Source organism: Pseudomonas sp. MWU318, from assembly GCF_016756945.1.
Taxonomy (GTDB): Bacteria; Pseudomonadota; Gammaproteobacteria; order Pseudomonadales; family Pseudomonadaceae; genus Aquipseudomonas; species Aquipseudomonas putida_A.
Genome location: NZ_JAESJL010000006.1, coordinates 1 through 418,299, shown reverse-complemented (window position 1 = coordinate 418,299; position 418,299 = coordinate 1). Strand labels below are relative to the sequence as shown.

Below are 418,299 nucleotides of genomic sequence, written 5' to 3'. Positions count from 1 at the left end.
CCTATTGAATCTGCCGTCAACCCCTATTTTCATAAATCTGTCATATCGGTCAAAAAAGCCCTGAAACGCGAAGGCCGACCTTATAAAGTCGGCCTTCTTTGCACTGCCCTTCTACTTACAAGCTAGGGAAAGCGAATTGCGAAGCTTCATGACTCGCACGCTGCGGCCAGCGCTGGGTAATGGCTTTGCGACGGGTATAGAAGCGCACACCATCCGGGCCATAGGCATGCAGGTCGCCAAACAGCGAGCGCTTCCAGCCGCCGAAGCTGTGGTAAGCCACCGGAACCGGCAGCGGTACGTTGACGCCGACCATGCCGACTTCAATTTCGTCGCAGAACAGGCGCGCCGCCTCACCGTCACGGGTAAAGATGCAGGTGCCGTTACCGTATTCGTGATCGTTGATCAGCTTCATCGCCTCTTCCAAGCTGTTGACCCGAACCACGCACAACACCGGCCCGAAGATCTCTTCCTTATAGATGCGCATTTCAGGGGTGACGTTGTCGAACAGGCAGCCGCCGAGGAAGAAGCCCTCTTCGTTACCTGGAATGCTCAAGCCGCGACCATCGACCACCAGGGTCGCGCCCGCTGCCACGCCGTCATCGACATAACCACTGACCTTGTCCCGCGCCTGACCAGTCACCAGTGGCCCCATGTCCAGACCACACGAAGTGCCGGCACCGATTTTCAGCGCCTTGATCTGCGGTACCAGTTTCGCCACCAGCGCATCCGCTACCTGATCGCCGACACACACCGCGACCGAAATCGCCATGCAGCGCTCACCGCAAGAACCGTAGGCCGCGCCCATCAGTGCGCTGACCGCGTTGTCCAGATCCGCATCCGGCATCAGTACCGCATGGTTCTTCGCCCCGCCCAGTGCCTGAACGCGTTTGCCGCGCTTGGTGCCTTCGGCGTAGATGTATTCGGCAATTGGCGTCGAGCCAACGAAGCTCAGTGCTTTGACTTCCGGCGCTTCGATCAGCGCGTCCACTGCAGTCTTGTCGCCATGCACCACGCTCAACACGCCTTTCGGCAGACCGGCTTCGATCAGCAGTTGAGCGATCAGCAGCGTCGAGCTTGGGTCACGTTCGGACGGTTTGAGGATGAAGCAGTTGCCGCAGACGATCGCCAGCGGGTACATCCACAGTGGCACCATCGCCGGGAAGTTAAATGGCGTGATACCTGCAACCACACCCAGTGGCTGGAAGTCCGACCAGGCGTCGATGTTCGGGCCGACGTTGCGGCTGTACTCGCCCTTGAGGATTTCCGGGGCGGCGCAGGCAAACTCGACGTTCTCGATACCGCGCTTCAGTTCACCGGCGGCGTCTTCGAGGGTCTTGCCGTGTTCTTCGCTGATCAATTGCGAGATGCGTGCTTCGTTCTGCTCCAGCAGTTGCTTGAAGCGGAACATCACCTGGGCACGTTTCGCCGGTGGGGTGTTGCGCCATGCCGGGAATGCAGCCTTGGCGGCGTCGATCGCGTGTTGAATGGTTTCGCGGGTGGCCAGCGGCAGCTTGTGGATCGCCTGACCGGTGGATGGGTTGAACACATCAACCGCGCGACCGTTCTCGGTCACCAGTTCGCCATTGATCAAATGCGGGATAACGCTCATCGAAAACTCCTGAATTCTTGTGTACAGACGCCCGCACGGGGCGCCTGTTATTCGCAGGTATATATAGAGGGAAAAATCAGTCGAGCTTGTTCAGCACTTCGCCAACCGCATCGAACAGACGATCGAGGTCTTGCGGCTTGCTGTTGAAGGTTGGGCCGAACTGCAGGGTGTCGCCGCCGAAGCGTACGTAGAACCCGGCTTTCCACAGGGCCATACCGGCTTCGAACGGACGCACGATGGCGTCGCCGTCACGGGCCGCGATCTGGATCGCACCGGCCAGGCCGTAGTTACGGATATCGATGACGTTCTTCGAACCTTTCAGGCCATGCAGGGCATTTTCGAAATGCGGCGCGACTTCGGCCACGCTCTGCACGAGGTTTTCCTTTTGCAGCAGATCGAGTGCCGCCAGGCCTGCAGCGCACGCCACCGGGTGGGCCGAGTAGGTGTAGCCGTGAGGGAATTCCACCGCGTATTCCGGAGTCGGCTGATTCATGAAGGTCTGGTAGATCTCGGAGCTGGCAATCACTGCGCCCATCGGAATCGCGCCGTTGGTGACTTGCTTGGCGATGCACATCAGGTCCGGGGTCACGCCAAAGCTCTCGGCACCGAACATCGAACCGGTACGGCCGAAACCCGTGATCACTTCGTCGAACACCAGCAGGATGTTGTGCTGATCGCAGATCTCGCGCAGACGCTTCAGGTAACCCTGAGGCGGCACCAGTACGCCAGCGGAACCGGCCATCGGTTCAACGAAGACTGCCGCGATGTTCGAAGCGTCGTGCAGTTCGATCAACTTCAGCAGTTCATCGGCGAGGGCGATACCGCCCTGCTCCGGCATGCCACGGGAGAATGCGTTGCTAGCAAGCAGAGTGTGCGGCAGGTGATCGACATCCATCATCGCCTGACCGAACAGCTTACGGTTGCCGTTGACGCCGCCAAGGCTGGTGCCGGCGATGTTCACACCGTGGTAGCCACGGGCACGGCCGATCATTTTGGTCTTGGTTGACTGACCTTTCAGACGCCAGTAGGCACGAACCATCTTCACCGCGGTGTCGGCGCATTCGGAGCCGGAGTCGGTGAAGAACACGTGGTTCAGGTTGCCCGGAGTCAGGTCAGTGATCTTTTCCGCCAACTGGAACGACAACGGATGGCCGTACTGGAAGCCTGGCGAGTAATCGAGGGTGCCCAGTTGTTTGGATACCGCTTCCTGGATTTCCTTGCGGGTGTGCCCGGCGCCGCAGGTCCACAGACCGGACAGCGAATCGTAGATCTTGCGGCCCTTGTCATCGAACAGCCAGCTACCTTCGGCACCCACGATCAGACGCGGGTCGCGCTGGAAGTTGCGGTTGGCGGTGTACGGCATCCAATGCGCGTCCAGCTTCAGTTGGCTGGCCAGTGGCGACGGCGCGTTTTCAGGCATGTTCATCGGGCAAAACCTCGCAGGGCATAAGCATCAGGGAGATAAAAAGCGTTGTTGCAGCTAAATTGCCACGCGGATAAAGTCGGTGAAATCCAACTTTTCTAACCTTCAGTTAGAACACTGCTAAACAATGAGAACAACAGCATGAGCAGTCGTCGCCCCGATCCGCTGGCCCAGGTCAGTGATTTTGATATTCGCCTGCTGCGGATTTTCCGCAGCGTGGTGGAGTGCGGCGGCTTCTCGGCGGCGGAAACCGTGCTCGGCATCGGGCGCTCGGCGATCAGCCAGCAGATGAGCGATCTCGAACAGCGCCTCGGCCTGCGTTTGTGCCAGCGTGGCCGCGCCGGGTTCTCGCTGACCGAAGAGGGACGCGAGGTTTATCAGTCAGCGCTGCAACTGTTAAGTGCGCTGGAAAGTTTCCGCACCGAGGTCAATGGCCTGCACCAACACCTGCGTGGCGAGTTGATCATCGGCCTGACCGACAACCTCGTCACCCTGCCCCACATGCGCATCACCCATGCTCTTGCCCAGTTGAAGGAACGCGGGCCGGACGTGCAGATCCAGATCCGCATGATCGCGCCCAATGAAGTCGAACAAGGCGTACTCGATGGCCGCCTGCATGTCGGTGTGGTGCCACAGGCCAGCGCACTGTCGGGGCTGGAATATCAGCCGTTGTACAGCGAACGCTCACTGCTTTATTGCGCGGTGGGTCATCCGCTGTTTTATGTCGATGACAAGCAACTGGATGACGAGCGCCTGAACAGCCAGGACGCGATTGCCCCGACCTTTCGTTTGCCGGCGGAGATTCAGGCGCATTACCAGGCGCTCAATTGCACCGCCAGTGCGTCCGATCGTGAGGGCATGGCGTTTCTGATTCTGACCGGGCGTTATATCGGTTATCTGCCGGATCATTACGCCAGCCTGTGGGTGCAGCAAGGTCGCTTGCGTGCGCTGAAATCGACGACACGTTTTTATGATTTGAGTCTGGCATCGGTCACGCGCAAGGGGCGGCGCCCTCATTTGGTGCTGGAAAGTTTTCTCGAAAGCCTCGCTGCGACGCGTTGAAAGCAAGATCAAAAGATCGCAGCCTGCGGCAGCTCCTACATTTGGCGATCGCAATACCTGAAAGCTGAGCAAGTGGACAGGTTTTTGCAGTGAAGGGTGAACTCGATTCCTGAACAAGAAGCCAAACCCATGCAGCCAGAATCTGAACTCTCCAGCGAACTGATCTACGGCCTCGACGACCGCCCAAAACTACCCGCCGCAATCCTCGCCGCCCTGCAACACGTGCTCGCCAGTTTCGTCGGCATCATCACCCCGCCGCTGGTAATCGGCTCGGCCCTCGGCCTGACCGCGCATCTGCCGTACCTGATCAGCATGGCGCTGATGGTGTCCGGGGTCGGTACCTTTATTCAGGCGCGGAGGCCGTTCGGCATCGGCGCCGGGATGATCTGTTTGCAGGGCACCAGTTTCGCCTTTCTCGGCGCGGTGCTGTCGGCCGGGTTTCTGGTCAAGCAGCGTGGCGGCAGCCCGGAAGACATTCTGGCGATGATCTTCGGCGTATGCTTTTTCGGCGCCGTGGTGCAGATTGTCCTCAGCCGTTTCATCGGTCAATTACGCCGGGTTGTTACGCCGCTAGTGACCGGGATCGTCATTACTCTGATCGGCGTCAGTCTGATCAAGGTCGGCATCACCGACCTGGGCGGTGGATTCAATGCGCCGGACTTCGGCGCGCCGGGCAATCTGGCGCTGGGGGTGTTCGTGTTGCTGACGATCATCCTGCTCAATCGCTCGAACACGCCGTGGGTGCGGCTGTCGGCCATCATTATCGGACTGCTGCTCGGCAGTCTGGCCGCGTGGTTCAGCGGGAAACTGGTTCCGCAAGCATTGCCTGACTTGCCGCTGGTCAGTCTTCCTGCACCCTTCAAGTTCGGATTCAGCTTTGACTGGACAGCTTTCCTGCCGGTCGCGCTGATTTATCTGATCAGCACCATCGAAACCGTCGGCGACCTCACCGCCAACTGCATGCTTGCCCGCCAGCCGATCAGCGGCCCCTCTTATATAAGTCGTTTGCGTGGCGGTGTGCTCGGTGACGGCGTCAGCTGCATGATCGCCGCCACCTTCAGCGCCTTCCCCAACACCACGTTTGCGCAGAACAACGGCGTGATCCAGTTGACCGGCGTGGCCAGCCGCTACGTCGGGCTGTACATCGGTGCGATCCTGTTTTGTCTCGGCCTGTTCCCCATGATCGGCGCGTTGCTGCAGCAAATCCCGAAACCGGTGCTCGGCGGCGCCACGCTGGTGATGTTCGGCAGCGTGGCGGCAGCCGGGGTGCGGATCCTTGCGCAGTCGCCGCTGGACCGACGCAGCATGCTGATCATCGCCACCTCGCTCGGCGTCGGCCTGGGCATTGCCGCGCAACCGAACCTGCTGCATCTGCTGCCGAAACTGGTGCAAAACCTGTTCGATTCGGCGATCACCAGCGGTGGCCTGACCGCGATCATCTTGTGCCTGTTGCTGCCGGAGGCGAAAACCACCAGCCTCGAATCCGCCACAGCGCTGAACAAGATCGAACAGGCGTAACGGTTTTATTGCATCAGGACTTGTCGGATGCCTGTGGGTGCGTTATCAACGCAGCTGGTTGCACCCACAGACAAACCGGAAGTGCCTATGACCTTTGAAGTCCCCGCTCACGGCGGCAAACCCGCCAGCCGCATTCGTCAGAAGAACGAAGAGACCATCCTCAAAGCCGCCGAAGACGAGTTCGCCCGTCACGGTTACAAAGGCACCAGCATGAACACCATTGCGCAGAATGCCGGGTTGCCCAAGGCGAACCTGCATTACTACTTCACCAACAAGCTTGGGTTGTACGTGGCGGTGCTGAGCAACATCATCGAGCTGTGGGACAGCACCTTCAACACGCTGACCGCCGAGGATGATCCGGCCGAAGCGCTGACCCGCTACATTCGCGCCAAGATGGAATTCTCCCGCCGCCAACCGCAGGCTTCGCGGATCTTTGCGATGGAAGTGATCAGCGGCGGCGAATGCCTGACCGAGTATTTCAACCAGGATTACCGCGCCTGGTTCCAGGGCCGCGCGGCAGTGTTCCAGGCCTGGATCGATGCCGGCAAGATGGATCCGGTGGATCCGGTGCACCTGATTTTCCTGCTGTGGGGCAGCACCCAGCATTACGCCGACTTCGCCACGCAAATCTGTCGCGTCAGCGGTCGCAGCAAGTTGACCAAGCAGGACATGGAAGACGCCGGCAACAACCTGATCCGCATCATTCTCAAAGGCTGCGGCCTCACCCCGACTATTTAAGACGTTTATGCCTTTCACCCTCAGCGGTTTTTGCGAGTACCGCGAAGAGATTCGCAAAAGCCGCTTCATCACCTTCGCCGCGCCGATCGCCAGCCCCGCCGACGCGCAGGCATTCTTCGAACAACACAGCGACTTGAATGCCTCGCACAACTGCTGGGCATGGAAACTCGGTGCGCAATACCGCAGCAACGACGACGGCGAACCCGGCGGCACCGCCGGACGGCCGATTCTGGCGGCCATCGAAGCGCAGGATTGCGATCAGGTCGCGGTGTTGGTGATCCGCTGGTATGGCGGTATTCAATTGGGTACCGGCGGTTTGGCCCGAGCCTATGGCGGCGGCGCGAACAAGTGCCTGCAAGCGGCGGCAAAAGTCGAGTTGATCAGCCGTGTGCCGCTCAGTTGTGCCTGCGGCTTTGCCGAGTTGGCGTTGGTGAAGCTGCGGGTGGCGGACCTGAATGGGTTAGTCGTCGAAGAAAACTTCACCGCCAATGGTGTTGAATTGCAGTTGGCGCTGGGTGAGGCGCAGATCGAGTTGCTGCAAACCCAGTTGGCGGATTTGAGTCGGGGGCGGATTGTGCTGCAGCGTTAGAAGATCAAAAGATCGCAGCCTTCGGCAGCTCCTGCACAGGACTTTGCGTTTCCCTGTAGGAGCTGCCGAAGGCTGCGATCTTTTAGGGCATCGACGAATTCCGTTATTCCAACAACTTGCCCACATCTGCTGTGCACCCGACTGTGGATAACCTGAGTACATTCCGCTGTAACCCTTCTGTCACGTGGCTTTGCGCGATTTGTTCACTTTTCGTCCACTCCACCTGAAAAAAGATTAATCCCACGTAAAAACAAATAGTTAGCGCTGTTTATCACCATTGGGAGATAGCACTGCAGCGCTTATGCCAAGGATTTCCAATTGCACACAAATACTGTGGAGCAACCTGTGGATAACCCGTTCATGGCTGGCGCAGCCGCAGGTTCTGTATAGCTTCGACCCGGTTGCTCGTTTTTTAACCAGTTCGTCACGGTGCAAAAGTGGAGCCGGATCAACAGCTTTGCGCTGAATTGGTGCCCGCTCCCCCTGCGATTTTCATCGCGAAGCTCTGCCGCCGGCGCGCGGCGACAGTTGCCGCGGGCGTTCCTGACTCAATGGCCAGGAAATTGCTTTATCCACAGGCACAACTCCAAGCCAGTCGAGCCTGTCATGCCTAGCCCAGATTCAACGCCGCGCCTGCAACTGCGCCAGATCAGCAAACGCTACCCAGGCTGTCTGGCCAATGCCGCCATCGACCTGAGCATCGCGCCGGGAGAAATCCACGCACTGCTCGGTGAGAACGGCGCGGGTAAAAGCACGCTGATGAAGATCATCTATGGCGTCACCCAGGCCGATATCGGCGAAATGCTCTGGCAGGGCCAGCGGGTGAATATCCGCAACCCGGCGCAGGCCCGGCAGTTGGGGATCGGCATGGTGTTTCAGCATTTCTCGCTGTTCGAAACCCTCAGCGTCGCACAGAACATCGCTCTGGCCATGGGCGCCAAAGCCGGCACGCCGAAACAACTGGAGCCAAAGATTCGCCAAGTGTCGCGCCGCTACGGCATGGCGCTGGAGCCGGAGCGACTTGTCCACAGCCTGTCGATGGGCGAGCGGCAACGAGTGGAGATCATTCGCTGCCTGATGCAGGACATTCGCCTGCTGATCCTCGACGAGCCGACGTCGGTGCTGACGCCACAAGAGGCCGACGAACTGTTCATCACCCTGCGCCGCCTCGCCGCCGAGGGTTGCAGCATTCTGTTTATCAGCCACAAGCTCGCGGAAGTGCGCGCCCTGTGCCATAGCGCCACGGTTTTGCGCGGCGGGCGGGTCGCCGGGCATTGCCGGCCGGCCGAATGCTCGGATCAGCAATTGGCGCAGATGATGGTCGGCGAAGCGGCGGCGTTGATCGGCGAATATCCGAAGGTCAGTGGCGGCGCGGACTTTCTACAGGTCAACGGCTTGAGCTGGCACAACCCGGATCCCTTCGGCTGCTCGTTGAGCGACATTAACCTGCAAGTGCGCAGCGGTGAAATCGTCGGTATCGCCGGGGTCGCGGGCAATGGACAGGATGAGTTGCTCGCCCTGCTCAGCGGTGAACACCCCCTGCCCCGCGACGGCGCGACAACAATTTGTTTCGCCGGGCAAGCGGTCGCCGATTTGCGTCCGGATGCGCGGCGCCAACTCGGTCTGGCGTTCGTCCCGGCAGAACGCCTGGGCCACGGCTCAGTGCCGGAACTGAGCCTTGCCGACAACGCCTTGCTCACGGCCTTTCAACAGGGGCTGGTGAGCAACGGTTTGATCAAGCGCAGCAAAGTCGAAGCCCTCGCCCAACAGATCATTCAGCGCTTCGGGGTGAAAACCCCGGGCACTCACGCGGCCGCGCGCAGCCTGTCCGGCGGCAATCTGCAGAAATTCATTCTCGGCCGGGAAATCCTCCAGCAACCGAAACTGCTCGTCGCGGCGCACCCGACCTGGGGCGTGGACGTGGGCGCGGCGGCGACCATTCACCGTGCGCTGATTGCCCTGCGCGATGCCGGTGCGGCGATCCTGGTGATCTCCGAAGACCTCGACGAACTGTTCCAGATCAGCGACCGCCTCGGCGCCCTGTGCGCCGGGCGTCTGTCGCCGCTGCAGAACACCACCGACACCCTGCTGAGCGATGTCGGCAGCTGGATGGCCGGGCACATCAACCCCACGCATTCATCGGCCACGGCCTGACGGAGTTTTCCCAACATGCTGCTTTCCCTCGAACCCCGTGGCCAACAATCGCGCCTGATGTTGTGGTGCTCGCCGTTGCTGGCAGCACTGCTGACCCTCGGTTGCGGCTCGCTGTTGTTCATCGCTCTGGGACATGACCCGCTGCAAACTTTGCACACGTTGTTGATCGCACCGGTCAGCGATCTGTATGGCGTCTCCGAACTGCTGGTCAAGGCGCTGCCGATTCTGCTCTGCGCATTAGGCTTGGCGGTGGCGTATCAGGCGCGGATCTGGAACATCGGCGCCGAAGGTCAGTTACTGCTCGGTGCACTTGCCGGCAGTGCCTTGGCGGTGAACATCATCGACCTGCAAAGCCGTTGGGCGCTGGTGCTGATTCTGCTCACCGGGACCTTCGCCGGGGCCGCTTGGGCCGGGCTGACGGCATGGCTGCGCACGCGCTTCAACGCCAACGAAATCCTCACCAGCATCATGCTCAATTACATCGCGCTGAACCTGTTGCTGTTCTGCGTGCACGGGCCGCTGAAGGATCCGGCCGGCTACAACTTTCCCGAGTCGGCGATGTTCGGCGACGCCAGCCGCCTGCCGCTGCTGATGGAGGATGGCCGGGTGCATGCCGGGGTGTATTTCGCCCTGCTCGCGCTGGTTGCGGTGTGGGTGTTGTTGCAGAAAAGCTTCGTCGGTTTCCAGATCAAGGTGCTCGGTCTGGATAAACGTGCGGCGGGGTTTGTCGGCTTTCGCGAAAAACGTCTGATCTGGCTCGCGCTGTTGATCAGCGGGGGCTTGGCCGGGCTGGCCGGGGTTTGCGAAGTCACCGGGCCGATCGGGCAATTGGTGCCGCAAGTCTCGCCGGGCTATGGCTATGCAGCAATCACCGTGGCGTTTCTCGGCCGGCTGAATCCGATCGGGATTCTGTTCTCAAGCCTGCTGATGGCGCTGCTGTACATCGGCGGTGAAAGCGCGCAAATGACCCTGAATCTGCCGCAAGCGATCACCCAACTGTTTCAGGGAATGATGCTGTTTTTCCTGCTGGCCTGCGACGTGCTGATTCTTTATCGGCCACGCCTGAAACTGCGCTGGGCACGGCGCACCTCGACCACCGCCGTAACCGCCGGAGCGCTGTGATGGATATCGATCTGCTGAGCAATATTTTCTACGCCATGGTGCGTTGCGGCACGCCGCTGTTGTTGGTGGCGCTGGGTGAGTTGATCTGCGAGAAGAGCGGCGTGCTCAACCTGGGCCAGGAAGGAATGATGCTGTTTGGCGCGGTGATCGGTTTTATCGTCGCCCTCAACAGCGGCAACCTGTGGCTCGGCGTGTTGCTGGCGATGCTCGCGGGGATGCTCTTGTCTTCGCTGTTTGCCTTGGTTGCGCTGGTGTTCAATGCCAATCAGGTAGCGACCGGGCTGGCGCTGACGATCTTCGGTGTGGGCCTGTCGACCTTTGTCGGCGCGGTGTGGGTCGGCAAGCCGTTGGCCGGATTCGAGCCGTTGGCGATTCCGTACTTGAGTGAGATTCCGCTGATCGGGCGCATGCTGTTTGCTCAGGACTTACTGGTGTACCTGTCGTTCGCCCTGTTTGCACTGGTGGCGTGGGTGATCATCAAGAGTCGTGTCGGGTTGATCATTCAGGCCGTTGGCGAGAACCCGGACGCGGCCAGTGCGATGGGCCTGCCGGTGCTGACCGTGCGCACGCTGGCGGTGCTGTTTGGCGGGGCGATGGCCGGTTTGGCCGGGGCGTATCTGTCGCTGGCGTACACGCCGATGTGGGCGGAAAACATGACCGCCGGACGCGGCTGGATCGCGCTGGCGCTGGTGGTGTTTGCCAGTTGGCGGGTATGGCGTTTGTTGCTCGGGGCGTATCTGTTTGGCCTCGCCAGCATCCTGCACCTGGTGGCGCAAGGCTTGGGACTGGCGATTCCGTCGAGTCTGCTGGCGATGCTGCCATACGTGGCGACGATTGTGGTGTTGGTGCTGTTGTCGCGCGATGCCGTTCGGACTCGGTTGTATGCGCCGGTGTCGTTGGGGCAGCCGTGGCAGGCCGGGCATTAGGGTGGTGATGCCAATGGCCTCATCGCTGGCAAGCCAGCTCCCACAGTGTCCGTGTTGTGTACCTGATTTGCGAACACCGCTGAGCGGCCTGCGAACTCGAGCAGCAACCACGCTAAAGTCTGGAGTATGCTTCGGGATCAACAGCTCTTTTGAGACCCGGCTCGATGTGTTGCGACGAGTGTTGCAACTACGGCTCGGTCAGGCGTGTCCATTGAATCCGTGAACCGTAATCTTCAAGGAACCGAGTCATGTCCCAGGCAAAAAACGCACTGATCATCGGCGCCTCCCGTGGCTTGGGCCTCGGGTTGGTGAAAACCCTGTTGGCCGATGGCTGGCAAGTGACCGCCACCGTGCGCAATCCGCAAAAGGCCGAGGCGCTGCAAGCGCTGGGCAAGGTGCGGATCGAGAAACTCGACATGGACGACCAGCAAGCGGTGATCGCCCTGAGCCAGCAGCTCAAGGGCGAGACCTTCGACCTGTTGTTCGTCAACGCCGGGGTCAAAGGCCCTGAAGTGCAAACCCCGGGCGGCGCGACACTGGCCGAAGTCGGGCAACTGTTTTTCACCAACGCCGTGGCGCCGATCAACCTGGCGCAGCGCTTCGTCGGGCAGATCCGTGACGGCAGCGGCGTGCTGGCGTTCATGAGTTCCGGCCTGGGCAGCGTCACCGTACCCGACGCCCCGGAGCTGGCGCTGTACAAGGCGAGCAAGGCCGCGCTGAACTCGATGACCAACAGTTTCGTCACGCAACTGGGCGAGCAGAAACTCACCGTACTGTCGCTGCACCCGGGCTGGGTGAAGACGGATATGGGCGGTGAAGGCGCCGACCTGGATGTAGAGACCAGCACCCGTGGGCTGATTGATCAGGTGAATGCGTACACCGGCAAGGGCGGGCATCACTTCATCAACTACAAGGGTGAAACGATCCCCTGGTAAGCCAACAAGACCTTTGAATTCGCACATACCTGTAGGAGCTGCCGAAGGCTGCGATCTTTTGATCTTAAAAACAAGATCAAAAGATCGCAGCCTTCGGCAGCTCCTACAGGGCTGATGTGTTGGCTTGTCGGGTCGGGCTTGCCCGATCCGGCGATTTGTTTGAAACTGCTCGCCTCGTCCCTCGCGGCGACCCTGGATCAGCAGACAGGGCAACACTGAGCTGGCAACCCTGAACCCCACTTTCAGAGGAGCCGGCCACAATGCCTGCGACCCGTACCTGGTTAAAAAATCCCCTCGCCATTTTCACGGCCAACGCGCTCGATGCCCGTGGTGGTCTGGTGCTGCAAGACGGCGTGATCGTCGAAGTGCTGGCGGCCGGTCAGCAACCGTCCGCGCCGTGCAACGAAGTGTTCGATGCCCGCGAGCATGTGATTCTGCCGGGCCTGATCAACACCCATCACCACTTCTATCAAACACTGACTCGCGCCTGGGCGCCGGTGGTCAATCAGCCGCTGTTCCCGTGGCTGAAAACCCTGTACCCGGTATGGGCACGGCTGACCCCGGAAAAACTCGCCCTTGCGACAAAAGTGGCCTTGGCTGAATTGCTGCTGTCGGGTTGCACTACCGCTGCCGACCACCATTACCTGTTCCCCGATGGCTTGGAAAACGCCATCGATGTGCAAGTCGACACCGTGCGTGAACTGGGCATGCGCGCCATGCTCACTCGCGGTTCGATGAGCCTCGGCGAGAAGGACGGCGGCCTGCCGCCGCAGCAGACCGTGCAGGAAGGTCAGGTGATTCTCGACGACAGCCAGCGCCTGATTCACGAGTACCACGAGCGCGGCGATGGTGCGCAGATCCAGATCGCTCTGGCACCGTGCTCGCCGTTTTCGGTGACCCCGGAAATCATGTCGGCCAGCGCCGAACTGGCGAACAAACTCGATGTGCGCTTGCACACGCACTTGGCGGAAACCCTCGAAGAAGAGGATTTCTGCCTGCAGCGTTTCGGCCTGCGCACCGTGGATTATCTGGACAGCGTCGGCTGGCTCGGCCCGCGCACCTGGCTGGCCCACGGCATCCACTTCAACCCGGACGAAATCGCCCGCCTCGGCCAGGCCGGTACCGGTATCTGCCATTGCCCGAGTTCGAACATGCGTCTGGCCTCCGGCATCTGCCCGAGCATCGACTTGACCGATGCTGGCGCGCTGTTCGGTCTGGGCGTGGACGGCTCGGCCTCCAACGACGCGTCGAACATGATTCTCGAAGCGCGGCAGGCGTTGTACATCCAGCGTCTGCGTTACGGCGCGGAGAAGATCACCCCGGAACGCGTGCTCGGCTGGGCAACCAAAGGCTCGGCGAGCCTGTTGGGGCGTACCGACATCGGTGAGCTGGCGGTGGGCAAGCAGGCGGATCTGGCGTTGTTCAAGCTTGATGAGCTGCGTTTCTCCGGTAGCCATGATCCGATCTCGGCGCTGCTGTTGTGCGGTGCCGATCGTGCGGATCGGGTGATGATTGGCGGCAAGTGGCGGGTGATTGATGGCCAGGTTGAGGGGCTTGATCTGAAAGGCCTGATCGCTGATCACAGCCAGGCGGCTCGCCAGTTGATCGCCGGCACCTGATCCAATAAAGAACCCTGTAGGAGCTGCCGAAGGCTGCGATCTTTTGATCTTGTTTTTTAAAATCAAGATCAAAAGATCGCAGCCTTCGGCAGCTCCTACAGGGGAATTTGTGGTGTTCTTAGAGGCCGAGCAGCGACAGCATGATAAACGTCGCAAACAGCACAAAGTGAGTCATGCCTTCGATGGCATTGGTCTCGCCGTCATTCAGGTTGATCGCACTGACAATCAGCGTGATGAAGATCATCACCGTCTGCACCGGGGTCATCGCCATCTGAAACGGCTGACCAGTGTACAGCGCCATCGCTTCCATCACCGGCACCGTGAGGATCACCGTCGACAGTGACGCGCCCATCGCAATGTTCACCACCGATTGCATGCGGTTGGCCAACGCGGCACGCAACGCCGTCAGAATCTCCGGCGCTGCGGAAATCGCCGCCACCAGAATCGCCGTGATCACCGGCGGCGCGCCCGTACCTTCCAGGCCCAGATCGAGGGTCTTGGACATCACTTCGGCCAGTGCGCCGATCACCACCACGCCGAACACCAGAATGCCGATCGACCACGCCAGGCTCAGCGGTTTCGGTTCATCCTCCACCGGCTCTTTCTTGCGGCGTTTATCCGGGTAGCTGTAGCTGAAAAAGTAACTGTGCGGCCCGACCTGCATACGCAGGAACAACGCATAAAGCACCACCATCGCACCGATGGTGAACGCTGAATAAATCTTCCAGTTGGCCGCCGGAATAAACTCCGGCACCACCATCGATACACCCATGGCGGTGAGGATCATCACGCTGTAGCTGCGTGCCGAATCATCGTTGTACGACTGCTCGCCATGCTTGAGCCCGCCCATCAACGCCGCGAGACCGAGGATACCGTTGATGTCGAGCATCACCGCCGAATAGATCGTGTCCCGCACCAGCGTGGCGGACGCCTCGTTGCTCATCATGATCGCCAGGATCACCACTTCCACCAGCACCGCAGCGAGGGTCAGAATCATCGTGCCGTAGGGGTCGCCGACTTTTTCTGCGAGCAGTTCGGCATGATGGGCGACGCGCATCGAGGCGGCGACGATGAAGGCGATCAGCGCCAGACCGCAGATCAGCGCGACGATCTGGCCGCTGTGGAGCATCCAGTGTTCCAGCGGATAGGCGATGCACGCGGCAATCACCGCCAGCAGCAGAAAGCTTTCTTGCTTGAGGATCGTGAGCATGGCGGGCCTTTTTGCCGAGAGGTTCGAATGAGCTACTGACTGCGGCGCGGCGCTAACGTTTCGTTACACCTTAGCGCACCAGCCGATAGCGTGAATCCGCTGGCTTGCACTGCGTTGGTTCCGACGCTGAAAAGATCGCAGCCTGCGGCAGCTCCTACAGGTTGCGCATTCCCCTGTAGAAACTGCCGAAGGCTGCGATCTTTTTGTTTGTTGTCCTGTTGGTCAGCAATTTGCATTGCCCCTGACCACACACAACAAAATGGAGCTCCAATTCATGCAAATACGTCCGCTGCATAAACTGCTGTGCGCCGCCATCGGTCTGGGGATCAGCCTGAGCGCCAGCGCTGCCGATCCGCTGAAGGTCGGTTTCGTCTACATCGGCCCGATCGGCGACCACGGCTGGACGTATCAGCATGAACAGGGGCGCAAGGCGCTGGCAGAGAAATTCGGCGCGCAGATCACCACCAATTACGTCGAGAACGTGGCCGAGGGCGCCGACGCCGAGCGGGTGATCCGCAACATGGCCAAGGACAACTACGACCTGATTTTCACCACCTCCTTCGGCTACATGAACCCGACGCTGAAAGTCGCCAAACAGTTTCCCAAGGTCACCTTCGAACACGCCACCGGCTACAAGCAGGACAAGAACCTCGGCACCTATCTCGCGCGCACCTACGAGGGTCGTTATGTCGGCGGTTTCCTTGCAGCGAAGATGACCAAGACCAAGAAGGTCGGTTACGTCGCCTCGTTCCCGATTCCGGAAGTGATCCGCGACATCAACGCCATCCAGCTGGCGCTGAACAAGTACAACCCTGGCACCGAGATCAAGGTGGTGTGGGTCAACTCGTGGTTCGACCCGGGCAAGGAAGCCGACGCCGCCAACGCGCTGATCGATCAGGGCGTGGACGTGGTGTTCCAGCACACCGACAGCCCGGCGCCGATTCAGGCCGCCGAACGGCGTGGCGTATACGCCGTGGGTTATGCCTCGGACATGGCGCATTTCGGCCCGAAAGCGGTGCTGACTTCGATCGTCAACGACTGGGCACCACACTACATTCAGGCGACCCAGAGCGTGATCGACCACAACTGGAAATCCCAGGACTACTGGGGCGGGCTGAAGGAAGGCACGGTTGAACTGCCGATCAGTGATCTGGTTCCGGCACCAGTGAAAGCCGAAGCCGAGCAGATCATTGCCGACATAAAGAGCGGTGCGCTGCAACCGTTCACCGGGCCGATCAAGGATCAGGCCGGCCTGGAGAAAATCCCGGCCGGGGTGAGCGCAACCAATGCGGAACTGGCGTCGATGAACTATTACGTGGAAGGGATGAAGGCCGAGATGCCGAAGTAATCCTCCGATTCACCACACAAAACCCTGTGGGAGCGAGCCTGCTCGCGAAAGCGGTGTGTCATTAAACAAAAATGTTGTCTGACACTCCCTCTTCGCGAGCAGGCTCGCTCCCACATTGGAACCCAGCGTATTCAAGGATTGTGTATGAACAGTCTTCCGATCATCGACATCTCACCGCTCTACACCAACGACCAAAACGCCTGGCCCGCCGTCGCCGCACAGATCGACAAAGCCTGCCGCGAATGGGGCTTTTTCTACATCAAGGGCCACCCGATTTCCGCGCAGCGCATCGATTCGCTGCTCGACCACGCTCAGCGCTTTTTTGCGCAACCGACAGAAGAAAAACTCAGGATCGACATCACCCAGACCCGCCACCACCGCGGCTACGGCGCCATCGCCACCGAACAGCTCGACCCGGACAAACCCAGCGACCTCAAAGAAACCTTCGACATGGGCCTGCACCTGCCGGCGAACCATCCTGAAGTGCTAGCGGAAAAACCCTTGCGCGGGCCCAATCGTCATCCGCCAATAGCCGGTTGGGAAACGCTGCTGGAGCAGCACTACCTCGACATGCAGGCACTCGCGCAAACTCTGCTGCGGGCGATGACCATCGCGTTGGACATCGAGCACGACTTCTTCGACACCCGCTTCAATCAGCCGGTCAGTGTGCTGCGGCTGATCCACTACCCGCCGCGCCACACCGCCAGCAGCGCTGAGCAGCAAGGCGCCGGAGCGCACACCGATTACGGCTGCATCACCCTGCTCTACCAGGACAGCGCCGGCGGCCTGCAAGTGAAGAACGTCAAAGGTGAATGGATCGATGCGCCGCCGATTGATGGCACCTTCGTGGTCAACCTCGGCGACATGATGGCGCGCTGGAGCAATGACCGTTATCGCTCGACCCCGCATCGGGTGATCAGCCCGCTGGGGGTGGATCGCTATTCGATGCCGTTCTTCGCCGAGCCGCACCCGGACACCCGCATCGAATGCCTGCCCGGTTGCCAGGACGCACAGCATCCAGCGAAATATCCGACCACCACTTGCGCCGAATTCCTGCTGTCGCGCTTCGCCGATACCTACGCCTATCGTCGCGAGCCGCAAGCGGTGTGATGGATCGCTTGGTCAGGTTTTGCCAATTGTTTCGGCGCGCATCTGTAGAATGGCCGCCATCTGCACCTGATGAGAAAAGAATATGTACGATTGGCTCAACGCCCTGCCCAAGGCCGAACTGCACCTGCATCTGGAAGGCTCGCTGGAGCCTGAGTTGCTGTTCGCCCTGGCCGAACGCAACAAGATCGCCCTGCCGTGGAGCGATGTCGAAACCCTGCGCAAGGCCTACGCCTTCAACAACCTGCAGGAATTCCTCGACCTGTATTACCAGGGCGCCGACGTGCTGCGCACCTCGCAGGACTTCTACGACCTGACCTGGGCCTACCTGCTGCGCTGCAAAGCGCAGAACGTGATTCACACCGAACCGTTCTTCGACCCGCAGACCCACACCGACCGGGGCATCCCGTTCGAAGTGGTGCTCAACGGCATCGCCGCGGCACTCAAGGATGGCGAGCAGCAACTGGGCATCACCAGCGGTTTGATCCTGAGCTTCCTGCGCCACCTGAGCGAAGACGAAGCACAGAAAACCCTCGATCAGGCGCTGCCATTCCGTGATGCGTTTGTCGCCGTCGGCCTCGACAGCTCGGAGATGGGTCACCCGCCAAGCAAGTTCCAGCGTGTGTTCGACCGTGCCCGCCACGAAGGCTTCCTGACTGTTGCCCACGCCGGTGAAGAAGGCCCGCCGGAGTACATCTGGGAAGCCATCGACCTGCTGAAAATCCAGCGCATCGACCATGGCGTACGCGCGATCGAAGACGAGCGCCTGATGCAGCGGATCATCGACGAGCAGATTCCGTTGACCGTGTGCCCGCTGTCGAACACCAAGCTCTGCGTGTTCGATCACATGTCGCAGCACAATATTCTCGACATGCTCGAGCGTGGGGTGAAGGTCACCGTCAACTCGGATGACCCGGCGTACTTCGGCGGCTACGTCACCGAGAACTTCCATGCGCTGCACGAACACCTGGGCATGACCCAGGATCAGGCCAAGCGCCTGGCGCAGAACAGCCTGGATGCGCGTCTGGTAAAACCGTAAGCAACACCGCATAACCTCTGTAGGAGTGAGCCTGCTCGCGATAGCGGAGTGTCAGATACACATCTTTTAACTGACACACCGCTATCGCGAGCAGGCTCACTCCTACAATTGGATCTATGTTCAGCCAGCGATCTCTGCTTCAGTCAGCTCCTCCAGGGTTTTACCGCGCGTCTCCATCCCGAACAACCACACCACCCCCGCCGCAATCGCAAAGCACAGCGCGCCCAGCGCAAATACCCCGCCCTGCCCGGTAATCGGGAACACCAGCCCGGTCACCAATGGTCCGAGCAACGAACCGACACGGCCAATCGCCGAGGCAAAGCCCGAGCCGGTGGCGCGCGCCGAAGTCGGGTACAACTCCGGCGTATAGGTGTAGAGCACCGCCCACATGCCGAACAGGAAAAACTGCATCAGCAATCCGGAGCTGATCAGCAACGCAACGTTGCCACCGAACACCGCGCTCTGCCCGTAGAGAAACGCCATCACCCCGCCGCCGAGCAACGTCACGATGCACACCGGTTTGCGCCCCCAGCGTTCCACCAGCCACGCCGCCATCAGGAACCCGGGAATCCCGCCCAGGGAAATCAGCACGGTGTAATACACCGACTGGGTCACGGCAAAACCCGACTGTTGCAACAACGCACTGAGCCACGACGTCAGCCCGTAGAAACCGAGCAAGGCGAAAAACCACAGACTCCAGATCATCGTCGTGCGCTGGCGATATTGCGGCGACCAGATCTGCTTGAGCGCCGAGAAGAAGTTGCCCGGTGCCGTTTCTGTCCTTGGCAGGCGCGCCGGCTCAGGCAACGTTTCGACACCGAGCGAGGTGCGCACGCGCGCCTCGATGGCGCCCAGGACCTTGTCCGCGGCTTCGTGGCGTCCGGCCTGCTCCAGCCAGCGCGGTGATTCGGGAATGAAGAAACGGATCGCCAGCACAAACACCGCCGGCACCGCCAACACCAGGAAGATATCGCGCCAGCCAATCAACGGCAGCAGGAAGTACGACAGCACCCCGGCGGCGACAAAACCCAGTGGCCAGAAACCGTCCATCAGTGCAATGTAGCGACCGCGCCGCTGCGCCGGGATCAACTCCGAAAGCATCGACTGTGCAATCGGAAACTCCATGCCCATGCCGATCCCCAGCAGGATGCGGAACAGTGTCAGGCTTTCGACCGTTTGCGCGGTCGAACACAGGTAACTGGCCACGCCCCACAGCACGATGCTCCACTGGAACACCGGTTTGCGCCCGAAGCGGTCGGCGAGCATGCCCGACAGCGACGCCCCCAGCACCATGCCGAAGAAACTCGAACTGGCGAGCAGGCCTGCTTGTGCACTGCTCAAGCCAAACTCGGTTTTGATCGAGCCGAGCAGGAACGTCATCATGGCCAGGTCCATGGAATCGAAAAAGAACGCCAGGGCGATGATGATGAAAATGACCCGGTGATAACCGCTGAGTGGCAGCCGTTCCAGGCGTTCTGCCGCGCTGAAGTTTCGCGTTTCCATGTCCCATCCCCCCATCCACAATGTGTGCGGATCGAGTGTGCGCGATTACGCCTCAGCGCTTTTTCTGGATACGACCTGTTCGCAGTCACAGGCGACGCCAGCGTCGAGGTGCCGGCCGGTGAACGCTCTACTACGCCAACTCCAGCTCGGTTTCCTTGGCGAAACGCTGGATTTCCCGTTGCCCGGCGGGGGTCACCTGCAAGGCGCGTGAATCCTTGGGCAGCGCCAGCCAGCCGGACTGCATGAACAGTTGCAGCACCGCCGCGCCGAGCGAGCCACCCAGATGCGGGCGCCGTTCGCTCCAGTCCGGACAGGCGCACGCCACCTGAGCCTTGCGATGAGCGAGGGCCTGGATAAACACACCGCGGTTGGCCAGTTGTGTCGAGCCTTTGAGCGTCACCACGACCCGCTGTTCAATCTGTTCGAGCCAGCCGGCATCGAGCAGACGCTGATACAGATCGGCGGCCAGCGTGCCCCCCAAGTGGTCATCGCAAAAGCGCGCACGCAGCAATGAAGATGGCGCAGTCTGGGGATTGGCGCTCGGCGTCGAGCGTTTGAATACGTGAGGAATTTCTCGCGGTGCGCTGGCAATCGTGGCGCTGGCCAGGGCTTCGATGGCCGCCGCGATCTCCGGGGCTGCCAGGCGGAAAAAGCGCTTGCGCCCGCGAACCTCGACTTTCAACAGGCCCCCGGCGGACAAACGTCCCAGATGCGCACTGGCCGAGGATGGCGACAACCCTGCCAGCAGCGCCAGCTCTTCGGTCTGGCGAGCCGAGCCATCCATCAACGCCCACATCATCGCACTGCGCTTGGGGTCGGCCAGCAGCGTGGCGATCTGGCTGATGCAAGGTGCATGTTCCATGTATTCACTCCCTGTTGAATCGTATCGTCTACTGCTCGAAGACATCTTGACCAGTAATGTGTCGTCGGCCAAGACGGGTAAAACGCCATGATCCGGAGCACGCCAGGCTGGTGCTGCTGCACCCGTCAATGGTGTGTCCGCGGCGTTTGTGCAGCGCTCGCCAGGCCCTGTAAAAACCGCGCGGATTCTGTCCTGGCCGGTTATCGGTGCAGGTTTGAGGCGCTCGCTAGTATAAGCGGGATGCACGCCGCTTCCTGCGCCGTGGCTGACTCGAATGGTGATAGTTCCTGAGAGAAATTTCGCTAATTGCCTGCGACTAATGATCAACTTTCGGGAAATGCGGAAATTGACTACTCAATTCGGCGCATCGGCTGGCGAGCATTTCCCTCAAAAGGTTCACCGGCTTACTCAATTGAGCGCGATGGGCGCACAAAAGATTCAGTGGAGCGCGCTCGCAGAGCAATTCCGGCAGCAACACTTCAAGGCGTCCGGCGAGGACATCAGCGCCGACATCCAGCCACGACTTGTAGGCGATTCCCGCCCCCGCCACCGCCCACAAGCGCACGACGTCGGCGTCATCGCTGAAGCGATCGCCACTGACCGTCAGGCCGACTTCACGTTTGCCGTCATGAAAACTCCAATGGTCATGTACGCGGCTGCCGAGCATGTACAGCAGGCAATTGTGCTGTGCCAATTGCTCGAGCTGGCGCGGTTCGCCGTGGCGCGCCAGGTACGCCGGCGAGGCGCAGAGCACGCGGCGATTGTCCGGGGCGATGGGCAGGGCCACCAGACTCGAATCCTCCGGCTCGCCATAGCGCAGGGCGATGTCCACCGGCTGACGGAACAGGTCGGCGATGCGATCACCGAGCAAAAGGCGCACGGTCAGCTTCGGATGCTCGCGCTGAAACTCGTCAAGCCATGGCAACAACAGATTGCGCCCGAAATCCGAAGGCGCCGACAACTGCAGGATGCCGCTGACCTGATCTTGCGCACTGGAAAGAAAACGCCGGCCTTCGTCCAGCGAACTCAACGCGGCCCGCGCATATTCGAGAAAGCCCTCGCCCTCGGCGGTCAGGCGCAGGCTGCGGGTCGAACGCGCCAGCAAACGCACGCCCAGTTGCTGTTCGATGCGTTTGAGCGCGGCGCTGGCCACAGCGGCAGACATGTCCATCACCCGCGCCGCTGCGGACAGGCTGCCCAGATCCGCCGCGCGAACGAACAACTGCAAATCGTCGAAACGCAGCATTCTCAGCCTCGATTATCAAAAAAATATTGAAAGAGACTGCTGTTTTAGCCGGTTTTATCGCGCCGAGAAATAGCCAATGATGGGTTCAAGCGAATTTATCCCGCGACTGGAGCCAAACATGTCCCAAGCATTCACCGCCATCGCCACCCTGATCGCCAAGCCCGGCCAGCAGGACACCCTCGAAAACGCCCTGCGCGCACTGGTTGAACCAAGCCGCGCCGAAGAGGGTTGCAGCCAGTATGACCTGCACCGCGACCTGGCCGATCCGCTGACCTTTTATGTGATCGAACACTGGGCCAGCGAGGAAATCCTTTCGGCGCACAACGCCAGCGCGCATTTTCAGAACTTCCAGGCCGCAGCCGGACACTGCATCGAACACTTCCAATTGAAACGCCTGGGCGCCATCGCCTGAGCCATTCTTCTATTACCGTTATGGAGCAAGTCATGAAAGCCATCGCCTATTACGCCTCCCTGCCGATCAGCGACGAACAATCGCTGCAAGACATCGAACTGCCAGAGCCGGTCGCCGGCCCGCGCGACCTGCTGGTGGAAGTCAAAGCCATCTCGGTCAACCCGGTCGACACCAAGGTGCGGCAGAACGTGGCGCCGGAAAACGGCGCGGCAAAAGTGCTGGGCTGGGACGTCGCCGGTGTGGTCAAGGCGGTCGGCAGTGAAGTGACGCTGTTCAAGGCCGGCGACAAAGTGTTTTACGCCGGCTCCATCGCCCGTGCCGGTGGCAACAGCGAGCTGCACGTGGTCGATGAGCGCATTGTTGGCCACATGCCGAAATCCCTCGGCTTCGCCGAAGCTGCTGCACTGCCGCTGACCGCGATCACCGCGTGGGAGCTGCTGTTCGAACGCCTGCAGATTCGTGAGGACAAAGCGGATGAAGGGCAGAGTCTGCTGATTGTCGGTGCCGCTGGCGGTGTCGGTTCGATCCTCACCCAACTGGCCCGCCAGTTGACCGGTCTCAAGGTCATCGGCACCGCGTCCCGTGCACAGACTCGCGACTGGGTGACCGAGCTGGGTGCCGACCTGGTGATCGACCACAGCCAGCCATTGAGCGAAGAACTGAAACGCGCCGGCATCGATCACGTGACCCACGTCGCCAGCCTGACCCAGACCGATCTGCACCTGGAACAACTGGTCGAGGCCCTGGCGCCGCAAGGCAAACTCGCGCTGATTGACGATCCGAAGTCGCTGGACGTGAGCCAGCTCAAGCGCAAGAGCCTGTCGCTGCACTGGGAGTTCATGTACACCCGCTCTCTGTTCGAAACCCCGGACATGATCGAGCAGCACAAACTGCTCAACCGCGTGGCCGAGCTGATTGATGCGGGGACTTTGAAAACTACGGTGGGCGAACATTTCGGCACGATCAATGCGGCGAACCTACGGCGCGCGCACGAGTTGCTGGAAAGCGGCAAAGCCAAGGGGAAAATTGTTTTAGAAAGTTTCTGAGAATCCGAAGGCCGCAATCAGCGCCAGACCATTTAAGGGCTGGCGCTGTTTTTTGCCGTCAGTCAGATGCTTCTCCGTTGTCACAAATGCGATCGTATTCAGGTCTACAATCGAAACCTCTGCGATGCATCTTTTACACAAGGGAGGTCAGCAATGAAGATCCTGATAAAAGAAGTGGCAAAGTCTCAATGGCAGGTTCGTCTGGACCAGCACGCCGTGACATTTCGCAGTGAAGCCGAGGCCCTCGCCTTCACCCGCACCCTTGAAGCGCGCCTGCACGCGCCCCATCAGTTTCCCGACCCCGGACAGCAACGCGCCGCCGGCTGAGGCAATCAGGCTTCGGCCTGTGCTTGCGCCAGTGCCCGGGCATTCTGCAAATGCCGGGTGTACATCGCAACGCTCACCACCAGCAACCCGCACAGGCTGATGACCATCGCCATCGGCATGGCGCTGCCGTCGTGCAGAATGCCCACCAGCGAAGCCGCGCCGGAAGCCACGCTGAACTGCAGACAACCCATCAGTGCCGAGGCGCTGCCGGCGCGTGCGCCCTGACCGTTCATCGCGCAAGCCGAGGCATTGGGCAGAATGCAGCCGAGGCTGGCGATACACACGAACAATGGAATCAACAGCGGCCACAAGGCTTCGGTGTGCATGGCGCTGACCGCAAGCAAAGTCACTCCGGCCAGCAGATAAACCCACACCGCCCGCGCCAGCAGGAACGCCGGACCGCGCTTGGCCAACAGCCGCGCGTTGACCTGGGCGACCAGAATGAAGCCCGCCGCATTGGTGCCGAACAGCCAGCCGAAATGCTCGGCCGGTACGCCATAGAGTTTGATGAAGACGAACGGCGAACCGGCGATGTAGGAAAACATCCCGGCAACTGCGATGCCGCCGGTCAGGGCGTGGCCGAGAAACACCCGGTCGCCGAACAACCGGCCGTATTGGCGCAACGCACCGGACAACGGCTGGCGCGGCACGTAGTCCGGCAGACTTTCCGGCAGACCCAGCGCCACAGCGAGGGCGGCCAGTGCGCTGAAGCCGGTCAGTGCGAGGAAGATCGACTGCCAACCCGTGGTGTTGACCAACAGACCGCCGAGCAGCGGCGCGAGGATCGGCGCCAACCCCATCACCAGCATCAGTTGCGAAAAGACTTTCGCCGAACCGACCGCATCGCACTTGTCGCTGACCACCGCCCGGGAAATCACCATCCCCGCACAGCCGCCCAGTGCCTGAACGAAACGCGCGCCGATCAGCCATTCCAGATTCGGTGCATAGGCACAGGCCAGCGAGGCCAGGGTGAACAGGCCGACACCGACCAACAGCGGCAGGCGCCGCCCAAACCGGTCGGCTACCGGACCGTACAGCAACTGCCCGATCGACAGGCCGGCGAAATAGGCCGCCAGGGTCAGTTGCACATGCTTTTCATCAGTGCCAAAGGCCAGTGCCATCGACGGGAACGCCGGCAAATAAAAGTCGATCGCCAGCGGACCGAAGGCGCTCAGGGCACCGAGAATCAGAATGGTACGGAAGTTCATCAGGCATCCAGGTGGGATAGAAGTCGGCAGCCCGACAGTCTAGCCGCGCAGGGCCGCCTTGAACATTCCGATAGCTCGCTAACTATTAGAAAGTCAGACGAACTGCACAGCAAAGATCAAAAGATCGCAGCCTGCGGCAGCTCCTACAGGAGCCGCACCAATACCCTGTAGGAGCTGCCGCAGGCTGCGATCTTTTGGCTTTTGATCACCCGGCGAGTTTTACCGGGTAACCTTCATCGCTGATGACCTCGATCACCTGCTCGGGGCTGAGCGAACTTTCGACGCCGACTTCCTTGGTCCCCAGATCGACCCGCACGCTGGCCGCCGGATCTTTCGCCTGCACGGCGTTGGTGATGGCTTTGACGCAGTGACCGCAAGACATGCCTTGAACGCTGAACACTTGCATGGATGGACTCCTTTGAGTGAGGTTGCCGGCAGTGTCGAGCTTGCCACCATGGCAAGGTCAAGTTCTGCAGAAACCTGCCGGGCTGGCAATCGGCGTCGCGCTCAGCCAAGCTGCGTGCATCAATGACTCAAATTCAGGAGATTCAGCCATGCGCTGGTCAGCTTTCAGCCTGTTTGGCTTGCTCAGCCTCTTTGCCGCCCTGCCCCAGGCCAATGCGACCGGCGAGGACTACGCCGTACTGATCATTTCGCGCGAGCGTCTGGAAGTGCCGACTTCCTGCGAGATTGGCGTGTACGTCAATGATCAACTCGCTGGGCGCCTGCTGCAGGAACAGACTACTTCCTTCAACCTGCCCCACGGCACGCTTTCCATTCGTCTGAAACAGCTGCCTGGCCAAGTGCCGGGTTGCCAGGCAGGCATGCTGGCACCGCCCGCGCAGGAGATATCGCTCAAGGCCGGCGATGTGGTGAAGTACCGGATCGCGGCAAATGCCAAAGGCTTGTACCTGCGACCTGCCGCCCTCGAATACTGAGTCAAGCGCAAAAGATCGCAGCCTTCGGCAGCTTCTACATTGGAATGCAATCCAACTGTAGGAGCTGCCGAAGGCTGCGATCTTTTGCGCTTGACCTTGCCCGCGTGGCAGGGTTGATCCTTGTAGGCATCTTCTACAGGGAGTAAGACCGATGTCCGATTCCATCACTTTCGATCTGCCGATTGCCGGCATGACCTGCGCCAGTTGCGCCGGGCGTGTCGAGCGGGCGTTGCGCAAAGTCAGCGGCGCCAGTGCCGTCAGCGTCAATCTCGCCACCGAACAGGCCCGCGTCCAGGCGCCTGGTGACAGCTTGCCGGCGTTGATGGAGGCGGTTGAACGCGCCGGTTACAGCGTGCCACAGCAGACGGTGGAGTTGAGCATCGACGGCATGACCTGCGCTTCGTGCGTCGGTCGCGTCGAGCGCGCCCTGGACAAAGTCCCCGGGGTGAAGAGCGTCAGCGTCAACCTCGCCAATGAACGTGCGCACCTCGAATTGCTCGGTCAGGTCGATCCGCAATTGCTGCTCGACGCCGTGAGCAAGGCTGGTTACTCGGCCAGCGTCTGGCAAGCCGAATATCCCGCCACCGATAACCAGCAACAGCGCCTGCAACATGAACGCTGGGCGCTGATCTGCGCCATCGCCCTGGCCTTGCCGCTGGTGCTGCCGATGCTGCTGCAACCGTTCGGCATTCACTGGATGCTTCCGGCCTGGGCGCAATTCGCCCTCGCCACCCCGGTGCAATTCATTTTCGGTGCACGGTTTTACGTGGCCGCGTGGAAAGCCGTGCGCGCCGGCGCCGGTAACATGGACTTGCTGGTCGCCCTCGGCACCAGCGCCGGTTATGGCCTGAGCCTGTACGAATGGGCGACCGCCGCCGGGCGTATGCCACATCTGTATTTCGAAGCCTCAGCCGTCGTGATCGCCCTGGTGCTGCTCGGCAAATATCTGGAAAGCCGCGCCAAGCGTCAGACTGCGAGCGCCATCCGCGCGCTCGAAGCCTTGCGCCCGGAACGGGCGATTCAAGTCATCGACGGTCGCGAACAGGACGTGGCAATCAGCGCCCTGCGTCTGAACGATCAGGTCTTGGTCAAACCCGGTGAACGTTTCCCGGTAGACGGCGAAGTACTTGAAGGTCAGAGCCACGCGGACGAAGCGCTGATCAGCGGCGAAAGCCTGCCAGTGCCAAAACAGCCGGGCGACAAAGTCACCGGCGGCGCGATCAACGGTGAAGGTCGGCTGCTGGTGCGCACTACCGCCCTAGGCGCAGAAAGCGTGTTGGCGCGAATCATCCGTCTGGTCGAGGACGCTCAGGCGGCAAAAGCACCGATCCAGAAACTGGTGGATAAAGTCAGCCAGGTATTCGTGCCCAGCGTGTTGCTGATTGCCCTCGCCACCCTGATCGGTTGGTGGCTGTACGGCGCGTCCATGGAAACCGCGTTGATCAATGCCGTCGCTGTGCTGGTGATTGCCTGTCCGTGTGCCCTCGGCCTCGCCACGCCGACGGCAATCATGGCCGGCACCGGCGTGGCTGCGCGTCACGGGATTCTGATCAAGGATGCCGAAGCGCTGGAACGTGCCCATGCAGTCGATAATGTGGTCTTCGACAAGACCGGCACGCTGACTTCCGGCACCCCGCGTATCGCCCATTTCAGTGCGTTGGATGGCGATGAAAATATCCTGCTGAGACTGGCCGGTGCCCTGCAACGCGGCAGTGAGCACCCGCTGGCCAAAACCGTGCTGGACGCTGCTGCCGAGCGCGGTCTGCCGGTGCCGGATGTCAGCGACAGTCAGTCCCTGACCGGGCGCGGTATCGCTGGCACGCTTGATGGTCGGCGCCTGGCGCTGGGCAATCGGCGCTTGCTGGAAGAAAGTGGCCTGAGCGCGGGCAATCTCGCCGAGTCCGCCAAGGCTTGGGAAAGCCAAGGCCGAACCCTGTCGTGGCTGATCGAGCAAAGCCCGGAACCGCGTGTACTCGGCTTGTTCGCCTTCGGCGACACGCTCAAGCCCGGCGCACTGCAAGCGGTGCAACAACTGGCTGCCCGAGGTATCCACAGCCATCTGCTGACCGGCGACAACCGTGGCAGCGCAAAAGTGGTCGCCGAGGCCCTGGGTATCAGCAATGTCCACGCCGAAGTGCTCCCCGCCGACAAAGCCGCGACCGTCGCCGAACTGAAGAAAACCGGCGTGGTGGCGATGGTTGGCGACGGCATCAACGACGCCCCCGCACTGGCCGCTGCCGACATCGGTATCGCCATGGGCGGCGGCACCGACGTGGCCATGCACGCCGCCGGCATTACCCTGATGCGCGGCGACCCACGGCTGGTGCCGGCGGCGCTGGAGATCAGCCGCAAGACCTACGCGAAGATCCGCCAGAACCTGTTCTGGGCCTTCGTCTACAACCTGATCGGCATTCCACTGGCGGCGTTCGGCTTCCTGAACCCAGTGCTGGCCGGTGCAGCGATGGCACTGTCGAGCGTCAGCGTGGTGAGCAATGCGCTACTGTTGAAAACCTGGAAACCGAAGGATCTGGAGGAGTATCGATGAACATCGGCCAAGCGGCCCGGCACAGCGGCCTGAGCGCGAAGATGATCCGCTATTACGAGTCGATCGGCCTGCTCAAGGCTGCCCATCGCACCGACAGCGGCTACCGGGTCTACAGCGATGATGACCTGCACACCCTGGCGTTCATCAAGCGTTCGCGGGATCTGGGTTTTTCCCTGGAAGAAGTCGGCAAGCTGCTGACCCTGTGGCAGGATCGCCAACGTGCCAGCGCCGATGTGAAGGCCCTGGCGCGTCAGCACATCGACGAGCTGAATCAGAAGATCCGCGAACTCGGCGAGTTGCGCGACACCCTGCAGGATCTGGTCGAGCACTGTAATGGCGACCATCGCCCCGACTGTCCGATCCTCAAGGAGCTGGCGTCGGGCTGCTGCGCGCAACCCGCCCGCGCCTGAGCGCCAGCAACTTCACGGTCAACAAGGTGCCGAGCGGGATGCCGTGGAACAGCAGCACCACGGCACCCGGCGTCCACCATCCATAGAACGGTGCGGCGATCAGCATGCCAACACCGAACCCGGTCATTTGCAGCAAGGTCAGGAAACTGAAAATCGGCAGGCGCAAATGCTCCGGTTCACGTTGCAGGCGCGACATCAGGCCGACTTCAGAAATACCGTCACCCAACCCCGCCGGCAGGGAAAACAGCAGCAGGCCGAGCAGGCTGTGTTGCTGGAACATCAGGATAAAACCGCAGGACATCAACGCCACGCCGAAGAAATACCGTCGTTCCAAATCACGGTTATCCGTGCCTTTGAGGCGACTGGCAATCCGCGCTCCGAGCAGTTTGCCGCTGGCCCACACCGCCAGCATCAGGCCCAGCGTGGTGCTGGCCGAATCGGGTGTCAGCAGTCTGGAGATGATCGGGAATCCGACGTTATGCGCGGCGCTGCCCAAGGTGTCGGCCATGGTCACGGCGAGCATCGCCGCAATCACCGGAGCGCTGCGCAGGCCTTGTTTCAGGGCTGACCATTCGCCGCGCTCGCTGGTTGATTGTTCGCAGACTTGTGCAGCGGCGAAGCGCAACGGCGCAATCAGCAGCGCCGCCAGCACATAGGTCAGCGCATTGAGCGCAAACACCGTTTCAAAACCGAATGCCGCCACCAACAAACCGGAGACCAGGCTGCCGCCAACCATCGCCGCCGACGACGCCGAGGTGATCCAGGCATTGGTTTTCAGTAGCTGCACCGGTTCGATCAACCTCGGCAGCTGGCTATTGAGACCGATGGCGAACATCGAGTTGCCAAAGCCCAGGCCGAAAGCAATCACCGGCAACAGCAACGCCTGCTGGCTCACCGGCAGGATCAACAGCAGACCGAGCAGCGCCGCGCGCAGCAGATCGAAGGCGATCAGCGGCACCCGGCCATTCCAGCGCCGGTAGAAGCGTGTACCCATCAGGCTGGCAAAAATCCCCCCGCCGACCCGACTGGCGAGGAACACCCCGACGCTCATCGCGCTGTTGCTCAGCAGGTAAACGTAAGTCGCCAGCGCGACCATGTTGAGGAAGGCGCCGAAGTCGGAAATCAGCCGGGCGGTGATGATGAGGCGGGCGTTGTGCGAGGCGTTCACATACATTCCTTGTAGGAGCTGCCGAAGGCTGCGATCTGCTGATCTGGCCTTTTAAAATCCAGGGCAAAAGATCGCAGCCTTCGGCAGCTCCTACAAGGTGTCCATGCGTACCGGGTACAAAAAACCCGGCCGAAGCCGGGTTTCTGTTCATGCGTTTACTGCATCCACGGTGGCGGAGGCGGTTCGTCGGACTTGCCTTTGGGCTCGTCATCCGCCGCACGGATCGCCTGCTTGCGCTCTTCGTCGAGCCGCGCCGCTTCGATCTCGCGCAACACACCGCCAACGTCAGCCAGATCTTCCGGATCATCGAACTCACCGGTCAGCACGCTGTTGGGGTGCAAGGTGCCGGCTTCGTACAACGCCCACATTTCCTTCGCGTAGCGGGTCTGCTTCAGCTCCGGGGCAAAGCGCCCGAAGTACGAAGCCATGTTGCCCACATCGCGCTCGAGCATGCTGAACGCGTGGTTGTTGCCGGCGGCATCCACCGCCTGCGGCAGGTCGATGATCACCGGGCCGGTCGGGGTCAGGAGCACGTTGAACTCCGAGAGGTCACCGTGCACCAGACCAGTACACAACATCAGCACGATCTGCGAAATCAGGAACGCGTGATATTCGCGGGCCTGATCCGGCTCCAGCGCCACGTCGTTCAGACGCGGCGCGGCATCGCCATATTCGTCGGCCACAAGCTCCATCAGCAGCACGCCATCGAGAAAATCATACGGCTTGGGCACTCGCACGCCGGCACCGGCCAAACGGAACAGCGCCGCGACTTCGGCGTTCTGCCAGGCGTCTTCGGTCTCCTTGCGACCGAATTTCGAACCCTTGGCCATCGCTCGGGCCTGCCGGCTGTTACGCACCTTGCGGCCTTCCTGATACTCGGCTGCCTGGCGGAAACTGCGTTTGTTCGCCTCCTTGTAAACCTTCGCGCAACGTAACTGGTTACCGCAGCGCACCACATAAACAGCTGCTTCTTTACCACTCATGAGTGGGCGCAGCACTTCGTCGACCAGACCGTCTTCGATCAGGGGTTCAATGCGTTTTGGAGTCTTCATCAGCTTTTATTGTGGGTCCTTTATTACCAAACACGCGAATGTCACTCGTTATACGGCAATCCTCGCGCTACGGGGAGGGGTTGCCGACCTGTGAACCCTGTGGATGCACACACTGTGCCGAAATAATCGAGCTTTGCCGATCATAGCCGAGCCCACCTTACTTGTAGCTATCGGCCGTCGAGGGCATTTGCGACAGAATCTGACACGCTACGGTGATGAAAAGATTCAGGGTCAAAAGATCGCAGCCTGCGGCAGCGCCTACAAGAGACTGGCGCCGACGGCTGCGATCTTTTAGCGCTCGATGATTGCGGTGACACCCTGCCCCCCGGCCGCGCAGATCGAAATCAGCCCCCTGCCCTTGCCGGCCGCATCCAGCAGTTTCGCCAGGTTGGCGACAATCCGCCCGCCGGTCGCGGCAAACGGATGCCCCGCCGCCAACGAGCTGCCTTTCACATTCAGCCGGCTGCGGTCGATCGAACCCAGCGGTGCCTCCAGCCCCAAACGCGTCTTGCAGTATTCGGGGTCTTCCCAGGCCTTGAGCGTGCACAGCACCTGCGCGGCGAACGCTTCGTGAATTTCGTAGTAATCGAAGTCTTGCAGGGTCAACCCATTACGCGCCAGCAAGCGCGGCACGGCATACACCGGCGCCATCAACAGCCCTTCGGCGCCGTTGACGAAATCCACCGCCGCCGCTTCACCATCGCGCAGGTAGGCGAGGATCGGCAGACCACGCTCCTTCGCCCATTCCTCGCTACCCAGCAGCACCACCGAAGCGCCGTCGGTGAGCGGCGTGGAGTTGCCTGCCGTCAGCGTGCCCTTCGCGCTTTTTTCGAAAGCGGGTTTGAGCGTGGCGAGTTTTTCCAGGGTCAGGTCCGGGCGCAGGTTGTTGTCGCGGGTCAGGCCGAGGAACGGTGTCATCAGGTCGTTGTGCCAGCCTTCACTGTAGGACGCAGCGAGTTTGTGATGGCTTTCGAGGGCCAGTTGATCCTGCTCTTCACGCGGAATATTCCAGGTCTGCGCCATCAGTTCGCAGTGCTGGCCCATCGACAGGCCGGTGCGCGGTTCGCCGTTACGCGGAAACTCCGGGATCAGGTGCCGCGGACGCAGTTGCAGAAAGGTCTTCAGCTTGTCGCCGGTGGTCTTGGCGCGGTTGGCCTGCAGAAGGATTTTGCGCAAGCCTTCGCTGACGCTGATCGGCGCGTCCGAGGTGGTGTCGACGCCACCGGCAATGCCGCAGTCGATCTGGCCAAGGGCGATTTTGTTGGCCACCAGCAGCGCTGCCTCCAGCCCGGTGCCGCAGGCTTGCTGGATGTCATAGGCCGGGGTGGCCGGCGACAGCCGCGAGCCGAGCACGCACTCGCGGGTCAGGTTCATATCCCGTGACAATTTAAGCACCGCCCCCGCCACCACTTCGCCGATGCGCAGGCCGTGCAGGTTGTAGCGTTCGATCAGGCCTTCCAGCGCGGCGGTGAGCATCACCTGATTGCTGGCAGTGGCGTACGGCCCATTGGCGCGGGCGAAAGGAATACGGTTACCACCGATGATGGCGACGCGGCGCAGCTGACTCATGAAAAGCTCCTTTTCCAAATGGTCGAATTCACCTGAATCCTTTGTAGGAGTGAGCCTGTGGTGAGGGGATTCATCCCCGATGGGTCGCGCAGCGGCCCCCTCATTGCAATCGCTATACATTGCGACTGCTTCGCAGCCGATCGGGGATGAATCCCCTCGCCACAGGTCACTCCTACAGGGTTCAACGTTGTTTCTGAATTTGTGTTTGGCCACACAACCATCGGCGGCCAACTACTCTGCTGTTCTAGCGTAGGCCTTATTGCGTGGATCGAACGATTGATTGCCGTTGGTAGTCCACACTTTGAACCCCAACTTTTGGAGAGCGTTCCATGTCTGACCGCTATATCGACTTCGCCAACTCATCCATCGGCCACCGTCTGGTCGGGGCTTTGGGCCTGCCGTCGCCGGTGCGGCTGGAACGCTGGCAGGCCGGACGCCTGCGGCCGGTGGACGGTGCGCTGCTGATCGGCGGTGGGCCGCTGGCCGAGCGGGTCAATGCGTTCGCCAACCGCCTGACCGACTCGATCTACAGCTACGGCACCGAACCTTCTCTGGCCACCGCGTGGATTCCCGGGCACGGGCCGAAACTCAAGGCCGTGGTGTTCGACGCCAGTGATCTGCAGCACACCGACCAGCTCAAACAGCTGCGCGAATTCTTCCAGCCGTTGATGAAAAACCTCGACAGCAGCGCGCACCTGGTGATTCTCGGCCGCGCCCCGGAAACCCTGCGCGAGCCCTTTGCATCCAGTGCGCAACGGGCGCTCGAAGGCTTTTCACGTTCGCTGGCCAAGGAGCTGCGCAGCGGCGGCACGCTGCAACTGATCTATGTCGGTGAGGGTGCCGAAGATCAACTGGAAGGCCCGCTGCGATTTTTCCTGTCGCCGAAAAGTGCCTTTGTCTCCGGGCAAGTGATTCGCCTGAACGCATGCGCCACGCCAGTCACAGACTGGACGCGGCCATTGGCCGGACGCAAGGCGCTGGTCACCGGTGCGGCACGCGGGATCGGCGCATCCATCGCCGAGACACTGGCCCGCGATGGCGCCGAGGTGATTCTGCTCGACGTACCACCGGCCAAGACCGAACTGGAAGCCCTCGCCGCGCGCCTCGGCGGCCGGGCGATCACCCTCGACATCTGCGCCGAAGATGCCGCCGCGCAACTGGTCGAACAGCTGCCGGAGGGCCTCGACATTCTGGTGCACAACGCCGGGATCACCCGCGACAAGACCCTGGCCAACATGACCCCGGAGTTCTGGGACGCGGTGCTGGCGGTCAACCTCAATGCCCCGCAAGTGCTGACCAAGGCCCTGCTCGACAGCGGCACCCTGCACGACAATGCGCGGGTGATTCTGCTGGCTTCGATCAGCGGCATCGCCGGCAATCGCGGACAAACCAACTACGCCGCGAGCAAGGCCGGGCTGATCGGCCTGGCCCAGGCCTGGGCGCCAACGCTGCACGAACGCGGCATCAGCATCAACGCCGTGGCCCCGGGCTTCATCGAAACCCAGATGACCGCGCATATCCCGTTCGGCCTGCGTGAGGCCGGGCGGCGCATGAGTTCGCTGGGCCAGGGCGGTTTGCCGCAAGACGTCGCCGAAGCCGTCGCGTGGCTGGCGCAACCGGGCACCGGAGCCTTCACCGGCCAGGCGCTGCGGGTCTGTGGACAAAGTGTTCTGGGGGCATAGGCATGAGCATTGAATGGCACACCCTCGACCGCGAACCGAGCCTGCCCAGCCTTTATGCCCGGGCCGCGACACGGCGCAAGATCACCGGCACCCGACTGCCAGAAAGCGGCTTGCGCTGCTGGGTCGAGGTCGACATTCAGAAACTGGCGGCCTATCGCAAAGTCTGCGGCTTTGCCGATGACGGCCTGCTGCCGCCGACTTATCCACATATCCTCGCGTTCGCCCTGCAGATGCAATTGCTCACGGCCAGGGAATTTCCGTTCCCGCTGCTGGGGCTGATTCATCTGAGCAACCGCATACGCGTGTTGCGGCCAATGGGCGGGATCAGTCGCGCGCAAGTCAGTGTTCGCGTGCACAACCTGCAGCCGCATCCAAAAGGTGCGACCTTCGACGTACTGACCACTCTGGACGATCAACTCGGACCACTGTGGGAAGCCGAAAGCCAGATGCTCTGTCGTGGGGTGAAACTCGAGGGCGAACCCGTAGAGCAACACTGGGAACCGTCCCAGGTGTTGACGCAAGTGGCGCAATGGAAAGCGCCGGCCGATATCGGTCGGCAATACGCCAAAGTCTCGGGCGACTACAACCCGATTCACCTGAGCGCCGCCAGTGCCAAGCTGTTCGGTTTTCCCACGGCGATTGCTCACGGCTTGTGGAACAAGGCACGTACCCTCGCCGCACTGGCGGATCACCTACCCAAGGCCAACCTTGAAATCGCCGTGCACTTTCGCAAACCGGTGCGCTTGCCCAGTGAGGTTTCATTGCTGGCAAGTGCGGCGGGGTCGAGCGGCGAATTGCGCCTGATCGGCGCCGGTGATCTGGAGCACATGGTCGGGCTGTGGCAACCGGTTGCCTGACCGCTCCCCCCGGGCAAGCCTGTAAATTGTGTATATATCACTTAAGTTTTTCCACGCTTGACACCGCACTCTGAAAAACTCCAGGCCTTGATTTTCAAGGCCTTTTTTTATGCGTCTATATCCTGGGTATTAGTCCTTAGGCACTGCGCGGCGCCTTATATATAAAGGCGTTAATACCAACTTGAGAATGGTGGGAAAGCACTGCGCGATCGAGATTGTCACCACGGACGAGGCATCGCCGGCAACAGATCGGTGAGCCATCGAAAACGACGAATGTTGTTACAGGTGCAAGGAATCTCAATCATGAAAACTCAAGTGTGGTGCAAATCGGCAACAGCTCTGGCATTGATCCTCTCCCTTGGACTCGCTGGCTGCAGCAGCGGCGGTGGCGGCCATCACAGCAGCTCCGGCAGCTCTTCGCCAGACAGCGCGACGTCGGGCACTGGCGGCACGGGTGGTACTGGCGGCACAGGCAATACCGCAGGCACAGGCGGTACTGGTGGAACCGGCGGAACAGGTACCACGGGCGGTACCGATCCAAGCAACCCGACCAATCCAACAAATCCGACCAATCCGACGGATCCAACCAATCCGACCAACCCGACCACCACCCCGCTGGTGACTACCACCCTGGTGCAGGACGTCGGCAAAACCGTCGCGGGCGTCGGCGACGGCGTCGGCCAGGTCGGTGATTCGCTGAGCACCGTTCCGGTGGTCGGTGGCGTCGTGCAAAGTGCGGCCAACACCGCTGGCAACGTGGTCAGCACCTTGGGCAATGGCGTGGCCAACGGCATTGGCAAACTGGGCACCGTCGACAACGGTCTGGGCGTCACCGCATCCTCGGTGGGCGGCGTGGTCAGCGATGTCGGCAACGGTGTATCGGACCTGAGCGGCAAACTGGCGACCGCCACCGGCAGCGTTCCGGTCGTCGGCGGCGTGGTCACCAAAGTGGCACCGGTGCTCGATGGCGTCGGCGAGAAAGTCACCATGCTCGGCGACACCCTGAGCCTGGCCACCACCACCGGCCCACTCGGTTCAGTGACCAAGAGTGTCGGCAACGGTCTGGTGCCCGTGATTGCGATGGTGGAAAGCACCACCGACAAAGTAGGCGATGCGACCGGCCTCGGCGCTCCGCTCAATGGCGTGATCGGTCAGGTCGGTGGCGCAGTCAAAGGTCTGGGCGGCCAAGTCACAGGTGCCGGCAGCGGCAATGCTGTGACCAACACGCTTGGCGGCGCCTTGACCAATGTCGGCACCGCCGTCGGCAAAGCCGGCGGGCTGGTGGATAACGGCACCAGCAGCGGTGGCGGATTGGGCGGGGGTCTCGGTGGCGGCCTGGGCGGTACCGGCTTGCTGCAAACTGTCGGCGGCGCCGTGGTCAACGTCGGCTCCGGTCTGAACGCCGGCAGCACCAACGGCGTGGTCAGCGCCGGCGGCGTCACGGCTGGCGGACTGGGCAATACCATCGCCTCGCTCAACACCGTACTCGGTGGCTCGGGCACACCAATTACGGCCACCACCTCGCCGCTGGCAACCGTCGGCGCCACCGTCGGTGCCGGGCTTAATCCGGTGACCAGTGCAGTCACCAGCGTGACCCAACAAGTTGGCGCAGCGACAGGCCTGGGTGCTCCGGTCGCCGGCCTCACCGGTCAGGTCGGCGGCGCAGTCAGCACCGTTGGCGCCACCATCGCCTCCACCAACAACCCGGTCACTACCGCCGTCGGTGGTGTGGTCAGCAACGTCGGCGCTACCGTTGGTGCGGTCGGCGGCCTGCTCAACGGCGGCACCAGTACCGGCGGTACTGCAACCGGTGGCCTGGGTGGTGTACTCGGTGGCCTGACCGGCGGTCTGGGAGGAAACAAACGCTAAATTGCACCTGGCCGATTCGACGGCCTCACCTACAGCGCCTACGCTTGGTTGAGGGCGGAAGATTCCCACGAGTCTTCCGCTTTTTTCTTAGGAAAAATTCAACCCAGCGCTGTGATCTGACCATGGAGTGTCCTATGCGCGTAATGGCATCCCTGCTGTTCCTCAGTATCAGTTCCGCCGCCCTCGCCGACACCCTGCCCAGCTTTCTCAACAGCAACGAAACCACGCGTAACTTGCCCGTGCCGAACCTTCCGGCAGATGCCTATCGCCCCGCCGCGACGCCCCTGCAAGTACCCGACCCGGGCGCCGCGACTGCACAACCGTTGCTGATGGAGACCAAAGTCAACCTGAAAACCGTGCAGATCGAAGGCGGCACGATCTACCCGCTCAACGAACTGGCCGAAGTCTACAAACCGCTGATCGGTCATCAGACCAGCCTGGCCGATCTGATCGAAGCCACGCGCGACATCACCCGACGCTACCAGAAGGACGGCTATCTGCTGTCCTATGCGTTCCTGCCACAACAGCGCTTCGACGATGGCGTGGCGCGGGTGGTGCTGGTGGAAGGTTATGTGCGCGATGTGCAGGTGCAGGGCGATGTCGGCCGGGTCAAAGGCCTGCTCGACGAACTGGCAGCCAAAATCCAGGCCGAACGCCCGCTGACCCGCAAGACCTTCGAACGCTACACCACCCTGATGACCCGCATCCCCGGCGTGACCATCCAGGCGCAAGTACCGCCGCCCGGCACCACCGACGGCGCAACAACACTGGTGGCCCAGGCCAGCCGCAAACCGTTCACCAGCACCATGAGCACCACCGAAGACAACCGCAATGGCACCCAGGCGTTGCTGGGGGTCAGCAGCAACTCGCAGACCGCCATGGGCGAGCAATTGACCCTCAGCGGTCTGTTTCCGCCGGGCGACGATCACGAGCGCTACTACCGTGTGGACTACAACCAGTTTCTCAACAGTGAAGGCACGCAACTGAGCCTGTTTGCCTCACGCTACCGGGCCGATCCGGGCACCAATGTGCTCACCAGCGACGGCTTCGAACTCAAGCCGCACAAGGAGGACGATCGTTACTCTATAGGCGTCAGCCACCCGTTCATTGCCGCCTCCAACGAGCTGCTTAACGCGGGAGCGCGGCTCTATGCAGTGGATGATAAAAACCGCTACAACGTGGTCGGCTATCCGATCAGCATCGAAGAGCGCACCAACGTGCGCGCCCTCGCATTCGAAGGTGACTGGCGCAAGAGCGATGCCCGGCAATTGCGGATTCTCAGCGGCGGTGTGTATCAAGGTCTGGACAGCATGGGCGCGCACTCCAACAACCCTGCGCTGGACCTGAACTTCCTGCGCCTGCGCCTCTCCGGGGTGCAAAGCGACAAGTTCTTCGACAACTGGCAAGGCGTGCTGTCAGCCGCACTGTACTGGAGCGACGACACCCTGCCTGACAGCGAGCGCGCGGTGTTCGGCGGGCAGAATTTCGGCCGTGGCTACCCGGACGATCAGGCGTCGGGCGACAAGGGCTGGGGCGCGGCTTACGAGGTCAACTACAGCTTCAATCGCGACGGCAACTGGGTGCGCATCCTGCAGCCGTACGTGGTGCTGGACCGTTCGAAAACCTGGTTCAACAAGCTGGCGGTGCAGAGCAATGACCTGTCATCGGCAGCAGTAGGCCTGCGTTTCGGCGATGCCAAGTACTACAACATTGCGTTGGAGGCCGCCAAGCCGATGTCAGATGAAGCGCTGGATACATTCAATCGTCGGGCGCGATACAGCATCAGTTTCAGCTATCAGTTGTAGGCCTTCAGCCAGTCTGTCATCGCCGGCTTGTCGGCGATAGCGGACTGGCTTGAGCCACGCCATCGGCCTAGTTCTTGGTCTCGATCTTGCCGCCCGCATCCGGGTCGTAGAAATCCGGAATCTCGTATTTGTACTTTTTCAACCAGCGTTGCAGCGCCAGCTCCCGCTCCGCCGCCGTGGCGGTTTGCCGTTTGGGCGAGGCGGCCTGGTTGCGACTTTGCAGCACCAGCCAGCCTTCGGTTTCCTGTTGCTGCGCCGAGGCCGGGCCGGCGTCGATCGCCTGGGCGGCGAACGGCACGCTGAGCAGGGCCAGGCAGCAAACACGGTGCAAGGTGTTCATGGTCATCTCCCGAAGTGTCACTTGAGCGCCGACGGTTGTGGGTCAGCCACCACCGCTACTTGATTACCGGCCGCGGTCGGAGCCTTGGCCGGCACCTTGAGTTTTTCCGCGCGGGCCTGGGCGTCGGCGAACTGCTCCGGCGTCAGGTGCGCGCGGCTGACGACTTCGGCGGCTTGCTGCCAGTTGTTCTGATACAGCAGCAAGCTCACCAGATTCAGCGTGGCCAGTTGATCGTTCTGCTTGAGTTCAATAGCGGTCAGAAACTCGAAGCGCGCGTCTTCAAGACGCAACTGGTTGAGATAGACCACGCCGAGGTCGTTGCGGATTTTTTCATTGGTCGGCGCCAGACGTACCGCGCGCTGCAAGTGCGCCTGGGCCTGGCCGTTGTCGCCACGGGCGGCATAGATCTGTCCCAGGCCATGTTCGGCGTCCGCCGTCAGACAGGTGCCGAGCAAACCGCGATACAGCGGCTCGGCTTCACTGCGCCCGAGCAAGCGGTAGACCCTGGCCTTGCGCAGGCGTACCTCGACCAGTTTGTCGGGCAGACTTTGCAGGTTGGCGAGGCTGGCGTGCAGCTTGCCGTCGTTGGCCAGATCGTCCGCCAGGTTCAACGCCAGTTCCTGTTCGGAATCGAGCTTGCTGCAACTGGTCGGTGCGAGCATCGCCGACCACGGCGCCTGGCCGTCGGTGGCGCAACCACCGAGCAACAACAGACTTGCCACGACAATCAGTGCTTTCATCAAACGCTCTCCATGAGCCAACGTCAGTTTGCAAATGCCCGGGTAATCGCAGTGAACCCCGGGCCGGCCAGTACGATCAGCAAGGCAGGAAACAGAAACAGCATCATCACCACCGACATCTTCGCCGACATCTTCGAAATGTATTCCTGCAGTCGGGTCAGGCGGCGGTCGTCGAGCAATTGCTTGAGCGCCAGCAGCGATTTCATCGCCCCGCCGCCCTGCTGAATCAATTGCTGCAGGATCACGCAGGTGTCGGTGAACTCATCGACCGCGAGCATCACCGAGGCCTTGTTCAGTTCCTGCCCCAACTCCAGGCCCGAGTCGACCCGGGCCAGAATCAGGCGCAGTTCGCGGGTCAGTTCCGGCAGCAGTTTTTGCCCTTCGGTGCTGAGCACGCGCAAGGCTTGTTCAACCGCCATGCCCGACTCGAAGAGGATGCGCAGCAGCGGGATGAACGTGGAGATTTCCACGGCGATGGTTTTCTGCCGACGCCCGGCGGCGTAAGCCAGCAAGCGCTTGGGCAACAGATAACCGGCACCGGTGGCGAGCATTGGCACGATCCAGCGGTTGGCGGCGTGGGGGAAAAACACTTCCTGCAGAAATATCGCCAGCCCCAAAACCAGCAGCGGCGTGCCGATCTGGCAGGCGGCGAACAGCGAGCGCTCACTGGCGCGGCGCCAGCCCAGGCGACTGAGCAGCGTCTGGGTTTCGCTGTCGATGCTCACCGAGCGCTGGCCGAACCTGCTGTTGCCCAAGGCACGCAGCCAGCTACCGAAACGGTTCTCGCGCACCAGATGACCCTGCAACCGCTGGTTGACCTGGCGTACCCGGCGGCGCTCGGTCAGCAGGTGATTGACCACCAGCAACAGCGCGCCGAGCAGCAGCATCAGAGCGGCGAGATAGACCATTTCAAATACTCCGCAACATGCGCCACAGCGCCAGGCAACCGGTCACTTGCAACACCACAGCGATGATCAACATGGTCCGACCACCGGAGTCGTGCCACATGCCGAGCATGTAGCCGGGGTTGGTCAGCATGAAGTAGCTCACCAGAATCACCGGCAGCGAACCCAGCACCCAGGCCGTCATGCGTGTTTCGCCAGTGAGCGCGCGCAGTTGCCGGGCGCCCTGGTCACGTTCGCGGATCAGCTTGATAAGGTTCTCCAGCAGCTCGCTGGCATTGCCGCCGTAGCGATGATTGACCTTGAGGCCGAGGGCAAACATGCGCAGTTCGTCCTGTTCGTAGAGTTCAGCGAAATCACTGACCGCATCCGGCAGATTGACCCCCAGTTGCACGTTACGCTGCACCCGGCCCATGGCTTTTTTCAGCGGATCGTCGCTCGATTCGATGCCGCCCATGACGGCGTCGCTCAAGGTGCGGCCGGACTTGAGACTGCGCACGGTGTAGTCGAGCAGCTGCGGCAACTGCTCGATCATGCGTTTGATCCGCCGGTGGTACAGCCAGGAAATGTACAGGCGCAAGATCAGCGGCGGTGCCAGCAGCATCGCCAGCAAACCGATCCAGTCCGCCAATAGATAACCCATGACAATCGCCACGCCCCACAGGGTCATCCACAGCCCGAAACGCTCGCTGGGACGGCCAAGCCCGGCGCGCAAAAACATCCGTTCAAGCCCGACCCAGGTCGGCTTCTGCGCGGCCAGTTGCGGCTGCCCCACCGCGAGACGATTGAGCACCCGTTCGTTGCTGGTCTTGTGGATACCGTGCACGAACAGCCAGATCGACAGCCCGAGCAGGATCAGACACAGGAGGATAAGAATGGCCGGTCCGATCATGATGCAAGTCCCATGCGGTCAGCCCAGGTGGGTCTCGTGGCGCAACTTGTCCCCCGCCGGATTGACCGCTTCGCGCAGGAAGCCGAAACCGGTACGCCGATCAAGGCGAAACAAGGTGTTGGTGACGTAGACGTCTTCGCGGATGCCGACCACTTCCACCACCTCGCTGACACAGCGGCGGCCGTCGGGCATGCGGGTCAGCTGGATGATCACATCGAGGGCGGCGCAGATCATCTGGCGCAAGGTACGCTCGGCTATCGAGCGACCGGTCAGCCCCACCAGCGTCTCCAGGCGCAGTAAGGCATCCTGCGCATTGTTGGCGTGTACGGTGCTCATCGAGCCGTCGTGACCGGTGTTCATCGCGGTCAGCACATCGACCACCTCCACCCCACGAATCTCGCCAAGGATGATCCGGTCCGGGCGCATGCGCAGGGCGTTGCGGATCAGGTCGCTGGCTTTCACTTCACCGTGACCCTCGGCATTCGGCGGGCGGGTTTCCAGGCGCACGACGTGCGGGTGGCCAAGCTGCAATTCGGCGACGTCTTCGATGGTCACCAGACGTTCGTGGGGGTTGATCAATTGGCTGAGGATGTTCAGCAGCGTGGTCTTGCCGGTACCGGTACCGCCGCTGATCAGCACGTTGCAGCGCTTGCCCACCGCCTCCTGGAGGAACTCGAAAATCGCCAGATCGATGGTCTGCATCGCCATCAGGTCGCTGCTCTTGAGCATGTCCTTGCGAAACTTTCGAATCGACAGGCAGGGGCCGTCGAGAGCGATCGGCGGGATGATCGCGTTGACCCGGCTGCCGTCCGGCAAACGCGCATCGACCATCGGCGAGGACTCGTCGAGGCGTCGCCCGAGTGGCGCGAGAATCCGTTGCATGACCCGTTCAACGTGGTGTGCGTCGATAAAACGCAAGTCACTCTGATGCAGCACGCCATCGCGTTCGATGAACACCCGGTGCGGGCCGTTGACCAGTATCTCGGTCACCGACGGATCGCGCAGCAGCACTTCCAGCGGGCCGAAACCGGTGAGTTCGTCGACGATTTCTTCGGCCAGCCGCTCCATCTCGTAACGGGAAATCGCCAGGTGCAGGCGGGCGATGTATTCGGCGACCTTATCGGTGACAAACTGCGCCAGCAATTGGCGCGAGCCCTCCAGCAGGTTTTTCCCCGACTCTTCGATGGCGTCGATGATGTAGCGGTGCAGGACCAGTTTCAGGCCTTCGTGATCGGTATTGCCGGTCGCGCCGCGCTGCACCGCGCCGAACAGTTTTTCCGCGCTCATGAGGTGCCTCGCAAGCGATCGAACCAGGTGACTTTGGGTTTGGCCAGGCCTTCGGAGCGCTTGGCCAGACGCTCACCGAGAGCACACAGGCTTTGCGTGAGTTTTTCCCGCGGGGCCAGTTCGAACAGGCTGACGCCCTGGTTCTTGGCGTTCAGGCGCACTTCGGCATTGGCCGCCAATACCGCGATCACTTCGAGGTTGAAGGTTTTGCCCAGGGTTTCAGCATCCGGGGCCACGCTGCCCAGATAGCCGTCCACCAGTAAACGCGCGTGGTCGAGCTTCATGCCCTTCTCGCGCCACAAGTTGAGTACAGCGAGGTTGCGCCGGCAATTGAGCACGTTCTGATCGGTGTACCAGATCAGCTTGTCGCAGTGGCTGACAAAGGTGCGCAAGGCTTCACTGTCGGATTGCCCGGTAAGGTTCACGACGATGTGCTGGAAGTGTTGGCGCAAGGCGCTGAGCAACATGTACAGCTCGGCGGCACTGGTGTTTTCCAGCGGCTCGTCGCTGCTGGCATACGCCAGAATCCGCAGCCCCGCTTCAGCGCTGGTGAAGGCACTGTCGATCAGGGTCGCGTCGAGCCTGCGCAAGTGTCGCAAGGCATCGCCGAAGTGGAACGAACTCTCAAGCCCGAGCAACGCCAGGCTGTCGCCGCGCGGCAGCCCCAGATCCAGCAGCAGGGTCTGTTGTCCGCTCTTTTGCACCACCTGCGCCATATGGTTGGCCAGCAGCGCGCCATCGCAATAGCTCTGCGTACCGTACAACACCGTGAGGCCGCCAAGATGCGTGTTGGCCGCCACCGGTGGCAGGCGCTTGTTCAAGCGCCGTACCAGCCCGGCGACTTCACTGGCGCGCGAACCGTAGGCGACGAAATCCCGGGCGCCGGCACGCATGGCGTTGAGCACCAGTTGGTTGTCCATGCCATCACCCAGCGCGACGATGGCGAGCATCGGCTTGGCTTCCAGCGCACCTTCGATCAACGCACTCTGCGCGACCACATGGTCGCGATCGAGGCCGACGAACACCAGGCTGGCGAAGGTGACATCGACCAGCGCCAGCAACTCGTCCAGGCTCCCGGCCCCGGCGCTCACCACCTGGCCCAGCGGCGCGAGTGCGCCTTGCAGCCACTCCAGATCGGTGCTGTTACGGGTGATCGCCAGAAAGGTCTGGCTCAGGTTCTGGTTCATTGGGACAGCCCACTGCGTTTGTCGAAGTTGCCGTTTTCGAGGAAGAACATGCGGTAGAAATTCGGGTCGTAGTTACGCAGTTTTTCCCCCGGTAGCGACGGCAGTTGCGCGTCCGCCGCCAGTGGCTGCACCAGATGCGGGGTGACGATCATCAGCAGTTCGCGCTCTTCGCGTCTGATCTGCGAGCCTTTGAAAAAGGCGCCGAGCACCGGGATATCGCCCAGCCCCGGAAACTTGTTCACCTGCGAACTGTTGGTGGTGCTGATCAGGCCGCTGATCACGAAGCTTTCGCCATCGGCCAGCGAGACGCTGGTGTCGGTACGGCGAATGGTCAGGGCCGGCACGGTGGTGCCGGCGATCTGCACGGCGTTGCTCAAATCCAGTTCGCTGACTTCCGGTGCGACTTTCAGCGCGATGCGGTCGTGGCTGATCACGGTCGGGGTCAGGGTCAGGCGGATACCGAACTCCTTGTACTCGATCGACACGTTGTCGCTGCCGGCGCTGGGCACCGGAATCGGGATTTCACCACCGGCCAGAAAGCTTGCGCTCTGCCCGCTCAACGCCACCAGGCTGGGGCGTGCGAGGGTGTAGGCGAAACCGCTGGTTTCCAGCGCGTTGATGATCGCCATGGTCTTGCCGCCGATCCACGAGAAATTGAACAGGCCGTTATCCACCGGTAGCCTCGGCGTCGGCACGCCGTCGATCGGTGGCAACGTACCGGGCGAACCAAAGAGGAAATTGCCCCGGGTGCCGATCAGCGAAGCGGTGGCTTCCTTGAGTTTGGTGCGGCTGACTTCGACGAAACGAATGTCGGTCTGCACTTGCGAGGGCAGCGTCGGATCATCGGAAGGCATTCTGCTGGCGCTGGTCAGTGCGGCGGTGGCGCTGCCCTTGACGAACACCATGCTCTGGCGGGGTTCACTGGAGCACGACGTCCAGACCATCAGGCTGGTGGCGCCGGGGGCCACCCCGGTGAGTAAAAACGAGGCGCTGCCGGTGTCATGCACGTCGGCGATCTTCGGGTCGCCGATGGCCACGCGGGTGATCGCCACCGGCGACTGGATGTCCTGCTGGAAGCCCTCGCCGATCTCGATCACCGGCGGCATACGGCCGAGTGCCGAGCAATTGCCGGTGGCCGCGACGGCGGCGTTGATCGACAGTCCCATCAGTATCAAGGCCCGGACGACAGGTGTTAATAGCGGCCTGAATCGACTCTGCATGCACGTGGATCCTTGCTCAGTCATGGGGCTTGTTGGGAAAGCTGATTGCCGCGGATCACTTCCATCGGCCGCGCACCGCCATGGCCGCCAGCGGCCGGCGCTTTCGGCGCGGCACCGAGGGCCAGTTGCGTGAACTGGAAGAGTTGGCTGTTGGCGTTGTCCACGTGCGCCGGTGACCGGGTTTCACCGGCCCAGTACCTGGCCAGACGCTGTTCTTCGCTGCTGCGCACGGCCAGGCGCAACGTGCCGACCTGAGTGGCGAGCATCATCCGGCTGAGCAATTGTTCGGGCACCGCCAGCACCACGGTGCGTGCAGCGATCCGGCGTTGATCCTGTTTGAGTTTTTCGTCGGCGCTCAGGGCCGGGTTGGCGGGTTGGCCGTCATTGGTCAGGCCGTATTGCTCACCGACACCGAGCACGCGCATGGCTGGAACCACGATCTGCGCCGACTGCTGCAGATTGCTTGCGTCCTGACGCAGGTAGAGCAGCACATCAACGTAGTCGCCGGGAATCAGTTGCCCGGCGGCGCCGATCACTTCATCCACGGCCACGGTCAGCGCACGCTCATCACTGTGAATCATCCGCGCCAGTGAGCCACCGGCCTGAAAGCTTTCGTCGTTGAGCCAGGTGCCGGCACTCAGGTGCCGCCAAGGTGTGCGGCCCACCGCTTGCTCGACACTGGAAAGGCTGCCGGCTGGCGCACTGCGCAGCTTCTCCACGGCCACATCGGCAGCTGTGAGAGGCGTGAACGGCGGCACATCATGCAACAGCACGACCACGGGCTGACGGGTCTGATCCTCGGCGACGGCGACGGTTTTTTCCACCACGACGGCTGAAGCGGCAGGCGCCTGGGCAACGGGAGCCGGTTGCCGACTGAGCATCAGGCCCCAGTAACCGACGACGATTGCCCCCAGCAGCAGAACGGCTGCAAGACCCATGGTGACGCGACTGTTCATGACGGCTCTCCCTTTCCTGCTGCACCGACAGCCTGTACTTCCTGCCGAGAGAATTTTTCGCGATCAGGCAGCTATGAACATGCAACGATTTCGCTATTTCCAAGCTAGCTGATCCGAGACAAAACGCCATTACTGACAGCAAAATAACTCACTAAAGTATGAGTCCTGGCCAATTAACTGCAGGGTTTGGCTCGACTAACGTTCTGGTTAATCCTTTGTGATTAATCCGTTCTTACAGTTGTTGACCGGGGGTTTGTTGACAATGCTCTGATAGCACGGTGAAAGCATGCCGCTGTAGCGTTGGATCGGCGCCAGAGGCGCGAAGGAGTGGACGTATGTTTCGGATGATCATCGACTATCTACTGGCCAGGGCCAGGCTGCTGTACAGAAGTGAAGAAGGCGCATCTGCCATCGAATACGCGATTGTGGTGGCAATGGTGGCGGTCGTGGTCGTGGTGTTTGTGACGCCCATCGGCGACAAGGTGCTGGCCATCTTCAACCTGGTACTGACCAAACTCGGTGGCGCTACGCAGGTCAGACCGACACCTTGATCAAAAACCTTGCCCCTCTTCCAGTGCCCGGTCCCATGCTCACCCATAGCAGCGCTCAGGCACTGGCAAGTCATCGGATTTCACAGATCCGATCTCCGTTGTAACTAAGGAGAATGTCAATGATCCTTGAATACCTGATCATGCGCCTGAGGTCATTTCTGGCCAGCACGGAAGCCGCGTCAGCCATCGAATACGCCATTGTCGTGGCGATGGTCGCGGTCGTCGTGGTGGTATTCATCACCCCATTGGGCGCGAAGATATTTGCGATTTTCAACAATGTTCTGGTGGCGCTCGGTGGAGCCTCGCAAACCGCTCCGGTGCAAACCCCCTGATGTGAGTCGCGTCCGGCGAATGTCGCGCTACACTCGATCTCACTTCCAGCTTTTCAGGGACTGCCCATGACTGCTTCCTCACTCCCCCGCCAACAGTTGCTTCTGGTTGACGACGAAGAGGACGCGTTGCTTGAGCTGGCCGAGTTACTGGAGGGCGAGGGCTTTGTCTGCCACACCGCCACCTCGGTGAAACTCGCCCTGCATCACCTCACCCGCCATCCGGATATCGCGCTGGTGATCACCGATCTGCGCATGCCGGAGGAGTCCGGCATGTCGCTGATCAAACGCCTGCGCGAGCACACTTCACGCCAGCATCTTCCAGTGATCGTGACCTCCGGACATGCCGACATGGAGGACGTCAGCGACATGCTGCGTCTGCAGGTGCTGGATCTGTTTCGCAAGCCGATCTACCACGTGCGCCTGTTGGAAACCCTGGACAATCTGTTCCCCAAACCCAAGACGCAGGCCGGATAATCGCTCAAGGTATTTTTGGCAGAATTGACTGCCTGCCCGCGAAGGGCAGGCAAGCGGGATCAGTGTGCGGTTACACGCTGACGGGCGGCCGAGGCACTGGGCGATAGCGCCAATGCCAACTGGGTGCGGTTGTGCATGTGGGTCAGGCGCAAGACCTGCGAGACATACAATTTCACGGTGTTTTCGGTGATGCCCAACTCGCAGGCGATCTGATAGTTGGTCTGCCCTTTGCCCACCAGCCGCGCCACATCCAGTTGCCGTGGTGACAGCTGATTGAAGATCGCCGGAATCTCCTGCTCGGCTTCGGTGCTGTCGCCGCCGAGCATGTCTTTGACCACAGCCGCCGGGTTGCGCCGGACCTTGTCCAGGTCCTGGTAGAGATCGTCGATGGATTCCGAGAGAAATTGCAGTTTCTGGTTCAAATGCCCCAACTGCACATTCTTGTGCCGCTCTTGCAGGGCCGCTTCCTGACGCTTCACGCCTTCTAGCAGTTCATCGAGCTGGATCGGCTTCTGATAATAGTCGGCAATCCCGGCGCGCAACGCCTTGATCACGTCCTGTTTGTCAGCGCGGCCGGTGAGCATGATCGCTTCGAACACTCGGTGTTTGCCGCTGATGCGTTGCAGCTCCTGCACCAGCTGAATGCCATCCATGTCCGGCATGTGCAGGTCGCTCAGCACCAGGCCGATTTCCGCGTCTTCGCTGAACCGTTCGATCGCCTGCGTGCTGGATTCACACGGCACACAGCGGTAACCGCTGCTTTCGAGAAACTCGCACAACTCTTCGACAATCAACGGTTGATCATCGACCACGAGCACTTTTACCGCCGACGTAAGCTTGTTCACGAACCACTCCATTGCTCGGGCCAAAGCTGACTTTTTCTGCACTTTGGCGATGTAACGACTTCATTTGAAAGTAGACGCACTTTCCGACTATGTACATAGAACTAGTGGCACCTGGCGACTAATGGATCCAATGAATCGAAGCCAGTACACCCAGCAGCACGAACGGTGCAAATGGCAGCTTCTTTGACGCTCCCGGCTCCATATATCGAAGATGTTCTCTAAGTTGTTGACTCATATGAAGCCAGACTCTTGGCGCGATCAGCAGCCAGAGCAGACTGGCGACGCCGGCGCCGACAAACGCGCAAAGAATGAATAAACCGTTCGTCGCAAGGCCCATGGCTGTCATTAATTTCACATCGCCTGCGCCCATCCGCCCCATGAAATACCCCGGAACGGTCAACACCAGGGCGATCGCGGCGGCCCACCATCCCTGCTGCGCATCGGCTCCGAACCAGGTCGTGCCAGTCGCCCAAAGATGGATCAGCGCCAACGCCCCCGCACCGAACGTCAGCACATTGGCGATACGCCGTTGCCGGGCATCCTGGGCGGCGCACAGGGCCAGCCAGATCAGGAGAACTAAACTCTGCATCCGGTTAAATCCGTCCGATTTTGCTGATTGATTCTATGCTGATACTACGCAGTGAACGTCAGGGTAGACGCAGTCATGAAAACCGGCTTCGCAAAATCACAGGCAGGCGCAGTGGCGATTGAATTCGCCTTGGTATTCGTGATTTTTTTTGCCGTGTTCTACGCATTGGTCAGCTACAGCCTGCCGTTTGTATTGATGCAGACTTTCAACGAGGCAACGTCCGAAGCGGTGCGCCGCAGCGTCGCAGTCGACCCCAATACCCCCGGTTACGCCTCCGTGGTGGTGAGCACTGCCAACACCGCGTTGACCCAGCAGTTGCAGTGGGTGCCATCCGCGCTGAACCTGGTGGTCGGCGTCGACACCTCGGCGGTATATGACGCCACTCAAGGTACGCTGACGGTCAGAGTCGATTACCCCACCAGCAAGCTCAATCAGGTCATTCCGTTTCTGGTGCTGCCGGGCGTGGGGGCAGTGCCGAGCCTGCCCGCCACCCTCTCCGCCGCGTCGAGCCTGAAATTTTGACCGCCGGCGACAATCTGTTCGGGCGCCTGCTCAAGCGCGCGCCACCGCCGGCCAACGAATTGCCCGATCATCTCGGTGCTCCGCCGCTGGGCTTGCACCTGCAACTGGACCACGACGGCTGTGTGTTGCAAATCGCCGGGCCGTTGCGTCATCTGTTGGCGCAACAGCCGCCCCACGACTCACCGTCGCCGTTGTCGGCTTATTTACTCGCACACAGTACGCTGGCGATCGAAGGCCGCCCGCAGGACTGGCAGGGGCAAATGCTCGATCTGGATTTTTCCGGCCTGAGCGATCAGACCCTGCACCTGCGCGGCTGGGCGCAGCCTTCGGCGGCGGGCTGGGTACTGCAACTGATGGACATCGGCGACCTGCTGCTGGAGCGCCAGCAGTCGCGCAATCGTGAAGCCTGTCAGGCCCTCGCCGGGCAGATCAGCGAACACCTGCGCGTCTGCAGCCTGACGCGTCTGCCGATGGTGCTCAGCGAGCAATTACAGGCCATCGCCCAGCGCTGGCATATCCCGTGTCTGGCCATCGCGCTGCTCGATGAACAGGCACAGGGCTGGCAAATCTACGAGCAATATCGCGCCCACGACGCGCCGCTGCTGTGGCAGGACGGCCAGCGTCTGGGCACACCGCTCGACAGCCTCAACGGCAGCGCGCCGCAACGCCTTGGCGCCCATCATGGTTTGTACGAACACGCGCGGGTGGAGGCGACGTTCGGCAACGCCGATGGTTTCGCCGTGCCCTACAGCGATGATCGTGGGGTGGTCGCGTGGCTGCTCTGTGGCTTCTACACCGTGGACGTTGCCGCCCCGCACCTCAACGACCGCGACTGGATGGCCCTGACCAGCGCACTGGCCGGCCCGTTGCTCAGCCGCCTGCGAGAACAGCAACATCATCACTACACCGAACGCCTCGAATCGCTGCAGACCCTGCTTGGCACCGGTTGGTGGGAAATGCTCGGTGACGAGGTGCTGCTGGCCCCGTCGCTGCTCAACGTATTGTCGGCGGACAGTGCGCGCATGCCAGTGCAAGACTGGCTGGCACTGATTCATCCGGCCGATCGCGAAGAACTGCGCAGCCGCCTGCACGCCCTGCAATTGCATGGCGAAGCGCTGACCCTGTGCGTGCGCCTGCACCGCAGCGGCCCCGGACAAACGCCTCTGTGGTATCGCGTTCAGGGCCAGGTCGCCGGTACTGGTGAACAGCGGCGGCTGGTGGGGTTCATGCTCGACATCAGCGACACGCGCAACCAGCAGCAACGCGCCGAAGCCGCCCATGCCCGGCTGGATAACCTGATCGCCAGTTCGCCGGCAGTGATTTATGTGCAGCGCTACGTCGAGGGTGCGCTGCTTGCGGACTTTTTCAGCGCCAGCCTGCAGCCGCTGCTGGGCTGGACGCCGGCCGAGGGCTGCGCCGCCGACTGGGTGCAACTGATTCATCCTGAAGACCGCGAACTGTATTTCGCCCGCACCCGCCAGCTATTGCGCGAAGGCTCGGTGCGCGCGCGTTATCGCCTGCGCGACGCGCGCGGCGAATACCACTGGCTGCTCGACGAAGCCAAGCTGCTGCGCAACGACCTTGGCCTGCCGGTCGAAGCCGTCGGCCTGTGGCTGGACGTCACTGAAGCGACCCTCGCCGCCGAACAGGTCAGGCTCAGCGAGGAACGCTATCGGATTCTGGTGGAAGACTCACCGGCGATGATCTGCCGTTATCGCCCCGACCTGACCCTGACCTTCGGCAACCGGCCGCTGGCGACTTATCTGGAATGCACCCCGGAGCAATTGCCGGGGGTCGATCTGGGCAGCTGGATGTCCGACGAACAACGCGCCGCCTTCGTCCAGCGTCTGGCGCTGCTGACCCCGGCGTTGCCGGTGAGCACCGCCGAAATCAGCCTCCAATTACCCGGTCGCGAACATGCGTGGTGGGTATGGTCCGATCGCGGGGTGTTCGATGAACACGGGCGCTTGCTTGAAGTGCAGGCCGTGGGCCGTGACAACACCGAGGTGCGGCGCTCACAGCAGCAACTTACACAAAGCGCAAAAATGGCCACCCTCGGCGAAATGGCTACCGGTCTGGCCCATGAAATCAATCAGCCGCTGAACGTGATGCGCATGGCCATCGTCAACGTACTCAAGCGCCTGGGTAACGGTGATGTGCAGATCGACTATTTGACCGACAAGCTCAATCGCATCGACGCCCAGGTGCAGCGTGCGGCGAAAGTGGTCGATCACATGCGCGTGTTCGGCCGCCGCTCGGAGATCGAGCAGCAACTGTTCAACCCGGCCTCGGCCATCGAAGGCACCTTGTCGTTGCTGGCCGAAGGCATGCGCGGCAAAGGCGTCGACCTGCGGATCAGCGAAACCGCTTTCAGCGTGCAGGTGCGCGGTTATGTCGATCAGCTGGAACAGGTGCTGATCAACCTGATGGTCAACGCCCGCGATGCGCTGCTCGGCAAACGCGAGAAAGACTCATCGTTCAAGCCATGGATCTCGATTTATGCCGAGCGCGACGAGCACAAGGTGCGGCTGTGGGTCGAGGACAACGGCGGCGGCATCGACCCGCGCTTGCTGGAACGGATTTTCGAACCGTTCTTCACCACCAAACCGGTGGGCGTCGGCACCGGGCTGGGGCTGTCGGTGAGCTACGGCATCATCGAAAACATGGGTGGTCATTTGAGCGTGCGCAACTCGCTGGAGGGCGCACGTTTCTGCATCGAGTTACCGATTGCCCCGGACGCCTAGATCACCAGATAGGCCTTGCCGGTCTGGCCGCAGGTCATGTTGGCACCGACGTCGACGTCCATCAGGTTGATGCCCAGGCTTTTCAGCAGATTGTTGAGCAATGGGTCGAGCAATGGGCTTACCAGGTTGGTCACAACAGGCAGCAGATGATTGGTGACATCACTGATCAATGAGGCGACGCCAGTCACAATTGCGCCTAGCGGATTACTACCTTGTGGCCTGTATACGATCAAATTGATCCCCGCCAACGTATTGCTCAGGCTGCCGACGATATTGGAGGTCGGCGCAGCTGATTGCACGCTCGGCGGTAGTTTCAGGTTGGCGGGCGTTGCGAATGGCGTACCGCTGGAAAACAACAAGTCCTGCGAGTTTTGCGCAACGCTGGTATCCAGCATGATCGCGATACCGCCGGCACCGTATTGAATATGCGAATTGGGGTCACAACTGCCGAGCCCAACGACCCGGTAGCACGTCGCGATGCCAAGATCGATCAGCGGCAAGGGCGTGACCGTCGGCTCGGCTGAAGATGAGAAGGCATTGGTCGGGTCGATCTTGCCGAGCTTGAGGTCGGCAATCGAGGTAATGGTATGCGCCGTCAGGCTCTTGGTACCGGTGGATCCGTTCGGGCAACTGTAATCAGTGACATAACTTTTGGCACCACCGGCATCCAGGCTGATATCGATTCTCGGCGATGGCAAAAGCAGTGGGTCCAGTTGCTGACAGCCAAGGCAGACCACCGAGTTCAGCACTGCCACCAGATTCAGGCCGAGCACAGCATTGAGCGTCGAGGTCAGCCCACCCACCAGGCCCAGCACCGCGTTGGTCAGCCCGGCCACCCCGCTCAATACCGGCAGATCCACCGAGAGCATCGTGCGGATCTGCGCCGTGCGCACATAAATCCGGTCCGCCCCCAACGGATTGGCTTTGGCCCGCGCCGGATCACCAATCGCCGAGAACTGCGGCGGCTCGATCACCTTGACCCGCACCGTGACATTCGCCAGCCCCAGCACGCTGATCGGCAAGGTCGCGGCCACCGCGCTTTTGCTGTTGGCCAGTTGCACCACACCCTGAATCAGTTGCAGCAGTTGCAGGTTGGCATCCAGCCCGGCTGCCGTGGTACCGGTCTGCAACTGCAGGATGTCGCCGAGTTTGACCGGCGCAGCATTGATCGCCGCAACCTGCAGCTGACCCAACGCAGTAATCACCGTGGCGGTCGCACCATTGAGCTGCACCACCGTCGCGGCCGCCTGAATCAGTTGGGTGACCGTGGCCTGGGTGTTGAGCAGTTGCGTGTAGTTGCCGGCGGCGACGTTGAGGTTGATCGCCAGTTGATTGAGGTAGCTGAGCAGGTTGATGTCGGTGTTGAGCAGACCGTCCCAACCCAGAGCCGTGAGGTTGACGTTGCCGCCGAGCAGCCCGGAGAACAGCGGATTGAGAATGTTCGACTGCGCTGTGTTGATGCTCGCCAGCGTACTGCGGATGTTCAGTTGCGCAACCGTCGGGGTCGGTTGCGCGGCGACGGCTGAGGCGTTGAGTGTGGTGTTCAGACTGACCGTCGAGCCGCTGAACAAGGCCTGCACACCGCCGGCAAAACTGGTGGTCACCGTGCGGCTGGCGTCCACTTTGATTGCGCTCGACCGGGTGGCATCGACGGTGAACGCACGCAGGCCGCTGGCCGCGGTCTGCACACTGCCGCAGGTCGTCGCGAGGGTGTTGTTGCTATCGACGATGTAGCCATTGCGCACCGCGCTTTGCCCGGCATAAGTGGCGGCGCTCAGACCGGACTGACAATTGCCGCCGCGACTGACCGCTTCCAGCGCCGCGCTGTCGACCACCCGCTGCAACTTGCGCTGTTCCATGTACAGCCGACCGGTATCGACCACCAACAGCATCAACACCAGCGCCAGACTGAGGGTGGCAGCCGCCATCAAGCCGATCGCCCCGTGTTGCCGGACCGGGCCGTTGAATTGCGTACGAGGCGACATGGCGCACTCCTTTGCCGGCGCGTTGCCGAGCGCTACCTCCGATGGTGGATTTGAGTGTAGACGGCGCTAGTGGCAACGCGCCATTTGGTGCCGCACAAAACCCTGCAGACCTCGTCTGCTCGCGAATGCGCTGTGTCATTCAACATGGATGTGGCTGACACGCCGTCTTCGCGAGCAAGCTCGCTCCCACAAGGGGGGTTTGTGGTGGGGCAAAAAAATGGGAGCCTCTTGGGCTCCCGTTTTTTTTACAGCGGACTAGCGCGGTGGATAGTTGGCCAATATCCGGCCCACCGTTTCGCGCACCGCGTTGCTGCGATCCTGTGGATTGGGCGTGCTGCTGAGCATCTGCTCATCGCTGCCACGCCACACCAGTTTGCCGTCCTTGCCGTCGAGCAGATCGATCTGGATCGTTGCCACCTTGTAGGTGATGTTGCGCGTTTCGTTGTACATCGGCGCGCCCCAGTAACCGTTCCACGGGCCACCCCAACCGCCGCCGTAGTTGGTGGTCACTTGCTGCTGGCGATCCTCGACAATCAGGTAGGTCTGCACGCTCAGGTCGCCCTTGGCTCCCGCAGCGGCAGGACGCAAACCGCGTTGATCAAGTTGATCGCTGACGGCCTGGCGAATGCGCTGCTCGGTCAGATCGCTCTTGATCCGTGGATCATCCGGGCGGTATTGCAGCGCCGGTTCTTTCCAGCTCCAACTGCGATAGGCGGCGAAGTCGCGGCTGGCGTCGAAGTCATGGTTGACCTGGTTGGCAGCGCAAGCACTGAGCAGCGCGGCCATGGCCAGTAAAGCGAGACGACGGAACATGGTTGTTCTCCGGTTGAAGGCCTGAACCTGCGAAGCGTTCTCACATGAAGTCTAGCTCGGCGGATACGCCGACAGGGCTTTTTCCAGAGCCTCGCGAATGGCGTCGGTGCGCACCAGTTGGCTGCCCTGGTTGGCGGTTTCGGCGCTGGCGCTCCATACCGGTTGACCGGTGACGGCATCGAACAGATTGACCTGTACCACCACGACCTGCTCCTGATAAGTACGAACAATCGGCACAGTGTTGTACATGCCGTAACCGCGCCCGTAGCGATCATAGCCACTGTATCCGCCGTAGTAGCCGTAGTCGTCCTGCACCTGACGCAAACGGGTTTCCAGACGCAGGTTGGCGCTGACCAGCAAATCGGCGGGACGGTTATCGTGCAACGGACGCAACCCGCGCTGATCCAGCGCATTGCTCACCGCTTCGGCCACTTGCGCCGAATCGGCCCAGGCCGTGCCCGGCGGCAATTGCCCGTTGAGCCAGGCCCAACTGCGATAGCGCCCGTAATCACGCGGTGGCGCCGGATAGGCGCTGCGATCAAAGGTGTTGGCCGCTTGCGGCGGCGCTGGCGGCAACGGCCGCGACTGCGCGACGTACGGGTTGCTGCCCTGGCAGGCGGCCAGCCCCAGACAGATCAGCAATAACCCGAGTTGAGCTTTCATGTGGTGCTCCGATCAGATCGGCCGGCAGATCCAGTGCAAGTAACGCCCAAGCCCGGCGAAGCTTGGGTGACGACGGTGTGCGAGTTCCATCTCCAGCAAGTCCGCCAGTTCGGCGCGGGCCTGAAATTCCACCGGCATGTAGTCGTGGAAAACCCGGATCCCGCTCTGGGTTTCGACCTGCCACAAGTCTTCGAGTTGCGTTGCCAGTTCCCGCGGATCGAGCGGTTGCTGCGGGGTCAGGCTCTGCTTTTCACCGGCCATGGTGTTCTTGCGCATCTTCTTGAAATGGCCTTTGAGCAGGTTGCGATAAATCAGCGCATCACGGTTGTAGAACGCCAGCGACAGCCAGCCACCGGGTTGGGTCAGTTGATGCAGCACCGGCAGGATCGCATGGGGTTCGGCCAGCCATTCGAGCACCGCGTGGCAGATCACCAGATCGTAGGGCTCGGTGAGCTGACCGAGCAGTTCCTGCCACGGTGCCTGAATGAACGTTGCACTCTGCCCGGCTTCGGCGAAGCGCTGGCGAGCACCTTCGAGCATCGGTTCGGCCGGCTCGGTGAAGGTCACCTGATGGCCGCGCTCGGCCAGCCACAGCGACATGTGGCCCAGACCGCCGCCGATGTCCAGCACGCGCAACGGTCGATCCGGCAACGCTTCGGCAAGGTCGGCCTGCAACACCGCGAGGCGAATCGCGCCTTTGGCGCCGCCGTAGATTTTTTCGGCGAAACGGGTCGCCAACTGATCGAAATGTCGGTCGCTCATCAGCTGAACCGCCGTTCGCTGTCGGCGAGCTTGCTGCGCACCACTTCATTCATGTCCAGCCCCAACTCGCTGCACAGCAGCAACAGATACAGGACGATATCGCCGACTTCCTGCCCGGCATGCGCCAGTTTGTCTGCCGGCAACTGGCGCGACTGGTCTTCCGTCAGCCACTGGAAGATCTCCACCAGCTCGGACATTTCCACGCTGGCAGCCATGGCGAGGTTTTTCGGGCTGTGAAATTGCCGCCAGTTATTGCGGTCACGAATGGCGTGCAGGCGTTCGGTCAGTTCAACAAGGTTCATCGGGCTCTCCTGAAGGCGTATAGCTTCGGGGGGTTACGCGTTGAAGGCAAGGCCCATGTTGGAGCTGCCGCAGGCTGCGATCTTTTGATCTTGCCCTTGAAAATCAACAGCAAAAGATCGCAGCCTGCGGCAGCTCCTACAGATTTTCCGTTCGGCGCAGCATTGGGCCATACTCCTGGCAGGGAACTCGGCCACCCGCGTTGTGGCCCAAGGCTCAGCTCTTTCATCAGGATGCACACATGCAGGTAGAAAGCTTTTTCGAATGGCTCGGCCAGGCACTCGGTTCGATCATCCGTTTCATCGTCGATGGGCTCAGCGGCCTGTTCAACATTCTGAGCAATGCCGGCGGCAACTTTGTCGATGGCCTGGCGAAGACGCTGGGCATGGACACCTCGATCATCAGCATCCTCGCGCTGATCGTCGGCCTGATGCTGCTGTGGTCGGCAATTCGCGCGTTCATGAATGCGTCGATCATTGCCGGGATCATCTGGCTGCTGTTGGGGTTGTGGTTGTTGAGCTGGATTATTCATTAGCCCTTGTGGGAGTGAGCCTGCTCGCGAAGCCGCCAGATCAGTCAAAACAGCTCTGAATGACACACCGCTTTCACGAGCAGGCTCGCTCCCACATTGGTTGCATCGCAGGCCGTACGAATCGCTACAATCCCCGCTCCCCCAAGGAGCCCGCATGTCCAACCTGATTGCCGACTGGCGCGACCGTCCGACTCACCGCAAGGTCTGGGCGCTCGCCGCACCGATGATTCTTTCGAATATTTCCGTGCCGCTGGTGGCGCTGGTCGACAGCACCGTCATCGGCCACCTGCCCCATGCCCATCAATTGGGCGCGGTGGCGGTCGGGGCCAGCCTCTATACCTTTCTCGCCTGGGCCATGGGTTTTCTGCGCATGGGCACCACCGGGTTTGCCGCGCAGGCCGCTGGGCGCAGCGATGGCGCGGCGTTGCGGCAGATTCTGTTGCAGGGTTTGCTGCTGGCGCTGGGACTGGCAATCGTGCTCGGCACTCTCGGCGTGCCATTGAGCGGCGTGGCCCTGCACTTCATGCAGCCGTCAGCCGAACTCGATCAACTGACCCGCGAGTTCTTCCACACCCGGTTATTCGGGCTGCCGGCAGCGCTGGCCAGTTACGCCCTGGTCGGCTGGTTTCTCGGCACCCAGAACGCCCGGGCGCCGCTGGCGATTCTGCTGAGCACCAACCTGATCAACATCGCTCTGAACATGTGGTTTGTGATTGGCCTGGAATGGGGGGTGGTCGGCTCGGCCCGGGCCTCGGTGATTGCCGAGTGGAGTGGCGCCCTGCTCGGCCTGTGGCTGACCCGTGGCGCCTTGCGCGCCTATCCCGGGCACATCGTCTGGGCAGCGTTGAAAGTGTGGCGGAGCTGGCGCCCGTTGCTGGCGGTCAACCGCGACATTTTCATCCGCAGCCTGGCGCTGCAATCGGTGTTTTTCCTGATCACCGTGCAAGGCGCGCGCTTGGGCGATGCCACGGTGGCAGCCAACGCCCTGCTGCTCAACGGCTTGCTGTTGACCGCGCATGCACTGGACGGTCTGGCGCATGCGGTCGAAGCGTTGTGCGGACACGCTATCGGTGCCCGTGATCGCCTCGCCCTGCGCCGTTCATTGGTCGTTGCCGGCGGCTGGTCGCTGCTGGCCAGCGTCGGTTTTGCCGCGCTGTTTCTGTTGGGCGGACACTTGTTCATCGAAATGCAGACCGACATCCAGAGCGTGCGCGACACCGCATTCATCTATCTGCCGTATCTGGCGGTACTGCCGCTGATTGCAGTCTGGAGCTACTTGCTCGACGGCCTGTTCATCGGCGCTACTCGCGCCCGGGAAATGCGCAACGGCATGCTGCTGACCGTCGCCCTGCTGCTGCCGTTCGCCTGGGCATTACAGGGACTGGGCAATCATGGGCTGTGGCTAACATTCCTGCTGTTCATGGTCTTGCGCAGCCTGACCCTCGGCGCACTGGCCCTGTGGCTGCGGCGAAACGACGGCTGGTTCAGCGGTGCTGCTCACTGAGCCGGTGTGTGTTTGACGAACGCGACGACCTGATCGAGCACCGGCGCCAGCCGTCGAAGTGGCCGCGACAGGGTCGCCACCAGCGTTACATGATTGGGGCGCGAGTAGTACAGATCCTGCACCGGGACGCCTGCCTCGCGCAGTTTGCGCGCCAGACCTGCGGTGTTGCGCGTCGGGTTGACCAGATTGTCCCTGGTCGCGGCGATCAGCAGCGCCGGGGGTTCACCGCTACGGACATGGTTGATCGGCTGCGATTGCGGCGGTGAGTCGGGCCAGAAGAACACCGGACGCACCTGCGGATTCTTGATTGGCAGGAAATCATACGGCCCGGCCAGGCCGATCCAGCCGCTGAGGTCTTCTGGCGACATGCCCACCGCACCGAGCAGACCAGGATCCAGCGCCAGCATCGCCGCGTTGTAAGCGCCGGAACTGTGGCCCATCAGGTACAGGCGTTGCGGGTTGCCGGAGAACTCGCGGATATGCGCCCGGGTCCAGGCCACCGCCCGCGCCGAGTCCTCAAGAAACAGCGGATAGCGCACTTGCGGGTACAGCCGATAATCTGCCAGCACCGCAACAATCCCCCGTGACGCCAGCGCCTCGCCGACAAACGCGTAATCGCCGCGATCACCGCTGTTCCAGCTGCCGCCGTAGAAGAACACCACGACAGGCGCGCCCTCCAGTGGCTGGCGTGGCACGTAGACGTCGAGTTTCTGTCGCGGATCATCGCCATAGGCAATCCCGGTGGTGCTGTGGAACGTGTCGTCGGGGGTCAGCGCATTGAGCACCTTGACCGGGGAACATCCGGTCAGCACCAGCAGCAGGAACCCGCCAAGCATTGCGCCGAACCTTTGCCACAGAGGGTTTGCCATGGATGCCGCACCTCAGGGTTGATCTGTCTGCCAGAGTTGTCGCACATGATCGAGGCGTTCCTGCTGGCTCAGCCCGTCCGGCACGCCAGGCAGTTGCGCCCGGGGATGCTGCAAGCGTAGCCACAACCAGCCATCCAGCAGCGTGCGGTCGCTGAAACCCAGGCTCAGCCCCTCCTGCACATGGGAGGCCATGCGCGCGTAGTCGGTTCCCATTGATTGGCACCAGCGCCAGATGTGTTGTTCCAGCAGGCAACTTTGCAAACGTTCGCGCTGACGATGGGTGAGGCTTTCGTCGATCCCCAGCGGCTCGACCGCCCACTGCGGATTGCGTAGTTGCTGCCAGCCTTGACTGCCCATGGCGAGATCGGCCCAGGTGCCACCGAACCAGCGCACCAGGCGGATCGGCCCGAGCCAGCGGCTCAAGTCGGCGGCATCGCAGGCATCGAAGAAATAACTCGCTGTCTGCCGGTTGTAGTAACCGAGCAAGGCGCGGTGATTGAGTCCGAACGAAACCGTTAGCATCCGCCGCAGGTGACGCAGCAGTATCGGTGGCGAGGCATCGCTGGCAAGCAGCAGACCGCGCCAGGTCTGCGGATCGCGATGACACAGCGCAGCCAGTGCCGGGCTCTCGTGCATTTCGACCAACAGGGGCCCGTGCTCGCTCACCGCCTGAAACTCGGTGCCCTCGAACAGCCGCGTGCAACGCACACCGGCGAAGCCCTGACGCAGTGTCGCCAGCGCCTGCTGTGCATCGGCGCCATCGAGCAACAGCCACTGTGCCTGCTGGGCAAACCCGACGCCGCTCAAGTGGCGGCGCCCTGATCCAGCGACGCGACCAGCCGGCAACTGCAGATCGACGCCGTGCAGTGGTTGTAACTGCCGCCGCCGGGCATCAGGCACAACAGCAACAGCGGTTCGGCGGACTTGAGCCATTGCGCCAGACCTGCGCTCGGCAGCACCTCCGGCAGCGCCGCTACTTCCTCGCAGTCCTCGATCAGCACCGGCTCCTGCAGCACGCCACTGATCACTGGCTGATCCGGGTCGCCCTCATGAAAACTCACCACCACTTCGACACCTTCTCGCAAGGATGCCAGCGACGCGTCGCTCAACGCCGCCGCGAGCGGCAGCCAACAGTGGCTGGCGGCAGCGCCTTCGCCTTGATAGACCCAGTCGAATTGCACGGCCACCGGCCGCTGATCGTCGGGCTGCGGTTCATCGACCGTCACCACCCAGGCACGTTGCAGGCTGTGCATGCGCGGCCTGGCACAAGTGCTGGCCGGCGTGGGCAGTGGCGCCTGGGCGCTGGCAACGATGCGGTTGCTGTAAGACGGCTCGCTGGCGGGGTCGGCACGATGCTCGATCCGGCTCAGCAACCAGCGGCGGTTGCACTCGGCAAGGGGATGCGCGGCGAGCGTCAGCCACTGCGCGCTGCGCAAGCTCGGCAGATCGCTGTGGCCATAAGCTTTGCGGGTACCGACTGTTTGCGCTTGCGGATCCGCGGCCTGCACCTCTATCTGCCAGCGTCTTACCGAAGGTGCGCTCGCGCCAGTGTCCACAGAGGCCACACCAGAAACCGGCAACAGCGCCGGATCATCGGTGAAGACCAGACAGTGTCCGTCGGGCCGATGTTCGAAGTAGTAATGAATCCGTGCCTGCGCGCAGAGCCGCTGCACGAATTGCAGGTCCGATTCACGGTATTGCGTGCAAAAGGTGCGCACCGGGTAGTCGCCGTGCAAATCAAAGCGGCGCTGCATGCCAGTGATTCCGTGCTCCTTGAGCACCTGCGCGAGGATCTGCGGCACACACTGACTGCTGAAAATCCGCTGACTGAAACGCAGTGCCAGACAACTCAGCTTCGGCTCCAGGGTCACCTGACACAATCGGCAACCCTCACCGTGTTCATGCTGGACCACACTCTGCAACTGTCCGCTCAAGCCATTTTGCAAGGGACCGAACTGCAGGAACGCCGAGCGATACAGCAGACCGGCCAGATTCAATTGCGGATCATCGATCAACAGATCGATGGTAAAGACAAAGGGTTCGCTGATGCCCTCGCTTCCGGTAAAGGCCAGCACCTCGAAGGGGTCGGGCAGCCCCGCTACATCGAGACGAAACGACGGCTCGTTGACTGATTCGAACATGGGCGGATCTCTACAGGAGGGGCGGCCGGGGATTCTCGCCGAGAGCCATGGCCGAGTAGAGAGCTGAAGTACAACTTAGGAAATGACCTACGCGAAAAGCAGACCGGATGACTCTACGGACTGTGATAGGCAGTCATTTCGCGGGGAATTTGGGAGATATCCCACCGGGTCATCCGAATTTTCCACAGCATGAGGGAAAATTTCAGACAACCCGGTGCAACAGGCCTGACTCAGGAAGACAGGTAGGAGGAGCGGGTCAGACCCAGACGCAAGGCATCGAGGAACTGCGTGCGCTCGCTGGCACTGATGCGGGCACTGGCGCACTTGTCGCGGTAGTGGGTCATCAGTTCTTCCGGCGACAAGTGCACGTAGCGCAGCATGTCTTCGATGGTGTCGTGGGTCTCGATACCGGCGTGGTACACGCTGCCATCGGCGTTCTGGTAGATGTTCACCGAGTCGGTGTCACCGAACAGGTTGTGCATGTCGCCGAGGATTTCCTGATAGGCGCCGACCAGGAACACGCCCAGCAGATAGTCCTCACCTTCGTTCAGACCGTGTACCGGCAGGCTGGTCTCGATGCTCTGCTCGTCGACGTACTGGTTGATCTTGCCGTCGGAGTCGCAGGTCAGGTCTTGCAGCACCGCGCGACGCAGCGGCTCTTCATCCAGACGATGCAGCGGGATGATCGGCAGTACCTGATCGATCGCCCAGGTGTCCGGCAGGCTCTGGAACACCGAGAAGTTGCAGATGTACTTGTCGGCCAGCTTGTCGTTGAGTTCGTCGAGCACCTGACGGTGCGAACGCTGACGCGCCTTCAACGAGTTGTGCAGGCGACGGCATACAGCGAAGTAGCACTGCTCGGCCAGGGCTTTTTCCGCCAGGGTCAGTTTGCCGTCGGCGTACTGCGAAGCCACGTCGCTCATGTAGTGGGTGGCGCGCCAGTAAGTCTCGGTGACCATTTCGATATCGGTCGGGCCGAGCAGGTCCACCAGCCACTGTACGGTTTCCGGCAGGTTTTCCTTGTTTTCGATCAGCGGGATTTCGTCGTTGTGTTTCTCGACGTCGGTCACCTGCACCACCAGCATCGCGTGGTGCGCGGTCAGCGAGCGGCCGCTTTCGGAGAAGATGTGCGGATGCGGCAGACTCTGCGCGTCGCAGAACTCCTTGAGCATGCCGACCACGACACCGGCGTAGTCGTCCATGTCGTAGTTGATCGAACTGGCATTGCGCGAGTGGGTACCGTCGTAGTCGACACCCAGACCGCCGCCGACGTCGATGTGATCGACCGGCAGGCCCAGGTTGCGCAACTCGCCGTAGTAACGGATGGCTTCCTTGAAACCGTGCTGATAGTCAGCCAGGTTGGCAATCTGCGACCCCATGTGGAAGTGCAGCAGACGAATACCCTGATCGAGGCCGGCCGCGCGGAAGCGCTCGACCACCGACAGCAGTTGCGCCGCCGACAGACCGAACTTGGATTTCTCGCCACCGGTGTCCGCCCACTTCGAGGACGCCAACGACGACAGGCGCACGCGCAGACCGACCTGTGGCTTGACCTTCAGCGAAGCAGCTTCTTCGATCACCAGGCCGACTTCGGATTCTTTCTCGATGACGATGAACACATTGTGGCCGAGCTTCTGGCCCATCAGCGCCAGACGGATGAACTCGCGGTCCTTGTAACCGTTGCAGACGATGGTGCCGCCCTTCGGCGCCAGCGCCAGCACCGCCAGCAGCTCAGGCTTGGAGCCGGCTTCCAGACCGATGGAAACGTTCTGGGTGGCGATGATGTTCTCGATCACCGCCTCTTGCTGGTTGACCTTGATCGGGTACAGCGCGGTGTACTTGCTCTGGTATTCCAGGCGCTCGATGTTTGAGTCGAAAGCACCGGTCAGCTGACGGACACGGTCTTGCAGAATGTCGGGGAAACGTACCAGCAACGGCAGGGACAAGCCGCTCTTGCGCAGTTGGTCGACTTGTTCGAACAGGTCGATGGGCGAGCTGCTCGGGCCGTTCGGACGAACTTCGACGCGACCGGCGTCATTGATCGCGAAATACCCGGCCCCCCAATGGCGAATCCCGTAAACACTGCGGCTGTCCGCAACTGTCCATTGGCTGCCATCGTCTTTACGTGTGCGTCGTACGGACATCGAAGTCCCCTATAAAGAAGTCATAGTGCGTCGCCTGATATCAGGCCGGCGCAGTCTAAAGAATGAAAATGACGGTTCGTCAGCGCGGCGGTAGACCGCGCTGACCGCGTGTAGTTTAGAAACCGGTCATGAACAGGCTCTGTGAAAACCATGGAGACGACGCCGGATCTGAACTGCTTCAGTGCCGGATCAAGCCGCAGATGGATTTCACAGAGGCTGCTAGCCGCCGGACTTCTTCGCTTTGAAACCGTGTTTGATCAGCTCAGCCAAGAGTAGCTCGACATGATCGCCCTGGATTTCGATGATCCCGTCCTTCAACGCCCCACCGGTGCCGCAACGTTTCTTCAACGTTGTCGCCAGCTCCTTGAGGGCGTCTTCGGCCAGAGGCACGCCGGTGATGGTGGTCACCGTCTTGCCGCCACGGCCCTTGCTCTCGCGACGCACGCGGGCAATGCCGTCCCCGGCCGGGATCACGGTTTGTTTGCAGATACAGACGTCCACCGGTTTACTGCATTCCGGGCAATGACGACCTGCGTCGGTGGAAAATACCAGGCCACCAAGGGCGGCGAAGGATGCGGCTTTTTTGGCCACCGGCAATCCTCTTGGGAGGACAAAGACTGATCGCGACCTTGGGCAAGGTCATCGACCGCGAAGCCCCACTCAGGCAGGGGCAGCGCTACTGCACCGAAATCGTTGAACCGCTCGACTTCGACCTGTAGGAGCTGTCGAGTGCAACGAGGCTGCGATCTTTTGATCCTGATCTTCAAGGATCAAAAGATCGCAGCCTTCGGCAGCTCCTACATGCCTGTAGTCGTTCAGGCCCACGTCAAACCATTCGATGCAGCTTGAAAAGGTCGCGCAGTGTAACGGCAAAAAGCGCAATTGCTAAGAGCCAATCGGCGCCAATTTATGTGTTCTTTGCGACGCCACTCTGCTGAGCCTTCAGATAGCGCTTCAAGGCTGCCAAGGAGTCCGGGCAGTAAGGCTTTTCCTGGATTTCCAGCAGTACCTGTTCGACCGGAACAAAGCGTGCTTCCAGCACTTCTTCCGGCTGCAGTTTCAGCGGGCCGTCCCACACCGCGGAAAATGCCGAGCACCACAGGCGATTGCCGGTGTCCTCGAAGAAAAAATGATCGTGGGCGGTCAATTCCACCCCGCTCACACCCAACTCCTCTTCCAGCTCGCGGGCCGCCGATTCGGCGTAGGTCTCATCGGCCTGTACCATGCCGCCGGCTGCCACATCCCAGTAACCGGGATAGATCGCCTTGCTCAGGGTGCGTCGATGCACGCAGAGCTCACCAGCGGAATTGAACAACATGATGTAGGTGCCGCGACCGATCAGCCCGCGCTCACGCAGATCGGCCCGCACCAGGGCGCCGAGCAGGTTGTCCTGCTCGTCGACCCAGGCGATCTGTTCAGCATCGGAGGCGGCGCGGTGCGCCGCCTCTTTGGCGCTATCGACCATGACTCAGCCCTGATTGAGCAGTTGACGCAGATCGATCACTGCGGCGTTGGCCCGGGAAATGTAGTTGGCCATGACCAGCGAGTGGTTGGCCAGCACGCCGAAGCCGCTGCCGTTGAGAATCATCGGGCTCCAGACCGGCTCCTGCGATGCTTCCAGTTCACGGATGATCTGACGCACGCTGACCGTAGCGTTCTTCTTCGCCAGCACATCGGCGAAGTCCACTTCGATGGCGCGCAACAGGTGCGACAGCGCCCAGGCCTGGCCGCGCGCTTCGTAGAACACGTTGTCGATCTGCATCCACGGAGTCTCGACAACTTCCTCGTCAACCTGCGGCACTTCGCCTACCGCCGGCACTTCGGTTTTCAGCGCGGTGTTGAGCTTGACCCGGCCGACACTGGCCGAAAGGCGTTGCGACAGCGAACCCAGACGGGTGCCGACATCGCCCAGCCAGTTGTTGAGGTTGTCGGCGCGGGCGTAGAACAAGGCGTTTTTCTGCGTTGGATCAGATAGACGCGCCTGGTAACGGCTCAGGGAGTTGATGCCTTCCTGATATTCCGATTCGCTCGACGGCAGGATCCAGCTCTTGTTGTCAAAGTTGAAACGCGGTTCGGCCTTGGCCAGGTCGGCATCTTCGGCCGACTGCGACTGCGAACGGGCAAAGTCCTTACGCAGGGCACGGGTCAGGTCACGCACCTGCACCAGCACGCCGTATTCCCAGCTCGGTGTGTTGTCCATCCACAGGCCAGGCGGGAAACGGTCGTTGGAAATGTAGCCGCCCGGTTTGTTCAGCAACGTACCGGCAACGGTCTTGAGGGTTTCGACCGTGGTGTAGCCGACGACCATTTGCTTGCCTTCTTTCTCGGCAGCCGCCTGAGCATTTTGCGCCACCGGGAACAGTGCGGGCTCCTGGCTCCAGTACCAGCCCAGGCCGATGGTCACCAGCAGATAAATGCCGATCAGCGTGGCCAGCGCGCGGCTGAACAACAGCCCGCCCACATAGCTGCGGGTGGCCGACTTCGGCTCGGCGGCACGTTCAGGCGCGCTGCCCGCGCGGTTCTTCCAGTCCAGCATGGCGATATCCTTTCAATCACTTGGGTTCAACGGTTCGACCACAACCATACAACAACGTGCCAAGGCCGGCACCCGCCATTGAAGAGAAGCAGAAAATCCACGGAAGGCCCGACATCGAACTGCGAACTCTCTAGGGGTTTCCCTGATACACCGTCACCAACTTGACCCCGAATCAGACGTTTGCAGATCAGCGCCTGTGCGCAGCACAGCGTTGTGCACAAAGGCTTTTTCACCTATTGAGCAGCACGACACGCCCGGTTTTCGGGAGGCTAAGCGACGAACAGGTCCATTCTGATACCGCCCGGTCAGAAACTGAATTGTGCAGCACCGCAGATTATTGACGCACGACACTCATATAAGGGAAAAGAGGTGCTAGCATAGAGCCACCAGTCGATCTCAGCATGCGCCCTAACTAGTAGTCAGGATATGACCGAGCCAGAAGACCCCAGCCGTGAGCGCCTCAAGCACCACTTTGCCCAGCGGGTAATTCATCAGGCACGTCAGATTCTTGAGATATGGCAGCGCCTGCAACGCAGTGAGTGGTCCACCGCCGACCTCGCCGAACTGAGCGAGGCCAATCTGCGCCTGCTGCGTTTTGCCGAGCGCTTCGAGCAGCCCGAGCACACGCAACTCGCGCGTCATATCGGTCAGTCGCTGGAAGCGGTGGACGCCAATCGCGGACGCCTGAGCAGCGGCTTGATCACTGACCTCAATCGTTTGATGCAGCGCCTGTCGCGCACCGGTCTGCGGCATGGCGATCAACTCGACCAGACCTTCCTGCCGCCGTTGCGCAAACCGATCTACGTCATGTTGCAGGATCACGACCGCGCCGAGCGGCTGGCCAAGCAGCTGGAATTTTTCGGCCTGACCGCGCAGGCGCTGGACAGTGTCGCGGCATTTCGCTCCTCGATGGTCGAGCGCTTGCCCGCCGCGATCGTCATGGACGTGGACTTCAGCGGCGCAGGCGTCGGCTTGCAGCTGGCTGCCGAAGCCCAGGTCGGCCTGGAAGAACCGCTGCCGCTGCTGTTTTTCAGCCTGCACGAAACCGACACCCCGACCCGCCTCGCCGCCGTGCGCGCCGGCGGCCAGGAATTTCTCACCGGCACCCTCGAAGCGTCGAGCCTGCTGGAGAAGATCGAAGTCCTGACCTGCGTCGCCCAGTACGAACCTTATAAAGTGCTGATCATCGACGACTCCCGCGCCCAGGCCTTGCACACCGAACGCCTGCTCAACAGCGCCGGAATCGTCACTCGCACCCTGATCGAACCGATCCAGGCGATGGCCGAACTGGCGGACTTCCAGCCGGATCTGATCATCCTCGACATGTACATGCCGGCCTGCACCGGCACCGAATTGGCCAAGGTCATTCGCCACAACGACCGCTACGTCAGCGTGCCGATCATCTACTTGTCGGCCGAGGACGATCTGGATAAACAGCTCGACGCCATGAGCGAGGGCGGCGACGATTTCCTGACCAAACCGATCAAGCCACGACACCTGATTACGACTGTGCGCAACCGCGCCGCCCGCGCGCGCAATCTCAAGGCACGCATGGTCCGCGACAGCCTCACCGGCCTGTACAACCACACGCACATCCTGCAATTGCTCGAAGACTGCTCGTTCCGCGCCCGTCGCGAGAACAAGCCGCTGAGCTTCGCCATGCTCGACATCGACCACTTCAAACGGGTCAACGACAGCCACGGCCACCCGATGGGCGACAGAGTGATCAAGAGCCTGGCGCTGTTCCTCAAGCAACGCCTGCGCAAGACCGATTTCATCGGCCGTTACGGCGGCGAAGAATTCGCCATTGTCATGCCCGACACCGATATAGAAGCGGCGCACAAAGTGCTCGACGAGATCCGCCAGCGCTTCGCCGAAATCCACTACCCGGCGCAACCGCACGATTTGTGGTGCACCTTCAGCGCAGGCGTGGTGGAAATGCACGAGGAGTCCGACAGCCTGATGATGGCCAGCCAGGCCGACGAAGCGCTGTACCGCGCCAAGGGTGCCGGACGCAATCGAGTACAAACCGCGCGCGACCCAAAGCAAAGTGCCACCTTTTCATCGGAATCCACCGATTCGGTCATAACCCTGTAACAGAACCGCAATAAATTCAGGCGCTTACCATTTCTGCCGTTGGTAGCCGTCATGCGCCTGAAGTTGCTCACCAATCTCAACACTTTGTTGCTGGTCGCCGTTTGCGTGGCGCTCGGCGCGACGCTGTGGTGGTCGCAAAAAGCCCTGGAGCGTCCGTATCTGTTGATGGAGCGCTACCTGGGCCTGTCGCAGCAATTTCAGAATGACGTGGCACGCAATGTCGAGGACTACCTCGCCAGCGGCGACGCCCTGCGCCTGAGCAGCGCCAGCCAAGCCATTGAGAGCTTGCAGAAGGAGCTCGGCGAACTGCCGCCGACACTGGCCGAGACCCTGCGACCAAGCCTGTCTAGCCTGGAAGAATTCAGCAAAACCGACCTGCTCGCGGCCGGCAAACTGGCCGGTGATCCGCAGGCGTTGCTGTTGCAGGCCGAGCGCGAACTGAGCGCCAGCCTCGATCAACTCAGCACTTATGCCAATGGCAACGCGACGTACCTGACACCGCTGCTCATCGCCTCGCAGCACCTGGGCAAGCTGTCGCTGGCCCGCGACAAACTGGTCAGCAGCGGCCGCAGTGAACTCGCGGCCGACGTCGAGCGCGAAGTCGACAACATCCGCACCCAGGCTCAGGCCATCGACGCCCTGCCCCTGCTCGGCGTGGTCGCCAAGCATGAATCCGGCAGTGATGATTTCGCCGCGATGATGGGCATCGAAAGCACAGAAAAAGCCGCAGCCGAAGACGCCGGGGTCGGCCTCAAGCGTGAACTTAACAGCCTGCTCGGTCGCTACCCGGCGGAGCTGGCACGCACCCGCGAGCAGATCCAGAAACGCACTGACCTGAGCACCGCGACCCATTTGAAGATCGCCGCCGTGCAGCAAGCCATCGCCGGACTCGAACCGGTGGTACGCGCCCAGCACGGGCAGATTCAGGGCGAAGTGCGCCTGATGCAGGGCGTGATGATCGGCCTGATTCTGCTGATCGCGCTGCTGATCGACACCTTGCAGCGGCGCCTGTCGCGCACTCTGACCAACCTCGCTCCGGCGCTGTCGACCTGGGCCGAAGGCGATTTCAGTCTCGACATTCAACTGGGCAAGACCAACCGCGAACTGCATGACATCGAAGCGTCGCTGAACCGCCTGCGCGCGTATTTGGTGGATCTGGTCGGGACGATTCGCGGTAATGCCGAACAGGTGGCCGGCAGCAGCCGTACGCTGGCCGAACTGAGCAACGACCTGCACAGCGGCGCCGAGCATCAGGCCGGCGACACCGCGCTGATCCGCGATTCACTGGGCGAACTGGAAGCGACCATTCAGCAGGTCGCTGGCGATGCACGGCAGGCAGCCGATGCCAGCCGCCATGCCGGGCTGGCCGTCGAACACGGACAAACCGTGATCGGCCAAAGCCTCACCGGCCTGCACGCGCTGGTCGGCGAAGTCCAGGGTAATGCGCAGATGATCGAGCACCTGGCCGAAGAGTCAGCGACCATTGGCGGCGTGCTGACGGTGATCCGTTCGATTGCCGACCAGACCAACCTGCTGGCCCTGAATGCGGCGATCGAAGCGGCGCGGGCCGGGGAAATGGGCCGTGGTTTTGCAGTGGTGGCCGAAGAAGTGCGCTCACTGGCGCAACGCACGGCGGGCGCCACGGCGGAAATCCAGACGCTGATCGCCGGCCTGCAAAGTGCTGCCCGACAATCGGTCGAAGGCATGCGCGCGCAGGTCGAACACGCCGAAGCCACGGCCAGTCAGGCACAAGCGGCGGACGGTGCGCTGGATAAAATCGTCGGCGCGATCCAGACCATTTCCGACACGGCGATCCGCATCGCCGATATCACCGCGCAGCAGAGCGGCGCGGTCAGCGAAATCCGTGATCACAGCGAGCGGATTCATCAATTAGGCGGGGATAACCTGTTGCGCATCGGCGAGGGCCGCGAACAGGGCGAGAACCTGCTGGTATTGGGCGGGCAACTGCATACGGCCGTACAAGCCTTCCGCGTCTGATCACGCTCCCTGCAGGTGCTGTCGAGTGAAACGAGGCTGCGATCTTTTGATCTTGCTTTTAAAAACCAGGATCAAAAGATCGCAGCCTGCGGCAGCTCCTACATAGTTTGCCTTCAGTGACCGGATCAAACCACTCAGTCACAAATTTCGCGCAAACATCGGTCATCGTGCTGGCTATTGCAGAGAACTGGACAGTCATAAAGTCTTTGCGGCATAGTCGCCGGGTTCTGACGACTGCTCATTCATAACAAGGAACATGCAGATGGCAACGCTACTGGTGCTGCACGGCCCCAACCTGAACCTGCTCGGCACCCGCGAACCCGGCACTTACGGTTCAACGACCCTGGCGCAGATCAATCAGGATCTGGAGCGCCGCGCCCGTGAAGCCGGCCATCATCTGCTGCATCTGCAAAGCAACGCCGAGTACGAATTGATCGACCGCATCCACGCTGCTCGCGGTGAAGGTGTGGATTTCATTCTGATCAATCCAGCAGCTTTTACGCACACAAGTGTCGCATTACGTGACGCGCTGCTGGGAGTGAGCATCCCATTCATCGAAGTGCATTTGTCCAACGTGCACAAGCGCGAACCTTTCCGCCATCACTCTTACTTCTCCGATGTAGCGGTGGGAGTGATCTGCGGCCTTGGCGCCAGCGGTTACCGACTGGCCCTGGAGGCCGCACTAGAGCAGCTTGAAACACAGGCAACGACTTGAACCACAAGCGTTAAACGCCCCTGACCGACCCTTGGGAGTTGATGATTCATGGATATCCGTAAAGTTAAGAAACTGATCGAATTGCTGGAAGAGTCCGGCATCGACGAGCTCGAGATCAAGGAAGGCGAAGAGTCCGTACGCATCAGCCGTCACAGCAAGACCCCGGCTCAGCAGTACTACGCTCCGGCGCCGATGCAGGCTCCGGCCGCTGCACCTGCCGCCGCTGCCGCTCCAGTGGCTGCTGCCGCTCCGGCTGCCGCTGCTGCTCCTGCTCCTGCACTGAACGGCACCGTGGCCCGCTCGCCAATGGTAGGCACCTTCTACCGTAAATCTTCGCCAACCTCGCCAGCCTTCGTTGAAGTCGGCCAGACCGTGAAGAAAGGCGACACCCTGTGCATCGTCGAAGCCATGAAGATGATGAACCACATCGAAGCTGAAACCAGCGGTGTGATCGAATCCATCCTCGTCGAAGACGGCCAGCCGGTTGAGTACGACCAACCGCTGTTCACCATCGTTTGAACTGCGGAGAGCCTTTGATGACTGCGAAGTTGGAAAAAGTTCTGATCGCTAACCGCGGTGAGATCGCCCTGCGGATTCTGCGTGCCTGCAAAGAGATGGGCATCAAGACCGTCGCCGTTTACTCCAAGGCCGACAAAGAGCTGATGCACCTGGGTCTGGCAGACGAATCCGTCTGCATCGGCCCGGCTTCTGCCGCTCAGTCCTACCTGCACATCCCGGCCATCATCGCTGCCGCTGAAGTGACCGGTGCTACCGCCATTCACCCAGGCTACGGTTTCCTCGCGGAAAACGCCGATTTTGCCGAGCAGGTCGAGAACTCCGGCTTCGCCTTCATCGGACCGAAAGCCGAGACCATTCGCCTGATGGGCGACAAGGTATCGGCCAAGCACGCGATGATCGAAGCAGGCGTGCCTACCGTTCCAGGTTCCGACGGCCCGCTGCCGGAAGACGAAGAAACGGCGCTGCGCATCGGTCGTGAAGTCGGCTACCCGGTGATCATCAAGGCCGCCGGCGGCGGTGGTGGTCGCGGCATGCGCGTGGTGCACAAGGAAGAAGACCTGATCGCCTCGGCGAAACTGACCCGCTCCGAAGCTGGCGCGGCGTTCGGCAACCCGATGGTCTATCTGGAAAAATTCCTGACCAACCCGCGTCACGTCGAAGTTCAGGTACTGTCCGACGGCCAGGGTCACGCCATCCATCTGGGCGACCGCGATTGCTCGCTGCAACGCCGTCACCAGAAGGTTCTCGAAGAAGCGCCGGCACCGGGCATCGACGAGCAGGCGCGCCAGGAAGTTCTGGCTCGCTGCGTCAAGGCGTGCATCGACATCGGCTACCGTGGCGCTGGTACCTTCGAGTTCCTGTACGAGAACGGTCGTTTCTACTTCATCGAAATGAACACCCGTGTTCAGGTGGAGCACCCGGTTTCGGAAATGGTCACCGGTATCGACATCGTCAAGGAGATGCTCAGCATCGCCGCTGGCAACAAGCTGTCGTTCACGCAGGATGACGTGGTGATCCGCGGTCACTCGCTGGAGTGCCGGATCAACGCCGAAGACCCGAAAACCTTCATGCCGAGCCCGGGCACGGTCAAGCATTTCCACGCCCCGGGCGGCAACGGCGTTCGCGTCGATTCGCACCTGTACAGCGGTTATGCGGTTCCGCCGAACTACGACTCGCTGATCGGCAAGCTGATCACTTACGGCGCCACCCGCGACGAAGCCATGGCGCGCATGCGCAATGCCCTGGACGAGATCGTGGTTGACGGGATCAAGACCAACATCCCGCTGCACCGTGAACTGACCCGCGACGAAGGCTTCTGCAAAGGGGGCGTGAACATTCACTACCTCGAGCACAAGCTGGCCGGCGAGAAGCACTAAGCTTCAAGTCCGCACCAGACAAGGCCGCCTTCGGGCGGCCTTGTTGTTTCTGCAGCAAAGTCAAAAGATCGCAGCCTGCGGCAGCTCCTACATTGGAATGCAAACTCCTGTAGGAGCTGCCGAAGGCTGCGATCTTTTGATCTTCAAGCATGTTCGTGTTCTGCCGCGCGCTCGCGTAAACTTGCGCGCTTCTCGCTGGCCGCTAGGCTGCAATCATATTTTTTTCAAAGGTGCCCGCCATGCCTTGGCTGCAAGTACGTCTCGCCATCAGCCCGGAACAAGCCGAAACCTACGAAGACGCTTTCCTTGAAGTCGGCGCCGTTTCGGTGACCTTCATGGACGCCGAAGATCAGCCGATCTTCGAGCCGGAACTCAACACCACCCCACTGTGGGCACACACGCACCTGCTGGCCCTGTTCGAGGGCGGCACCGAGCCTGCGCCGGTGTTCGCGCATCTGGAACTGCTGACCGGCAGTCCGCTGCCCGAGCATCACAGCGAAGTCATCGAAGACCAGGACTGGGAACGCAGCTGGATGGACGGTTTCCAACCGATGCGTTTCGGTCAGCGCCTGTGGATCGTGCCGAGCTGGCACGCCGCCCCCGAGCCTGACGCGGTCAATCTGTTGCTGGATCCGGGCCTGGCGTTCGGCACCGGCACCCATCCGACGACCGCCCTGTGCCTGGAATGGCTCGACGGTCAGGACCTGAAAGACTGCAACGTGCTGGACTTCGGCTGCGGCTCGGGGATTCTGGCGATCGCCGCCCTGCTGCTCGGCGCGAAAGAAGCCGTCGGCACCGACATCGACGTGCAGGCGCTGGAAGCCTCGCGCGACAACGCCGGGCGCAACAATATTGCCGACGAGCTGTTCCCGCTGTACCTGCCGGAAGATTTGCCGCAGGTCAAAGCCGACGTGCTGGTGGCCAACATTCTGGCCGGCCCGCTGGTTTCCCTGGCGCCGCAGCTGTCCGGTCTGGTGAAAACCGGCGGTCGTCTGGCACTGTCAGGCATCCTCGCCGAACAAGGTGAAGAAGTCGCCGCCGCCTATGCGCAGGACTTCGATCTGGACCCGATCGCCAATCGCGATGGCTGGGTGCGTATCACCGGCCGTCGGCGCTAGAATGGCCGCCTGCATAAACCGGATCGCCGCATGACCGACAGCTTCGTCACCCAGTGCCCGCATTGCCAAACCAGCTTCCGCGTCAGCCATGCTCAATTGAGCGTGGCCCGCGGGGTGGTTCGCTGTGGCTCCTGCCTGCAAGTGTTCAACGCCGCCAAACAGCTGCTGGAACAACACGCCGGCAAGGAAGCGGTCACTCCGGTGGCGCCGTCCATTGTCCAGCCAGCACCGACTCAGCCGGTGGTCAGCGAGCCGCCGCCGGTGGTCGAAGCGCCCGTCAACGACGAACCGCCCGCGCCGCGCGCCATCAGCCAAAAGCAATGGAGCGCCAGCGAGCTGGACCTGGACAGCCTCGACCTGGACGAAGAACTCGCGCGCCTCGAACAACGGGAAATCCAGCCAACTACCGAATTCGGTCGTCAGCGCGAAGAGTCCCTGAGCGCCCGCCGCGACAGCCCTGAAGCCGATGAAACGGAGTGGCGCGACAGCCTGTTCAGCGCACGCGACGATGAACGTCTGTCCGAGCCCGAAGATGAAATCGAATCCGAGATCGTCGAAGCCGAACCGGTAAAGACCGAGCGCACCGAGCCTTCGTTGTCACTGGAGCCGGTGGATCTGGACGATGAACCGCCGATCCCGCAACTGCGCCTGCACGACCCGATCGATCCGAATGCCCGTCGCGAACGCCTGTCGGCCAACGTCGAGCCGGACGATGACGAGTTGCCATCGGTCGAACCGCTGCGCAAAAAACGTCAACGTCCCGAACCCGGCGTGCGCGCCGAAGTGCTGCAGGATCTGACTGACGATCCGCTGCAACTGGACTGGCAGAAGCGCCGCTCGCCCTGGGGCCGACGCCTGCTCTGGGGCCTGCTGGTACTGTTGGCCGCCGCCGGTCTGGCAGGTCAGTACATTGCCTATCATTTCGACGAACTGGCGCGCCAGGATCAATACCGCCCATGGTTTCAGCAGTTCTGCCCGCAGATCGGCTGCACGGTGCCGTCCAAGGTCGACATCGGCAAAATCAAAAGCAGCAATCTGGTGGTGCGCAGCCATCCGGAATTCAGCGGGGCGCTGGTGGTGGATGCGATCATCTACAACCGCGCGACGTTCTCCCAGCCATTTCCGTTGCTGGAGCTACGCTTCGCTGACCTCAACGGTCATCTGATCGCCAGTCGTCGCTTCAAACCCGGCGAATACCTCAACGGCGACCTTGAGGGCATGGCGGAAATGCCGCCGCAGACGCCGATCCACATCGCGCTGGATATCCTCGATCCAGGCCCCAAAGCGGTGAATTACAGCCTGAGTTTCCACTCGCCTGAGTGAATCGCTTCATCGCTTCAGGTTTGACGGCAGTTTTCTGACTTCGCCCGCGCCCACCAAACCGCTGGTAATAACAGAATAACTGTTCAGATTTTGTTCAATTCAGCCTTTATCCAGTCATCGAGAGCGGGTATCATGCCAACCCTTTTTCGAACTCTCATGATCCGGCCCCACTTCAGGGAAGTCCTATGTCGGCGGTACGCATCGGCCCATATACATTGCAGAACGGTTTGATTCTCGCCCCGATGGCGGGCGTCACCGACCAGCCCTTTCGTCAGCTGTCCAAGCGTTTGGGCGCAGGGCTTGTAGTCTCGGAAATGGTCACCAGTGACATGAGCCTGTGGAATACCCGCAAGTCGCGCATGCGCATGATCCACGAAGGCGATCCCGAGCCACGCTCGGTGCAGATTGCCGGTGGCGATGCGCAGATGCTGGCGGACGCGGCACGGGCCAACGTCGAACTGGGCGCACAGATTATTGATATCAACATGGGTTGCCCGGCAAAGAAGGTCTGCAACAAGGCCGCCGGCTCCGCGTTATTGAAAGACGAAGCACTGGTGACCGAGATCCTGCAGGCCGTCGTCGCTGCAGTGGATGTGCCGGTGACCCTGAAGATCCGCACCGGATGGGATCGCGACAACAAGAACGGCCTGACTGTGGCGAAGATCGCCGAGCAGGCCGGGATCACCGCGCTGGCAGTGCATGGCCGCACTCGCGCCGATCTGTACACCGGTGAAGCCGAGTACGACACGATTGCCGCGATCAAGCAGGCGGTGTCGATTCCGGTGTTTGCCAATGGCGATATCGATTCGCCGGAAAAGGCCCGTTACGTGCTTGACGCGACCGGTGCCGATGGCCTGCTGATAGGCCGGGCTGCCCAAGGGCGGCCATGGATTTTTCGCGAGATCGAACACTTCCTGCGTACCGGCGAGAAATTGCCGGCGCCGGAGCTGAGCGAAGTGGAACGCATCCTGCTGGAGCATCTGGCCGCACTTCACGCCTTCTATGGGGATGTGATGGGCGTGCGCATTGCCCGCAAGCATGTGGGCTGGTATCTCGCAACCTTGCCGGGCGCCAGGGAGTTTCGCGCCCACTTCAATCGTTTGGATGGTACGGAAACACAATGCGCCAACGTTCGGGAGTTCTTCGCCGAGCGTTACAAGAGCCTGACAGGGGACGAAGAAGGGGTGGCCGCATGACGATGATGACCGAGACTTTAGTGAGTGGAACAGCACCCGTGAGCGACAACGTGAATTTGAAACAGCACCTCAATACCCCGAGCGAAGAAGGTCAGACCCTTCGCGGGAGTGTCGAGAAGGCGCTGCACAATTATTTCGCCCACCTTGAGGGCGCGTCCGTCACGGATGTGTACAACCTGGTGCTCTCCGAAGTCGAGGCTCCCCTGCTCGAAAGCGTGATGAACTACGTCAAGGGCAACCAGACCAAGGCCAGCGAGCTGCTCGGACTCAACCGCGGCACGCTGCGCAAGAAACTCAAGCAGTACGATCTGCTGTAAGCATTCAATCAAACCAGAAAGGCGCCCGCGTAAAACCGGTCGCCTTTTTTGCTGACTTCCTTTGCTTTTGATGGAAATTGAGATGACCGACCAGACTACCCGCCTGCCGATCCGCCGCGCCTTGATCAGCGTTTCCGACAAGACCGGGATCCTCGAATTCGCCAAGGAGCTTGAAGCCCTCGGCGTCGAGATCCTCTCCACCGGCGGAACGTTCAAGCTGCTGCGCGACAACGGTGTTGCCGCAGTGGAAGTCGCGGATTACACCGGTTTCGCGGAAATGATGGACGGTCGGGTGAAAACCCTGCACCCGAAAATCCACGGCGGGATTCTCGGTCGTCGCGGTATCGACGACGCGATCATGAACGAGCACGGCATCAAGCCGATCGACCTGGTCGCGGTCAACCTGTACCCGTTCGAAGCCACCATCAACAAGCCAGGTTGCGACCTGCCGACTGCGATCGAGAACATCGACATCGGCGGCCCCACCATGGTTCGTTCGGCAGCGAAAAACCATAAAGACGTGGCGATCGTGGTGAATGCCAGCGATTACGCCAACGTTCTGCAAAACCTCAAGGCCGGCGGCCTGACCTACGCTCAGCGTTTCGACCTGATGCTCAAGGCGTTCGAACACACCGCCGCCTACGACGGCATGATCGCCAACTACATGGGCACCGTGAATCAGGCTGCCGACGTACTGAGCACCGAAGGTCGCAGCGAATTCCCGCGCACCTTCAACAGCCAGTTCATCAAGGCCCAGGAAATGCGCTACGGCGAGAACCCGCACCAGAGCGCGGCGTTCTACGTGGAAGCCAAGCCTGCCGAAGTCGGTATCGCCACCGCGACCCAACTGCAAGGCAAAGAGCTGTCGTACAACAACGTGGCCGACACCGACGCCGCGCTGGAATGTGTGAAGAGCTTCGTCAAGCCGGCCTGCGTGATCGTCAAGCACGCCAACCCGTGCGGCGTGGCGGTGAGCCCGGATGCCGAAGGCGGTATCCGTCAGGCCTACGAACTGGCCTACGCCACCGACACCGAGTCGGCCTTCGGCGGCATCATCGCGTTCAACCGTGAACTGGATGCCGAGACTGCCAAGGCGATCGTCGAGCGTCAGTTCGTGGAAGTGATCATCGCGCCAAGCGTCAGCGCAGAAGCTCGCGCCATCGTCGCCGCCAAAGCCAACGTGCGCCTGCTGGCCTGTGGCGAGTGGTCGGCGGATCGCGCTCCGGCCTGGGACTACAAGCGCGTCAACGGTGGCCTGCTGGTGCAGAGCCGCGACATCGGCATGATCGGCGCCGACGACCTGAAAGTGGTGACCCAGCGTGCACCGACCGAACAGGAAATCCACGACCTGATCTTCGCCTGGAAAGTCGCCAAGTACGTCAAGTCCAACGCCATCGTCTACGCCAAGAACCGTCAGACCATCGGTGTCGGCGCCGGCCAGATGAGCCGCGTAAACTCCGCGCGTATCGCCGCGATCAAGGCTGAGCACGCCGGTCTGCAAGTGGCCGGTTCGGTGATGGCCTCGGATGCGTTCTTCCCGTTCCGCGACGGTCTGGACAACGCGGCCAAGGTCGGTATCACTGCCGTGATCCAGCCAGGCGGCTCGATGCGTGACGCTGAAGTGATTGCTGCCGCTGACGAGGCTGGCATCGCGATGGTGTTCACCGGCATGCGCCACTTCCGTCACTGATACACCGCTCCCTCTGTGTAGGAGCTGCCGCAGGCTGCGATCTTTTGATCTTGCTTTAAAGGATCAAGAGCAAAGATCGCAGCCTTCGGCAGCTCCTACAGGTTTCACAGCGGTTGGTAGCGCCCCACAGAATTTGAGGTTTTTGAAATGAATGTTTTGATCATTGGCAGCGGTGGCCGTGAACACGCCCTGGCCTGGAAAGTGGCTCAGGATCCGCGCGTGCAGAAGGTTTTCGTCGCGCCGGGCAACGCCGGAACCGCGATTGAAGCCAAGTGCGAAAACGTCGCCATCGACGTGCTGGCCCTTGAGCAACTGGCCGATTTTGCCGAGAAAAACGTTTCCCTGACCATCGTCGGCCCGGAAGTGCCGCTGGTGGCTGGCGTGGTCGATCTGTTCCGCTCCCGTGGCCTGGACTGCTTCGGCCCGACCGCCGGCGCTGCACAGCTGGAAGGCTCGAAAGCCTTCACCAAGGACTTCCTCGCGCGTCACAAGATCCCGACCGCCGACTACCAGAACTTCACTGAAATCGAGCCGGCCCTGGCTTACCTGCGTGAAAAAGGCGCACCGATCGTGATCAAGGCCGACGGCCTGGCCGCCGGTAAAGGCGTGATCGTTGCCATGACCCTGGCCGAAGCTGAAGACGCCGTGCGCGACATGCTCGCCGGCAATGCGTTCGGCGATGCCGGTTCGCGCGTGGTAATCGAAGAATTCCTCGACGGCGAAGAAGCCTCGTTCATCGTCATGGTCGACGGCAAGAACGTCCTGCCGATGGCCACCAGCCAGGACCACAAACGTGTTGGCGACGGCGACAGCGGCCCGAACACCGGCGGCATGGGTGCCTACTCCCCTGCCCCGGTGGTCACAGCCGATGTGCACCAGCGCGTGATGGACCAGGTGATCTGGCCGACCGTGCGCGGCATGGCCGAAGAAGGCAACGTCTACACCGGCTTCCTGTACGCCGGTCTGATGATCGACAAGGCCGGCAACCCGAAAGTCATTGAATTCAACTGCCGCTTCGGTGACCCGGAGACCCAACCGGTGATGCTGCGTCTGCAGTCGAGCCTGGTGCTGCTGGTCGAAGCCGCTCTGGCGCAAGCGCTGGACAAGGTTGAAGCGCAGTGGGATCCACGTCCGAGCGTCGGCATCGTGCTGGCCGCCGGCGGCTACCCGGGCGACTACGCCAAGGGCGCGGTGATCAACGGTCTGGACGCAGCCGCAGGCCTGGAAGGCAAAGTCTTCCACGCCGGTACTGCGCTGAAGGATGGCAAGGTGGTGACGGCCGGTGGTCGCGTGCTCTGCGCCACCGCCATGGGCGCCAGCGTCAGCGAAGCGCAGCAGCAAGCTTACAAGCTGGCCGCCGCCATCGACTGGGAAGGCTGCTTCTACCGCAAGGACATTGGCTACCGCGCCATTGCCCGTGAACGTGGCGAAACCCAGGAATAAGCTGTCCTTCACGTCCGGCGCGGGATGCAGTCCCTCGCCGGGCTGTTCCGCCGCCGCGCATCGTTATATTCTGGCATCAACCTACGAAGGGATTTCGCCGTGCGCTGGCTCAGGATTGCCATAAGCTTCACCGTCACGTTGCTGACCTTGCTCTGCATGCTTCCGGCTCTGGCCGCGCAAGGCAGTGGCTGGTCGGTATTGCTTGACGATCAGGGTAATCTGCAACTGAGCGACATCCGCTCGGCTCGCTACACCAATCAATTCAGCCCTATCGAACTTGATCGCCTCACGGCGGCCGAGCCCGATGGCGCACTCTGGCTGCGTTTCAAACTGGCACCGGGCAAGCACGAGCAAGTGCTGCGAATCTTCGCCCCGGACCTGTCCAACCTCAGCCTCTACGTGCTGGACGGCGACAAGCTGATCGAGCAACGCACTTCCGGCACCCAGCAGCCACAGGTCGAGCGGCCACTGCCGAGCAGCGACTTCCTGTTGCCGCTGCCGCAAAGCGACAAGTCCCTCGACGTTTATCTGCGGATGGTTTCCGACCATCAACTGCGCCCGCACATCACCCTGCAATCGGCGGTGATGAGTGCCGCCAACCAGAACCAGACGCTGATCTTCGGTCTGCTGTTCGGCTGTCTCGGCATGTTGCTGCTGCACAACATCGTGCGTTACGCCTACTCCCGCTCGCGCAGCAGCCTGTGGCTGGCGGTCTGCGAAGGTCTGCTGGGCCTGAGCCTGTTGCTGTTGCTCAACCTCGCCGGCCCGTGGTTGCCGAACTGGCACGCGATCCAGACCCCGGGCGCCTATCTGGCGTTGCTGCTGACCGCCCCGGCCGGGCTGATGTTCGCCCTGCGCTTCTTCGCCCCGCTCGGCCCGCACCCGCTGAACAAACTGTTGCTGGGCGACATTCTGTTCATCGTCATCTGCAGCCTGCTGCTGTTGTTCGTCAACACACTGCCGCTGAACATCATCACCTACGCGCTGGTGGCGCTGGCCGGTCTGAGCATGCTGTTGGTCGGCTTCTATCACTGGCAGAAGGGCTACCGTCCGGCGCGACTGTTCGTTGCCGGGATGGTGGTGTTCAACATCGGCACGCTGATTATTTTGCCGGCCCTGCTGGGGCTGACCCTGGTGGCGCCGCAAGGCCTGATCATGACCTTGATGGGTTTCATCTGCATCAGTGGCTTGCTGATGAGCATCGCCCTGGGTGAACGCCAGCGCAGCATCACCGAAAGCCGGTTCAGCATCAGCCGCGACCTTGCCGCGAGCAATGCCGAGATCAACGCCAAAGCCGAATTCCTCGCCAAGATCAGCCACGAAATCCGCACCCCGATGAACGGCGTGCTGGGCATGACCGAGCTGCTGCTGGGCACGCCACTGTCGGTCAAGCAACGCGATTACGTGCAAACCATCCACAGCGCCGGCAACGAACTGCTGACGTTGATCAACGAGATTCTCGACATCTCCAAGCTCGAATCCGGGCAGATCGAACTGGACGATGTGCAGTTCGACCTCAACGCGCTGATCGACGACTGCCTGAGCATCTACCGGGCCAAGGCCGAACAGCAGAACGTCGAGCTGATCAGCTTCATCCAGCCGCAAGTGCCGCGCGTCATCAGCGGCGACCCGACCCGCTTGCGCCAGACCCTGCTGAGCCTGCTGGAAAATGCTCTGAAGAAAACCGACGAAGGCGAAGTGCTGATCGTCGTCGCCCTCGACGAGCGCAGCGTCAAACCGCGCCTGCGCATCGCCGTGCAGGACAGTGGTCAGCCGATGGAACCGGAGGAGCGCGATGCGCTGATGCACGCCGAACTGCACAGCAAACACTTCCTCTCGGCCAATCGTCTGGGTGGCAACCTCGGGCTGGTGATTGCGCGGCAACTGATCCGCCTGATGCACGGCGAGTTCGGGATCAAGAGCGGCACCAGTCAGGGCAGCACCTTGTGGCTGACCCTGCCGCTGGACCCGGATCGCCTCGAACACCCGACCTCCGACCTCGACGGCCCGTTGCAAGGCGCACGCGTGCTGGTGGTGGACGACAACGACACCTGCCGCAAGGTCCTGGTGCAGCAATGCAGCGCCTGGGGCCTGAACGTCAGCGCCGTGCCATCGGGCAAGGAAGCGCTGGCGCTGCTGCGCACCAAGGCGCACCTGCGCGACTACTTCGATGTGGTGCTGCTGGACCAGAACATGCCTGGCATGACCGGCATGCAACTGGCGGCCAAGATCAAGGAAGACCCGAGCCTCAATCACGACATCCTTTTAATCATGCTCACCGGCATCAGCAACGCGCCGAGCAAGATCATCGCGCGCAACTCCGGGATCAAACGCATCCTCGCCAAACCGGTGGCCGGCTACACGCTCAAAACTACGCTGGCCGACGAGTTGAATCAGCGCAATAAAGGTCAGGTGGTGTTCCAGCCGCAAGTGGTCACCCCCGCGACGGCGGCCAAGGTGCCGAGCGATTTCCGCATTCTCGTTGCCGAAGACAACACGATTTCGACCAAAGTGATTCGCGGCATGCTCGGTAAACTCAATCTGCAACCGGACACCGCCAGCAACGGCGAAGAAGCCCTGCAGGCGATGAAGGCCCAGCGTTACGATCTGGTGCTTATGGACTGCGAAATGCCGATCCTCGATGGCTTCTCCGCGACCCAGCAGCTACGGGCGTGGGAGGTCAGTAATCAGCGCATACGCACGCCAATTGTCGCGCTGACCGCACACATCCTCGCCGAACACAAGGAACGCGCGCGTCAGGCCGGGATGGACGGGCACATGGCCAAACCGGTGGAACTGTCGCAACTGCGCGAGCTGATCGAACACTGGGTGGCCCAGCGCGATCAGCAGAATCGAAGTACTGCGCAAACATCCTGATCAGTCAGTCCGCGTTGGCCATAAACGTGTCATCCACCTGACCGTCAGTCACCATTTCGATCAAGTCCATGTATGGCTGCACGTGGCCCGCGAGGATTTCGCGGATCGGATCGAAGAGTGGTGGAGCAAGATCCAGTTGCAGGAATTCCTGCTCTACCAGCCCCGACACATTGGCGGCCGTAAATACCTGGGCGTACGGATTGATTGCGCCGACCGCCGAAGACTTCAACGTCATGTAGGCCGCGTTGATCCGTGGGCCGGGTTGCGCGACGATGAGCAGGAAACGAAATCGACCGAAGTCCGGTTCGTCCTCTGGACCCTGTTCGATCGACTGCTGAACCCGCTCACGCAGCGACTCGATGAGCGGGTCTGCGGCCGACCGCCCGACAATGTCTTTCAACACTGGCGCCAGCGTGCCCTTGTCGGCACTTTCAAGTCCACCCTCCATATAGTCCACCAGCCACGTCATGGCTGTGTCACTGGATTTGCGTGGAGGACTGAGCTCGAACGATTTCCAGTCTTTGCGCAGCCAGTTGTCCTTCAGAACCTGCTGCCAGGTCGCGTACCAGTCATCCTGCTCACTGGTTAGCGGGAACATATTGGTGGCAACCAGTTGAGCAAACAGGAGGGAATGTTGTACATCCTGTTTTTCCTGCTCGGTCATTCTTGACGACAGCAGAACCAATGCGCCAGCATTGCGATAACTTGCATACTTTTCCTGCACTGGACATCTCCTCGATTTGATCACGCGGCGACTGCAAACAGCCACCACGCGAGTTGATTAAACTTCAGATATTCACTGACTTACTTTAGCTTCAGAGCCCACTTACTTACATTAGTCACTGCACGCTCACCCAACTTTCCGGCAATGATATCGCGAGTCTTGGCGATGATAAATGGAACCATCGTCATATGAGATTCACCTTTATACAGATCTACCGAACTGCTATCCCAGTTAACGAACAGAACTTTGGTTTGATTAATCCGATTAATAAAGCGCACAGCACCCATTGTCAGGATAACTTCCTTACCCGGTGTTTCAAGGCACGAACCAACAGCGAAACCACCGTTAGCCTTGTTTTTGACATTCCTGTCGAAAACCTGAAGTGGTTGCTCGGAGCTTTGCAGAGAAGATATCGCATCGGTTGCCACTTTCAGCATCAGCGCCGAAGTCGGACCCGGCAGGGCAGCTGCAGCTGCGGCGGAGCCGAGAATGGTCAGTGCAAGCTGGTCCATCGTGAAGCTTTTACCGGACGCTTTGGTAGAGTCGTAATATCCCCTGAGAATGGTCCAACCACAGTCTTGCATGACTTCCAGAAAGGTTTTGTACCACTTCTCGCCATCGCGTTCCAAAGGGTGTTCCTGGTTTGCCACCAAGGTCGCAAAAAGATAGGTATTACGAACGTCTGCCTGATTTTGTTCAGACATGCCCGACACGAAAGCAATAATAGCTTCACCTACGATCGCGGCCTGATCTGGCTGCTCGACATCAAAAGCAGTTACACCGGCAAAGCTGCGAGGGGCCAATACAACCTGATCGGAATTTACATCATAATTGTTCAAGCGCTCCAGTCGATCGGCAACACTGAGTACGGTATTAGTTTGCATTATTCACTTCCATTAGTTTGTTTTTAATTGAGCTCTTCCCGAGCCCGCAGTGCAAACTTACGCAGAAAACCTTCACCCAACAAGCTGATGAGTGTTACTAATAAACAACAACAGCAACTTACAACCGGGAAATCAAAAACCCTTTAAAGCAAACACCTGTAAAAAGCGAACAATTGAACTAAGCCGTACGGCAAGCAATCGAGTCCGACAGACCGCCCGTTGCCTGATAGACTTCGCTCAACTTTCACCGGCACGGACTTCTCCCCCATGCTCCACGTGTTATTCAGCGTTTACCTGAAGATGCTGGTGCTCTACAGCCCGTTCTTCGTGTTGTCCTGCTTCATCAGCCTGACCCGTGGCTACTCGCGCAAGGAACAGCGGCGCCTGGCCTGGAAAGTAGCGATTGCCACCCTGGTCTCCAGCGTCTTGCTGTACCTGTTCGGAAGGGTGATTTTCGATGTATTCGGGATCACTGCGGACGCATTTCGCATCGGTGCCGGCAGCGTGCTGTTCATTTCGGCGTTGGGCATGGCCCAAGGCAAGCCTGTGGTGCAGAGTGACAACGTGCAACAGGACGTGACGATCGTCCCGCTGACCATCCCGCTGACCGTCGGCCCGGGCACCATTGGCGCCCTGCTGGTGATGGGCGTCAGCCAGCCGCACTGGGACGACAAACTGACCGCGATCATGAGCATCACTCTGGCCAGTTTCACCGTAGGGGTGGTGCTGTATCTGTCCAATCACATCGAACGGGTGCTCGGCGATCAGGGCCTGCAGATCGTCAGCCGGCTGATGGGCCTTTTCGTCTGCGCACTGGCGGCGCAGATCATCTTTACCGGGATCAAGGGCTATCTGGGGTCCTGAACGAAAAAGGGCTGCGGAGGAAAATCTCCGCAGCCCGGTCTGATCTGCCAGCTCGCAATGGCTTACTGGTCGATGGACAGCCCGATCAGCGCGCCGAGTTCCAGCAGGGTTTCCGTGGCCATCGCACTCATCAGCTCCTCCAGGCTAACGGTCACCGAGATTTCGTCAGGTAACGCAATCCCGAATGTCACCTGCTGTTGCCGTGCCGCATCAAGGCTCGTGGCATTGCGCAAGATGATACTGCTTCCCGAATCAGGATCCGTCAGCAGCAAATGGCCGTCGGACATCGAGACCAGCCATCGCTGCATCGGCTCCAGTGCCAACGCCAGATGAATGCCTGCTTCCTCGGCGTCGACAATCAGGCAATCAAGCCGATCCCAAGTCTGTCGGGCCAGTGAAAGGTAATCTGCAGATTTCGCAAACTTGAGTACCAGTGTATCGACGCCATCCGGAATCGCTACAATCCTGCCCGATGAGCCAATACCGTCGATAACCAGCGTATCTGCAATCCGGCTGACCGCTTCCACAGTCATCCATGTATCGATGGGTTCAATGTCTTCACTGGCATTGCTGAACAGTCGGCCCGTTACAGGGTCATGCAGCACCAGGGTCTGATCGTTCGCCACGCCCAGATATTGTGGCCATTCACGTCCTGACACCGAGACACTGAGCAGACGGCCGGCTGCGACGTCATACCAGCTGCAAAGATTATCGCTCCTGCCCGTAAAGAGGTAAGGACCGCTACGCTGACCGGCAAGCAGTCGCGCCAGTTTTTGCTCCCGCGCCTGACGAGACGCCAGGCCATTGAAGAATTCGACTTCCACACCGACGATACGCGGTGGCTCGCCATCGGCCAGGTCGAACAGCACGTGGTCATGCCGGCGGACGTGCAGGCCGGCTCCATTGGGCACGGCCCAGGCAAAAGTGTCCCGCGGCATGACTCGCTGCATCGGGGCCAGCAAGTGCGCCTGCAGCAGACGTGTCCCCGAACCGAATGCCGCCACCAGGCTTTCAGGCGCCATGAAGGGCTGACGATAGATTCGTCCGGTTGCCCAGTCCATCATCCACGCCGCTTTTTTATCTGGCGTCAGCCTCAACACGCGCATGGCTTTGCCCGCCGTGTCGGCAATCAGAAATTGCTGATCCAGATAGATGACATACAGCGATGTCTTGCCCGTTGCATCGCTGATACCTCCGACTTCCACGCCATCGGCGGACTCGTTCTGAATGTCGGTCCCGACCGTTTCCCACCACTTGAACCCTTGCCCAGTGCGCTGCTGGCGGGCCGACAGCCATGCGTGATTGAGTCCCACCAGCCGAGTCTGGCCGTCGTCATTCATCTGGAACAGCATGCCTTCATCAGTGAGGATGACGTATTGTCCGCCCTGGCGGTGCACATGCTGCACCTCAAGGTGCAAGACACTTTGTGCAAACATCTCGGGCATCTGATCCGCTGCGCCGATATGCTGTCGATAAACAAGGCGATGGCCAAGATGATGAAACAACACCGTATCGCCGTTTGATTGAAGCGGATCAAGCAGCACCCAATCGAGAAAGTCAGGTGTACCTTCCGTATTGCGCAGCACAGGCCGAATGACGCGCTCATCTTCACTGCGCACCCAGGCTCGGGTGGCTTTGCGCAAATTCTCGTCGAAGGTGTCGATCGTAATCATTGCGCCCAGTGTGAATTCCACTCTCTGGTCATCAAGTACCTCATGGTATGGGTAGTCGTGCCGTCGGAGGAAATCCGAAACATTGTCGCGTCCTTCACGAATGATCCACGGATGGTCTGAATTCATATCGGAGATCGCAGTAAGGGCGAGGTAGTCTTCACCGAGCAGGTAAGTCAGCTTGTAGAAGCTTTTCCACATGTCTTCAAAGCGCTGGACCACTTGCAGCAAACCCTCTGGCGTCGCCTGAATCGAAACAATGCACGGGTTTTTTGATGAATGTATTTTCATCACCCGGTAAGTGCGCTTGATCTGCCCTGTGACCAGATCCGTACGCCAGATGATTCCCTGCGCCGGGCAGTAATAAAACATCTCCTCGCCGATCTTCGGGCCGATGCAGATCTGCGCCGCATACTGTGGGTCCAGTCCGCGCACCAGATGCATGGCGTCTTCGGTGTGGTCGTACCAGGCCGTGGTACGAACACCAGTCAGGGCATCGTGATAGTTGCGGATGACCGTCGGGCCATCGGCCAGACGATGAGCGCGGGCGAGTTCGCGCAAATGCTTGCGTGTGGCCGGGCCGTCGGCATCGTTGAGCGCGTCGAGTTCAGCAAAGAGCAGCGCTCCCGTTGCCCAGCCAACCTGATAGAAGCCCTCCGCAAGTTGCAGGTACACGACACTCCTGGCGGGCACCTGCACCCGCATCGAGCCCAACTGAAAAGTATCCTGTTCCAGCTTCACCGCCGCCGCACTCACCCATGGGGCACGCAATGACCACGTCATTGGATCATCGGAGGAAACCTGCAGCCGCAACGACTTGACGCCCTCGGCCAGGGTGATCGAGCAGTGCCCGCCAGTGGCATCGATGTCATAGCAAAGGTAACCGTGCACCTCCTGCGGCAATGGGGGGACGTGCAGAAAACGCTGATCAGGGCCAATCGCAACACTGACCCGGGTTTCCGCGTAGTTGGGCACCATTTTTTCGATGATGTATTCGGTCGGCAACCGGTAAAAAGTGAACCAGAATTGCCGCTTGCCTTCCCTGTCGTGCTCCAGCGCCAGAGCCGTTTCCAGGTTTTCCCTGAGTGTTGTCGAAAAGGGTAGACCACCGTATTCGTAGCCCAGGAAGCACTCTGGCAAACTCGGCAGCACGACGCTTTCAATACCGGGAGTCATATCGAGGGAAATCGTACCGCGAAGGTCGAGAGTCTCTCGAAGGCTGAAAGCCTTGCTGCGATCCCCAACGATCTTCGGCGGATGCAGATCGGAGTAATCGTCCGCTGCGAAAATTTTGTGGTGGCCGAAGGTAATGAGCCCTTTGCGCAAATCAAGCCCGGTATAGACCGCACAAGGATTGGCAATGTAGGTATCGCCTTGCACCGAATGGCTTTGCGGTCGATAGGCCGAATGCACATCATTCAGATACCGGCCGATCCGTCTTCCACGTTCTGCCCTGGCGCTGAACCCCTCGACCAGGGCGCCGATGCCCACCGCCAGCCCGCCCAGAATCACCCCGGCGCCGCCGAGGAAGGCCGCCGCCGTGCCCGCACCGGCAACACCGGCGCCCAAAGCGCCAACACCCAGCGCCAGCCCAGCTGAATCGAAGGCCAGCTGCGTGGCATAGACCGCACGCTGGATATCGTTTTGTGCATTGACCAACAGATAAATGTCGAAGCCGATGCTGGCCAGCTGCAAAACGGTTCCGACACCTTCGTTCAAGACGTTGCCCAGTGCATTACTGACAATCGACGAGGTGGTTTTGGCCACCCGCAGTCCGTCGGTAAAGGCATGACGCACCAGATTCAGCAGCTGTACTGCGTCGACCACCAGCCCGTGAGCCATCTGCGCGTAGGCCAGGTAACCGTGGATGCGCACTGCCGACGTCAACGCGGTCGACCCCATCCCGGACTCCGCGCTCTGCAACCCGAGCAGCAGGGCTTGAATGGCAAATCCGGCATTGAGCGTGTGCACCGCACCGACATCCGTCGGATCGATCACTGGCGCCCCCGCGCGTCTGCCGGACAACGCTTCAAACGTATCGCTCAGGTAAGACTTGATCCCTTGCAGGCGCGTGTCATCGGTCTGCACTGTGCGTGTGCGCTGCGGATCACTGGCACTGACCATGGTGATTTCGCTGCGCCCTTGCGCAGTGCTCTTCAGGGAGTCGAACACCGGAACGAAGTCACGAGACAGTTGATGCTGGTCCTGTAACCGCAGGGTCGCGCTTTCGATCGTCCGCGCCCACTTGTGGCTGTCCACACTGCTCAGCGCCTGTCCCAGACGCGCGTTCTCTGACAGGGAACGCGCGCGCAAGGCGGCATGCTGACTCCAGGGTTCGACGGCACGCCCGCCACCCAGCGGATCACTGCTGAGCAAATGCTCAACGCTAATTTCCGAAGGCAACGATTTACCGGCAATGCTTGCGCCGTCGAGTTCGATGACCTCGAAAACGCTGGCAGCCCCCTGTTCCAGACCATAAAGCCGGGCAATCACTTCCTCCTGCATGAAGCGCTGGACGCCTTGTTGCAGATCCTCGATCCGGGCGAACGCGTACAGCCCGAAGTTGGGATCGTAGAAGCGATAGGATGTCTCGCCTTGCGCTACAACCTTGCTCACCAGCATCGAATGATTGTCTGTGTTGAGCAACAGGCTGCCGGCAGCGGTTTTTGCTTCCAGCGTCTGCATCACAGTGGCCAGGTTCGCCGCCGGTCTCTTCTCGCCAAATCGCGCCATGGGTACGCCACGCAACTCGTCCAGCACCTTGAGCAGGGCATGGGCTTGCGGTGCGTCGGGAGTGAGATTGGCAATCGCCAGTTTGCCGATCAGCGCGCGCTCGGCCGAAGCGCCTTTCTCCAGCGCGGCGGCCATCACCAGCGCCAGTGGATAGCAGCGTCGACCCGGATCCCCCGCACCGCGCAGCAGCAAATCCTGTGGCAATTGCCTGCCCGCGTAGGCGCCTGCCTGGACGAAGGTCTCACGTACCGCCTTGCCCCGAGAGAGGATCGACGCCCGGCGCTCATTCATGGCGGCGACTTCGACCCGACTCACGTACTCGCGCCATTGCCGTACGCTGATCGGTTCGGCAAATGCCTGCGCCTTCAACACCCTGGAGTTCTGCCCGAGCGATTCACGCTCCGATGCATTGACTCGTGCCTCGACCGGTGCAGGATCGCGATTGAGCAGTGTCTGTTCGATCACCTCGTAGCGCGCGACCAGGCCACGGTCTCGCGTATCTTCGGCAAAGGCGACGGTGGTTGCCCAGGCGTCTGCGAACCCGACCTGATCCAGTGTTGCGGCACTGAACAGGCCGCCGAACATCACCCGATGCAGTGGACTCAACTGCTCCAGCGGCAACTTGCCCGCCGCGATGCGCGCCAAGGCCTCGTTGAGATTACCCAGTGACTCGGCCCCCATGGACGTTGGAGCTTTGTCGACTGTCTGGTTCAGCACCTGCTGTCGAGCATCAAAATCGAGGCGGATGGGGACGTTGAACGTCACATCACCGGTCAAGCGGTCATTCATGGCCCGTACAAACGGCTCACCCAGGTCATCCAGCAGTTGCTGCAGAACCGAAGTCAGCAACACTGATTTTCCTTCTATGACCGGCCAGCCAAGTTTGAACGTGAGGGTCCGCTCTTTCAGCAAGTCGGCCAGATTACCGGCGTAGCGCGACTTGACCTTGCCCGAATTCCACTTCTCATGTTCTTTTGCCAGCCAGTCTTCGGGGGTATCCTTGACTGCCCAACCGGAGATCATTTCCTCTTCGGTAAAGACGTTGAAGCCCTCGACCTGCTTCAGATATTTGCGAAGCGTGGGCAGTTGCTCATACTGCAGACCTCTTTCGGCATAGTCGATTACACCGCTTTCAAGTGCGCCGGGACCGGTCATGTAGATGGTGCCCAAGGCGTCGGGACGAATCCCGTCCTGATAATAATCGGTGATGGCGCCTACGAGTTTTTCTGCTGAATAGGCCGCGGATTTTGGCAGCCGCCCATTTGCTCGAGCTTCAAGTACGACCTCAATAGCGATGCCCCGGACTGCCGCCACATCTGATGGTGTCACGCCCGCGATGCTCATGCGGCGCTCAACCTCATACAGGCAGTCATAGTTCGTCCGGATCAAGTGCATGCTCGCATTGACCATGCCGCTGCCAGGGTGAGCCACAACATAGGCATTCATTTCACTCGCCGACGGATTGCCCCAGGCCGCGCCGCGCCCGATGGCATCCTGGGGTAAAGACGTCGGCTGCGGCGAAGCGAAAATCTGCTCCACACCCGGCCTGCTCCGGGCAAATGCGCTCAGTGCCTCGAGATGCTCGGCGGGAATATGCCCGGTTCTGTCGACATAACGTTGCCGATCCCGCCCCGGCATCAAGGCATCGTCATGGTTGAGCATTAACTGCAGGACACCGATCTTCGCGTCTGTGCTGAAACCACTGATGTCCACGCCGCCCGGTCTCTCGATCAGCGGCGGCAAATAATCCATGTCGCTGTAACGTCCGCCCTCGAGAAATTCGGCCTGCAACCGCACCACATCACTGGCTGCGGCAAAGTTGCCGCGCATGGCAACTTCGCGCTGGTAGACGTCCGCCAGAAAGTGACTGGCAAACTCCTGGCGAACATCGCGCAGGCGCAAGTCCTCACCCACCATGGCCTGATGTGAATCCAGACATTTCTGGCGGAAGGCTTCGAGCGTCGCACGGTCCTTGCCATAACCGCGCACCATCAGGTCGATCCGCGCCTCGTCTGCGCGTCCGGCCCAGCGTGGCTGATTCAGGTAGTCGAACATCTGCTGTTTGAGTACCCGTGCGCGGTCTTCGATCATTCTCGACAGTCCCGTCGGGGTTACCTTTTCGTCCTTTAATACCTTCATTGTGTCCGCACGGGCACTGTCGAGAATCACCCGGTTCATTTCAAAGGCCAGCAGCGCGTCACTGTCATACCAGAGATTGAATGCATATCCCTGCGACGCCAGCACTTTGCGCCAGATGTTCATGTAATCGCGCTGATTCGGCCCGACCTCACTGCCACCGACCCAGACAAAATGCATGATGCGCGGTATCGGTTTGCCAGCGGAGAGCATCTTCACAGTCGCACTCAGGCGGCGGTCGTAGTCGCCCAGTTTCAGGCGCAGTTTATTGACCTGAGCATCCGCGGCGTCCAGCTGTGGTGATTCAATCGCGTCCTTGAGCAACCTGATCGCTATCAGTTGCTCCGGAAGACTGGTGGCCGCAGCGGCCCCGTCGTAGTAGCGCAAAGGAGCCTCCCCCAGACTACCGCTGACGGACTCAAGTTCTGTGCGCGCAATAAGATCGGCGAACACTCTGCCCATCGTGACTTCATCCATAGTGCTCAATGCAATTTCCTTTTTTTTGGCCAAACGAACCCATCGCGACGACATGAACCGTCGCGACACAGAGAGAAAACAAACTTCAAAAAACCCAACGAAGACTTTCGTCAGGCCGGCACCGCTCCCAGCAACTGCGCCAGTGTTGCACTGCCGTCGGCATCATCGACTTCGACGATTTCCCGCAGCCTCTGCACCAGGCTCGATACCGGATAGGAACGCCCGCCCTCGAACCCGAGGAAGACGTCGCCGCGCATCGCCGGATCCGCCGAGCACACATCCCGCAGGATCAGGCTGTGCTGGCGATCCGGGTCGACAATCAGCAAGTGCTCGTCGACAAACGACAGTTGCAGTGTTTGCGGTGCGTCCAGCGCCCAGACCAGCTTGCCGGGAATCGCCGGGACCTCGCCCAGCGGGTGACGGCAATCGACAATCACCGAGTCCAGCCGCAACCAGCAGGCCCTCGACAGGTGATACGTGACACCGCCCTGCCCCAGGCGCAACACCAGACAGCTCACGTCATCAGCGATCAGTGGCAACAGGTCTTCGACCTTGTTCTGGCCCTCGACCACCAACACCTCGGCGTCACGCCGCATGTATTCGAACGGGCCGATGCTCTGCTGACCGGGGTAGACGTGTACGCGGTGTGCCTGAAGTTCGTGCAACAGCACATGCCGATGGCGGGTACCGAGCAACTCGCAATCGTGCGGCAGGTCCTGGCCCGCTACCCGGATCAGTTGTGCATTCGCCACGTCGTACCATTGCAGGGTGCCCGCGCTGGATTCCACAATGATGTAAGGCTCATGCTCGGCGGTCTCCAGCAATGCCTGCAGAGACTCCAGCAAATGTTCCGCGTGCGTGCTGGCCCAGTGATGATCGACGCCAATGATCCTTTCAGCTTCCTGATATCGCAGCTTGAGTGACACACCGTTGACCGATGTCCCGCACAGACCGGAGCCGTCATTGCGCACGGCGCTGAACCGCCAGTCGTCCCACTCGGCCTGCGGTGCCGGCAGCAAGTCGCTCGCCAGTAACTGGGCGCCGCTGCCAAACGCTGGTTCGAGCTGCCGACTGTCGAAGAGCAGCTGAGTGCAGATCTCACCGCTGGCGACATCGAACAGCCAGACCGCCTGGTTGTCCGGTGTGACCCCGAGCAGGCGTATTTCCCGTTCGTGCCCCGGATCGCACAGCAGCAAGCGGTTATCCACATACCAGGCACACAGGCTGCGATCACCGGCGGCGTTGCGCAGACCCAGAATGGCGAAACTGTTGACCGGATACTTCGCCGCCAGCGTTTCGAGTGCCTGCCACCACTGTGCGCGCCCCCTGAGCCAGCGCTCACTCAAGCCACCCAGATGCACTTCACCCTCTGCGGTCAGGTTGAAGAACAGACCGTCGTCGGTCAGGGCCAGATACCCGTCCTGTACCGGCACCACGTCATTCAACCCGTCGGGCTGCAGCCATTGATGCGTCCACTGCGCCGGCCAGCGCTCGCTGCCAGCGGACGCGCTGCGTTGCACCTTGCACAGTTTTTGCGCCAGCCGGTCGTAGATGAAAAACAGCTCGTGCTCATCGTTGACCGGCAGAAGCAGCAGATCACCAAGCTGTTTGATCGAATCGACCCAGCCGCGGTCATGCCCGAAGGCAAACGGATGAATGCACAACAGGTCACGGCTGCGAATCCAGACCAGGTCACGTTTGCCCGGATCGAACGCCCAGCAGACCGACACGTAGGCGGCCGGTTGCCAGTCGACGGTACTGACGCCTGCGCGTTCGGGTACCGGCGATAACCTGAAATAGTGACCAAGCGCCACCGACCAATCCGTCAAGGTCGGGTTGGCGAACACTCGCTGGCCCAGCTCACGGTCAATCTCCCGGGTAACTGCCACCAGTTGCAGTTGGCCCTCATGGATCAGATAGTTGAATTGCGTGACTTGCCGATCGGTACCCAGCCATTGCTGTTCGATATGAATCACGCCCTGCGCATCGACTTCAATACGCCGAATGCTGCACTGCCCCTCCATGACAAGCAGACGATAGCGGCACTTGAGCAAACCGCTGACGGCATCAACCTGCCAGATGTCGTAGTTGCGCACCTCATAGAAAAACGCAGAATCGTCGACCACCGCCGCCAGCAGCATTTCATCGGCCGCCAGTACCTCTTCACTGCGGATGTACAGAAAACGATCCTCGGCAGCGTCGTACCAGGCCGTGGTGTGACGCGGCAGGCTCTCGGGCTCGAAAGGAATCGGAAAGTGATGAACTGGCGTGTAAGGCAGCACCAGCCGATGCTCCCGGGCCAGTGTCTGGTAATGCGTGAGCAGCGACTGCTCATTCTCCCCGGCTGGCGCGCTCTGCTCGAGAATGTCCAGTTGTCCGGCACTGCGGTTGACCTTGAACGATTGCCGTCCGGTCAGCTGGAGCATGACCTCATGCCGACCTCTGCCGCTGAACGTCACCTTCACGCCACCCACCGAAAGAACCCCGCCGACGTCGATCCGCACATCCTTCTCGGTAGCCCAGGTGGCTACCAGATTCCAGCGGCACAGCTGCAGGCTGGGAGACTGCAACTGGAGATTGACCCCGCGATTGAGGATCAGTGAACAGGCGCCGCCCGCACCCTCGATGCGGTACGACACCTTGTCGTGCCAGACCTGCGGCATCATTGGCACCGCCAGCGCACGTTCGTGGGCATCCAGCCGCACCTCGATCACGGTTGGTCGATACGATGGGGCGAGACGGTTGATGATGTAATGCACGGGAAAGGAATAGAACGAAAACAGAAATCGCCACTGGCCAGCCGCATCTTTCTTCTCCAGCTTGCGGGCGGTATCGAAGCCGGTGTCGTGACGCAGCGTCGAGAAAGGGAGCGCCTTGTATTCGTAACCGTAGAACGTGGTCGGCGTGCACGGCAGGACGACCAGTTGCGTGCTCGGCGGATCGAAGTGGATGTAGCCGGGAAGACCCAGTTCACGCCGCAGATCGAGCGCTTGTTGATCATCCGGATTGAAGTCCGGCACCCCGAAATGGTCGCGCAGCCGATACACCTTCGGACTGTCGAGCACCAGCATCGTGCGATTGAAGTCCAGGCTCTGGACGACTAGCGAGGGGTGAGCGACCCAAGCCTCCAGCCCGTCGTCATAGCGATAACCGACACCCCGACAGGCCCACTCCAGCTCATCGAAAAACAGCCCAACCTCCTGCGCCTGCTCAGCGATCCTGGCGAAGCCCTGGGCCAGGGCCGCCACACCCACGGCCAGTCCGCCCAGGATCACCCCGGCTCCACCGAGCACGGCGGCCGCTGTTGCCGCGCCCGCCGTGACGGCCCCCAGACCACCGGCGGTCAACGCCAGACTGGCGGAGTCGAAGGCCAGTTGGGTGCCGAATTGCGCGCGCTCGATCTCGTTGTCTGCCGTCGCCAATTGATAGATGTCGAAACCGACATTGGCCAGCCCCAGCACCGCGCCCACGCCTTCGTTGGCGACATGTCCCAGCGCCTCGCCAACCACCGGCGCACAGGTGCGGGCGATGATCTTCTCTTCATTGAGCGCGGTTTTTACCAGACTGATCAGGCCAGCGACATCCGTGACATTGCCATGCACCAGCTGCGCGTAATTGACGTAAGCGTGCAAGCGCACGGCGGTGGTCAAGGTACGGTCATCCCCCTCTCGACCACGCAGGACGTTCATCAGTGCCTGGATGGTGAAGCCGGTATTGAGCGTGTGTACGGCACCCGCCTCTGCCATCTGTGGCGAGGCTCGGGTGCCCAGTGCCGAAAACTGCTCCGACAGATAATTTCTGATGCGCAGCAGACGGTGATCGGTGCTCACCACCTGCACCACATGCTCGGCCTGCGTGGGATCGACCAGGTTGATCCGGTACTCGCCGGCGGGCGTCATCTCCAGGGTTTCGAACAACGGCACCAGCGGTTTTGCCGCAGCATGCAAGTGCTGTAGAGCGTCAGTCGCCTGGGCAATCTGCTGTCCCCACCAATGACTGTCCAGATCGCGCAGGCTGCGCCCCAGGTGCGGATTACTGACCAGCGAATGGCCGCGAGCACTGTTCAGGCGCCGACGGATCGGTCGCTGTGTATGCTCCGGCAGCACATTGTCGGATTCCAGCAATTGCCCGACGCGCAAACCGCCGGACAGATCCAGCGCCGCTATCTTTTGCCCCTGCAGTTCGATCAGATCAAAGGTCGGGCGCGCGTCGTCGCCATAGGCCGCATAGTATTTCGCCATGCCCTGTTTCTGAAAAAGATCGGTCAGTGCCAGCTGAAACTGGTCAGGCTGGCTGAACTCGAACACGCCGAAATTGGGATCATAGAAGTGATAGGTGGCGTGCCCACCATTGAAGATTTTCGCCACCAGCATGGCGTGGTTATCCGAGTTGAGCATCAGCGTGCGCGAGCTGGCGAACGCCTCCAGCGTGGTGCCGAGCTGCTGCAGATCGACCCGCCCCAGCGGCTTGCCGATATCGTGCAACTGCACGCCGCGCAACTCCTCGAGCGCCTCCAGAAACACCATTGAATCGCGCTGCTGCGGCTCGGCTGTGGCCAGGAAGAAACGCTCGCGCAAGCGTCGCGACGCCGCCACGCCGTGCTCCAGAGCAGCGCTCATGATCAGCGCCAGCGGGTAACAACGGCCACCGGGATCCCCTGGCCCCTGGAGCAACAGATCCTGCGGCACCAGTTTGACGTCACTGGCCTCGATTTGCCCCAGTACCTGACCCAGCCGCAGGATCACTTGCTCACGATGCTCGCGGGTGGCGATGGTCTGGATATGGGCAACTTGACGCCCCCATTGAAATAGCGTGTGCGCCTGCGACAGCGCGGCTCGCTTCAACGTCAACGCACTGTCCGACGAGACCATCGGCTGGTCGACATGGCTGGCGAGACCGGCCATGAATTGCGGCGCCCGATGCTGATACAGATGGCGTTCAATGGCCGCATAACGCACCGATGCTCCTACCTCGGCAACGCTGTTGGCGAGGTTGTCGAGCTCGGCAGCCACCTGTTTGAAGCTTTGGTTATCCAGTGAGCGTACGCCCAGTAGCTGGCCCAGCAATACCCTTTGCAAGGCGCTGGCCTGGAACAGGCGCAGCGGCTCTTGCGCAATACCACTGAGCAGCTCATCCAGCGCCAGCCCGTGAACGCTGGCATCGTTGAGCGACGCCGGAGCCTTGAGGCTGGCAGGCTGAGCCTTGATGGCCTGGCGATCATCGAAGCCGAGCCCCGGCCCGTCGGGGAACCGCAGCGGGCCGTTATGTCCTTCGCGCATCGCGGCCACGAACGGTTCACCGAGTCTGTCGATCATCCGTTGCAGGACATCCGTCAACAGCACCGGCCGGCCCTCGATGATCGGCCAGCCCTCCTCGAACATCACGCTCTGCTGAGTCAGCAATGCCGTTATATCGCCGCCGTAGCGCGCGCTGTATTGGCCTTCGCGCCAGCGTTGCTGCTCGTCGAGCACCCACTGCTCAGCATCACTGGCGTTGTCTTTCCAGGAGTGATCCAGCTCTTCCTCGGTCTTGTCGTTGACCATCCACAGCGGCTCGATAGCCGCCTCCACCCGCAACGTTTCCTCCTCGCGCGGGACGAAGTTGTGCCGTTCGTAATCGGCCATGCCATCGCGCATCGCGGCCGGGCCGGTCAGATAAATCGTCCCTTCGCTCTGCGGACGAATGCCGTCACTGAAGTAGCCCGCGATGGCCAGCATCAGAAAGTTCGCCGCCACGTCCTCGGTCATCGACAGTTCGGCCAGAGGGCCAAATGTCTGCTCGAGCACTTCGCGCGCCAGCCCTGTCATGCCGTCAAAATCGCTCAGTGCGACGCCACGCTCAGCGGCGAGACGGCTCGTCTGTTCAATGGCCTCATAGTTGAACCGAAACCGCTCGATCACGCTTTTGAGCATCGGCGATTGCGCGTGAGCCATCAGGAACGAGTTGCTCAACGTGTTCTGCACGGCAACGGCACGCAGGTCCTGCGGCCGCACAAGCAGCTCTGCCGGCGCCTGGAACACCTCGTTCAGCGCCGGCTGCTGCCGGGCAAAAGCCTCCAGCGCGGCCCGGTGTTCCTCGGGAATTCGGCCCACATAATCGGTGTACCGGTCACGCAATGCCTGGCGTCCCGGCATCCATTGCGGGTTGTGATCGAGCAGCAATTGCAGAACACCAAGGCGCGCATCGCCACCGAACGTACTGATATCAATCCCGCCCATGGTTTGGACCAGTGGCGGCAGATTATCGACATCGACGTAGCGACCACCCTCGTCGTACACGGCCTCGACCCGCACCACATCCGAGGCGGCGGCCAGATTGCCGCGCAACCGGGTCTCGCGATCATAGATGTCCTGCAACCGCAGCGGCGTGTCGAGATCACGCAGATCGCGCAACTGCAAATCACCACCTGCCAGAGCCAGCAGACTGCGCCGGTTCTGCTCGATCAGAGTTTCCAGTTGTGCCGCGTCCTGGCCATAGGCACGCGACAACAGGTCGACCCGCGCTTCATCCGCCGATAACCCGCGCTCCAGCGCCGCATTGATGTGCAGGAACATTTGCTGCTTGAGGACGATGACCCGCTCTTCGTACAACGTACCCAGCCTGGCCTCGGTAATATTTTCGCTGCCGCCGTGCTGCATGGCGTCAGCCTTGGCGGCCTCGACGATCAACTTGTTGGTTTGACAGGCCAGTAACGCGTCACTGTCATACCAGAGATGGAGGCTATAACCCTGCCCGCTCAATACTTGCTTCCACAGATTGAGGTAATCATGCTGGATCGCACCCAGACCACCGCCCAGCCAGACAAAGTGCAGGTTCTTTACAACCGGTGTTGCGGCGGTCTTCGCGTAAGTCTCGCTATTTCGCAGACGGATCTCGAATGCCTGAACACTGCTGTAGATTCGCGATAAAGCGTCCTTTGGCGGTTCAGGCTGGCTATGGGTGTCACGACGCACACGGGGTACGCCAATCAGCTGTTCCAGCGAATACCTGAGCAATGTCAGGGGCTCAATCAATCGCGGGGAATCGAGCAAACCGATACATGCAAAGTAGTAACGCCAGACTGACTGATAAACATCACTGTCACGGTATACCAACAGAGCCTGCTCAAGATCAGCCTGTTTGAACAGGCTGATAAAGCCGACATAACCACTGACGTCTTGAAGTCTTTGATCGTGCATGAAAGCTCCTTCGTTACTTGACCAACATCATGTGTGCAGATGACGAACAAGCTAACGGCTGGCGAATCAGCGCTCAAACTTCAGAACTTTCAATACATGTCAAAACAGGCTTCTGGAAAACAACTGATAAAGCATGTAACAGCAACAAAGCATTGCTGCCAGCCTGATATATAAATCAACACAACTGAAGAATACACGGTGCGATTGCGCCTGAACTTTTATTACTGCCTGCCAAGATTCAGGATAAATCCGACAAAATATAAGTAACAAGAAAGATCCCACTCGGAGCTAGAGCAGATCCCACACGTCCCGCTGAAAAATATGACACCGGCAAATCCGGAAACACTCTACCTGCAATGTCCGGCATGGCGAGGGGGCAAGCCCCCTCGCCTGCGGTCATGATTGCGGCTTTTCGCCGTACCAGCGAGGTGTGTAGACCCACTCGCCACCTTCAGCCTTCGGGAAGGTGCAAGTCGTTGAAGAGCCAACCAGCACCATGGTGCGCATGTCCACCTGATCCGGGGTCAGTTGCCCCAGTGTCGTCACGCGCAGGGTTTGCCCCGGGCGACCAATGTCGCGCCCCAGCACCACTGGCGTTGCCGCGCTGCGATGTTGCGCGACGATCTCCAGCGCACGCCCCAATTGCCACGGGCGCGCCCGGGAGATCGGATTGTAGAAGGCCAGGGCCAGATCGGCCGCGGCCGCCAGATCCAGACGTTTCTCGATGATCGACCACGGTTTGAGGTTGTCCGACAGCGACATCACGCAGAAGTCATGCCCCAGCGGCGCGCCCGCTTGCGCAGCCGTGGCAAGCGAGGCGGACACCCCGGGGAGGATTTCCAGCTCGACGCTGTGCCAGGCCGGATCTGTCGACTCGTGCAACGCTTCGAGCACCGCCGCGGCCATGGCGAACACGCCGGGGTCGCCGGATGAGACCACGATGACCGAACGCCCCTCGGCCGCCAGCCGGAAGGCGTGGCGGGCGCGCTGCATTTCTTCGCGATTGTCGGTGCAATGCTGCACCTGATCTTCGCGAAACGGGCCGGCCATGCGCACATAGGTTTCGTAGCCGAGCACATCGGTGGCCCGCGCCAGTTCCGCCTTGACCGCAGGCACCATCAATTCGGCAGCGCCGGGGCCAAGGCCGATCACTGCCAGGCGCCCACGTTGACGACCGATCTGCGCGACGTCCAGCGGCTGATCGGCGAGGGCAATCGCCAAGCCGTTGGCACTGCTGATCGAGGCCTGTGGCAGTGCCTGACGAGCCAACTCATTGAGGTCTTTTTGCGCCGCGACAAAGCGCAGTGGCACACCCAGTTCGAGGGCGGCTTCACGCAGTTCGGCCGAGGCCATTTCAGTATCAGCCGCCAGCAGACAGGCCAGCGACTGCTGCGCAACCCCGGCCTGCTGCAATGCGGCGCGCACGGCATGCGGCAAATCGTCCACCTGCGCGCCCACCGCCACCGCTGCGCTGCGCGGATAGATCAGCAGCTCATTGGCGCTTGCGACACGTTCGGCACTGCCAACATGAATCGAGCGCTGCGCCTGCGGGTCTTGCGGCAACTGCGCCTGATCCAGCCACGGTGCGGCGCCTTCGATGCGCACGCTGTGTCCGGCCAGCAGATCGGAAACGAAACGCTTGCCCAGCTCCAGATCAGCCAGCGCATAACCGCTGGGTGGGTTGAGCAGGCAAGTGCCAAAGCGCAGTTCCCCACTGGTGGTGATCGCTGCGGCGACCTGCAATGCGGCGGCAATTTCCCGGGCCATGACATTCACCCCGCCGAGGCCGCCGAGCAGCGGCACCACGGCGCTGCCGTCTTCAGCAACGGCGAGTACCGCCGGTTCAGCGCCCTTCTCCAGCAGCAAAGGCGCCAGGGTGCGAATGACAATGCCGGCCGCGCACAGTGCGATGATCGGCGTGTCTCGCTGGTACAGCTCACGCAGGGTCGCGCCGAATTCCTGATAACTGCAGTCGGCGCCTTCGACGCGCCCGGCGAGGCCATGGATCAGCGCCGTCGGATACAACTGCTGGATCCGCCGTGCGGTGGCGAGCGCGCCCTGTCCGAGGATGACAATGGCCGGTGTGGATTGCGTCATCAACCTTGCCACCGTTCGCCCGGGACGATGATCAGCGAGAAGTACGGCGAGGACATCGGCTCGACCTGATCCAGCGGCACGATCTTCTGATTGGCCATGGTCGCGCGTTCGACGTACAGCGCCCGCTCGGCCAGACCGAGTTCTTCGAGTACCGCACGGACCTTGGGAAAGTTGCGCCCCAGTTTCATGATCACCGCCGCATCGGCGTCGGCCAGACGGCGCTTCAGATCCTCATGCGGCAGCACGCCGGAGAGCACCGACAGGCTCTGGTTGCGATACACCAGCGGCGCGCCGAGTACCGACGCGCCGCCGAGCATCGAGCACACGCCCGGCACCACTTCGGCTTCGTAGCGTGTGGACAACCGGTCATGCAGATACATGTAGGAGCCGTAGAAGAACGGATCGCCTTCACAGATCACCGCCACATCGCGGCCGGCGTCCAGATGTGCGGCCACAGTCTCGGCGGCTTCATCGTAGAAATCGCTGATCACTTGCTCGTAGGACAGCGGCGCCGGCAGCACTTCGGTGGTCACCGGGTACACCAGCGGCAGCAGATTCTGCGCGTCCTGCAGGTGCGCTTCGATAATGCCGAACGCATTGCCCTTCTTGCCCTTGGCGACAAAGTACGCCACCACTGGCGACTCGCGCAGCAGACGCAGGGCTTTGACGGTGATCAGTTCCGGATCACCGGGGCCCACGCCGAGGCCGATCAGACGTCCCTTGGCCTGCATCATTCGATCTCCGTGGCGAGAGCGTTGACTGCGGCGGCGGCCATCGCGCTGCCGCCGAGCCGGCCTTGCATGATCACGAACGGTACGCCGCGACTGTCAGCCGCCAGCGCCGCTTTCGATTCGGCGGCGCCGACGAAACCCACCGGGAAGCCGAGGATCAGCGCCGGTTTCGGTGCCCCGGCGTCGAGCATTTCCAGCAGATAGAACAGCGCGGTCGGCGCGTTGCCGATCACCACTACGCTGCCTTCCAGATGCGGACGCCACAGTTCCAGCGCGGCCGCCGAGCGGGTGTTGCCCAGCTCACGGGCCAGCTGCGGCACGCTGTCGTCACGCAAAGTGCAGATCACCTCGTTGTTGGCTGGCAGACGGGCGCGGGTCACGCCTTCGGAGACCATCCGCGCGTCGCACAGGATCGGCGCACCGGCCGCCAGCGCATCGCGCCCGGCCTTGCCGGCACCTTCGGAAAATTGCAGACCATCGACCGCCTCGACCATGCCGCAGGCGTGGATCACCCGCACCGCGAGTTTTTCCAGATCGGCCGGGATGCGCGCCAGATTGGCCTCGCTGCGAATGATCGCGAAGGAGTTGCGATAGATCTCCTGACCGTCGCGGATGTAATCAAGCATCAAGGGGGCTCCGTGAGCGGGCGTCGAGCAGGATCGCGGCCGCTTCAATAGTAAGGTTGCGTGCGTGCAGCGTGCCGAAACCCGGCAGCGCTGCGTCGCGAAAATAGAGGTCGTAATGACCGGGACTGGTCGCCAGCAATGTCGCCGGTGTGCGATGCGCCGCCGCGCAAGCGCGCGGGCAACCGGACAGGTGCACCTGCTGCGCCTGTGGCAGCAGCGTCGCCAGCAACCGGGCGTCGTGTTTGGTATCGGCCAGGCCTTTGCCGCAGCCGCTGGAGCCGGTGCAGGCAATCAGCCGGGACAGCGGCTCGCTGATGTCGGTCAGCCAGTGCAATTGCGCCAGTTTTTGCAAGACCTGCACCGCGTCAGCGGGCTTTACGTTCGGCAGCAACAGACTTTGCCAAGGGGTAAAACGCAGGCTGCCATCACCGAACTCACGGGCCAGCCGGGCCACGCCACGAAGCATCGCCGGGTCGAGACGGCCGAGCGTCGGCACCGCACCGACATACACCAGGTCTTCAGTATTTTGCCGGTGAACACCGATGTGCAGCGCATCCGCCAGCGGCGTGCGCTGTCGGGCAATGGCGGCTTTGATCGCCACGCGTTGGCGCAATTGTTCGAGAAACGCCGGCGGCGGCAGTTCATCGAGCAAATGGCGCATGCGTGTCTGCTCCGGGCGAGCCAGCTCAAGGAACAACTCCAGCACCGCGATCACCAGCGCATGGCCGTTTTCCACGGTCACGGCACCGGCCGCATGATCAGTCGGGCAGCCCGCCAGGCCGAACGCCAACAATATTTCACCGTCATGCTCGAACGCCGACAGCCACAGATCATGCGGATGCTCGAGCATCGCCAACGCCTCACCGCCATCCAGCTGCACAGCGAACTTGGCACTCAACGCGTGAAAGCGCGGATGCGTTTGCAGGGTTGCCAGAATCTGTTCGGCCAGGGGCCGGGTATCGAATAGCAACTGCCGATCGATCCCGGCACTCGGGCTGAGCATCAGGTTGCGCACATCGTCGCCCGCAACGGTCTGCGGCCCCAGGCCGGCGGCCAGCAAGCTGTCGATCAACGCTGCGGACTGCTCGCCAATACCGCGAATCTGCAGGTTGGCGCGGTTGGTCGCCTCGATCGTCCCACTGGCGAAACGCTCGGTGGCATCGGCCACCGCGTCGGCCTGATCGGCAGTGATCGAGCCGCCATTGAGTTTGATCCGGCAAATGCCGCCGTCCAGCGCCTGGACAATACGCAGCAACCCCGGACAAGCCGAGGGGCGTATAGCGGTGGACAAAGGACGTTCGTTCAAGGGATGACCGGCTGGCAGCAGCACTGTGGTGGGCGAAAGGTCGCCATTATGCCTGCTTTGCCCGAGCGCATGAAAATGCCTGCCGGTCGGAAACTGCTCCTGACCTTGAAAAGCGCTTTATCCCATACAGTTCAAAGTTCGATATCGGCGAAATCGAACTTGACTCCCGCCAGGGCCTTTTGCACTTCGAGCCGGCGTGCATCCATGACCTTTCGGCTGATCACCGCCTTTCTCGCCAGTACAAATAATTGAGTCATGTCTTGCGATATGTCCCAGAAAATATACCTGGTTTTCGTATTCGACTTGATGAACTGTATATTGGTAATCAACAACTCCATATCACCATTGGCGTTACAGCTGATCGGCATGATGTTGAAATCGAATAGCCGGCTATTGACTCCCTTGACTTTACTCAACAGTTCCGCGTCCCTTTCCAGCGCTTCCAGTCCGTGGTAAACCCCGTCCACTTGATCACGACTGAGCAGCGGCGATGCAAGTTGCGTCCATACTTGCCGAACGCTGCCACTGAATTTCTTGCGAACATGTTCGATCGGCGGGTGATCGCGGTTCCACCCATACTTCCACAGGATGTCGGTAAAGTAATCGATCCACCGACCAGGCTCGCTCTCACTGTTGTACTGGATATCCGCACAATGCCGTGCCAGGCCAATACAGTTCAAGACAAACTGGTAATCCTCATGGGACTGCCCTTGACTCTCGGTCAGGAATATATCGCCGACCAGAGTCGCTTTATGTTTTATGTCATTCATATTCATTACATCCTTGTAAGCAGGCACCATTCAAGGTGCCCTTCCATTAAATCAATAAGTACTTATTCACAAGACGATCAAGCTATTTCTTAGTGCAACGCACGCAAGAGCTGACCCACAGCCAAGTTAACAAAGTTGCTCAATTCGCCAATCGATTTTCGAACACATAACATGTCAGCCGTAGTCGGCGTTTGCGACAGGACAGCAACGCCAGACAACACAAGCCGCGCTATCATGCGCCGCTTGAACGGCACACGAGATCTGAGGAACGGCATGACACCCTGGCTGACGGTTGTGGGAATCGGTGACGACGGCTTCAAGGGCCTGGGCAAAAACGCCCGGCGCGCCCTGTTGGCCGCCTCGCGGATCATCGGCGGCCAGCGACAACTGGACTTGCTGCCGGTGTGTATTCGCGGCGAACGCGAATTGTGGCCGAGCCCGTTTTCCCTCGCGCCCGTATTGGAACGGAGTGGCCAAGCCGTATGCGTGCTGGCCAGCGGCGATCCGATGTTCTATGGCGTCGGCGCCAGCCTTGCGCGGCACGTGCCAAGTGCCGAGATGCTGACCCTGCCGGCGCCATCCTCCTGTTCGCTGGCCGCTGCCCGCCTCGGCTGGCCGTTGCAAGAGGTGGCCACACTGTCGCTGGTCGCGCGACCTCTGGCAGCACTCAATGCGCATCTGTTCAGCGGGGTGCGCCTGTTGCTGCTGAGCAATGACCGGCAAAGTCCGGCGGCGGTCGCGGCGCTGCTGCGTGAACGCGGTTTTGGCGGCAGCCGCATGAGTGTTCTGGAGCACCTGGGCGGCGACGCCGAGCGGCGTATCGACGGCACTGCGCGTGACTGGAATGACCCAACGATTGCCGATCTGAATGTAATCGCCATCGAATGCCTGGCCGATGCGCAGGCGCCGCGCCTGTCGCGTCTTGCCGGACTGCCCGACTCGGCATTCCAGCACGACGGGCAACTGACCAAACGTGATGTCCGCGCCATCACCCTCGCCCGCCTCGCGCCGATCCCCGGCGAATTGCTGTGGGACGTCGGCGGTGGTTGCGGCTCGATCGGCATCGAATGGATGCGCGCGCATCCGAGCTGCCGCGCCATCGCCATTGAGGCGGACGAAAGCCGACAGGCCTTGATCGAACACAACCGCGACGCGTTGGGCGTGCCCGGTCTGCACTTGGTGCGTGGCCGTGCGCCGCAAGCCCTCGCCGGACTGGAGCGCCCGGACGCGATCTTCATCGGCGGCGGCGTGACCCGCGAAGGCGTGTTTGAAACCTGCTGGGATCAACTCAAGCCCGGTGGCCGACTGGTGGCCAACGCCGTGACCCTGCAAAGCGAAGTCACCCTGATGAACTGGCGCGAACGCCACGGCGGCGAACTGACCCGCATCCACGTGGCCCAGGCGCAACCGCTGGGCGAGTTCGACACTTGGCGTCAGGCGTTGCCGATTACCCTGCTGGATCTGGTCAAACCCCTCGATGCGTGACGAAACCGCCGAACAACCCGCCCCGCTGCGCAGCGGTCTGACCACCGGCAGTTGCGCCACAGCCACCAGCCTCGCCGCCGCGCGACTGCTGCTCGATGGCACTTCGGCGGATGCCGTGCAGATCGTCCTGCCCAAGGGCAAACAGGTGCAAATGCGCCTGGAGTTTTGCCGCTTGACCGAGGGCGGTGCCGAGGCCGGGACGATCAAGGACGCCGGCGACGACCCGGACGTAACTCACGGTGCGCTGCTCTATTCGCAGGTGCGGCTGCTGGCCGTGCCGGGGATTCGCTTCATTGCCGGCGCAGGTGTCGGCACCGTGACCCGGCCGGGGCTGGTGCTCGGCGTTGGTGAACCGGCGATCAATCCGGTGCCGCGCAAGATGATCAGCGATCACCTGAGCCTGCTCGCCGCCGAGATCGGTTATGCCGGCGGTTTCGAGGTCACCGTCAATGTCGAGGGCGGCGAGGCGCTGGCGCTGAAAACCATGAACCCGCGGCTGGGCATTCTCGGTGGCTTGTCGATCCTCGGCACCAGCGGCATCGTCCGGCCGTTTTCCTGCGCGGCGTACATCGCCTCGATCCATCAGGGCATCGACGTGGCGAAAACCAACGGCTATCTGCACATCGCCGCGTGCACCGGCAACGCCAGCGAAGACACCATGCGCCGGGTCTACGACCTGCCGGAAATCGCCTTGATCGAAATGGGCGACTTTGTCGGTGCGGTGCTCAAGCATCTGCGCAAAGTGCCGGTGGATAGACTCAGCCTGTGTGGCGGCTTCGGCAAGATCAGCAAACTGGCGGCCGGGCACATGGATCTGCACTCGCGGCATTCCAGTATCGACCTGCCGCAACTGGCTGAATGGGCGGCGGCGATCGGTGCCGATCAGGCGTTGCAGCTGAGCATTCGTGAAGCGAACACCAGTCAGCAGGCCCTGGCGATGGCCAGCGCGGCAGGAGTCGCCCTCGGCGATGAGGTCTGTCGTCATGCGCTGAATTTCGCCCGCAGCGTGGTGCCGGCGCAGGTGCAGGTCGAGGTATTTGCGATTGATCGCCAGGGCGGGATTGTCGGCCACGCCGGAGGTTTTGCATGAAGCGGATCTTGTTGCTCGGCGGCGTCACTGAGGCGCTGGCCATCGCTCGCACGCTGGGGCCAGAACACATTTACAGTCTGGCCGGCGTGGGCCGGGTGCCGACCGACCTGACCTGCCAGGTGCGCGTCGGCGGCTACGGCGGGGCCGAAGGTCTGGCGCAATTCATTCGCGCTGAAGGCATCACACTTTTGCTCGATGCGACCCATCCGTACGCCGCGCAAATCAGCCACAACGCCGCCACCGCTGCGCAACTCACCGGCATCCCCTGCTGGGCCTTGCGCCGCCCCGCATGGCAGCCGCAGCCGGGCGACGACTGGCGAGAAGTCAGCGACTGGGCCGAACTGACTGCAGCCCTCGAACCGTTTCGCCGCCCGCTGTTCACCCTCGGCCGCGAACCGCTGCAACACCTCGACGAGATCCCTGCCAACCAGTTCTGGACCCTGCGCGCCCTCGACGTCTACCCTGGCAACGAACGCTGCGAAGTGATCGGCGCCCGTGGGCCATTTCTGCTTGAAGATGAACGCGCGCTGTTCGAACGCCGGCAGATCGATGTGCTGATCAGCAAGAACAGCGGCAGCACCGCGACCGAGCCGAAACTGGAAGTGGCGCGCGAGTTGCGAGTGCCGGTGATGGTGTTGAAACGTCCGGTATTGCCGAAAGTTGATCGGGAGTTTCTGACGACGTCTGAAGTCCTCGCTGCCCTTGCCTCCTTCACCCGGCCTTAACCAAGTGCAGACCTCGCGAAGGCGTGCGACCTGACAGCTCGTATCCTGAACGTTAAAAAGCAGATCAAAAGATCGCAGCCTCGTTTCACTCGTCAGCTCCTACAGGATCGGCGGATGAGAATGGCGTAGCGAATTTCCACCGCTACACTCTGTTTCAATTGATCTGCGACACCAAACCGCACGACGCCTTTTTACTTATCGGCCCTGATCAGGCTAAATAGCCCGCGCCTGATCGCCCACCCAACGGATCTGTCCCATGAACCGACACCGGCTCGCATTTGCCTGGATCGCCTGCTTTGCAGTGCTGTTCAACATGCTCGCCATGCCGATGACCGGGGCGATGGCGCAGGCGGCCAATTCACCGGCCGAACAATTGCTGTGGAGCAGTTTCTGCACCGGCAGCGGGACGAAGATGGTGGCGATCAACATCGGCACCCCGGAGCAGAAAGCCCCGTCCAACGACAGCCATTCCAACATGCAGCATTGCTGGTGCTGCTCGGGTTCAGCGCCGCTGGTGGCGTTGCCGGGCCATACGCCGCAGCTGTATTTCGCCCGTTACGAAAGCAATCGCAGCGTGGCGCCGCCCTCGTTGCAAACACTGACACCGCGCCAGCAATGGCCGAGTCTCAATCCCCGCGCCTCGCCTCTGGTTTGATTTGTTCTCGCAATTGACCTGCGTATCAAATCGTTCTGGAGAACTGCCATGTTGAACAAACTCTTCGTCATCGCCGCGCTGTTGCTGCCGGCGTGCTTCGCCCATGCTCACGAATACAAGGCCGGCGAGCTGGAAATCGCTCACCCGTGGTCGCAGGAACTGCCGCCCAACGCGCCGACCGTCGCCGCTTACTTCGTGATCAGCAATCCCGGCAAGACCGACGACCGCCTGCTCAGCGTCGACTCGCCGATCACCGCCGAAGCCCAACTGCATGAGCACGTGATGCAGGGCGACCTGATGAAAATGCAGCAGGTGCCCAACGTGGTGATTCCTGCCGGCGGCACGGTCACGTTCGCGCCGATGGCCTATCACGTGATGCTGCTCAACCCGAAAGACCGCAGCCTGCTCAGCGACGGCAAACGCTTCCCGCTGACCCTGCATTTCGAGAAGGCCGGTAACGTCACCGTCGAAGTCGCGGTGCAGAAGAAACCTCCGCAAGATACCCAGGCACACGATCACGCCCAGTAACCGATCCGGCTGACCACGCCCGTGCGCCCGCAACGCGCCGGAGCGTTCCGCCTGCATCGCCAGAGCCAGACTCTGACCCGCGGTAGCTGGATCGCCCTGTTCGCCATGTTGATGATCTTCATCGGCCCGCTGATTTCTCAGTCGATGCCGATGGATCAGCACGCCTCGACTTCCATGCCGATGAGCATGGACTTGGCGATGGACATGCCGGGCATGGATCACGCCGCGCACGGCGCACAACCGGCTGCCGAACACTGCCCGCCACAGTCCTCGCACCACGCCCTATGGGAAAAGTGCGGTTATTGCAGCCTGCTGTTCAATTGCCCGGCGCTGACCGGTGGCGGCACTTTCGCCGCGTTCAGCATTGCCCACGTCAACACCTTCACCCCATCCTCCCCATGTCTGGGCCATGCCCGGCAGACCTTCTTCCCCGGCGCCCGCACTCGCGCCCCGCCCATCACGGCGTAAACACCGCACCTTTGATTGCACACGGTTGAGAAGACAGCTTCAGGCTGCCGGCCGTGTCGTTTACGACTGTTTGATGGAAATTGTCATGTCCAGGTTTTCTGCTGTTCCACGCTCGGGTTCTGCCCGGGCTTCCTTCGCACTGAGCGAATCGCGCATTCGTTTCTCGCACGCTACCGCCGTCCTTTGCGGCGTTCTGTTATCGCCGCTGTTGCTGGCCGATGACCACGCCGGTCACGTTGATGAACTCAGTCCGACGGTGATTACCGCGATCGCCCCCAGCTCGCCGTTGACCATCGTCACCAACCCCAAGGACCCGCGCCAACCGGTGCCGGCCAGTGACGGCGGCGATTACCTGAAGACCATTCCCGGCTTCGCCCTGGTACGCAACGGCGGCACCAACGGCGATCCGGTGCTGCGCGGGATGTTCGGTTCGCGGCTGAACATTCTCACCAACGGCAGCATGCTGCTCGGCGCCTGCCCTGGGCGAATGGACGCGCCGACCTCATACATCTCGCCAGAAACCTACGACAAACTCACGGTGATCAAAGGCCCGCAAACCGTGCTCTGGGGGCCGGGTGCCTCGGCCGGCACGGTGCTGTTCGACCGTGAACCGGAAAGCTTCGGCGAACTCGGCACGCGGGTGAATGCCAGCGTACTGGCCGGCTCCAACGGACGCTTCGACAAGGTCGTCGACGCCGCTGCCGGCGGGCCATTGGGCTACGTGCGAGTGATCGGCAACACCGCGCATTCCGACGACTATCGCGATGGCAATAACGACAGCGTGCCGTCGCGCTACGACAAGTGGAACGGTGACATCGCCGTCGGCTGGACCCCGGACGCCGACACTCTGTTCGAACTCACCGCCGGCAAGGGCGACGGCGAAGCACGTTACGCCGGGCGCGGCATGGACGGTTCGCAGTTCCTGCGCGAAAGCCTCGGCCTGCGCTTCGAAAAATCCAACATCACCGATGTGCTGGAAAAACTCGAAGCACAGGTCTACTACAACTACGCCGACCACGTGATGGACAACTACACCCTGCGCACACCGTCCGGCACCGGGATGATGGCCGGGCCCATGGCGTCCAACGTCGACCGGCGCACCCTCGGCGCGCGTATCAAGGCAACCTGGCGCTGGGCCGACATCCAGCTGATCACCGGCCTCGATGCGCAGACCAACGAACACCGCCAGCGCAGTGGCATGGGCATCGACACCTACAAGGATCAGCCCTACACCAAGGACGCCGATTTCCATAACTACGGCGTGTTCAGCGAAATGACCTGGTACGCCGCCGACCGTGATCGGCTGATTACCGGCGCCCGGGTCGACCGTGCTTCGGCCAAGGATTACCGGCAGCGCATTGGTTCGGGAATGATGAGCCGGCCAAATCCGACCGCCGACGAGACCCGCGCCGACACCCTGCCAAGCGGCTTCGTGCGTTACGAGCATGACCTCGCTGACAGCCCGGCCACGCTGTACGCCGGCCTCGGTCACGCGCAGCGCTTCCCGGATTACTGGGAGCTGTTTTCACCGAAGTCCGGCCCGGCCGGTTCGCTGAATGCGTTCGACTCGATCAAACCGGAGAAGACCACCCAGTTCGACTTCGGCGTGAACTACAAGACTGCCGAACTCGAAGCCTGGGCCTCAGGCTACATCGGTGTGGTGCGCGACTACATCCTGTTCGACTACACACCGACAATGATGGGCATGAGCACTTCGCGCGCGGAAAACATCGACGCGCGGATCATGGGGGGCGAGCTCGGTGCCGCCTACAAACTCACCGAGAATTGGAAAGCCGATGCGACCCTGGCTTACGCCTGGGGCAAGAACAGCAGCGACGGCAAAGCCCTGCCGCAAATGCCGCCGCTGGATGCGCGTTTCGGCCTGACCTACAGCGAAGACAACTGGAGTGCCGGGGCGCTGTGGCGCGTGGTCGCGGCGCAAAACCGCATCGACCAGAACAAGGGCAACGTGGTCGGCAAGGACTACGACAAGAGCGGCGGCTTTGGCGTGTTCTCGCTCAACGGCGCCTACCGGATCAACAAAAACTGGAAGGTCAGTACCGGCGTCGACAACCTGTTCGGCAAGGCTTACGCCGAGCACTTGAACCTGGCGGGCAACGCCGGTTTCGGCTACCCGGCCAACGACCCGCAAGCGATCAATGAACCGGGGCGCACGCTCTGGACCAAGGTCGATATGAGTTTCTGACAAGAAAAATCAAGAGATCGCAGGCTGCGCCAGCTCCTACCTCGGAGCGCGTAGATCCTGTAGGAGCTGCCGAAGGCTGCGATCTTTTGATCTAAAAAAATGATTCGCCAAGCGGAGCAAACGTGATGCAAAAGCCCAAACCGAATTTCTACAACCTGGCCTGGCGCTGGCATTTCTATGCCGGATTATTCGTCGCGCCATTCATGGTGATGCTGGCCCTGACCGGCATCATCTACCTGTTCAAACCGCAACTCGATTCACTGATGTACAGCAGCCTGCTCAACGTCCCCGCCGGGCATCACACGGTGCCGGCCGATGATCTGCTGCAACGGGTGAAAAGCGCTTATCCACAAGGCCAGATCACCCAGTACCTGCCGCCGGCCAACGCCGAACGCAGCGCTCAGTTTGTCGTGAAGAATGAGGGTCATGAACTCAATGTGTTCATCGACCCGTACCACGGCGACATCCTTGGCGAGCAGGATGCGAAAAAAAATCTGCAAGCCGTTGCGCGCGCCATTCACGGCGAATTGATGATCGGCACGCTCGGTGACCGCCTGATCGAACTTGCCGCTGGCTGGGGCGTGGTGCTGGTGGTGTCGGGGGTGTTTCTGTGGTGGCCACGCGGACAGGCCGCCGGGATTCTGTGGCCACGGCTGAACAGTCGCGGTCGGGTGTTGTGGCGTGATCTGCACGCGGTCACCGGGTTCTGGGGCGCGGCATTGCTGCTGGTGATGCTGCTCAGCGGCATGACCTGGACCGGCTTCTGGGGCAAGCAGTACGCCCAGGTGTGGAACGTGTTCCCGGCCGCGATGTGGAATAACGTACCGACCTCCGACGTCGAGGCCGGCAGCCTCAACAACGCCGCGCGCCAGACCGTGCCATGGGCAATGGAAAACACACCGATGCCGATGTCCGGCGACCACGCTGAACACATGGCCCACGGCGGTATGCAACACGGCCCCGCCGCACCCGCGATCAGCCTGCAAGACGTGCAGAACATCGCCATTGAACGCAAGGTCGAACCGGGCTACAGCATCACCCTGCCGACCACCGCAACCGGTGTGTTCACCATCGCCGTGTTCGCCGACGACCCGCGTAATGACGCGACCCTGCATGTCGATCAGTACACCGGCAAGGTCCTCGCCGATGTGCGTTTCGAACAGTACGGCGCAGTGGCACGGGCCACGGAAATCGGCGTGATGCTGCATGAAGGCAAGATGTTTGGCACCTTCAACCAGATCATCGTGCTGCTGATCTGCCTGATGATTCTGCTCAGCGCCGTCAGCGGTGTGGTGATCTGGTGGAAGCGCCGTCCGCAGGGCAAGTTCGGCGTACCGCCGCTGCGCCATGACCTGCCGAAATGGAAAACCGGCGTGGCGATCATGCTGGTGCTGGCGCTGATTTTTCCGCTGGTGGGGGCTTCGCTGGTGCTGGTCTGGTTGCTGGATCGGCTGCTGTTCTCGCGTCTGGGCCGCCAAGCTGAATCTGCCTCAACTTCAACGTGAAGCAGGCGAGATGCGCGTTTCAGACAGATCTTTAAACTGCCGGGGCTTAAACTCCGGCATTTTTTAGTGTTACTGTATAACGCAAATAGGCCGCTCTGCCCGCAACCAAAAGTTGCGGGCTTTCTTTTGAAGAAGTGATTCACCGTCCCGATGAACAAGTACCTCTTGTCCAGCCTCTGCCTGCTTGCCATGAACAACGCCAACGCCGATGGCCAGCCGCTGACGCTGCCCACCGGCACCATCTCCGCGCCTGCGGTTGACGAAGAAAGTGTCAGCCTGACCACGCCGACCACCGCCGGCTCGCGCCTGAACCTGACGGCCCTGGAAACCCCGGCCAGCGTCGAAAGCCTCAGCGGCGAACAGGTGCGCGCCCGTGGTGACCGCAGCGTGCAGGACGCCGTGTCGCGCAGCACCGGCATCAGCCGCACCGGCACCCCAGGCGATGGCGGCACCTCGTTACAGGCACGCGGTTTTACCGGGCAGAGTTCGGTGATGCAGTTGTATGACGGCAATCGGATGTACACCGGCATGGGCACCGTGACCTTTCCGGTCGACACCTGGTCGGTGCAGCGCGTCGACGTACTGCGCGGCCCGGCCTCGGTGCTGTACGGCGAAGGTGCGACCGGTGCGGTGGTCAACGTGATTCCGAAGAAGCCGTTCGAGGGCGAAATCGAAAACCACTTGCGCCTCGGCTACGGTTCCTACGACAGCCAGCAGCAGGCGTTCGACAGCGGCGGTTCGCTGACCGACACCCTGAGCTATCGCCTCAATCTCAATCGCCTGCGCAGCAACGGCTGGGTCGATCGCGGAGATTCATCAAGCGACTTCATCAGCGCCGCGCTGCGCTGGCAGGCCACTGATGATCTAGCGTTCACCCTCGCCCACGACTACGGCGATCAGCGCCCGCAGAACTACTTCGGCACGCCCCTGATCAACGGCCGATTGCGCGACAGCCTGCGCAACAAGAACTACAACGTGCGTGACGATCAGCAGCACTACAACGATCAGTGGACGCGCCTGACCACCGATTGGCAGATCAACGACGCCGTCAGTGCCAGCAACGAGCTGTACTACCTCAAGGCCCAGCGCCGCTGGCAGAACGCCGAAAACTACAACTTCGACACCGCCACGCAACAGCTCAGCCGCAGCGGCTACTTCGGCATCGGCCATCGGCAGGAGCAGGTCGGCGACCGCCAGACCTTCACCTTCAAGCACTCACTGTTCGGCCTCGACAGCCAGACTGTGACCGGCGTCGATTACAACCGCATCCGCTTCCAGCTCAACAGCAACTCGCCGTTCAACGACGTGCTGCCCAACGGTCAGCCCTTGGATCTGTATCACCCACAGCCGGGCTATTTCGAAAGCGCCAACCCGTACCGCGACCAGTTCGACAGCACCACCAAACAGATGTCAGTGTTTGCGGAAAACCGCACGCAATTGAGCGAGCGCTGGTCGCTGGTGACCGGCGTGCGCCGCGACTATGTGCATATGGATCGCAACAACCTGGTCGACGACAGCCAGAGCGACAAGACCCTGACCGGCAACAACTGGAAGGCCGGACTGGTGTTTGCCCTGACGCCACAGACCTCGTTCTACGGCCAGGTCGCGACCAGCACCGATGGCATCGGCGGTCTGGTTTCCCTGAGCCCGAGTCAACAGCAATACGATCTTTCGACTGCACGCCAGACCGAAGTCGGCCTGAAGCAGTTGTTCTGGGATCAACGCGGCGAGTTCACCCTGGCGGCCTATCGCATCGTCAAAAAGAAGCTGTTGACCGACGATCCGGGTAACCCGACGCTCAAGCAGCAAGTCGGCCAGCAATCGTCCAATGGCCTGGAAGCCAGCCTCGATCTGCAACTGCCGTACGCCTGGCAGTTGCAGGCCAACGCGGCGATCGTGAAGGCCAAGTACGATGATTTCTCCGAAGTGGTCAACGGGCAGACGCTGTCGTACAACGGCAATCGCCCGGTGGATGTACCGCGTCGAACCGCGAATCTGTGGCTGAACAAAAACCTCAGTGATGATCTGAAGGCCGGTGCCGGCGTGCGTTATGTCGATGCGCGTTACGCCGACATGGCCAACCGCAACGAGCTGCCCAGTTACACCGTGGTCGATGCGACGCTGTCGTGGCAAGCCCTGCGCAACACCACGCTCGGCCTGCAGGTGAACAATCTGTTTGACCGCCAGTACGCACAAAGCCAATACAATGCCGGCCAGCAGTGGATTCTCGGCGAGCCGAGATCGTTCTTCGTCACGGCGGATTACACCTTCTAACCCAACCCCTGTAGGAGCTGCCGCAGGCTGCGATCTTTTGATCCTGATCTTTAAAAGCAACAGCAAAAGATCGCAGCCTTCGGCAGCTCCTACAGGGGCAAGCATCATGAGCATTTGATGACCTCGCTAAACCTCGCCAACCTCGCCTGGACACCTCTGGGCCACGGCCACTGCCATCACCAGTTCCAGCTGCGTGATGCCTCGTTGCAGGTGGCCGCCGGTGAGTTTGTCGGGCTGATCGGGCCCAACGGCAGCGGCAAGACCAGCCTGCTGCGGTGCGCCTATCGCTTCAGTCAGCCGGAAAGCGGCGAGGTCAGACTCGATCATCACAACGTATGGAAGCAATCCTCGCGCTGGTGCGCGAAACGCATCGCCGTGGTCCTGCAGGAATTCCCCGATGCCTTTGGCCTGACCGTCGAAGAAGTGGTCGCCATGGGCCGCACGCCGCACAAAGGCCTGTTCGATGGTGACACGCTGGAAGATCGCAATCTGGCGACGCAAGCGCTCAGATCCGTCGGCCTCGACGGCTTCGAAGACCACGCTTTCGCCACCCTGTCCGGCGGCGAAAAACAGCGGGTAATCCTCGCCCGCGCCCTGACTCAGCAACCGCAACTGTTGATCCTCGACGAGCCGACCAACCACCTCGACCCGCGTTATCAGCTCGAACTGCTGCAACTGGTCAAACGTCTGCAGATCGGCACGCTCGCCAGCATCCATGACCTGAATCTGGCCGCCGCGTTCTGCGACCGGCTGTACGTGATCAATCACGGTCGGATCGTCGCCAGCGGCACGCCGCAACAGGTACTGACCACCGAGCTGCTGCGCGACGTGTTCGGCGTCGAGGCGTTGATCGACTCCCATCCCCTCCACGGCTACCCGCGAATCACCTGGATAACCCGACCATGACTGTGCGTTCCCTGCTTTGCGTCGCTCTTATGTTGTGCAGTGCTCAAGCCTTGGCCGAAGCCACGAAATACCCGCTGACCATCCATAGCTGCAACCGCGAAGTGACCTTCAACGAGGCGCCGAAGCACGCGGTCAGCCACGACATCAACATGACTCAGATGATGCTCGCCCTCGGCCTCAAATCGCGCATGGCCGGTTATAGCGGCGTCAGCGGCTGGAAGTCGGTGACGCCCGAGATGCAGTCGCTGCTCGACGGTTTGCCGGAACTGGCTGCGAAATATCCGTCGGTGGAAACCCTGCTCAACGCCAACGTCGATTTCCTTTTCGCCGGCTGGGATTACGGCATGCGCGTTGGCGGCGACCTCACCCCGCAGACCCTGCAACCGCTGGGCATCAACGTGTATGAGCTGACCGAGTCCTGCGCCTTCGTGATGAAGCGCCCGGCGGCGACGCTGGACGACACCTATAACGACCTGCGCAACCTCGGGAAAATTTTCGACGTGCAGGATCGCGCCAACGCACTGATCGCCGACATGCAGAATCAGGTTGCCGAGATCCGCAAAGACCTGCCCGCCGACAAGCCGCGCGTGTTTCTCTACGACAGCGGTGAAGACCGCGCCATGACCTCCGGGCGTCTCGGCATGCCGCAGGCGCTGATTGACGCGGCCGGCGGGCGCAACATTCTCGATGACGTCGAAGCGAGCTGGACCCGGGTCAACTGGGAGACCGTGGTCGAGCGCAATCCGCAGGTGATCGTGATCGTCGACTACAGCGAAATCACCGCTGAACAGAAGATCGAATTTCTGCTGAAGAACCCGGCGCTGCTATCGGTCGATGCGATCAAGAACCAGCGCTTCATCGTCATCCCTTACGTGCAGGCCACGCCGGGGATCGATAACGTGCTGGCGGTGGAAACCCTGGCCAAAGGGTTCCACGGCGAATGATCGACCGTCGCTACGCCCTGTTACTCACCGCCCTCGGCACCCTGTTGCTGGTGTCGTGCGTGGTGTCGCTCGGCTTTGGCCCGGCGCGAGTGCCGGTGGAGGTGGTTTGGCGGATTCTCCTGCACAAGGCCTCGGGTTTCGGCGAGGTGAGCTGGAGCGCCGGGCAGGAGCACATTGTCTGGCTGATCCGTGTGCCGCGCATGTTGCTCGGGGCGTTGGTCGGTGCCGGGTTGGCGTTGATTGGCGCGGTGCTGCAAGCGGTGACGCGTAATCCACTGGCCGATCCGCACCTACTTGGCGTCACCTCCGGCGCGACACTCGGCGCCGTGATCGTGGTGCTGCACATCGGTGAAATCGTCGGCCTGCTGACCTTGCCGATTGCCGCATTCATCGGCGCCTTGCTGAGCATGTTTCTGGTGCTGGGCATTGCCAACCGTCAGGGTCGGCTCGACAGCGACCGGTTGCTGCTGTGCGGCGTGGCGGTGTCGTTCGTGATGATGGCAATCGCCAATCTGCTGCTGTTCATGGGCGACCATCGGGCCAGCTCGGCGGTGATGTTCTGGATGCTCGGCGGCCTCGGGCTGGCGCGCTGGGAGCTGCTGACGGTGCCGGCGCTGAGTGTGTTGCTCGGCCTCGGTTTGCTGCTGGGCATGGCCCGACCGTTGAACGCCTTGATGGCCGGTGAACAGACCGCCGTCACCCTCGGCCTGAATGCCCGCGCGGTGCGCCTGCGGGTGTTTGTAATCGCGTCCTTGATGACCGGAGTGCTGGTGTCGATCAGTGGCTCGATCGGTTTTGTCGGGCTGATGGTGCCGCACATTGCCCGGCGTCTGGTCGGTGCTGAACACCGGCGACTGCTGCCGGCCTGCGTACTGCTTGGCAGCCTGTTCCTGGTGTGGGTCGATGTTGCCGCGCGCACCTTGATCGCACCGGAAGACCTGCCTATCGGCGTCGCCACTGCGGCCATCGGCGGTCTGTTCTTCATCGGCCTGATGCGCCGCCGCTGACACAACACAATCCCCCTGTAGGAGCTGCCGCAGGCTGCGATCTTCTGATCTTGCTTTTGACTTCAAAAAACAAAGTCGAAAGATCGCAGCCTGCGGCAGCTCCTACAGGAATTGTGGGCGCCCCAATCTGGCGCGGCCGCCTGCACCAACGCACTCTCCGCGTCCCTTCATGGTGCATCCCACCGACGCGCAACCGCTCTAAACCGACATTTTCCTGCCCGATCCCGACCGGGCACAGCCCTTGCAAAACACACCTTCAGTCGTCCGCATCTGCCAACCATAAAAAACTTTAACGTTCATGGAGATCGCACAATGAAGCGTCGCAGTTTGATCAAGGCTTTCACACTCACGGCATCCATTGCCGCGATGGGCATGACCTGGACTGTCCAGGCCGCCGAGACCATCAAGGTGGGGATTCTGCATTCGTTGTCCGGGACCATGGCGATCTCCGAAACGTCGCTCAAAGACATGGCGCTGATGACCATCGACGAGATCAACGCCAAGGGCGGCGTGAACGGCAAGATGCTCGAACCGGTGGTGGTCGACCCTGCGTCGAACTGGCCGCTGTTCGCCGAGAAGGGCCGGCAGTTGCTGACTCAGGACAAAGTCGCCGTGGTGTTCGGTTGCTGGACCTCGGTATCACGTAAATCGGTACTGCCAGTGTTCGAAGAACTCAACGGCCTGCTGTTCTACCCGGTGCAGTACGAAGGCGAAGAGATGTCGCCGAACGTGTTCTACACCGGCGCCGCACCGAACCAACAGGCGATTCCGGCGGTGGAATACCTGATGAGCGAAGAAGGCGGCAGCGCCAAGCGTTTCTTCCTGCTCGGCACCGACTACGTCTACCCGCGCACCACCAACAAGATCCTGCGCTCGTTCCTGCACTCCAAAGGCGTGGCCGACAAGGACATCGAAGAGGTCTATACCCCGTTCGGTCATAGCGACTATCAAACCATCGTCGCCAACATCAAGAAATTCTCCGCTGGCGGCAAGACTGCTGTGATCTCCACGGTCAACGGCGACTCCAACGTGCCGTTCTACAAAGAGCTGGCCAACCAGGGCCTGAAAGCTACCGACGTACCGGTGGTGGCGTTCTCGGTGGGTGAAGAAGAGCTGCGCGGCATCGACACCAAACCGCTGGTGGGCAACCTTGCGGCGTGGAACTACTTCGAGTCCGTGGAGAACCCGGTGAACAAGAAGTTCGTCGCTGACTGGAAGGCCTACGCGAAGAAACACAACCTGCCGGGCGCCGACAAAGCGGTGACCAACGACCCGATGGAAGCCACTTACGTCGGCATCCACATGTGGGCGCAAGCGGCGGAGAAAGCCAAGTCCACCGACGTCGACAAGGTTCGCGAAGCACTGGCTGGCCAGACCTTCGCCGCGCCGTCCGGTTACACCCTGACCATGGACAAGACCAACCACCATCTGCACAAACCGGTGATGATCGGCGAGATCCAGAACGACGGTCAGTTCAACGTCGTGTGGCAGACCGAAGGCCCGATCCGCGCCCAGCCGTGGAGCCCGTTTATCGATGGCAACGACAAGAAGCCGGATTATGCGGTGAAGAGCAACTGAGGCGGATTCAATCTTTGAGGCGGGCTTGAGATCTACCCCCTCACCCCAGCCCTCTTCCCCTAGAGGTAGAGGGGGAAAGGGAGCCGATCTTCGTGCTTTTCAAAGTGTGAGCTCGGCTCGAATTCGCAGGTCGCAACACATCGTCCTGACACCTCGGTCAGTCCCCTCTCCCTCCGGGAGAGGGTTAGGGTGAGGGGGCGGTTGAACAGGACACCACTAATGCCCACTGCCATATACCGCTTATTTCTGGCCCTGGCACTGCTGTTGCCGATGACTGCCTTTGCCGGCGACGCCGAAGATTTCGTCGCCGCAAACCCGGTGCAACAAGCCAAACTGCTGGAAGCCTGGGCCGCGCAGCCCGAGCCGGCGCGTGTCGAGCTGATCAACGCCCTGCAACAAGGCGAATTGATCATCGACGGCCAGCCAAAAACCCTGCGTCTGAACAACCGCCTGCGGGGTCTGATCGACACCGCGTTGGCCAGCCACCAATTGCTCGCCGCCGACGCCAAAACCCGTCTGACTGCCGCGCAGCAATTGCAGAAAAGCGCGAAACCCGCGCAGCTGAAATTCCTCGACCAGCAACTGGCTGGCGAAAAAGACGAGAACGTCCATGCCGCCCTGAGCCTGGCGCTGGCCAATCTGCAACTGGTGGACAGCGATCCGGCGGTGCGTCTGGCTGCCGTGCGCCTGCTGGGTGAAACCGGCGATCCGCTGGCCCGTACCCGCCTCGAAGGCCTGCTCGAACCCGGCGTCGAAAGCGATGCCGGGGTGCGCACCGCCGCCGAAACCAGTCTGGCGCAGGTCAAGCGCAAACTGCTGATCGGCGAAGTACTCGGTCAAGCCTTCAGCGGCATGTCACTCGGCTCGATTCTGCTACTCGCGGCCCTCGGTCTGGCGATCACCTTCGGCCTGCTCGGGGTGATCAACATGGCCCATGGCGAGATGCTGATGCTCGGCGCTTACTCGACTTACGTGGTGCAGCTGATGTTCCAGCGTTACGCACCGCATGCCATCGAGTTCTACCCGCTGATCGCGCTGCCGGTGGCGTTCTTTGTCACAGCGGCGATCGGCATGGCGCTGGAACGCACGGTGATTCGTCATCTCTACGGCCGCCCGCTGGAAACCCTGCTCGCCACCTGGGGCATCAGCCTGATGCTGATCCAGTTGGTGCGCCTGCTGTTCGGCGCGCAGAACGTTGAAGTAGCGAACCCGGCGTGGCTGTCCGGCGGGATTCAGGTGCTGCCGAATCTGGTGCTGCCGTACAACCGCATCGTGATCATCGCTTTCGCTTTGTTCGTGGTGGTGCTGACCTGGCTGCTGCTGAACAAGACCCGCCTCGGCCTCAACGTGCGAGCGGTCACCCAGAACCGCAACATGGCTGCCTGCTGCGGCGTGCCCACCGGCCGCGTCGACATGCTCGCCTTCGGCCTCGGCTCGGGCATCGCCGGCCTCGGTGGCGTGGCGCTGAGCCAGATCGGCAACGTCGGGCCGGATCTGGGCCAGAGCTACATCATCGACTCGTTCCTGGTGGTGGTGCTCGGTGGCGTCGGCCAACTCGCCGGCAGCGTGCTCGCCGCCTTCGGCCTCGGCATCGCCAACAAGATTCTCGAACCGCAGATCGGTGCGGTACTGGGCAAGATCCTGATCCTCGCGCTGATCATTCTGTTCATCCAGAAACGTCCGCAAGGCCTCTTCGCACTGAAAGGACGGGTGATCGACTGATGAACCAGCCTCTACTTGTCACGGCCACGCAAAAGGCCGGGCCGAAACTCACCATTGCCATCGGCGCGGTGATCCTCGCGCTGCTGATCGCCCTGCCGCTGCTCTCGCTATTGGCACCGGACAGCACGCTGCATGTGTCGGCGTATACGCTGACGCTGGTCGGCAAAATCCTCTGCTACGCGATCGTCGCTCTGGCGCTGGATCTGGTCTGGGGCTACGCCGGGCTGCTGTCGTTGGGCCACGGACTGTTCTTCGCCCTCGGCGGCTATGCGATGGGCATGTACCTGATGCGCCAGGCCGCCGGTGATGGCTTGCCGGCGTTCATGACCTTTCTGTCGTGGACCGACCTGCCGTGGTACTGGAGCGGCACCAGCAGCTTTATCTGGTCGATGTGTCTGGTGGTGCTGGCACCGGGTCTGCTGGCGCTGGTGTTCGGCTTCTTTGCCTTCCGCTCGCGGATCAAGGGTGTGTATTTCTCGATCATGACCCAGGCCCTGACGTTCGCCGGGATGCTTCTGTTTTTCCGCAACGAGACCGGCTTCGGCGGTAACAACGGCTTCACCAATTTCCGCACGATTCTCGGTTTCGGTATCACTGAACCGGGCACTCGCGCAGTGCTGTTTCTGGCCACCGTGTTGTTGCTGGTGGCAAGTCTGTTCATCGGCTGGCGTCTGGCGCAGAGCAAGTTCGGCCGGGTGCTGACGGCGCTGCGCGATGCGGAAAACCGCCTGATGTTCTGCGGTTACGACCCGCGCGGTTTCAAGCTGTTTGTCTGGGTCTTGAGCGCGGTGCTGTGCGGTCTGGCCGGGGCGTTGTACGTGCCGCAGGTGGGGATCATCAACCCCAGCGAAATGTCGCCGACCAACTCGATCGAAGCGGCGGTGTGGGTCGCCCTCGGCGGTCGCGGCACGCTGATCGGGCCGTTGCTCGGTGCCGGTGTGGTCAACGGCATGAAGAGCTGGTTCACCGTGGCCTTCCCCGAATACTGGCTGTTCTTCCTCGGCGCGCTGTTCATCGTCGTGACGTTGTATCTGCCCAAAGGCGTGATCGGCCTGCTGAAGAAACGAGGTGAACAATGAGAGTCACTGCGAGTGCTGAATTCATGCTCGAACCGGCGTTTTTCCCCGTGGAACCGAACAAGGACGAAGGCACCAGCCGTGACTCGATCGGCCTCGGCCAGCGCGTCGGCCCGGGCCTCGACACCCGCCACGGCACGATCCTGACCCTGGAAGACATCAGCGTCAGCTTCGACGGCTTCCGTGCGCTGAACAATCTGAACCTGTACATCGGTGTCGGCGAACTGCGCTGCATCATCGGCCCCAATGGGGCAGGCAAGACCACGCTGATGGACGTCATCACCGGCAAGACCCGCCCCAGCCACGGCAAGGCGTGGTTCGGCGAAACCCTCGATCTGACGCAGATGAGCGAAGTGCAGATCGCCCAGGCCGGGATCGGCCGCAAGTTCCAGAAACCCACAGTGTTCGAAGCGCTCAGCGTGTTCGAGAATCTGGAGCTGGCGCAGAAGACCGACAAGTCGGTGTGGGCCAGTTTGCGCGCACGCCTGAGCGGCGAGCAGCGCGATCGCATCAGCGAAGTGCTGGAGACCATCCGCCTGAACACCTCGGTCAATCGCCCGGCGGGCTTGCTGTCACACGGCCAGAAGCAGTTTCTGGAGATCGGCATGTTGCTGATGCAAGACCCGCAACTGTTGCTGCTCGACGAACCGGTGGCGGGCATGACCGATGCCGAAACCGAATTCACCGCCGAGCTGTTCAAATCGCTGGCCGGCAAGCATTCGCTGATGGTGGTGGAGCACGACATGGGCTTCGTCGGCTCGATTGCCGACCACGTGACGGTGCTGCATCAGGGCAGCGTGCTGGCCGAAGGGTCGCTGGAGCAGGTGCAGGAAAACGAGCGGGTGATCGAGGTCTACCTCGGCCGCTGAAGATTGTCCCCTGTAGGAGCTGCCGCAGGCTGCGATCTTTTGATCCTGATCTTAAAAACAAGATCAAAAGATCGCAGCCTGCGGCAGCTCCTACACAGGGAATTGAGGAGATTTTGAGAATGCTGCAAGTCGACAAGCTGCACCAGTACTACGGCGGTAGCCACATCCTGCGCGGCCTGAGCTTTGACGTGAAAGTCGGCGAAGTCACCTGCCTGCTCGGGCGCAACGGCGTGGGCAAGACCACCCTGCTCAAATGCCTGATGGGCCTGTTGCCGGCCAAGGAAGGTGTGGTGAACTGGGAAGGCCAACCCATAACCACGTTCAAGCCGCACCAGCGTGTACACGCCGGGATCGCCTATGTGCCACAGGGCCGGGAAATCTTCGGCCGGCTCACCGTAGAGGAGAATCTGCTGATGGGCCTGTCACGGTTTCCCGGCAGCGAAGCGAAAGAAGTACCAGGTTTCATCTACGAATTGTTCCCGGTGCTGCTACAAATGAAGCAGCGCCGCGGCGGCGACCTGTCCGGCGGTCAGCAACAGCAGCTGGCTATCGGGCGCGCATTGGCCAGTCGTCCGCGTTTGCTGATCCTCGACGAGCCCACCGAAGGCATCCAGCCCTCGGTGATCAAGGAGATCGGCGCGGTGATCAAGAAGCTCGCGGCGCGTGGCGACATGGCGATTTTGCTGGTGGAGCAGTTCTACGATTTCGCTGCGGAACTGGCCGATCAGTACCTGGTGATGTCCCGGGGCGAGATCGTGCAGCAGGGTCGCGGCGAAAATATGGAGGCCGAGGGTGTACGAGGTCTGGTAACAATTTAATCTGTAGCTTCCTAACGATAATTACAAACCATGAACTTACCGCTTCCCACTGCCCTGTTTACCCCGAGCTGGCACGCCGAGCTGGAGCTGGCCTACGCCCGCTTCGGCGACTGCACGCGCCCGGTTCAGCGCCGGCATCTCGGCCCGCTGCGCGTGCAAAAGCACCTGTACGCCGAAGGCCCCGAGGTCTGCCAGCACATCATCGTCCACCCGCCGGGCGGGATCGCCGGGGGTGATCGACTGAATATCAGCGCCCGCGTCGAAGCAGACGCCTGGGCGCAGATCACCAGCCCCGGCGCGGCCAAGTGGTATCGCGCGGCGGGGCCGGCGTATCAGCAGCTTGACCTGAAAGTCGCTGCCGGTGCGACGCTGGAATGGCTGCCGCAGGAAACCATCGTCTACAGCGCCGCTCAGGCTGAACTCACCACCTCAATCGAGCTTGAAGGCGATGCGCGGCTGTTCTACTGGGACGTGGTGGCGCTGGGCCGACCGGCCAGTGGCGAGCGCTTCGACCTCGGACACTTTCAAGCGCATCTGGATATCCGCCGTGACGGGCGATTGCTCTGGCACGAACGTCAACGGATCACCGGCAATGACGGCTTGCTCGATTCGCCGATCGGGATGGATGGCCATCCGGTGTTTGCGACGCTGCTGGTGACCGGTGAAATCGATGCCGAACTGCTGGAGCACTGCCGTTCGCTGGAGCACGAGGTGCGCGGCGATCTGACCCAGTTGCCGGGGCTTTTGGTCGCCCGCTGCCTGGCGAGCGAGGCGCTGCTGGCCCGCGCCTGGCTGATCGACCTGTGGCGCCTGCTGCGCCCGGCCCTGCTCGGCCGCGCGGCCCAGCCACCGCGAATCTGGAACACCTGAAATGCATTGCCCATTAAACCCCTGTAGGAGCTGCCGAAGGCTGCGATCTTTTGATCCTCAAGAGCAACATCAAAAGATCGCAGCCTGCGGCAGCTCCGACAGGGCGTACGACTTAACTTCTTCTGCCGAGATTTGGAAAACAAATGGACCTGACCCCACGCGAAAAAGACAAGCTGTTGATCTTCACCGCCGGCCTCGTCGCCGAGCGCCGACTGGCCCGTGGCGTGAAGCTCAACTACCCGGAAGCCATGGCCTACATCTCCGCCGCTCTGCTCGAAGGCGCCCGTGACGGCCAGACCGTGGCCGAGCTGATGCACTTCGGCACCACCCTGCTGAGCCGTGAACAGGTGATGGAAGGCATCCCGGAAATGATCCCGGAGATCCAGGTCGAAGCGACGTTTCCCGACGGCACCAAACTGGTCACCGTCCACCAACCGATCGTCTGAGGCCGCGCCATGACCTACACCATTCGCGATGCCCTGCATGCCGATCTGCCGGCAATCCGCGACATCTACAACGACGCGGTGCTCAACACCACGGCGATCTGGAACGAATCGGCGGTCGACCTCGGCAACCGCCAGGCGTGGTTCAGCGCCCGGCAGGCCCAGGCCTACCCGATTCTGGTGATCGTCGACGCCGACAACGTTGTGCTCGGCTACGCTTCCTTTGGCGACTGGCGGCCGTTCGACGGTTTCCGCCATACCGTCGAGCACTCGGTCTATGTCCGTAGCGACCAGCGCGGCAATGGCCTTGGCCCGCAATTGATGAGCGTGCTGATCGAGCGGGCCAAAGCCTGCGACAAGCATGTGATGGTCGCCGCCATCGAAAGTGGCAATGCCGCTTCCATTCGTCTGCATGAACGCGCCGGTTTCAGCATCACCGGACAAATGCCGCAAGTCGGCACCAAATTCGGTCGCTGGCTCGATCTGACCTTCATGCAACTGACTCTCAACCCTGGCGCCCAGCCGCCGGTCGCCAACAAGGAGTGACACGCGATGAACCCCGCCCAACTGCGACGCGTCAATGCGGAAAGTTTTGCGCACTATCGTCAGGGCCTGATTGATCTGCTGCTCGACGCCGTGGGTTATGGCGCCAGCGTCGGTTTCATGGCCGACCTCGATGCCGCGCAGGCCCGCGCCTACTTCGATGAAGTGCAGCAACAAGTGAACAAGGGCAGCGTGTTGCTCTGGGTGGTGGTCAAGGATGAAGAGGTGCAGGCCAGCGTGCAGTTGGGCCTGTGCCAGAAGGCCAACGGCCTCAATCGCGCCGAAGTGCAGAAGCTGCTGGTGCGTGAACAGGCGCGCCGCCGTGGCCTCGGCCAGCAATTGATGAATGCGCTGGAGCTCGAAGCGGCCAAGCACAAGCGCGGCATGCTCTACCTCGACACCGAGGCCGGTTCGCCCGCCGAAGATTTCTACAAGGCCCTGGGTTACACCCGCGCCGGCGAAATTCCCGACTACGCCTGCGACCCGCACGGCACGTATCGCCCGACCGCCCTCTACTACAAGATTCTGCAAGGAGCCCGGCCATGATTCCCGGCCAGTACCAGATCCAGCCCGGCGACATCGAACTGAATGTCGGCCGCCGCACCCTCAGCCTGAAAGTCGCCAACAGCGGCGACCGGCCGATCCAGGTCGGTTCGCACTATCACTTTTTCGAAACCAACGACGCGCTGACCTTCGACCGCGCCGCCAGCCGTGGCATGCGCCTGAACATCCCCGCCGGCACCGCCGTGCGCTTCGAGCCGGGGCAAAGCCGTGAGGTCGAGCTGGTGGAGTACGCCGGGCATCGCCGGGTGTTCGGTTTTGCCGCGCGGGTGATGGGTGATCTCGACTGAGATCGGTGCGCCCCCAAAAAGATCGCAGCCTTCGGCAGCTCCTACAAATGCTCTGCGGTCTCGAGCCGAGCACTGACTGTAGGAGCTGTCGAGCGCAGCGAGGCTGCGAAAGCGAGCTATGCGAGCGGTCTCAAATCCAATTGAATCCCAAGGCAAGCACATGAAGATTTCTAGAAACGCCTACGCCGACATGTTCGGTCCCACCGTCGGCGACAAGGTGCGCCTGGCGGACACCGAGTTGTGGATCGAAGTCGAAAAGGACTTCACCACCTACGGCGAAGAAGTGAAGTTCGGCGGCGGCAAAGTCATCCGCGACGGTCAGGGCCAGAGCCAGTTGCTCGCCGCCGAAGTGGTCGACACGCTGATCACCAACGCGTTGATCATCGATCACTGGGGTATCGTCAAAGCCGACGTCGGCCTCAAGGACGGGCGCATCGCTGCTATCGGCAAGGCCGGTAACCCGGACGTACAACCGAACGTGACCATCGCCATCGGCGCCAGCACCGAGGTAATCGCCGGTGAGGGCATGATCCTCACTGCCGGCGGCATCGACACGCACATTCACTTCATCTGCCCGCAGCAGATCGAAGAAGCGCTGATGAGCGGCGTCACCACCATGATTGGCGGCGGCACCGGGCCTGCCACCGGCACCAATGCCACCACCTGCACCTCCGGGCCTTGGCACCTGGCGCGGATGCTGCAGGCTGCCGACGCGTTCCCGATGAACATCGGCCTCACCGGCAAGGGCAACGCCAGCCTGCCGGAGCCGCTGATCGAGCAGGTCAAGGCCGGCGCCATCGGCCTCAAGCTGCACGAAGACTGGGGCACCACCCCGGCGAGCATCGACAACTGCCTGAGCGTCGCCGACCAGTACGACGTCCAGGTGGCGATCCACACCGACACCCTCAACGAATCGGGTTTCGTCGAAACCACCCTCGGCGCGTTCAAGGGCCGCACGATTCACACCTACCATACCGAAGGTGCCGGCGGCGGCCACGCGCCGGACATCATCAAGGCCTGCGGTTTCCCTAACGTGCTGCCGAGCTCGACCAACCCGACCCGGCCGTTCACCCGCAACACCATCGACGAACACCTCGACATGCTGATGGTCTGCCACCACCTCGACCCGAGCATCGCCGAAGACGTGGCGTTCGCCGAAAGCCGTATCCGCCGCGAAACCATCGCCGCCGAAGACATCCTCCACGACCTCGGCGCGTTCTCGATGATCAGCTCCGACAGCCAGGCCATGGGCCGCGTCGGCGAAGTCATCACACGCACCTGGCAGACTGCCGACAAGATGAAAAAGCAGCGCGGCCCGCTGCCGCAGGACGGCGAAGGCAACGACAACTTCCGCGCCAAGCGCTACATCGCCAAGTACACGATCAACCCGGCGATCACCCATGGCATCAGCCATGAAGTGGGTTCGATCGAAGTCGGCAAATGGGCCGATCTGGTGCTCTGGCGTCCGGCGTTTTTCGGTGTGAAACCGACGCTGATCCTCAAGGGCGGCGCCATCGCCGCCAGTCTGATGGGCGACGCCAACGCCTCGATTCCAACCCCGCAACCAGTGCACTACCGCCCGATGTTCGCCAGCTACGGCGGCTCGCTGCACGCCACCAGCCTGACGTTCATCAGCCAGGCCGCACAGGAGGCCGGGCTGCCCGAGGCACTGGGACTGAAGAAGAAAATCGGCGTGGTCAAAGGCTGCCGCGAGGTGCAGAAAACCGACCTGATCCACAACGATTACCTGCCAAACATCGACGTCGACCCGCAGACCTATCAGGTCAAGGCCGACGGCGTGCTGCTCTGGTGTGAACCGGCGGAAACCTTGCCGATGGCTCAGCGTTACTTCCTGTTCTGAAGCACGACAAAAGGCCCCGGGTTCGTGTCTTGCGCACGGGCCGGGGGCCTTTTTCATGGGGCAGGAAAACCGATGTGCAAACGGTCGTGTATTTCCCGCCAAAGGGACTAATATTCGTTTCGCTCCGCCTTTTTTCAGGAACTGCCCATGCGTCTTTCCGAGTTCATCGTGGCCAATATCGACCCTATCGTCGATGAGTGGGAACAGTTCGCCGCGACCATCACGCCGGCCGCCGACTATCTGGATTCCACTGCGCTGCGCGATCACGCCAGCGAGATTCTGCGGGCCGCCGCCCGCGACATGAACAAGCCGCAAAGCCCCGCCGAACAGGCTGCCAAAGCCAAGGGCGAAGGCCCGGAAAAGACCCCGAGCCTGGACGAGGCCGGCGCCAGCCATGGCGAACTGCGCCACACCGTCGGTTTTGACCTGGTGCAGATGACCAGTGAATTCCGCCATTTGCGTGCCTGCGTGATCCGCCTGTGGGTCAACAGCCTTGAATCGCCGGACATGACCTATTTTCAGGACATGATCCGTTTCAACGAAGCCATCGACGAGGCACTGGCCGAATCCACCGCGGCCTACGCCGAGCAGGTCAATCGCTCGCGGGACATTTTCCTCGCCATCCTCGGCCATGACCTGCGTGCGCCGCTGCAGGCGGTGAGCATGTCCACCGAACTGCTGCTGCGCAAATCCAGCCTTGAGGGCGATGCCCTGGCCTGCGCCCAGCACATCAAGCGTGGCGCGCGGCACATGGCGACGATGGTCAGCGATCTGCTGGAACTGGTACGCAGTCGTCTGGGCCGTAGCCTGCCGATCGAGCCGGCACCGATGGATCTGGCCGTTGCAGCGCGAGCGGCGATTGCCGAAGCCTGCGCCGGTAATCCGCTATCCGATCCCAAGCTCACGGTGCACGGCGACACCAGCGGGGTGTGGGACGCCGGGCGAATCGACCAGTTACTGCAAAACCTGATCGGCAACGCCTTGCAGCACGGCACCAGCCAGCGCGACGTGACCCTCGACCTGCGTGGCGAGGGCGACAACGTGTGCCTGACGGTGCACAACTACGGCACACCGATTTCCGAAGAGGCGATCGGCACCATTTTCGACCCGCTGGTGCGCAGCGCCGACGAAGAACTCGGGCAGCCGTCGACCAGCCTCGGGTTGGGTCTGTTTATCGTCAAGGAAGTGGTGACCGCCCATGGCGGGACGATCAATGTCAGCTCGAGTGCGGCTGACGGGACGTTGTTCAGTGTGGTGTTGCCGAGAAAGGTTTAAGCAGGAAAATCTGCGCTGAATTCATCGCTGGCAAGCCAGCTCCCACAGGTTCGGCGTCGAATACAAATTTTTTGTGAACGACATAGTTTCTTGTGGGAGCTGGCTTGCCAGCGATGAGGCCGGCCAATATCACCGCGAACCTACTCGACCACCAAGCGCCCCAACCGCTGGCGCAGCATGCGATTCTCGGCTCGCAGTTCCTTCACTTCATCAAGCAGATCAAGTGCCAGGGCGACGCCCTCCCACTCCAGTTCCAGCTCGCGCCGCAACTTCGCGGCGCGCTTGGCCAGGCTCAGCTCGTAGTCGGTGAACCGCCATTCCCGGGGCTGCGCGCCCTGAGGTTCGAGGATGCCGTGTTCGACGATTTCGATCACGTAGACGTCCGACAGATCGGCCGCCTCACAGAATTCTGCCATGTCCAGTTGAACGATCAGGGGGCTGCTCATGATGGGCTACTCCGTCGTCGGATTCAGAAGTTCTCTCGTGGGTTGAACGCAGCTTTCTTCGCCAGCTCCTGCCACAGCGCCTTGACCTCGTCGTCGGAGGTTTTCGGCATCACGGCCTTGAGCTGCACGAACAGGTAACCGCGCTCACCGGCCTTGTTCTTCAAGCCATGCCCCTTGGCGCGCATGCGCTGGCCGTTCTGGCTGCCGGCCGGAACCTTGAGGTTGATCTTGCCGGTCAGGGTCGGCACGGCCACTTCAGCGCCCAACGCCAGCTCCCACGGTGCCAATGGCAGGGTGATGATCAGGTTTTCGCCTTCGACATCGAATTTCGGATGCGGCGCAAAGCGAATGGTCAGGTACAGGTCGCCATTGGCCCCGCCACCGATGCCCGGTGCGCCCTGCCCTTTGAGGCGGATGCGCTCGCCGTCGGTGACGCCCGCCGGGATCTTCACGTTCAGGCTCTTGCTGGTGTTGCTGACGTGCTGACCGTTGGCGTTGTATTGCGGGACCTGGAAGCTGACCTTCTTCGACTCGTCCGACAGGGTCTCCTCAAGGAAGACCGGCAGTTCCATTTCCACGTCTTGACCTCGGCGCCCTGCACTGCGTTGTTGCCGACCGTCGCCACCGAAACCGGCGCCGCGATTGCCGAAGATCGAACTGAAGAAGTCCGAAAAGTCGCCGGTGTCGCCACCGCCGCCGCCAAAACCGCCACGGCTCTGCCAGCCCGGCGGGCCCTGGAACGGCTGACCGTGCTGGCCATAACGGCGCAGCTCGTCATATTCGGCGCGCTTGTCGGCGCTTTTCAGCGCTTCATAGGCTTCCGAGGCGTCCTTGAACTTGGCCTCGGCGTCTTTTTCCTTGCTGACATCGGGGTGGTATTTGCGCGCCAGCTTGCGATAGGCCGCCTTGATCGCCTTGTCGTCCGCTGTCGGCTCCACGCCGAGTATCTTGTAATAGTCTTTGAAGTCCATCGAAGGAATCACCATCCGTTATCGATTTCGCGCCGAGGCCAGCATGCGCTCATTCGCGCGTGCCGGGTTGACCGATCTCAACTTTGTGACCGGGTGGCGCAGCAGAAGTTTATCGGCAGTGGACGACGGTTCTTGCGACCGCCGGTATGTCTGCCGGCCCATGCCAGCAAGTTTGGGGCGAAGCTGCGACTTTCAAGAAGCTTAGTCGTGAAATAGCAGATGACCGGCCTTCGAATCTGCCGCGCACTGACATACACTGCGCGGCCGTTTTTTGACCGGAACCCGAAAGACATGAACAACGCCTCTCCAGCCCGTGCCTGTGGTATCGACTTCGGCACCTCCAACTCCACCGTCGGCTGGCTGCGCCCCGGCATGGAAACGATGATCGCGCTGGAAGACGACAAGATCACCCTGCCGTCGGTGGTGTTCTTCAACATCGAAGAGCGCCGTCCCGTTTACGGTCGTCTGGCCCTGCACGAGTACCTGGAAGGCTACGAAGGCCGGCTGATGCGCTCGCTCAAGAGCCTGCTCGGTTCCAAGCTGATCAAGCACGACACCAGCGTGCTCGGCACGGCGATGCCGTTCAAGGATCTGCTGGGGCTGTTCATCGGCCAGCTCAAGAGCCGTGCCGAAACGGCCGCCGGTCGCGAGTTCGAACAAGTGGTGCTGGGGCGTCCGGTGTTTTTCGTCGATGACGACCCGCTGGCTGACCAGGAAGCCGAAGACACCCTGGTCGAAGTGGCGCGCAAGCTCGGCTTCAAGGATGTGTCGTTCCAGTACGAACCGATCGCTGCAGCATTCGACTACGAGTCGACCATCGAAAAAGAAGAGCTGGTGCTGATCGTCGACATCGGCGGTGGTACTTCGGACTTCTCGCTGGTACGTCTGTCGCCCGAGCGTCGCGGCATGGACAACCGCCACGATGACATCCTCGCCACCGGCGGCGTGCACATCGGCGGGACCGACTTCGACAAACAGCTGAGCCTGCAAGGCCTGATGCCGCTGTTCGGCTACGGCAGCCGGATGAAGAGCGGCGCCTACATGCCGACCAGTCACCACATGAACCTGGCGACCTGGCACACCATCAACTCGGTGTACTCGCAGAAATCCACCCTGGCGCTGGGCAGCATGCGCTACGACATCGAGGACACTGGCGGTATCGACCGGCTGTTCAAGCTGATCGAACAGCGCGCCGGGCACTGGCTGGCGATGGAAGTCGAAGAAACCAAGATCCAGCTGACCCACGCCGACAGCCGCCACGTACCGCTGGACCGTATTGAGCCGGGCCTGAGCGTGGAACTGAGCCGCGCCCTGTTCGAATCGTCGATCGACGCCTTGCTTGAACGCGTGCGCGGCAGCGTTACGCAGCTGTTGAACGATGCCAGCGTGTCGGTGGCTCAGGTCGATACGGTGTTCTTCACCGGCGGTTCGAGCGGCATTCCGGCACTGCGCAACAGCGTCTCGGCGATGCTGCCGAATGCGCGACATGTTGAAGGCAATATTTTTGGCAGCATTGGCAGCGGTCTGGCGATTGAGGCGATGAAGCGCTACGGCGCCGTGAACTGATCCAAGACCGCGTTGCGCCCATCGCTGGCAAGCCAGCTCCCACAGGTTCTGCGCCGCTTTCGAAAGCGCTATCAATCCTGTGGGAGCTGGCTTGCCAGCGATGGCGTCAGCTAAGGCAACACAGTTATCGGATCAAACCATCCCGCCCAGCTTCAACTCACTCTTCAGATACGCGTAATAAATCGGCCCCGCCACCACCCCCGGCAGGCCGAACGCGGCTTCGAACACCAGCATCGCCAGCAGCAACTCCCACGACTTGGCACTGATCTGCCCGCCGACGATGCGCGCGTTGAGGAAGTATTCGAGCTTGTGGATAAAGATCAGATAGCCCAGCGCCGCCACCGCCACCCAGATCGACAGCGACAGGCCGACGATGGTGATCAGCGTGTTCGACATCAGGTTGCCGATCACCGGCAGCAGGCCGAGCAGGAAGGTCAGGACGATCAGGGTCTTGGTCAGCGGCAGCTTGATGCCGAACAGCGGCAGGACCACCACCAGGAAAATCGCGGTAAAGAACGTGTTCAGCAGAGAAATCTTGATCTGCGCGAAGACGATGTTGCGGAAAGCTTGAACCACCAGATGCAGACGGTCGAACAGGGCGGCGGCCAGCGGTTTGCGCTTGGTCAGGTCCGGCACGCGCTGCAGAGCAATGATCGCGCCGAGAACCATGCCAATCAGCAGGGTGACAAACATGTGCGCCGCGTCCTTGCCTACCAGTTGCAGCTCGGACAGATGCTTGCTCGCCCATTCGCCGATGGCCACGCGAAATTCCGCAGCGCTGGCCGGCAGGTAGGCATCGAGGAACGGCGGCAGTTGCCCGCGCGCGCGATCGACCACGCCCATGAATTTGTCGAGCGAGGCGCCCGGATTTTCCGCTTCGTGCAGCAGGAAACTGATGGCGCCAGCAAAGATCAGCGCCAGCACACTGACCACCAGGGTGCCCAGCAGCGCCACCGCCAGCCAGCGCGCACGCCGACCTTCGATCAGCCGTTGCAGTTGCGGGGTGAGCATGTTGACCAGCTCGAACACCAGCAAACCGGCCAGCAGGCTGGGCAACAAGCGCAGCGGCAATGCCAGCAGCAAACCGCCGCAGATGATGATGCAACTGACCCAAAACACAACATGACGCTCAGAAAACGTTGGCATACAGCCTCAAAACGAACGGCGTAAAAGGATTGGCAGTCTGCCAGCGATCCGGGGAGAGCACTAGGGATATGCAGGGGCTATTGTCGCGCTCAATGGCCCCTTCGCGAGCAGGCTCGCTCCCACAGGGGGTACGCATTTCAATGTGGGAGCGAGCCTGCTCGCGAAGAGGCCGGCCCGTTCACTGCAAATCCTTGCTGATTACTTCTTCTTCAGGCAATCACTCATGAAGGTCTTTCGCGCATCGCCGGTCAGCGCCTTGGTTTTCGCGTCGGCGTTGCAGGTTTTCATTTTCTCCTGCTGCGGGGTCAGCACTTTGCCGTCATTGGCGGCCGGTGCAGCCTTGAGGCAGGTGCTCATGAAAGTCTTGCGCTCGTCGCCCTTGAGGCTCTTGGCGGTAGCGTCGGCATTGCAGGTAGTCATTTTGTTCTGTTGCGCCGTGGCGGCGAAACCCTGGGAACACAGGAGCAGACCGATCATCAACAAAGGGACACGCAACATCTTCATGGAGTTTTCTCCTTGTCGCCGCATCGATGGATGCGGCCTCCGTTGAAGTGTAGCCAAATCTTGTTACACCTTCCTGCCTTCCAAGTGGCTACGCCGATACTGTTCCGGCGTACACCCGGCCTGCCGGGCAAACATGGCAATGAAGGCCGAGCCGCTGCTATAGCCGAGATCGAAGGCGATCTCCTGCACGCTGCGAGTACTTTCCAGCGCCTCGATAGCCGCGAGGTAACGCAGGCGCTGACGCCATTCGCCGAAACTCATCCCCAGTTCGCGCACGAACTGCCGGGCCAACGTACGCTCGCTGACGTGCACCTGCGCCGCCCAGTGCGCCAGCGGGAGGTTATTGCCCGGATCGGCCTGCAAGGCGTCGAGAATCGCCAGTAGCCCGGGATTGCTCGCGTACGGCAAATAACATTCATGCACCGGCGCCTGTTGCAGTTGATCGACCAACACCTGGGCCAGACGCTCGTCAGCGTCGAGTTCGGGGATTTTCACGTCGCGGGCGGCGAAGTCCTTGAGAATCGCCTTGAGAATGTCGCTGATCGCCAGGGTGCAGGCGCGCGGCGGCAGATCGGCGCAGACTTTGGGGTCGAGGCACACCGCGCGGTAGTTGACCGGTTGGTGGCTGTAGAAACTGTGCTCGACCTGCGGCGGCACCCATACCGCGTAGTGCGGCGGCGACATGAAGCGGCTGCCGTCGACGTCCATGTGCAGCACACCGTGAGCCGCATATTCCAGCGTGCCCCAAGGATGGCGGTGCGGCGCCGCATATTCATGGGTGTTGAAGTCGGCGTAGCGGAAGTACACCGCCGACGGCAGTTCGCTGAAATCCAGCAGATCGATGTGTTTGCTGTTCATGCTGTCCGGTTGCAGTGGCAGGTTGTCTGGTTCGCAGTATAGGCCTGCATCCAGACAGGGGATAATCAGCGTTCATCAACGTTCTGGTTTTAACCCCATGCAATATGCGTTTCCCCTGCTGGCGATTTTCATCTGGGCCGGCAATACCGTGATCAACAAACTGGCGGTCGGGGCGATCTTCCCCGCCGAGATCGGTTTCTATCGCTGGCTGCTGGCCGGCCTGCTGTTCACCCCGTTCATGCTCAAAGCGGTGATCGCGCACTGGCCGCAGATCCGCCCGAACCTGGGCAAGATCTTCATCCTCGGCGTGCTGGGTATGGCGGTCTATCAAAGCCTCGCCTACTTCGCCGCGACCCTGACCACGGCGACCAACATGGGCATTATTCTGTCGTTGATGCCGCTGATGTCGCTGGCCATGGCCATCATCAGCCTCGGCCAGCGTCTGACCGCCGGGGCATTGTTCGGCGCAGTGCTGTCGTTCGCCGGCGTGCTGGTGGTGGTGTCGTCAGGCAGCCTCGGTGCACTGCTGCAACACGGGGTTAACCTGGGTGACGCGATGATGCTGATCGCCACCCTGGCCTACGCGATCTACAGCACCCTGCTGAAAAAATGGCAGCTGCGTTTGCCGCCGCTGGTGTTGCTGTACCTGCAGGTGCTGGTGGCGATTGTGGTGCTGTTTCCGCTGTACGCCGCCTCACCGAAAACCGGTTTCACCGCGCAGAACATTCCGCTGGTGCTTTACGCGTGCCTGCTGGCGTCAATGCTTGCGCCGCTGGCGTGGATGCAGGCGGTGCAGCGTCTGGGGCCGAGTCGCACGACCTTGTTCTTTAACTTGCTGCCGTTGATTACCGCGCTGATTGCGGCGGTGGTGTTGAAGGAGCAGTTGGCGATGTATCACCTGGTGGGTGGGGTGTTGACGTTGGGTGGGGTGATTCTGTCGGAGCGCTGGACCACCGTGTTGGGCCGCAGAATCAGCGTTGCCTGATGGAAAAGATCGCAGCCTGCGGCAGCTCCTACAGGTGATCGCGTGGATGAACGCTGAAACCTTGTAGGAGCTGCCGCAGGCTGCGATCTCTTGATCTTGTCTTGGCTTTTACAAGCCGGCAGCCTTTAGCCGCGCCGCATGCTCGACAAACAACCGCAGCGGATCCGCCCCTTTGCCCACCAGCCCCAGCGACTGATTGACGATGTCGAAGTGATCCAGCGGATAGTCGTCGCCAATCACCGTGCCGAGGTGCGAGCTGTAACGCCCGACCATCCCGTCACACTGCCCCGGCTCACGCACGAAGGTTTTCGCGAACAAGCGGCAGCTGCGGTTGGTGCCGTCGAACAGGTTGCCACCGCGATCAGTTTTGCCCGGTTGCAACGTCCCCGACCACGAGTAATAACGCACGCCGTTGACCTCTTCCGGCCCGTGACCGCCCCAGGTCTCGGGCAGGCCCTGTGGATAACGCTGATTGAACAGCGCCACGCCTTCGCTGGTCAGCGATTGATGCGAAGCGTGGATGTCCACCGGCAGTTTCGGCCCGTGGTAACCGGTTTCCAGTAACGCCATCAGCCAGCCGACAAAACGCAACAGCACCTCAAGCACGCGGCCCTTGGCGCTGTTCGCCGGGTAGTGTTTCTGCAGATAGTCGGCCAGTTCAGAACCGTGATTGGGCCCGGCTACGGACGTTACCGAGGCAATCAAATCCGGTCGTTTGGCGGCGGCATAACGCGCGGTCAACGAGCCCTGGCTGTGGCCGAACAGATTGACCCTGGCAGCGCCGGTCTCGCGCAGAATCTCGTCGATGCGCGCCAGCAACTGCTCGCCACGCACCTCGGTGGAATTGAGCGGCGATACCTGCACCGCAATCACCGTCGCCCCGCCACGGCGCAACGCCTTGATGATCCCGTACCAGTACGGATACAGCACCAGCCGGATGAACCCGAGCATGCCCGGCACCAGCACCAGTGGATAACGTGTCGCCGAACCTTGTGACATGGGCAAACATCCTTGTGGTCGCTGAGTGGATGCCAGACGTGCAAAACGCCCGCCAAGCCTCCTCCTTGATGATGACAACTGCACCATCAGCCTACTTCAGGCCCACCACCCCCGCCACAATCAGCCCCACCGACAGCAGTTTGACCAGAGTCAGGCTCTCGCCGAGCAGGGCAAAACCGAGAAACACCGTGCCCAGCGAGCCGATCGCCGTCCAGATCGGATAGGCGATGCTCACCGGCAACTCGCGCAGCGCCAACGTCAGGAAGTAGATCCCGCCAATCGCCGCCACCACCGTGATCAGCGACGGCCACAAGCGGGTGAAGCCTTCGGCGTACTTCATGCCCATGGCGAAAGTCACCTCGAAACCGGCGGCGATCAGCAGGAACAGCCAGGCCACTTAGAACGTCCGGGCGAGGTCGAGCAAACGCTGCTCGGCCTCGGCCACTGATACCGCGAAGGTGCGCTCGGCCGACTCTTCGCCCTCAGCCGCGACCACGCTGACGTCGTTGATGCCGACGAAACCCAGCGCCGTGCGCAGCCATGGATCGGCATGGTTCAGTGCTTCCAGTTCGCCGCCGGGGCCGAAGCCGAACCCGCCGCGACTGGTGACGATCAGCGCTTTCTTGCCTTGCAGCAGCGGCGTGTACTGGGCTACGCCGTTGTCCAGGGTGTGGTCGAAGGTCAGGCCCAGTCGCACAATCTGATCGACCCAGGCTTTGAGGCCGCTGGGCACGCTGAAGTTGTACATCGGCGTGGAAATCAGCAGCAGATCGTGTTCGAACAACTCGCCGACCAGTTGATCGCTGAGCGCCAGATCGGCCTGCATCGACAGCGGCCGAGCTTCGGGTTCAGGGTAAAAAGCAGCCGCCACAAACGCTTCGTTGACCGCTGGAATCGGCGCCCGTCCGACTTCACGGCGGGTGACCTGCGCCTGCGGATGACGTAATTGCCAGGCACTGAGAAAGCTTTCCGCGAGGCGCCGTGAATGCGAACGCTCACCCCTTGGACTGGCATGGATCGCAAGAATCTTGCTCATCTGAATCTCCTTGTGACTAGACTTGAATGGCTGTGTAGCGCCAGATTGGCGCTGACCCGCCGCTGTCTCAACTGAGCAAAAATCAGTTGGGATGAGTCCATTTCACCCATGGAGTATTCAATGTTCGCTTCGTTGCCGCTGACCGCCCTGCGCGCCTTCGAATCCGCTTCGCGGCTGTTGAGCTTCAAGGCCGCTGCTGAAGAGCTGTCAGTCACACCGACGGCGATTTCCCATCAGATCCGAGCGCTGGAAGACTGGCTCGGCGTAGCGCTGTTCGAACGTTTGCCACGTCAGGTACGCCTGACCGAAGGTGGCGAGCGGCTGTTTCGCAGCCTGCACGGCGCGCTGCTGGAAGTGGCGCAAAGCGTCGACACCCTGCGTCCGCAACGCTGTGGCAGCAGCCTGACACTGTCGACCACCGCCGCGTTTGCTGCGCTATGGCTGGTGCCGCGCCTCGGGCGGTTTTATGCGCAGCACCCGAACATCAACGTGCGCCTCGACACCCACTGCGAAGTCATCGACCTGCATCAGGACGCCAGCGTCGATCTGGTGCTGCGCTATAGCCTCGACGATTACCCCAACCTTTACGGCTTGTGCCTGTTCGATGAGACCTTCGGCGTGTATGGCTCGCCGGAGCAGGTAGCTCTGGCCGCCCGACGCACACCGGCGCTGATCAGCGTGCGTTGGCACAACTCGAAGCTGTATGCCCATGGCTGGGAAGCGTGGTGCTCTCGCTCCGGCGAGTCGTGGCTGAACCAGCATCCGGCGATCCGTGAATACGATGAGGAGCATTACGCTCTGCAAGCGGCGATTGCCGGGCAAGGTCTGGTGCTGGCGAGCAATATTCTGGTGTCGCAAAGCGTCGCCAGTGGGCTGCTGGCGCCGTACAAGGGGCAGGTGCAGGTCGATGGTGCCGGGTACAGCGCGTTGTGTGTGCCGGGACGGGAACGGCATCCGCCGGTGCGGGCGTTTTTTGCCTGGTTGCAGGAGGAGGCCGTGTTGTCGGGGCTCACGCCAAGATCGCAGCCTTCGGCAGCGCCTACAGGGGGGACGGTGGAAATCTGATAAAACTTTTTCGATCGCGCAGGACTCACAACCAGGGTATGCGATCACGCCTGAAGAGCGTGGCGCCCATTGGATTAGCCTCCTGGAGATCGAAATGAGCGATGACCTGCATTTGTCTGATGTTCAAACCCTGCGCGAGCGCGCACGACAGCACGTCGAGAACGGCGCGGTAACCGAGAGCTACAGCGCCGACCGTGACGAGGTGCTGCGCCTGCTCAATGAGTCGCTGGCCACCGAACTGGTCTGCGTCCTGCGTTACAAACGTCACTACTTCATGGCCAACGGCGTGAAGGCTCACGTGGCCGCCGAAGAATTCCTCGAACATGCAACCCAGGAAGCACAACACGCCGACCGTCTGGCCGAGCGCATCGTGCAACTGGGCGGCGAGCCGGAGTTTAATCCGGACCTGCTGTCGAAAATGTCCCACGCCCAATACGTGGCCGGGAACACCTTGAAGGAAATGGTCTACGAAGACCTGGTGGCCGAACGGATCGCCATCGACAGCTACCGCGAGATCATCCAGTACATCGGCGAAAAAGACCCGACCACCCGGCGCATCTTCGAAGACATCCTCGCGCAGGAAGAAGAGCACGCGGATGACATGGCCGACATTCTGAAAGACCTGTAACCCTTCCAAAAACGCCTTCGCGAGCAGGCTCGCTCCCACACTGGAATCCATTTCAAATGTGTAGCGAGCCTGCTCGCGAAGGGGCCGCAACAGAAGCAAAAAGATCGCAGCCTGAAATGCTTTCCTGTTGGAGCTGCCGCAGGCTGCGATCTTTTGCTCTTGCCTTTACTTGGTTGGCTTGACGGTCACTGGCGCCTTGCCCGCCTTCATCTGCTCAAGCAGAGGTGCGCATTGATTCGGCTCCCCGCCACTCGGCGCCACCAGCGCCAGCAGCCCCGCCGCCGGTGCTGCGATCACGCCCAATGCCACCATCCCCGCCCCGCGCAGCATCAACGGCACAGCCTTCACACCTGCATCCGGCTTGATGAACTTGCCGCGCACGTACAACGGTGAACGCAGCGAAATCAGGCGCCAGCCCTTGGATTCCGGCGTTACGGTCAGGTTCAGTTGCTCGGTGGCCATGTTCGCAGTGCCGTCGATGTAGATGATCGCGTTCTCGGTGTCGAACACAAACAGCCGCGTGGTCGCCAGGCCAGTCTTGATGTCGAAGTCCGCCGCCGCGCAGTTGATCTTCACTTCCTTGTCGCCAAAGATCTTGCCGACCACGTAGTTGCCGACGTTGAGCCCTGCCAGTTCCATCAGCTCACGGCTGATCGCACCGTCGTTGATCAGCATCTTCAACTGGCCATTGGCGCCGCCAAGCAGCTTGGCCACCGAGTTGCCGCGACCGCTGATGTCGGCGTCGCCATTGAGCTCACCGAAGCTGGTTTTCATCGGCTCGAAGGTCGGGAACAACTGCTTGAGCTTGAAGCCACGCGCGGTCAGTTTCGCCCGGCCTTCCAGCGGTTCGGCGCGACCGTTGAGGCGGATCTGCGCATCCAGATTGCCGCCCGCCACGCCGAAGCGCAGCGGCTCGAGGCTGAGTTCGCCGTCGTTGAGTTTCAGGTGGGTATAGAGGTCGGTAAACGGCAGCTTCTCGCTGTGGACGATGCGCTTGCCGGTGAACTCGACGTCGGCGTCCATCGCGCGCCAGCGGTCGGTCTTGAACTCTTCCACCGGCAGCACTTTGTCCGTCGGTTGTTTGCTCTCGCCGCCGCGGGCCTTTTGCTTGTCATTGGAGTCGGCGCCGATCAGCGGCGCGAGGTCGGCGAACAGCAGTTGATTAGACAGCAGCGCCCCGCTGAGCTTGGGCCGTGGCTGGCTGGCGACGTAGGTCAGGTCGCCATGAATATCGCTGCTGCCGATCTTGCCGTTGAACTGCTCGTAGGTGAATTTCGCCCCGGCGGCGTCATGCAGTTTGGCGATCAAGTGACCGTCGGTGGAATACGGCGGCGTATCGGGCAGGGTTACGCCGGTCAGTGGGTAGAGGTTGCCGAGGCTGGCGCCGGCCAGTTTCAAGCGCAGATCGAGTGCGCCGAGGTTGAGCGGGTCAGTGAGGGTGCCGGCGAGTTCGATGCTGGTGGCGCCGATCTTCGCCTGAACCTGCAGCGGGAACGGTTTGTTCGCGTCCTGCAACGCCAGCAGCCCGCCGATCTTGCCCTGGCCGGTGAGATTCTGGCCGTGGTATTGGCCTTTGACCTTCAGCGCGAACGCATAGTCCTGCGGCGCAGCGCCTTTGTCCTGCGCGGTTTTCGCGGCTTTGGCGCCGACGATATCGCTGAACGGAATCGGCTTGCCCAGCGGATCGATCAACACGTCGAGATTAGTCTTGAGTGTCTGGTCATCCAGGGTGACGTGGCCCTTGTCGAAACCAATCGCCCCGATGTCCACCACCCAGTTCGACGGTTCGGCATTCGGGTCTTTCGGGTCGAACTTGAAGGTCCAGTTGGCGCGGCCATCGGCCAGGCGTTGCAGTTGCGCGTTGGGTTCGGTCAGGTCGATGCGCGGGATCGTCACCCGTTGCGCCAGCAGTGCCAGCGGCGAGATGCGTAGTTCCACACGTTTGAGCGTAACCATCTGCGGCTGCTTCGACCAATCCGGGTTGCCCAGCGTCAGGTCCTCAGCCACCACGTGCGGCCACGGCACCCAGGCCCGCCAGCCGCCCTCGTCCGGCTCACGCTGCCAGATCACCGCGAGGTTGCCATTGATGGCGAACGGACGATGCAATTCTTCCGAGACTTTGGCGTTGAGCGGCGGTTTGATCCGGTTCCAGTCGAAGAACACGATGATCAGAACCAGTACCGCCAGCAGCAGTACGAGGATGGAGAAGGTCCAACTGAAGATTTTTCCGGTGCGCGTCATGCACAAAACTCCTGATGACGACCGCACGCCGACTTCGCGACGCACAGCTGAAACGGCGGGCCAAAGCGGCCCTCATGAATTCTACGACTGGCAAACAGTGCGCAGGTTTAATCGGAATATAGAATCCGCGGCAAAAAATCGCCCGAATGCTGACCGATTGGTCGAACAGCGTTACCGCCACCCGCACATTTGCGAGGCGCGAGTGAGTCGAAAATACCCACCGCGGTGCAAAACCAGCGCCCGCAAACGCCCGAGCTAGAGCGCCTCGGCAGAACAATCAATTCTGTTGATTATTACCATTGTGTTTATGAACTTTTATATCGACTTATCGAGAGTAGCATTGGCTTCGTACCCACTTTATCGCCCTCCCAAGGAGCAACCCATCATGAAACGCCAATTACTGCTCAGCCTTACCCTGTCGATGCTAGCCAGCACCGCTTTTGCCCTGCCCGCTGCCGATCAGGCTACCCCACAAGTGAAAGCCAGCCACTCGGTGTTCAGCCAGACTGTTGCTGCTGACGGCGGCGACCGCACTCCACAAGGTCAGACTCTGGCTGAAAACGGCCGTAATCGCCTGGAAGAAAAAGGCCTGGTACAAGATGGCTACGACAAGACTCCACAAGGTCAGGCTGTAGCAGAAGGCGGCCGTGATCGTCTGGAAGAGAAAGGCCTGGTGCAAGACGGCTATGACAAGACTCCACAAGGTCAGACCCTGGCTTCCGATGGCGGCGACCGCACTCCACAAGGGCAAACCCTCGCTGAAGGTGGTGGTGACCGTACCCCACAAGGCCAGACCCTGGCTGAAGATGGTTTTGACAAAACCCCACTGGGCCAAGCCGTTGCCGAAGGCGGTGGTGACCGTGTGATCGAACGCAACAGCGCTTTGAGCTAAGCCCATGGCGGCCTGGAAAAAAAGCCCGATCAGCCGATCGGGCTTTTGACTTTTTCAGCCCCGGCCAATCGCAAAACCGCATTTCCTCGTTGACTCTCCCCTGCCGTTCGACGCCAGCAAAGCCGATTTGCTAGAGTGCGGCGCTTGTCCCGCTCAAGAAAACGCCTTTGCGATGCTGCCCCGCGCCGAACAGAAACAACAGACCCGCAACGCCCTGATGGACGCTGCCCGCCATTTGATGGAAAGCGGCCGAGGATTCGGCAGCCTGAGCCTGCGCGAAGTGACCAAGACCGCCGGCATCGTGCCCACCGGTTTCTATCGGCATTTTGCCGACATGGACGAACTCGGTCTGGTGCTGGTCAGTGAAGTCGGCCAGACCTTCCGCGAAACCATCCGCCTGGTACGCCACAACGAATTCGTCATGGGCGGCATCATCGATGCGTCGGTGCGGATCTTCCTCGACGTGGTCAGCGCCAACCGTTCGCAATTTCTGTTTCTCGCCCGCGAGCAGTACGGCGGCTCGCTGCCGGTGCGCCAGGCGATTGGTCGTCTGCGCGAAAACATCAGCGCCGACCTTGCGGCCGACCTGACGCTGATGCCCAAGCTGCAACATCTGGATGCGGCCGGGCTGAGCGTGATCGCCGACCTGATCGTCAAATCGGTGTTCGCCACCCTGCCGGACATCATCGACCCGCCAGCCGAAGCCCTGCCGGAGCATCTGACGCCACAGGCGAAGATCACCCAGCAACTGCGCTTCATCTTTATCGGCCTCAAGCACTGGCAAGGGCTGGGCAGTACAGAGTAAAAAACCAAAGATCGCAGCCTTCGGCAACTCCTACACCAATCCCCTGTAGGAGCTGCTGAAGGCTGCGATCTTTTTTATTGGCTACAAATTGGTGCATGTAAAAATCTTCACGCACCAAAACCTTCCAAAATTCTGCAACATCTTGAAACATCCTCTACGCTCCGACAGGGATTTCCTACATCTCGTCCGGTTGGCAAGCCCCTTGCTCTACCCCTCCTACAAGTCCACTGCTGGAAGCTTTCCGATGCTGGTGATTCATCGCAGAATCGACCCTCAACCTGTCTGGTCCGCCGAGTTGCACCTGACCTTCGAAGCGCGGAGCAAAAGCCGTCTGCGCTGTTTCAGTGCCGATGGCGAAGACGTCGGGTTGTTTCTGGAGCGCGGTCAGGCACCGTTATATGACGGCGAATGCCTGCAGGCCGAGGACGGCCGCATCGTTCGCGTCTGCGCCCGCCCCGAGCAACTGCTGCACGTCACCTGCGCCAATGCCTTCGAACTGACCCGCGCCGCCTATCATCTGGGCAACCGCCACGTCGCCTTGCAAGTCGGCGATGGCTGGCTGCGTCTGCTCGACGATTACGTGCTCAAGGCCATGCTCGAACAGCTCGGCGCCCAGGTCGAGGCGATAGAAGCGCCGTTCCAGCCGGAACACGGTGCCTACGGCGGCGGCCATCACCATTCGCGGCATGGCGACGAAGATTTCAACTACGCGCCCAAACTCCATCAGTTCGGCGTACGCCTGTGAATCCGGCCTGGGCGCTGCTGCGCCTGGCCAGTCCGCAACTGCCGATTGGCGGCTACAGCTATTCGCAAGGCCTGGAAATGGCGGTGGATAACGGCCGAGTGAACGACCCTGACAGTGCCCGCCGCTGGATCAGCGATCAACTACTGCTCAACCTCGCGCGTTTCGAGGCGCCGCTGCTGCTTGCCCATTGTCAGGCCGCGGCCGAGGAAAACTGGCCCGAGTTGCTGCAACTCTGCGAAACCCACCGCGCCAGCCGCGAGACCCGTGAGTTGCATCTGGAGAGCCGGCAGATGGGTTACTCGCTGCAGCAATTGCTCAACGGTTTGCCGGAACTCGACGCGCCGGCCCGCAGATTTCTTGAGCAATGCGCCGAACCGCACCTGGCTCTTGGCTGGGCACTGGCTGCCCGCGCCTGGCAAATCAGCCCACAGGATGCGCTCGCCGCGTGGCTGTGGAGCTGGCTGGAAAACCAGCTCGCGGTACTGATGAAAACCCTGCCGCTGGGCCAGCAAGCCGCCCAGCGCCTGACCAGCGAACTGCTGCCGTTGCTGCAACAGGCGCAGCAGGACGCAACCCGCATCAATCCCGAACACATCGGCAGCGCCGCATTCGGCCTGTCTCTGGCGTGCATGGCGCATGAGCGCCAATACAGCCGTCTGTTTCGCTCTTAGGGCCTGTCATCTTGGAGAAGCACATGAACACACAACCCCTGCGCGTCGGCATCGGCGGCCCGGTCGGTTCCGGCAAAACCGCATTGACCCTGGCCCTGTGCCTGGCGTTGCGCGATCGCTACAACCTGGCCGTCGTCACCAACGACATCTACACCCGCGAAGACGCCGACTTTCTGGTGCGCAACGAAGCACTGGCACCGGAACGCATCATCGGCGTGGAAACCGGTGGCTGCCCGCACACGGCGATCCGCGAAGACGCTTCGATCAACCTCGAAGCCGTCGATCAACTGAACCGGCGCTTTCCGGGGCTGGACCTGATTCTGGTGGAATCCGGTGGCGACAACCTGTCGGCCACCTTCAGCCCGGAGCTGTCAGACCTGACCATCTACGTGATCGACGTCTCCGCCGGCGACAAGCTGCCGCGCAAGGGTGGCCCGGGGATCTGCAAGTCCGACCTGCTGGTGATCAACAAGATCGACCTGGCGCCGCTGGTCGGTGCTTCGCTGGAAATGATGAACAGCGACACCCAGCGCATGCGCAATGGCAAGCCATTCGTCTTCAGCAACCAGAAAACCGGTCAGGGCCTGGAAGACATCATCGCTTTCATCGAACGCCAGGGCCTGCTGAACGCCGCCTGACTTATTGACCAACAAGGAAGCTTATCCATGACACTCAAACGCATTCTCGGCGCCGTGGCGCTGCTGCTGACCCCGGCCCTGGCCTTCGCCCACCCGGGCCACGGCGACAGCGGTCTGGTCGCCGGTATCAGCCACCCGATCGGCGGCCTCGACCACTTGCTGGCGATGGTCGCGGTCGGCCTGTGGGCCGCGCAGCAACAAGGCGCGGCACGCTGGGCGCTACCGTGCACGTTTGTCGGCACCATGCTGATCGGCGGCATGCTCGGCTTTGAAGGGCTGGAGTTGCCGGCGCTGGAAAGCGGGATCGCCGCTTCGGTGCTGGCGCTGGGTCTGGCGGTGGCACTGGCCGTGCGTCCGCCGCTGGTAATGGCGGTGGCGGCAACGGCACTGTTTGCGCTGTTCCATGGCGTGGCGCATGGCCTGGAGCTGCCGGACATGAGCAGCCCTTGGGCGTATGCCGCCGGTTTTGTCGCGGCGACGGCGGCGCTGCATGCGGCGGGTTATGGCCTGGTGCGCGTGTTGCCTCAGGCGGCTGCGCCGCTGGTGCGACTGGCGGGTGCTGCTTCCGCGCTGACTGGCGCGTGGTTGCTGGCCGGTTGATCTCTATCGCCCCACAATTGGAATGCACTCTCCTGTAGGAGCTGCCGCAGGTTCGGGCCGCGTTCGGACGATCTTTTGATCTGGCTTTTAACAATCAAAGTCAAAAGATCGTCCGAACGCGGCCCGAACCTGCGGCAGCTCCTACAGAATCAAGCTGCGAATCCGATTCAATTATGGGAGCGGGCTTGCTCGCGAAGGCGGACTGACAGACACCGCGTCTCATCGGGCCGCCGCTCTGCTACCATGTCGCGCAATCGCCCCAGCCGTGACGACGTCCGCCAATGCCCCATGCTTGCCGCTCCACCTCCCTGCCCGAATTGACCGCCCTGTTCAGCAACGTGCAACAGCACTTTCTGAACGTGATCGTGCCGCTTTGGCAAGGCCCGGGCTGGAATGCCGACATGGCGCTGCCCTACGAGGCACTCGACGCGGCGCATCAACCCTTGCCACCGCAACGCTATCGGGCGATGGCCTGCGCACGGCAGCTGTACCTGTTTTCCAGCCTGATCGGGGTTGTGGATAACGCCGAGGTACGCGCCGCCGCGCTGTTCCGCTCGCTGCAACGGCATTTCCACGATGCCGAGCACGGCGGCTGGTTCTACAGCGTCGACGCGCAAGGCAAGCCGCTGGATCAGCGCAAAGACCTCTACACCCACGCCTTCATCCTGTTCGCCTGCGCCCATTACTGGGCCAAGTCCCGGGAGCCGCTGGTGGAATCCACGCTGAACGCCGCACTGGAAATCATCGGTCGGCGCTTCGCCACCGGTGATGGCCTGTACGAAGCCTGTCTGGACCGCGACTGGATCACCCTGCAAACCGGACCGCTGCAGAACCCGCTGATGCACCTGGCCGAAGCGTTCCTCGCCACCTTGGCGGTGCGTGAAGACGCGGCGACGCAGCAAGCGCTGCGTGAGTTATGCACAGCCATGCACACGCAGTTCGTCGATCCGCAGCACGGAGTGTTGATGGAGAAGCCGCTCGGGGCTGTGGATAACTGGTACGAGCCAGGGCATCAGTTCGAATGGTATTTCCTGCTTGAGTCTTCAGCCCTGCTACGCGGCTCGAAACTGCACGCTGCGCTGGACCGGGCATTCGCTTTTACCGAGCAATTCGGTGTTGAACAGCCTTCAGGGGCGGTGCGGGCGATGCTCGATCTGGAACTGGACGGTCGCCCGAAAGATTCGACTCAGCGGATCTGGGCGCAGGCGGAATACCTGCGCGCCCTGACCTTGCGCCCGAACAGCGAAGCCACCGTGCTGCGCCAGTTGCAGGCGCTGCAGCAGCGTTTTCTGCATGCGGGCGGTTGGCATGAGTGCCGGGATGAGCTGGGAGAGGTCAGCCGCAAGGACATGCCTTCGACCACGCCTTATCACTTGGCGACGTGCTACAGCGGATTGGCAGAATACCTGAACTGATCTCATGAAAAATGGGATTACTGTGGCAAGGGGATTACTGTGGTGAGGGGATTTATCCCCGACGGGGCGCGAAGCGCCCCTAAAACAGCAGGGCCGCTGCGCAGCCCATCGGGGCGGTGCGACGTTTCGCTAAATCCCCTCGCCACAAATGTGTTCTCAGCCTAAATCGGGGTCATATCAGGCAATCCACTTCTTGTCGCCCGTAAAGCTGATGGTCAACCAGCGTGCCGCATCCGGCTCGCCCAGCTGCGCCGAGATTTCCTCCCGCAACACATCCAGCTGACCTACGCTGCTCAGCGCATAATCCGCCGGCAACACCACATGAATCTCGATAAACCGCGCCCGCCCGTGCTTCTGCACGTAGGTCACGTAATCATCGAAACCATGCTCGACCTTCGCCGCTTCCATGACCTGACGCACCTGATCATCCAGGGTGTCCGGGGCAATACCCAGTACATCACGCAGTGCCGGGCCGAGGATCTTGAACGCCGGTGGCAACATGGTCAGCGCCAGCACGATCAGGATCAGCGGGTCGACAAACTTCGCCCACTCGCCGAAGCCCTGGGCCTGGAGCAGCAGCGCCACGAGAAAACTGATCAACAGGCCGACCGAGAGCATCGCGTCCACCAGCCAGCTGATGTTGTCGAACTGGATCAGGCTGGATTTGAGCTTGCGATTGCGCCGACGCACGTAGAAGAAATAGGCGAACTCGACGACGGTGAACACCGCCGCATAAATAATCACCAGCCCCAGCCCGATCTCACGGCCACCGTTGATGATGCCGAACACGCCGTTGAGAAACGCATAGATGGCGATCAACAGCAGGAAGCTGCCCTCGATCAGCAGCACCATCGGCTCCAGATGCCAGAAACCGAACTGGAAGCGGTGATTGCTTTCTTTGGCGATCAGCCGTGCGGTGATCAGCATCAGCACTTTGATGAACGTTGCGATCAGCGAGAAAAAACCATCGAAAAGGATGGATTGCGAACCTGAAACAAAACCGGTGACGATTCCGGCAATCGACACCGCGAACATCAGGATGGTCGATTGTTTGAGCAGTGACTGCTCACCTCGGTTACTCACGTAGCCTCCTCTAAAAACCTTTGAACCGCGGGGTGCGGTGGGGTTATTGGGGGAGAGTTTACCTTACCGTCCTGTTTTGGCCGATTTGACCTATTCGCGAGCAGGCTCGCTCCCACTTTGAAATGCATTCCAATGTGGGAGCGAGCCTGCTCGCGAAGAACGATGACGCGGTATCAGGCTTTGTTACGCTCGATGGCAAACCCGGCCCAGGTCTGGCTCACCGGCATCAGCTCCAGGCTGTTGATGTTGATGTGCGCCGGGGCGTTGAGCACCCAGAAGATGGTCTCGGCGATGTCCTGCGGTTGGATCGGCTCGGCACCGGCGTAGGTGGCGTTGTAGCGTTCCTGGTCACCGGCAAAGCGCACCAGCGAGAACTCGCTTTCGCACAGGCCCGGCTCGATGTTGCTGACGCGCACGCCAGTGCCCTGGAGGTCGCAACGCAGGTTCAGCGAGAACTGCTTAACGAACGCCTTGGTCGCGCCATACACATGGCTGCCGGGGTACGGATAGTTGCCAGCGATGGAGCCGAGGTTGACGATGCCGGCGCCACGGCCGTGAGCGATCAACCGTGGCAACAGCAGGCGGGTGCTGTACATCAGGCCTTTGACGTTGGTGTCGACCATGGTGTCCCAGTCGTCGAGGTCGCATTTGGGTGCCGGATCGACGCCCAGCGCCAGCCCGGCGTTGTTGATCAGGCCACGCAGCTTGGCGAACGACGGCGGCAGATTGGCAATTGCCTCTTCCATCGCCTTGCGGTCACGCACGTCGAGCACCAGGCCATGCACTTCAGTCTGCTTCGACAACTCGGCGCACAGCGCGTCGAGACGTTCTGCACGACGGCCGGTCAACACCAGTTTCCAGCCAGCCTCGGCGAAACGACGGGCACAGGCTTCACCAAAACCGGAGGTTGCGCCGGTAATAAACAGGGTGTTGGACATCGTGTTCTCCTTGCGTCGGCCGCCAGCGCAGCCATTGGAATAGAAAATCAGCAGCCAGCATGCCCGGCCCGGCATTTACGAGCAACACCCGCACCGGGACAACTTCCGATCAAATTTTGATCAACCTTCGCTACGCCATACCTGCCGTGGCCTGTAGCCATGTGCACGCACGTTATCCACAGTCCCTTCCACAGTTTCCGGGGGCAAGTAGAACCGCGCAAAGCCGCGCCATACAAGGCTTTGCGCGGGAAACAGAAAGTTTTTTGCTTGACCCTGAAGCGGCTGATGTGCCGGAGATGGCATTTTGCACGACCGGACGGTCAGTGCAGTGATTGCGCGAGGCCAGTAATTACGGCCCTCAGCGGAGTCTTTCCAGAGTTTAGTCACAGACTTATCCACAGGCTTGTTCACACGTAATTGTCTCTACAGAACAGCCTAGAAAAAGGTTGACAACAGCGTCTTCAGCTCCAGCAAAAACGCCTGATCAAAAAGCGATCACCAGCCTGCAAGCCACGGAACACAAGGGCTTCAGCCAGCTACTCCCACGTTATTCACAGCCAGCTCCACAGTAAACGGGGACAAGTCAAAACTGTGGAAAAACAGCCATTTGCAGCGTCTATATGTCGCGCTTTGGCAGGTGTGGGAATTTGTTTTCCACAATTTCAGAATCGACTTGATCTTGAAGACGAATTCACTGTAGGAGCTGCCGAAGGCTGCGATCTTTTGATGTTGTTTTTTTAGGATCAAAAGATCGCAGCCTTCGGCAGCTCCTACAGGGGGATTGTGGTGGTTTGAGATGTAAAAAGCCCCGGGACTCGCGTCGCCGGGGCTGTGCATAACAACTATTGGGTCAGTGCCCGCCCAGGTAAGCGTTACGCACCTCCTCATTTACCAACAACTCCTTACCGGTACCGGTCAGACGAATCTCGCCGTTGACCATCACGTACGCCCGATCCGACAGCTTCAACGCATGGTTGGCGTTCTGCTCGACGAGGAAAATCGTCATGCCGGTTTTCGCCAGTTCACGCAGGGTGGCGAAGATCTGTTTCACCACGATCGGCGCCAACCCCAGGCTTGGCTCATCGAGCAGCAGCAATTTCGGGCGACTCATCAGGGCGCGGGCAATGGCGAGCATTTGCTGCTCGCCGCCGGACATGGTCATCGCCCGCTGAGTGCGGCGTTCTTCGAGCCGTGGGAACAGCTCGAACATGCGCTGCATGTCCTCCTTGGCGTACTTGTCGCCGATCGGGATGGTGCCCATCAGCAGGTTCTCCTCGACGGTCATGTCGGGGAACACCCGCCGCCCTTCCGGCGACTGCGCGATGCCGTTGGAGGCGATGTAGTGCGAGGACTTGTGGGTGATGTCGACGCCTTGATAGAGGATCTGCCCACCCGCCGCGCGCGGCTGGCCGAAGATCGACATCAGCAGCGTCGATTTACCCGCGCCGTTGGAGCCGATCAGGCTGACGGTCTCGCCTTCGTTGATCTGCAGCGACACGCCCTTGAGGGCCTGGATCGGGCCGTAGAACACGTCCAGGTCTTTGAGTTCGAGGATCGGTTTGCTCATACCAGCTCCTCTTCGTCGGCGCCCAGGTAGGCGGCAATCACTTTCGGATCGTTGCGGATCGCCTCGGGCCCGCCCTCGGCGATGACCACGCCGTGGTCCAGCACCACGATGTGGTCGGAAATGCTCATGACCATGCCCATGTCGTGTTCGATCAGCACCACGGTCAGATCATGCTCGTCGCGCAGCAGCCGGATCATCGCGCTCAGTGCTTCGGTTTCCTGAGGGTTGAGGCCGGCGGCCGGTTCGTCGAGGCAGATGATCTGCGGCCGCGTGCACATGGCCCGGGCGATTTCCAGACGGCGTTGCTGGCCGTAGGACAGTTCACCAGCCAGACGGTTGGCACAGTCCACCAGATCGACCACTTCGAGCCAGTAGAACGCGCAGTCCAGCGCATCACTTTCGGCCTTGCGGTAGCCCTTGGTGTTGAGGATGCCGGCGAGCATGTTGCGGTTGACCCACATGTGCTGCGCCACCAGCAGGTTTTCCAGCACCGACATTTCCTTGAACAGACGAATGTTCTGGAACGTCCGGGCCAGACCGGCGCGGTTCACCAAATGGGTGCCGCCGAACATCTTATAGTACAGGCGACTGAGGAAGCTTTTCGGCGAGACGAAGTCGGTCGGCTTGAACGACTCGCCCAGCAGCTGGATGACGTTGGTCTGTTTGCCGCGCACGTTGAGTTCGATCTTGCCGCCGGAGGCCTTGTAGAACCCGGTCAGGCAGTTGAACACCGTGGTCTTGCCGGCGCCGTTCGGGCCGATCAGGGCGAAGATCGAGTTGCGTTTGACCTTGAGGCTGACATCGCTCAAGGCCTTGATGCCACCGAAGTGCATCATCAGTTTTTCCACAGAGAGTACGACTTCACTCATGGCGCAGTCCTCTCATAGTGAATGGCACCTTTACGTGGAGTGACCCCGGTACGGCTGATGCGAATCAGCCCGCGCGGTCGCCAGATCATCATCAACACCATCAGGATGCCGAACAGCAGCACGCGGTATTCAGCGAAGCCGCGCAGCAGTTCCGGAGCAACCGTCAACACGAATGCCGCAATCACCACGCCGATGGTCGAGCCCATGCCGCCGAGCACGACGATGGCGAGGATCAGCGCCGATTCGAAGAAGGTGAACGAGGTCGGGTTGACGAAGCCTTGATAGGTGGCGAAAAACACCCCGGCCAGCCCGGCGGTCGATGCACCGATAGTGAACGCCGAGAGCTTGACCAGCACATGGTTGAGGCCCATCGAGCGGCAGGCGATTTCATCTTCGCGCAGCGCTTCCCAGGCGCGCCCCACCGGCATTTTCACCAGCCGATGCTTGATGTACAGCACGGCCAGTACCACCAGGAACAACACTGTGTAAATGAAGTAATACTTCACGTCCGGGTTGTAGGCGATACCGAAGAACTCATGGAACGGTACCCCGCCATCCTTGGCCCGCTTGCCGAACTCCAGGCCGAAGAAGGTCGGCAGTGGCGCCGGCATGCCGTTCGGCCCGCCGGTCAGCGACAGCCAGTTGTTAAGGATCAGGCGAATGATTTCACCGAAGCCCAGGGTCACGATCGCCAGATAGTCGCCGTGCAGACGCAGCACCGGGAAACCGAGGATGCAGCCGGCCAAACCGGCAGTGATTGCCGCCAGTGGCAATACGGTCCAGAAGCCCAGCCCGAGATATTGATAACCGAGCGCGAGACCGTAGGCGCCGATGGCGTAGAACGCCACGTAACCGAGGTCGAGCAGGCCGGCCAGACCGACCACGATGTTCAGCCCCAGCCCCAGCAGCACGTAGATCAGCCCGAGGATGACCACGCCCAGCAGGTACGAGTTGGAGACAAACGGCACGATGACCGCGAGCACGATCAGCAGTGGAATGATCCAGCGCAGGCGTGATTTGTGATCGGCAGGCAGCACATGCACACCGGAGCCGGTGCTCTCGAATCCGTCGAGAATCTTCAGGCCCTTGGGCGTCTGCAGGAACAGGCTGAGGGCAAAGCGGCCGATCATGACAATGCCGATGATCCACGCCACGCGGGTTGGTTCGAGGTTGAAGCTGTAGCCGTCGAGCACGACGCCGACAATCGGACCAAAAACGATCAGGGCAATCAGGCCGGCCAGAATCGCCTCAACCAGGCTTTTTTTGATATCGATATTTTTTTGAGTGGTTGAAGACATCGCTTACACCTTCGACACAAGAGGACGGCCCAACAGGCCCTGAGGCCGGAAGACCAGAACAAGTACGAGCAGCGAGAAGCTGAACACGTCTTTGTAGTCGGAGTTGACCAGTCCCGAGAACAGCGACTCGGAGATCCCGAGAATGATCCCGCCGAGCATCGCGCCTGGCAGTGAGCCGATCCCGCCCAGCACGGCGGCGGTGAACGCCTTGATGCCGATGACGAAGCCTGCGTAGAAGTCGAACGTGCCGTAGTTCATGGTGATCAGCACGCCGGCCAGAGCCGCCATCGCTGCACCGATGATGAACACGTAGGAAATCACCCGGTCGGTGTTGATCCCGAGGATCGAAGCCATCTTGCGGTCTTGCTGGGTGGCGCGGCACATGCGGCCGAGCTTGGTGTACTTGATCACGTAGGTCAGCAGGCCCATGCCGACAAATGCGGCGACCAGAATGAAGATCTTGGTGTAGGTCAGTTGGACGAAACCGCTGCCGACGTCGATGCGCCAGGCACCGGTAAGCAGTGTCGGAACACCCTGTTGACGGGCGCCCTGGCTGATCTGGGCGTAGTTTTGCAGGATCAGGGAGATACCGATGGCACTGATCAGCGGTGCCAGTCGGGTGGAGTTGCGCAGAGGTTTGTAGGCGACGCGTTCGATTACCCAGCCATAAACGCCAGTGACGACGATGGTGAAAACCAGCGTGCCGAGCATCAACAGCGGGAAGGATTCAATACCGAAGTAAGCCAGCAGAGCCAGACTGATTGCCGCGAGGTACGCGGAAATCATGTAAACCTCGCCGTGGGCGAAGTTGATCATGCCGATGATGCCGTAGACCATTGTGTAGCCGATGGCGATCAGGCCATAGACCGACCCGAGGGTCAGGCCGTTGACCAGTTGCTGCAGGAAAATACCATCCATAACGCAATCTCACGCAATGAGAACCTGCCCACCGGAGCGGGCGGTTCTTCTAGGAAAAATACAGATTTACGTCGGAGCAATGTCAGAGCGCGATCGGCCCAGCCGCCATTGATCTCCTGTGGGAGCTGGCTTGCCAGCGATAGCGGCGGAACATTCAACAGAGTTGTCGACTGTCAGGCCGTCATCGCGGGCAAGCCCGCTCCCACAGGGGTTCATGGCGTTCGGATGATCGCGTCAGCCCTTACTTCTGTTTTTCCAGCTGATGGTATTTGCCGCTCGCGTCCCACTGGTAAACCACGTAGTCGGACACTTTCAGGTCGCCCTTCTTGTCCCAGGCTTTTTCGCCCATGACGGTTTTCACCGGGTTGGCCTTGAGCCACTCGGCGGCTTTTTCGCCACTGTTGGACTTGGCGCCGTTGAAGGCGGCCGCCAGGGTCTGAACCGACGCGTAGGCGTACAGGGTGTAGCCTTCAGGCTCGGTGCCGGCCTTGCGGAACGCGTCCACTACCGTCTTGCTGTCTGGCAGCAGGCGAGGGTCGGCGCCGAAGGTCATCAGCACGCCGTCAACGTATTGCGGACCACCGGCGGTGGTCACCAGTTCGTCGGTGACGATGCCGTCGTCAGACATGAACTTGACGTCTTTCAGGCCTTCGGTACGCAGTTGCTTGACCAGCGGGCCGGCTTCCGGGTGCAGGCCGCCGAAGTAGACCACGTCGGCACCGGCTGCACGAATCTTGGTGACCACGGCGCTGAAGTCTTTCTCGCCGCGGGTCAGGCCTTCATACAGCACCGGCTTCACGCCACGTTTTTCCAGTTGAGCCTTGGTCGCATCGGCCAGGCCCTGACCGTAGGTGTCCTTGTCGTGCAGCACGGCGACTTTCTTGCCCTTGAGCACGTCGACGATGTAATCGCCCGCGACGATGCCTTGCTGGTCATCACGCCCGCACATACGGAACATGGCGCTCAGGCCGCGCTCGGTCACCTGCGGGTTGGTGGAACCCGGAGTGATCGCGATAACGCCGGCTTCGTCGTAGATTTCCGAGGCTGGAATGGTGGAAGAGGAGCAGAAGTGCCCGACCACGCCGGCGACTTTCTGGTTGACCAGGTCCTTGGCGACTGTCACTGCCTGCTTCGGTTCGCAGGCGTCATCGCCCTTGACCAGTACGATTTTCTCGCCGTTGACGCCGCCCGCCGCGTTGACCGCGTCCGCCGCTGCCTGTGCACCCTTCATGTACTGCTCGCCAAATGCCGCGTTGGCGCCAGTCATTGGACCCGCTACACCGATTTTCACATCAGCTTGAGCAAACGCAGAAACACCCAGCGCAGTAGCTACTGCGAGGGCCAGAAAGCCTTTCTTGTAAAACGTCTGGGACATGAGGTGGTGCTCCAAGGTTTTTTTTAGTTGGCACTGCGACTTCACTTCACTGAATGCTCTGAGCAAGCGCCGTGCCATCGGTTTTTTATTCTTCAAAAAGTCGCTGCTTTCTTGTTATTTCGACTGTTTCGTTCCCATTTTCATTGGGCGTGCAACCGTCTAAACCGCGGAAGGTGAAACCTTTTTAAATCTTAGGCGCAACCCGCTTGCGCCATCATTGCAACCGCGGCACCAAACGACGTGCAACCAGCCTGTAACAGCTCGCGTCACCGAACTGCACACTGCTGGTGCGGGACTGCTACAACCCGCACCATTAGAGGCTAGTCGCTACGCCGAAAAGCGCCGCTTCCGGCAACATATTTCAACACTCAAATGACGATGCGCAGGCACTGGCCCGCGTGATACAGCGAGAAGCCGGCCTCGTACAGGCAGCTGCGCAGGCCGACACCGGCCAGGGGCTGCATCGGTGCGAAGGGGATCGGCAGGGCTTGAGGATTTCCGTCACACAGGTAGTCGGCGAAGGCTTTGCCGACCACGGTACCGGTGGTCACGCCACGACCGTTGTAACCGGTGACGGCCACCAGCCCGGGTGCCGGCTCGAACAGCCGCATCAAGTGATCGGGGGTGAAGGCGATGCGCCCGGTCCAGGTGCATTCCCATTCCACCGGTTTCAGATGGGGGAAGTAATGCTGCTGCACCCGGTCGGCCCAGGCCTTGAGGAACCACGTCGGTTTCTGATTGCCGTTGCCCAGACTGCCGAGCAACAAGCGGCCGTCCTTGTCGCGACGGATGCTGCTCAGCACTTGGCGCGTGTCCCACGATCCCTGTCCGCCGGGGAGGATGTCATGGGCGGCGTCTTCGGTCAGCGGCACCGACGCGACCTGATAGTAGTAACCGGGGAAGAAGTTGCGCTTGAGTTCGGTCCAGTCGCCTTCGGTGTAGGCGTTGGAGGCGATCACCACTTGCTCGGCGAGCACCGAACCGTGCTCGGTCTGCACTGACCATTGCTGGTCCACGCGCTCGAGACGGGTGACTGGCGAGTGGTCGAACATCTGCCCGCCCAAGCCCTTCACCGCATTAGCCAGTCCGGTGACATAGGCCATCGGATTGAGCGTGCCGGCACGCCGGTCGAGCAACGCCGCAGCAATCTTCTGCGTACCGGTGGCTTGCTCGCAGGCCTTGCCGATGAGCAGCTCGACCGGTGCCCCGCGACGCTTCCATTGTTGCTCGCGACTGCGCAGATCCGCCTCACCCTTGGCGTTGTGCGCCATGTGCAGGGTGCCTTCGCGGCGCAACTGACAATCGATGTTGTATTTATCCACAAGGCTGAACACCAGCGCCGGCGCCGCCCCGAGCATGCGGTTGAGTTGACTGCCGACCGCTTCGCCGAATCCGGCCTCGATCTCGTCCGGCGGGATCCACATGCCGGCGTTGACCAGCCCGACGTTGCGTCCGGAACCGCCATGCCCGGCACGATGCGCTTCGAGCACGCAGACGCTTTTGCCTTTTTCCAACAGATGCAGCGCCGCCGACAACCCGGTAAACCCGGCGCCGATCACGCAGACATCGACTTTGACCTCACCCTTGAGCGCGGTGTTATCCGGGCGCTGCGGCGTGAGTTTTTCCCACAGACATTCTTCGCGTAACGGCATTGCCAGACTCCAACAGAAACCTAACCAATTGCGTTGTGGGCACTAAAAAGATCGCAGCCTTCGGCAGCTCCTACAAAACCGCAGCCAACCGCAGACCTGTAGGAGCTGCTGAAGGCTGCGATCTTTTCAGTTTTTGCTCAATTTCAGTCGAAGGTGATGCCCTGCGCCAGCGGCAACTCCAGCGAGTAGTTCACGGTATTGGTCTGGCGGCGCATGTACGCACGCCAGGCGTCGGAGCCCGATTCACGACCGCCACCGGTCTCCTTCTCGCCACCAAACGCGCCGCCGATTTCCGCGCCGCTCGGGCCGATGTTGACGTTGGCGATGCCGCAGTCGCTGCCAACCGCCGACATGAACTGCTCGGCCTCACGCACGTCGGTGGTGAAGATGCACGACGACAGGCCCTGCGGCACCGCATTGTTCAAGCGCAGTGCTTCCTGGAAGTCGCTATAGCCGACCACGTAGAGGATCGGCGCAAAGGTTTCGCTGCAGACCACATCACTCTGCTCCGGCATTTCGACGATGGCCGGCGACACGTAGTAAGCGTTGGGGAATTGCTCTTCGAGCTGACGCTTGCCGCCGAACACCCTGCCGCCCTCGCTCAGCGCCTGCTCCAGCGCGTCCTGCATGTTTTCGAAGCTGTGTTTGTCGATCAGCGGGCCGACCAGATTGCCTTCCAGCGGATGACCGATGCGCACTTTGGCGTACGCGGCTTTGAGGCGGGTGACGATTTCTTCCTTCACCGATTCATGGGCAATCAGCCGACGCAGGGTGGTGCAACGCTGCCCGGCAGTACCGACCGCACTGAACAGGATGGCGCGCACGGCCATGTCCAGATCGGCGCTCGGGCCGAGGATCATCGCGTTGTTGCCGCCCAGTTCGAGAATGCTGCGAGCAAAACGTGCGGCGACTTTCGGTGCCACTTCGCGGCCCATGCGGGTACTGCCGGTGGCGCTGATCAGCGCGACACGCGGGTCATCCACCAGCGCTTCGCCAGCATCGCGACCACCGATGATCACCTGGCACAGGTGCGCCGGCGCATCGGTGAATTTCTTCACCACACGATCGAACAGCGCCTGACAGGCCAGTGCGGTCAGCGGGGTTTTCTCCGACGGTTTCCACACCACCGGGTTACCGCAGACCAGCGCCAACGTGGTGTTCCACGCCCACACCGCGACCGGGAAGTTGAACGCGCTGATCACGCCGACCACGCCCAGCGGATGCCAGGTTTCACGCATGTGGTGGCCCGGGCGCTCGGAGGCGATGGTCAAACCGTACAGTTGACGCGACAGGCCGACGGCGAAGTCGCAGATGTCGATCATCTCCTGCACTTCACCGAGGCCTTCCTGAGTGATCTTGCCCGCTTCCCACGACACCAGTTCGCCGAGGTCAGCCTTGTATTCGCGCAGCACTTCGCCGAACTGACGCACCAGCTCGCCGCGACGCGGGGCCGGTACCTTGCGCCACTGCTCGAACGCATGATCTGCGCGACTGATGTGCTGCTCGACTTCGGCCGGGCCTTCCCAGTTCACGGCGGCGATGCGGCTGCCGTCGATGGGCGAATGCACCGGCACTTTGCCGTTCTGATACAGGGCCGGGTTCACACCAAGACGATCAAGCAATGCGGCAACCATGGGTCACTCCTCAAGCGAAAAACAGAATGTGTGCGGACGCATTTTCGCGACCGGGCAGGCCTTTAGTTGTAGCTTCCCAAAGGCGAGGCAACAAACGACCTTTACGCGAGATATCATTCCGTTTATTCATGCTGCGCACAGAAAGACAAGAAAAAGGGATCACCCATGCTGAACAAACGCCACTTGCCGTCGATCACCGCGTTGCAGTGCTTCGAAGCCGTGACCCGGCACCTGAGCTTCACCCGGGCCGCCGAAGAGCTGAACCTGACCCAGAGCGCTGTCAGCAAGCAAGTGGCGCAGCTTGAGGAATTGTTGCAGCACTTGTTGTTCCGTCGGGTGCGTCGGCGTTTGCAGATGACCCCGGCCGGGGATTTGTACCTGGTGGAAGTCCGAAAAATCCTCACTCAGGTGGAAATGTCCACGCATTACCTGCGTTCCTACGGCGGCGAGACCGAAGTCCTGCGCGTCTCTACACCCTCGACCTTCGGCGCCCGCTGGCTGGTACCGCGTCTGAAGGGCTGGCGCCTGCGCCATCCGTCGATCCATCTCGACCTGTGCAACGAGCAGGAGGCCGACGATTTGCTACAGGGGCGCAGCGATCTGGCGTTCTATTTCGGCCAGGGCTCACGCCCCGGCACCGAATGCCTGAAGCTGTTCGGCGAAGAGCTGGTACCGGTCTGTGCCCCCGGCAGCCTGCCGGACACGCCCTTCACCGATCCGACGCAACTGACCGATCTGGTGCTGCTGCAAAACGCCTCGCGCCCACAGGCGTGGCATGACTGGTTCGACAGTCAGGGTTACCACACCGAACACAGCTACCACGGCCCGCGTTTCGAAACCTTTTATATGTGCATCCGCGCCGCCCAGGTCGGCTGCGGTGTGGCGCTGCTGCCACGGTTTCTGGTGGAAGAGGAATTGGCCGACGGCAAACTGGTCATTCCCTGGCAGCATGCAATGCCGAGTTCCGACGCCTATTACCTGGCCTACCCGGAACATGCGGCGGAAGTGCCGAAGGTGCGGGACTTTGTGAAGTGGATGCTGGAGCAGATTGATAGCCCGGACGACTACTGATTCTCCTGTAGGAGCTGCCGAAGGCTCGGGCCGCGATCGGACGATCTTTTGATCTTGTTTTTTCAGAATCAAAAGATCGCAGCCTTCGGCAGCTCCTACATCAAGCAAAATCCGGCAGGGGCCAAAAATTGCTGGCAATCTTCGTCCCTGATATGCGCCACTAGCGTCATTGATTGATCCCGCGCAACCGCGCGGTGCACCTGGAGACCCCGTTTATGAGCGAGAGTGTGTTTGCCGATCGCATCGTGCAGAACCTGCTCGACACCGACTTCTACAAACTGACGATGATGCAGGCGGTGCTGCACAACTACCCCAACGTCGAAGTCGAATGGGAGTTTCGTTGCCGTAACAGCGAGGATCTGCGGCCGTATCTGGCCGAGATTCGCTACCAGATCGAGCGCCTGGCCGAGCTGAGCCTGAGTGCCGACCAGTTGAGCTTTCTCGAGCGCATCACCTTCCTGAAACCGGATTTCCTGCGCTTTCTCGGACTGTTCCGCTTCAACCTGCGCTACCTGCACACCGGGATCGAGAACGGCGAACTGTTCATCCGCCTGCGCGGCCCGTGGCTGCATGTGATCCTCTACGAAGTACCGTTGCTGGCGATCGTCAGCGAAGTGCGCAACCGCTATCGCTACCGGGAAATCGAACTGGTGCAGGCGCGGGAACAGCTGTATCGCAAGTTCGACTGGCTCAGCGCCAATGCCTCGGCCGACGAACTGGCGCAATTGCAGGTCGCTGATTTCGGCACCCGCCGGCGCTTCTCGTACCGCGTGCAGGAAGAAGTGGTCAACGTGCTCAAGCACGATTTCCCCGGGCGCTTCGTCGGCACCAGCAACGTGCACCTGTCACGGGAACTGGATATGAAGCCGCTGGGCACCATGGCCCATGAATGGATCATGGCCCACCAGCAACTCGGCCCACGGCTGATCGACAGCCAGATCGCCGCCCTCGATTGCTGGGTCCGCGAGTACCGTGGTCTGCTGGGGATTGCGCTCACCGATTGCATCACCACCGACGCCTTCCTCGGCGACTTCGACCTGTTTTTCGCCAAGCTCTTCGATGGTCTGCGCCACGATTCAGGGGATCCGGTGCAGTGGGGCGAAAAATGCATCGCCCACTACCACAAACTCGGCATCGACCCGATGAGCAAGACCCTGGTGTTCTCCGACAGCCTGACCCTGCCCAAGTCGCTGGAGATCTTCCGCGCGCTGCACGGGCGGATCAACGTCAGCTTTGGCATCGGCACCAACCTGACCTGTGACATTCCGGGTGTCGAACCGATGAGCATCGTGCTTAAAATGACCGCCTGCAACGGCCAGCCGGTGGCGAAGATCTCCGACGAGCCCGGCAAGACCCACTGCAAAGACCCGAATTTCGTCGCCTATTTGCGACATGTGTTCCAGGTTCCTGCCGATTCCAGTCTATCTAGCAAGGAGTGAATTCATGCAAGCCGTACAGCGTGAGATTGCTGAACAGCTCAAGGTGCAACCGCCATTCGCCGGGCATCAGGCCCTCGAAGCGGAAGTCGCCCGGCGCATCACCTTTATCCAGGATTGCCTGGTCAATTCCGGCCTCAAGACCCTGGTGCTGGGCATCAGTGGCGGCGTCGACTCGCTGACCGCCGGCCTGCTGGCCCAGCGCGCCATGCGTGAACTGCGCGAGCGCACCGGCGACGACGCCTACAAGTTCATCGCCGTGCGCCTGCCGTACGAAACCCAGTTCGATGAGCACGATGCGCAAGCGTCGGTGGATTTCATCGCCCCGGACGAACGCCACACCGTGAACATCGGTCCGGCGGTCAAATCACTGGCCAAGGAAGTCGCGGCGTTCGAAGGCAAACATGCGGTGTCGGTGGATTTTGTGCTCGGCAACACCAAGGCGCGGATGCGCATGGTCGCCCAGTACACCATCGCCGGCGCGGCGCACGGTCTGGTGATCGGCACCGACCACGCGGCAGAAGCGGTGATGGGCTTCTTCACCAAGTTCGGTGACGGTGCCTGCGACCTGGCCCCGCTCAGCGGTCTGGTGAAAAAACAAGTCCGGGCGATCGCCCGCAGCTTCGGCGCACCGGAATCGCTGGTGGAAAAAGTGCCGACTGCGGATCTGGAAGACCTGTCGCCGGGCAAACCGGACGAAGCGTCCCACGGCGTAACCTACGCCGAGATCGACGCCTTCCTGCACGGCGAGCCGGTGCGTCAGGAAGCGTTCGACATCATCGTCGCGACTTACAACAAGACCCACCACAAGCGCGTGATGCCATTCGCCCCGTAAGTTGAAAGCCCCTGTAGGAGCTGTCGAGTGAAACGAGGCTGCGATCTTTTGATCCTCAAAAACAACATCAAAAGATCGTCCGATCGCGGCCCGAGCCTTCGGCAGCTCCTACAGAAACGAAAAAAGCGTCCCAAGGGACGCTTTTTTTGCGCCTGAATCAATTACTTCACTGCAATGGTGCCTTTCATCATCGAGATGTGGCCCGGGAACGAGCAGAAGAAGCCGTAGTCAGTGCCAGCGGTCAGCTTCGATACGTCGATGGTCAGCGTATCTTTCTCGCCGGCGCCGATGATCTTGGTGTGGGCGATAACGCGATCGTCGCCGTCTTTCAGGTAGTTCTTGTCGATGCCAGCGGCCAGGCCGTCGGTAGCGATCGGCTGCATGTCAGCGGTTTTGCTGACCACCAGGTTATGGCCCATGACGTTCTTCGGCAGGCTGCCGGAGTGGGTCAGTTCAACGGTGAAGGTCTTGCAGCTCTTGTCGATCACGATTTCCTTGGTGTTGAAGGACATCTGGTCGGTGGAATCAACGGTGGTTTTGCACTCGGCAGCCATCAATTGGCTGCTGGCCAGCGCCAGCAGGGATACCGCAACAACTTTGGAAAACATGGTGAATCTCCAAGGCAGGGTTAACAAAAACACTAATGGTGGAAAGACTGCCTGAAATCTTCGCAAGTTCCTATGACTTGAGTCAAAAATTGTATACAACTTTCAGGCTATGACACTCATCGAAACAATCTACCGGCCAGAATCCAAGGCCGGGCCTATGATCGGCGCATCTACTGAAACGGAGTGCCTGTCATGTTCTTTAACGGTCTGTTGTGCAGTTTGCTCGCCGCCTACGCCTGTGGCGCCAGCGGTACCTTTGAATCGCCAGAACGCGAAGCTTAGCCCTTGGATCAAGACGTGCCAGCCATTACCCTGTGACGGATTGACCCAGGAGGAAGGCATGTCTCTCAAATCCGTTTGTGTATTTTGCGGTGCCAACGCCGGCACTGATCCGGCTTACACCGAAGCCGCCCAAGCCCTTGGCCAGGCACTCGCCGAGCGCCAGCTGACGCTGGTTTACGGTGGGGGTGCCGTGGGCCTGATGGGCCTGGTGGCGGACGCCGCGCTGGCCGCTGGCGGCGAAGTGATCGGGATCATTCCGCAAAGCCTGATGGACAAGGAGATCGGTCACAAAAGCCTGACCCGTCTCGAAGTCGTCGATGGCATGCACGCGCGCAAGGCGCGCATGGCCGAGCTGAGCGATGCGTTCATCGCGTTGCCCGGCGGTCTCGGCACGCTGGAAGAGCTGTTCGAAGTCTGGACCTGGGGCCAGCTCGGCTACCACGGGAAACCGCTGGGGCTGCTTGAGGTGAACGGTTTTTACAGCAAACTCACCGCTTTTCTTGACCATATCGTCGGCGAAGGCTTCGTTCGCGCCCCACACCGTGACATGCTGCAGGTGAGCGAATCAGCACAAACGCTGCTCGACGCCCTGGATAACTGGAAGCCGACCGTCACGCCAAAGTGGGTCGACCAAAAACCCGGTTAACCGCCGGGCACCGATACAGGGCAGAATACGCGCCGCTCAACCTCACCTTCGACCCCAGAGGATCGCCCATGGCCAAACCCAATTACTCCTTCGCCAAACGTCAACGAGACCTGGAAAAGGAAAAGAAGAAAGAGGAAAAGCTTCAGCGCAAGAAACAGCAGGCTGAAGAAGCGGCACTGAACCCTGACGGTGAAGTGGCGACTGACAACGATGATGAAGTTGTTGATGCACCGAAAGACCAGGCACCTGACGCCTGAGCTGATTGCTGATTCGCTCCCTGCGGGAGCGATCTGTGGTGAGGGGATTTAGCGAAACGTCGCACCGCCCCGATGGGTCGCGAAGCGGCCCCAAATTGTTTTGCGACTGCTTCGCAGCCGATCGGGGATAAATCCCCTCGCCACAAAAGCTCCCCACACTCGATTGTCTTCACTCCAATGGCATCACCGTGACCCGCACTTCCGGATCATGCGAACCGCCCCCCAGAATCACCCCCCGCAACGGCGACACATCGGAAAAATCCCGGCCCCACGCCAGGGTGATGTGCTCCAGCGCCGGCTGCACATTGTTGGTTGGATCGAAATCCACCCAGCCCAATACCGGACAGAACACCGAGACCCAGGCATGCGACGCGTCGGCGCCGATCAGCCGTGGCTGCCCCGGTGGCGGCTGGGTCAGCAGATAACCACTGATGTAGCGCGCTGCCAGCCCTCGCGAGCGCACGCAAGCGAGCATCAGATGCGCGAAGTCCTGACACACGCCACGCCGGCGCTCCAGCACCTCGACCAGCGGCGTCGCCACTTGCGTGGCCTCGGCATCGAAGGTGAATTCGCTGAAAATCTTCTGCATCAAGGCCTGCACGCCCAGCAACAACGGCATGCCTGGAGGAAAACAGCTTTCGGAAAACTCGACGAAGCTGCGTTTCAAATGCACGTAGGGTGATTGAAACCGATAGCGACAAGCCTCCAGCATTTCGGCGGACAACGGCTGACTGCTGTAGGTCAGCGCATCACGCGTCTGCTCCCACGCCGGGGACAGATTGAAATCCGCCAGTGGCCGCGCCAGCACCTCAACCGTGAGCCGGGCGTTGACCTGCAACTCATCATGCGGACGCTCGAAGGCCAGTCGGGTCAGCGGATTGCCGAACACATCCAGCTCATCCCGCCGCGTCGTCGGCTGCGGGCTGATCAGCAATTGCTGCTCGGTGCAGCGCTGCCATGTGCACTCACGCGGCCACAGGTGCGCCAATTGCTGTGCCAGCGAAACCGGGCTGTCGTAGTGGTAACAGGTGTCGTGGAAGATCTGGTAGTGCGCGCTCATCAGACGGACACCGTGCGCTGGCTGACATCATCGACATGGGCAAAGTGGCGCAGCGCCAGACGATCGGACACCTGACCGCTGGCCTCGGCAATCTCTTGCAGCAGATCCGCCAGACCACCGAGCGCGGCACGCACGCTGTTTTCCCCGAACAGCGGGTTCTCCAGACAGCCCAGATCGAACCGCGCCAGACGCTCGACCAACTGCGGCAATCCGGCCTCGCGAGGCACGCCGAAATCGTCATTCAATCGCTTGAGCGTGCGGGTCACCAGTTTCAACTGAAACAACACCGCGTGCGGGTTCTGCTCATCCAGCAGCAACAGGTCGAGCACCGGAATCAACTGCGCCACCGCCAGATACCGCGAACGGTAGGTGATGCTGCTGTTGCCCAGTTCCAGCAGCCATTCCAGCCCCGCCTGATCGAACGCCCCGGCGCCGCGCAGAAACGCCGCCAGACTGCTGCTGAGAAACTGCAACCGCTCGATGCGCCGGCCGATCATCAGAAAGCGCCAGCCTTCGTCGCGAGTCATGTCGTCGAGCGCGAAACCCGAGAGCGCCGCCAGCGACATCACCAGCCGATTGAGGAAATCCAGCAACTCACCGAAATCCGGCTCTTCGGTATCCAGCTCCATTGCCTCGCGCTGCAACTCGACCAACGCCTGCCAGTTTTCCCGTGAAAGCTTGCCGCGCACCTGCGAGGCCGCCCACTGCAAGCGCTGCAGGTTGGAGCGCAGGCTGAACGACCAGTCCTCGCCGAGCAGCGCCGCCAGCAGCCGCTCCGGCAGCTCACCCTCCTCAGGCAGCAACATCAGGCGCTCGCCCAGCTCCACGGCCGCCTGCAAGGCTTGCGGATCATCGCCATCGACATACCGCGCGAGCATGATCCGCAGCAGTCGCGCACTGTCGTCGCAACGCTCGCAGTAACGGCCGAACCAGAACAGGTTCTCCACCACCCGCGAGGGCAGGTACGGGTCGCGGCGCACCAGATCGTGTACGCCGACGTTGCGCTGGGTTTTCCATTGTTCGCCACTCGGCGCACGATCGCCCAACACCCAGGTGTCCTTGCTCGCCCCGCCGCGCTGCATCGACACCACCTCGGCATCGGCCTCGGCGGCGACCCGGGTCAGCCCACCGGGCAATACGCGATAACCGTCACCACTGGCCACCGCGTATACGCGCATGCCGATCGCTCGCGGTTGCAGTTGGCCGTCTTCAGCCTGCCAGATTGGCGCCTGGGACAGCTGCGCCAACTCTTGCGCGACGTAGGCGTATGGCCGCGCCTGCATCCGCTCGGCGAGTGCCTGGCGCTGTTGTTCGCTTAGATCGCGGCCGAATACCGGGGCGAAGCTTTGTGAGGGGAACGCCGGTTTTATCAGCAGCTCCGGAAGTTTTTCCAGCGCTTGCGCAAGCACCGGCGCCTCGCCGCACCACCATGTAGCGATGGACGGCAACAGCAGTTCTTCGCCGAACAGGTACTGATTGATCTTCGGCAGAAATCCGAGCAATCCCGGTGACTCCAGCACGCCGCTGCCCAAAGCATTGGCCACCAGCACCCGACCCTGACGCACCGCATCCAGCAAGCCGGGCACACCGAGTGCCGAGTCGGTGCGCAGCTCCAGCGGATCGCAGAAGTCATCGTCGAGCCGGCGCATGATCGCGTGCACCCGGCGCAGACCGCTGAGGGTTTTCAGGTACACCGTGGCATCGCGCACGGTGAGGTCGCCGCCCTCCACCAGCGGATAACCGAGCTGACGCGCCAGATAAAGGTGTTCGAAGTAACTTTCGTTGAAGCGTCCGGGCGTCAGCAACACCACCAGCGGCGCGTCATCGGCACACGGCGCCTGACGCGCGAGGGTTTCCTGCAGGGTGCGGAAGAAGCCGGCCAGGTGCTGCACTTTCAGATCGCGGTACAACTCGGGAAACGCCCGCGAAACGATGGTGCGATTTTCCAGCGCATACCCCGCGCCCGACGGCGCCTGAGTACGATCCGCCGTGACCCACCAGCGCCCGTCCGGCGTGCGCGCCAGATCCACGGCGTACAGATGCAGAAAGGCATCTTCCGGTGGCGCGATACCCTGACAGGGCCAGAGAAAATTGTTGTGGCCGAACACCAGCTCCGCCGGCAACAGCCCTTCGCTGATCAGCCGCTGTGGCCCATACAGATCGGCCAGTACCGCATTGAGCAAGCGTGCACGCTGGGCAATCCCCGCCGACAGTTGCTGCCACTCATCAGCAGCGATCACGTGCGGCAGCAGATCCAGCTCCCACGGGCGGTCAGCGCCCTTGGGATCGGCATAGACGTTGTAGGTCACGCCGTTTTCCTGAATTTGCCGGGCCAGCAACGCCTGCCGCTGCACCAGTTGCGCCGGGGTACTGCGCTGCAATTGATCGAACAGCCGCCGCCAGTGCGGGCGCACTTCCCCGCTGTCATTCAGCAGTTCGTGATAAGTGCCCGCGGTCAGCGGGTAGCGGTCTAGCAGGTCAGGCATGGAAAGCTCGGCAGACAGCAGGGAACGGTCAGACTAACGCAGGCACATGACGTGCGGATATACGAAAAATCCGCATGTCGTGCAGGACTTAGAAACGTCGCAAATCGAGCGTCATCGGCAACTCGTCGGAGATTGTCAGGTTCGGTATCGGAAGTTTCCCCGGCGTGTGTCCGATGCGGAAAAACCGCGCCATGCGCCGGCTCTCAGCTTCGTTGGCATTGACCGGTAACGTCTCGTAATTGCGCCCGCCCGGGTGCGCCACGTGGTACTGGCAACCGCCCAGCGAACGCTGCATCCAGGTGTCGAGCAGGTCGAACACCAGCGGCGCGTGCACCGGGATGGTCGGTTGCAGGCAGTTGGCCGGTTGCCAGGCCCGAAAGCGCACACCGGCGACGAACTCACCGATGCGCCCGGTCGGTTGCAGCGGCAGCGGAATGCCGTTGCAGGTCAGCAGATAGCGCTGCGGCGGCAAGCCGCTGAGCTTGATCTGCAAACGCTCCAGCGACGAATCGACATAACGCACCGTGCCGCCCGCCGTACCCTCCTCGCCCAGCACATGCCAAGGTTCCAGCGCCTGGCGCAGCTCCATCTCGATGCCGCTGACCGCGTAATCGCCGACCTTGGGAAAACGGAACTCCAGATGCGCAGCGAACCACTCGGCGCGCAATGGATAACCGGCGTTGTTCAGTTCGACGATGACGTCGGCGAAATCCTGCTCGATAAAATGCGGCAGCATGAAGCGGTCGTGCAGCTCGGTGCCCCAGCGCGCCAGTTTCGGCGGCGCATACGGCTCGCGCCAGAATCGCGCAACCAGCGCCCGCAGCAGCAACTGCTGAGCCAGGCTCATCCGCGCATGCGGCGGCATTTCGAAGGCGCGCAGCTCCAGCAGGCCCAGACGCCCGGTAGCGCCATCCGGCGAATACAGTTTGTCGATGCAGAACTCGGCGCGGTGAGTGTTGCCGGTGACGTCGATCAGCAAATTGCGCAGCAGTCGATCCACCAGCCACGGCGCGCACGCTTCGCCCGGTTCAGGCATCTGCGCGAAGGCGATTTCCAGTTCGTACAAGGCGTCGTTGCGCGCTTCATCGACCCGCGGCGCCTGCGAGGTCGGGCCGATGAACAGACCGGAAAACAGGTAGGACAGTGACGGATGGTTGTGCCAGTAGCTGATCAGGCTACGCAGCAGGTCCGGGCGGCGCAGGAATGGTGAGTCTGCCGGGGTCGCGCCACCGAGGACGAAATGGTTGCCGCCGCCGGTGCCGGTGTGGCGCCCGTCGATCATGAATTTTTCGGTGGTCAGGCGGGTTTGTCGCGCCTGTTCATAGAGAAACTCGGTGCGTTCGACCAGTTCGTCCCAAGTCGCGTACGGCTGCACGTTGACCTCGATCACGCCCGGATCCGGGGTGATGCGGAAGTTACTCAGGCGTGGATCACTCGGCGGCTCGTAACCTTCCAGCAGCACCGGGCAATGCAGCTCTTCGGCGGTGGCTTCGATGGCCGCCACCAGTTCCAGATAGTCCTCGACCCGCTCCAGCGGCGGCATGAACAGATACAGACGCCCTTCGCGGGCCTCGGCGCAGAAGGCGGTGCGGGTCAGCCAGTCGGCGGACTCGTCGATTTTCGGCGCGCGTTCGGCGGCCGTGGCGGGTTCGGCATGACTGTTGAGCTGCGCGGTGTCCGGCAGCTCGGGAAAGTCCTGATTCGGATCGTTGGGATGAATGAACGGATACTCGGCGGCCTTCACCCACGGCTGCGAACCGAGCGGCAGGCGATAACCCAGCGGCGAATCCCCCGGCACCAGCCGGCAATGCTCGTCGCGCAGATACCAGCGCCCGCTCTGCCATTGATCACCCTTGGCGGTGCGGGCCAGCGGCAGCACCTGGCCGATCACTTTATCCAGGGCCTGCGCGAAAACCTTGCGCAGACGCGCACGCTCCAGCGGTTCTTCAAGACGCGAGTCTTCAGCGCTGACGTTGCTCGGCAATGCGCCCTCACGCCAGAGGTAATAAAAATTGTCTTCGTAGGCTGGAAACACGAAACGAGCAGGCAGTTTCAGGCGTTCGGCAACACTCGCGAGAAAGCGTCCCGCCAGTTCGCCATCGGCGCCGTAGTCCTGCAGCTCATCGGCGATCAGCGCGCTGTTGTGCCAGATCGGCACGCCATCGCGGCGCCAATAGCAGTTGAGCGACCAGCGCGGCAATTGCTCGCCCGGGTACCACTTGCCCTGACCGAAATGCACCAGACCTCTCGGCGCATAGTGCTGGCGCATGCGCTGGAACAGTTCGGCGGAGAGGCGGCGCTTGTCCGGGCCCAGCGCGGCGGTGTTCCACTCGGCGCCATCAGGGTCGTCGATGGAGACGAAGGTCGGCTCGCCGCCCATGGTCAGGCGCACATCGCCTTCCAGCAAGTCGGCATCGATCTGCCGGCCCAGCGCCTGAATCGCCAGCCACTGCTCATCGGTATAGGGTTTGGTGACCCGTGGCGCTTCCCAGATCCGCTCCACCGACATTTCGTGGCTGAACTGGCATTCGCACGGCTCGACCAGACCACTGATCGGCGCGGCTGAGGATGGATCGGGGCTGCAGGCCAGCGGGATATGCCCTTCGCCGGCGAACAATCCGGACGTAGCATCCAGACCGATCCAGCCGGCGCCCGGCAAGTACACCTCGCACCAGGCGTGCAGGTCGGTGAAGTCCACTTCGGTGCCGGACGGGCCGTCGAGGCTCTTCACGTCGGCGGTCAGTTGAATCAGATAACCGGAGACGAACCGCGCGGCCAGCCCGAGGTTGCGCAGCAGTTGCACCAGCAGCCACGCCGAGTCGCGGCAGGAGCCGGAGGCATGTTCGAGGGTGTGTTCCGGGGTTTGCACGCCTGGTTCCATGCGGATCAGGTAGCGGATGTCTTCGCTGAGGCGCTGATTGAGCATCACCAGGAAATCCACGGCGGGCAGCGGCGTACGGTCGATCCCGTCCAGATAGGCTTTGAATGCCGGGGTCAGCGGCAAGGTTTCGAGGTACGGCGCCAGCTCTTTGCGCTCATCGGCCGCGTAAGTGAAGGGGATTTTCTCGGCGTAGGGTTCGAGGAAGAAGTCGAACGGGTTGAACACCGCCATCTCGGCCAGCAGGTCGACCTCGATGCGCAACTCGTCGGTTTTCTCGGGGAACACCAGACGCGCGAGGTAGTTGCCCTGCGGGTCTTGCTGCCAGTTGATGAAATGCTGCTCGGGCGAGACCTTCAGCGCATACGAGAGAATCCGGGTGCGGCTGTGGGCGGCCGGACGCAGGCGTACGATCTGCGGGCCGAGTTCGACAGCGCGGTCGTAGCGGTAATGCGTGACGTGATGCAATGCGACATGAATCGACACGGCGTGCCTCCTGCGAGCCTAAGCGTATTCGAAAGCGCGCAAGACTTATGCCATGCAGAGGCTTGGGCGCTTTCCCGGAATGCTCAGGGCAGTACAGCACCAAAATCGGGCGATGCGGGGAAATGGATTGAGGAAGTTGCGCCTAAATGTGGCGAAGATCAAAAGATCGCAGCCTTCGGCGGCTCCTACAGGGAAACGCACGAACCTCTGTAGGAGCTGCCGAAGGCTGCGATCTTTTGATCTTGAAAAAAAAACGCCAACCCGAAGGTTGGCGTTCTGTTGAAACAAAAAGCGACTTAGCGCGGAACGACTGGCTTGCGAGCCGGTTTCGGCCCCTTGCCCTTGGCTGCTTCCTTGCGCTCCTTGGCCGCCTGCTGGTTGCGGGCGAACGCCGCAGCCTTGGCTTGTTCACGCTTGTCCCAAGGATTGCCACCGTCGCTGGCACGCGGCGGCAGGCCGTTGTGCTGGGTGAGAATCTTGGTGGTCTTCTCTTTCGCGACCTTGTGGCTGCCGGCCGGCGTCGAGTTCTTGCGACGGGCGCTCTGGTAGCTGTCGGTAGCCGGTTGATGCAGCGGAATCAACTGATCCTTGCCCGGACCGATCAGATCACCACGGCCCATGCGGATCAGCGCTTCACGCAGCATCGGCCAGCCTTTCGGGTCGTGATAGCGCAAGAACGCCTTGTGCAGGCGACGCTGCTCTTCGCTCTTGACGATGGTCACGCCGTCGCTCTTGTAGGTGACCTTGCGCAGCGGGTTCTTGCCCGAGTGGTACATCGCGGTGGCGGTGGCCATCGGCGACGGGTAGAACGCCTGCACCTGGTCGGCACGGAAACCGTTGCCCTTGAGCCACAGCGCCAGGTTCATCATGTCTTCGTCGGTAGTGCCCGGGTGCGCGGCGATGAAGTACGGGATCAGGTACTGCTCTTTGCCTGCTTCCTTGGTGTACTTCTCGAACATGCGCTTGAACTTGTCATAGCTGCCAATGCCCGGTTTCATCATCTGGTTGAGCGGACCTTCCTCGGTGTGTTCCGGGGCGATCTTCAGGTAACCGCCGACGTGGTGGGTCACCAGCTCTTTGACGTACTCCGGCGATTCAACCGCGAGGTCGTAACGCAGGCCGGAGGCGATCAGGATCTTCTTCACACCCGGCAGGGCACGGGCACTGCGGTACAGCTGAATCAGCGACGAGTGGTCGGTGTTCAGGTTCGGGCAGATGCCCGGGAATACGCAGGACGGCTTGCGGCACGCGGATTCGATTTCCGGGCTCTTGCAGGCGATGCGGTACATGTTTGCGGTCGGGCCGCCAAGGTCGGAGATGACACCGGTGAAGCCCGGAACCTTGTCGCGGATCTCTTCGATTTCGCGAATGATCGACTCTTCGGAACGGTTCTGGATGATCCGGCCTTCGTGCTCGGTGATCGAGCAGAAGGTGCAGCCGCCGAAGCAGCCACGCATGATGTTCACCGAGAAACGGATCATGTCGTAGGCCGGAATCTTCTCCTTGCCGTACGCCGGGTGCGGAACCCGTGCGTAAGGCATGCCAAACACGTAGTCCATTTCTTCAGTGGTCATCGGAATCGGCGGCGGGTTGAACCAGACGTCGATCTCGCCATGTTTCTGCACCAGCGCGCGGGCGTTGCCCGGGTTAGTTTCCAGGTGCAGCACGCGGTTGGCGTGGGCGTACAGAACCGGGTCGTTACGCACCTTTTCCATCGACGGCAGGCGGATCACGGTCTTGTCGCGAGTCATGCGCGGGCTGGCCAGGATCTGTACGACCTTGGCTTCCTCGGGATCATCCACCGGGCCCTTCTCTTGCTCGATGGCGCAAGCCTGGGTGTCCTGGGTGTTGACGTACGGGTTGATGATCTTGTCGACCTTGCCCGGACGGTCGATACGCGTGGAATCGACTTCGTACCAGCCCTGCGGCGTGTCACGACGGATGAACGCGGTGCCGCGCACGTCGGTGATGTCTTCGATCTTGTGCCCGTAGGACAAACGCTGGGCCACTTCGACGATGGCGCGCTCGGCGTTGCCGTACAGCAGAATGTCGGCGCTGGCGTCGATCAGGATCGAGTTGCGCACGCGATCCTGCCAGTAGTCGTAGTGGGCGATGCGGCGCAGGGAAGCTTCGATGCCGCCGAGGACGATCGGCACGTGTTTGTAGGCTTCCTTGCAGCGCTGGCTGTAGACCAGGCTCGCGCGATCCGGACGTTTACCGGCCATGCCACCGGGGGTATAGGCGTCGTCGGAACGGATTTTCTTGTCCGCGGTGTATCGGTTGATCATCGAGTCCATGTTGCCGGCCGCGACGCCGAAGAACAGGTTCGGCTCGCCGAGCTTCATGAAGTCGTCTTTGGACTGCCAGTTCGGCTGGGCGATGATCCCGACGCGGAAGCCCTGGGACTCCAGCAGCCGGCCGATGATCGCCATGCCGAACGACGGGTGATCGACGTAGGCATCACCGGTGACGATGATGATGTCGCAGGAATCCCAGCCGAGCTGATCCATCTCCTCCCTGCTCATTGGCAGGAATGGCGCTGGCCCGAAACATTCGGCCCAGTACTTTGGATAGTCAAATAACGGCTTGGCTGCTTGCATGTCGATAACCGGTGTTGGCTTTCATTGAATTTCGCGGGCGCGGAATATAGCACAAATTTTGACCAATTCCGACGGCTGTGGTCGGAAATTGTGCTTTACCTGTGGCGAGGGAGCTTGCTCCCGATCGGCTGCGCAGCAGTCGAATTCTGGGGGGTTGCTGCGCATCCCGGCGGGAGCAAGCGCCCTCGCCACAAGTGCTCGACGTTACTCGTCGTCGTCGAAGTTGTAACTGCCCGGCGCGAGGTTTTCGAAGCGGGTGTACTTACCGATAAAGGCCAGGCGGATAAAGCCGATCGGGCCGTTCCGCTGCTTGCCGATGATGATTTCGGCGATGCCCTTGTGCTCGGTTTCCGGGTGATACACCTCGTCCCGGTACACGAACATGATGACGTCGGCGTCCTGCTCGATCGCTCCGGATTCCCGCAAGTCGGAGTTCACCGGGCGCTTGTTGGGACGTTGTTCCAGGGAGCGGTTGAGCTGCGACAGCGCCACCACCGGGCAGTTGAATTCCTTGGCCAGGGCTTTCAGGGATCGGGAGATCTCGGAAATCTCGTTGGTCCGGTTGTCACCGCTGGAACCCGGAATCTGCATCAACTGCAGGTAGTCGATCATGATCAGGCCGATGTCGCCGTGCTCGCGCACCAGGCGCCGGGTCCGCGCACGCATTTCCGACGGGCTGATGCCGGCGGTATCGTCGATGAACAGTTTGCGATCATTGAGCAGGTTGACCGCCGAGGTCAGGCGCGGCCAATCGTCGTCTTCGAGCTGACCGGAACGCACCTTGGTCTGGTCGATACGACCGAGGGACGAGAGCATACGCATGATCAGCGATTCACCTGGCATCTCGAGGGAGTACACCAGCACCGCCTTGTCGCTGCGCAGTACGGCGTTTTCCACCAGGTTCATGGCGAAGGTGGTCTTACCCATCGACGGACGGCCGGCGACGATGATCAGGTCGGACGGCTGCAGGCCACTGGTCTTCTCGTCGAGGTCGGTATATCCGGTGGAAAGACCGGTAATCGCGTCGGCAGTGTTGAACAGGGTGTCGATGCGATCGATGGCCTTGGTCAACAGTTCGTTGACCCCCACCGGGCCGCCGGTCTTCGGCCGCGCCTCGGCGATCTGGAAGATCTGCCGCTCGGCTTCGTCGAGGATCTCTTCGGCAGTGCGGCCTTCGGGATTGAACGCGGCGTCGGCAATTTCAGTGCTGATGCCGATCAACTGGCGCAACGTCGCCCGCTGGCGAACGATCTGCGCATAAGCCTTGATGTTGGCGACGGACGGCGTGTTTTTCGCCAGCTCGCCGAGGTAACCGAGGCCGCCGACCTGAGACGTCTGACCTTCCTTGTCCAATTGCTCGGCAAGGGTCACGACGTCGATCGGCATGTTCTGATCGGCCAGTTTGGCGATCGCACGGAAGATCAGACGGTGGTCATGTCGGTAGAAATCGCCATCGGAGACTTGATCGAGCACGCGTTCCCAGGCGTTGTTGTCCAGCATCAGACCACCGAGTACGGCCTGTTCGGCCTCGATGGAATGCGGCGGCACCTTCAGGGCAGCGGTTTGCAGATCGTATTGCTCGGGAGCGGTGATTTCGTTCATGGCCACTTGGAGTCAGGTTTGAAAACGGGAGTACCAGAAAGACAAAGGGCACGACCTGTAAACAGGATCGTGCCCGATGTTACCGGCAAGCACCCGAGGGTGCCAGCCGACAAGTATTGCTTAAGCTGCTACCACGACAACGCGTACGGTGGCTTCAACTTCGGCGTGCAGGTGCACAGCCACGTCGAATTCACCCACGTTGCGGATGGTGCCGTTCGGCAGACGAACTTCGCTCTTCTGCACTTCAACGCCGGAGGCGGTCAGAGCGTCAGCGATGTCGTGAGTACCGATCGAACCGAACAGCTTGCCTTCGTCGCCAGCGGTGGCAGTGATGGTCACTTCCAGCTCGGCCAGTTGGGCAGCACGGCTTTCAGCCGATGCTTTACGGTCTGCGGCAGCTTTTTCCAGCTCGGCACGACGCTCTTCGAACGCAGCCAGGTTGGCAGCGGTCGCAGCGGTAGCTTTGCCGAAAGGCAGCAGGTAGTTACGGCCGTAACCGGCCTTAACGTTTACTTTGTCGCCCAGGTTGCCCAGGTTGGCGATTTTTTCCAGAAGGATCAGTTGCATGTGGAAATCCTCTTAACTTTTAACCTTCACCGTTCGCGTTATCGGTGTCTTTCGACACGTGACGACCGCGAAAATCAATCAGGCTGTCGACAATGGCCAGAACCACGAGCAACGGATAGAGCAGCTGCATGAACAACAGCAGCGTGACGTACAACCCCACCAGCCAGAAACCGGCCAGTCGCTTCTGCCCGACCAGCCCGTGAATCAGGGCGAGTCCGGCGAACACCAGCGGTACGCTGCACAACGGCGTCAACATGGCCATCTGTGCACCGAGATTCGGGCCCAGAAGCATCAACGCCAGCAGCAACATCGCCGGCCCCAGCGGGATCCGGATGGCGCGAAACTCGCGACCAAAACCACCCGGGTTGTACAACAACGCCTGCCAATGCCGCCCGACAATCAGGCTCAGCACGCTGACGATCTGCAACAGAGCCGCAATCAGTCCGGTCAGGACTGGTGCAATCAGGGACGCGAAGCGCGCTTGCTCATCGACCGACAATTGCTTGTAGGTTTCACCAAGAAGCGCCGGCATGACCTTTATCAAGGCCTGCGCGAGCATCTCGATCTGGGTCGCAAACGCTGCCCCGAGCACCACTGAAAACACCACTCCCATCACTACGCTGACCAGCAGCGTGCGAACCCAGGACTCGCTTGCGCGCAACACCAACGCAAGCCCCGAAGACCCCAGCAGCACCAGAAGTGCCCGTGGATCATCGGCATACAGCCACCAGACCAAAGCCGGCAGCAGCCCCAGAGACAGAACACCCAGGGCGTCCGTCAGTCCGCGCCGCAGAAGCACCAGGCTCCCGGCGGCAGCACCCAACCAATACAACAACGGCAATGTTGCACATCCGGCCACCACGAGAGTGGCCTGCATACGGCCTCGCATGATGAACTCAGCTAAGGCACGCATGCATTCAATCCTTTGCTACTTGTCGACTGCCCGGTCTCAGCGGCCGTGGCTGTCGGTGTAGGCCAGCAGGGCCAGGAAGCGGGCGCGCTTGATAGCGGTGGCCAGCTGACGCTGATAACGAGCTTTGGTACCGGTGATGCGGCTTGGAACGATTTTGCCGGTCTCGGATACGTAGGCTTTCAGAGTGTTGAGATCTTTGTAATCGATCTCTTTCACGTCTTCAGCGGTGAAGCGGCAGAATTTACGACGACGGAAGAAACGTGCCATTTGATAGGCTCCTTAAAAGGTCCGTGGATTACTCGTCAGCGTTATCGCTGTTGTCGCTGTCATCACTATCAACGCTATCAGCGCCTTCGTGCTCAGGACGGTCGCGACGCTCACGGCGCTCACTGCGGTTTTCTTCAGCCTTGAGCATCTCGGACTGGCCGGTAACGGCTTCGTCGCGACGGATGACCAGGTTACGGATCACTGCATCGTTGTAGCGGAAGTTGTCTTCCAGCTCGGCCAGGGCCTTGCCAGTGCACTCAACGTTCAGCATCACGTAGTGAGCCTTGTGAACATTGTTGATTGCGTAGGCCAGTTGACGACGGCCCCAGTCTTCCAGACGGTGGATTTTGCCGCCGTCTTCTTCGATCAGCTTGGTGTAACGCTCAACCATGCCGCCGACTTGCTCGCTCTGGTCAGGGTGGACCAGAAAGATGATTTCGTAATGACGCATGAATGCTCCTTACGGGTTGTAGCCTGCCGCTCAAAAACGGTCAGACAAGGAGTGAATGACACTTATGGACTTGCTGGCGCGGGGCACATGCGTGCCTGCCGTCACAGCAAGGGGCGCAATTGTAGAGAAGGGACTGCGGAGGTGCAAGGCAATTGGTGATTATTTGAACAATCACCGGGAGACACCTGTAGGAGCTGCCGAAGGCTGCGATCTTTTGACTTTGATTTTTCAAAACAAGATCAAAAGATCGCAGCCTCGCTTCACTCGACAGCTCCTACAGGTCACACAAAGATCTTTATTGCTTGGCGGCAGCCTTGGCCTTTGCACCGCGCTGACGCTGCGCTTCGAACAGGCACACACCGGTGGCCACGGACACGTTGAGGCTGCTGACGCTACCGGCCATCGGCAAGTTCACCAGATAGTCACAGTGCTCGCGAGTCAGGCGACGCATGCCTTTGCCTTCGGCGCCCATGATCAGGATGGTCGGGCCGGTCAAATCCTGGTCATAAATGCTGACCTCGGCCTCACCCGCTGTGCCGACAACCCACAGACCGCGCTGCTGGAGCTTTTCCAGAGTGCGCGCCAGGTTCGTCACCGCCACCAGCGGAATCACTTCCGCCGCGCCGCAGGCCACTTTACGCACCACCGGCGTCAGGGTTGCCGATTTGTCCTTGGGCACGATCACCGCCAGCGCGCCGGCAGCATCCGCCGAACGCAGGCAGGCGCCGAGGTTGTGCGGGTCGGTCACACCGTCGAGCACCAGCAACAGAGGTGCGCCTTCGGTGCGGTCGAGCAGTTCGTCGAGCATCGCCTCGCCCCAGACCTGGCTCGGACTGACGTCCGCCACCACGCCCTGGTGCACGCCTTCAACCCAGGCGTCCATTTCGCGGCGTTCGGCCTGACCGATCTGCACACGATTTTCGTTGGCCAGTTCGATCAGGGTCTGCACGCGCGGATCGTTGCGGCTTTCGGCCAGCCAGATCTGCTTGACGCGTTTCGGGTGGTGACGCAACAACGCTTCTACCGCGTGAACGCCGTAGATTTTTTCCAACTGACTCATGACTTCGCCTTCGGTTTACGCGACCCGCCACTTTTGGCTGGAGCCGAACCCGCTTTTGGCGGGCCTTTACGGTGTTTGCTCGGTTTGGCTGGCTTGCCGCCGGCGGCCTTATCAGGCGCCGACCGTCCGGTCTTTCCCCCAGACGCCGCTTTACCACCGCTTTTGGCTTCGGCCAGCAAGGCCTTCTTCAATTCACGGCTCTTGCGCAGCTCGGCATTTTTCGCCACTGCATCGCTTGGGCGATAGGCCTCGACAGCCTTCTCTTTGGCTGGACGACGGCTGGCGGTTTTCGCCGGAGCCTTGTCTTCCACAGCCTTGGTCGCTGCCGGAGCAGTGCTTTCGCTGCCGCGCTTCTTGCGACCGATCGGCGCGCTGATGGTTTTCTCGGCCATCTCGAAGTCGATCTTGCGCTCGTCGAGATCGACGCGCATCACGCGCACTTCAACGGTATCGCCAAGACGGAAGCTGCGACCGGTGCGCTCGCCCGCCAGGCGGTGATGCACAGGATCGAAGTGGTAGTAATCGCCCGGCAGCGCGGTAACGTGCACCAGGCCTTCGACGTAGATATCGGTCAGCTCGACGAACAGGCCAAAACCGGTCACGGCGGTGATCACACCCGGGAACGATTCGCCCACGCGATCCTTCATGAACTCGCACTTGAGCCAGTTCACCACGTCGCGGGTGGCTTCGTCGGCACGGCGCTCGCTCATCGAGCACTGCTCGCCGAGTTGCTCCAGCGCTGCTTCGTCGTAGGGATAGATGCGCGCCTTCGGAATGGTCATCGCCCCGGCACGACGAACGTGCGGAGTGTCCTGTTTCGAATGGATCACGCTGCGGATGGCGCGGTGCGTGAGCAGGTCCGGGTAACGACGGATCGGCGAGGTGAAGTGGGTATAGGCTTCGTAATTCAGGCCGAAGTGGCCTTCGTTCTGGGCGCTGTACACCGCCTGGCTCAGGGAGCGCAGCATCACGGTCTGGATCAGATGGAAATCCGGACGGTCCTTGATGCTCGCCAACAGGGCCTGATAGTCCTTTGGCGACGGGCCATCCTTGCCTTTGTGCAGGGACAGGCCGAGCTCGCCGAGGAAGGCGCGCAGTTTTTCCAGACGCTCCGGTGGCGGGCCGTCGTGGACACGGTACAGCGCGGGGATTTCGTGCTTCTTGAGGAATTCGGCGGTGGCCACGTTGGCCGCCAGCATGCATTCCTCGATCAGCTTGTGCGCATCGTTGCGGGTGGTCGGACGGATTTCGGCAATCTTGCGCTCGGAACCGAAGATGATCCGGGTTTCCTGGGTTTCGAAATCGATCGCGCCACGCACGTGACGGGCCGCCAACAACACTTTGTACAGCGCATAGAGCTGCTTGAGGTGCGGCACCACGTCGGTGTATTCGCCGCGAAGCTTGCGCGCTTCGGTGGCCTTCGGGGTTTCCAGCATCGCGCTGACCTTGTTGTAGGTCAGACGGGCGTGGGAATGGATCACCGCTTCATAGAAGCAGTAGTCGGTCATTTCGCCGGACTTGGAGATGGTCATCTCGCAAACCATGGCCAGACGATCGACGTGCGGGTTCAGCGAGCACAGGCCGTTGGACAGCTGCTCCGGCAGCATCGGCACCACGCGCTCGGGGAAATACACCGAGTTGCCGCGCACCTGGGCCTCGTTGTCCAGTGCCGAACCGATCTTCACGTAGCTGGAGACGTCGGCAATCGCCACGTACAACTTCCAGCCGCCGGAGAACAGGCGCAGCTTGCCCGGCTTGGCTTCGCAGTAGACCGCGTCGTCGAAGTCGCGGGCATCTTCGCCGTCGATGGTAACGAACGGCAGATGGCGCAGGTCGACACGCTTCTCTTTGTCTTTTTCTTCGACTTCAGGCTTGAGCTTGGCGGCTTCTTTTAGCACCGCTTCAGGCCAGACGTGCGGAATGTCGTAGGTACGCAGCGCGACATCGATTTCCATGCCGGGCGCCATGTAGTTGCCGACCACTTCGACCACATCGCCTTGCGGCTGGAAGCGCGGCGTCGGCCAGTGGGTGATTTTCACCTCGACGAACTGACCGATCTGTGCGTTGGCGTTGCGGCCTGGCGTAACCAGCACTTCCTGCTGGATCTTCGGGTTGTCGGCAACGACGAAACCGATACCGCCCTCTTCGAAGTAGCGACCGACGATGGTTTCGTGAGCACGGGACACCACTTCGACGATCACGCCTTCACGGCGGCCACGACGGTCGAGACCGGAAACACGGGCCAGCGCACGGTCGCCATCGAACACCAGACGCATCTGCGCCGGGCTCATGAACAGGTCATCGCTGCCGTCGTCCGGCACCAGGAAGCCGAAACCGTCACGGTGACCGCTGATGCGGCCAAGGATCAGGTCGAGCTTGTCCACTGGCGCATAGGTGCCACGGCGGGTGTAGATCAATTGAGCGTCGCGCTCCATGGCGCGCAGGCGGCGGCGCAGGGCTTCGATCTGGTCTTCTGTGGTCAGACCAAACTCTTCAACCAGTTGCTCGCGGGCAGCTGGCGAACCCCGATCGGCGAGATGCGCCAGGATCAGTTCGCGGCTGGGAATAGGGTTTTCATATTTTTCCGCTTCACGAGCGGCCTCGGGATCGAGGGACTGCCAATCGGCCATTAGAGAGTTTTCACCTTGTCTATATGCGGGTTAGTTTGGCATAGGCGCCATCAAACGGGAAATTTCCGACTATATAAGGCCCTTCTGGAGCCTTGTATCGACGCCTGAAAGCCCTTTTGAACACCGCTGGTAAAAAAATTCATTTTTTTTGCTGACAGGGGTTTACAGTTAAAAAGGCGCTCCGTATAGTGCGCGCCATCGACGACGTACACACGTTGACGAGATGCCCAGGTGGTGAAATTGGTAGACACGCCAGCTTCAGGTGCTGGTGACCTTACGGTCGTGGAAGTTCGAGTCTTCTCCTGGGCACCAATTTCGAGTTTGAGACTAGAACAGTTTCGAGACTCACACAAAAACCCGCGAAAGCGGGTTTTTTGCATTCTAAGGAACGGATTTGTTAAACCCGATTAATTAAAATTAAATCAGGGGTTTACAGATCAAAAAGCGCTCCGTATAGTGCGCCACATCAACAGCGGCAACGCTCGCGATGAATGCCCAGATGGTGAAATTGGTAGACACGCCAGCTTCAGGTGCTGGTGACCTTACGGTCGTGGAAGTTCGAGTCTTCTTCTGGGCACCAATTCAAACTCAAGGTTACGACGTTGAGTTTCCCGAGTACCCGCGAAAGCGGGTTTTTGCGTTTCTGGCATTTGAAAACCTGCGCCCCGCCCCTGTAGGAGCTGCCGAAGGCTGCGATCTTTTGACCTTGCTTTAAAAACAAGATCAAAAGATCGCAGCCTTCGGCAGCTCCTACCTTATCAGCGAGTGCGCCGTACCAGACCTGGCGGCGCCCCGCAAGGCGCACTTGAGAAACAATATCGTTTATCATTGTTGCAAGTTTTTGCAATGCGACAGTGAGGAACCCTGCGAATGATGTTTCGAAATACCCTGCGCCGCGGCTTGACCTTCACCCTGCTCGGCCTGGCACTCGCCACTCCCCTCACCCAGGCAGCCGATGCGGTTTCCCTGACGCTCTACAACGGTCAACACAAGGAAGTCGGCGATGCGATCGCCAAGGCTTTCGAGGCCAAGACCGGCATTCACGTCAACGTACGCAAGGGCAGCAGCAACCAGCTCGCCAGCCAGGTCATCGAAGAAGGCGACCGTTCCCCCGCCGACGTGATCTACACCGAAGAATCTCCTCCGCTGAACAACCTCGGCGAGCAAGGCCTGCTGGCCAAGACTGACGACGCCACGCTGGCCGTGCTGCCCAAGCAATACGTCGCCGGCAACGGCACCTGGATCGGTGTCACCGCGCGGGTTCGCGTGGTTGCCTACAACCCGAAACTGGTCGATGAGAAAGACCTGCCGAAGTCGGTGATGGAATTCTCCGATCCAAAGTGGCAAGGCAAAGTCGGATTTGTCCCGACCAGCGGCGCCTTCCAGGAACAGGCCGTGGCGATTATCAAAATGCACGGTCGCGACGCCGCCGAAGAATGGCTGACCGGCCTGCGCGCTTTCGGCAAGACCTACAGCAACAACATGGTCGCCCTCAAAGCCGTGGAAAACGGCGAAGTCGCCACCGTGCTGGTGAACAACTACTACTGGTTCGCCCTGCAGCGCGAGAAAGGCAAGCTCGACTCGAAACTGCATTACTTCACCGGCGGCGACGTCGGCGGACTGATCACCGTGTCCAGTGCTGCCGTGCTGAAATCCAGCAAACATCCAAAAGAAGCCCAGCAATTCCTTGCCTACATGGCCAGTGAGGAAGGCCAGCGCGTGATCACTCAGACCACCGCCGAATACCCGCTGCACAAAGGTATGGAATCGGATCGCGGTCTCAAGCCGTTCAGCGAACTGCAAGCGCCGAACGTGACCCCGGCCGATCTGGGCAACGCCGAAGAGGCGCTGGAGCTGGAACGTGAGGTTGGCCTGAACTGATGACCGCATCGTTATCCGCCCCCGCCGCGAGCGGGGGTTACGTGCCACGACGCAAGCGCCCGTCGATCTGGCTGGTGCTACCGGTGTTATTGCTGGTGGTCATGAGCCTGTTGCCACTGGCCTACGTCGGCCTGAAAGCCTGGCAAGCCGGCTGGGCTGAGGCGCTGCACTTGTTGTGGCGCCCGTATGTCTTCGGTCTGCTGCGCAACACACTGGCGTTGATGGTTGGTGTAACGCTGACCTGTGGCGTGATCGGCCTGTCGCTGGCGTGGTTGCTGGAACGCAGCAATCTGCCGGGCCGACGTCTGTGGGGCGTGATTCTGTGCCTGCCATTTGCGGTGCCGGCGTTTGTCAGCAGCTTCACCTGGGTGTCGCTGAGCGCACAGTTTGAAGGCCTCGGCGGGGCGATTCTGGTGATGAGCCTGTCAAAGTATCCGCTGATCTTTCTGCCGGTCGCGGCGACCCTGCGCAACCTCGATCCGTCCCTGGAAGAATCCGCCCGCACCTTGGGACAGAATCGCTGGGGCGTGTTTTTCCGCGTCACCCTGCCGCTGCTCTGGCCGTCGCTGCTGGCTGGCTCGCTGCTGATTGCCCTGCACATGCTGGTCGAGTTCGGCGCACTGTCGATCATCGGCCTGCAAACCTTCACCACCGCGATCTATCAGCAATTCGAACTGGAATTCAGCAATGCCAACGCAGCGATGCTTTCGGCGGTGCTGCTCGCACTGTGTCTGATGCTGTTGTGGCTGGAGCTGCGGGTGCGCGGCAAGGGTCGCCATGTACGCACGGGCCAGGGTGCAGCGCGTCAGGCCGAGCAAGTACGGTTGGGGTCGTGGGCGGTTGCCGGTCAGTTGTATTGCCTGTTGCTGGCGATTGTCGGCAGCGGGATCCCGTTGGGCATGCTCGCGTACTGGCTGGCGGTCGGCTCTTCGGCAGCCTTCCCGGTCGCGGCGATCACCGAAGCCCTGCTGTCTTCGCTGGCCTTGTCGTTGGGTGGCGCGGCGCTGTGCCTGCTGCTGGCGGTGCCGGTCGGGCTGCTGGTGGTGCGTTACAAGGGCCAATTGGCGATCTGGGCGGAGCGCTTGCCGTATCTGCTGCATGCGCTGCCAGGCCTGGTGATCGCGCTGACGCTGGTGTATTTCGCCCTGCATTACATGCCGGCGCTGTACCAGACCTCGGCATTGCTGCTGATCGCTTATGCGCTGCTGTTTTTGCCATTGGCACAGGCGCCGATTCGCACGGCACTGAACAAGGCTGCGCCGCAACTGGAAGAAGCGGCGCGCACGCTGGGGGCGTCGTCGTTCACAGCGTTTTGCCGGGTGACTTTGCCCATCATCTTCCCGGCACTGGGTGCGGCGTTTGCGCTGGTGTTTCTGGATGCGATGAAGGAACTTACGGCGACGCTGCTGCTGAGTCCGACCGGACTGAACACGTTGGCGACGGAAGTGTGGGCGCATACCGCGAATGTCGAGTTTGCGGCGGCAGCGCCTTATGCGGCGCTGTTGATTGTGGTCTCCGGGCTGCCGGTGTATCTGCTGACGACGCGGATGTATCTGAGCCGCTAAAAGATCGCAGCCTGCGGCAGCTCCTACAGGAAAATTTGCGTTTCCTGCAGGAGCTGCCGCAGGCTGCGATCTTTTGATTTAAGCCCTGAACTGTCCCAGACTCGCCTTCAATTGCGCCGCCAGGCCATCCAGCACCTTGCCACTGGCCGTGGTCTCTACCACCGCTTGCGCCGCTTTCTCGGCCTGGGCATGAATCGTCTCGACCCGCCCGCGCACCGCTTGCGCGCCCTGCGCTTGATGCGCCGCCGCCTGCGTCGCCAGACGGATTGCCGCGTGCACTTGCTCGACCGAAGCCTGCACCGACTGCTGCAACCGTGCGCTGTCGCGCAACACCAGCAAACCTTCGCTGGCCTGACGCCCGGCCTGACCGATTGCTTCTACCGCCTCACGCGCGCCCTGCTGCAACGCGACGATGTGCGCCTGAATGTCACCGGTCGAGCTTTGCGTCTTGCTCGCCAAGGCGCGCACCTCGTCCGCGACCACGGCAAAACCGCGTCCCGTCTCACCGGCCCGCGCCGCTTCGATCGCCGCATTCAGGGCCAGCAGGTTGGTCTGCTCGGCTATGCCGTGAATCACCGTCAGCACCACTTCGATCTGTTCACTCTGCTGCGCCAGTCGCTCGATGACTTTCGCCCCGGTGTCGACCTGCCCGGCCAGCGCCTCGATCAGACTGCCGACCTTCGCCGAGGTCCGAGTGTTTTCGTCGGTGGCCTGGCGAATATCCACCACCTGTTTCAACGCCGCCTGCATGGCGTGGCTTTCCGATTGCGCTTCGTCAGCCATTTGCGACAGCGCGCGCAGGCTTTCCGCCACTTCATCACGCTGCATCCCGGCCGCCGCGTCGGCACCGGCATTGCGCAGGGTCATGGCGCCGATTTCCACGCCGGTTCGCTGGGCTACGTCGCCCGCCTCGCGCACGATCGGCTGCAACTTATCCACAAAGCGATTGACCGCCGAGGCCATGTCGCCGATCTCGTCCTTGCTGTTGATCTGCACGCGCTTGGTCAGATCGCCCTCGCCTGCCGCCAGATCGTCCATCGCCGCATTGAGCATCTTCAAGCGATTGACCACCCGGTGCCCCAGCACCACTGCCAGCAACAGCAACACGCCGCAGCCGACCAGCGCCAGGCCCATGCCGATGCGCCAGCGCAAGGTCGCGGCGGCTTCCTGCACGGTGCTGGTGGTATTGGCTTTCATTTCGGCAGCGGTGGATTGCGCCGACTGCAGGCGCGCCTGCATTGCCGTCGCGCTGTCGGCGGCGGCGCCCTTGAGGCTGTCGCCCACCAGCTGATCACTGCTGGCGATCAGCGCCGAGAAGCGCTGGTCGAGCGCGGCCAGATCGGTTTCCACCGACGCCGTCGAAACACCCATCAGCACTTTGCCGATTTCCACGCCATTGGGATTGATCGAAGCTTCAAGGTAGTAGACCGACGGATCGTTTTTCGCCGCGTCCAGCACCTTGTCCAGCGCACGCTCGCCCTGGCCCTTTTCCAGCAAGGCCTTGTTGATCGGATTTTCGCGGTTGAGATAACGCGTCAGATGCTGACCGGTGGCATCGTCGTAAACCACGAACAACACGTTGGGATTGCGCTGGGCGCGGCGAGCAAATTCGGACAGGGTCGGTACGTCGCTGTCCCACATGGCGCGCGGCGCCACCGAGGCGAGCAACTGAGCCATGTCATTGGCCGAGTCCTTGAGGTCCTTTTCCAGTGTCGTACGCAGTTGCGCCTGCTCTTCCTTCAGACGGGAAGACAGGCCGGCGGTCAGACGCTGCCGGGTACTTGAGGAAAGGTTATCGAGGCTTGAGGTGACCTCACGCCCGGCCTGTTCCAGCTCGCCGGAGAGCTTTTGGCTGTCAGCGCCCAGACGAGTGCCGAGATCGGCCTCCAGCGCCGTGACCGTGCTTCGTGTCAGGGCGACTGCCACCAGCACTTGCACCAAAAGGGCGATACCAAGGGTAACGAACACGGGCCGCAACAAACGGCTTTGTAACAGTGAGAGAACGGCCGACACTGTGAATCCCTCTACTTCTGACGCCATTAATTTGATGGCACTCTTGTAGGAAGATTTACAGCAAAGGTCATGCCGTCCAACAGGCATAAACGACAAAGGCCCCGATTAAGGGGCCTTTGTTTTTTACATCAACGACTTATCAAGCGAACGGATGACGCAGAACGATGGTTTCGTTGCGATCCGGGCCCGTCGAAATAATGTCGATCGGCGCGCCGATCAGCTCTTCAACGCGTTTGATGTAGGCACGAGCATTAGCTGGCAGCTCTTCCAGGGTTTTGGCACCCACGGTCGATTCGGTCCAGCCCGGCACTTCTTCGTACACAGGCTGCAGGCCCACGTAGCTGTCAGCGTCGGTCGGCGCCACGGCATTGCCTTGCGCGTCCTTGTAGCCGGTGCAGATGTTGATGGTTTCCAGACCGTCGAGTACGTCCAGCTTGGTCAGGCAGATGCCCGAGATGCTGTTCACATCGATCGCGCGACGCAGGATGACGGCGTCGAACCAGCCGCAACGACGGGCACGGCCGGTAGTCGCGCCGAACTCGTGACCTTGCTTGGCCAGGTGCGCGCCCACGTCGTCGAACAGCTCAGTCGGGAATGGACCCGAACCGACGCGAGTGGTGTAAGCCTTGGTGATGCCCAGGATGTAGTCGAGGAACATCGGACCAACGCCCGAACCGGTGGCCACGCCACCGGCGGTGGTGTTGGAGCTGGTCACGTACGGGTAGGTACCATGGTCGATGTCGAGCAACGAACCCTGGGCGCCTTCGAACATGATGTCTTTGCCGGCGCGACGCAGGTCGTGCAGCTCGGCAGTCACGTCGAGCATCAGCGGCTTGAGCAGCTCGGCGTATTCCTTGCACTCGGCCAAGGTCTTTTCGAACTCGATGGCCGGCTCTTTGTAGTAACCGACCAGCATGAAGTTGTGGTAATCCACCAGTTCACGCAGCTTGTCTTCGAAACGCGGCATGTTCAGCAGGTCGCCCACGCGCAGACCACGACGGGCAACCTTGTCTTCATAAGCCGGGCCGATGCCGCGACCGGTAGTACCGATCTTCAGCTCGCCACGGGCTTTTTCACGGGCCTGGTCCAGCGCCACGTGGAAGGACAGGATCAGCGGGCAGGACGGGCTGATACGCAGGCGCTCGCGCACCGGTACGCCTTTCTCTTCCAGCTTGGTGATCTCACGCAGCAGGGCGTCAGGTGCAACCACCACGCCGTTGCCGATCAGGCACTGCACGCCTTCGCGCAGCACGCCCGACGGGATCAGGTGCAAGACGGTTTTCTCGCCGTCGATCACCAGGGTGTGGCCAGCGTTGTGGCCACCTTGGTAGCGCACTACGGCGGCAGCATGTTCGGTCAGCAGATCAACGATCTTGCCTTTGCCCTCATCACCCCATTGGGTGCCCAGGACTACGACATTCTTACCCATAACACTTGTCCTCATTCGCGCAAACTTGGTGCCGGCGATGGCCGGCAGGAAAACTCAAGAAGCCAGTGGCGATACTTGCCAAAGCCCGTTCTGCTGAATCAATTGCCGGTCGCAGTCCGCATCACGGGCGGCGGCCAAAGGTTGTCCAGGCAATGCCTGAACGACACGCTGACCCTCACTGCGCAACTGGCAAACCTGCTGCCAGAGTGCCGCATCCGTACTGTCAGGCATCCAGATACCGCCAGACGGTAGCTCGATCTCAGCACGCCCCAGGGTCACCAGGGTTTTCAAATCGGTAGAGAAGCCGGTCGCCGGACGGGCACGACCGAAGTCGGCGCCGATGTCGTCGTAACGACCGCCCTGAGCGATGGACTGGCCCACGCCCGGGACAAACACCGCGAACACCACACCGGTGTGGTAGTGGTAGCCGCGCAGCTCGCCCAGGTCGAAGTACAGCGGCAACTCCGGGAAACGCGTCGCCAGACGATCGGCGATCTCCAGCAAATCTTCCAGCGCCGCCAGCACCGGCGCCGGTGCATTGGCCAGACGCTCACGGGCTGCACTCAGTACTTCACGGCCGCCACACAGGTCGACCAGCGCCCGCAGCATGCCGGACAGATCGGCCGGCAGGCCTTCGGTCAAGGTAATGACCTCGTCGATGGCCTTGCGTTGCAACGCATCGAACAACTGCTGCTCGACTTCACCGGACAGACCGGCGGCACGCGCCAGACCACGGTAAATGCCGACATGGCCAAGGTCCATGTGTACATCCGGCACATCGGCCAGTTGCAGCATGGCCAGCATCAGGCTGATCACTTCCACGTCGCTGCTCGGGCTGGCATCGCCGTAGAGCTCGGCACCCAACTGGATCGGGCTGCGCGAGGACGACAGTGCACGCGGCTGGGCATGCAGCACGCTGCCGGCGTAGCACAGACGGCTCGGGCCTTCGCGACGCAGGGTGTGCGCATCGATGCGCGCCACTTGCGGCGTGATGTCGGCACGGAAGCCCATCTGCCGACCCGACTGCGGATCGATGACCTTGAAGGTACGCAGATCCAGGTCCTGGCCCGCACCGGTCAGCAGGGATTCCAGGTACTCGATATGGGGAGTCACGACAAACTCGTAACCCCAGCTCTGGAACAGATCCAACACCTGACGACGCGCGACTTCAATGCGCGCCGCTTCCGGTGGCAGTACTTCTTCGATGCCATCTGGCAGCAGCCAGCGGTCTACCGTTGCCATTACGCCATTCCCCTTTGATCCGGGCGGCCAGCCTGCGGGCGAGCCTTGAGTGAAGCAGAAAATGACCGAACCGTTCAAAACGCACGCGCATGAACGACGCGGCGAAAGGCCTGTTACCGGCTTCGCCCATCACTTTCCTCGAAAATCTCTCGGGCCATTCAACCCGATGCCTGCAACAAAAAACAGCAATCAAACGTGCAGACGCAAAAAAGCCGGGAATTTCCCGGCTGCCGCATCATACACACGTTTTCCCAAAGGATCACCCCGCCCGAGGTTTTAGCCGCCGGGCGGAATGATTCAGGTCAACGTCGTATCAAGGCTTGGACTTTTCCAGGTAACGGAAGAAGTCGCTGCTTGGGTCGAGAACCATGACGTCGGATTTGTTCGCGAAGCTTTCACGGTAGGCACGCAGGCTACGGTAAAAACCGTAGAACTCCTGATCCTGACCGTAGGCCTTGGAGTAGATCGCAGCGGCCTGGGCATCGCCATCACCGCGAATCTCTTCGGATTCACGATAGGCTTCAGCCAGCAGCACGCGGCGTTGACGATCGGCGTCGGCACGGATGCCTTCCGCCAGCTCGTTACCCTTGGCGCGGTGCTCGCGAGCTTCACGCTCACGCTCGGTGCTCATACGTTCGAACACGCTGCGGTTCACTTCCTTCGGCAGATCGATGGCCTTGACCCGGACATCGACGACTTCGATACCCAGCTCTTTTTCCGCCATCTTGTTCAGCGACGCGGTGATGTCAGCCATCAGCGCATCACGCTCACCCGACACCACTTCGTGCAGGGTGCGCTTGCCGAACTGGTCACGCAGACCGGATTCCAGGCGACGAGACAGACGCTCGTCGGCGATCTGCTTGAGGCCGGAAGTCGCGGTGTAGAAGCGCTCGGCATCTTTCACGCGCCACTTGGCGTAGGCATCGACCATCACGGCTTTCTTTTCCAGGGTCAGGAAGCGCTGTGTCGGTGCATCCAGCGTCATCAGACGTGCGTCGAATTTACGCACCTGGTTAACGTAAGGCACTTTCACATGCAGGCCCGGCTGAACATCGGCCTGAACCACACGACCGAATTGCAGCAGCACCGCACGCTCGGTCTGAGCCACGATGTAGAAGCAGTTCCAGCCCACCAGCACCACGACAACGCCAACGATCAGGGCGATCAGCGATTTATTGCTCATCAGCGGGTCTCCCTTGTACGCGTCTGCGGCAGGTCAGTGACATGCGGCGCGACGTCCGTGTTGTTGCTGGCGGCAGCCGAACCGGTGACCGGTGCATTGCTGCCCGAGCTGTTCTGGATCATTTTGTCCAACGGCAGGTAAAGCAGGTTGCTCTGGCCGTTCTTGTTGCCGGTCACGAGTACCTTGCTGGTGTTGCTGAAGACTTCCTGCATGGTGTCCAGGTACAGACGCTGGCGGGTGACTTCAGGGGCCTTGCGATACTCGGCGACCAGTTTGGTAAAGCGATCCGCCTCACCCTTGGCGCGCGAGACCGTTTCGTCGCGGTAACCGTTGGCGTCCTCGAGGATACGCTGGGCCTGACCACGGGCTTCCGGCACGACGCCGTTGGCGTAGGTTTCCGCCTGGTTGCGCGAACGCTGCTCGTCTTCACGGGCGCGGATCACGTCGTCGAAGGCTTCCTGCACTTCACGCGGTGCCGCTGCGCTCTGTACGTTGACCTGGGTGACGGTGATACCGGTGCGATAGGTATCGAGGAAACGTTGCAGACGCTCCTTGATTTCGCTGGCCATCAATTCACGACCTTCGGTCAGCACCTGATCCATGGCGGTCGAACCCACCACGTGGCGCAGGGCGCTGTCGGTCGCATGCTGCAGACTGATTTCCGGCTGATCGACGTTCAGCACGAAGTCCTGCAGGTTGCTGATCTTGTACTGCACGGTCAGCGGCACTTCGACGATGTTCTCGTCTTCGGTCAGCATCTGGCCCTGCTTGGTGTAGGCACGCTCACGCGTGACGTTCTCCATGTACTTCTTGTCGATCGGCGGGAAGTAGATGTTCAGGCCGGGGCCGACGGTCTCGTAGTACTTGCCGAAGCGCAGCACCACGGCTTGCTCCTGCTCGTCGACCACATAGACCGCGCTGTACAGCCAGACAGCTGCCAGCACCACGAGGCCGATGCCGAGCAGACCGCCGAAGCCGCCACCACTCCTGCCCGAACCACCGCCGTCATCACCACCGCGTTTCTTACCACCACCGAACAACCCGTTCAGGCTTTCCTGCAGCTTTCGGAAGGCCTCGTCGAGATCCGGTGGCCCCTTGCGGTCGCCGTTATTGCGGCGCTTGCCACCCCAAGGATCCTGATTATTCGAGTTGCCACCCGGCTCATTCCAAGCCATAGCGCTCTCCATCTGATAAAGCAAAGACGCACCCACGGCGCGCCGACCAATGCTACAGAATGCCTGCCGTTGCGGCACAACCGCTTTGCCAGGCTTTTATTGCAAAGTGTGTTGCTCGATGAATTCCATCGGCTGCAATCCTTCGCGGCTTACCAGTCGATTCAACTCGACCCGGGGCAAACGAACGGCCAGCAGGCAGATGCCTTCTTCGTCATGCTCTTCTTTCTGTACCGCACCGAGTTCGAAGAACTGCGCACGCAGTCGAGCGAATCGTTGCGGCAAGCGCAATGTCCCCACAAACAAATCACTGCCCAGCAACTCGGCAATGGCTTGTTCAAGCAATTCCAGACCCGTGCCATCGCGCGCCGACAGCCAGACCCGCTGCGGCTTGCCATCGGCATCGCGCTGGATCTGTGGCTCAACGCCTTTAAGCAAATCGAGTTTGTTGTATACCTCGAGGATCGGCAAGTCCTGGGCTCCGATCTCGCCCAGTACCACCATCACCTGCTCGATCTGCAACATGCGATCCGGTTCGGCCGCATCGATCACGTGCAACAGCAGGTCGGAATTGCTCGACTCTTCGAGCGTAGACCGAAATGCTTCGACCAGCTTGTGCGGCAAGTGTCGAATGAACCCTACCGTGTCCGCCAGAACGATCGGCCCCAGGTCGTCCAGTTCCAGACGGCGCAGGGTCGGGTCCAGCGTGGCGAACAATTGGTCGGCCGCGTACACCTCGGACTTGGTCACATTATTGAACAGCGTGGATTTGCCGGCGTTGGTATAGCCCACCAGAGACACGGTAGGGATATCCGCGCGGGAACGGCCGCGTCGCGATTGCTCGCGCTGGCTGCGCACTTTTTCCAGACGACCCTTGATCTGACGCAGACGAACCCGCAGCAGACGCCGGTCGGTTTCGAGCTGGGTTTCACCCGGGCCACGCATGCCGATACCGCCACCCTGACGCTCAAGGTGAGTCCAGCCGCGAACCAGGCGGGTGCTCATGTGATCAAGCTGGGCCAGTTCTACCTGGAGCTTGCCTTCATGGGTACGGGCGCGCTGGGCGAAGATATCGAGAATCAGGCCGGTACGGTCGATCACGCGACACTCGAAAACACGTTCGAGGTTACGTTCCTGACTGGGCGTGAGAATGTGATTGAAAATCACCAGATCGGCCTTTTCGGCATGGACCAGGTCGCGTAATTCCTCGACCTTGCCGCTGCCAATCAGGTATTTGGCGGTTGGCCGATGACGCGGTACGTTAAAAAACGCAACGGTCTCGGCGCCCGCCGAATTAGCCAATTCCTGAAACTCCTGCGGATCTTCGCGCGCCTCAGGGTCCTGACCTTCCAAGTGAACGAGGATGACTCGCTCACCACCACCGTGGCGCTCAAAGAACAAAGGAGACTCCTATCAGGCGTTACCTGGCTCAGCGTCACCTGCATCGGATTCGGTTGCGCTAGGCAGACGAATTGGACGTACTGGCACGACTGTCGAGATAGCGTGTTTGTAAACCATCTGGCTGACGGTGTTTTTCAGCAGGATAACGAACTGGTCGAACGACTCGATCGTGCCTTGCAGTTTGATACCGTTGACCAGGTAGATGGAAACCCCAACTTTCTCTTTACGTAAAGTATTCAAGTAAGGGTCTTGTAGCGAATGCCCTTTTGACATGTGCCGCACTCCTTTAAGGATTCAATAATAAAAATAGGTAATTCAGATGGCTTTGGCCGCCACACCCCCAAGGATAGACGGCAATTGCAAGGACTCAGCTCAATATGGAGATGGTCCCAAGGTATTTCAAGGCGCGTGGCAGATTGTCGCAATCAAGACTGTCCAGCCAGTGCAGTTCTTCCCAGCTGCGCAGCCAGGTGAACTGGCGCTTGGCCAATTGACGCGTGGCAATGATGCCGCGTTCCTGCATTTCAGCTAACGACAGCTTGCCATCCAGGTAGTCCCAGACTTGGCGGTAGCCTACCGCACGTATAGACGGCAACCCGGAATGCAGGTCACTTCTTTTACGCAGGGCTACGACCTCGTCGATGAACCCCTGTTCCAGCATATTTGTGAATCTTTGTTTAATGCGCTCGTGCAGTACCTGACGATTTGCCGGAGCAATGGCCAAGTTCGCGACAGTATAGGGCAATTGTTGCCGTCCCGAAGCGGCTGCTTCAGTACTTTGCGCAGATTGTTGATGACGCAGCGCGGTCATGCTCTGACCACTGACCCGATAAACCTCCAGCGCCCGACTCAGGCGCTGCGGATCGTTCGGATGAATGCGTGCCGCCGACACCGGATCGATGCTCGCCAGTTGATCATGCAGGGCTTGCCAGCCAAGGCGTGCAGCCTCTTCCTCGATCTGCGCACGGACTTCGGGATCCGCCGCCGGCATGTCCGCCAGGCCATCAACCAGCGCCTTGTAATAGAGCATGGTGCCGCCGACCAGCAGCGGAATTTTCCCGCGTGCGGTGATTTCAGCCATGGCTTGCAGGGCATCGCGACGGAAATCCGCAGCCGAATAGGCCTCGGCCGGATCGAGAATGTCGATCAATCGGTGCGGAAACTCGGCCAGCAGTTCTTTCGATGGCTTGGCGGTGCCGATGTCCATGCCGCGATAGACCAGCGCCGAGTCGACGCTGATCAGCTCGCACGGCAGCACCTTGGTCAGCTCGATGGCCAGGTCGGTCTTGCCCGCAGCGGTCGGGCCCATCAGAAAAATCGCTGGAGGAAGCTGGCTCATCAACGACCGCGCAGGAACAGTTTGTCCAGATCGTCCAGGCCCAGCTGGGTCCAGGTCGGTCGGCCATGGTTGCATTGACCGCTGCGCTCGGTATTTTCCATGTCGCGCAGCAGACCGTTCATTTCCGGCAGGGCCAGGCGCCGGTTGGCACGGATCGCGCCGTGGCAGGCCATGGTGCCGAGCAGTTCGTTCAGATGTGCCTGAATCCGGTCGCTGGTGCCGTATTCCATCAGGTCCGACAGCACGTCACCCACCAGCCGATTGGCCTCGGCCTGCTTGAGTAGCGCCGGAATCTGGCGGATTGCCAATGTTTCCGGGCCCAGACGCTGCAGCTCGAAGCCCAGTTTCTGGAACCATGCAGCGTGTTCTTCAGCGCAATCGGCTTCTCGCTGACTGACCGCCAGCGACTCCGGCACCAACAGCGGCTGACCGCTGAGACCTTCGCTGGCCATGGCGATTTTCAGGCGTTCGTACATGATCCGCTCGTGCGCGGCATGCATGTCCACCAGCACCAGTCCCTGAGCGTTCTCGGACAGGATGTAGATGCCCTTGAGCTGCGCCAGCGCGTAACCGAGCGGCGGAATATCTTCCTGACCGGCTGGCAGCGCGTTGGCATTCGCTTCCGGCAACGGTGCGAAGAACTCGCGGTAAGCAGCTTGTGCCTCGGCGGCCGGCACAGCCGACTGCGGACGCGGCGTGTACTGATATTGATAAGCGCCGCCAGCGCTGGCGCCCGACGAAGTATTGAACGCCGGTTGCGCCTGCGGCTGTTCCAGCAGCGCGTTGGCCGCCAGACGCATTTCGCCCTGCGGGCCGAATTCACCGGCCTCGATACCGGTTGGACGCACCACCGCTGTGGTGACAGAGCCGGCCAGTTGATCTTCCGGACGCACATCACCCAAGGCGCGGTGCAACGTGCCATATAGGAAGTCATGCACCATGCGCCCGTCACGGAAGCGCACTTCGTGCTTGGTCGGGTGCACGTTGACGTCCACCGCAGCCGGATCGACCTCGAAAAACAGCGCGAAGGTCGGATGACGGCCATTGAACAGCACATCACGATAAGCCTGGCGCACCGCGTGGGCCACCAGTTTGTCGCGTACCGCACGGCCGTTCACGAAGAAATACTGCAAGTCCGCCTGACTGCGGTTGAAGGTCGGCAACCCGACCCAGCCCCACAAGTGCAGGCCATTGCGCTCGATCTCGATCGGCAGCGCCTGCTCGAGGAAGCCCGAACCACAGATCGCCGCCACACGCCGGGCGCGGGCTGCATCATCGTGGGCCTCGTGCAGGCTGAGGATGGTCTTGCCGTTGTGGCGCAGATGGAAGGCGACGTCGAAACGCGCCAGCGCCAGACGCTTGATCACTTCTTGCAGGTGATCGAATTCGGTTTTTTCGGTCTTGAGAAACTTGCGCCGCGCCGGGGTATTGAAGAACAGATCGCGCACTTCCACCGACGTACCGACCGGATGCGCTGCCGGCTGAACGCGAGGCGCCATGTCGCGACCTTCGGTTTCGACCTGCCAGGCCTGATCGGCGTCGCGGGTGCGCGAGGTCAGGGTCAGGCGCGCCACGGAGCTGATCGACGCCAGCGCCTCACCACGGAAGCCGAGGCTCATCACCTGCTCGAGGTCTTCGAGGTTGCGAATCTTGCTGGTGGCGTGACGGGCCAAAGCAAGCGGCAGGTCGTCGGCGGAAATGCCGCTGCCATCGTCACGCACCCGCAGCAGCTTGACGCCGCCCTGCTCGACATCGACGTCGATGCGCTTGGCACCGGAGTCGAGACTGTTTTCCAGCAACTCCTTGATCACCGAAGCCGGGCGCTCGACCACCTCGCCGGCGGCGATCTGGTTCGCCAGCCGTGGGCTGAGCAGTTCGATGCGTGCGGCGCTCAACACCTGATTCATTCTTTGGACGCCAGTTCGGTGCCGGGAATGGTCAGGTGCTGGCCAATCTTCAGCTCATCGCTGCTGAGGTTGTTGGCACTGCGCAGCGTCGCGGGCGACACCTGATAACGCACGGCAATCATCGCCAGCGTCTCGCCCGGGCTTACGCGGTGATCGCGCGGACCTTGGGCAATCTTGCCGGAGTCACGCAGCCAGGCAATGTAAGTGCCCGGTGGCGGGTTCTGCTGGAAGAACTGGCGCACGCCGCTGCTGATCGAACGCGCCAGCGCCTGCTGGTGGCTCGATGCCGAGAGTTTGTTCGCTTCGTTGGCGTTGGAGATAAATCCGGTTTCGACGAGGATCGACGGGATGTCCGGCGACTTCAGCACCATGAACCCGGCCTGCTCCACTCGTTGCTTGTGCAGCGGGGTCACGCGGCCGATGTTGGTCAGGACTTTCTGGCCGACGTTGAGGCTGGAAGTCAGCGACGCGGTCATCGACAGGTCGAGGAGCACGCCGGCGAGCATGCGATCCTTGTCGTCGAGGCTGACGTTGCCGGCACCACCAATCAGGTCAGAACGGTTTTCGCTGTCGGCCAGCCAACGGGCGGTCTCGGATGTCGCGCCGCGATCAGACAGGGCAAACACCGAGGCACCGAAGGCTGCCGCAGACGGCGCAGCGTCGGCGTGGATCGAAACGAACAGGTCGGCGCCCTTCTTGCGGGCAATTTCGGTACGGCCGCGCAACGGGATGAAGTAGTCGCCGGTACGGGTCAGCTCGGCGCGGAAACCTTTCATGCCGTTGACCTGACGCTGCAGCTCGCGGGCGATCTGCAGCACCACGTCTTTCTCACGCTGGCCGCGCGAGCCGGACGCACCCGGGTCTTCGCCGCCGTGACCGGCGTCGATCACCACAATGATGTCGCGCTTGCCGGCCGGGGCCGGTGGCAACTTGATCGCCGGTTCCGACGGTGTCACCGGCACTGCCGGCACGGTGGCGACCGATGGCGTTGGCGCAGGTGGCGGCGCGGCATCGGCCGGGTTGTCGAACAGATCGACCACCAGACGGTTGCCATATTGCGCGTTCGGCGCCAGCGAGAAACTTTTCGGGGTGACGGCTTTTTTCAGGTCGATGACCACTCGCAGGTCGGTCGGCGTACGCTGGGCCGAGCGCATCGCGGTGATCGGCGTGTTGGCGGTCGAGACTTTCAGCGGCGCACCCAAGGTGGCGCCATTGATGTCGATCACCAGCCGATCCGGTGCGGTCAGGGTGAAGACGCTGTGCTGCACCGGGCCGCTCAGGTCGAAGACCAGTCGCGTGTTGTCCGGCGCCCGCCACAGGCGCACGCTGTTGACCTTTGTCTCGGCCACAGCGTTGACGGTTACTGCCATCAACATCAGTCCAACGGCAGCCACCAACGCGCGAAAGCGCATACCTAACCCCATCATTTAATTGGATTCCAATGCCAAAGCGGCACACCAGGCCTCGCCACGCGAGCCCTGGGATAAAATTTTCAGCGAACGCCCGCTGTCTTGCGGGCTAATGGTAATGGTCAGGTCAGGCTTTGGCAAAAAGCCTGCACCTTTATCGGGCCACTCGATCAGGCACAGGGCGTCGTCTTCGAAATAGTCGCGGATGCCGAGAAACTCCAGCTCCTCCGGATCGACCAGACGATACAGGTCGAAGTGGAAGGCACGCACATCGCCGATCTCGTAGGGTTCGACCAGGGTGAAGGTCGGACTCTTTACCGCGCCGACATGCCCCAGCCCACGAATGATGCCCCGCGACAGGGTGGTTTTGCCCATGCCCAGATTGCCTTCCAGGAAAATCAGGCCGTGGCCTTGGGTAACGCGGGCGATCCGTGCGCCAAAGTCGCTCATGGCCTGTTCATCGGCCAGGTACAGGGTTACTTCAGACACGGTGCATGCTCCTCCAACAACTGACGAATGACTGGAATCAGATCACTGGCCGCCAGCCCACGGCCGAATTTACCTTGTTGCGCGCCGGCATTGGCGTGCAGCCAGACTGCCAGGCACGCGGCATCGAAGCCATCCATGCCTTGGGCCAACAACGCGCCAGTCAAGCCGGCGAGTACGTCGCCCAGGCCGGCGGTGGCCATGGCCGGATGGCCTTGATGACACAGCGCCAGACGCCCATCGGGATGGGCGATCAGGCTGCCGGCGCCTTTCAGCACGACGACGGCCGAGTATTTTTTGCTCAACGCCCGCGCGGCGGCCGGGCGATCGGTCTGCACCTCAGCGGTACTGACGCCCAACAGGCGCGCCGCCTCTCCCGGATGCGGGGTGATCACGCAATCCTCAGGCAGGCTGACAAATCCGCTCGCCAGCAGGTTCAACGCGTCGGCGTCCCAAACTTGTGGCAGCGGCGCATTGGCGGCCGCCGACAACAGCGCCCGCCCCCAGCTCGCCTGCCCGAGACCCGGGCCAATCACCAGCACCGAAACCTTTTCCAGCAGCCCCATCAACTGATTGGCTGACGACGTGCCGAGCACCATGACTTCCGGCATCCGCGTCAGTGCTGCCGGGACATGTTCCGCACGGGTTGCCAGCGACACCATCCCGGCGCCACTACGCAGCGCACTTTCGCTGCTGAGCAGAATCGCCCCGCCAAAACCCTGATCGCCACCGATCAGCAGCAAATGCCCGAAGCGCCCTTTGTGTGCAGCGGGCGCACGCGGGGCCAATCGTGGAAGATTAGCCGCCGAGAGACGCAGAGCGCTGACAGGAATGTCACGGTAGATGTCGGCGGCGGCTTGCAGATCGTTAAACACCAACGCACCGACCTGATCCGCCGCCGCCCCGGTGAACAGGCCAAGCTTCAAGCCGATAAAGGTCACGGTAAGGTCAGCGCGAACCGCAACGCCGAGGACATGCCCGGTATCGGCACACAGTCCGGAAGGAATATCCACCGCCACTACCGGCTGGCCACTGGCATTGATCGCCTTGATCGCAGCGGCATACGGCCCACGGACATCGCCGGCCAGCCCGGTGCCGAGCAAGGCATCGACAATCACCCCGCGCAGCTCGATTTGCGCAGTCCAGCTCTGCACGGCGACGCCATCGCTGATGGCCTGCGCATAAGCCTGCGCCGCATCACCCTGCAAGCGTTGCGGATCACCGACTGCGAGCACCCGCACCGCCCAACCGGCCCGATGCGCCAGCGCGGCGATCAGAAAACCATCGCCGGCGTTGTTGCCATGCCCGGCAAGCACGGTCAATTCGTTCGCCGCAGGCCACTGCCGCACCAATGCGCGCCAGGTTGCGTGAGCGGCACGCTGCATCAATTCGAAGCCCGGCGTGCCCGCAGCGATCAGCCGCGCATCGAGTGCTCGCACCTGTGCGGCGCCATACAGCGCGTCGGGTAATTGATCTTTCGTGTGCGGCATGCGTCTTCGGGCTCCGATGTCTGGCAGAATTATACGCACCTCAGCTCCGGTTTCTCTCGCCTCATGTCCGCCATCACCACAGATCTGCCCGCCCTCGCCCAATCGATCAAGGATTGGGGCCGCGAGCTGGGCTTCCAGCAAGTCGGCATCAGCGGTCTGGACCTGGCCGAGCATGAGCAGCACCTGGAGCGCTGGCTCGCCGCCGGCTACCACGGCGAAATGGATTACATGGGCGCTCACGGCAGCAAACGCTCGCATCCGGAGCAACTGGTCCCGGGTACGTTGCGCGTGGTTTCGCTGCGCATGGACTACCTGCCCGGCGACACGCAAATGGCGCAAATGCTCGCGCAACCGGAGAAAGCCTACGTTTCGCGTTATGCCTTGGGCCGCGATTACCACAAATTGATCCGTAAACGTGTGCAGCAATTGGCCGACAGGATTCAGTCAGAGATCGGCCCGTTCGGTTTCCGCGCGTTCGTAGACAGCGCCCCGGTGCTGGAAAAAGCCATCGCCGAGCAGGCCGGGCTGGGCTGGATCGGCAAAAACACCTTGGTACTGAACCGCAAGGCCGGCAGCTATTTCTTCTTGAGCGAACTGTTTGTCGATCTGCCACTGCCGGTGGACGAACCGCACAGCAGCGAACATTGCGGACGTTGCACCGCGTGTCTGGACATCTGCCCGACCAACGCCTTCGTCGGCCCCTATGTGCTGGACGCCCGGCGCTGCATCTCCTACCTGACCATCGAACTGAAAAACGCCATCCCCGAAGACCTGCGCCCACTGATCGGCAACCGCGTATTCGGCTGCGACGACTGCCAGATCGTCTGCCCGTGGAACCGCTTCGCCAAGCCATCCGGGGAAAGCGATTTCAAGCCACGGCACAACCTGGACAACGCCGAACTGGCGGAACTGTTCATGTGGGACGAGGACAAATTTCTCAGCAGCACCGAAGGCTCACCGCTGCGCCGTGCCGGTTACGAGCGCTGGCTACGCAATCTGGCAGTCGGGCTGGGCAACGCGCCATCGAGCATTCCGGTGCTGGAGGCCTTGAAGGCGCGCCGTGATTACCCGTCCGATCTAGTCCGCGAACACGTCGAGTGGGCGCTGAAACAGCACGGTCAATTGTAGGAGCTGCCGCAGGCTGCGATCTTTTGACTTTGATTTTTAAAAGACAAGATCAAAGGATCGCAGCCTGCGGCAGCTCCTACAGGGGAATGCATTAATGCTCGTCGTTGTAGACGAACTTGGGCATTTCCCAGTGGAAACGGATGGCCAGCAACCGCAACAGAAAACCGCCGAACAAAGTGATCAGAATCGCCTGTTCGCTCGGCACATTCAGGTACAGGCAGAGCATGTAGCACCACGCGGCGGCGAACGAGACGCTGGCGTACAGTTCGCGGCGGAAGATCAGCGGGATGTCGTTGCAGAAGATGTCGCGCAGGATGCCGCCGAAGACGCCGGTGATCACGCCGCTGACCGAGGCCACCAGCATGCCGTGGCCCATTTCCAGAGCGGTCATGCAGCCGATCAGGGTGAACGCCACCAGACCGACCGCATCGAGCACCAGAAACAGTGAACGCAGGTGACGCATCCAGCGTGCGGTGAATACAGTGAGCATCGCGGCGGCCGAAGTCAGCACCAGGTATTCCGGGTGCTTGACCCACGTCAGCGGATAATGCCCAAGCAACACATCGCGCACCGAACCGCCGCCCAATGCCGTGACGCAGGCGATCAACACCACCCCGAACCAGTCCATGCCGCGCCGCCCGGCAGACAACGCGCCGGTCATGGCTTCAGCGGTAATGGCGATCAGATAGAGCATCAGCAACATGGCGGCGGTCCTGGCAGGAAGGCGCGCAGTCTAGCCATTTCAGCGCCGCACCAGAAGGGGGCGCGACACGACGATCCTCTGTAGGAGCTGCCGCAGGCTGCGATCTTTTGATCTTGTTTTTAAAAGCAACATCAAAAGATCGCAGCCTGCGGCAGCTCCTACAAGGACAGCATCAGAACTTGATGAAATGCTTGCGGTAGTGCTGCAGCTCGGCGATCGACTCGCGGATGTCGTCCAGCGCCAGGTGGGTGCTGCCCTTCTTGAAGCTGTCGCGCACATCCGGTGCCCAGCGTGCGGCCAGCTCTTTGAGCGTCGACACATCGAGGTTGCGGTAGTGGAAGTAGCTTTCCAGTGCCTTCATGTGGGTATAAAGGAAGCGACGATCCTGGCAGATGCTGTTGCCGCAGATCGGCGACTTGCCTTTTGGCACCCACTTTTCCAGGAAAGCGATGGTTTCGGCCTCGGCTTCGGCCATGCTGATACGGCTGTCACGCACGCGCTGGGTCAGGCCCGAGTTGCCGTGGGTGCGGGTGTTCCACTCGTCCATGCGGGCGAGCACTTCGTCACTGTGGTGAATGGCGATCACCGGGCCTTCGGCCAGGGTGTTCAGGTCACTGTCGGTGACGATGGTGGCCATTTCGATGATGACGTCGTTTTCCGGATCCAGACCGGTCATTTCCAGGTCGATCCAGATCAGGTTCTGCGGGTTTTGCATATTCGGGCTCCTAGGCAATGCTGCGCAGTTTAGCCTAGGCCGGTGCCCGGGCGTGCTAAACTCGCGGCCGTTTTACCTAATCGCTGCATTCTTCAGACGGAACACCCATGGCCAAACGCCAACTCAATCGTCGTCAAAACTGGCGCATCGAAAAGATTCAAGGCGAGCGCGCCGCGCGCGCCGCCAAACGCGAGTCCTCGGCGGTCGAAGCCCTCGAGGGCGGCGATCTGGGCCCTGAGCAACACGGCCTGGTGATCGCCCACTTCGGTGTGCAGGTCGAGGTCGAGGCCGTGGACGGCGAACAGGCCGGCCAGGTTTTCCGTTGCCACTTGCGCGCCAACCTGCCGGCGCTGGTGACCGGTGATCGGGTGGTCTGGCGCGCCGGCAACCAGGGCATCGGGGTGATCGTCGCGCAACTGCCGCGCAACACCGAACTCTGCCGCCCGGACAGCCGTGGCCAGCTCAAGCCGGTCGCCGCGAACGTCGACATGATCGTCATCGTCTTCGCGCCGCTGCCCGAGCCGCATGCCAACCTGATCGACCGGTACCTGGTCGCCGCCGAACACGCCGGCATCCGCCCGTTGCTGTTGCTGAACAAGTTCGACCTGATCGACGAGCAGAACGCCCCGGCGCTCAATGCCCTGCTGGCGGTGTACCGCACGCTGGGTTATCCGGTGCTGGAAGTCTCGGCGCATCACGGCAACGGCATGGAGCAGTTGCAGAAGCAGCTCGACGGGCGCATCAGCGTGTTCGTCGGCCAGTCCGGCGTCGGCAAGTCGTCGCTGGTCAACAGCCTGCTGCCGGAAGTCGAGACTCGCGTCGGCCCGCTGTCCGAGCTGTCCGGTCAGGGCACGCACACCACGACCACCGCACGCCTGTTCCACTTCCCAGGCGGCGGCGAGTTGATCGACTCCCCGGGTATCCGTGAGTTCGGTCTGGGCCACGTCAGCCGCGCCGACGTCGAAGCCGGTTTCATCGAGTTCAACGACCTGCTCGGCACTTGCCGCTTCCGCGACTGCAAACACGATCGCGAACCGGGTTGCGCACTGCTCAAGGCCCTGGAAGACGGCCGCGTGCAGCAGCAGCGGATGAACAGCTACCGCTCGATCATCGCCAGCCTGCCGGAAAACGGCTACTAAACATCTGCACCGGCAGCCTCTCGTCCGAGGGCTGCCGGATGTCGGACCACGCCTGACACATCCCCCGACCGTTTAAACGTCAGGCCTTTCTGACAGGCCTGCTCGCGCCTGCCTGCAGGACATTTCTCTTTCCGCGCGCAGACCTTGCGGGCACTTTAGAGATGCCTAAATTGGGTTGTTCCTTCGCACCTTCGCGACCTTCGAGGAACCCCATGCAAACCTATCACCTGTTCATCAGCCATTCGTGGAACTACTCCCACGCTCACGACAATCTGGTACGCCTGCTCGGCGCCAGATCGGATTTCAGTTTCAAGAATTTTTCCGTGCCGCCGCACAACCCGATCATGGGCGCGCAGACCGACAAGCAGCTTGAGGAAGCCATCGAAAACAAGATTCGTCCGTGCTCGGCGGTGCTGATCATGGCCGGGATGTATTCGACTTACAGCAAGTGGATCAACAAGGAAATCGAGATCGCCAAGCGCATGGGCAAAGTGATCATCGCGATCAAGCCGTTCGGCGCCGAGCGCATTTCCACGGTAGTACGTGAAGCGGCGCACGCCGAATGCGCGTGGAACACCAACAGCATCATCGGTGCGATCCGTCAGCACACGGCGGTGTAACCATGCGCAAGGGACTGTTTATCGGCATCAACCACTACGACCACGTCTCGCCCTTGAGCGGCTGTAACAACGACGCCATGGCCATGGCGTCGGTGCTGGAACGTCATGCCAACGGGCGACCGAACTTCAGCAGCAAAGTGCTGACTTCAGCCGAAGAAAAACTCACGCTCAGCCACATGAAACAGCAGATCCAGAGCCTGTTCTCAGGCGATTGTGACGTGGCACTGCTGTACTTCGCCGGCCATGGTCAGTTCGACACCAGCATCGACGAAGGACTCCTGATTCCCCAGGACTATCAGCCTGGCGGAGACGGGATCCGCATCAGCGACATTCTGGAATGGGCGGACAAGGCCCCGCACATCAAGAACAAAATCATCATTCTCGATTGCTGCCAGGCCGGCGCAGCAGGCGCCATGCGCAATCTGCGTGGCGGCAGCAGTGTGATCGGCGAAGGCGTGACCATTCTCACGGCCTGCAAAAAAGAACAGTACGCCCTGGAAAGTCGCGGTCATGGCGTATTCACGGATCTGTTGCTGCAAGCGCTGCACGGTGGCGCTGCCAACGTACTCGGCAAAGTCACCCCCGGTAGCGTTTATTCGTTTGTCGACAATGCGCTGGGAGCCTGGGAACAGCGTCCGGTGTTCAAGACCAATGTCTCGCAGTTCGTACCGCTGCGCGAAGTCGCGCCGCTGATTGCCGAGGAAACCCTGCGCAAACTCAAGGACTGGTTCCCCGAGCCAAGCTTCGTCTTCCGGCTCGATCCCAGCTACGAGCCCACCGAAGCGCTGTTCGACCCCGAGCACGGCGACATCTTCAAGCAACTGCAAATGTGCAACCGCCACAGCCTGATCGAACCGGTGGATGCAGAGCACATGTACTACGCCGCCATGAACTCCACTGGCTGCCGCCTCACCGCCCTCGGCGCCTATTACCGTGAACTCGCCATAAAAGGACACTTCTGATGCCCGTATTCATCAGCTACCGCCACATCGATCGCCCGCAGGCCATGGCGATCAATGCGCAATTGATGCAGGCCAACATCAAGACTTACCTCGACGTACTCGACCCGGAGTCGCAGACCACCGACGACATCACCGGGGTGATCACCCGCAACATCACCGAGTGCACGCACCTGCTGGCAGTGGTTTCGGAGAAAACCGCGTTGTCGTGGTGGGTGCCGTTCGAAATCGGCGAAGCGACGATCAGCAATCGCCGGATCTGCTCGTTCCGCACCGGGCCGGCAAAGCTGCCGGAGTATCTGGACAAGTGGCCGAAGCTGAGCACGGCCAGTGATCTGAATTTCTTCATCGATGCCTATCGTGAAGAAGTATCGAGCAAGCGCTCGATGACGCTGGATTCGAGCAACGAATCCTTCAGCGGCACCTATAAGCGCAACGCCGATCTTTTCCATGAACAACTGAAGAACCGGATTCGGCGCGGTTTCTGAGGCCAATCGACAGCCACAAAAAAGCCGACATCACTGTCGGCTTTTTTGTCGGTCACTGCTTCGGTGCGGGGGCCGGTGCAGCGGCTGGCGGAGCTGTTGGCGCGGGGGCCGCAGTCCCCGGCACGACCGGTTTCGGTGCGGCGTCGTCGAACAGGTTCAAACGTTCGCGCAATTCATGGGCCGGCACCGGTAGCTGATCCGCCGGCAGCGCGTTCGGATCGACCGGCCTCGCCGGAGCGGCGCCGTTCTGACCTTCGGCGGCAGGCTTGGCCGCGTCGGCACCTTGCGAACCTTCGATGGCGGCCTGGGCCTTTTTGGTCAGGACCACAATGTCGATACGGCGGTTGACCGGGTTGAACGGGTTTTCCTTGTCGAACAGCGCCGACGAGGCATAACCGACCACGCGCGCCACTTGCGAATCCGGATAGCTGCCGGCAACCAGTGCGCGCCGCGCAGCGTTGGCACGGTTGGCCGAGAGTTCCCAGTTACCGAAATCGCCGGTGCCGGTGTACGGCTTGGCGTCGGTGTGGCCGCTGATGCTGATCTTGTTCGGCACCGCTTTGATGGTGTCGGCCATGGCCAGCAGGATGTCTTCGAAGTACGGCTTCAGACGTGCCGAGCCCGAGTCGAACATCGGCCGGTTTTCCGCGTCCATGATCTGGATGCGCAAGCCGTTCGGGGTGATCTCGAACAGGATCTGATCCTTGAACTTCTGCAGCTGCGGGTTCTCGTCGACCTTGTTCTGCAGTTCTTGCAGCAACAGCTCCAGGCGCTCTTTCTCGACCTGTTCGGCCATGCCTTCGACCTGCTCGGTGTCGACCGTGACCTTGTCCGGTTGCGGCTGCGACTTCACTTCAGGGTTGAGGGTGTTTTCCGGCGCCAGGGTCGGCGTGCCGCCCAGATCAATGATGTACGGCGTGCCACTTTCGGAGAAGCCGACCGGGTCCTTGAAGTAACCGGCGATGGCGATCTTCTGCTCAGGCGTTGCGGTGGACAGCAGCCACAACACCAGGAAGAACGCCATCATCGCCGTGGCGAAGTCGGCGAAGGCGATTTTCCACGCCCCGCCGTGGTGACCACCGGCTATGCGCTTGACGCGCTTGATGATTATCGGCTGATTATTTTCCATGGCTTAGCGACCGCGAACGGCTTGTTCCAGCTCGGCAAAGCTTGGACGGTGCGCCGGGTACAGAACCTTGCGCCCGAACTCCACGGCCAGCGATGGCGGCATGCCGGAAGCCGACGCCACCAGCGAGGCCTTGATGGCTTCGTAGACGTTCAGTTCTTCCTTGGCATCGTGCGCCAGGGAATGCGCCAACGGCCCGAAGAAGCCGTAGGCCGCGAGAATACCGAAGAAGGTACCGACCAGTGCCGCACCCACGTGCAGACCGATGGATTTCTGATCGCCTTCACCCAGCGACGCCATGGTCACCACGATACCCAGTACCGCCGCAACGATACCGAAACCGGGCATGGCGTCGGCGATGCCGTTCACCGCATGGGACGGGTGCTCGAGGTCTTCCTTGAGGCTGTAGAGTTCCATGTCGAACAGGCCTTCCAGCTCATGCGGAGCCATGTTGCCGGAGGACATGATGCGCAGGTAATCGCAGATGAACGCGGTCATGCGCTCGTCTTTGAGCACGGCCGGGTACTTGGCGAAGATCGGGCTCGCTGCAGCGTCTTCGATATCGCCTTCGATGGCCATCATGCCTTCACGGCGGCTCTTGTTGAGGATCTCGTAGATCAGGCCGAGCACTTCCAGATAGAACGTGTGGCTGAAGCGCGAACTGAACATGCTCAGGGATTTCTTGAGCACGTGCATCGTCATGTAACCGGGGTTGGCCTGGAGGAATGCACCGAGGGCCGCACCACCGATGATCATCACCTCGAAGGGCTGGATCAGGGCGGCAATCTTGCCGTGGGAGAGCACGTATCCGCCGAGCACGCTCGCGAATACGACGATGATGCCGATAATTTTAGCCATAGGTAGAAAGTACTTATTTAAGTCGGGTTCAAGGTCATATTCGGAAGTTAAAAAATCTCTTCTTCTACTTATCGGCAAAACTGCGCCAGACTATAGCCAGTTCAGGCGAAAAGCCAATTTAGCCCATGCCGGGCGCGTCTACAGTCAGTGAAGATCTCGTCCAGACATGGCTAATGAAACGAACGTCCCACACGCAAAACCGACCACGCTCGAGGGCTGGGTCAAACTGCTCGATGGCGTGCGCCTGCCCGTGCCGCAAGAGGCTCACGACAAGGTTTGCCGGGCGATCCGTGACAACCGCAGCTCGTTGCGCGATATCGCCGACCTGATGCAGGACAGCCCGGCGCTGGCCTTGAGCATCATCCGTGAGGCAAATCGTCACACCCACGGCACCATGGCCGCTCCGGCGGAAAATCTCGAGGTGGCGATCAACCGTCTGGGCCTTGCGCGTACCGAAGAATTGCTCGCGCGCCTGCCTGTCGAACCGCAGATGCAGATCCCCAAGGCGCTGCGCCAACTGCAGATGATCAGCCAGCACGCGACACAACAGGCCAACGGTTTTTTTGCCAGTCGCCTGGCGCGCCTGTGGCAGGACATCCACTGGGGCAGCCTGTTGTTTCTGTCGCCGTTATGGCCGCTGGCGCTGACGTTTCCCGAATTGCTCGAAGAGTGGGAGCTGCGGGTTATCCACAAGGGCGAATCGGCGCGCACGGTCGAGAAGCAACTGTTTGGTGTGCGCCTGCTGAAAATCGCCGAAGCGCTGGTACAAGTCTGGCACCTGCCGATCTGGGTGCAGCAGGGTTATAAACTGCTGCTCAGCGAACAGCGCGAACTGGTGAAAGTTCTGCGCATCGCCCGCGACAGCGAACATCCGTTGCGCCAGCAGAATCGCCTCGACGACGATCCGACCCTGCGCCGCTGGCTCAACCAGCCGGCCAACACCGTGTTGCTGGCCAACGGCCTGGCGCTGTCGGCACAACAGGCCTGGGACAGTCCGCACAGCGAGCGCTGGCAGTACCTGACCAGCCTTTATCTGCAAATCTCGATGGACGAAGTGCAGCAGCAGTTGCACCAGCAAGCCGCCAACAGTGCGCGCCAGCATGCCATGCCCGATCTGTGGCACCCGGCCGTTTCATTATTATGGCCATGGGGCACCCATCGCTTGCCGGCCGGGATGCTGCCGGCGGCGGCGCCGAATGCCGAGGATCTGACGCAGTGGCGCCGGCAATGCGCCGAACTGCTGGCCGAGCCGAGCCGCTTCACCAATGCCATGAGCCTGACCGTCGCCGCCCGTGATGCGCTGGTCGCCAGCGGCATGCGCCGGGTGATGATTCTGATGGCCGACCGCACGCAATCGAATCTGCGGGTGAACCAGACCTTCGGTTTGCCGAAGGAAGCCGCCGCGCTGAATTTTGTCGTCAGTCAGAGCAAAGTCTTGCAGCGCCTGCTCGCCCAACAGGCACAGGTGCGGATCAACCCCGAGAACAACGCACAATTTTCCGCATTGTTGCCGCCGGGCCTGCGTGCGCTGTTCCGTGGCGAGCATCTGTTCCTGCGTTCGCTGGTCAATAACGGCCGGGTGATCATGATCGTCGTCGCCGACCAGGGCGGTGGGCCGTTCGCCGACATCAGCGTGCAGGCTTTCGGCAAAACCGCGCAGTGCATCGAAAAGGCCCTGCACAGCTTTAGCAGCCGTGGCCGATGAGGCTGCGCTACAATCCCCCCCTTTGTGCTCTGGAGACCTCACATGTCTGACTTCTCTGGCTTGCCGCTCGTCATCGAACCGAGCGACCTGCTCCCTCGGCTGGATGCCAGCGAACTGATTCTGGTGGACCTGACCAGTGCCGCCCGCTATACCGAGGGCCATCTGCCCGGCGCACGTTTTGTCGACCCCAAGCGCACCCAGCTCGGCCAGCCGCCGGCGCCGGGGCTGCTGCCGGCCAAAGCCGATCTGGAAGCGTTGTTCAGTGAGTTGGGCCATCGTCCAGACGCGGTCTACGTGGTCTATGACGACGAGGGCGGTGGCTGGGCCGGGCGTTTCATCTGGCTGCTCGACGTGATCGGTCACGACAAATACCACTACCTCGACGGCGGTCTGCCGGCGTGGCTGGAAGCCGGCATGCCGATGTCGATCCAGGTGCCGCCTGCGGTGGGCGGCCCGGTGGCGCTGACCCTGCATGACGAGCCGACGGCAACCCGCGAATACCTGCAAAGCCGTCTCGGCGCCGCCGATCTGGCGATCTGGGACGCACGCGGGCCGCTGGAATATTCCGGTGAGAAAGTCCTGGCCGCCAAGGGTGGACACATCCCCGGCGCGGTGAACTTCGAGTGGACCGCCGGCATGGACAAGGCGCGTCAGCTGCGGATTCGCACGGACATGCCGCAGATCCTCGAAGACCTCGGGATCACCAAGGACAAAGAAATCATTACCCACTGCCAGACCCATCACCGGTCGGGCTTCACTTATCTGGTGGCCAAGTCCCTCGGTTATCCGCGGGTCAAGGGCTACGCCGGTTCCTGGGGCGAATGGGGCAACCACCCTGACACGCCTGTCGAGATTCAAGGTTCTAAGGACAACTAATGAAAGAGCGTCTGTTTATCCTCAGCCAGTACCTGCTGCCTCATCACCTGATGTCGCGCCTGGCCGGCTGCGTCGCCGAGTGCCGCGTGCGCTGGTTCAAGAATGCCTTCACCCAGTGGTTCGCCAAGCGCTATCAGGTGGACATGTCGCAAGCGCTGGTCGAAGACCTGACCGCCTACGAGCACTTCAACGCGTTCTTCACCCGAGCCCTGAAAGACGGCGCGCGGCCACTGGATCAGACCCCGGGCGCGATCCTCAGCCCGGCCGACGGTGCGGTCAGCCAGCTCGGCCCGATCGAACACGGTCGGGTGTTCCAGGCCAAGGGCCACAGCTTCAGCGTGCTGGAACTGCTGGGCGGTGACACGGCGAATGCCGCGCCGTTCATGGGCGGCGACTTCGCCACCATTTACCTGTCGCCGAAGGATTACCACCGCGTGCACATGCCGCTGGCCGGCACCCTGCGCGAGATGGTCTACATCCCGGGCCGGATCTTCTCGGTCAACCAGACCACTGCGGAAAACGTTCCGGAGCTGTTCGCCCGCAACGAGCGTGTAGCATGCATTTTCGACACCGAACGCGGGCCGATGGCCGTGGTGCTGGTCGGCGCGATGATCGTCGCTTCGATCGAAACCGTGTGGGCCGGTCTGGTCACCCCACCGAAGCGCGAACTGAAAACCTTCCGCTACGACGAAGCCGCCCGTGCGCCGATTCATCTGGAAAAAGGTGCGGAACTGGGGCGTTTCAAGCTGGGTTCGACGGCAATCGTGCTGTTTGGCCCGGATCAAGTGAAATGGGCTGAAGAACTGGTAGCGGGTTCGCCAGTGCAAATGGGCCAGGCGCTGGCCCTGCCAAACGCCTGATACATCGGCGCTCCCCCCTGTAGGAGCTGCCGCAGGCTGCGATCTTTTGATCTTGGTTTTCAAAAAATAAAGTCAAAAGATCGCAGCCTGCGGCAGCTCCTACAGTTGAAGGCCGACATGTTCATTTGCTGCTATGGTTTTTGGCATGAGCCAGACCATCTCCCCACCACTGCTGAGCGCCCCGACTCCGACGCAAACGCGCCTGTCGTTCTGCGAAGCCACCCCGCGCGACCTCAAGCGCTGGATCGCCGGCCTGCCCAAGGCCAACATCGGCGAAACCGCCCGCCAGCTGTACCAAGGCCTGGGCGAACTCAACCAATTGCTCACCCCCAGTGACAATCGCCTGCAACTCCTCGAACTGCTGCGCCCTGAGGTTTACTTCGTCTGCCAGCATCTGGAGCGGCATTTCCTGCATCAGGCGATCATGCTCGATGACCGTTCGCGCAAGATCAGCAACCTGTGTCAGGCGCTGCAAAGTCATCTGGCTATCGGCTACAAGCAGCTCGTTCTGCGCATTGTCCCCAAGTACCACAAAGAGCGGGCGGCGCTGGTCAGTCAGGCCCTGCAACGGGCCGCGCATGCGCTCAAGGGGCAGCTGCTGCGGGCGACGCAGCTGTACAGTCCGCCGCCGGAACATCTGTGGTTCGAGCTGCATCAGTTGTATCGCTGCGCTTGCGCCTTGCAGTTGCAACAGCGTCGGGTGCATGACGATCTGGCGAGTCTGAGCAGCGAACTGAGCCTGGAACAGACCTACATCGCCGCCCTGCTGCTGGGCAGCGCCCGTTGCAATCAATTGCGGCAGAACCAGATCGCCCGGCTGGCCGAAGTGCTGGAGCCGTGGAGTGCCCTGCTCAAATTGCATCCCGGCAGTCCGCAGGATGGACTGTTCGCCATCAGCGCTGAACTGGACGCCGGCCCGCGCTACCGCAGCATGTTTCGCAAAGAACAACAGGGCGCACTGCTGGGCTTCGATCCGCAACCGCTGGTGAACGTGATCGAAGCGCATTTACTGCAGCAGGAGACGTCGACGCCGCTGCCGGTCCCGGCAGGACTGAGCCTCGACACCCTGCAACATGTGCACGCCAGTTGGGGCCAGGCCGCCGAGCGCAGTTTTCAGCGCACCGCCGGTCAAGGCAACCTGACTGTTTGTGTCGGCATGAGCGCCCTGCACTTTTACCTGGGCGGCGAACGCAGCTTCAGCGAACTGCTGAAACATCCCGGTGCTCGCGCGGCCAACTTCAGTCGCGTCGTGGTCCAGGGCGAAAAGGACAGCTGGAGCCAGGCCTTCGACGCCGCACCGCAGGGCGCGACTGAAGAGTTGCTGCCGTACGAAGAAATCCAGTACGACCATCTGGGCGAAGACGAGAGCAACACCGACAGCCCTCCACACTATCCGACCTACAGTTTGCCGGTGATCAACCACAGTCCCGGCGGCTATTGTCTGGCGTGGCCAAGCGAAGTACCCGCCGAATTGCAGGCCGGGGAAATGCTCGGGATTCAGGACAGTACGAATCAGGGCTGGAGCATTGCGGTGGTGCGCTGGATTCGTCAGGTGCGCGGCAGCGGGCCGCAAATGGGCATAGAACTGGTGGCGCCACACGCCGAACCTTGCGGTTTGCAATTGGTACGCTCGCGAGATGATCACAGTCAGTATTTGCGCGGTCTGCTGCTACCGGAGATCAGCGCCATCGACCTGCCCGCGACCTTGCTCGCCCCGCGCCTGCCATTTCAGGAAGGCAATAAAGTGCTGATCAACACCCACGGCGAAGAACACCGCGCCGGTCTGGATCGACGGGTGGCGAGTACGCACAGTTTCAATCAGTTTGCCTATCGCTCGCTGGAGGCCGCGCAGAATGGCGGGGGCGAGGAGGATTTCGATTCGTTGTGGAAATCGCTTTGAAAGCAAAAGATCGCAGCCTTCGGCAGCTCCTACAGGGAAATGCATATCCCTCTGTAGGAGCTGCCGAAGGCTGCGATCTTTTGATCTTTAATTACAACTGCCCGTCGCGATCGCGAAAGCCCAGCAGATACAGCACGCCATCCAGCCCAAGGGTGGAAATCGCCTGCTTCGCCGACTGCTTGACCAGCGGCTTGGCGCGGAACGCCACACCCAACCCGGCAATCGCCAGCATCGGCAGGTCATTCGCGCCGTCGCCCACAGCGATGGTCTGCTCCAGACGCAAGCCTTCCTTGTGCGCCAGTTCCTTCAGCAGATCCGCTTTACGCTGCGCATCGACGATCGGCTCGATGGCCACGCCGGTGCACTTGCCGTCGACCACTTCCAGTTCGTTGGCGAACACGTAGTCGATGCCGAGTTTGGCCTGCAACTGCTTGGCGAAGTAAGTGAAGCCGCCGGACAGGATCGCGGTCTTGTAGCCCAGGCGCTTGAGTTCGGCAAACAGGGTTTCCGCGCCTTCGGTCAGGCGCAGCGAAGCGCCGATCGAGTCCAGCACGCTGACATCCAGGCCTTTGAGCAACGCCAGACGCTCTTTGAAGCTGGCGCGGAAGTCCAGTTCGCCGGCCATCGCGCGCTCGGTGATGGCCGAGACTTGCTCGCCGACACCGGCGGCCTTGGCCAGTTCGTCGATGACTTCGGCTTCGATCAGCGTGGAGTCCATGTCGAACACCGCCAGACGCCGGTTGCGACGGAACAGCGAATCTTCCTGGAAGGCGATGTCGACGTTCAGCTCCTGCGCAACGCTGAGGAATTCGGCACGCAGCGCCTGCGGATCAGCCGCTTCACCACGCACGGAGAACTCGATGCAGCCCTTGCCCTTGTCCGCCGGAGTGTCCAGCGGCATGCGACCCGACAGACGGTCGATATGGTCGATGTTCAGGCCATATTTGGCGGTGATCGAGCTGACCGCTTGCAATTGGCCGGCGGTCACTTTGCGGGTCAACAGGGTGACGATGTGGCGTTTTTTGCCCTGATTGCCCACCCACTGCTGGTAATCCTCTTCGGACACCGGGGTGAAGCGCACCTGCTGGTCGAGCTCGTAGCCCTTGAACAGGATGTCCTTGAGCACGGCTTTGCCTTGCTCGGAGTCGGGAATCTCGACCAGGATGCCGAACGACAGGGTGTCGTGGATCACCGCCTGACCAATGTCGAGAATGTTCACACCACCTTGTGCCAGAACGCCGGTAATGGCCGCAGTCAGACCCGGACGGTCGACTCCCGTGATGTTAATCAGGACGATTTCGCGCAACGCGCACCCCCGCAACTGGAAAAAAACCGCATTCTACCCACTTTCAGTGACCATCGGGCACCGCGAGCGCTTTGCCGGTCTAGGGCCTGTCGCTATACTGCGCGTCAACTTCACGGACAAAAGAGCCGAGCTCAGTGAACCGGCCCACGCCAGTTAAAACCGATAACTTCTTCCTGCTGATCTTCCGTGCACTGCGTCATCGCCGTGTGCCGATTGCATTGCGCATTGCCAGCCATAACGTGATCCTGGTCGCTCTGGCCCTGGTGATCTATGCCGGGGTGATGGGCCTGCAGTTCAAGCAGGCCATGCACGAGCAGGCCGATGCGCTGGGCGAAAGCCTGACCACGCAGACCGCCACCTCTGCCACTGAACTGTTGGTGTCCAACGACATCCTCAGCCTCAACGTGCTGCTCAACAACCTGACCAAGAACAAGCTGGTGGCACACGCCGCTATCTATAGCGTGGACAACCGCATCCTCGCCGAATCCGGTCAGCGCCCCAAGCACAGCCTGCTGGGCGAAGCCGAGGGCATGTACGAGAGCAAGATCACCTTTCAGGACGTGACTGCCGGGCAGCTGCGCATCAGCCTGGACATGGATCAGTTCCAGCAGCCGATGACCATCAGCCTGCAAAGCATGGGCATTCTCAGCGCGATCCTGCTGGCTTTGTCGCTGGCCCTGAGCCTGCGCATGGGTCGCTATCTGTCGACGCCGTTGCTGCAACTGCGCGTCTGGCTGCGCAACATCGACGAATACACGCCGGGCACCGACCGTCAGGACGAGATCGGCGACCTGGCGCGTCAGCTGCACGCCAACTTCGCTCCGGAGCCTGCGCCTAAACCCGAGCCCGAGCCGGAACCCGAGTTCGAAGAAGAGGATGAACCAGAGTTCGAAGTGCGCAACCTGCGCGATCCGAGTTTTGACGAAACCCGCCCGATGGCCGCGCAGAAACCCGCGCCGCGCCACGTGGTCAGCACCGTTGAAGACGATGATGACGACGAAGATCCGTTTGCCGATCTGCGCGACGAGTCGCTGACCGAAGCTGTTCCGACGCCGCGTAAAGCAACCCCGAGCGTGCCGCAGCACAGCGCAGTGCTGGCGATCCAGCTGGGTTCGCAAGAACAACTGCGGCGCCTGCCGCGTGCCCGTCTGGAAGAGTTGCTGGAGCGCTACCGCGACTGCCTCGATCAGGCCGCTTCGCTGTATCAAGGCGAAATCGAAACCCTGAACGATGGCAGCACACTGATGCTGTTCCACACCGAAGACAGCGGTGACGACTACCTGACCAATGCGATCTGCTGCGGTGAATTGCTGCGGGCGCTGGGCCATCAGTTGCAGATCGAGGTCGCCGACAGCGGTATCACCCTGCAATTGCAACTGGGCCTGACCCTGGGCGACGAGCTGTTCGGCCTGAGCCAGATCGACCTGCTGCTGACCGATTCGGCCCAGGATGCGCTGGCCCTGTCGCAGCACAGCCGCAACCTGCTGCTGGTCGAGCGCAAGATCGGTGACGATGCGCTGATTCGCCAGCGTGCGCGGATCCGGCCGATCGCCAGCCCAGAGGGGGCCTGCTGTGTCGAGCGCTTGATGGAGCCGTATCCGTCGATGCTCGAGCGGCAACTGGCGCGGATGCATGAGCGTCGGGCGTAAGCATCAGGCCAGATACACAGAAGCCCGCAGACGAGTGATTGTCTGCGGGCTTTTTTGTGGGCGATTGAAAAGCCCCTCACCCTAGCCCTCTCCCGGAGGGAGAGGGGACTCATTGGGGGATATTCCAGACTTACACCGACCTGCCCCTGCTCTACCGAATCCACAATAGCCAACATCTTCCAAGTGGACGTATGACGCTTAACACCTCGGTCAGTCCCCTCTCCCTCCGGGAGAGGGCTAGGGTGAGGGAGATACAACAAAGCCCGCACAAGGCGGGCTTTGTTTTGACTCAAACCAGATTTAGAAGCGGAACACTTCCATATCCGTGCGAATCGGCGAAGCCATCGGAATCTTCGGCTGCTTCTCTGCATCCGCCGCCGGCGCTGCCGGTTTAGGCGCTGCCTTACGCGGTGCTTCGGCCACCGGAGGCTGGTTGGCCAATGGCTTGAGCGCCACCGACAACTGCTCGGCCAGACGCTGCAGCAGAATCCCCTGCGCCTGCACCTGCGAAGCCGTGGTGCCGGCATGCAGCTCTTGCAGATGAACGATGCGGTTATCGCGCACCTGACCACGACGGTCGATCAGACGCCATTGTGCATCGAGGATCGCCGGTTGCTTCTCGCCGGAGTCCAGACGCGTGATGGTCAGCAATACCTGCACATCCGGGGCAAATCCCAGAGTGGCGGGTGCCAATACCACACGCTGGCTGTCCAGATGACCGGCCACCTGACGCATCAGCAGTTGATCGATATCCGAAGAAAGGCTGCCCGCCCAGCGACCGTCGGTCGAGGCTTGCAGGCTGCCGTCCGGTTGACGTTGCAGCAAAGTTTCACGTTGCAGGTAATCAGCAATGACTACCGGACCCAACAAAACCGCCATGCCTGTGCTTTGCGCAGGCTGAGCCGGACTTCCGCTGTCCAGCTGATACAGCGACACCGGCTGGTGAACGCTGCAACCCGCCAGGCCCAAAACGCCGGCGAGCAGGAAAATAAGGGGGCGCAGAGCAGTCATCATCCCGTCCAGGTGGCCGCCACAAGGCTGACCACAGTGAAAATACTCAATAAATATGAAGAACGCTCGGCCACGCCGGCGCTTGGAAAGGCCATATCATCCGTGAATATGCGTTCCGACTCCAGCGCCAAAGCGTCGATCTACGCGTTAAATCGTAGATCGACGCCTCTAGATGGGCGTTTTCGCCTAATTGAGGTTTTCGACGAGCAGTGCATCGACCCGCTGGAAGCCACGTGGAAGCTTGTTGCCACGCCGTCCACGCTCACCTTTGTAGTGTTCGAGGTCTTCAGCTTTCAGTTTATACGGACGTTTGCCTGCTTGCAGGATCAAGGTTGCACCCGCGGGAATCACAGCAATGTCCGTGACAAACTCTTCACGGCTGGCGACACGGTCACCCGGTACACCAATGATCTTGTTGCCCTTGCCCTTCGCCAGCTGCGGCAAATCGCTGATATTGAAGACCAGCATCCGCCCCTCGCTTGTCACGGCGGCAAGCAAGTCATTCTCGCGATCAGTCACCGGACGCGGCGCGATCACCTTGGCGTTGTTCGGCAAGCTCAACAGGGCTTTACCGGCCTTGTTCTTGGCTTGCAGGTCTTCGCCCTTGACCACGAAACCGTAACCGGCGTCGGAGGCGATCACGTACAGCGCATCATCTTCCGGCATCAGCACGCACTCGAAGGTCGCACCCGGTGGCGGGGTCAGACGGCCGGTCAACGGTTCGCCCTGGCCACGCGCCGACGGCAAGGTGTGGGCGGCGACCGAATAGCTGCGGCCAGTGGAGTCAATCACCACGGCAGACTGGTTGGAACGCCCCGCCGCCGAGGTCTTGAAGCCGTCACCCGCCTTGTACGACAGGCCGGTGGCATCGATGTCATGACCTTTGGCCGAACGGATCCAGCCTTTTTCCGACAGCACGACGGTGACTTTCTCGTTCGGCAGCAGATCGTGTTCGGTCAACGCTTTCGCTTCAGCGCGCTCGACGATCGGCGAACGACGGTCATCGCCGTAGGTTTCAGCGTCTTTCAGCAGCTCGGTGCGCACCAGCTTCTTCAGCTTGGCTTCGCTGCCCAGCAAGGCTTGCAGCTTGGCTTGTTCCTTGAGCAGTTCGTCCTGCTCGTCGCGCAGCTTCATCTCTTCCAGACGCGCCAACTGCCGCAGACGGGTGTCGAGGATGTAGTCGGCCTGAATCTCACTGAGGGCAAAACGCTCGATCAGCTTGGCTTTCGGGTGCTCCTCGGTGCGGATGATGTGGATCACCTCATCCAGGTTGAGGTAGGCGATCAGCAAACCGTCCAACAGGTGCAGGCGACGCTCGACCTTGTCGAGGCGGAATTGCAGACGGCGACGCACGGTCAGCACGCGGAATTCCAGCCATTCGACCAGCAATGCACGCAAGTTCTTCAGTTGCGGCTTGCCATCCAGACCGATGATGTTGACGTTGACCCGGTAGGTCGATTCCAGCTCGGTGCTGGCGAACAGGTGCTGCATCAGCGCTTCGTGATCGACGCGGCTGTTGACCGGAATGATCACGATTCGGCACGGGTTTTCATGATCGGATTCATCACGCAGGTCAGCGATCTGCGGTGCTTTCGACGGCTTGGCCTGCATCAGCGCGGCGATCTGCTCCAACACCTTGGCCCCAGAGACCTGATGCGGCAGCGCGGTGACGATGATGTCGCCGTCCTCGACGTGGTACACGGCGCGCATGCGCACCGAGCCCTTGCCGGTTTCGTACATTTTCAGCAGGTCGGCGCGCGGGGTGATGATTTCCGCTTCGGTCGGGTAGTCCGGGCCTTGAATGTGCTCGCAGAGCTGCTCGACCGTGGCTTTCGGCTCATCGATCAGGCGCACGCAAGCGGTGGCAACTTCGCGCAGGTTGTGCGGCGGCACGTCGGTAGCCATACCGACAGCGATGCCGGTGGTGCCGTTTAGCAGGATGTTCGGCAAACGTGCCGGCAACACCAGTGGTTCCTGCAAGGTACCGTCGAAGTTCGGGCCCCAGTCAGCGGTGCCCTGGCCCAGTTCGCTGAGCAGCACTTCGGAATAGCGCGACAGGCGTGCTTCGGTGTAACGCATGGCGGCGAAGGACTTCGGATCGTCCGGCGCACCCCAGTTGCCTTGGCCGTCGACCAGCGTGTAGCGATAGCTGAACGGCTGGGCCATCAGCACCATCGCTTCATAGCACGCCGAGTCGCCGTGCGGGTGGAACTTGCCGAGCACGTCACCGACGGTACGCGCCGATTTCTTGTGCTTGGAATCGGCGTCCAGCCCCAGTTCGCTCATGGCGTAGACGATACGCCGCTGTACAGGTTTCAGGCCGTCGCCGATATGCGGCAGAGCACGGTCCATGATCACGTACATGGAGTAGTTGAGGTAGGCATTTTCGGTGAAGTCAGCCAGCGAGCGGCGTTCTACACCGTCCAGGCTGAGATCAAGGGAGTCGCTCATGCGGGCCTCATCGGTTCGTTGTCTGGCGCAGCAGCATGGTGCCACCGCGCTGGGTAAATTCAAGTTTGTTCAGGGCGCTCATGCCGAGCAGCACCTGATCGCCATGCAGCCCCGGCGCCACCAGTGCACGGACGTCCCGCAGCACGATGTCGCCCAGTTGCAGGCGGTCGATCTTTGTCCGGTAGCCCTGGCTCAGGCCGTTGGCCGTGCTCAGGGTTACGCCGAAACCTTCTTCCAGTTTCAAGCGCCTGGCCAGATCCGCCGGGATCGCCACATCGGTGGCACCGGTGTCGAGCATGAACTCCACCGGCTCACCGTTGATTTGACCGCTGGCGACAAAATGCCCTTGGGCGTTGCCGGCCAGCTTCACTTCGATTACGCCATCATGCTGCTCGGACGTAACCACCACGTTCGGATTCTGCTGGCGTTCTTCCCACTGGCCGAAAAACCGCGTCGCCAGAAACAGCGCCGCACACCAGGCCAGAACCATCAAAACCCGACCGGCGCGCTTGCCCGGCGGTTGCTGGCTCAAGGTTTGGCGCTCCAGCCACCTTCAGGCGCGGCGAAGCGCCAGACGATCGGCCGTTTCTCGCCGTCGGCGCGGACACCATCGTTGTTGTCGAGGCCGATCCAGGCACCGTCGGCGTCCACCACCAGCGCCTCTGCCAGACCGAAGGCCTGTGAGTAGCGTCGCTGCGGCTGCAAGGCCTCTTCGGCGAATGACCAGCAACGCTCGACCTTGGCCGTCACCGCATCGCGGCGGCAGATCTGGTACGCGTTACGTTCCAGCGTGAACAACTTGCCGTTGAACAGCGACAGGTCGGCGAAGTCACGGGTGACCGCGCGGGCCTTGGGAAACTGCGGCGGCTGCATCTCGACCCCATCTTCGCTGAACAGCACACAGCCGCCGTCGCAATCCCAGACCGTTTGCTGGCGCTTGATCTTCAGCAGGCCACGGCGCTCGCGCTCGGCAGCCAGCCATATTTCATCGCCCGCCGGGTTGACCGTCAGGCCTTCGAACAAGGCGTTGAAGTGCAGCAACATGCCGCTGGCTCGCGCTTCACGGACCAGCATCGGCGAGATTTTCAGCCACGACGCCGTGCCTTGCGGCGATACCTGCAACACGGCGGCATGAGCTTCACTGACGATGTAGCGATTGCCCGCGTTGTCGCAAGTGATGCCTTCGAAATCCAGATCACCGCCACGCACGAACTGCGCTGCCCACGTCCGCACCCGCAAGCCCCACGGCAATCCGCTGTCTGGCAATGACGGCACGTCGACACGCACCGTTTCGGCCTGCCAGACCTGATCACGGATATCGAGACGATATATCTGATCATCGTCACGGTCAGAGACCGTCCACAGATCCTTGCCGCACACCGCCAGCCCCGACAGGTTGCCGCCGCGCATGCCGTCAACCGGATGTTCGGACAGTAACTTCAACTCGGGTGCAGGCTCTGCCGACACCGTCATCGCACTCAGTAGCAACGCACTCGCCAATACCCAGCCAAACCGCATCAGGCCAGCACCTCAGCCAGGTTGCCCTTGGATTCGAGCCAGGTTTTGCGGTCACCGGCGCGTTTCTTCGCCAGCAGCATGTCCATCATTTCCGAGGTTTCGGCAAAATCTTCGCCCAGCGTCAGTTGCACCAGACGCCGGGTGTTCGGGTCCATGGTGGTTTCACGCAGTTGCGGCGGGTTCATTTCACCCAGACCTTTGAATCGGGTGACCTGCGGTTTGCCGCGTTTCTTCTCGGCCACCAGACGATCGAGAATCCCGTCGCGCTCGGCTTCGTCGAGGGCGTAGTAGATCTCTTTGCCGAGGTCGATGCGGTACAGCGGCGGCATCGCCACGTAGACGTGACCGGCGTCCACCAGTGGGCGGAAATGCTGGACGAACAACGCGCACAGCAGCGTCGCGATGTGCAGACCGTCGGAGTCGGCGTCGGCGAGGATGCAGATTTTGCCGTAGCGCAGCTGGCTCATGTCTGCCGCACCCGGATCAACCCCGATGGCCACGGCGATGTTGTGCACTTCCTGGCTGGCGAGCACTTCGCTGCCGTCGACTTCCCAGGTGTTGAGGATCTTGCCGCGCAACGGCAGGATCGCCTGGAACTCCTTGTCCCGCGCTTGCTTGGCGGAACCACCGGCGGAATCACCTTCGACCAGGAACAGCTCGGAACGCATCGGGTCCTGACCCGCGCAGTCAGCCAGTTTGCCCGGCAGCGCAGGGCCTTGGGTGACGCGCTTACGCTCGACTTTCTTGCTTGCCTTGAGGCGGCGACCGGCGTTGTTGATCGCCAGTTCGGCCAGCGCCAGACCGGTTTCCGGGTTGGCGTTGAGCCACAGGCTGAAGGCGTCCTTGACCACACCGGAGACGAACGCCGCCGCTTCACGTGACGACAGACGCTCTTTGGTCTGGCCGGAGAATTGCGGTTCCTGCATCTTCATCGACAGCACGAAAGCGATGCGCTCCCAGACGTCTTCCGGCGCCAGCTTCACGCCGCGTGGCAGCAGGCTGCGGAATTCGCAGAACTCGCGCATCGCATCGAGCAGGCCCTGACGCAAACCGTTGACGTGGGTACCGCCCTGCGCCGTCGGGATCAGGTTGACGTAGCTTTCCTGCACCGCGTCGCCACCTTCCGGCAACCACAGCAGCGCCCAGTCCACCGCTTCCTTGTTACCGGCGAGGCTGCCGCAGAAAGGCTCGTCCGGCAGGCGTTCGAATTCGCTGACCGCGTCTACCAGATAGGAGCGCAGACCGTCTTCGTAATGCCACTCGACCTTTTCGCCGGTGCCCTTGTCTTCGAAGCTGACCAGCAGGCCCGGGCACAACACCGCCTTGGCTTTGAGCACGTGCTTGAGACGGCTGATGGAAAATTTCGGTGAATCGAAGTATTTCGGATCCGGAGCGAAGTACACGCTGGTGCCGGTGTTGCGCTTGCCAACGGTGCCGACGATTTCCAGCTCGGTGGCCTTGAAGCCATCCTTGAAGGTCATCTGGTATTCGTTGCCGTCACGCTTCACGCGCACCCGGACTTCGGTCGACAAGGCGTTGACGACGGAAATACCCACCCCGTGCAGACCGCCGGAGAACTGGTAGTTCTTGTTGGAAAACTTGCCGCCCGCATGCAGCTTGGTGAGGATCAGCTCGACACCCGACACACCCTCTTCCGGGTGAATGTCGACCGGCATGCCGCGACCATCGTCGCTGACCTCAAGCGAGTGATCGGCGTGCAGAATGACCTGCACCGATTTGGCGTGGCCGGCCAGGGCTTCGTCGACACTGTTGTCGATGACTTCCTGGGCGAGGTGGTTCGGCCGACTGGTGTCGGTATACATGCCGGGGCGTTTGCGCACCGGGTCGAGGCCCGAGAGGACTTCGATGGCGTCGGCGTTATAAGAGCTAGCGCTGGGAGTGGCCATAGGGTCTCGTCGTCAGTGATTCAATGAAAAAGGGGCAAGACTTCACAGTGCGGTGAAATCGATTGCCTGATACAAATCGGCGCCAATGCCGGCAAAACTCAACAACGCCGGCAATTGTTCGGCAAAACCCTGGTAACCATGGTCGCCGCCGGCCTGAATGCGCAGGGCGCAGGCCCGGTAGTACTGCTGGGCGAGGCGATAATCCAGTGTTTCATCGCCGGTCTGCAACCACACCTGATAACGCTGTGCATCCACGGGCGCCGGCACTTCCAGCTCGGCCAGGGCCGTCACATGGTCGTGGGTCAATTCCCAGGTCTCATCGGTATACAGGTTTTTCTGTGTGCCCAGGTAGCCGTCGAACATCCGGTGCGGGCTGACCGCCGGGTTCACCAGCAGGGCTTTCAAGCCGTGGCGCTCAGCCAGGTGAGTCGCATAGTAGCCGCCGAGTGAGCTTCCCACCAGCAACGGCCGGCCCAGCTCGGCAATCGCCTGCTGCAACTGACCGATGGCTTCACGCGGGTGGTGATGCAGCGCCGGGACAAGCAATTGGTCGCTCAAACCCAGCCGTTCCATCACCTCGACCAGCTGACAGGCCTTTTTCGAGGCCGGCGCGCTGTTGAAACCGTGGATATAGAGGATCGAACCGGACATTTGAGCTCCCTGGGTGTCGGCGAAAGATAGCGGAGTTTACAGGGAGTCGCGGTGGGATGGGCCATACAAATGATGTGCATGCCCTGCTGCAATGCTGCCCTCCCGGCCCCCGCTACCTCCTGTAGGAGCTGCCGAAGGCTGCGATCTTTTGATTTTAAAACAGGATCAAAAGATCGCAGCCTTCGGCAGCTCCTACAGGGAGTGTCAGTAACCGTTGGAGCCGTAATCGACGGTGAATTGGAAGTCGGTAACGCGCTCCACGCCAGTTTCCAGCCGCCCGTCCGGCAACAGCCGCAACCAGCGATAGCCCGGCGCCTGCTCACCGACCTTGAAGTCGTGACTGCCTGGCTCGAATTGAATGCAGGTCGACGGTGAAGCCATCAGCCGCACACCATTGCGCTCGCGGTCGATTTCCTGATGCACATGCCCCCACAGCACCGCACGAGCCTGAGGAAATCGTTCCAGAACGTCGAAAAAAGCTTCGGGATTGCGCAAACCGATCGGCTCCGCCCAGGCACAACCCACCGGCACCGGATGATGGTGGAAACACACCAGATGATGACGCTCCGGCGCTTCGCTCAGCGAGCGCGCCAGCAGTTGCAGCTGATCATCCTGCAGATACCCCGGCACCGAGCCCGGCACCGCCGAGTCGAGTAAGGTCACGCGCCAGTTGCCGATATCGACCACTGATTCCAGCAGAGCGCTTTGCACCGCGGCCTCCGCCATGATCAGCGGTTCATCGTGATTGCCGGGAATCCAGCGCGCCGGTGCATCGATCTGCGTGCTCATCTGGCGAAACTGCTGATATGACTCCAGCGTGCCGTCCTGAGAGATATCGCCAGTGGCCAGCATCAGATCGATCTGCGGCTGCTGCCTCAGCACCAACTCAATGACCTTTTGCAGGCTCTCGCGGGTGTTCATGCCCAGCAGTGTGCCGTCCGCCTCGGCGAACAGATGACTGTCGGATAACTGCACCAGCAGCGCCGGATCGGCGGTGGTCAATGTGGATACGCTCGGCAAGGCGTTCTCCCAGGGCAAAAGCACGGAATCGGTTGAGTGCCGCAATTATGCTGGGGGATGACGCAAAGGGGAAACCGGCGAACCGGACGCAGTTCACAACTAGCGTACGACTTCGTACTCGTGCCCCAGGGCCAGACAATGGCTCAGCCATTCCCCCAGGAACAGATTGAGCTGGGCCTTTTCATCCGGCTGATGCATCGCGGCGTTCGGGTAAGGATAGATGCCGCGAAAGCGTCGTGCATGTTCGGCGCTGATCACCTCGGCCATGCGCGCGTCGTGATAGACCTGCACTTCCAGTTGCGGCACCGGCAGCCACGGCAAACTATGTTCCTGACGCACCTGCAAAGTGGTGGTGTACGGGCAGGTCTGCAGCACTTCGAGGGCCAGCACGCCGAGCATCTGCTCGCCCTGGGTCACGGCGATCCGTCGCGCCTCGGGGTCGTTGCGCATGTCCGGCACCAGTCGCATCAGGCGCGCGTAGTTGGCCTCGCAGGCGGCTTGCAGCCCGGCGAGGTCGACTCGATAGCGATCGCGCAGCTTGTTTACGACCATAACCCCCTCACTTCGGCGCGGTTCAGCGCCAGCCATTGCAAGGCGATGATGCTCGCCGCGTTGGCAATGCGTCCGTCACGGACGGCCTGCAAGGCATCTTCAAAGGCCCAGACCGTGACGCGGATGTCTTCGGCTTCTTCCTCCAGCCCATGCAGGCCGCCTACGCCTTCGGTGCTGCAGTGCCCCAGGTACAAATGCACGAATTCGTTGCTGCCGCCCGGCGACGGAAAATATTTGGTCATCGGCCACAGGGCCTTGATGTCCAGCCCAGCTTCCTCCTGCGCCTCGCGGTGAGCAACTTCTTCCGGCACTTCGACCTTGTCGATCAGACCGGCGACCAGCTCAACCAGCCACGGGTTGTCGGTCTTGCCCATGGCACCGACGCGAAACTGCTCGAGCAGCACCACTTCATCGCGCTTTGGATCGTAAGGCAGCAGGCACACGGCATCGTGACGCACGAAGACTTCGCGGTTGATCTCGCGGCTCATGCCCCCGGCGAACAGTTCATGGCGCAGGTGCAAACGGTCGAGCTTGTAGAAGCCCTCGTAGCAGCGCTCGCGCTTTACGACATCGACGGTGGCCGGAGTGGCGTTGGCAAAATCTGTCATGAGCATCCTCTCTTGCTGCAAATCCAATACGAGGCTGCTTTTTGTTACTGGCGACCTCGACTTCGCGCCATCCTAACGCGCCCGCGATGATTGATGCAGCCCCTTTACCGTCAGCGGGATGGACGGTGGCGGCGAAACCCACTCTAATTAGCTTAGTGGCGAACTGACTGCTTCGGCGAGAGTCGAAGCGGATAACTTTTTGCCTTCCCCTGTTTCAGAAAGGACGCCCATGTCGCTTTTCAAAATTGCCTCCGTGGCCGCCATCGCCCTGACCCTGGGCGCCTGCGCCAACCTGTTCCAGCCCAACTACCGCACGCCGCTGGAAACCACCCGCGATGCGTCGGAAACCCTGAAACCCGGCTGTTCCAACCCGGACTGCCCGCTGGTGAATATCGATACCGTGCACTTCGCGGCCGAGCCTGCGCTGGACGGCATTATCGAAAAACGCCTGCTGCAAATGACCCGCACCGAGCAGAACGCAGCGGTGGCGCCAACCCTGGCTGCCTATCGTGATCAATTCCTGCGCAACGCCGGCCCGCGCAACAGCAGCTATTTGCAGGCCAAGGTACGCGAGCAGCATGACGGCTTGGTGATCATCGAACTGTCGAGCTACCTCGACACCGGCGGCGCCCATGGCACGCCGGGCCGCGGTTTCATCAACTATTCGCGTCAGCAGCATAAAGTGCTGAACCTGTCGGACATGTTGCTGCCGGGTCAGGAAGAGGCGTTCTGGAAAGCGGCGCAAGTGGCGCATAACAGCTGGCTGATCAGCACCAAGCTCGATCAGGAAGCGGATTTCGTGAAGAGCTGGCCGTTCGTCAAAACCCCGAACGTGGCGCTGACCTACGGTGGCGTGATCCTCAAGTACGACGTGAGCACCATCGCGCCTTACGCGCTGGGCCACGTCGAACTGAAAATTCCTTACCCGCGCCTGAACGGCATTCTCAAACCCGAGCTGTTTCCCGGCCGTAACTGAAAGCCCGGCCGAGCACCAGTTGCAACAGCCCTGCCAGCACCAGTGCCGGCAGGGTCGCGCCGACATCCGGATACAGATTCGCCAGCAAGTGGTAGGTGCTGATTCCGCCCAGCCACGCCAGCAGCGCCGGCCAGCGCAATGCGGCTGACGCCACCTGAGCACTGCGCTTGCGCAGGATGAAGTGATCCACCAGCACCACGCCGAACAGCGGCGCAAACACCGAGCCGATCAGCAACAGGAAGTTCTGGTACTGCGCCAACGGTGCCAGCAGTGCAATCAGGATGCAGATCACACCGATGGCCAAGGCCAGATGCTCGACTTTCAAGCGCAACAGAATCCCGCTCGACACCGCTGCCGAATGAATGTCGGCGAAAGCGTTTTCCGACTCATCCAGCAGAATCAGCAACAGCGGAATGCCCAGACCGGCCCCGGCCAGTGCCAGCAGCAACGCATTGACTTCTCCGCTCGGCGCAAACGCCAGGGTGTAGGCCACGCCGAGACTCATCAACCAGAAATTGCCAATGAAGAAACCGATGGCGGTGCCGCCGAACACGTTCTTCGCACGCTTGCCGAAACGCGAGTAATCGGCGATCAGCGGCAGCCACGACAGCGGCATCGCGATGGCAATGTCGAAGCCCACGGCAAACGGCATCGAACCGTCCCCGGTACGCGCCCAGAGTGCCGCCAGATCAGCCTTGGCGAACAGATTCCAGGTCAGCCAGATGCACGCCGCCAGGATCAGCCAGATACCCCATTTACGCAGGATCTTGCGCACGAACGTCAGTGGCCCGCTGACCGCGAGCAAAGTCGCCAGAGCGCCGAAGCACAAGGTCCAGAGCATCGGGCTGGCCCACAGCGAACCTTCGCTGAACGCACGGCTGCCGAGCAGGCTGGCGGCGTCGCGCATGACGATGATTTCGAACGAGCTCCAACCGATCAGTTGCAGCAGGTTGAGCAGCGCCGGCAGGGCCGCGCCTTTGCTGCCGAGGCTCAGTTTCAGTGCGGCCATCGACGACAGACCGGTGTCGCTGCCGATCACGCCGACAGCGGCCAACAGCAGAACGCCAACCAGCGTGCCGAGGAAAATCGCCAGCAGCGAACCGGACAGGCCCAGACCAGGCGCGAGCAAGGCGCCGGTCTGCAACACCATCAGGCCGATGCCGAGGGAGAACCACAGGGAAAACAGATCGCGACCGCCGAATACTCGCTTATCGGCGGGTACGGCGAGGTCGGGGGAATAAGTGCCGGGTTGAATGCTCAAGGGTGTTATCTCAGAGGGACATTTGTTGTTGTGTGTGATCAAGCTGGCCCACTTGTGGCGAGGGGATTCATCCCCGATGGGCTGCGAAGCAGCCCCAAAACCTGAGAATGCGGTACATCTGAAGGACCCGGTTCTCAAAATTGCGACTGCTGCGCAGTCGATCGGGGATAAATCCCCTCACCACAAAAGATCAGTCAGGGATCAGACTTTTTTATACAGCTGACTGCCTTCCTTCTTGAACCGCTCGGCCTGCTCCGCCAGGCCTTGGGCGACGTCCACGTCGACCGCGTCGATCCGCTGGTTGGCCGCGTATTCACGGACTTCCTGAGTGATCTTCATCGAGCAGAATTTCGGCCCGCACATCGAGCAGAAGTGCGCGACCTTGGCCGAGTCCTTCGGCAGGGTTTCGTCGTGATACGAACGCGCGGTGTCCGGATCGAGACCGAGGTTGAACTGGTCTTCCCAACGGAATTCGAAACGCGCCTTGCTCAAGGCGTTGTCGCGAATCTGCGCGCCCGGATGCCCTTTGGCCAAGTCCGCTGCGTGGGCGGCGATCTTGTAGGTGATGATCCCGGTTTTCACGTCATCCTTGTTCGGCAAGCCGAGGTGCTCCTTCGGCGTCACGTAGCAGAGCATCGCGCAACCGAACCAGCCGATCATCGCCGCACCGATACCCGAGGTGATGTGGTCGTAACCCGGCGCAATATCGGTGGTCAGCGGGCCGAGGGTGTAGAACGGCGCCTCGTCGCAGCACTCCAGCTGCTTGTCCATGTTCTCCTTGATCAACTGCATCGGCACATGGCCCGGGCCTTCGATCATGCACTGCACGTCGTGTTTCCAGGCGATCTTGGTCAGCTCGCCGAGGGTTTCCAGTTCGCCGAATTGCGCTTCGTCGTTGGCGTCGGCAATCGAGCCCGGACGCAGGCCGTCGCCCAGCGAGAAGCTGACGTCGTAAGCCTTCATGATTTCGCAGATTTCGTCGAAGTGGGTGTAGAGGAAGTTCTCTTTGTGGTGCGCCAGACACCACTTGGCCATGATCGAACCACCACGGGAAACGATGCCGGTCACGCGTTTGGCGGTCAACGGCACGTAGCGCAGCAGCACACCGGCGTGGATGGTGAAGTAGTCGACGCCCTGCTCGGCCTGTTCGATCAGCGTGTCGCGGAACAGCTCCCAGGTCAGGTCTTCAGCGACGCCGTTGACCTTCTCCAGTGCCTGATAGATCGGCACCGTACCGATCGGCACCGGCGAGTTGCGGATGATCCATTCGCGGGTTTCGTGAATGTGTTTGCCGGTGGACAGGTCCATCACGGTGTCCGAACCCCAGCGAATGCCCCAGGTCAGTTTCGCCACTTCTTCTTCGATGGACGAACCCAGGGCGCTGTTGCCGATGTTGCCGTTGATCTTCACCAGGAAGTTACGGCCGATGATCATCGGTTCCAGTTCGACGTGGTTGATGTTGGCCGGAATGATCGCGCGGCCACGGGCGATTTCTTCGCGGACGAATTCAGCGGTGATTTCTTTCGGGATGCTCGCGCCGAAGCTGTGGCCGGCGTGTTGCTGAGTCAACAGGCCAGCGACGCGGGCTTCTTGCAGCTTCATGTTTTCGCGGATGGCGACGTATTCCATCTCGGCGGTGATGATGCCTTTGCGCGCGTAGTGCATCTGGCTGACGTTGGCCCCGGCCTTGGCGCGGCGCGGGTTGTTGACGTGGGCGAAACGCAGCTTGGTCAGCTCAGGATCAGCGAGACGTTCCTGGCCGAAATTGGAACTCAGGCCAGGCAAACGTTCGGTGTCGCCACGGTCGTCGATCCACGCCGAACGCACGTCGCCCAGACCTTTGCGCACGTCGATCACCACGTTCGGATCGGTGTACGGGCCGGAGGTGTCGTAGACGGTGACCGGCGCGTTGATTTCGCCGCCGAAGTCAGTCGGCGTCACATCGAGGGTGATTTCGCGCATCGGCACGCGGATGTCCGGGCGCGAGCCCTGAACGTAGACTTTTTGCGAACGGGTGAACGGCTGAACCGACTGCTCATCGACCTTGGCCGAGTCACTCAGGTTGATCGCGTTTTTTGCTTTTGTAGTCATCACGGGCTCTCCAGACAGCATCCAGGCAATGGATTGTCGGAGCAGAACCTGAAAGGCACGGACGCACCAGGACTGGTGCTGTGCATCGTCGTCGAGCGTTCGATTGTCGAACAATTTCCCGGACGAAGCACAAGAGGACTCGCCGGGTGACGAGAAATCTTGTTCCCTACGCAGGCGCTAACCTGATCAGGTTCAACGGGATCCGAAATTATTCGATCTCAGCCTCATAGCAAGGCACCCCGACAAGAACCCGGCCAGTCTAGACACAACCGGCAAAGAACGCCAACACCGCGGCAAACACCATGATGAATGGCGCAATTACCGGGACTTGCAGGATTGTTGCCGCACGATTGCGCAACTACACTCGCAGTGCCCTGCGCGCCTTGACGCTGCCGGGGCCGCGCCGTAGCCTTGGCGCGCACATTATTTCCGTAATATTTTTGCTAGGGATCGCCTCATGCTGCGCAAACTTTCACTGGCTCTTGCCGTGTCTTGTGCGTCCAACGCAATGGCCTGGGCAGCAGAAGCGCCCTTGTCGACCAAGACCGATCTGGTCAGCGTCTATCAGGAAGCCGTCGACAACAACGCCGATCTGGCCGCCGCCCGCGCCCAGTACGGGGCCCAGAAAGAAGTGGTGCCGCAGGCCCGCGCGGGGTTGCTGCCTAACCTGTCCGGCGGCGCCGAAGTGGCGGACGTGCGCACCTCGATCGACCAGCCTTCAGCCATTGCCAATCGCAGCGCGCATTCCTATCAGGCGACCCTGGCCCAGCCGTTGTTCCGCGCCGACCGCTGGTTCCAGTATCAGGCTGCCAAGGACGTCAACGAACAAGCCGCGCTGCAACTGTCAGCCACCGAACAGAACCTGATCCTGCAATCGGCCGAAAGCTACTTCAACGTGCTGCGCAGTCAGGACAACCTGGCCTCGACCAAGGCTGAAGAAGCCGCGTTCAAGCGTCAGCTCGACCAGTCCAACGAGCGCTTCGATGTCGGCCTGTCGGACAAGACCGACGTCCTGCAATCGCAAGCCAGTTACGACACCGCGCGCGCCAACCGTATCGTTGCGCAGCGTCAGGTGGATGATGCGTTTGAAGCGCTGATCACCCTGACCAACCGTCAGTACAACTCGATTCAGGGCATCGTCCACACGCTGCCGATCCTGCCGCCGGCGCCAAACGACGCCAAGGCCTGGGTCGACACCGCGGGCAAACAGAACCTCAATCTGCTGGCGAGCAACTTTGCGGTCAGCTCCGCCGAACAGACCCTCAAACAGCGCAAGGCCGGTCACCTGCCGACCCTCGATGCCGTGGCCAAATACGAAAAGGGTGACAACGACGCCCTCGGTTTCGCCAACCCGAACGCCTTCGGTACGCCGTACAGCGGCAACGTCGAGCAGAGCACCCTGGGCCTGCAACTGAACATTCCGATCTACAGCGGCGGGCTGACCAGTTCGCAAGTGCGCCAGTCCTATGCGCAACTGGATCAGAGTGAGCAACAGCGCGAATCCCTGCGCCGGCAGGTGGTGGAAAACACCCGCAACCTGCACCGCGCGGTGAACACCGATGTCGAGCAGGTGCAGGCGCGCCGCCAGTCGATCATCTCCAACCAGAGCGCGGTGGAAGCCACGGAAATCGGTTATCAGGTGGGTACGCGCAACATCGTCGACGTGCTCGACGCCCAGCGTCAGCTGTACACCTCGGTGCGCAACTACAACAACACCCGCTACGACTACATCCTCGACAACCTGCGCTTGAAGCAGGCGGCGGGGACCTTGAATCCGGGTGACTTGCAAGACCTGGCGCGCTATCTGAAGGCCGACTACAACCCGGACAAGGACTTCTTGCCACCGGATCTGGCCAAGGCAGCCGAAGCGCAACTCAAGGCCCGGCCTTAAGCCTGAAAAGCAAAAGATCGCAGCGTGCCGCAGCTCCTACAATTGGAATGCATTTTTCTGTAGGAGCTGCGGCACGCTGCGATCTTTTTTGCTCTTTGGTGTGCTGACTTACTTGATCAACCGGCCCAAGCCATCCAGCAACCGCTGCAGCGCCCCCTGATTACGCCGCATCACCGCCAGCCCCGCCTCGGCCATGCGCTGGGCATCGCGCGGCAATTCGAACAGCCGCTGCACTTCCACCGCCAGCCCTTCGGCATCATCCACTTCGGCCAGCGCACCGGCCTCACGCAACTGCGCGGCGATGTCGAGGAAGTTGAACAGATGCGGGCCGCTGAGCACCGGTTTGGCCAGTGCCGCCGGCTCCAGCAGGTTATGCCCGCCGTTGGGCACCAGGCTGCCGCCGACGAAAGCACTGTCAGCCAGCGCATAGAGAAACAGCAGCTCGCCCATGGTGTCGCCGAGCAGCACTGAAGTGTCCGCTGCGACGTTGGCACCGGTGGAACGGCGCACCGTGGCAAAGCCTTCACGCTGGCACAAGTCGAACACCGAGTTGAAGCGTTCGGGATGGCGCGGTACCAGAATCAGCAATGCATTCGGGTAGTTCGCCAGCAGCCGGCGATGGGCGTCGAGCACCACTTCGTCTTCGCCTTCGTGGGTGCTAGCGGCGATCCACACCGGGCGCTCCAGCGCTTGCCATTGCCCACGCAGTTGATTGGCGCGTTGCAGCAGTTGCGGGTCGATAGTCAGGTCGAACTTGATCGAGCCAGTGACCTCGATCGTCTGCGGGCGCGCGCCCAGATCTCGGAAGCGCCGGGCTTCGGCTTCGGTCTGCACCGCGAACAAGCTCATTTCAGCGAGCATCGGCGCGGTCAGCTTGCTGAAGCGGCCATAACCCCGCGCCGATCGTTCGGACAGTCGACCATTGGCCAGCGCCACCGGGATCCCACGCTTGGCGCACTGGTGAATGTGGTTGGGCCACAATTCGGTTTCCATGATCACCGCCAGTTTCGGCTGAGCGCGATCCAGAAAACGCGCCGCTGCGCACGGCAAGTCATAGGGCAGATAACAATGCTGGATGCGCGGTTCGCCGGCGAACAACGCCTGAATCCGTTCCGATCCGGTCGGCGTCATGCAGGTCACGGTGATCGGCAGCTGTGGATAACGCTGCAGCAAGGCGCGAATCATCGGCGCGGCGGCAATACTTTCGCCCACAGACACCGCGTGCACCCAGATCCCGCCGGGTTGCAGTCGCGGCATCCCGTAAGAGAAGCGCTCGCCAATCCGCTTGGCATACGCCGGGGCCTTGCGCGAACGCAGCCACAGCCGAATCGCCACCAATGGCAGCCCCAGGTAAAACAGCGCGGTGTAGAGAGTTCTATTCATGGCGGCGGAGTTTATCGACTTTTGTCGCCAATCGCGCGCAAGTGCACGGCAAAACGTTCAGCCAGCCAGCGCGCAGCCGGGCCGAGGGGTTCATCCCGGCGCCAGACCAGTTCCACCACCAGCGCCGGCGGGGTCCATTCGCTGTCCAGTTCAACCATCAGGCCCTGATAAGCCGAATACTGCACCACATGCCGGGGCAGCCAGGCCCAGCCGAGATCCCGCACCAGCCATTCGGCCATCACATAGAAACTGTCAGCGCGCCAGACTTGCGGGCTGGCCGGTTCGTTGCCGGGGTAGACGCTGGTCTGCGTCGACATCAGCAACTGCCGATGTTGCGCCAGTTGCTGGCAAGTGACGTAGGACTGCGTTGCCAGCGGATGGTTGATCCCGCAGACGGTGACCATTTCCACCCGGCCCAATACCCGACGCTCCAGCGCTTCGGGAATTTCGTCGTGATAGAACAGCAAGCCCAGATCGGCGCGACGCTCGACCAGTTTGCGTGCGACTTCACCCTGGGCGGCGCTGGTCAGTTGCACTTCGAGGCTGGGAAATTGCTCGGCCAGCGCATCGAAGCTTTCCACCAGTGCCTGATACGGCATGGCTTCATCCTGAGCCACCCGAAGCTGCGCTTCCTGACCGCGCATCATCGCCATCGCCCGTCCATTGAGGCGCTCGCATTGGCGCAGCACTTCCCGGGCTTCTTCGAGCAGTGCTTCCCCCGCTTCGGTAAGCCGCGGCTGGCGACCACTGCTACGCTCGAACAGGCTGACGCCCAGATCGTCTTCCAGCATGGCAATCGCACTGCTGATCGCCGACTGCGCCTTGCGCTGCTGGCGCGCCACGGCAGAAAACGAGCGTTGTTCGGCAACGCTGACAAAGGCGCGCAGTTGTTCCAGATTCCACAGGGTATTCATGCTGCAACCCATCTTCAAAACAGATAGGTAATGACTTTACCCCATCTGGCGAGCGACTAGAATGCCGCCTCAGCAAGCAACGTTTTACATGAGGATCTACACATGAACGCCTACGCCTTCCTGGCTATCGCCATCTGCGCCGAAGTGATCGCCACCGTTTCGATGAAAGCGGTCAGAGGCTTGAGCACCCCGCTGCCGCTGATCCTGGTGATCGTCGGCTATGGCATCGCCTTCTGGATGCTGACGCTGGTGGTGCGCACTGTACCGGTGGGAGTCGCCTACGCCGTGTGGGCGGGCATGGGCATCGTCATGGTCAGCGTCGCAGCGCTGTTCATTTATGGGCAGAAGCTGGACGTGCCGGCGATGCTCGGAATGGCGCTGATCGTGCTGGGTGTGGTGGTCATCCAGCTGTTCTCGAAAACCGCAGGGCACTGAAGAAAAAGATCGCAGCCTGCGGCAGCTCCTACATTGGAATGCATTTCCCTGTAGGAGCTGCCGCAGGCTGCGATCTTTTTTCGCCTCTGAGCTCCGATCCCCGAGTCTGTATACTGCGCCCTCGTCTTGAACACTGAGGTCGTTGCATGCCATCCGTTATTTCCACCGACGTTCTGATTGTCGGCGCTGGTGTCGCCGGCCTCTGGCTGAACGCGCGTCTGCGCCGTCAGGGTTTTTCGACCGTGCTGGTGGAAAGCGCCAGTCTCGGCGGCGGGCAGAGCGTGAAGTCCCAGGGCATCATTCACGGCGGCGCCAAATATGCGTTGCACGGTGCGCTGACCGGCGCCTCGGAAGCCATCGCCGACATGCCGCGCCGCTGGCGTGAAGCGCTGGCCGGCAACGGCGAGCTGGACCTGTCCGGCGTGCGCCTGTTGTCCGAAGCGCATTACCTGTGGTCGCCCGGCACACTCGCCGGCAACCTCACCAGTTTCTTCGCCAGCAAGGCCGTGCGTGGCCGCGTCGATCAGGTCAAGGGCGATCAACTGCCGCCGGCCCTGCAAGACAAGCGCTTCAAGGGCAAGGTCTATCGCCTCGCCGAACTGGTGGTTGACGTGCCGAGCCTGATCCAGCGCCTGGCCGATCTGGCCGGTGACGGTCTGCTCGCCGGGCAAACCATCGAACCGCTGCTGGAAGCCGGTGTGCTGGTCGGTCTGAAGGTCGACGGTCGTGAAATCCACGCCCAGCGCATCGTCCTCAGTGCCGGCGCCGGCACTGCCCGGTTGCTGGAAGACCTGGGCCTGACCCATCCGCAGATGCAACGCCGACCGCTGCACATGATCATCGCCAAAGGCCCGGGCCTTAAACCGTTGTACGCCCATTGCCTGGGCGGCGGCACCAAGCCGCGCATCACCGTGACCACCCACCCGGCCGCTGACGGTCAGTGGGTCTGGTACATGGGCGGTGACATCGCCGAAAGCGATGGCGTGGCCCGCGAACCTGCCGAGCAGATCGCCACGGCGCAAAAGGAGATCGCACAGCTGTTGCCGTGGATCGACCTCAGCACCACGCAATGGGCGACCTTGCGCGTCGACCGCGCCGAGCCCCTGCAAACCGGCCTGACCCGCCCGGACAACGCCTTCCTCGCCGAAGAGGGGCGCTTGCTGGTGGGCTGGCCGACCAAACTGGCACTGGCGCCGGACTTCGCCGACCGGGTCATCGCCTCGCTGGAGCGCGACGGCATTCAGCCACAAGCCGCCGAACCTTTGCCGGCGTTGCCAAAACCACCGATGGGCGTTCCAGCCTGGGAGCAACTGCTGCCATGACTATCGCGAACCTGCACGACCTCCACCGCCCACTGGGCAGCACCGGCCTGACGGTCTCGCCGCTGGGCCTGGGCACGGTCAAACTGGGCCGCGACCAAGGGGTGAAATACCCCAACGGTTTTCAGATTCCCGATGACGATGCCGCGCGCATGCTGCTCAGGCAGGCACGCGAATTGGGCATCAACCTGATCGACACCGCCCCGGCCTACGGTCGCAGCGAAGAACGCCTCGGCCCGTTGTTGCGCGGCCAGCGGCAGGACTGGGTAATCGTCAGCAAGGTCGGTGAAGAGTTTGCCGACGGCCTGTCGCGCCATGACTTCAGTGCGGCGCATACGCGGATGTCGGTCGAGCGTAGCCTGCAACGTCTTGAAACCGATTTTATCGACCTGGTGCTGGTGCACTCCGACGGCAACGATCTGGCCATCCTCGAACACGAAGAGGTCTACGCCACCCTCGCCGCACTCAAGGCCGAGGGCAAAATTCGCGGTTTCGGCTTCTCCGGCAAAACGGTCGAGGGCGGACTCAAGGCGCTGGAGCAAGGGGACTGCGCGATGGTCACCTACAATCTGAACGAACAGAACGAGAAGGCAGTCATTGACTATGCTGCTGCCCACGGCAAAGCCATTCTGGTGAAAAAAGCCCTGGCCAGCGGCCATGTATGCCTGAGTCCGGGCGTGGATCCGGTGCGCGCCAGCTTCGAGTTGTTGTTCCAGCAGCCCGGCGTGGCCAGTGCTATTGTCGGGACGATCAATCCGCTGCACCTCGCCCATAACGTTGCGACCGTTGCCCAGGTCCTCCGTGGTCACTGACGCCGCCCCGCGGCCTTAAGCAGGAGCCGACATGCCGCGCACGCTCATCAGAAAGAACCCGAGCAACTTCAAGACGCTGCCGCTGTTCGTCGAGGCCACGCCCGAAGGCCTGACGTATCAGAGCGTCGGCATGCCGCTGAATTTCGCCCAGACCCTGCAGCGGCGCAAACCGGTGAGCGTGGCGGATGCCGAGCGCTTTGCGGTGGAACTGGCCAACCTCGGGGTCTCTGTGCGCCTGACCCTGCACTGGCAGAATCGCGATTACTGGGTGCTGGTGCGCCAGCGTCGGCAGGATCGTGGCGATGTGGTGCTCAAGCTGATTTCCGGTTACGTGCCTGCTCAAGAACTGAACATCCCGCTGCACACGGCGATTCAGGAAATTGCCGAAGAGTGCCTGCTGGAAACCCCGGAAGGCTGGCTCGGCGGACGCTTCAACGACACCTGGCTACCCGCACCCTACGCCTCCGCCCTGCATTATCGCGAGGCCCTGCCGTTTCGCCTGACGCCGCAGTCCGGTTCGGCGCGGCCGGTGCGCTGCGCCAATCTGCAATTGCTCGAACGACCACGGGCCTACGTGCATCTGCCGACAGCATCGCTGCAACTTATCTATGACTTGCGCCTGGACGTGCCAAAGGAAGCCAAATCCCTGAGTCTGTTTCACGTCGATGAACGCCTGGAAGGTGATCAACTGGTGGCGCGACTGGACCGCAAGCGCCCGGATTTGTACCTGATGCCGTTGCAGGACGGCGAACCGCTGGCCGAGCTGTATACCTTGAAGAAAGGTCAGCTGTCTCCGGCGGGCACGCGCGGTCTGTATCTGGCCGAAAGCTTTGCCAGACAGGATGGCTGGCTGGTGCGTGACGAGCGGATTCGCTGGAAGGACTGGTTACGCCAACAAGGCCTGACCCCGCCGGAGAAACCTACGGGACTGGCGCGGTTGCGCGGCAAGGCCAGGCAATTGCTGAAGAAGATCGTACCGCGCAAGAAAGTCAGCTCCTGAAAAGCAAAAGATCGCCGCCTGCGGCAGCTCCTACAATGGAATGCGTTTCCCTGTAGGAGCTGCCGCAGGCGGCGATCTTTTCAGCTTGAATCAGTTACCGCGGATTTTCTCCACGATCGCCGTCGTCGAGCTGTTTTCCACCAGACCCAGCACTTTCACCGTGCCGCCATAAGCCTTGACGATGTCGGCGCCGACCACTTGGTCGATACCGTAATCACCGCCCTTGACCAGCACATCCGGCTTGACCTCGCGCAGCAGGTTTTCCGGGGTGCCTTCCGGGAAGCTGATCACCCAGTCCACCGCACCGAGGCCGGCGAGTACCGCCATGCGTCGGTCGACACTGTTGATCGGACGTCCCGGCCCCTTCAGGCGGCTGACGGAGGCGTCATCATTGATCGCCACGATCAGCCGGTCGCCCTGCGCGCGCGCCTGCTCGAGGTAGGTCACGTGCCCGGCATGCAGAATGTCGAAGCAGCCGTTGGTGAAGACGATGCGCTCGTTATGCGCACGGGCATCGGCCACTGCCAGCACCAGCTGTTCCAGACCTAGCACCCCACGCTCCGAACCTTCTTCACGCTGGATCGCGCGGCGCAGTTCCGGAGCGCTGATTGCTGCAGTACCGAGCTTGCCGACCACGATGCCCGCCGCCAGATTGGCCAGCGCCACCGCGTGCGGCAGTTCTTCACCGGCAGCGATCGCCGCCGCCAGCGTGGAAATCACCGTGTCGCCGGCACCGGTCACGTCGAACACTTCACGGGCACGGGCCGGCAAGTGCAGCGCCGGATGCTCCGGACGCAGCAGGGTCATGCCGTGTTCACCACGGGTGACCAGCAGCGCGCCGAGCTCGAGATCGTGCATTAGGGTCGCGCCCTTGCTCACCAGTTCGTGCTCATCGGCGCAACCGCCGACGATGGCTTCGAATTCGCTGAGGTTCGGCGTGATCAGACTGGCGCCACGGTAGATCGAAAAATCCTTGCCCTTGGGATCGGCCAGCACCGGAATGCCTTTGGCACGGGCCGCCTGAATCAGGGCCTGATGGTTCTTCAGCGCGCCTTTGCCGTAGTCCGACAGCACCAGCACCTTGATGCCTTCGAGCAGATCATCGACCTGCGAGGCCAGGGCCAGTGCATCGGTGGCAAACGGTTCTTCGAAGTCGATACGCAGCAATTGCTGGTGCCGGCTCATGACCCGCAGTTTGACGATGGTCGGCTGATGCGCAATGCGCTGGAACAACGCGCGCACGCCAGCACCCTTGAGACTGTTGCTCAGGCTGTCGGCGGCTTCGTCGTCGCCGGTCACACCGACCAGCGACGCCGGCGCACCCAGCGCGGCAATGTTCAAGGCAACGTTGGCAGCACCGCCCGGGCGGTCTTCGATTTGCTCGACTTTTACGACCGGTACCGGTGCCTCAGGGGAAATCCGTGAGGTTCCACCATGCCAGTAACGGTCGAGCATGACATCGCCGACCACCAAGACTGGGGCTTGATCGAATCGCGGCATGGACAACTTCATGGAGCAACCCACATACAAAATGAACAGGGGCGCGATATTAACACAGGGTTGGCGCAGGCTTGAGTGCAGCCTGCAACAGGATGAAACAGTCAGTTATTTTGCTCATTTTTTGAGCACCAGTGCCGCCAGTTGTCCACAGGCTTCGGACAATTCCAGCGCCTCGGTGTCGATTTGCCACTCGGCTGCCAATGGCGCTTCGTAAGGGCTGTCCACGCCCGTAAAGTGCTTGATCCGACCTTCCCGTACGGCCTGATACAAACCTTTCGGATCGCGCCGGGCGCAGACTTCCAGCGAAGTGCTGACGTGCACTTCAATGAACTCATCCTGCGCAAACAGCCTGCGCGCAGCGTCGCGCTCGGCGCGGAACGGCGAAATGGCCGCAACGATCACAATCAGCCCGGCGTCGACCATCAACCGCGCCACCTCGGCCATACGCCGGATGTTTTCCCGGCGGCAGAGGTCGCTCATGCCCAGGTCGCGGCACAGGCCATTGCGCACATTGTCGCCATCGAGCAAAAAGGTGTGCAGACCCGACGCATGCAGGTGCAGTTCTAGGGCATTGGCCAGGGTTGACTTGCCTGCGCCGGAAAACCCGGTCAACCACAGGCAGCGTGGGTGTTGTGCCTTGAGCGCTGCACGGGCCTGATGTGGCAGCGCCAGACCGTAAGGCCGAATGGCCGGGGTTTGCATCGGTATTGACAGGAACTCATTCATAACCGAGCAACTCGTAATCCCGCTGATAAACCCGACGCACCAGACGCCGGGTGCGCACCGAACAGAACTCGCGCGCCGGCATTGATTGCCGCTCCCGCGAGCCGTTGACGTGAGGCAACTCGCCAGTCAGCCCCAACTGTTCACAGATCAGACGAAAATCCCGCGTCAGGTGTTCCTGATAACCGATGAAGTCCAGCGCCAGATGCCCTAGCGAATCGGTAAGAAAGTCGGTCTGCGCGGCAAAGTGCAATTGCCGGCCAATCGTTTCCGGATGCAGCCAGCGCGCGACAAAATCGTCGAAATCCCGGTACTGCCGCACCAACTGCTGCGCCGGATGGTCACGCGCGCTCAACTCGTTGCCACGCAAGAAGGCGTAGGCCGAATAGGCGCGTTCCAGCGGATCGCGGACAAAGGCGAACTTGAAGGCGTTGGCGAACTGCTCAGGAAACTGCTCTTCGTACCAGTACAGCGGCAAGTGCCCGGGTCGCCAGCCGTTGAACAGCGCCGTGCAAACACTGCTGCCAGCGCATTTCGGGACATGGATGAACAGGCAGGAACGCTGCTGGAAGGCATGGGGAAATGTCAGATTGGCCGACATCGACTTGTTCACCACCTGCCGATCGACCACCGACAGGCGCCCAAGCAGAAAGGCCCGCTGTGGCTTGGGCAGCAGTTTCCAGAGATAACGTTGCAGCATGAAAGCACCCGCGCGACGGGGATGCCCCCCTCGATGAAAGTCAGAGTTCGTTGATGAACCTTAACAAGCGCGGTGCCCGGATTTATTCCGGTTTGGTCAAGAAGGGTAAAGGTCTGGATACAAACGACTGTGGGGGCGAGCAGGCTCGCTCCCACAGGGCAGGGCCTGGAATCAGGCGATATCTTCGGCCGGGGCATCGAGGCCCATGGCGTTGAGGCGCGCGTAGTAACCATTTTGCGCCAGCAACTGGTCGTGGGTGCCGCGCTCGACAATCCGCCCCTGATCCATGACCAGAATCAGGTCGGCCTTCTCGATGGTCGACAGACGGTGAGCGATCACCAGCGTGGTACGCCCCTTCATCACCTGATCCAGTGCCGCCTGAATGTGCCGTTCGGACTCGGTGTCGAGTGCCGAGGTGGCCTCGTCGAGAATCAGCAGCGGCGCGTTCTTCAGCAACGCACGGGCAATCGCCAGACGCTGGCGCTGGCCACCGGAAAGCAAGACACCGTTCTCGCCGACCTGAGTGTCCAGGCCTTGCGGCAGTTGGGATATGAAGTCCATCGCGTAGGCATCACGCGCCGCTTTCTCGATGTCTTCGCGCGGTGCACCGGCCAGATCGCCGTAAGCGATGTTGTTGGCAACGGTATCGCTGAACAGAGTGACGTGCTGGGTTACCTGGGCGATATGACGACGCAGGTTGAGCAGCTTGTACTGCTCGACTTCCACGTCGTCGATGAGAATTTCGCCCTTGTTGTGGTGATAGAAACGCGGAATCAGGTTGGCCAGCGTCGACTTGCCGCTGCCCGAACGCCCTACCAGTGCGACCATCTGCCCCGGCTGGACCGAGAAGCTGATGTCGTCCAGCACCTGACGCTCGGTGCCTGGGTAGGTGAAACTGAGGTTGCGCACGTCCAGACGACCGCTCACGGCATCGCGCTCGATGGTGCCGGTATCGACTTCCGGTTCGACATCCAGTTGCTCGAAGATGCTCTCGGCACCGGCCACGCCTTTCTGGATGGTCGAGCTGACTTCGGACAATTGACGGATCGGCTTGGGTAGCAGGCCAGCCAGTGTGATGTAAGCGACCATGTCACCGGCCGAGGCGTCACCCCGCAGGAACAGCACGAGGAACATCAGCACCGCCATGGCGGTGTAGATCACCAGTTGCAGCATCGGCGTGTAGATCGCCCCGGTACGGGTCATGCGCAGTTGCTTGTCGGTGTTGCTCTGGCTGGCGTTGAGGAAGCGTTGCTCTTCGTAAGCCTCGCCGCCGAAGCTGCGAACCACGCGATAACCCTGAATGGTTTCCGAGGCCACATGCGTGACATCGCCCATCGCCAGCTGGATCTTCTTGCTCTGCTTGCGGAATTTCTTGCTGGCGGTGCGCACCATTACGGCGATCAGCGGCAGGATCGCCACCATCACCAGGGTCAGCTTCCAGTTCATGAACAGCAGCGAGGCAAACAGGAAGATCACCGTCATGCCTTCACGGATTACGACCTTGATCGCATCTGTTGCCGCCCCCGTGACCATGGTCACGTTGAAGGTGATACGCGAAATCAGATGACCGGAGTTATGCTTGTCGAAATAGCGGTTAGGCAGCACCAACAGGTTGTTGAACAACTGCACGCGCAAGTCATGCACCAGCCCAAGGGAAACCTTGGCCAGGAAATAGTTACCCAGATAGGAACCCAACCCCTGCCACGCGGCGATCAGGATGATCAACAGCGGTACGGCCTGCAGCAGCTGCAGGTCTCGCAGGTACGGCACGGAGGGAAACAGCACCGCTTCAGGGTTGGACAGGCCATCGACAAAGTACTTGAGGATGTAGCCGAGCATTGGCTGAGTCGAGGCGAAAATCAGAAAGCCGACGATGCTGATCAGGAACAGACTGATGTACGGCCGGACATAGCCGAGCAGGCGGAAGTAGATTTTCAAGCTCGATGGGCTTGCGGCGGGACTGGAATCGGTCATATCACGCGAAAGTCGATAAAAAGGACGCTGACTTTAGCACAGCTTCTTCAGGGTTCTGGCAATCGGCGAAAGGCTGTTATTGTTAGGCATCTTTTTCCGCATCAAATAGCCATCACTCGAATGGTCGATCAACCTCAGGAATGAATCTCACAGCATGCAACTTCGCGGCTTCAGCAGTACGTCCAATCGAATTTTCGATTTCATTAGCCTGTGGATACTACCCACCGGCTATTTTTTGCTCCTGTGCGCGCTGTTCTTTTTGCCCGGTCGAAGCCTGCATCACAAGTTGTTCTACGGGCTGTTCAGCATTCCGACACTGATCGCACTGTGCCTGCGCCCGCGCGAGCTCAAGGAGCTGCTGCGCGAGCCGGTTTTCATCGCGGTTCTGCTGTTCGCCGCCTGGGCATTGCTCAGCCTCGCCTGGGGGCCAGGCGGTGAGCCGCTCGGCGGAATGTTCAAGCCGCCACTGCATACCTTGCTGCTGTTTGCCGGCTGCTACCTGCTGGTGCGCTACCGCAGCGACATCCTGCAACCCTTGCTGTTCGGCGCCGCGTTGGTCGCTCTGATTGCTACCAGCGTTTTCCTGTTCATGTTCGCGCGGGTTTATGAGCCGGGTATGCGCCTGATCGGTGGTGGCGCCTTCGACAATCCGCTGCTCAGCTCGCACCTGTTCGGGTTCTTCAGTGCCTACTGGCTGAGCGTGACCATGACCTGCAAACGTCGCCAGATGATGTGGCTCAGTGTGCCGGCGATGGCAATCATGTTCATGGCCGTGATCGGTACCGGTTCGCGGACACCGCTGGTGGCTCTGACCATGGCTGCGCTCTGGCTGTGCTTCATCTGCTGGAACAGGCGCTCGGTGGGGTTACTGGTCGCACTGGTCCTGAGTGGCATAGCAGTCATTACGCAGTTTTCGCAGATGATCACCGAACGTGGCGACTCCTATCGCCTGGAAATCTGGCAGAAGGTACTGCACATGATTGCCGATCATCCATGGATCGGTCATGGCTATAGCGCCAGCCTTGCCGTGGACCCCGGTAACGGTGTCAGTTTTCAGGAGCCGCACAGTTTTGCCCTGGGGGTTCTGTATTACGTCGGCATCATCGGCTTGCTGCCCTGGTTGTTCTTCCTGCTGTGGGGCCTGCTGAGCAGCAGGCGCCAGCGTGTGCAGCCATTGCTGATCATTGCCTCGACCTGGCTGGTATTCGGTATCGGTGCCGGGCTGACCGAAGGCGGTGGAATCATTTCGCGGCCCAAGGAACACTGGTTCCTGTTGTGGATTCCGCTGGCACTGATCGCGGCACTGAGCATCAATCAACGCGCGCGGCGCCTGTTGACCCAGCCGGTGCAAAAGCTTGCGACCGCTGATCTGGAGCATATGAGCAGCACGGCCCAGATCATTGAAGAAGATGGCCTCGGCCCGAAAGTCTTGCGCCTGACCGACGGCAGCTTCCTCAAGCTGTTCCGCCGTCGCCGCTGGTACACCTCCGGCAGTTTCAATCCCTACTCCGAACGTTTCGCGGTCAACAGCGAACAGCTGCGTCAGATGGGCATCCCGACCCCGCAAATATTGAATCTTTACCGTCTCGACGATGGCAGCAGTGCCGTGCATTACGCACCGCTACCGGGGCACACGCTGCGTCAGGTACTGCAGAGCATTACTGCCCCGGCAGTGCGCCAGGCTCTGGTGGAGCGTTTCGGCAAATTCATGGCGCAATTGCACGAAAAAGGCGTGTATTTCCGCTCGCTGCATCTGGGTAACGTACTGGTGCTGGAAGATGGCGAATTCGGCTTGATCGATCTGGCCGACCTGCGTATCTACCCTACTCCGCTCAGTCTTTCCCTGCGCCAACGCAATTTGCGTCATATGCAACGTTACACTGTCGACAAACGCTGGCTGTTCGAGGATCACCTCGATGCGTTGCTTCAGGGATACGCCGTGACGGCGTCCAAATCCGCGGTTGAAAATCTGCACAGGCAAGTGCTGGCCGGCAACACCCCGGCCCGGGTTCAATGATGACCGAAACCAATCCTCTATTTGCACTGGCCGCCTATCTGCTGGCCATCATTACTTCCGCCCTGCTGTTGCGCGCGGTGCCGAAAATCGCCCGGCACCTGCAGCATTCCGGCGAAAGCCGTTACGCCAGTATCGACGGCCTGCGCGGCTATCTGGCGTTTGGCGTATTCGTGCACCACTCGATCATCACCTGGATTTTCCTGCGCACCGGGGTCATCGATTTCCCCCCGAGCAACTTCTATTCGATGCTCGGTCAGGGCAGCGTCGCGCTGTTCTTCATGATCACCGGTTTTCTGTTCTGGAGCCGCCTGCTCGCGCAGGGACGCAACCATGACTGGCTGGCCTTCGGCGTGTCACGGGTATTTCGCCTGTATCCGCTTTATCTGCCACTGATGCTGCTGGTGTTCGTCTCGATCTTCCACTTGCAGGGCTGGCAAATGAAGGAGCCTGGCCTGGAGCTGTTCAAACAGATCCTCGCCTGGCTGACGTTCGACCGCCCGGACATCAACCAGTACCGCCACTCCGGCATGCTGATATCCAACGTCACCTGGACGCTGGCCTATGAGGTGTTTTTCTACCTGGCGCTGCCATTGGCCGGGCTGGTGTTCATCTACCGCGGCAGCTGGCTGCAGGTGGTGCTGTGCCTGATTGGCATCTACACGCTGTACCAGGTCATCGGCTGGGAACATTCGCTGAAGAAACACTTTCTGGCGAGCTTCCTCGGTGGCATCGCCGCCGCCTACTGGATTCGCCGGCCGGCGCTCGTGGCGTGGAGCCAGTCGCGTCTGGCGAGCATCATCGCCGTGCTTGCGCTGGTGATCGCGTTCACCGCGTTCAGTCGGGCGTTCAAGACTGCACCGCTGTTTCTGCTGGGGTTGTTTTTCGTGATCGTGGCGTCCGGCAATAATCTGTTCGGCGCGCTGAAACCACGCAGCATTCGCTGGCTCGGCGAAATCAGCTACAGCACCTATCTGCTGCACGGGTTCGTTCTATGGCTGATGGTGCAACGGCTGCCGCTGCTGCTGAATATCGATGCGCGGGAAACGGCGGTGTACCTGCCCCTGGTGGCCGTCTGCACCTGCTTGCTGATTCTGATCAGCAGCGCGACGTTCCTCTATATCGAGCAGCCGGGCATGGCTGCCGGCAAGAAGGTTGTGCATTGGCTGCGCCAGCGTCAGAAGGGCGAAAAGCGCCTGCCGGAGAAGGTCGCTCGCTAAGCGCGAGCGACTGTCGGCTCAGTCCTTTTCCAGCGGGGAAAAGAGTAAACGCCCCAGTCCGCGCCAGGTCTTCTTGTTCCAGGCCTTGAACGGGATCTGCGCCAGCAGCTCGCGTGCCAGCTTGCGATTACGGTTGGCGGTCTTGAGGAACATCGAGTTCAGCGCCTTGAAGCGCACTTCGTCGTACAGCGGATGATCGCTGAACAGCGCATAGGTGCGCAGGATGTTCTCGATCATGAAGCGATGATTCTTGTACGAGTTGGTGGCGTGTTTGCGGTAACGCGCCATCACCACATTCAAACCGTCGATGAAGTAGCCAGCACGGGTCACCTTCAGTTCGATGTACAGGTCTTCAAGACGAATCGTCGGATCGAACCCTCCCACCTTCTCCAGCGCCTCGCGACGGATCATCAGCGTCGGCGCCGGCGGATACGGTTTGCGCTCAAGAAACATGTCGTCGAAATCGAGTCGGCGAAACGGCACGTCGCGGCGCTGACGTTTCTCTGGATAAAGGCTGCCGTCGGCGTGCATCAGCTCGATATTGCCGGCACAGATCCCGACTTCAGGCTTGCCGTCCATGTACGCCACCTGAGTGGCAATACGTTCGGGGTACATGATGTCGTCGGAGCCGAACGGCACAATCAGGCTGCCCTTCGAACGGGCGATAGCGCCGTTGAGGGTATTGGTCAGGCCCTGATTCTGCTGCACACGGAAATCGAAGCCGTACTGCGCCTGCAACGCGCTGATGCGCTCGACGCTGTCGTCCTTCGAACCGTCATCGACCACCAACAGCTCGATGTTCTTGTAGCTCTGGTTGAGGACACTGAGGATGCTTTCCTCAATGTACGGGCCGTGGTTGTACGAGGCGATGATCACGGTGACGAGGGCGCTGGCTTCGCTCATGGCCTGTTCTTCGCTCACGGCTGCTCCTTGCGGGCCTGCTCCAGGCCGGAATCGATCAGGTCCAGATATTCCTGACGGAACACCTCGATGTCGTGCTGTTCTTGCAGATAGCGGTAAGCCTGCTCGCCCTTGGCCTTGAGCTCGTCGTCCGACAGCGCGAGATAGTTATCCAGCGCGGCGACCAGACTCGGCACGTCCTTGGGCGTGATCGCCAGACCACCGGCTCCTTCGATCAGCGGCAACATCGCCGGCACGTTCGAAGCGATCACCGGCAGGTGTCCGCTCATGCCTTCGAGCAACGCCAGGCCCAGGCCTTCGGCCAGAGACGGCATGGTCCAGATGTCGAACGCACGCACGTATTGCAGAGCGTTTTCCTTGAAACCCAGCAGGTGCGCGCGACCGCTCAGGCCCAGTTGCTCGATCTCGGCAGCCAGCGGTGCCTGCAGGCGCCCGGCACCGATGATCGCCAACTGGGTGTTCGGGTATTTGTCTTTCAGCGCGGCAAAGGCTTGCAGCAGATAGGTGTGGCCCTTGACCGACACCAGCCGCCCCAGCGCGCCAATCAAGCGCACATTCGGGTCGAGGCCCAACAGCTCGCGAGCTCTTTCGCGGCTGTGCTGCAAGCCCTCGGCCTGAACGATGTCGATGGCATTGGTAATGGCGTAGGTGTTCTGGTCGGTGAAGCCGCAATCGCAATCGAGCAGGTATTGTTTGACCGCCGGCGACACGCCGACGAAGCGCCAGTGCCGATCGATCAGACGCTGGGTCTGACGACGCCGGTAAAAGCGATCGTATTCGCCGAAACCGTGGGAGATGCCAATGCACAGCGGCACCTTCAACCAGCGGTTGAGCGCCAGCATCATATTCACCGGTTTGAAGCGGTTGCAGATCACCACGTCGAACTTTTCCCGGCGGCAGAACTTGTACAACTGCCACATCGCCCGCAGGCGCATGCCCTTGAGCGACTTGTCGGAAAACTCGAAGTACACCGAATGGTCGGCCCGGCTTACCGGCTCGCCCGGCCCCGGTTTGCCGCGCAGGAAAGCTGCGGTGATCTCATAGCGATCGCTCGGCAGCGCCTTGACGATCTGCTCGGCGAGGTCGGCAAAGTCATGGGCTTTGACGTTGTAGTCGGGTTGCAGCTGCAACACCTTGAACCGTTGACTCATGACTCTCCCCGCTGGACGCCTGTCTCACCGTGCTTCAGTAGCCAGAACAACTCCTGGCGCCTGACCGCTTTTCGAAAAAATTCGTTTTCGCCGTACACCGACCCAGCCCGCCCGGCGAGCACACGCTGGATAACCCGGCGCAGGCGACGCTTGAAAGGAGCCGGCGGCTGCAGGTCATGCATCATGCCCAGCGCCATGGCCTTGTCCCGTTGCAGCTCGATGGACAGTGGCAGGCACAAAGGCTGCATCGGCACCGCCGAATCGAAGGCCGGCGGCAAGGCAATGCCCTGCCCGGTGTTGCCCATCGGCCAGCGGTCGTTGTCGTGCAAGTGGTTGGCGTAACCGAGCAGCGTCGGCTGCCAGTCGAGACCCTGGAGCGCCTGCAAAACCGCTTGCTGGGCGCAGATATGGTCAGGGTGCGGATCGAGGGTCGGATGCGGCAGCACGATCACGTCAGGACGGGCGCGCAGCAGCACCTCACGCAGGTCGGCCAGCAGGTTGTTCCAGGTCGGCGCGCCATCGGCATCGCCCGGCAGAGTGAACGGATTCAACTGACGAAACAGGCGCGTGTCGTTCAGGTCCGCTTCGCGCGAGCCCTCCACCTGATTCGGCGCGGCCTGCATCGCCGCCAGTTGCAGGCAGAAGTAGCCGAGCTGCACGCAGTGTTCCTGCGGGACCCCGGCCCAACGCGGCACGGCGAGGCTGTCCCAGGCACGCAGACGGCCCTTGAGCTGCGCGGCCTCGACCTTGTTCATGCCCATCTGTTGATAGTGTTCGGCTTCGATCTCACCCGCGGTCAGGGTGACGATCCAGGCTTCATCGGCCTGACTGTACAAGCCATAGGCAGCCAACTCGGCATCGTCGGCGTGCGGGGCGATCACCATCACCCGCTGACGGCGGTAGTCCGGTTGCTCCAGCGCCCACAGCAGCGGCTCACCGGTCACTCGGCAGAACCGCCCGCGCAGGCGCAACTGGCCTTGCGACAGAGCTTGCGCCTGACCGCTGAGGTTCAGGTAGCGCAGGCCATTGACGCCACGCTCGAAGGTTTGCACATCCGGATGCGTCCCGCCGAGCAGTTCGACGCGCGGATCAAAGAACCGTCCCAGCCAGGTGCTTTTAACCTTTACCGCGAGGATCAACGTCGCTTCGTCGACCAGCATCACGCCTTCATCCAGGCGCAGTTGCTCGCCGTTCAGATGGACCTTCGGCTGCGGCGTGAACGGCGGAAAGCTGTATTGATAATCGTCTTTCGGCGAATAGAACAGATGATCGGCAAACCAAGCCTCATGGGCGATCCAGCCAACCACCGCGAGCACCAGCGGCAACCACCACGCGACCAGCACACCGAGCGTGATCAACACGATCAGGGCGATCAGCAAGGTGATGCGTTTATTGCGCCGATGACGCTTGAGCAGTTGCTGTTTGCGGCTCATGGGCTGACTCATACGGTGAACACCGGCACAGGATTGCACCAGCGATCCTTGTATTCACGGTCGGCGCGACCGAAGGAAAATCGCAGCGGCTTGTCCAGTGCTCGCGCGTGTTCCCAGGCACTTTGCGTATTGAGGAAGCTCAACACGCTGCCGGGGCTGAATTCACGGGTCTCGGGATCGACGCCGCCGTTGATGTACTCGACGCTGATCCACTCCGGCGCTTCGACGCGGTACACCAGTTGAATGGCGATTGGCGCATCATTGAGGAAGATCACCGAGCCAATCAGCAGTTCGCGCAGCAGCTCGATGACTTCGGCCATGCGTGCCGCACCGGTGGCCGGAAAGCCCCAGCGGCGCTGGAACAGATCACAGTAGATCGTCGCCAGTTCTGCACTGGAAAACTCTGCGACCGGACGTACCACGCCGCCCGCCTCTTCCAGCAGGCGCAGTTCGCGGCGCTGGTTGTAGCGAAACTTCTTCGACAGCTCTTCAGGGGTGCGGGCCATGGCCAATTGTTCGGTCTGCAACTTGAGGCCGCTGAAGCGGTTTTCGTTGAGCGCCGACAGGTAACGCGCGCGATGGCGCAACGGCGCCTGGGCATCGGCGGCGGCCGGCAGGATCAGCTCGGCATTGCCGAGGTCGAACAGGCCTTTCTTGCCATTGCGCTTGAGCACGTCTTTGGACAATGCCAGATCGCGGCCCCAGGTCGGGATCGCCGCCTTGACTTCCCCGCCCTGCTCCCAGGCCAGATAACGCACCGGGATGCCGGCCAGATCCGCCAGACGTTCGACCACCATAGGATGCGTCGCGACACTGCCGCCAAAACGCTGCCAGGCGGTGGCATAGGTGGAGGCGTCAACGGGCGACCAGCCACGTTCGCGCCAGCCTTGAAATCGGTTGAGCATCAGCCCCTCGGTGCCAGATCGGTAACTTGCGGCAGACGCCAGAAGGTGTCGCGCACCGCACGGTCGGAGAAACGCTCACGCAGACGATCGAGCATCAGCTCGGCGCACTGCCGGCGCTGCTGATCATCCATACCGGCCAAATGTTGCAGGCCTCGTGCAAGGTGTTCGGCATCGCCCAGCGGGAACAGAATCCCTACACCTTCGACCACTTCCTTGGCCCCGCCACAGGCAGTGGCGAGCAACGGCACGCCAGCGGCCATGGCCTCCAGCAGCACCATGCCGAATGGTTCGTGATCGGAGCTCAGGGCAAACACATCGAAGGCGCGGAAGTAATTGCGCGCGTCCGGCACCTGACCGAGAAACAGCACCCGGTCACCGATGCCCAGTTCGCGCGCCAGCTCCTTGAGGTCCTGTTCCAGACGGCCCTTGCCGAGAATCACCAGTTGGCTGTTGCCCGGCAGACCGGGTAACGCCGCGGCAAAACCGTGCAGCAAGGTGGCCTGATCCTTGTCCGGGTGCAGCCGTCCGACGTTGCCGACAATGAACGCATCCGCCGCCAGACCGAGGGTCTCGCGGGCCTCGCGGGCCGACACCTGACTGGCCTGCAAGGCCGGCACATCGATGCGGTTGTACAAGGTCTGGATGCGGGTCGACGGCCATTTCGGCAGGCATCGCCGCATGTCGTCGCGTACCGCGTCGGACACACCGAGCAGGCTCAGACGCTTGCGGAAAATATGCGCGAACAGCTTGCGCGTGCCGCGTTTGTAATCGTCAAACGCGTGGTGCACGCCAATCACCGGCAGCGACGTGCCGAGCAAGGCGATGTAGATCGGCTTGAAGCGATGGGCGATGCAGAAACTGAAATTGCGTGAAGCGGCGATCTTGCGCAGATCGCCGATGGCGCCCAGCTTCAGGCCACGAATGGCCTTGGAGCTGTATTCCATGAACAACACTTCATCGGAAGCACACGCTGCGGCCACCTCGCTATCGGCGGCCCCGGTCAGAAAGACCGTGGTCACCCGATAACCGGTGCCCGCGAACAGGCTGGCATACTGCCGTGCGCAGTCGAGGAACGGCCCGTCATAGCCGTGACAGAACTGCAGCACATGGCGTTCAGCCGAGCGAGTCATAAGCGTTTGCACCCTCTTTGACCACCAGAATGTCTTCCATGATCAGGTACTGCAGATCGGAGCCGAAGAACATGTTCAGGGCGTCGGTCGGCGAGCAGATCATCGGTTCACCACGACGGTTCAGCGAAGTGTTCAGCGACACGCCGTTGCCGGTGAGGTTTTCCAGCGCCTTCATCATGTCGTAGTAGCGCGGGTTGTATTCGCGCTTGAGGACCTGGGCACGGGAAGTACCGTCTTCGTGGACGACTTCCGGCACGCGGGTCTTCCACTCTTCCGCCACTTCGAAGGTGAAGGTCATGAACGGCGCCGGGTGATCGATCTTGATCATCTGCGGTGCAACGGTATCGAGCATCGACGGGCAGAAAGGCCTCCAGCGCTCGCGGAACTTGATCTGGTGGTTGATGCGGTCAGCCACACCGGCCACGCTCGGGCAACCGATGATCGAACGACCACCCAGTGCTCGCGGACCGAACTCCATGCGGCCCTGGAACCAGGCCACCGGGTTGCCATCGACCATGATTTTGGCGATCTGCTCCGGCATGTTGTCGAGCTTGCGCCAGGTCGGCTTGTTCTCGTGACGGGCGCACGCGGCAATCACGTCTTCGTTGCTGTACGACGGGCCGAGGTAGACGTGTTCCATCTTCTCGACCGGCACGCCACGGGCGTGGGACACATAGGCCGCTGCGCCGACCGCGGTGCCAGCATCGCCGGACGCAGGCTGGACGAACAGTTCCTTGATGTCATCGCGGGCGATGATTTTCTGGTTCAGCTTGACGTTCAACGCGCAGCCACCGGCGAAGGCCAGCTTGCCGGTTTCCTTGAGCACGTCGCCCAGGTAGTAGTCGATCATCTGCAGCGCCAGTTTCTCGAACAGCGCTTGCATGCTGGCGGCGTAGTGGATGTACGGTTCGTCGGCGATATCACCTTCACGCTTCGGACCCAGCCATTCGATCAGCTTCGGCGAGAAGTAGAAGCCTTTGCCCTTCTCTTTGTAGCGACGCAGGCCGATCACGTTGGCGTAGTCGGTGTTGATCACCAGCTCGCCGTTCTCGAACGAGGCCAGACGCGAGAAATCGTATTTGCTGGCGTCGCCGTACGGCGCCATGCCCATGACCTTGAACTCGCCGTCGAGCATCTCGAAACCGAGGAACTCGGTAATCGCGCCGTACAGGCCGCCAAGGGAGTCCGGATCGAAGAATTCCTTGATCTTGTGGATCTTGCCGTTTTCGCCATAACCGAAGAAGGTCGTGGCGTACTCGCCCTTGCCGTCGATGCCGAGGATCGCGGTTTTCTCTTTGAAACCCGAGCAGTGGTAGGCGCTGGAGGCGTGAGCGAGGTGGTGCTCGACCGGCTCGATCTTGATCTTCTTCGGATCAAAACCCAGCTGCTCCAGGCACCAGACGATCTTGTTGCGATAGCGCTTGTAGCGACGGTTGCCCATCAGGATCGCATCGAGGGCGCGATCCGGTGCGTACCAGTAACGCTTGGCATAGTGCCAGCGGGCCTTGCCGAACAGGCTGATCGGGGCGAACGGAATCGCCACCACGTCAACGTCGGACGGCTTGATACCGGCCTGTTCCAGGCAGAACTTCGCCGATTCGTAGGGCATGCGGTTCTTTGCATGCTTATCGCGGACGAAGCGCTCTTCTTCAGCCGCCGCCACCAGCTTGCCGTCGATGTACAAGGCGGCTGAAGGGTCATGGCTAAGGGCGCCGGACAGGCCAAGAATCGTCAATGCCACAGGGTCTAGCCTCTTTAGTCTGCATTCAGGCGCGTTGCGCCTTGAAAATTGATGTGCCCTCGCACCGGGCGAGAGACAGCTAAAGGGCGGGATTATAGCGTAAACGTGGCGGGAATGACCCTGTGCGAATTGCCCCAGGTGAATCGGCCCGGTGAAACCTTGCTTTCACACTCAATAACCACCCGCGCGCCAATAGATACCGAGATTGCCGTCACTGGCTTGGCGGTAAATCGTATACGGCAACACCACCGTATCCAGCACCCCGGACAATGGCAGGTCCAGCAGCACAAATGGCAGCAGCACACCGGTAGGGTCAGGCGGGGCATTGAGTAAGCAGAAATCGAACGCCAACCCGCTGTAGATCCGTGGAATCGATTGGCAGTAGGTTTTCTGTTTGCGCATGTCGCGGGCGACGTCAGCGTCCATTTGCAACACCGAGGCGGCGGTGCCGCAGCCGGATAAAAGCCATGCGCAGGTACTGAGTGCTAAAGCGTTTTTGATGCTCAAGTCTTGCCCTCCGAAGTGGTCAGGGCAAGCTAGCATCGGGGCTGGAGCGGGCACAGTTCATGCCTTCTGGAGCAGCTGTAGGACAAATCAGTGCAGTTTGTCCGCTATTGCTCAACGGGAGTTTTTTGGGGCTTTAAAGCCCTGTTGCGAGCAGGCTCGCTCCTACAGGGAAATGCTTTCCCATGTGGGAGCCAGCCTGCTGGCGAAGGCGGTTCACGCCGCGCTGGAGATGTCCTTGGGCAACCGCTGATCGATCACCTGATACAGCGCGCTGTTCTCGGGCCAGTTGCGCATGAACCGTGCCCGATCCCGCGCATAGGCCGGTGCGAAACTTCCGACAGAGCCGTGCTGACACATCGAATCCAGATCGATCAGTGCCCAGCGATCTTCCTGCCAGAACAGGTTATGACCCTTGAAGTCGCCATGGCTGATGCGCTCGGCAATCAACCGTGCGAACAATTGATCCAGCGCCTGCAACTCGGACTCCGGCGCCGCACCGCTTTCCACATACGGCGCAAAGCGTTCAATGATGTCCGGCCCCGACAGGAACTCAGTCACCAGATAGGCGCGGCTGCGCAGCCACAAAAAGCGCTTTTCGAGCACTGCCAGTGGTTTCGGCGTGGCAATGCCGAGGAACGCCAGGCGATTGCCTTCGCGCCACGAATGCCACGCGCGACTCGGGCGCCAGAAGCGCTTGAGCCAGTGCGCAAAGCCTTTGATGTTGTAGCGCTTGATCACCAGCGTACGCCCGGCCACTTCGACCTTGCCGACGCTCGCCGCGCCGCCGGTCTTGTACAGATGGCCCTGATCGAGCAGCGCATCGGCCTGATCCAGCACCGGGAGCATCGCCGCTTCTTCCTCGCGACGGATGGCCCGCAAGGCGAACGCACCGCGCTGCACACTGAACAACGTGCACTCGCGGCCCACCTTGATCAGATAATCCTTCAGGCGCCAAGCGCGGACCTTGGCGATCTGCTTCTGCAAGGCTTCCAGCGGCAACGCGTGCTCGCTGTTGCTCAGCAGGTAATACACCAGCAATTCTTCGGTGAACGGCTCCAGTGACTTGGGCAACTGGGCGAAAAACACCCCGAGGTTTTCCAGCACTTTCTGCCGCGACAACGGCTGGCCAGCGGTCTCGGCGCAGATCCCGGCACCGTCGATCAGGTACAACTGACCGTCCTGGCGCAGCAGGTTGTCGAGGTGCAGATCTTCCTGCCACAGGCCTTTGCCATGCAGTTGGCCGATCGCGCCCAACGCCTCGGCGAGTACCGCCGATTGCTCGTCCGCCAGCACCGGCAGTGATTCGACTTTCTGCCAGGCATCACCGAGGCTTTCAGCACCTTCAAGGAACTCGAACAGCAGCCAGCCGCCTTCGCCATCCTTCAGGCCATCAGCCAACAACAGCGGCGTGGTCAGACCTTGTTCGGCGAGCAGTTTGACGCCCGCCAGCTCACGCTGAAAATGCCGCGCCGCCTTGCTGCCCACCAACAATTTGGCCAGCACCGGCCGGCCGCGCCAGACCCCGGCACCGACATAGCGCTGCCCCGGCAACACCCGCAGCAGACTGAGCAACTGCAGATCCGCAGGACCGGCCGCGTCGGCCAGGCTGATCGTCAGCGGCAGACTCGGCGTACGTCCGGCGTTTTTCAGTTCGGACAACTGCATCAACGGGTCTCCTTGCGACTGCGCCGTGCAGTCAGGCGCGTCACCCAGCTGTCGACCAGCGAACTGTCGACTGGCTGATCGAGATAGGCCGCGAGCAATTCGCGTAATTGCGCCTCGCTCCATTCCGGGGCGCGACGCAGCAGCGGCTCCAGATCCTTGACCCGGTCGCGCATGCCGAACAGCAGGGGCCGGGTCTTTTCCAGGTCGATCAACTGCGCCTTATACGCGTCGCCATCAGCCTGCAAAAAGATGTGTTTCGGATAAAAGCAGCCGTGTACCTGACGCACGCCGTGCAGCTGGCGCGCCAGTTGTCCACAGGCCTGGAGAATGGCCGATTGCTGCGCGGCGGTCAGGTCGGACCAGCGTTGCAACAGCGAATCAAGGTCGTCCCAGCCGTCGAGGGCACGGGTCAGCAGGATCGCCTGGACTTCGCCTTTGACCTTGCGCTCACCGAAGAACGCCGCTTGCAGCGCCGGGATCCCCAACTTGTTGTAGCGGCTGATATTGCGAAACTCGCGGGCGAAACTAGGCTCGCCGAACGGTGCATGCAGGGTGCGGGTCAGGTAGTTGCTCTGGCGCTTGAGGTAGTAGGCCTGCCCTTCCAGCTCCAGGCGAAACACGCTGCTCCAGCCACCGCCATCGGTGTTCGGTTCGTCCACGGCTTCGAGCTGTTTGGCCCAAAGCGCGTCGAAAGTGCCGAGGCCATGACGCTCAAGCAGCGCCCGGTCTTCAGCGGCCAGGAAATCAGTCATTCGCGTCCCTCGAAAAATCTCACCACGTGGCGAATCCGTTTCTTGTCGGCGGCATTCAGCCGATCACGTCCGCGGTATTGCAGGTAGAAGCGCAGGCGCTGGGTGTTCGACAGGTGATACTTGGCCACCTTGTCGAGACAGGCCAGATCCTTGGTGATCCGGTATTTGAGCCAGAAGCCGCGCCAGAAATCGCCGTTCGGGCAGTCGATCAGAAACAGCTGCGCCTGATCGTCGATCAGCAGGTTGCGCCATTTCAGATCGTTATGGGTAAAGCGGTGGTCGTGCATGGTTCTGGTGTAGCCGGCCAGTTGGCGGCTGATGCCATCGACCCACAGACGATCCTTGAGTTTCGGATCGTTGCGTTCGGCCAGCGCCGACAGGTCTTCGGTGCGCGGCAGCTCGCGGGTGATCATGGCGCCACGGGCATAGGCCGCGCCACGTCGCTCCAGACCCCAGGCCACCACTTCGGCGGTGGGAATACCCCACTTGGCGAAACGCTTGAGGTTCTGCCACTCCATCTTCACCCGGGGTTTGCCCAGGTAACGACGCAAGCCTTTACCGGCGCCGACGTAGCGTTTGACGTAGTAATTCACGCCGTTGCGTTGCACGCGGATGACTTCGGACAGCGGATCACGGGTCAGGCGCTCGCCCTGCAGGGCAAACACCGCTTCGAGGCTGCCGAAATCTTCGCTCAGTTCGCTGTATTGCGGTTCAAGCGTCCAACCCGCCATCAGAGCGCATCCCCGTAACGCTGTTTGCGCGCATAAAGCTTGTTGGCCTTGCCTTCGAGCCAACTCAGCAACGCCGCTTCTTCGGCGAGGATCTGGCGTAGCGGTTGCTGGAAGTAGCCTTTGAGGAAACGCAGCTTGTCGCGTCGGGTCAGGCCGATGTCCAGTGCCGAGAAATACAGCGCGGCCAGATCCTTGTTGCGCCAGCGTTGAGTGATCCGAGGACGGGTCTGGGCGCGGTGCAGGTCGATCACCGAGAGCTTGAAATCGTCCGGGATGATCGGCTTGTCGGTGTGCAACAGAAAGTGGCAGATGTAGCAGTCGCGGTGGTTGACCCCGGCGCGGTGCATCATGCCGGTCATGCGCGCGACTTCAGCGATCAGTGCGCGCTTGAGCGCAGGCGCAGGCGGCTGCTTGACCCAATCGATGCTGAAATCTTCCAGGCTGATGGTCGGCGCCAGCTCTTCGGTGACGATGAACGAATGCTGATCCGCCGGGTTGCTGCCCTTCTCGCCGTAAGCCACGGCGGTCATGGTCGGCACCCCGACTTCCTGCAAACGCTGGATTGCCTTCCACTCCTGACCCGCGCCGAGCACCGGCAGCTTGGCGGTCAGCAGGTTCTTGAAAATCTCGCCCCAGCCGATGCCCCGGTGGATCTTGACGAAAAATCCGTTGCCGTCGACTTCCGTGCGCAGAGTCCGTCGAGCTTCCAGCTCGCGGTAGACCTCGCCCTGCAAGCCTTCGACTTCGGCGAACGGGTCGCGCCCGGCCCAAAGGCTCTTGAACGGTTCAGCCAGCATCAACTTCATTTAAGCGTGCTCCGCCAGAATCACATCGGCCGCGTGCTGCGGCATGCTGTAGAGGTCGGCCGTCTCGGCGAAAGCCAGACCATTGCGGCTCCAGGCCGCGCGTGCAGCGTCGTCATTCAACATGTCAGTCAGGTATTGCGCCAGTTGCGCCTGATCGAACGGTTCGTCCAGCACTCGCCCGGCGTCCGCCTCGGCGATGTAATGGGCGTAACCGCAGACCGCGCTGACCAGCACCGGCAACCCGGCGACCAGCGCTTCGAGCAGCACCGTACCGGTGTTTTCGTTGTACGCCGGGTGGATCAACAGATCGGCGCCGAGCAGGAATCGCGGAATATCGCTGCGGCCCTTGAGGAACGTCACGTTGTCGCCCAGGCCCAAAGTCGCACTCTGCATCTGGAACAACTTGGGGTCATCCTGGCCGATTACAAACAGCCGGGTGCGCTTCTTCAGCTCGGCGGGCAATGCCGCCAGCGCCTTGAGACTGCGATCGACACCCTTGGTCTTGAACCCGGAGCCGATCTGCACCAGCAGCAGTTCGTCGTCCCTGAGGCTGAATTCGGCGCGGAAACCGGTGCGAATCTCGTCGGCATCCGCCGGCCGGCGACGGTCCTGGGCGATACCCGGCGGCAGCAGGTGGAAGCGCTCCAATGGCGTGTCGTAATGCTTGATGAACAGCGGCTGCTGCACTTCGGAAATCATCAGCACTTCGGTTTTCGCGTCTTTGGCGAACACCGCGCGCTCGTACTCGGCGAAGTGCCGGTAGCGGCCCCAGCGGCGGTACAGCGAATGGCGCAGGTTCTGCGCCTTGTCTTCGAAGCAGCCGTCGGCGGCGTAGTAGACGTCCAGACCCGGCATCTTGTTGAAGCCGATCAAGCGGTCCACCGGACGCTTGGCCAGATCCGCTTCCATCCACGCAGTGAGTTTCTCGTTGCGCCGATGATTGAAGAACGCCTTGACCGGCGCCACCAGCACTTCGAAACCGGGCGGCACGTCGCCTTCCCAGATCAGCGTATAGACACGGATCTGATGGCCGCGCTTCTGGCATTCGAGGGCGATGCGCATGAAGTCGCGCTGCAAGCCACCGAACGGGAAATATTTGTACAGAACAAAAGCCAATTGCATCAGCGCAGCTCCTCAGCCATTAACAACGTGCTCAGTCGGCTGGCGACACGCTCGGGATTCAGACGCGTGAAGCACAGGGGCTGCTCGCGTTTCAGGTCAAACTGACGGGCATCCTGCGCGGTCGGTTGGTAAGTGCATTTCTTTTGCAGGCAAGGGGCGCAGGGGAAATCACTGGCCATGTGAATCTGCACCTTGCCGTAGGCGCCGGTCAGGCCCGGGTTGGTCGGGCCGAACAGGGAAATCGTCGGCACATCCAGCGCGGCTGCGAGGTGACCGAGACCGGTGTCCACCGCGACGCAAGCCTGGGCGCCGGCCAGCACTTTGCCGACCCCGGCCAGATTCAGCTTCGGCAACACTTCGGCGTGCTTGAAACCGGCGGCAATCCGTTCGGCACGAGCCTTCTCCAGCGGGTTGCCCCACGGCAGTTTGACCCCGACGCCCAGATAGCCGACGCGTTCGGTCAGCTCTCGCCAGTAGGCTTCCGGCCAGTGCTTGGTGTCCCATGTGGTGCCGTGCAGGAACACCACGAACGCGCTCTTGCGCGGCAATTCCACCAGACGCTCGACGTTGAGGCCGTAGTCGCCCAACCCTTTGGGCAGGTCATAACCGAGGGCGATGGCGAACAGCTGACGCACCCGTTCGACCGCATGCTGCCCACGGGCCACCGCCAGTTTGCGGTCGTAGAAACGTGCAGCGATCGGCTCACGCGCCGAGCCTTTGTCGAGACCAGCTATCGGGGCTTTGACGTAGCGCGTCAGCCAGGCGCTTTTCAGCAGGCCCTGAGCGTCGATCACCAGATCGTATTGGCTGGCGCGCACGCTTTGCTTGAAGCGCTTCCACTCGCCGCTCTTGATGGTCTGCCAGAGGTTCTTGCGCCAGCGGCGGATCGCCACCGGAATCACCTTGCCGACGGCCGGGTGCCAGGTCGGGATCTCGGCGAAGCCTTCTTCCACCACCCAGTCGAACTTGATCCCGGGGATGGCCCGGGCCGCGTCGGTCAGTGCCGGCAACGCGTGAATCACGTCGCCCAGCGATGAAGTCTTGATCAGCAATACCCGCAACTTAATGAACCTCGACCACGGAGCCCTGCAGTTTCTGCAAGGCATCGTTGACCGCATCCGGCATCAGCTGGCGCAGGCAGTTGTAATGGCCGAACCGGCAGGTACGGTCGAAGCACGGGCTGCAATCGAGGCCCAACCGAACAATTTCGACGTGCTCGGCCAGCGGCGGGGTGAACCCCGGTGACGTCGAGCCGTAGACCGCCACCAGCGGACGGTTCAGCGCCGCCGCAACGTGCATCAGGCCGGAGTCGTTGGACACCACCGAGTCGGCACAGGACATAAGGTCAATGGCCTCGGCCAGCGAGGTGCCGCCGCTGAGGTTGACCGATTCTTCACGCAGGCCGGGAATCAGCCGTGCGCGAATGTCTTCGCCCACCGCGTGGTCGTTTTTCGAGCCGAACAGCCACACCTGCCAGCCTTCGCGAATCCGCGCTTCGGCAACCTTGGCGTAATGCTCGGACGGCCAGCGCTTGGATTCGCCGAACTCGGCCCCGGGGCACAGGGCCAACACCGGGCGGTCGAGGGTCAGGCCAAATTTCGCCAGCGCCGCTTCACGGGTCACCGGATCGATTTGCAGGCTCGGACGCGGATAAGGCTTCGGCAGCTCGGCGTTCGGCTCGTAAGCCAGGGCCATGAAGCGCTCGATCATCAGCGGATAACGCTCTTTATCCAGCGTGCGCACGTCATTGAGCAGGCCGTAGCGGAATTCGCCACGCCAGCCGGTGCGTTGTTTGATGCCGGCGAAGAATGGCACCAGCGCCGATTTCAGCGAGTTCGGCAGCAGGATGGCCTGATCGTACTGGCCGGCCAGGGACTTGCCGATTCGTCGACGCGTCGCCAGCTCCAGAGCGCCATGGCCGAGCGGAAAGCTCAAGGCCTTGCGCACTTCAGGCATGCGCTCAAGGATCGGCCGGCTCCACTCGGGGGCCAGCACGTCGATTTCGCATTGCGGGTGGCGCTGCTTGAGACACTGAAACAGTGTCTGCGCCATCACCATGTCACCGACCCAACTGGGCCCAACGATCAGAATATTCATGTGGTTTCCATAAACGAACCGGGGAGGCCAATGCCTCCCCGCCTCGAGAATCACTGAGGGAGCGGCGCTGCTTGCGATGGGTCATTACCTTCAACATGACTGTCGACTGTCACTCCGCTATCGCGAGCAGGCTCGCTCCCACAAGGTAATCGGTGCTTCAAATATCCGGTTTCAGCTTAGCCCCAACTCTTTCCAGATCCGCAATACCTGCCGGCGCTCCTCGACAAACTGGTCGCCTGCAATCACCCCGGCGTCCTTCTGCAAGGCCTGTCGGTGGGCGGCGGAGCGGTAGGCTTTATAGGCCTCACGCAGCAGGCTGGCATCTTCGGCAGGCATCAGCCCTTCGTGTTCCAGCTCTTCCAGAATGCGGATGTTATCGGTCCAGCGCAGCAATGGCGGGTGGCTGTGCGACCACGCCAGGGCCGCGTATTGCACCATAAATTCAATATCGACGATACCTCCGGCGTCCTGCTTGAGGTCGAACGGCGCCGTGGCCTCGAAGGCATTTGCCGCGGTGCCGGCCGCCGTGCTCTTGCTGCCGAGGTTATCGCGCATCTTGGCGCGCATCTCGCTGACTTCCTGTTGCAGCTTCGCCAGATCCCGCGCCTTGCCCAAAACCTGCGCGCGGACTTTCTCGAAGGCCTGGCCGACATCCTGACTGCCGACCAGCACCCGCGCCCGTACCAGGGCCTGATGTTCCCAGGTCCAGGCTTCATTTTCCTGATAGCGCTCAAACGCCCCGAGCGAGCTGACCAACAGCCCCGACGAGCCGGACGGGCGCAAACGCATGTCCACTTCATACAGCTGGCCGGAGTTGGTCTGCGCCGTCAGCAAGTGAATGATCCGCTGCCCCAGCCGAGTGAAGAACTGCGCGCCATCAATCGGCTTCGGTCCGTCGGTTTCCGCCTGCGGATCACCGTCATGGATGAACACCAGGTCCAGATCCGAACCATGCCCCAGTTCCAGCCCGCCGACTTTGCCATAACCGACAATGATGAAGCCGGGATCGCACAGGCTGCCGTCAGTTCGCAGCGGCGTGCCGTACTTGGCCACTGTCTGACGCCAGGCCAGCGCCAGCACTTGCTCGAGAATCGCTTCGGCCAGCCAGGTCAGGTAATCGCTGACTTTCATCAACGGCAGGCTGCCGGCGATTTCCGAGGCGGCGACGCGCAAGCGATGCGCCAGCTTGAAGTGGCGCAGGGCTTCCATCTGCTGTTCGAGGTCATCTTCGGGGATCCGCGTCAGGCGCTCGCGCAACTCGGCGGCCAGTTCCGGCGCCAGGGGCGGCTTGAACAGCCGGCCTTCGTTGAGCAATTCATCGAGCAGCAGCGGGAAGCGGGTGATCTGCTCGGCGATCCACGGACTGGCCGCACACAGCGTCAGCAAGCGCCGCAGGGCGCCGGGGTTTTCCGTCAGCAACACTAAATAAGCCGAACGTCGGGCCACGGCTTCGACCAGCGGCAGCACCCGCTCCAGCACCAGATCCGGGTTGTCATGCTCCACCGCCTGCGCCAGCAGGCGCGGGATAAACGCATCAAGACGCTCGCGACCCAGCCGCTGCATCGCGCGCAATTGCGGACTGCCGCGCAGACTCGCCAGCGCTTTCAGCGCTTTGCTCGCGTCCTTGAAGCCGCCCTCTTCCAGTTGCCGACAAGCGGCCTCTTCGTCCTGCGCCTCTTCCCACAGCGGCAACCACTCACCGCCCACCACCACTTCGCAGTCGGCGCCCTCTTCTTCATCGGGATCGGCGATCACCTGCGCAAAATGCCAGGCCACCCGACCACGCCAGAACATCAGCTTTTCGTGGAAGGCATGCCAATCGGCGAAACCAAGCATGAAGGCGATGCGCGCCTGATCCTGAGCGCCGTCCGGCAACATCTGGGTCTGGCGATCGGCAATCGCCTGGATCGCGTGCTCGGTGTAACGCAGGAATTCATAACCTTCGCGCAATTCACTGATCACTGCCGGCGGCAGATAGCCCTGCCCTTCCAGCGTGCTCAGCACCTTTAATAGAGGACGCTGTTGCAGGCTGAGGTCGCGCCCGCCGTGGATCAACTGGAAGGCCTGGGCGATGAACTCGACTTCGCGGATACCGCCGGAGCCGAGCTTGATGTTGTCGGCCATGCCCTTGCGCCGCACTTCCTGCTGGATCAACTGCTTCATGGTGCGCAGCGCTTCGATCGCCGAGAAGTCCAGATAACGCCGGTAGACGAACGGGCGCAGCATGTCGAGCAACTGCGCGCCAGCCGTTTGATCGCCAGCCACCACCCGCGCCTTGATCATCGCGTAGCGTTCCCAGTCGCGGCCCTGATCCTGGTAATACTGCTCGAGTGCATTGAAGCTCAGCACCAGCGCGCCGGACGAACCGTACGGGCGCAGGCGCATGTCGACGCGGAATACAAAGCCGTCGACGGTCATCGGGTCGAGGGCCTTGATCAGGCGCTGACCGAGGCGAATGAAGAATTCCTGATTATCCAGCGCGCGTTTCACACCGACGGTTTCGCCGCCCTCGGGATAGGCGAAGATCAGGTCGATGTCCGACGACAGATTCAACTCCACCGCGCCGAGCTTGCCCATGCCAAGGATCACCATCTGCTGCGGCAAGCCGCTGCGCCGGCCGGTCGGCGTGCCGAATTGCTGGCAATGGCGGCTGTACAGCCATTGGTAGGCCTGGTCGATGGTGGCGTCGGCCATGTCCGACAGGTCGCGGCAGGTCTGTACCAGATCGGCCTGGCGGTTCAAGTCACGCCAGATGATCCGCACTTGATGGCGTGCGCGCTGGCGACGCAGGACGCGTCCGAGTTCGTCTTCGCTTTGCGCGGTGTTCGCGGCGGCGGCAATCTGCGCGCACAATTCACCCGGTGCGAACGGCCGGTCGAGTTCGCCGGACTGCACCAGTGACAACAACATCAAAGGGTCACGAACGCTCTGTTCAATGACGAAATCGCTGGCGGCACTGACGCGGGCGAATTGCGCCCAGCGTTCCGGGGTCCACTTGGAGAAACCGTGATCGTCTTCCAGCGCGGCGACGGCCGTACGGAACGACTGCTCGGATCGAGTGACCAACGGCAGGAGAATGGCGGGGAGTTCAGCGAGCACGGGCAGGGTCATGGTCTATCCTTGATCGGCGTGTAAATGGCCGCTTGTAGTGTTTGATGAAAACCCGCTACGCGAAGGACTGTCGAACAAAAGTTAGAAATAGCTGAAATTTCTTCTTCTTTGGCATCCAGCATCAAACTTTCACCTTTTTCGGATGGTAATCGACCAACCTTAACGATTATTCTCACAACGCAGTCGGAGGCCACAAGCCTTTCCTCTGTAGTTTTACTACTCGTCTATACAGGCGAAAGGCTGAAATGCTCAAAGATTTGTAGTAAAACTACACGCCGCCGGAACAACCTGTCGGCAATCCAAGAATTTTAAATCGTCTGCCCACAAGGCCAGTCGCAAACTCAGGCAACCGATTCTGGAAGCCTTTCCGCCCTGGAGCAAGCCATGCAAGACCTCGATCCCGTCGAAACCCAGGAATGGCTGGACGCCCTGGAATCGGTTCTCGACAAAGAAGGCGAAGACCGTGCTCACTATCTGATGACCCGTATGGGTGAACTGGCGACCCGCAGCGGTTCGCAGCTCCCTTACGCCATCACCACGCCTTACCGCAACACCATCCCGGTAACCCACGAAGCACGCATGCCTGGCGACCTGTTCATGGAACGCCGCATTCGCTCGCTGGTGCGCTGGAACGCGATGGCCATGGTAATGCGTACGAACCTGAAAGATTCTGACCTGGGTGGTCACATCTCCAGCTTCGCCTCCAGCGCGACCCTGTATGACATCGGCTTCAACTACTTCTTCCAGGCCCCGACCGACGAACACGGCGGCGACCTGATCTACTTCCAGGGCCACACCTCGCCAGGCGTTTACGCCCGTGCATTCATGGAAGGCCGCATCACTGAAGACCAGATGAACAACTTCCGCCAGGAAGTCGACGGTCAGGGCCTGTCGTCCTACCCGCACCCTTGGCTGATGCCTGACTTCTGGCAGTTCCCGACCGTATCCATGGGCCTGGGTCCGATCCAGGCGATCTACCAGGCACGCTTCATGAAGTACCTGGAACACCGCGGTTTCATCCAGCCGGGCAAACAGAAAGTCTGGTGCTTCCTGGGCGACGGCGAGTGCGACGAGCCGGAATCCCTCGGTGCGATCTCCCTGGCCGGCCGCGAGAAGCTGGACAACCTGATCTTCGTCATCAACTGCAACCTGCAGCGCCTCGACGGCCCGGTTCGCGGCAACGGCAAGATCATCCAGGAACTCGAAGGCGTGTTCCGCGGTGCACAGTGGAACGTGACCAAAGTCATCTGGGGCCGTTTCTGGGACCCACTGCTGGCCAAAGACGTCGACGGCATCCTGCAACGTCGCATGGACGAAGTCATCGACGGCGAGTACCAGAACTACAAAGCCAAAGACGGCGCGTTCGTTCGCGAGCACTTCTTCAACACGCCTGAACTCAAGGCGATGGTTGCCGACCTGTCCGACGACGAGATCTGGAAACTCAACCGTGGCGGCCACGACCCGTACAAGGTCTATGCGGCGTACCACGAAGCGGTCAACCACAAAGAACAACCAACCGTCATCCTGGCCAAGACCATCAAGGGTTATGGCACCGGTGCCGGCGAAGCGAAAAACACTGCGCACAACACCAAGAAAGTCGATGTCGACAGCCTGAAGCTGTTCCGCGACCGCTTCGACATCCCGGTCAAGGACGAAGAGCTGGAGAACCTGCCGTTCTTCAAGCCAGAGCCAAACAGCGCCGAAGCCCGCTACCTGAGCGAGCGCCGTGCCGCACTGGGCGGTTTCGTACCGCAGCGCCGCGCGCAGAGCTTCAGCGTACCGACCCCGGACCTGGACACCCTGAAAGCCATCCTCGACGGCTCGGGCGACCGTGAAATTTCCACCACCATGGCCTTCGTGCGGATCCTCGCGCAACTGGTCAAGGACAAGGAAATCGGCCCGCGCATCGTGCCGATCATCCCGGACGAAGCCCGTACCTTCGGTATGGAAGGCATGTTCCGTCAGCTGGGCATCTACTCCTCCGTCGGCCAGCTCTACGAGCCAGTCGATAAAGACCAGGTGATGTTCTACAAGGAAGACCAGAAAGGTCAGATCCTTGAAGAAGGCATCAACGAAGCGGGCGCCATGAGTTCCTTCATCGCTGCCGGTACTTCGTACTCCAGCCACAACCAGCCGATGCTGCCGTTCTACATCTTCTACTCGATGTTCGGCTTCCAGCGTATCGGTGACCTGGCCTGGGCCGCTGGCGACAGCCGTACCCGTGGCTTCCTGATCGGCGGCACCGCCGGCCGTACCACCCTGAACGGTGAAGGCCTGCAGCACGAAGACGGTCACAGCCACCTGCTGGCCGCGACCATCCCGAACTGCCGCACCTACGATCCAACCTACGGCTACGAGCTGGCGGTGATCATTCAGGACGGCATGAAGAAGATGACCGAAGAGCAACAGGACATCTTCTACTACATCACCGTGATGAACGAGTCGTACCAGCAGCCAGCCATGCCGGCCGGTGCCGAAGAAGGCATCAAGAAAGGCATGTACCTGCTCGAAGAAGACACCCGCGATGCGGCGCATCACGTACAACTGATGGGCTCCGGCACCATCCTGCGTGAAGTACGTGAAGCGGCGAAGATTCTGCGTGAAGAGTTCAACATCGGCGCTGACGTATGGAGCGTTACCAGCTTCAACGAACTGCGTCGCGACGGCCTGGCCGTAGAGCGCAGCAACCGTCTGAAGCCTGGCCAGAAGCCTAAGCAGAGCTACGTTGAAGAGTGCCTGAGCGGCCGTAAAGGTCCGGTCATCGCTTCTACCGACTACATGAAGTTGTTCGCCGAGCAGATCCGTCAGTGGGTACCGTCCAAGGAATTCAAAGTCCTGGGCACCGACGGTTTCGGCCGCAGCGACAGCCGCAAGAAACTGCGTCATTTCTTCGAAGTCGACCGTCATTTCGTGGTGTTGGCAGCCCTGGAAGCACTGGCTGACCGTGGTGATATCGAACCTAAAGTGGTGGCCGAGGCCATCGTCAAGTTCGGCATCGACCCGGAAAAACGCAACCCACTGGACTGCTGAGGAGACATTTTGTGAGCGAACTCATTCGCGTACCTGACATCGGCAGCGGTGAAGGTGAAGTAATTGAACTGTTTGTGAAGGTCGGCGACCGTATCGAAGCCGACCAGAGCATCCTGACCCTGGAATCGGACAAGGCCAGCATGGAAGTGCCGGCCCCGAAAGCCGGCGTCATCAAGAGCCTGAAAGTCAAGCTGGGCGACCGTCTGAAAGAAGGCGACGAACTGCTTGAGCTGGAAGTCGAGGGCGCCGCGCAAGCGGCCCCAGCGCCTGCTGCTGCACCGGCTGCAAAAGCTGAAGCCAAACCGGCTGCCGCCCCTGCTGCTGCCGCGCCAGCCGCTGCCCCTGCTGCCGCTTCGGTGCAGCAAGTGCACGTGCCGGACATCGGTTCCTCGGGCAAGGCGCAGATCATCGAGATCCAGGTCAAGGTCGGCGACACCGTCGAGGCTGATCAATCTTTGATCACCCTGGAATCCGACAAGGCGAGCATGGAAATCCCGTCGCCTGCCGCGGGCGTGGTCAAGGCCATCAGCGTCAAGCTCAACGACGAAGTCGGCACCGGCGACCTGATTCTGGATCTGGAAGTGGCGGGTGCTGCGGCCCCGGCTGCGGCCGCTCCGGCTCAGGCCGCTGCGCCAGCCGCTGCTGCGCCTGCTCCTGCGGCAGCCCCGGCTGCTCCAGTGGCTGACAGCGTTCAGGACATCCACGTTCCGGACATTGGTTCGGCCGGCAAGGCCAAGATCATCGAAGTCCTGGTCAAGGCTGGTGACAGCGTTGAAGCCGACCAGTCTCTGATCACCCTCGAATCCGACAAGGCAAGCATGGAAATCCCATCGCCTGCCGCTGGCGTGGTGGAAAGCATTTCCATCAAGCTGGACGACGAAGTCGGCACCGGCGACCTGATCCTCAAGCTGAAAGTCAAAGGCGCAGCCCCTGCTGCTGCCCCGGCTCCAGCTGCCGCCGCTGCGCCAAGCGCTCCGGCACCGGCCGCTGCTGCTCCGGCTGCCGCTGCACCTGCTGCTGCCGCTCCGGTTGCTGCTCCGGCCAAGCCTGGCGCGAAAGTTCACGCCGGCCCTGCCGTGCGTCAACTGGCCCGCGAGTTCGGCGTCGAGCTGAGCGCTGTAGGCGCCAGCGGTCCGCACGGTCGCATCCTCAAGGAAGACGTGCAGGTTTACGTCAAGGCGATGATGCAGAAGGCCAAGGAAGCACCGGCCGCTGGCGGCGCAACCGGTGGCGCGGGCATCCCGCCGATCCCGGTCGTGGACTTCAGCCGCTTCGGTGAAATCGAAGAAGTGCCGATGACCCGCCTGATGCAGGTCGGTGCTGCCAACCTGCACCGCAGCTGGCTGAACGTGCCGCACGTGACGCAATTCGACTCGGCGGACATCACCGAGCTGGAAGCCTTCCGTGTTGCGCAAAAAGCCGTTGCGGAGAAAGCCGGCGTCAAGCTGACCATCCTGCCGCTGCTGCTCAAGACCTGCGCGCACCTGCTCAAGGAGCTGCCGGACTTCAACAGTTCGCTGGCGCCAAGCGGCAAGGCGATCATTCGCAAGAAGTACGTCAACATCGGTTTCGCGGTCGACACCCCGGATGGCCTGCTGGTACCGGTCATCAAGAACGTCGACCAGAAGAGCCTGCTGCAACTGGCCGCAGAAGCTGCTTCGCTGGCTGAAAAAGCCCGCACCAAGAAGCTCTCTTCGGACGAGATGCAAGGCGCCTGCTTCACCATTTCCAGCCTTGGCCACATTGGCGGCACCGGCTTCACGCCGATCGTCAACGCGCCGGAAGTGGCGATCCTCGGTGTTTCCAAGGCAACCATCCAGCCAGTCTGGGACGGCAAAGCCTTCCAGCCGAAACTGATGCTGCCACTGTCGCTGTCCTACGATCACCGCGTGATCAACGGCGCTGCTGCTGCACGCTTCACCCAGCGTCTGGGCAGCCTGCTGGGCGACATCCGCACCATCCTGCTGTAAAGCGTTCGGCCCTCCGGCAACGGAGGGCCGATTGCGTCCCACGTTTTCGAGCGCCACACGCTCGTACCTCAACCCCGTCAGTTTGACGGGGCTTTTTTTTGCCTGGAAAAAATCCAACGCATCTTCCTACAAGTTCGGTTTACTTGAACTACAAACGCAGTCGAATTCGTCTCGATATTTTTCCTCTACAGACAACTAATCTCTGCCCTCAGCTTAAATAGCGATCTTCCTGCGTTATTTATATAAAACGAAACTTACTCGAACGGACTCGAATATGTTCAAGCCAACTATTGGCCCGATTATCGGCCACACTACAACCAGTCACGCGCGCATATTCATGCGCGCAGACAACCAGGGGAAAGCACCGGTATTTGCCGCCATTCGTTATCGCACGGCTGGAACACAACAATGGTCAGCCGGCTCTTTCGCCGAACCCAGTGCGCTGCACGATATGACCGAAGTGTTTACCCTCAACAACTTGAGCAGCGACACCGAATATGAATACCAGACCGGCTGGTTCAGCCCGATGAATCCGGTACATACCGTGGACAGCGTCGCCGAACTGCCGCTGCAGTGGCCACGGGAAATCTATCGACTGCGCACCCGCTCCAGCCAGGCCCTGCAGCCAAAAGCCTATATCGTCGGCTCCTGCCGCTACTTGAGAATGACCGCGGGCGTGCCGGTACTGCCCCGCCTGGGTGACCGGATCTTTGCCTCCATCAACCAGTTGATCGAAGGCGCGCAACCGCCGATCAGTGCCACCTTGATGACGGGCGATCAGATTTATGTCGACGACCTTAATGTGTTCGCACCTGATCGTGAATATAAGGAAATTCTCAGAAAGTACCGTACGGCATTCTCTCAGCCAAACATTCAACGCCTGATGTCCGGCACAGCGACTTACATGATCCTGGATGATCACGAAATCGAAGATAACTGGCCGGCGAACGCCAGCAAGTCAGATCAAGCGTTATATCGCAACGCCATGGCCGCCTATGAAATCTATCAAGTCAGCCATAGCCCGGCGCATGAACTTACAACTAACGAAAAGGTGAATCGGGCAAAACTCGAGCACTACTGGTATCAATTCAGTGACGGCGATATCGAATGGTTCGTGACCGACACCCGCACCCGCCGCAACCTGTCAACTGACGATCGCCGCATACTCGATGAAGCGCAGGAACAGGCACTGCTCGAATGGTTGATCAACAGCCCGGCGCGGGTGAAATTCGTCGTGACCAGCGTCATGTTCTACCCGGATCGCAAACTGCTTGGCGACGACGCCTGGAAAGCCTTCCCGGAGCAGCGCCTGCGCCTGCTGGAAACCATCCGCACCCGGCGCATCAAGAATGTCGTGTTTGTCTCGGGCGATGTGCATGGCTCGCTGACCTCGCGCCTGATGCATAGTGAAGACCCGGATTTCGAAGTCCACACCATCGTTTCCTCGCCGCTGTGCAACAGCAAGCTGTTGCCCTACGCCAAGGCGTCGACATTCATCCTCGATCAGCCGCTGGCGCGCACGGCCGCGGGCGATTATTGGCATGAATTGACCAGCGCGGTGGTCAGTGAGGACAACTTCGCCCATGTGGTGGTCGAGACTGATCAGATTTTGATCAATTATCATGATCGTGATGGTAAACGTCTGCAGTCGATTGGCCTGAAATTGCGTTGAATTCTTAAAAGATCGCAGCCTTCGGCAGCTCCTACATCGGTACGGATTCCCTGCAGGAGCTGCCGCAGGCTGCGATCTTTTGCTCTTTTCAACCACCCACTGGAGAAATGTCCCGAGCGGCCGACACATTCTTATAGCACTTGGCCTTCATCTCTCTTGTCAGTCGGTGCCGCAATGATGCAACCTTGCCGCAGGCAACAGTAAAGAGGGCGAGAGCCCGGCGCGTTCAGCATATTTCCAAGCGAGTTCCTTCATGAAGAGCCAACCCGATGCCGCCAGCCGTATGGCGGCCGAGGTAGTGACGCAGTTGCCTGTGCCCTCGCGGCTCGGCATGCTGCGTTTCGAGCGCTTGAATGAAGCCAGTTGGGCGATGCTGTTTCTCGATCCCAATTGCGAACGCCAGTTCGGCCAGCCGGCCGTCGAGCTCTGTGCACTGGTCGGCTCGCCATACGCCAGCCTGATGGAGCCCGAAGCGCGCTATCAACTGCACGACACCATTCAGCAGCAACTGCGCGACAGCCCGCATTATCTGGTGCGCTACACCCTGCACACCGCCGCCGGCGTGCTGAGCATCCTCGAACTGGGCGAAGCCTATAAACAGCACAATCGACACTTGCTGCGCGGGTATCTGTTGGCGGTCGATGACGTGTTCGACGAAGCGCCGACGCTGCCGTCCGTTGACCTCGAAACCCAGAACTCGCGCCTGCAGATCGCCCTCGAACTCAACCAACGTGCCCAGCAGGAACAACTGCAGCACCTTGATCGGGTGCGCGCCCAGCAGGATCTGATTCTGCTGCTCGCCCGCCAGCGCTACAGCAGCCACAACTCGCTGCAGGAAGCCGCCGAACTGATCACCCGCTGCGCCTGCGATATCTATGAAATCGACTGCGCCAGCCTGTGGAACCTCGAAGGCAATCTGCTGGTGCCGATTTCCGCGTATCACCGCGCGACGCAGGAATACATCCTGCCGGAGGTGATCGACATCAGCGGCTTCCCCGACTACATGGAAGCGCTGCACGGCAGCCGCGCCATCGACGCGCACAATGCGATGCGCGACCCGCGTACCCGCGAGATGGCCGAAGCCCTTCGCCCGCGCGACGTCAACGCGATGCTCGACGCCAGCATCCGGGTCGACGGCCAGGTGGTCGGCGTGCTCTGCCTGGAGCAGACCGGCGTCACCCGCGCCTGGCAGTCCGACGAAATCGCCTTTGCCGGTGAGCTGGCCGACCAGTTCGCCCAGGTCATCAACAATCACAACCGCCGCACCGCCACCAGCGCCCTGCACCTGTTCCAGCGCGCGGTCGAGCAAAGTGCCAACGCCTTTCTGCTGGTCAATTGCGACGGCGTGGTCGAGTATGTCAACCCGAGCTTCACCGCGATTACCCAGTACTCCACCGAGGAAGTCCACGGCCAGCGTCTGTCGGAACTGCCGGCTCTGGAGAACCTCAGCGAATTGCTGTTCGACGCACCCTCGGCGCTGGCCAAGAGCAACAGCTGGCAGGGCGAATTCAAGAGCCGGCGCAAAAACCTCGAACCCTACTGGGGCCAGCTGTCGATCTCCAAAGTGTATGGCGACAACCGTGAGCTGACGCACTACATCGGCATCTACGAAGACATCACCCAGACCAAACTCGCGCAGCAGCGCATCGAACGCCTGGCCTACACCGACAACCTGACCAACCTCGGCAACCGTCCGGCGTTTATTCGCAATCTGGACGAACGCTTCGCCCGCGACAGCGACACGCCGATCAGCCTGCTGCTGGTGGACATCGATAACTTCAAGCGGATCAACGACAGCCTCGGTCACCAGACCGGCGACAAACTGTTGATCAGCCTCGCCCGGCGCCTGCGCAACAGCCTCAGCCCGAGCGGCAGCCTTGCGCGCTTCGCCAGTAACGAATTTGCAGTGCTGCTCGACGACACCGACCTCGCCACCGGCCAGCAGATCGCCAACCAATTGCTGGCGACCCTCGACAAACCGATGTTCGTCGACAACCAGCTGATCAGTGTCACCGGCTCCGTGGGCCTGGCATGTGCGCCGCTGCATGGCCGCGATCCGCAGACCTTGATGCGCAACGCCGGCCTCGCGCTGCACAAGGCCAAGGCCAACGGCAAACATCAGGTCCAAGTGTTCACCGAAGCGTTGAATGCCGAGGCCAGTTACAAGCTGTTCGTCGAGAACAACCTGCGCCGCGCCCTGACCCAGAATGAGCTGGACGTGTTCTACCAGCCCAAGCTGTGCCTGCGCAGCGGTCGCCTGCTGGGCATGGAAGCGCTGTTGCGCTGGAACCACCCGGAGCGCGGCATGATCCGCCCGGATCAGTTCATCAGCGTTGCCGAAGAGACCGGCCTGATCATCCCGATCGGCAAGTGGATTGCGCGTCAGGCCTGCCGCATGAGCAAGGCGCTGACCGCCGCTGGCCTGGGCAATCTGCAAGTGGCGATCAACCTCTCGCCGAAGCAGTTCTCAGACCCGGATCTGGTCGCCTCAATCGCCAACATCCTCAAGGAAGAAGCGCTGCCGGCCAATCTGCTCGAACTGGAGCTGACCGAAGGCCTGCTGCTGGAAGCCACCGAAGACACGCACTTGCAACTCGACCAGCTCAAGCGCCTGGGCCTGACCCTGGCCATGGACGACTTCGGCACCGGTTATTCGTCGCTCAGCTACCTGAAGAAATTCCCGATCGACATCATCAAGATCGATCGCAGCTTCATCCACGAAATCCCCGACAATCAGGACGACATGGAAATCACCTCCGCGGTGATCGCCATGGCCCACAACCTGAAACTCAAAGTCGTGGCCGAAGGCATCGAGACCGCCGAGCAACTGGCGTTCCTGCGTCGCCACCGTTGCGACGTCGGCCAGGGCTACCTGTTCGACCGGCCGATCCCCGGCGCCGAGCTGATCCAGGCGCTCAAGCGCTATCCGCGCGGGCCGCTGTGCCTCTAAGCCCGGTCGCCCTTTCATGTAGGAGCTGCCGAAGGCTGCGATCTTTTGATCCTGTTTTTTAAAGACAAGATCAAAAGATCGCAGCCTGCGGCAGCTCCTACATTGGGTAGTGATTAAACGGGCATCATTCGGCACACTGGCGGTCTGACTTTTTACATCCCATCCTGACTGAGAGGAACGATCATGGTTCTGCGCTCGGAAATTCTGGTGAACAAAAACGTGCTACCGACCAAAGATCAAGCTCTGCCCGGCCGCGAAACCGCGATGACCCTGCCTGAAAAGCATTTCGTCTTCGAAGAAACTCCGCTGCTCGGCCCGTTTTTCCAGGACGTCGACTTTGCGATTTTCGGCCTGGGTTGCTTCTGGGGTGCGGAGCGCCGCTTCTGGCAGCGCGAAGGCGTGGTCAGCACCGTGGTCGGCTACGCCGGCGGCTACACGCCGAACCCGACCTACGAAGAAGTCTGCTCAGGCCTGACCGGTCACGCCGAAGTGGTGCTGGTGGTGTATGACAAGGCCAAGGTCAGCTACGAAGAACTGCTGGCGATGTTCTGGGAACTGCACAACCCTACGCAGGGCATGCGACAGGGCAACGACATCGGCACCCAGTACCGTTCGGTGATCTACGCGACCACGCCTGAACAACTGGACGCTGCGCTGAAGAGCAAAGCGCTGTATCAGGCTGAACTGTCGAAGGCGGGTCTGGGAGAAATCAGCACCGAAATCGAGCAGGCGCCGACCGTGTACTTCGCAGAGGCGTATCACCAGCAATATCTGGCGAAGAACCCTGAGGGCTATTGCGGGATTGGCGGCACCGGCGTGTGCATGCCACCGAGTCTGGCGGGTAATTGATTAAAGTCTGAAAGAAAAAGATCGCAGCCTTCGGCAGCTCCTACAGGTCCGCGTATGTGTGGACGACACTGAACTTGTAGGAGCTGCCGCAGGCTGCGATCTTTTGATCTTGCGGTTGATCAGCTCTCGGCAATCAACCAATCCATCTGCCACCCACCCTGGGTCTGCCCAAGCTTCTTCGACAACCACGGCAGCAGCTCACGCAACTCTTCCTCCAGCCCCCACGGCGGATTGGCAATCGCCATCCCCGAGCCGTTCAGGCTGTTCGGCGTATCCAGCGGATGCACCAGCAACTCCACGCGCAGCAACTTCGGCGCGCCGGTACCGGCCAGATCCTGATAGAAACGTCGCAGCGCACGCTGGTCCTTTACCGGGTACCAGATCGCCGCCACGGTTTGGCGCATCCGGCCAATCGCTTCTTTCAGCGACGCCGCACACTTTTGCATCTCGTCGAGCTGTTCGAACGGCGGATCAATCAACATCACCGCGCGTTTCTCCTGCACCGGCAACATCGCCCGCGCCACATGCCAGCCCTCGCCCAGATGCACCTTGACCCGACGGTCGCCGGCCATGTTCTCTTTTAGCTGCACGCCATCTTCCGGGTGCTTCTCGTTGAGCATCACCCGGTCCTGCGGCCGCGTCAGACGCCGCGCCAACTCCGGCGAACCCGGGTAGTAGCGCAACTGGCCATCCGGGTTCATCTCGTGCAGCACCTTCATGTAGTCGGCGGTCAGCGCCGGCAAATCCGGCTGATCCCACAACCGCGCGATGCCTTCCAGGTACTCGCCGGTACGGTTCGCCTGATCGCCCTGCAGGTCATACAGACCGATACCGGCGTGCGTGTCGAGATAGGCAAACGGCTGCTCCTTGCGCGACATCAGGGCGATGAGGCGGGTCAAGGTCAGGTGTTTGAACACATCGGCGTGATTGCCGGCATGGAAGGCGTGACGATAATTCATGGCTGCTCCTGCGAGGGCCGTGAAGTTTACCTTTTACCGGGCGGCAAGTCAGGGGTTGGCGGCCGAGCGGACAAAAGCCGGCCCTCACCCTAACCCTCTCCCGGAGGGAGAGGGGACTGACGGTGGTGATCTTGCGAGTTACATCGACCTGAATGACCAGCGTGATCTCAGGCTTGGCCAACTGACGTTCACCACCGAAGGCGCAGGTCGGCGTACATCACCCAGACAACTCGGTCAGTCCCCTCTCCCTCTGGGAGAGGGCTAGGGTGAGGGGCTTTGCTTTTATGGCGTTAAACTGGCGAACCATGAACGACAGGAAGTCAAAAACTCATGCAATATCTGATCATCTGCTTATTCAGCCTGCTTAGCCCATACCTCGCCCTTGCCGACGAAACTCACATTGAACAGGCACGCCAGTCACTAAAAAACTACGGACTGAGCCACTGCATTCTGAAGCCATTCAACGAACGCTCCGCGCTGGAAAAAGACATCGCACTGTCCGCCAATGCCTATTCGTTCATGGGCAAAGGCATGCATACCATTTTGCAAAATGAAGACACGCTCCAGGTGCTGCACGATCCCTACAAAGAAACCCGAAACTACGTGTTGGCGGCTTACGAGCAGAAACCCTCAAACAGTAAATACTCGAATGAAAAAGTAGTGTTTTTTGGGTGCATGAAGGTCTACAACTCCGAGGCGTTCGACCGCTTTATCAAAACTCAGGATGCGTATATCGCTGATTGAGCCAAAGTCCAAAGATCGCAGCCTTCGGCAGCTCCTACACAGGATTGGCGTTCCCCCCTGTAGGAGCTGCCGAAGGCTGCGATCTTTTGCTCTTTTTTCAGGCCGGCATCGCGTTCAAGCGTTTGCCGATGACATCCAGCACATCGCAGCCGTCACGCAGCGGAATGGCGCAGAGCATGGCGAAGTCGCTGAGGATGATGGAGTCGCATTCGACCGAGCCGCGCATGCACATGTTTTCCAGCACCTGGATCACGGCGCGGATGCGGTGGTTGGCGGCGTCCATGAGGATGTCGAGGGGGACTTGGGTGTCGATGAACAGGGTGGGCATGTCGCTGCAGTTGCCGGTCAGGGCCATGAAGCGGTTATCGGGATGGGGGATGATTTTTTCGTAGGGTGGGTCGGGTTTAAGCATCGTCATATTTTCTACCATGGATGTGAAAATGAACTGCCTCGCTCCTTCCTACGGGATCGGGTGGCAGCTGTGCACGGGAGTAGGAACCGACCCATGGAATTCGGCCACGCCAAAGCGTGCCCCGCACACAGCCGCCGCTAAAGATATTGCTGGCACAAGTTACATGTCGCAATTAAATCAACAGCGCTGATGCACCATAGGTAACGGGTTCCTACACCCTGCCACCACTCTCGCAGTGACAACGAAAAGACTATCCCCGCAACCCACCGCCCACCAGTTCATGAAATCCGCCGCAACTCGCGGGAAATTTCCGAAGCCTTCGCCCGGAAATTTCATTCTGCTTCGTCCTGCAAATACGCCAACAGCACCGATGGCGACGATTCTTCCGACGCCGAAACCTGAAAAAACTGCCGAACCTTGCAGCGCAACACAGCCTGCGGAAACGCCTCGTACAGCGCCGGATGCTCCTCGCTCAGCCACTGCAACGCATTGCCGATCCGGGCTGCACTCCCTGCTGAAGTCACTACCGAATCAGGCACTTTCCACCAGGGAAACACCCGCCCCGAAACCTGCGCCCTGCCCCCGATATCCACGGCCTGTCCATTGATCAAGCCGCGCGAGATCACCGGCATCAACTGCGCCGATTGCACTTCATCGGACTGCAGGATCGGCAACAAAAACCGCCCATCCCAGAAGCGAAAAAACACCGCTGTGCCGTCCGGCATCAGCACTTGAGTCAGGCTGCGAAAGTGCTCAACTACCACCTCCAGGCTCGCCGAGGACACCGCCAACCACCCCCAGTCGCGAGACTCGGTAGAGGCCACCCAATCGAGAAACTCACTGTCCGCCGCGACAATTCCCACGAAGGGCATCACCGCGTCCCACTCGGCGTAGATCGTCTCTGCCCAGATCGGGCTCGGTGTAACCAGTGGAGGCCTGGCGTCGCTAGCGTTACTGAAAATCGCAAACAGTTGCTCCGCAGGTTTCAGCGGTGCACGCGCCAACCACTCTGCAGGTGTGAGGCACTCAGGCAGCACAGACACCGTCCTTGCAACGCTCGCACTCTTCGCAGAATGGTGCATCACCTTTAAAGCTCATGATTTGCGCAGCAGTGAGCATGGCTGCTGGTGATGCTGCGAGTTTTGCCGGCAACCCCGGCACACTCGGCGCCGCGCTCATCGCCGCCATTGGCGCCCCACCCACGACAATCGGCACGCTACTGAAAATCCCGCCGGGACCGATGTTGATCCATTGCCCGCCGGCCTGAATCGTCGCGCTCGCGCCACCGTCGATCACCACTTGTTGCCCGGCACTGACGTGAATTTGTGCGCTCGCACTGGTTGCCTGACTACTCACCCGAATATGCCGATCACCAATAACCGTGAGGTGATCGTCCTGTTTCACTTCGGTCTGGCGCTGGCCGTGGGTGATGCGCTGCTCGTCGGCCTTGAGTTCATGGCTGGCAAGGCCAGTGACGACAATGCTGCGCTGGTTGTCGACCTGCACCTGCTGGTCGTGCAGGACATGCTGCGTCCAGTTGCGCTGGGCGCGCAGGTAGATTTCTTCGGCACCCTTTTTGTCCTCGATGCGCAGCTCGTTGTAACCGCCACCACCGGGGCTGCTCTGGCTGCGGAAGATGCTGCGGGTCTGGTCGGTGGGCAGGTCCAACGGCAGCGGAGTTGCGGCGTTTGGCAGGCAACCCATCACCAACGGTTTGTCGGCATCAGCGCCGATGAAACCGACCAGCACTTCCATGCCGACCCGCGGGATCAGCACGCTGCCGTAATGATCATGCGCCCAACCCGTGGCAACGCGCAGCCAGCAACTGGAATGCTCGTTGAGCTCGCCGTCACGATCCCAGGCCAGTTGCACCTTGACCCGGCCATATTCGTCGCAGTGGATTTCCGTGTCTTGCGGCCCGGTGACGACGGCAGGTTGATAGCCGAGCATCCGTGGTTTTTCCGGCCCCAACGCCGGGCGAAAGAACACCTCCCACGGCGTGGCAAGAAAGGTATTACGGTAACCCTGGAATGTTTCCCCATCGCTGGTCACCGATTCCTCCAGCACTTGCGGCTGTCGGCCATGATGCTCGATGGCGGTGAGCAGCCACAGGTCATTCCAGTCCTGGCGCGGATGCTCGCTCAGTTGCAGGAAATGTCCGCAAACCAGTGCGGATACGTCGCTGATGCCCTCAGCCTGACGGTAGTCGGCGACATGCCTTTCCAGCGTACGTTGCGCCAGTTGCCTGCCGGTTTCTCGATCGTTGAATTGGCCGGGAAAGTGATAGTCCTCGAGCACCGGACGCTGCTCACTGTCGCTGCGGCTTTGCAGTTGCAGTCGCGGCTTTTCGAAGTTGTAGTCGCGCCGGGTGACCACGCTGGTACGGGTTTCCACTCGGACATTGAAGCGCTTGATCGCCGGCGCCGTCGACGCCATGCCGCTGCCCGGCAGATACAGTGTCGGCTCGGCCAGGCGCTGAAACACCGTTTGATCGTCGCCGAACACCAACAGATGGCCTTCGGGACTGTGCTGAAAGTGGTAATGAATGCCGACCTCGGCACACAGCCGCTGGATGAACGCCAGATCGCTCTCGGCGTATTGCACGCAATATTCCCGCACTGGGTAATCGCTGCCGAGGCGGAACTCGAAGGCATCGCGCAGGATTGCGTGATCCTTGAGGATCTGCACAACGATCTGTGGAACCGTCTGATGCTGAAAAATCCGCTGGTTGATGCGGTGACCGAGGTAGGTCAGACGCGACACCAGGCTCAGGTGGTAGCGCGTCAGACGTTTCCCGGAATCGCCCTGCCCGACCTGATAAATCTGACCATGAATGCCGCTGCCATCTGCATCGAAGCTCAGAAACGCCTGACGGTGCAGCAGGCTTTCGAGGTCCAGATCCAGACGCTCACTGACCAGTTCCAGCTCGAAACGAAAGGGTTGGCTGATGGCTTCCTTGCCCGTGAACTCAAGGACTTTGAGATCAACTTGGGCGCCTTCGAGGGTCAACGTGAAACGCGGTTGATTGGCAGGCGCGAACATCCGATGTCTCTCTGCAAAATGAGGGCGGGCGATTCTGCATGAGGGGCAAGGGGTGTTGGGCGGGTGACGGGAAAATCAGATTTGCCCTACTTTCACTGCCGAAAAAACCTTCGGCTATTGGCGCAATCGACTACAGACATATCCCCCAAAACCACCACTGGAACTGTGGGAGCTGGCTTGCCAGCGATGAGGCCGGCACATTCAACTTATGCGCTCACTGACACACCGCCATCGCTGGCAAGCAAGCTCCCACAGGGTTCTCCATGTTCTTGAGAAATCACAGACATAAAAAACGGCCCGCCTCCTTGTAGGAAACGGGCCGTACTTTGGTGAGCCGAAGCTCAATGCATCACTTGTTCAGGTGGAAATCTTTTTCCGCCGCTTCAAAGCGCTGCACCATGCCTTTAGTTGGCTCGCCCATTTTGCTGACGATGTAGATCGCCAGGCTGGCGAAGATGAAGCCCGGGATGATTTCGTACAGACCCATCACCTCGAAATGCTTCCACACCACCACGGTGATGGCGCCGACCAGGATGCCGGCAAGTGCGCCGTCACGGGTCATGTCTTTCCAGATCACCGAGATCAGCACCACCGGACCGAACGCGGCACCGAAACCGGCCCAGGCGTAGGACACCAGGCCCAGTACGCGGTTTTCCGGGTTGGCGGCCATGGCGATAGCGATCAGCGCCACCAGCAACACCATCACGCGGCCGACCCACACCAGTTCCACCTGGGAAGCGGATTTGCGCAGGAAGGTTTTGTAGAAGTCCTCGGTCAGAGCGCTCGAGCACACCAGCAACTGGCAGCTGAGGGTGCTCATCACAGCGGCGAGAATCGCCGACAGCAGGACACCGGCAACCCACGGGTTGAAGAGAATTTTTGCCAGTTCGATGAACACCCGCTCGTGGTTCTCGGTGACTGGGCCGGCCACTTCCGGGTGCGCCGAGAAGTAGGCGATACCGAAGAAACCCACGGCCACGGTGCCGCCCAGGCACAGGATCATCCAGGTCATGGAGATGCGACGGGCGTTGGCAATCGACTTCACCGAGTCAGCAGCCATGAAGCGCGCGAGGATGTGCGGTTGACCGAAGTAACCCAGACCCCAGCCCATCAGCGAGATGATGCCGATGAAGGTGGTGCCCTTGAGCATGTCGAAGTTGCTCGGATCCTGAGCTTCGATGGCGAGGAACGTGGTATCGACGCCGCCGGTGGCCAGCAGCACGATGATCGGCGTCAGCAGCAGGGCGAAGATCATCAGCGTGGCTTGTACGGTGTCAGTCCAGCTCACCGCGAGGAAACCGCCGACGAAGGTGTAGGCAATCGTCGCCGCAGCACCGGCCCACAGCGCCGTCTCGTAGGACATGCCGAAGGTGCTTTCGAACAGACGGGCGCCAGCCACGATGCCGGAAGCGCAGTAGATGGTGAAGAACACCAGAATCACCACCGCCGAGATGATGCGCAGCAGGCCGCTTTTGTCTTCGAAACGGCTGGAGAAGTAGTCCGGCAGGGTCAGGGCATCGCCGTTATGCTCGGTCTGCACGCGCAGACGGCCGGCGACAAACAGCCAGTTCAGGTAGGCGCCGACGATCAGGCCGATGGCGATCCAGCTTTCCGACAGACCGGACATGTAGATAGCACCCGGCAGGCCCATCAACAACCAGCCGCTCATGTCGGAAGCACCGGCAGACAGAGCCGTAACGACGCTGCCGAGGCTGCGGCCGCCAAGAATGTAGTCAGAGAGGTTATTGGTGGAGCGATAGGCCATGAAGCCGATCAGCACCATTGCTGCGATGTAGATCACGAACGTGATCAGTGTTGGATTGCTTACGCTCATTAAGTTACGCCCTGGCTTTGTTTTTATGTTGCAGCGGTGATTGATCGCCCACAAACGAGGACGTTTGGCAGACGAAACGGGATCCCGCGCATTTAGGACTGATGTTTCCCCAGGAAAGCCACCAGCCGATGCACCGGGTATTCCCGGTTGCACCTTGGGCGCGAATGCTATGCAACAAAGTAAAAAAGGTGCAACCAGTTTCTGGCGATTAAGTTGCACCTAGTCGGATATACCGATAAATATGCCGTTTTTGCTCCTTTTTAGCGCAGTCACGGCGCTCCGCTAGAAGTAAAAGCATCAAGCAGGAGCGGCACTTCAGTACCAGAAAATAATTCCTGACGAAGCGTTTATTTTTCCGACAAAAAAAGGGTTGCACCCGGTTGCACCTCTTCCGGCGCACGGCTAATCTTGCCGCCAGCTGATGCCACGCAACTGTGGCAACCATGAGGATAAAAATATGGCTACCACCACCCTTGGGGTCAAACTCGATGACCCGACCCGCGAGCGCCTGAAGGCTGCCGCGACCTCGATTGATCGCACACCGCACTGGCTGATCAAGCAGGCAATTTTCAATTACCTGGAAAAACTCGAGGGTGGTGCAACCCTGACCGAACTGAACGGTTTGACCGCCAAAGACAGCGATGACGCTGGCGAAGTCCATACCGATCACGCCCACCAGTGCTTCCTCGAATTCGCTGAAAGCATCCTGCCGCAATCGGTACTGCGCGCATCGATCACCGCTGCTTACCGTCGCCCTGAGCCGGAAGTGGTGCCGATGCTGATCGAACAGGCACGCCTGCCGGCACCGATGGCCGACGCCACCAACAAACTCGCCGCGACCATCGCGGAAAAACTGCGTAACCAGAAAAGTGCCGGCGGTCGTGCAGGCATTGTTCAGGGCCTGCTGCAGGAATTTTCCCTGTCGTCCCAGGAAGGCGTGGCACTGATGTGCCTGGCCGAAGCACTGCTGCGTATCCCGGACAAAGGCACTCGCGATGCGCTGATCCGCGACAAAATCAGCACCGGCAACTGGCAGCCGCACCTGGGCAACAGCCCATCGCTGTTCGTCAACGCCGCGACCTGGGGTCTGCTGCTGACCGGCAAACTGGTGTCGACCCACAACGAAGCCGGGCTGACTTCGTCGCTGAGCCGGATCATCGGCAAGAGCGGCGAGCCGATGATCCGCAAGGGCGTCGACATGGCCATGCGTCTGATGGGCGAGCAGTTCGTCACCGGCGAAACCATCGCCGAAGCGCTGGCCAACGCGAGCAAGTTCGAAGCCAAGGGCTTCCGTTATTCCTACGACATGCTCGGTGAAGCGGCGCTGACCGAACACGACGCGCAGAAGTACCTGGCGTCGTACGAACAAGCCATCCACTCGATCGGCAAAGCCTCCCACGGTCGTGGGATTTATGAAGGCCCGGGTATTTCCATCAAACTGTCGGCACTGCACCCGCGTTACAGCCGTGCACAGTACGAACGCGTGATGGACGAGCTGTACCCGCGCCTGCTGTCACTGACCCTGCTGGCCAAGCAATACGACATCGGCCTGAACATTGACGCCGAAGAAGCCGACCGTCTGGAGCTGTCGCTGGATCTGCTGGAGCGCCTGTGCTTCGAACCGCAACTGACCGGCTGGAACGGCATCGGCTTCGTGATTCAGGCTTACCAGAAGCGCTGCCCATACGTGATCGACTACGTGATCGATCTGGCTCGCCGCAGCCGTCATCGCCTGATGATCCGTCTGGTGAAAGGCGCGTACTGGGACAGCGAAATCAAGCGCGCCCAGGTCGAAGGCCTGGAAGGCTATCCGGTCTACACCCGCAAGGTGTACACCGACGTTTCCTATATTGCCTGCGCGCGCAAACTGCTGTCGGTGCCGGAAGTCATCTACCCGCAGTTCGCGACGCACAACGCCCATACCCTGTCGGCCATTTACCACATTGCCGGTCAGAACTATTACCCGGGCCAGTACGAATTCCAGTGCCTGCACGGCATGGGCGAACCGCTCTACGAGCAGGTTGTCGGCAAAGTTTCCGAAGGCAAGCTGAACCGTCCGTGCCGCGTGTACGCACCGGTCGGTACCCACGAAACCCTGCTGGCGTACCTCGTGCGTCGTCTGCTGGAAAACGGCGCGAACACCTCGTTCGTCAACCGCATTGCCGACCAGTCGATTTCGATTCAGGAACTGGTGGCCGATCCAGTGGCGCAGATCGAGCAGATGGCGACCGTGGAAGGTGGTTTCGGCCTGCCGCACCCACGCATTCCGCTGCCGCGTGACCTGTACGGCGCCGAGCGCGCCAACTCCGCCGGCATCGACATGGCCAACGAACATCGTCTGGCCTCGCTGTCCTGCGCCCTGCTCGCCACTGCGCACAACAACTGGAAAGCCGCACCGATGCTCGGTTGCGCTGCCAGCAACGAAGCCCCGGCGCCAGTGCTGAACCCGGCGGATCACCGCGATGTAGTCGGTCACGTGCAGGAAGCTACCGTCGAAGACGTCGACAACGCGATCCAGTGCGCGCTGAATGCTGCGCCAATCTGGCAGGCTACCCCGCCCGCCGAGCGCGCGGCGATTCTGGAGCGTGCCGCTGACTTGATGGAAGGCGAGATCCAGCCACTGATGGGCCTGCTGGCCCGTGAAGCCGGCAAGACCTTCGCCAACGCCATTGCTGAGGTGCGCGAAGCGGTCGACTTCCTGCGTTACTACGCGGTGCAGGCGCGCAACGATTTCAGCAATGACGCCCACCGCCCACTGGGTCCGGTGGTGTGCATCAGCCCGTGGAACTTCCCGCTGGCCATCTTCAGTGGTCAGGTCGCTGCCGCACTGGCCGCCGGTAACCCGGTACTGGCCAAACCGGCTGAGCAGACGCCGTTGGTTGCCGCGCAAGCCGTACGTTTGCTGCTGGAAGCCGGGATTCCCGAAGGCGTGCTGCAACTGCTGCCGGGTCGCGGTGAAACCGTCGGTGCCGGTCTGGTCGGTGATGAGCGCGTCAAAGGCGTGATGTTCACCGGTTCCACCGAAGTCGCGCGTCTGCTGCAACGCAACATTGCTGGTCGTCTCGACAGCCAGGGCCGTCCGATTCCGCTGATCGCCGAAACCGGCGGGCAGAACGCGATGATCGTTGACTCCTCGGCGCTGACCGAACAAGTGGTGATCGACGTGGTGTCCTCGGCCTTCGACAGTGCCGGTCAGCGTTGCTCGGCCCTGCGCGTGCTGTGCCTGCAGGAAGATTCCGCCGACCGTGTCATCGAAATGCTCAAAGGCGCGATGGCTGAAAGCCGTCTCGGCAACCCTGAGCGTCTGTCCGTGGACATTGGCCCGGTGATCGACGCCGAAGCCAAGGCCGGTATCGACAAGCATATCCAGGCCATGCGCGACAAAGGTCGCAGCGTGTACCAGGTGGCTATCGCCGACAGCGAAGAGGTCAAACGCGGCACCTTCGTCATGCCGACCCTGATCGAGCTGGAAAGCTTCGACGAACTGCAACGCGAGATCTTCGGCCCCGTGCTACACGTGGTGCGCTACAAGCGCAAGGACATCGACCAGTTGATCGGCCAGATCAATGCGTCCGGTTATGGCCTGACCCTCGGCGTGCACACCCGCATCGACGAGACCATCGCCAAGGTGATCGACAACGTCAACGCCGGTAACGTCTACGTCAACCGCAACATCGTCGGTGCCGTGGTCGGCGTGCAGCCATTCGGCGGCGAAGGCCTGTCGGGTACTGGCCCGAAAGCCGGCGGTCCGCTGTACCTGTACCGCCTGCTGTCGACCCGTCCTACTGACGCGATCGAACAATCCTTCGCTCGCGTTGATGCAGCCGTCGCCCCGGACGTGCGTCTGCGTGATGCCATGAGCAAACCGCTGAACGCCTTCAAGGCCTGGGCCGAGAGCAACCAGTACGCCGAACTGAGCACACTGTGCGTGCAGTACGCCGCGCAATCGCAAAGCGGCATCACCCGCGTGCTGGCCGGCCCGACCGGCGAGAAGAACAGCTACGCGATCCTGCCGCGTGAACACGTGCTGTGCCTGGCGGACGTCGAAGGCGATCTGCTGACCCAACTGGCGGCGGTATTGGCTGTCGGCGGTTCGGCGGTATGGCCGGAATCCGACATCAGCAAGGCCTTGTTCGCACGCCTGCCGAAGGACGTTCAGGCGCGGATCAAACGGGTTGCCGACTGGCACAAGGATGAAGTGGTGTTTGATGCCGTGCTGCATCACGGTCATTCCGACCAGTTGCGTGGTGTCTGCCAGCAGATTGCCAAGCGTGCCGGTGCGATCGTTGGCGTTCAGGGCCTGTCCCAGGGCGAGACCAACATTGCGCTGGAGCGTCTGGTGATTGAGCGGGCGTTGAGCGTCAACACCGCGGCGGCGGGTGGTAATGCCAGCCTGATGACCATCGGCTAATACCGATAACCCGGCACCTGCAAAAGGTGTCCGTTTCAGCAGAAATCCCTGTGGGAGCTGGCTTGCCAGCGATAGCGATGTGTCAGCCAGCATTAATGTTGACTGATCTGCCGCCATCGCTGGCAAGCCAGCTCCCACAGTTGTTTTGGAGTGTTTGTTAAGTCGGTGCTCGGCTCCAACATCACCGTCATCAATCATCCTGTTCAGCCTTTATCAGCAAGCCTAGACTCGGCCCAACCCCCATTTTCAGGTAGGCCGCCATGTCCGAGACGCTGCTCAGTTCCCGTAATCTGGCTTTCGAGCTGTACGAAGTCCTCGATGCCGAGGGCCTGACCCGGCGTGAGCGCTTCGCCGAACACAACCGCGAGACCTTCGACGCGGCCATCGGCACCGCCCGCAGCATCGCCGAGAAATACTTCGCGCCGCACAACCGCAAGGGCGACGAGAACGAGCCGCGCTACGAGAACGGCCAGGCGATGCTGATTCCCGAAGTGAAACCGGCGGTGGACGCGTTCCTCGAGGCCGGCTTCCTCAATGCCGCGCGCAGCTTCGAAGCCGGCGGCATGCAACTGCCGACACTGCTGTCGCAAGCCTGCTTTGCGCATTTTCAAGCGGCGAACGCGGCGACCACCTCCTACCCGTTCCTGACCATGGGCGCGGCCAACCTGATCGAAAGCTTTGGCACCGACGAGCAGAAACAGCGCTTTCTGCAACCGATGATCGACGGGCGTTTCTTCGGCACCATGGCCCTGACCGAACCGCACGCCGGCTCATCGCTGTCGGATATTCGTACCCGCGCCGAGCCGACGTCCGACGGCACTTATCGCCTCAAGGGCAACAAGATCTTCATTTCCGGCGGCGATCATCCGCTGTCGGAAAACATCGTGCACATGGTCCTGGCCAAACTGCCGGACGCGCCGCCAGGGGTGAAAGGGATTTCGCTGTTCATCGTGCCGAAGTTTCTGGTCAATGATGACGGCAGCCTCGGCCAGCGCAACGATGTGCTGCTGGCGGGGCTGTTCCACAAGATGGGCTGGCGCGGCACCACTTCCACCGCGCTGAACTTCGGCGATAACGGCGAGTGCGTCGGCTATCTGGTGGGCAAGCCGCACCATGGTTTGAGCTACATGTTCCAGATGATGAATGAGGCGCGGATCGGCGTCGGCATGGGCGCGGTGATGCTCGGTTACGCCGGTTACCTGTACTCGCTGGAGTACGCCCGCGAACGCCCGCAAGGCCGAGTGCCGGATAGTAAGGATCCGAGCACCGCGCCGGTAGCGATCATTCAGCACGCGGACGTCAGACGCATGCTGTTGACGCAAAAGTCCTACGTCGAAGGGGCGTTTGACCTCGGCCTGTACGCGGCGCGGCTGTTCGATGACACCACCACGCTGGAAACCGAAGCCGAGCGCAAACAGGCGCATGAGCTGCTGGACTTGCTGACGCCGATCGTCAAATCCTGGCCGTCGGAGTTCTGCCTGAAGGCCAACGAACTGGCGATCCAGATTCTCGGCGGCCATGGCTACACCCGCGAATACCCGGTCGAGCAGTACTACCGCGACAACCGCCTGAACCCGATCCACGAAGGCACCCACGGCATTCAGTCGCTGGACTTGCTCGGGCGCAAACTGGCGCAGAACGGCGGCGCCGGATTGAAGCAACTGATCCGTCTGATCGCCAACACCGCCGAGCGCGCGACCGCGTATGAATCGCTGACCGCACTGCGTGAGCCACTTGAGAAACTCGTGGCGCGCCTGCAAGCGGTGACCATCGGCCTGCTGACCGATCTGGCGCAGGGCAAGGTCAACAGCAGCCTGGCGAATTCGGCGCTGTACCTGAAAGTGTTCGGGCACACGGTGATTGGCTGGCGCTGGCTGGAGCAGGCGATTCGGGCTGAGGAAGGTTTGGCCAAAGGCAATGCGGCGGATGCTGACTTCTATAAGGGCAAGCTACAGGCGGCGCGGTACTTCCTGACGTGGGAAGTGCCGGGTTGTCATCATGAACTGGCGTTGCTGGAGGCGCGGGATGATACGTGCCTGAACATGCAGGATGCGTGGTTCTAAAAGCAAAAGATCGCAGCCTTCGGCAGCTCCTACAGGGAACGCATTCCAATGTAGGAGCTGCCGAAGGCTGCGATCTATTGATCCTGATCCTTTAGCTCAACTTGAACCCACCCATCTGCCTTGCCAGATCATCCGCCAGCTTCTGCAACATCTGACAATCCTCACGACACGCCCGCACTTCGCCCGCCGTGGCTCGGGCCAGATCGGAAATTCCCTGCACGTTGCGGTTGATCTCTTCAGTCACCGCCGACTGTTCTTCCGTCGCGGTCGCAACCTGATGGTTCATGTCACTGATGCGTTCGACCTGCCCGGTGATCGCGGTCAACGAAGCGCCAGTACGCTGGCTCGACTCAACCCCGGTACCGGTCGCCGCCTGGCCGGTGCGCATCGATGACACGGCATTCTCGGCGCCTTGTTTGAGGCTGCCGATCATTTGCTGGATTTCGTCGGTAGACGCCTGAGTCCTGCGCGCCAAAGTGCGCACTTCATCCGCCACCACGGCAAACCCGCGCCCCATATCTCCGGCGCGCGCCGCTTCAATCGCCGCGTTGAGCGCCAGCAAGTTGGTCTGCTCGGACACGCCGCGAATCACCGCCAGCACCGAATCGATCGACGCTACCTGATGCGCCAGCTCTCCCACCGCGCCCGCCGCTACGCCAATCTCATCGGACATGCTTTCGATATGACGGATCGAACCGCCGACCACCTCCCGCGCCTGCAGCGCTTCATCGCGAGCAGTTTGTGAAGCCAGCGCGGCGTTGCCGGCGTTCTGCGCGATTTCCTGAACGGTCAGTCCCATCTCGTGCACCGCCGTGGCGACCATGTCGGTCATTTCCTGCTGGCGCCCGGAGCGTTCGGCGGTGTTTTCCACCACCTTCGCCACCTGCCCGACGGCTGTGCGCAGACGTTCGCTGGTGGTCAGCACTTCACCGATCAGCCCGCGCTGGCTGTCGAGAAAACGGTTGAAGCCGCGCGCGAGATCGCCCAGTTCATCGGCGCGACTGGAATCTAACCGATGGGTCAAATCTCCACCGCCGCTACCGATCGCTACCAGCGCGGCTGTTACCTGACGAATCGGTCGCACCAGCCCTTGGGCCAGCCACACCACCAGCGCCAGGCACACCAGTGCCACCGCCAGACCGATGCCGCCGCTCATCCACATCGCCTTGCGGGCTTCGGCGTAGATCTGCGATTGCGGCACTTCGGCCACCAGCGTCCAGCCCAGATCACGCAGCGGCAGGCTGAAGGCGAGGAAGTCTTCGCCATCGCGCTGGAAGGAACTGCTGGTGGCAACTTTTTGACCCATGACCGCTTGCGCAGCCGACGCGCCAATCTGCTCCGTGAGGGTGCGCTTGCCACTGAACTGCGCCTCGGGATGGACCTGGATCAAACCGTCGGAACGCACGAGATAGACCTTGCCGCGCTCGCCAAAGCTGAAGTTGTGGATCAGCTCCGACAGCTCTTTCATGCTCAGGCCCAATCCTGCCACGCCGACCACTTTACCGGCCTGCTCGACCTTCAAATCGATGAACAGCGCCACTTCTCCGGTGGCGCCGTCGTTGTCGATATTCAGGGTGCGCGGCTGATGGCTGTCGAGAAAGGAATAGAACCAGGCATCGGCCGGTTTGGCCCGATTGAGGGTGCGGTCGAGGCCCTTTTCGGTGATGTAGTGATTGGAGTCGGTGCCGATGATCAACGCGGTGAAAGCTTTATGTTCGGCGCGGATGCCTTCCAGATACTGCGCAAAAGCCGCCGTTTTGCTGCTGTCTTCACCTGAAGCCAGCCAGTCGCGCACCATGGAATTGCTGGCGATGTCTTTGGCGGCGGTCAGGGGTTGGACGAGGATGCGTTCGATGTCGTTGCGCGTCGCTTCGATGCTCGACGGCAGCGCTTGTTCGACCAGATAGCTCTGGGCGAGGCGGTTGACCACCAGGGTATAAATGCCAACCACGATCAGGATGCTGACCAGCAGGGCGGTGCCCATGCTGAGAATCAGCTGCCATTGAATACTGCGTCGCCACAACTGCATGGAGCACCCCCAAAGAATAAGTGGCCGAAACAATGCAACAGCCGTGCCGATTGTATACAACCCGATCGACAATCTATTCTTTGGTTGTGCGCAACCCTATCAGCCCTGACTGATGGTCTTGGCGATGGTGTCGACCGTGGCGCTGACTTGCTCTTGGTAACGGTCGAGTTCTTCCTGGTGCTGCTTCTTCATTTCGATCTGCTGCGAACACAGGTTCATCGCTGCCAGCACCAGCAAGCGGTCACCGATCAGCGTCGGGTATTTGCGTTTGGTGTCGGCCAGTGCGGCCTTGAGCATCAGTGCGGCGTCCAGCAGGGTCTGTTCTTCCCCGGCCGGTGCCTTGATCGAATAGTCCTCCCCGAGAATGGAGATGACTTTTACCCCTGCTGTGTGGTGGTTCATGCGCTGACAGGACCTGCGTTGACGCGATCAACCAGAGCCTGGATGCGTGCAGCGGTGGCGCCGTGCTTCTCTTCCTGTTCCATCAGGCTCAGTTGCAGGCTTTCGTTTTCATCCTTGGCCTGGGCCAGTTCCGTGGACAGGGTCTGGTTGGTTTGCGTGAGGGTCTGGTTCTGTTGCACCAGGTCGCTGACGAGCTGTTCCAATTGGCTGAGGGATGCTTCCAACATTTTGATCTTCCAGGCGTTTTTCAAAGGGCGCGTACGATAAAGAAAAGTCACTGCGGATGCCAGGGTTATACCGGCGCAAGGCCTTGATTTTCCTGGCGGCCGACCGTTCTCGCGAGTTTAAAAGACTGTGATCTGCCGATCTGGTTCCTGCACTTCGTCGCTCAGGCCCATATGCGACAAATACGCACAGTGCCTCAAGACTTTAGTCGTATGACCGATAAGTCATCCATACAGCAGTCTCAGCCCGCATGGATGCGGCCCTTTTTGGTATCCGCGCCATGTCCCTTCGCAATATGAATATCGCCCCCAGGGCGTTCACCGGCTTTGCCCTGATCGGCGGCCTGATGCTGATTCTCGGCGTGTTCGCCCTGAACCAGATGAGCAAAATCCGCGGCGCCGCCGAGGACATCACTAACAGCAGTGTGCCAAGCATCAAGAACCTCGACGAGTTCACCCAACTGACCTTGCGCCTGCGGGTGCTGTCCTACCGCTTGCTGGTCAACCGCGAGCCGGACGTGCAGCAGAAGACCATGGAACTGCTGGACACCCGCAACCAGCAGATCCGCGCCGCCCAATCGGCCTATGAACCGTTGATCAGCGGCCCGCAGGAACGCGCAGCCTACGATCAATATGTGCAGTTGCTGGGCCAGTACCGTCAGATCGAAGACCGGATGAAAACGCTGTCGCGCAACAATCAGGTGGACGAGCTGCGCAACCTGCTCAACACCGAGTTGCTGAACAACTCCGAAGCGATGAACACTGTGCTCAACCGCCTGATGCAGATCAACGGCGAGCAGATCAGCCAGACCAATCAAGAGGCTGTCGACCAGTATTCCTCGGCGTTCAATCTGGTGGTCACCCTGCTGGTCGTGGCGACCGGCCTGACCTTCCTGTTCGCCTGGCTGCTGACCATCAGCATCACCAAGCCGATTTCCAAAGCGCTGGACGCGGCGGAAACCATCGCCGAAGGCAACCTGACCCAGCCGATCCACGTCGACGGCACCGACGAAGCCGGGCGTCTGCTGGCGGCCATGGCCAAGATGCAATCGAAGCTGCGCGACACCTTGCAGCGCATCTCCGGCTCGGCCACCCAGCTTGCATCTGCAGCGGAAGAGCTGAACAGCGTCACCGACGAAAGCGCCCGTGGCCTGACTCAGCAGAACAACGAAATCGAACAGGCCGCCACCGCCGTCAACGAGATGACCAGCGCCGTGGAAGAAGTGGCGCGCAACGCGGTCAGCACTTCGGAAGCCTCGAAGAACGCTACCACCTCGGCGGGTGATGGCCGTGATCTGGTACAGGAAACCGTCAGCGCCATCGAACGCATGAGCGCCGATGTGCAGAGCACTGCGACCCTGATCGGCGATCTGGCGAATGAATCCCGAGACATCGGCAAGGTGCTGGACGTGATTCGTGGTCTGGCGGATCAGACCAACCTGCTGGCCCTGAACGCGGCAATTGAAGCGGCACGTGCCGGTGAAGCCGGTCGCGGTTTTGCCGTGGTGGCCGACGAAGTGCGTGCGCTGGCGCATCGCACCCAGCAGTCGACCAGCGAAATCGAACGCATGATCGGCAGCATCCAGAGCGGCACCGAACACGCCGTGGATTCGATGCGCAACAGCACCGAGCGCGCCGAATCGACGCTGAACATCGCGCGGGGTGCCGGGATGTCGCTGGACACCATCAATACCGCGATCGTCGAGATCAACGAGCGCAATCTGGTGATCGCCAGTGCCGCCGAAGAGCAGGCGCAAGTGGCCCGCGAAGTGGATCGCAACCTGGTGAACATCCGCGACCTGTCGGTGCAATCGGCCACCGGCGCGAATCAGACCAGTGCGGCGAGCAACGAGCTGTCGCGCCTGGCGCTGGATCTGAACAACATGGTCGGGCGTTTCAGCCTGTAATTTTTACAAGCAAAAAGATCGCAGCCTGCGGCAGCTCCTACATGGGATCGATTTACACCCTGTAGGAGCTGCCGCAGGCTGCGATCTTTTGATCTTGAAAAAGCTTTTTGACAGCATCACATTTCAACAGGTTAGAATCGCTGGCACGCAGACTGCATGGTCAGTTTGTGCCCGTCTTTACGCTTCTGGAGTACTGCCTTTGAATGCGACGACCATCAACAGCCTGTTCTTGATCGGCGCGTTGCTGGTAGGTGCGAGCATTCTTGTCAGCTCACTTTCCTCCCGTCTCGGCATCCCCATTCTGGTCATCATCCTCGCGGTCGGCATGACGGCCGGGGTCGATGGCGGCGGGATCATTTTCGATAACTACCCGACGGCCTATCTGGTCGGCAACCTCGCACTGGCGGTGATCCTCCTCGACGGTGGCTTGCGCACCCGCGTTTCGAGTTTCCGCGTGGCCCTGTGGCCGGCGCTGTCGCTGGCGACGGTTGGGGTGCTGATCACCACCGGGCTCACCGGCATGGCCGCGGCGTGGCTGTTCGACCTGAACCTGATTCAGGGCCTGTTGATCGGCGCCATCGTCGGCTCCACGGACGCCGCCGCAGTGTTCTCGCTGCTCGGCGGCAAGGGCCTCAACGAACGGGTGACCGCCAGCCTGGAAATCGAATCCGGCAGCAACGACCCGATGGCGGTGTTCCTTACCGTAACCCTGATCGACATGCTCGCCAGCGGCCAGACCGGCCTGCACTGGAGCCTGTTGACCCACCTGATCCGCGAATTCGGAATCGGTGGCGTGATCGGCCTGGGCGGTGGCTGGCTGATGCTGCAACTGGTCAACCGGATCAACCTCGCCACCGGCCTGTACCCGATTCTGGTGATCGCCGGCGGTCTGGTGGTGTTCGCCCTGACCAACGCCCTGCACGGCAGCGGCTTCCTTGCGGTGTACCTGTGCGGTCTGGTGATCGGTAACCGCCCGGTGCGCAGCCGTCACGGCATTCTGCACATGCTCGATGGCATGGCGTGGCTGGCGCAGATCGGCATGTTCCTGGTGCTGGGGCTGCTGGTCACTCCGCATGACTTGCTGCCGATCGCCCTGCCCGCCCTCGGCCTGGCGCTGTGGATGATTCTGTTCGCCCGGCCGCTGTCAGTGCTGGTCGGCCTGCTGCCGTTCAAGGCATTCCACGATCGCGAGAAAGCGTTTATTTCCTGGGTCGGGTTGCGCGGCGCGGTACCGATCATTCTCGCGGTGTTCCCGCTGATGGCCGGGTTGCCGAATGCGCAGCTGTACTTCAACCTCGCCTTCTTCATCGTGCTGGTGTCGCTGCTGGTGCAGGGCACAAGCCTGCCATGGGTGGCCAAACTGTTGAAGGTAACGGTTCCGCCGGAGCCTGCGCCGATTTCCCGTTCGGCACTGGAAGTGCACATCACCAGCGAGTGGGAGCTGTTCGTTTACAAGCTCGGCGCCGAGAAATGGTGCATCGGTTCACCGCTGCGTGATTTGAAAATGCCTGAAGGCACGCGCATCGCAGCACTGTTTCGTGGCCAGCAACTGCTCCATCCGTCGGGTAGTACGGTGCTGGAAGTCGATGATTTGCTGTGTGTTATCGGCCATGAACACAACCTTCCGGCCCTTGGCAAACTGTTCAGCCAGGCGCCACAACGCGGCCTCGACCTGCGCTTCTTCGGTGACTTCGTGCTCGAAGGAGACGCCCAGCTTAAAGCGGTTGCAGCGCTTTACGGGTTACCGGCCGAGGGCATCGATCCGGACATGACCCTGGGTGCGTTCATTGCCCAAAAGGTCGGGGGTGCACCGATCGTTGGCGACCAGGTGGAGTGGAACAACACCCACTGGACGGTCGCGGTCATGGACGGGAACAAGATCGGCAAAGTGGGCGTCAGATTCCCCGAAGGAAGTCGCCCGGGTCCCGGTCTCTTCCTCTAAACTGCGTCCACTCTCACTTGCTCGACCGGTCTATATGCCTACCCTGCGCTCTTTCTTGTTTGCGGCCCTGCTGGGCCTGAGTCTTTCCGTCGGCCCGCTGTATGCAGCCGAACCGCCGTCCAGCGAAGCCGTGCAGGCCAGCCTCGACAAACTGGCCGACAGCAAACTGCCGGATGCCGACAAAAAGAGCCTGCAGACAGTTCTGCAAAATACCCTCAATCAGCTCAACAACCGGCGTGATTACGACCAGAAGCTGATCGACCTCAAGCAGCAACTGGCTTCCGCTCCGCGGCAGACCATCGAGAACACCCGCGAACTGGCACGCCTCAAGGCCACGGCGGTGGTACCGGTGGCGCAGCGCTTCAGCAAAGAGTCGATCCAGCAGCTGGAGCAGATCCTCACGGATCGCTCGACCCAGCAAAGCGACCTGCAAAAGGCCCTGGCCGATGCCAACAGCCTGATCATCACTGCCCAGACCCGTCCTGAGCGTGCACAGGCAGAAATCTCTGCCAGCCAGACGCGCATCCAGCAGATCAACAACATCCTCAAATCCGGCAAGGACGCGGGCAAGACCGTCAGCGCCGAGCAGCGCGACCAGTTGAACGCCGAGCTCGCTGCGCTGAACGCGCTGATCCCATTGCGCCGTCAGGAACTTGCCGGCAACAGCCAGTTGCAGGATCTGGGCAACAGTCAGCATGACCTGCTCTCGGAGAAATCCGACCGTCTCGACCGCGAGATCCAGGAACTGCAGACCCTGATCAACCAGAAGCGTCTGGCGCAATCTCAGGAAACCGTGACCCAGCAGTCGATCGAGGCGCAAAAGGCCGGCGGTAGCAGCCTGCTCGCCACCGAAAGTGCGGCCAACCTCAAGCTCTCCGACTACCTGCTCAAAAGCACCGACCGCCTCAACGAAGTCACTCAACAGAACCTGCAGACCAAACAGCAACTCGACAGCCTGACCCAAAGCGACTCGGCCCTCGACGAGCAGATCAACGTGCTCAAGGGCAGCCTGCTGCTGTCGAAGATTCTCTATAAGCAGAAACAGGCGCTGCCCCGGCTCAAGGTCGACCGCGATCTGGCGGACCAGATTGCCGACATTCGCCTGTATCAGTTCGAAGTCAGCCAGCAGCGCGAACTGCTGAGCAATCCGGCGACCTACGTCGACAACCTGCTTTCCACCCAGCCGCCGGAACAAGTCACCCCGCAGTTGCGCAAGAGCCTGATGGAACTGGCCAACACCCGCGCCGACCTGCTGGAGCGTCTGAACCGCGAATTGAGCGCGGTGCTCAACGAATCGATCACCCTGCAACTCAACCAGAAACAACTGCTGAGCACCGCGCAAAGCCTGCGCGCGACTCTCGACGAGCAGATGTTCTGGATTCCCAGTAACAAGCCGCTGGACACCGAATGGATTCGCGACGTGCCGGAGCGGCTCAAGCGCCAGATCGACACCTTGCCGCTGGCATCGAGCCTGAGCGAGCTGACCGACGGCCTGACCCAGCGCCCGTTGCTATTCCTGCCGCTGGCCTTGCTGATCGGCGCTCTGCTGTGGCGGCGCAAGGCGCTGTATGCGCGACTGAACAAGGTTCACCAGGACATCGGGCACTTCAAGCGTGACAGCCAGTGGCATACGCCACAGGCGATTCTGATCAACATTCTGCTGGCGATGCCGGTGGCGCTGGGTCTGGGTCTGTGCGGTCTGGCCCTGCAGATCGACGCCCGCGGTCAGAATGCCAATATGGGCGCGGCGTTGCTGCAAATGGGTCAGGCGTGGCTGGTGTTCTACACCGCTTACCGGATTCTCTCGCCGGGTGGCGTCGCCGAGTTGCACTTCCGCTGGGACAAACCCCAGGTCGAGTTCCTTCAGGGCTGGATCCGCCGCCTCGGGCTGGTGGTGATGGCGCTGGTGACCGTGGTGGCGGTGGCGGAACTGCAACCGGCGGCGCTGGCCGACGACGTCATCGGCATGCCGGTGGTCCTGACCTGCTACGCGCTGATGGCATGGCTGCTCAGCCGCCTGCTGATCAGCAGCCCGGCCCACGAAAACACCTCGCTATTCCGCAAGGCCGTCGGCGTGATGTTCACCCTGCTGCCGATCGCCCTGTTCGTCGCGGTGTGCTTCGGCTACTACTACACCGCGCTGAAACTCAGCGATCGGTTGATCAACACCCTGTACCTGCTGATGTTCTGGCTGGTGATCGAAGCCACCTTCGTCCGTGGTCTGGCGGTCGCCGCACGCCGCCTGGCCTATCAGCGCGCCCTGGCCAAACGTCAAGCGGCGAAAGAGGCCGGCGACGGCGAAGCAGTCATCGAAGAGCCGACGCTGGACATCGAAAAGGTCAACGAACAATCCCTGCGCCTGATTCGTCTGGCACTGCTCGGCGGCTTCATCGCCGCGCTGTACTGGGTCTGGGCCGACCTGATTTCGGTGTTCTCGTACCTCGACAACATCACCCTCTACGAATACACCAGCGGCACTGGCGCCAACATGAGCATGGTGCCGATCAGCATCGGCGACATGCTCGGCGCGCTGATCATCATCGGCATCACCTTCGCCCTGGCGCGCAACCTGCCGGGTCTGCTCGAAGTGTTCGTGCTGTCGAAACTCAATCTGGCGCAGGGCAGCGCCTATGCGACCACGACGTTGCTGTCCTATGTGATCGCCGGTGTCGGTTTTGTCTCCACCTTGTCGACCCTCGGCGTCAGCTGGGACAAGTTGCAATGGCTGGTGGCGGCGCTGTCGGTCGGCCTCGGTTTCGGTATGCAGGAGATCTTCGCCAACTTCATCTCCGGCATCATGATCCTGTTCGAGCGTCCGGTGCGGATCGGCGACACCATCACCATCGGCAACCTGTCGGGCACGGTGAGCAAGATCCGCATCCGCGCCACGACCATCACCGATTTCGACCGCAAGGACATCATTGTCCCGAACAAGACGTTCATCACCGGGCAACTGATCAACTGGTCGCTGACCGATACCATCACCCGCGTCACCTTGAAGCTGGGCGTGGATTACGGCTCCGACCTGGATCTGGTCAAGGAACTGCTGCTCAAGGCTGCCCGGGAAAACCCGCGCGTGCTCAAAGAGCCCGAGCCGCACGTGTACTTCCTCAACTTCGGCGAAAGCACCCTCGACCACGAACTGCGCATGCACGTGCGTGACCTCGGTGACCGCAACCCGGTGATCGACGAAGTGAACCGCTTCATCAACCGCGAGTTCAAGAAGCAGCACATCAACATCTCATTCCGCCAGATGGAGGTGTACCTGAAGAACCTCCACGGTCAGGAATACAAGTTGGTGCCGATCGAGGACGAGAACAAAACCATCGTACCGATCGGCGCCGAGCAAAAGCCGTTGCAAGAGCCGCCGCCGGCCAAACTCGACTAACCGGTCTGATCCCAGCAGAATGCTCGGACATTCTGCTGGAGCCGGCCCTTGAAAGCCCTCGACGAACTGACCTTCGACAATCGCTTCGCCCGCCTGGGCGATGCGTTCTCCGCCCATGTGCTGCCCGAGCCGATCGACAACCCGCGTCTGGTCGTCGCCAGCCCGGCAGCCCTGGCCTTGCTCGATCTTGATCCGGCAACCGCTGAGACTCAGGAATTCGCTGAACTGTTCGGCGGCCACAAGCTGTGGGCCGATGCCGAGCCGCGGGCGATGGTCTATTCCGGGCACCAGTTCGGCGGCTACACGCCACAACTGGGTGATGGTCGCGGGCTGTTGCTCGGCGAGGTCTACAACAACGCCGGTGAACACTGGGACCTGCATCTGAAGGGCGCCGGGCAGACGCCGTTTTCGCGCATGGGCGATGGCCGCGCGGTGTTGCGTTCGTCGATCCGCGAATTCCTTGCCTCTGAAGCGCTGCACGCGCTGAACATCCCGTCTTCACGTGCCGCCTGTGTGATTGGCTCCGACACTCCGGTGTGGCGCGAAAAGCAGGAACGCGCGGCGATGGTGCTGCGTCTGGCGCCAAGCCATGTGCGCTTCGGCCACTTCGAGTATTTCTACTACACCAAGCGTTCCGAGCAGCAGAAGCTACTCGGCGAACACGTATTGGCGATGCACTATCCCGAGTGCCTGGAGCAACCGGAACCGTATCTGGCGATGTTCCGCGAGATCGTCGAGCGCAATGCCGAACTGATCGCCAAGTGGCAGGCCTACGGCTTCTGTCACGGGGTGATGAACACCGACAACATGTCGATCCTCGGCATCACCTTCGACTTCGGCCCGTTCGCCTTCCTCGACGATTTCGACGCCAACTTCATCTGCAACCACTCGGATGATCAGGGCCGCTACTCGTTCAGCAACCAGGTGCCGATCGGCCAGTGGAACCTCAGCGCTCTGGCCCAGGCCCTGACGCCGTTCATCAGCGTCGAAGCCCTGCGCGAAACCCTCGGCCTGTACCTGCCGCTGTTCCAGGCGCACTACCTGGACCTGATGCGCCGCCGCCTCGGCTTCACCACCGCCGAGGATGACGACCAGAAGCTGCTCGAAGACCTGCTGCAACTGATGCAGAACAGCGGCGTCGATTACACGCTGTTCTTCCGCCATCTCGGCGAAGAGTCCGCAGAGCAGGCTGTCGCCCGCTTGCGCGATGACTTCGTCGACATCAAAGGCTTCGATGCCTGGGGCGAGCGCTACGTGGCGCGGGTTACCCGTGATGGCGACAGCAATCAGGAACAACGCCGCACACGGATGCATGCAGTCAATCCGCTGTACATCCTGCGCAACTACCTGGCGCAGAAGGCCATTGATGCCGCCGAACAAGGCGACTACTCCGAGGTGCGCCGACTGCATGCGGTGCTAAGCAAACCGTTCGACGAGCAGCCGGGGATGGAAGGTTATGCCGAGCGGCCGCCGGAGTGGGGCAAGCATCTGGAGATCAGTTGTTCGTCTTGAGGCTCCGGACTCAACCTTGATAAACGCCTCGTACGACTCCAGATCAGTCGTACGAGATATCAACTTAAACCGAGCCCGTCATGACCACTCCACTCCTAATCCCCTGCCCCGCCTGCAACGGCCTCAACCGCATCCCCGCCGAACGCCTCGCCGACCAGCCAAAATGCGGGCGCTGCAAGTCCGAGGTTCTGCTGAGCAAGCCGTTCGAACTCAAGCAAGGCGATTACGCCAGCCAGATCAAGGGTGATCTGCCGTTGTTGGTGGATGTCTGGGCGGACTGGTGCGGGCCGTGCAAGTCGTTTGCGCCGGTGTTCGAGCAGGCGGCGGCGCAGTTGGCGGGCAAGTGCCGGTTGGCCAAGCTCGACAGCGAAGCCAATCAGCAGTTGTCGGCGCAGTTGGGGATTCGCTCGATTCCGAGTTTGATTCTGTTCAAGAACGGTCGGGAAGTGGCGCGCCAGAGCGGGGCGTTTCCGTTGCCGCAGTTGATGGCGTGGCTGCGTAGCCAGGGTATCTGACCCAACACAAATTCAATTGTAGGAGTGAGCCTGCTCGCGATGGCGCCCGTTCAGTCAACAGAGATGTTGAACGTGCTGGCCTCTTCGCGAGCAGGCTCGCTCCCACAGGAGGGTGGGGTGCAATCCGGAAATCAGTTATCTTCGAGCAGGTTGTGCAGCTCGACGAACTGCTGCGTCAGCTTGTGCCGTGGGTCGAGGTGGATCAGCGGGGTGCTGGCCTGGTGCGACTCACGCATGCGCACCGAGCTGTTCAGGTACACCGGCAGCACTGGCAAGCCCTCGGCAATCAGCTCATCGAGGATCTGCTGCGGCAGGCTGGCCCGGGCTTGGAACTGGTTGACCACAATGCCTTCGACCTCCAGGCCTTCGTTATGGTCTTCCTTCAACTCTTCGATTTCCGCCAGCAGGCCATACAGCGCCTGGCGCGAGAAACTGTCGCAATCGAAGGGAATCAATACCCGATCGGCGGCGATCAACGCCGACACCGCATAAAAATTCAGTGCTGGCGGCGTATCGAGATAAATCCGGTCGTATTCGCCATCCAGCTCATCGAGCAATTTTCGCAGTTTGTTGATCTTGTGCTTGGCCTCAAGCTTGGGCTGCAGATCGGCCAGCTCGGCGGTGGCGGTGATAATGTGCAGGTTGTCGAACGGGGTTTCGTAGATGTCGGCCTGGTTTTTCTTCGAGAACGGCCCGGAAGACAGGGTCTGCTTGAAGAAGTCGGCAATGCCCATCGGAATGTCATTGCCGGTGAGCCCCGTCAGATACTGGGTGGAGTTGGCCTGGGCATCAAGGTCGACCAATAGCGTGCGATAGCCCTCGCTGGCACTCACCGCCGCCAGATTGCAGGCAATGCTGGATTTGCCCACGCCACCTTTCTGATTGAACACCACGCGCCGCATGACAAAACCTCCGTGTATCAAAGAATGACCGAGTGTAGTTGCCTGTGCGTGCGCTTCGCTACCTTCAACGACGCGGACTACAGAGTCAGGCGCAAAAATCAGCGGGCACAGCGGGCAAAAACCTCCCGAGTGCGCTGATATGCCCGACAGACAAATCCCGCACGATCCGGATAATGGCCAAGTGACAGTTTTTCCGCGAACCACTCGGTACATTTCGTTGCGCAAAACGTAACCAACATTTGCTACACACTCGTCGCACCGGGATAATGCGCGCCACCCGGCGCCCAGCGCCACCTCAGGTCAGCCGTGGCTTTGGCGACCCAAAGCGTCATAAAAAGCCCGCAGGGGCGGGATGAACATCCGTGATCAACTTCAACATCGCCCAATGGCGCGCGTGGGCCCCGGGGCTCGACAGCGTGGACGCGTGGCAGGCCTGGAGCCGAAAACCGGCCGTACTCCCGGGCAGCGATGCCGCGCCCGATGTGTCGTTTCTGCCAGCCATGCAACGCCGGCGCCTCAGCCGTCTGGCGCGGATGGCGTTCAGTGTCGGCTGGCCGCTGGCCGACGGACGGGAGAACCTGCCGCTGGTGTTTGTTTCACGACACGGCGAAACCCCGCGCACCTTCGAGATCCTCAGTGACCTGGCCAAGGACGAGCCGTTGTCGCCGACCCAGTTCAGCCTGTCGGTGCACAACGCGATCATCGGTCTGTGGTCGATCATGCGCGGCGAAACCAGCGAAATGACGGCCCTGGCGGCCGCAGGCGATGGCCTGGAACACGGCATCCTCGAAGCCGCTGCCCTGCTCGCTGAAGGCGCTCCGGCGGTGCTGCTGATCATCACCGAAGAACAGCCGCCCGAGGCCTATTCGCAGTGGATCGACGACGTGCCGTTCCCCTATGCGCTGGGTTTGCTGCTCACCCCCGGTACCGACTGGCGGCTGACCCTGAACAGCGGCCAGAAAGCTGTGTCCAAAGCGCACTGGCCACACGCGCTGAATCTGTTGCGCACCCTGCTCGGCCAGCAAACCCATTGCCAACATGCCTGGAAAAATCGTGTATGGACCTGGCAACGCAACCCGTGACCGAGAAGAACCGCGACGCCTATTACTGGCGCCTGCTGGCCACTGCCGCCAGTTTCACCCTGTTCGGGCTGGGCGGACTGTGCCTGCGCATACTGGTATTTCCGCTGCTCGGTTGCTTACCGGGTGACGCACTCAAGCATCGTCGGCGCGCGCGGCAGACTGTCAGTCGGCTGTTCTGGTTTTTCGTGCGATTCATGGCCCGCACCGGAGTGCTGACTTATGACATTCAAGGGGCGGAACGCCTCGGTCGGCCGGGGCAGATGATCATCGCCAACCACCCGTCGCTGATCGACGTGGTGTTCCTGATCGGCCTGGTGCGCCAAGCCAATTGCGTGGTGAAGAAAAGCCTGTGGGAAAATCCCTTCACCCGCGGCCCTCTGCGCCGCACCGAATACATCAGCAATGACGGCAGCATGGACATGCTCGACGCTGCCGCCGAGTCGCTGCAAAACGGCCAGACGCTGATCATTTTCCCCGAGGGCACGCGCACTCAACCCGGCCAGGCGCCAGCCTTTCATCGGGGGGCTGCGGCGATTGCCCTGCGCGGTGCGAAAATCCTTACGCCAGTGGTCATCAAGGTCAGCCCGACTACCCTGACCAAGGCCGAACCCTGGTATCGCATCCCCCACCGCCGCGTGCACTTCAGTTTTCGTGTCGGGGCCGATATAGATCCACAGACTTTCGCCACGCAAGGCCCGGCACCGCAGGCCTCGCGCAAGCTCAATGATTATTTGCACTCTTACTACATTAAGGAGCTCGCCGAAGATGAGCGATCTGAATAACCCTGGCCTGGTGCGCGACATCAAACTGCTGATCATCGATGCCCTGGGCCTCGAAGACATCAGCGTCGACGACATCGGTGACGAACAGACGCTGTTCGGCGAAGGCCTGGGCCTGGATTCCGTCGACGCACTGGAACTGGGTCTGGCGATCCAGAAAAAGTACGGCATCAAGATCGACGCCGACGCCAAAGACACCCGTAACCACTTCACCAACGTGGCGAGCCTTGCGGCATTCGTCACGGCAAAACAGGCAGCTTGAGACCGGACCATGCAAACTCGTGACGACATTTTCAACACCCTGCGCGATGCCTTGGTCGAGCTGTTCGAACTGGATCCGGCGCGGATCAGCCTGGAGTCCAACCTGTATCAGGATCTGGAGATCGACAGCATCGACGCGGTCGACCTGATCGATCACATCAAACGCCAGACCGGCAAGAAAATCGCCGCCGAAGAATTCAAATCGGTGCGCACCGTCGGTGACGTGGTCGAGGCGGTCTACCGTCTGGTTCAACCGGCCGCATGAGCCGATTGATCGGCCTCGGCCTGCTGCTGGCGGGGCTGCTGTACCCCTTTGCGGTGTATTTCGGCATGGAGCACTTCGCCCCGTGGCAGTTCGGACTGCTGCTGGGCGGGTTGTGGCTGGCGCGTGCGCTGACCGGCGAACGCAAACCCGGCAGCCGCTGGATGGCCTGCGTGGCGATCGGGTTCTGCCTGCTGCTGGCGCTGTTCGACAGTCCGCGGTTGCTGCGCTGGTATCCGGTGCTGATCAGCGGCTTCATGCTGGTGCTGTTCAGCCTGAGCCTGAAATACGGCCCGCCGATGGTCGAGCGTCTGGCGCGACTGCGCGAGCCGCAACTGCCGCCCGAGGCGATCCGCTACACCCGCCAGGTCACCGTGGCCTGGAGCGTGTTTTTCTTCTGCAACGGTTTGTGCGCCGCGCTCCTGACCCTGTGGGCGCCGCTGCATTGGTGGATGTTGTACACCGGCCTGATCTCCTACGGATTGATCGGCCTGATGTTTGCCATTGAATGGCTGATACGACAACGGGTAAGAGGCCGTAAATGAACTGGATAAAACTTGAGCAACTGTTGCTCAAGGCCCTGCCGGAGCGTGCGATCAGCGCCGCCCCGGCCCTCGATCACATACAACTGCGCGAGCAGGCGCTGAGCGTTGCCGCCGGCCTGCAGGCTCGCGGCGGGCGGCGCATGGCGGTGCATCTGGAAGATGCCGCCGACCTCGCCATCGCCCTGCTCGGCGCCTGGCGCGCGGGCGTCGCCGTCCTGCTGCCCTCCGACGTGCAAGCGCAGACCCGCCAGCGCTGGTCGAGTGAGGTCGATCTGTGGTTGAGCGATCACCCCGATGATGCTCACTTGAGCGATCTGCTGCAGCCGGCCCTGCCCGGTGCTGAACTCGATCTCGAGCAGTGCCGCCTGAGCCTTTGCACCTCCGGCTCCAGCGGCGAGCCCAAGCGTATCGACAAGACCTTGCGCCAACTGGCCAACGAGGTCGAGGCCCTGGAGCAACTGTGGGGCGCGGATCTGGATGAAGCCTGGATCATCGGCAGCGTCGCCACCCAGCACATCTACGGGTTGCTGTTCCGGGTGCTGTGGCCGCTGTGCGCCGGACGTCCGTTCGTGCGCAGGCAACTGGCGTTTCCGGAAGACCTGCAGCGCGCCAGCCGCGAACACCCGGCCTTCGCCTGGGTCGGCAGCCCGGCACTGCTCAAACGCATGGGCGACAACCTCGACTGGCCGGCCCTGAGCGCCGTGCGCCGGGTGTTTTCCTCCGGCGGCGCTTTACCCGCAGACGCGGCACAGAGCCTGCAGCAACGCCTGCAACAGTGGCCGACGGAAATCCTCGGCAGCTCGGAAACCGGCGGCATCGCCTGGCGTCAGGGCGCCAGCCTGTGGCAGCCCTTCGACGGGGTTGAGCTAAGCCAGGACAGCGACGGCGCCCTGCTGATCGCTTCTCCCTACCTGCCGGCCGGGCATGTCGAACATACCGCCGATGCCGCGCGCATTGCCGCCGACGGACGTTTCGAACTGCTCGGGCGGCTGGACCGCATCGTCAAACTCGAAGAGAAGCGCATCTCCCTGCCGATGCTCGAACAGGCACTGGTCGCCCACGAGTGGGTCGCCGAAGCACGGCTGGGCGTGGTTCAGGAAAATCGCGCGGTACTTGGCGCCTTGCTGGTGCTCAGCGACGCCGGCCTGTTTGCCTTGCGTGAGCAGGGCCGTCGCAGCCTGACCGAAGCCCTGCGCAAACACCTGAGCCAGCATTGCGAAGCGCTGGCCTTGCCCCGGCGCTGGCGTCTGGTGCGACAACTGCCGCTGAACAGCCAGGGCAAGCTACCGCAGGCCGACATTGAAGCGCTGCTGCTGGCGCCACGGCCGAAAACTCCGGAAGTGCTGGAGCAGGTTGAAACCGACGGCGAGTGGAGCCTGCAATTGAGTGTTCCGCCGGACCTGGCCTACTTCAGCGGCCACTTCCCCAAAGCCCCGGTGCTGCCCGGCGTGGTGCAAGTCGAATGGGCGCTGAACCTTGGCCGACAACTGCTGAACCTGCCCGGCAAATTTGCCGGCATGGAAGTCCTGAAATTCCAGCAACTGGTGCGCCCGGGCGATGAAGTCCAGCTGCACCTGCGTTTCGATCCCGAGCGCGGCAAACTATATTTCGCCTACCGTAACGACACCGCGACCTGCTCCAGCGGACGAATCCTGCTAGGAGCCGCCGATGCATAACCCTTGCGCCGTAATTCCGGTCTACAACCATGAAACCGCGATCGGCACCGTGGTCGACGCGCTGCTCGCCCAAGGCCTGCCGTGCATTCTGGTGGACGACGCCAGCACCCCGTCCTGCGCGCGAGTGCTGGATGCGCTGGCCGAACGCGAAAGCGTGCATCTGGTGCGCCTGACCCTCAATCAGGGCAAGGGCGGCGCGGTGATGACCGGCCTGCGCGAGGCTGCGCGTCTGAGCTTCACCCATGCCTTGCAGGTTGACGCCGATGGCCAGCACGACCTGCACGACGTCGCCCGTTTCGTCGAGGAATCCCGCGCCCACCCGGACGCGATGATCTGCGGTTATCCGCTGTTCGACGAGAGCGTGCCCAAGGGCCGCTTGTACGCACGTTATCTGACCCACGTGATGGTCTGGATCAATACGCTGTCGTTGCAGATCCGCGATTCGATGTGCGGCTTTCGCGTCTATCCGCTGACCCCGGTACTGGCGGTGATCGACTCGGCGCGGGTCGGCAAGCGCATGGATTTCGACTCGGACATCCTCGTGCGTCTGGCGTGGCGCAACCAGCCGATGCGCTGGCTGCAGACCAGCGTGCATTACCCGCTGGACGGCGTCTCGCACTTTCGCCTGTTCCACGACAACGCGCTGATTTCCAGCATGCATACCCGGTTGTTCTTCGGCATGCTGCTGCGCCTGCCGGTCATCCTCTGGCGCCGGTGGCGCACATGAGCGTCGAGACCGACAAGAAGCACTGGGCCGACCGCGAAGAGCGCGGCAGCTTTCTGCTGATGAAATTCACCGCGTTCGCCGCAAAGGTGCTTGGCCGGCGTCTGCTCAGTCCGTTGCTGTACGGCATCGTCCTGTACTTTTTCCTGTTCGGCCGCACCGCGCGCAACAGTGCCTGGCAATACCAGCAACGGCTGGCTGACTGGAGCAACCGCGCCGAATTGCGCCCGAGTTACTGGCGCGTGTTTTGCCAGTTCATGGCGTTCGCCGATTCGCTGCTCGACAAGCTCGACGTGTGGAACGGCAAGCTGCGCATCGAGCAGATCGAAATCATCGACCCGGCATTGCTGCGCAATCAGTTGCGCGGCAGTCGCGGGCAACTGCTGGTCGGCGCGCACTTGGGCAACCTCGAGGTGTGCCGCGCGCTGGCGGAGATTGGCGAAAAGGTCACCATGAACGTGCTGGTGCACACCAAGCACGCCGAGCAGTTCAATCGCTTGCTGGGCGAGGCCGGGGCGACCAATCTGCGCCTGATTCAGGTCAGCGAACTGGACCCGGTGATCATGCTGCAACTGCACGAACGCCTGGAGCGCGGCGAGTGGTTGGCGATTGCCGGCGACCGCGTGCCATTGCACGGCGGGCGCAGCGTCAGCGTGGATTTTCTCGGCCACCCGGCAGCGTTTCCGCAAGGCCCGTGGCTACTGGCCGGTTTGCTCAAATGCCCGGTCAACCTGCTGATGTGCCTGAAACAACCGGACGGCCACTATCGCCTGACCCTCGAACCGTTCGCCGACAGCGTGACCTGGACACGCCGCGAGCGCGAGCAGGTCATTCATCAGTGGGCCACCCGCTACGCGCAGCGCCTGAGTCACTATTGCCTCGAAGCCCCGCACCAATGGTTCAACTTTTACCCTTTCTGGAAGACCGATGACGACGCCAACCCATGAGCCGGTAACCTTCGGCGAACGCCCTTTGCGCATCGAAGACGTGCTGGCCCTGGCCAACCGTCAGGCGCCCGTGCAGTTGCAGAGCGACGCCGTTTACCGCGAGCGCATCGCCAAGGGCGCGCGGTTCCTCGACTCGCTGCTGGACAAGGAAGGCGTGATCTACGGCGTGACCACCGGTTACGGCGATTCCTGCGTGGTCGCGGTGCCGCTGCATCACGTCGAGGCACTGCCGCGTCATCTGTACACCTTCCACGGTTGCGGACTCGGCAAACTGCTCGACCCGCAAGCCACCCGCGCCGTGCTGGCGGCGCGTTTGCAGTCGCTGTGTCACGGCGTGTCCGGGGTGCGCATCGAACTGCTGGAGCGCCTGCACGCCTTCCTTGAACACGACGTCCTGCCGCTGATCCCCGAAGAGGGCTCGGTCGGCGCCAGCGGCGATCTGACGCCACTGTCCTACGTTGCCGCGACCCTGTCCGGCGAGCGCGAAGTGCTGTTCCGTGGCGAGCGCCGCCAGGCTGCCGATGTGCATCGCGAACTCGGCTGGACGCCGCTGGTGTTGCGCCCGAAAGAAGCGCTGGCCTTGATGAACGGCACGGCGGTGATGACTGGCCTCGCCTGCCTCGCCTTCGCCCGCGCCGACTATCTGCTGCAACTGGCCACGCGCATCACCGCGCTCAACGTGGTCGCGCTGCAAGGCAATCCGGAACACTTCGACGAGCGTCTGTTCGCCGCCAAGCCGCATCCGGGGCAGATGCAAGTCGCCGCGTGGCTGCGCAAGGATCTGGCGATCGACGCGCCGACCGCGCCGCTGCATCGTCTGCAGGATCGCTACTCATTGCGCTGCGCCCCGCACGTACTCGGGGTGCTGGCCGACAGCCTGAACTGGCTGCGTGCGTTCATCGAGACCGAACTCAACAGCGCCAACGACAATCCGATCATCGACGCCGAAGCCGAGCGCGTGCTGCACGGCGGGCACTTCTATGGCGGGCACATCGCGTTCGCCATGGACAGCCTGAAAAATCTGGTGGCCAACGTCGCCGACCTGCTCGACCGGCAGCTCGCGTTGCTGGTCGACGAGCGCTACAACCATGGTTTGCCGAGCAATCTGTCCGGCGCCCCGGCGGATCGCGCCATGATCAATCACGGTTTCAAGGCCGTGCAGATCGGCACCAGTGCCTGGACCGCCGAAGCGCTGAAAAACACCATGCCGGCCAGCGTGTTCTCACGCTCCACCGAGTGTCACAACCAGGACAAGGTGAGCATGGGCACCATCGCCGCCCGTGACGCGATCCGCGTGCTGGAGCTGACCGAACAAGTCGCCGCCGCCACGTTGCTCGCGGCCAATCAGGGCGTCTGGTTGCGCGGTCGCGATGAAGACGCACGGGCGCTGCCACCTTCGCTGGCCGCCATGCACGAAGAGCTGGCCAAGGACTTCCCGCCGGTCATCGAAGACCGTGCACTCGAAGGCGAACTGCGCCTGTGCCTGCAACGCATCGCCGAGCAACACTGGAGGCTGCATGCGTAGCGCCGGAGTGCTACACGCCGACACGGAAATCCTCGTGCCGTTTTTTGACGTCGACACCCTGCATGTGGTCTGGCACGGGCATTACGTCAAATACCTGGAAGTGGCGCGCTGCGCGCTGCTCGACCGGATCGGCCACAACTACACGCAGATGTCCGAGTCCGGTTACGCGTGGCCGATCATCGACCTGCAACTGCGTTACGTGCGCGGCGCGGTGTTCGGCCAGCGCTTGAACGTGCGCGCCAGTCTGGTGGAGTGGGAGAACCGCTTGAAGATCAATTATCTGATCACCGACCTGCAGACCGGCGAACGCCTGACCCGTGCCAGCTCGGTGCAGGTAGCGGTCGAGATCAGCAGCCGCGAGATGCAACTGGCCTCACCCAAAGTGTTCACCGATGCGGTGGAAAGGATGCTGCGATGAACCTGTTCTGCAAATGCCTTGGCGCGATGGCGCTGCTCGCCGTGTCGACGCTGGCCAACGCCTTCGACCTGCAACAGCTCAGCGAACAACTGGCGAAACCGGAAGTGATCCACGGCCAGTTCATTCAGGAAAAACACCTGCGCGCCCTGCCTCAGCCATTGATCAGCAAGGGCAACTTCGTCCTGGCGAAAAATCACGGCCTGCTCTGGCTGCTCAAGACCCCGCTGCAACAGGATTACCGCATCACCGCCAACGGCATCGCCCGTCGTGACGGCAACGCTTGGCAGTTGCTGCCGAACAAGAGCGCCGGTGCCGAACAGAACCGCTTGTTCCTCGCTGTGCTGCAAGGCGACAGCAGCGGTTTGCAGCGGGATTTCGAACTGGCCCTGAGCGGCGACGCACAGCAGTGGAAACTCACCCTGACCCCGCGCTCGGTGCTGCTCAAGCAAGTGTTCAATCAGATCAATATCGACGGCGGTAAGCTGGTGCAGACCATCGAACTGCTGGAAACCCAGGGCGACAGCACCGTGTTGCGCATGCAGGACAGTACCTCCGGTCAACCGTTGAGCGAAGCGGAGCAACATGACTTTGCCGAGTGAGCGCAGGCTGCCGTGGCTGTTCCTGATCCTGCTGCTGGCGGTCATCGCGCTGGCCGGGTGGCAGTGGCGCGACGGTGCGCCGCTGTCGGCCAACCTCATGGAACTGGTGCCCGGAACCAACCCTGACGCCCTTGAACTGCGCGCCGAACAACGCATGCAGGAACCGCTCAATCGGGAAATGCTGGTGCTGGTCGGCCACGCCGATCGCCAGCAAGCGGTGGCCATGGCGCAGGCCCTCGGCGAGCAATGGCAGGCCAGCGGTCTGTTCGAAAAGGTCCAGTGGAACCTGCAGGCGGATCTGCCGGCGCTGCGCACGCAACTGCTGCTGGGGCGGCTGGCGATGCTCTCGGCGGATGATCGGCAACTGTTGACCGAGCATCCCGACGCCTTCATTCAGCAACGGGTGCAGGCACTGTTCGACCCGTTCAACGGTTTCACCCTGGTGCCGAGCCAGGACGACTGGCTGGGTCTCACCGGGCGTATCCAGAACAGCCAGCCGAAACACGGCGCGGTGCAACTGGATATCGGCAGCGGCGCACTGGTCGCCGATGCCGACGGCAAGAGCTGGGTGCTGCTGCGCGCGCGCACCACCGGCAATGCCTTCGACATGAACCTGCCGCTGAAAGTCGCTGATCTGCTGCAGCACAGTCGCGAGCAGGCGGCGAGAGCCGACGTGCAACTGTTGGCCGCCAGCGGTCTGCTGTACGCCGCCAACGGCCAGCAACAAGCCACCCGCGAAATGACCTGGGTCGGCGGCGGCGCCACCCTCGGTATTCTGCTGTTACTGCTGTTGGCGTTTCGTCGCTGGCGAGTGCTGCTGGCGTTCGTGCCGGTGCTGGTGGGCATGCTGTTCGGTGCGGTGGCCTGCGTGGCGCTGTTCGGCCACATGCATGTAATGACGCTGGTGCTCGGTTCCAGCCTGATCGGCGTGGCAGTGGATTACCCGCTGCACTATCTGTCGAAAAGCTGGAGCCTCAAGCCGTGGCGCAGTTGGCCGGCGCTGCGCCTGACCCTCTCCGGGCTGACGCTGAGCCTGATCACCAGCGCCATCGGTTACCTGGCGCTGGCCTGGACGCCCTTCCCGGCGCTGACGCAAATCGCGGTGTTCTCCGCCGCTGGCTTGCTCGGCGCTTATTTGTCGGCGGTGTGCCTGCTGCCGGCCCTGCTGAAAAACGTTGAGCTGCAACCGGCGCAATGGCCACTGCACCTGGCCGAGCGCTTGGTGCAACTGCGCGAAAACCTGCTCGAACACGTGCGCACCCCGGTGCTGCTGGCGCTGCTGATCGCGTTCTGCGCTGGCGGCCTGGTGCAGCTGCAAAGCAAGAATGACATCCGCCAGTGGGTCGGTGCACCACAACGCCTGACCGATGAGGCGCAGACCATCGCGCGCATCACCGGCTATCAGCCGACCAGCCAGTTCTTCCTCGTACGCGGCGCCAATCAGCAGCAACTGCTGGAGCGTCAGGCCGCGTTGAGCGAACGTCTGCAGCAACTGGTCAACCTCGACAAACTGCAAGGCTATCTGGCCCTCGATCAACTGCTCAGTCCGCCGAGCCAGCAACAGCAGGTTCGCGAAGCACTGAGCAAACTGCCGCAATACTGGCAGCCATTGCTCGACCTCGGCGTACCGCTCGCGGCGCTGCAAAACGAGTTGCAGCAATTGCAGAGCCTGCCCGCCGAGGACATCGACGCGGCACTCGCCGGGCCGCTGGGCGAGCCTTACCGCACACTCTGGCTTGGCCCGACCGATGATGGCGTAGCGGCGATGACCAGCCTGCAAGGGCTGAACAATCCGTCACTGCTGCGGGTGCAGGCCCTGGACTTGCCGGGCGTGATGCTGGTGGATCGTCTCGGCGAATTGAACAACGTGTTCGCCGCGACCCAGATCAGTGCCGCCGAACTGAAACTCGCCTCCTGCGTGTTGATTGTGCTGGTGCTGACCGTGCCGTTCGGCTTGGGCGGCGCGTTGCGCATCGTCGCCCTGCCGCTGCTGGCGGCGCTGTGCAGCCTGGCCAGTCTCGGTTGGCTCGGTCAGCCGCTGACCCTGTTCAGCCTGTTCGGCCTGCTGCTGGTGACGGCGATCAGCGTCGATTACGCGATCCTCATGCGTGAGCAGGTCGGCGGTGCGGCTGTCAGCTTGCTGGGCACCTTGCTGGCAGCGCTGACGACATGGCTGTCGTTCGGTTTGCTGGCGGTATCGAGCACGCCGGCGGTGAGCAATTTCGGCCTGTCGGTGAGCCTGGGGCTGGCCTTCAGTTTCATTCTGGCGCCGTGGGCCGGGCGTCACGTCCACCGCGCCGCATTAGTGGAGCCGGCAGCGTGATGGTCGTCAGCTTCTGGCTGATGGCCTTGGCGCTGTTCGCTGTGGCGACCCGTATCGGTCGGCATTTCGGCCTGATCCCGATCGTCAGCCAGTTGCTGCTGGCCAGCTTCGGTTTGCCGCTGCTGATGTATTTCTGGATCGAACCGGGCTGGCAGCTCAGCGGTGCTCAACTGATTGCGCCGGTGTGGCTGAAAGACCTCTACAGCCTGAGTTTCGCGCTGTTGCTCGGGCACATCCTCAGTGATGTGATCGACCTGCGGCTGGATCGCCAGAGCGTGAAAATCGCCGTGCCGAGCTTTGCCGTGCCGTTCGCCTGTGGTCTGGCCGCCGCCTGCTGGCTGCTGCCGGCGCAACCGTGGCTGAACTCGCTGGCCATTGGGCTGGTGTTCGCGATCACGGCGATCCCGGTGCTGTATCTGTATTTGCGTCACATCGACTACCCGCCCGCCGCCACCCGGCGTCTGGTGCAGACCGCCATCCTCATCGACCTGACCTGCTGGACGCTGTTCGGTGTCGCTCAGGGCAGTCTGCATCTGAGCAGTCTGTTGCTGCCGCTGGGACTGGCCTGCGTGCCGCTGCTGTTGCATCTGCTGCGCGTGCGTCGACCGCTGACCTACAGCCTTGGTTTCTTTGCGCTGCTGGTGCTGGCCGAGCACTACAAACTCAACGCACTGATTTTCGGCATCGGTTATCTGCTGTGCATGGCCTTGCTGAAAGTACCGTTGGTGCTGCCATTGCCGGCGCGGTGGATGAGCCGTTTGCAGACATGGATCGCGATCCCGCTGATCCTCACCTTCGGCATCGTGCAGATCGACGTGCACAGCGCCCTCGCCAGCCTCGGCGCGGTGCAATGGGCGGCGCTGCTGCTGTTGCCGATTGCCAGTAAACTGCTCGGCAATTGGCTTGGGCTGGGCTGGGCCGGTGCGTCGTTCGAAGGCGCCAGCCGCTGGCGTGAAAGCGTGCTGCTGAACATTCGCGGGCTGAGTGAAATCGTCTTTCTCAACCTGCTGCTGCAACAACAGCTCATCAGCCCGGCGCTGTACTTCGCGCTGATGCTGATGGGCCTGATCGCGACGCTGTTGCCGGCCCTGATCGGCCTGCACCGCGCGCCCCTGAAAACCACCGCCACTGCGCCCGGGAGTTCACGTGCCAACCGTTGAAATGCAACGTCGTCAGGTAGTGATCATCGGTGCCGGCCCGTCCGGCGCCATCGCCGCCGCGCTGCTCACGCGCAAGGGCCACGATGTGCTGGTGCTCGAGCGCCAGCACTTCCCGAGGTTTTCCATTGGTGAAAGCCTGCTGAGCCACTGCCTGGACTTCGTCGAAGAAGCCGGCATGCTCGACGCCGTTAACGCCGCCGGATTCCAGCGCAAGACCGGTGCCGCCTTCGCCTGGGGCGAGCGCTACAGCGCGTTCGATTTCGGCGACACTTTCACCGACGGCAAACCGACCACGTTCCAGGTGCAGCGCGCCGATTTCGACAAGCTGCTGGCCGATCAGGCTGCACTGCAAGGTGCCGAGATCCGTTACGGCGATGCCATCGTCCGCGTTGATTTCGACCGGGCCAGACCGCAGCTCGACGTGCTGCGCGAAGACGGCAGCGAGTACCGTATCGAAGCGGATTTCGTGCTCGACGCCAGCGGCTACGGGCGCGTGCTGTCACGCCTGCTTGACCTTGAAGCACCATCGAATTTTCCGGTGCGCCAGGCAGTATTCACCCACGTTGAAGATCACATCGACAACCCGGCCTTCGACCGAGAGAAGATCCTCGTCACCACCCACCCCGAGCACCGCGATATCTGGTTCTGGACGATCCCGTTCAGCAACGGTCGCTGCTCGGTAGGCGTGGTCGCCGCTGCCGAACACTTCAAGGGTCGCGACAGCGATCTGGACGCCTGCCTGCGCAGCTTCATCGCCGAAACCCCAAGCCTCGCCGGCGTGCTGAACAACGCGGTGTGGGACACCCCGGCGCGCACCCTCGGTGGTTATGCGGCGAATGTGAAAACCCTGCATGGCCCGGGCTTCGCTCTGCTCGGCAATGCGGCGGAATTTCTCGATCCGGTGTTCTCCTCCGGCGTGACCATCGCCATGCGCTCGGCGAGCATGGCCGCCGCCGTCCTGCACCGGCAGTTGCAGGGCGAAACCGTCGATTGGCAGCACGAGTTCGCCGAACCACTCAAACGTGGGGTCGACACCTTCCGCTGCTACGTCGAGGGCTGGTACGCCGGCACCTTCCAGGACGTGATTTTTTATCAAGACAGTCAGGCGGACATTCGCCGGATGATCTGCTCGATCCTCGCCGGCTACGCCTGGGATGAACGCAACCCGTTCGTCAGCGAAGCACGCCGCCGGCTGAAGATGATTTCCGAACTCTGTGCAAAGGACGCCCCATGAATTACTTGAGCGACAGCTACGTCGAGGAAACCCGCTTCGGTTTCTGGTTCCTGCGCAGTCACACCTGGCAGCACCATGTGTTGCGCGTAGCGATCAACGATTTGCGCGGATTGTTCAGCGAGTCGCTGCCGGCCCATCCGGTGCTGCTGGATGCCGGCTGCGGTCAGGGCAAATCGTTCCGCCACCTGCACCAGACCTTCGCCCCACAGCGTCTGATCGGCGTCGATGCCGATCCGCACAGCCTGCAACTGAGCGCCGAAGAAGCGGCGCGCCAGGGTTTCGATGTCGAGCTGATCGGCAGCGACTGCGCAACGCTCAATGTGGCCGATGCCAGTGTCGACCTGCTGTTCTGCCACCAGACCTTTCATCATCTGGTTGAACAGGAAAAAGCCCTCGCCGAGTTCTATCGCGTGCTGAAGCCGGGCGGTTATCTGCTGTTCGCCGAGTCCACCGAGGCTTACATTGATACCTGGGTGATCCGCTGGCTGTTCCGCCATCCGATGCATGTGCAGAAGAGCGCGGCGCAGTACCTGGAGATGATTCGCCAGCAGGGTTTCCAATTCAGTGAGCGCAACGTTTCGTATCCGTATCTGTGGTGGAGTCGTTCGAAGGATTTCGGCTTGCTGGAGCGGTTCGGGTTGCGCCGGCCGAAGCCGTTTGGCGAGCGTGAGGAAACGTTGGTGAATGTCGTTGCGCGCAAGCCATTGCAAGGTGATATCTGATGCACCGCTATCGACCTGCACACCTGTCCCCCTGTGGGAGCTGGCTTGCCAGCGATAGCGGTGTGTCAGTTAACCAAAATGCTGGATGTGCCGCCGCCATCGCTGGCGAGCCAGCTCCCACAGGGGTTGTGGTGTGGCTGGTATTGTTGCTAACGGCCCTGCTAAGTGGTTGCGCCAGCCAGGCCCCGCTGCCCGCGAGCAACCCGACACTGCCATTACCGTTGCAATTGCACATCGAACGCCAGCAAGCCGATCAGCGTCAGGACTGGCTGTTGGTGATCCAGCGCGAAGGCCCCGGCATCCGCTGGTCGATGATGGACCCGCTGGGCATCCCCCAGGCGCGTCAGCAGTTGATCGACGGTCGCTGGCAGGCCGACGGGCTATTGCCGCCCAACCCGGAAGCCCGGGAGCTGTTTGCCGCGTTGCTGTTCGCCTTGACCCCCTCCGGCGAACTGGCGCGCAATTACCCCGCCGCGCAGCAGCAGGGCGAGCAACGCACGCTGGCGCCGCGCTGGGCGATCCGTTATGCACAACCGTTGAGCTTCGAATTGAATCTGCCCCAAGGCCCGCACTATCGGGTTTCTCCCCTCGGTGAACCGACGCCATGACTGCCTACCTCAATGCCCTCGGCGTGATCTGCGCACTGGGCCGCGACAAGCATCAGGTCGCGCACAACCTGTTTGCCGGTGACTGCTCGGGCATGCGCCGCGAGTCCGGCTGGGTGGCCGGGCGTGAGTTGCCGGTAGCGGCGGTGCACGGTGAGCTGGCGGCGATTCCGGCCGAACTGGCCGACCAGAGCAGCCGCAACAATCAACTGCTGCTGGAAGCCGCGCTGCAGATTCGCGAGGACATCGACCGGGCGATTCAGACCTACGGTCGCGAGCGTATCGGCGTGGTGCTCGGCACCAGCACCTCGGGCATCGACGAAGCCAGCCGAGGGCTGGCGCACTACCTTCGCGAGCAGCAGTTCCCGACCGAGTACGACTATCGGCAACAGGAACTTGGCGCCCCGGCGAATTTTCTCGCCGACTGGCTGCAACTCAGCGGCCCGACCTACGTGATTTCCACCGCCTGCACGTCCAGTGCGCGGGCGTTGATGAGCGCGCAGCGTCTGCTTGATCTGGGCCTGTGCGACGCGGTGCTGTGCGGCGGGGTCGATAGCCTGTGCAAACTGACGCTTAACGGTTTCAGCGCGCTGGAAGCGGTGTCCGACGAGCGCTGCAATCCGTTCTCGGCCAACCGCAATGGCATCAACATCGGCGAAGCGGCGGTGCTATTCCTGATGAGCAAGCAGCGCAGCGACGGCCCGGCCATTGCCCTGCTCGGCAGCGGCGCCAGCTCCGACGCGCACCATATTTCCGCGCCGGAACCGAGCGGTCGCGGCGCCCTGCAAGCGATGCAGAAAGCCTTGAGCCGCGCACAGCTGCAAGCGACGCAAATCAGCTACCTGAACCTGCATGGCACGGCGACCCAGCACAACGATGCGATGGAAAGTCTGGCCGTCGCCACGCTGTTCCCCGACGGCGTGGCTTGCTCGTCGACCAAGCCGATGACCGGCCACACCCTCGGCGCGGCCGGCGCCCTCGAAGCGGCGTTCTGCTGGCTGAGCCTGAGCGCCGACAACCCGCAGCACGCCTTGCCGCCACACGTCTGGGATGCCCAGCCCGACCCCGACTTGCCGACGCTGAAGTGGGTGACCGCGAGCGAGCGCCTGTCGTCCATTGCACCCCGCTACCTGATGAGCAACTCGTTTGCCTTCGGCGGCAATAACGTCAGCCTGATTATCGGAGACGCCCCATGAACGACTGGCCGCTCGCCGAACTGCTGCCCCACGCTGGCGACATGATTCTGATCGACTGCATCCTCAGCTTCGACGAGGAGCAGATCCACACCCGCCTCACGGTCAAGCCCGACGGCCTGTTCAACCTGCCCGACGGCAGCCTGCCGGCGTGGGTCGGCATCGAGTTGATGGCGCAGAGCGTCGCCGCCTTCGCCGGTTGTCATGCTCGCTTGAAGGGCAAACCGGTCGAGCTCGGCTTCCTCCTCGGCACCCGCAAGTTCGAGTGCAACGTCGAGGCGTTTCCGGCCGGCAGCGAACTGACCATCCACGGCATTCGTTCGCTGGAAGACGACAACGGCATGGGGGTTTTCGAATGCCACATCAATGCCCCCGGCATCGAGGCCAGCGCCCGCCTGAACGTGTTCCGCCCGCCGCAGCCCAGCCAATACCTTGAACAAAACAGAGAGTCGAACGATGACTGAATCCGTACTGGTCACCGGCTCCAGCCGTGGCATCGGCCGCGCCATTGCCTTGCGTCTGGCGCAGGCCGGGCACGACATCGTCCTGCATTGCCGCAGCGGCGTAGCTGAAGCCCAGGCCGTGAAAGCCGAAGTCGAAGCGCTGGGCCGCAACGCGCGCATCCTGCAATTCGACGTCGCCGACCGCGAAACCTGCAAAACCATCCTCGAAGCCGACGTCGAAACCCACGGTGCCTATTACGGCGTGGTGCTCAACGCCGGCCTGACCCGCGATGGCGCTTTTCCGGCGTTGAGCGATGACGATTGGGACGTGGTGTTGCGCACCAACCTCGACGGTTTCTACAACGTCCTGCACCCGGTGATGATGCCGATGATCCGTCGTCGCGCCGCCGGTCGGATCGTCTGCATCACTTCGGTGTCGGGTTTGATCGGCAACCGTGGCCAGGTCAACTACAGCGCCTCCAAGGCCGGGGTGATCGGTGCGGCGAAAGCGTTGGCGATTGAACTGGGCAAGCGCAAAATCACGGTTAATTGCGTCGCGCCGGGCCTGATCGACACGGCGATGCTCGACGAAAACGTGCCGGTGGAAGAGCTGATGAAAATGATCCCCGCACAACGCATGGGCACCCCGGAAGAGGTCGCTGCTGCGGTGAATTTCCTGATGTCGGCGGAAGCCTCGTACATCACCCGCCAGGTCCTGGCGGTCAACGGAGGCCTGTGCTGATGAAGCGCGTTGTCGTCACCGGCATGGCCGGCATCACCTCGCTGGGCAGCGACTGGCAGACCATCGCCGGCAACTTCGCGGCCAACCGCAGCGGCATCCGCCGCATGGACGAGTGGGACCGCTTCAGCGAACTCAACACCCGCCTGGCCGGGCCGATCGATGATTTTGTAGTGCCGCCGCACTGGACCCGCAAACAACTGCGCAGCATGGGCCGGGTGTCACGGCTGGCGGTGGGCGCGGCGGAACAGGCACTGGCCGACGCCGGCCTGCTCGGTGACGAAACCATCAAGGACGGGCGCATGGGCGTGGCCTGTGGTTCGTCCACCGGCAGCACCGACGAGATCAAGGCGTTCGGCAACATGCTGCTCAACTCGGTGGCCGAAGGCCTCAACGCCAACTCCTACGTGCGGATGATGCCGCACACCACCGCGGCCAACATCAGCATTTTCTTCGGCCTCACCGGACGCCTGATCCCGACGTCCAGCGCCTGCACCAGCGGCAGTCAGGGCATCGGCTACGCGTATGAAGCGATCAAGTTCGGACGGCTGCCACTGATGCTCGCCGGCGGTGCCGAAGAGCTGTGCCCGACCGAAGCCATGGTCTTCGACGCGCTGTACGCCACCAGCCTGAAAAACGACGCGCCACAGACCAGCCCACGTCCGTACGACAAGGGCCGCGACGGTCTGGTGATCGGCGAAGGCGGCGGCATGCTGGTACTCGAAGAGCTGGAGCATGCGCTGGCTCGCGGGGCGCGGATCCACGCCGAGATCGTCGGTTTCGGCAGCAACGCCGACGGCCAGCACACCACCCGCCCGGAGCAGGTGACCATGCGCCGGGCCATGGAACTGGCGCTGGAAGACGCCGGACTGTCGCCGGATGCCATCGGTTACGTCAATGGACACGGCACGGCTACAGAACAGGGCGACATTGCCGAAACACTGGCGACCAGCAGTCTGTTCGGCGAACACATGCCGATCAGCTCACAGAAGAGTTTCCTCGGCCACACGCTAGGGGCCTGCGGGGCGCTGGAGTCATGGTTCAGCATCGAGATGATGAATCGCGACCTGTATGTGCACACGCTCAACCTCGACGAGGTCGACCCGCACTGCGGCAAGCTCGATTACCTGCGCGGCGAATTCCGCCAGATGCATCACGAGTACGTGATGAACAACAATTTCGCTTTTGGTGGCGTCAACACCTCGTTGATTTTCCGCCGCTGGCACTGACCGCAACACGTTTGGAGTGAAGGGAATGACTCAGTTTCACCGCATCGCCGCCCTGCTGGCCCTGGCCTTTGTGCTCGGCGGTTGCACCAGCAAACCGGTTTACAACGCCAAGGAAGAGTTCTCGCCCAACCTCGGCTTCACCCAGCAACAGATGAGCCGCGCCATCGTCACCGCGCTCAATGATCGCCAGTGGGTGGTGCAGTCGGTGCGCCCGGGCATGATCAAAGCGGCGATTACCGTACGCGGCCGTCACCACGCCGAAGTCGACATCCCGTTCAGCCCGACCTCGTTTGAAATCGACTACCGCAGCAGCTACGGCCTCGACGCCAAGGACGGCAAGATCCACGGCAACTACAATCGCTGGGTCAACCGCCTGCGCGACAACGTGCTCAAGGAACTGTCGATCAACCCGGACATCGAGTTCGTCAACGACTTGGGCATCGTCAAGCAAGGCGCCGACGAACCGACCTACCTGAGCTTTCGCGAGGGCGTCAAACGCGCCACCGACGCCGGCCTGCTCGACGGCAGTGTGAAGTTCTACCTGGCCGGCGAAACCCTGCCTAAACAGGTGCGCAAACTCGACACCGTGAGCAGCAGCCGCAAAACCAACGGCTCGAACAAATCTGACGCCGACGCCTGCTTCTGGGCGCTGCAGTCGGCCCTCGCCACCCTGCAGAACGCCGCGAAAAAAGCCGACGCCAACGCCGTGATCAACATCGCCAGCGTCGACCAGCGCGACCTGTACAAAGACACCGAGAAATTCCAGTGCCGCGCCGGCCTGGTGGTGTCGAGCGTGGCGTTGCGTGGGGATTTGGCGCACGTTGATTGATTGAACTGTAGAAACGACAAAGGGCGCCTTGCGGCGCCCTTTGCTATTCAGTTCAGCTCAAGTGCTGGCATGTAACTTCAAGCCCAACGCCTTCACCACTTTCAGAATCGTTCCAAACTCAGGATTTCCTTCACCTGACAGTGCACGGTAGAGACTTTCTCGAGACAGCCCGGCGTCACGTGCGACTTGGGTCATGCCTCGCGCTCTCGCAATGGTGCCCAGTGCCTTGGCGATAAAGGCAGGATCATCTCCAGCCTCCTCCATGCAGGCATCCAGATAATTGGCCATGTCCTCTTCTGTCTTGAGGTACTCGGCTGAGTCCCAACGAGTGAATTGTTCGGTCATGGGTTTTGCTCCTGCCAAGACTCCGCGATGAGCCTGGCTTGCTTGATATCTCGGGGTTGGCTGCTCTTGTCTCCACCACAAAGGAGGATGACCACTTGCCGACCTTGTTGCATGAAATAGACTCGATATCCGGGGCCATAGTCAATTCTGACTTCGCTGAGCCCCTCACCGACGGCTTTGACATCACCAAAATTCCCATCGGCCATACGATCAATGCGCACCTGAATACGCATCCTGGCGCGGTTGTCAGCCAGCTTCAAAAGCCAGGTGGAGAATGTTGAACTTCGAATGATCTCGGGCATGACCGAGAGTGTAGCCCTTGAGCTACACATGTACCAGACGGTTTTTTCTGCACCGACGTACGGTGTCTACACTCCATAAATCGTTGAATGCTGACTCGCAAAGTCAAGGAGATGACCATGCAAGTGAAAGCCCTGATCGCCGCCGCACTCCTCGGGCTATTTCCCGGCGCCAGCCACGCCACCAACCTGATGTACATGCCGTTCGAGACCGTGCTCTCGGATGCGATTCGCGCCGGGCGGCTGGATGGCAGTGTGAAGTTCTATCTGATCGGCAATGGGCCGCAGGGCACGCATCGCTTGTTGCGCCGGGATGTGGTCAGTGATCTGAAGGCCAACGGCTTCAACAAGAGTGATCACGATTCCTGCGAGTGGGTGCTGCAGTCGAACCTGATCAAGTTGCAGGCCGATGCCAAACGGGTCGGGGCGAATGCGGTGGTCAATATCGTCAGTTATTACGACCAGCATGTGCGCAAGGATTTGAATACCTATGAATGCCGGGCCGGGGTATTTGTGACGCGGGTGGCGTTGAAGGGGGATCTGGTGCGGTTGCCCTGAGGGGCGTTGGTGTTTGAGTTGACGCCTTCGCGAGCAGGCTCGCTCCCACCTTGGAATGCGTTCCCCTGTGGGAGCGAGCCTGCTCGCGATTTGATTGCGCAGCAATCAAGCTTTTGAAGGCTCAACCTTGCGTGTCAGCAGTTCGACAAACGCCTTGGCCATCGGCGATTTCTGATCCTTGCGCTGCACCAGCCACACCGCCGACACCGCCTCCGGATCGAGCAGTGGCCGGTAGACCACGCCGTCGATACGCATCCGCTGGTAGGACGCCGGCAACACCGAAACCCCCAGCCCCGCTGCGACCAGTCCGATGATGGTCATCGCCTCACCGGCCTCCTGGGCGAAGTGCGGACTGAATCCGGCATCGCGCGCCAGACTGAGCAATTGCGCATACAGCCCACTGCCGTAGCTGCGTGGAAAGAACACGAACGGCTCCAGCGCCAGCGCCGAGAGGAACAGCCCTTCCTCGCTGCCTTGCGCCAACGGATGTTTGGAGCCGAGCACCGCCACCAGCGGCTCACGCATCAGCTCCACCACACTCAGCGAATCCGGCAGGCCCAGCGGGCGCATGATCCCGACTTCGATCGACTGATCCACCAGCGCATCCGCGACCATGGTGCTGCTCATCTCCCGCAGGTTCAGGTGCACTGCCGGGAAACGCTGGCGAAAAGCAAAAATCGCCTGGGGAATGGTCGAGTTGAACGGGGCCGACGAAGTGAAGCCAATCTTCAATTCGCCGAGTTCGCCGAGTTGCGCACGCCGGGCGACGTCCGCCGCTTTGTCGACCTGCGCCAGCACCAGCCGCGCCTCCTCCAGAAACAATCGGCCAGCCTCACTCAGCTCGACCCGACGATTGGTGCGTTCGAACAACCGCGCGCCGACCTCTTGCTCCAGCGCCTGAATCTGCTGGCTCAGCGGTGGCTGGGAGATCCCCAGCACCTGTGCGGCGCGGCCGAAATGCAATTCTTCGGCGACGGCGATGAAGTAGCGCAGATGACGCAATTCCATGGAAACCCCATTAGGTCGTTAAAGCTATCAAACAGGTCGAACAATATATTGGATAGAAACATTAGCCAGCTATATGATTTTTTCATTGCCTGCCTGGCCGTGCCCTCCGAGGTCTGATGTGAAAACCGCCGCCGCCCCTCTTGCCCATGAAGTTCCGCCTGCCGCGACGGACGATGTCATCGCCGAGCTGCAGGAGATCTACATCGAAAAAGGTACACCGATGTTCATGCGCACGGTGCTGGCGCTGTTCAGCGGCGGCTTCGCGACCTTCGCCCTGCTGTACTGCGTGCAGCCGATGATGCCGCTGCTGTCCCACGAATATTCGATCAACGCCGCGCAGAGCAGCCTGATTCTGTCGGTGGCGACCGGCATGCTGGCCTTCGGTCTGCTGATCACCGGGCCGATCTCCGACCGCGTCGGGCGCAAACCGGTGATGGTCGCGGCACTGTTCGCCGCCGCGCTGTGCACCATCGCCAGTTCGATGATGCCGAGCTGGCACGGCGTGCTGATCATGCGTGCGCTGATCGGCCTGTCACTGAGCGGCCTGGCGGCCGTGGCGATGACTTACCTGAGTGAGGAAATCCACCCGCAGCACATCGGTCTGGCGATGGGTCTGTACATCGGCGGCAACGCGATTGGCGGGATGAGCGGCCGCTTGATCACCGGGGTATTGATCGACTTCGTCAGTTGGCACACGGCGATGCTGGTGATCGGCGGTCTGGCGCTGATCGCGGCGGCGGTGTTCTGGAAGATACTCCCCGAGTCGCGCAACTTCCGCTCACGCTCGCTGCACCCGCGCAGCCTGCTCGACGGCTTCACGATGCACTTTCGCGACGCCGGCCTGCCATTGCTGTTCCTCGAAGCGTTCGTACTGATGGGCGCCTTCGTCACCCTGTTCAACTACATCGGCTATCGCCTGCTGGCGGCGCCGTACAACCTCGATCAGGTATTTGTCGGCTTGCTGTCGGTGGTGTACCTGTCGGGCATCTACAGTTCGGCGAAAATCGGTTCGCTGGCGGACAAACTGGGGCGGCGCAAAGTGCTGTGGGCAACCATCGCACTGATGTTCGCCGGCCTTGCGCTCACGATGTTCACACCGCTGTTGCTGGTGATCGTCGGCATGTTGATCTTCACCTTCGGCTTCTTCGGCGCGCACTCAGTGGCGAGCAGCTGGATCGGGCGGCGCGCGACCAAGGCCAAGGGCCAGGCGTCGTCGTTGTACCTGTTCAGTTATTACGCAGGCTCCAGCATTGCCGGGACGGCGGGCGGGGTGTTCTGGCATCTGGGCGGCTGGAACGGCATTGGCCTGTTTATTGGTGCGCTGTTGCTGGTGGCACTGCTGGTGGCGTTGAAACTGGCGAAGTTGCCGCCACTTGGTGGTGTGAAAGCTTAAAAGCAAAAGATCGCAGCCTGCGGCAGCTCCTACAGGGAAACGCGAATCCCAATGTAGGAGCTGCCGCAGGCTGCGATCTTTTGATCTTGTACAAAAACGCCCGGCATTGGCCGGGCGTTTTTTATTGGGCGTCGATCACTCGTGATACTGCGCCGACAACTCGTGCACCGCACGCAGGAACGCACCGGCATGCTCCGGATCGACCTCAGGGGTGATGCCGTGGCCGAGGTTGAACACGTGGCCGCTGCCCTTGCCGTAGCTGGCCAGAATGCGCCCGACTTCAGTGCGGATCGCTTCCGGTTTGGCGTAGAGCACGGTCGGGTCCATGTTGCCTTGCAGCGCGACCTTGTCGCCGACACGGGCGCGAGCGTTGCCGATGTCGCAGGTCCAGTCCAGGCCCAGTGCGTCGGCGCCGGCCTCGGCGATGCTTTCCAGCCACAGGCCGCCGTTCTTGGTGAAGAGGATCACCGGCACTTTGCGACCGTCGTGCTCGCGGATCAGGCCGCTGACGATTTTCTTCATGTACGCCAGGGAGAATTCCTGATACGCCGCCGCCGACAGGTTGCCGCCCCAGGTATCGAAGATCTGCACCGCTTGCGCGCCGGCCTGGATCTGGCCGTTGAGGTACGAGGTCACCGACTGCGCCAGCTTGTCCAGCAGCAGGTGCATGGCTTGCGGGTTGTCGTAGAGCATCGCCTTGGTCTTACGGAAGTCCTTCGACGAACCGCCTTCAACCATGTAGGTGGCGAGGGTCCACGGGCTGCCGGAGAAGCCGATCAGCGGCACCCGGCCATTCAGCTCGCGGCGAATGGTGCTGACCGCGTCCATCACATAGCCGAGATCCTTGTGTGGATCAGGGATCGGCAACGCTTCGATGTCCGCCAGGGTGCTGACGACTTTCTTGAAGCGCGGGCCTTCACCGGTCTCGAAGTACAGGCCCTGGCCCATGGCATCGGGAATGGTGAGAATGTCGGAAAACAGGATCGCCGCGTCCAGTTGCGGGTAGCGGTCGAGCGGTTGCAACGTGACTTCGCAAGCGAATTCCGGATTCATGCACAGGCTCATGAAATCACCGGCCTGGGCACGGCTGGCGCGGTATTCAGGCAGGTAGCGGCCGGCCTGGCGCATCATCCACACCGGGGTGACGTCTACAGGTTGCTTGAGCAGGGCGCGGAGGAAACGGTCGTTCTTCAGGGCAGTCATGTCGGCATCCGGAAAAAAAGTGCGGGCATTTTCTCAGAGCGCGACGCAAAAGGCACGGATGCAGGTCAGCCTTTTGTCTATCGGGTCAATTTATTGCGTTGGAATACTGATTTTGCAACACCCCAAAACACTGTGGGAGCTGGCTTGCCAGCGATGCAGGCAACTCGGTTTCTCAGGTAAACCTAGTTGATGCTATCGCTGGCAAGCCAGCTCCCACAGGTACTGCATTTCAATCGTTTGGAACGTAATCAGACGCCCAGGTAATCGAGGATCCCTTCGGCGGCATTGCGGCCTTCGAAGATCGCCGTTACCACCAGGTCGGAACCGCGCACCATGTCGCCACCGGCGAAGATTTTCGGGTTGCTGGTCTGGTGCTTGTACTGACCTTGCTCAGGCGCAACGACGCGGCCCTGGCTGTCGGTCTGGATTTCGAACTGTTCGAACCACGGCGCCGGGCTTGGACGGAAACCGAACGCGATGACCACGGCGTCGGCCGGGATGATCTCTTCGGAGCCCGGGATCGGCTCGGGGCTGCGGCGGCCACGGGCGTCCGGTTCGCCGAGACGGGTCTCGACCACCTTCACGCCTTCGACCTTGTCTTCACCGACGATCGCGATTGGCTGGCGGTTGTAGAGGAATTTCACGCCTTCTTCCTTGGCGTTCTTCACCTCTTTGCGCGAGCCGGGCATGTTCGCTTCGTCACGACGATAAGCACAGGTCACCGACTTGGCGCCCTGACGGATCGAGGTGCGGTTGCAGTCCATCGCCGTGTCGCCACCGCCGAGTACCACGACCTTCTTGCCTTTCATGTCGACGAAATCTTCCGGCGACTTTTCAAAGCCCAGGTTGCGGTTGACGTTGGCGATCAGGAAATCCAGCGCGTCATAGACGCCCGGCAGATCCTCACCGGCAAAACCACCCTTCATGTAGGTGTAGGTGCCCATGCCCATGAATACCGCATCGTATTCGGCGAGCAGTTGCTCCATGGTCACGTCCTTGCCGACCTCAGTGTTGAGGCGGAACTCGATGCCCATCCCGGTGAAGACCTCGCGACGATTGCTCAGCACGGTCTTCTCAAGCTTGAACTCGGGAATGCCGAAGGTCAGCAGACCGCCGATTTCCGGGTTCTTGTCGAACACCACCGGGGTCACACCGCCACGCACCAGCACGTCGGCACAGCCCAGACCCGCCGGGCCCGCACCGATGATCGCGACACGTTTGCCGGTCGGTTTGACCTTGGACATGTCCGGGCGCCAGCCCATGGCGAATGCGGTGTCGGTGATGTACTTCTCGACCGAACCGATGGTCACCGCACCGAAACCGTCGTTGAGGGTGCAGGCACCCTCGCACAGCCGATCCTGCGGGCACACCCGGCCACAGACTTCCGGCAGGGTGTTGGTCTGGTGCGACAGCTCGGCCGCCTGGAGGATGTTGCCCTCGGCCACCAATTTGAGCCAGTTTGGAATGAAGTTGTGCACCGGGCACTTCCATTCGCAATACGGGTTGCCGCAACCCAGGCAGCGGTGGGCCTGGTCGGCCGACTGCTGGGGTTTGAACGGTTCGTAGATCTCGACGAACTCTTTCTTGCGTTGACGCAACAGTTTCTTCTTCGGATCCTTGCGCCCGACATCGATGAACTGGAAGTCGTTATTCAGACGTTCAGCCATTGTTAAAACCTCATCAAACTCTTCAGGCGCATATCACTGCGGGTTGGCACGAGTGCTGGAAAGCAACGACTTCAGGTTGGCAGCCTTAGGCTTGACCAGCCAGAAACGACGCAGGTAGTCATCAAGGTTCTCGGCGAGTTCACGACCCCACTCGCTCTCGGTTTCCTTGACGTACTCGTTCAGCACGTTCTGCAGGTGGCTGCGGTAGGCTTCCATCGCCTCGCCGCTGATCCGCTGGATTTCCACCAGTTCGTGGTTGACCCGGTCAACGAAGGTGTTGTCCTGATCGAGCACGTAGGCGAAACCACCGGTCATGCCAGAGCCGAAGTTGTAACCGGTCTTGCCCAAAACGCAGACGAAACCACCGGTCATGTACTCGCAGCAGTGATCGCCAGTGCCTTCCACGACCGTGTGGGCACCGGAGTTGCGCACGGCAAAACGCTCGCCTGCGGTGCCGGCGGCGAACAGCTTGCCGCCGGTGGCGCCGTACAGGCAGGTGTTGCCGATGATGGCGCTGTTCTGAGTCTGATAGACGCTGCCCTTCGGCGGCACGATGACCAGTTTGCCGCCGGTCATGCCTTTGCCGACGTAGTCGTTGGCGTCGCCTTCCAGGTACATGTGCAGACCACCAGCGTTCCACACGCCGAAGCTCTGACCGGCCGTGCCTTTGAAGCGGAAGGTGATCGGCGCGTTGGCCATGCCCTGATTGCCGTGCTTGCGCGCGATTTCGCCGGAGATCCGCGCGCCGATCGAACGGTCGCAGTTGCAGATGTCCAGTTCGAACTCGGCGCCGCTGAGGTCGTTGATCGCCGACGTCGCCATGTCGACCATTTTCTCGGCCAGCAGGCCCTGGTCGAATGGCGGGTTGCGCTCAACGCCGCAGAATTGCGGTTTGTCCGCCGGGATGTGATCGCTGCCCAGCAGCGGGGTCAGATCCAGATGGTGTTGCTTGGCGGTCTGGCCTTCGAGGATTTCCAGCAGATCGGTGCGGCCGATCAGCTTTTCGAGGGAGCGCACGCCGAGCTTGGCCAGCCACTCACGGGTTTCTTCGGCGACGTAGGTGAAGAAGTTCACCACCATGTCGACGGTACCGATGTAGTGATCCTTGCGCAGCTTCTCGTTCTGCGTCGCAACGCCGGTGGCGCAGTTGTTCAGGTGGCAGATGCGCAGGTATTTGCAGCCCAGGGCGATCATCGGCGCCGTACCGAAGCCGAAGCTTTCGGCGCCGAGGATCGCGGCCTTGATCACGTCGAGGCCGGTTTTCAGGCCGCCGTCGGTCTGCACCCGGACTTTGCCGCGCAGGTCGTTGCCGCGCAGGGTCTGGTGGGTTTCAGCGAGGCCGAGTTCCCACGGAGCGCCCGCGTATTTGATCGAGGTCAGCGGCGAAGCACCGGTGCCACCGTCATAGCCGGAGATGGTGATCAAGTCCGCATAGGCCTTGGCCACACCGGCGGCGATGGTGCCGACGCCCGCTTCCGCTACCAGTTTCACCGAAACCAGTGCCTTCGGGTTGACCTGTTTCAGGTCGAAGATCAATTGCGACAAGTCTTCGATGGAGTAGATGTCGTGGTGCGGCGGTGGCGAAATCAGGGTCACGCCCGGCACTGCGTAACGCAGCTTGGCGATCAGCCCGTTGACCTTGCCGCCCGGCAGTTGCCCGCCCTCGCCCGGCTTGGCGCCCTGCGCGACCTTGATCTGCAGCACTTCGGCGTTGACCAGGTATTCCGGGGTGACACCGAAACGGCCGGTCGCGACTTGTTTGATTTTCGAGCTCTTGATGGTGCCGTAGCGCGCCGGGTCTTCGCCGCCTTCGCCGGAGTTGGAACGCGCACCGAGGCGGTTCATGGCTTCGGCCAGGGCTTCGTGCGCTTCCGGCGACAGTGCGCCCAGCGAGATACCGGCGGAGTCGAAGCGCTTGAGCACCGATTCCAGCGGTTCGACTTCGCTGATGTCCAGCGGCTTGTCGAGGGTCTTGACCTTGAACAGGTCGCGGATCATCGACACCGGGCGGTTATCCACCAGCGAGGTGTATTCCTTGAACTTGGCATAGTCGCCCTGCTGCACGGCGGCTTGCAGGGTGTTGACCACGTCCGGGTTGTAAGCGTGATATTCGCCGCCGTGGACGAACTTCAGCAGACCGCCCTGCTGGATCGGCTTGCGCGGACTCCAGGCTTCGGTAGCGAGGGCTTTCTGCTCGGCTTCGATGTCGACGAAACGCGCACCCTTGATGCGGCTCGGCACGCCACGGAAGCTCAGTTCGCAAACTTCTTCGGACAGGCCGATGGCTTCGAACAGTTGCGCACCGCGGTACGAGGCGATGGTCGAGATGCCCATCTTCGACAGGATCTTCAACAGGCCTTTGGTGATGCCTTTGCGGTAGTTCTTGAACACCTCATAGAGGTCGCCCAGCACTTCACCGGTGCGGATCAGGTCGCCCAGCACTTCGTAGGCCAGGAACGGATAGACCGCCGAGGCGCCGAAACCGATCAGCACCGCAAAGTGATGCGGATCGCGCGCGGTGGCGGTTTCCACGAGGATGTTGGAATCGCAGCGCAGGCCTTTTTCGGTCAAGCGATGGTGCACCGCGCCGGTGGCCATGGAAGCGTGGATCGGCAGCTTGCCCGGGGCGATATGGCGGTCGCTCAGAACGATCTGGGTACGCCCGGCACGCACGGCTTCTTCAGCCTGATCCGCAACGTTGCGGATCGCCGCTTCGAGGCCGACGCTTTCGTCGTAGTTGAGGTCGATGATCTGCCGCTCGAAACCCGGGCGGTCGAGGTTCATCAGCGAGCGCCACTTGGCCGGCGAGATCACTGGCGAGCTGAGGATCACGCGCGAGGCGTGCTCCGGCGATTCCTGGAAGATGTTGCGCTCGGCCCCGAGGCAGATTTCCAGCGACATCACGATCGCTTCACGCAGCGGGTCGATCGGCGGGTTGGTGACCTGCGCGAACTGCTGGCGGAAATAGTCGTACGGCGTGCGCACGCGCTGCGACAGCACGGCCATCGGCGTGTCGTCGCCCATCGAGCCAACGGCTTCGTAGCCCTGTTCGCCGAGCGGACGCAGCACCTGATCACGCTCTTCAAACGTGACCTGATACATCTTCATGTATTGCTTGAGCTGATCGACGTCGTAGAACGCCGAACCGTGGTCGTTGTCTTCCATGGTCGCCTGGATGCGCAGGGCATTCTTGCGCAACCATTGCTTGTACGGATGACGGGACTTCAGACGGTTGTCGATCGCGTCGGTGTCGAGGATCTGCCCGGTTTCGGTGTCAACGGCGAGGATCTGGCCCGGGCCGACACGGCCCTTGGCGATCACGTCTTGCGGCTGGTAGTTCCAGACGCCGATTTCCGAAGCAACGGTGATGAAACCGTTGGTGGTGGTGACCCAGCGCGCCGGACGCAGACCGTTACGGTCGAGCAGGCACACCGCGTAACGACCATCGGTCATCACCACGCCGGCCGGGCCGTCCCACGGCTCCATGTGCATCGAGTTGTACTCGTAGAACGCACGCAGATCCGGGTCCATGGTTTCAACGTTCTGCCACGCAGGCGGAATGATCATCCGCACGCCACGGAACAGGTCGATGCCACCGGTGACCATCAGTTCGAGCATGTTGTCCATGCTCGAGGAGTCGGAACCGACACGGTTGACCAGCGGGCCGAGCTCCTCCAGATCCATCAGATCGTTGGTGAACTTGGTCCGACGGGCCTGTGCCCAGTTACGGTTACCGGTAATGGTATTGATCTCGCCGTTGTGGGCGAGAAAGCGGAATGGCTGGGCCAGCGGCCATTTCGGCAAGGTGTTGGTGGAGAAGCGCTGGTGGAACACGCAGATCGCGGTTTGCAGGCGCTGGTCACCCAGGTCCGGATAGAACGCGGCCAGGTCGGCCGGCATCATCAGGCCTTTATAGATGATGGTCTTGTGCGAAAAGCTGCAGATGTAGTGGTCGGTGTCGGCGGCGTTGGCCACCGACGAGCGACGGCGGGCGCTGAACAGTTTGACCGCCATGTCCTGATCGCTCAGGCCTTCACCGCCGATGTACACCTGCTCGATCTGCGGCAGGCGCTCAAGGGCCAGGCGGCCGAGGACGCTGGTGTCGATCGGCACTTTGCGCCAGCCGATCAGTTGCAGGCCTTCAGCGAGGATCTCGCGGTTCATGTTCTCGCGAGCGGCTTCGGCCTTGGCCGGATCCTGGTTGAAGAAGACCATGCCCACGGCATATTGCTTGGGCAGCTCGACGCTGAAGTTTTCCTGGGCCATCGCCCGCAGGAACGCGTCAGGCTTTTGAATCAGCAGACCGCAACCGTCACCGGTCTTGCCGTCGGCATTAATCCCACCGCGGTGGGTCATGCAGGTCAGGGCCTCGATGGCCGTTTGCAAAAGGGTATGACTGGGCTCGCCCTGCATATGGGCTATCAGGCCGAAACCGCAGTTATCCTTGAATTCATCTGGTTGGTACAGACCTGCTTTCATAGACACTTTCTCACCAGGCTGCCTCTTTACGAGGCAAATTTCTTTTCAATTCAACCACTTGCTTGCCGCGCCGAACGTACGCCGGCTTTGCGGGGGCAAAAGGGTGGTCATTGTACACAGCGACACAGACGCTCACAAATTTGACGACGAAATGTCGCAAATCTATGTCGCATTTGTGAAAGGTTTAAAGCGATCTGCTGTGCTAGTCAAAACTTTTTTAATTTTGACCGCAACGACTCAAAGACTACTGTGACGCAGACACCACAAGGCACGCGACCTGGAAGGAAGCGCGCACTCGTAGAAATTTTGAGGTGCTTGGAGAGGCGGCCTGGGTAAGGCCGCCGAATCTTCAGCGAGTTGTTGCCAGTTCCTGTTGGACGCTGGCGACAGTGCGAGGCCAAGGTTTACCAGCCTGAACCTTCGCTGGCAAGGCCTTGATGGCAGAAACGGCTGCATCACGATTGGCGAAATTGCCGTAGGTGATCACGTAGAGAGGCTTGCCGTTGAGGACTTTCTTGAAATAACGGTACTCGCCGCCCTGCTCCTTGACGAAGTTTTGCGCGGTCGCTTCGGAGCTGGTGCCGAGGATCTGCACCACGTAGTTGCTGGTCGGCTGACCGGCGTACCAGCTGCCACCGGCAGCCTTGGCAACGGTAACCGGTTTCTCGGCCGGTTTGGCGGCAGCAACAGGCTTGGCCGGAGCCGGAGTCGGTTTGGCCGCTGGCGCTGCCGGAGCAGGCTTGGCGGTAGCGACCTGAGTCGGTGCCGGGGTCGGCTTGGCGGCTGGCACCGGAACCGGGGTTGGCGCCGGGCCGGCCGGAACACCTGCCGGTGGTGCGGAAGTCGTTACGGTCGGCGGCGTCGCGCTGGACCCTTCGACAGGCACGCCGTCGTCGCCTTCGGTGATACCGCCAGCAGCCTCAGCCAGCGGGCCGCGCATGACCGGTTGCGAGTTGCCGACCAGCGGCAACGGCATCGGCTGGGTATTGCCGGCGAACTCGACATTCGGTGCGCCACCCTTGGCGCCCTGACCCAATGGCAGTTGTGCCTGTTCGTTGGCGGGTGCGCCGGTGGTTGGCGCCTTGTTTCGACCCGGCATCAGCCAGGCGGCGGCGACCGCGACCACAACGACGGCGGATATCGCCAATACGTGTTTCTTCGGCATGTTGAACCCCATACTTGGACGCTTGACCGCAGAGCGGCTGGCAATCATGACTTCGATCAGTGCATCGCGAGCGACCTGGTTGATGTTGCCAGGCCAACCCTCGGCGCTTTCGTGAATCTCAGAGATCTGATCCGCGGTGAAAAGTTCGACACCCCGGCCTGCACCTTCGAGCCGTTGGTCGAGATATTCGCGGGTCTCTTCTTCGGTGTACGGCTGCAATTCGATGACGTGGAAGCGCTCTTCCTCGAGGTGCAAGGCCTCCAGTTGCGCGATCAGCGACGACTCACCGAACAGGAACACATGCGGGCGACCTTCCGGTGCACCGGCCCCTAGCGCCATCAGCGCTTCGAGCGCGGATTCGTCGAGCTGCTCGGCGTCATCCACCAGCAGATAGACCTCCTGGCCGGTAAGCGCGAGCTGCACCACCTGATCCAGAATCGCGCCAACTTCGGCCTGAGCCACGTTCAGTGCCTGAGCCACCTGACGCAGCACGCCGGCGGCATCGCCAGCTCCACGGGCCGACACGACAACGCTTTGTACCGATTGCTTGTTGGTGCTGGCCACCAGCGCCTGACGCAGCAAGGTCTTGCCGCTGCCCTGCGGGCCGGTGACCACCAGCAGCAACTGGCTGTAACGCGCCAGGTGGTGCAATTGCCCCAGCACCGGTTTGCGCTGGGCCGGGAAGAATTTGAAGCCCGGCACCCGCGGCGCGAAAGGGTCGTGACTTAACTGGAAATGGCCGAGGAACGCCTCGTCGGCATGCAAACTAGTCATCGGAATCTTATTAACCTTTAAGCTGAGCCAGAGCGCGGTAATCCGCTCCCAGCGTGGCCTGTAGAACCTCTTTCGGATAATCGGCGGTCACCACCGCTTCGCCCATCCGGCGCAGCAGCACCAGGCGCAGACGACCGTCGATCACTTTTTTATCAATTGCCATATGTTCGAAAAAATCGGCTTCGGTCATTTCTTCCGGCGGAATCACCGGCAGACCGGCACGCTGGAACAGACGAATGCCGCGATCACGTTCCTGCTCGCTGATCCAGCCCAGACGCGCGGACATCTCCAGCGCCATCACGGTGCCAGCGGCCACCGCCTCACCATGCAACCAGACACCATAGCCCATGTGGGTCTCGATGGCGTGGCCGAAGGTGTGGCCGAGATTGAGCGTGGCGCGCACGCCGGTTTCCTTCTCATCGGCACCGACCACTGCCGCCTTGGCCGCGCAGGAGCGCTCGATGGCATAGGTCAGGGCCTTCTGGTCCAGCGCGCGCAGAGCGTCGACGTTGTTTTCGAGCCAGGTCAGGAACGGCTCGTCGCAGATCAGACCGTACTTGATGACTTCAGCTAGACCGGCGGACAGCTCACGCTCTGGCAGGGTTTTCAGGGACGCGGTATCGATCAGCACCACGTTCGGCTGATAGAACGCGCCGACCATGTTCTTGCCCAGCGGATGGTTGATACCGGTCTTGCCGCCCACCGACGAATCGACCTGGGACAGCAGCGTGGTAGGAATCTGGATGAAATCGACACCGCGCTGGTAGCAGGCGGCGGCAAAACCGGCCATGTCACCGATGACACCACCACCGAGGGCGATGATCGTGGTGCGGCGGTCGTGACGGGCAGTCAGCAGGCCGTCGAAGATCAGTTGCAGGGTTTCCCAGTTCTTGAAGGCTTCGCCGTCCGGCAGCACCACCGAGATCACCGAGAACTGCGCAAGGCTGCGGGTCAGACGTTCGAGATAGAGCGGCGCAACGGTCTCGTTGGAGATGATTGCCACTTGCCGCCCATGGATATGCGGCGCCAGCAACTCGGGCTGATCCAACAAACCTTCGCCAATATGAATCGGGTAGCTGCGCTCGCCTAGATCGACCTTGAGTGTCTGCATGTGTCCCCACAGTGAAGATGGAAGCAGGCGTCCTGCCCTGAATTATTGGTTGTCTGCGGCCTATAGCGAATCTGACGCCGCTCGCACGCCATCCGCCACAACCTCGGCGGCTGTGACAGGACGCCGAGGATAGCGCATTTCCGGCGGCGCTTTAACGGGGTGGCAGCTGCGCCAGACGGTCGAGAATGTCGAGCACCACCATGCGCGGTGGCCGTTCGTCGGTTTCAACCACCAGATCGGCGATCTCTCGATAGAGCGGATCGCGGATCTCGAGCAGGTCTCGCAGGGTTTTCGCCGGATCGGCGGTGCGCAGCAAAGGACGATTGCGATCGCGCGACGTACGCCCGACCTGCTGCTCGACGGAGGCATGCAGATACACCACCCGCCCGCCCGCGTGCAGGGCCTTGCGGTTGGCATCGCGCATTACCGCACCGCCGCCGGTCGCCAGTACCACGCCGTCGAACGCGCACAGCTCGGCGATCATCGCCTGCTCACGGTCACGAAAGCCGGGCTCGCCTTCCTTGTCGAAGATCCACGGGATATTGGCGCCCGTGCGCAGTTCAATTTCCTTGTCGGAATCTTTGAACGGCAGGCGCAGCTCTTTGGCCAGCAACCGGCCGATGGTGCTTTTTCCAGCGCCCATCGGTCCTACAAGAATCAAATTTCGCACAGAATCAACGACTCACAGCAATCGCCTGGTTATTCATGATACGCGGAGTGAGAAATACCAGCAGCTCGGATTTTTTCTCCGAAACCACATCACGCCGGAAAAGGCGGCCAAGATACGGCACATCGCCAAGAAATGGCACCTTATCTACGACCTTGCTTTGAGTATTTGAGAAAACGCCCCCAATCACGATGGTCTCGCCGTCGTTCACCAGCACCTTGGCGTTGACCTCGTTCTTCTTGATCGGCGGTACATCCTGCACCTTGTTCAGGTAGTCCGGTTCGTCCTTGGTGACCTTGACCTCCATGATGATGCGGTTGTCGGGGGTGATCTGCGGCGTCACTTCCAGCGACAGCGAAGCCTCCTTGAACGACACCGATGTCGCGCCGCTGGAGCTCGCCTCCTGATACGGAATCTCGGTGCCTTTGAGGATCTTTGCCGTCTCCTTGTCTGAGGTGACCACTTTGGGCTGCGAGACGATTTCACCGTTGCCGGTCTTCTCCATGGCGGTCAGCTCAAGATCGAGCAGCACATTGTCGGTGATGAAGGCGATGCCGATCCCCGAGGTATTACCGACCGTGCCCATGTCGACGAACGGCGAGTTGGTACTGGTACTGCCCGGTGTGCCGATGGTGGTCGACGAGCCATTGCTGACCCCCGAGGTGTTCCAGTTGCCCTTGTTCTGGATCGAGCCGCCCCAGCGCACGCCCAGACTCTTGTCGTAATCGACGTTGGCCTCGACGATCCGCGCCTCGATCATCACCTGGCGCACCGGAATATCCAGTTGCGCCACGATCCGCCGCAGTTCGTCGAGGCGATCCTGGGTCTGGTAGGCAATGATGTTGTTGGTGCGTTCATCGACGGTAATCGAGCCACGCTCGTCGATTTTCGCCTCGGCACTGGTCACCGACTGGAACAGCTTGGCGATGTCCGCGGCCTTAGCGTAATTCACTTGCAGCAGCTCGCGGCGCAGCGGTGCCAGTTCGGCGATCTGTTTCTGCGACTCCAGTTCCTGGCGTTCACGGGCAGCGATTTCGTCGGCCGGCGCCACCAGCAACACGTTGCCGATCTTGCGCTTGTCCAGCCCTTTGGTTTTCAACACAAGATCAAGCGCCTGATCCCACGGCACGTTCTGCAGACGCAGGGTGATCCCGCCCTGCACCGTATCGCTGGCCACCAGATTGAGGTTGGTAAAGTCGGCGATCAGTTGCAGCACCGAACGCACGTCGATGTCCTGGAAATTCAGCGAAAGCTTTTCGCCGCTGTAGCTGTTGCGGTCAACGTTGCGCTTTTGCAGGTCATCGACCGTCATCGGTCGAATGCTGACGGTCAGCTTGTTGTCGGTCTGGTAGGTGGAATAGTCGAACGTGCCGCTGGGTTCGACGGTGATGACCGCACGATCACCGGTGGCGGCAGCGTTGACGAACTGCACCGGCGTGGCGAAGTCCTTGACGTCGAGGCGCACCCGCAGCCTGTCGGGCAACTGCGTGCGGGCAAAGCTCAGGATGATCTTGCCGTCATGCTCCTGAATGTCCGGGGCGATGGTCGGGTCCGACAGGTCGATGACGACGTTGCCCTCCCCCGCAGTGCCACGCTGGAAGTCGACGCCACGAATGGTTTTGGCGACGGGGGTATAAGCCTTCGCCGGCGCTGGAGCCGCGACCGGTCGTGGCGCAACAGCGGCTGGCCGTGGTGCAGCAGGCTTGGCGCCCTGCCCGACCACCACGAACAGATTGTTGCCCTCGACCCGTGAGGTGTAGGGCGTCAGTTGCGTCAGGTTGATGATCAGGCGCGTACGGTCGTTGGCTTCGACCACTGTAGCGGTTCGCGCGTTGCCGCTGCCCAGATCGCGGGTCTTGTTCGTCAGTTGGCTGGCGACACCCGGCAGATCCAGGGCAATTCGCGCCGGCGATTCGGTGGTGTAGCCCTTGGGTTGCGGTGGCGGGCTGTCGAACGACAGCTTCAACTCAATGCGATCACCCGGCAACGCCGCGACATCCAGCGTCTTGAGGCTGGCCGCCTGAACCATCGGTGAAAGCAGCGCTATCCATAGCGAAAAACCGAGGGTGGAGAAAATCCTGTTCATTGTTCGACTTCCACTATGAGTGCTCTTTCAAAGGAATGGTGCGCGGACGTTCCAGCCAGGCGCCTTCGCCGTCGGGCACGATCTCGACCACATCGACCTGAGTGGCGCTGATGGCGACAATGCGCCCGTCGTTGCGCCCCAGGTAGTCGCCGACTTTCAACCGATGCACTGCACCCGCCCCGCGCAGCAAGGCAAAGGAGCCGCTGGCATTGGAGATCGTGCCAACCATTTCAAACTGCTCGATGTTGAAACCTTCGAGGTATTGCTTGACCCGGTTGGGGTCGGGTTTGACGTTGCGCGAGCCACGCTGCTGCCCGGCCAGATCGACGCGCACCTGGCGCGAGAACGGGCTACGCAGGTTGGCCGCGCTGTAGGTAAAAGTAGGATAGGAATGAAACGTCGGCGTCGGCTCGATCCGGCCGGCCGGGCGCAGACGCACCTCGTTCATGTAGGCATCGAGGTCGCTGAAGTCATCTCCACCAAAGCATCCGCCAAGACCCAGCAACAGCACCGACAGGGCGAAATAACGGATCGGGGTCATTTGTCCAACCCCTTGTCGTTATAGCGGTAGGTCTTGGCGAGAATGCTCATGCGCAGCTTCGTCCCGCCGTCGGGATTGGCCGGTGCCAGTTCGAAATCGTGCAAGGTGACAATCCGTGGCAACCCGGCGACGCCACTGACGAAGGTCGCGAGGTCGTGGTAAGCCCCGGTGACAGTGATCTGGATCGGCAACTCGATGTAGAACGGCTGGGTCACTTCCGGCAGCAGCTTGATTTCTTCGAATTCGAGACCACTGCCCAGCCCGGTGCGGGTGATGTCTTCGAGCAATCCCGGGACTTCGGTGTCGCTGGGCAACTGCCGCAGGAGTACGCCGAAGGAGTTCTCCATCTCCTTCATCTGCTGGGTGTACAGATCCAGATTGGCGGCCATGTGCGCCTTGCTGGCGAACTGCTCCTTCAAGGTGTCCTCTTCCTGACGCTTGGCTTCCAGCTGGTTTTCCATGTCGCTGATGAAAAAGTTATAGCCAAGCGCCAACACCAGCACCGCCAGCAAGGCTCCCGCGATGGTTTTCACCGCGGCGGGCCAGGAGCCGATATTGCTGGTGTCCAGATCGTTGAAGTCGATATTGCGCAGACTTTGCAGCCATTCGGACGGCTTCATTTGTCGCCCTCCGTCGCGGCTGGCTGGGTCTGACGCACGGTCAGCTGAAAGACGTTGGCCTGATCCACCTGACCGGCAGTCGTCGCTTTCACTTCATTAAGACTCGGCGCATCGAACCAGTCGGAAGCATCCAGATTGCGCATCAGCTCCGAAACGCGGTTGTTCGACTCCGCCGCGCCGCTGATCGACAGCGTCTTGCCGAGCAATTTCACGCTGGTGAAATACACCCCGTCCGGCAGCGTGCGCGCCAGCTGATCGAAGATCCGCCCGCTGATCTGCCGGTTGCCCTGCAGGTCCTGGATGATGCGCATGCGCTCGACCAGTTGCTGGCGCCGCGCCTTGAGCTCGCTGATCTGCTTGATCCGCTCGTCGACCACGGCGATCTGTTTGCCGATGTAGTCATTGCGTGCTGCCTGCCGCTCGATGGCGGTACTGAAGACCTGATCGGCGATGAACACTGCGCCCACCGAACCGACGAACACCCCGATCAGGATCAACAGGAAGCGTTTGCGCCGCTCTTCGCGGCGCTCCTCACGCCAGGGGAGAAGGTTGATCCGCGCCATCAGTCGAAACTCCTGAGCGCGAGCCCGCAGGCAATCATCAGGGCCGGTGCGTCACTGGCCAAGGCCCCGGCGTTGACCTTGCTGCTCAAGGCCATGTCGGAAAACGGGTTGGCGACCTGGGTCGGGGTGCCCAGACGCTGTTCGATCAGCCGATCCAGCCCCGGCACCGAGGCGGTGCCGCCGGCCAGCAGAATGTGATCGACCGCGTTGTACTGCCCGGAGGCAAAGAAGAACTGCAACGAGCGCGAGACCTGCTGCACCAGAGCATCACGGAACGGTTGCAACACCTCGCTGACATAGTCGTCCGGCAGACCGCCCTGCTTTTTCGCCAGCCCGGCCTGCTCGACAGTCAGGCCGTAGCGGCGCTGAATTTCCTCGGTCAGTTGCCGGCCACCGAACAGCTGCTCGCGGGTATAGATGATGCGGCCGTTGTGCAGGACGCTGAGGGTGGTCATGGTCGCGCCGATGTCCACCACCGCCACGGTCAGGCGTTCCTGCGAGGCTGCCAGTTGAGTGGCGAGCAGGCCGAACGAGCGCTCCAGCGCATAGGCCTCGACATCAACCACGCGCGCGGTCAGCCCGGCCAGCGCCAGCGCCGCTTCGCGGACTTCGACGTTTTCCTTGCGACAGGCGGCCAGCAGCACGCTGACCCGCTCCGGGTTGCGCGGCGACACGCCCTGGACTTCGAAATCGATGGCGACTTCGTCCAGCGGATAGGGAATGTATTGGTCGGCTTCGATCTTCAGCTGGTTTTCCAGCTCGTCATCGGTCAGCCCGGCGTCCATCTCGATGATCTTGGTGATCACCGCGGAACCGGCCACCGCCACCGCCACGCTCTTGAGCCCGGTGCGCGCCTTGACCAGCACCCGGGACAAGGCATGGCCCACGCCTTCGAGCTCGGCGATGTTCTTTTCGACCACGGCGTTGGGCGGCAGCGGCTCTACCGCGTAGGCCTCGACCCGGTAACGGTCGCCCTGACGGCTCAGCTCCAGCAGCTTCACCGAAGTGGAGCTGATGTCGATCCCCAGTAACGTATTGGTCTTTTTCTTGAAGAGTCCCAGCACTACCAATTCCCTATGACTTTCCGTGAGTTACGGACTCTGTAATACGCATTGCGTTCCTTCACCCCGTCTTGACAGAAGCGCAAATGACGCCCCCAGCAGAAAAGTGCTTATAATGCCCAGCGTTTTTTTCCGCTTTTTACTGCCGGCCCAGGCTGTTCTGTGTGTTACCGGAACCCTGTCGCCCAATTCATTCTTTGCCCTGGATGTTCAAAAGCCTTGATTCGTCTGCTGAAATTTTTCGGTTGGTCCATCGTCGCCGTTTTCTGCGGACTGCTTTTAGGTCTCAGCGGCGCGTTTCTTTACCTTAGTCCGGGTTTGCCGTCTGTGGAGGCGCTGAGAAGCATTCAGTTGCAGATTCCGCTCCGGGTCTACAGCAGCGACAACAAATTGATCGCAGAATTTGGCGAAATGCGCCGTACTCCGATCCGTTTCGCCGACATTCCACCCAATTTCATTAATGCGTTACTAAGTGCTGAAGACGACAATTTCGCCAACCACTATGGCGTCGATCCGAGCAGCCTGATGCGCGCCGCGACCCAACTGGTCAAAAGCGGGCACATTCAGTCCGGCGGCAGCACCATCACCATGCAGGTGGCGAAGAACTTCTTCCTGACCAGCGAACGCAGCTTCTCGCGCAAAACCACCGAGATTCTTCTGGCCCTGCAGATCGAGCGGCAGTTGACCAAGGACGAGATCCTTGAGCTGTACGTGAACAAGATCTACCTGGGTAACCGCGCCTATGGCATCGAGGCGGCGGCGCAGGTGTATTACGGCAAGTCGATCCGTGATGTCAGCCTGGCGCAGATGGCGATGATCGCCGGTCTGCCGAAAGCCCCGTCGCGCTTCAACCCGCTGGCCAACCCGGCGCGCAGCAAGGAACGTCGCGACTGGATTCTCGGACGCATGTACAAGCTCGGGAAGATTTCCGAGGCTGACTACACCGCCGCGATCAACGAGCCGCTAAACGCCAGCTATCACGTGCCGACCCCGGAAGTGAACGCACCGTACATCGCCGAAATGGCCCGTGCCGAAATGGTCGGTCGCTATGGCAGCGACGCTTACACCGAAGGTTTCCGCGTCACCACCACGGTGCCGAGCAACCTGCAGGAAATGGCCAACACCGCGCTGCACGAAGGTTTGATGACCTACGATCAGCGCCATGGCTACCGCGGACCCGAGTCGCGCCTGCCGGGTAAGACTCACGAAGCCTGGGCGACCGAGCTGACCAAGCAGCGCACCATCAGCAGCCTGGAGCCGGCCATTGTTACCCAGGTCGACAAGAATGGCTTGCAGGTGCTGACCCGTACCGGCGAAGAACACGTCGCCTGGGACACCATGAAATGGGCGCGGCCGTTCCTCAACACCAACAGCATGGGCGCCGCACCGCGCCAGCCGTCGGATGTGGCGCAGGTCGGCGACCTGATTCGCGTGCAGCGTCAGCCGAACAATTCGCTGAAATTCAGCCAGATCCCGCAGGCGCAAGGCGCGCTGGTGTCGCTGGATCCGCAGAACGGCGCGATTCGCTCGCTGGTCGGCGGCTTTGCGTTCGAGCAGAGCAACTACAACCGCGCCCTGCAGGCCAAGCGTCAGCCGGGTTCGAGCTTCAAGCCGTTCGTCTACAGCGCTGCGCTGGACAGCGGTTACACCGCCGCAACCCTGGTCAACGACGCGCCGATCGTGTTCGTCGACGAGTACCTGGACAAAGTCTGGCGGCCGAAGAACGACACCAACACCTTCCTCGGCCCGATCCGTCTACGCGAGGCGCTGTACAAGTCGCGTAACCTGGTGTCGATCCGCCTGTTGCAGGCGATGGGTGTGGGCAAGACCATCGACTACATCACCCGTTTCGGCTTCAACAAGCAGGACCTGCCGCCGAACCTGTCGCTGGCGCTGGGCACCGCGACCCTGACCCCGATGGAAATCGCTACCGGCTGGAGCACCTTCGCCAACGGCGGCTACAAGATCACCCCGTACATCATCGACAAGATCGAAAGCCGCAACGGTGACACGCTGTTCGTCGCCAACCCGCCGACCGTGCCACAGGGTGGCTCGGCGACCGATGGCATCGCGGCGCCGACACCTCAGTCGATCACCGTCAACGCCGCACCGGTTCCGGGTGAAGCCCCGGGCACTGCCGCAGCACCACAAGCGCCGGCCGTGGCCGAGCGGATCGTCGATGGACGTACCACGTACATCCTCAACAGCATGCTGCAGGACGTGATCAAGCTCGGCACCGGACGCCGCGCACTGGCCATGGGCCGCAGCGACATCGCCGGCAAGACCGGTACCACCAACGAATCGAAGGATGCATGGTTCTCCGGTTACAACGCCGATTACGTGACCACCGTGTGGACCGGTTTCGACCAGCCGGAAAGCCTCGGTCGCCGCGAGTTCGGCGGCACCGTGGCGCTGCCGATCTGGATGAACTACATGTCTGCCGCGCTCAAGGACAAGCCGCCGCACGTGCAGCCTGAGCCGGAAGGCATTCTCAGCCTGCGGGTGGACCCGGTCAGCGGTCGTGCGGCAACGCCGAGCACGCCGGGCGCCTACTTCGAGCTGTTCAAGTCGGAAGACACGCCGCCCTCGGTGAATGAGCTGGGCAACGGCGCCGTACCGGGCAGTCCGCTGCCGGCGGATGAGCAGGCACCGATCGATCTGTTCTGATCAATGCGCCCCAAAAAGCCCCGCCTTCGAAAGAAGTGCGGGGCTTTTTTATGCCTGAAAATCAAGAGCCCCTCACCCTAGCCCTCTCCCGGAGGGAGAGGGGACTGATTGGGGGATGCTCGGGCGTTGCGCCGACCTGAACGTGCTGTGCCGAATCCATAATCGACACCACCCTTATAGGTCGGCGTATGAACCCAGACAACCCGGTCAGTCCCCTCTCCCTTTGGGAGAGGGTTAGGGTGAGGGGGCTCTTGATCTTCAGGCACAAAAAAGCCCCGACTCTCACAAGCCGGGGCTTTCGTTGAAGCGCTACAACGGCTTAGCCGTTGAACACGTCATCCACGCTTTTCAGCGGGTAGTTCTTCGGATACGGCAGGGTCGCCACACCGGTCTCGATCGCAGCCTTGGCCACAGCGTCGGAGATCAATGTGATCAGGCGCTTGTCCATCGGCTTCGGAATGATGTACTCACGGCCGAATTCCAGCGGCGCACCGCCGTAGGCGTCGCACACGTCCTGTGGCACTGGCAGCTTGGCCAGTTCACGCAGGGCGTTGGCCGCAGCCACTTTCATTTCTTCGTTGATGCGCTTGGCGCGAACGTCCAGGGCACCACGGAAGATGAACGGGAAGCCCAGAACGTTGTTGACCTGGTTCGGGTAGTCGGAACGACCGGTGGCCATGATCACATCGCTGCGGGTGGCGTGCGCCAGTTCCGGGGAGATTTCCGGATCCGGGTTCGAGCAGGCGAAGACGATCGGGTTGGCCGCCATCGACAGCAGGCCTTCAGCGCTCAGCAGGTTCGGGCCGGACAGACCGACGAACACGTCAGCGCCTTGCAGAGCGTCAGCCAGGCTGCGCTTGTCGGTGGCGTGAGCGAACACGGCTTTGTACTGGTTCAGGTCATCACGGCCGGAGTGGATCACGCCGGTACGGTCAACCATGAAGATGTTTTCGATTTTTGCGCCCATGCTCACCAGCAACTTCATGCAGGAGATGGCCGCAGCGCCGGCGCCGAGGCAGACGATCTTGGCTTCCGGCAGGGTTTTGCCGGCGATTTCCAGGGCGTTGATCATGCCCGCAGCGGTCACGATCGCGGTGCCGTGCTGGTCGTCGTGGAATACCGGAATGTCGCACTGCTCGATCAGAGCACGTTCGATCTCAAAGCACTCAGGCGCCTTGATGTCTTCCAGGTTGATGCCGCCGAAAGTGATGGAGATGCGTTTTACGGTGTCGATGAAGGCTTGCGGGCTTTCGGAGTCGACTTCGATGTCGAATACGTCGATGCCGGCGAAGCGCTTGAACAGTACGCCTTTACCTTCCATCACTGGCTTGGAGGCCAGTGGGCCGAGGTTACCCAGGCCCAGAATCGCGGTGCCATCGGAAATGACTGCAACCAGGTTGCCCTTGCCGGTGTATTTGTAGGCCAGTTCAGGATCGCGGGCGATCTCACGCACTGGTTCAGCTACGCCGGGGCTGTAGGCCAGCGACAGGTCGCGGGCGGTAGCAGTGGCCTTGGTGAGCTCGACACTCAGCTTCCCTGGACGAGGATTGGCATGATATTCGAGAGCGGCAGTTTTCAGATCAGACATTTTGGCATTCCGCTTTTTACTGTTGGACAGACTGGTCAGCGAGGATACGCGCCTCGCAAAGTCCCCACAAGACTGAGCAGTCACCCCTGTCAAGCGCGCTGTCCTACGACTTTGGGCCAAGAGCCACGGCGCACAAGGGCTTGACTGTTCACAATCGAGAGAAAAAATGTCTACAATTTTTCTTCAACGCGCGCTTTGCAGCATCGACGGATCGGTCAGCGGCAGCAGCCAACGCGGCTGACCCGGTTTCAACCCGCCACGCCGCGAACGGTCGACGACCCAGCCGCGAGCCTCGATCTGCCTACCTTGCAGCGCCTGCAACCGGACGTTGTCGAACTGTCCGACCAGATTGGGTGCAATGCGCAGTACAACCGAGTCCTGCAACTCGATCCAGATTCCGCCGCGATTGCGCTGAACCATGCTCACACGCCCACTGACCACGGCGAAACCCGAAGCGCGGATCTGCTCCGCTTTCAGTACAGGTGGCTGGCGCCACAGGCCTCGACCGGCCTGCCGGGCGCTGTGTTCGGCCGCCTGCTGACAGGCCACAAGATCGACATTCGGCGCCACCGCCACCTGAAAACCAAGGCCGTCGGCGAGCATTTGCGCTTCAAGATTGGTGCCGTTGGTGCCGTAGACATGCGCGAGGGTGCGACCGTAATGGTCTTTGGCCTGCTTGCCGGGGAGCAGACCGACCCGACCGCGGCTGTCCGCCACCAGTGCTTCAAGGCGTTTGCGCGCCGCCACGGCGAAGGGTTCGTCACTGCGGCCCTGCTTGCCCAGCTCCGGGGTATTGAGACCGATCATCCGCACACTGCGCCCATCGCTCAGGCGTAGCGTGTCGCCATCGACCACGCGCTGGACGCTGACGCTGCTGAGGCCGGCAGGCGTGGGGCAAAATGCCTGGGCTGCGGACAGCCAAATCGCGGACACAAAAAAGGCGCCCACAAGGGACGCCTTTTTCATCAGCCTGGAGAAACCGTCGAAGTTTTCCAGAATGACCAATCTTACTTCTTGGCGCCGAAGGCACCGAAACGGTCGGCGAACTTCTGAACGCGGCCACCGGTGTCCAGAGTCTTCTGCTTACCGGTGTAGAACGGGTGGCACTCGTTGCAAACGTCGATCGCCAGGGCTTTGCCGAAGGTCGAACGGGTTTCGAACTTGTTGCCGCAGCTGCAGGTTACTGCAACTTCTGGGTAATTCGGGTGGATATCAGCTTTCATGATGTCTTCCTCAGCTAGCGTGCCGCCACCCAACACTATTGTTGAATACCGCACGTAATTAGGCCGCGGATTCTACCAGACAATGTCAATCGCGCAAGCTGTCCCTGAGACCGACCGTCTGCTAGGCTCCCGGCCCATTGCGCTGTCCCTGTGGGAGCGAGCCTGCTCGCGAAGACGATCTATCAGCCAGCATATCAGCCGCCTGACACACCGCTTTCGCGAGCAGGCTCGCTCCCACAGGTTATATACGCAGTCCTTTTAATCGCCTGCTGATCGAGATCCCCCCGCGTGCCCGACGCCATTCTGCGCCTCGCCCTGCCTTCGCCCCTGCGCCGCCTGTTCGATTATCGGGCGCCGGCCGGGGTGTCGCGTGCCCAGTTGCAACCGGGCATGCGCCTTCGTGTGCCGTTCGGGCGGCGGGAGATGATCGGGATTCTGATCGAAGTCGCCGACACCAGCGATGTACCGCTGGAAAAACTCAAACCGGCGTTGGCCCTGCTCGATGCAGAGCCGCCGCTGCCGCCCGCACTGTTCAAGCTGTGCCTGTGGACGTCGCAGTATTACCAGCACAGCCTCGGCGACACCTTGAGCTGGGCGCTGCCGGTGCTGCTGCGTCAGGGCGAACTGGCCGAGGCGCGACAGGAGCGCTTCTGGTCAGTCGCCCCCGGCGCCAGCCTCGATGATCCGCGCGTCGCCCGCGCGCCACGGCAACGGGAAGCGCTGGCGACGCTGGCGCAGCACCCGCACGGCGTCGCCCATCAGTTGTTGAGCAAACTGATGCTGAGCAAGGACAGCCTCGACCTGCTGCTGGCCAAAGGGCTGGTGCAGGTGGAGATTCGCCGGCACGCCCCTGGCGTGCGCCATGAACACTGGTTGGCGCAACCGGAACTGCCGCTGAACACCGAACAACGCGCCGCTTACGAGGCGATCCGCGCCGGGTTCGACAGTTATCACGCGTTTCTGCTGGCCGGGGTCACGGGCAGCGGCAAGACCGAAGTCTATTTGCAACTGATCCGCGAAACCCTTGAAGCCGGCAAGCAGGCACTGGTGCTGATTCCCGAAATCAACCTCGGTCCGCAGACCCTGGCGCGTTTCGAGCAGCGCTTCAACGCACGCATCGCCCTGCTGCATTCGGCGGTCAACGACCGCGAGCGCCTCGACGCCTGGCTCGCCGCCCGCGACGGCGAGGCCGACATTATTATCGGCACTCGCTCGGCGCTGTTCACCCCGATGAAGAACCCGGGGCTGATCATCATCGACGAAGAACACGACGGCTCCTATAAACAGCAGGAAGGCCTGCGCTACCACGCCCGGGATCTGGCACTGGTGCGCGCGCGACAGGAAAACATCCCGATCGTCCTAGGGTCCGCCACGCCTTCACTGGAAAGCCTGCACAACGCCTACACCGGTCGTTATGGCCTGCTGCGCCTCAACGAGCGGGCCGGCGGCGCCAGGCAACCACGTTTCCTGCGGCTGGACGTGAAAAGCCGCCCGCTGGACAGCGGCATTTCCGGGCCGATGCAACAAGCCATCGGCCAGACCCTCGCGGCCGGCCAGCAGGTGCTGGTGTTTCTCAACCGGCGCGGCTTTGCGCCGACGCTGCTGTGCCACGATTGCGGCTGGATGTCCGAGTGCTCACGCTGCGATGCGCGAATGACCGTGCACCAGCGCTACGGCGAACTGCGCTGCCACCACTGTGGCAACGTCGAGCGCACGCCGCGCCAATGCCCCAAGTGCAACAAAGTCGATCTGCGGCCGGTGGGCGCCGGCACCGAACGCGCCGAAGAACGCCTGGCGATTCTGTTCCCGGACTACCCGGTGCTGCGCGTCGACCGCGACAGCACTTCGCGCAAGGACGCGATGAATCAGCTGTTCGCGACCATTCAGAAGGGTCAGCCATGCATTCTGGTCGGCACGCAGATGTTGGCCAAGGGGCACCACTTCCCCCGGGTCACGCTGGTGTCGATTCTGGATGCCGACGGCGGGCTGTTCTCCGGAGATTTCCGTGCCAGCGAGCGCATGGCGCAGTTGATCGTGCAGGTCGCCGGACGCGCCGGGCGGGCGGAAGAGCCGGGCAAGGTGATCATCCAGACCCACCTGGCCGACCATCCTTTATTGGTGCAACTGACCGAGCAGGGCTACTTCGCCTTTGCCGAACAAGCCTTGAGCGAACGCCGGGCTGCCGGACTGCCACCGTTTTCACACTTGGCCCTGTTGCGTGCCGAAGCGCACAAACCGGGGCAGGCCGAAGGTTTTCTCGATGAGGCATGCAGCGCCGCCGAACGCTTGCTGGTCGAGCAGAATCTGAGCGGCATCGAATTGCTCGGGCCGGTGCCGGCGCCGATGGAGCGCCGCGCCGGTCGCTATCGGGCGCAGCTATTGTTGCAGGCTACGGCGCGGGCGCCGCTGCATCGGTTGCTCAGCAGCTGGTTGCTGGAATTAGAGCAGATGCCGAGCGGGCGGGCGGTGCGCTGGTCGCTGGATGTCGATCCGGTGGATTTGTACTAGCAGATCAAAAGATCGCAGCCTGCGGCAGCTCCTACAGAATCGAACGTGTTCCCCTGTAGGAGTTGCCGCAGGCTGCGATCTTTTGCTTTTAATGTCACCACATATCCACATCCTGCCTGCTAAGGTTGGCAAGCCCGTCTTCGCAACGGATAATGCCCAGTTTTTCCACCCGCGCATCGATGCGCCGCCGCGCTTGCGGTCGAAAGAGAAGACCATGAAAGACACCATTCGCCAGCTGATCCAACAAGCCCTCACCCAACTCGTCAACGAAGGTGTGTTGCCTGAAGGCCTGTCGCCGGCGATTCAGGTGGAGAACGCCCGCGACAAAACCCACGGCGACTTTGCCAGCAACATCGCCATGATGCTGGCCAAGCCTGCGGGCATGAAGCCGCGCGATCTGGCGGAGAAAATCATCGCTGCGCTGCCGGCCGACGAGAACGTCACCAAGGCCGAAATCGCCGGCCCCGGCTTCATCAATTTCTTCCAGAACACCCAGGCCCTGGCCTCGCGCCTCGACGCCGCCCTGGCCGACGCCCACGTTGGCGTGCGCAAGGCCGGTCCTGCGCAGCGCACCGTGGTCGACCTGTCGGCACCGAACCTGGCCAAAGAAATGCACGTCGGCCACTTGCGCTCGACCATCATCGGCGACGGCGTGGCCCGTGTTCTCGAGTTCCTCGGCGACGAAGTGATCCGCCAGAACCACGTGGGCGACTGGGGCACCCAGTTCGGCATGCTGATGGCGTATCTGCAGGAAAACCCGATCACCAGCGACGAGCTGTCCGATCTGGAAAACTTCTACCGCGCCGCCAAGCAGCGTTTCGACGAATCCGAAGAGTTCGCCGACCGCGCCCGTGGTCTGGTGGTCAAGCTGCAGGCCGGCGATGCCGAGTGCCTGGCGCTGTGGACCAGGTTCAAGGACATCTCGCTGTCGCACTGCCAGAAGATCTACGAACTGCTCAACGTCAAACTGACCATGGCCGACGTGATGGGCGAAAGCGCCTACAACGACGACCTGATCAACGTGGTCAACGACCTGAAAGCCGCCGGCATGCTGGTCGAGAGCAACGGTGCCCAGTGCGTGTTCCTCGACGAGTTCAAGAACGCCGACGGCGACCCGCTGCCGGTGATCATCGTCAAGGCTGACGGCGGTTACCTGTACGCCACCACTGACCTGGCAGCCGTGCGCTACCGCAGTGGCAAGCTGAAGGCCGACCGCGCGCTGTACTTCGTCGACCAGCGTCAGGCCCTGCACTTCCAGCAAGTGTTCGCCGTGGCGCGCAAGGCCGGTTTCGTGACCCATCCGATGGAAATGGAGCACATGGGCTTCGGCACCATGAACGGCGCCGACGGCCGTCCGTTCAAGACCCGTGATGGCGGCACCGTGAAGCTGATCGATTTGCTGACCGAAGCCCAGGAACGTGCCTACAACCTGGTCAAAGAGAAAAACCCGACACTGGCCGAAGACGAACTGCGCAACATCGCCAAGGTTGTCGGCATCGGTGCGGTGAAATACGCGGACCTGTCCAAGCACCGCACCAGCGACTACAGCTTCAACTTCGACCTGATGCTGAATTTCGAAGGCAACACCGCGCCATACCTGCTTTACGCCTACACCCGTGTCGCCGGGGTGTTCCGCAAACTGGGCAAGGACTTCAGCGAAGTCGATGGCCAGATCGTCCTCGAAGCCGCGCACGAGCAAGAGCTGGCGGCGAAGCTGGCGCAGTTCGGCGAAGTGCTGAACAACGTCGCGGAAAAAGGCACACCGCACATCCTCTGCACCTATCTGTATGACGTCGCCGGTCTGTTCTCCAGCTTCTACGAGAACTGCCCGATCCTCGCCGCCGAGACGCCGGTCCAGATGCAGAGCCGTCTGCGTCTGGCCGCGCTGACCGGTCGTATTCTCAAGCAAGGCCTGGAACTGTTGGGCCTGGAAACTCTGGAGCGCATGTAAGTTGGCTGCCAAGAAAAAACCTGCACCCAAGCGTGGCGCCAGCCGTTACCAAGCTCCTGCAAAGCAACCGATTCCGGGCTGGCTGTGGATGGCCATCGGCCTGACGGTCGGTGCGTTCATCGTGTTCCTGATGAAACTGGAGCCGGGCAAGGGCAGCGACACGGTCAAGCGCGAGAAAGTCGAGCAGGCGCAACAGCAGAAAGCGTCGAAGATCGCCGAGGCCAACAAGACTCCGCCGAGCCCGACGCAACCGGTGAAGCCGAAGTACGACTTCTACACCTTGCTGCCGGAATCGGAAGTGATCGTGCCGCCGGATGCCGTGCCGGAGAAAACCCTGCCGACACCACAAGTGCCGACCACGCCGGTGACCCCGGCGGAAGCGGCGAAGATCGACACCGCACGGGCGCAGGCTGCGCTGTCAGGTATTACCCCGCCGCCAGCGCCGCCGGTGGCGAAAGCTGCGCCAGTGACCAAGTTCTTCCTCCAGGCCGGTTCGTTCCGCAAAGAGGCGGACGCGGACAAAGTGCGAGCGCAGATCATTCTGCTCGGCCAGGCCGTTTCGGTTGAGTCGGGCACAGTGAAGGATGAAACCTGGTACCGCGTATTGGTCGGCCCGTTCAGCAATCGCGAGCAACTGACCACTGCGCAGAAACAACTGGCCGGCAGCGGCTTCAGCAACCTGTTGTTACAACAACGCCAGAGCCGCTGATTGCCCCCCCGTGGGCAGCCTCATTCCGAGGCTGCCCACAATCCCTGTGGTGAGGGGATTCATCCCCGACCGGCTGCGCAGCAGTCGTAAATCCAGCCTTCGCGGTGTGTCATTCCTACTGCAATTGCTGGATTCAGGGCCGCTTCGCGCCCCATCGGGGATAAATCCCCTCGCTACAGTCATCACACACCATTCGTCTCCCATTGCCTCGGCCGGTTGAAATCCTCTCCAGCACCCCCATATGAATGGGCATAAGGCATTTTCGCCCCGCTGCGTGGAGACTCTTCCCTTGACCACCATCGTTTCAGTCCGCCGCCACGGCAAAGTCGTCATGGGCGGCGACGGCCAGGTTTCTCTCGGCAACACCGTGATGAAAGGCAACGCGAAGAAAGTTCGTCGCCTGTACCACGGCCAGGTCATCGCCGGTTTCGCCGGTGCCACCGCCGACGCCTTCACCCTGTTCGAACGTTTCGAAGGCCAGCTCGAGAAACATCAGGGCCACCTGATCCGCGCCGCTGTCGAACTCGCCAAAGAATGGCGCACCGACCGCTCCTTGAGCCGACTCGAAGCGATGCTCGCGGTCGCCAACAAGGACGCCTCGCTGATCATCACCGGCAACGGTGACGTGGTCGAACCCGAAGACGGCCTGATCGCCATGGGTTCCGGCGGCGCCTACGCGCAAGCTGCGGCCAGCGCGCTGCTGAAAAAGACCGACCTGTCGGCCCGTGAGATCGTCGAAACTGCCCTCGGTATCGCCGGCGACATCTGTGTATTCACCAACCACACCCAGACCATTGAGGAGCAGGATCTCGCTGAATAAGCCTGACGCGGCCTAAGTGCCACGGCTTGTTTCTGCTTGAGGACCGTCAATTACTATGTCCATGACTCCCCGCGAAATCGTCCACGAACTCAACCGCCATATCATCGGCCAGGACGATGCCAAGCGCGCCGTCGCGATTGCCCTGCGCAACCGCTGGCGCCGCATGCAGCTGCCTGAAGAGCTGCGCGTTGAAGTGACCCCGAAAAACATCCTGATGATCGGCCCGACCGGTGTCGGTAAAACCGAGATCGCCCGTCGTCTGGCGAAACTGGCCAACGCGCCGTTCATCAAGGTCGAAGCGACCAAATTCACTGAAGTCGGCTACGTTGGCCGCGACGTCGAATCGATCATCCGTGATCTGGCCGACGCCGCGATCAAGATGCTCCGCGAGCAGGAAATGACTCGCGTGCGCCACCGCGCCGAAGACGCTGCCGAGGACCGTATCCTCGACGCGCTGCTGCCGCCGGCACGCATGGGCTTCAGCAATGAAGAAGCACCGAGCAGCGATTCCAATACTCGCCAACTGTTCCGCAAGCGCCTGCGCGAAGGCCAGCTGGACGACAAGGAAATCGAGATCGAAGTCGCTGAAGTGGCCGGCATCGAAATCGCCACGCCGCCTGGCATGGAAGAAATGACCAGCCAGCTGCAGAACCTGTTCGCCAACATGGGCAAGGGCAAGAAGAAAGCTCGCAAGCTCAAGGTCAAAGAAGCGCTGAAACTGGTGCGCGACGAAGAGGCCGGGCGTCTGGTCAACGAAGAAGAGTTGAAGGCCAAGGCGCTGGAAGCGGTCGAGCAACACGGCATCGTGTTCATCGACGAAATCGACAAGGTCGCCAAGCGCGGCAATGTCGGCGGCGCCGATGTCTCTCGTGAAGGCGTACAGCGCGACCTGCTGCCGCTGATCGAAGGATGCACCGTCAATACCAAACTGGGCATGGTCAAGACCGACCACATCCTGTTCATCGCCTCCGGTGCGTTCCACCTGAGCAAGCCGAGCGATCTGGTGCCGGAGCTGCAAGGCCGTCTGCCGATCCGTGTCGAGCTCAAGGCGCTGAGCCCGGAAGACTTCGAGCGCATCCTCAGCGAGCCGCACGCTTCGCTCACCGAGCAATACTGCGCACTGCTGAAAACCGAAGGCCTGAACATCCAGTTCCAGCCGGAAGGCATCAAGCGTCTGGCGGAGATCGCCTGGCAGGTCAACGAAAAGACCGAGAACATCGGCGCCCGTCGTCTGCATACGCTGCTTGAGCGCCTGCTGGAAGAGGTGTCGTTCAGTGCCGGCGACCTGGCCAGCGCGCATGACGACAAGCCGATCCTGATCGACGCTGCGTACGTCAACAGCCACCTGGGCGAATTGGCGCAGAACGAAGACCTGTCCCGTTATATCCTGTAGGTCACCTTCTCTGTAGGAGCTGCCGCAGGCTGCGATCTTTTGATTTTGATTTATAAAAGACAAGATCAAAAGATCGCAGCCTGCGGCAGCTCTTACAGGGGCTCATCACAGTCGGATGACCTGCAATGACTACTATCCCCACCGACATCAAACTGCACAAAGCCTCGAAAACCCTGACGCTCACCTACGCGTCCGGCGAGGAATACACCCTGCCCGCCGAATTCCTGCGCGTGCATTCCCCTTCCGCCGAGGTCCAGGGCCACGGCAAACCGATCCTGCAATTCGGCAAGCTCAATGTCGGCCTCAGCGGCCTGGAACCGGCCGGTCAGTACGCACTGAAACTGACCTTCGACGACGGTCACGACAGCGGTCTGTTCACCTGGGATTATCTCTACGAGCTGGGGCGACGTCATGACGCACTCTGGGCCGATTATCTGGCCGAACTCAAAGCGGCCGGGAAAACCCGCGATCCGGACCAGTCAATCGTCAAGCTGATGCTCTAGTCCGAGACTCTTGCTCTTTAGAGGGCATTTTCTAAATTCATCTGTTTGAATGCTCTGCTGTGTGGCCGAGGATCGGCCTGCTTGCGAAAAAAATTAAACTCGGGTAACCAATGGAGCTGGCAAGTTCCCTGCAGTGCTCTACGACTGTAAAGCAGCTATGCAGAATTAACGGTCACCCGAGCAGTAGTACCTGGCATTGGCTGTGGAACTGCACAGCAGAAACCGGGTACTCGTCTCAGGACAATGGAGCGTCGTAGATGAGTAACAAGAATAACGATGACCTGAAGTACCAAGCCTCGGAAAACACCCTGGGGCTTAATCCCGTCGTTGGGCTGCGCGGAAAGGATCTGCTGGCCTCTGCTCGAATGGTGCTGACCCAGGCCATCAAACAACCGATCCATAGCGTCAAGCACGTGACCCATTTCGGTCTCGAACTGAAGAACGTGCTGTTCGGCAAATCCGAACTGCAACCGGCCAGCGATGACCGTCGCTTCGCTGATCCGGCGTGGAGTCAGAACCCGCTCTACAAACGTTATCTGCAAACTTACCTGGCGTGGCGCAAGGAGCTCCATTCCTGGATCGACGACAGCAGCCTGTCACCCAAAGACATCGCGCGCGGCCACTTCGTGATCAACCTGATGACCGAAGCCATGGCCCCGACCAACACCGCCGCCAACCCGGCAGCAGTCAAACGCTTCTTCGAGACCGGTGGCAAAAGCCTGCTCGACGGCCTCTCGCATCTGGCCAAGGATCTGGTACACAACGGCGGCATGCCGAGCCAGGTCAACATGGGCGCGTTCGAAGTCGGCAAGAGCCTCGGCGTGACCGAAGGCGCGGTGGTGTTTCGCAACGACGTGCTGGAGCTGATCCAGTACAAGCCGATCACCGAGCAAGTCCACGAGCGTCCACTGCTCGTGGTGCCGCCACAGATCAACAAGTTCTACGTTTTCGATTTGAGCCCGGACAAGAGTCTCGCGCGCTTCTGCCTGCGCAATAACGTGCAGACTTTCATCGTCAGTTGGCGCAACCCGACCAAGGCCCAGCGCGAGTGGGGCCTGTCGACCTACATCGATGCGCTCAAGGAAGCAGTCGACGTGGTCACGGCAATCACCGGCAGCAAAGACGTGAATATGCTCGGCGCCTGCTCCGGTGGCATCACCTGCACAGCCCTGCTCGGCCACTATGCCGCCCTCGGCGAAAAGAAGGTCAACGCCCTGACCCTGCTGGTCAGCGTCCTCGACACCACTCTGGACAGCGACGTCGCCCTGTTCGTCGACGAGCAGACCCTCGAGACCGCCAAGCGCCACTCGTATCAGGCCGGCGTGCTCGAAGGCAAAGACATGGCCAAGGTCTTCGCGTGGATGCGCCCCAACGACCTGATCTGGAACTACTGGGTCAACAACTACCTGCTCGGCAACGAGCCGCCGGTGTTCGACATCCTGTTCTGGAACAACGACACCACCCGGTTGCCGGCGGCGTTTCACGGCGACCTGATCGAGATGTTCAAAAACAACCCACTGATTCGCCCCAATGCACTGGAAGTGTGCGGCACGCCGATCGACCTCAAGCAGGTCACAGCCGACATTTTCTCGCTGGCCGGTACCAACGACCACATCACCCCGTGGAAGTCCTGCTACAAGTCGGCGCAGCTGTTTGGCGGCAAGGTCGAGTTCGTGCTGTCGAGCAGCGGGCACATCCAGAGCATCCTGAACCCGCCAGGCAACCCGAAGTCGCGCTACATGACCAGCGAAGGCATGGCCGCCAATGCCGACGACTGGCAAGAAAACTCTACCAAGCACACCGATTCCTGGTGGCTGTACTGGCAGGCGTGGCAGGCTGAACGCTCGGGCAATCTGAAAAAGGCACCACTGAAACTGGGCAACAAGGCGTATCCGGCAGGCGAGGCCTCGCCGGGCACCTACGTTCACGAGCGGTAACTGAAACCTCGCCCCCCCTGTAGGAGCTGCCGCAGGCTGCGATCTTTTGATCTTGTTTTTAGAATCAAAGTCAAAAGATCGCAGCCTGCGGCAGCTCCTACAGTGGGGCGGGGATGAATTAATCCACAGGGCCTGAAGCATGCCGCAACCGTTCATTTTTCGTACCGTCGATCTGGATGGGCAGACCCTCCGCACCGCGGTACGCCCCGGCAAGCCTCATTTGACGCCCTTGCTGATTTTCAATGGCATCGGCGCCAACCTGGAGCTGGTGTTTCCGTTCGTCGCGGCGTTGGACCCGGATCTGGAAGTGATCGCCTTCGACGTACCCGGTGTCGGCGGCTCGTCGACGCCCAACCGGCCTTATCGCTTTCCCGGGCTGGCGAAGCTGACGGCGCGGATGCTCGACTACCTCGACTACGGTCAGGTCAACGTGATCGGCGTGTCGTGGGGCGGCGCGCTGGCGCAGCAATTCGCCCACGACTATCCCGAACGCTGCAAGAAACTGGTGCTGGCGGCAACCGCGGCCGGCGCCTTCATGGTGCCGGGCAAGCCGAAAGTGTTGTGGATGATGGCCAGCCCACGCCGTTACATCCAGCCATCGCACGTGATCCGCATTGCGCCGTTGATCTATGGCGGCTCGTTCCGCCGCGACCCGACGCTGGCCGCCAGCCATGCGGCGAAAGTGCGTTCGGCGGGCAAGCTCGGTTACTACTGGCAGCTGTTCGCCGGCCTCGGCTGGACCAGCATTCACTGGCTGCACAAGATCCATCAGCCGACCCTGGTGCTGGCCGGCGACGACGATCCACTGATCCCGCTGATCAACATGCGCATGCTCGCCTGGCGCATCCCCAACGCCCAGCTGCACATCATCGACGACGGTCATTTGTTCCTGATCACCCGCGCCGAAGCCGTGGCGCCGATCATCATGAAATTCCTTGAGGAGGAACGGCAGCGCGCCGTGATGCACCCGCATCCGACCCCGCTGGGCGGATAAATCACCGCGGCAGGCTTTATGCAGGGTTTTGAACGAAGTGCGCGGCAGGACGCCGCGCAGGCAGCAACCCGTAACAGCGACTATGGTGTTCTGGTTCGGTGAGTTTGTTTTTGACCTGAAGACGAAGGAGTGTTGAGTCATGCGCGACAAACCTGCGACGGGCGTAGTGCCCAGTCCCGCCGTGTTCATCAATGCACAAAGTGCAATGACCGGCCTGCGTGGGCGGGACTTGCTCTCGACCTTGCGCAGCGTCGCCGCCCACGGTCTGCGCAACCCGCTCCACAGTGCGAAACACGCCTTGAAACTCGGCGGCCAGCTCGGTCGCGTGCTGCTCGGTGAAACCCTGCACCCGACCAACCCGCAGGACGCGCGGTTCGCCGACCCGGCGTGGAGCCTCAATCCGTTCTACCGGCGCAGCCTGCAGGCGTATCTGGCCTGGCAGGAACAGGTCAAGAGCTGGATCGATGAAAGCAGCATGAGCGAGGACGACCGCGCCCGCGCGCACTTCGCGTTCACCTTGCTCAACGATGCCGTCGCGCCCTCCAATACCTTGCTCAATCCGCTGGCGGTCAAGGAGCTGTTCAATTCCGGCGGCCAGAGTCTGGTGCGCGGCCTGAGCCATCTGTTCGATGATCTGCTGCACAACGATGGCCTGCCGCGTCAGGTCACCAAGCAGGCTTTCGAAGTCGGCAAGACCGTCGCCACCACCACCGGTGCGGTGGTGTTTCGCAACGAGATGCTCGAGCTGATCCAGTACAAGCCGATGAGCGAAAAGCAGTACGCCAAGCCGCTGCTGGTGGTGCCGCCGCAAATCAACAAGTACTACATTTTCGATCTCAGCCCGCACAACAGCTTCGTCCAGTACGCGCTGAAAAACGGCCTGCAGACCTTCATGATCAGTTGGCGCAACCCGGACGTACGCCACCGGGAATGGGGCCTGTCGACCTACGTCGAAGCGGTGGAAGAAGCGATGAACATCTGCCGGGCGATCACCGGCGCGCGCGAGGTCAACCTGATGGGCGCCTGCGCCGGTGGCCTGACCATTGCCGCGCTGCAGGGGCATCTGCAGGCCAAACGGCAGCTGCGGCGAATCTCCAGTGCGACCTATCTGGTCAGCCTGCTCGACAGCGAGATCGAAACCCCGACCACCCTGTTCGCCGACGAACAGACCATCGAAGCTGCCAAGCGCCGTTCCTATCAGAGAGGCGTGCTGGACGGTCGCGACATGGCCAAGGTGTTCGCCTGGATGCGGCCCAACGATTTGATCTGGAGTTACTTCGTCAATAACTACCTGCTCGGCAAGGAGCCGCCAGCCTTCGACATCCTCTACTGGAACAATGACAACACGCGCCTGCCCGCCGCGTTCCACGGTGACCTGCTGGACTTCTTCAAACACAACCCGCTGACCCACCCGGGCGGGCTGGAAGTCTGCGGCACGCCGATCGATCTGCAGAAAGTCACCGTCGACAGCTTCAGCGTGGCCGGCATGAACGACCACATCACGCCGTGGGACGCGGTGTACCGCTCGACCCTGCTGCTCGGTGGCGAGCGACGTTTCGTACTGTCCAACAGTGGGCACGTGCAGAGCATCCTCAACCCGCCGAGCAACCCGAAAGCCAATTACGTCGAGAACGGCAAGCTGAGCAGCGATCCGCGCGCGTGGTATTACGACGCCAAACGCGTCGACGGCAGTTGGTGGCCGCAGTGGCTGGAGTGGATACAGCAGCGCTCCGGCACGCAGCACGAAACCACGTTTACCCTCGGCAACCCGAATTATCCACCGATGGAGGCAGCACCCGGCACCTACGTGCATGTGCGCTGACGCTTAACCGAACTTTTCTAAGAAGACTGGATGAAAACCCGCGACCGGATTCTCGAATGTGCCCTGCAACTGTTCAACGAAAAGGGTGAGCCCAACGTCTCCACCATGGAAGTTGCCAACGAAATGGGGATCAGCCCCGGCAACCTCTACTACCACTTCCACGGCAAGGAGCCGTTGATTCTGGGCCTGTTCGAACGTTTCCAGAACGAACTGGCGCCGCTGCTCGATCCGCCATCGGATGCCGAACTGGCGCCGGAGGATTACTGGCTGTTTCTGCACCTGATCGTCGAGCGCCTGGCGCAGTACCGGTTTCTGTTCCAGGACCTGTCGAACCTCGCCGGGCGCCTGCCGAAACTGGCCAAGGGCATTCGCAACCTGCTCAACGCGCTCAAGCGCACGCTGGCGTCCTTGCTTGCGCGGTTGAAGGCTTCGGGACAACTGGTCAGTGACACCCAGGCGTTGGGGCAACTGGTGGAACAGATCACCATGACCCTGCTGTTTTCGTTGGACTATCAACGGATTCTCGATCGAGAGGGTGAGGTCAAACTGGTGGTGTACCAGATCATGATGCTGGTGGCGCCGCATTTGTTGCCGCCGGTGAAGGTGGCGACGGAGCGGATGGCCCTGCAATACCTCGAAGATCACGAATGAAATCAAGAGCCCCTCACCCTAACCCTCTCCCAGAGGGAGAGGGGACTGACCTTATTGTCTTACGCGATACGGCGACCTGAAAAATCCAGTCGATTAGGGATTCAATACGACACTTTCAGGTCGGTGTAAGGCTGAAGCATCCCCGAATCGGCCCCCTCTCCCTCGGGGAGAGGGCTGGGGTGAGGGTAAGCTTTTAAAAAGCACAAACAAAAACGCCCGACCTTCACAGGCCGGGCGTTTTGTTTTGCCCTGAAAAATCAGGACTGACTGGTTGGCGTCGACGGGGTCGATGCAGCAGTCGGGGTGGCTACCGGAGTCGGTGCAGCGGCGGAGTTCGACGCGCTGGCCGGGGTTGCCGGGGTAGCTGGCTTGGCTGCTGCGGGTGCAGCTGGCTTCGGAGCAGCAGCCTTCGGCGCGGCCGGTTTTTTCACTGCCGGTTTTTTCGCCGCAGCCGGTTTGGCCGCAGGCTTGGCAGCAGGTTTGGCGGCAGCGGTTTTCGCTGCTGGTTTGGCCGCGGACTTGGCCGCAGGTTTCGCAGCCGCTTTGGCAGCAACCGGTTTCGCGGCAGCCTTGGCGGCTGGTTTGGCAGCGGCCGTTTTAGCAGCAGGCTTGGCGGCAACGGTTTTTGCCGCTGGCTTGGCCGCAGCTTTGGCAGCTGGTTTCGCAGCCGCTTTCGCCAATGGCTTGGCGGCGGTTTTGGCTGCCGGTTTGGCCGCTGCGGTTTTCGCCGCGACCGGTTGCGTTTTCAGACCGGTGAGTTTCTCGATCTGCTTGGTCAGTGTTTCGACCTTGCTGTGCAGCGCCTTGACTTCATTGCGGCTAGGCACACCCAGGCGCGAAATCGCGCTGTTCAGGCGCTTGTCGAAAGCCCCTTCCAGCTCGTCCCACTTGCCCAGTGCGCGATCTTTCACGCCGCTGATACGCGACTTGGCCGAAGAAGCGGAATCCTTGGCGGCATCGACTTTCTTGCCGACTGCAGACTTGGTGAGCTTCTCGGCTTTCTCGCCGTCTTTGACCAATGTATCGAAGAGCTTGCTGCCGTCAGTGTCGATCTTCGAGTACACGCCTAAACCAGCCAGCCAGATTTTGCGGGAGTAGTCTTCGACTTTCCCAATCCACGAGCTGCCTTCTTTATCGGTGTTCTTTTTACCAGCCATCCCGTTCTCCTTAAGATTTACGCGCGACGCGTTCGAGCAATGCCGTCAGCTCATCGAGCTTAGCAGAGAGTGTCTCAACGTCATGTTTAGACGGAATGCCGATACGATTCAAGGCGCTTGCTACACGGGAGTCGAACGCCTTCTCGACCTTGTCGAGCTGAACTTCGACGCGACCTTTGAACGAGCTGACTTCGCCCTTGGCTTCATCGATCTCGGCATTGGCGGCTTCGAGTTTTTCGGTGACGACTTTTTTGCCTTTCTTTTCAACAGTTTGACCAGCCTTGATCAACTCCTGAAAGTACTCGCTGCCCTCTTGGCCGACCTTGGCGTAGGCACCCAGGCCTGCCAGCCAGATCTTGCGGGCATAGGATTTGACGTCGCTCAGAGCAGAAGTCGAAGCGTCGATTTTTTTCTTCAGAATTACTTTGGCCATGGTGCACCTCACGCGCAGAAGGTTTGAGGAACTGCCCGCAAAGGTGTCGGGCTCAGGCACAAAGTAGGGAGAAAAATTAGAAACGGCACCCTAACAACTGACATAAATGAGGGGTGCCTGAATGAAAAGATCGCAGCCTTCGGCAGCTCCTACAGGGGCACACATTCCCCTGTAGGAGCTGCCGAAGGCTGCGATCTTTTGATGTTCAGACCAGCGCCTTGTCCAGCGCCTTCTCGATCTCGGCTTTGATCATGCCGCTCATGGCCGACATCATGATGCCCAGTTCCACGTCGACACGGATCGAATCGTCGGCCACATGCACCGCGCCTTTCACGCCCGAGCGTTTGAGGTTCAGGGTGTCACCCGACCACTGCGGCTCCAGGCCATATTGATCGGAGAGTTTCTGCGCCAGCTTGTCGGCCTTCTCGCGGGCGGCTTCCTTGCCCAGGCTGTGGGCACGCTCAACACTGATTTTGGCCATCGAATGACTCCTGCTTGATGAATGGGTGACGGTAAATCTTGACCGCGTCTGCGGCAAATCGTCCCGAAGGTCGCCCATCTTACCTTTAGCCATTCCAAGACAAAGCATGGCTTGGGGATTAGAATGTCGCGCATTCTCTTTTGGTGACAGCGATATGACTGATCAGCGCAAAGGCAGCGATGCCGAACCCACCACTCACTTCGGCTTCAAAAACGTTCCGGAAAGCCAGAAAGCGGAAAAAGTCGCTGAGGTGTTCCACTCCGTAGCCGCGAAGTACGACCTGATGAACGACCTTCTGTCGGGCGGCATGCACCGTCTGTGGAAGCGTTTCGCGATCGAACTGTCCGGTGTGCGTGCAGGCAACCGCGTGCTCGATATCGCCGGCGGTACCGGTGACCTGACCAAGAAATTCTCGCACCTGGTTGGCCCGACCGGTCAGGTGGTACTGGCCGACATCAACGAATCGATGCTCAAGGTCGGCCGTGACCGTCTGCTGGACCTGGGTGTGTCGGGCAACGTCGAATTCGTTCAGGCGGACGCGGAAAAACTGCCGTTCCCGGACAACCACTTCGACTGCGTGACCATCGCTTTCGGCCTGCGCAATGTGACGCACAAAGAAGACGCCCTGCGCTCGATGCTGCGCGTGCTCAAGCCCGGTGGCCGTCTGCTGGTGCTGGAATTCTCCAAGCCGACCAACGCGCTGATGTCGAAAGCCTACGACGCTTACTCGTTCGCCTTCATGCCGCTGATGGGCAAGCTGATCACCAACGACTCGGAAAGCTATCGCTACCTGGCCGAATCGATCCGCATGCACCCGAATCAGGAAACCCTGAAGTCGATGATGGTCGACGCCGGTTTCGACCGCGTGACCTATCACAACATGACCGCAGGCATCGTCGCCCTGCACCGCGGCATCAAGCCCTGATGTTACTCACCGGGCTGCTCGCCAGCGTCGAACTCGGCCTCAACCGGGTGCTGCGTCTCGACAGCACGGCGCTGCCGCGGCTGGCGCATCTGACCGGCAAAGTAATTGCCGTCGATTGCCGCAGCCCGGCGCTGCAACTGTTCATCCTGCCCAGCGATGAAGGCCTGATGCTCGCCTCGCATTGGGAAACCGGCGTCGACTGCACCCTGCGCGCCCCGGCGTCGAGCCTGGTGAAACTGGCCGTGAGCAAAGACAAGACCGCGGTGCTGCACGCCCCGGAGGTCGAGCTCGACGGTGACAGCGGCGTGCTGCTGGAACTGGCCGGGGTGCTGCAGGACCTCGAGCTGGACTGGGAGTACGAACTTTCACGCTGGCTCGGCCCGGTCGCCACGCAACTGATTGGCGGTCACCTGCGCAGCCGCGCACGCTGGTATCAACAAGGATTTGCCAGCCTCAACCAGAACCTCGCCGAATACCTCGCCGAAGAATCGCGCACCCTCGTCGGGCAGCGCGAAGCCGAAGCGCGGTTCAGCGAACTGGACCGGATCAAACTTGATCTGGAACGTCTCGAGGCGCGCTTCGAGCGCCTTTCCCGATCCCTCGACCCAAGCGATAACGCATGAAGCTGCTTGCCGTCCGCCGTCTGTTGCGCATCCAGCGCGTCGTGATCCGCTACCGCCTCGATGACCTGCTGTTCGAGCTGCCGCTGCCCTGGTTTCTCCTGGCGCTGCGCTATGTGCTACCGTGGCGCTGGTTCCCGCGCAAGCCGCTGGAGCTGAGCCGTGGCGCGCGCCTGCGCCTGGCGCTGCAGGATCTGGGGCCGATCTTCATCAAGTTCGGACAGATTCTCTCGACCCGCCGCGACCTGCTGCCGGAAGACATCGCCGATGAGCTGATGCTGCTGCAGGACCGCGTGCCGCCGTTCGATTCGCAGCTGTCGGTCAAACTGATCGAAGAGCAGCTGGGCAAGAAGATCAGCGAAGTGTTCAGCCGTTTCGACGTCGAACCGCTGGCCTCGGCCTCGGTGGCGCAGGTGCATGCCGCACAACTGAAGACCGGCGAAGAAGTGGTGGTCAAGGTGATCCGTCCGGGCCTGAAACCGGTGATCGCCCAGGATCTGGCGTGGCTGTTCATCCTCGCCCGCGCCGCCGAAAAAGTCTCCGCCGACGCCCGCCTGCTGCACCCGGTGGACGTGGTGCAGGACTACGAAAAAACCATCTACGACGAACTCGACCTGCTGCGCGAGGCGGCCAACGCCAGCCAGTTGAAGCGCAACTTCGAAGGCTCGCCGCTGCTTTACGTGCCGCAAGTCTATTGGGACTGGTGCCGGCCGAAAGTGCTGGTGATGGAGCGCATCTACGGGATTCAGGTGACGGATCTGGCGACCCTCGCCGACCAGCGCACCGACATGAAAATGCTCGCCGAGCGCGGCGTGGAGATCTTTTTCACCCAGGTGTTCCGCGACAGTTTCTTCCACGCCGACATGCACCCGGGCAACATCTTCGTCAGCACCGTCAATCCGTGGAGCCCGCAGTACATCGCGATCGACTGCGGCATCGTCGGCAGCCTGACCCCGGAAGACCAGGACTACCTGGCGCGCAACCTGTTCGCCTTCTTCAAGCGTGACTACCGCCGCGTGGCGCAATTGCACATCGACTCGGGCTGGGTGCCGGCGGAAACCAAGCTCAACGAATTCGAAGCGGCGATCCGCACCGTGTGCGAGCCGATCTTCGAAAAACCGTTAAAAGATATTTCATTTGGCCAGGTGCTGATGCGTCTGTTCCAGACCGCGCGACGCTTCAATATGGAAGTGCAGCCGCAACTTGTGCTGCTGCAAAAGACCCTGCTGAACATCGAAGGCCTCGGCCGTCAGCTGTACCCGGATCTGGATCTGTGGAACACCGCGCAGCCGTTCCTCGAGCGCTGGATGCGCGAGCGCGTCAGCCCGAAAGCCTTGCTCGGCAACGTGCAGAGCCAGTTCGAACAGCTGCCGCACCTGGCCAACATGGCTCGCGATCTGCTCGAACGCATGTCGCAACCGCACGCCTACGACCCGCCGCCACCGTGGCACAAACGCAAGGACGACTGGTTCCTACGCCTGCTCGGTTGCGCGCATCTGGCGGGCGGGACGATCCTCGCCGCCGGTGGCCCACTGCACGAACTGGGGCATTGGCCGGCGGGCATCATGGTGGCAGTCGGCTTGTATCTGGTCGTTCGCCGATAGCCAGTTTGCTGATCGGCTGGCACACTGTTTCAACGCCTGAACCCGACTATCGAAGTGCGGGTTCGCTGTCGGAGTCGAAGATGAAAAACTGGCTGGACGAGATCAAGTGGGACGCAGATGGCCTGGTGCCGGCGATTGCCCAGGATCACAAGACCGGGCGCGTGCTGATGATGGCCTGGATGAACCGCGAAGCGCTGGAACTGACCGCTGCGGAAAACCGTGCAATCTACTGGTCACGTTCCCGTGGCAAGCTGTGGCGCAAGGGCGAAGAGTCCGGCCACGTACAGACCCTGCATGAAATGCGCCTGGACTGTGATGCCGACGTGATCATCCTGATGGTCGAGCAGATCGGCGACATCGCTTGCCATACCGGCCGTCAAAGCTGCTTTTACCGCGTCTACGAAAACGGCGACTGGAAAACGGTCGACCCGGTTCTGAAAGACCCGCACGCTATCTATTCCGCAGGACACAAACATGAGTGACACCCTGACCCGCCTCGCTCAGGTGCTTGAAGAGCGCAAGGGCGCCGCTGCCGACAGCTCATATGTAGCTAGTCTGTATCACAAGGGCCTGAACAAGATTCTGGAGAAAGTCGGCGAAGAGTCGGTCGAAACCATTATTGCCGCCAAGGACGCCGCCATCAGCGGTGACTGCAGCGATGTGATCTACGAGACTGCCGACCTGTGGTTCCACAGCATGGTCATGCTCGCCCAACTGGGGCAGCATCCGCAGGCCGTGCTGGATGAACTGGATCGTCGCTTCGGTCTGTCCGGACACGTCGAGAAAGCCTCGCGTCCGTCCGCCTGAACAACTTTTAGAGAGGAACAGCAACATGGGCATTTTTGACTGGAAACACTGGATCGTCATTCTGGTAGTCGTGGTGCTGGTGTTCGGCACCAAGAAACTGAAAAACCTCGGCACCGACGTCGGCGAGTCGATCAAGGGCTTTCGCAAAGCCATGAACGATGACGAGAAACCCGCCGCCGATCCGACCGTAACGCCTGCGCAACCGGTGCCTCCGGTGCAGCCGCAAGCCACCGCTCAGGCCAACCCGCCGCACACCATCGACGTGCAGGCGCAGAAAGTCGAAGAGCCGATCCGCAAAGACGTGTGAGACTGACAAATGTTTGGTATCAGCTTCTCTGAACTGCTGCTCGTCGGCCTCGTCGCCCTGCTGGTGCTGGGCCCCGAGCGTCTGCCGGGCGCTGCGCGCACCGCCGGCCTGTGGGTCGGGCGGCTGAAGCGCAGCTTCAACGCGATCAAACAGGAAGTTGAACGTGAAATCGGTGCCGACGAAATCCGTCGGCAACTGCACAACGAGCACATTCTGTCGCTGGAGCAGGAGGCGCGGAAGATTTTCACGCCGGTTCAGCAGGAGCCGACGCCGGTTGAGCATGTCGGCGAGCAGACGATTCATGCGCCAGCCGCGCCCGCTGCACCTGCACCTGTTGCAGCGCCGACAGAACCAGTGCCCGCTGCTGCAAATACTTCGGTTGAACACGTAGCCCCAACCGCCGCGCCGACCACACCAGCGCCTCACGACCCTACACTGCCGCCGCGAGCCCCATGAGCGATCTCCCTGAAAACGACCAGCACATGCCGCTGGTATCGCACCTCACCGAGTTGCGCACCCGCCTGCTGCGTTGTGTGGCGGCGGTGTTCATCATCTTCGCCGGGTTGTTCGCCTTCACCCAGCAGATCTACACCTTCGTCTCCACGCCGCTGCGCCAGTACCTGCCGGTCGGCGCGACGATGATCGCCACGGATGTGTCGTCGCCGTTCCTGACGCCGCTGAAGCTGACGATGATGGTCTCGCTGTTCCTCGCGATCCCGGTGATCCTGCATCAGATCTGGGGCTTCATCGCGCCGGGCCTGTACAAGCATGAGAAGCGCATCGCCGTGCCGCTGCTGGTGTCCAGCATCCTGCTGTTCTACACCGGCATGGCGTTCGCCTATTACTTCGTGTTCCCGCTGATCTTCAAGTTCTTCGCCGCCGCCACCCCGGCCGGCGTGGAAATGATGACCGACATCACCAGTTACCTCGACTTCGTGATGACGCTGTTCTTCGCCTTTGGCGTCGCGTTCGAAATTCCGGTGGCCGTGGTGCTGCTGGTGTGGATCGGCGTGGTCGACGTCAAATACCTGAAGAAGATCCGCCCGTACGTGATCATCGGCTGCTTCGTGGTCGGCATGATCCTCACCCCGCCGGACATTTTCTCGCAGACCCTGCTGGCGGTACCGATGTGGATGCTGTTTGAAATCGGCATTCTGTTCGGCAGCCTTGTCAGCAAGCGCGAACGCCCGGACGAAAATCCGGCCGACGATCACAACGACCAGCCGCCAGCGACCCAGGCATGAACCTGCTGTTGCTCGAAGAGGCCGACTTCATCGCGGCCGACCGCGTCGTGCTGCGTGACCGGCGCCTGACCCACATGCAGGAAGTGCACCGCTCGGAAGTCGGTGACAGCCTGCGCGTGGGACGGATCAATGGCTTGATGGGCTCGGCTGAGCTGCTTCGCCTTGAGGCCGGTGAAGCCGAGTTGCGTGTCACCCTCGATCAACCACCACCGGCCAAGCTGCCATTGACGCTGGTATTGGCCCTGCCCCGCCCGAAAATGCTGCGACGGGTGTTCCAGACCGTGGCGACCATGGGTGTGTCGAAGGTGATTCTGCTCAACAGCTACCGGGTCGAGAAGAGTTTCTGGCAGACGCCGTTTCTGGAGCCGGAAGCGATTCGCGAGAATCTGATCCTCGGCCTCGAACAGGCCCGCGATACCGTGCTGCCGGAGATCATCATCGAGAAACGCTTCAAGCCGTTCGTCGAAGATCGCCTGCCGGCGATCAGCGAAGGCACCCGCGGCCTGGTCGGCCACCCCGGCAATTACCCGCCGTGCCCACGGGCATTGAGCGAACCGGTGACCTTGGCGATCGGCCCCGAGGGCGGCTGGATCCCCTACGAAATCGACCTGCTGGGCAAGTCCGGCCTGCAACCGGTGCAACTGGGCGAACGTATCCTGCGCGTCGAAACCGCCGTCACCGCCCTGCTCGCCCGCCTGTTCTGACACACCGCTCCCCCTGTAGGAGCTCCCGCAGGCTGCGATCTTTTGATTTTGTTTTTTAACAGCAAGATCAAAAGATCGCAGCCTCGTTGCACTCGTCAGCTCCTACAGGAATTCGGGGTTGGCATTCAAATCGGGTTACAGATTGCCATCACCCAGCCGATACAGTCCCCATAAGTCCAATTAGTGGTCCGAGGGGAGTCGTCGCATGTACCGTTGGTTAGCCGAGAATCTTGGGAACGTCAGCGTCAAACGCAAGCTGGGCATCGGTTTCGGCCTGGTGCTGTTGCTCACCCTGCTGATTACCTTTACCGGCTGGACCGGCATGGGCGGCATTATCAGCCGTGGCGACAAGCTCGGCTTCATCTCCAGCCTCAATGAACTGACCAAGGACCTGCGCCTGGCGCGTCTGGACTATGAAGCGCGTCGCGGCGAACAAGGCCCGGGCGCGGTCAACGAGTTGCTGGCCAAACTCGCCAGCGGCTTGCAAACCGCGCGCGGCCTGATCGAACAGCCCTCAGATGCGGCCATGGTCGATCAGCAACTGGCCGCTGTCGCCGAGTACAAACGTGCCTTCGCCGACATGACACAGGCCACCGTGCAGCGTGAGGACGCGCGCAGCAAGCTCGGCGCGAGTGCCGACAATGCCGTGGCCAAAGTCTCGGAAGTCGAGAAATCCATGCTGCAGGGTGACAGCGTCGCGCAATTCAACAGCGTGATCGAACTGAGCAAACTGTTGCAGCAAGCGCGCTATCAGGTGCGCGGCTACACCTACAGCGGCAAGGCCGAGGCGGAGCAGCCCGCGCTGGACGCCATCGACAATGCACTGAAAAACCTCGACAGCCTGCCGGCGAAACTGCCCGAACAGCACATCGCTAACCTGCAACAGGCCACCGACTCGATCAAAGCTTATCGCGCGGCGGTCGCTCAGTTCCGCGACTCGCAGGTGAACAATGCCAAGGCCGGGGCAACCATGACGGCTCAGGGCGACATCCTCCTCGACCTCAGCAAGAAGCTCACCGAATCACAAACCGTGGTGCGCGATACCGATGCCGCGCACGCCAAGAACATGCTGATCATCGCCACCCTGCTGGCCGTGGCCTTCGGTTTGCTCGCCGCGTGGGCGATCACCCGGCAGATCATCATTCCGCTGAATCAGACCCTGAAAGTCGCCGAGCGCGTGGCCGCCGGCGATCTGACCCACAATCTGGTGTCGCAGCGTCGCGACGAACTCGGCCAGTTGCAGCGCTCGATGCAGAGCATGACCCAAGGCCTGCGCGAGTTGATCGGTGGCATCAGCGACGGCGTCACGCAGATCGCCAGCGCTGCCGAAGAGCTGTCGGCGGTCACCGAGCAGACCAGCGCCGGGGTCAACAATCAGAAGATCGAGACCGATCAGGTCGCCACCGCCATGAACGAAATGGCCGCCACTGTGCAGGAAGTCGCGCGCAACGCCGAGGAAGCTTCCGAAGCCGCCGTGGCCGCCGATCAACAGGCCCGCGAAGGCGACAAGGTGGTCGGTGAAGCGATCGCGCAGATCGAGCGTCTGGCCGTCGAAGTCGGCCACTCCACCGAAGCCATGGGCGAACTCAAGCGCGAGAGCGACAAGATCGGCAGCGTGCTCGACGTGATCAAGTCCGTGGCCCAGCAAACCAACCTGCTGGCGCTCAACGCCGCCATCGAAGCAGCGCGTGCCGGTGAGGCCGGGCGTGGTTTTGCGGTGGTTGCCGATGAAGTGCGCAGCCTCGCCCAGCGCACGCAGAAGTCCACCGAAGAGATCGAAGAGCTGATCGTCGGCCTGCAGAACGGCACCCAGCAAGTGGCAACGATCATGGACAACAGCCGCAGCCTGACCGACAGCAGCGTCGAACTGACCCGCCGCGCCGGTGGCTCACTGGAAAGCATCACCCGCACCGTCTCGGCGATTCAGGCGATGAACCAGCAGATCGCCGCAGCGGCCGAGCAGCAGAGCGCCGTGGCTGAAGAGATCAACCGCAGCGTGCTGAATGTGCGGGATGTGTCGGATCAGACGTCGGCGGCGAGTGAAGAGACCGCGGCTTCCAGCGTTGAGCTGGCGCGGCTGGGGACGCATCTGCAGATGCTGGTGGGGCGGTTCAAGGTCTAACCATCACAGCAAAAGATCGCAGCCTTCGGCAGCTCCTACAGGTGTACACATGACTCTGTAGGAGTTGCCGAAGGCTGCGATCTTTTTTGCTTTACAGGACCTGCCGCAGGAAAGCCTGCGCGCGCGGGTCCTTCGGTGCATCGAAGAACTCCGCCGGAGAAGCATCTTCCAGCAGTTTACCGTGATCGAAGAACAGCACCCGATCCGCCACTTCCCGGGCGAAGCCCATTTCGTGGGTGACGCAAACCATGGTCATGCCTTCCACGGCCAGGTTCTTCATCACGTCCAGGACTTCACCGACCATTTCCGGGTCGAGGGCCGACGTCGGTTCGTCGAACAGCATCACTTTCGGGTCCATCGCCAGCGCCCGGGCAATCGCCACGCGCTGTTGCTGGCCGCCGGACAGGCGTGACGGATATTCCCGGGCCTTCTGCGCAATACCGACCTTCTCCAGCAACGCCAAAGCCTTGGCCTCACTTTCCTTCTGCCCACGCTTGCGCACAACTTTCTGCGCCAGGCAGAGGTTTTCCAGCACGGTCATATGCGGGAACAGGTTGAAGTGCTGGAAGACCATGCCGACTTCGCGGCGGTAGGCGTTGACGTCGGTTTTCGGGTCGGCCAGTTGCAGGCCGTCGATGCTCACAGAACCCGAGTCGAATTCTTCCAGGCCATTGAGGCAGCGCAGGAAGGTCGATTTGCCCGAACCCGACGGGCCGATCACCACCAGCACTTCGCCTTTGGCAACGGAAGTGGTGACGTTATCCACAGCCCGAACTACCTGGCCACGGGTGTCGAAGACTTTTACCAGATCGCGGACTTCAATCACTTTGCGCGAGCCTCCGCTCAAGCCGGCTGGCGATTTTCGACAGCGGCAGGTTGATCAACAGGTACAGGCCGGCGACGCAGAACAGGATTTCGAACGGCGAGAACGAGGTGGTGATGACTTCACGGCCACTTTTCAGCAGCTCGGTAATCGCAATCACCGACACCAGCGAGGTGTCCTTGACCAGGCTGATGAACTGCCCGGCCAGCGGCGGCAGTACGCGTTTGAATGCTTGCGGCAGTACCACGTGGCGCATCGACTGGCCGGCGCTCAGACCGAGCGAACGCGCCGCTTCGTTCTGGCCACGGGCAATCGACTGCACGCCGGAACGGATGATCTCGGCCACGTAGGCGCCGGTAAACAGCGACAGCGCGGCGATCCCGGCGAACTCCCGGGACAGGTTCATCACCGTGCCGATGAAGAAGTAGAAGATAAAGATCTGCACCAGCAGCGGCGTACCGCGCACCAGCTCGACGTAGATGCTCGACAGGTCGCGCAGGGTCGGGTTGCTCGACAGGCGGCACAGTCCGGTGACCAGGCCGATCAACAGACCGAGTACGCCGGACACTACCGACAACCACAGCGTGGTCCAAAGGCCCCACAGCAGCGGCCCTGCCGCCCAGTGCCGGGTCACGCCCACGACGTCACCTTCAGCCACATCGTCGCCCTGAGCGAATTGCAGGCTGTTTTCGTCGACGGTCAGGTGCTGCTCGTCACCGGCGTCGTTGCGCAGGGTGACCTGCGCGCTGGCGCCCTTGCGCACCAGCTCGGTGACGGTGGAGATATCGGTGGCACGCAGGGATTCTTCGGCCTGATAGGCGAAGTACTGCGGCACGCGGTTCCAGCGCCATTCGTAGGACATCAGCGACGTGGCGTAATACAACGCGCCCGCCAGGCCGACCAGCACCAGCACGGTCAGGACGTGCCAGGGCCATTGGGCTTTTTTCTGTTTCATTGCAGGTTCCGGATTTTTGTTGCTATGGAGGGCCTCTTCGCGAGCAGGCTCGCTCCCACAGGGGAATGCATTCCAATGTGGGAGCGAGCCTGCTCGCGAATGGGGCGACTCGGTCTGACTGACCCAGTGTTATTCCATGTCCTTGAGCCACTCGGTGCTCTTGAACCACTTGTCATGGATGCGATCGTAGGTGCCGTCTTCGTGGATCTGGTGCAGGAAGTTGTTGATGAAGTTGATGCTGTCGTAATCACCCTTCTTCAGACCGAAGGCCAGCGGCTCGTAGGTGAACGGCTTGTCGAGGAACACCAGTTTGCCGGCGCCGACCTTGTTCACCGCGACCACGTTGTACGGCGCGTCGTAGATGAAGGCGTCGGCCTTGCCGTTGACCACGTCGAGCACGGCTTCCTGCTCGTTGTCGTAGCCGTGGTACTTGGCTTTGGCGATCAGCTTCTTGGCGACCATCTCACCGGTGGTGCCGAGCTTGGAGGTGATGCGATAGTCGGCGGTGTTCAGGTCTTTATAGGACTTGATGGTGCCTTCCAGCTCCTTGCGGATCAGCAGGGTCTGGCCGACCACGATGAACGGTTCGCTGAAGTTCAGGCGCAGGTTGCGCTCCTGAGTCAGGGTCATGCCGCTGCCGATCATGTCGAACTTGTCGGTCATCAGGGCCGGGATGATCCCGTCGTAACCGGTGGACACCAGCTCCAGCTTGACCCCCATGGCCTTGGACATGGCTTTGAGGATGTCGACTTCGAAACCGATGATCTCGCCACGCTTGTTGGTCATTTCGAACGGCATGTAGGTCGGATCCATACCGACTTTCAACGTGCCGCGCTTGACCGCGTCATCGATTGCACCGGCGTGCGCCGCATTGACTGCAACCAGTGCCGTGACGCCGACCAGCAGCATCGACAGATACTTCTTCATCTTCAAGTCCCCAAAACCATTGCAATTGCGGCGCGAAAACCGACTGAAATGGACAAGATCGTCCGGGCGCGCCAATTCGGGGACGGATGCTAACGCACTCGATTTTTTGCACAAGGTTTAATGGACGATTTGTTTAACATTCAAAGGCCACCCCTCACCCCAGCCCTCTCCCCAGAGGGGAGAGGGGGAAAGGGAGCCGATCGGGGAAATATTCGAAAGCTAAGTTCGACTCGATTTCTAAGGTCGATGCAACTCGAATATACAATCCGGTCAGTCCCCTCTCCCTCCGGGAGAGGGTTAGGCGGGCGGCGTTCCGATGAGGGGGCTTTTCAGCGCCATAAAAAAACCCCGCTAGTTAGCGGGGTTTCTTCATCAGGCCGGTTGCGCCTGCAAGCTCACAGGCTTGAGTGGCAACAGCGGTGCATGCGGATCGGCTTTCACCGAAGCACGCCAGGCATCCAGCCATTCCTTGTGATCTTCGGACCAGACCAGCTCGTGCAGACGCGCCAGCGCCACCGGATCACTCAGCAGTTGCAGGCGATCATGATTGCTCAGCGCCGCCGGGCCAGCCTTCAGGGCGTGACGTACACGCTCCTGACGCAGCCACTCGATCGGCTCGGCCTGACCGTGACGGGCCGTCGCCAGCGAACACGCCAGGGCGTTCTGCTGCGGATCGACCACGGCGCGGATGAAGCCGTCGTTCAGTGCATGCCAGCGGTTCTCGTGGGTGTACTGATCGGTCGCCAGCAGCGCCTGTGGCGGATTGTATTCCTCTGGGATGAGGAACAGGCTCTCGTCACGGGACTTGAGGCCCAGACCGACACGGCTGGAAATCACCGACACCGGGATCGACAGCATCAGCGAACCGACGATCGGCACCAGCCACCACAGGAAGCTCGGGTTCAGCCAGATCACCAGCAGCGCCCAGCAGAAGCCCAGCAGGGTCTGCGGACCGTGACGCTTGACCGCCTCGCTCCATGGCGTGGAGTCGTCGTCACGCTGTGGCGAGTTCCAGGTCGCGGCCCAGCCGAGGAACGCGGCGAGGACGAAACGGGTGTGGAAAATCATCCGCACCGGCGCCAGCAGCATGGAGAACAACATCTCCAGCAGCATCGACAGGGTCACCTTGAACTTGCCACCGAACTCTTTCGCGCCCTTGGCCCAGATCAGGATGATGCTCAGCAGTTTCGGCAGGAACAGCAGCACGATAGTCGTCGAGAACAGCGCGATCGCCTTGTCCGGGTGCCATTGTGGCCACAACGGATAGAGCTGACGCGGTTCCAGGAAGTACTGCGGCTCCATCAGCGTGTTCACCGCCAGCAGCGCGGTCGACAGCACCAGGAAGAAGAACCACAACGGCGCCGACAGGTACGACATCACGCCGGTGAGGAACACCGCGCGGTGCACCGGGTGCATACCTTTGACCAGGAACAGGCGGAAGTTCATCAGGTTGCCGTGGCACCAGCGACGGTCACGCTTGAGCTCGTCGAGCAGATTCGGCGGCAACTCTTCGTAACTGCCCGGCAGGTCGTAGGCAATCCACACGCCCCAACCGGCACGGCGCATCAGCGCGGCTTCAACGAAGTCGTGAGACAGGATCGCCCCGGAGAACGCACCTTTGCCCGGCAACGGCGCCAGGGCGCAGTGGTCGATGAACGGCTTCATGCGGATGATCGCGTTGTGACCCCAGTAGTGAGATTCACCCAACTGCCAGAAGTGCAGACCGGCGGTGAACAGCGGGCCGTAAACGCGGGTGGCGAACTGCTGCATGCGTGCATACAGCGTGTCCATGCCCGACGCTCGCGGCGCGGTCTGGATGATCCCGGCGTCCGGCGTGGCTTCCATCAGGCGTACCAGACTGGTCAGGCACTCGCCGCTCATCACCGAGTCGGCGTCGAGCACGACCATGTACTTGTAGTCACCACCCCAGCGACGGCAGAAGTCGTCGAGGTTGCCGCTCTTGCGTTTCACACGGCGGCGACGGCGGCGATAGAAGATCTTGCCGAAGCCCTTGGCTTCACGGCAGACGTCCAGCCAGGCCTGTTGCTCGGCGACGCAGATATCGGTGTCGTTACTGTCGCTGAGGACGAAGAAGTCGAAGCGATCCAGATCACCGGTAGCGGCGACCGATTCGAAGGTGGCGCGCAGACCGGCGAATACCCGGGGCACGTCCTCGTTGCAGATCGGCATCACCAGCGCGGTACGGGCGTCTTTCGGAATCGGCTCGTTGCCCGCGCTTTTGCCGGAGATACGGTATTTATCGTGACCGGTGAGCAACTCGAGGAAGCCCATCAGCGCCGTCCAGAAACCGGCCGAGACCCAGCAGAACAGAATCCCGAAGAGGATCAGGATGCTGGTTTGCAGCGCATACGGCAGCACCTGCGTGGCGGTTTGCAGCAGCGGCTGGTGCAGCACTTCGTCCAGATCGACGAACGACCAGCCCTGGTACGGCATGATGCCTTTCATGTACCAGCCGGCAACGATGGTCTGGCCGAGCATCAGCAGCAACAGAATGTAGCGACGGATCGAACCGACCGTGCGCCAGCGCGCCGCCGGCAAGACGTTTTCGTCCTTCGGCGGCTGTGGCGGATTGGTGCGCCCGGTCAGGCGGCGCCAGCCACGCACCAGAATATTGGTGCGCCATGGCTCCGGCACGACTTTGGTCCGACGGATCGGCGGCGTCGCTTTCATGCTGACCCGACCGCTGGCGTCGAGCACCAGCATTTCCGCCTCTTCCAGCTCTTCGGCGGTGCTCAGGGTCAGGCGCTTGGCCACCGAAGCCTGGGCGGCTTCGGCAGGCGCGTCGAACGTCGGCGACGACAGGCGCTGGTGCAGTTCGCTGAAGGACTGGCAGCCCGCGAGTTCCGCGCGCTGCTCGTCGGTCATCGGCAGATGCGCCAGATACTCGGACAGAGTCTCTGGCTGTACTTGAGAGTTACTCATCGGCAGGCAACTGATAGCTCCAGGTCTCGGTCAGGACTTCTTCAGTCGGTGCCGATTCCGGTGTGGCTGGGGCCGCGTTCGCAGCCGCTGGCTGCTTGGCGTCTTTGTTAGCCTTGTCCTTGGCATCTGCGGCTGGCTTGGCGTCGGCCTGTTTGGCCTCGGCTGCCTTGGCTTCCTTCTCGTCCTTCTCTTGTTGCTTGGCCGCGACCTTATCCGCCTTGGCCACCGACGAGTTCGACGCCGGTACCGAAGACTTGGCCAGATCAGCGGTGACCACTGGCTGTACCAGGGCAGCGCGCATCTCGGTGGACTTGCTCGCGTCCTTGATCTTCATCCGCAGGGTCAGGCGCCAGCCCTTGGTTTCCGGGTTGTAGCGCACGCTGTTCTCGACCAGTTCGGCGTTATCGCCAACACTGACCTGACTGCGCACGTCGGCATCCGGGGCCAGAGCCGCCAGCGATGGACCTTCGAAGTCGACCAGGTAGGCAACGCTGCCATCCGGCTGACGGATCAGGTTCGACTGCTTGACGTCACCGGTCGAGCGCAGGGTCTGCTTGACCCAGGCGCTATCGGGGGCGTGAATCGCCGCTTCGTCCATGGTCCAGTGCAGGCGGTAGGCGAAGTCCAGCGGCTTGCCTGGCTCCGGCATGGTTTCCGGGCTCCAGAACGCAACGATGTTGTCGTTGGTTTCGTCGGCAGTCGGAATCTCTACCAGATCAACGGTGCCCTTGCCCCACTCGCCCTTCGGCTCGATCCAGGCGCTTGGGCGCTTGTCGTAGCGGTCGTCGAGGTCTTCGTAGTGGCTGAAGTCGCGGCCACGCTGCAGCAGACCAAAACCACGCGGGTTCTCGACGCTGAAGTTGCTCACGGCCAGGTGTTTCGGGTTGTTCAGCGGACGCCAGATCCACTCGCCGTTGCCGGCATGGATCGACAGACCGCTGGAGTCGTGCAGTTCACGACGGTAGTTGAGGACTTTCGACGGCTGGTTGGCGCCGAACAGGAACATGCTGGTCAACGGTGCGATGCCCAGTTTGCCGACCTTGTCACGCAGGAACATCTGCGCCTTGACGTCGACAATGGTGTCGCTGCCCGGACGCAGGATCAGGCGATAGGCACCGGTGGCGCGCGGCGAATCCAGCAGGGCGAAGATCACCAGATGCTTGTCGCCCGGCTTCGGCTGCTGAATCCAGAACTCGCGGAAACGCGGGAACTCTTCGCCCGACGGCAGCGCGGTGTCGATGGCCAGACCACGGGCCGACAGACCGTAAGTGTGACCCTTGCCAACGACGCGGAAGTAGCTCGCGCCGAGCATGGTCATGATTTCGTCTTGCTTGTCGGCCTTGTTGATCGGGTACAGCACGCGGAAACCGGCGTAGCCCAGTTGCTCGGTGGCCTTCGGATCGAACTTGAGGTCGCCGAAATCGAAGCGGGTCGGATCGTATTTGATCTCTTCGACGGTGTTCGCCGTGATTTCGTTGATTTTCACCGGCGTGTCGAAGTGCATGCCCTGGTGATAGAAGGACAGCTTGAACGGTGTCTTCTGATCGGCCCACTCAGCCTTTTCGGTGAGGAAGCGGATTTTCTGATAATCCGCGAACTTCATGTCACGGAATTCGTTCGGCAGGTTGCTGCGCGGGGCTTCGAACTTCTGCCCGGCCAGCTCTTTAGCCTTGGCTGATACATCGTCAAGATTGAACGCCCAAAGCTGGCCGGCGCTGAGCAGGCACAGGAGCGCCGAGCCGGCTACCAGGGCACTTCGCATGCGTTTGGCAGACATTTTTGCTGCATTACAGGGACTAACAATCACGAGCAACCCTCGCCGAAAACAGATCAAAAAACCAACGGCCAGATTAAGTGCCTGTGGGGTTTTCGACTTTGAAAAGCCGACCTCCCAGCGCACCCTTGCCAAGTTGGCGAGCATTGTTCCGACTCCGCTGGGGCAAAATGATTCCCCAATCGGATCCAGACAAGTCTCTACCTAAGTCAAAAATGGAACAGCGAACGCTGATCCCCATAGCGCGCGATTATCTAGTAGCCCGCGTGACAACGCATCAGGGGCAACAAAGTATTTATCGCGAAAAACGCCTGTTTTCAGTCGAAAAGCCCTTGAAAAGCTGTTTCAAGCGCTTTCATGTCTGTAACAGGAAGGTTACCGGGCCATCGTTGACCAGGTGCACCTGCATATCCGCGCCGAATCTACCTGATGCCACAGTGCCATGCATCTGTTTCGCTTTGCTGAATAGATAGTCGAACAATTCCTCGCCCAATGCCGGAGGGGCCGCGGTCGAGAAACTCGGACGCAACCCGCTCTTGGTGTCGGCAGCCAGGGTGAACTGAGAGACCAGCAGCAACCCGCCACCTACATCCGCCAGGGACAGATTCATCTTGCCCTCGGCGTCACTGAATACCCGATAGTTAAGCAGCTTATGCAAAAGTTTGTCGGCACTGGTACGCGTGTCGTCGGGTTCGACCGCCACCAACACCAGCAAACCCTGATCCACCGCGCCGACTATCTCTCCCGCGACTTCGACCCGTGCACCGCGCACGCGCTGTAACAGCCCCTTCATGCTTCTTCGGGCGGCAGGTCGAGCAGGCGGCGGGCCATGTTGCTCGCGGCTCGCACCAGCGCATCGGTGATGCCCGGCTCGGAGGCGGCGTGACCGGCGTCGCGAATCACCTGCAGTTCGCTGTTCGGCCAGGCCTGATGCAGTTCCCAGGCGTTGTCCAGCGGGCAGATCACGTCGTAGCGACCGTGAATGATCACCCCCGGCAGGTGGGCGATCTTGCCCATGTCGCGGATCAGCTGATTTGGCTCGAGGAATGCGTTGTTGGTGAAGTAGTGACATTCGATCCGCGCGATCGACAGGGCGCGCTGCGGCTCGGAGAAACGGTCGACCACCAGCGGGTTCGGGCGCAGGGTCGCGGTGCGCCCTTCCCACGTCGACCAGGCCTTGGCCGCGTGCATCTGGGCGATCTGATCGTTACCGACCAGACGCTTGTGGAAAGCGCTGAGCAGATCGTCGCGCTCGTCCAGCGGGATTGGCGCGATGTAGTCCTGCCAGTAATCAGGAAACAGACGGCTGGCACCGGCCTGATAGAACCACTCGATTTCCTGCGGACGGCAGAGAAAGATCCCACGCAGGATCAGACCGTGTACGCGCTCCGGGTGGGTTTGCGCGTAGGCCAGCGCCAGGGTCGAACCCCACGAACCGCCGAACAGCACCCATTTATCGATGCCCAAGTGCTTGCGGATACGCTCTAGGTCGGCGACCAGATCCCAGGTGGTGTTGTTTTCCAGGCTCGCATGCGGGGTGGAGCGTCCGCAGCCGCGCTGGTCGAAGGTAACAATGCGATACAGATTCGGATCGAAATAGCGACGGCTCTGCGCGTCGCAACCGGCGCCTGGACCACCGTGGATGAACACCACCGGCAAGCCTTCCGGCGAACCGCTTTCGTCGACATACAGCGTGTGGGTGTCATCGACAGCCAGATCGTGCCGGGCGTGGGGTTTGATCTGCGGAAACAATGTCTGCATTGCGCGCTCCGTAAGGGGTCGAGGTCATCCCTGGGGGGACTTCTATTATTCTGCCGTCCGGCATCATAAACCCGATTTACGTCAATGAGCATGCTTCAGAACACGAATCAAACCTGCACCGCTGTAGGAGCTGCCGCAGGCTGCGATCTTTTGCTCTTGCCGTGAAAATTTAGGATCAATAGATCGCAGCCTTCGGCAGCTCCTACAGGAAGCAGGTCAGGCGCTGTAGTGAGACTTTGCCCAGGCCAGATAACCCTGGAGCAACTCCTTGAGCACCACCCGCGTCGGCTCCGCCAGATCGGCGCGGTAGCGGAACGGTTCGAACTCTTCCATGTAGGTGCTCTGGCACAGCTCCAGTTGCACGGCATGGATGTTCTCGGCCGGGTTGCCGTAATGGCGAGTGATGTGGCCGCCCTTGAAGCGGCCGTTGAGCACGTGGCTGTAATGATCGTGACGGGCGCAGATGGCTTCCAGTTGCGTCGCCAATTGTGGATCGCAACTGGCGCCATTGAAGGTGCCAAGGTTGAAATCCGGCAGTTTGCCGTCGAACAGGTGCGGAATGATCGAGCGGATCGAGTGCGCATCGAACAGCAGCGCATAGCCGAATTCAGCCTTCAGCCGTGCCAGCTCTTGCTGCAGGGTGCGGTGGTACGGTGTCCAGATCTGTTCCAGATAAGTTGCTCGTTCTGCTTTGGAGGGTTCCTGACCTTCGCGGAACAACGGAATGCCATCGAACAGCGTCGCCGGGTACAGGCCTGTGGTGGCGCCGGCGTACAACGGCTTGTCGTCAGACGGACGGTTCAAGTCGATGACGAACCGCGAATACTCGGCCGCCAGGGTGCTGGCGCCCAGCTCTTCGGCAAAATCGTAGAGCTGCGGAATGTGCCAGTCGGTGTCCGGCAGGCTTTTCGCGTCCGGTATCAGCCCGGCTTCGACCGCAGGCGTCAGGCGCACACCGGCATGCGGCATGCTGATCAGCAGCGGTACGCGACCTTGTTTGAAACTCAGAACCTTATCCACAACCGCTCTCCTACAGACTTGATTCGACGCCGTGACGCACGACGCGTTTGTCCAGATCACCACCGAGCCAATAGGCCAGATCCGCCGGACGATCGATGTGCCAGGCGACGAAATCCGCGACCTTGCCGACTTCCAGCGAACCGTGGGTATCAGCCATGCCCAGCGCTTGCGCGGCGTGAATGGTCGCGCCGGCCAGGGCTTCTTCCGGGGTCATGCGGAAGCAGGTGCAGGCCATGTTGAGCATCAGGCGCAACGACAGCGCCGGCGAGGTGCCGGGGTTGAGGTCACTGGCGATAGCGATCTTGACCTTGTGCTTGCGCAGGGCGTCCATCGGCGGCAGCTGGGTTTCGCGCAGGAAGTAGAACGCCCCCGGCAGCAACACCGCGACGGTGTCGGACTTGGCCATGGCGATGGCGTCGTCTTCGTCCATGAACTCCAGATGGTCGGCAGACAACGCGTGAAACCGCGCCGCCAGTCTGGAGCCATGCAGCGATGACAATTGCTCGGCGTGCAGCTTCACCGGCAGGCCGAGTTTTTGTGCGGTGACGAACACCCGCTCGACCTGCTCCGGCGAGAACGCCAGGTATTCGCAGAACGCGTCCACAGCATCGACCAGCCCTTCGGCGGCCAATGCCGGGAGCATCTCGGCGCAGATGTGCTCGATGTAGTCGTCAGCGCGATCCTTGTACTCCGGCGGCAGCGCGTGGGCGGCCAGACAGGTACTGCGCACGCTGATCGGCAGTTCAGCGGCGAGCCGGCGAATCACCCGCAGGATCTTGCGTTCGCTGGCCAGGTCCAGACCGTAGCCGGACTTTATCTCGACCGTAGTCACGCCGTCGCGCATCAGGCTTTTCAGACGCTTGGCGGCGCTGGCGAACAGCTCGTCTTCAGTCGCTTCACGGGTGGCGCGCACGGTGCTGGCAATGCCGCCGCCCTGCGCGGCAATCTCGGCATAGCTGACACCTTGCAGACGCTTCTCGAATTCGCCGCTGCGGTTGCCGCCGAACACCGTGTGGGTGTGGCAGTCGATCAGGCCCGGGGTCACCCACGCGCCTTGCAGATCGTTGACCGCCGGGTATTCGCCGGACGGCAGCAGATTGCGCGGACCGATCCACTCGATGTGCGCACCGGACGTCACAATGGCCGCATCCTCGATGATCGAGTAGACGCCCTGCGCCATGGTTGCGACGTGGCAGTGTTGCCAGAGGGTTTTCACTGTTGGCCTCCGTTGGAATTGGTTTGGTGGGGAGCCTTCAAAAGCCCCTCACCCTAGCCCTCTCCCGGAGGGAGAGGGGACTGACCGGGTTGTTCTGTCGAGATACATCGACCTGAGAATCTTGAGCCGAACTCCGGCTCTGAAAACAATGAAGATTGGCTCCCTTCCCCTTCTCCCCCTTGGGGGAGAGGGCTGGGGTGAGGGGGATCGATTTCAGCAACAACAAAACTCCCCCTGAAAAACACTTACAAACTAGGCAGCAATTTCGCCGGAACCAATTCGCTCAAGCAGCGCGAAGCCAACAACTCGGTCGCCGCATTGATGTCCGGCGCAAAGAAGCGGTCCTTCTCATAGAACGGCACTTCGCGCCGCAGAATCGCCCGCGCCTGTTCCAGCTTGGCCGAGGTCTTCAGACCGTTGCGCAGGTCCAGCCCCTGCACCGCCGCCAGCCATTCCACCGCGAGAATGCCGCGGGTGTTATCGGCCATTTCCCACAGGCGCTTGCCGGCGGCCGGAGCCATCGACACGTGGTCTTCCTGGTTGGCCGAGGTCGGCAGGCTGTCGACCGAATGCGGATGGGACAGTGCTTTGTTCTCGCTGGCCAGTGCGGCCGCGGTCACCTGGGCGATCATGAAACCGGAGTTGACGCCGCCATTGGCCACCAGGAACGGCGGCAGCTGCGACATGTGCTTGTCCATCATCAGCGAGATGCGGCGCTCGCTCAGCGAGCCGATTTCGGCGATGGCCAGGGCCATGTTGTCGGCGGCCATGGCCACCGGTTCGGCGTGGAAGTTACCGCCGGAAATCACATCGCCTTCAGCCGCGAACACCAACGGGTTGTCGGAGACGGCGTTGGCTTCGACGGCCAGCACTTCGGCGGCCTGACGGAACTGGGTCAGGCAGGCGCCCATGACTTGCGGCTGGCAACGCAGCGAGTACGGGTCCTGAACCTTTTCGCAGTTCTGGTGCGAATCGGAGACTTCGCTGCGCTCGCCCAGCAGATCACGGTAAGCGGCAGCGGCGTCGATCTGGCCTTTCTGGCCACGAGCGGCGTGAATACGTGCATCGAACGGCGAGCGCGAACCGAGCACCGCTTCCACCGTCAGACCGCCAATAGCCAGCGCGCCAGCAAACAGGTCTTCACCTTCAAACAGACCGCGCAGGGCAAATGCGGTGGACACCTGAGTACCGTTGAGCAGCGCCAGACCTTCTTTCGCCGCCAGGGTCAGCGGGGTCAGGCCGGCGACTTTCAGCGCTTCGGTGGCTTCCATCCACTCGCCCTTATAGCGCGCCTTGCCTTCGCCCAGCAGCACCAGCGACATGTGCGCCAGCGGCGCGAGGTCACCGGATGCACCCACCGAACCCTTGAGCGGAATATGCGGATAAACCTCGGCGTTGATCAGCGCGATCAGTGCGTCGATCACTACGCGACGGATGCCGGAGAAGCCTCGGCTGAGGCTATTGACCTTGAGCACCATGATCAGGCGCACCAGCTCATCGCTGATCGGCTGGCCGACGCCGGCGGCGTGCGACAGCACCAGCGAACGCTGCAGGTTTTCCAGGTCTTCGCTGGCAATGCGGGTCGACGCCAGCAGGCCGAAACCGGTGTTGATGCCGTAGGCGGTGCGGTTCTCGGCGAGGATCTGCTCGACGCAAGCGACGCTGGCCTCGATCTGCGCCGCAGCGCTGTTGTCGAGGGTCAACTTGACCGGTTGCTGATAGACGTCACGCAATTGGGCCAGGCTCAGTTGGCCGGGAATCAGGTTCAGCGCAGTCATTAAAATGCTCCTTTTGAACATTGTTATTAACTACCAGTCGCTCCGGAGCATTCCGTTATCCGTCGCTTCCCGTCTTGTGGACGATTAGCGCCTTGGCACGCTGGTATGGGTATTGTCAGTGCAGATTCGGTAATACGTTGTGCAGCGCATTCGGGTGTTTCAGAACGCTGGCGGCGGCGGCGATATCCGGCGCCAGCCAGCGATCCTGATCGTAGGCCGGGACGGTTTCCCGCAGCAGGCGCCACGCCCGGTCAGTGCCCGCGCCAAAGCGCTGCTCCTTGAGGAATTCAAAGGCCTGCGCCGCCAGCAGGTATTCGATGGCGAGGATCTGCGTGCAGTTTTCCAGGGCGCGGTGCAGCTTCAGCGCGGCGCTGGTGCCCATGCTCAGGTGGTCTTCCTGCAAGCCCGAGGTGACGTAGTTGTCGAGCACTGCCGGTTGCGCCAGCTGGCGGTTCTCGGCACACAGCGAAGCGGCGACGTATTGCACGATCATCATCCCGGAGTTCACCCCCGGATTGGCCACCAGAAACGCCGGCAGACCGCTGACGTGCGGGTTGACCAGACGATCGAGGCGGCGCTCGGCAATCGAGCCGATTTCAGCCATGGCAATCGCCAGCAGATCCGCCGCCATCGCCACTGACTGGCCGTGCGGGTTGGCCTGCGACATCACCCGGAAGTTGTCCGGCGTGCCCAGCAGCAACGGGTTGTCGGTGCAGCCGTTGAGTTCGGCTTCGACCTGTTTGATCGCATGTTCCAGTTGATCGCGCGCAGCGCCATGCACTTGCGGGATCGAGCGGATGCTCAGCGCATCCTGAGTGCGAATGCCTTTGCTCGTCGCGATCACTTCACTGCCATCGAGCAAGGCGCGCAGATTGCTACCGACCTGCTGCATGCCGGGGTGCGGCTTGAGCGCGATGATCTCGGCATCGAACGCGGCGATCTGCCCGCGCTGCGCTTCGAAACTCATGGCGCCGATCACATCGGCCCATTGCACCAGACGCGTCGCGTCGGCAATCGCCAGGCAACTGAGGCCGGTCATGCACGGCGTACCGTTGACCAGGCACAAACCGTCTTTCGCGCCGAGTTGCACCGGTTGCAGGCCTTCTTCGGCCAGCGCCTGTTGCGCCGAGATAATCTGCCCGCGATAGCTGACATTGCCCACGCCCAGCAGCGCGATGCCGATGTGCGCCATGTGCGTCAGGTAACCCACCGAACCTTGCGACGGAACCTGCGGGGTGATGCCGCGATTGAGCAGCGCCAGCAACGCTTCGACCACCCGCCGGTGAATGCCGGATTTGCCGTGGCTGTAGTTGTGGATTGCGGCGCAGATGATCGCGCGGGTCTGCTCATCAGGCAGCACCGGGCCGACGCCACAGGCGTGGCTGAGCAAGGTGTTGCGCGAGAGCTGGCTGAGTTGTTCGTCCTTCAGCGAAACGTTGGACAGACCACCCAGACCGGTGTTGACGCCATAGGCACGCTCGCCGCTTTCGACGATGCGCTGGACGATGCCCTGAGCGTTTTCGATGCGCGCCCAGGTCTCGCTCGACAGCTCCAAAGTGGCGCCGTGACGGGCGACGGCGACCACGTCCTGCCAACGCAGGGGGTTGCCGGTGATGATGATTTTTTCAGCCTGGGACATCTAAAACCTCATACCAATTCTTTGATACAAAACCTGTGGTGAGGGGATTTATCCCCGATGGGCTGCGCAACAGCCCCAAAACCTGCAGCCAGGATGTTTCAGGTGCACCGCATGCAATGTTTGGGGGCGGCTTCGCCACCCATCGGGGATAAATCCCCTCGCCACAAAGGCAATCCATTTCAGACTACTGCCGCCCGCCGCTGCACGAACCGGTCGACATACTCGTCCGCCGGCGAATGCAGGATCTCCCTTGGCGTGCCGACCTGAATCAGGCGGCCATCCTTGAGGATCGCGATGCGGTTGCCGATGCGCACGGCCTCGTCGAGGTCGTGGGTGATGAAGACGATGGTCTTGTGCAGGGTCTTTTGCAGCTCCAGCAACTGGTCCTGCATCTCGGCGCGGATCAGCGGATCGAGCGCACTGAACGCTTCGTCCATCAGAATGATGTCGGTGTCCGCCGCCAGTGCCCGGGCCAGGCCCACGCGCTGGCGCATGCCGCCGGAGAGCTGGTGCGGGTATTTGTTTTCGTAGCCTTTGAGGCCCACAGTGTTGATCCAGTGCAACGCGCGTTCAGCGCACAGTTGCTTGCTCTCGCCGCGCACTTTCAGGCCGTAGGCGACGTTCTCGATCACAGTCTTGTGCGGCAGCAGGCCGAAGCTCTGGAACACCATGCTGATCTTGTGCCGGCGAAATTCGCGCAGCGCTTCCATGTCGTATTGCAGGATGTCCACGCCATCGACCAGGATCGCGCCGCTGGTGGGATCGATCAGGCGATTGAAGTGGCGCACCAGGGTCGATTTGCCGGAGCCGGACAGGCCCATGATCACGAAGATCTCGCCAGTGCCGATGCTCAGCGACAGGTCGTTGACCCCGACCACGCAACCGGTTTCGTTCAGCACCTGATCCTTGGTCTTGCCCTGGCCGACCATCGCCAGTGCGTCCTTGGCGCGGTTGCCGAAAATCTTGAAGACGTTTTTGACTTCGATCTTGCTCACGGTTGCGTTATTCATTTGCTCACCTCATGCCGTGGCCGACCGTACGCCTGAGTAATACGGTCGATGACCACCGCGAGAATCACGATCGCCAGACCGGCTTCGAGGCCGCGTCCGACGTTGAGGGTCTGAATCCCCACCAGCACATCTTCACCCAAGCCACGGGCGCCGATCATCGAGGCGATCACCACCATTGACAGGGCCATCATGGTGGTCTGGTTAATCCCGGCCATGATGCTCGGCAGGGCCAGCGGCAGTTGCACGCCGAACAGTTGCTGCCAGCGGTTGGCACCGAAAGCGTTGATCGCTTCCATCACTTCCCCGTCGACCTGGCGGATGCCCAGATCGGTCAGGCGGATCAGCGGCGGCGCGGCGTAAATCACCGTGGCGAAAATCGCCGGGACCTTGCCCAGACCGAACAGCATCAGCACCGGAATCAGGTACACGAAACTTGGCATGGTCTGCATGATGTCGAGCAGCGGCATCAGCACCGAACGCAGGCGATTGCTGCGCGCCGAAAGGATCCCCAGCGGAATGCCGATCAGCACCGAAATGATCGTCGCGACCATCATCAGCGCCAGGGTCTGCATGAGTTTGTCCCACAGGCCGACAGCGCCCACCAGGAACAGCAGACCAACGATAACGGCGGTGGTCACGACTTTACGCGTGGCGTGCCAGGCGACCACGCCGACGATCGCCAGCATCAACCACCACGGCGCCGCTCGCAGCAGGCCTTCGAGGTTGACGATGGCCCACAGCAGCGTGTCCGAGATGTGGCGGAACACATCACCGTAGTTGGTGACCAGCGAATCGACCCAACCGTTGACCCAGTCGGCGATGGAAAAGGTAAAGCTTTCGGGAAACATAAGCGGCTCTCAATCAGAAATCTCAATCAAGCGATTTACGGCATATCTCCCGGCCAGCCTCACGGTTGACCGGGAGGTATCGACCTACAGCGCCGCGTCGATTTTCTTGGCTGCGTCGTCACTGACCCACGCGTGCCAGACCTCAGGATGTTCCTTGAGGAAGATTTTCGCCAGTTTTGGCGACTCGATACGTTCCTTCGCCATGCGTCCCAGGTTCTGGTTCAGCAGGTCGATCGGCAGGTTGACCTTTTCCAGCACCGCCACCAGTTCCGGCGCCTGCTCGTGGAAGGTTTTCGACAGGCCGACCTTGATGCTCACGCTCTTGTCGACGCCCGGTTTCTCTTCAAGCTTGACCGCGTCGATCTGGCCCATCAGCGGGGTTGGCGACCAGTAATAGAACAGGATCGGCTCGCCACGCTTGTAGCTCGACAGCACTGCCGCATCCAGGGCCGGGCCGGTGCCCGGGCGGAAATTGGTGTAGGTGTTTTCCAGGCCGTAGCTCTTGAGCATTTCGCTGTTGTCCAGCTCGCAGGTCCAGCCCGCCGGGCAGTTGTAGAAACGGCCCTTGGACGGCTCTTCGGCGTCTTTGAAAACAGCCGCGTACTTGCCCAGATCGGCGATGTTTTTCAGGTCCGGCGCTTTTGCCTCGATCTTGCGTTTGGCGTCGCCTTCGATCACGTAGCGTGGCACGTACCAGCCTTCGATAGCGCCGACGATCGGGGCGCCGACACCGACGACCTTGCCGGCCTTCTCGGCCTTGTTCCAGACTTCGCTGCGGCCGACCCATTCTTCGGCGAACACTTGAATGTCGTTGCTGCTCAGGGCGTTCTCCATGGTGATGGAGTTGCCCGGCAGGCTGTCGGTCTTGCAGTCGTAACCTTTCTCCAGCACCACTTGCAGCACGTCGGTCAGCAGCATGCCGCTTTCCCAGTTCAGACCGGCGAATTTCACCGGTTTACCGGACTCGCACCAACCGGCTGCCTGAGTGGCACCGGCACTGGCCAGCAGGCCCATGGACAACAGTGTGGTGAGCAGGGTCTTGTTCGATTTCATTGTTGCGACGCTCCTAATCATGAATTGGCTTACGGCAGTCAAGAGGCATCCAGCCCTGTCCACGTCCAATCAGGCCTGCGCCGCAGCGCGCCCGGCCCCACTTTTTTCAGGTGGTACAACGCTGTTCTGCTCGACCGGCAGAATCAGTTGATCAGGCACTGAGCCGTGCCATTTTTTTGCGCACACGTAATAGAGGGCAGCAGGCAGCACCAGACCGATGATCCAGGAGATATCCACATCACCGAGGGCGGCCACCAGCGGGCCGGTGTAGAACTTGGTGGAGATGAACGGCAGTTGCACCAGCACGCCGAACACATAGACGCTGATCCCGAGCAGGTTCCAGCGCCCGTAGCGACCGTTCGGATCGGCCAGCGCCGGCACGTCGTAGCGCTCGCGGGTGATGCAGTAGTAGTCGACCAGGTTGATCGCGCTCCATGGCGTGAAGAACGCCAGCAGGAACAGGATGAACGACTTGAACGCACCGAGGAACGAGTGCTGACCGAGCAAGGCGATCAGGGTGGCCGCGCCGACGATCACCAGCACGAACACCAGACGCTGCAGGCGTGAGACCGTCAGGTGGCCACGGAAGCCGCTGATGATGGTGGCGATGCACATGAAGCTGCCGTAGGAGTTCAGCGTCGAAATGGTCACCTTGCCGAACGCGATGCTGAAGTACAGCAGCGCCGCCGTGGCACCGGTGCCGCCCAGCCCGACGATGTAGGCCACTTCGTGACCGGCAAACTGGCCGTTGGCCGAAGCTGCCGCGAACACGCCGAGGACCATCGCCACCTGCGCGCCGATGACCGAACCGGCGCCAGCGGCAAAGAAGGTTTTCACCGAGGAAACCTTGCTCGGCAGGTAACGCGAATAGTCAGCCACATAAGGGCCGAACGCGATCTGCCAGGAGGCCGCGAGCGACACCGCCAGCAGGAAGCTGCTCCAGCTGAAGTGACGGATCTGCAACAGTGCGCCCACATCCACCTGGCTCAGCAGACGGCTGAACAGATACACGAAGGCGATCACGCCGATGACACTGGCAACCCGGCCGATCCAGTGGATCACCCGATAGCCAAGCACCGTGACCACTACGATGACACTGGCGAACAGCAGGATGCCGACGGTGTCGCTGACGCCAAACAACTGGCCCAGCGCCTGACCGGAAAGCACCGTACCGGTGGCGGTGAAACCCAGGTACATCAGGCACACCAGCACGATCGGGATCGCTGCACCGTAAACGCCAAATTGCACGCGGCTGGAAATCATCTGCGGCAGGCCCAGTTTCGGCCCTTGCGCCGCGTGCAGCGCCATCACGCCACCGCCCAGCAATTGACCGAGCAATAGACCAATCAACGACCAGAACACATCACCGCCCAGCACCACGGCCAGGGCCCCGGTGACAATCGCGGTGATTTGCAGATTCGCACCCATCCACAGGGTGAACTGGCTCAACAGACGACCGTGTCTTTCCGCTTCCGGGATGTAGTCGATCGAACGCCTTTCGATCAACGGTTTGTTGCCTGCACGATCGGGGGTTACAGCCATGATTCAACCTCTGTGGATTGTTATTCTGGGTTGGTTCCTACACCTGTAGGAGCTGTCGAGTGAAACGAGGCTGCGATCTCTTGACCTTAAAAAATCAACATCAAAAGATCGCAGCCTTCGGCAGCTCCTACAGGGCTATCGGTTTATTTACCGGTAATCATCGGCAGGTTCAGGCCCTGCTCCTTCGCACAATCGATGGCGATCTGGTAACCGGCATCGGCGTGACGCATGACACCGGTCGCCGGGTCGTTGTGCAGCACGCGCGCAATACGCTCGGCCGCTTCGTCAGTACCGTCGCAGACAATCACCATGCCCGAGTGCTGCGAGAAGCCCATGCCCACACCACCGCCGTGGTGCAGGGAAACCCAGGTCGCGCCGCTCGCGGTGTTCAGCAGGGCGTTGAGCAGTGGCCAGTCGGACACGGCGTCGGAACCGTCCTGCATCGATTCGGTTTCGCGGTTGGGGCTGGCGACCGAGCCGGAGTCGAGGTGGTCGCGACCGATCACGATCGGTGCCGACAGCTCGCCGCTGCGCACCATTTCGTTGAACGCCAGACCGAGCTTGGCGCGCAGGCCCAGACCGACCCAGCAGATACGTGCCGGCAGACCCTGGAAGCTGATGCGCTCGCGGGCCATGTCCAGCCAGTTGTGCAGGTGCGCGTCGTCCGGGATCAGTTCTTTGACTTTGGCGTCGGTCTTGTAGATGTCCTGCGGGTCACCCGACAGCGCCGCCCAGCGGAACGGACCGATGCCACGGCAGAACAGTGGGCGGATGTAGGCCGGTACAAAGCCTGGGAAGTCGAACGCGTTTTCCACGCCTTCTTCTTGCGCCATCTGACGGATGTTGTTGCCGTAGTCGAAGGTCGGAATGCCTTGTTTCTGGAAGTCCAGCATCGCTTTGACGTGGACGGCCATCGACTGCTTGGCGGCCTTGATCACAGCGGCCGGCTCGGTCTTGGCGCGGGCGCGGTATTCGTCCCAGGTCCAGCCAGCCGGCAGGTAGCCGTTGAGTGGGTCGTGGGCGCTGGTCTGGTCGGTGACCATGTCCGGGCGCACACCGCGCTTTACCAGTTCCGGCAGAATTTCTGCCGCGTTGCCCAGCAGCGCGATGGAAATCGCTTTGCCTTCGGCGGTGTATTTGGCGATGCGCGCCAGGGCGTCATCGAGATCTTTGGCCTGCTCGTCGACATAACGGCTTTTCAGGCGGAAATCGATGCTCACCTGCTGGCATTCGATGTTCAGCGAGCAGGCACCGGCCAGGGTAGCGGCCAGTGGCTGAGCACCGCCCATGCCACCCAGACCGGCGGTCAGCACCCACTTGCCTTTGAGGTTGTCGTTGTAGTGCTGGCGGCCGGCTTCAACGAAGGTTTCGTAGGTGCCCTGAACGATGCCTTGGCTGCCGATGTAGATCCAGCTGCCGGCGGTCATCTGGCCGTACATGGCCAGGCCTTTGGCGTCGAGTTCGTTGAAGTGTTCCCAGCTCGCCCAGTGCGGCACCAGGTTGGAGTTGGCGATCAGTACGCGCGGAGCGTTGCTGTGAGTCTTGAACACGCCAACCGGCTTGCCGGATTGCACCAGCAGGGTCTCGTCATCGTTCAGATTGGTCAGGCTCTCGACGATTTTGTCGTAGCACTCCCAGTTACGCGCCGCGCGACCGATGCCACCGTAGACCACCAGCTCTTTCGGATTCTCGGCCACTTCCGGATCGAGGTTGTTCATCAGCATGCGCAGCGGCGCTTCGGTCAGCCAGCTCTTGGCGGTCAGCTTGTTGCCGCGCGATGCACGGATTTCGACGTCACGTCTCTTTGTATAAACGGCAGTTGTAGGCTTATTGTCAGTCACGAAAAAGACTCCTCAGCGATCAATTCAAACCAACCCTGGCAGTGGGCAAGCAGCCTGCGCGCCTCAATGCGCGACAAGCGAATCAGTGGACGCTGCGGACTTATACGCATACGTCTTTACTTGTACATACAAGCATATGCAATCAAGCGGCCAACTTGCTGAAGGATCGCTCAGGAAAAATTGCGGACAGGGCCGCAGAGCGCCTGAGACAAGGGTTGCGGCGTGGATGAAAATTTTTGCGGGGAGGAATTGAGGATTCGGCGGATCGTTACGAACCCGTGGTTTTGCGCCACGCTGGGGCGTTCGGTAACAAGTTGGTGCGTGGGTTGGGAACACCCCAAAAGCAAAAGATCGCAGCCTTCGGCAGCTCCTACAGGGTGGACATCAATTCCACTGTAGGAGCTGCCGAAGGCTGCGATCTTTTAAGTTTTTAATCAGCGCGCAGTCAGCTCGATCACGCAGCACGCTGCATTCACCGCAACTTCAACCAGACCGGTGTTACCGTCCAGTTGCAGGCAATCATGGCGGCCGAGTTGCGCAGTGCTGTCACCGACCTGCACTTGCAGTAACTCATTGACACTGAACACCAGCACCGTCATCGCCGAGCTGAAAAACCGCTGCTCGCCTTCCAGCCACTGCAACCGCGCGCTGTAACGCTGTGGCGCGTAGATCAGGTTGAAGTCGCGGATCGCACCACCGAGCAAAGTGCAGGACACCTGGCTTTCGCCGCTGAACGCAAACGGATCCAGCGGTAACAATGGGCGTGTGTCATCACCATCGACGCACAGGGTCATGCCATCGCCCTGCAGCACCGTAATCACTCGCTGGTAACCAGCAAAAGTCGAGAACCCACCGGATTCGGCAATGTCGGCAATCGACAGGCGCCAGCCAAAACCATCCAGACCTGCACCGGCGTCACGGGTGATTTCCTCGGTGCTACCGCCGCCGTTTTTCCACGGCATGCGCGGGTAGCCTTCAGCGCGTAAAACCTTTACCTGACTCATTTATGAAAGCGTCCTTCCAGACGATGACGGGAACCTGGGTGAATCAAACGCGCGGCGGTCACCGGCTGACGCCCCGACCACGTGCGGCGACGGATCAGCAGGCAAGGCTCGCCTTTTTCGATCTGCAGCAACTTGCACTCGGACGGCTCGGCGAGGATCGCCTCGACGACGTGCTCGCCTTCGGTCAGTGGCGCGACCTGGTTGAGATAGGCGTAAGGGGTCTGCAGGGTGAAGTCCTGCTTGAGGTATTCCGGGGCGACCAGCGCGTTGACGAAACGGTCTTCGATTTGTACCGGAATGTCGTTTTCGTAATGCACGATCAGCGAGTGGAACACCTTCTGCCCTTCGCGCATGTCCAGCGCCAGCGCGCGCTCGGAGCCGGCGGCCTCTTCTTCGAGGGTGATCACCTGACAGGTGTGGCGATGTCCACGGGAGGCAATTTCATCAGCGATGTTGTGCACTTCGAACAACGCAGACTGGCTCTTCGGTTCAGCGACAAACGTGCCTACACCTTGCATGCGCACGAGCAGGCCGTCGGCGGTCATTTCGCGCAGCGCGCGGTTGATGGTCATGCGGCTGAAACCGAGCTGGCTGACCAGTTCGCTTTCCGATGGCACACGGTAGTGCGGTGGCCAGTTACCGCTGTCGATCTGCTGGGTGATCATCTGTTTGACGCGGGCGTACAAGGGCGCCGGACTGTCGCCCATATTCGCGGCCAACGGGGAGACTGGAGGCGGAGTCGGCACGGTTGATCCCTGTTCATTGGATGAAAGTTGCTAGCTTGCCGGAGTTTACCGGGCAGGCAAACGTCTGTATATGTATATACAAATAACACACGATGGGGTGCTGAACCATGTCCGCTTTCTTTGCCGAACGCGCGCTGCTGCCTAACGGATGGGCCAACAATGTACGTCTCGAGGTCAGCGCCGATGGCGTGCTGACCCAGATTCAGGCCGATTCCACTGCAGACGGCGCCGAACGGCTGAGCGGTCCGCTGCTGCCGGGCATGCCCAATCTGCACTCCCACGCCTTCCAGCGCGCGATGGCCGGGCTGGCGGAAGTAGCCGGTAATCCCAACGACAGTTTCTGGACCTGGCGTGACCTGATGTATCGCCTCGTCGGAAAAATCAGCCCCGAGCAACTCGGCGTTATCGCCCGTCAGCTGTACATCGAAATGCTCAAGGCCGGTTACACCTCGGTTGCTGAATTCCACTACGTGCACCACGACAACAACGGTCAGCCGTATGCCGATCCGGCCGAACTGGCACTGCGCATCAGTCAGGCAGCGAGCGAAAGCGGCATCGGTCTGACCCTGCTGCCAGTGCTCTACAGCCATTCCGGATTCGGCGGCCAGACGCCCAATGATGGGCAGCGCCGCTTCATCAACAGCACCGAAAATTACCTGAATCTGCAATCGCGCTTGCAGCCATTACTGGCTCAGCAAAAAGCGCAATCACTGGGTCTGTGCTTCCACTCGCTGCGCGCGGTCACTCCGCAGCAGATCAGCGAAGTGCTGGCCGCCAGCGACAAGCAGTGCCCGGTGCACATTCACATCGCCGAACAGCAGAAGGAAGTCGATGACTGCCTGAGCTGGAGCGGTCGCCGTCCGCTGCAATGGCTCTACGAAAATACCGAAGTCGATCAGCGCTGGTGCCTGGTTCACGCCACCCACGCCAACCCGGAAGAAGTCACGCTGATGGCGAAGAGTCGCGCCATCGCCGGCCTGTGCCTGACCACTGAAGCGAATCTGGGCGACGGGATTTTCCCGGCGGTGGATTTCCTCGCTCAGGGCGGCCGCATGGGCATCGGTTCCGACAGCCATGTGTCGCTCAGCGTGGTCGAGGAATTGCGTTGGCTGGAATACGGCCAGCGTCTGCGCGATCAGCGGCGTAACCGGTTGTATGGCGCGGATCAGCCGATGGTTGGGCGCACGCTGTATGACGCGGCGCTGGACGGCGGCGCCCAGGCTTTGGGACAGCCGATTGGTGCGCTGCAAGTCGGCAAGCGGGCGGACTGGATCGTGCTCGATGGCAATGATCCGTATCTGGCGACCGCCAGTGGTGACGGGATTTTGAATCGCTGGTTGTTCGCTGGTGGCGATCGCCAGGTGCGCGATGTGCTGGTCAATGGTCAGTGGGTGGTGCGCGATGGACGGCACGCGGGCGAAGAGGAAAGCGCACGCGCCTTCACCCAGGTTCTGCGCGAACTTTTAGGCTGACACAAAACAAAAATGTGGGAGAGAGCCTGCTCGCGAAAGCGGTGTATCAGCAACATTTTCGTTAACTGACACGCCCTCTTCGCGAGCAGGCTCGCTCCCACATTTGATTTGTGATGACCTTTAGTTCGAAGTCTTCGCCATCTGCCGATCCGACGCCCGCCAGATCAGTCGCGTAGTGTCGTAACCCTGCTGACGCGCCTTGCTCAGCAGCTCCTCGCGCACTACGCCATTGACCGTTGGCGTGCGCGACAGCAACCACATGTACTTGCGACTCGGATCGCCGACAATGGCGGTCTTGTAGTCGTCGCTGACGTACAACACCCAGTATTCGCCTTTCGCCACACCCGGAATCAAGCGCGAGAACCAAGTATCGAACTCGACCCACAACTTGTCGGTCTTGCCGGGTACCTGTGGATAAGCCTTGCCTTTGGCTTCTTCCCACTGCCAGTCGGAGGTCAGGCAGCGATTGAGCACATCGACATTGCCGTCCGGTCTGAGCGAGTAATGGGCTTCGGACTGCGCGCAGTTGCGCTGGAAGTACATCGGCAGGCGCGCCAGTTCATACCAGGTGCCCTGATAACGCTTGAGATTGACACTGTGAGCCGTCTTGGGCGCCAGCGGATCTTCACCGTGGGTGGCGCAGCCGGCCAGTACCAGGCCGGCAAAAAGGACGAACAATAACCGCTTCATTATTTTTCTCCCGTGGGCGCGTAGCCCCGGTTTACTTCAGGCCTTGGCCGGAAAACATCAGCACTTTGTCACCGGCGTACTGCACGCTGATAAAGCTGTTTTTGTCGCCCCAGGTGCAACTGGACATGCCGAGCGCACCCGAACAGTCGGTGGGTTTGCCGAGCAGCGTCTCAACCTCGGCCTTGGCCATGCCGGCCGAAAGCTTGGAATAGTTTTCCTGATTGACCTTGCTGCACGCGGCCAACAGCACGCAAAAAGTCAGAAGGGCGATAGATCGCAGCGACATGAAGTAACTCCTGGAGCGGAAGGGGGATGGCATGGTGCCAACCAGAAGCTTAGAAGAGAAAACCCTCATCTGGTTCCCTTCAGAAAGGGCTATTTATCGCTCCGCTCGTCTGGCATTTACCGGTAAATCAGACACTTTGTGCGGCTATTGAGCATTTCGTCGCATTTCATCAAAGACGCCTAATCTTTGGCGCGCGGCGGTCGAAATAAGAGCAGCGCAAAGCCCCCGAGTGTGGCAAATTGCCGCCCTTTCTCGACCAGCCCCTTCGCGGTAGTTCATTCGATGACCAGAAACATGAAATTCAGCCACAAGATCTTGTTGGCTGCCGCCCTCGTGGTGGCCGTTGCGTTCGCCTGTTTCATTTTGTTCAACGACTATCGACAACGCGAAGCCCTGAGCAGCAGCACCGAAGCCTCGATGCAGGAACTCGGCAGCCTGACCACCAGCAACATCCAGACCTGGCTGGAAAGCCGCATCCAGTTGCTGCAATCGCTGTCGCAGCAGGTCGCCGCCGACGGCAGCGCCCCGGCCAGCCTCAAGCGCATCATCGACCTGCCCGCCTACACCGGCAATTTCCAGCTCAGCTACTTCGGCGGCGCTGACGGCGTGATGTTCTCGGTACCCGCCGGCAATCGCGCGCCGGACTACGACCCGCGCGCCCGTGGCTGGTACAAGGCAGCCAACAGCGCCCAACAGACCATCGTCACCGAACCCTACATCGCCGCATCGTCGGGCAAACTGGTAATCACCGTCGCCACCCCGGTGCAACGTCAGGGCCAGATGATCGGTGTGGCCGGCGCGGATATCGACCTGACCAGCGTCAGCGCGATCATCAACTCGCTCAACTTTGGTGGCCACGGCCATGCGTTCATCGTAAGCGCCGATGGCAAGATTCTGATTCACCCGGACAGCAAACTGGTCCTGAAAACCCTCGCCGAGGCTTATCCAAACGGCGCACCGAAAGTCAGCCCGGGCCTGAAAGAAGTCGAATTCGACGGCAAGACTCAACTGATCTCCTTCACCCGCGTTAACGGCGTGCCATCGGCCGACTGGTACGTGGCGCTGGTGCTGGACAAAGACACCGCGTTCTCGATGCTCAGCGAATTCCGCACCTCGGCGCTGATCGCCATGGTGATCGCGGTGGTGATCATCATCGCCCTGCTCGGCATGCTGATCCGCGTGCTGATGCAACCGCTGCTGACCATGGGCCGCGCCATGCACGACATCGCCGAAGGTGAAGGCGACCTGACCAAGCGTCTGGTGATCCACGGCCATGATGAATTCGGCGCGCTTGGCCTGTCGTTCAACCGCTTCGTCGAGCGTATTCACACCTCGATCCGCGAAGTGTCCTCGGCCACCGGCCAGGTCAACGAAGTCGCCCTGCGAGTGGTCGCCGCATCGAATTCGTCGATGTACAACTCTGATCAGCAGGCCAGCCGCACCAACAGCGTGGCCGCGGCGATCAACCAGCTCGGCGCCGCCGCTCAGGAAATCGCCCAGAACGCCGCCCTCGCCTCGCAGCACTCCAGTGATGCGCGCAGCCTGGCGGTCGACGGCCAGCAGGTTGTGGATAAAACCATCCACGCGATGCAGCAGTTGTCGGCAAAAATCAGCGACTCCTGCGGCAACATCGAAACCCTCAACAGCAACACGGTGAACATCGGGCAGATTCTGGAAGTGATCACCAGCATCTCGCAACAGACCAACCTGCTGGCGCTAAACGCTGCCATCGAAGCGGCCCGCGCCGGAGAGGCTGGCCGTGGTTTCGCCGTGGTCGCTGACGAGGTGCGCAACCTCGCCCACCGCACTCAGGATTCGGCGCAGCAAGTGCAGAAGATGATCGAAGAACTGCAAGTCGGCGCGCGTCAGGCCGTAAGCATCATGACCGAGAGCCAGCGCGAGAGCGAAAGCAGCGTCGGCATCGCCAACCAGGCCGGCGAACGCCTGGGCAGCGTGACCCAGCGCATCGGCGAGATCGACGGCATGAACCAGTCGGTGGCTACTGCGACTGAGGAACAGACGGCTGTGGTCGAGTCGATCAACGTCGACATCAACGAGATCAACACGCTGAACCAGGAAGGTGTGGAGAACCTGCAGGCAACCTTGCGTGCGTGCTCGGATCTGGAGCAGCAGGCGGCGCGATTGAAGCAGCTGGTGGGCAGCTTCAGGATCTGAGGCGCGGCCACTGGAGTCTTCGCGAGCAAGCCCGCTCCCACAGGTTTTTGTGAACGACACAGATCCCCTTTGGGAGGCTGCCTGCTGGCGATGACGGCGTTAGCGACGATTGAATTTTGAGTTGAAATACGCTGGTCAGCTCGCAATGACGCTGGACTGAATTAAGACTAAACTCAGTCCTGTTCAATTTGGCGAGACTCAACCATGAAGCTTTCATCGCAAATCAAACCGATCAGCTACCTCAAAAGTCATACAGCGGAGATCGTCAAGTCGATCACTGAAAGCCGTGAGCCATTGGTCATCACCCAAAATGGTGAAGCCAAGCTTGTAGTTATGGACGTGAAAAGCTTTGAGGAGCAAGAAGACACGATGGCTTTGCTGAAGCTATTGGCAATGGGCAATCGGGAGATTGAGGAAGGCAAGTATCGAGACGCTGAGGATGTTTTCGCGGACTTGGACAGGGCCGACCATCAATGAGTTTAAAGGTCGTTATTCTTCAGTCCGCACAGACAGATCTCAAAGAACTCCGTACCTACCTTATCAAACAGTTCTCGAGTCAGACGTGGCAGAGTACCTACGCTGATCTCAAGACCGCCATTCTTGGTCTCGCAGACCTTCCTTATTCCGGTTCAATCCCCGAGGAAGTCGAGAAGCTCAACCTTGGTCAATACCGACAAATCATTTCCGGGATGAACCGAGTCATTTATGAAGTCAGAGAAAAAACCGTCTTCGTTCATATCATTGTCGACTCAAGAAAAAGCCTGCCTTCACTTTTGATGAAGAGGCTGTTGAACGGCAATCCTTGAACTCAACAAATCAGAACCGTGACCCAGGCTGACTGAGAAACGCCAACTCCTCCGCCGTAGACTCCCGTCCCAACACCGCATTGCGATGCGGAAACCTTCCAAACCGCGCAATCACTTTCCGATGCCGCTCGGCATAGTCCAGATTGTCGGCAAACACCGCCCGCTCGCTTTCCGGCTGCTCAGCCACCAGATCGATAAAGCGCGAAACGGCTTCGTTCTGCACCGCGAGGTTTTCGCAGTGTTCGAACACCAGATAAATGAATACCCGCTGAATCGGCTTCAGTTGCCGGTCGAAGTCCGCTGCAATGCCCTGCGCGACAAGTTTCTGCGCACGCAGATCACCCGAGAATGCTTTGGGCGTGTCGCGAAAGATCATGCGCGGCAGTTGATCAAGCAGAAGCACCAGCGCCAGCCAACCTTCGGGACGTTGCGTCCACTCGGTCAATTCGCCAGCGAGGGCCTGATCGACAAAGACCCCGAAACGCTCACGCGCTTCGAGGTCTTGGCTGTCTTTCTTGCCGAACCACAACTTGCCCTTGTCAGCCGCAATCTCGTCCGGTGATTCGCTTTGTCCGAACCACCAATCGAGCAACGGCTGCCAGGGCGCGGTCATGGCTTATTCCTTGTGGTAAGCCGTGGCGCGGGCGACTTCTTCTTTCGAGCCGAGGAACACCGCTACGCGCTGGTGCAGGCCTTCCGGCTGAATGTCGAGGATGCGCTGGTGGCCGTCAGTGGACGCGCCGCCGGCCTGTTCCACCAGGAACGACATCGGGTTGGCTTCGTACATCAGACGCAGTTTGCCGGGCTTGGATGGCTCACGGCTGTCGCGTGGGTACATGAACAGACCGCCACGGGTCAGGATACGGTGCACATCGGCCACCATCGCGGCGACCCAGCGCATGTTGTAGTTCTTCTTCAGCGGGCCTTCTTCGCCGGCCAGCAGTTCGCTGACGTAGCGTTGCACCGGGGCTTCCCAGTGGCGCTGGTTGGACATGTTGATCGCGAATTCCTGGGTGGTTTCAGGAATGGTGATGTCTTCGTGGGTCAGTACGAAGCTGCCCATTTCGCGGTCCAGGGTGAAGCCTTTGACGCCGTCGCCCAGAGTCAGCACCAGCATGGTCTGCGGGCCGTAGATCGCGTAACCGGCGGCAACCTGCTGGGTGCCTGGCTGCAGGAAGGCTTTTTCGTTCAGCGGCTCGTTCTGGCTCAGGTATTCGTTCGGGCAACGCAGTACCGAGAAGATGGTGCCGACCGGAGCGTTGATGTCGATGTTCGACGAGCCGTCCAGTGGGTCGAATACCAGCAGGTAGGCGCCTTTCGGGTATTTGCCCGGGATCTGGTAGGCATTGTCCATTTCTTCGGACGCCATGCCGGCCAGGTGACCGCCCCATTCGTTGGCTTCGAGCAGGATCTCGTTCGACAGCACGTCGAGCTTCTTCTGCACTTCGCCTTGGACGTTTTCAGTGCCCATGCTGCCCAGAACACCACCCAGGGCGCCTTTGGACACGGCGTGGCTGATCTCTTTGCAGGCACGCGCCACCACTTCGATCAGGAAGCGCAGATCGGCAGGAGTGTTATTGCTGCGGGTCTGCTCAATCAAATAGCGACTCAGGGTAACGCGGGACATGGACGGCTCCGGTGGAATGGGGGGCTAAAAACCCGCGCAGTTTACAGGGAGTCTGAAAACGTAGCGAGCGATGACGCCCGGTAACGTGCATTGGGGCGCAATTGCTTGTATCAGACGTGAACGGGTCGAGAGAGTTCAGGCACCGGATTGAGCGTAGTTCGAAACGGGACGGGTGGTGCATGCGCAACCGCGACCGATCTGAAATTCTCGTTGGCCGATCAGCCGCCTTCGCGAGCAAGCCCGCTCCCACAGTTGACCGAGTAGCCCTGCTGGACGCGATCAATGTGGGAGCGGGCTTGCTCGCGAATGGCGCGCAGCGCCAGCCATGCTCAGGAATTGGTTGGCGGCTTGCGCAACAGACTCGCCGCCATCGCCCCGAGGAACACCACACTCACCAGCAACACCGCCCACAGGCCGATTTTCTTCCAGTTGGTCTCGGCTACCGCCGTCGTGGTTGCCGGCGTAGCCTGTGTGGCAATCACTTCACCCTGCACCGTTGCCTTGCCCAGCGCCGCGAGTTTTTCCGCTTTGAAATCCGGAATCAGTGTGCTCAGCGGCAGGTTCGCGGTTTTCACCGTCGTATTGCCCAGCGCCAGGCTGTAAGGCCCGTCACCCCGTGCGAGGAAAATCACCTGGGTCGCCCGCACCGCGTACTTCAGGCTCGGTGCCTGCTCACCCAGACCGCCGCCACGCTCATCCACGCTCAGTTTCAGCTGCTGCACAGTCTGCCCGTACAACTGCAATTCGTTCTGCACCACGTCCTGACCATTCTGAGTCAGGCGATACAGCAAACCGTTGCTCAGTGTCTGCCACGGCAGGCTGCTTTCGCGGCGGCCCGCGAGCGTGACCGGAGCCAGACTGTTCGGTTGTTTCAGCTCGACCTGCACCCGCTCGACATTCAGGCCCATCGGCAATTGCCAGGTGTACTCGCCGGACTTGGTGCTGCTGCCGGCCAGCGCTTGCGACCAGACCAACGGCAGCGGCACGTTGCGTGGATCGCTGCTTTTCAGTTGCGCCGACGTGAGGATTGGCGCCGAGGTTGGCGCCTCCCACAGCAGACGCAGATAGCGCGCCGATTGCCCCGGCAGCGCCACCTCATGCTGCTCGATGCGCTCGTCGGAAAAGGTCAGCCGTGCCACCTGCCCATCACCCCACGCCTGCCAATGCTGCAAGTCATCACTGGCCTCGATGCTGAAGCGCTGGAAGCCGTCACGCTCGCTGGTCCAGTCGAGAATCAGCTGCTGCAGCGGCGCCTTGATCGCACTGGCATCGAGCAGCCAGCCACGCAGCACTTCTTCACCGGCCTCCAATTGCGTCGACGGCTGCACTTCCACCAGTGTGCCGGTGGTGGTCGATTGCACGCGCACGTTCGGCGCACGCTCACTGGCATCGGCGGCGTTGTACAGCGGGAACCACTTCACCTCATGCAACTGCCCGTCGTCGCGGGTCTGCGCCGATTCCCGGGCCAGGGCGTAGGCCTGTGGTTCGCCGGCGGCGTTGAACACGCGCAGGTCGCTGAGATCGGTCTGGCGGGCCTGCAATTGCGCGCTCAGCGGCAGATCGAGGCGATACCACGGGCCGTTGCCGCTCACCGTCAGCGGCACCTGCGTGGCGAAGTCCGCCGGTTTTTCCAGGGCGCCGGCAGCCATCACCACGCCCAGCGCCAACCACCCCAGATTCAGCATGCGACTCAAGATGAAACTCCTTCGGTATCCGGCACGGGTTTGTCCGCCACCGGTTCGGCTTCGACACGTTTCGGTGGCAGCGGTGCAAAGTAGCCCACCACCAGCAGCAACACACCGACACCGATAAACGAGACGATCCGGGCGAGGCCGCCACGGTTGCTCAATTCGACAAAAATCAGTTTGGCCACCACCAGCGCAATCAGCGCCGCGCCGATCAGCCACACTTCGCGACGATGGCGCAGATGCCCGCCGATCATCAGCCCCAACGCCATCAGGGTCCAGACGATGGACAACCCGGCCTGCACCAGCATCGATTCGAGCAGCAGATCCAGCTCGAACGGAATGCCCGCCCAATGGTGCGCAGCGCGGGTCACCAGCGCAGTGCAGAAAGCGAACAGCGAAACACCCGCGACCAGTTGCGTGGCGTACTCGGCGTAATCCCTGCGCAGGGCAAACTGCGTCACCGCATAACGCGACCATACGTACACCCCAAACAGGGCGAACAGCAGGCCCAATTCCAGCGGGTTGATCAACGGCACGTACGGCAGCGGTTCGGCGTTACCGTCGCTGAAGCCGTTGGCCAGCCAGAACCACGCCAGCATCAGCACTGCCAGCGGCGCGGCGGCGTACAAACGATATTCCCGCGGGAATGCCGCCACCGGCCATGGCCAGCTGCGCGGAGCCGCCGCCAGCAACAGATACAGATACAGACTCGGCAGGATCGCCCAGCCCAGCCAGCGCCACGCGTTGTATTGCTCGGACAACAGCAGCAAGCCGTAGCGCAACTCCAGCGCCAGTACGCCGATCAGCAGCCAGCAACCCAGCACATGCGCAGTGCTCAAGGCCCGAGCCGGCAGCATCGGCGCCAGACGCCGCAGGCTGAAGAAATGCACGGCGAACACCAATACCCACGCCAGCCAACCAAAATTCGCCGCTGGGTGATAACGCGCATGCCACGCCGCCAGCAACACCAGCCCCGTCGCCGGAATCAGCAAGGTGCAGAGCAGGCCCAACGCCGGCCATTTCAGGCGCAGCGCCAACAGCGTCCACAACGCCACACTCAGCGCAGCGACCAGCAGCAACAGCGACGCCTGCAGATTCAGCGGCGCAAAACGCAGCACCTCACTGACCCACGCCAACGCCCACCAACCGGCGCCCCACACCAGCAGCACTTCAGACAGGCGTTGCAAACTCAGCGCATCGAACGCCGAGGCATGATTGCCCAGTTGCAGACGCCAGGCACCGACCAGCGCGGCCAGCCCCAATACCAGCGGCGTCCAGAAACCGCCATGGGCCAACGGCCGCAGTCCTTCGCTGGACAGCGGCCCGAGCAACTCGGGGCCGGCCAACAAGAACGCCGCGCCACCGATCAACTGCAACAACAGCCCAAAGACAAAACTCACGCGCTGTTTGAGGTACAGGCTCAGCCAGATGATCAACAGACCGCTCGCCGCCCACACCGCACTCGCGGTTTGCCACGGCAGCACGAACAGCACCGCCAGATTGATCAGCACCAACCCCGCCAGCAACACCACCGACAACCCGCGCAGCAGCCGCACATCGCCGCGCACCATCTCGTCGCGCGCCGCCAGCAGCATGCCGGCGATCAACGCCAGACCGATCAGCGATGCGCTGAGCAAACCGCTCCAACCGGCACTGAACACCGCCGCCGAATCCTCACCTGCACCTTGCAGGCGCAACAGGAACAACGCACCACCGAGCAACTGCACGGCGAACGCGGTGAACAGGAACGTGCGCGATTGCAGGCGCAGGCCGACAAACAGGGTCACCAGTCCGGCCAAGGCCCAACTGATCGCTGTCGACTGAAACAGGAAAAACAGCGGCGCCAACAGGTACAGGAACGTCAGACCCAGTGCCGCCAGCACCGGCAAGCCCTGGCGCTCCCACGGCGAAGCCTGTTCTGCCGAGGCTTTGCGCAATTGATAGAAACTGAACAGCAGTGCGATGCCGAGCATCAACGCTCCCAGCGGTGCGCCGTCGAGCAGGCTGCTTTCGCCGATCCGCAATTGACTGAGGAACGCCAATGCCGAACCCAGTTGCAGCAGCAAGGCAAACGCCCGGGCGAACGGCCGATGCTGACGCAGGCCGAGCCAGAAAATCCCCGCGCCCTCCACTGCCCACGCCGCCGAAGTCCAGCGCGCATCGAGGCCCAGCGGGATCGCCAGACTGGCGAAAATCACCCCCAGCGCCAGACAGGTTTCACCGAGCAGCAATGCGCGCCCGCCCATCAACACCCGGGCCAGACCCATGTAGATCACGCCCAGTGCGAGTGCGCTGAACGCGGCGGCGAACTCCAGGTGCTGCACCAGCGCAAACTGCAAGCCGAAGCCCACGATCGGCGGGCCGAACAACATCGTGCCGTCAACGTAGTCGCCCTTGCGCGCCGACCACTGGAGCAGCGCCTCGCGATCGCCGTCCGCTGGCGCATCGGGCATGTCGAGCAACTTGCGCCGGGCGAACAGCAGGCCGATGGCCAGATACATCAGGAAGAACAGGGTCAGGAACGGCTCGGTGCTCCACAGCAGCTCCGGGGCGTAGGAACGCTGGCCCCAGGCGAAGCCGATACCGAACGTGCCGACGAACCCGATCAGGTTGAGCAGGCGCCAGGCCTTGAACCACGCAATGGCGAGAATGCCGGCATTGAGCAGCGCGAAATAGCTGAACAGCGCGACATGGTTGCCCTCCCCGGTCGAGGTCAGGATCGGTGCGGCGAAACCGCCAAGCGCAGCGGCGGCGGCCAGTCCAAGAGCATCCTGAGTGATGGCGAGGATCGCCGAGAACAGCGTGACCGCCACCAGCAGACCCAGCGCGGCGGACGGATCGAGCAGCGGATGCAGACGCATCGCCGCAAACACCGTCAGGTACAGCACCGCGATCCCGGTGCCTTGCAGGATCAGCGCATAACTGCTGTTGCGTGCGCGCAGCCACCAGCCCAGCGCCAGCAGGGCCAACGCCGCTGCCGCAACACCGGCGTAACGCAATTCGATCGGCACCACCATGCCTTCGGTGGCGTAGCGCAGCAGGAACGCCAGACCGAAAAACAGCAGCACCACGCCGACCCGCAACACGGTGTTGCCACCGAACAGCCAGTTGCGCGCAGCGCTGATGCCACGCTCGATCAGGTTCGGGCCACGAGGTTCGGCAGGTTGTGCGGGTTGTGCAGGCTCGGCGGTGACGGCATCCAGCTGCCAGACATCGGCTGGCAGCGGTTGACTGGTTTCGCTGGCAACGGTAGACATCGGTTCGAGTTCGGGCGGCAGTTCCCAGACCAGATCCGGCGTGGGGGAGGATGATTGTTCGGCGACGATGATCGGCTCAACGATGGCGTCCGGCATCGGCGCCACACTCGGCGGTGTGGTGCGCACGCCGACGCCTTCAAGCAGAAACAGACGCTGCTCGACGGCCTGCAAGGCGACTTTTGCCTGTTCCAGTTGACGCTGTTGTTCAGTGGCCTGCGAGCCAAGCCGGGCGATGCGCAGCGTTTGCCCGATCGCCAGCCCGAGCAGTGCACCGAGCAGCGCGGCACTGAACGACTCATCGAGCAGCCAGCCGAGCAGCAGCCCGATCAACATGAACATCCATTGCATGGTCGATATCCCTAAGCGCAAAGGCCAATCCGGGAAGATTAGCGCAGCCTGATCCAAAAAGATCGCAGCCTTCGGCAGCTCCTACACAGGTGTTCACATAACCCTGTAGGAGCTGCCGAAGGCTGCGATCTTTTCCGGCGCGCCGATTATATCGAGCCGAGCGAAAAGTTACTCCAGCGCTTTCCAGATATCCGTGGCGTACTCGCGAATCGTCCGGTCGGACGAGAACCAGCCCATCCGCGCCGTGTTGAGCACTGCCGAGCGCCACCAGTTGTTGGCATCGTGCCAGTGCGCGTCGACGCGCTTCTGCGCTTCCCAGTAGGAGTCGAAGTCGGCGCAGACCAGGAAGCGGTCGTAGTCCACCAGCGAATCGATCAGCCCGGTGTAGCGCGACGTGTCATCCGGCGAGAACACGCCACTGCGGATCGCTTGCAGCACGTCGCTCAAACGATGCGACGCGGCGATATCCGGCGCGGCGCTGAACTCGTGGTTCTGCTTGCGCGCTTCGACCTGCTGCGCACTGAGGCCGAAGATGAACATGTGCTCGGCGCCGATGCGCTCGCACATTTCCACGTTGGCGCCGTCGAGGGTGCCGATGGTCAGTGCGCCATTGAGGCCGAACTTCATGTTGCTGGTACCCGAAGCCTCGAAACCAGCCGTGGAAATCTGCTCGGACAAGTCCGCCGCCGGAATGATGCTCTCGGCCAGGCTGACGTTGTAGTTGGGCAGGAACACCACTTTCAGCAAGCCGCGTACGGTCGGGTCGTTGTTCACCACCCGGGCGATGTCGTTGGTGAGTTTGATGATCAGTTTGGCCTGGTGATAACTGGCCGCCGCTTTACCGGCGAAGATTTTCACCCGTGGCACCCAGTCGGTTTCCGGCTCGGCACGGATCGCCTGATACAGCGCCACGGTGTGCATCAGGTTGAGCAACTGGCGCTTGTATTCGTGGATCCGTTTGACCTGCACGTCGAACATCGCCGCCGGGTTGACCGCGATCCCCAGCCGCTCGTGAATCAGATAGGCCAGGGCCTTTTTGCTGTGCAGGCGCTGCTCGGCGAAGGCTTTGCGGAAGGCGGGTTTTTCGGCGAACGGTTCCAGATCGAGCAAGCGCTCTTCCGGGTTATCCAGCACCTCCGGGCCGAGGGAGTCGACCAGCATCGAGGTCAGCTCGGAGTTGGCCTGGAACAGCCAGCGGCGGAAGGTGATGCCGTTGGTTTTGTTGTTGATCCGCTCCGGGTAGAGCTTGTGCAGTTCGGCGAACACAGTCTTGCGCATCAACTGCGTGTGCAGCCCCGATACGCCGTTGACGCTGTGCGAACCGAGGAACGCGAGGTTGCCCATGCGCACCCGGCGACCGTTGTCCTCTTCGATCAGCGACACCGCGCGCAGCACGTCGAAATCATGAATGCCTTTGGCCCGCAGCGAGTCGATGTGCTGGGCGTTGATCAGATAAATGATCTGCATGTGCCGCGGCAGCATGCGCTCCATCAGGCCGACCGGCCAGGTTTCCAGCGCCTCCGGCAGCAGCGTGTGGTTGGTGTACGACAGGGTGTCGACGGTGACTTGCCACGCCGCATCCCAAGCCACGTCGTAGACGTCGACCAGTTGGCGCATCAATTCGGCAACGGCAATCGAAGGGTGGGTGTCGTTGAGCTGGATCGCCGCGTGATCGCCCAGGGTCAGCACCGAGGTGTGCATGTTGCGATGACGACGCAGCAAATCCTGCAGAGAGGCGGCGACGAAGAAGTATTCTTGGCGCAGGCGCAGTTCCTGCCCGGCCTCAGTGCTGTCCGCCGGATAGAGCACGCGGGAGATACTCTCGGCCCGGGCCACTTCGGCCACCGCGCCCAAATGGTCACCGGCGTTGAAACGCTCCAGGTGCAGATCTTCCATGGCGCGTGCACGCCACAGGCGCAGGGTGTTGACGCTCGCCCCGCGCCAGCCGACCACTGGCGTGTCATAGGCAATCGCGCGCACGGTTTCCGCTGGCGACCAGACCTGTTTGGTCTTGCCAGTGGCATCGGTGACGGTTTCGACGCTGCCGCCGAAGCCGATGGAGTACACCACTTCCGGACGTTCGAACTCCCACGGGTTGCCGAAGTCCAGCCAGTGCTCGGTCTGCTCCTGCTGCCAGCCATCGACGATGGCCTGCCGGAACAGCCCATGCTCGTAGCGAATGCCGTAGCCGTGCCCGGCGATGCCGAGGGTCGACATACTCTCCATGAAGCACGCCGCCAGACGTCCGAGGCCACCGTTGCCGAGTGCCGCGTCGGGTTCCAGCAGGCGAATCCGTTCCAGATCGACACCCAGTTCAGTCAGTGCCTCACGGGCGACGTCGAGCAGGCCGAGATTGCTCAGGCTGTCGTAGAGCAAACGACCGATGAGAAATTCCAGCGAGAGGTAATACACCCGTTTCTGGCCTTTGCGGTAGATCTGCCGGGTGTGGTCCATCCAGTGTTCGACCATGTGGTCGCGCGCCGCCAGGGCAATGGCTTCGAACCAGTCATGGTCGAAAGCGTGATCCGGGTCTTTACCCACTGCATAGGTGAGCTTGGTCAGGACGGCATCGCGGAATGCGGCCACCTCTGCTTCGCGAACTAGTGGTTCTTGAGTCATCGATAGGACCTCGAGCGAGCGGGGAATTGTCTGAGCCTAGACGGTCTGACCGACGGTAGAGGCGCTGGTTCGGCAGTTTTTCCGAAGTCGGTGAGATAGCCCGGCATTACCTTGGCGAGTGGGCTAATGAATGCAGGGGCCGTGCCGGACTGAATGACATTTGCGCGGCATTTGCAAAAATCTGGCGAAAGGTTGTTCAAAAATCCACCAGTCCCGGTATGATCGCGCGCCCTGATGCACACACGCCTGGTAACCCCCGATGATGAAGCCCAACCTGATTGCCGCCGCCGAGATCGACCGACTCGATACGTGGGCCAAATATTCGGCCCCGATGTGCGGCTCTTGTGTCTCCAGCTGCTGCACCCTGCCGGTCGAGGTCAAGATCAAGGACCTGGTACGTATCGGCGTGGTTGACGAGTTCGAACTGGGTGATCCGCCGAAGAACATCGCCAAGCGCCTGCAAAAGGAAGGGCTGGTCGAGCGCTTCAACCAGAAGTCGGGGATCTTCACCCTGCAGCGCATGAGCAACAACGATTGCTACTACCTGGATCGTAAGAGCCGCCTGTGCACCATTTATGACAAGCGCCCGGACACCTGTCGCAACCACCCGAAAATCGGCCCGCGGCCGGGGTATTGCGCGTACAAGCCGAAAGAAGTCGAGCGGGTGCAAAATTCGCGGTCGATCGAGAAGTTCTGAAGATCAAAAGATCGCAGCCTTCGGCAGCTCCTACAGAGATACACGTTCCCCTGTAGGAGCTGCCGAAGGCTCGGGCCGCGATCGGACGATCTTTTTTTGCCTTGAATCCCAGACAAACAAAAACGCCCCCGGTCTCGCGACCGGGGGCGTTTTTTCAAGCTCGGGCTAAATTATGCCTTGGCTTTCTTGGCAGCGCGGGTACGCTCGCTTTCGTCCAGGATCTTCTTGCGAAGACGGATGGACTTAGGCGTGACTTCGCACAGCTCGTCTTCCTGGATGTATTCCAGAGCCTGTTCCAGAGTGAAGCGAACAGGTGGTACCAGAGCGATGGTTTCGTCTTTACCCGAAGCACGCATGTTGTCGAGCTTCTTGCCTTTGGTAGGGTTCACACCCAGGTCGTTGTCGCGGCTGTTCTGACCAACGATTTGACCGTTGTAGATCTCCTGGCCGTGTTCTACGAACAGCTTGCCACGAGCCTGCAGGGTTTCCAGCGAGTAGGTCAGTGCCTTGCCGGTTTCAACCGAAACCAGAACGCCGTTCTGACGGCCGGACATGTGGCCCGACTTCACTGGAGCGTAACGGTCGAAGATCGAGGTCAGGATGCCAGCACCGTTGGTCAGGGTCAGGAACTGGTTACGGAAACCGATCAGACCGCGAGCAGGGATGTTGTATTCCAGACGAACACGGCCCTTGCCATCCGGCACCATGTTGCTCAGGTCGCCCTTACGCAGACCCATCTCTTCCATGACCTTGCCCTGCGATTCTTCAGGGATGTCGATGGTGACGTTTTCGAACGGTTCCTGCTTCACGCCGTCAACTTCACGGATGATCACTTCAGGACGGCCCAGGGCCAGCTCGAAGCCTTCGCGACGCATGGTTTCGATCAGTACCGAGAGGTGCAGCTCACCACGGCCGGAAACCTTGAACTTGTCAGCCGAGTCGCCTTCTTCAACGCGCAGTGCAACGTTGTACAGCAGCTCTTTGTCCAGACGATCCTTGATGTTACGGGAGGTCACGAACTTGCCTTCTTTACCGCAGAATGGCGAATCGTTTACCTGGAAGGTCATGGAAACGGTTGGCTCGTCAACGGTCAGCGGCTTCATCGCCTCGACGGTGTTGATGTCGCACAGGGTGTCGGAGATGAACAGCTCGTCGAAGCCGCTGATGCAGACGATGTCGCCGGCTGCTGCTTCTTCAACGTCAATGCGGTGCAGACCGTGGTGACCCATCAGCTTCAGGATACGACCGTTGCGGCGCTTGCCGTCGGCGCTGATCGCGACAACCGGGGTGTTCGGCTTGACGCGACCACGAGCGATACGGCCAACACCGATAACACCCAGGAAGCTGTTGTAGTCCAGAGCGGAGATCTGCATCTGGAACGGACCGTCACGGTCAACGGCCGGAGGCGGAACGTGGTCGACAACTGCCTGGTACAGCGCAGTCATGTCTTCGCCCATGGCGGTGTGATCCAGACCGGCGATGCCGTTCAGGGCCGAAGCGTAAACAACCTGGAAGTCCAGTTGTTCTTCGGTAGCACCGAGGTTGTCGAACAGGTCGAAGATCTGGTCCAGAACCCAGTCCGGACGCGCGCCTGGACGGTCAACCTTGTTGATGACCACGATTGGACGCAGGCCGGCTTCGAACGCCTTCTTGGTCACGAAACGGGTTTGCGGCATAGGACCGTCTTGAGCGTCAACCAGCAGCAGAACGGAGTCAACCATCGACATTACGCGTTCTACTTCGCCGCCGAAGTCGGCGTGGCCCGGGGTGTCCACGATGTTGATGTGGTAGCCGTTCCAGTTGATGGCGGTGTTTTTCGCCAGAATGGTAATACCGCGCTCTTTTTCCTGGTCGTTGGAGTCCATCACGCGCTCGTCGTTGAGCTCGTTGCGCTCCAGAGTGCCGGATTGACGCAGGAGTTTGTCTACCAGGGTGGTCTTACCATGGTCAACGTGGGCAATGATGGCGATGTTACGTAGATTTTCGATCACTTGTGTATCTCGATCAGAGGATTCGGTTTGCTGACAAGTCTTGGCAGCGATTAACAGTAGTGTCCGGCATGGCCGTTACAGCTTGACGGCGGTGTCGGGGGGCCGGTGACGCAGGCCACAGGCAAACAGCCCCGGGCACTTAGCTCGGTCGATAAACGCGCACATTGGCATGCCCCTCACTGAGCAAATGGTGAGCATGCAGGCGACTCATCACGCCTTTGTCGCAATACAGCAGGTACTGGCGAGTCGGATCCAGCTCCTTGAAACGAGCGTTCACTGCATAGAACGGCATCGTCTGTACTTCTATGCCGGCAAGTTCCAGCGGGTCATCCTCGGCCGCATCCGGGTGACGGATGTCGATAACGATCTGACCGGCCAGCGCTTCGCCGACTTCTTCGATCTGCAAATCCTGGCCCAATTCGTCGATCACTCGATCGATCGGAACCAGTTTGGCGTTTTCGAGCGCACGCTCGAGAACCGCCATGTCGAATTCTTTCTCTTCGTGCTCAACACGGTGGCGCTTGGCGGCGGTCTTCGGATTGACCGAGATGACCCCGCAGTACTCCGGCATGTGCCGGGCGAAATCGGCGGTGCCGATCTCGTTGGCCGTGTCGATGATGTCCTGCTTGTGCGCAACGATCAGTGGCCGCAGGACCAGCTTGTCGGTCACGCAGTCGATCACCGACAGGTTCGGCAGCGTCTGGCTCGATACCTGGGAGATCGCTTCGCCGGTGACCAGCGCGTCGATGTGCAGCCGGTCGGCGATGGCCGACGATGCGCGCAACATCATACGCTTCAATACGACGCCCATATGACTGTTATCGACTTTGCCGAGAATTTCGCCCAACACTTCTTCGAACGGAACACTGACAAATAGCACGCGTTGCGAGCTGCCGTACTTCTTCCAGATGAAATGCGCGACTTCCATCACGCCCAATTCGTGGGCACGCCCGCCCAGATTGAAGAAGCAGAAATGCGCCATCAGGCCGCGACGCATGATCTGGTACGCGGCAACCGTGGAGTCAAAGCCGCCGGACATCAATACCAGCGTCTGCTCCAGGGCGCCGAGCGGGTAACCGCCGATGCCGTTGTGCTGGCTGTGGATGACAAACAACCGTTGGTCGCGAACTTCGATGCGAACTTCGATTTCCGGGTCTTTGAGGTCGATTCCGGCCGCACCGCACTCACGACGCAGCTTGCTGCCGACGTATTTTTCAACGTCCATCGAGCTGAACGGATGCTTGCCGGCACGCTTGCAGCGCACCGAGAAAATTTTCCCGGCCAGTACATCGCCGTAGTGCTGTTTGCACTTCTCGGTGATGTCGTCGAAGTCGCCCAGCGGGTACTCGTCGATCTGCAGAAAGTGCGCGACACCCGGGGTGCAGACCAGGCGCTCACCCATCTCTTTCAAGGCTTTGGGGTCGGTAACGCGGGTTTCCAGCTCGAGATTGTCCCACACACCGTTCACCACCACGGCCGGGTCCAGATCGCGGAGCACGGCGCGGATGTTCTTGGCCAGCTGGCGGATGAAACGCATCCGGACAGGGCGGCTTTTGATGGTGATCTCGGGGAAGACTTTTACGATTAGTTTCATGAAAACAGCGCGCGCAGGGCCAGCCGAAAAAGGGGGGCGCGGATTATAGCGGAAATTGCTCAAGGTTTAACCAGTTAATATGCAGAAGGTTTCACTTGCACCAAAACAGGTCATTTCTGATTTGAGGCGCTACATTAAGGGGCGAGATTTTCACCTTTATGGCGCTTTGCAGCGCTCAAAGCGTGAAATTGGGGCAAAAAACCCATGCTGGGGCACTGGCATGCAATTTGCTCCCTTGTGAGGCAGGTTGCCTTGGCAGAGTATCTGCGCCGGCATCACCCATATTAAGGGCATCCACTACCAAGCCCTAAGCCACCCGGAGGACACTATGTCGAAGTCGGTTCAACTCATCAAAGATCATGACGTCAAGTGGATTGATCTGCGCTTCACGGACACCAAAGGCACTCAGCACCACGTGACCATGCCGGCTCGCGATGCGCTGGAAGACGACTTCTTCGAAGTCGGCAAGATGTTCGACGGTTCCTCCATCGCTGGCTGGAAAGGCATCGAAGCCTCCGACATGATCCTGCTGCCGGACGACGATACTGCCGTTCTCGATCCGTTCACCGAAGACGCAACCCTGATCCTGGTTTGCGACATCATCGAACCGTCGACCATGCAAGGTTACGATCGCGACCCGCGCGCCATCGCTCACCGCGCCGAGGAATACCTGAAGACCACCGGTATCGGTGACACCGTCTTCGCCGGTCCCGAGCCAGAGTTCTTCATCTTCGACGAAGTGAAGTTCAAGTCCGACATCTCCGGCTCGATGTTCAAGATCTACTCCGAACAAGGCTCGTGGATGTCCGACCAGGACATCGAAGGCGGCAACAAAGGCCACCGTCCTGGCATCAAAGGCGGCTACTTCCCGGTTCCGCCGTTCGACCACGACCACGAAATCCGTACTGCCATGTGCAACGCACTGGAAGAGATGGGCCAGACCGTTGAAGTTCACCACCACGAAGTGGCGACTGCCGGTCAGAACGAAATCGGTGTCAAGTTCAACACCCTGGTGAAGAAAGCTGACGAAGTTCAGACTCTGAAATACGTTGTCCACAACGTTGCCGACGCTTATGGCCGCACTGCGACCTTCATGCCGAAGCCACTGTACGGCGACAACGGCTCGGGCATGCACGTACACATGTCCATCGCCAAAGACGGCAAGAACACCTTCGCTGGCGAAGGCTATGCCGGCCTGTCCGAAACCGCCCTGTACTTCATCGGCGGTATCATCAAGCACGGTAAGGCCCTGAACGGCTTCACCAACCCGGCCACCAACTCCTACAAGCGTCTGGTGCCAGGTTTCGAAGCGCCGGTAATGCTGGCCTACTCGGCCCGCAACCGTTCCGCCTCGATCCGTATTCCTTACGTCAACAGCCCACGCGGCCGTCGTATCGAAGCACGCTTCCCGGATCCGGCTGCCAACCCATACCTGGCTTTCGCAGCACTGCTGATGGCCGGCCTGGACGGTATCCAGAACAAGATCCACCCAGGCGATGCCGCTGACAAAAACCTGTACGACCTGCCGCCTGAAGAGGCGAAAGAGATCCCACAAGTTTGCGGCAGCCTGAAAGAAGCCCTGGAAGAGCTGGACAAGGGCCGTGCGTTCCTGACCAAGGGCGGCGTGTTCTCCGACGACTTCATCGACGCTTACATCGCGCTGAAATCCGAAGAAGAAATCAAGGTCCGCACCTTCGTACACCCACTGGAATATGAGCTGTACTACAGCTGCTGATCCGGTAGCGCCGCGCTACGCGGCGTGACAAAAAGAGGCCTCCTTCGGGAGGCCTTTTTTATTGAAGATCAAGAGATCGCAGCCGTCGGCAGCTCCTACAGGATCGGTGCAGGAGCTGCCGAAGGCTGCGATCTTTTGACTTGGCTTTTCAATTCCATTTGTTAACGGCTTGGGCTTGTCGCCCACCCTGACCTATGCTGCACCCCATCGCTTTCTTTCCCGGTCGATTTCATGGGTCGCACCTTTCTCTACGTCCTGCTGCTGATCGCCCAGCCCGCTGCCGCGCAGATCTACAAGTACACCGACGCCAATGGCAACACGGTCTACAGCGATCATTCGCCGGACGGCGTCAAGGCGCAGCCGCTGGAGTTGCCGCCGCTGAACCGCGTCGAGCCGCAGGCACCGAGCGCACCGGCGCCCGCCAGCACCGACACACGCCCAACGGCTCGCAGTGTTTATGAAGTGCTGGAACTGACCGGCCTGACCAGCGAAGAAGCGCTGCGCGCCAACAACGGCACCTTCACTGTCAATGTGTTGATCAAGCCGCGCCTGCAGGCGCCGCACCAATTAAGGCTGGTCCTGGACGACGCGCCTTACGGCCAGCCGAGCAACGTGCCGATCCTGCAACTGGTGAATGTCGATCGCGGCGAGCATCGTCTCGCGGTGCAGGTGATCGACGGCGAAGCGATCATCCAGCAGAGCCCGGCGGTGGTGTTCACCGTGCAGCGGGTGCACAAGCCATGAGAATTTTCTGGCTGATCCTGTGCCTGTTCGCCCTGCCCGTTTCGGCAGAGGTCTTCACCTATGTTGACGCGCAGGGCAATCGCGTCTACACCGACCAGCCGCGCGGCAACGCCAAGCGCGTACCTATCGCCACCAGCAATCGCATGTCGGCCAACCCCACGGCTGCAGCACCGATCAGCGCTGCAAAAAAGGTCGCGGAACAACCACCGTTTCACTACGACATGCTGCGCATCCTGATCCCCGAGCCGGATGCGACCCTGCGCAGCAGCGCGGGCGAGGTGATCGTCAGCGTCACCAGCGAACCGGGCCTGCAGCAGGGCCATCGCTATCGCCTGCTGCTGGACGGTCAGGCCACTGGCGAGCCGGGCCTGAGTCCGGTGTTTCCGTTGAGCAACATCGACCGCGGCAGTCACAATCTGTCGGTGGAAATCCTTGATGAGCAGGGTCGCACTGTCGAGCGCACCGCCAACCAGCCATTTCACATGCTACGCATCTCGCTGGCGCAGAAACGCCAGGTCAAACCCTGCGTCAGCGAAGACTACGGCGTGCGCCCGGAATGTCCGCTGAAAGACAAACCCGCCGAAGAAAAAAATCCCTTCCTGCGCTTCTTCTAACGCCATTCAGTTTTACGCACTATATTGGTGCAATAGGCTGCACCGTACCCAGATTCCAACCCATTTTGGTTCGAAACTTCCCGTTTGAGCTGGCACCCTGCCACTCAAACGAGCGTCAAACGCCTGTTTCACGGGTTGAACGCTTCTTTTCGGAGCCTTGGTTTGGTTTTTGCATTTTCCGTTTAACCACGCCTGCTTCTTGCGCACGCTCCGCCCCCAAAAGAGGCTCCGATGACTATTAGCGACGCAATCCACCGTTTGCTGCTCGACAACCTGACCACCGCCACCATCCTGCTCGACGCCGAACTGCGCCTTGAGTACATGAACCCGGCGGCCGAGATGCTGCTGGCCATCAGCGGCCAGCGCAGCCATGGGCAGTTCATCAGCGAGTTGTTCACCGAGTCCACGGAGGCGCTCAACTCGCTGCGTCAGGCAGTCGAACAGGCGCACCCGTTCACCAAGCGCGAAGCGATGCTCACCGCCCTCACCGGCCAGACCCTGACCGTGGACTATGCGGTGACACCGATCCTCAGCAACGGCGCGACCATGCTTTTGCTTGAGGTGCACCCACGTGATCGCCTGCTGCGGATCACCAAGGAAGAGGCGCAACTGTCCAAGCAGGAAACCAGCAAAATGCTGGTGCGCGGCCTCGCCCACGAGATCAAGAACCCGCTCGGCGGCATCCGTGGCGCCGCGCAATTGCTGGCCCGCGAATTGCCGGAAGACAGCCTGCGCGACTACACCAACGTGATCATTGAAGAGGCCGACCGCCTGCGCAATCTGGTCGACCGCATGCTCGGCTCGAACAAGCTGCCTTCGCTGGCGTTGTGCAACGTTCACGAAGTGCTCGAACGCGTCTGCCAACTGGTCGAAGCGGAAAGCCAGGGTTGCATCACCTTGGTGCGCGACTACGACCCGAGCATTCCCGACGTATTAATCGACCGCGAACAAATGATTCAGGCCGTACTGAACATCGTGCGCAACGCGATGCAGGCGATCAGCAGCCAGAACGAGCTGCGTCTGGGCCGCATCAGCCTGCGCACCCGGACCATGCGCCAGTTCACCATCGGCCACGTCCGTCATCGCCTGGTGACCAAGATCGAGATCATCGACAACGGCCCGGGGATCCCTGCAGAACTTCAGGAAACCATCTTCTTTCCCATGGTCAGCGGCCGCCCGGACGGCACCGGGCTGGGCCTGGCCATCACCCAGAACATCATCAGCCAGCACCAGGGCCTGATCGAGTGTGACAGCCACCCCGGCCACACCACGTTCTCGATCTTTCTGCCACTGGAACAAGGAGCCACATCGACATGAGCCGTAGTGAAACCGTGTGGATCGTCGATGACGACCGTTCTATCCGTTGGGTTCTGGAAAAGGCCTTGCAGCAGGAAGGCATGACCACGCAGAGCTTCGACAGCGCCGATGGCGTGATGAGTCGTCTGGCCCGTCAGCAGCCTGATGTGATCATTTCCGACATCCGCATGCCGGGCGCCAGTGGCCTCGACCTGCTGGCGCGCATCCGCGAGCAGCACCCACGGTTGCCAGTGATCATCATGACCGCGCACTCCGACCTCGACAGCGCCGTTGCGTCTTATCAGGGCGGCGCTTTCGAATACCTGCCGAAGCCGTTCGACGTCGACGAAGCGGTGTCGCTGGTCAAACGCGCCAACCAGCATGCGCAGGAGCAGCAAGGCCTGGAAGTGGTGCCGGCTCTCACCCGCACGCCGGAAATCATCGGCGAAGCGCCAGCGATGCAGGAAGTGTTTCGCGCCATTGGCCGCTTGAGCCATTCGAACATCACCGTGCTGATCAACGGTGAATCCGGTACCGGTAAAGAACTGGTGGCCCACGCTCTGCACCGCCACAGCCCGCGCGCGGCCTCGCCGTTCATCGCGCTGAACATGGCGGCGATCCCGAAAGACCTGATGGAATCCGAGCTATTCGGCCACGAAAAAGGCGCATTCACTGGCGCGGCCAACCTGCGTCGCGGGCGCTTCGAGCAGGCTGACGGCGGCACGCTATTCCTTGACGAAATCGGCGACATGCCGGCCGATACCCAGACCCGTTTGCTGCGGGTGCTGGCGGACGGTGAGTTCTATCGCGTCGGCGGCCATGTGCCGGTCAAGGTCGATGTGCGGATCATTGCCGCGACTCACCAGAATCTGGAAACCCTGGTGCATGCCGGGAAATTCCGTGAGGACTTGTTCCATCGTCTCAATGTGATCCGCATCCACATTCCGCGTCTGTCGGACCGTCGCGAAGACATCCCGACCCTGGCCAAGCACTTCCTCAGCCGTGCCGCGCAAGAACTGGCGGTGGAGCCGAAGCTGCTCAAGAGCGAGACCGAGGAATACCTGAAGAACCTGCCGTGGGGCGGCAACGTGCGCCAGTTGGAGAACACCTGCCGCTGGATCACCGTGATGGCCTCCGGGCGCGAAGTGCACATCAGTGACCTGCCACCGGAATTGCTGAGCCTGCCGCAGGATTCGGCACCGGTGACCAACTGGGAGCAAGCACTGCGCCAATGGGCCGATCAGGCATTGGCCCGTGGCCAGTCGAGCCTGCTCGACAGCGCGGTGCCGGCGTTCGAGCGGATCATGATCGAGACTGCACTGAAGCACACGGCAGGGCGCCGGCGTGATGCGGCGGTATTGCTCGGCTGGGGGCGTAACACCCTGACGCGCAAGATCAAGGAATTGGGGATGAAAGTGGACGGTGGAGATGATGATGAGGGGGATGAGGGCTAAGCCCCTCCTCTAATCGTCCGCGAAAAGATCGCAGCCTCCG

General features: G+C 61.2%; 348 protein-coding genes, 2 tRNA genes, 4 pseudogenes and 1 riboswitch. Of the genes and pseudogenes, 174 read left to right on the top strand and 180 right to left on the bottom strand.

Annotated elements, in window-relative coordinates; genetic code table 11:
• Nucleotides 1-115: 115 nt before the first annotated feature.
• Together JN524_RS17075 and JN524_RS17070 are read right to left on the bottom strand one after the other, a co-directional pair.
• Nucleotides 116-1,609 (bottom strand): CoA-acylating methylmalonate-semialdehyde dehydrogenase, encoded by a 1,494-nt coding sequence (locus tag JN524_RS17075; RefSeq protein WP_027613649.1) that lies wholly within the window; start codon nucleotides 1,607-1,609, stop codon nucleotides 116-118.
• A gap of 76 nt (nucleotides 1,610-1,685) precedes the next feature.
• Nucleotides 1,686-3,035: an aspartate aminotransferase family protein gene (locus tag JN524_RS17070; RefSeq protein WP_003221395.1), complete on the bottom strand. Its 1,350-nt coding sequence runs from the start codon at nucleotides 3,033-3,035 to the stop codon at nucleotides 1,686-1,688.
• Nucleotides 3,036-3,173: 138 nt separating this feature from the next.
• On the opposite strand from JN524_RS17070, the gene JN524_RS17065 reads away from it, so the two are divergent.
• From JN524_RS17065 to JN524_RS17025, 9 genes are all read left to right on the top strand, one after another.
• Entirely contained in the window at nucleotides 3,174-4,094 is a 921-nt protein-coding gene (locus tag JN524_RS17065) for a LysR family transcriptional regulator (protein ID WP_007968115.1), read from the top strand.
• Between the two features lie 129 nt (nucleotides 4,095-4,223).
• Nucleotides 4,224-5,612: a uracil-xanthine permease family protein gene (locus JN524_RS17060; protein ID WP_202370084.1), complete on the top strand. Its 1,389-nt coding sequence runs from the start codon at nucleotides 4,224-4,226 to the stop codon at nucleotides 5,610-5,612.
• Between the two features lie 87 nt (nucleotides 5,613-5,699).
• Nucleotides 5,700-6,350: a TetR/AcrR family transcriptional regulator gene (locus JN524_RS17055; RefSeq protein WP_027613646.1), complete on the top strand. Its 651-nt coding sequence runs from the start codon at nucleotides 5,700-5,702 to the stop codon at nucleotides 6,348-6,350.
• A gap of 7 nt (nucleotides 6,351-6,357) precedes the next feature.
• On the top strand, nucleotides 6,358-6,939 hold the full coding sequence (locus JN524_RS17050) for an IMPACT family protein (RefSeq protein WP_202370083.1): 582 nt from the start codon (nucleotides 6,358-6,360) through the stop codon (nucleotides 6,937-6,939).
• Nucleotides 6,940-7,545: 606 nt separating this feature from the next.
• On the top strand, nucleotides 7,546-9,093 hold the full coding sequence (locus tag JN524_RS17045) for an ABC transporter ATP-binding protein (RefSeq protein ID WP_202370082.1): 1,548 nt from the start codon (nucleotides 7,546-7,548) through the stop codon (nucleotides 9,091-9,093).
• Between the two features lie 15 nt (nucleotides 9,094-9,108).
• A complete protein-coding gene (locus JN524_RS17040; protein WP_103484556.1) occupies nucleotides 9,109-10,215 on the top strand; it encodes an ABC transporter permease in 1,107 nt (368 codons plus the stop codon).
• On the top strand, nucleotides 10,215-11,141 hold the full coding sequence (locus JN524_RS17035; protein WP_202370081.1) for an ABC transporter permease: 927 nt from the start codon (nucleotides 10,215-10,217) through the stop codon (nucleotides 11,139-11,141). Before JN524_RS17040 ends, JN524_RS17035 begins: the two co-directional genes overlap by 1 nt.
• 248 nt (nucleotides 11,142-11,389) lie before the next feature.
• Complete coding sequence (locus tag JN524_RS17030; protein WP_095138233.1) at nucleotides 11,390-12,076, top strand: SDR family oxidoreductase; 687 nt, start codon at nucleotides 11,390-11,392, stop codon at nucleotides 12,074-12,076.
• Nucleotides 12,077-12,336: 260 nt separating this feature from the next.
• Nucleotides 12,337-13,695 (top strand): 8-oxoguanine deaminase, encoded by a 1,359-nt coding sequence (locus JN524_RS17025; RefSeq protein WP_202370080.1) that lies wholly within the window; start codon nucleotides 12,337-12,339, stop codon nucleotides 13,693-13,695.
• Nucleotides 13,696-13,813: 118 nt separating this feature from the next.
• Here JN524_RS17025 and JN524_RS17020 read toward each other — a convergent pair whose 3' ends face one another.
• Entirely contained in the window at nucleotides 13,814-14,905 is a 1,092-nt protein-coding gene (locus JN524_RS17020) for a calcium:proton antiporter (RefSeq protein WP_095138231.1), read from the bottom strand.
• A gap of 274 nt (nucleotides 14,906-15,179) precedes the next feature.
• Here JN524_RS17020 and JN524_RS17015 point away from each other — a divergent pair, with 274 nt between their 5' ends.
• From JN524_RS17015 to JN524_RS17005, 3 genes are all read left to right on the top strand, one after another.
• Complete coding sequence (locus JN524_RS17015) at nucleotides 15,180-16,253, top strand: BMP family ABC transporter substrate-binding protein (RefSeq protein WP_202370079.1); 1,074 nt, start codon at nucleotides 15,180-15,182, stop codon at nucleotides 16,251-16,253.
• 144 nt (nucleotides 16,254-16,397) lie between these two features.
• Nucleotides 16,398-17,363 (top strand): isopenicillin N synthase family dioxygenase, encoded by a 966-nt coding sequence (locus JN524_RS17010; protein WP_202370078.1) that lies wholly within the window; start codon nucleotides 16,398-16,400, stop codon nucleotides 17,361-17,363.
• Nucleotides 17,364-17,445: 82 nt separating this feature from the next.
• The gene (locus JN524_RS17005) at nucleotides 17,446-18,399 is read left to right on the top strand and encodes an adenosine deaminase (RefSeq protein WP_003221371.1); all 954 of its coding nucleotides are present in this window, start codon (nucleotides 17,446-17,448) and stop codon (nucleotides 18,397-18,399) included.
• Nucleotides 18,400-18,519: 120 nt separating this feature from the next.
• On the opposite strand, the gene JN524_RS17000 is transcribed toward JN524_RS17005, so the two are convergent.
• From JN524_RS17000 to JN524_RS16990, 3 genes are all read right to left on the bottom strand, one after another.
• Nucleotides 18,520-19,902, bottom strand: coding sequence for an MFS transporter (locus JN524_RS17000; RefSeq protein ID WP_202370077.1), 1,383 nt, complete (start codon nucleotides 19,900-19,902; stop codon nucleotides 18,520-18,522).
• 130 nt (nucleotides 19,903-20,032) lie between these two features.
• Nucleotides 20,033-20,764, bottom strand: coding sequence for an ArsR/SmtB family transcription factor (locus JN524_RS16995; protein ID WP_202370076.1), 732 nt, complete (start codon nucleotides 20,762-20,764; stop codon nucleotides 20,033-20,035).
• Between the two features lie 316 nt (nucleotides 20,765-21,080).
• A complete protein-coding gene (locus JN524_RS16990) occupies nucleotides 21,081-22,010 on the bottom strand; it encodes a LysR family transcriptional regulator (protein WP_202370075.1) in 930 nt (309 codons plus the stop codon).
• A gap of 118 nt (nucleotides 22,011-22,128) precedes the next feature.
• On the opposite strand from JN524_RS16990, the gene JN524_RS16985 reads away from it, so the two are divergent.
• The 3 genes from JN524_RS16985 (at nucleotide 22,129) to JN524_RS16975 (ending at nucleotide 23,795) form a co-directional block, all read left to right on the top strand.
• Entirely contained in the window at nucleotides 22,129-22,422 is a 294-nt protein-coding gene (locus JN524_RS16985; protein WP_096794850.1) for a putative quinol monooxygenase, read from the top strand.
• 32 nt (nucleotides 22,423-22,454) lie between these two features.
• The gene (locus JN524_RS16980) at nucleotides 22,455-23,468 is read left to right on the top strand and encodes a zinc-binding alcohol dehydrogenase family protein (RefSeq protein WP_202370074.1); all 1,014 of its coding nucleotides are present in this window, start codon (nucleotides 22,455-22,457) and stop codon (nucleotides 23,466-23,468) included.
• A gap of 153 nt (nucleotides 23,469-23,621) precedes the next feature.
• Nucleotides 23,622-23,795, top strand: a complete 174-nt coding sequence (locus JN524_RS16975) for a hypothetical protein (RefSeq protein ID WP_007962962.1) — start codon at nucleotides 23,622-23,624, stop codon at nucleotides 23,793-23,795.
• Nucleotides 23,796-23,800: 5 nt separating this feature from the next.
• On the opposite strand, the gene JN524_RS16970 is transcribed toward JN524_RS16975, so the two are convergent.
• Nucleotides 23,801-25,003, bottom strand: coding sequence for a multidrug effflux MFS transporter (locus JN524_RS16970; protein WP_202370073.1), 1,203 nt, complete (start codon nucleotides 25,001-25,003; stop codon nucleotides 23,801-23,803).
• Between the two features lie 205 nt (nucleotides 25,004-25,208).
• Entirely contained in the window at nucleotides 25,209-25,409 is a 201-nt protein-coding gene (locus JN524_RS16965; protein WP_202370072.1) for a heavy-metal-associated domain-containing protein, read from the bottom strand.
• 148 nt (nucleotides 25,410-25,557) lie between these two features.
• On the opposite strand from JN524_RS16965, the gene JN524_RS16960 reads away from it, so the two are divergent.
• The 3 genes from JN524_RS16960 (at nucleotide 25,558) to cueR (ending at nucleotide 28,896) form a co-directional block, all read left to right on the top strand.
• A complete protein-coding gene (locus tag JN524_RS16960; protein ID WP_007962965.1) occupies nucleotides 25,558-25,941 on the top strand; it encodes a hypothetical protein in 384 nt (127 codons plus the stop codon).
• Nucleotides 25,942-26,092: 151 nt separating this feature from the next.
• Complete coding sequence (locus tag JN524_RS16955; RefSeq protein WP_202370071.1) at nucleotides 26,093-28,486, top strand: heavy metal translocating P-type ATPase; 2,394 nt, start codon at nucleotides 26,093-26,095, stop codon at nucleotides 28,484-28,486.
• Nucleotides 28,483-28,896 (top strand): Cu(I)-responsive transcriptional regulator, encoded by a 414-nt coding sequence (gene cueR / locus JN524_RS16950; RefSeq protein WP_007962968.1) that lies wholly within the window; start codon nucleotides 28,483-28,485, stop codon nucleotides 28,894-28,896. Before JN524_RS16955 ends, cueR begins: the two co-directional genes overlap by 4 nt.
• Here the strand turns inward: cueR and JN524_RS16945 are convergent.
• The 3 genes from JN524_RS16945 to JN524_RS16935 form a co-directional block, all read right to left on the bottom strand.
• Entirely contained in the window at nucleotides 28,850-30,070 is a 1,221-nt protein-coding gene (locus JN524_RS16945) for an MFS transporter (protein ID WP_202370070.1), read from the bottom strand. The two genes, cueR and JN524_RS16945, sit on opposite strands and share 47 nt — an antisense overlap.
• A gap of 149 nt (nucleotides 30,071-30,219) precedes the next feature.
• Nucleotides 30,220-31,116, bottom strand: coding sequence for a PA4780 family RIO1-like protein kinase (locus JN524_RS16940; RefSeq protein WP_202370069.1), 897 nt, complete (start codon nucleotides 31,114-31,116; stop codon nucleotides 30,220-30,222).
• Between the two features lie 291 nt (nucleotides 31,117-31,407).
• Nucleotides 31,408-32,685, bottom strand: coding sequence for an acetyl-CoA C-acetyltransferase (locus JN524_RS16935; protein ID WP_202370068.1), 1,278 nt, complete (start codon nucleotides 32,683-32,685; stop codon nucleotides 31,408-31,410).
• 329 nt (nucleotides 32,686-33,014) lie between these two features.
• On the opposite strand from JN524_RS16935, the gene JN524_RS16930 reads away from it, so the two are divergent.
• The 4 genes from JN524_RS16930 (at nucleotide 33,015) to JN524_RS16915 (ending at nucleotide 38,898) form a co-directional block, all read left to right on the top strand.
• Complete coding sequence (locus JN524_RS16930; protein ID WP_202370067.1) at nucleotides 33,015-34,367, top strand: 3-oxoacyl-ACP reductase; 1,353 nt, start codon at nucleotides 33,015-33,017, stop codon at nucleotides 34,365-34,367.
• A gap of 2 nt (nucleotides 34,368-34,369) precedes the next feature.
• Nucleotides 34,370-35,224, top strand: a complete 855-nt coding sequence (locus JN524_RS16925) for a MaoC family dehydratase (RefSeq protein ID WP_202370066.1) — start codon at nucleotides 34,370-34,372, stop codon at nucleotides 35,222-35,224.
• A gap of 303 nt (nucleotides 35,225-35,527) precedes the next feature.
• Nucleotides 35,528-37,093: a collagen-like triple helix repeat-containing protein gene (locus JN524_RS16920; protein WP_202370065.1), complete on the top strand. Its 1,566-nt coding sequence runs from the start codon at nucleotides 35,528-35,530 to the stop codon at nucleotides 37,091-37,093.
• Nucleotides 37,094-37,227: 134 nt separating this feature from the next.
• Nucleotides 37,228-38,898: a ShlB/FhaC/HecB family hemolysin secretion/activation protein gene (locus JN524_RS16915; protein WP_202370064.1), complete on the top strand. Its 1,671-nt coding sequence runs from the start codon at nucleotides 37,228-37,230 to the stop codon at nucleotides 38,896-38,898.
• 67 nt (nucleotides 38,899-38,965) lie between these two features.
• Here JN524_RS16915 and JN524_RS16910 read toward each other — a convergent pair whose 3' ends face one another.
• From JN524_RS16910 to cpaB, 8 genes are read right to left on the bottom strand one after another with little or no spacing between them, the layout of a single operon-like run.
• Entirely contained in the window at nucleotides 38,966-39,238 is a 273-nt protein-coding gene (locus tag JN524_RS16910) for a DUF3613 domain-containing protein (RefSeq protein WP_202370063.1), read from the bottom strand.
• A 17-nt stretch (nucleotides 39,239-39,255) separates the two neighbouring features.
• Nucleotides 39,256-39,978 (bottom strand): tetratricopeptide repeat protein, encoded by a 723-nt coding sequence (locus JN524_RS16905; protein ID WP_202370062.1) that lies wholly within the window; start codon nucleotides 39,976-39,978, stop codon nucleotides 39,256-39,258.
• A 23-nt stretch (nucleotides 39,979-40,001) separates the two neighbouring features.
• Nucleotides 40,002-40,886 (bottom strand): type II secretion system F family protein, encoded by an 885-nt coding sequence (locus JN524_RS16900; protein WP_202370061.1) that lies wholly within the window; start codon nucleotides 40,884-40,886, stop codon nucleotides 40,002-40,004.
• Nucleotide 40,887: 1 nt separating this feature from the next.
• Nucleotides 40,888-41,772 carry a type II secretion system F family protein gene (locus JN524_RS16895; protein ID WP_202370060.1) on the bottom strand — a complete coding sequence of 295 codons (885 nt, stop codon included), beginning with the start codon at nucleotides 41,770-41,772 and terminating at the stop codon, nucleotides 40,888-40,890.
• A gap of 18 nt (nucleotides 41,773-41,790) precedes the next feature.
• Complete coding sequence (locus JN524_RS16890) at nucleotides 41,791-43,059, bottom strand: CpaF family protein (RefSeq protein ID WP_202370059.1); 1,269 nt, start codon at nucleotides 43,057-43,059, stop codon at nucleotides 41,791-41,793.
• Nucleotides 43,056-44,246, bottom strand: a complete 1,191-nt coding sequence (locus JN524_RS16885; RefSeq protein ID WP_202370058.1) for a pilus assembly protein — start codon at nucleotides 44,244-44,246, stop codon at nucleotides 43,056-43,058. The genes JN524_RS16890 and JN524_RS16885 overlap by 4 nt, the downstream gene beginning before the upstream one ends.
• Entirely contained in the window at nucleotides 44,243-45,466 is a 1,224-nt protein-coding gene (locus tag JN524_RS16880) for a type II and III secretion system protein family protein (protein WP_096794833.1), read from the bottom strand. Before JN524_RS16880 ends, JN524_RS16885 begins: the two co-directional genes overlap by 4 nt.
• Nucleotides 45,467-45,486: 20 nt before the next feature.
• The gene (cpaB, locus tag JN524_RS16875; RefSeq protein ID WP_202370057.1) at nucleotides 45,487-46,422 is read right to left on the bottom strand and encodes a Flp pilus assembly protein CpaB; all 936 of its coding nucleotides are present in this window, start codon (nucleotides 46,420-46,422) and stop codon (nucleotides 45,487-45,489) included.
• Between the two features lie 335 nt (nucleotides 46,423-46,757).
• On the opposite strand from cpaB, the gene JN524_RS16870 reads away from it, so the two are divergent.
• The 3 genes from JN524_RS16870 (at nucleotide 46,758) to JN524_RS16860 (ending at nucleotide 47,779) form a co-directional block, all read left to right on the top strand.
• On the top strand, nucleotides 46,758-46,973 hold the full coding sequence (locus JN524_RS16870) for a Flp family type IVb pilin (RefSeq protein WP_442964277.1): 216 nt from the start codon (nucleotides 46,758-46,760) through the stop codon (nucleotides 46,971-46,973).
• 119 nt (nucleotides 46,974-47,092) lie between these two features.
• Complete coding sequence (locus tag JN524_RS16865; protein ID WP_134785354.1) at nucleotides 47,093-47,305, top strand: Flp family type IVb pilin; 213 nt, start codon at nucleotides 47,093-47,095, stop codon at nucleotides 47,303-47,305.
• A gap of 66 nt (nucleotides 47,306-47,371) precedes the next feature.
• Nucleotides 47,372-47,779, top strand: a complete 408-nt coding sequence (locus JN524_RS16860; RefSeq protein ID WP_025111740.1) for a response regulator — start codon at nucleotides 47,372-47,374, stop codon at nucleotides 47,777-47,779.
• Nucleotides 47,780-47,838: 59 nt separating this feature from the next.
• On the opposite strand, the gene JN524_RS16855 is transcribed toward JN524_RS16860, so the two are convergent.
• Together JN524_RS16855 and JN524_RS16850 are read right to left on the bottom strand one after the other, a co-directional pair.
• Entirely contained in the window at nucleotides 47,839-48,624 is a 786-nt protein-coding gene (locus tag JN524_RS16855; protein WP_202370056.1) for a response regulator, read from the bottom strand.
• A 118-nt stretch (nucleotides 48,625-48,742) separates the two neighbouring features.
• The gene (locus JN524_RS16850; RefSeq protein WP_202370055.1) at nucleotides 48,743-49,213 is read right to left on the bottom strand and encodes an A24 family peptidase; all 471 of its coding nucleotides are present in this window, start codon (nucleotides 49,211-49,213) and stop codon (nucleotides 48,743-48,745) included.
• A 75-nt stretch (nucleotides 49,214-49,288) separates the two neighbouring features.
• On the opposite strand from JN524_RS16850, the gene JN524_RS16845 reads away from it, so the two are divergent.
• Nucleotides 49,289-49,735, top strand: a complete 447-nt coding sequence (locus JN524_RS16845; protein WP_007963015.1) for a TadE/TadG family type IV pilus assembly protein — start codon at nucleotides 49,289-49,291, stop codon at nucleotides 49,733-49,735.
• Entirely contained in the window at nucleotides 49,732-52,479 is a 2,748-nt protein-coding gene (locus JN524_RS16840; RefSeq protein WP_202370054.1) for a PAS domain-containing sensor histidine kinase, read from the top strand. Before JN524_RS16845 ends, JN524_RS16840 begins: the two co-directional genes overlap by 4 nt.
• Here JN524_RS16840 and JN524_RS16835 read toward each other — a convergent pair.
• The 5 genes from JN524_RS16835 to JN524_RS16815 all read right to left on the bottom strand — a co-directional run bounded on the left by JN524_RS16835 (nucleotide 52,476) and on the right by JN524_RS16815 (nucleotide 57,004).
• On the bottom strand, nucleotides 52,476-54,464 hold the full coding sequence (locus JN524_RS16835; protein WP_202370053.1) for a pilus assembly protein TadG-related protein: 1,989 nt from the start codon (nucleotides 54,462-54,464) through the stop codon (nucleotides 52,476-52,478). The genes JN524_RS16840 and JN524_RS16835 overlap by 4 nt on opposite strands.
• Nucleotides 54,465-54,719: 255 nt before the next feature.
• The gene (locus tag JN524_RS16830; protein ID WP_103368076.1) at nucleotides 54,720-55,277 is read right to left on the bottom strand and encodes a DUF4136 domain-containing protein; all 558 of its coding nucleotides are present in this window, start codon (nucleotides 55,275-55,277) and stop codon (nucleotides 54,720-54,722) included.
• A 51-nt stretch (nucleotides 55,278-55,328) separates the two neighbouring features.
• A complete protein-coding gene (locus JN524_RS16825; RefSeq protein WP_202370052.1) occupies nucleotides 55,329-55,940 on the bottom strand; it encodes a DUF4136 domain-containing protein in 612 nt (203 codons plus the stop codon).
• Between the two features lie 12 nt (nucleotides 55,941-55,952).
• Complete coding sequence (locus JN524_RS16820) at nucleotides 55,953-56,702, bottom strand: methyltransferase (protein WP_202370051.1); 750 nt, start codon at nucleotides 56,700-56,702, stop codon at nucleotides 55,953-55,955.
• Nucleotides 56,702-57,004 carry a MazG-like family protein gene (locus JN524_RS16815; protein ID WP_085703461.1) on the bottom strand — a complete coding sequence of 101 codons (303 nt, stop codon included), beginning with the start codon at nucleotides 57,002-57,004 and terminating at the stop codon, nucleotides 56,702-56,704. The genes JN524_RS16820 and JN524_RS16815 overlap by 1 nt, the downstream gene beginning before the upstream one ends.
• Nucleotides 57,005-57,243: 239 nt before the next feature.
• Here JN524_RS16815 and JN524_RS16810 point away from each other — a divergent pair, with 239 nt between their 5' ends.
• Together JN524_RS16810 and JN524_RS16805 are read left to right on the top strand one after the other, a co-directional pair.
• Complete coding sequence (locus JN524_RS16810) at nucleotides 57,244-57,537, top strand: hypothetical protein (protein ID WP_007963021.1); 294 nt, start codon at nucleotides 57,244-57,246, stop codon at nucleotides 57,535-57,537.
• Nucleotides 57,538-57,688: 151 nt separating this feature from the next.
• Nucleotides 57,689-59,038 carry an MATE family efflux transporter gene (locus JN524_RS16805; protein ID WP_202370050.1) on the top strand — a complete coding sequence of 450 codons (1,350 nt, stop codon included), beginning with the start codon at nucleotides 57,689-57,691 and terminating at the stop codon, nucleotides 59,036-59,038.
• Here the strand turns inward: JN524_RS16805 and JN524_RS16800 are convergent.
• The 7 genes from JN524_RS16800 to JN524_RS16770 form a co-directional block, all read right to left on the bottom strand.
• Nucleotides 59,032-59,907 carry an alpha/beta hydrolase gene (locus tag JN524_RS16800; protein WP_202370049.1) on the bottom strand — a complete coding sequence of 292 codons (876 nt, stop codon included), beginning with the start codon at nucleotides 59,905-59,907 and terminating at the stop codon, nucleotides 59,032-59,034. The genes JN524_RS16805 and JN524_RS16800 overlap by 7 nt on opposite strands.
• A 12-nt stretch (nucleotides 59,908-59,919) precedes the next feature.
• Complete coding sequence (locus JN524_RS16795; protein WP_202370048.1) at nucleotides 59,920-60,714, bottom strand: DUF4123 domain-containing protein; 795 nt, start codon at nucleotides 60,712-60,714, stop codon at nucleotides 59,920-59,922.
• Complete coding sequence (locus tag JN524_RS16790) at nucleotides 60,711-62,048, bottom strand: contractile injection system protein, VgrG/Pvc8 family (protein WP_202370047.1); 1,338 nt, start codon at nucleotides 62,046-62,048, stop codon at nucleotides 60,711-60,713. Before JN524_RS16790 ends, JN524_RS16795 begins: the two co-directional genes overlap by 4 nt.
• A 230-nt stretch (nucleotides 62,049-62,278) precedes the next feature.
• Nucleotides 62,279-64,192: an arginine decarboxylase gene (speA, locus tag JN524_RS16785; protein WP_003221289.1), complete on the bottom strand. Its 1,914-nt coding sequence runs from the start codon at nucleotides 64,190-64,192 to the stop codon at nucleotides 62,279-62,281.
• 219 nt (nucleotides 64,193-64,411) lie between these two features.
• Nucleotides 64,412-64,783, bottom strand: a complete 372-nt coding sequence (locus tag JN524_RS16780) for a translation initiation factor Sui1 (protein ID WP_202370046.1) — start codon at nucleotides 64,781-64,783, stop codon at nucleotides 64,412-64,414.
• A 316-nt stretch (nucleotides 64,784-65,099) separates the two neighbouring features.
• Nucleotides 65,100-65,657, bottom strand: a complete 558-nt coding sequence (locus JN524_RS16775; RefSeq protein ID WP_202370045.1) for an NUDIX hydrolase — start codon at nucleotides 65,655-65,657, stop codon at nucleotides 65,100-65,102.
• A gap of 3 nt (nucleotides 65,658-65,660) precedes the next feature.
• On the bottom strand, nucleotides 65,661-66,728 hold the full coding sequence (locus tag JN524_RS16770; protein WP_007963034.1) for a DUF2333 family protein: 1,068 nt from the start codon (nucleotides 66,726-66,728) through the stop codon (nucleotides 65,661-65,663).
• Between the two features lie 426 nt (nucleotides 66,729-67,154).
• Here JN524_RS16770 and gcbA point away from each other — a divergent pair, with 426 nt between their 5' ends.
• The 12 genes from gcbA to JN524_RS16710 all read left to right on the top strand — a co-directional run bounded on the left by gcbA (nucleotide 67,155) and on the right by JN524_RS16710 (nucleotide 83,397).
• Entirely contained in the window at nucleotides 67,155-68,825 is a 1,671-nt protein-coding gene (gcbA, locus tag JN524_RS16765; RefSeq protein ID WP_202370044.1) for a diguanylate cyclase GcbA, read from the top strand.
• A gap of 51 nt (nucleotides 68,826-68,876) precedes the next feature.
• A complete protein-coding gene (locus JN524_RS16760; RefSeq protein ID WP_202370043.1) occupies nucleotides 68,877-70,823 on the top strand; it encodes a methyl-accepting chemotaxis protein in 1,947 nt (648 codons plus the stop codon).
• A gap of 262 nt (nucleotides 70,824-71,085) precedes the next feature.
• Nucleotides 71,086-71,538, top strand: a complete 453-nt coding sequence (gene aroQ, locus JN524_RS16755; RefSeq protein ID WP_025111759.1) for a type II 3-dehydroquinate dehydratase — start codon at nucleotides 71,086-71,088, stop codon at nucleotides 71,536-71,538.
• Between the two features lie 48 nt (nucleotides 71,539-71,586).
• Nucleotides 71,587-72,057: an acetyl-CoA carboxylase biotin carboxyl carrier protein gene (accB, locus tag JN524_RS16750; protein WP_202370042.1), complete on the top strand. Its 471-nt coding sequence runs from the start codon at nucleotides 71,587-71,589 to the stop codon at nucleotides 72,055-72,057.
• A 17-nt stretch (nucleotides 72,058-72,074) separates the two neighbouring features.
• The gene (accC, locus tag JN524_RS16745) at nucleotides 72,075-73,433 is read left to right on the top strand and encodes an acetyl-CoA carboxylase biotin carboxylase subunit (protein ID WP_027613593.1); all 1,359 of its coding nucleotides are present in this window, start codon (nucleotides 72,075-72,077) and stop codon (nucleotides 73,431-73,433) included.
• A 239-nt stretch (nucleotides 73,434-73,672) separates the two neighbouring features.
• Nucleotides 73,673-74,551 carry a 50S ribosomal protein L11 methyltransferase gene (gene prmA / locus JN524_RS16740; protein ID WP_202370041.1) on the top strand — a complete coding sequence of 293 codons (879 nt, stop codon included), beginning with the start codon at nucleotides 73,673-73,675 and terminating at the stop codon, nucleotides 74,549-74,551.
• A gap of 30 nt (nucleotides 74,552-74,581) precedes the next feature.
• The gene (locus tag JN524_RS16735; RefSeq protein WP_202370040.1) at nucleotides 74,582-75,874 is read left to right on the top strand and encodes a DUF3426 domain-containing protein; all 1,293 of its coding nucleotides are present in this window, start codon (nucleotides 74,582-74,584) and stop codon (nucleotides 75,872-75,874) included.
• Between the two features lie 185 nt (nucleotides 75,875-76,059).
• Complete coding sequence (dusB, locus tag JN524_RS16730) at nucleotides 76,060-77,070, top strand: tRNA dihydrouridine synthase DusB (RefSeq protein WP_202370039.1); 1,011 nt, start codon at nucleotides 76,060-76,062, stop codon at nucleotides 77,068-77,070.
• Nucleotides 77,067-77,387 carry a DNA-binding transcriptional regulator Fis gene (gene fis / locus JN524_RS16725; protein WP_003221275.1) on the top strand — a complete coding sequence of 107 codons (321 nt, stop codon included), beginning with the start codon at nucleotides 77,067-77,069 and terminating at the stop codon, nucleotides 77,385-77,387. Before dusB ends, fis begins: the two co-directional genes overlap by 4 nt.
• Nucleotides 77,388-77,469: 82 nt before the next feature.
• On the top strand, nucleotides 77,470-79,077 hold the full coding sequence (gene purH, locus JN524_RS16720; protein ID WP_202370038.1) for a bifunctional phosphoribosylaminoimidazolecarboxamide formyltransferase/IMP cyclohydrolase: 1,608 nt from the start codon (nucleotides 77,470-77,472) through the stop codon (nucleotides 79,075-79,077).
• Nucleotides 79,078-79,224: 147 nt separating this feature from the next.
• Entirely contained in the window at nucleotides 79,225-80,520 is a 1,296-nt protein-coding gene (gene purD, locus JN524_RS16715; protein ID WP_202370037.1) for a phosphoribosylamine--glycine ligase, read from the top strand.
• Nucleotides 80,521-80,619: 99 nt separating this feature from the next.
• On the top strand, nucleotides 80,620-83,397 hold the full coding sequence (locus tag JN524_RS16710) for a response regulator (protein WP_202370036.1): 2,778 nt from the start codon (nucleotides 80,620-80,622) through the stop codon (nucleotides 83,395-83,397).
• 4 nt (nucleotides 83,398-83,401) lie between these two features.
• Here the strand turns inward: JN524_RS16710 and JN524_RS16705 are convergent, their stop codons facing one another.
• Complete coding sequence (locus tag JN524_RS16705) at nucleotides 83,402-84,121, bottom strand: hypothetical protein (protein WP_202370035.1); 720 nt, start codon at nucleotides 84,119-84,121, stop codon at nucleotides 83,402-83,404.
• Between the two features lie 80 nt (nucleotides 84,122-84,201).
• The gene (locus JN524_RS16700; protein WP_202370034.1) at nucleotides 84,202-85,005 is read right to left on the bottom strand and encodes a hypothetical protein; all 804 of its coding nucleotides are present in this window, start codon (nucleotides 85,003-85,005) and stop codon (nucleotides 84,202-84,204) included.
• A 267-nt stretch (nucleotides 85,006-85,272) separates the two neighbouring features.
• Here JN524_RS16700 and JN524_RS16695 point away from each other — a divergent pair, with 267 nt between their 5' ends.
• Complete coding sequence (locus JN524_RS16695; RefSeq protein WP_047291049.1) at nucleotides 85,273-85,869, top strand: MarC family protein; 597 nt, start codon at nucleotides 85,273-85,275, stop codon at nucleotides 85,867-85,869.
• Nucleotides 85,870-85,931: 62 nt separating this feature from the next.
• On the opposite strand, the gene JN524_RS16690 is transcribed toward JN524_RS16695, so the two are convergent.
• The 7 genes from JN524_RS16690 to JN524_RS16660 form a co-directional block, all read right to left on the bottom strand.
• Nucleotides 85,932-92,885: a TcdA/TcdB pore-forming domain-containing protein gene (locus JN524_RS16690; RefSeq protein WP_237403098.1), complete on the bottom strand. Its 6,954-nt coding sequence runs from the start codon at nucleotides 92,883-92,885 to the stop codon at nucleotides 85,932-85,934.
• A gap of 110 nt (nucleotides 92,886-92,995) precedes the next feature.
• Nucleotides 92,996-100,063, bottom strand: coding sequence for a TcdA/TcdB pore-forming domain-containing protein (locus JN524_RS16685; RefSeq protein ID WP_202370032.1), 7,068 nt, complete (start codon nucleotides 100,061-100,063; stop codon nucleotides 92,996-92,998).
• 396 nt (nucleotides 100,064-100,459) lie between these two features.
• The gene (gene cobJ / locus JN524_RS16680; RefSeq protein ID WP_202370031.1) at nucleotides 100,460-102,160 is read right to left on the bottom strand and encodes a precorrin-3B C(17)-methyltransferase; all 1,701 of its coding nucleotides are present in this window, start codon (nucleotides 102,158-102,160) and stop codon (nucleotides 100,460-100,462) included.
• Nucleotides 102,160-102,894 carry a precorrin-2 C(20)-methyltransferase gene (locus JN524_RS16675; protein ID WP_007967900.1) on the bottom strand — a complete coding sequence of 245 codons (735 nt, stop codon included), beginning with the start codon at nucleotides 102,892-102,894 and terminating at the stop codon, nucleotides 102,160-102,162. Before JN524_RS16675 ends, cobJ begins: the two co-directional genes overlap by 1 nt.
• A complete protein-coding gene (locus JN524_RS16670; RefSeq protein ID WP_096794809.1) occupies nucleotides 102,891-103,517 on the bottom strand; it encodes a precorrin-8X methylmutase in 627 nt (208 codons plus the stop codon). Before JN524_RS16670 ends, JN524_RS16675 begins: the two co-directional genes overlap by 4 nt.
• Nucleotides 103,510-104,823, bottom strand: coding sequence for a precorrin-3B synthase (gene cobG, locus JN524_RS16665; RefSeq protein ID WP_237403082.1), 1,314 nt, complete (start codon nucleotides 104,821-104,823; stop codon nucleotides 103,510-103,512). The genes JN524_RS16670 and cobG overlap by 8 nt, the downstream gene beginning before the upstream one ends.
• Before the next feature lie 131 nt (nucleotides 104,824-104,954).
• Nucleotides 104,955-105,593, bottom strand: coding sequence for a hypothetical protein (locus JN524_RS16660; RefSeq protein WP_202370030.1), 639 nt, complete (start codon nucleotides 105,591-105,593; stop codon nucleotides 104,955-104,957).
• A 273-nt stretch (nucleotides 105,594-105,866) separates the two neighbouring features.
• On the opposite strand from JN524_RS16660, the gene cbiE reads away from it, so the two are divergent.
• The 24 genes from cbiE (at nucleotide 105,867) to JN524_RS16540 (ending at nucleotide 131,292) form a co-directional block, all read left to right on the top strand.
• Nucleotides 105,867-107,078 (top strand): precorrin-6y C5,15-methyltransferase (decarboxylating) subunit CbiE, encoded by a 1,212-nt coding sequence (gene cbiE / locus JN524_RS16655; RefSeq protein WP_202370029.1) that lies wholly within the window; start codon nucleotides 105,867-105,869, stop codon nucleotides 107,076-107,078.
• On the top strand, nucleotides 107,071-108,168 hold the full coding sequence (locus JN524_RS16650) for a cobalt-precorrin-5B (C(1))-methyltransferase (protein ID WP_202370028.1): 1,098 nt from the start codon (nucleotides 107,071-107,073) through the stop codon (nucleotides 108,166-108,168). The genes cbiE and JN524_RS16650 overlap by 8 nt, the downstream gene beginning before the upstream one ends.
• The gene (locus tag JN524_RS16645) at nucleotides 108,165-108,893 is read left to right on the top strand and encodes a cobalt-precorrin-6A reductase (RefSeq protein WP_202370027.1); all 729 of its coding nucleotides are present in this window, start codon (nucleotides 108,165-108,167) and stop codon (nucleotides 108,891-108,893) included. Before JN524_RS16650 ends, JN524_RS16645 begins: the two co-directional genes overlap by 4 nt.
• A gap of 256 nt (nucleotides 108,894-109,149) precedes the next feature.
• A complete protein-coding gene (locus tag JN524_RS16640; RefSeq protein WP_202370026.1) occupies nucleotides 109,150-109,548 on the top strand; it encodes a DUF2946 domain-containing protein in 399 nt (132 codons plus the stop codon).
• 48 nt (nucleotides 109,549-109,596) lie between these two features.
• Nucleotides 109,597-110,076 (top strand): copper chaperone PCu(A)C, encoded by a 480-nt coding sequence (locus JN524_RS16635; RefSeq protein ID WP_202370025.1) that lies wholly within the window; start codon nucleotides 109,597-109,599, stop codon nucleotides 110,074-110,076.
• Between the two features lie 21 nt (nucleotides 110,077-110,097).
• The gene (locus tag JN524_RS16630; protein ID WP_202370024.1) at nucleotides 110,098-110,544 is read left to right on the top strand and encodes a DUF2946 family protein; all 447 of its coding nucleotides are present in this window, start codon (nucleotides 110,098-110,100) and stop codon (nucleotides 110,542-110,544) included.
• An 85-nt stretch (nucleotides 110,545-110,629) separates the two neighbouring features.
• Complete coding sequence (locus tag JN524_RS16625; protein WP_202370023.1) at nucleotides 110,630-112,750, top strand: TonB-dependent copper receptor; 2,121 nt, start codon at nucleotides 110,630-110,632, stop codon at nucleotides 112,748-112,750.
• Between the two features lie 125 nt (nucleotides 112,751-112,875).
• Entirely contained in the window at nucleotides 112,876-114,255 is a 1,380-nt protein-coding gene (locus tag JN524_RS16620) for a PepSY-associated TM helix domain-containing protein (RefSeq protein WP_202370022.1), read from the top strand.
• A 150-nt stretch (nucleotides 114,256-114,405) separates the two neighbouring features.
• Nucleotides 114,406-116,529 carry a TonB-dependent receptor gene (locus JN524_RS16615; protein WP_202370021.1) on the top strand — a complete coding sequence of 708 codons (2,124 nt, stop codon included), beginning with the start codon at nucleotides 114,406-114,408 and terminating at the stop codon, nucleotides 116,527-116,529.
• Between the two features lie 117 nt (nucleotides 116,530-116,646).
• Entirely contained in the window at nucleotides 116,647-117,435 is a 789-nt protein-coding gene (locus JN524_RS16610; protein ID WP_103368053.1) for an ABC transporter ATP-binding protein, read from the top strand.
• Nucleotides 117,432-118,379, top strand: a complete 948-nt coding sequence (locus JN524_RS16605; protein ID WP_202370020.1) for an ABC transporter substrate-binding protein — start codon at nucleotides 117,432-117,434, stop codon at nucleotides 118,377-118,379. The genes JN524_RS16610 and JN524_RS16605 overlap by 4 nt, the downstream gene beginning before the upstream one ends.
• A complete protein-coding gene (locus JN524_RS16600) occupies nucleotides 118,376-119,386 on the top strand; it encodes a FecCD family ABC transporter permease (RefSeq protein WP_202370019.1) in 1,011 nt (336 codons plus the stop codon). Before JN524_RS16605 ends, JN524_RS16600 begins: the two co-directional genes overlap by 4 nt.
• 312 nt (nucleotides 119,387-119,698) lie before the next feature.
• Nucleotides 119,699-120,964, top strand: a complete 1,266-nt coding sequence (gene urtA / locus JN524_RS16595) for an urea ABC transporter substrate-binding protein (protein ID WP_027613564.1) — start codon at nucleotides 119,699-119,701, stop codon at nucleotides 120,962-120,964.
• A 219-nt stretch (nucleotides 120,965-121,183) separates the two neighbouring features.
• Nucleotides 121,184-122,686 carry an urea ABC transporter permease subunit UrtB gene (urtB, locus tag JN524_RS16590; protein WP_202370018.1) on the top strand — a complete coding sequence of 501 codons (1,503 nt, stop codon included), beginning with the start codon at nucleotides 121,184-121,186 and terminating at the stop codon, nucleotides 122,684-122,686.
• On the top strand, nucleotides 122,686-123,765 hold the full coding sequence (gene urtC / locus JN524_RS16585; RefSeq protein ID WP_202370017.1) for an urea ABC transporter permease subunit UrtC: 1,080 nt from the start codon (nucleotides 122,686-122,688) through the stop codon (nucleotides 123,763-123,765). The genes urtB and urtC overlap by 1 nt, the downstream gene beginning before the upstream one ends.
• Entirely contained in the window at nucleotides 123,762-124,631 is an 870-nt protein-coding gene (urtD, locus tag JN524_RS16580; protein ID WP_442964276.1) for an urea ABC transporter ATP-binding protein UrtD, read from the top strand. Before urtC ends, urtD begins: the two co-directional genes overlap by 4 nt.
• 119 nt (nucleotides 124,632-124,750) lie before the next feature.
• A complete protein-coding gene (gene urtE / locus JN524_RS16575) occupies nucleotides 124,751-125,449 on the top strand; it encodes an urea ABC transporter ATP-binding subunit UrtE (RefSeq protein ID WP_098966990.1) in 699 nt (232 codons plus the stop codon).
• Nucleotides 125,450-125,479: 30 nt separating this feature from the next.
• Nucleotides 125,480-126,319, top strand: a complete 840-nt coding sequence (locus tag JN524_RS16570; RefSeq protein ID WP_202370016.1) for an urease accessory protein UreD — start codon at nucleotides 125,480-125,482, stop codon at nucleotides 126,317-126,319.
• A gap of 143 nt (nucleotides 126,320-126,462) precedes the next feature.
• On the top strand, nucleotides 126,463-126,765 hold the full coding sequence (gene ureA, locus JN524_RS16565; protein ID WP_007915951.1) for an urease subunit gamma: 303 nt from the start codon (nucleotides 126,463-126,465) through the stop codon (nucleotides 126,763-126,765).
• A 9-nt stretch (nucleotides 126,766-126,774) separates the two neighbouring features.
• The gene (locus JN524_RS16560; protein ID WP_047600616.1) at nucleotides 126,775-127,308 is read left to right on the top strand and encodes a GNAT family N-acetyltransferase; all 534 of its coding nucleotides are present in this window, start codon (nucleotides 126,775-126,777) and stop codon (nucleotides 127,306-127,308) included.
• Nucleotides 127,309-127,314: 6 nt separating this feature from the next.
• A complete protein-coding gene (locus JN524_RS16555; protein ID WP_027613558.1) occupies nucleotides 127,315-127,851 on the top strand; it encodes a GNAT family N-acetyltransferase in 537 nt (178 codons plus the stop codon).
• Complete coding sequence (locus JN524_RS16550; RefSeq protein WP_202370015.1) at nucleotides 127,848-128,156, top strand: urease subunit beta; 309 nt, start codon at nucleotides 127,848-127,850, stop codon at nucleotides 128,154-128,156. Before JN524_RS16555 ends, JN524_RS16550 begins: the two co-directional genes overlap by 4 nt.
• A 160-nt stretch (nucleotides 128,157-128,316) precedes the next feature.
• On the top strand, nucleotides 128,317-130,017 hold the full coding sequence (gene ureC, locus JN524_RS16545; protein WP_202370014.1) for an urease subunit alpha: 1,701 nt from the start codon (nucleotides 128,317-128,319) through the stop codon (nucleotides 130,015-130,017).
• Between the two features lie 147 nt (nucleotides 130,018-130,164).
• A complete protein-coding gene (locus JN524_RS16540) occupies nucleotides 130,165-131,292 on the top strand; it encodes a sensor histidine kinase (protein WP_202370013.1) in 1,128 nt (375 codons plus the stop codon).
• A gap of 140 nt (nucleotides 131,293-131,432) precedes the next feature.
• On the opposite strand, the gene JN524_RS16535 is transcribed toward JN524_RS16540, so the two are convergent.
• Both JN524_RS16535 and JN524_RS16530 read right to left on the bottom strand, forming a co-directional pair.
• Nucleotides 131,433-131,738, bottom strand: coding sequence for a chaperone modulator CbpM (locus JN524_RS16535; protein ID WP_027613554.1), 306 nt, complete (start codon nucleotides 131,736-131,738; stop codon nucleotides 131,433-131,435).
• Nucleotides 131,739-131,761: 23 nt separating this feature from the next.
• Nucleotides 131,762-132,709 carry a DnaJ C-terminal domain-containing protein gene (locus JN524_RS16530; RefSeq protein WP_027613553.1) on the bottom strand — a complete coding sequence of 316 codons (948 nt, stop codon included), beginning with the start codon at nucleotides 132,707-132,709 and terminating at the stop codon, nucleotides 131,762-131,764.
• A 291-nt stretch (nucleotides 132,710-133,000) separates the two neighbouring features.
• On the opposite strand from JN524_RS16530, the gene JN524_RS16525 reads away from it, so the two are divergent.
• Complete coding sequence (locus JN524_RS16525) at nucleotides 133,001-134,275, top strand: Hsp70 family protein (protein ID WP_202370012.1); 1,275 nt, start codon at nucleotides 133,001-133,003, stop codon at nucleotides 134,273-134,275.
• Between the two features lie 132 nt (nucleotides 134,276-134,407).
• Here JN524_RS16525 and JN524_RS16520 read toward each other — a convergent pair whose 3' ends face one another.
• The 3 genes from JN524_RS16520 to JN524_RS16510 form a co-directional block, all read right to left on the bottom strand.
• Nucleotides 134,408-135,421 carry an AI-2E family transporter gene (locus JN524_RS16520; protein ID WP_027613551.1) on the bottom strand — a complete coding sequence of 338 codons (1,014 nt, stop codon included), beginning with the start codon at nucleotides 135,419-135,421 and terminating at the stop codon, nucleotides 134,408-134,410.
• A 198-nt stretch (nucleotides 135,422-135,619) separates the two neighbouring features.
• Nucleotides 135,620-135,925, bottom strand: a complete 306-nt coding sequence (locus JN524_RS16515; protein ID WP_007966973.1) for a PsiF family protein — start codon at nucleotides 135,923-135,925, stop codon at nucleotides 135,620-135,622.
• 63 nt (nucleotides 135,926-135,988) lie between these two features.
• Nucleotides 135,989-136,783, bottom strand: coding sequence for an AraC family transcriptional regulator (locus JN524_RS16510; RefSeq protein ID WP_202370011.1), 795 nt, complete (start codon nucleotides 136,781-136,783; stop codon nucleotides 135,989-135,991).
• A gap of 97 nt (nucleotides 136,784-136,880) precedes the next feature.
• Here JN524_RS16510 and JN524_RS16505 point away from each other — a divergent pair, with 97 nt between their 5' ends.
• Complete coding sequence (locus tag JN524_RS16505; protein ID WP_003221189.1) at nucleotides 136,881-137,768, top strand: DMT family transporter; 888 nt, start codon at nucleotides 136,881-136,883, stop codon at nucleotides 137,766-137,768.
• Between the two features lie 108 nt (nucleotides 137,769-137,876).
• Here JN524_RS16505 and JN524_RS16500 read toward each other — a convergent pair whose 3' ends face one another.
• The 3 genes from JN524_RS16500 to JN524_RS16490 form a co-directional block, all read right to left on the bottom strand.
• Complete coding sequence (locus tag JN524_RS16500) at nucleotides 137,877-138,767, bottom strand: esterase/lipase family protein (protein ID WP_202370010.1); 891 nt, start codon at nucleotides 138,765-138,767, stop codon at nucleotides 137,877-137,879.
• 91 nt (nucleotides 138,768-138,858) lie between these two features.
• Entirely contained in the window at nucleotides 138,859-139,164 is a 306-nt protein-coding gene (locus JN524_RS16495; protein ID WP_135294853.1) for a DMT family transporter, read from the bottom strand.
• Nucleotides 139,165-139,803: an FMN-dependent NADH-azoreductase gene (locus JN524_RS16490; protein ID WP_202370009.1), complete on the bottom strand. Its 639-nt coding sequence runs from the start codon at nucleotides 139,801-139,803 to the stop codon at nucleotides 139,165-139,167.
• Between the two features lie 108 nt (nucleotides 139,804-139,911).
• On the opposite strand from JN524_RS16490, the gene JN524_RS16485 reads away from it, so the two are divergent.
• Both JN524_RS16485 and JN524_RS16480 read left to right on the top strand, forming a co-directional pair.
• Nucleotides 139,912-140,868, top strand: a complete 957-nt coding sequence (locus JN524_RS16485) for a LysR substrate-binding domain-containing protein (RefSeq protein ID WP_202370008.1) — start codon at nucleotides 139,912-139,914, stop codon at nucleotides 140,866-140,868.
• Between the two features lie 94 nt (nucleotides 140,869-140,962).
• The gene (locus tag JN524_RS16480) at nucleotides 140,963-141,496 is read left to right on the top strand and encodes a ferritin-like domain-containing protein (RefSeq protein ID WP_007966958.1); all 534 of its coding nucleotides are present in this window, start codon (nucleotides 140,963-140,965) and stop codon (nucleotides 141,494-141,496) included.
• 165 nt (nucleotides 141,497-141,661) lie between these two features.
• Here JN524_RS16480 and JN524_RS16475 read toward each other — a convergent pair whose 3' ends face one another.
• Nucleotides 141,662-143,737 (bottom strand): AsmA family protein, encoded by a 2,076-nt coding sequence (locus JN524_RS16475; RefSeq protein ID WP_202370007.1) that lies wholly within the window; start codon nucleotides 143,735-143,737, stop codon nucleotides 141,662-141,664.
• 385 nt (nucleotides 143,738-144,122) lie between these two features.
• On the opposite strand from JN524_RS16475, the gene JN524_RS16470 reads away from it, so the two are divergent.
• Both JN524_RS16470 and JN524_RS16465 read left to right on the top strand, forming a co-directional pair.
• On the top strand, nucleotides 144,123-144,629 hold the full coding sequence (locus JN524_RS16470; RefSeq protein WP_007966954.1) for a hypothetical protein: 507 nt from the start codon (nucleotides 144,123-144,125) through the stop codon (nucleotides 144,627-144,629).
• A gap of 172 nt (nucleotides 144,630-144,801) precedes the next feature.
• The gene (locus JN524_RS16465) at nucleotides 144,802-145,434 is read left to right on the top strand and encodes a TetR family transcriptional regulator (protein ID WP_007966952.1); all 633 of its coding nucleotides are present in this window, start codon (nucleotides 144,802-144,804) and stop codon (nucleotides 145,432-145,434) included.
• Here the strand turns inward: JN524_RS16465 and JN524_RS16460 are convergent.
• Nucleotides 145,400-145,585: a hypothetical protein gene (locus JN524_RS16460; RefSeq protein ID WP_202370006.1), complete on the bottom strand. Its 186-nt coding sequence runs from the start codon at nucleotides 145,583-145,585 to the stop codon at nucleotides 145,400-145,402. The two genes, JN524_RS16465 and JN524_RS16460, sit on opposite strands and share 35 nt — an antisense overlap.
• Nucleotides 145,586-145,678: 93 nt before the next feature.
• Between JN524_RS16460 and ureE the strand changes: the two genes are divergently transcribed.
• The 5 genes from ureE (at nucleotide 145,679) to JN524_RS16435 (ending at nucleotide 149,503) form a co-directional block, all read left to right on the top strand.
• Nucleotides 145,679-146,179, top strand: a complete 501-nt coding sequence (gene ureE / locus JN524_RS16455) for an urease accessory protein UreE (RefSeq protein WP_003221180.1) — start codon at nucleotides 145,679-145,681, stop codon at nucleotides 146,177-146,179.
• Complete coding sequence (locus JN524_RS16450; RefSeq protein WP_202370005.1) at nucleotides 146,176-146,850, top strand: urease accessory UreF family protein; 675 nt, start codon at nucleotides 146,176-146,178, stop codon at nucleotides 146,848-146,850. The genes ureE and JN524_RS16450 overlap by 4 nt, the downstream gene beginning before the upstream one ends.
• Nucleotides 146,851-146,873: 23 nt before the next feature.
• Nucleotides 146,874-147,488, top strand: coding sequence for an urease accessory protein UreG (gene ureG / locus JN524_RS16445; RefSeq protein ID WP_041065601.1), 615 nt, complete (start codon nucleotides 146,874-146,876; stop codon nucleotides 147,486-147,488).
• Nucleotides 147,489-147,515: 27 nt separating this feature from the next.
• The gene (locus tag JN524_RS16440) at nucleotides 147,516-148,088 is read left to right on the top strand and encodes a HupE/UreJ family protein (protein ID WP_202370004.1); all 573 of its coding nucleotides are present in this window, start codon (nucleotides 147,516-147,518) and stop codon (nucleotides 148,086-148,088) included.
• Nucleotides 148,089-148,369: 281 nt separating this feature from the next.
• Complete coding sequence (locus JN524_RS16435; RefSeq protein ID WP_202370003.1) at nucleotides 148,370-149,503, top strand: AGE family epimerase/isomerase; 1,134 nt, start codon at nucleotides 148,370-148,372, stop codon at nucleotides 149,501-149,503.
• Between the two features lie 177 nt (nucleotides 149,504-149,680).
• Here the strand turns inward: JN524_RS16435 and JN524_RS16430 are convergent, their stop codons facing one another.
• The 9 genes from JN524_RS16430 to amaB all read right to left on the bottom strand — a co-directional run bounded on the left by JN524_RS16430 (nucleotide 149,681) and on the right by amaB (nucleotide 160,837).
• Complete coding sequence (locus JN524_RS16430) at nucleotides 149,681-150,586, bottom strand: cation diffusion facilitator family transporter (protein WP_202370002.1); 906 nt, start codon at nucleotides 150,584-150,586, stop codon at nucleotides 149,681-149,683.
• Nucleotides 150,587-150,759: 173 nt separating this feature from the next.
• A complete protein-coding gene (locus JN524_RS16425; protein WP_027613536.1) occupies nucleotides 150,760-151,524 on the bottom strand; it encodes an SDR family oxidoreductase in 765 nt (254 codons plus the stop codon).
• Nucleotides 151,525-152,374: 850 nt separating this feature from the next.
• Nucleotides 152,375-153,091, bottom strand: a complete 717-nt coding sequence (locus JN524_RS16420) for an ABC transporter ATP-binding protein (RefSeq protein ID WP_047600666.1) — start codon at nucleotides 153,089-153,091, stop codon at nucleotides 152,375-152,377.
• Nucleotides 153,088-153,960: an ABC transporter ATP-binding protein gene (locus JN524_RS16415; RefSeq protein WP_027613534.1), complete on the bottom strand. Its 873-nt coding sequence runs from the start codon at nucleotides 153,958-153,960 to the stop codon at nucleotides 153,088-153,090. The genes JN524_RS16420 and JN524_RS16415 overlap by 4 nt, the downstream gene beginning before the upstream one ends.
• Entirely contained in the window at nucleotides 153,957-155,258 is a 1,302-nt protein-coding gene (gene livM / locus JN524_RS16410; protein ID WP_041065627.1) for a high-affinity branched-chain amino acid ABC transporter permease LivM, read from the bottom strand. The genes JN524_RS16415 and livM overlap by 4 nt, the downstream gene beginning before the upstream one ends.
• Nucleotides 155,259-155,261: 3 nt before the next feature.
• Nucleotides 155,262-156,176: an ABC transporter permease subunit gene (locus tag JN524_RS16405; RefSeq protein WP_027613532.1), complete on the bottom strand. Its 915-nt coding sequence runs from the start codon at nucleotides 156,174-156,176 to the stop codon at nucleotides 155,262-155,264.
• Between the two features lie 241 nt (nucleotides 156,177-156,417).
• Nucleotides 156,418-157,551 (bottom strand): ABC transporter substrate-binding protein, encoded by a 1,134-nt coding sequence (locus JN524_RS16400; protein ID WP_041065631.1) that lies wholly within the window; start codon nucleotides 157,549-157,551, stop codon nucleotides 156,418-156,420.
• 368 nt (nucleotides 157,552-157,919) lie between these two features.
• Nucleotides 157,920-159,203 carry an L-pipecolate oxidase gene (gene amaA, locus JN524_RS16395; RefSeq protein WP_202370001.1) on the bottom strand — a complete coding sequence of 428 codons (1,284 nt, stop codon included), beginning with the start codon at nucleotides 159,201-159,203 and terminating at the stop codon, nucleotides 157,920-157,922.
• A 143-nt stretch (nucleotides 159,204-159,346) separates the two neighbouring features.
• Nucleotides 159,347-160,837 carry an L-piperidine-6-carboxylate dehydrogenase gene (gene amaB, locus JN524_RS16390; protein WP_202370000.1) on the bottom strand — a complete coding sequence of 497 codons (1,491 nt, stop codon included), beginning with the start codon at nucleotides 160,835-160,837 and terminating at the stop codon, nucleotides 159,347-159,349.
• Nucleotides 160,838-161,002: 165 nt separating this feature from the next.
• Here amaB and JN524_RS16385 point away from each other — a divergent pair, with 165 nt between their 5' ends.
• From JN524_RS16385 to nadE, 3 genes are all read left to right on the top strand, one after another.
• Nucleotides 161,003-161,908, top strand: a complete 906-nt coding sequence (locus tag JN524_RS16385; protein WP_202369999.1) for a LysR family transcriptional regulator — start codon at nucleotides 161,003-161,005, stop codon at nucleotides 161,906-161,908.
• Nucleotides 161,909-162,123: 215 nt separating this feature from the next.
• On the top strand, nucleotides 162,124-163,347 hold the full coding sequence (gene pncB / locus JN524_RS16380) for a nicotinate phosphoribosyltransferase (RefSeq protein ID WP_003221154.1): 1,224 nt from the start codon (nucleotides 162,124-162,126) through the stop codon (nucleotides 163,345-163,347).
• A 4-nt stretch (nucleotides 163,348-163,351) separates the two neighbouring features.
• Nucleotides 163,352-164,179, top strand: a complete 828-nt coding sequence (nadE, locus tag JN524_RS16375) for an ammonia-dependent NAD(+) synthetase (protein ID WP_202369998.1) — start codon at nucleotides 163,352-163,354, stop codon at nucleotides 164,177-164,179.
• A gap of 161 nt (nucleotides 164,180-164,340) precedes the next feature.
• On the opposite strand, the gene azu is transcribed toward nadE, so the two are convergent.
• Nucleotides 164,341-164,787, bottom strand: coding sequence for an azurin (gene azu, locus JN524_RS16370; protein WP_202369997.1), 447 nt, complete (start codon nucleotides 164,785-164,787; stop codon nucleotides 164,341-164,343).
• 340 nt (nucleotides 164,788-165,127) lie between these two features.
• Between azu and JN524_RS16365 the strand changes: the two genes are divergently transcribed.
• Nucleotides 165,128-165,715, top strand: coding sequence for a TIGR00730 family Rossman fold protein (locus JN524_RS16365; RefSeq protein WP_202369996.1), 588 nt, complete (start codon nucleotides 165,128-165,130; stop codon nucleotides 165,713-165,715).
• Between the two features lie 68 nt (nucleotides 165,716-165,783).
• On the top strand, nucleotides 165,784-165,972 hold the full coding sequence (locus tag JN524_RS16360; protein ID WP_097089877.1) for a hypothetical protein: 189 nt from the start codon (nucleotides 165,784-165,786) through the stop codon (nucleotides 165,970-165,972).
• Between the two features lie 169 nt (nucleotides 165,973-166,141).
• On the opposite strand, the gene JN524_RS16355 is transcribed toward JN524_RS16360, so the two are convergent.
• The 11 genes from JN524_RS16355 to rnr all read right to left on the bottom strand — a co-directional run bounded on the left by JN524_RS16355 (nucleotide 166,142) and on the right by rnr (nucleotide 182,972).
• The gene (locus JN524_RS16355) at nucleotides 166,142-167,032 is read right to left on the bottom strand and encodes a transglutaminase family protein (protein WP_202369995.1); all 891 of its coding nucleotides are present in this window, start codon (nucleotides 167,030-167,032) and stop codon (nucleotides 166,142-166,144) included.
• Nucleotides 167,032-169,518 (bottom strand): circularly permuted type 2 ATP-grasp protein, encoded by a 2,487-nt coding sequence (locus JN524_RS16350; protein WP_202369994.1) that lies wholly within the window; start codon nucleotides 169,516-169,518, stop codon nucleotides 167,032-167,034. Before JN524_RS16350 ends, JN524_RS16355 begins: the two co-directional genes overlap by 1 nt.
• 88 nt (nucleotides 169,519-169,606) lie before the next feature.
• On the bottom strand, nucleotides 169,607-172,882 hold the full coding sequence (locus JN524_RS16345; protein WP_202369993.1) for a transglutaminase family protein: 3,276 nt from the start codon (nucleotides 172,880-172,882) through the stop codon (nucleotides 169,607-169,609).
• 296 nt (nucleotides 172,883-173,178) lie between these two features.
• The gene (locus JN524_RS16340; RefSeq protein WP_007967456.1) at nucleotides 173,179-175,482 is read right to left on the bottom strand and encodes a YgiQ family radical SAM protein; all 2,304 of its coding nucleotides are present in this window, start codon (nucleotides 175,480-175,482) and stop codon (nucleotides 173,179-173,181) included.
• A 204-nt stretch (nucleotides 175,483-175,686) separates the two neighbouring features.
• Complete coding sequence (gene dnaB / locus JN524_RS16335) at nucleotides 175,687-177,084, bottom strand: replicative DNA helicase (RefSeq protein ID WP_003221138.1); 1,398 nt, start codon at nucleotides 177,082-177,084, stop codon at nucleotides 175,687-175,689.
• Nucleotides 177,085-177,204: 120 nt separating this feature from the next.
• A complete protein-coding gene (gene rplI / locus JN524_RS16330; RefSeq protein WP_003221136.1) occupies nucleotides 177,205-177,651 on the bottom strand; it encodes a 50S ribosomal protein L9 in 447 nt (148 codons plus the stop codon).
• A gap of 19 nt (nucleotides 177,652-177,670) precedes the next feature.
• Nucleotides 177,671-178,564 carry a hypothetical protein gene (locus JN524_RS16325; protein ID WP_202369992.1) on the bottom strand — a complete coding sequence of 298 codons (894 nt, stop codon included), beginning with the start codon at nucleotides 178,562-178,564 and terminating at the stop codon, nucleotides 177,671-177,673.
• A gap of 36 nt (nucleotides 178,565-178,600) precedes the next feature.
• Nucleotides 178,601-178,831 carry a 30S ribosomal protein S18 gene (rpsR, locus tag JN524_RS16320; RefSeq protein ID WP_002551829.1) on the bottom strand — a complete coding sequence of 77 codons (231 nt, stop codon included), beginning with the start codon at nucleotides 178,829-178,831 and terminating at the stop codon, nucleotides 178,601-178,603.
• A 28-nt stretch (nucleotides 178,832-178,859) separates the two neighbouring features.
• Nucleotides 178,860-179,282 (bottom strand): 30S ribosomal protein S6, encoded by a 423-nt coding sequence (gene rpsF, locus JN524_RS16315; protein WP_025111846.1) that lies wholly within the window; start codon nucleotides 179,280-179,282, stop codon nucleotides 178,860-178,862.
• Nucleotides 179,283-179,577: 295 nt separating this feature from the next.
• Nucleotides 179,578-180,342 (bottom strand): 23S rRNA (guanosine(2251)-2'-O)-methyltransferase RlmB, encoded by a 765-nt coding sequence (gene rlmB, locus JN524_RS16310; protein ID WP_202369991.1) that lies wholly within the window; start codon nucleotides 180,340-180,342, stop codon nucleotides 179,578-179,580.
• The gene (rnr, locus tag JN524_RS16305) at nucleotides 180,339-182,972 is read right to left on the bottom strand and encodes a ribonuclease R (protein ID WP_202369990.1); all 2,634 of its coding nucleotides are present in this window, start codon (nucleotides 182,970-182,972) and stop codon (nucleotides 180,339-180,341) included. The genes rlmB and rnr overlap by 4 nt, the downstream gene beginning before the upstream one ends.
• Before the next feature lie 225 nt (nucleotides 182,973-183,197).
• Here rnr and JN524_RS16300 point away from each other — a divergent pair.
• The 4 genes from JN524_RS16300 to JN524_RS16285 all read left to right on the top strand — a co-directional run bounded on the left by JN524_RS16300 (nucleotide 183,198) and on the right by JN524_RS16285 (nucleotide 186,418).
• Nucleotides 183,198-183,284 (top strand) — tRNA-Leu (locus JN524_RS16300).
• A 181-nt stretch (nucleotides 183,285-183,465) separates the two neighbouring features.
• Nucleotides 183,466-183,552 (top strand) — tRNA-Leu (locus tag JN524_RS16295).
• A gap of 290 nt (nucleotides 183,553-183,842) precedes the next feature.
• Nucleotides 183,843-184,853 (top strand): extracellular solute-binding protein, encoded by a 1,011-nt coding sequence (locus JN524_RS16290; RefSeq protein WP_041065682.1) that lies wholly within the window; start codon nucleotides 183,843-183,845, stop codon nucleotides 184,851-184,853.
• The gene (locus tag JN524_RS16285; protein WP_202369989.1) at nucleotides 184,853-186,418 is read left to right on the top strand and encodes an ABC transporter permease; all 1,566 of its coding nucleotides are present in this window, start codon (nucleotides 184,853-184,855) and stop codon (nucleotides 186,416-186,418) included. The genes JN524_RS16290 and JN524_RS16285 overlap by 1 nt, the downstream gene beginning before the upstream one ends.
• 78 nt (nucleotides 186,419-186,496) lie before the next feature.
• Here the strand turns inward: JN524_RS16285 and JN524_RS16280 are convergent, their stop codons facing one another.
• From JN524_RS16280 to JN524_RS16225, 12 genes are all read right to left on the bottom strand, one after another.
• Nucleotides 186,497-188,431, bottom strand: a complete 1,935-nt coding sequence (locus tag JN524_RS16280) for a methyl-accepting chemotaxis protein (RefSeq protein WP_202369988.1) — start codon at nucleotides 188,429-188,431, stop codon at nucleotides 186,497-186,499.
• A gap of 139 nt (nucleotides 188,432-188,570) precedes the next feature.
• Nucleotides 188,571-189,860: an adenylosuccinate synthase gene (locus tag JN524_RS16275; protein WP_003221122.1), complete on the bottom strand. Its 1,290-nt coding sequence runs from the start codon at nucleotides 189,858-189,860 to the stop codon at nucleotides 188,571-188,573.
• Nucleotides 189,861-189,914: 54 nt separating this feature from the next.
• Complete coding sequence (locus JN524_RS16270; RefSeq protein WP_047600701.1) at nucleotides 189,915-191,102, bottom strand: ATP phosphoribosyltransferase regulatory subunit; 1,188 nt, start codon at nucleotides 191,100-191,102, stop codon at nucleotides 189,915-189,917.
• Between the two features lie 313 nt (nucleotides 191,103-191,415).
• On the bottom strand, nucleotides 191,416-192,285 hold the full coding sequence (gene hflC / locus JN524_RS16265; protein ID WP_027611416.1) for a protease modulator HflC: 870 nt from the start codon (nucleotides 192,283-192,285) through the stop codon (nucleotides 191,416-191,418).
• Nucleotides 192,285-193,460 carry an FtsH protease activity modulator HflK gene (gene hflK / locus JN524_RS16260; protein WP_007967435.1) on the bottom strand — a complete coding sequence of 392 codons (1,176 nt, stop codon included), beginning with the start codon at nucleotides 193,458-193,460 and terminating at the stop codon, nucleotides 192,285-192,287. The genes hflC and hflK overlap by 1 nt, the downstream gene beginning before the upstream one ends.
• A 96-nt stretch (nucleotides 193,461-193,556) precedes the next feature.
• The gene (gene hflX, locus JN524_RS16255) at nucleotides 193,557-194,858 is read right to left on the bottom strand and encodes a ribosome rescue GTPase HflX (RefSeq protein ID WP_202369987.1); all 1,302 of its coding nucleotides are present in this window, start codon (nucleotides 194,856-194,858) and stop codon (nucleotides 193,557-193,559) included.
• A 12-nt stretch (nucleotides 194,859-194,870) separates the two neighbouring features.
• Nucleotides 194,871-195,131: an RNA chaperone Hfq gene (gene hfq / locus JN524_RS16250; RefSeq protein WP_003221112.1), complete on the bottom strand. Its 261-nt coding sequence runs from the start codon at nucleotides 195,129-195,131 to the stop codon at nucleotides 194,871-194,873.
• A 94-nt stretch (nucleotides 195,132-195,225) separates the two neighbouring features.
• On the bottom strand, nucleotides 195,226-196,197 hold the full coding sequence (gene miaA, locus JN524_RS16245) for a tRNA (adenosine(37)-N6)-dimethylallyltransferase MiaA (protein ID WP_202369986.1): 972 nt from the start codon (nucleotides 196,195-196,197) through the stop codon (nucleotides 195,226-195,228).
• A complete protein-coding gene (gene mutL / locus JN524_RS16240) occupies nucleotides 196,197-198,095 on the bottom strand; it encodes a DNA mismatch repair endonuclease MutL (protein WP_202370088.1) in 1,899 nt (632 codons plus the stop codon). Before mutL ends, miaA begins: the two co-directional genes overlap by 1 nt.
• 5 nt (nucleotides 198,096-198,100) lie before the next feature.
• Nucleotides 198,101-199,480 (bottom strand): N-acetylmuramoyl-L-alanine amidase, encoded by a 1,380-nt coding sequence (locus tag JN524_RS16235; RefSeq protein WP_371260346.1) that lies wholly within the window; start codon nucleotides 199,478-199,480, stop codon nucleotides 198,101-198,103.
• Nucleotides 199,481-199,531: 51 nt separating this feature from the next.
• Complete coding sequence (tsaE, locus tag JN524_RS16230) at nucleotides 199,532-200,002, bottom strand: tRNA (adenosine(37)-N6)-threonylcarbamoyltransferase complex ATPase subunit type 1 TsaE (RefSeq protein WP_007967425.1); 471 nt, start codon at nucleotides 200,000-200,002, stop codon at nucleotides 199,532-199,534.
• Nucleotides 199,990-201,489 (bottom strand): NAD(P)H-hydrate dehydratase, encoded by a 1,500-nt coding sequence (locus tag JN524_RS16225; protein ID WP_202369985.1) that lies wholly within the window; start codon nucleotides 201,487-201,489, stop codon nucleotides 199,990-199,992. Before JN524_RS16225 ends, tsaE begins: the two co-directional genes overlap by 13 nt.
• A gap of 63 nt (nucleotides 201,490-201,552) precedes the next feature.
• On the opposite strand from JN524_RS16225, the gene queG reads away from it, so the two are divergent.
• Complete coding sequence (gene queG, locus JN524_RS16220; RefSeq protein ID WP_202369984.1) at nucleotides 201,553-202,617, top strand: tRNA epoxyqueuosine(34) reductase QueG; 1,065 nt, start codon at nucleotides 201,553-201,555, stop codon at nucleotides 202,615-202,617.
• Nucleotides 202,618-202,708: 91 nt separating this feature from the next.
• Here the strand turns inward: queG and JN524_RS16215 are convergent, their stop codons facing one another.
• Both JN524_RS16215 and orn read right to left on the bottom strand, forming a co-directional pair.
• Nucleotides 202,709-203,320, bottom strand: a complete 612-nt coding sequence (locus JN524_RS16215) for a trimeric intracellular cation channel family protein (protein ID WP_047290974.1) — start codon at nucleotides 203,318-203,320, stop codon at nucleotides 202,709-202,711.
• Nucleotides 203,321-203,492: 172 nt separating this feature from the next.
• Complete coding sequence (orn, locus tag JN524_RS16210; RefSeq protein ID WP_003221098.1) at nucleotides 203,493-204,035, bottom strand: oligoribonuclease; 543 nt, start codon at nucleotides 204,033-204,035, stop codon at nucleotides 203,493-203,495.
• Between the two features lie 107 nt (nucleotides 204,036-204,142).
• On the opposite strand from orn, the gene rsgA reads away from it, so the two are divergent.
• From rsgA to JN524_RS16190, 4 genes are all read left to right on the top strand, one after another.
• A complete protein-coding gene (gene rsgA / locus JN524_RS16205) occupies nucleotides 204,143-205,174 on the top strand; it encodes a small ribosomal subunit biogenesis GTPase RsgA (protein WP_095138114.1) in 1,032 nt (343 codons plus the stop codon).
• 212 nt (nucleotides 205,175-205,386) lie between these two features.
• On the top strand, nucleotides 205,387-205,794 hold the full coding sequence (locus JN524_RS16200; RefSeq protein ID WP_202369983.1) for a TIR domain-containing protein: 408 nt from the start codon (nucleotides 205,387-205,389) through the stop codon (nucleotides 205,792-205,794).
• 2 nt (nucleotides 205,795-205,796) lie between these two features.
• A complete protein-coding gene (locus JN524_RS16195; protein WP_202369981.1) occupies nucleotides 205,797-206,756 on the top strand; it encodes a caspase family protein in 960 nt (319 codons plus the stop codon).
• Complete coding sequence (locus JN524_RS16190; protein ID WP_134785300.1) at nucleotides 206,756-207,241, top strand: toll/interleukin-1 receptor domain-containing protein; 486 nt, start codon at nucleotides 206,756-206,758, stop codon at nucleotides 207,239-207,241. The genes JN524_RS16195 and JN524_RS16190 overlap by 1 nt, the downstream gene beginning before the upstream one ends.
• Nucleotides 207,242-207,293: 52 nt before the next feature.
• On the opposite strand, the gene motB is transcribed toward JN524_RS16190, so the two are convergent.
• Entirely contained in the window at nucleotides 207,294-208,370 is a 1,077-nt protein-coding gene (gene motB, locus JN524_RS16185) for a flagellar motor protein MotB (RefSeq protein ID WP_202369980.1), read from the bottom strand.
• 3 nt (nucleotides 208,371-208,373) lie between these two features.
• Nucleotides 208,374-209,225, bottom strand: coding sequence for a flagellar motor stator protein MotA (motA, locus tag JN524_RS16180; protein ID WP_007952169.1), 852 nt, complete (start codon nucleotides 209,223-209,225; stop codon nucleotides 208,374-208,376).
• 166 nt (nucleotides 209,226-209,391) lie between these two features.
• Here motA and JN524_RS16175 point away from each other — a divergent pair, with 166 nt between their 5' ends.
• The 4 genes from JN524_RS16175 (at nucleotide 209,392) to JN524_RS16160 (ending at nucleotide 214,566) form a co-directional block, all read left to right on the top strand.
• Nucleotides 209,392-210,930 carry an HDOD domain-containing protein gene (locus JN524_RS16175; RefSeq protein WP_098966923.1) on the top strand — a complete coding sequence of 513 codons (1,539 nt, stop codon included), beginning with the start codon at nucleotides 209,392-209,394 and terminating at the stop codon, nucleotides 210,928-210,930.
• 42 nt (nucleotides 210,931-210,972) lie between these two features.
• The gene (rhdA, locus tag JN524_RS16170; protein ID WP_202369979.1) at nucleotides 210,973-211,806 is read left to right on the top strand and encodes a thiosulfate sulfurtransferase; all 834 of its coding nucleotides are present in this window, start codon (nucleotides 210,973-210,975) and stop codon (nucleotides 211,804-211,806) included.
• Nucleotides 211,806-212,666: an archaetidylserine decarboxylase gene (gene asd, locus JN524_RS16165; protein ID WP_202369978.1), complete on the top strand. Its 861-nt coding sequence runs from the start codon at nucleotides 211,806-211,808 to the stop codon at nucleotides 212,664-212,666. The genes rhdA and asd overlap by 1 nt, the downstream gene beginning before the upstream one ends.
• A gap of 145 nt (nucleotides 212,667-212,811) precedes the next feature.
• Nucleotides 212,812-214,566: a molecular chaperone gene (locus JN524_RS16160; protein WP_202369977.1), complete on the top strand. Its 1,755-nt coding sequence runs from the start codon at nucleotides 212,812-212,814 to the stop codon at nucleotides 214,564-214,566.
• 91 nt (nucleotides 214,567-214,657) lie between these two features.
• On the opposite strand, the gene serB is transcribed toward JN524_RS16160, so the two are convergent.
• Nucleotides 214,658-215,872, bottom strand: coding sequence for a phosphoserine phosphatase SerB (serB, locus tag JN524_RS16155; RefSeq protein ID WP_007967407.1), 1,215 nt, complete (start codon nucleotides 215,870-215,872; stop codon nucleotides 214,658-214,660).
• 134 nt (nucleotides 215,873-216,006) lie between these two features.
• Between serB and JN524_RS16150 the strand changes: the two genes are divergently transcribed.
• The gene (locus JN524_RS16150) at nucleotides 216,007-217,521 is read left to right on the top strand and encodes an AhpA/YtjB family protein (RefSeq protein WP_202369976.1); all 1,515 of its coding nucleotides are present in this window, start codon (nucleotides 216,007-216,009) and stop codon (nucleotides 217,519-217,521) included.
• 300 nt (nucleotides 217,522-217,821) lie between these two features.
• Here the strand turns inward: JN524_RS16150 and JN524_RS16145 are convergent, their stop codons facing one another.
• The 9 genes from JN524_RS16145 to JN524_RS16105 all read right to left on the bottom strand — a co-directional run bounded on the left by JN524_RS16145 (nucleotide 217,822) and on the right by JN524_RS16105 (nucleotide 227,239).
• On the bottom strand, nucleotides 217,822-218,532 hold the full coding sequence (locus JN524_RS16145; protein WP_095138104.1) for a PqiC family protein: 711 nt from the start codon (nucleotides 218,530-218,532) through the stop codon (nucleotides 217,822-217,824).
• Between the two features lie 186 nt (nucleotides 218,533-218,718).
• Nucleotides 218,719-220,983 carry a DNA topoisomerase IV subunit A gene (gene parC / locus JN524_RS16140; RefSeq protein ID WP_123585499.1) on the bottom strand — a complete coding sequence of 755 codons (2,265 nt, stop codon included), beginning with the start codon at nucleotides 220,981-220,983 and terminating at the stop codon, nucleotides 218,719-218,721.
• A 7-nt stretch (nucleotides 220,984-220,990) separates the two neighbouring features.
• The gene (locus tag JN524_RS16135; protein WP_202369975.1) at nucleotides 220,991-221,515 is read right to left on the bottom strand and encodes a retropepsin-like aspartic protease family protein; all 525 of its coding nucleotides are present in this window, start codon (nucleotides 221,513-221,515) and stop codon (nucleotides 220,991-220,993) included.
• Nucleotides 221,512-222,501, bottom strand: coding sequence for an esterase-like activity of phytase family protein (locus JN524_RS16130; RefSeq protein ID WP_202369974.1), 990 nt, complete (start codon nucleotides 222,499-222,501; stop codon nucleotides 221,512-221,514). The genes JN524_RS16135 and JN524_RS16130 overlap by 4 nt, the downstream gene beginning before the upstream one ends.
• Nucleotides 222,501-224,408 carry a DNA topoisomerase IV subunit B gene (gene parE, locus JN524_RS16125; RefSeq protein WP_095138100.1) on the bottom strand — a complete coding sequence of 636 codons (1,908 nt, stop codon included), beginning with the start codon at nucleotides 224,406-224,408 and terminating at the stop codon, nucleotides 222,501-222,503. Before parE ends, JN524_RS16130 begins: the two co-directional genes overlap by 1 nt.
• 42 nt (nucleotides 224,409-224,450) lie before the next feature.
• Complete coding sequence (locus tag JN524_RS16120; RefSeq protein ID WP_202369973.1) at nucleotides 224,451-225,059, bottom strand: YqiA/YcfP family alpha/beta fold hydrolase; 609 nt, start codon at nucleotides 225,057-225,059, stop codon at nucleotides 224,451-224,453.
• A 204-nt stretch (nucleotides 225,060-225,263) separates the two neighbouring features.
• The gene (gene cpdA / locus JN524_RS16115) at nucleotides 225,264-226,079 is read right to left on the bottom strand and encodes a 3',5'-cyclic-AMP phosphodiesterase (RefSeq protein WP_202369972.1); all 816 of its coding nucleotides are present in this window, start codon (nucleotides 226,077-226,079) and stop codon (nucleotides 225,264-225,266) included.
• A gap of 99 nt (nucleotides 226,080-226,178) precedes the next feature.
• Entirely contained in the window at nucleotides 226,179-226,631 is a 453-nt protein-coding gene (locus JN524_RS16110) for a DUF1249 domain-containing protein (protein WP_007967395.1), read from the bottom strand.
• Complete coding sequence (locus tag JN524_RS16105) at nucleotides 226,622-227,239, bottom strand: NUDIX domain-containing protein (RefSeq protein WP_202369971.1); 618 nt, start codon at nucleotides 227,237-227,239, stop codon at nucleotides 226,622-226,624. Before JN524_RS16105 ends, JN524_RS16110 begins: the two co-directional genes overlap by 10 nt.
• Nucleotides 227,240-227,468: 229 nt before the next feature.
• On the opposite strand from JN524_RS16105, the gene JN524_RS16100 reads away from it, so the two are divergent.
• Nucleotides 227,469-228,215, top strand: coding sequence for an RsiV family protein (locus JN524_RS16100; RefSeq protein WP_027611391.1), 747 nt, complete (start codon nucleotides 227,469-227,471; stop codon nucleotides 228,213-228,215).
• On the opposite strand, the gene cytX is transcribed toward JN524_RS16100, so the two are convergent.
• Both cytX and thiC read right to left on the bottom strand, forming a co-directional pair.
• The gene (gene cytX / locus JN524_RS16095) at nucleotides 228,184-229,476 is read right to left on the bottom strand and encodes a putative hydroxymethylpyrimidine transporter CytX (RefSeq protein WP_202369970.1); all 1,293 of its coding nucleotides are present in this window, start codon (nucleotides 229,474-229,476) and stop codon (nucleotides 228,184-228,186) included. The two genes, JN524_RS16100 and cytX, sit on opposite strands and share 32 nt — an antisense overlap.
• Nucleotides 229,477-229,677: 201 nt before the next feature.
• Nucleotides 229,678-231,567, bottom strand: coding sequence for a phosphomethylpyrimidine synthase ThiC (thiC, locus tag JN524_RS16090; protein ID WP_202369969.1), 1,890 nt, complete (start codon nucleotides 231,565-231,567; stop codon nucleotides 229,678-229,680).
• 146 nt (nucleotides 231,568-231,713) lie between these two features.
• A riboswitch (TPP riboswitch) is annotated at nucleotides 231,714-231,819 on the bottom strand.
• Nucleotides 231,820-232,024: 205 nt separating this feature from the next.
• On the opposite strand from thiC, the gene JN524_RS16085 reads away from it, so the two are divergent.
• Nucleotides 232,025-233,458 (top strand): TolC family outer membrane protein, encoded by a 1,434-nt coding sequence (locus JN524_RS16085; protein ID WP_097087093.1) that lies wholly within the window; start codon nucleotides 232,025-232,027, stop codon nucleotides 233,456-233,458.
• A 108-nt stretch (nucleotides 233,459-233,566) separates the two neighbouring features.
• Here JN524_RS16085 and waaA read toward each other — a convergent pair whose 3' ends face one another.
• Both waaA and JN524_RS16075 read right to left on the bottom strand, forming a co-directional pair.
• The gene (gene waaA / locus JN524_RS16080; protein WP_202369968.1) at nucleotides 233,567-234,841 is read right to left on the bottom strand and encodes a lipid IV(A) 3-deoxy-D-manno-octulosonic acid transferase; all 1,275 of its coding nucleotides are present in this window, start codon (nucleotides 234,839-234,841) and stop codon (nucleotides 233,567-233,569) included.
• An 11-nt stretch (nucleotides 234,842-234,852) separates the two neighbouring features.
• Nucleotides 234,853-235,755, bottom strand: a complete 903-nt coding sequence (locus JN524_RS16075; protein ID WP_202369967.1) for a LysR family transcriptional regulator — start codon at nucleotides 235,753-235,755, stop codon at nucleotides 234,853-234,855.
• Nucleotides 235,756-235,857: 102 nt separating this feature from the next.
• Between JN524_RS16075 and JN524_RS16070 the strand changes: the two genes are divergently transcribed.
• The 4 genes from JN524_RS16070 (at nucleotide 235,858) to JN524_RS16055 (ending at nucleotide 239,321) form a co-directional block, all read left to right on the top strand.
• On the top strand, nucleotides 235,858-236,190 hold the full coding sequence (locus JN524_RS16070; protein ID WP_202369966.1) for a DMT family transporter: 333 nt from the start codon (nucleotides 235,858-235,860) through the stop codon (nucleotides 236,188-236,190).
• A gap of 146 nt (nucleotides 236,191-236,336) precedes the next feature.
• On the top strand, nucleotides 236,337-237,512 hold the full coding sequence (locus JN524_RS16065; protein WP_202369965.1) for an NAD(P)/FAD-dependent oxidoreductase: 1,176 nt from the start codon (nucleotides 236,337-236,339) through the stop codon (nucleotides 237,510-237,512).
• Nucleotides 237,509-238,321 carry an aldo/keto reductase gene (locus JN524_RS16060; protein WP_202369964.1) on the top strand — a complete coding sequence of 271 codons (813 nt, stop codon included), beginning with the start codon at nucleotides 237,509-237,511 and terminating at the stop codon, nucleotides 238,319-238,321. The genes JN524_RS16065 and JN524_RS16060 overlap by 4 nt, the downstream gene beginning before the upstream one ends.
• 31 nt (nucleotides 238,322-238,352) lie before the next feature.
• Entirely contained in the window at nucleotides 238,353-239,321 is a 969-nt protein-coding gene (locus JN524_RS16055; RefSeq protein ID WP_027611383.1) for a hypothetical protein, read from the top strand.
• A gap of 90 nt (nucleotides 239,322-239,411) precedes the next feature.
• Here the strand turns inward: JN524_RS16055 and hldE are convergent, their stop codons facing one another.
• From hldE to msbA, 4 genes are all read right to left on the bottom strand, one after another.
• Nucleotides 239,412-240,833 carry a bifunctional D-glycero-beta-D-manno-heptose-7-phosphate kinase/D-glycero-beta-D-manno-heptose 1-phosphate adenylyltransferase HldE gene (hldE, locus tag JN524_RS16050; protein WP_003221042.1) on the bottom strand — a complete coding sequence of 474 codons (1,422 nt, stop codon included), beginning with the start codon at nucleotides 240,831-240,833 and terminating at the stop codon, nucleotides 239,412-239,414.
• Nucleotides 240,834-240,935: 102 nt separating this feature from the next.
• Nucleotides 240,936-241,547: an adenylyl-sulfate kinase gene (gene cysC, locus JN524_RS16045; RefSeq protein ID WP_202369963.1), complete on the bottom strand. Its 612-nt coding sequence runs from the start codon at nucleotides 241,545-241,547 to the stop codon at nucleotides 240,936-240,938.
• Nucleotides 241,540-242,244 carry a sulfotransferase family 2 domain-containing protein gene (locus tag JN524_RS16040; protein ID WP_202369962.1) on the bottom strand — a complete coding sequence of 235 codons (705 nt, stop codon included), beginning with the start codon at nucleotides 242,242-242,244 and terminating at the stop codon, nucleotides 241,540-241,542. The genes cysC and JN524_RS16040 overlap by 8 nt, the downstream gene beginning before the upstream one ends.
• Nucleotides 242,245-242,415: 171 nt before the next feature.
• Nucleotides 242,416-244,218 carry a lipid A export permease/ATP-binding protein MsbA gene (gene msbA, locus JN524_RS16035; RefSeq protein WP_202369961.1) on the bottom strand — a complete coding sequence of 601 codons (1,803 nt, stop codon included), beginning with the start codon at nucleotides 244,216-244,218 and terminating at the stop codon, nucleotides 242,416-242,418.
• A gap of 154 nt (nucleotides 244,219-244,372) precedes the next feature.
• Between msbA and JN524_RS16030 the strand changes: the two genes are divergently transcribed.
• Nucleotides 244,373-246,235, top strand: a complete 1,863-nt coding sequence (locus tag JN524_RS16030) for a bifunctional O-antigen ligase/aminoglycoside phosphotransferase family protein (RefSeq protein WP_202369960.1) — start codon at nucleotides 244,373-244,375, stop codon at nucleotides 246,233-246,235.
• A complete protein-coding gene (locus tag JN524_RS16025) occupies nucleotides 246,235-247,452 on the top strand; it encodes an acyltransferase family protein (RefSeq protein WP_202369959.1) in 1,218 nt (405 codons plus the stop codon). Before JN524_RS16030 ends, JN524_RS16025 begins: the two co-directional genes overlap by 1 nt.
• Nucleotides 247,453-247,470: 18 nt before the next feature.
• On the opposite strand, the gene JN524_RS16020 is transcribed toward JN524_RS16025, so the two are convergent.
• The 16 genes from JN524_RS16020 to JN524_RS27345 all read right to left on the bottom strand — a co-directional run bounded on the left by JN524_RS16020 (nucleotide 247,471) and on the right by JN524_RS27345 (nucleotide 265,646).
• Complete coding sequence (locus JN524_RS16020) at nucleotides 247,471-248,355, bottom strand: glycosyltransferase (RefSeq protein ID WP_202370086.1); 885 nt, start codon at nucleotides 248,353-248,355, stop codon at nucleotides 247,471-247,473.
• Nucleotides 248,356-248,369: 14 nt separating this feature from the next.
• Nucleotides 248,370-249,524: a glycosyltransferase family 4 protein gene (locus tag JN524_RS16015; RefSeq protein WP_202369958.1), complete on the bottom strand. Its 1,155-nt coding sequence runs from the start codon at nucleotides 249,522-249,524 to the stop codon at nucleotides 248,370-248,372.
• A complete protein-coding gene (locus tag JN524_RS16010; RefSeq protein WP_202369957.1) occupies nucleotides 249,521-250,957 on the bottom strand; it encodes a PIG-L deacetylase family protein in 1,437 nt (478 codons plus the stop codon). Before JN524_RS16010 ends, JN524_RS16015 begins: the two co-directional genes overlap by 4 nt.
• A gap of 8 nt (nucleotides 250,958-250,965) precedes the next feature.
• Nucleotides 250,966-251,862, bottom strand: coding sequence for an antimicrobial resistance protein Mig-14 (locus tag JN524_RS16005; protein WP_202369956.1), 897 nt, complete (start codon nucleotides 251,860-251,862; stop codon nucleotides 250,966-250,968).
• On the bottom strand, nucleotides 251,862-252,992 hold the full coding sequence (locus tag JN524_RS16000; protein WP_202369955.1) for a glycosyltransferase: 1,131 nt from the start codon (nucleotides 252,990-252,992) through the stop codon (nucleotides 251,862-251,864). Before JN524_RS16000 ends, JN524_RS16005 begins: the two co-directional genes overlap by 1 nt.
• Nucleotides 252,976-254,733: a carbamoyltransferase family protein gene (locus JN524_RS15995; RefSeq protein ID WP_007967355.1), complete on the bottom strand. Its 1,758-nt coding sequence runs from the start codon at nucleotides 254,731-254,733 to the stop codon at nucleotides 252,976-252,978. Before JN524_RS15995 ends, JN524_RS16000 begins: the two co-directional genes overlap by 17 nt.
• Nucleotides 254,734-254,904: 171 nt before the next feature.
• Entirely contained in the window at nucleotides 254,905-255,240 is a 336-nt protein-coding gene (locus tag JN524_RS15990) for a YceK/YidQ family lipoprotein (protein WP_202369954.1), read from the bottom strand.
• Between the two features lie 213 nt (nucleotides 255,241-255,453).
• Nucleotides 255,454-256,905, bottom strand: coding sequence for a lipopolysaccharide kinase InaA family protein (locus JN524_RS15985; RefSeq protein ID WP_202369953.1), 1,452 nt, complete (start codon nucleotides 256,903-256,905; stop codon nucleotides 255,454-255,456).
• Entirely contained in the window at nucleotides 256,905-257,657 is a 753-nt protein-coding gene (locus JN524_RS15980) for a lipopolysaccharide kinase InaA family protein (RefSeq protein ID WP_027611369.1), read from the bottom strand. Before JN524_RS15980 ends, JN524_RS15985 begins: the two co-directional genes overlap by 1 nt.
• Nucleotides 257,654-258,388, bottom strand: coding sequence for a lipopolysaccharide kinase InaA family protein (locus JN524_RS15975; RefSeq protein ID WP_041065844.1), 735 nt, complete (start codon nucleotides 258,386-258,388; stop codon nucleotides 257,654-257,656). Before JN524_RS15975 ends, JN524_RS15980 begins: the two co-directional genes overlap by 4 nt.
• The gene (gene rfaP, locus JN524_RS15970) at nucleotides 258,388-259,194 is read right to left on the bottom strand and encodes a lipopolysaccharide core heptose(I) kinase RfaP (RefSeq protein WP_202369952.1); all 807 of its coding nucleotides are present in this window, start codon (nucleotides 259,192-259,194) and stop codon (nucleotides 258,388-258,390) included. The genes JN524_RS15975 and rfaP overlap by 1 nt, the downstream gene beginning before the upstream one ends.
• Complete coding sequence (locus tag JN524_RS15965) at nucleotides 259,195-260,316, bottom strand: glycosyltransferase family 4 protein (protein ID WP_202369951.1); 1,122 nt, start codon at nucleotides 260,314-260,316, stop codon at nucleotides 259,195-259,197. It abuts the gene before it with no gap.
• Nucleotides 260,316-261,377 carry a lipopolysaccharide heptosyltransferase I gene (gene waaC, locus JN524_RS15960; protein WP_202369950.1) on the bottom strand — a complete coding sequence of 354 codons (1,062 nt, stop codon included), beginning with the start codon at nucleotides 261,375-261,377 and terminating at the stop codon, nucleotides 260,316-260,318. The genes JN524_RS15965 and waaC overlap by 1 nt, the downstream gene beginning before the upstream one ends.
• A 1-nt stretch (nucleotide 261,378) precedes the next feature.
• Nucleotides 261,379-262,413, bottom strand: coding sequence for a lipopolysaccharide heptosyltransferase II (gene waaF, locus JN524_RS15955; protein WP_027611364.1), 1,035 nt, complete (start codon nucleotides 262,411-262,413; stop codon nucleotides 261,379-261,381).
• 171 nt (nucleotides 262,414-262,584) lie between these two features.
• On the bottom strand, nucleotides 262,585-265,524 hold the full coding sequence (gene glnE, locus JN524_RS15950; protein WP_202369949.1) for a bifunctional [glutamate--ammonia ligase]-adenylyl-L-tyrosine phosphorylase/[glutamate--ammonia-ligase] adenylyltransferase: 2,940 nt from the start codon (nucleotides 265,522-265,524) through the stop codon (nucleotides 262,585-262,587).
• The gene (locus JN524_RS27345; RefSeq protein WP_256198919.1) at nucleotides 265,521-265,646 is read right to left on the bottom strand and encodes a hypothetical protein; all 126 of its coding nucleotides are present in this window, start codon (nucleotides 265,644-265,646) and stop codon (nucleotides 265,521-265,523) included. The genes glnE and JN524_RS27345 overlap by 4 nt, the downstream gene beginning before the upstream one ends.
• 262 nt (nucleotides 265,647-265,908) lie before the next feature.
• Between JN524_RS27345 and aceE the strand changes: the two genes are divergently transcribed.
• The 5 genes from aceE to msrA all read left to right on the top strand — a co-directional run bounded on the left by aceE (nucleotide 265,909) and on the right by msrA (nucleotide 275,995).
• Complete coding sequence (gene aceE / locus JN524_RS15945) at nucleotides 265,909-268,554, top strand: pyruvate dehydrogenase (acetyl-transferring), homodimeric type (protein WP_003220999.1); 2,646 nt, start codon at nucleotides 265,909-265,911, stop codon at nucleotides 268,552-268,554.
• A gap of 11 nt (nucleotides 268,555-268,565) precedes the next feature.
• Entirely contained in the window at nucleotides 268,566-270,524 is a 1,959-nt protein-coding gene (aceF, locus tag JN524_RS15940) for a dihydrolipoyllysine-residue acetyltransferase (RefSeq protein ID WP_202369948.1), read from the top strand.
• A gap of 274 nt (nucleotides 270,525-270,798) precedes the next feature.
• Nucleotides 270,799-272,196 (top strand): alkaline phosphatase D family protein, encoded by a 1,398-nt coding sequence (locus JN524_RS15935; RefSeq protein WP_202369947.1) that lies wholly within the window; start codon nucleotides 270,799-270,801, stop codon nucleotides 272,194-272,196.
• 253 nt (nucleotides 272,197-272,449) lie between these two features.
• Entirely contained in the window at nucleotides 272,450-275,146 is a 2,697-nt protein-coding gene (locus JN524_RS15930) for a putative bifunctional diguanylate cyclase/phosphodiesterase (RefSeq protein WP_047600764.1), read from the top strand.
• Between the two features lie 183 nt (nucleotides 275,147-275,329).
• Nucleotides 275,330-275,995: a peptide-methionine (S)-S-oxide reductase MsrA gene (gene msrA / locus JN524_RS15925; protein ID WP_134785271.1), complete on the top strand. Its 666-nt coding sequence runs from the start codon at nucleotides 275,330-275,332 to the stop codon at nucleotides 275,993-275,995.
• Nucleotides 275,996-276,114: 119 nt separating this feature from the next.
• Here msrA and JN524_RS15920 read toward each other — a convergent pair whose 3' ends face one another.
• On the bottom strand, nucleotides 276,115-276,954 hold the full coding sequence (locus JN524_RS15920; RefSeq protein WP_003220988.1) for a 23S rRNA (adenine(2030)-N(6))-methyltransferase RlmJ: 840 nt from the start codon (nucleotides 276,952-276,954) through the stop codon (nucleotides 276,115-276,117).
• Nucleotides 276,955-277,284: 330 nt separating this feature from the next.
• Between JN524_RS15920 and JN524_RS15915 the strand changes: the two genes are divergently transcribed.
• On the top strand, nucleotides 277,285-277,698 hold the full coding sequence (locus JN524_RS15915; RefSeq protein WP_003220987.1) for a hypothetical protein: 414 nt from the start codon (nucleotides 277,285-277,287) through the stop codon (nucleotides 277,696-277,698).
• A 97-nt stretch (nucleotides 277,699-277,795) separates the two neighbouring features.
• Here the strand turns inward: JN524_RS15915 and JN524_RS15910 are convergent, their stop codons facing one another.
• The 4 genes from JN524_RS15910 to putP all read right to left on the bottom strand — a co-directional run bounded on the left by JN524_RS15910 (nucleotide 277,796) and on the right by putP (nucleotide 282,986).
• A complete protein-coding gene (locus JN524_RS15910) occupies nucleotides 277,796-278,116 on the bottom strand; it encodes a hypothetical protein (protein WP_202369946.1) in 321 nt (106 codons plus the stop codon).
• 326 nt (nucleotides 278,117-278,442) lie between these two features.
• The gene (locus JN524_RS15905; RefSeq protein ID WP_202369945.1) at nucleotides 278,443-279,147 is read right to left on the bottom strand and encodes a DUF4123 domain-containing protein; all 705 of its coding nucleotides are present in this window, start codon (nucleotides 279,145-279,147) and stop codon (nucleotides 278,443-278,445) included.
• On the bottom strand, nucleotides 279,137-281,152 hold the full coding sequence (locus JN524_RS15900) for a type VI secretion system Vgr family protein (RefSeq protein ID WP_202369944.1): 2,016 nt from the start codon (nucleotides 281,150-281,152) through the stop codon (nucleotides 279,137-279,139). Before JN524_RS15900 ends, JN524_RS15905 begins: the two co-directional genes overlap by 11 nt.
• Before the next feature lie 349 nt (nucleotides 281,153-281,501).
• A complete protein-coding gene (putP, locus tag JN524_RS15895; protein WP_202369943.1) occupies nucleotides 281,502-282,986 on the bottom strand; it encodes a sodium/proline symporter PutP in 1,485 nt (494 codons plus the stop codon).
• 457 nt (nucleotides 282,987-283,443) lie between these two features.
• On the opposite strand from putP, the gene putA reads away from it, so the two are divergent.
• Nucleotides 283,444-287,397, top strand: coding sequence for a trifunctional transcriptional regulator/proline dehydrogenase/L-glutamate gamma-semialdehyde dehydrogenase (gene putA, locus JN524_RS15890; RefSeq protein WP_202369942.1), 3,954 nt, complete (start codon nucleotides 283,444-283,446; stop codon nucleotides 287,395-287,397).
• A 260-nt stretch (nucleotides 287,398-287,657) separates the two neighbouring features.
• On the top strand, nucleotides 287,658-289,460 hold the full coding sequence (locus JN524_RS15885; RefSeq protein WP_202369941.1) for an acyl-CoA dehydrogenase: 1,803 nt from the start codon (nucleotides 287,658-287,660) through the stop codon (nucleotides 289,458-289,460).
• A 91-nt stretch (nucleotides 289,461-289,551) separates the two neighbouring features.
• Here JN524_RS15885 and JN524_RS27550 read toward each other — a convergent pair whose 3' ends face one another.
• The 4 genes and pseudogenes from JN524_RS27550 to JN524_RS15870 form a co-directional block, all read right to left on the bottom strand.
• A complete protein-coding gene (locus JN524_RS27550) occupies nucleotides 289,552-290,283 on the bottom strand; it encodes a methyl-accepting chemotaxis protein (protein WP_428984994.1) in 732 nt (243 codons plus the stop codon).
• Between the two features lie 135 nt (nucleotides 290,284-290,418).
• Nucleotides 290,419-291,444: pseudogene (locus JN524_RS27545) on the bottom strand (cache domain-containing protein); the annotation flags it as partial.
• 144 nt (nucleotides 291,445-291,588) lie between these two features.
• A complete protein-coding gene (locus JN524_RS15875) occupies nucleotides 291,589-291,891 on the bottom strand; it encodes a cell division protein ZapA (protein ID WP_135294803.1) in 303 nt (100 codons plus the stop codon).
• On the bottom strand, nucleotides 291,888-292,118 hold the full coding sequence (locus JN524_RS15870; protein WP_003220969.1) for a hypothetical protein: 231 nt from the start codon (nucleotides 292,116-292,118) through the stop codon (nucleotides 291,888-291,890). The genes JN524_RS15875 and JN524_RS15870 overlap by 4 nt, the downstream gene beginning before the upstream one ends.
• A 248-nt stretch (nucleotides 292,119-292,366) precedes the next feature.
• Between JN524_RS15870 and JN524_RS27540 the strand changes: the two are divergent.
• The 6 genes and pseudogenes from JN524_RS27540 to trxC form a co-directional block, all read left to right on the top strand.
• Nucleotides 292,367-293,119: pseudogene (locus JN524_RS27540) on the top strand (MCP four helix bundle domain-containing protein); the annotation flags it as partial.
• Nucleotides 293,120-293,149: 30 nt separating this feature from the next.
• On the top strand, nucleotides 293,150-294,022 hold the full coding sequence (locus JN524_RS27535) for a methyl-accepting chemotaxis protein (RefSeq protein ID WP_371917813.1): 873 nt from the start codon (nucleotides 293,150-293,152) through the stop codon (nucleotides 294,020-294,022).
• A gap of 199 nt (nucleotides 294,023-294,221) precedes the next feature.
• Entirely contained in the window at nucleotides 294,222-295,964 is a 1,743-nt protein-coding gene (locus tag JN524_RS15860) for a potassium/proton antiporter (RefSeq protein WP_202369939.1), read from the top strand.
• 34 nt (nucleotides 295,965-295,998) lie between these two features.
• Nucleotides 295,999-299,352: a mechanosensitive channel MscK gene (gene mscK, locus JN524_RS15855; RefSeq protein WP_202369938.1), complete on the top strand. Its 3,354-nt coding sequence runs from the start codon at nucleotides 295,999-296,001 to the stop codon at nucleotides 299,350-299,352.
• Between the two features lie 48 nt (nucleotides 299,353-299,400).
• A complete protein-coding gene (gene selO / locus JN524_RS15850) occupies nucleotides 299,401-300,864 on the top strand; it encodes a protein adenylyltransferase SelO (RefSeq protein WP_202369937.1) in 1,464 nt (487 codons plus the stop codon).
• Between the two features lie 80 nt (nucleotides 300,865-300,944).
• Complete coding sequence (trxC, locus tag JN524_RS15845) at nucleotides 300,945-301,379, top strand: thioredoxin TrxC (protein WP_202369936.1); 435 nt, start codon at nucleotides 300,945-300,947, stop codon at nucleotides 301,377-301,379.
• 131 nt (nucleotides 301,380-301,510) lie between these two features.
• Here trxC and JN524_RS15840 read toward each other — a convergent pair whose 3' ends face one another.
• Nucleotides 301,511-302,281 (bottom strand): ParA family protein, encoded by a 771-nt coding sequence (locus tag JN524_RS15840; protein ID WP_202369935.1) that lies wholly within the window; start codon nucleotides 302,279-302,281, stop codon nucleotides 301,511-301,513.
• Nucleotides 302,282-302,643: 362 nt separating this feature from the next.
• On the opposite strand from JN524_RS15840, the gene JN524_RS15835 reads away from it, so the two are divergent.
• Genes JN524_RS15835 through JN524_RS15735 form a run of 21 tightly spaced genes read left to right on the top strand, consistent with a single transcriptional unit; the run spans nucleotide 302,644 to nucleotide 321,576 of the window.
• Nucleotides 302,644-303,363: a beta-ketoacyl synthase chain length factor gene (locus JN524_RS15835; protein WP_202369934.1), complete on the top strand. Its 720-nt coding sequence runs from the start codon at nucleotides 302,644-302,646 to the stop codon at nucleotides 303,361-303,363.
• Entirely contained in the window at nucleotides 303,339-304,145 is an 807-nt protein-coding gene (locus JN524_RS15830; RefSeq protein WP_202369933.1) for a lysophospholipid acyltransferase family protein, read from the top strand. Before JN524_RS15835 ends, JN524_RS15830 begins: the two co-directional genes overlap by 25 nt.
• Complete coding sequence (locus tag JN524_RS15825) at nucleotides 304,129-304,404, top strand: phosphopantetheine-binding protein (protein WP_127648661.1); 276 nt, start codon at nucleotides 304,129-304,131, stop codon at nucleotides 304,402-304,404. The genes JN524_RS15830 and JN524_RS15825 overlap by 17 nt, the downstream gene beginning before the upstream one ends.
• A gap of 9 nt (nucleotides 304,405-304,413) precedes the next feature.
• Complete coding sequence (locus JN524_RS15820) at nucleotides 304,414-304,668, top strand: acyl carrier protein (protein WP_003220947.1); 255 nt, start codon at nucleotides 304,414-304,416, stop codon at nucleotides 304,666-304,668.
• A complete protein-coding gene (locus tag JN524_RS15815) occupies nucleotides 304,665-305,210 on the top strand; it encodes a hypothetical protein (RefSeq protein ID WP_202369932.1) in 546 nt (181 codons plus the stop codon). Before JN524_RS15820 ends, JN524_RS15815 begins: the two co-directional genes overlap by 4 nt.
• Nucleotides 305,207-306,886: an acyl-CoA synthetase family protein gene (locus JN524_RS15810; protein WP_202369931.1), complete on the top strand. Its 1,680-nt coding sequence runs from the start codon at nucleotides 305,207-305,209 to the stop codon at nucleotides 306,884-306,886. The genes JN524_RS15815 and JN524_RS15810 overlap by 4 nt, the downstream gene beginning before the upstream one ends.
• The gene (locus JN524_RS15805; RefSeq protein WP_202369930.1) at nucleotides 306,879-307,613 is read left to right on the top strand and encodes a glycosyltransferase family 2 protein; all 735 of its coding nucleotides are present in this window, start codon (nucleotides 306,879-306,881) and stop codon (nucleotides 307,611-307,613) included. The genes JN524_RS15810 and JN524_RS15805 overlap by 8 nt, the downstream gene beginning before the upstream one ends.
• Entirely contained in the window at nucleotides 307,610-308,557 is a 948-nt protein-coding gene (locus JN524_RS15800; protein ID WP_202369929.1) for an LpxL/LpxP family acyltransferase, read from the top strand. The genes JN524_RS15805 and JN524_RS15800 overlap by 4 nt, the downstream gene beginning before the upstream one ends.
• Nucleotides 308,538-310,082 (top strand): HAL/PAL/TAL family ammonia-lyase, encoded by a 1,545-nt coding sequence (locus JN524_RS15795; RefSeq protein WP_202369928.1) that lies wholly within the window; start codon nucleotides 308,538-308,540, stop codon nucleotides 310,080-310,082. Before JN524_RS15800 ends, JN524_RS15795 begins: the two co-directional genes overlap by 20 nt.
• Nucleotides 310,075-310,500 (top strand): acyl-CoA thioesterase, encoded by a 426-nt coding sequence (locus JN524_RS15790; protein WP_108592748.1) that lies wholly within the window; start codon nucleotides 310,075-310,077, stop codon nucleotides 310,498-310,500. The genes JN524_RS15795 and JN524_RS15790 overlap by 8 nt, the downstream gene beginning before the upstream one ends.
• On the top strand, nucleotides 310,497-311,099 hold the full coding sequence (locus JN524_RS15785) for an outer membrane lipoprotein carrier protein LolA (protein WP_202369927.1): 603 nt from the start codon (nucleotides 310,497-310,499) through the stop codon (nucleotides 311,097-311,099). The genes JN524_RS15790 and JN524_RS15785 overlap by 4 nt, the downstream gene beginning before the upstream one ends.
• Nucleotides 311,083-313,422, top strand: a complete 2,340-nt coding sequence (locus JN524_RS15780; RefSeq protein ID WP_202369926.1) for an MMPL family transporter — start codon at nucleotides 311,083-311,085, stop codon at nucleotides 313,420-313,422. The genes JN524_RS15785 and JN524_RS15780 overlap by 17 nt, the downstream gene beginning before the upstream one ends.
• Nucleotides 313,419-314,582 carry a sodium:proton antiporter gene (locus tag JN524_RS15775; RefSeq protein ID WP_202369925.1) on the top strand — a complete coding sequence of 388 codons (1,164 nt, stop codon included), beginning with the start codon at nucleotides 313,419-313,421 and terminating at the stop codon, nucleotides 314,580-314,582. Before JN524_RS15780 ends, JN524_RS15775 begins: the two co-directional genes overlap by 4 nt.
• Nucleotides 314,569-315,816, top strand: a complete 1,248-nt coding sequence (locus JN524_RS15770) for a tryptophan 7-halogenase (RefSeq protein WP_202369924.1) — start codon at nucleotides 314,569-314,571, stop codon at nucleotides 315,814-315,816. Before JN524_RS15775 ends, JN524_RS15770 begins: the two co-directional genes overlap by 14 nt.
• A complete protein-coding gene (locus tag JN524_RS15765; RefSeq protein ID WP_202369923.1) occupies nucleotides 315,813-316,538 on the top strand; it encodes a class I SAM-dependent methyltransferase in 726 nt (241 codons plus the stop codon). Before JN524_RS15770 ends, JN524_RS15765 begins: the two co-directional genes overlap by 4 nt.
• Nucleotides 316,538-317,146, top strand: a complete 609-nt coding sequence (locus JN524_RS15760) for a hypothetical protein (RefSeq protein ID WP_202369922.1) — start codon at nucleotides 316,538-316,540, stop codon at nucleotides 317,144-317,146. Before JN524_RS15765 ends, JN524_RS15760 begins: the two co-directional genes overlap by 1 nt.
• Nucleotides 317,143-318,339, top strand: a complete 1,197-nt coding sequence (locus tag JN524_RS15755; protein ID WP_202369921.1) for a beta-ketoacyl-[acyl-carrier-protein] synthase family protein — start codon at nucleotides 317,143-317,145, stop codon at nucleotides 318,337-318,339. The genes JN524_RS15760 and JN524_RS15755 overlap by 4 nt, the downstream gene beginning before the upstream one ends.
• Nucleotides 318,336-318,800 (top strand): hotdog family protein, encoded by a 465-nt coding sequence (locus tag JN524_RS15750; RefSeq protein ID WP_202369920.1) that lies wholly within the window; start codon nucleotides 318,336-318,338, stop codon nucleotides 318,798-318,800. The genes JN524_RS15755 and JN524_RS15750 overlap by 4 nt, the downstream gene beginning before the upstream one ends.
• Nucleotides 318,793-319,521: a 3-oxoacyl-ACP reductase FabG gene (fabG, locus tag JN524_RS15745; protein WP_027611328.1), complete on the top strand. Its 729-nt coding sequence runs from the start codon at nucleotides 318,793-318,795 to the stop codon at nucleotides 319,519-319,521. Before JN524_RS15750 ends, fabG begins: the two co-directional genes overlap by 8 nt.
• Entirely contained in the window at nucleotides 319,521-320,747 is a 1,227-nt protein-coding gene (locus JN524_RS15740; RefSeq protein ID WP_202369919.1) for a beta-ketoacyl-ACP synthase, read from the top strand. The genes fabG and JN524_RS15740 overlap by 1 nt, the downstream gene beginning before the upstream one ends.
• A 25-nt stretch (nucleotides 320,748-320,772) precedes the next feature.
• Nucleotides 320,773-321,576, top strand: a complete 804-nt coding sequence (locus JN524_RS15735; RefSeq protein WP_027611326.1) for a hypothetical protein — start codon at nucleotides 320,773-320,775, stop codon at nucleotides 321,574-321,576.
• Nucleotides 321,577-321,633: 57 nt separating this feature from the next.
• Here JN524_RS15735 and JN524_RS15730 read toward each other — a convergent pair whose 3' ends face one another.
• Both JN524_RS15730 and JN524_RS15725 read right to left on the bottom strand, forming a co-directional pair.
• Nucleotides 321,634-321,921, bottom strand: a complete 288-nt coding sequence (locus tag JN524_RS15730; protein WP_007943750.1) for an addiction module antidote protein — start codon at nucleotides 321,919-321,921, stop codon at nucleotides 321,634-321,636.
• Nucleotides 321,918-322,223, bottom strand: coding sequence for a type II toxin-antitoxin system RelE/ParE family toxin (locus JN524_RS15725; protein WP_202369918.1), 306 nt, complete (start codon nucleotides 322,221-322,223; stop codon nucleotides 321,918-321,920). The genes JN524_RS15730 and JN524_RS15725 overlap by 4 nt, the downstream gene beginning before the upstream one ends.
• Nucleotides 322,224-322,340: 117 nt before the next feature.
• Between JN524_RS15725 and JN524_RS15720 the strand changes: the two genes are divergently transcribed.
• Nucleotides 322,341-322,778, top strand: coding sequence for an excinuclease (locus tag JN524_RS15720; protein WP_202369917.1), 438 nt, complete (start codon nucleotides 322,341-322,343; stop codon nucleotides 322,776-322,778).
• 105 nt (nucleotides 322,779-322,883) lie between these two features.
• Here the strand turns inward: JN524_RS15720 and JN524_RS15715 are convergent, their stop codons facing one another.
• Nucleotides 322,884-323,786, bottom strand: coding sequence for a LysR family transcriptional regulator (locus JN524_RS15715; protein WP_097087028.1), 903 nt, complete (start codon nucleotides 323,784-323,786; stop codon nucleotides 322,884-322,886).
• 118 nt (nucleotides 323,787-323,904) lie between these two features.
• On the opposite strand from JN524_RS15715, the gene JN524_RS15710 reads away from it, so the two are divergent.
• The gene (locus JN524_RS15710) at nucleotides 323,905-325,179 is read left to right on the top strand and encodes an MFS transporter (RefSeq protein WP_202369916.1); all 1,275 of its coding nucleotides are present in this window, start codon (nucleotides 323,905-323,907) and stop codon (nucleotides 325,177-325,179) included.
• Nucleotides 325,180-325,314: 135 nt separating this feature from the next.
• On the opposite strand, the gene hemE is transcribed toward JN524_RS15710, so the two are convergent.
• From hemE to JN524_RS15655, 11 genes are all read right to left on the bottom strand, one after another.
• Nucleotides 325,315-326,382, bottom strand: a complete 1,068-nt coding sequence (gene hemE / locus JN524_RS15705) for a uroporphyrinogen decarboxylase (protein WP_007968321.1) — start codon at nucleotides 326,380-326,382, stop codon at nucleotides 325,315-325,317.
• A 248-nt stretch (nucleotides 326,383-326,630) separates the two neighbouring features.
• On the bottom strand, nucleotides 326,631-328,049 hold the full coding sequence (locus JN524_RS15700; RefSeq protein ID WP_007909438.1) for an FAD-dependent oxidoreductase: 1,419 nt from the start codon (nucleotides 328,047-328,049) through the stop codon (nucleotides 326,631-326,633).
• 33 nt (nucleotides 328,050-328,082) lie between these two features.
• Nucleotides 328,083-332,528, bottom strand: a complete 4,446-nt coding sequence (gene gltB / locus JN524_RS15695) for a glutamate synthase large subunit (protein WP_202369915.1) — start codon at nucleotides 332,526-332,528, stop codon at nucleotides 328,083-328,085.
• A gap of 349 nt (nucleotides 332,529-332,877) precedes the next feature.
• Nucleotides 332,878-334,467, bottom strand: coding sequence for an AAA family ATPase (locus JN524_RS15690; RefSeq protein ID WP_202369914.1), 1,590 nt, complete (start codon nucleotides 334,465-334,467; stop codon nucleotides 332,878-332,880).
• A gap of 10 nt (nucleotides 334,468-334,477) precedes the next feature.
• Complete coding sequence (aroB, locus tag JN524_RS15685; protein WP_202369913.1) at nucleotides 334,478-335,578, bottom strand: 3-dehydroquinate synthase; 1,101 nt, start codon at nucleotides 335,576-335,578, stop codon at nucleotides 334,478-334,480.
• Nucleotides 335,579-335,729: 151 nt separating this feature from the next.
• Nucleotides 335,730-336,248 carry a shikimate kinase AroK gene (gene aroK / locus JN524_RS15680; RefSeq protein ID WP_027611316.1) on the bottom strand — a complete coding sequence of 173 codons (519 nt, stop codon included), beginning with the start codon at nucleotides 336,246-336,248 and terminating at the stop codon, nucleotides 335,730-335,732.
• Between the two features lie 4 nt (nucleotides 336,249-336,252).
• The gene (pilQ, locus tag JN524_RS15675; RefSeq protein ID WP_202369912.1) at nucleotides 336,253-338,331 is read right to left on the bottom strand and encodes a type IV pilus secretin PilQ; all 2,079 of its coding nucleotides are present in this window, start codon (nucleotides 338,329-338,331) and stop codon (nucleotides 336,253-336,255) included.
• Nucleotides 338,332-338,344: 13 nt separating this feature from the next.
• Nucleotides 338,345-338,872, bottom strand: a complete 528-nt coding sequence (locus JN524_RS15670; RefSeq protein ID WP_027611314.1) for a pilus assembly protein PilP — start codon at nucleotides 338,870-338,872, stop codon at nucleotides 338,345-338,347.
• Nucleotides 338,869-339,492, bottom strand: coding sequence for a type 4a pilus biogenesis protein PilO (gene pilO / locus JN524_RS15665; RefSeq protein WP_202369911.1), 624 nt, complete (start codon nucleotides 339,490-339,492; stop codon nucleotides 338,869-338,871). The genes JN524_RS15670 and pilO overlap by 4 nt, the downstream gene beginning before the upstream one ends.
• Nucleotides 339,489-340,055 carry a PilN domain-containing protein gene (locus JN524_RS15660; RefSeq protein WP_202369910.1) on the bottom strand — a complete coding sequence of 189 codons (567 nt, stop codon included), beginning with the start codon at nucleotides 340,053-340,055 and terminating at the stop codon, nucleotides 339,489-339,491. Before JN524_RS15660 ends, pilO begins: the two co-directional genes overlap by 4 nt.
• A complete protein-coding gene (locus JN524_RS15655) occupies nucleotides 340,055-341,119 on the bottom strand; it encodes a pilus assembly protein PilM (protein WP_096794691.1) in 1,065 nt (354 codons plus the stop codon). The genes JN524_RS15660 and JN524_RS15655 overlap by 1 nt, the downstream gene beginning before the upstream one ends.
• 219 nt (nucleotides 341,120-341,338) lie before the next feature.
• Here JN524_RS15655 and JN524_RS15650 point away from each other — a divergent pair, with 219 nt between their 5' ends.
• Nucleotides 341,339-343,783: a penicillin-binding protein 1A gene (locus JN524_RS15650; protein ID WP_408980432.1), complete on the top strand. Its 2,445-nt coding sequence runs from the start codon at nucleotides 341,339-341,341 to the stop codon at nucleotides 343,781-343,783.
• Between the two features lie 319 nt (nucleotides 343,784-344,102).
• Here the strand turns inward: JN524_RS15650 and JN524_RS15645 are convergent, their stop codons facing one another.
• The 3 genes from JN524_RS15645 to rpmE all read right to left on the bottom strand — a co-directional run bounded on the left by JN524_RS15645 (nucleotide 344,103) and on the right by rpmE (nucleotide 346,594).
• Nucleotides 344,103-345,371 carry a malic enzyme-like NAD(P)-binding protein gene (locus JN524_RS15645; protein WP_041074924.1) on the bottom strand — a complete coding sequence of 423 codons (1,269 nt, stop codon included), beginning with the start codon at nucleotides 345,369-345,371 and terminating at the stop codon, nucleotides 344,103-344,105.
• A 183-nt stretch (nucleotides 345,372-345,554) separates the two neighbouring features.
• Nucleotides 345,555-346,337 carry a thermonuclease family protein gene (locus JN524_RS15640; RefSeq protein ID WP_202370085.1) on the bottom strand — a complete coding sequence of 261 codons (783 nt, stop codon included), beginning with the start codon at nucleotides 346,335-346,337 and terminating at the stop codon, nucleotides 345,555-345,557.
• A 41-nt stretch (nucleotides 346,338-346,378) separates the two neighbouring features.
• Nucleotides 346,379-346,594, bottom strand: a complete 216-nt coding sequence (rpmE, locus tag JN524_RS15635; protein WP_007968345.1) for a 50S ribosomal protein L31 — start codon at nucleotides 346,592-346,594, stop codon at nucleotides 346,379-346,381.
• Nucleotides 346,595-346,882: 288 nt separating this feature from the next.
• On the opposite strand from rpmE, the gene JN524_RS15630 reads away from it, so the two are divergent.
• The 10 genes from JN524_RS15630 to JN524_RS15585 all read left to right on the top strand — a co-directional run bounded on the left by JN524_RS15630 (nucleotide 346,883) and on the right by JN524_RS15585 (nucleotide 359,882).
• Nucleotides 346,883-349,102, top strand: coding sequence for a primosomal protein N' (locus tag JN524_RS15630; RefSeq protein ID WP_202369908.1), 2,220 nt, complete (start codon nucleotides 346,883-346,885; stop codon nucleotides 349,100-349,102).
• 214 nt (nucleotides 349,103-349,316) lie between these two features.
• Complete coding sequence (argS, locus tag JN524_RS15625) at nucleotides 349,317-351,053, top strand: arginine--tRNA ligase (RefSeq protein WP_202369907.1); 1,737 nt, start codon at nucleotides 349,317-349,319, stop codon at nucleotides 351,051-351,053.
• A gap of 1 nt (nucleotide 351,054) precedes the next feature.
• On the top strand, nucleotides 351,055-351,762 hold the full coding sequence (locus JN524_RS15620) for an SPOR domain-containing protein (protein WP_041074932.1): 708 nt from the start codon (nucleotides 351,055-351,057) through the stop codon (nucleotides 351,760-351,762).
• 289 nt (nucleotides 351,763-352,051) lie between these two features.
• A complete protein-coding gene (gene hslV / locus JN524_RS15615) occupies nucleotides 352,052-352,582 on the top strand; it encodes an ATP-dependent protease subunit HslV (RefSeq protein WP_007968352.1) in 531 nt (176 codons plus the stop codon).
• Between the two features lie 55 nt (nucleotides 352,583-352,637).
• Entirely contained in the window at nucleotides 352,638-353,975 is a 1,338-nt protein-coding gene (hslU, locus tag JN524_RS15610; RefSeq protein WP_007968354.1) for an ATP-dependent protease ATPase subunit HslU, read from the top strand.
• Between the two features lie 125 nt (nucleotides 353,976-354,100).
• Nucleotides 354,101-354,478 (top strand): gamma-butyrobetaine hydroxylase-like domain-containing protein, encoded by a 378-nt coding sequence (locus JN524_RS15605; RefSeq protein WP_202369906.1) that lies wholly within the window; start codon nucleotides 354,101-354,103, stop codon nucleotides 354,476-354,478.
• A 257-nt stretch (nucleotides 354,479-354,735) separates the two neighbouring features.
• Nucleotides 354,736-356,415, top strand: coding sequence for a class II poly(R)-hydroxyalkanoic acid synthase (phaC, locus tag JN524_RS15600; RefSeq protein WP_202369905.1), 1,680 nt, complete (start codon nucleotides 354,736-354,738; stop codon nucleotides 356,413-356,415).
• 139 nt (nucleotides 356,416-356,554) lie between these two features.
• Nucleotides 356,555-357,409, top strand: a complete 855-nt coding sequence (gene phaZ, locus JN524_RS15595; protein WP_027611303.1) for a poly(3-hydroxyalkanoate) depolymerase — start codon at nucleotides 356,555-356,557, stop codon at nucleotides 357,407-357,409.
• Nucleotides 357,410-357,548: 139 nt separating this feature from the next.
• Nucleotides 357,549-359,231, top strand: coding sequence for a class II poly(R)-hydroxyalkanoic acid synthase (gene phaC / locus JN524_RS15590; protein ID WP_202369904.1), 1,683 nt, complete (start codon nucleotides 357,549-357,551; stop codon nucleotides 359,229-359,231).
• A gap of 30 nt (nucleotides 359,232-359,261) precedes the next feature.
• On the top strand, nucleotides 359,262-359,882 hold the full coding sequence (locus JN524_RS15585) for a TetR/AcrR family transcriptional regulator (protein ID WP_103520650.1): 621 nt from the start codon (nucleotides 359,262-359,264) through the stop codon (nucleotides 359,880-359,882).
• Between the two features lie 257 nt (nucleotides 359,883-360,139).
• On the opposite strand, the gene JN524_RS15580 is transcribed toward JN524_RS15585, so the two are convergent.
• From JN524_RS15580 to JN524_RS15570, 3 genes are all read right to left on the bottom strand, one after another.
• Nucleotides 360,140-361,039 (bottom strand): phasin family protein, encoded by a 900-nt coding sequence (locus JN524_RS15580; RefSeq protein WP_202369903.1) that lies wholly within the window; start codon nucleotides 361,037-361,039, stop codon nucleotides 360,140-360,142.
• Between the two features lie 10 nt (nucleotides 361,040-361,049).
• Nucleotides 361,050-361,472, bottom strand: coding sequence for a phasin family protein (locus JN524_RS15575; RefSeq protein ID WP_202369902.1), 423 nt, complete (start codon nucleotides 361,470-361,472; stop codon nucleotides 361,050-361,052).
• A gap of 205 nt (nucleotides 361,473-361,677) precedes the next feature.
• On the bottom strand, nucleotides 361,678-361,953 hold the full coding sequence (locus tag JN524_RS15570; protein WP_003220859.1) for a polyhydroxyalkanoic acid system family protein: 276 nt from the start codon (nucleotides 361,951-361,953) through the stop codon (nucleotides 361,678-361,680).
• A 154-nt stretch (nucleotides 361,954-362,107) separates the two neighbouring features.
• On the opposite strand from JN524_RS15570, the gene ubiE reads away from it, so the two are divergent.
• The 11 genes and pseudogenes from ubiE to JN524_RS27525 all read left to right on the top strand — a co-directional run bounded on the left by ubiE (nucleotide 362,108) and on the right by JN524_RS27525 (nucleotide 370,286).
• A complete protein-coding gene (ubiE, locus tag JN524_RS15565) occupies nucleotides 362,108-362,878 on the top strand; it encodes a bifunctional demethylmenaquinone methyltransferase/2-methoxy-6-polyprenyl-1,4-benzoquinol methylase UbiE (RefSeq protein ID WP_007961779.1) in 771 nt (256 codons plus the stop codon).
• Nucleotides 362,878-363,501 carry a ubiquinone biosynthesis accessory factor UbiJ gene (locus JN524_RS15560; RefSeq protein WP_003220855.1) on the top strand — a complete coding sequence of 208 codons (624 nt, stop codon included), beginning with the start codon at nucleotides 362,878-362,880 and terminating at the stop codon, nucleotides 363,499-363,501. Before ubiE ends, JN524_RS15560 begins: the two co-directional genes overlap by 1 nt.
• Nucleotides 363,498-365,102 (top strand): ubiquinone biosynthesis regulatory protein kinase UbiB, encoded by a 1,605-nt coding sequence (ubiB, locus tag JN524_RS15555; RefSeq protein ID WP_202369901.1) that lies wholly within the window; start codon nucleotides 363,498-363,500, stop codon nucleotides 365,100-365,102. The genes JN524_RS15560 and ubiB overlap by 4 nt, the downstream gene beginning before the upstream one ends.
• Nucleotides 365,103-365,182: 80 nt before the next feature.
• Nucleotides 365,183-365,584 (top strand): phosphoribosyl-AMP cyclohydrolase, encoded by a 402-nt coding sequence (gene hisI, locus JN524_RS15550; RefSeq protein WP_003220851.1) that lies wholly within the window; start codon nucleotides 365,183-365,185, stop codon nucleotides 365,582-365,584.
• Nucleotides 365,577-365,909 carry a phosphoribosyl-ATP diphosphatase gene (locus JN524_RS15545; protein ID WP_003220849.1) on the top strand — a complete coding sequence of 111 codons (333 nt, stop codon included), beginning with the start codon at nucleotides 365,577-365,579 and terminating at the stop codon, nucleotides 365,907-365,909. The genes hisI and JN524_RS15545 overlap by 8 nt, the downstream gene beginning before the upstream one ends.
• A gap of 25 nt (nucleotides 365,910-365,934) precedes the next feature.
• Nucleotides 365,935-366,216 carry a twin-arginine translocase TatA/TatE family subunit gene (locus JN524_RS15540; RefSeq protein WP_003220847.1) on the top strand — a complete coding sequence of 94 codons (282 nt, stop codon included), beginning with the start codon at nucleotides 365,935-365,937 and terminating at the stop codon, nucleotides 366,214-366,216.
• Between the two features lie 9 nt (nucleotides 366,217-366,225).
• Entirely contained in the window at nucleotides 366,226-366,672 is a 447-nt protein-coding gene (gene tatB / locus JN524_RS15535; protein WP_145595956.1) for a Sec-independent protein translocase protein TatB, read from the top strand.
• Nucleotides 366,669-367,460, top strand: a complete 792-nt coding sequence (gene tatC, locus JN524_RS15530) for a twin-arginine translocase subunit TatC (protein WP_003220842.1) — start codon at nucleotides 366,669-366,671, stop codon at nucleotides 367,458-367,460. The genes tatB and tatC overlap by 4 nt, the downstream gene beginning before the upstream one ends.
• Nucleotides 367,457-368,164: a 16S rRNA (uracil(1498)-N(3))-methyltransferase gene (locus JN524_RS15525; RefSeq protein ID WP_202369900.1), complete on the top strand. Its 708-nt coding sequence runs from the start codon at nucleotides 367,457-367,459 to the stop codon at nucleotides 368,162-368,164. The genes tatC and JN524_RS15525 overlap by 4 nt, the downstream gene beginning before the upstream one ends.
• Nucleotides 368,165-368,369: 205 nt before the next feature.
• Nucleotides 368,370-369,431, top strand: a pseudogene (locus JN524_RS27530) (methyl-accepting chemotaxis protein); the annotation flags it as partial.
• Nucleotides 369,414-370,286, top strand: coding sequence for a methyl-accepting chemotaxis protein (locus JN524_RS27525; protein WP_371917811.1), 873 nt, complete (start codon nucleotides 369,414-369,416; stop codon nucleotides 370,284-370,286). The pseudogene JN524_RS27530 and the gene JN524_RS27525, both read left to right, overlap by 18 nt.
• A 91-nt stretch (nucleotides 370,287-370,377) precedes the next feature.
• Here the strand turns inward: JN524_RS27525 and JN524_RS15515 are convergent, their stop codons facing one another.
• The 18 genes from JN524_RS15515 to hutC all read right to left on the bottom strand — a co-directional run bounded on the left by JN524_RS15515 (nucleotide 370,378) and on the right by hutC (nucleotide 393,127).
• On the bottom strand, nucleotides 370,378-371,112 hold the full coding sequence (locus tag JN524_RS15515; protein ID WP_007961769.1) for an amino acid ABC transporter ATP-binding protein: 735 nt from the start codon (nucleotides 371,110-371,112) through the stop codon (nucleotides 370,378-370,380).
• Nucleotides 371,105-372,064, bottom strand: a complete 960-nt coding sequence (locus JN524_RS15510) for an amino acid ABC transporter permease (RefSeq protein WP_202369898.1) — start codon at nucleotides 372,062-372,064, stop codon at nucleotides 371,105-371,107. The genes JN524_RS15515 and JN524_RS15510 overlap by 8 nt, the downstream gene beginning before the upstream one ends.
• 129 nt (nucleotides 372,065-372,193) lie before the next feature.
• Complete coding sequence (locus JN524_RS15505; protein ID WP_003220833.1) at nucleotides 372,194-372,991, bottom strand: transporter substrate-binding domain-containing protein; 798 nt, start codon at nucleotides 372,989-372,991, stop codon at nucleotides 372,194-372,196.
• Nucleotides 372,992-373,363: 372 nt separating this feature from the next.
• Nucleotides 373,364-375,934 (bottom strand): glucans biosynthesis glucosyltransferase MdoH, encoded by a 2,571-nt coding sequence (gene mdoH / locus JN524_RS15500; RefSeq protein WP_134785235.1) that lies wholly within the window; start codon nucleotides 375,932-375,934, stop codon nucleotides 373,364-373,366.
• Nucleotides 375,927-377,711, bottom strand: a complete 1,785-nt coding sequence (locus tag JN524_RS15495; protein WP_167734086.1) for a glucan biosynthesis protein G — start codon at nucleotides 377,709-377,711, stop codon at nucleotides 375,927-375,929. The genes mdoH and JN524_RS15495 overlap by 8 nt, the downstream gene beginning before the upstream one ends.
• A 352-nt stretch (nucleotides 377,712-378,063) precedes the next feature.
• Nucleotides 378,064-378,501 carry a D-aminoacyl-tRNA deacylase gene (dtd, locus tag JN524_RS15490; protein ID WP_115985302.1) on the bottom strand — a complete coding sequence of 146 codons (438 nt, stop codon included), beginning with the start codon at nucleotides 378,499-378,501 and terminating at the stop codon, nucleotides 378,064-378,066.
• Nucleotides 378,498-379,469: a prolyl aminopeptidase gene (pip, locus tag JN524_RS15485; RefSeq protein ID WP_003220824.1), complete on the bottom strand. Its 972-nt coding sequence runs from the start codon at nucleotides 379,467-379,469 to the stop codon at nucleotides 378,498-378,500. The genes dtd and pip overlap by 4 nt, the downstream gene beginning before the upstream one ends.
• Nucleotides 379,470-379,685: 216 nt before the next feature.
• Nucleotides 379,686-380,489, bottom strand: coding sequence for an N-formylglutamate deformylase (gene hutG / locus JN524_RS15480; RefSeq protein WP_202369897.1), 804 nt, complete (start codon nucleotides 380,487-380,489; stop codon nucleotides 379,686-379,688).
• A 10-nt stretch (nucleotides 380,490-380,499) separates the two neighbouring features.
• The gene (gene hutI / locus JN524_RS15475; RefSeq protein WP_202369896.1) at nucleotides 380,500-381,705 is read right to left on the bottom strand and encodes an imidazolonepropionase; all 1,206 of its coding nucleotides are present in this window, start codon (nucleotides 381,703-381,705) and stop codon (nucleotides 380,500-380,502) included.
• 245 nt (nucleotides 381,706-381,950) lie between these two features.
• Entirely contained in the window at nucleotides 381,951-383,483 is a 1,533-nt protein-coding gene (gene hutH / locus JN524_RS15470; protein ID WP_202369895.1) for a histidine ammonia-lyase, read from the bottom strand.
• Nucleotides 383,484-383,598: 115 nt separating this feature from the next.
• Complete coding sequence (gene hutH, locus JN524_RS15465; protein ID WP_202369894.1) at nucleotides 383,599-385,122, bottom strand: histidine ammonia-lyase; 1,524 nt, start codon at nucleotides 385,120-385,122, stop codon at nucleotides 383,599-383,601.
• A gap of 179 nt (nucleotides 385,123-385,301) precedes the next feature.
• On the bottom strand, nucleotides 385,302-386,132 hold the full coding sequence (locus tag JN524_RS15460; RefSeq protein WP_047601084.1) for a quaternary amine ABC transporter ATP-binding protein: 831 nt from the start codon (nucleotides 386,130-386,132) through the stop codon (nucleotides 385,302-385,304).
• Nucleotides 386,129-386,980, bottom strand: coding sequence for an ABC transporter permease (locus tag JN524_RS15455; protein WP_007949591.1), 852 nt, complete (start codon nucleotides 386,978-386,980; stop codon nucleotides 386,129-386,131). Before JN524_RS15455 ends, JN524_RS15460 begins: the two co-directional genes overlap by 4 nt.
• Nucleotides 386,981-387,064: 84 nt before the next feature.
• On the bottom strand, nucleotides 387,065-388,033 hold the full coding sequence (locus tag JN524_RS15450) for an ABC transporter substrate-binding protein (protein WP_007961756.1): 969 nt from the start codon (nucleotides 388,031-388,033) through the stop codon (nucleotides 387,065-387,067).
• Between the two features lie 69 nt (nucleotides 388,034-388,102).
• Nucleotides 388,103-389,575, bottom strand: coding sequence for a purine-cytosine permease family protein (locus JN524_RS15445; RefSeq protein ID WP_202369893.1), 1,473 nt, complete (start codon nucleotides 389,573-389,575; stop codon nucleotides 388,103-388,105).
• Between the two features lie 143 nt (nucleotides 389,576-389,718).
• On the bottom strand, nucleotides 389,719-391,416 hold the full coding sequence (gene hutU, locus JN524_RS15440) for a urocanate hydratase (RefSeq protein ID WP_027611281.1): 1,698 nt from the start codon (nucleotides 391,414-391,416) through the stop codon (nucleotides 389,719-389,721).
• Nucleotides 391,417-391,850: 434 nt separating this feature from the next.
• Nucleotides 391,851-392,420 carry a HutD/Ves family protein gene (locus JN524_RS15435; protein ID WP_202369892.1) on the bottom strand — a complete coding sequence of 190 codons (570 nt, stop codon included), beginning with the start codon at nucleotides 392,418-392,420 and terminating at the stop codon, nucleotides 391,851-391,853.
• The gene (gene hutC / locus JN524_RS15430) at nucleotides 392,417-393,127 is read right to left on the bottom strand and encodes a histidine utilization repressor (protein WP_162803449.1); all 711 of its coding nucleotides are present in this window, start codon (nucleotides 393,125-393,127) and stop codon (nucleotides 392,417-392,419) included. Before hutC ends, JN524_RS15435 begins: the two co-directional genes overlap by 4 nt.
• Nucleotides 393,128-393,273: 146 nt before the next feature.
• Between hutC and JN524_RS15425 the strand changes: the two genes are divergently transcribed.
• Nucleotides 393,274-394,638 carry a formimidoylglutamate deiminase gene (locus tag JN524_RS15425; protein WP_098966772.1) on the top strand — a complete coding sequence of 455 codons (1,365 nt, stop codon included), beginning with the start codon at nucleotides 393,274-393,276 and terminating at the stop codon, nucleotides 394,636-394,638.
• A gap of 120 nt (nucleotides 394,639-394,758) precedes the next feature.
• On the opposite strand, the gene JN524_RS15420 is transcribed toward JN524_RS15425, so the two are convergent.
• Nucleotides 394,759-395,328, bottom strand: a complete 570-nt coding sequence (locus JN524_RS15420) for a lipocalin family protein (protein ID WP_096794672.1) — start codon at nucleotides 395,326-395,328, stop codon at nucleotides 394,759-394,761.
• Nucleotides 395,329-395,359: 31 nt separating this feature from the next.
• A complete protein-coding gene (locus JN524_RS15415; protein WP_003220802.1) occupies nucleotides 395,360-395,614 on the bottom strand; it encodes a hypothetical protein in 255 nt (84 codons plus the stop codon).
• A 282-nt stretch (nucleotides 395,615-395,896) separates the two neighbouring features.
• Here JN524_RS15415 and JN524_RS27520 point away from each other — a divergent pair.
• The 4 genes and pseudogenes from JN524_RS27520 to JN524_RS15400 all read left to right on the top strand — a co-directional run.
• Nucleotides 395,897-396,931 (top strand): annotated as a pseudogene (locus tag JN524_RS27520) (cache domain-containing sensor histidine kinase); the annotation flags it as partial.
• A gap of 93 nt (nucleotides 396,932-397,024) precedes the next feature.
• Nucleotides 397,025-397,789, top strand: a complete 765-nt coding sequence (locus JN524_RS27515) for a methyl-accepting chemotaxis protein (RefSeq protein WP_371260421.1) — start codon at nucleotides 397,025-397,027, stop codon at nucleotides 397,787-397,789.
• 204 nt (nucleotides 397,790-397,993) lie between these two features.
• Nucleotides 397,994-398,266, top strand: a complete 273-nt coding sequence (locus tag JN524_RS15405; RefSeq protein WP_047290864.1) for a type II toxin-antitoxin system Phd/YefM family antitoxin — start codon at nucleotides 397,994-397,996, stop codon at nucleotides 398,264-398,266.
• Nucleotides 398,263-398,595, top strand: coding sequence for a type II toxin-antitoxin system RelE/ParE family toxin (locus JN524_RS15400; protein ID WP_202369890.1), 333 nt, complete (start codon nucleotides 398,263-398,265; stop codon nucleotides 398,593-398,595). The genes JN524_RS15405 and JN524_RS15400 overlap by 4 nt, the downstream gene beginning before the upstream one ends.
• Nucleotides 398,596-398,605: 10 nt before the next feature.
• Here the strand turns inward: JN524_RS15400 and JN524_RS15395 are convergent, their stop codons facing one another.
• The 5 genes from JN524_RS15395 to JN524_RS15375 all read right to left on the bottom strand — a co-directional run bounded on the left by JN524_RS15395 (nucleotide 398,606) and on the right by JN524_RS15375 (nucleotide 408,134).
• Entirely contained in the window at nucleotides 398,606-399,208 is a 603-nt protein-coding gene (locus JN524_RS15395) for a DUF924 family protein (RefSeq protein ID WP_202369889.1), read from the bottom strand.
• A 3-nt stretch (nucleotides 399,209-399,211) separates the two neighbouring features.
• Nucleotides 399,212-400,222 carry a class 1 fructose-bisphosphatase gene (locus JN524_RS15390; protein WP_007961744.1) on the bottom strand — a complete coding sequence of 337 codons (1,011 nt, stop codon included), beginning with the start codon at nucleotides 400,220-400,222 and terminating at the stop codon, nucleotides 399,212-399,214.
• A 329-nt stretch (nucleotides 400,223-400,551) separates the two neighbouring features.
• Entirely contained in the window at nucleotides 400,552-401,916 is a 1,365-nt protein-coding gene (locus JN524_RS15385; protein ID WP_202369888.1) for a DUF3999 domain-containing protein, read from the bottom strand.
• Nucleotides 401,913-405,515 carry a DUF2339 domain-containing protein gene (locus JN524_RS15380; RefSeq protein WP_202369887.1) on the bottom strand — a complete coding sequence of 1,201 codons (3,603 nt, stop codon included), beginning with the start codon at nucleotides 405,513-405,515 and terminating at the stop codon, nucleotides 401,913-401,915. The genes JN524_RS15385 and JN524_RS15380 overlap by 4 nt, the downstream gene beginning before the upstream one ends.
• Nucleotides 405,516-405,683: 168 nt before the next feature.
• The gene (locus JN524_RS15375) at nucleotides 405,684-408,134 is read right to left on the bottom strand and encodes a glycogen/starch/alpha-glucan phosphorylase (protein ID WP_202369886.1); all 2,451 of its coding nucleotides are present in this window, start codon (nucleotides 408,132-408,134) and stop codon (nucleotides 405,684-405,686) included.
• Nucleotides 408,135-408,393: 259 nt separating this feature from the next.
• Here JN524_RS15375 and JN524_RS15370 point away from each other — a divergent pair, with 259 nt between their 5' ends.
• Nucleotides 408,394-408,831 (top strand): YkgJ family cysteine cluster protein, encoded by a 438-nt coding sequence (locus JN524_RS15370; RefSeq protein WP_007961740.1) that lies wholly within the window; start codon nucleotides 408,394-408,396, stop codon nucleotides 408,829-408,831.
• A 170-nt stretch (nucleotides 408,832-409,001) separates the two neighbouring features.
• Here JN524_RS15370 and typA read toward each other — a convergent pair whose 3' ends face one another.
• On the bottom strand, nucleotides 409,002-410,822 hold the full coding sequence (gene typA / locus JN524_RS15365; protein WP_007961739.1) for a translational GTPase TypA: 1,821 nt from the start codon (nucleotides 410,820-410,822) through the stop codon (nucleotides 409,002-409,004).
• A 139-nt stretch (nucleotides 410,823-410,961) separates the two neighbouring features.
• Nucleotides 410,962-412,416 carry a tRNA uracil 4-sulfurtransferase ThiI gene (gene thiI / locus JN524_RS15360; RefSeq protein ID WP_047600876.1) on the bottom strand — a complete coding sequence of 485 codons (1,455 nt, stop codon included), beginning with the start codon at nucleotides 412,414-412,416 and terminating at the stop codon, nucleotides 410,962-410,964.
• Nucleotides 412,417-412,744: 328 nt separating this feature from the next.
• Between thiI and glnA the strand changes: the two genes are divergently transcribed.
• From glnA to ntrC, 5 genes are all read left to right on the top strand, one after another.
• On the top strand, nucleotides 412,745-414,151 hold the full coding sequence (gene glnA / locus JN524_RS15355; protein ID WP_003220788.1) for a glutamate--ammonia ligase: 1,407 nt from the start codon (nucleotides 412,745-412,747) through the stop codon (nucleotides 414,149-414,151).
• Between the two features lie 231 nt (nucleotides 414,152-414,382).
• Nucleotides 414,383-414,895, top strand: coding sequence for a DUF4124 domain-containing protein (locus JN524_RS15350; RefSeq protein WP_202369885.1), 513 nt, complete (start codon nucleotides 414,383-414,385; stop codon nucleotides 414,893-414,895).
• Nucleotides 414,892-415,509: a DUF4124 domain-containing protein gene (locus tag JN524_RS15345; RefSeq protein WP_202369884.1), complete on the top strand. Its 618-nt coding sequence runs from the start codon at nucleotides 414,892-414,894 to the stop codon at nucleotides 415,507-415,509. The genes JN524_RS15350 and JN524_RS15345 overlap by 4 nt, the downstream gene beginning before the upstream one ends.
• Nucleotides 415,510-415,740: 231 nt before the next feature.
• Nucleotides 415,741-416,826, top strand: coding sequence for a nitrogen regulation protein NR(II) (glnL, locus tag JN524_RS15340; RefSeq protein ID WP_007961730.1), 1,086 nt, complete (start codon nucleotides 415,741-415,743; stop codon nucleotides 416,824-416,826).
• Entirely contained in the window at nucleotides 416,823-418,259 is a 1,437-nt protein-coding gene (gene ntrC / locus JN524_RS15335) for a nitrogen regulation protein NR(I) (protein WP_003220781.1), read from the top strand. Before glnL ends, ntrC begins: the two co-directional genes overlap by 4 nt.
• The last annotated feature ends 40 nt before the right edge of the window (nucleotides 418,260-418,299 follow it).

What these genes read in the sequence shown, in the direction of transcription:
- JN524_RS15725 (WP_202369918.1), bottom strand. Translation starts at nt 322,223, where the DNA reads ATGCCCGAGATCATTCGAAGTTCAACATTCTCCACCTGGCTTTTGAAG.
- JN524_RS16970 (WP_202370073.1), bottom strand. Translation starts at nt 25,003, where the DNA reads ATGAACTTCCGTACCATTCTGATTCTCGGTGCCCTGAGCGCCTTCGGT.
- JN524_RS15370 (WP_007961740.1), top strand. Translation starts at nt 408,394, where the DNA reads ATGATGAAGCCCAACCTGATTGCCGCCGCCGAGATCGACCGACTCGAT.
- JN524_RS15700 (WP_007909438.1), bottom strand. Translation starts at nt 328,049, where the DNA reads ATGGCTGAACGTCTGAATAACGACTTCCAGTTCATCGATGTCGGGCGC.
- JN524_RS16880 (WP_096794833.1), bottom strand. Translation starts at nt 45,466, where the DNA reads ATGCAGAGTCGATTCAGGCCGCTATTAACACCTGTCGTCCGGGCCTTG.
- JN524_RS16040 (WP_202369962.1), bottom strand. Translation starts at nt 242,244, where the DNA reads ATGCTGCAACGTTATCTCTGGAAACTGCTGCCCAAGCCACAGCGGGCC.
- JN524_RS17030 (WP_095138233.1), top strand. Translation starts at nt 11,390, where the DNA reads ATGTCCCAGGCAAAAAACGCACTGATCATCGGCGCCTCCCGTGGCTTG.
- JN524_RS16860 (WP_025111740.1), top strand. Translation starts at nt 47,372, where the DNA reads ATGACTGCTTCCTCACTCCCCCGCCAACAGTTGCTTCTGGTTGACGAC.
- JN524_RS16995 (WP_202370076.1), bottom strand. Translation starts at nt 20,764, where the DNA reads ATGGAACATGCACCTTGCATCAGCCAGATCGCCACGCTGCTGGCCGAC.
- JN524_RS16770 (WP_007963034.1), bottom strand. Translation starts at nt 66,728, where the DNA reads ATGCTGGACTGGAAGAACCGCGCGGGCAGCGCGCCTGAACGTGCCGCC.
- JN524_RS16635 (WP_202370025.1), top strand. Translation starts at nt 109,597, where the DNA reads ATGTTGAACAAACTCTTCGTCATCGCCGCGCTGTTGCTGCCGGCGTGC.
- JN524_RS16060 (WP_202369964.1), top strand. Translation starts at nt 237,509, where the DNA reads ATGACTATCGCGAACCTGCACGACCTCCACCGCCCACTGGGCAGCACC.
- glnL (WP_007961730.1), top strand. Translation starts at nt 415,741, where the DNA reads ATGACTATTAGCGACGCAATCCACCGTTTGCTGCTCGACAACCTGACC.
- JN524_RS15875 (WP_135294803.1), bottom strand. Translation starts at nt 291,891, where the DNA reads ATGAACCACCACACAGCAGGGGTAAAAGTCATCTCCATTCTCGGGGAG.
- JN524_RS16510 (WP_202370011.1), bottom strand. Translation starts at nt 136,783, where the DNA reads ATGAACAGCAAACACATCGATCTGCTGGATTTCAGCGAACTGCCGTCG.
- JN524_RS16760 (WP_202370043.1), top strand. Translation starts at nt 68,877, where the DNA reads ATGCGCCTGAAGTTGCTCACCAATCTCAACACTTTGTTGCTGGTCGCC.
- fis (WP_003221275.1), top strand. Translation starts at nt 77,067, where the DNA reads ATGACGATGATGACCGAGACTTTAGTGAGTGGAACAGCACCCGTGAGC.
- JN524_RS16610 (WP_103368053.1), top strand. Translation starts at nt 116,647, where the DNA reads ATGACCTCGCTAAACCTCGCCAACCTCGCCTGGACACCTCTGGGCCAC.
- JN524_RS15825 (WP_127648661.1), top strand. Translation starts at nt 304,129, where the DNA reads ATGAGCGATCTGAATAACCCTGGCCTGGTGCGCGACATCAAACTGCTG.
- JN524_RS15495 (WP_167734086.1), bottom strand. Translation starts at nt 377,711, where the DNA reads ATGTCTGCCAAACGCATGCGAAGTGCCCTGGTAGCCGGCTCGGCGCTC.
- JN524_RS16460 (WP_202370006.1), bottom strand. Translation starts at nt 145,585, where the DNA reads ATGTTTCAAGATGTTGCAGAATTTTGGAAGGTTTTGGTGCGTGAAGAT.
- aceE (WP_003220999.1), top strand. Translation starts at nt 265,909, where the DNA reads ATGCAAGACCTCGATCCCGTCGAAACCCAGGAATGGCTGGACGCCCTG.
- JN524_RS16435 (WP_202370003.1), top strand. Translation starts at nt 148,370, where the DNA reads ATGCCCCATGCTTGCCGCTCCACCTCCCTGCCCGAATTGACCGCCCTG.
- JN524_RS16105 (WP_202369971.1), bottom strand. Translation starts at nt 227,239, where the DNA reads ATGACAGATTTTGCCAACGCCACTCCGGCCACCGTCGATGTCGTAAAG.
- ubiB (WP_202369901.1), top strand. Translation starts at nt 363,498, where the DNA reads ATGAAGCTGCTTGCCGTCCGCCGTCTGTTGCGCATCCAGCGCGTCGTG.
- JN524_RS15780 (WP_202369926.1), top strand. Translation starts at nt 311,083, where the DNA reads ATGACTTTGCCGAGTGAGCGCAGGCTGCCGTGGCTGTTCCTGATCCTG.
- nadE (WP_202369998.1), top strand. Translation starts at nt 163,352, where the DNA reads ATGCAAGCCGTACAGCGTGAGATTGCTGAACAGCTCAAGGTGCAACCG.
- JN524_RS16600 (WP_202370019.1), top strand. Translation starts at nt 118,376, where the DNA reads ATGATCGACCGTCGCTACGCCCTGTTACTCACCGCCCTCGGCACCCTG.
- JN524_RS27515 (WP_371260421.1), top strand. Translation starts at nt 397,025, where the DNA reads ATGTACAACTCTGATCAGCAGGCCAGCCGCACCAACAGCGTGGCCGCG.
- JN524_RS15795 (WP_202369928.1), top strand. Translation starts at nt 308,538, where the DNA reads ATGACGACGCCAACCCATGAGCCGGTAACCTTCGGCGAACGCCCTTTG.
- waaF (WP_027611364.1), bottom strand. Translation starts at nt 262,413, where the DNA reads ATGAATATTCTGATCGTTGGGCCCAGTTGGGTCGGTGACATGGTGATG.
- pip (WP_003220824.1), bottom strand. Translation starts at nt 379,469, where the DNA reads ATGCAGACATTGTTTCCGCAGATCAAACCCCACGCCCGGCACGATCTG.
- JN524_RS16340 (WP_007967456.1), bottom strand. Translation starts at nt 175,482, where the DNA reads ATGCAAGCAGCCAAGCCGTTATTTGACTATCCAAAGTACTGGGCCGAA.
- JN524_RS15930 (WP_047600764.1), top strand. Translation starts at nt 272,450, where the DNA reads ATGAAGAGCCAACCCGATGCCGCCAGCCGTATGGCGGCCGAGGTAGTG.
- JN524_RS15805 (WP_202369930.1), top strand. Translation starts at nt 306,879, where the DNA reads ATGCATAACCCTTGCGCCGTAATTCCGGTCTACAACCATGAAACCGCG.
- JN524_RS15640 (WP_202370085.1), bottom strand. Translation starts at nt 346,337, where the DNA reads ATGAAAAAGGCGTCCCTTGTGGGCGCCTTTTTTGTGTCCGCGATTTGG.
- JN524_RS15575 (WP_202369902.1), bottom strand. Translation starts at nt 361,472, where the DNA reads ATGGCCAAAGTAATTCTGAAGAAAAAAATCGACGCTTCGACTTCTGCT.
- JN524_RS16650 (WP_202370028.1), top strand. Translation starts at nt 107,071, where the DNA reads ATGCGTGACGAAACCGCCGAACAACCCGCCCCGCTGCGCAGCGGTCTG.
- waaA (WP_202369968.1), bottom strand. Translation starts at nt 234,841, where the DNA reads ATGAATAGAACTCTCTACACCGCGCTGTTTTACCTGGGGCTGCCATTG.
- JN524_RS15390 (WP_007961744.1), bottom strand. Translation starts at nt 400,222, where the DNA reads ATGTCCCGCGTTACCCTGAGTCGCTATTTGATTGAGCAGACCCGCAGC.
- JN524_RS16885 (WP_202370058.1), bottom strand. Translation starts at nt 44,246, where the DNA reads ATGAACCAGAACCTGAGCCAGACCTTTCTGGCGATCACCCGTAACAGC.
- JN524_RS16365 (WP_202369996.1), top strand. Translation starts at nt 165,128, where the DNA reads ATGTCTCTCAAATCCGTTTGTGTATTTTGCGGTGCCAACGCCGGCACT.
- JN524_RS16845 (WP_007963015.1), top strand. Translation starts at nt 49,289, where the DNA reads ATGAAAACCGGCTTCGCAAAATCACAGGCAGGCGCAGTGGCGATTGAA.
- JN524_RS16790 (WP_202370047.1), bottom strand. Translation starts at nt 62,048, where the DNA reads ATGTTCGAATCAGTCAACGAGCCGTCGTTTCGTCTCGATGTAGCGGGG.
- JN524_RS16425 (WP_027613536.1), bottom strand. Translation starts at nt 151,524, where the DNA reads ATGTCCAACACCCTGTTTATTACCGGCGCAACCTCCGGTTTTGGTGAA.
- JN524_RS16415 (WP_027613534.1), bottom strand. Translation starts at nt 153,960, where the DNA reads ATGAGTGAAGTCGTACTCTCTGTGGAAAAACTGATGATGCACTTCGGT.
- JN524_RS16835 (WP_202370053.1), bottom strand. Translation starts at nt 54,464, where the DNA reads ATGTCGCCTCGTACGCAATTCAACGGCCCGGTCCGGCAACACGGGGCG.
- JN524_RS15900 (WP_202369944.1), bottom strand. Translation starts at nt 281,152, where the DNA reads ATGTTCGCGCCTGCCAATCAACCGCGTTTCACGTTGACCCTCGAAGGC.
- JN524_RS15840 (WP_202369935.1), bottom strand. Translation starts at nt 302,281, where the DNA reads ATGCGGCGCGTGGTGTTCAATCAGAAAGGTGGCGTGGGCAAATCCAGC.
- urtD (WP_442964276.1), top strand. Translation starts at nt 123,762, where the DNA reads ATGAGAGTCACTGCGAGTGCTGAATTCATGCTCGAACCGGCGTTTTTC.
- JN524_RS16540 (WP_202370013.1), top strand. Translation starts at nt 130,165, where the DNA reads ATGCGTCTTTCCGAGTTCATCGTGGCCAATATCGACCCTATCGTCGAT.
- JN524_RS15510 (WP_202369898.1), bottom strand. Translation starts at nt 372,064, where the DNA reads ATGAAACAGAAAAAAGCCCAATGGCCCTGGCACGTCCTGACCGTGCTG.
- dtd (WP_115985302.1), bottom strand. Translation starts at nt 378,501, where the DNA reads ATGAAGGGGCTGTTACAGCGCGTGCGCGGTGCACGGGTCGAAGTCGCG.
- JN524_RS16535 (WP_027613554.1), bottom strand. Translation starts at nt 131,738, where the DNA reads ATGAGCAGCCCCCTGATCGTTCAACTGGACATGGCAGAATTCTGTGAG.
- glnA (WP_003220788.1), top strand. Translation starts at nt 412,745, where the DNA reads ATGTCGAAGTCGGTTCAACTCATCAAAGATCATGACGTCAAGTGGATT.
- aroQ (WP_025111759.1), top strand. Translation starts at nt 71,086, where the DNA reads ATGGCAACGCTACTGGTGCTGCACGGCCCCAACCTGAACCTGCTCGGC.
- hutH (WP_202369894.1), bottom strand. Translation starts at nt 385,122, where the DNA reads ATGTCCCAGGCTGAAAAAATCATCATCACCGGCAACCCCCTGCGTTGG.
- rpsR (WP_002551829.1), bottom strand. Translation starts at nt 178,831, where the DNA reads ATGGCACGTTTCTTCCGTCGTCGTAAATTCTGCCGCTTCACCGCTGAA.
- JN524_RS16000 (WP_202369955.1), bottom strand. Translation starts at nt 252,992, where the DNA reads ATGACTCGCTCGGCTGAACGCCATGTGCTGCAGTTCTGTCACGGCTAT.
- JN524_RS15790 (WP_108592748.1), top strand. Translation starts at nt 310,075, where the DNA reads ATGCGTAGCGCCGGAGTGCTACACGCCGACACGGAAATCCTCGTGCCG.
- purH (WP_202370038.1), top strand. Translation starts at nt 77,470, where the DNA reads ATGACCGACCAGACTACCCGCCTGCCGATCCGCCGCGCCTTGATCAGC.
- dnaB (WP_003221138.1), bottom strand. Translation starts at nt 177,084, where the DNA reads ATGAACGAAATCACCGCTCCCGAGCAATACGATCTGCAAACCGCTGCC.
- JN524_RS16920 (WP_202370065.1), top strand. Translation starts at nt 35,528, where the DNA reads ATGAAAACTCAAGTGTGGTGCAAATCGGCAACAGCTCTGGCATTGATC.
- JN524_RS16355 (WP_202369995.1), bottom strand. Translation starts at nt 167,032, where the DNA reads ATGAGCGCGCACTACCAGATCTTCCACGACACCTGTTACCACTACGAC.
- urtE (WP_098966990.1), top strand. Translation starts at nt 124,751, where the DNA reads ATGCTGCAAGTCGACAAGCTGCACCAGTACTACGGCGGTAGCCACATC.
- JN524_RS16815 (WP_085703461.1), bottom strand. Translation starts at nt 57,004, where the DNA reads ATGAACCTTGTTGAACTGACCGAACGCCTGCACGCCATTCGTGACCGC.
- JN524_RS16440 (WP_202370004.1), top strand. Translation starts at nt 147,516, where the DNA reads ATGACACTCAAACGCATTCTCGGCGCCGTGGCGCTGCTGCTGACCCCG.
- JN524_RS15350 (WP_202369885.1), top strand. Translation starts at nt 414,383, where the DNA reads ATGGGTCGCACCTTTCTCTACGTCCTGCTGCTGATCGCCCAGCCCGCT.
- livM (WP_041065627.1), bottom strand. Translation starts at nt 155,258, where the DNA reads ATGTCTTCAACCACTCAAAAAAATATCGATATCAAAAAAAGCCTGGTT.
- JN524_RS16350 (WP_202369994.1), bottom strand. Translation starts at nt 169,518, where the DNA reads ATGCCTGACCTGCTAGACCGCTACCCGCTGACCGCGGGCACTTATCAC.
- JN524_RS16620 (WP_202370022.1), top strand. Translation starts at nt 112,876, where the DNA reads ATGCAAAAGCCCAAACCGAATTTCTACAACCTGGCCTGGCGCTGGCAT.
- JN524_RS16465 (WP_007966952.1), top strand. Translation starts at nt 144,802, where the DNA reads ATGCTGCCCCGCGCCGAACAGAAACAACAGACCCGCAACGCCCTGATG.
- gcbA (WP_202370044.1), top strand. Translation starts at nt 67,155, where the DNA reads ATGACCGAGCCAGAAGACCCCAGCCGTGAGCGCCTCAAGCACCACTTT.
- purD (WP_202370037.1), top strand. Translation starts at nt 79,225, where the DNA reads ATGAATGTTTTGATCATTGGCAGCGGTGGCCGTGAACACGCCCTGGCC.
- JN524_RS17045 (WP_202370082.1), top strand. Translation starts at nt 7,546, where the DNA reads ATGCCTAGCCCAGATTCAACGCCGCGCCTGCAACTGCGCCAGATCAGC.
- tatC (WP_003220842.1), top strand. Translation starts at nt 366,669, where the DNA reads ATGAGCGATCTCCCTGAAAACGACCAGCACATGCCGCTGGTATCGCAC.
- fabG (WP_027611328.1), top strand. Translation starts at nt 318,793, where the DNA reads ATGACTGAATCCGTACTGGTCACCGGCTCCAGCCGTGGCATCGGCCGC.
- rpsF (WP_025111846.1), bottom strand. Translation starts at nt 179,282, where the DNA reads ATGCGTCATTACGAAATCATCTTTCTGGTCCACCCTGACCAGAGCGAG.
- JN524_RS15975 (WP_041065844.1), bottom strand. Translation starts at nt 258,388, where the DNA reads ATGGCGGGTTGGACGCTTGAACCGCAATACAGCGAACTGAGCGAAGAT.
- pilQ (WP_202369912.1), bottom strand. Translation starts at nt 338,331, where the DNA reads ATGAACAGGATTTTCTCCACCCTCGGTTTTTCGCTATGGATAGCGCTG.
- JN524_RS16735 (WP_202370040.1), top strand. Translation starts at nt 74,582, where the DNA reads ATGACCGACAGCTTCGTCACCCAGTGCCCGCATTGCCAAACCAGCTTC.
- JN524_RS16065 (WP_202369965.1), top strand. Translation starts at nt 236,337, where the DNA reads ATGCCATCCGTTATTTCCACCGACGTTCTGATTGTCGGCGCTGGTGTC.
- JN524_RS16200 (WP_202369983.1), top strand. Translation starts at nt 205,387, where the DNA reads ATGCAAACCTATCACCTGTTCATCAGCCATTCGTGGAACTACTCCCAC.
- JN524_RS16940 (WP_202370069.1), bottom strand. Translation starts at nt 31,116, where the DNA reads ATGAAGACTCCAAAACGCATTGAACCCCTGATCGAAGACGGTCTGGTC.
- prmA (WP_202370041.1), top strand. Translation starts at nt 73,673, where the DNA reads ATGCCTTGGCTGCAAGTACGTCTCGCCATCAGCCCGGAACAAGCCGAA.
- JN524_RS16120 (WP_202369973.1), bottom strand. Translation starts at nt 225,059, where the DNA reads ATGTCCGGTTCGATCCTCTATATCCACGGTTTCAACAGCGCGCCGGCC.
- JN524_RS16830 (WP_103368076.1), bottom strand. Translation starts at nt 55,277, where the DNA reads ATGTTCCGTCGTCTCGCTTTACTGGCCATGGCCGCGCTGCTCAGTGCT.
- pncB (WP_003221154.1), top strand. Translation starts at nt 162,124, where the DNA reads ATGAGCGAGAGTGTGTTTGCCGATCGCATCGTGCAGAACCTGCTCGAC.
- JN524_RS15580 (WP_202369903.1), bottom strand. Translation starts at nt 361,039, where the DNA reads ATGGCTGGTAAAAAGAACACCGATAAAGAAGGCAGCTCGTGGATTGGG.
- JN524_RS16015 (WP_202369958.1), bottom strand. Translation starts at nt 249,524, where the DNA reads ATGAGTCAACGGTTCAAGGTGTTGCAGCTGCAACCCGACTACAACGTC.
- JN524_RS16640 (WP_202370026.1), top strand. Translation starts at nt 109,150, where the DNA reads ATGAACCGACACCGGCTCGCATTTGCCTGGATCGCCTGCTTTGCAGTG.
- cpaB (WP_202370057.1), bottom strand. Translation starts at nt 46,422, where the DNA reads ATGAACAGTCGCGTCACCATGGGTCTTGCAGCCGTTCTGCTGCTGGGG.
- JN524_RS16800 (WP_202370049.1), bottom strand. Translation starts at nt 59,907, where the DNA reads ATGGCAAACCCTCTGTGGCAAAGGTTCGGCGCAATGCTTGGCGGGTTC.
- JN524_RS27550 (WP_428984994.1), bottom strand. Translation starts at nt 290,283, where the DNA reads ATGGTCGCCACGGCGGTGCACGAGATGGGACTGACCGTTCAGGAAATC.
- JN524_RS16520 (WP_027613551.1), bottom strand. Translation starts at nt 135,421, where the DNA reads ATGCCAACGTTTTCTGAGCGTCATGTTGTGTTTTGGGTCAGTTGCATC.
- JN524_RS15810 (WP_202369931.1), top strand. Translation starts at nt 305,207, where the DNA reads ATGAACTGGATAAAACTTGAGCAACTGTTGCTCAAGGCCCTGCCGGAG.
- JN524_RS15735 (WP_027611326.1), top strand. Translation starts at nt 320,773, where the DNA reads ATGACTCAGTTTCACCGCATCGCCGCCCTGCTGGCCCTGGCCTTTGTG.
- JN524_RS16530 (WP_027613553.1), bottom strand. Translation starts at nt 132,709, where the DNA reads ATGGACTTCAAAGACTATTACAAGATACTCGGCGTGGAGCCGACAGCG.
- JN524_RS17055 (WP_027613646.1), top strand. Translation starts at nt 5,700, where the DNA reads ATGACCTTTGAAGTCCCCGCTCACGGCGGCAAACCCGCCAGCCGCATT.
- amaA (WP_202370001.1), bottom strand. Translation starts at nt 159,203, where the DNA reads ATGCCGTTACGCGAAGAATGTCTGTGGGAAAAACTCACGCCGCAGCGC.
- JN524_RS17025 (WP_202370080.1), top strand. Translation starts at nt 12,337, where the DNA reads ATGCCTGCGACCCGTACCTGGTTAAAAAATCCCCTCGCCATTTTCACG.
- JN524_RS15415 (WP_003220802.1), bottom strand. Translation starts at nt 395,614, where the DNA reads ATGTCGCTGCGATCTATCGCCCTTCTGACTTTTTGCGTGCTGTTGGCC.
- JN524_RS16695 (WP_047291049.1), top strand. Translation starts at nt 85,273, where the DNA reads ATGCTCCACGTGTTATTCAGCGTTTACCTGAAGATGCTGGTGCTCTAC.
- JN524_RS15505 (WP_003220833.1), bottom strand. Translation starts at nt 372,991, where the DNA reads ATGAAGAAGTATCTGTCGATGCTGCTGGTCGGCGTCACGGCACTGGTT.
- JN524_RS16700 (WP_202370034.1), bottom strand. Translation starts at nt 85,005, where the DNA reads ATGCAAACTAATACCGTACTCAGTGTTGCCGATCGACTGGAGCGCTTG.
- JN524_RS15400 (WP_202369890.1), top strand. Translation starts at nt 398,263, where the DNA reads ATGAGTTTAAAGGTCGTTATTCTTCAGTCCGCACAGACAGATCTCAAA.
- msbA (WP_202369961.1), bottom strand. Translation starts at nt 244,218, where the DNA reads ATGACCGATTCCAGTCCCGCCGCAAGCCCATCGAGCTTGAAAATCTAC.
- JN524_RS16870 (WP_442964277.1), top strand. Translation starts at nt 46,758, where the DNA reads ATGTTTCGGATGATCATCGACTATCTACTGGCCAGGGCCAGGCTGCTG.
- JN524_RS17050 (WP_202370083.1), top strand. Translation starts at nt 6,358, where the DNA reads ATGCCTTTCACCCTCAGCGGTTTTTGCGAGTACCGCGAAGAGATTCGC.
- JN524_RS16500 (WP_202370010.1), bottom strand. Translation starts at nt 138,767, where the DNA reads ATGTCACAAGGTTCGGCGACACGTTATCCACTGGTGCTGGTGCCGGGC.
- amaB (WP_202370000.1), bottom strand. Translation starts at nt 160,837, where the DNA reads ATGGTTGCCGCATTGCTTGATCGTCTTGGTGTGAACCCGGCCCTGTAT.
- JN524_RS16420 (WP_047600666.1), bottom strand. Translation starts at nt 153,091, where the DNA reads ATGAGCAAACCGATCCTCGAACTCAAAGACCTGGACGTGTTCTACGGC.
- JN524_RS16360 (WP_097089877.1), top strand. Translation starts at nt 165,784, where the DNA reads ATGGCCAAACCCAATTACTCCTTCGCCAAACGTCAACGAGACCTGGAA.
- dusB (WP_202370039.1), top strand. Translation starts at nt 76,060, where the DNA reads ATGTCGGCGGTACGCATCGGCCCATATACATTGCAGAACGGTTTGATT.
- JN524_RS16235 (WP_371260346.1), bottom strand. Translation starts at nt 199,480, where the DNA reads ATGTTGATGGCAGTAACCGTCAACGCTGTGGCCGAGACAAAGGTCAAC.
- JN524_RS16070 (WP_202369966.1), top strand. Translation starts at nt 235,858, where the DNA reads ATGAACGCCTACGCCTTCCTGGCTATCGCCATCTGCGCCGAAGTGATC.
- JN524_RS16290 (WP_041065682.1), top strand. Translation starts at nt 183,843, where the DNA reads ATGATGTTTCGAAATACCCTGCGCCGCGGCTTGACCTTCACCCTGCTC.
- JN524_RS16820 (WP_202370051.1), bottom strand. Translation starts at nt 56,702, where the DNA reads ATGAGCGACCGACATTTCGATCAGTTGGCGACCCGTTTCGCCGAAAAA.
- JN524_RS15405 (WP_047290864.1), top strand. Translation starts at nt 397,994, where the DNA reads ATGAAGCTTTCATCGCAAATCAAACCGATCAGCTACCTCAAAAGTCAT.
- JN524_RS27525 (WP_371917811.1), top strand. Translation starts at nt 369,414, where the DNA reads ATGCAGAGCATGACCCAAGGCCTGCGCGAGTTGATCGGTGGCATCAGC.
- putA (WP_202369942.1), top strand. Translation starts at nt 283,444, where the DNA reads ATGGCTACCACCACCCTTGGGGTCAAACTCGATGACCCGACCCGCGAG.
- JN524_RS16145 (WP_095138104.1), bottom strand. Translation starts at nt 218,532, where the DNA reads ATGACTGCTCTGCGCCCCCTTATTTTCCTGCTCGCCGGCGTTTTGGGC.
- JN524_RS15870 (WP_003220969.1), bottom strand. Translation starts at nt 292,118, where the DNA reads ATGTTGGAAGCATCCCTCAGCCAATTGGAACAGCTCGTCAGCGACCTG.
- queG (WP_202369984.1), top strand. Translation starts at nt 201,553, where the DNA reads ATGTCCGCCATCACCACAGATCTGCCCGCCCTCGCCCAATCGATCAAG.
- JN524_RS17060 (WP_202370084.1), top strand. Translation starts at nt 4,224, where the DNA reads ATGCAGCCAGAATCTGAACTCTCCAGCGAACTGATCTACGGCCTCGAC.
- rlmB (WP_202369991.1), bottom strand. Translation starts at nt 180,342, where the DNA reads ATGAGTCAGTTGGAAAAAATCTACGGCGTTCACGCGGTAGAAGCGTTG.
- phaZ (WP_027611303.1), top strand. Translation starts at nt 356,555, where the DNA reads ATGCCGCAACCGTTCATTTTTCGTACCGTCGATCTGGATGGGCAGACC.
- JN524_RS15785 (WP_202369927.1), top strand. Translation starts at nt 310,497, where the DNA reads ATGAACCTGTTCTGCAAATGCCTTGGCGCGATGGCGCTGCTCGCCGTG.
- JN524_RS16645 (WP_202370027.1), top strand. Translation starts at nt 108,165, where the DNA reads ATGAAGCGGATCTTGTTGCTCGGCGGCGTCACTGAGGCGCTGGCCATC.
- JN524_RS15375 (WP_202369886.1), bottom strand. Translation starts at nt 408,134, where the DNA reads ATGACTCAAGAACCACTAGTTCGCGAAGCAGAGGTGGCCGCATTCCGC.
- JN524_RS16975 (WP_007962962.1), top strand. Translation starts at nt 23,622, where the DNA reads ATGAAGATCCTGATAAAAGAAGTGGCAAAGTCTCAATGGCAGGTTCGT.
- JN524_RS15435 (WP_202369892.1), bottom strand. Translation starts at nt 392,420, where the DNA reads ATGAGTCAGGTAAAGGTTTTACGCGCTGAAGGCTACCCGCGCATGCCG.
- JN524_RS15885 (WP_202369941.1), top strand. Translation starts at nt 287,658, where the DNA reads ATGTCCGAGACGCTGCTCAGTTCCCGTAATCTGGCTTTCGAGCTGTAC.
- cueR (WP_007962968.1), top strand. Translation starts at nt 28,483, where the DNA reads ATGAACATCGGCCAAGCGGCCCGGCACAGCGGCCTGAGCGCGAAGATG.
- JN524_RS27535 (WP_371917813.1), top strand. Translation starts at nt 293,150, where the DNA reads ATGGCCAAGATGCAATCGAAGCTGCGCGACACCTTGCAGCGCATCTCC.
- JN524_RS16055 (WP_027611383.1), top strand. Translation starts at nt 238,353, where the DNA reads ATGCCGCGCACGCTCATCAGAAAGAACCCGAGCAACTTCAAGACGCTG.
- JN524_RS17040 (WP_103484556.1), top strand. Translation starts at nt 9,109, where the DNA reads ATGCTGCTTTCCCTCGAACCCCGTGGCCAACAATCGCGCCTGATGTTG.
- JN524_RS16560 (WP_047600616.1), top strand. Translation starts at nt 126,775, where the DNA reads ATGACCTACACCATTCGCGATGCCCTGCATGCCGATCTGCCGGCAATC.
- JN524_RS16865 (WP_134785354.1), top strand. Translation starts at nt 47,093, where the DNA reads ATGATCCTTGAATACCTGATCATGCGCCTGAGGTCATTTCTGGCCAGC.
- JN524_RS15345 (WP_202369884.1), top strand. Translation starts at nt 414,892, where the DNA reads ATGAGAATTTTCTGGCTGATCCTGTGCCTGTTCGCCCTGCCCGTTTCG.
- JN524_RS16025 (WP_202369959.1), top strand. Translation starts at nt 246,235, where the DNA reads ATGACCGAAACCAATCCTCTATTTGCACTGGCCGCCTATCTGCTGGCC.
- JN524_RS16285 (WP_202369989.1), top strand. Translation starts at nt 184,853, where the DNA reads ATGACCGCATCGTTATCCGCCCCCGCCGCGAGCGGGGGTTACGTGCCA.
- JN524_RS17015 (WP_202370079.1), top strand. Translation starts at nt 15,180, where the DNA reads ATGCAAATACGTCCGCTGCATAAACTGCTGTGCGCCGCCATCGGTCTG.
- asd (WP_202369978.1), top strand. Translation starts at nt 211,806, where the DNA reads ATGAAAGAGCGTCTGTTTATCCTCAGCCAGTACCTGCTGCCTCATCAC.
- JN524_RS15755 (WP_202369921.1), top strand. Translation starts at nt 317,143, where the DNA reads ATGACTGCCTACCTCAATGCCCTCGGCGTGATCTGCGCACTGGGCCGC.
- hldE (WP_003221042.1), bottom strand. Translation starts at nt 240,833, where the DNA reads ATGAAGTTGTCCATGCCGCGATTCGATCAAGCCCCAGTCTTGGTGGTC.
- JN524_RS16550 (WP_202370015.1), top strand. Translation starts at nt 127,848, where the DNA reads ATGATTCCCGGCCAGTACCAGATCCAGCCCGGCGACATCGAACTGAAT.
- trxC (WP_202369936.1), top strand. Translation starts at nt 300,945, where the DNA reads ATGACCACTCCACTCCTAATCCCCTGCCCCGCCTGCAACGGCCTCAAC.
- JN524_RS15585 (WP_103520650.1), top strand. Translation starts at nt 359,262, where the DNA reads ATGAAAACCCGCGACCGGATTCTCGAATGTGCCCTGCAACTGTTCAAC.
- JN524_RS15455 (WP_007949591.1), bottom strand. Translation starts at nt 386,980, where the DNA reads ATGTTTCCCGAAAGCTTTACCTTTTCCATCGCCGACTGGGTCAACGGT.
- JN524_RS15670 (WP_027611314.1), bottom strand. Translation starts at nt 338,872, where the DNA reads ATGACCCCGATCCGTTATTTCGCCCTGTCGGTGCTGTTGCTGGGTCTT.
- thiI (WP_047600876.1), bottom strand. Translation starts at nt 412,416, where the DNA reads ATGAAACTAATCGTAAAAGTCTTCCCCGAGATCACCATCAAAAGCCGC.
- JN524_RS15740 (WP_202369919.1), top strand. Translation starts at nt 319,521, where the DNA reads ATGAAGCGCGTTGTCGTCACCGGCATGGCCGGCATCACCTCGCTGGGC.
- JN524_RS15760 (WP_202369922.1), top strand. Translation starts at nt 316,538, where the DNA reads ATGCACCGCTATCGACCTGCACACCTGTCCCCCTGTGGGAGCTGGCTT.
- JN524_RS16190 (WP_134785300.1), top strand. Translation starts at nt 206,756, where the DNA reads ATGCCCGTATTCATCAGCTACCGCCACATCGATCGCCCGCAGGCCATG.
- JN524_RS16890 (WP_202370059.1), bottom strand. Translation starts at nt 43,059, where the DNA reads ATGAGCGCGGAAAAACTGTTCGGCGCGGTGCAGCGCGGCGCGACCGGC.
- orn (WP_003221098.1), bottom strand. Translation starts at nt 204,035, where the DNA reads ATGCAAAACCCGCAGAACCTGATCTGGATCGACCTGGAAATGACCGGT.
- JN524_RS15380 (WP_202369887.1), bottom strand. Translation starts at nt 405,515, where the DNA reads ATGCAATGGATGTTCATGTTGATCGGGCTGCTGCTCGGCTGGCTGCTC.
- JN524_RS16130 (WP_202369974.1), bottom strand. Translation starts at nt 222,501, where the DNA reads ATGCGGTTTGGCTGGGTATTGGCGAGTGCGTTGCTACTGAGTGCGATG.
- JN524_RS16325 (WP_202369992.1), bottom strand. Translation starts at nt 178,564, where the DNA reads ATGCGTGCCTTAGCTGAGTTCATCATGCGAGGCCGTATGCAGGCCACT.
- JN524_RS16905 (WP_202370062.1), bottom strand. Translation starts at nt 39,978, where the DNA reads ATGAAAGCACTGATTGTCGTGGCAAGTCTGTTGTTGCTCGGTGGTTGC.
- putP (WP_202369943.1), bottom strand. Translation starts at nt 282,986, where the DNA reads ATGAGCGTAAGCAATCCAACACTGATCACGTTCGTGATCTACATCGCA.
- JN524_RS16005 (WP_202369956.1), bottom strand. Translation starts at nt 251,862, where the DNA reads ATGCTCAACCGATTTCAAGGCTGGCGCGAACGTGGCTGGTCGCCCGTT.
- urtA (WP_027613564.1), top strand. Translation starts at nt 119,699, where the DNA reads ATGAAGCGTCGCAGTTTGATCAAGGCTTTCACACTCACGGCATCCATT.
- ubiE (WP_007961779.1), top strand. Translation starts at nt 362,108, where the DNA reads ATGACTGATCAGCGCAAAGGCAGCGATGCCGAACCCACCACTCACTTC.
- JN524_RS15935 (WP_202369947.1), top strand. Translation starts at nt 270,799, where the DNA reads ATGTTCAAGCCAACTATTGGCCCGATTATCGGCCACACTACAACCAGT.
- pilO (WP_202369911.1), bottom strand. Translation starts at nt 339,492, where the DNA reads ATGAAGCCGTCCGAATGGCTGCAAAGTCTGCGCAATATCGACTTCAAC.
- JN524_RS15720 (WP_202369917.1), top strand. Translation starts at nt 322,341, where the DNA reads ATGCAAGTGAAAGCCCTGATCGCCGCCGCACTCCTCGGGCTATTTCCC.
- ureE (WP_003221180.1), top strand. Translation starts at nt 145,679, where the DNA reads ATGCTGGTGATTCATCGCAGAATCGACCCTCAACCTGTCTGGTCCGCC.
- gltB (WP_202369915.1), bottom strand. Translation starts at nt 332,528, where the DNA reads ATGAAAGCAGGTCTGTACCAACCAGATGAATTCAAGGATAACTGCGGT.
- JN524_RS16505 (WP_003221189.1), top strand. Translation starts at nt 136,881, where the DNA reads ATGCAATATGCGTTTCCCCTGCTGGCGATTTTCATCTGGGCCGGCAAT.
- phaC (WP_202369904.1), top strand. Translation starts at nt 357,549, where the DNA reads ATGCGCGACAAACCTGCGACGGGCGTAGTGCCCAGTCCCGCCGTGTTC.
- accC (WP_027613593.1), top strand. Translation starts at nt 72,075, where the DNA reads ATGACTGCGAAGTTGGAAAAAGTTCTGATCGCTAACCGCGGTGAGATC.
- rnr (WP_202369990.1), bottom strand. Translation starts at nt 182,972, where the DNA reads ATGGCCGATTGGCAGTCCCTCGATCCCGAGGCCGCTCGTGAAGCGGAA.
- JN524_RS15690 (WP_202369914.1), bottom strand. Translation starts at nt 334,467, where the DNA reads ATGACTAGTTTGCATGCCGACGAGGCGTTCCTCGGCCATTTCCAGTTA.
- JN524_RS16685 (WP_202370032.1), bottom strand. Translation starts at nt 100,063, where the DNA reads ATGCACGATCAAAGACTTCAAGACGTCAGTGGTTATGTCGGCTTTATC.
- thiC (WP_202369969.1), bottom strand. Translation starts at nt 231,567, where the DNA reads ATGACTACAAAAGCAAAAAACGCGATCAACCTGAGTGACTCGGCCAAG.
- JN524_RS16110 (WP_007967395.1), bottom strand. Translation starts at nt 226,631, where the DNA reads ATGGTCGTAAACAAGCTGCGCGATCGCTATCGAGTCGACCTCGCCGGG.
- JN524_RS16660 (WP_202370030.1), bottom strand. Translation starts at nt 105,593, where the DNA reads ATGAATGACATAAAACATAAAGCGACTCTGGTCGGCGATATATTCCTG.
- JN524_RS15800 (WP_202369929.1), top strand. Translation starts at nt 307,610, where the DNA reads ATGAGCGTCGAGACCGACAAGAAGCACTGGGCCGACCGCGAAGAGCGC.
- rpmE (WP_007968345.1), bottom strand. Translation starts at nt 346,594, where the DNA reads ATGAAAGCTGATATCCACCCGAATTACCCAGAAGTTGCAGTAACCTGC.
- JN524_RS17020 (WP_095138231.1), bottom strand. Translation starts at nt 14,905, where the DNA reads ATGCTCACGATCCTCAAGCAAGAAAGCTTTCTGCTGCTGGCGGTGATT.
- speA (WP_003221289.1), bottom strand. Translation starts at nt 64,192, where the DNA reads ATGTCCGTACGACGCACACGTAAAGACGATGGCAGCCAATGGACAGTT.
- JN524_RS16915 (WP_202370064.1), top strand. Translation starts at nt 37,228, where the DNA reads ATGCGCGTAATGGCATCCCTGCTGTTCCTCAGTATCAGTTCCGCCGCC.
- JN524_RS16385 (WP_202369999.1), top strand. Translation starts at nt 161,003, where the DNA reads ATGCTGAACAAACGCCACTTGCCGTCGATCACCGCGTTGCAGTGCTTC.
- hutC (WP_162803449.1), bottom strand. Translation starts at nt 393,127, where the DNA reads ATGGGCGACAGTCCGGCGCCCTTGTACGCCCGCGTCAAACAGATGATC.
- JN524_RS16570 (WP_202370016.1), top strand. Translation starts at nt 125,480, where the DNA reads ATGAACTTACCGCTTCCCACTGCCCTGTTTACCCCGAGCTGGCACGCC.
- cobJ (WP_202370031.1), bottom strand. Translation starts at nt 102,160, where the DNA reads ATGACGCAATCCACACCGGCCATTGTCATCCTCGGACAGGGCGCGCTC.
- JN524_RS15980 (WP_027611369.1), bottom strand. Translation starts at nt 257,657, where the DNA reads ATGACTGATTTCCTGGCCGCTGAAGACCGGGCGCTGCTTGAGCGTCAT.
- JN524_RS16470 (WP_007966954.1), top strand. Translation starts at nt 144,123, where the DNA reads ATGAAACGCCAATTACTGCTCAGCCTTACCCTGTCGATGCTAGCCAGC.
- hslU (WP_007968354.1), top strand. Translation starts at nt 352,638, where the DNA reads ATGTCCATGACTCCCCGCGAAATCGTCCACGAACTCAACCGCCATATC.
- JN524_RS15750 (WP_202369920.1), top strand. Translation starts at nt 318,336, where the DNA reads ATGAACGACTGGCCGCTCGCCGAACTGCTGCCCCACGCTGGCGACATG.
- JN524_RS15660 (WP_202369910.1), bottom strand. Translation starts at nt 340,055, where the DNA reads ATGGCGCGGATCAACCTTCTCCCCTGGCGTGAGGAGCGCCGCGAAGAG.
- ntrC (WP_003220781.1), top strand. Translation starts at nt 416,823, where the DNA reads ATGAGCCGTAGTGAAACCGTGTGGATCGTCGATGACGACCGTTCTATC.
- JN524_RS16850 (WP_202370055.1), bottom strand. Translation starts at nt 49,213, where the DNA reads ATGCAGAGTTTAGTTCTCCTGATCTGGCTGGCCCTGTGCGCCGCCCAG.
- JN524_RS16965 (WP_202370072.1), bottom strand. Translation starts at nt 25,409, where the DNA reads ATGCAAGTGTTCAGCGTTCAAGGCATGTCTTGCGGTCACTGCGTCAAA.
- JN524_RS15915 (WP_003220987.1), top strand. Translation starts at nt 277,285, where the DNA reads ATGCAATATCTGATCATCTGCTTATTCAGCCTGCTTAGCCCATACCTC.
- JN524_RS15815 (WP_202369932.1), top strand. Translation starts at nt 304,665, where the DNA reads ATGAGCCGATTGATCGGCCTCGGCCTGCTGCTGGCGGGGCTGCTGTAC.
- tatB (WP_145595956.1), top strand. Translation starts at nt 366,226, where the DNA reads ATGTTTGGTATCAGCTTCTCTGAACTGCTGCTCGTCGGCCTCGTCGCC.
- JN524_RS15560 (WP_003220855.1), top strand. Translation starts at nt 362,878, where the DNA reads ATGTTACTCACCGGGCTGCTCGCCAGCGTCGAACTCGGCCTCAACCGG.
- JN524_RS16075 (WP_202369967.1), bottom strand. Translation starts at nt 235,755, where the DNA reads ATGAATACCCTGTGGAATCTGGAACAACTGCGCGCCTTTGTCAGCGTT.
- JN524_RS15545 (WP_003220849.1), top strand. Translation starts at nt 365,577, where the DNA reads ATGAGTGACACCCTGACCCGCCTCGCTCAGGTGCTTGAAGAGCGCAAG.
- JN524_RS16605 (WP_202370020.1), top strand. Translation starts at nt 117,432, where the DNA reads ATGACTGTGCGTTCCCTGCTTTGCGTCGCTCTTATGTTGTGCAGTGCT.
- JN524_RS15525 (WP_202369900.1), top strand. Translation starts at nt 367,457, where the DNA reads ATGAACCTGCTGTTGCTCGAAGAGGCCGACTTCATCGCGGCCGACCGC.
- JN524_RS15570 (WP_003220859.1), bottom strand. Translation starts at nt 361,953, where the DNA reads ATGGCCAAAATCAGTGTTGAGCGTGCCCACAGCCTGGGCAAGGAAGCC.
- JN524_RS15420 (WP_096794672.1), bottom strand. Translation starts at nt 395,328, where the DNA reads ATGAAGCGGTTATTGTTCGTCCTTTTTGCCGGCCTGGTACTGGCCGGC.
- JN524_RS27345 (WP_256198919.1), bottom strand. Translation starts at nt 265,646, where the DNA reads ATGCTGGATGCCAAAGAAGAAGAAATTTCAGCTATTTCTAACTTTTGT.
- aroB (WP_202369913.1), bottom strand. Translation starts at nt 335,578, where the DNA reads ATGCAGACACTCAAGGTCGATCTAGGCGAGCGCAGCTACCCGATTCAT.
- rfaP (WP_202369952.1), bottom strand. Translation starts at nt 259,194, where the DNA reads ATGAAGTTGATGCTGGCTGAACCGTTCAAGAGCCTTTGGGCCGGGCGC.
- JN524_RS16215 (WP_047290974.1), bottom strand. Translation starts at nt 203,320, where the DNA reads ATGTTGCTGATGCTCTATCTGATCGCCATTACCGCTGAAGCCATGACC.
- hflK (WP_007967435.1), bottom strand. Translation starts at nt 193,460, where the DNA reads ATGGCTTGGAATGAGCCGGGTGGCAACTCGAATAATCAGGATCCTTGG.
- motB (WP_202369980.1), bottom strand. Translation starts at nt 208,370, where the DNA reads ATGGAAAATAATCAGCCGATAATCATCAAGCGCGTCAAGCGCATAGCC.
- phaC (WP_202369905.1), top strand. Translation starts at nt 354,736, where the DNA reads ATGAGTAACAAGAATAACGATGACCTGAAGTACCAAGCCTCGGAAAAC.
- JN524_RS17005 (WP_003221371.1), top strand. Translation starts at nt 17,446, where the DNA reads ATGTACGATTGGCTCAACGCCCTGCCCAAGGCCGAACTGCACCTGCAT.
- rhdA (WP_202369979.1), top strand. Translation starts at nt 210,973, where the DNA reads ATGTCTGACTTCTCTGGCTTGCCGCTCGTCATCGAACCGAGCGACCTG.
- hisI (WP_003220851.1), top strand. Translation starts at nt 365,183, where the DNA reads ATGAAAAACTGGCTGGACGAGATCAAGTGGGACGCAGATGGCCTGGTG.
- cysC (WP_202369963.1), bottom strand. Translation starts at nt 241,547, where the DNA reads ATGAATGAGTTCCTGTCAATACCGATGCAAACCCCGGCCATTCGGCCT.
- glnE (WP_202369949.1), bottom strand. Translation starts at nt 265,524, where the DNA reads ATGACCCTGCCCGTGCTCGCTGAACTCCCCGCCATTCTCCTGCCGTTG.
- JN524_RS15765 (WP_202369923.1), top strand. Translation starts at nt 315,813, where the DNA reads ATGAATTACTTGAGCGACAGCTACGTCGAGGAAACCCGCTTCGGTTTC.
- JN524_RS16515 (WP_007966973.1), bottom strand. Translation starts at nt 135,925, where the DNA reads ATGAAGATGTTGCGTGTCCCTTTGTTGATGATCGGTCTGCTCCTGTGT.
- accB (WP_202370042.1), top strand. Translation starts at nt 71,587, where the DNA reads ATGGATATCCGTAAAGTTAAGAAACTGATCGAATTGCTGGAAGAGTCC.
- hemE (WP_007968321.1), bottom strand. Translation starts at nt 326,382, where the DNA reads ATGACTGCCCTGAAGAACGACCGTTTCCTCCGCGCCCTGCTCAAGCAA.
- JN524_RS16225 (WP_202369985.1), bottom strand. Translation starts at nt 201,489, where the DNA reads ATGCCGCACACGAAAGATCAATTACCCGACGCGCTGTATGGCGCCGCA.
- urtC (WP_202370017.1), top strand. Translation starts at nt 122,686, where the DNA reads ATGAACCAGCCTCTACTTGTCACGGCCACGCAAAAGGCCGGGCCGAAA.
- ureG (WP_041065601.1), top strand. Translation starts at nt 146,874, where the DNA reads ATGAACACACAACCCCTGCGCGTCGGCATCGGCGGCCCGGTCGGTTCC.
- JN524_RS15830 (WP_202369933.1), top strand. Translation starts at nt 303,339, where the DNA reads ATGGACCTGGCAACGCAACCCGTGACCGAGAAGAACCGCGACGCCTAT.
- JN524_RS16195 (WP_202369981.1), top strand. Translation starts at nt 205,797, where the DNA reads ATGCGCAAGGGACTGTTTATCGGCATCAACCACTACGACCACGTCTCG.
- JN524_RS16990 (WP_202370075.1), bottom strand. Translation starts at nt 22,010, where the DNA reads ATGCTGCGTTTCGACGATTTGCAGTTGTTCGTTCGCGCGGCGGATCTG.
- urtB (WP_202370018.1), top strand. Translation starts at nt 121,184, where the DNA reads ATGCCCACTGCCATATACCGCTTATTTCTGGCCCTGGCACTGCTGTTG.
- ureA (WP_007915951.1), top strand. Translation starts at nt 126,463, where the DNA reads ATGGACCTGACCCCACGCGAAAAAGACAAGCTGTTGATCTTCACCGCC.
- hfq (WP_003221112.1), bottom strand. Translation starts at nt 195,131, where the DNA reads ATGTCAAAAGGGCATTCGCTACAAGACCCTTACTTGAATACTTTACGT.
- JN524_RS15965 (WP_202369951.1), bottom strand. Translation starts at nt 260,316, where the DNA reads ATGCAATTGGCTTTTGTTCTGTACAAATATTTCCCGTTCGGTGGCTTG.
- JN524_RS16805 (WP_202370050.1), top strand. Translation starts at nt 57,689, where the DNA reads ATGTCCAACCTGATTGCCGACTGGCGCGACCGTCCGACTCACCGCAAG.
- JN524_RS16925 (WP_202370066.1), top strand. Translation starts at nt 34,370, where the DNA reads ATGAGCATTGAATGGCACACCCTCGACCGCGAACCGAGCCTGCCCAGC.
- JN524_RS16675 (WP_007967900.1), bottom strand. Translation starts at nt 102,894, where the DNA reads ATGATGCAGGCCAAGGGACGTCTGATCGGCCTCGGCGTGGGCCCCGGT.
- JN524_RS15445 (WP_202369893.1), bottom strand. Translation starts at nt 389,575, where the DNA reads ATGGCTGTAACCCCCGATCGTGCAGGCAACAAACCGTTGATCGAAAGG.
- JN524_RS17000 (WP_202370077.1), bottom strand. Translation starts at nt 19,902, where the DNA reads ATGGAAACGCGAAACTTCAGCGCGGCAGAACGCCTGGAACGGCTGCCA.
- JN524_RS16160 (WP_202369977.1), top strand. Translation starts at nt 212,812, where the DNA reads ATGAGCCAGACCATCTCCCCACCACTGCTGAGCGCCCCGACTCCGACG.
- JN524_RS16810 (WP_007963021.1), top strand. Translation starts at nt 57,244, where the DNA reads ATGCAGGTAGAAAGCTTTTTCGAATGGCTCGGCCAGGCACTCGGTTCG.
- JN524_RS16480 (WP_007966958.1), top strand. Translation starts at nt 140,963, where the DNA reads ATGAGCGATGACCTGCATTTGTCTGATGTTCAAACCCTGCGCGAGCGC.
- parC (WP_123585499.1), bottom strand. Translation starts at nt 220,983, where the DNA reads ATGAGCGACTCCCTTGATCTCAGCCTGGACGGTGTAGAACGCCGCTCG.
- ureC (WP_202370014.1), top strand. Translation starts at nt 128,317, where the DNA reads ATGAAGATTTCTAGAAACGCCTACGCCGACATGTTCGGTCCCACCGTC.
- JN524_RS16900 (WP_202370061.1), bottom strand. Translation starts at nt 40,886, where the DNA reads ATGGTCTATCTCGCCGCTCTGATGCTGCTGCTCGGCGCGCTGTTGCTG.
- JN524_RS16985 (WP_096794850.1), top strand. Translation starts at nt 22,129, where the DNA reads ATGTCCCAAGCATTCACCGCCATCGCCACCCTGATCGCCAAGCCCGGC.
- JN524_RS15605 (WP_202369906.1), top strand. Translation starts at nt 354,101, where the DNA reads ATGACTACTATCCCCACCGACATCAAACTGCACAAAGCCTCGAAAACC.
- hflC (WP_027611416.1), bottom strand. Translation starts at nt 192,285, where the DNA reads ATGAGCAATAAATCGCTGATCGCCCTGATCGTTGGCGTTGTCGTGGTG.
- JN524_RS16980 (WP_202370074.1), top strand. Translation starts at nt 22,455, where the DNA reads ATGAAAGCCATCGCCTATTACGCCTCCCTGCCGATCAGCGACGAACAA.
- parE (WP_095138100.1), bottom strand. Translation starts at nt 224,408, where the DNA reads ATGGCCACTCCCAGCGCTAGCTCTTATAACGCCGACGCCATCGAAGTC.
- rplI (WP_003221136.1), bottom strand. Translation starts at nt 177,651, where the DNA reads ATGCAACTGATCCTTCTGGAAAAAATCGCCAACCTGGGCAACCTGGGC.
- JN524_RS15460 (WP_047601084.1), bottom strand. Translation starts at nt 386,132, where the DNA reads ATGAATAACGCAACCGTGAGCAAGATCGAAGTCAAAAACGTCTTCAAG.
- JN524_RS16555 (WP_027613558.1), top strand. Translation starts at nt 127,315, where the DNA reads ATGAACCCCGCCCAACTGCGACGCGTCAATGCGGAAAGTTTTGCGCAC.
- JN524_RS16405 (WP_027613532.1), bottom strand. Translation starts at nt 156,176, where the DNA reads ATGGATGGTATTTTCCTGCAGCAACTGGTCAACGGCCTGACCCTCGGG.
- JN524_RS15395 (WP_202369889.1), bottom strand. Translation starts at nt 399,208, where the DNA reads ATGACCGCGCCCTGGCAGCCGTTGCTCGATTGGTGGTTCGGACAAAGC.
- rsgA (WP_095138114.1), top strand. Translation starts at nt 204,143, where the DNA reads ATGGCCAAACGCCAACTCAATCGTCGTCAAAACTGGCGCATCGAAAAG.
- JN524_RS16775 (WP_202370045.1), bottom strand. Translation starts at nt 65,657, where the DNA reads ATGGTCGATAGCGCCAAAGAGGCGGCGCACCGCGCCGCCTCCGATGCT.
- cbiE (WP_202370029.1), top strand. Translation starts at nt 105,867, where the DNA reads ATGACACCCTGGCTGACGGTTGTGGGAATCGGTGACGACGGCTTCAAG.
- JN524_RS16485 (WP_202370008.1), top strand. Translation starts at nt 139,912, where the DNA reads ATGGAGTATTCAATGTTCGCTTCGTTGCCGCTGACCGCCCTGCGCGCC.
- JN524_RS16400 (WP_041065631.1), bottom strand. Translation starts at nt 157,551, where the DNA reads ATGTCCCAGACGTTTTACAAGAAAGGCTTTCTGGCCCTCGCAGTAGCT.
- JN524_RS16960 (WP_007962965.1), top strand. Translation starts at nt 25,558, where the DNA reads ATGCGCTGGTCAGCTTTCAGCCTGTTTGGCTTGCTCAGCCTCTTTGCC.
- mdoH (WP_134785235.1), bottom strand. Translation starts at nt 375,934, where the DNA reads ATGAGTAACTCTCAAGTACAGCCAGAGACTCTGTCCGAGTATCTGGCG.
- JN524_RS17010 (WP_202370078.1), top strand. Translation starts at nt 16,398, where the DNA reads ATGAACAGTCTTCCGATCATCGACATCTCACCGCTCTACACCAACGAC.
- JN524_RS16910 (WP_202370063.1), bottom strand. Translation starts at nt 39,238, where the DNA reads ATGAACACCTTGCACCGTGTTTGCTGCCTGGCCCTGCTCAGCGTGCCG.
- azu (WP_202369997.1), bottom strand. Translation starts at nt 164,787, where the DNA reads ATGTTTTCCAAAGTTGTTGCGGTATCCCTGCTGGCGCTGGCCAGCAGC.
- JN524_RS16010 (WP_202369957.1), bottom strand. Translation starts at nt 250,957, where the DNA reads ATGAGCCGCAAACAGCAACTGCTCAAGCGTCATCGGCGCAATAAACGC.
- msrA (WP_134785271.1), top strand. Translation starts at nt 275,330, where the DNA reads ATGGTTCTGCGCTCGGAAATTCTGGTGAACAAAAACGTGCTACCGACC.
- JN524_RS15730 (WP_007943750.1), bottom strand. Translation starts at nt 321,921, where the DNA reads ATGACCGAACAATTCACTCGTTGGGACTCAGCCGAGTACCTCAAGACA.
- JN524_RS15985 (WP_202369953.1), bottom strand. Translation starts at nt 256,905, where the DNA reads ATGCAGTTGTCCGAACTGAAAAACGCCGGACGTACGCCGAGTCTGCCG.
- JN524_RS16030 (WP_202369960.1), top strand. Translation starts at nt 244,373, where the DNA reads ATGCAACTTCGCGGCTTCAGCAGTACGTCCAATCGAATTTTCGATTTC.
- JN524_RS16085 (WP_097087093.1), top strand. Translation starts at nt 232,025, where the DNA reads ATGCTGCGCAAACTTTCACTGGCTCTTGCCGTGTCTTGTGCGTCCAAC.
- JN524_RS16175 (WP_098966923.1), top strand. Translation starts at nt 209,392, where the DNA reads ATGGCTAATGAAACGAACGTCCCACACGCAAAACCGACCACGCTCGAG.
- JN524_RS16615 (WP_202370021.1), top strand. Translation starts at nt 114,406, where the DNA reads ATGAACAAGTACCTCTTGTCCAGCCTCTGCCTGCTTGCCATGAACAAC.
- JN524_RS15920 (WP_003220988.1), bottom strand. Translation starts at nt 276,954, where the DNA reads ATGAATTATCGTCACGCCTTCCATGCCGGCAATCACGCCGATGTGTTC.
- JN524_RS15715 (WP_097087028.1), bottom strand. Translation starts at nt 323,786, where the DNA reads ATGGAATTGCGTCATCTGCGCTACTTCATCGCCGTCGCCGAAGAATTG.
- miaA (WP_202369986.1), bottom strand. Translation starts at nt 196,197, where the DNA reads ATGAGCCAGCTTCCTCCAGCGATTTTTCTGATGGGCCCGACCGCTGCG.
- JN524_RS16955 (WP_202370071.1), top strand. Translation starts at nt 26,093, where the DNA reads ATGTCCGATTCCATCACTTTCGATCTGCCGATTGCCGGCATGACCTGC.
- JN524_RS17075 (WP_027613649.1), bottom strand. Translation starts at nt 1,609, where the DNA reads ATGAGCGTTATCCCGCATTTGATCAATGGCGAACTGGTGACCGAGAAC.
- JN524_RS16670 (WP_096794809.1), bottom strand. Translation starts at nt 103,517, where the DNA reads ATGCTTGATTACATCCGCGACGGTCAGGAGATCTATCGCAACTCCTTC.
- JN524_RS16100 (WP_027611391.1), top strand. Translation starts at nt 227,469, where the DNA reads ATGTCGCTTTTCAAAATTGCCTCCGTGGCCGCCATCGCCCTGACCCTG.
- JN524_RS16895 (WP_202370060.1), bottom strand. Translation starts at nt 41,772, where the DNA reads ATGATCGGACCGGCCATTCTTATCCTCCTGTGTCTGATCCTGCTCGGG.
- JN524_RS16525 (WP_202370012.1), top strand. Translation starts at nt 133,001, where the DNA reads ATGAACAACGCCTCTCCAGCCCGTGCCTGTGGTATCGACTTCGGCACC.
- JN524_RS16930 (WP_202370067.1), top strand. Translation starts at nt 33,015, where the DNA reads ATGTCTGACCGCTATATCGACTTCGCCAACTCATCCATCGGCCACCGT.
- JN524_RS15645 (WP_041074924.1), bottom strand. Translation starts at nt 345,371, where the DNA reads ATGTCTGATCTGAAAACTGCCGCTCTCGAATATCATGCCAATCCTCGT.
- JN524_RS15425 (WP_098966772.1), top strand. Translation starts at nt 393,274, where the DNA reads ATGTCCGCTTTCTTTGCCGAACGCGCGCTGCTGCCTAACGGATGGGCC.
- JN524_RS15450 (WP_007961756.1), bottom strand. Translation starts at nt 388,033, where the DNA reads ATGAAATCGAACAAGACCCTGCTCACCACACTGTTGTCCATGGGCCTG.
- JN524_RS17035 (WP_202370081.1), top strand. Translation starts at nt 10,215, where the DNA reads ATGGATATCGATCTGCTGAGCAATATTTTCTACGCCATGGTGCGTTGC.
- JN524_RS17070 (WP_003221395.1), bottom strand. Translation starts at nt 3,035, where the DNA reads ATGAACATGCCTGAAAACGCGCCGTCGCCACTGGCCAGCCAACTGAAG.
- hutH (WP_202369895.1), bottom strand. Translation starts at nt 383,483, where the DNA reads ATGACTGCGCTGAACCTGATTCCCGGCCAACTGAGCCTGGCCCAATTG.
- argS (WP_202369907.1), top strand. Translation starts at nt 349,317, where the DNA reads ATGAAAGACACCATTCGCCAGCTGATCCAACAAGCCCTCACCCAACTC.
- JN524_RS16020 (WP_202370086.1), bottom strand. Translation starts at nt 248,355, where the DNA reads ATGAGCGAAGCCAGCGCCCTCGTCACCGTGATCATCGCCTCGTACAAC.
- JN524_RS16690 (WP_237403098.1), bottom strand. Translation starts at nt 92,885, where the DNA reads ATGGATGAAGTCACGATGGGCAGAGTGTTCGCCGATCTTATTGCGCGC.
- JN524_RS16490 (WP_202370009.1), bottom strand. Translation starts at nt 139,803, where the DNA reads ATGAGCAAGATTCTTGCGATCCATGCCAGTCCAAGGGGTGAGCGTTCG.
- JN524_RS17065 (WP_007968115.1), top strand. Translation starts at nt 3,174, where the DNA reads ATGAGCAGTCGTCGCCCCGATCCGCTGGCCCAGGTCAGTGATTTTGAT.
- JN524_RS15820 (WP_003220947.1), top strand. Translation starts at nt 304,414, where the DNA reads ATGCAAACTCGTGACGACATTTTCAACACCCTGCGCGATGCCTTGGTC.
- JN524_RS16825 (WP_202370052.1), bottom strand. Translation starts at nt 55,940, where the DNA reads ATGAAAGCTCAACTCGGGTTATTGCTGATCTGTCTGGGGCTGGCCGCC.
- JN524_RS15910 (WP_202369946.1), bottom strand. Translation starts at nt 278,116, where the DNA reads ATGACGATGCTTAAACCCGACCCACCCTACGAAAAAATCATCCCCCAT.
- JN524_RS16270 (WP_047600701.1), bottom strand. Translation starts at nt 191,102, where the DNA reads ATGGCAACGGTAGACCGCTGGCTGCTGCCAGATGGCATCGAAGAAGTA.
- JN524_RS16625 (WP_202370023.1), top strand. Translation starts at nt 110,630, where the DNA reads ATGTCCAGGTTTTCTGCTGTTCCACGCTCGGGTTCTGCCCGGGCTTCC.
- motA (WP_007952169.1), bottom strand. Translation starts at nt 209,225, where the DNA reads ATGGCTAAAATTATCGGCATCATCGTCGTATTCGCGAGCGTGCTCGGC.
- JN524_RS16275 (WP_003221122.1), bottom strand. Translation starts at nt 189,860, where the DNA reads ATGGGTAAGAATGTCGTAGTCCTGGGCACCCAATGGGGTGATGAGGGC.
- JN524_RS16935 (WP_202370068.1), bottom strand. Translation starts at nt 32,685, where the DNA reads ATGAGTCAGCTGCGCCGCGTCGCCATCATCGGTGGTAACCGTATTCCT.
- JN524_RS15540 (WP_003220847.1), top strand. Translation starts at nt 365,935, where the DNA reads ATGGGCATTTTTGACTGGAAACACTGGATCGTCATTCTGGTAGTCGTG.
- JN524_RS16945 (WP_202370070.1), bottom strand. Translation starts at nt 30,070, where the DNA reads ATGTATGTGAACGCCTCGCACAACGCCCGCCTCATCATCACCGCCCGG.
- mscK (WP_202369938.1), top strand. Translation starts at nt 295,999, where the DNA reads ATGCCTACCCTGCGCTCTTTCTTGTTTGCGGCCCTGCTGGGCCTGAGT.
- JN524_RS16475 (WP_202370007.1), bottom strand. Translation starts at nt 143,737, where the DNA reads ATGACGCGCACCGGAAAAATCTTCAGTTGGACCTTCTCCATCCTCGTA.